The 458,282-nt window shown below is 66.5% G+C and carries 430 protein-coding genes, 1 tRNA gene, 3 pseudogenes and 1 riboswitch (2 of these 435 cut by a window edge); of the genes and pseudogenes, 192 read left to right on the forward strand and 242 right to left on the reverse strand.

The genetic code is table 11. The features are described 5' to 3' along the window. Positions 1–718, reverse strand: partial view of a trehalose monomycolate transport factor TtfA gene (ttfA, locus tag AAHS21_RS02590; RefSeq protein ID WP_096284210.1) — the 5' portion only. 131 nt of this gene lie to the left of the window's left edge; the window shows 718 of its 849 coding nt (coding positions 1–718); the start codon lies at positions 716–718; the stop codon falls past the left edge of the window. Between the two features lie 184 nt (positions 719–902). On the opposite strand from ttfA, the gene AAHS21_RS02595 reads away from it, so the two are divergent. Beyond that, a complete protein-coding gene (locus AAHS21_RS02595; RefSeq protein WP_342926140.1) occupies positions 903–1,715 on the forward strand; it encodes an enoyl-CoA hydratase/isomerase family protein in 813 nt (270 codons plus the stop codon). Between the two features lies 1 nt (position 1,716). Here the strand turns inward: AAHS21_RS02595 and clpB are convergent, their stop codons facing one another. Then, complete coding sequence (gene clpB, locus AAHS21_RS02600) at positions 1,717–4,263, reverse strand: ATP-dependent chaperone ClpB (protein ID WP_342926141.1); 2,547 nt, start codon at positions 4,261–4,263, stop codon at positions 1,717–1,719. A 118-nt stretch (positions 4,264–4,381) separates the two neighbouring features. Here clpB and AAHS21_RS02605 point away from each other — a divergent pair, with 118 nt between their 5' ends. From AAHS21_RS02605 to AAHS21_RS02620, 4 genes are read left to right on the forward strand one after another with little or no spacing between them, the layout of a single operon-like run. Further along, a complete protein-coding gene (locus AAHS21_RS02605) occupies positions 4,382–5,317 on the forward strand; it encodes a DUF3060 domain-containing protein (RefSeq protein ID WP_342926142.1) in 936 nt (311 codons plus the stop codon). A 30-nt stretch (positions 5,318–5,347) separates the two neighbouring features. Next, entirely contained in the window at positions 5,348–6,532 is a 1,185-nt protein-coding gene (locus tag AAHS21_RS02610; RefSeq protein ID WP_342926143.1) for an FAD-binding oxidoreductase, read from the forward strand. Positions 6,533–6,550: 18 nt separating this feature from the next. Next, a complete protein-coding gene (locus AAHS21_RS02615; protein WP_342926144.1) occupies positions 6,551–7,441 on the forward strand; it encodes an aldose 1-epimerase in 891 nt (296 codons plus the stop codon). A 5-nt stretch (positions 7,442–7,446) separates the two neighbouring features. Next, the gene (locus AAHS21_RS02620) at positions 7,447–7,782 is read left to right on the forward strand and encodes a YbaB/EbfC family nucleoid-associated protein (protein WP_342926145.1); all 336 of its coding nucleotides are present in this window, start codon (positions 7,447–7,449) and stop codon (positions 7,780–7,782) included. Between the two features lie 4 nt (positions 7,783–7,786). On the opposite strand, the gene AAHS21_RS02625 is transcribed toward AAHS21_RS02620, so the two are convergent. Next, positions 7,787–8,224 carry a hypothetical protein gene (locus tag AAHS21_RS02625; RefSeq protein WP_342926146.1) on the reverse strand — a complete coding sequence of 146 codons (438 nt, stop codon included), beginning with the start codon at positions 8,222–8,224 and terminating at the stop codon, positions 7,787–7,789. Between the two features lie 48 nt (positions 8,225–8,272). Between AAHS21_RS02625 and AAHS21_RS02630 the strand changes: the two genes are divergently transcribed. Further along, positions 8,273–8,593: a WXG100 family type VII secretion target gene (locus AAHS21_RS02630; protein ID WP_342926147.1), complete on the forward strand. Its 321-nt coding sequence runs from the start codon at positions 8,273–8,275 to the stop codon at positions 8,591–8,593. 2 nt (positions 8,594–8,595) lie between these two features. Continuing rightward, positions 8,596–8,886 (forward strand): WXG100 family type VII secretion target, encoded by a 291-nt coding sequence (locus AAHS21_RS02635; RefSeq protein WP_330976527.1) that lies wholly within the window; start codon positions 8,596–8,598, stop codon positions 8,884–8,886. On the opposite strand, the gene AAHS21_RS02640 is transcribed toward AAHS21_RS02635, so the two are convergent. Further along, complete coding sequence (locus tag AAHS21_RS02640; protein WP_342926148.1) at positions 8,861–9,982, reverse strand: hypothetical protein; 1,122 nt, start codon at positions 9,980–9,982, stop codon at positions 8,861–8,863. The genes AAHS21_RS02635 and AAHS21_RS02640 overlap by 26 nt on opposite strands. Between AAHS21_RS02640 and AAHS21_RS02645 the strand changes: the two genes are divergently transcribed. The 3 genes from AAHS21_RS02645 to AAHS21_RS02655 all read left to right on the forward strand — a co-directional run bounded on the left by AAHS21_RS02645 (position 9,875) and on the right by AAHS21_RS02655 (position 15,383). Continuing rightward, a complete protein-coding gene (locus AAHS21_RS02645) occupies positions 9,875–11,386 on the forward strand; it encodes a putative toxin (protein ID WP_342926149.1) in 1,512 nt (503 codons plus the stop codon). The two genes, AAHS21_RS02640 and AAHS21_RS02645, sit on opposite strands and share 108 nt — an antisense overlap. Then, entirely contained in the window at positions 11,383–12,018 is a 636-nt protein-coding gene (locus AAHS21_RS02650; RefSeq protein WP_342926150.1) for a hypothetical protein, read from the forward strand. The genes AAHS21_RS02645 and AAHS21_RS02650 overlap by 4 nt, the downstream gene beginning before the upstream one ends. 161 nt (positions 12,019–12,179) lie before the next feature. Further along, positions 12,180–15,383, forward strand: a complete 3,204-nt coding sequence (locus tag AAHS21_RS02655; RefSeq protein WP_342926151.1) for an adenylate/guanylate cyclase domain-containing protein — start codon at positions 12,180–12,182, stop codon at positions 15,381–15,383. Between the two features lies 1 nt (position 15,384). Here AAHS21_RS02655 and AAHS21_RS02660 read toward each other — a convergent pair whose 3' ends face one another. The 6 genes from AAHS21_RS02660 to dnaK form a co-directional block, all read right to left on the reverse strand. Beyond that, positions 15,385–16,230 carry a DUF5995 family protein gene (locus tag AAHS21_RS02660; RefSeq protein ID WP_342926152.1) on the reverse strand — a complete coding sequence of 282 codons (846 nt, stop codon included), beginning with the start codon at positions 16,228–16,230 and terminating at the stop codon, positions 15,385–15,387. Between the two features lie 34 nt (positions 16,231–16,264). After that, positions 16,265–17,440 carry an oxygenase MpaB family protein gene (locus AAHS21_RS02665; protein WP_342926153.1) on the reverse strand — a complete coding sequence of 392 codons (1,176 nt, stop codon included), beginning with the start codon at positions 17,438–17,440 and terminating at the stop codon, positions 16,265–16,267. An 89-nt stretch (positions 17,441–17,529) separates the two neighbouring features. After that, positions 17,530–17,916, reverse strand: a complete 387-nt coding sequence (locus tag AAHS21_RS02670) for a helix-turn-helix domain-containing protein (protein ID WP_342926154.1) — start codon at positions 17,914–17,916, stop codon at positions 17,530–17,532. Then, a complete protein-coding gene (gene dnaJ, locus AAHS21_RS02675; protein WP_342926155.1) occupies positions 17,916–19,094 on the reverse strand; it encodes a molecular chaperone DnaJ in 1,179 nt (392 codons plus the stop codon). The genes AAHS21_RS02670 and dnaJ overlap by 1 nt, the downstream gene beginning before the upstream one ends. Before the next feature lie 53 nt (positions 19,095–19,147). Beyond that, on the reverse strand, positions 19,148–19,831 hold the full coding sequence (grpE, locus tag AAHS21_RS02680; protein WP_342926156.1) for a nucleotide exchange factor GrpE: 684 nt from the start codon (positions 19,829–19,831) through the stop codon (positions 19,148–19,150). Beyond that, positions 19,828–21,690, reverse strand: a complete 1,863-nt coding sequence (gene dnaK, locus AAHS21_RS02685) for a molecular chaperone DnaK (RefSeq protein ID WP_342926157.1) — start codon at positions 21,688–21,690, stop codon at positions 19,828–19,830. Before dnaK ends, grpE begins: the two co-directional genes overlap by 4 nt. Positions 21,691–22,102: 412 nt before the next feature. On the opposite strand from dnaK, the gene AAHS21_RS02690 reads away from it, so the two are divergent. Continuing rightward, positions 22,103–23,269, forward strand: a complete 1,167-nt coding sequence (locus AAHS21_RS02690) for a sulfotransferase (protein ID WP_342926549.1) — start codon at positions 22,103–22,105, stop codon at positions 23,267–23,269. Position 23,270: 1 nt separating this feature from the next. Here AAHS21_RS02690 and AAHS21_RS02695 read toward each other — a convergent pair whose 3' ends face one another. Then, complete coding sequence (locus AAHS21_RS02695; RefSeq protein WP_342926158.1) at positions 23,271–24,164, reverse strand: LysR family transcriptional regulator; 894 nt, start codon at positions 24,162–24,164, stop codon at positions 23,271–23,273. A gap of 143 nt (positions 24,165–24,307) precedes the next feature. Here AAHS21_RS02695 and AAHS21_RS02700 point away from each other — a divergent pair, with 143 nt between their 5' ends. The 6 genes from AAHS21_RS02700 (at position 24,308) to AAHS21_RS02725 (ending at position 30,384) form a co-directional block, all read left to right on the forward strand. Next, entirely contained in the window at positions 24,308–25,798 is a 1,491-nt protein-coding gene (locus tag AAHS21_RS02700) for an aldehyde dehydrogenase family protein (RefSeq protein WP_342926159.1), read from the forward strand. 10 nt (positions 25,799–25,808) lie between these two features. Then, positions 25,809–26,759: an amidohydrolase family protein gene (locus AAHS21_RS02705; protein ID WP_342926160.1), complete on the forward strand. Its 951-nt coding sequence runs from the start codon at positions 25,809–25,811 to the stop codon at positions 26,757–26,759. Positions 26,760–26,968: 209 nt separating this feature from the next. Further along, positions 26,969–27,553 (forward strand): hypothetical protein, encoded by a 585-nt coding sequence (locus AAHS21_RS02710; RefSeq protein WP_342926161.1) that lies wholly within the window; start codon positions 26,969–26,971, stop codon positions 27,551–27,553. Between the two features lie 23 nt (positions 27,554–27,576). After that, positions 27,577–28,068, forward strand: a complete 492-nt coding sequence (locus AAHS21_RS02715; RefSeq protein ID WP_342926162.1) for a hypothetical protein — start codon at positions 27,577–27,579, stop codon at positions 28,066–28,068. Between the two features lie 97 nt (positions 28,069–28,165). Further along, on the forward strand, positions 28,166–28,663 hold the full coding sequence (locus AAHS21_RS02720) for an oligopeptide transporter substrate-binding protein (protein WP_342926163.1): 498 nt from the start codon (positions 28,166–28,168) through the stop codon (positions 28,661–28,663). Positions 28,664–28,731: 68 nt separating this feature from the next. Beyond that, entirely contained in the window at positions 28,732–30,384 is a 1,653-nt protein-coding gene (locus AAHS21_RS02725; RefSeq protein WP_342926164.1) for an Hsp70 family protein, read from the forward strand. On the opposite strand, the gene iniC is transcribed toward AAHS21_RS02725, so the two are convergent. Both iniC and AAHS21_RS02735 read right to left on the reverse strand, forming a co-directional pair. Continuing rightward, entirely contained in the window at positions 30,378–31,877 is a 1,500-nt protein-coding gene (iniC, locus tag AAHS21_RS02730) for an isoniazid-induced dynamin-like GTPase IniC (RefSeq protein WP_342926165.1), read from the reverse strand. The genes AAHS21_RS02725 and iniC overlap by 7 nt on opposite strands. Continuing rightward, positions 31,874–33,715, reverse strand: a complete 1,842-nt coding sequence (locus tag AAHS21_RS02735; RefSeq protein WP_342926166.1) for a dynamin-like GTPase family protein — start codon at positions 33,713–33,715, stop codon at positions 31,874–31,876. Before AAHS21_RS02735 ends, iniC begins: the two co-directional genes overlap by 4 nt. A gap of 256 nt (positions 33,716–33,971) precedes the next feature. Here AAHS21_RS02735 and AAHS21_RS02740 point away from each other — a divergent pair, with 256 nt between their 5' ends. Then, the gene (locus AAHS21_RS02740; RefSeq protein ID WP_342926167.1) at positions 33,972–34,457 is read left to right on the forward strand and encodes a hypothetical protein; all 486 of its coding nucleotides are present in this window, start codon (positions 33,972–33,974) and stop codon (positions 34,455–34,457) included. Positions 34,458–34,496: 39 nt separating this feature from the next. Further along, a complete protein-coding gene (locus AAHS21_RS02745) occupies positions 34,497–36,995 on the forward strand; it encodes a hypothetical protein (RefSeq protein WP_342926168.1) in 2,499 nt (832 codons plus the stop codon). A 245-nt stretch (positions 36,996–37,240) separates the two neighbouring features. Here the strand turns inward: AAHS21_RS02745 and AAHS21_RS02750 are convergent, their stop codons facing one another. Beyond that, positions 37,241–37,780: an Rv0340 family IniB-related protein gene (locus AAHS21_RS02750; protein WP_342926169.1), complete on the reverse strand. Its 540-nt coding sequence runs from the start codon at positions 37,778–37,780 to the stop codon at positions 37,241–37,243. 257 nt (positions 37,781–38,037) lie between these two features. Here AAHS21_RS02750 and iniR point away from each other — a divergent pair, with 257 nt between their 5' ends. From iniR to AAHS21_RS02770, 4 genes are all read left to right on the forward strand, one after another. After that, positions 38,038–40,440 carry an isoniazid response ATPase/transcriptional regulator IniR gene (iniR, locus tag AAHS21_RS02755; protein ID WP_342926170.1) on the forward strand — a complete coding sequence of 801 codons (2,403 nt, stop codon included), beginning with the start codon at positions 38,038–38,040 and terminating at the stop codon, positions 40,438–40,440. A gap of 136 nt (positions 40,441–40,576) precedes the next feature. Next, positions 40,577–43,567 carry a (Fe-S)-binding protein gene (locus AAHS21_RS02760; protein WP_342926171.1) on the forward strand — a complete coding sequence of 997 codons (2,991 nt, stop codon included), beginning with the start codon at positions 40,577–40,579 and terminating at the stop codon, positions 43,565–43,567. 30 nt (positions 43,568–43,597) lie between these two features. Then, positions 43,598–44,887 (forward strand): pyridoxal phosphate-dependent aminotransferase, encoded by a 1,290-nt coding sequence (locus tag AAHS21_RS02765; RefSeq protein WP_342926172.1) that lies wholly within the window; start codon positions 43,598–43,600, stop codon positions 44,885–44,887. A gap of 21 nt (positions 44,888–44,908) precedes the next feature. Further along, positions 44,909–46,180 carry a YibE/F family protein gene (locus tag AAHS21_RS02770; RefSeq protein WP_342926173.1) on the forward strand — a complete coding sequence of 424 codons (1,272 nt, stop codon included), beginning with the start codon at positions 44,909–44,911 and terminating at the stop codon, positions 46,178–46,180. On the opposite strand, the gene rfbA is transcribed toward AAHS21_RS02770, so the two are convergent. The 8 genes from rfbA to AAHS21_RS02810 form a co-directional block, all read right to left on the reverse strand. Further along, a complete protein-coding gene (rfbA, locus tag AAHS21_RS02775) occupies positions 46,131–46,997 on the reverse strand; it encodes a glucose-1-phosphate thymidylyltransferase RfbA (RefSeq protein ID WP_342926174.1) in 867 nt (288 codons plus the stop codon). The two genes, AAHS21_RS02770 and rfbA, sit on opposite strands and share 50 nt — an antisense overlap. Positions 46,998–47,014: 17 nt before the next feature. After that, positions 47,015–47,365, reverse strand: coding sequence for a nuclear transport factor 2 family protein (locus tag AAHS21_RS02780; RefSeq protein ID WP_342926175.1), 351 nt, complete (start codon positions 47,363–47,365; stop codon positions 47,015–47,017). 52 nt (positions 47,366–47,417) lie between these two features. Continuing rightward, positions 47,418–48,173 carry a maleylpyruvate isomerase family mycothiol-dependent enzyme gene (locus tag AAHS21_RS02785; protein ID WP_342926176.1) on the reverse strand — a complete coding sequence of 252 codons (756 nt, stop codon included), beginning with the start codon at positions 48,171–48,173 and terminating at the stop codon, positions 47,418–47,420. Between the two features lie 29 nt (positions 48,174–48,202). Continuing rightward, a complete protein-coding gene (locus AAHS21_RS02790) occupies positions 48,203–49,528 on the reverse strand; it encodes a UDP-glucose/GDP-mannose dehydrogenase family protein (protein ID WP_342926177.1) in 1,326 nt (441 codons plus the stop codon). Positions 49,529–49,617: 89 nt separating this feature from the next. Further along, entirely contained in the window at positions 49,618–51,159 is a 1,542-nt protein-coding gene (locus AAHS21_RS02795; RefSeq protein WP_342926550.1) for a hypothetical protein, read from the reverse strand. Positions 51,160–51,355: 196 nt separating this feature from the next. After that, complete coding sequence (locus AAHS21_RS02800) at positions 51,356–53,413, reverse strand: hypothetical protein (protein ID WP_342926551.1); 2,058 nt, start codon at positions 53,411–53,413, stop codon at positions 51,356–51,358. A gap of 153 nt (positions 53,414–53,566) precedes the next feature. After that, positions 53,567–54,139, reverse strand: a complete 573-nt coding sequence (gene dcd / locus AAHS21_RS02805; RefSeq protein ID WP_342926178.1) for a dCTP deaminase — start codon at positions 54,137–54,139, stop codon at positions 53,567–53,569. Positions 54,140–54,171: 32 nt separating this feature from the next. Beyond that, the gene (locus tag AAHS21_RS02810; protein WP_342926179.1) at positions 54,172–54,819 is read right to left on the reverse strand and encodes a hypothetical protein; all 648 of its coding nucleotides are present in this window, start codon (positions 54,817–54,819) and stop codon (positions 54,172–54,174) included. A gap of 137 nt (positions 54,820–54,956) precedes the next feature. Here AAHS21_RS02810 and AAHS21_RS02815 point away from each other — a divergent pair. Beyond that, positions 54,957–55,030, forward strand: a tRNA-Gly gene (locus AAHS21_RS02815). A 6-nt stretch (positions 55,031–55,036) separates the two neighbouring features. On the opposite strand, the gene AAHS21_RS02820 is transcribed toward AAHS21_RS02815, so the two are convergent. Then, entirely contained in the window at positions 55,037–55,411 is a 375-nt protein-coding gene (locus tag AAHS21_RS02820; RefSeq protein ID WP_342926180.1) for a hypothetical protein, read from the reverse strand. An 80-nt stretch (positions 55,412–55,491) separates the two neighbouring features. Then, on the reverse strand, positions 55,492–56,319 hold the full coding sequence (locus AAHS21_RS02825) for a Stf0 family sulfotransferase (RefSeq protein ID WP_342926181.1): 828 nt from the start codon (positions 56,317–56,319) through the stop codon (positions 55,492–55,494). Between the two features lie 92 nt (positions 56,320–56,411). On the opposite strand from AAHS21_RS02825, the gene AAHS21_RS02830 reads away from it, so the two are divergent. Further along, the gene (locus AAHS21_RS02830; protein ID WP_342926552.1) at positions 56,412–57,170 is read left to right on the forward strand and encodes a class I SAM-dependent methyltransferase; all 759 of its coding nucleotides are present in this window, start codon (positions 56,412–56,414) and stop codon (positions 57,168–57,170) included. Here AAHS21_RS02830 and AAHS21_RS02835 read toward each other — a convergent pair whose 3' ends face one another. After that, complete coding sequence (locus AAHS21_RS02835; RefSeq protein ID WP_342926182.1) at positions 57,171–57,800, reverse strand: NAD(P)-binding domain-containing protein; 630 nt, start codon at positions 57,798–57,800, stop codon at positions 57,171–57,173. 97 nt (positions 57,801–57,897) lie between these two features. Between AAHS21_RS02835 and AAHS21_RS02840 the strand changes: the two genes are divergently transcribed. From AAHS21_RS02840 to AAHS21_RS02850, 3 genes are all read left to right on the forward strand, one after another. Further along, on the forward strand, positions 57,898–58,380 hold the full coding sequence (locus AAHS21_RS02840; RefSeq protein WP_342926183.1) for a MarR family winged helix-turn-helix transcriptional regulator: 483 nt from the start codon (positions 57,898–57,900) through the stop codon (positions 58,378–58,380). Positions 58,381–58,475: 95 nt separating this feature from the next. Continuing rightward, positions 58,476–59,279 carry a mycofactocin-coupled SDR family oxidoreductase gene (locus AAHS21_RS02845; RefSeq protein WP_342926184.1) on the forward strand — a complete coding sequence of 268 codons (804 nt, stop codon included), beginning with the start codon at positions 58,476–58,478 and terminating at the stop codon, positions 59,277–59,279. 116 nt (positions 59,280–59,395) lie between these two features. Then, positions 59,396–60,496 carry a ferritin-like domain-containing protein gene (locus tag AAHS21_RS02850; RefSeq protein WP_342926185.1) on the forward strand — a complete coding sequence of 367 codons (1,101 nt, stop codon included), beginning with the start codon at positions 59,396–59,398 and terminating at the stop codon, positions 60,494–60,496. Between the two features lie 54 nt (positions 60,497–60,550). Here the strand turns inward: AAHS21_RS02850 and AAHS21_RS02855 are convergent, their stop codons facing one another. Continuing rightward, positions 60,551–61,042, reverse strand: coding sequence for a carboxymuconolactone decarboxylase family protein (locus tag AAHS21_RS02855; protein ID WP_342926186.1), 492 nt, complete (start codon positions 61,040–61,042; stop codon positions 60,551–60,553). A gap of 127 nt (positions 61,043–61,169) precedes the next feature. On the opposite strand from AAHS21_RS02855, the gene AAHS21_RS02860 reads away from it, so the two are divergent. Then, positions 61,170–61,505 (forward strand): helix-turn-helix domain-containing protein, encoded by a 336-nt coding sequence (locus tag AAHS21_RS02860; protein WP_342926187.1) that lies wholly within the window; start codon positions 61,170–61,172, stop codon positions 61,503–61,505. 67 nt (positions 61,506–61,572) lie between these two features. Here AAHS21_RS02860 and AAHS21_RS02865 read toward each other — a convergent pair whose 3' ends face one another. Continuing rightward, entirely contained in the window at positions 61,573–62,214 is a 642-nt protein-coding gene (locus tag AAHS21_RS02865; RefSeq protein WP_342926188.1) for a S1 family peptidase, read from the reverse strand. 192 nt (positions 62,215–62,406) lie between these two features. Here AAHS21_RS02865 and AAHS21_RS02870 point away from each other — a divergent pair, with 192 nt between their 5' ends. After that, complete coding sequence (locus AAHS21_RS02870) at positions 62,407–63,264, forward strand: L,D-transpeptidase (protein WP_342926189.1); 858 nt, start codon at positions 62,407–62,409, stop codon at positions 63,262–63,264. Between the two features lie 248 nt (positions 63,265–63,512). On the opposite strand, the gene AAHS21_RS02875 is transcribed toward AAHS21_RS02870, so the two are convergent. From AAHS21_RS02875 to AAHS21_RS02885, 3 genes are all read right to left on the reverse strand, one after another. After that, a complete protein-coding gene (locus AAHS21_RS02875; RefSeq protein WP_096284108.1) occupies positions 63,513–64,046 on the reverse strand; it encodes a hypothetical protein in 534 nt (177 codons plus the stop codon). Positions 64,047–64,233: 187 nt separating this feature from the next. Continuing rightward, entirely contained in the window at positions 64,234–65,076 is an 843-nt protein-coding gene (locus tag AAHS21_RS02880; RefSeq protein WP_342926190.1) for a carotenoid biosynthesis protein, read from the reverse strand. Positions 65,077–65,123: 47 nt separating this feature from the next. Then, complete coding sequence (locus AAHS21_RS02885; RefSeq protein WP_342926191.1) at positions 65,124–67,154, reverse strand: cyclic nucleotide-binding domain-containing protein; 2,031 nt, start codon at positions 67,152–67,154, stop codon at positions 65,124–65,126. A gap of 146 nt (positions 67,155–67,300) precedes the next feature. On the opposite strand from AAHS21_RS02885, the gene AAHS21_RS02890 reads away from it, so the two are divergent. Then, positions 67,301–68,071: an alpha/beta fold hydrolase gene (locus tag AAHS21_RS02890; protein WP_342926192.1), complete on the forward strand. Its 771-nt coding sequence runs from the start codon at positions 67,301–67,303 to the stop codon at positions 68,069–68,071. Between the two features lie 41 nt (positions 68,072–68,112). Here the strand turns inward: AAHS21_RS02890 and AAHS21_RS02895 are convergent, their stop codons facing one another. Continuing rightward, positions 68,113–69,603, reverse strand: a complete 1,491-nt coding sequence (locus AAHS21_RS02895; RefSeq protein ID WP_342926193.1) for a diacylglycerol kinase family protein — start codon at positions 69,601–69,603, stop codon at positions 68,113–68,115. 42 nt (positions 69,604–69,645) lie between these two features. Here AAHS21_RS02895 and AAHS21_RS02900 point away from each other — a divergent pair, with 42 nt between their 5' ends. Continuing rightward, the gene (locus tag AAHS21_RS02900) at positions 69,646–70,437 is read left to right on the forward strand and encodes a hypothetical protein (RefSeq protein ID WP_342926194.1); all 792 of its coding nucleotides are present in this window, start codon (positions 69,646–69,648) and stop codon (positions 70,435–70,437) included. A gap of 15 nt (positions 70,438–70,452) precedes the next feature. Here the strand turns inward: AAHS21_RS02900 and AAHS21_RS02905 are convergent, their stop codons facing one another. Further along, a complete protein-coding gene (locus AAHS21_RS02905; protein ID WP_342926553.1) occupies positions 70,453–71,145 on the reverse strand; it encodes a GAP family protein in 693 nt (230 codons plus the stop codon). A gap of 81 nt (positions 71,146–71,226) precedes the next feature. Between AAHS21_RS02905 and AAHS21_RS02910 the strand changes: the two are divergent. Both AAHS21_RS02910 and AAHS21_RS02915 read left to right on the forward strand, forming a co-directional pair. Further along, a pseudogene (locus tag AAHS21_RS02910) lies at positions 71,227–71,409 on the forward strand (hypothetical protein); the annotation flags it as partial. Beyond that, the gene (locus AAHS21_RS02915; RefSeq protein WP_342926580.1) at positions 71,399–71,533 is read left to right on the forward strand and encodes a hypothetical protein; all 135 of its coding nucleotides are present in this window, start codon (positions 71,399–71,401) and stop codon (positions 71,531–71,533) included. The pseudogene AAHS21_RS02910 and the gene AAHS21_RS02915, both read left to right, overlap by 11 nt. 12 nt (positions 71,534–71,545) lie before the next feature. Here the strand turns inward: AAHS21_RS02915 and AAHS21_RS02920 are convergent, their stop codons facing one another. Next, the gene (locus AAHS21_RS02920) at positions 71,546–71,851 is read right to left on the reverse strand and encodes a hypothetical protein (protein WP_342926195.1); all 306 of its coding nucleotides are present in this window, start codon (positions 71,849–71,851) and stop codon (positions 71,546–71,548) included. 120 nt (positions 71,852–71,971) lie between these two features. Between AAHS21_RS02920 and AAHS21_RS02925 the strand changes: the two genes are divergently transcribed. Both AAHS21_RS02925 and AAHS21_RS02930 read left to right on the forward strand, forming a co-directional pair. Beyond that, complete coding sequence (locus tag AAHS21_RS02925) at positions 71,972–72,199, forward strand: hypothetical protein (protein ID WP_096284094.1); 228 nt, start codon at positions 71,972–71,974, stop codon at positions 72,197–72,199. Positions 72,200–72,247: 48 nt separating this feature from the next. Beyond that, a complete protein-coding gene (locus AAHS21_RS02930; protein WP_342926196.1) occupies positions 72,248–73,750 on the forward strand; it encodes a hypothetical protein in 1,503 nt (500 codons plus the stop codon). Here the strand turns inward: AAHS21_RS02930 and AAHS21_RS02935 are convergent, their stop codons facing one another. Together AAHS21_RS02935 and AAHS21_RS02940 are read right to left on the reverse strand one after the other, a co-directional pair. After that, entirely contained in the window at positions 73,751–74,584 is an 834-nt protein-coding gene (locus tag AAHS21_RS02935; protein ID WP_342926197.1) for a glycoside hydrolase family 16 protein, read from the reverse strand. A 120-nt stretch (positions 74,585–74,704) separates the two neighbouring features. Further along, a complete protein-coding gene (locus AAHS21_RS02940; protein ID WP_342926554.1) occupies positions 74,705–75,559 on the reverse strand; it encodes a glycoside hydrolase family 16 protein in 855 nt (284 codons plus the stop codon). A gap of 215 nt (positions 75,560–75,774) precedes the next feature. Between AAHS21_RS02940 and AAHS21_RS02945 the strand changes: the two genes are divergently transcribed. Beyond that, the gene (locus tag AAHS21_RS02945) at positions 75,775–76,395 is read left to right on the forward strand and encodes a hypothetical protein (protein WP_342926198.1); all 621 of its coding nucleotides are present in this window, start codon (positions 75,775–75,777) and stop codon (positions 76,393–76,395) included. Positions 76,396–76,545: 150 nt separating this feature from the next. Here AAHS21_RS02945 and AAHS21_RS02950 read toward each other — a convergent pair whose 3' ends face one another. Next, a complete protein-coding gene (locus tag AAHS21_RS02950; RefSeq protein WP_342926555.1) occupies positions 76,546–77,565 on the reverse strand; it encodes an NADP-dependent oxidoreductase in 1,020 nt (339 codons plus the stop codon). Between the two features lie 48 nt (positions 77,566–77,613). Between AAHS21_RS02950 and AAHS21_RS02955 the strand changes: the two genes are divergently transcribed. Continuing rightward, positions 77,614–78,339 carry a DUF3060 domain-containing protein gene (locus AAHS21_RS02955; RefSeq protein ID WP_342926199.1) on the forward strand — a complete coding sequence of 242 codons (726 nt, stop codon included), beginning with the start codon at positions 77,614–77,616 and terminating at the stop codon, positions 78,337–78,339. Positions 78,340–78,343: 4 nt separating this feature from the next. Here AAHS21_RS02955 and AAHS21_RS02960 read toward each other — a convergent pair whose 3' ends face one another. The 4 genes from AAHS21_RS02960 to AAHS21_RS02975 all read right to left on the reverse strand — a co-directional run bounded on the left by AAHS21_RS02960 (position 78,344) and on the right by AAHS21_RS02975 (position 85,374). Next, the gene (locus AAHS21_RS02960) at positions 78,344–81,517 is read right to left on the reverse strand and encodes an adenylate/guanylate cyclase domain-containing protein (protein ID WP_342926200.1); all 3,174 of its coding nucleotides are present in this window, start codon (positions 81,515–81,517) and stop codon (positions 78,344–78,346) included. 54 nt (positions 81,518–81,571) lie between these two features. Next, positions 81,572–81,958, reverse strand: a complete 387-nt coding sequence (locus AAHS21_RS02965; RefSeq protein ID WP_342926201.1) for a hypothetical protein — start codon at positions 81,956–81,958, stop codon at positions 81,572–81,574. Between the two features lie 91 nt (positions 81,959–82,049). Next, a complete protein-coding gene (locus AAHS21_RS02970; protein WP_342926202.1) occupies positions 82,050–83,990 on the reverse strand; it encodes an Hsp70 family protein in 1,941 nt (646 codons plus the stop codon). Positions 83,991–84,144: 154 nt separating this feature from the next. After that, positions 84,145–85,374, reverse strand: a complete 1,230-nt coding sequence (locus AAHS21_RS02975) for a hypothetical protein (protein ID WP_342926203.1) — start codon at positions 85,372–85,374, stop codon at positions 84,145–84,147. 38 nt (positions 85,375–85,412) lie between these two features. Between AAHS21_RS02975 and AAHS21_RS02980 the strand changes: the two genes are divergently transcribed. Beyond that, complete coding sequence (locus tag AAHS21_RS02980) at positions 85,413–86,033, forward strand: TetR/AcrR family transcriptional regulator (protein ID WP_342926204.1); 621 nt, start codon at positions 85,413–85,415, stop codon at positions 86,031–86,033. 4 nt (positions 86,034–86,037) lie between these two features. Continuing rightward, on the forward strand, positions 86,038–86,517 hold the full coding sequence (locus tag AAHS21_RS02985) for a nuclear transport factor 2 family protein (protein WP_342926205.1): 480 nt from the start codon (positions 86,038–86,040) through the stop codon (positions 86,515–86,517). A gap of 3 nt (positions 86,518–86,520) precedes the next feature. On the opposite strand, the gene AAHS21_RS02990 is transcribed toward AAHS21_RS02985, so the two are convergent. After that, positions 86,521–87,201: a L,D-transpeptidase gene (locus AAHS21_RS02990; RefSeq protein ID WP_096290825.1), complete on the reverse strand. Its 681-nt coding sequence runs from the start codon at positions 87,199–87,201 to the stop codon at positions 86,521–86,523. 86 nt (positions 87,202–87,287) lie between these two features. Next, positions 87,288–87,923, reverse strand: coding sequence for a phosphatase PAP2 family protein (locus tag AAHS21_RS02995; RefSeq protein WP_342926206.1), 636 nt, complete (start codon positions 87,921–87,923; stop codon positions 87,288–87,290). 68 nt (positions 87,924–87,991) lie between these two features. Here AAHS21_RS02995 and AAHS21_RS03000 point away from each other — a divergent pair, with 68 nt between their 5' ends. Further along, positions 87,992–88,474: a hypothetical protein gene (locus tag AAHS21_RS03000; RefSeq protein ID WP_342926207.1), complete on the forward strand. Its 483-nt coding sequence runs from the start codon at positions 87,992–87,994 to the stop codon at positions 88,472–88,474. On the opposite strand, the gene AAHS21_RS03005 is transcribed toward AAHS21_RS03000, so the two are convergent. Continuing rightward, entirely contained in the window at positions 88,458–88,742 is a 285-nt protein-coding gene (locus AAHS21_RS03005; RefSeq protein ID WP_342926208.1) for a hypothetical protein, read from the reverse strand. The genes AAHS21_RS03000 and AAHS21_RS03005 overlap by 17 nt on opposite strands. Positions 88,743–88,791: 49 nt before the next feature. On the opposite strand from AAHS21_RS03005, the gene bluB reads away from it, so the two are divergent. Next, positions 88,792–89,538 carry a 5,6-dimethylbenzimidazole synthase gene (gene bluB, locus AAHS21_RS03010; protein ID WP_342926209.1) on the forward strand — a complete coding sequence of 249 codons (747 nt, stop codon included), beginning with the start codon at positions 88,792–88,794 and terminating at the stop codon, positions 89,536–89,538. A 171-nt stretch (positions 89,539–89,709) separates the two neighbouring features. After that, complete coding sequence (locus AAHS21_RS03015; protein WP_342926210.1) at positions 89,710–91,083, forward strand: sulfatase; 1,374 nt, start codon at positions 89,710–89,712, stop codon at positions 91,081–91,083. Positions 91,084–91,090: 7 nt separating this feature from the next. Here the strand turns inward: AAHS21_RS03015 and AAHS21_RS03020 are convergent, their stop codons facing one another. Beyond that, on the reverse strand, positions 91,091–91,870 hold the full coding sequence (locus tag AAHS21_RS03020; protein ID WP_342926211.1) for a trans-aconitate 2-methyltransferase: 780 nt from the start codon (positions 91,868–91,870) through the stop codon (positions 91,091–91,093). 144 nt (positions 91,871–92,014) lie between these two features. Here AAHS21_RS03020 and AAHS21_RS03025 point away from each other — a divergent pair, with 144 nt between their 5' ends. Next, positions 92,015–93,217, forward strand: coding sequence for an alpha/beta fold hydrolase (locus tag AAHS21_RS03025; RefSeq protein WP_342926212.1), 1,203 nt, complete (start codon positions 92,015–92,017; stop codon positions 93,215–93,217). Here the strand turns inward: AAHS21_RS03025 and eccE are convergent. The 16 genes from eccE to AAHS21_RS03105 all read right to left on the reverse strand — a co-directional run bounded on the left by eccE (position 93,204) and on the right by AAHS21_RS03105 (position 115,625). Further along, on the reverse strand, positions 93,204–94,196 hold the full coding sequence (gene eccE / locus AAHS21_RS03030) for a type VII secretion protein EccE (protein WP_342926213.1): 993 nt from the start codon (positions 94,194–94,196) through the stop codon (positions 93,204–93,206). The genes AAHS21_RS03025 and eccE overlap by 14 nt on opposite strands. Further along, positions 94,193–95,605 (reverse strand): type VII secretion-associated serine protease mycosin, encoded by a 1,413-nt coding sequence (mycP, locus tag AAHS21_RS03035; RefSeq protein ID WP_342926214.1) that lies wholly within the window; start codon positions 95,603–95,605, stop codon positions 94,193–94,195. Before mycP ends, eccE begins: the two co-directional genes overlap by 4 nt. Then, positions 95,602–97,014, reverse strand: a complete 1,413-nt coding sequence (gene eccD / locus AAHS21_RS03040; protein ID WP_342926215.1) for a type VII secretion integral membrane protein EccD — start codon at positions 97,012–97,014, stop codon at positions 95,602–95,604. The genes mycP and eccD overlap by 4 nt, the downstream gene beginning before the upstream one ends. Positions 97,015–97,085: 71 nt before the next feature. After that, on the reverse strand, positions 97,086–97,955 hold the full coding sequence (locus tag AAHS21_RS03045) for an ESX secretion-associated protein EspG (RefSeq protein WP_342926216.1): 870 nt from the start codon (positions 97,953–97,955) through the stop codon (positions 97,086–97,088). Positions 97,956–97,965: 10 nt separating this feature from the next. Continuing rightward, a complete protein-coding gene (locus tag AAHS21_RS03050) occupies positions 97,966–98,256 on the reverse strand; it encodes a WXG100 family type VII secretion target (protein ID WP_025736523.1) in 291 nt (96 codons plus the stop codon). 32 nt (positions 98,257–98,288) lie between these two features. Next, positions 98,289–98,582 (reverse strand): WXG100 family type VII secretion target, encoded by a 294-nt coding sequence (locus tag AAHS21_RS03055; protein ID WP_342926217.1) that lies wholly within the window; start codon positions 98,580–98,582, stop codon positions 98,289–98,291. Positions 98,583–98,636: 54 nt separating this feature from the next. After that, positions 98,637–100,112, reverse strand: a complete 1,476-nt coding sequence (locus AAHS21_RS03060; protein WP_342926218.1) for a PPE family protein — start codon at positions 100,110–100,112, stop codon at positions 98,637–98,639. Between the two features lie 2 nt (positions 100,113–100,114). After that, positions 100,115–100,414 carry a PE family protein gene (locus tag AAHS21_RS03065; protein ID WP_342926219.1) on the reverse strand — a complete coding sequence of 100 codons (300 nt, stop codon included), beginning with the start codon at positions 100,412–100,414 and terminating at the stop codon, positions 100,115–100,117. A 46-nt stretch (positions 100,415–100,460) separates the two neighbouring features. Beyond that, positions 100,461–104,450 carry a type VII secretion protein EccCa gene (gene eccCa, locus AAHS21_RS03070; protein WP_342926220.1) on the reverse strand — a complete coding sequence of 1,330 codons (3,990 nt, stop codon included), beginning with the start codon at positions 104,448–104,450 and terminating at the stop codon, positions 100,461–100,463. Next, a complete protein-coding gene (gene eccB, locus AAHS21_RS03075; RefSeq protein WP_342926221.1) occupies positions 104,447–106,048 on the reverse strand; it encodes a type VII secretion protein EccB in 1,602 nt (533 codons plus the stop codon). The genes eccCa and eccB overlap by 4 nt, the downstream gene beginning before the upstream one ends. After that, complete coding sequence (gene eccA, locus AAHS21_RS03080; RefSeq protein WP_342926222.1) at positions 106,045–107,898, reverse strand: type VII secretion AAA-ATPase EccA; 1,854 nt, start codon at positions 107,896–107,898, stop codon at positions 106,045–106,047. The genes eccB and eccA overlap by 4 nt, the downstream gene beginning before the upstream one ends. Positions 107,899–108,434: 536 nt before the next feature. Next, positions 108,435–109,934 (reverse strand): PPE family protein, encoded by a 1,500-nt coding sequence (locus AAHS21_RS03085; RefSeq protein ID WP_342926223.1) that lies wholly within the window; start codon positions 109,932–109,934, stop codon positions 108,435–108,437. A 209-nt stretch (positions 109,935–110,143) separates the two neighbouring features. Further along, positions 110,144–111,049, reverse strand: a complete 906-nt coding sequence (locus AAHS21_RS03090; RefSeq protein WP_342926224.1) for a class I SAM-dependent methyltransferase — start codon at positions 111,047–111,049, stop codon at positions 110,144–110,146. Positions 111,050–111,179: 130 nt separating this feature from the next. Next, a complete protein-coding gene (locus AAHS21_RS03095; RefSeq protein ID WP_342926225.1) occupies positions 111,180–112,775 on the reverse strand; it encodes a PPE family protein in 1,596 nt (531 codons plus the stop codon). Between the two features lie 176 nt (positions 112,776–112,951). Beyond that, positions 112,952–114,553, reverse strand: coding sequence for a PPE family protein (locus AAHS21_RS03100; RefSeq protein ID WP_342926226.1), 1,602 nt, complete (start codon positions 114,551–114,553; stop codon positions 112,952–112,954). 163 nt (positions 114,554–114,716) lie between these two features. Next, the gene (locus tag AAHS21_RS03105; RefSeq protein WP_342926227.1) at positions 114,717–115,625 is read right to left on the reverse strand and encodes an oxygenase MpaB family protein; all 909 of its coding nucleotides are present in this window, start codon (positions 115,623–115,625) and stop codon (positions 114,717–114,719) included. A gap of 81 nt (positions 115,626–115,706) precedes the next feature. Here AAHS21_RS03105 and AAHS21_RS03110 point away from each other — a divergent pair, with 81 nt between their 5' ends. Beyond that, a complete protein-coding gene (locus tag AAHS21_RS03110) occupies positions 115,707–116,402 on the forward strand; it encodes a TetR/AcrR family transcriptional regulator (RefSeq protein ID WP_342926228.1) in 696 nt (231 codons plus the stop codon). Here AAHS21_RS03110 and AAHS21_RS03115 read toward each other — a convergent pair. After that, positions 116,335–116,883 carry a hypothetical protein gene (locus AAHS21_RS03115; protein ID WP_342926229.1) on the reverse strand — a complete coding sequence of 183 codons (549 nt, stop codon included), beginning with the start codon at positions 116,881–116,883 and terminating at the stop codon, positions 116,335–116,337. The two genes, AAHS21_RS03110 and AAHS21_RS03115, sit on opposite strands and share 68 nt — an antisense overlap. A 34-nt stretch (positions 116,884–116,917) precedes the next feature. Then, positions 116,918–117,499 (reverse strand): VOC family protein, encoded by a 582-nt coding sequence (locus tag AAHS21_RS03120; RefSeq protein WP_342926230.1) that lies wholly within the window; start codon positions 117,497–117,499, stop codon positions 116,918–116,920. Positions 117,500–117,595: 96 nt separating this feature from the next. Between AAHS21_RS03120 and AAHS21_RS03125 the strand changes: the two genes are divergently transcribed. From AAHS21_RS03125 to AAHS21_RS03140, 4 genes are read left to right on the forward strand one after another with little or no spacing between them, the layout of a single operon-like run. Next, entirely contained in the window at positions 117,596–118,243 is a 648-nt protein-coding gene (locus AAHS21_RS03125) for a TetR/AcrR family transcriptional regulator (protein ID WP_342926231.1), read from the forward strand. A 1-nt stretch (position 118,244) separates the two neighbouring features. Further along, a complete protein-coding gene (locus AAHS21_RS03130) occupies positions 118,245–119,378 on the forward strand; it encodes an alpha/beta hydrolase (protein ID WP_342926232.1) in 1,134 nt (377 codons plus the stop codon). Next, positions 119,375–120,337, forward strand: coding sequence for a 2-hydroxyacid dehydrogenase (locus AAHS21_RS03135; RefSeq protein ID WP_342926556.1), 963 nt, complete (start codon positions 119,375–119,377; stop codon positions 120,335–120,337). The genes AAHS21_RS03130 and AAHS21_RS03135 overlap by 4 nt, the downstream gene beginning before the upstream one ends. 51 nt (positions 120,338–120,388) lie before the next feature. Next, positions 120,389–122,563: an acyl-CoA dehydrogenase gene (locus tag AAHS21_RS03140; RefSeq protein ID WP_342926233.1), complete on the forward strand. Its 2,175-nt coding sequence runs from the start codon at positions 120,389–120,391 to the stop codon at positions 122,561–122,563. Between the two features lie 171 nt (positions 122,564–122,734). On the opposite strand, the gene AAHS21_RS03145 is transcribed toward AAHS21_RS03140, so the two are convergent. Then, positions 122,735–123,103, reverse strand: a complete 369-nt coding sequence (locus AAHS21_RS03145) for a hypothetical protein (RefSeq protein ID WP_342926234.1) — start codon at positions 123,101–123,103, stop codon at positions 122,735–122,737. 612 nt (positions 123,104–123,715) lie between these two features. On the opposite strand from AAHS21_RS03145, the gene AAHS21_RS03150 reads away from it, so the two are divergent. After that, positions 123,716–124,099, forward strand: a complete 384-nt coding sequence (locus AAHS21_RS03150; protein ID WP_342926235.1) for an ATPase — start codon at positions 123,716–123,718, stop codon at positions 124,097–124,099. A 17-nt stretch (positions 124,100–124,116) separates the two neighbouring features. Here the strand turns inward: AAHS21_RS03150 and fadD2 are convergent, their stop codons facing one another. Next, positions 124,117–125,796, reverse strand: coding sequence for a long-chain-fatty-acid--CoA ligase FadD2 (fadD2, locus tag AAHS21_RS03155; RefSeq protein ID WP_342926236.1), 1,680 nt, complete (start codon positions 125,794–125,796; stop codon positions 124,117–124,119). 58 nt (positions 125,797–125,854) lie between these two features. Here fadD2 and AAHS21_RS03160 point away from each other — a divergent pair, with 58 nt between their 5' ends. The 11 genes from AAHS21_RS03160 to AAHS21_RS03210 all read left to right on the forward strand — a co-directional run bounded on the left by AAHS21_RS03160 (position 125,855) and on the right by AAHS21_RS03210 (position 136,947). Then, positions 125,855–127,171, forward strand: a complete 1,317-nt coding sequence (locus AAHS21_RS03160; RefSeq protein WP_342926237.1) for a DNA polymerase domain-containing protein — start codon at positions 125,855–125,857, stop codon at positions 127,169–127,171. Beyond that, a complete protein-coding gene (locus tag AAHS21_RS03165) occupies positions 127,158–127,742 on the forward strand; it encodes a TetR family transcriptional regulator (protein WP_342926238.1) in 585 nt (194 codons plus the stop codon). The genes AAHS21_RS03160 and AAHS21_RS03165 overlap by 14 nt, the downstream gene beginning before the upstream one ends. Before the next feature lie 56 nt (positions 127,743–127,798). Further along, complete coding sequence (locus AAHS21_RS03170) at positions 127,799–128,797, forward strand: ABC transporter substrate-binding protein (RefSeq protein ID WP_342926239.1); 999 nt, start codon at positions 127,799–127,801, stop codon at positions 128,795–128,797. A gap of 99 nt (positions 128,798–128,896) precedes the next feature. Then, a complete protein-coding gene (locus tag AAHS21_RS03175; protein ID WP_342926240.1) occupies positions 128,897–129,559 on the forward strand; it encodes an allophanate hydrolase subunit 1 in 663 nt (220 codons plus the stop codon). A gap of 14 nt (positions 129,560–129,573) precedes the next feature. Then, complete coding sequence (locus AAHS21_RS03180) at positions 129,574–130,476, forward strand: 5-oxoprolinase/urea amidolyase family protein (protein WP_342926241.1); 903 nt, start codon at positions 129,574–129,576, stop codon at positions 130,474–130,476. A gap of 53 nt (positions 130,477–130,529) precedes the next feature. Then, the gene (locus tag AAHS21_RS03185; RefSeq protein WP_342926242.1) at positions 130,530–131,075 is read left to right on the forward strand and encodes a GNAT family N-acetyltransferase; all 546 of its coding nucleotides are present in this window, start codon (positions 130,530–130,532) and stop codon (positions 131,073–131,075) included. Positions 131,076–131,309: 234 nt separating this feature from the next. Then, entirely contained in the window at positions 131,310–132,710 is a 1,401-nt protein-coding gene (locus AAHS21_RS03190; RefSeq protein ID WP_342926557.1) for a nitrate/nitrite transporter, read from the forward strand. A gap of 408 nt (positions 132,711–133,118) precedes the next feature. After that, on the forward strand, positions 133,119–134,516 hold the full coding sequence (locus tag AAHS21_RS03195) for a nitrate/nitrite transporter (protein WP_342926243.1): 1,398 nt from the start codon (positions 133,119–133,121) through the stop codon (positions 134,514–134,516). A gap of 77 nt (positions 134,517–134,593) precedes the next feature. Further along, on the forward strand, positions 134,594–135,739 hold the full coding sequence (locus AAHS21_RS03200) for a uroporphyrinogen-III synthase (protein WP_342926244.1): 1,146 nt from the start codon (positions 134,594–134,596) through the stop codon (positions 135,737–135,739). Next, positions 135,736–136,473 carry a sirohydrochlorin chelatase gene (locus AAHS21_RS03205; RefSeq protein ID WP_342926245.1) on the forward strand — a complete coding sequence of 246 codons (738 nt, stop codon included), beginning with the start codon at positions 135,736–135,738 and terminating at the stop codon, positions 136,471–136,473. The genes AAHS21_RS03200 and AAHS21_RS03205 overlap by 4 nt, the downstream gene beginning before the upstream one ends. Before the next feature lie 24 nt (positions 136,474–136,497). Then, entirely contained in the window at positions 136,498–136,947 is a 450-nt protein-coding gene (locus AAHS21_RS03210; protein ID WP_342926246.1) for a hypothetical protein, read from the forward strand. On the opposite strand, the gene nirD is transcribed toward AAHS21_RS03210, so the two are convergent. Both nirD and nirB read right to left on the reverse strand, forming a co-directional pair. Continuing rightward, complete coding sequence (gene nirD / locus AAHS21_RS03215) at positions 136,944–137,300, reverse strand: nitrite reductase small subunit NirD (RefSeq protein ID WP_342926247.1); 357 nt, start codon at positions 137,298–137,300, stop codon at positions 136,944–136,946. The genes AAHS21_RS03210 and nirD overlap by 4 nt on opposite strands. A gap of 17 nt (positions 137,301–137,317) precedes the next feature. After that, a complete protein-coding gene (nirB, locus tag AAHS21_RS03220) occupies positions 137,318–139,885 on the reverse strand; it encodes a nitrite reductase large subunit NirB (protein WP_342926248.1) in 2,568 nt (855 codons plus the stop codon). A gap of 225 nt (positions 139,886–140,110) precedes the next feature. On the opposite strand from nirB, the gene AAHS21_RS03225 reads away from it, so the two are divergent. Further along, positions 140,111–140,551, forward strand: coding sequence for an Hsp20/alpha crystallin family protein (locus AAHS21_RS03225; protein ID WP_342926249.1), 441 nt, complete (start codon positions 140,111–140,113; stop codon positions 140,549–140,551). A 53-nt stretch (positions 140,552–140,604) separates the two neighbouring features. On the opposite strand, the gene AAHS21_RS03230 is transcribed toward AAHS21_RS03225, so the two are convergent. Then, positions 140,605–141,144, reverse strand: coding sequence for a DUF302 domain-containing protein (locus tag AAHS21_RS03230; protein ID WP_342926250.1), 540 nt, complete (start codon positions 141,142–141,144; stop codon positions 140,605–140,607). 97 nt (positions 141,145–141,241) lie between these two features. On the opposite strand from AAHS21_RS03230, the gene AAHS21_RS03235 reads away from it, so the two are divergent. Beyond that, entirely contained in the window at positions 141,242–141,736 is a 495-nt protein-coding gene (locus AAHS21_RS03235; RefSeq protein WP_342926251.1) for a helix-turn-helix domain-containing protein, read from the forward strand. 125 nt (positions 141,737–141,861) lie between these two features. Here the strand turns inward: AAHS21_RS03235 and AAHS21_RS03240 are convergent, their stop codons facing one another. Next, entirely contained in the window at positions 141,862–142,623 is a 762-nt protein-coding gene (locus AAHS21_RS03240; RefSeq protein ID WP_096283986.1) for an isocitrate lyase/phosphoenolpyruvate mutase family protein, read from the reverse strand. A 112-nt stretch (positions 142,624–142,735) separates the two neighbouring features. Between AAHS21_RS03240 and AAHS21_RS03245 the strand changes: the two genes are divergently transcribed. The 4 genes from AAHS21_RS03245 to AAHS21_RS03260 all read left to right on the forward strand — a co-directional run bounded on the left by AAHS21_RS03245 (position 142,736) and on the right by AAHS21_RS03260 (position 146,645). Beyond that, complete coding sequence (locus AAHS21_RS03245) at positions 142,736–143,032, forward strand: hypothetical protein (protein WP_342926252.1); 297 nt, start codon at positions 142,736–142,738, stop codon at positions 143,030–143,032. A gap of 79 nt (positions 143,033–143,111) precedes the next feature. Beyond that, positions 143,112–143,939 (forward strand): hypothetical protein, encoded by an 828-nt coding sequence (locus AAHS21_RS03250; RefSeq protein ID WP_096283982.1) that lies wholly within the window; start codon positions 143,112–143,114, stop codon positions 143,937–143,939. A gap of 40 nt (positions 143,940–143,979) precedes the next feature. Beyond that, the gene (locus AAHS21_RS03255) at positions 143,980–145,899 is read left to right on the forward strand and encodes a fumarate reductase/succinate dehydrogenase flavoprotein subunit (protein ID WP_342926253.1); all 1,920 of its coding nucleotides are present in this window, start codon (positions 143,980–143,982) and stop codon (positions 145,897–145,899) included. Beyond that, positions 145,899–146,645, forward strand: a complete 747-nt coding sequence (locus AAHS21_RS03260) for a succinate dehydrogenase/fumarate reductase iron-sulfur subunit (RefSeq protein WP_342926254.1) — start codon at positions 145,899–145,901, stop codon at positions 146,643–146,645. Before AAHS21_RS03255 ends, AAHS21_RS03260 begins: the two co-directional genes overlap by 1 nt. 72 nt (positions 146,646–146,717) lie before the next feature. Here AAHS21_RS03260 and AAHS21_RS03265 read toward each other — a convergent pair whose 3' ends face one another. Together AAHS21_RS03265 and AAHS21_RS03270 are read right to left on the reverse strand one after the other, a co-directional pair. Then, the gene (locus tag AAHS21_RS03265; protein ID WP_342926255.1) at positions 146,718–147,206 is read right to left on the reverse strand and encodes a flavin reductase family protein; all 489 of its coding nucleotides are present in this window, start codon (positions 147,204–147,206) and stop codon (positions 146,718–146,720) included. Then, a complete protein-coding gene (locus tag AAHS21_RS03270; protein ID WP_342926558.1) occupies positions 147,203–148,258 on the reverse strand; it encodes a 2-oxoglutarate and iron-dependent oxygenase domain-containing protein in 1,056 nt (351 codons plus the stop codon). Before AAHS21_RS03270 ends, AAHS21_RS03265 begins: the two co-directional genes overlap by 4 nt. Positions 148,259–148,468: 210 nt before the next feature. Between AAHS21_RS03270 and AAHS21_RS03275 the strand changes: the two genes are divergently transcribed. Beyond that, the gene (locus AAHS21_RS03275; protein WP_342926256.1) at positions 148,469–150,304 is read left to right on the forward strand and encodes an acyl-CoA dehydrogenase; all 1,836 of its coding nucleotides are present in this window, start codon (positions 148,469–148,471) and stop codon (positions 150,302–150,304) included. Positions 150,305–150,615: 311 nt separating this feature from the next. Here the strand turns inward: AAHS21_RS03275 and AAHS21_RS03280 are convergent, their stop codons facing one another. Then, entirely contained in the window at positions 150,616–151,968 is a 1,353-nt protein-coding gene (locus tag AAHS21_RS03280) for an acetyl-CoA C-acetyltransferase (RefSeq protein WP_342926257.1), read from the reverse strand. Between the two features lie 123 nt (positions 151,969–152,091). On the opposite strand from AAHS21_RS03280, the gene AAHS21_RS03285 reads away from it, so the two are divergent. Together AAHS21_RS03285 and AAHS21_RS03290 are read left to right on the forward strand one after the other, a co-directional pair. After that, complete coding sequence (locus AAHS21_RS03285) at positions 152,092–153,456, forward strand: 3-oxoacyl-ACP reductase (protein WP_342926258.1); 1,365 nt, start codon at positions 152,092–152,094, stop codon at positions 153,454–153,456. 71 nt (positions 153,457–153,527) lie between these two features. Beyond that, positions 153,528–154,373: a MaoC/PaaZ C-terminal domain-containing protein gene (locus AAHS21_RS03290; RefSeq protein ID WP_342926259.1), complete on the forward strand. Its 846-nt coding sequence runs from the start codon at positions 153,528–153,530 to the stop codon at positions 154,371–154,373. 8 nt (positions 154,374–154,381) lie between these two features. Here AAHS21_RS03290 and AAHS21_RS03295 read toward each other — a convergent pair whose 3' ends face one another. From AAHS21_RS03295 to AAHS21_RS03305, 3 genes are all read right to left on the reverse strand, one after another. Then, a complete protein-coding gene (locus AAHS21_RS03295) occupies positions 154,382–155,641 on the reverse strand; it encodes a chloride channel protein (RefSeq protein ID WP_342926559.1) in 1,260 nt (419 codons plus the stop codon). Positions 155,642–155,659: 18 nt separating this feature from the next. Continuing rightward, positions 155,660–156,289, reverse strand: a complete 630-nt coding sequence (locus AAHS21_RS03300; RefSeq protein WP_096283964.1) for a TetR/AcrR family transcriptional regulator — start codon at positions 156,287–156,289, stop codon at positions 155,660–155,662. A 66-nt stretch (positions 156,290–156,355) separates the two neighbouring features. Beyond that, the gene (locus AAHS21_RS03305; protein WP_342926260.1) at positions 156,356–157,501 is read right to left on the reverse strand and encodes a glycoside hydrolase family 3 N-terminal domain-containing protein; all 1,146 of its coding nucleotides are present in this window, start codon (positions 157,499–157,501) and stop codon (positions 156,356–156,358) included. 127 nt (positions 157,502–157,628) lie between these two features. Here AAHS21_RS03305 and AAHS21_RS03310 point away from each other — a divergent pair, with 127 nt between their 5' ends. From AAHS21_RS03310 to AAHS21_RS03340, 7 genes and pseudogenes are all read left to right on the forward strand, one after another. Next, positions 157,629–157,889, forward strand: a complete 261-nt coding sequence (locus AAHS21_RS03310) for a DUF2613 family protein (protein WP_342926261.1) — start codon at positions 157,629–157,631, stop codon at positions 157,887–157,889. A 91-nt stretch (positions 157,890–157,980) separates the two neighbouring features. Continuing rightward, positions 157,981–158,187, forward strand: a complete 207-nt coding sequence (locus tag AAHS21_RS03315; protein WP_342926262.1) for a DUF2613 family protein — start codon at positions 157,981–157,983, stop codon at positions 158,185–158,187. A gap of 84 nt (positions 158,188–158,271) precedes the next feature. Beyond that, positions 158,272–158,445 (forward strand): DUF2613 domain-containing protein, encoded by a 174-nt coding sequence (locus AAHS21_RS03320; RefSeq protein ID WP_066947240.1) that lies wholly within the window; start codon positions 158,272–158,274, stop codon positions 158,443–158,445. A 64-nt stretch (positions 158,446–158,509) separates the two neighbouring features. Beyond that, entirely contained in the window at positions 158,510–162,721 is a 4,212-nt protein-coding gene (locus AAHS21_RS03325) for a DUF3367 domain-containing protein (RefSeq protein WP_342926560.1), read from the forward strand. Positions 162,722–162,807: 86 nt separating this feature from the next. Then, positions 162,808–164,256: a lipase maturation factor family protein gene (locus AAHS21_RS03330; RefSeq protein WP_342926263.1), complete on the forward strand. Its 1,449-nt coding sequence runs from the start codon at positions 162,808–162,810 to the stop codon at positions 164,254–164,256. A 197-nt stretch (positions 164,257–164,453) separates the two neighbouring features. Further along, positions 164,454–164,528 (forward strand): annotated as a pseudogene (locus AAHS21_RS03335) (hypothetical protein); the annotation flags it as partial. A 40-nt stretch (positions 164,529–164,568) separates the two neighbouring features. Further along, positions 164,569–165,396 (forward strand): HNH endonuclease signature motif containing protein, encoded by an 828-nt coding sequence (locus AAHS21_RS03340; protein WP_342926264.1) that lies wholly within the window; start codon positions 164,569–164,571, stop codon positions 165,394–165,396. A 27-nt stretch (positions 165,397–165,423) separates the two neighbouring features. Here AAHS21_RS03340 and AAHS21_RS03345 read toward each other — a convergent pair whose 3' ends face one another. Then, the gene (locus AAHS21_RS03345) at positions 165,424–167,070 is read right to left on the reverse strand and encodes an acetolactate synthase large subunit (RefSeq protein WP_342926265.1); all 1,647 of its coding nucleotides are present in this window, start codon (positions 167,068–167,070) and stop codon (positions 165,424–165,426) included. Between the two features lie 81 nt (positions 167,071–167,151). On the opposite strand from AAHS21_RS03345, the gene AAHS21_RS03350 reads away from it, so the two are divergent. Further along, positions 167,152–168,528, forward strand: a complete 1,377-nt coding sequence (locus AAHS21_RS03350; protein WP_342926266.1) for an NADP-dependent succinic semialdehyde dehydrogenase — start codon at positions 167,152–167,154, stop codon at positions 168,526–168,528. A gap of 13 nt (positions 168,529–168,541) precedes the next feature. On the opposite strand, the gene AAHS21_RS03355 is transcribed toward AAHS21_RS03350, so the two are convergent. From AAHS21_RS03355 to AAHS21_RS03365, 3 genes are all read right to left on the reverse strand, one after another. Next, positions 168,542–169,477 carry a R2-like ligand-binding oxidase gene (locus AAHS21_RS03355; protein WP_096283950.1) on the reverse strand — a complete coding sequence of 312 codons (936 nt, stop codon included), beginning with the start codon at positions 169,475–169,477 and terminating at the stop codon, positions 168,542–168,544. Then, on the reverse strand, positions 169,474–170,169 hold the full coding sequence (locus tag AAHS21_RS03360; protein ID WP_342926267.1) for a TetR/AcrR family transcriptional regulator: 696 nt from the start codon (positions 170,167–170,169) through the stop codon (positions 169,474–169,476). Before AAHS21_RS03360 ends, AAHS21_RS03355 begins: the two co-directional genes overlap by 4 nt. A 256-nt stretch (positions 170,170–170,425) precedes the next feature. After that, positions 170,426–172,138 carry an acyl-CoA dehydrogenase family protein gene (locus AAHS21_RS03365; protein ID WP_342926268.1) on the reverse strand — a complete coding sequence of 571 codons (1,713 nt, stop codon included), beginning with the start codon at positions 172,136–172,138 and terminating at the stop codon, positions 170,426–170,428. Positions 172,139–172,258: 120 nt separating this feature from the next. Here AAHS21_RS03365 and AAHS21_RS03370 point away from each other — a divergent pair, with 120 nt between their 5' ends. From AAHS21_RS03370 to AAHS21_RS03380, 3 genes are read left to right on the forward strand one after another with little or no spacing between them, the layout of a single operon-like run. Beyond that, on the forward strand, positions 172,259–173,239 hold the full coding sequence (locus AAHS21_RS03370; protein ID WP_342926269.1) for a phosphotriesterase-related protein: 981 nt from the start codon (positions 172,259–172,261) through the stop codon (positions 173,237–173,239). Beyond that, complete coding sequence (locus tag AAHS21_RS03375; RefSeq protein ID WP_342926270.1) at positions 173,232–174,722, forward strand: AMP-binding protein; 1,491 nt, start codon at positions 173,232–173,234, stop codon at positions 174,720–174,722. Before AAHS21_RS03370 ends, AAHS21_RS03375 begins: the two co-directional genes overlap by 8 nt. Before the next feature lie 49 nt (positions 174,723–174,771). Next, positions 174,772–175,251 carry a YbjN domain-containing protein gene (locus AAHS21_RS03380; RefSeq protein WP_342926271.1) on the forward strand — a complete coding sequence of 160 codons (480 nt, stop codon included), beginning with the start codon at positions 174,772–174,774 and terminating at the stop codon, positions 175,249–175,251. Here AAHS21_RS03380 and AAHS21_RS03385 read toward each other — a convergent pair. Beyond that, positions 175,248–176,432 carry an acyltransferase gene (locus AAHS21_RS03385; RefSeq protein WP_342926272.1) on the reverse strand — a complete coding sequence of 395 codons (1,185 nt, stop codon included), beginning with the start codon at positions 176,430–176,432 and terminating at the stop codon, positions 175,248–175,250. The two genes, AAHS21_RS03380 and AAHS21_RS03385, sit on opposite strands and share 4 nt — an antisense overlap. Before the next feature lie 90 nt (positions 176,433–176,522). Here AAHS21_RS03385 and AAHS21_RS03390 point away from each other — a divergent pair, with 90 nt between their 5' ends. After that, positions 176,523–177,776, forward strand: coding sequence for a DUF3068 domain-containing protein (locus AAHS21_RS03390; protein WP_342926273.1), 1,254 nt, complete (start codon positions 176,523–176,525; stop codon positions 177,774–177,776). 42 nt (positions 177,777–177,818) lie between these two features. Next, the gene (locus AAHS21_RS03395) at positions 177,819–179,507 is read left to right on the forward strand and encodes a hypothetical protein (RefSeq protein WP_342926561.1); all 1,689 of its coding nucleotides are present in this window, start codon (positions 177,819–177,821) and stop codon (positions 179,505–179,507) included. Here AAHS21_RS03395 and AAHS21_RS03400 read toward each other — a convergent pair. Then, positions 179,491–180,645 carry a glycosyltransferase family 4 protein gene (locus AAHS21_RS03400; protein WP_342926562.1) on the reverse strand — a complete coding sequence of 385 codons (1,155 nt, stop codon included), beginning with the start codon at positions 180,643–180,645 and terminating at the stop codon, positions 179,491–179,493. The genes AAHS21_RS03395 and AAHS21_RS03400 overlap by 17 nt on opposite strands. Before the next feature lie 206 nt (positions 180,646–180,851). Between AAHS21_RS03400 and AAHS21_RS03405 the strand changes: the two genes are divergently transcribed. Next, positions 180,852–181,631 (forward strand): class I SAM-dependent methyltransferase, encoded by a 780-nt coding sequence (locus AAHS21_RS03405; protein WP_342926274.1) that lies wholly within the window; start codon positions 180,852–180,854, stop codon positions 181,629–181,631. 90 nt (positions 181,632–181,721) lie between these two features. Next, complete coding sequence (locus AAHS21_RS03410; protein ID WP_342926275.1) at positions 181,722–183,191, forward strand: aldehyde dehydrogenase; 1,470 nt, start codon at positions 181,722–181,724, stop codon at positions 183,189–183,191. Here AAHS21_RS03410 and AAHS21_RS03415 read toward each other — a convergent pair. Next, positions 183,188–183,412: a hypothetical protein gene (locus AAHS21_RS03415; RefSeq protein ID WP_342926276.1), complete on the reverse strand. Its 225-nt coding sequence runs from the start codon at positions 183,410–183,412 to the stop codon at positions 183,188–183,190. The two genes, AAHS21_RS03410 and AAHS21_RS03415, sit on opposite strands and share 4 nt — an antisense overlap. Before the next feature lie 238 nt (positions 183,413–183,650). On the opposite strand from AAHS21_RS03415, the gene AAHS21_RS03420 reads away from it, so the two are divergent. Further along, positions 183,651–183,782 carry a hypothetical protein gene (locus tag AAHS21_RS03420; RefSeq protein WP_279304274.1) on the forward strand — a complete coding sequence of 44 codons (132 nt, stop codon included), beginning with the start codon at positions 183,651–183,653 and terminating at the stop codon, positions 183,780–183,782. Positions 183,783–183,868: 86 nt separating this feature from the next. After that, positions 183,869–184,447 (forward strand): TetR/AcrR family transcriptional regulator, encoded by a 579-nt coding sequence (locus tag AAHS21_RS03425; protein WP_342926563.1) that lies wholly within the window; start codon positions 183,869–183,871, stop codon positions 184,445–184,447. Here the strand turns inward: AAHS21_RS03425 and AAHS21_RS03430 are convergent. From AAHS21_RS03430 to AAHS21_RS03465, 8 genes are all read right to left on the reverse strand, one after another. Next, positions 184,444–184,740 carry a hypothetical protein gene (locus AAHS21_RS03430; protein WP_342926277.1) on the reverse strand — a complete coding sequence of 99 codons (297 nt, stop codon included), beginning with the start codon at positions 184,738–184,740 and terminating at the stop codon, positions 184,444–184,446. The two genes, AAHS21_RS03425 and AAHS21_RS03430, sit on opposite strands and share 4 nt — an antisense overlap. Positions 184,741–184,757: 17 nt before the next feature. Further along, on the reverse strand, positions 184,758–186,284 hold the full coding sequence (locus AAHS21_RS03435) for an AMP-binding protein (RefSeq protein WP_342926278.1): 1,527 nt from the start codon (positions 186,282–186,284) through the stop codon (positions 184,758–184,760). A gap of 69 nt (positions 186,285–186,353) precedes the next feature. Then, positions 186,354–187,133, reverse strand: a complete 780-nt coding sequence (locus tag AAHS21_RS03440; protein WP_342926279.1) for a crotonase/enoyl-CoA hydratase family protein — start codon at positions 187,131–187,133, stop codon at positions 186,354–186,356. A 138-nt stretch (positions 187,134–187,271) separates the two neighbouring features. Next, positions 187,272–188,681: a wax ester/triacylglycerol synthase family O-acyltransferase gene (locus AAHS21_RS03445; protein ID WP_342926280.1), complete on the reverse strand. Its 1,410-nt coding sequence runs from the start codon at positions 188,679–188,681 to the stop codon at positions 187,272–187,274. A gap of 44 nt (positions 188,682–188,725) precedes the next feature. Next, positions 188,726–189,931: an alpha/beta hydrolase gene (locus tag AAHS21_RS03450; protein WP_342926281.1), complete on the reverse strand. Its 1,206-nt coding sequence runs from the start codon at positions 189,929–189,931 to the stop codon at positions 188,726–188,728. Between the two features lie 90 nt (positions 189,932–190,021). Beyond that, entirely contained in the window at positions 190,022–190,561 is a 540-nt protein-coding gene (locus AAHS21_RS03455) for a hypothetical protein (RefSeq protein ID WP_342926282.1), read from the reverse strand. A gap of 1 nt (position 190,562) precedes the next feature. After that, positions 190,563–191,795: a molybdopterin-dependent oxidoreductase gene (locus AAHS21_RS03460; protein ID WP_342926283.1), complete on the reverse strand. Its 1,233-nt coding sequence runs from the start codon at positions 191,793–191,795 to the stop codon at positions 190,563–190,565. Further along, on the reverse strand, positions 191,792–192,448 hold the full coding sequence (locus tag AAHS21_RS03465) for a methyltransferase domain-containing protein (RefSeq protein WP_342926564.1): 657 nt from the start codon (positions 192,446–192,448) through the stop codon (positions 191,792–191,794). The genes AAHS21_RS03460 and AAHS21_RS03465 overlap by 4 nt, the downstream gene beginning before the upstream one ends. Positions 192,449–192,785: 337 nt before the next feature. On the opposite strand from AAHS21_RS03465, the gene AAHS21_RS03470 reads away from it, so the two are divergent. After that, a complete protein-coding gene (locus AAHS21_RS03470; RefSeq protein ID WP_342926284.1) occupies positions 192,786–193,688 on the forward strand; it encodes an alpha/beta hydrolase in 903 nt (300 codons plus the stop codon). Here AAHS21_RS03470 and AAHS21_RS03475 read toward each other — a convergent pair. Genes AAHS21_RS03475 through AAHS21_RS03485 form a run of 3 tightly spaced genes read right to left on the reverse strand, consistent with a single transcriptional unit; the run spans position 193,685 to position 197,204 of the window. Then, positions 193,685–194,998, reverse strand: coding sequence for an amidohydrolase family protein (locus tag AAHS21_RS03475; RefSeq protein ID WP_342926285.1), 1,314 nt, complete (start codon positions 194,996–194,998; stop codon positions 193,685–193,687). The two genes, AAHS21_RS03470 and AAHS21_RS03475, sit on opposite strands and share 4 nt — an antisense overlap. Continuing rightward, positions 194,992–196,188: a CoA transferase gene (locus AAHS21_RS03480; RefSeq protein WP_342926286.1), complete on the reverse strand. Its 1,197-nt coding sequence runs from the start codon at positions 196,186–196,188 to the stop codon at positions 194,992–194,994. The genes AAHS21_RS03475 and AAHS21_RS03480 overlap by 7 nt, the downstream gene beginning before the upstream one ends. Positions 196,189–196,199: 11 nt before the next feature. After that, complete coding sequence (locus AAHS21_RS03485; RefSeq protein ID WP_342926287.1) at positions 196,200–197,204, reverse strand: MaoC family dehydratase; 1,005 nt, start codon at positions 197,202–197,204, stop codon at positions 196,200–196,202. Positions 197,205–197,212: 8 nt separating this feature from the next. Between AAHS21_RS03485 and AAHS21_RS03490 the strand changes: the two genes are divergently transcribed. Continuing rightward, entirely contained in the window at positions 197,213–198,418 is a 1,206-nt protein-coding gene (locus AAHS21_RS03490; protein WP_342926288.1) for an acyl-CoA dehydrogenase family protein, read from the forward strand. Positions 198,419–198,529: 111 nt separating this feature from the next. Beyond that, positions 198,530–198,997: a CD225/dispanin family protein gene (locus AAHS21_RS03495; RefSeq protein WP_342926289.1), complete on the forward strand. Its 468-nt coding sequence runs from the start codon at positions 198,530–198,532 to the stop codon at positions 198,995–198,997. Here AAHS21_RS03495 and AAHS21_RS03500 read toward each other — a convergent pair. The 7 genes from AAHS21_RS03500 to AAHS21_RS03530 form a co-directional block, all read right to left on the reverse strand. After that, on the reverse strand, positions 198,991–199,959 hold the full coding sequence (locus tag AAHS21_RS03500; protein WP_342926290.1) for an enoyl-CoA hydratase/isomerase family protein: 969 nt from the start codon (positions 199,957–199,959) through the stop codon (positions 198,991–198,993). The genes AAHS21_RS03495 and AAHS21_RS03500 overlap by 7 nt on opposite strands. 3 nt (positions 199,960–199,962) lie before the next feature. Beyond that, on the reverse strand, positions 199,963–201,480 hold the full coding sequence (gene fadD4 / locus AAHS21_RS03505) for a fatty-acid--CoA ligase FadD4 (RefSeq protein WP_342926291.1): 1,518 nt from the start codon (positions 201,478–201,480) through the stop codon (positions 199,963–199,965). A gap of 49 nt (positions 201,481–201,529) precedes the next feature. Then, positions 201,530–202,603 (reverse strand): alpha/beta hydrolase, encoded by a 1,074-nt coding sequence (locus AAHS21_RS03510; RefSeq protein WP_342926292.1) that lies wholly within the window; start codon positions 202,601–202,603, stop codon positions 201,530–201,532. Between the two features lie 59 nt (positions 202,604–202,662). Continuing rightward, positions 202,663–202,923 (reverse strand): hypothetical protein, encoded by a 261-nt coding sequence (locus AAHS21_RS03515; RefSeq protein ID WP_342926565.1) that lies wholly within the window; start codon positions 202,921–202,923, stop codon positions 202,663–202,665. Positions 202,924–203,101: 178 nt separating this feature from the next. Beyond that, the gene (locus AAHS21_RS03520) at positions 203,102–204,931 is read right to left on the reverse strand and encodes a phosphoenolpyruvate carboxykinase (GTP) (RefSeq protein WP_342926293.1); all 1,830 of its coding nucleotides are present in this window, start codon (positions 204,929–204,931) and stop codon (positions 203,102–203,104) included. A gap of 167 nt (positions 204,932–205,098) precedes the next feature. Further along, positions 205,099–206,640 carry a hypothetical protein gene (locus AAHS21_RS03525; protein ID WP_342926294.1) on the reverse strand — a complete coding sequence of 514 codons (1,542 nt, stop codon included), beginning with the start codon at positions 206,638–206,640 and terminating at the stop codon, positions 205,099–205,101. Beyond that, complete coding sequence (locus tag AAHS21_RS03530; protein WP_342926295.1) at positions 206,637–207,677, reverse strand: hypothetical protein; 1,041 nt, start codon at positions 207,675–207,677, stop codon at positions 206,637–206,639. The genes AAHS21_RS03525 and AAHS21_RS03530 overlap by 4 nt, the downstream gene beginning before the upstream one ends. A 222-nt stretch (positions 207,678–207,899) precedes the next feature. Here AAHS21_RS03530 and trmB point away from each other — a divergent pair, with 222 nt between their 5' ends. From trmB to AAHS21_RS03545, 3 genes are read left to right on the forward strand one after another with little or no spacing between them, the layout of a single operon-like run. Beyond that, positions 207,900–208,718, forward strand: coding sequence for a tRNA (guanosine(46)-N7)-methyltransferase TrmB (trmB, locus tag AAHS21_RS03535; protein ID WP_342926566.1), 819 nt, complete (start codon positions 207,900–207,902; stop codon positions 208,716–208,718). 2 nt (positions 208,719–208,720) lie between these two features. After that, the gene (locus AAHS21_RS03540) at positions 208,721–209,440 is read left to right on the forward strand and encodes an NYN domain-containing protein (protein WP_342926296.1); all 720 of its coding nucleotides are present in this window, start codon (positions 208,721–208,723) and stop codon (positions 209,438–209,440) included. A 52-nt stretch (positions 209,441–209,492) separates the two neighbouring features. After that, positions 209,493–212,306 carry an MMPL family transporter gene (locus AAHS21_RS03545; RefSeq protein WP_342926297.1) on the forward strand — a complete coding sequence of 938 codons (2,814 nt, stop codon included), beginning with the start codon at positions 209,493–209,495 and terminating at the stop codon, positions 212,304–212,306. Positions 212,307–212,319: 13 nt separating this feature from the next. On the opposite strand, the gene AAHS21_RS03550 is transcribed toward AAHS21_RS03545, so the two are convergent. Next, positions 212,320–213,462, reverse strand: coding sequence for an AI-2E family transporter (locus AAHS21_RS03550; RefSeq protein WP_342926298.1), 1,143 nt, complete (start codon positions 213,460–213,462; stop codon positions 212,320–212,322). A 120-nt stretch (positions 213,463–213,582) separates the two neighbouring features. On the opposite strand from AAHS21_RS03550, the gene AAHS21_RS03555 reads away from it, so the two are divergent. Then, complete coding sequence (locus tag AAHS21_RS03555; protein ID WP_342926299.1) at positions 213,583–214,797, forward strand: YbhN family protein; 1,215 nt, start codon at positions 213,583–213,585, stop codon at positions 214,795–214,797. Here AAHS21_RS03555 and AAHS21_RS03560 read toward each other — a convergent pair. Next, positions 214,794–215,321, reverse strand: coding sequence for a hemophore (locus AAHS21_RS03560; RefSeq protein ID WP_342926300.1), 528 nt, complete (start codon positions 215,319–215,321; stop codon positions 214,794–214,796). The two genes, AAHS21_RS03555 and AAHS21_RS03560, sit on opposite strands and share 4 nt — an antisense overlap. Positions 215,322–215,561: 240 nt before the next feature. Between AAHS21_RS03560 and AAHS21_RS03565 the strand changes: the two genes are divergently transcribed. Next, positions 215,562–218,585: an MMPL family transporter gene (locus AAHS21_RS03565; RefSeq protein WP_342926301.1), complete on the forward strand. Its 3,024-nt coding sequence runs from the start codon at positions 215,562–215,564 to the stop codon at positions 218,583–218,585. Beyond that, complete coding sequence (locus AAHS21_RS03570) at positions 218,582–219,091, forward strand: XRE family transcriptional regulator (RefSeq protein ID WP_342926302.1); 510 nt, start codon at positions 218,582–218,584, stop codon at positions 219,089–219,091. Before AAHS21_RS03565 ends, AAHS21_RS03570 begins: the two co-directional genes overlap by 4 nt. A gap of 1 nt (position 219,092) precedes the next feature. Here the strand turns inward: AAHS21_RS03570 and AAHS21_RS03575 are convergent, their stop codons facing one another. Further along, positions 219,093–219,782, reverse strand: coding sequence for a hypothetical protein (locus AAHS21_RS03575; RefSeq protein ID WP_342926303.1), 690 nt, complete (start codon positions 219,780–219,782; stop codon positions 219,093–219,095). Next, positions 219,779–220,429, reverse strand: coding sequence for a hypothetical protein (locus AAHS21_RS03580; RefSeq protein WP_342926304.1), 651 nt, complete (start codon positions 220,427–220,429; stop codon positions 219,779–219,781). The genes AAHS21_RS03575 and AAHS21_RS03580 overlap by 4 nt, the downstream gene beginning before the upstream one ends. Positions 220,430–220,507: 78 nt before the next feature. On the opposite strand from AAHS21_RS03580, the gene AAHS21_RS03585 reads away from it, so the two are divergent. Then, positions 220,508–222,493 (forward strand): M13 family metallopeptidase, encoded by a 1,986-nt coding sequence (locus tag AAHS21_RS03585; protein WP_342926305.1) that lies wholly within the window; start codon positions 220,508–220,510, stop codon positions 222,491–222,493. Here AAHS21_RS03585 and AAHS21_RS03590 read toward each other — a convergent pair. From AAHS21_RS03590 to AAHS21_RS03610, 5 genes are all read right to left on the reverse strand, one after another. Further along, positions 222,490–224,727, reverse strand: coding sequence for a molybdopterin-dependent oxidoreductase (locus AAHS21_RS03590; protein WP_342926306.1), 2,238 nt, complete (start codon positions 224,725–224,727; stop codon positions 222,490–222,492). The genes AAHS21_RS03585 and AAHS21_RS03590 overlap by 4 nt on opposite strands. 19 nt (positions 224,728–224,746) lie before the next feature. Beyond that, positions 224,747–225,322 carry a TetR/AcrR family transcriptional regulator gene (locus AAHS21_RS03595; protein WP_342926307.1) on the reverse strand — a complete coding sequence of 192 codons (576 nt, stop codon included), beginning with the start codon at positions 225,320–225,322 and terminating at the stop codon, positions 224,747–224,749. 80 nt (positions 225,323–225,402) lie between these two features. Next, the gene (locus AAHS21_RS03600; RefSeq protein ID WP_342926308.1) at positions 225,403–226,200 is read right to left on the reverse strand and encodes a helix-turn-helix domain-containing protein; all 798 of its coding nucleotides are present in this window, start codon (positions 226,198–226,200) and stop codon (positions 225,403–225,405) included. A gap of 12 nt (positions 226,201–226,212) precedes the next feature. After that, a complete protein-coding gene (locus tag AAHS21_RS03605; protein ID WP_342926309.1) occupies positions 226,213–227,859 on the reverse strand; it encodes a cation acetate symporter in 1,647 nt (548 codons plus the stop codon). Next, positions 227,856–228,176: a DUF485 domain-containing protein gene (locus tag AAHS21_RS03610; protein WP_342926310.1), complete on the reverse strand. Its 321-nt coding sequence runs from the start codon at positions 228,174–228,176 to the stop codon at positions 227,856–227,858. The genes AAHS21_RS03605 and AAHS21_RS03610 overlap by 4 nt, the downstream gene beginning before the upstream one ends. A 467-nt stretch (positions 228,177–228,643) precedes the next feature. On the opposite strand from AAHS21_RS03610, the gene AAHS21_RS03615 reads away from it, so the two are divergent. Continuing rightward, positions 228,644–229,684, forward strand: coding sequence for a carbon-nitrogen hydrolase family protein (locus tag AAHS21_RS03615; protein WP_342926311.1), 1,041 nt, complete (start codon positions 228,644–228,646; stop codon positions 229,682–229,684). Here the strand turns inward: AAHS21_RS03615 and AAHS21_RS03620 are convergent. The 3 genes from AAHS21_RS03620 to AAHS21_RS03630 all read right to left on the reverse strand — a co-directional run bounded on the left by AAHS21_RS03620 (position 229,681) and on the right by AAHS21_RS03630 (position 232,488). Beyond that, on the reverse strand, positions 229,681–230,694 hold the full coding sequence (locus tag AAHS21_RS03620; RefSeq protein ID WP_342926312.1) for a L,D-transpeptidase: 1,014 nt from the start codon (positions 230,692–230,694) through the stop codon (positions 229,681–229,683). The genes AAHS21_RS03615 and AAHS21_RS03620 overlap by 4 nt on opposite strands. A 118-nt stretch (positions 230,695–230,812) precedes the next feature. Further along, positions 230,813–232,057: an MFS transporter gene (locus AAHS21_RS03625; protein ID WP_342926313.1), complete on the reverse strand. Its 1,245-nt coding sequence runs from the start codon at positions 232,055–232,057 to the stop codon at positions 230,813–230,815. A gap of 140 nt (positions 232,058–232,197) precedes the next feature. Further along, positions 232,198–232,488, reverse strand: coding sequence for a metal-sensitive transcriptional regulator (locus AAHS21_RS03630; RefSeq protein WP_096283861.1), 291 nt, complete (start codon positions 232,486–232,488; stop codon positions 232,198–232,200). 99 nt (positions 232,489–232,587) lie between these two features. Between AAHS21_RS03630 and ilvD the strand changes: the two genes are divergently transcribed. Beyond that, positions 232,588–234,300: a dihydroxy-acid dehydratase gene (ilvD, locus tag AAHS21_RS03635; RefSeq protein WP_342926314.1), complete on the forward strand. Its 1,713-nt coding sequence runs from the start codon at positions 232,588–232,590 to the stop codon at positions 234,298–234,300. Between the two features lie 28 nt (positions 234,301–234,328). Here ilvD and AAHS21_RS03640 read toward each other — a convergent pair whose 3' ends face one another. After that, complete coding sequence (locus tag AAHS21_RS03640) at positions 234,329–234,994, reverse strand: O-methyltransferase (protein ID WP_342926315.1); 666 nt, start codon at positions 234,992–234,994, stop codon at positions 234,329–234,331. A gap of 200 nt (positions 234,995–235,194) precedes the next feature. Between AAHS21_RS03640 and AAHS21_RS03645 the strand changes: the two genes are divergently transcribed. Continuing rightward, on the forward strand, positions 235,195–235,350 hold the full coding sequence (locus tag AAHS21_RS03645) for a metallothionein (protein WP_090598597.1): 156 nt from the start codon (positions 235,195–235,197) through the stop codon (positions 235,348–235,350). A 35-nt stretch (positions 235,351–235,385) separates the two neighbouring features. On the opposite strand, the gene AAHS21_RS03650 is transcribed toward AAHS21_RS03645, so the two are convergent. The 4 genes from AAHS21_RS03650 to AAHS21_RS03665 all read right to left on the reverse strand — a co-directional run bounded on the left by AAHS21_RS03650 (position 235,386) and on the right by AAHS21_RS03665 (position 239,619). Further along, positions 235,386–237,482, reverse strand: a complete 2,097-nt coding sequence (locus AAHS21_RS03650) for a beta-glucosidase (protein WP_342926316.1) — start codon at positions 237,480–237,482, stop codon at positions 235,386–235,388. Continuing rightward, positions 237,470–237,991 carry a TIGR04338 family metallohydrolase gene (locus tag AAHS21_RS03655; RefSeq protein WP_342926317.1) on the reverse strand — a complete coding sequence of 174 codons (522 nt, stop codon included), beginning with the start codon at positions 237,989–237,991 and terminating at the stop codon, positions 237,470–237,472. The genes AAHS21_RS03650 and AAHS21_RS03655 overlap by 13 nt, the downstream gene beginning before the upstream one ends. After that, complete coding sequence (locus AAHS21_RS03660; protein ID WP_096283853.1) at positions 237,988–238,737, reverse strand: DUF2786 domain-containing protein; 750 nt, start codon at positions 238,735–238,737, stop codon at positions 237,988–237,990. The genes AAHS21_RS03655 and AAHS21_RS03660 overlap by 4 nt, the downstream gene beginning before the upstream one ends. Before the next feature lie 93 nt (positions 238,738–238,830). Beyond that, a complete protein-coding gene (locus AAHS21_RS03665) occupies positions 238,831–239,619 on the reverse strand; it encodes a lysophospholipase (protein ID WP_342926567.1) in 789 nt (262 codons plus the stop codon). Here AAHS21_RS03665 and AAHS21_RS03670 point away from each other — a divergent pair. Together AAHS21_RS03670 and AAHS21_RS03675 are read left to right on the forward strand one after the other, a co-directional pair. Beyond that, positions 239,618–240,749: pseudogene (locus AAHS21_RS03670) on the forward strand (sigma-70 family RNA polymerase sigma factor). The gene AAHS21_RS03665 and the pseudogene AAHS21_RS03670 sit on opposite strands and share 2 nt — an antisense overlap. Positions 240,750–240,783: 34 nt before the next feature. Next, positions 240,784–242,202, forward strand: coding sequence for an alpha/beta hydrolase domain-containing protein (locus tag AAHS21_RS03675; protein WP_342926318.1), 1,419 nt, complete (start codon positions 240,784–240,786; stop codon positions 242,200–242,202). Between the two features lie 9 nt (positions 242,203–242,211). Here AAHS21_RS03675 and AAHS21_RS03680 read toward each other — a convergent pair whose 3' ends face one another. Next, a complete protein-coding gene (locus tag AAHS21_RS03680) occupies positions 242,212–243,063 on the reverse strand; it encodes a LysR family transcriptional regulator (RefSeq protein WP_342926319.1) in 852 nt (283 codons plus the stop codon). 170 nt (positions 243,064–243,233) lie between these two features. On the opposite strand from AAHS21_RS03680, the gene AAHS21_RS03685 reads away from it, so the two are divergent. Continuing rightward, entirely contained in the window at positions 243,234–244,169 is a 936-nt protein-coding gene (locus AAHS21_RS03685; RefSeq protein WP_342926568.1) for a DMT family transporter, read from the forward strand. Positions 244,170–244,229: 60 nt separating this feature from the next. After that, positions 244,230–245,483, forward strand: coding sequence for an HNH endonuclease signature motif containing protein (locus AAHS21_RS03690; protein WP_342926320.1), 1,254 nt, complete (start codon positions 244,230–244,232; stop codon positions 245,481–245,483). An 85-nt stretch (positions 245,484–245,568) separates the two neighbouring features. Here the strand turns inward: AAHS21_RS03690 and AAHS21_RS03695 are convergent, their stop codons facing one another. Beyond that, a complete protein-coding gene (locus AAHS21_RS03695) occupies positions 245,569–246,708 on the reverse strand; it encodes a dihydrodipicolinate reductase (RefSeq protein ID WP_342926321.1) in 1,140 nt (379 codons plus the stop codon). 63 nt (positions 246,709–246,771) lie between these two features. On the opposite strand from AAHS21_RS03695, the gene AAHS21_RS03700 reads away from it, so the two are divergent. The 4 genes from AAHS21_RS03700 to AAHS21_RS03715 all read left to right on the forward strand — a co-directional run bounded on the left by AAHS21_RS03700 (position 246,772) and on the right by AAHS21_RS03715 (position 251,016). Continuing rightward, a complete protein-coding gene (locus AAHS21_RS03700; RefSeq protein ID WP_342926322.1) occupies positions 246,772–247,635 on the forward strand; it encodes a MarR family transcriptional regulator in 864 nt (287 codons plus the stop codon). 13 nt (positions 247,636–247,648) lie between these two features. After that, complete coding sequence (locus tag AAHS21_RS03705; protein WP_342926323.1) at positions 247,649–248,368, forward strand: pirin family protein; 720 nt, start codon at positions 247,649–247,651, stop codon at positions 248,366–248,368. A gap of 34 nt (positions 248,369–248,402) precedes the next feature. Next, positions 248,403–249,827 (forward strand): YhgE/Pip domain-containing protein, encoded by a 1,425-nt coding sequence (locus AAHS21_RS03710; RefSeq protein WP_342926324.1) that lies wholly within the window; start codon positions 248,403–248,405, stop codon positions 249,825–249,827. Positions 249,828–249,906: 79 nt separating this feature from the next. Beyond that, positions 249,907–251,016 carry a phosphodiester glycosidase family protein gene (locus tag AAHS21_RS03715; RefSeq protein ID WP_342926569.1) on the forward strand — a complete coding sequence of 370 codons (1,110 nt, stop codon included), beginning with the start codon at positions 249,907–249,909 and terminating at the stop codon, positions 251,014–251,016. Here the strand turns inward: AAHS21_RS03715 and AAHS21_RS03720 are convergent. From AAHS21_RS03720 to fadD5, 14 genes are all read right to left on the reverse strand, one after another. Beyond that, complete coding sequence (locus AAHS21_RS03720; protein WP_342926325.1) at positions 251,013–251,714, reverse strand: YoaK family protein; 702 nt, start codon at positions 251,712–251,714, stop codon at positions 251,013–251,015. The genes AAHS21_RS03715 and AAHS21_RS03720 overlap by 4 nt on opposite strands. A gap of 37 nt (positions 251,715–251,751) precedes the next feature. Continuing rightward, the gene (locus tag AAHS21_RS03725; RefSeq protein WP_342926326.1) at positions 251,752–252,471 is read right to left on the reverse strand and encodes a mammalian cell entry protein; all 720 of its coding nucleotides are present in this window, start codon (positions 252,469–252,471) and stop codon (positions 251,752–251,754) included. Continuing rightward, the gene (locus AAHS21_RS03730) at positions 252,438–252,995 is read right to left on the reverse strand and encodes a mammalian cell entry protein (protein ID WP_342926327.1); all 558 of its coding nucleotides are present in this window, start codon (positions 252,993–252,995) and stop codon (positions 252,438–252,440) included. The genes AAHS21_RS03725 and AAHS21_RS03730 overlap by 34 nt, the downstream gene beginning before the upstream one ends. Then, positions 252,992–253,960, reverse strand: a complete 969-nt coding sequence (locus tag AAHS21_RS03735) for an RDD family protein (protein ID WP_342926328.1) — start codon at positions 253,958–253,960, stop codon at positions 252,992–252,994. Before AAHS21_RS03735 ends, AAHS21_RS03730 begins: the two co-directional genes overlap by 4 nt. Beyond that, on the reverse strand, positions 253,957–254,829 hold the full coding sequence (locus AAHS21_RS03740; RefSeq protein WP_342926329.1) for an Mce protein: 873 nt from the start codon (positions 254,827–254,829) through the stop codon (positions 253,957–253,959). The genes AAHS21_RS03735 and AAHS21_RS03740 overlap by 4 nt, the downstream gene beginning before the upstream one ends. After that, on the reverse strand, positions 254,799–256,349 hold the full coding sequence (locus AAHS21_RS03745; protein ID WP_342926330.1) for an MCE family protein: 1,551 nt from the start codon (positions 256,347–256,349) through the stop codon (positions 254,799–254,801). The genes AAHS21_RS03740 and AAHS21_RS03745 overlap by 31 nt, the downstream gene beginning before the upstream one ends. Beyond that, positions 256,343–257,461, reverse strand: coding sequence for a virulence factor Mce family protein (locus AAHS21_RS03750; RefSeq protein WP_342926570.1), 1,119 nt, complete (start codon positions 257,459–257,461; stop codon positions 256,343–256,345). The genes AAHS21_RS03745 and AAHS21_RS03750 overlap by 7 nt, the downstream gene beginning before the upstream one ends. A 41-nt stretch (positions 257,462–257,502) precedes the next feature. After that, the gene (locus AAHS21_RS03755; RefSeq protein WP_096283819.1) at positions 257,503–259,116 is read right to left on the reverse strand and encodes a virulence factor Mce family protein; all 1,614 of its coding nucleotides are present in this window, start codon (positions 259,114–259,116) and stop codon (positions 257,503–257,505) included. After that, positions 259,113–260,702, reverse strand: coding sequence for an MCE family protein (locus AAHS21_RS03760; protein ID WP_342926331.1), 1,590 nt, complete (start codon positions 260,700–260,702; stop codon positions 259,113–259,115). Before AAHS21_RS03760 ends, AAHS21_RS03755 begins: the two co-directional genes overlap by 4 nt. Continuing rightward, a complete protein-coding gene (locus AAHS21_RS03765; RefSeq protein WP_342926332.1) occupies positions 260,699–261,739 on the reverse strand; it encodes an MlaD family protein in 1,041 nt (346 codons plus the stop codon). Before AAHS21_RS03765 ends, AAHS21_RS03760 begins: the two co-directional genes overlap by 4 nt. Continuing rightward, the gene (locus AAHS21_RS03770) at positions 261,736–263,037 is read right to left on the reverse strand and encodes an MCE family protein (protein ID WP_342926333.1); all 1,302 of its coding nucleotides are present in this window, start codon (positions 263,035–263,037) and stop codon (positions 261,736–261,738) included. The genes AAHS21_RS03765 and AAHS21_RS03770 overlap by 4 nt, the downstream gene beginning before the upstream one ends. Positions 263,038–263,040: 3 nt before the next feature. Then, on the reverse strand, positions 263,041–263,910 hold the full coding sequence (locus AAHS21_RS03775; RefSeq protein WP_096283811.1) for an ABC transporter permease: 870 nt from the start codon (positions 263,908–263,910) through the stop codon (positions 263,041–263,043). Between the two features lies 1 nt (position 263,911). Next, positions 263,912–264,727: an ABC transporter permease gene (locus tag AAHS21_RS03780; protein ID WP_342926334.1), complete on the reverse strand. Its 816-nt coding sequence runs from the start codon at positions 264,725–264,727 to the stop codon at positions 263,912–263,914. Positions 264,728–264,951: 224 nt separating this feature from the next. Then, positions 264,952–266,598: a fatty-acid--CoA ligase FadD5 gene (fadD5, locus tag AAHS21_RS03785; protein ID WP_342926335.1), complete on the reverse strand. Its 1,647-nt coding sequence runs from the start codon at positions 266,596–266,598 to the stop codon at positions 264,952–264,954. Positions 266,599–266,757: 159 nt separating this feature from the next. On the opposite strand from fadD5, the gene AAHS21_RS03790 reads away from it, so the two are divergent. Then, complete coding sequence (locus AAHS21_RS03790; RefSeq protein WP_342926336.1) at positions 266,758–267,453, forward strand: GntR family transcriptional regulator; 696 nt, start codon at positions 266,758–266,760, stop codon at positions 267,451–267,453. Here the strand turns inward: AAHS21_RS03790 and AAHS21_RS03795 are convergent. From AAHS21_RS03795 to AAHS21_RS03860, 14 genes are all read right to left on the reverse strand, one after another. Continuing rightward, positions 267,450–267,890, reverse strand: coding sequence for an SRPBCC family protein (locus AAHS21_RS03795; protein ID WP_342926337.1), 441 nt, complete (start codon positions 267,888–267,890; stop codon positions 267,450–267,452). The genes AAHS21_RS03790 and AAHS21_RS03795 overlap by 4 nt on opposite strands. Positions 267,891–267,942: 52 nt before the next feature. Beyond that, on the reverse strand, positions 267,943–268,407 hold the full coding sequence (locus tag AAHS21_RS03800) for a thioesterase family protein (RefSeq protein ID WP_342926338.1): 465 nt from the start codon (positions 268,405–268,407) through the stop codon (positions 267,943–267,945). A 78-nt stretch (positions 268,408–268,485) separates the two neighbouring features. Further along, positions 268,486–269,679 carry an enolase C-terminal domain-like protein gene (locus tag AAHS21_RS03805; protein ID WP_342926339.1) on the reverse strand — a complete coding sequence of 398 codons (1,194 nt, stop codon included), beginning with the start codon at positions 269,677–269,679 and terminating at the stop codon, positions 268,486–268,488. A gap of 79 nt (positions 269,680–269,758) precedes the next feature. Then, on the reverse strand, positions 269,759–270,682 hold the full coding sequence (locus AAHS21_RS03810; protein ID WP_342926340.1) for an alpha/beta hydrolase: 924 nt from the start codon (positions 270,680–270,682) through the stop codon (positions 269,759–269,761). Then, positions 270,679–272,202, reverse strand: a complete 1,524-nt coding sequence (locus AAHS21_RS03815) for an NAD(P)/FAD-dependent oxidoreductase (RefSeq protein ID WP_342926341.1) — start codon at positions 272,200–272,202, stop codon at positions 270,679–270,681. Before AAHS21_RS03815 ends, AAHS21_RS03810 begins: the two co-directional genes overlap by 4 nt. After that, the gene (locus tag AAHS21_RS03820) at positions 272,184–272,906 is read right to left on the reverse strand and encodes an SDR family oxidoreductase (RefSeq protein WP_342926342.1); all 723 of its coding nucleotides are present in this window, start codon (positions 272,904–272,906) and stop codon (positions 272,184–272,186) included. Before AAHS21_RS03820 ends, AAHS21_RS03815 begins: the two co-directional genes overlap by 19 nt. Then, entirely contained in the window at positions 272,903–273,310 is a 408-nt protein-coding gene (locus AAHS21_RS03825) for an SgcJ/EcaC family oxidoreductase (protein ID WP_342926343.1), read from the reverse strand. Before AAHS21_RS03825 ends, AAHS21_RS03820 begins: the two co-directional genes overlap by 4 nt. Continuing rightward, positions 273,307–274,053: an aldolase/citrate lyase family protein gene (locus AAHS21_RS03830; protein WP_342926344.1), complete on the reverse strand. Its 747-nt coding sequence runs from the start codon at positions 274,051–274,053 to the stop codon at positions 273,307–273,309. The genes AAHS21_RS03825 and AAHS21_RS03830 overlap by 4 nt, the downstream gene beginning before the upstream one ends. Further along, positions 274,050–275,018 carry a zinc-binding dehydrogenase gene (locus tag AAHS21_RS03835; RefSeq protein ID WP_342926345.1) on the reverse strand — a complete coding sequence of 323 codons (969 nt, stop codon included), beginning with the start codon at positions 275,016–275,018 and terminating at the stop codon, positions 274,050–274,052. Before AAHS21_RS03835 ends, AAHS21_RS03830 begins: the two co-directional genes overlap by 4 nt. A 1-nt stretch (position 275,019) precedes the next feature. Beyond that, a complete protein-coding gene (locus AAHS21_RS03840) occupies positions 275,020–276,195 on the reverse strand; it encodes a cytochrome P450 (RefSeq protein WP_342926571.1) in 1,176 nt (391 codons plus the stop codon). Positions 276,196–276,242: 47 nt separating this feature from the next. Further along, positions 276,243–276,947, reverse strand: coding sequence for an NIPSNAP family protein (locus AAHS21_RS03845; protein WP_342926346.1), 705 nt, complete (start codon positions 276,945–276,947; stop codon positions 276,243–276,245). Next, positions 276,947–277,522, reverse strand: coding sequence for a hypothetical protein (locus tag AAHS21_RS03850; RefSeq protein ID WP_342926347.1), 576 nt, complete (start codon positions 277,520–277,522; stop codon positions 276,947–276,949). The genes AAHS21_RS03845 and AAHS21_RS03850 overlap by 1 nt, the downstream gene beginning before the upstream one ends. Before the next feature lie 164 nt (positions 277,523–277,686). Next, entirely contained in the window at positions 277,687–278,856 is a 1,170-nt protein-coding gene (locus AAHS21_RS03855; RefSeq protein ID WP_342926348.1) for a CoA transferase, read from the reverse strand. A 49-nt stretch (positions 278,857–278,905) separates the two neighbouring features. After that, positions 278,906–279,826, reverse strand: a complete 921-nt coding sequence (locus AAHS21_RS03860; protein WP_342926349.1) for an NAD(P)H-binding protein — start codon at positions 279,824–279,826, stop codon at positions 278,906–278,908. A 92-nt stretch (positions 279,827–279,918) separates the two neighbouring features. Between AAHS21_RS03860 and AAHS21_RS03865 the strand changes: the two genes are divergently transcribed. Both AAHS21_RS03865 and AAHS21_RS03870 read left to right on the forward strand, forming a co-directional pair. After that, on the forward strand, positions 279,919–280,404 hold the full coding sequence (locus AAHS21_RS03865) for a helix-turn-helix domain-containing protein (protein ID WP_342926350.1): 486 nt from the start codon (positions 279,919–279,921) through the stop codon (positions 280,402–280,404). Between the two features lie 10 nt (positions 280,405–280,414). Then, on the forward strand, positions 280,415–281,104 hold the full coding sequence (locus tag AAHS21_RS03870) for a DUF427 domain-containing protein (protein WP_342926351.1): 690 nt from the start codon (positions 280,415–280,417) through the stop codon (positions 281,102–281,104). Here AAHS21_RS03870 and AAHS21_RS03875 read toward each other — a convergent pair. The 4 genes from AAHS21_RS03875 to AAHS21_RS03890 form a co-directional block, all read right to left on the reverse strand. Then, positions 281,073–281,816 carry a ZIP family metal transporter gene (locus AAHS21_RS03875; protein WP_342926352.1) on the reverse strand — a complete coding sequence of 248 codons (744 nt, stop codon included), beginning with the start codon at positions 281,814–281,816 and terminating at the stop codon, positions 281,073–281,075. The genes AAHS21_RS03870 and AAHS21_RS03875 overlap by 32 nt on opposite strands. 71 nt (positions 281,817–281,887) lie before the next feature. Then, positions 281,888–283,063 (reverse strand): acyl-CoA dehydrogenase family protein, encoded by a 1,176-nt coding sequence (locus AAHS21_RS03880; protein ID WP_342926353.1) that lies wholly within the window; start codon positions 283,061–283,063, stop codon positions 281,888–281,890. Continuing rightward, positions 283,063–283,977 carry an LLM class F420-dependent oxidoreductase gene (locus AAHS21_RS03885; RefSeq protein ID WP_342926354.1) on the reverse strand — a complete coding sequence of 305 codons (915 nt, stop codon included), beginning with the start codon at positions 283,975–283,977 and terminating at the stop codon, positions 283,063–283,065. The genes AAHS21_RS03880 and AAHS21_RS03885 overlap by 1 nt, the downstream gene beginning before the upstream one ends. A gap of 15 nt (positions 283,978–283,992) precedes the next feature. Beyond that, positions 283,993–284,877 (reverse strand): acyl-CoA thioesterase domain-containing protein, encoded by an 885-nt coding sequence (locus tag AAHS21_RS03890; RefSeq protein WP_342926355.1) that lies wholly within the window; start codon positions 284,875–284,877, stop codon positions 283,993–283,995. A 143-nt stretch (positions 284,878–285,020) separates the two neighbouring features. On the opposite strand from AAHS21_RS03890, the gene AAHS21_RS03895 reads away from it, so the two are divergent. The 4 genes from AAHS21_RS03895 to AAHS21_RS03910 are packed head-to-tail and all read left to right on the forward strand — an operon-like array spanning position 285,021 to position 287,812. Continuing rightward, complete coding sequence (locus AAHS21_RS03895) at positions 285,021–285,497, forward strand: SRPBCC family protein (RefSeq protein ID WP_342926356.1); 477 nt, start codon at positions 285,021–285,023, stop codon at positions 285,495–285,497. A gap of 55 nt (positions 285,498–285,552) precedes the next feature. Beyond that, positions 285,553–286,371 (forward strand): SMP-30/gluconolactonase/LRE family protein, encoded by an 819-nt coding sequence (locus tag AAHS21_RS03900; protein ID WP_342926357.1) that lies wholly within the window; start codon positions 285,553–285,555, stop codon positions 286,369–286,371. A 20-nt stretch (positions 286,372–286,391) separates the two neighbouring features. Continuing rightward, positions 286,392–287,213 (forward strand): thioesterase family protein, encoded by an 822-nt coding sequence (locus AAHS21_RS03905; protein WP_342926358.1) that lies wholly within the window; start codon positions 286,392–286,394, stop codon positions 287,211–287,213. A 47-nt stretch (positions 287,214–287,260) separates the two neighbouring features. Continuing rightward, a complete protein-coding gene (locus AAHS21_RS03910) occupies positions 287,261–287,812 on the forward strand; it encodes a TetR/AcrR family transcriptional regulator (protein WP_096283769.1) in 552 nt (183 codons plus the stop codon). On the opposite strand, the gene AAHS21_RS03915 is transcribed toward AAHS21_RS03910, so the two are convergent. From AAHS21_RS03915 to AAHS21_RS03925, 3 genes are read right to left on the reverse strand one after another with little or no spacing between them, the layout of a single operon-like run. Beyond that, positions 287,809–289,158, reverse strand: coding sequence for an FAD-binding oxidoreductase (locus tag AAHS21_RS03915; protein WP_342926359.1), 1,350 nt, complete (start codon positions 289,156–289,158; stop codon positions 287,809–287,811). The two genes, AAHS21_RS03910 and AAHS21_RS03915, sit on opposite strands and share 4 nt — an antisense overlap. A 25-nt stretch (positions 289,159–289,183) precedes the next feature. Next, complete coding sequence (locus tag AAHS21_RS03920; RefSeq protein WP_096283765.1) at positions 289,184–289,927, reverse strand: glucose 1-dehydrogenase; 744 nt, start codon at positions 289,925–289,927, stop codon at positions 289,184–289,186. A 17-nt stretch (positions 289,928–289,944) separates the two neighbouring features. Continuing rightward, positions 289,945–291,045 (reverse strand): diacylglycerol kinase, encoded by a 1,101-nt coding sequence (locus AAHS21_RS03925; RefSeq protein WP_342926360.1) that lies wholly within the window; start codon positions 291,043–291,045, stop codon positions 289,945–289,947. A 148-nt stretch (positions 291,046–291,193) separates the two neighbouring features. Between AAHS21_RS03925 and AAHS21_RS03930 the strand changes: the two genes are divergently transcribed. From AAHS21_RS03930 to AAHS21_RS03945, 4 genes are all read left to right on the forward strand, one after another. Beyond that, complete coding sequence (locus tag AAHS21_RS03930; RefSeq protein WP_342926361.1) at positions 291,194–292,081, forward strand: alpha/beta hydrolase; 888 nt, start codon at positions 291,194–291,196, stop codon at positions 292,079–292,081. A 124-nt stretch (positions 292,082–292,205) separates the two neighbouring features. Continuing rightward, positions 292,206–292,496, forward strand: coding sequence for a YiaA/YiaB family inner membrane protein (locus AAHS21_RS03935; RefSeq protein ID WP_342926362.1), 291 nt, complete (start codon positions 292,206–292,208; stop codon positions 292,494–292,496). Positions 292,497–292,544: 48 nt separating this feature from the next. Continuing rightward, positions 292,545–293,687, forward strand: a complete 1,143-nt coding sequence (locus AAHS21_RS03940) for a DUF5931 domain-containing protein (RefSeq protein WP_342926363.1) — start codon at positions 292,545–292,547, stop codon at positions 293,685–293,687. Then, the gene (locus tag AAHS21_RS03945; RefSeq protein WP_342926364.1) at positions 293,684–294,346 is read left to right on the forward strand and encodes a response regulator transcription factor; all 663 of its coding nucleotides are present in this window, start codon (positions 293,684–293,686) and stop codon (positions 294,344–294,346) included. The genes AAHS21_RS03940 and AAHS21_RS03945 overlap by 4 nt, the downstream gene beginning before the upstream one ends. Here AAHS21_RS03945 and AAHS21_RS03950 read toward each other — a convergent pair. The 3 genes from AAHS21_RS03950 to AAHS21_RS03960 form a co-directional block, all read right to left on the reverse strand. Beyond that, the gene (locus tag AAHS21_RS03950) at positions 294,343–294,816 is read right to left on the reverse strand and encodes a hypothetical protein (protein WP_342926365.1); all 474 of its coding nucleotides are present in this window, start codon (positions 294,814–294,816) and stop codon (positions 294,343–294,345) included. The two genes, AAHS21_RS03945 and AAHS21_RS03950, sit on opposite strands and share 4 nt — an antisense overlap. Further along, the gene (locus AAHS21_RS03955) at positions 294,813–296,105 is read right to left on the reverse strand and encodes an acyltransferase (protein ID WP_342926366.1); all 1,293 of its coding nucleotides are present in this window, start codon (positions 296,103–296,105) and stop codon (positions 294,813–294,815) included. Before AAHS21_RS03955 ends, AAHS21_RS03950 begins: the two co-directional genes overlap by 4 nt. 89 nt (positions 296,106–296,194) lie before the next feature. Continuing rightward, positions 296,195–296,830, reverse strand: coding sequence for a TetR/AcrR family transcriptional regulator (locus AAHS21_RS03960; RefSeq protein ID WP_096283751.1), 636 nt, complete (start codon positions 296,828–296,830; stop codon positions 296,195–296,197). 173 nt (positions 296,831–297,003) lie between these two features. On the opposite strand from AAHS21_RS03960, the gene AAHS21_RS03965 reads away from it, so the two are divergent. Both AAHS21_RS03965 and AAHS21_RS03970 read left to right on the forward strand, forming a co-directional pair. After that, a complete protein-coding gene (locus AAHS21_RS03965; RefSeq protein ID WP_090598460.1) occupies positions 297,004–297,129 on the forward strand; it encodes a hypothetical protein in 126 nt (41 codons plus the stop codon). A 186-nt stretch (positions 297,130–297,315) separates the two neighbouring features. Beyond that, the gene (locus tag AAHS21_RS03970) at positions 297,316–297,441 is read left to right on the forward strand and encodes a hypothetical protein (RefSeq protein ID WP_342926367.1); all 126 of its coding nucleotides are present in this window, start codon (positions 297,316–297,318) and stop codon (positions 297,439–297,441) included. Positions 297,442–297,448: 7 nt separating this feature from the next. On the opposite strand, the gene AAHS21_RS03975 is transcribed toward AAHS21_RS03970, so the two are convergent. Next, positions 297,449–298,678 carry a cytochrome P450 gene (locus tag AAHS21_RS03975; protein WP_342926368.1) on the reverse strand — a complete coding sequence of 410 codons (1,230 nt, stop codon included), beginning with the start codon at positions 298,676–298,678 and terminating at the stop codon, positions 297,449–297,451. Between the two features lie 71 nt (positions 298,679–298,749). Here AAHS21_RS03975 and AAHS21_RS03980 point away from each other — a divergent pair, with 71 nt between their 5' ends. Then, the gene (locus AAHS21_RS03980; RefSeq protein WP_342926369.1) at positions 298,750–299,349 is read left to right on the forward strand and encodes a TetR family transcriptional regulator; all 600 of its coding nucleotides are present in this window, start codon (positions 298,750–298,752) and stop codon (positions 299,347–299,349) included. A gap of 5 nt (positions 299,350–299,354) precedes the next feature. Here AAHS21_RS03980 and AAHS21_RS03985 read toward each other — a convergent pair whose 3' ends face one another. The 4 genes from AAHS21_RS03985 to AAHS21_RS04000 form a co-directional block, all read right to left on the reverse strand. Then, entirely contained in the window at positions 299,355–300,779 is a 1,425-nt protein-coding gene (locus AAHS21_RS03985) for an NAD(P)(+) transhydrogenase (Re/Si-specific) subunit beta (protein WP_342926370.1), read from the reverse strand. Then, the gene (locus tag AAHS21_RS03990) at positions 300,776–301,111 is read right to left on the reverse strand and encodes an NAD(P) transhydrogenase subunit alpha (protein WP_342926371.1); all 336 of its coding nucleotides are present in this window, start codon (positions 301,109–301,111) and stop codon (positions 300,776–300,778) included. The genes AAHS21_RS03985 and AAHS21_RS03990 overlap by 4 nt, the downstream gene beginning before the upstream one ends. Continuing rightward, positions 301,112–302,212, reverse strand: a complete 1,101-nt coding sequence (locus AAHS21_RS03995) for a Re/Si-specific NAD(P)(+) transhydrogenase subunit alpha (RefSeq protein ID WP_342926372.1) — start codon at positions 302,210–302,212, stop codon at positions 301,112–301,114. Positions 302,213–302,285: 73 nt separating this feature from the next. After that, entirely contained in the window at positions 302,286–302,756 is a 471-nt protein-coding gene (locus tag AAHS21_RS04000) for a nuclear transport factor 2 family protein (RefSeq protein ID WP_342926373.1), read from the reverse strand. A 201-nt stretch (positions 302,757–302,957) separates the two neighbouring features. Here AAHS21_RS04000 and AAHS21_RS04005 point away from each other — a divergent pair, with 201 nt between their 5' ends. Together AAHS21_RS04005 and AAHS21_RS04010 are read left to right on the forward strand one after the other, a co-directional pair. Further along, complete coding sequence (locus tag AAHS21_RS04005; protein ID WP_096290796.1) at positions 302,958–304,178, forward strand: acyl-CoA dehydrogenase family protein; 1,221 nt, start codon at positions 302,958–302,960, stop codon at positions 304,176–304,178. Beyond that, the gene (locus AAHS21_RS04010) at positions 304,171–304,995 is read left to right on the forward strand and encodes a tyrosine-protein phosphatase (protein ID WP_342926374.1); all 825 of its coding nucleotides are present in this window, start codon (positions 304,171–304,173) and stop codon (positions 304,993–304,995) included. The genes AAHS21_RS04005 and AAHS21_RS04010 overlap by 8 nt, the downstream gene beginning before the upstream one ends. Here AAHS21_RS04010 and AAHS21_RS04015 read toward each other — a convergent pair whose 3' ends face one another. The 9 genes from AAHS21_RS04015 to AAHS21_RS04055 all read right to left on the reverse strand — a co-directional run bounded on the left by AAHS21_RS04015 (position 304,996) and on the right by AAHS21_RS04055 (position 314,088). After that, on the reverse strand, positions 304,996–305,862 hold the full coding sequence (locus AAHS21_RS04015) for a cyclopropane mycolic acid synthase family methyltransferase (RefSeq protein ID WP_342926375.1): 867 nt from the start codon (positions 305,860–305,862) through the stop codon (positions 304,996–304,998). A 185-nt stretch (positions 305,863–306,047) separates the two neighbouring features. Next, on the reverse strand, positions 306,048–306,911 hold the full coding sequence (locus tag AAHS21_RS04020) for an SDR family oxidoreductase (RefSeq protein ID WP_342926376.1): 864 nt from the start codon (positions 306,909–306,911) through the stop codon (positions 306,048–306,050). Positions 306,912–306,965: 54 nt separating this feature from the next. Continuing rightward, on the reverse strand, positions 306,966–308,405 hold the full coding sequence (locus tag AAHS21_RS04025) for an aldehyde dehydrogenase family protein (protein ID WP_342926377.1): 1,440 nt from the start codon (positions 308,403–308,405) through the stop codon (positions 306,966–306,968). Positions 308,406–308,588: 183 nt separating this feature from the next. After that, the gene (locus tag AAHS21_RS04030) at positions 308,589–309,506 is read right to left on the reverse strand and encodes a class I SAM-dependent methyltransferase (protein WP_342926378.1); all 918 of its coding nucleotides are present in this window, start codon (positions 309,504–309,506) and stop codon (positions 308,589–308,591) included. Beyond that, on the reverse strand, positions 309,506–310,441 hold the full coding sequence (locus AAHS21_RS04035; RefSeq protein ID WP_342926379.1) for a class I SAM-dependent methyltransferase: 936 nt from the start codon (positions 310,439–310,441) through the stop codon (positions 309,506–309,508). Before AAHS21_RS04035 ends, AAHS21_RS04030 begins: the two co-directional genes overlap by 1 nt. Before the next feature lie 24 nt (positions 310,442–310,465). Then, complete coding sequence (locus AAHS21_RS04040; protein ID WP_342926380.1) at positions 310,466–311,407, reverse strand: class I SAM-dependent methyltransferase; 942 nt, start codon at positions 311,405–311,407, stop codon at positions 310,466–310,468. 30 nt (positions 311,408–311,437) lie between these two features. Continuing rightward, positions 311,438–312,391: a class I SAM-dependent methyltransferase gene (locus tag AAHS21_RS04045; protein WP_342926381.1), complete on the reverse strand. Its 954-nt coding sequence runs from the start codon at positions 312,389–312,391 to the stop codon at positions 311,438–311,440. Positions 312,392–312,466: 75 nt separating this feature from the next. Continuing rightward, positions 312,467–313,102, reverse strand: coding sequence for a TetR/AcrR family transcriptional regulator (locus AAHS21_RS04050; RefSeq protein ID WP_342926382.1), 636 nt, complete (start codon positions 313,100–313,102; stop codon positions 312,467–312,469). Between the two features lie 2 nt (positions 313,103–313,104). Beyond that, positions 313,105–314,088 (reverse strand): pirin family protein, encoded by a 984-nt coding sequence (locus AAHS21_RS04055; RefSeq protein ID WP_342926383.1) that lies wholly within the window; start codon positions 314,086–314,088, stop codon positions 313,105–313,107. Between the two features lie 77 nt (positions 314,089–314,165). Here AAHS21_RS04055 and AAHS21_RS04060 point away from each other — a divergent pair, with 77 nt between their 5' ends. Beyond that, entirely contained in the window at positions 314,166–315,602 is a 1,437-nt protein-coding gene (locus AAHS21_RS04060; protein WP_342926384.1) for a chloride channel protein, read from the forward strand. Positions 315,603–315,607: 5 nt separating this feature from the next. Here AAHS21_RS04060 and AAHS21_RS04065 read toward each other — a convergent pair whose 3' ends face one another. Continuing rightward, positions 315,608–316,159 carry a DNA starvation/stationary phase protection protein gene (locus AAHS21_RS04065; RefSeq protein WP_342926385.1) on the reverse strand — a complete coding sequence of 184 codons (552 nt, stop codon included), beginning with the start codon at positions 316,157–316,159 and terminating at the stop codon, positions 315,608–315,610. Positions 316,160–316,233: 74 nt separating this feature from the next. After that, the gene (locus AAHS21_RS04070; protein ID WP_342926386.1) at positions 316,234–317,145 is read right to left on the reverse strand and encodes a DNA-3-methyladenine glycosylase 2 family protein; all 912 of its coding nucleotides are present in this window, start codon (positions 317,143–317,145) and stop codon (positions 316,234–316,236) included. 61 nt (positions 317,146–317,206) lie between these two features. Between AAHS21_RS04070 and AAHS21_RS04075 the strand changes: the two genes are divergently transcribed. Further along, positions 317,207–317,596, forward strand: a complete 390-nt coding sequence (locus AAHS21_RS04075; RefSeq protein ID WP_342926387.1) for a nuclear transport factor 2 family protein — start codon at positions 317,207–317,209, stop codon at positions 317,594–317,596. Position 317,597: 1 nt separating this feature from the next. Here the strand turns inward: AAHS21_RS04075 and AAHS21_RS04080 are convergent, their stop codons facing one another. The 4 genes from AAHS21_RS04080 to AAHS21_RS04095 are packed head-to-tail and all read right to left on the reverse strand — an operon-like array spanning position 317,598 to position 320,387. After that, positions 317,598–317,978, reverse strand: a complete 381-nt coding sequence (locus AAHS21_RS04080; protein WP_096283717.1) for a DUF427 domain-containing protein — start codon at positions 317,976–317,978, stop codon at positions 317,598–317,600. Between the two features lie 42 nt (positions 317,979–318,020). Continuing rightward, positions 318,021–318,860: a class I SAM-dependent methyltransferase gene (locus AAHS21_RS04085; RefSeq protein ID WP_342926388.1), complete on the reverse strand. Its 840-nt coding sequence runs from the start codon at positions 318,858–318,860 to the stop codon at positions 318,021–318,023. Between the two features lie 10 nt (positions 318,861–318,870). After that, entirely contained in the window at positions 318,871–319,884 is a 1,014-nt protein-coding gene (locus AAHS21_RS04090; RefSeq protein ID WP_342926389.1) for an NAD-dependent epimerase/dehydratase family protein, read from the reverse strand. Then, complete coding sequence (locus AAHS21_RS04095) at positions 319,881–320,387, reverse strand: nuclear transport factor 2 family protein (RefSeq protein WP_342926390.1); 507 nt, start codon at positions 320,385–320,387, stop codon at positions 319,881–319,883. Before AAHS21_RS04095 ends, AAHS21_RS04090 begins: the two co-directional genes overlap by 4 nt. 128 nt (positions 320,388–320,515) lie before the next feature. On the opposite strand from AAHS21_RS04095, the gene msrA reads away from it, so the two are divergent. Next, complete coding sequence (gene msrA / locus AAHS21_RS04100; protein WP_342926391.1) at positions 320,516–321,028, forward strand: peptide-methionine (S)-S-oxide reductase MsrA; 513 nt, start codon at positions 320,516–320,518, stop codon at positions 321,026–321,028. Here msrA and AAHS21_RS04105 read toward each other — a convergent pair. After that, complete coding sequence (locus tag AAHS21_RS04105) at positions 321,025–322,350, reverse strand: cytochrome P450 (RefSeq protein ID WP_342926392.1); 1,326 nt, start codon at positions 322,348–322,350, stop codon at positions 321,025–321,027. The genes msrA and AAHS21_RS04105 overlap by 4 nt on opposite strands. A 129-nt stretch (positions 322,351–322,479) precedes the next feature. Between AAHS21_RS04105 and AAHS21_RS04110 the strand changes: the two genes are divergently transcribed. Next, positions 322,480–323,097 carry a helix-turn-helix domain-containing protein gene (locus tag AAHS21_RS04110; protein WP_342926393.1) on the forward strand — a complete coding sequence of 206 codons (618 nt, stop codon included), beginning with the start codon at positions 322,480–322,482 and terminating at the stop codon, positions 323,095–323,097. Between the two features lie 16 nt (positions 323,098–323,113). Beyond that, positions 323,114–323,326, forward strand: coding sequence for a TOBE domain-containing protein (locus tag AAHS21_RS04115; protein WP_342926394.1), 213 nt, complete (start codon positions 323,114–323,116; stop codon positions 323,324–323,326). A gap of 1 nt (position 323,327) precedes the next feature. Here the strand turns inward: AAHS21_RS04115 and AAHS21_RS04120 are convergent, their stop codons facing one another. Both AAHS21_RS04120 and AAHS21_RS04125 read right to left on the reverse strand, forming a co-directional pair. After that, complete coding sequence (locus AAHS21_RS04120) at positions 323,328–324,212, reverse strand: alpha/beta hydrolase (protein WP_342926395.1); 885 nt, start codon at positions 324,210–324,212, stop codon at positions 323,328–323,330. 10 nt (positions 324,213–324,222) lie between these two features. Continuing rightward, positions 324,223–324,942 (reverse strand): SAM-dependent methyltransferase, encoded by a 720-nt coding sequence (locus tag AAHS21_RS04125; RefSeq protein ID WP_342926396.1) that lies wholly within the window; start codon positions 324,940–324,942, stop codon positions 324,223–324,225. Between the two features lie 52 nt (positions 324,943–324,994). Here AAHS21_RS04125 and AAHS21_RS04130 point away from each other — a divergent pair, with 52 nt between their 5' ends. Together AAHS21_RS04130 and AAHS21_RS04135 are read left to right on the forward strand one after the other, a co-directional pair. Beyond that, entirely contained in the window at positions 324,995–325,699 is a 705-nt protein-coding gene (locus AAHS21_RS04130; protein ID WP_342926397.1) for a GntR family transcriptional regulator, read from the forward strand. A 227-nt stretch (positions 325,700–325,926) separates the two neighbouring features. Continuing rightward, on the forward strand, positions 325,927–326,454 hold the full coding sequence (locus AAHS21_RS04135; RefSeq protein ID WP_342926398.1) for a hypothetical protein: 528 nt from the start codon (positions 325,927–325,929) through the stop codon (positions 326,452–326,454). Here the strand turns inward: AAHS21_RS04135 and AAHS21_RS04140 are convergent. After that, positions 326,377–327,612 carry a sulfotransferase gene (locus AAHS21_RS04140; protein WP_342926399.1) on the reverse strand — a complete coding sequence of 412 codons (1,236 nt, stop codon included), beginning with the start codon at positions 327,610–327,612 and terminating at the stop codon, positions 326,377–326,379. The genes AAHS21_RS04135 and AAHS21_RS04140 overlap by 78 nt on opposite strands. 28 nt (positions 327,613–327,640) lie before the next feature. On the opposite strand from AAHS21_RS04140, the gene AAHS21_RS04145 reads away from it, so the two are divergent. Further along, positions 327,641–328,228: a TetR/AcrR family transcriptional regulator gene (locus AAHS21_RS04145; protein WP_342926400.1), complete on the forward strand. Its 588-nt coding sequence runs from the start codon at positions 327,641–327,643 to the stop codon at positions 328,226–328,228. Then, on the forward strand, positions 328,225–329,328 hold the full coding sequence (locus AAHS21_RS04150; protein WP_342926401.1) for a DUF1214 domain-containing protein: 1,104 nt from the start codon (positions 328,225–328,227) through the stop codon (positions 329,326–329,328). Before AAHS21_RS04145 ends, AAHS21_RS04150 begins: the two co-directional genes overlap by 4 nt. A gap of 75 nt (positions 329,329–329,403) precedes the next feature. On the opposite strand, the gene AAHS21_RS04155 is transcribed toward AAHS21_RS04150, so the two are convergent. The 4 genes from AAHS21_RS04155 to AAHS21_RS04170 are packed head-to-tail and all read right to left on the reverse strand — an operon-like array spanning position 329,404 to position 333,246. Further along, the gene (locus AAHS21_RS04155) at positions 329,404–330,453 is read right to left on the reverse strand and encodes an LLM class flavin-dependent oxidoreductase (RefSeq protein WP_342926402.1); all 1,050 of its coding nucleotides are present in this window, start codon (positions 330,451–330,453) and stop codon (positions 329,404–329,406) included. Continuing rightward, positions 330,453–330,977 (reverse strand): SRPBCC family protein, encoded by a 525-nt coding sequence (locus AAHS21_RS04160; RefSeq protein ID WP_342926403.1) that lies wholly within the window; start codon positions 330,975–330,977, stop codon positions 330,453–330,455. The genes AAHS21_RS04155 and AAHS21_RS04160 overlap by 1 nt, the downstream gene beginning before the upstream one ends. 22 nt (positions 330,978–330,999) lie before the next feature. Then, positions 331,000–332,121, reverse strand: a complete 1,122-nt coding sequence (locus AAHS21_RS04165; RefSeq protein ID WP_342926404.1) for an acyl-CoA desaturase — start codon at positions 332,119–332,121, stop codon at positions 331,000–331,002. 27 nt (positions 332,122–332,148) lie between these two features. Next, positions 332,149–333,246, reverse strand: coding sequence for a ferredoxin reductase (locus AAHS21_RS04170; RefSeq protein WP_342926405.1), 1,098 nt, complete (start codon positions 333,244–333,246; stop codon positions 332,149–332,151). 69 nt (positions 333,247–333,315) lie between these two features. Between AAHS21_RS04170 and AAHS21_RS04175 the strand changes: the two genes are divergently transcribed. Beyond that, on the forward strand, positions 333,316–333,990 hold the full coding sequence (locus tag AAHS21_RS04175) for a TetR family transcriptional regulator (RefSeq protein ID WP_342926406.1): 675 nt from the start codon (positions 333,316–333,318) through the stop codon (positions 333,988–333,990). 3 nt (positions 333,991–333,993) lie between these two features. Here the strand turns inward: AAHS21_RS04175 and AAHS21_RS04180 are convergent, their stop codons facing one another. Further along, the gene (locus AAHS21_RS04180) at positions 333,994–334,599 is read right to left on the reverse strand and encodes a GNAT family N-acetyltransferase (RefSeq protein ID WP_342926407.1); all 606 of its coding nucleotides are present in this window, start codon (positions 334,597–334,599) and stop codon (positions 333,994–333,996) included. A gap of 155 nt (positions 334,600–334,754) precedes the next feature. On the opposite strand from AAHS21_RS04180, the gene AAHS21_RS04185 reads away from it, so the two are divergent. The 3 genes from AAHS21_RS04185 (at position 334,755) to AAHS21_RS04195 (ending at position 338,082) form a co-directional block, all read left to right on the forward strand. Further along, positions 334,755–335,843: a F420-dependent hydroxymycolic acid dehydrogenase gene (locus tag AAHS21_RS04185; RefSeq protein ID WP_342926408.1), complete on the forward strand. Its 1,089-nt coding sequence runs from the start codon at positions 334,755–334,757 to the stop codon at positions 335,841–335,843. A 116-nt stretch (positions 335,844–335,959) separates the two neighbouring features. Further along, positions 335,960–336,661, forward strand: coding sequence for a GAF and ANTAR domain-containing protein (locus AAHS21_RS04190; RefSeq protein WP_342926409.1), 702 nt, complete (start codon positions 335,960–335,962; stop codon positions 336,659–336,661). Between the two features lie 128 nt (positions 336,662–336,789). Next, positions 336,790–338,082 (forward strand): acyl-CoA dehydrogenase family protein, encoded by a 1,293-nt coding sequence (locus AAHS21_RS04195; RefSeq protein ID WP_342926572.1) that lies wholly within the window; start codon positions 336,790–336,792, stop codon positions 338,080–338,082. 25 nt (positions 338,083–338,107) lie between these two features. Here the strand turns inward: AAHS21_RS04195 and AAHS21_RS04200 are convergent, their stop codons facing one another. Continuing rightward, positions 338,108–338,563, reverse strand: coding sequence for a MaoC family dehydratase (locus AAHS21_RS04200; protein WP_342926410.1), 456 nt, complete (start codon positions 338,561–338,563; stop codon positions 338,108–338,110). A gap of 35 nt (positions 338,564–338,598) precedes the next feature. Here AAHS21_RS04200 and AAHS21_RS04205 point away from each other — a divergent pair, with 35 nt between their 5' ends. The 5 genes from AAHS21_RS04205 to ag85C all read left to right on the forward strand — a co-directional run bounded on the left by AAHS21_RS04205 (position 338,599) and on the right by ag85C (position 342,498). After that, a complete protein-coding gene (locus AAHS21_RS04205) occupies positions 338,599–339,096 on the forward strand; it encodes a metallophosphoesterase (RefSeq protein ID WP_342926411.1) in 498 nt (165 codons plus the stop codon). 58 nt (positions 339,097–339,154) lie between these two features. Further along, positions 339,155–339,610, forward strand: coding sequence for a MarR family transcriptional regulator (locus tag AAHS21_RS04210; protein WP_342926412.1), 456 nt, complete (start codon positions 339,155–339,157; stop codon positions 339,608–339,610). Then, positions 339,607–340,440 (forward strand): ATP-binding cassette domain-containing protein, encoded by an 834-nt coding sequence (locus AAHS21_RS04215; RefSeq protein ID WP_342926413.1) that lies wholly within the window; start codon positions 339,607–339,609, stop codon positions 340,438–340,440. The genes AAHS21_RS04210 and AAHS21_RS04215 overlap by 4 nt, the downstream gene beginning before the upstream one ends. Next, the gene (locus tag AAHS21_RS04220) at positions 340,430–341,257 is read left to right on the forward strand and encodes an ABC transporter permease (RefSeq protein ID WP_342926414.1); all 828 of its coding nucleotides are present in this window, start codon (positions 340,430–340,432) and stop codon (positions 341,255–341,257) included. The genes AAHS21_RS04215 and AAHS21_RS04220 overlap by 11 nt, the downstream gene beginning before the upstream one ends. Before the next feature lie 221 nt (positions 341,258–341,478). Further along, positions 341,479–342,498 (forward strand): diacylglycerol acyltransferase/mycolyltransferase Ag85C, encoded by a 1,020-nt coding sequence (gene ag85C, locus AAHS21_RS04225; protein ID WP_342926415.1) that lies wholly within the window; start codon positions 341,479–341,481, stop codon positions 342,496–342,498. Between the two features lie 57 nt (positions 342,499–342,555). Here ag85C and AAHS21_RS04230 read toward each other — a convergent pair whose 3' ends face one another. From AAHS21_RS04230 to AAHS21_RS04245, 4 genes are all read right to left on the reverse strand, one after another. Beyond that, complete coding sequence (locus tag AAHS21_RS04230; RefSeq protein WP_342926416.1) at positions 342,556–343,254, reverse strand: YoaK family protein; 699 nt, start codon at positions 343,252–343,254, stop codon at positions 342,556–342,558. Between the two features lie 102 nt (positions 343,255–343,356). After that, a complete protein-coding gene (locus AAHS21_RS04235; RefSeq protein ID WP_342926417.1) occupies positions 343,357–344,709 on the reverse strand; it encodes a maltokinase in 1,353 nt (450 codons plus the stop codon). Then, positions 344,706–346,490 (reverse strand): maltose alpha-D-glucosyltransferase, encoded by a 1,785-nt coding sequence (gene treS / locus AAHS21_RS04240; protein ID WP_342926418.1) that lies wholly within the window; start codon positions 346,488–346,490, stop codon positions 344,706–344,708. The genes AAHS21_RS04235 and treS overlap by 4 nt, the downstream gene beginning before the upstream one ends. Positions 346,491–346,600: 110 nt before the next feature. Beyond that, entirely contained in the window at positions 346,601–347,659 is a 1,059-nt protein-coding gene (locus tag AAHS21_RS04245) for a S1C family serine protease (RefSeq protein ID WP_342926419.1), read from the reverse strand. A 147-nt stretch (positions 347,660–347,806) separates the two neighbouring features. Between AAHS21_RS04245 and AAHS21_RS04250 the strand changes: the two genes are divergently transcribed. From AAHS21_RS04250 to AAHS21_RS04260, 3 genes are all read left to right on the forward strand, one after another. Continuing rightward, positions 347,807–348,235 carry a TIGR03668 family PPOX class F420-dependent oxidoreductase gene (locus AAHS21_RS04250; protein WP_342926420.1) on the forward strand — a complete coding sequence of 143 codons (429 nt, stop codon included), beginning with the start codon at positions 347,807–347,809 and terminating at the stop codon, positions 348,233–348,235. 133 nt (positions 348,236–348,368) lie between these two features. Beyond that, a complete protein-coding gene (locus AAHS21_RS04255) occupies positions 348,369–350,546 on the forward strand; it encodes an elongation factor G-like protein EF-G2 (protein WP_342926421.1) in 2,178 nt (725 codons plus the stop codon). A 43-nt stretch (positions 350,547–350,589) separates the two neighbouring features. Then, positions 350,590–351,060, forward strand: coding sequence for a DUF2231 domain-containing protein (locus AAHS21_RS04260; RefSeq protein WP_342926422.1), 471 nt, complete (start codon positions 350,590–350,592; stop codon positions 351,058–351,060). 19 nt (positions 351,061–351,079) lie between these two features. On the opposite strand, the gene AAHS21_RS04265 is transcribed toward AAHS21_RS04260, so the two are convergent. Next, on the reverse strand, positions 351,080–352,660 hold the full coding sequence (locus tag AAHS21_RS04265) for a FadD7 family fatty acid--CoA ligase (RefSeq protein ID WP_342926423.1): 1,581 nt from the start codon (positions 352,658–352,660) through the stop codon (positions 351,080–351,082). 237 nt (positions 352,661–352,897) lie between these two features. Here AAHS21_RS04265 and oxc point away from each other — a divergent pair, with 237 nt between their 5' ends. Further along, on the forward strand, positions 352,898–354,634 hold the full coding sequence (gene oxc / locus AAHS21_RS04270) for an oxalyl-CoA decarboxylase (protein WP_342926424.1): 1,737 nt from the start codon (positions 352,898–352,900) through the stop codon (positions 354,632–354,634). Here the strand turns inward: oxc and AAHS21_RS04275 are convergent. Then, positions 354,618–355,550, reverse strand: a complete 933-nt coding sequence (locus AAHS21_RS04275; RefSeq protein WP_342926425.1) for a LysR family transcriptional regulator — start codon at positions 355,548–355,550, stop codon at positions 354,618–354,620. The genes oxc and AAHS21_RS04275 overlap by 17 nt on opposite strands. A 189-nt stretch (positions 355,551–355,739) precedes the next feature. On the opposite strand from AAHS21_RS04275, the gene AAHS21_RS04280 reads away from it, so the two are divergent. Both AAHS21_RS04280 and car read left to right on the forward strand, forming a co-directional pair. Then, complete coding sequence (locus AAHS21_RS04280; protein WP_342926426.1) at positions 355,740–356,495, forward strand: L,D-transpeptidase; 756 nt, start codon at positions 355,740–355,742, stop codon at positions 356,493–356,495. A 127-nt stretch (positions 356,496–356,622) separates the two neighbouring features. Next, positions 356,623–360,192 (forward strand): carboxylic acid reductase, encoded by a 3,570-nt coding sequence (car, locus tag AAHS21_RS04285; RefSeq protein WP_342926427.1) that lies wholly within the window; start codon positions 356,623–356,625, stop codon positions 360,190–360,192. 9 nt (positions 360,193–360,201) lie between these two features. On the opposite strand, the gene AAHS21_RS04290 is transcribed toward car, so the two are convergent. Further along, positions 360,202–360,789: a hypothetical protein gene (locus tag AAHS21_RS04290; RefSeq protein ID WP_342926428.1), complete on the reverse strand. Its 588-nt coding sequence runs from the start codon at positions 360,787–360,789 to the stop codon at positions 360,202–360,204. Between the two features lie 118 nt (positions 360,790–360,907). Between AAHS21_RS04290 and AAHS21_RS04295 the strand changes: the two genes are divergently transcribed. Next, positions 360,908–361,861: an NADP-dependent oxidoreductase gene (locus tag AAHS21_RS04295; protein WP_342926429.1), complete on the forward strand. Its 954-nt coding sequence runs from the start codon at positions 360,908–360,910 to the stop codon at positions 361,859–361,861. A 3-nt stretch (positions 361,862–361,864) separates the two neighbouring features. Here the strand turns inward: AAHS21_RS04295 and AAHS21_RS04300 are convergent, their stop codons facing one another. Together AAHS21_RS04300 and AAHS21_RS04305 are read right to left on the reverse strand one after the other, a co-directional pair. Beyond that, positions 361,865–363,499 (reverse strand): NRAMP family divalent metal transporter, encoded by a 1,635-nt coding sequence (locus tag AAHS21_RS04300; protein ID WP_342926430.1) that lies wholly within the window; start codon positions 363,497–363,499, stop codon positions 361,865–361,867. 109 nt (positions 363,500–363,608) lie between these two features. Beyond that, positions 363,609–363,824 (reverse strand): hypothetical protein, encoded by a 216-nt coding sequence (locus AAHS21_RS04305; RefSeq protein ID WP_342926431.1) that lies wholly within the window; start codon positions 363,822–363,824, stop codon positions 363,609–363,611. Positions 363,825–364,088: 264 nt separating this feature from the next. Beyond that, a riboswitch (M-box (ykoK) riboswitch) is annotated at positions 364,089–364,273 on the reverse strand. Positions 364,274–364,411: 138 nt separating this feature from the next. Here AAHS21_RS04305 and AAHS21_RS04310 point away from each other — a divergent pair. Continuing rightward, positions 364,412–365,071, forward strand: a complete 660-nt coding sequence (locus AAHS21_RS04310; RefSeq protein ID WP_342926432.1) for a class I SAM-dependent methyltransferase — start codon at positions 364,412–364,414, stop codon at positions 365,069–365,071. A gap of 4 nt (positions 365,072–365,075) precedes the next feature. On the opposite strand, the gene AAHS21_RS04315 is transcribed toward AAHS21_RS04310, so the two are convergent. The 8 genes from AAHS21_RS04315 to AAHS21_RS04350 form a co-directional block, all read right to left on the reverse strand. After that, positions 365,076–367,061, reverse strand: coding sequence for an acyltransferase family protein (locus AAHS21_RS04315; protein WP_342926573.1), 1,986 nt, complete (start codon positions 367,059–367,061; stop codon positions 365,076–365,078). A gap of 273 nt (positions 367,062–367,334) precedes the next feature. Beyond that, positions 367,335–368,756 (reverse strand): aldehyde dehydrogenase family protein, encoded by a 1,422-nt coding sequence (locus AAHS21_RS04320; protein WP_342926433.1) that lies wholly within the window; start codon positions 368,754–368,756, stop codon positions 367,335–367,337. 29 nt (positions 368,757–368,785) lie between these two features. Beyond that, positions 368,786–370,498, reverse strand: coding sequence for a thiamine pyrophosphate-binding protein (locus AAHS21_RS04325; RefSeq protein ID WP_342926434.1), 1,713 nt, complete (start codon positions 370,496–370,498; stop codon positions 368,786–368,788). A gap of 43 nt (positions 370,499–370,541) precedes the next feature. Further along, positions 370,542–371,684: a CoA transferase gene (locus tag AAHS21_RS04330; protein ID WP_342926574.1), complete on the reverse strand. Its 1,143-nt coding sequence runs from the start codon at positions 371,682–371,684 to the stop codon at positions 370,542–370,544. A 13-nt stretch (positions 371,685–371,697) separates the two neighbouring features. Beyond that, a complete protein-coding gene (locus tag AAHS21_RS04335) occupies positions 371,698–372,648 on the reverse strand; it encodes an SDR family NAD(P)-dependent oxidoreductase (RefSeq protein WP_342926435.1) in 951 nt (316 codons plus the stop codon). Continuing rightward, positions 372,645–374,504: an NAD(P)/FAD-dependent oxidoreductase gene (locus tag AAHS21_RS04340; RefSeq protein ID WP_342926436.1), complete on the reverse strand. Its 1,860-nt coding sequence runs from the start codon at positions 374,502–374,504 to the stop codon at positions 372,645–372,647. Before AAHS21_RS04340 ends, AAHS21_RS04335 begins: the two co-directional genes overlap by 4 nt. Beyond that, positions 374,501–375,901 (reverse strand): aromatic ring-hydroxylating dioxygenase subunit alpha, encoded by a 1,401-nt coding sequence (locus tag AAHS21_RS04345; RefSeq protein WP_342926437.1) that lies wholly within the window; start codon positions 375,899–375,901, stop codon positions 374,501–374,503. The genes AAHS21_RS04340 and AAHS21_RS04345 overlap by 4 nt, the downstream gene beginning before the upstream one ends. After that, positions 375,901–376,758 (reverse strand): SDR family oxidoreductase, encoded by an 858-nt coding sequence (locus AAHS21_RS04350; RefSeq protein ID WP_342926438.1) that lies wholly within the window; start codon positions 376,756–376,758, stop codon positions 375,901–375,903. Before AAHS21_RS04350 ends, AAHS21_RS04345 begins: the two co-directional genes overlap by 1 nt. A gap of 229 nt (positions 376,759–376,987) precedes the next feature. On the opposite strand from AAHS21_RS04350, the gene AAHS21_RS04355 reads away from it, so the two are divergent. The 6 genes from AAHS21_RS04355 to AAHS21_RS04380 are packed head-to-tail and all read left to right on the forward strand — an operon-like array spanning position 376,988 to position 384,380. Continuing rightward, a complete protein-coding gene (locus AAHS21_RS04355; RefSeq protein WP_342926439.1) occupies positions 376,988–378,595 on the forward strand; it encodes an SMP-30/gluconolactonase/LRE family protein in 1,608 nt (535 codons plus the stop codon). After that, positions 378,595–379,344: a GntR family transcriptional regulator gene (locus AAHS21_RS04360; protein ID WP_342926440.1), complete on the forward strand. Its 750-nt coding sequence runs from the start codon at positions 378,595–378,597 to the stop codon at positions 379,342–379,344. The genes AAHS21_RS04355 and AAHS21_RS04360 overlap by 1 nt, the downstream gene beginning before the upstream one ends. A gap of 1 nt (position 379,345) precedes the next feature. Beyond that, a complete protein-coding gene (locus tag AAHS21_RS04365) occupies positions 379,346–380,944 on the forward strand; it encodes an AMP-binding protein (protein WP_342926441.1) in 1,599 nt (532 codons plus the stop codon). Beyond that, positions 380,937–381,719: an SDR family oxidoreductase gene (locus AAHS21_RS04370; RefSeq protein WP_342926442.1), complete on the forward strand. Its 783-nt coding sequence runs from the start codon at positions 380,937–380,939 to the stop codon at positions 381,717–381,719. The genes AAHS21_RS04365 and AAHS21_RS04370 overlap by 8 nt, the downstream gene beginning before the upstream one ends. After that, on the forward strand, positions 381,716–383,191 hold the full coding sequence (locus AAHS21_RS04375) for an AMP-binding protein (protein ID WP_342926443.1): 1,476 nt from the start codon (positions 381,716–381,718) through the stop codon (positions 383,189–383,191). Before AAHS21_RS04370 ends, AAHS21_RS04375 begins: the two co-directional genes overlap by 4 nt. 28 nt (positions 383,192–383,219) lie before the next feature. Further along, a complete protein-coding gene (locus tag AAHS21_RS04380; RefSeq protein ID WP_342926444.1) occupies positions 383,220–384,380 on the forward strand; it encodes an NDMA-dependent alcohol dehydrogenase in 1,161 nt (386 codons plus the stop codon). On the opposite strand, the gene AAHS21_RS04385 is transcribed toward AAHS21_RS04380, so the two are convergent. Next, entirely contained in the window at positions 384,377–384,862 is a 486-nt protein-coding gene (locus tag AAHS21_RS04385; RefSeq protein WP_342926445.1) for an SRPBCC family protein, read from the reverse strand. The genes AAHS21_RS04380 and AAHS21_RS04385 overlap by 4 nt on opposite strands. 65 nt (positions 384,863–384,927) lie before the next feature. Here AAHS21_RS04385 and AAHS21_RS04390 point away from each other — a divergent pair, with 65 nt between their 5' ends. After that, entirely contained in the window at positions 384,928–385,299 is a 372-nt protein-coding gene (locus AAHS21_RS04390) for a nuclear transport factor 2 family protein (RefSeq protein ID WP_342926446.1), read from the forward strand. A 43-nt stretch (positions 385,300–385,342) separates the two neighbouring features. After that, on the forward strand, positions 385,343–385,567 hold the full coding sequence (locus AAHS21_RS04395; RefSeq protein WP_036465859.1) for a hypothetical protein: 225 nt from the start codon (positions 385,343–385,345) through the stop codon (positions 385,565–385,567). A gap of 73 nt (positions 385,568–385,640) precedes the next feature. Here AAHS21_RS04395 and AAHS21_RS04400 read toward each other — a convergent pair whose 3' ends face one another. After that, the gene (locus AAHS21_RS04400) at positions 385,641–386,405 is read right to left on the reverse strand and encodes a DUF899 domain-containing protein (protein WP_342926447.1); all 765 of its coding nucleotides are present in this window, start codon (positions 386,403–386,405) and stop codon (positions 385,641–385,643) included. Between the two features lie 26 nt (positions 386,406–386,431). Continuing rightward, complete coding sequence (locus AAHS21_RS04405; protein WP_342926575.1) at positions 386,432–387,184, reverse strand: SDR family oxidoreductase; 753 nt, start codon at positions 387,182–387,184, stop codon at positions 386,432–386,434. Positions 387,185–387,365: 181 nt separating this feature from the next. Between AAHS21_RS04405 and AAHS21_RS04410 the strand changes: the two genes are divergently transcribed. Then, positions 387,366–388,322: a sigma-70 family RNA polymerase sigma factor gene (locus tag AAHS21_RS04410; RefSeq protein WP_342926448.1), complete on the forward strand. Its 957-nt coding sequence runs from the start codon at positions 387,366–387,368 to the stop codon at positions 388,320–388,322. Positions 388,323–388,482: 160 nt separating this feature from the next. Next, positions 388,483–393,339 carry a cation-translocating P-type ATPase gene (locus AAHS21_RS04415; protein ID WP_342926449.1) on the forward strand — a complete coding sequence of 1,619 codons (4,857 nt, stop codon included), beginning with the start codon at positions 388,483–388,485 and terminating at the stop codon, positions 393,337–393,339. Here AAHS21_RS04415 and AAHS21_RS04420 read toward each other — a convergent pair. The 3 genes from AAHS21_RS04420 to AAHS21_RS04430 form a co-directional block, all read right to left on the reverse strand. Next, entirely contained in the window at positions 393,336–394,895 is a 1,560-nt protein-coding gene (locus tag AAHS21_RS04420) for an AMP-binding protein (RefSeq protein ID WP_342926450.1), read from the reverse strand. The genes AAHS21_RS04415 and AAHS21_RS04420 overlap by 4 nt on opposite strands. After that, on the reverse strand, positions 394,892–395,782 hold the full coding sequence (locus tag AAHS21_RS04425; RefSeq protein ID WP_342926451.1) for an SDR family NAD(P)-dependent oxidoreductase: 891 nt from the start codon (positions 395,780–395,782) through the stop codon (positions 394,892–394,894). The genes AAHS21_RS04420 and AAHS21_RS04425 overlap by 4 nt, the downstream gene beginning before the upstream one ends. Before the next feature lie 135 nt (positions 395,783–395,917). Then, on the reverse strand, positions 395,918–397,111 hold the full coding sequence (locus AAHS21_RS04430) for a GTP-binding protein (protein WP_342926452.1): 1,194 nt from the start codon (positions 397,109–397,111) through the stop codon (positions 395,918–395,920). A 112-nt stretch (positions 397,112–397,223) separates the two neighbouring features. On the opposite strand from AAHS21_RS04430, the gene rpmB reads away from it, so the two are divergent. Genes rpmB through rpsR form a run of 4 tightly spaced genes read left to right on the forward strand, consistent with a single transcriptional unit; the run spans position 397,224 to position 398,179 of the window. Then, complete coding sequence (gene rpmB, locus AAHS21_RS04435; protein WP_342926453.1) at positions 397,224–397,460, forward strand: 50S ribosomal protein L28; 237 nt, start codon at positions 397,224–397,226, stop codon at positions 397,458–397,460. Further along, entirely contained in the window at positions 397,460–397,624 is a 165-nt protein-coding gene (rpmG, locus tag AAHS21_RS04440; RefSeq protein ID WP_342926454.1) for a 50S ribosomal protein L33, read from the forward strand. Before rpmB ends, rpmG begins: the two co-directional genes overlap by 1 nt. After that, on the forward strand, positions 397,625–397,930 hold the full coding sequence (rpsN, locus tag AAHS21_RS04445; RefSeq protein WP_342926455.1) for a 30S ribosomal protein S14: 306 nt from the start codon (positions 397,625–397,627) through the stop codon (positions 397,928–397,930). After that, positions 397,931–398,179 carry a 30S ribosomal protein S18 gene (gene rpsR, locus AAHS21_RS04450; protein WP_342926456.1) on the forward strand — a complete coding sequence of 83 codons (249 nt, stop codon included), beginning with the start codon at positions 397,931–397,933 and terminating at the stop codon, positions 398,177–398,179. On the opposite strand, the gene AAHS21_RS04455 is transcribed toward rpsR, so the two are convergent. The 3 genes from AAHS21_RS04455 to AAHS21_RS04465 form a co-directional block, all read right to left on the reverse strand. Then, on the reverse strand, positions 398,176–399,573 hold the full coding sequence (locus AAHS21_RS04455; protein ID WP_342926457.1) for an aldehyde dehydrogenase family protein: 1,398 nt from the start codon (positions 399,571–399,573) through the stop codon (positions 398,176–398,178). The two genes, rpsR and AAHS21_RS04455, sit on opposite strands and share 4 nt — an antisense overlap. A 1-nt stretch (position 399,574) precedes the next feature. Further along, a complete protein-coding gene (locus AAHS21_RS04460; RefSeq protein WP_342926458.1) occupies positions 399,575–400,666 on the reverse strand; it encodes a phenazine antibiotic biosynthesis protein in 1,092 nt (363 codons plus the stop codon). 116 nt (positions 400,667–400,782) lie between these two features. Further along, positions 400,783–401,574, reverse strand: a complete 792-nt coding sequence (locus AAHS21_RS04465; RefSeq protein ID WP_342926459.1) for an SDR family NAD(P)-dependent oxidoreductase — start codon at positions 401,572–401,574, stop codon at positions 400,783–400,785. Between the two features lie 212 nt (positions 401,575–401,786). Between AAHS21_RS04465 and AAHS21_RS04470 the strand changes: the two genes are divergently transcribed. Continuing rightward, positions 401,787–402,776, forward strand: coding sequence for an amidohydrolase family protein (locus AAHS21_RS04470; protein ID WP_342926460.1), 990 nt, complete (start codon positions 401,787–401,789; stop codon positions 402,774–402,776). Here the strand turns inward: AAHS21_RS04470 and AAHS21_RS04475 are convergent. After that, positions 402,773–403,717, reverse strand: coding sequence for an oxygenase MpaB family protein (locus AAHS21_RS04475; protein WP_342926461.1), 945 nt, complete (start codon positions 403,715–403,717; stop codon positions 402,773–402,775). The two genes, AAHS21_RS04470 and AAHS21_RS04475, sit on opposite strands and share 4 nt — an antisense overlap. Before the next feature lie 91 nt (positions 403,718–403,808). Between AAHS21_RS04475 and AAHS21_RS04480 the strand changes: the two genes are divergently transcribed. The 3 genes from AAHS21_RS04480 (at position 403,809) to AAHS21_RS04490 (ending at position 406,676) form a co-directional block, all read left to right on the forward strand. Further along, complete coding sequence (locus AAHS21_RS04480) at positions 403,809–404,420, forward strand: TetR/AcrR family transcriptional regulator (protein WP_342926462.1); 612 nt, start codon at positions 403,809–403,811, stop codon at positions 404,418–404,420. Between the two features lie 20 nt (positions 404,421–404,440). Further along, on the forward strand, positions 404,441–405,820 hold the full coding sequence (locus AAHS21_RS04485; RefSeq protein ID WP_342926463.1) for an adenylate/guanylate cyclase domain-containing protein: 1,380 nt from the start codon (positions 404,441–404,443) through the stop codon (positions 405,818–405,820). Between the two features lie 124 nt (positions 405,821–405,944). Beyond that, positions 405,945–406,676, forward strand: coding sequence for a methyltransferase domain-containing protein (locus AAHS21_RS04490; protein ID WP_342926464.1), 732 nt, complete (start codon positions 405,945–405,947; stop codon positions 406,674–406,676). A 25-nt stretch (positions 406,677–406,701) separates the two neighbouring features. Here the strand turns inward: AAHS21_RS04490 and AAHS21_RS04495 are convergent, their stop codons facing one another. Continuing rightward, a complete protein-coding gene (locus AAHS21_RS04495; RefSeq protein ID WP_342926465.1) occupies positions 406,702–407,160 on the reverse strand; it encodes an SRPBCC family protein in 459 nt (152 codons plus the stop codon). Positions 407,161–407,230: 70 nt separating this feature from the next. Beyond that, positions 407,231–407,923 (reverse strand): SDR family oxidoreductase, encoded by a 693-nt coding sequence (locus AAHS21_RS04500; RefSeq protein WP_342926466.1) that lies wholly within the window; start codon positions 407,921–407,923, stop codon positions 407,231–407,233. Positions 407,924–408,008: 85 nt separating this feature from the next. Between AAHS21_RS04500 and AAHS21_RS04505 the strand changes: the two genes are divergently transcribed. After that, a complete protein-coding gene (locus tag AAHS21_RS04505; protein WP_342926467.1) occupies positions 408,009–408,650 on the forward strand; it encodes a CGNR zinc finger domain-containing protein in 642 nt (213 codons plus the stop codon). Here AAHS21_RS04505 and AAHS21_RS04510 read toward each other — a convergent pair. Then, on the reverse strand, positions 408,604–409,392 hold the full coding sequence (locus AAHS21_RS04510) for a 5'-methylthioadenosine/adenosylhomocysteine nucleosidase (RefSeq protein WP_342926468.1): 789 nt from the start codon (positions 409,390–409,392) through the stop codon (positions 408,604–408,606). The genes AAHS21_RS04505 and AAHS21_RS04510 overlap by 47 nt on opposite strands. Positions 409,393–409,951: 559 nt before the next feature. On the opposite strand from AAHS21_RS04510, the gene AAHS21_RS04515 reads away from it, so the two are divergent. Then, positions 409,952–410,557, forward strand: coding sequence for a PaaI family thioesterase (locus AAHS21_RS04515; RefSeq protein ID WP_342926469.1), 606 nt, complete (start codon positions 409,952–409,954; stop codon positions 410,555–410,557). A 3-nt stretch (positions 410,558–410,560) separates the two neighbouring features. Here AAHS21_RS04515 and AAHS21_RS04520 read toward each other — a convergent pair whose 3' ends face one another. The 3 genes from AAHS21_RS04520 to AAHS21_RS04530 all read right to left on the reverse strand — a co-directional run bounded on the left by AAHS21_RS04520 (position 410,561) and on the right by AAHS21_RS04530 (position 413,830). Then, the gene (locus AAHS21_RS04520) at positions 410,561–411,325 is read right to left on the reverse strand and encodes a DUF2127 domain-containing protein (RefSeq protein WP_342926470.1); all 765 of its coding nucleotides are present in this window, start codon (positions 411,323–411,325) and stop codon (positions 410,561–410,563) included. Positions 411,326–411,377: 52 nt separating this feature from the next. Then, complete coding sequence (locus AAHS21_RS04525) at positions 411,378–412,766, reverse strand: MmgE/PrpD family protein (RefSeq protein WP_342926576.1); 1,389 nt, start codon at positions 412,764–412,766, stop codon at positions 411,378–411,380. 110 nt (positions 412,767–412,876) lie between these two features. Then, the gene (locus tag AAHS21_RS04530; RefSeq protein ID WP_342926471.1) at positions 412,877–413,830 is read right to left on the reverse strand and encodes a LysR family transcriptional regulator; all 954 of its coding nucleotides are present in this window, start codon (positions 413,828–413,830) and stop codon (positions 412,877–412,879) included. 131 nt (positions 413,831–413,961) lie between these two features. Between AAHS21_RS04530 and AAHS21_RS04535 the strand changes: the two genes are divergently transcribed. Then, complete coding sequence (locus tag AAHS21_RS04535) at positions 413,962–414,537, forward strand: 4-carboxymuconolactone decarboxylase (RefSeq protein ID WP_342926472.1); 576 nt, start codon at positions 413,962–413,964, stop codon at positions 414,535–414,537. A gap of 1 nt (position 414,538) precedes the next feature. Here the strand turns inward: AAHS21_RS04535 and AAHS21_RS04540 are convergent, their stop codons facing one another. Further along, positions 414,539–415,453: a helix-turn-helix domain-containing protein gene (locus tag AAHS21_RS04540; protein ID WP_342926577.1), complete on the reverse strand. Its 915-nt coding sequence runs from the start codon at positions 415,451–415,453 to the stop codon at positions 414,539–414,541. Positions 415,454–415,597: 144 nt separating this feature from the next. Here AAHS21_RS04540 and AAHS21_RS04545 point away from each other — a divergent pair, with 144 nt between their 5' ends. Together AAHS21_RS04545 and AAHS21_RS04550 are read left to right on the forward strand one after the other, a co-directional pair. Continuing rightward, positions 415,598–416,008 carry a nuclear transport factor 2 family protein gene (locus tag AAHS21_RS04545; protein WP_342926473.1) on the forward strand — a complete coding sequence of 137 codons (411 nt, stop codon included), beginning with the start codon at positions 415,598–415,600 and terminating at the stop codon, positions 416,006–416,008. A gap of 9 nt (positions 416,009–416,017) precedes the next feature. Next, complete coding sequence (locus AAHS21_RS04550) at positions 416,018–416,836, forward strand: SDR family NAD(P)-dependent oxidoreductase (protein WP_342926474.1); 819 nt, start codon at positions 416,018–416,020, stop codon at positions 416,834–416,836. Here the strand turns inward: AAHS21_RS04550 and AAHS21_RS04555 are convergent. After that, complete coding sequence (locus AAHS21_RS04555; protein ID WP_342926475.1) at positions 416,833–417,441, reverse strand: class I SAM-dependent methyltransferase; 609 nt, start codon at positions 417,439–417,441, stop codon at positions 416,833–416,835. The genes AAHS21_RS04550 and AAHS21_RS04555 overlap by 4 nt on opposite strands. Before the next feature lie 194 nt (positions 417,442–417,635). Then, positions 417,636–417,782 (reverse strand): hypothetical protein, encoded by a 147-nt coding sequence (locus AAHS21_RS04560; protein ID WP_342926476.1) that lies wholly within the window; start codon positions 417,780–417,782, stop codon positions 417,636–417,638. Here AAHS21_RS04560 and AAHS21_RS04565 point away from each other — a divergent pair. Then, positions 417,769–418,992, forward strand: coding sequence for a sodium:proton exchanger (locus AAHS21_RS04565; protein WP_342926477.1), 1,224 nt, complete (start codon positions 417,769–417,771; stop codon positions 418,990–418,992). The genes AAHS21_RS04560 and AAHS21_RS04565 overlap by 14 nt on opposite strands. Positions 418,993–419,033: 41 nt before the next feature. After that, a complete protein-coding gene (locus AAHS21_RS04570) occupies positions 419,034–419,870 on the forward strand; it encodes an SDR family oxidoreductase (protein WP_342926478.1) in 837 nt (278 codons plus the stop codon). On the opposite strand, the gene AAHS21_RS04575 is transcribed toward AAHS21_RS04570, so the two are convergent. Next, the gene (locus tag AAHS21_RS04575; protein WP_342926479.1) at positions 419,867–421,633 is read right to left on the reverse strand and encodes a SulP family inorganic anion transporter; all 1,767 of its coding nucleotides are present in this window, start codon (positions 421,631–421,633) and stop codon (positions 419,867–419,869) included. The genes AAHS21_RS04570 and AAHS21_RS04575 overlap by 4 nt on opposite strands. Positions 421,634–421,645: 12 nt before the next feature. Then, positions 421,646–422,719, reverse strand: coding sequence for a sulfate ABC transporter substrate-binding protein (locus AAHS21_RS04580; RefSeq protein ID WP_342926480.1), 1,074 nt, complete (start codon positions 422,717–422,719; stop codon positions 421,646–421,648). A gap of 175 nt (positions 422,720–422,894) precedes the next feature. Here AAHS21_RS04580 and AAHS21_RS04585 point away from each other — a divergent pair, with 175 nt between their 5' ends. Next, complete coding sequence (locus AAHS21_RS04585; protein WP_342926481.1) at positions 422,895–424,289, forward strand: DUF2252 domain-containing protein; 1,395 nt, start codon at positions 422,895–422,897, stop codon at positions 424,287–424,289. A gap of 25 nt (positions 424,290–424,314) precedes the next feature. Here the strand turns inward: AAHS21_RS04585 and AAHS21_RS04590 are convergent, their stop codons facing one another. The 3 genes from AAHS21_RS04590 to AAHS21_RS04600 are packed head-to-tail and all read right to left on the reverse strand — an operon-like array spanning position 424,315 to position 428,367. After that, on the reverse strand, positions 424,315–425,877 hold the full coding sequence (locus AAHS21_RS04590) for an NAD(P)/FAD-dependent oxidoreductase (protein WP_342926482.1): 1,563 nt from the start codon (positions 425,875–425,877) through the stop codon (positions 424,315–424,317). Then, on the reverse strand, positions 425,874–427,667 hold the full coding sequence (locus tag AAHS21_RS04595; protein WP_342926483.1) for an NAD(P)/FAD-dependent oxidoreductase: 1,794 nt from the start codon (positions 427,665–427,667) through the stop codon (positions 425,874–425,876). Before AAHS21_RS04595 ends, AAHS21_RS04590 begins: the two co-directional genes overlap by 4 nt. 52 nt (positions 427,668–427,719) lie before the next feature. Then, on the reverse strand, positions 427,720–428,367 hold the full coding sequence (locus AAHS21_RS04600; RefSeq protein ID WP_342926484.1) for a TetR/AcrR family transcriptional regulator: 648 nt from the start codon (positions 428,365–428,367) through the stop codon (positions 427,720–427,722). Between the two features lie 79 nt (positions 428,368–428,446). Here AAHS21_RS04600 and AAHS21_RS04605 point away from each other — a divergent pair, with 79 nt between their 5' ends. Together AAHS21_RS04605 and AAHS21_RS04610 are read left to right on the forward strand one after the other, a co-directional pair. Next, complete coding sequence (locus AAHS21_RS04605; RefSeq protein ID WP_342926485.1) at positions 428,447–429,145, forward strand: TRIC cation channel family protein; 699 nt, start codon at positions 428,447–428,449, stop codon at positions 429,143–429,145. After that, complete coding sequence (locus AAHS21_RS04610) at positions 429,142–429,750, forward strand: TetR/AcrR family transcriptional regulator (RefSeq protein ID WP_342926486.1); 609 nt, start codon at positions 429,142–429,144, stop codon at positions 429,748–429,750. The genes AAHS21_RS04605 and AAHS21_RS04610 overlap by 4 nt, the downstream gene beginning before the upstream one ends. Here the strand turns inward: AAHS21_RS04610 and AAHS21_RS04615 are convergent. Together AAHS21_RS04615 and AAHS21_RS04620 are read right to left on the reverse strand one after the other, a co-directional pair. Next, complete coding sequence (locus tag AAHS21_RS04615; protein WP_342926578.1) at positions 429,691–430,131, reverse strand: DUF417 family protein; 441 nt, start codon at positions 430,129–430,131, stop codon at positions 429,691–429,693. The two genes, AAHS21_RS04610 and AAHS21_RS04615, sit on opposite strands and share 60 nt — an antisense overlap. A gap of 126 nt (positions 430,132–430,257) precedes the next feature. Continuing rightward, a complete protein-coding gene (locus AAHS21_RS04620; RefSeq protein WP_342926487.1) occupies positions 430,258–430,734 on the reverse strand; it encodes an SRPBCC family protein in 477 nt (158 codons plus the stop codon). A gap of 307 nt (positions 430,735–431,041) precedes the next feature. On the opposite strand from AAHS21_RS04620, the gene AAHS21_RS04625 reads away from it, so the two are divergent. The 5 genes from AAHS21_RS04625 (at position 431,042) to AAHS21_RS04645 (ending at position 437,758) form a co-directional block, all read left to right on the forward strand. Continuing rightward, on the forward strand, positions 431,042–432,118 hold the full coding sequence (locus AAHS21_RS04625) for a hypothetical protein (RefSeq protein ID WP_342926488.1): 1,077 nt from the start codon (positions 431,042–431,044) through the stop codon (positions 432,116–432,118). 140 nt (positions 432,119–432,258) lie between these two features. Beyond that, the gene (locus tag AAHS21_RS04630; protein ID WP_342926489.1) at positions 432,259–434,526 is read left to right on the forward strand and encodes a heavy metal translocating P-type ATPase; all 2,268 of its coding nucleotides are present in this window, start codon (positions 432,259–432,261) and stop codon (positions 434,524–434,526) included. A 43-nt stretch (positions 434,527–434,569) separates the two neighbouring features. After that, a complete protein-coding gene (locus AAHS21_RS04635; RefSeq protein WP_342926490.1) occupies positions 434,570–435,952 on the forward strand; it encodes an alpha/beta hydrolase-fold protein in 1,383 nt (460 codons plus the stop codon). A 205-nt stretch (positions 435,953–436,157) separates the two neighbouring features. Continuing rightward, positions 436,158–436,973, forward strand: coding sequence for a polysaccharide deacetylase family protein (locus tag AAHS21_RS04640; RefSeq protein ID WP_342926491.1), 816 nt, complete (start codon positions 436,158–436,160; stop codon positions 436,971–436,973). A 17-nt stretch (positions 436,974–436,990) separates the two neighbouring features. Next, positions 436,991–437,758 (forward strand): phosphohydrolase, encoded by a 768-nt coding sequence (locus AAHS21_RS04645; RefSeq protein WP_342926492.1) that lies wholly within the window; start codon positions 436,991–436,993, stop codon positions 437,756–437,758. A 2-nt stretch (positions 437,759–437,760) separates the two neighbouring features. On the opposite strand, the gene AAHS21_RS04650 is transcribed toward AAHS21_RS04645, so the two are convergent. From AAHS21_RS04650 to AAHS21_RS04670, 5 genes are all read right to left on the reverse strand, one after another. Beyond that, complete coding sequence (locus AAHS21_RS04650; RefSeq protein WP_342926493.1) at positions 437,761–438,210, reverse strand: flavodoxin domain-containing protein; 450 nt, start codon at positions 438,208–438,210, stop codon at positions 437,761–437,763. Between the two features lie 41 nt (positions 438,211–438,251). After that, complete coding sequence (locus AAHS21_RS04655; RefSeq protein ID WP_342926494.1) at positions 438,252–438,863, reverse strand: hypothetical protein; 612 nt, start codon at positions 438,861–438,863, stop codon at positions 438,252–438,254. Between the two features lie 39 nt (positions 438,864–438,902). Next, entirely contained in the window at positions 438,903–439,586 is a 684-nt protein-coding gene (locus tag AAHS21_RS04660; RefSeq protein ID WP_342926495.1) for a hypothetical protein, read from the reverse strand. 28 nt (positions 439,587–439,614) lie between these two features. Further along, on the reverse strand, positions 439,615–440,487 hold the full coding sequence (locus AAHS21_RS04665; protein ID WP_342926496.1) for a pyridoxamine 5'-phosphate oxidase family protein: 873 nt from the start codon (positions 440,485–440,487) through the stop codon (positions 439,615–439,617). A gap of 80 nt (positions 440,488–440,567) precedes the next feature. Then, positions 440,568–441,020: a MarR family winged helix-turn-helix transcriptional regulator gene (locus AAHS21_RS04670; protein WP_342926497.1), complete on the reverse strand. Its 453-nt coding sequence runs from the start codon at positions 441,018–441,020 to the stop codon at positions 440,568–440,570. 76 nt (positions 441,021–441,096) lie between these two features. Here AAHS21_RS04670 and AAHS21_RS04675 point away from each other — a divergent pair, with 76 nt between their 5' ends. Further along, positions 441,097–442,041: a PHB depolymerase family esterase gene (locus AAHS21_RS04675; RefSeq protein WP_342926498.1), complete on the forward strand. Its 945-nt coding sequence runs from the start codon at positions 441,097–441,099 to the stop codon at positions 442,039–442,041. 7 nt (positions 442,042–442,048) lie between these two features. Here AAHS21_RS04675 and AAHS21_RS04680 read toward each other — a convergent pair whose 3' ends face one another. After that, on the reverse strand, positions 442,049–442,663 hold the full coding sequence (locus AAHS21_RS04680) for a helix-turn-helix domain-containing protein (protein ID WP_342926499.1): 615 nt from the start codon (positions 442,661–442,663) through the stop codon (positions 442,049–442,051). A gap of 68 nt (positions 442,664–442,731) precedes the next feature. Between AAHS21_RS04680 and AAHS21_RS04685 the strand changes: the two genes are divergently transcribed. From AAHS21_RS04685 to fadD1, 4 genes are all read left to right on the forward strand, one after another. Further along, positions 442,732–443,562 carry an alpha/beta hydrolase gene (locus AAHS21_RS04685; RefSeq protein ID WP_342926500.1) on the forward strand — a complete coding sequence of 277 codons (831 nt, stop codon included), beginning with the start codon at positions 442,732–442,734 and terminating at the stop codon, positions 443,560–443,562. A gap of 42 nt (positions 443,563–443,604) precedes the next feature. After that, positions 443,605–444,042 (forward strand): VOC family protein, encoded by a 438-nt coding sequence (locus AAHS21_RS04690; protein ID WP_342926501.1) that lies wholly within the window; start codon positions 443,605–443,607, stop codon positions 444,040–444,042. A gap of 68 nt (positions 444,043–444,110) precedes the next feature. Next, entirely contained in the window at positions 444,111–444,881 is a 771-nt protein-coding gene (locus AAHS21_RS04695) for an SDR family oxidoreductase (protein ID WP_342926502.1), read from the forward strand. Between the two features lie 143 nt (positions 444,882–445,024). Further along, complete coding sequence (gene fadD1 / locus AAHS21_RS04700; RefSeq protein WP_342926503.1) at positions 445,025–446,659, forward strand: fatty-acid--CoA ligase FadD1; 1,635 nt, start codon at positions 445,025–445,027, stop codon at positions 446,657–446,659. Here fadD1 and AAHS21_RS04705 read toward each other — a convergent pair. The 6 genes from AAHS21_RS04705 to AAHS21_RS04730 are packed head-to-tail and all read right to left on the reverse strand — an operon-like array spanning position 446,604 to position 452,905. Then, positions 446,604–447,251, reverse strand: a complete 648-nt coding sequence (locus AAHS21_RS04705; protein ID WP_342926504.1) for a MarR family transcriptional regulator — start codon at positions 447,249–447,251, stop codon at positions 446,604–446,606. The two genes, fadD1 and AAHS21_RS04705, sit on opposite strands and share 56 nt — an antisense overlap. 6 nt (positions 447,252–447,257) lie before the next feature. After that, a complete protein-coding gene (locus tag AAHS21_RS04710; RefSeq protein ID WP_342926505.1) occupies positions 447,258–447,674 on the reverse strand; it encodes an OB-fold domain-containing protein in 417 nt (138 codons plus the stop codon). Then, positions 447,671–448,840, reverse strand: coding sequence for a thiolase family protein (locus AAHS21_RS04715; RefSeq protein ID WP_342926506.1), 1,170 nt, complete (start codon positions 448,838–448,840; stop codon positions 447,671–447,673). The genes AAHS21_RS04710 and AAHS21_RS04715 overlap by 4 nt, the downstream gene beginning before the upstream one ends. A 24-nt stretch (positions 448,841–448,864) precedes the next feature. Further along, the gene (locus AAHS21_RS04720) at positions 448,865–449,206 is read right to left on the reverse strand and encodes a hypothetical protein (protein WP_342926507.1); all 342 of its coding nucleotides are present in this window, start codon (positions 449,204–449,206) and stop codon (positions 448,865–448,867) included. A gap of 1 nt (position 449,207) precedes the next feature. After that, complete coding sequence (locus AAHS21_RS04725) at positions 449,208–451,553, reverse strand: CoA transferase (RefSeq protein ID WP_342926508.1); 2,346 nt, start codon at positions 451,551–451,553, stop codon at positions 449,208–449,210. Continuing rightward, positions 451,550–452,905, reverse strand: coding sequence for an amidohydrolase family protein (locus AAHS21_RS04730; protein ID WP_342926509.1), 1,356 nt, complete (start codon positions 452,903–452,905; stop codon positions 451,550–451,552). Before AAHS21_RS04730 ends, AAHS21_RS04725 begins: the two co-directional genes overlap by 4 nt. A 211-nt stretch (positions 452,906–453,116) precedes the next feature. Between AAHS21_RS04730 and AAHS21_RS04735 the strand changes: the two genes are divergently transcribed. Beyond that, a complete protein-coding gene (locus AAHS21_RS04735) occupies positions 453,117–454,109 on the forward strand; it encodes a LacI family DNA-binding transcriptional regulator (RefSeq protein WP_342926510.1) in 993 nt (330 codons plus the stop codon). A 52-nt stretch (positions 454,110–454,161) separates the two neighbouring features. After that, positions 454,162–455,001, forward strand: coding sequence for an amidohydrolase family protein (locus tag AAHS21_RS04740; RefSeq protein WP_342926511.1), 840 nt, complete (start codon positions 454,162–454,164; stop codon positions 454,999–455,001). Here the strand turns inward: AAHS21_RS04740 and AAHS21_RS04745 are convergent. Continuing rightward, entirely contained in the window at positions 454,998–455,594 is a 597-nt protein-coding gene (locus tag AAHS21_RS04745; protein ID WP_342926512.1) for a TetR family transcriptional regulator, read from the reverse strand. The genes AAHS21_RS04740 and AAHS21_RS04745 overlap by 4 nt on opposite strands. Before the next feature lie 311 nt (positions 455,595–455,905). Here AAHS21_RS04745 and AAHS21_RS04750 point away from each other — a divergent pair, with 311 nt between their 5' ends. Together AAHS21_RS04750 and AAHS21_RS04755 are read left to right on the forward strand one after the other, a co-directional pair. Further along, a complete protein-coding gene (locus AAHS21_RS04750) occupies positions 455,906–457,249 on the forward strand; it encodes an acetamidase/formamidase family protein (protein ID WP_342926513.1) in 1,344 nt (447 codons plus the stop codon). Positions 457,250–457,313: 64 nt separating this feature from the next. Next, positions 457,314–458,282 carry the 5' portion of a DUF1214 domain-containing protein gene (locus tag AAHS21_RS04755; RefSeq protein WP_342926514.1) on the forward strand. The gene runs 132 nt beyond the window's last position, so only the first 969 of its 1,101 coding nucleotides appear in the window; the start codon lies at positions 457,314–457,316; its stop codon lies off the right edge, out of view.

Consider the following 458,282-nt stretch of genomic DNA (forward strand, 5'->3'; position numbering starts at 1 on the left):
CGGAAACGTCCTGGGCCGAACGCCGCGGCGGCAATTCCGCCCGTCCGGCCGGCGCCAGCGGACGGCTCGGCGCCGCGCTGCGCAGTCCGGCCGGCTCGTCGCTATCGGCAGGCACCGGCGGCAATACGCGGAGCAGGTCGTTGAACTGACGCACCGTGCGCAGACCCTCGTCCCACTGCGTGCGCGTGCTGGAGACCGGCATCGCGACCAGCGTCCAGTTCTGCTCGTTCCACATGATCTCGGCGCAGTCCGGCGCGGTGTGCGCGAAGGTGACCATCCGCCGGTCGCAGGCCCGCCGGGCCGCGTCCAAGTTGGTCGAGTACACCATCCGCGGGCCGATCGCGCCCAGCAGCCAGATGTCGCTCTCGCGCGGTTCTTTCAGTCCTTTGAGCCGCAGGTCGACGACCACGTTGGTGCCCACCTTGCGGTGCAGCGCGATCACCGTGGCGACTTCCTCGAGATCGAAGATGTACACCGCTTCGCCGCGGATCTGTCCCAGCACGACGTTGTGGGCGGAAACGTCCCCCACCGTCGACATCACGCCGCGCTTCCAGCGCTTGAGGATGTCGGTCGATTCGCGCTCGTAGTCGAAACCATGCGAGCGAGCCCACGACTTGCGGCGCCGGCTGCGCCCCCGCCGACGGTCGACGTCGACATACAGCAACACCACCGCGCCGACGAAGCACAGCGCGGAGAGCGTGAACCAAAGGGGGACCATCCTAAGTAGCGTATCTGCTACCCCGCCCGAACCGAGAATGCGACCTGGTCACAACCACATTAAGGTTTGCCAGGACGCTGCGTGTCCGATCGGTTTGCCGGCCGAAGGGAAGTAAGAAGTGTCAGGTCAAGCCGATTCGCTGCATATCGACGTCCCCGTCCAGCTCGGCCCGTAGGGTTCGGCCATGGGCTACCAGGGCTACCAGCTGATTCGCGTCGCCGCGGCCGACGGCGTTTGCCGGGCGACGATCGACAACCCCCCGATCAATCTGCTGGACGTGCCGCTACTGGAGGAGTTCGACCGGCTGGCCCGCGAGGTCGCGGCCGACGACGAGGTGCGCGTGCTGATCGTCGACTCGGCCGACCCGGAAATCTTCATTGCCCACGCCGACGTCGGTCTGATCCTGGACCTGCCCGCTGACGATGTCGGGCTGCACGACGAGCTGACGCCGTTTCACGCCATGACGGAGCGGATCCGCACCCTGCCCAAGGCCACGATCGCGGTCATCGACGGCGTCTGCCGCGGCGGTGGCTGCGAGTTCGCGATGGCCTTCGACATGCGATTCGCCGCCATCGGCGCGACGGTCCTGGGTCATCCCGAGTTGGCGGTAGGCATCATCCCGGGCGGTGGCGGCACGCAGCGGCTGCCCCGGCTGGTGGGCCGGGCGCGCGCGCTGGAAGTCATCCTCGGCTGTCAGGACATCGACGCCGAAACCGCCGAGGCCTGGGGATATGTGAACCGCGCGCTGCCGGCCGAAAAACTGCGGCGATTCGTCGACAAGCTCGCCGCCCGCATCGCGTCCTCGCACGCGGTGGCCATCGCCAACGCCAAGCGTGCGGTCGACGCCGCGACCACAGACCTGCCGACCGGGCTGCGCATCGAGGATCAGCTGTTCCGCGAAACCCTCGCACAGCCGGCCGCCCGCCAACTGCTGCAGGCAGTAATCGACGCCGGCGCCCAGACCCGTGACTTCGAGCTGGGCGACCGGCGCCGCTAGCTCAGCCCAGGATCAGGCCGTCGCCGTCCGGGCTGACGTTGACCGGAACGGTGTCGCCGTCGTGGACGTCGCCGGCCAGCAGCAGCTTGGCCAGCTGGTCACCGATGGCCTGCTGCACCAACCGGCGCAGCGGACGGGCACCGTACACCGGGTCGAACCCGCGCTGGGCCAGCCACTGCTTGGCCGGTAGCGACACCTCCAGGGTGAGGCGACGCTGCGCCAGCCGCTTCTGCAACTGGGCCAGCTGGATGTCGACGATCGAGACCAGTTCGCCGGGTTCGAGGCCGTGGAAGATGATCACGTCGTCGAGCCGGTTGATGAACTCCGGCTTGAACGCCGAGCGCACCGCGGCCATCACCTGCTCCTCGCTGCCGCCCGACCCGAGGTTGGACGTCAGGATCAGGATGGTGTTGCGGAAGTCGACCGTGCGGCCCTGCCCGTCGGTCAGCCGGCCCTCGTCGAGCACCTGCAGCAGCACGTCGAACACGTCCGGGTGCGCCTTTTCGATCTCGTCGAACAGGATCACCGTGTACGGGCGCCGCCGCACCGCCTCGGTCAGCTGACCGCCCTGGTCGTAGCCGATGTAGCCGGGCGGGGCACCGACGAGGCGGGCCACCGAATGCTTCTCGCCGTACTCGCTCATGTCGATGCGGACCATCGCGCGTTCGTCGTCGAACAGGAACTCCGCCAGCGCCTTGGCCAGCTCGGTCTTACCGACACCGGTGGGGCCCAAGAACATGAACGACCCCGTCGGCCGGTTGGGGTCGGCGACCCCGGCACGGGAACGGCGCACGGCGTCGGACACCGCGGTCACCGCCGCCTTCTGCCCGATGACGCGCTTGCCCAGCTCGTCTTCCATCCGCAGCAGCTTGGCGGTCTCGCCTTCCAGCATCCGGCCGGCCGGGATGCCCGTCCACGCCGACACCACATCGGCGATGTCGTCGGGTCCGACCTCCTCCTTGAGCATCACGTTCTCGCGGGCCTCGGCGTGCGGCAGCGCGGCGTCGAGCTTCTTCTCCACCTCGGGGATGCGCCCGTAGCGCAGCTCGGCCGCCTTGGCCAGGTCGCCGTCGCGCTCGGCGCGCTCGGACTCCCCGCGCAACGTTTCGAGCTGCTCCTTGAGGTCGCGGACGATGTCGATGGCGCTCTTCTCGTTCTGCCACCGGGTGGTCAGCTCGGCCAGCTTCTCCTTCTGGTCGGCCAGCTCGGCACGCAGCTTCTCCAGCCGCTCCTTGGACGCCTCGTCCTCTTCCTTGGCCAACGCCATTTCCTCGATCTCGAGGCGGCGCACCAGGCGCTCGACCTCGTCGATCTCGACGGGCCGCGAGTCGATCTCCATCTTCAACCGGGAAGCGGCCTCGTCGACGAGGTCGATGGCCTTGTCCGGCAGGAAGCGGGCGGTGATGTAGCGGTCGGACAGCGTGGCCGCGGCCACCAGCGCGGAATCGGTGATCCGCACGCCGTGGTGCACCTCGTAGCGGTCCTTGAGACCGCGCAGGATGCCGACGGTGTCCTCCACCGACGGTTCGCCGACCAGCACCTGCTGGAAGCGGCGCTCCAGTGCGGCATCCTTCTCGATGTACTTGCGGTACTCGTCGAGCGTGGTGGCGCCCACCAGCCGCAGTTCACCCCGGGCCAGCATCGGCTTGATCATGTTGCCTGCGTCCATCGCGCCTTCGCCGGACGCGCCGGCGCCGACGATCGTGTGCAGCTCGTCGATGAACGTGATGATCTGTCCGGCGGAGTTCTTGATGTCGTCGAGCACGGCCTTGAGCCGCTCCTCGAACTCGCCGCGGTACTTCGCGCCGGCCACCATCGAGCCCAGGTCCAGGCTGACGACGGTCTTGTCGCGCAAGCTGTCGGGCACGTCGCCGGCGACGATGCGCTGAGCCAGGCCCTCGACGATCGCGGTCTTGCCGACGCCGGGCTCACCGATCAGCACCGGGTTGTTCTTGGTGCGGCGCGAAAGCACCTGCACCACCCGGCGAATCTCGTTGTCGCGCCCGATCACCGGATCGAGCTTGCCTTCGCGGGCTCGCTCGGTCAGGTCGGTGGAGTACTTCTCCAGCGCCTGATAGGTCGACTCGGGATCGGCGCTGGTGACCCGGGCACTGCCGCGGACCTTGACGAACGCCTCGCGCAGCGCCTGCGGGGAGGCACCGTGCCCGGTGAGCAGTTTGGCGACGTCGGAGTCGCCGGTGGCCAGGCCCACCATCAGGTGTTCCGTGGAGACGTATTCGTCGTCCATCTCGGTGGCCAGCTGCTGGGCAGTGGTGATCGCCGCCAGCGATTCGCGGGATAGCTGCGGTTGCGAGCTGGATCCGCTGGCCTGTGGCAGCCGTTGCAGAAGTTTTTCGGCCTCGGCGCGAATGGTCGCGGGCTCGACACCGACAGCTTCGAGCAGCGGCGCGGCGATCCCATCGTTCTGTGTCAGCAGCGCCAACAGCAGATGAGCCGGCCTGATTTCGGGGTTACCGGCGGCGCTGGCCGCCTGTAGCGCCGACGTCAGAGCCGCTTGCGTCTTGGTGGTCGGGTTGAAAGAGTCCACGACACCTCCGTTCGGGTATAGGGAAAATGCTTGTCGCGTTGTTCAACGCCGTCAAGGTTGAGTCTGTTCCGCTCAAGTTTAGAATTTTTCTGCTCGATGCGATAGGGGACTTTGGTCCATGAATCAGACGGATAAGGACCTCGCGGCGCCGCCGCGCGGGGTTCCGGCCACCTTCCGGCTCGCCGAGCTGCTGCCGTTTCGCTGGTGGTACGTCTGGACGCTGCTCGCGGTTGCGATCGTCCCGATTGCGCTCTGGATCCAACGGCCTGCGGCCTTCGCCGCGGCGGCGGTGCTCACCCTGGCCGGGATTTACGCCGTGCACCTGTGCGGCGCGCGGGTGCGCATCGGATTGCTCAAGTGGGGCCAGGTCGCAACCGTCACGGGCACTGAAAAGTTCTCGCGCGCACAGCATTTCAATACGCGACTGCCGATGGCACATGAATGGGCGGTCAGCCGGGAGCGCTGGAGCGGTCCCAACACGACGACCAAAGTGTCCTACACGCTCGACGGCCACCGGGGCGAGCTGGTGGCGCAGGGTCGCGAATACGTCGACGGGGTGATCCTGGCCGACACGCGTGATCCGGCACGGGCCCGCTGTGTGACCGCTTTCGCCTACGACCTCGACCGCGACGAGACCGGCAACTGGGCCGGCACGCTTCGCCCCCGGCTGCGGGTGGGGATGGCCTGCTGGTTGCTCATCGTGATCGGTTGGCTGGTCGTAGCGGGTTTGGCGGCGACCGGGACCCGCACCCACCTCGCCGCCGGCGGCCTGCCCACGAACGTCCCCAGCTACGGCACGTTGCAGGTCAACGGGTCCGGCACCACGAAAACGATCCCCTGCAACGGCGGCTATCTCTCGGTGAGCGGCGCGAATAACACGATTACGGTGACCGGCCACTGCACCAGCCTCAGCGTCGCCGGCAAGGGGAATCGCGTCACGATCGACAGCACGGACGCGATCAGCACGACGGGCACCGACAACATCGTCACCTATCACTGGGGCTCACCGAATGTCGCCAACACCGGAACGTCGAACACCGTCGGCCAGGGCTGACGTGCCTAAGCGAGCCTAGAATCGGGCCCCGTGGGATTAGAGGACTCCGATGCGTTGCGGGTACTGCGCGACGCGCTGGCCCCGGACGACTCGGGCGCCGGCGGCGAGCTGGTCCATCGCTTCTACACACACTGGTTCGCGGTCGACGGCTCGGTGCGCGACCTGTTCCCGCCCGAAATGGCCGCTCAGCGAGCCGCTTTCGGCCACGCACTGCACTGGGTTTACGGCGAGCTGGTAGAGCAGCGCGCCCAGGAGCCGGTAGCGTTTCTCGCCCAGCTCGGCCGGGATCACCGCAAATACGGTGTGCTGCCGGCACATTACGAGTCGCTGCGGCGGGCGTTGCGGACAACACTGCGCGCCCACTTGGGCCAACACAGCCCCGGGGCGTGGACAGATGCCGTCGACGAAGCCGCCAACCAGTCGCTGAACTTGATCACCGGAGTGATGAGCGGGGCCGCCGACGCCGAAGAGGGACCCGCGTGGTGGGACGCCACCATCATCGAACATCGCCGGGTATCCCGGGACCTCGCGGTCGTGCGGCTGCGACTCGACCGTCCGATGCACTATCACCCGGGTCAGTACGTCAACGTCCAGGTTCCGCAATGCCCGCGACGGTGGCGGTTTCTCAGTCCCGCCATTCCCGTCGACCCCGGTGGCGGGATCGAGTTTCACGTCCGTCAGGTCCCCGGCGGCCTGGTCAGCACCGCGATCGTCAACGAAAGCCGACCGGGCGACCGGTGGCGGTTGTCCAGCCCGCACGGTGGCCTACAGGTCGACCGCGACGGCGGCGACGTCCTGATGGTGGCCGGCAGCACCGGATTGGCACCACTGCGCGCGCTGATCATGGACTTGTCGCGCTACGCGAACAACCCGAGGGTGCACCTGTTCTTCGGCGCGCGCTACCGCTGCGAGCTTTACGACCTGCCGACACTGTGGCAGGTCTGTGCCCACAACCCCTGGCTGTCGGTCTCGCCGGTGTCGGAATACAACAGCGACCCCGGGTGGGCCGCGGACTACCCGGACGTCACGCCGCCGCGCGGCCTGCATGTCCACCAGATCGGGCAACTCCCCGAGGTGGTCGCCAAATACGGCGGTTGGGGCGACCGGCAGATCCTGATCTGTGGTGGGCCGAAGATGGTCCAGGCGACCAAGGCCGCACTGATCGCCAAAGGCGCCCCGGCGGAGCGTATTCAGCACGACCCGCTGTCCCGTTAGGCAGGCTAGGCTGACCGCGTGCATGTGGTGACCCTGCGCGACCCCACGTCATCGGTGGCCGCACAATTCGTGCCGGACGCGGGCATGATCGGCATCTCGCTGACCGACTCCGGAGTGGAATTGCTCGGCCAGCGGCGCGGCCTGGATGCCTACATCGAGGCCGGCAAGACCATGGGCATCCCGATTCTGTATCCCTGGGCAAATCGGCTGAGCGGCAACACTTATACCGCTGAGAACGTGACCGTCGAGCTGACACCGGGTGAAAACGGGGTGCGCGCGGATCCCAACGGGCTGCCGATCCACGGCACCTTGGCCGCCTACCCCGACTGGCGGGTGGTGGCCGAGTCGGCCAACGAGCTGACCGCCGAAGTCGACTTCGGTGCCGAGCCGCAGCTGCTGGCCGGCTTCCCGTACCCGCACCTGCTGACGGTGTCGGTGCGACTGGCCGAACGGACGCTGACCGTGCGCACCACCGTCACCGCGACCGGTGCGACCGCGGTGCCGCTGTGCTTCGGCTTCCATCCGTATCTTCGGGTGCCCGACACGGCGCGCGCCGAGTGGATCATCGAGACACCGCCGCTGCGGCATCTGAGCCTCGACGAGCGCGGCCTGCCCACCGGCGAATTCTCCCAGCAGCCGGCCAAGAAAGAACCCCTGGGCGACAACGCTTTTGATGACGCCTACGACCAGGTGGCCGAGGGTGCGGTATTCGCGGTGTCCGGCGGCGGACGCCGGCTGGAAGTGCACTTCGAGCAGGGGTATTCGGCGACCCAGATCTTCGCCCCACCCGGCGAGGACCTGGTCTGCTTCGAGCCGATGACCGCGCCCACAGACGCGCTGAGCCGCGGCGGCTATCGCACCGCGCGCCCTGGCGAGCCGGCGGTCTCGGTGTTCTCCATCCGGTTCTAGCAGTCGTGCGCCCCGAGGTCGAACAGCTGCTGCGGCACTGGAACTCGGTGCTGTCACTACTCGACGAGCAGGTCGAGCGGATGCGTACCGAGGCCTTCGCGGTCAGCGATCAAACCGGCACCGTCGAGGTAACCGTCAACGGTCAGCTGCGCCTGGTCGACCTGCGCATCGATCCGGGGATTCTCGGTCTCGGTGCTCGAGAGGTGTCGCAACGCATCAACGAAGCCCTTAGCGAGGCAATGGTTTTCGCGAATGAAAATGTCGATGCCGAAGTGGGCGAGCTGGAGAGCCGGGTCGTCGAGGCGCTGGCGAAGCTGCGGGATTTGCCGCCGGCGCAGTAACGGCTCAGGCCGTCCACACCCGCGGCTCTTCGCGGTGCGCGGTGGGCGCCACCAACTCCACTTCGCCGTCGGCGTCGATGGCGTAGGGAAATATCAGTCCGATCGCCACCCCGTCGCGGTGTTCGACGGTGATCTCGATGCCGTCCCGATTCCTTTCGGGCAGAGTCACATTCAGTGCTACCGCGGCGGCGCGCAGGCTGTCCTTCAGATCGGCGACGGCGCGCCACTGCGCGGCGAGCTGATCGCCGATCGCAAGATCCTGGCCGCGGGGATAGTTGGGCGCAATGGCCTGGTGCTGGCCTTCATTGGATACCGCGAGCGTGAACGGCAGGAACTCCCCCGCCGACGCGATGCGGCCCAGCGCGAAGTCGACGGCAGCGTCGACCAGGTCATCGAGATCGGCTTGGGCTTCTGCTGTCACGTTGTCGCGCCAACCGGCCATGTGTTTGAGGGTAGCCTGAATCAGGACCTCTTTCGAAAGGTGCGGGGGATGGCGGGCAATGAGCTACGGGCCTACTGTGCGGGGTTGACGCACGCGTCCACAGTGGCCACCGATGCGGCCGACGAGATCGAGGGCCTGCGTGCCAGGCTCGGAACGCAGCTGGATGGCCTCGGCCGCACCTGGACCGGACAGGCGGCCAGCGCGTATCTGAGCATCTGGGCCGAGATCAACGACGAGTGCGGCGACATGCTCGGTGACTTGCGCTGGATCGGAGAATCGCTGTCCGCGGCAGCCGCGGCCTACGCGAAAATGGAAGGCACCGGGGCCAACGCACTCGGCAGCATCGCGCCCCCGGCGAGTGGGCTCTGATCGTGGCGCGGCGCACCGTCAACGAGGCCGAGCTGGTGGATGCGGCCGACGCATTGCGGCAGTTCTGTCAGACGATGAAGGACCGCCTGAACGAAGTGGCCACCGATTTGAAGGGCCTGCAACAGACCTGGGAAGGCGTGGGATTCGACGCGTTCCTCGAGCGTCTACAGCATTGGCAGCGCTGGGCCGACGAGATGAGTGAGGTGGTGTTCGACATGCACCTCAACGCGCATATCGCGCATCGCAACTACGTGCACAATGCCGAGGTCAACACCGCGATGTGGGGCGGATAGCTGCCGGACTGTTCGTCGGCAAGTTCGACGGCCCGAACTCCGAAGGAACGGCCTTGACACGCAACGACTTCGGGAACGGATCGGGCAACGCGGCGAGCTGGCCGCGGTCGGCAGGCTCGTCCATGGGCACGTACAGGGCGCCCTCGTCGTAATAGGTCGTGCCCTCGGACGGCAGGTAATCACCGGCCAACGGGAGATATTCACTGCCCAGCCAGGTCCACCAGGTCGGCGGGTCCGGCAAGCCGAGAATTCCGTCGGCGCCGCGCAGTGCGCCGCTGCGGTCCCAGCTGAGATCCGGGGGCCCGGACAGTTTGTGGTTGCGCAGCACTTCGCCGGTGGCCAGCACGCTGCCGCGTCGTCGGGCGTACTCGATGAAAAAACGCCGCACCGTGTTCCGCCACCGCGGTTCGTCCAGGGGCTCGGCCACCATCCGGAGATGGTCGACCATGTTGCCGCCGTACACGTTCGAGTACAGCCCACCGTCCAGACACGGCAGTGTTGCGTTGAACCAGGCCACATCTGAGTAGGTTGAAACGAACTCGTCGTCACCATCGCGGTCCAGCCGGTGCTGGTAAGGCTGGTAGCTGCCAAAGCGGCGTGGAAGTGCCTCGGGCAGAAGCTTTCTGGCAAGTTCTAGCCAGATCTTGGGCGCACTCGGTGCCGACTCCGGTGAGTACCAATGCAGATCGAGAATGCGGATCAGCTCCGATGTGGGGCGCGGCACTTTGCGGGCACGTTTGGCACCGAGGATGTCCTCGGTCTGCTCGTCGATCGCCACGCCACCCGCGGCCACGGCCAGGGCTTTCGCGAAGCGCCGGGCGGGCTTGATCTCAGCGGGGTTGCTGCCTTCGACGATCACCTGCCAGCTGGTGGTGGGATCCAGCACGTGTGGCACTACGTCGTCGGGCACATCCTCGGGATCGATCTCGTAGGGCCCGAACACGGTGAACGCGTAGTTTTCCTGTTCGCCCCGCAACACCCTCACCTCGTGATCACTGCTGTCGCCGACGGCCAGGCCGGGAATCGACGCGACGATCGTCTCCAGCTCGTCATCGCCGATACTGGTCGGGGCATAGACCGTGAGATCGTAGGACATGGCGTCGACGCTCCTACTCAGGTGACTAACGCGTATTCCCAGGCTGCCATAGACTCAACCGCCAAGCGTGAGAGTGGGGCGGGGCCACCGGTGACGGACGTCGATCCAGAATTGTTCTACGATGCGGCCGCTGCCTACAAGGAGAGCAGCGACCATACCGCCGCCGCGCTGAACAAGCTGACCGCGGTGGACGCCGCCAACGCCGCCGGCACGCACGGGGTGGGCCCGCAGTGGGCAACGGCCTACGACGCCGCCGCTGACGAAGTCGGGCAGGTCGCGTACCGGCTGGTGAATGCCTTTCATAACCTGGGCAGCCTGCTGCGCCAAGACGGGGTCAACCACGACGAAACCGAAGAGGCCTCGACGCTCAACCAGCGGGATGCCTACGGGGCGCCGATCACACCGCCGGGTGAATCCGTGGGAACCTTCATCGACGCGGCCGTAAAGGTGAGTTCGGTTGCGGGAGGCGGCGATCCCGAGCCGCCGCATTGGGATCTGGTGCGCGGCCAGATCACCGACGGCTGGCCGGACGGTCACCCCGACCACGCACTATCGGCCTCGGCAGCATGGGAAACCTTCGGCCACGATCTGGTGGGCATCGACGATCAACCCGGGCCGGAGGAACAACGGTTGATCGTCGACGTCGAGGCGGCAGAAATCGCTTTTGTCATAGACCGACTCAACGAAGCGCGCATGGTCAGCACCGATATCGCGGGCGCATGCGGCGACATGTCGCGCGCGGCCAAGGATTACGGCAACGAGTTGAAATCGGTCAAGGACGACATGGCATTCATTATCAAATGCCTCTACCTGATCGTGACAGCGCTGGATGCCTACCCGCCGCAATTGCATCTCATCGCCGAGGCCATCAAAAACACGTTCATCGCAACGGCGGTCACTCAGATCAACGGGCTCAATGCCGCGCTGCGGGTGACCGCCACGGCGTCGATGAAGGACTTGGGGGTAGCGGGTACCGCGATGGGCACCGCACTGCCGGCGGTCAAATCGATCCTGGCGCTGGTGCCGCGCAGCGTTACTCCCACGCCGACGCAGAGAGTTAACGACAACCGGCGGAAAGGCCGCCGCGCTGAGGAACTCGCCGGGATCAATCCCACCGTGAAGAAGCGGACGATTCAAGTATTTGACCCTGACACCGACGAAGAGCGGACCCGGATTCCGGACGAAATCGACGACCAGACCCACGTGGTTCGCGAGGTCAAGAACGTTCAGAAGTTGGATGCCACCCAACAGATTAGGGATATGGCGCAGTGGGCGAAGGACAACGGATACAAGTTCGTCATCGTGGTAGATAAGGGCCGTACCGATTATTTAGGAATGGTAGCGACAATGAAAACGAAGTACGGATTAGACGTAGAGATCGACGATACGAAGAATTTGTCATGACGTCTTCCGACGACCCCGAGAATTGGTCTCAAGCCAAACAGGCGATGAAGCGCCAGCTGGACGAAGCCGGTATCCCCGAAGACACTGTGTGGGAATTGGTCAACTCCCGCAACGATTATCCGGAGGCAGTACCGATCATTGTTGACTGGTTAGAGCACCTCGACGACCGCGTGCCACCGGATGAAGACCGCCGTGCGTGGCGGGCAGGGCTACTTCGAAATCTGATCACCAAACACGCCAAGGGCAACCGCGCAGCCGCCGATATTCTGTTTCATCAGTTTGAAATTGAACCTCCGCTGACGAATCTGGAACTCGAGGCAGCAGGCTTCGCACTTGCCGAAGTGGCCGACCGCTCCGACTTCGCGCGAGTGGCCGCGCTGATCCGCTCCGAGCGGGACTTTCCCACCAAATCACAGCTCGTGCGCTGGCTCGGCCAATTCAAAACTGAGGAAGCCAAAGCTCTTGCTGTAAGCCAACTCCCGAACCCAAGAACGCGATCGGCGGCCATGGCAGCCTTGGTGCGCCAGAAGGCCACCGGCGTGCGCGGCCCCGTCGCCGTGTACCTCGACGACGAGCACGAGGTGTGGCGCAAGAAAGCCCGCAAGACTCTCGACAAGCTTCCCGACGACTGAAATCCATGATCAGGCATCCATCGCAATTGACGAGAGTGTCAATAACGGGCGTTGGGTGAGCTGACTGAACAGCTGGGAGTGCCCTGCCGCATCTGATGAAAATCGCGCCGCTGAACGGTATTGTTGGCCCATCCTGGGGGGTAGGGCACAGGAGGAGCGGGTTGGTCGCTGGCGACAGCGTTGCCTCGATAGACGACTTGCTGGAACGCGCGGTGCGGGCCATCAACGCTGGAGACCGCGCGACCGCGACCACGTTGGCCGGGCAGGTGCTTTCGGTCGACCGCAGCAACCCTGAGGCCGAGGACCTGCTCAGCGCACCCGCCAACTACGGCGAGATTCGCCGGCTGACAATTTTGGTGGCCGACCTGGTGGATTCGACGGCGCTGTCCACTCGACTAGAGCCCGAGATCTACCACACCCTGGTCGGCCGCTACCGGGAGCAGGTGACCCGGACTGTCGATCGCTACGAGGGGCACATCAGCTCGATCAAAGGCGACGGATTGTTGGCCGTGTTCGGGCATCCCAAGGCACATGAGGACGATGCACGGCGAGCCGTTGCGGCGGGGCTCGACATCATTCGTGTCGTAGCCCAACTCAGCAAGCGAGCCCAAAGCAAGTTTGGTGAGACCATCGACGTTCGAGTCGGCATCCACCGCGGCCTGGTTTATCTCGACACCGACCAGGACGACGTTTACGGGTTCGCCGCGAATTTTGCCGCACGCGTTTCGGGTTTGGCCGAGCCGGGCACGGTCACGGTGTCGGATGCGGTTGCGCCCCTGGTGGATTACTTGTTCGAACTCGAAAACCGCCCGGCCGCAAAGGTGAAGGGCGTCAACGGTTTGATCAACTACCATCAGGTGCTCGGTGAGCGACCCCACACGGCCCCGGTGCGTCGGATACCGCTGATCGGGCGTGACCGCGAGCGCGACTGGTTGCGGCAGAGTTGGCAGCAGGCGTGCGACGGGGCACTGACCAACCCGGGCATCGGATTTTGGGGAGAGCCGGGAATCGGCAAGAGCCGACTCGCCACTGAGGCAGCCGAATTGGTGCGGAGTTCGGGCGCACCGGTGATCGAGCTGTTCGGTTCCCCGCTGCACACCGACACCGGCTTGCACCCGATACGACGGCTGATCGAGCGCCGATGCGGCATCACCCGGCTCACTGCCGGGAGAGAGCGGCTGGGCTTGCTGAAGGACGAATTACGCAGCTGCGGAATGGAACCCGACAGTGTAGTGCCGTTATTCGCTCCGATCATCGGGGTCGGCCCCGAGCAGGGCTATAACGCGGCTGCCGTAGAAGGCCGAGCTCTTTACGAATTGATCAAGACGACTGTTCAGCAATATCTGCGGGCCTGCATCGGTGATCAAGCCGGGCTCGTGATCGCCGAGGATCTGCACTGGTACGACCCCTCTACCCTGGATCTGGTCAATTCGCTGCTCACCTGCACCGACGGACGACTACTAGTGGTACTCACCGGACGTGACGGCGATTGGCTGCGAACAGACTGGCCGACAACACATTTCGAGCTCGCACCGTTGACCGACGAGCAGTCCGATGCGCTCATCAGCGCATTAGCCCCGTCGGCGACCGACGACCAGCGCGCGGCGGTGCGCAACAGATGCGACGGTGTCCCGTTCTACATCGAACACGTCGTCGGTGAGCTCGATATCTCGGCGGGGGTGCCCGAGGCACTGTACGAGTCGCTCTTCGCCCGGCTGCACCGCCCGCACGCCGATGTAGTGCCGGTGGTGGAGGCGGCCGCGGTCATCGGGCGCGCTGGCGATCTCGCGTTGCTGCGGTCGGTGGTCGGACCGACCAATACCAACGTCGACGCCGTCGTCACCGAACTTGTGCGGGCACGAGTACTCGAGCGGCGTGGAGACAACCGGTGGCGCTTCCGCCATGAGCTGTTTCGCGAAGTGGCCGCCGAGCTGGCCCCGCCATCGCAGGCTCGGGACTTGCATGCCCGTGCGGCCCGAGCTCTGGTCGATGCGGCCGTCGGCGCTGAACCGGATTGGCCCTTGGTCGCAAGCCATTTCGCGCAGGCATGGCACTACAAGGAAGCCGTCGAGGCCTGTCGGAAGGCTTCGGTGAGCGCCCGACGCCGGGGCGCCATCCATGAGGCGGTCGAATGCCTGACCAAGGCGATCGGCGAGCTGGGCCACTGTACTGCGGGATCTGAGCGGGACCGCACCGAAATCGCCATCCGGATGGAACGCGGGTTCCTAGCGGGCGCAACGCACGGCAGCATGAGCGGTGAGGGACCCGCCGACTTTCAGCGCTGCCTCGCGATAGCGAGCGACGGAAACTATGAAGAGGAACTCCTGACTACGCTTACCGGCCTCATCGGCTACTACGTGCCGCGGGCCGAACTGCATCGAGCCCACGAGCTGATCGACTCACTGTCCGCCCGCATCATCAAAAATCGACCCTGGAGTCACCCGGCAATAGCATCGGTATTGGGTTCCGTCGTCTGGTTAGAAGGTGACTTCATGGGCGCCCGCGAACACCTGATGCAGGCACTGGCCGATAGTTCCGCGGCCGATCCAAACGTACTGGACACCGCATGGTGGGTGAACGTCGACCCGATCTCGTTGGCGCACACGTACATGGCACTGACGCATACGGTGTGCGGTGACCTCGACCGTGCCAACACTCAGTTGACCGATTCATTCCGGCGATGCGATGGCCTGGGGTTTCCGCGGAATGCCTACAACCGGGCGAATACCTATTACATGGAAATCTGGGTGCGGCTGGAAAACAGCCAAATAGACAAGGCCGAGAAGCTGGTGGCGGAGCTTCGGATGCTCAGCGCGCAGTCGGGACTTGACGTATGGCAGTTGGTCGGTAGAACCGAACACGCAGCGGTGAAGGCGCTAATCGCGCTGAGAGAAAACGAAGATGCGGCGACGCTGGGCGCCCGCGCGGAGAAGCTGGCACGGTGGATCGACGGCTCCCGACACATGCACCTCAATATGTTTCTCACGTTTCACGATGCGATCGTCGGCCGCCTGCTGATTGCGGCGGGCAGGCCCGACCTGGCACGGAAACGATTGGAGATGGCGCTGCAGCACGCGGAAGTAACGGGCATGCACTTCTACGATGGCGAGCTGATGCGCGTGCGGGCACAGACGTTCGCCGACGCGCAAACGCGTCGCAATGCCCTGACGGCCGCACTCGACTTCACCCGGCATCAAGGCGCGACACTCTTCGAATTGCGCTGCTGTTTAGATCTTCTCGACATCGACGGCAGTTCTGAACGGAGCATGCTCGTTGACGTCGTCCGCCGCTTTCCGGGTGACACTCGATGGCCGGAACTGGCCCGAGCAGAGAGCATCCTCTCGAAGCCTTGCGGTCGCGGCTAGATCAGCGGTATCCCTTCTCAGGCTTGTACGGAGTATTCGATACGTCTTCGAGCGCTCGAAGGTTGCTAACCACGTCGCGGCATTCATGCTTACCAATGAGACGAACGAGTGCAGGGAACGGAGTAAACCGTGCGGGCGGCTGCAGATACCAGGAGCCAAGCGCCGCCGTCCAGGCTTCCTGGTGCACTGTTTTCTCGAGGACACTCGACGAGTGCGTCGCCAGATAATAGGCGAAATCCCAAGCCCCCCTGCGTAATTTCCTCAGCGAACGCTGCAAAAAACCGATCTCACCCGGTATCAACCAGCGGGTCCAGCGTATCTCCGGTGAAAGCTGGTCGATGACCCTGAGGACGTCTGGTAGTTGCTTGAACAGGATAGTGTTGACGCGGTTGTAATCGTCCGCCAAGCTGTCCATCGAGTTAGGCGCGACGGCGAAGACTGCGAGCCCGAGATCGAATGTAATGTGGGCATTCATCCCGGCCATCAAGTGCTGCAGAATGATCGCCTGACCGTCGTGGTCTCCGACGAACGAGACCGTCCATGGCAAGCTTGGGTCGTCACCTTTGGCCGGGTGGAAATAGGCATTCAACGCATTGAAATATCGAGTGGCGAAAGCGATGTCGAGTGCTTCCATTCGGGGCCCGTCATCGAAGATTCTATCGTTGACCGCGTCGCGAATCGCCAGGGTCGTCCGCTTGTAAAGAACCGCAAAGTAGCCGATATGACTCTTGGTTTCGGTTGCCCAACCAATGATCTCGTCGATGTTGCGTAGTACGTCGTCGATGGTTTTGGGTTCATTGAGCCGGTTAAGTCGGAGCGCCGAACTGGTAGGTATGGGAGCAGACATACCGAAAGACCTTTCATTTCAGGCGAAACGCGTGTTATTGCTTCGACAACCCCCAGTCTCTGGCGAGGTGATCGGGTATGTCGAACGGTGCCCGCTCCCCACCGCGTTCGAACGCGAACAGTCCCTGCATCAGATCGCGTGCGAAGGGCCGGGCTAGTTCCGAAACGAGCTGATAGCGTGGAGAATTCCGCAAATTACGGCCGAAGATGAGAACCCAAACCCTGTTGACGACCCGGGTGACACGTCCGAGGTCGTCGGTAAAGCTCGACGTCGGCACCTTCAGCATGTCGGCGTAAGTGTCGCCGATCAGGTGCCGTATCAACGGCGGAATCGTCTTGTCGAAGTCGCGACCGGGCGTCAGTTCGTCGAGCAGCTCCATCAGCGCCCTGGCCATGTCTTGCCCTTGCGACGACGCCGTGAACTGCCGGCGACGGATGGTCTCGACCAGGTCGGTGGCATCGTCAACACCGCGCACCCGCATGTCGTCGTCGATGCCGAGCAGGTGGGCGATCACGTTCCACAGATGCAGATAGGCCTCGCAATCCTCGTCGGAGACGCGCACTCCCAACCGGCGCATCGGCTCGACGGGGACATAGGAGAACGAGAGCATGGTGCCGGCGAGATCCTCCTGGTTGATTGGTATGCCCCAGTGGGGATCCCAGAAGCCGGGCTCCTTCAGACTGCGGTCCTCGATCAGCTTGCGCACCGCGGCGTGCATCAGGCGGATGTGCTGGATGGTGCGAAAGCCCTTGCCTTGCGGCTCGAAGCTGCCGACGGCGAGCACATTCATCAAGAACTGGCCGGTCTCGATCACTCGCCGGCGCGCATCGTCATTGAGCCGGGCAGTCAGCCAGAGCACCTTCACGCCGTTGGCCGCCGCGTACGCCGACGGCAGGGATGCACAGAACAGACACAGGGAGATCTGCAGTCCCCAGGTTTCGAACAACTTCTGCCCGCGGTTGATCTTGGACAGGTCGGCCCAGCCCGGCAGCGTCATGTTATGGGCCAGGTAGTTTTGGACCGGCCCGGGCAAGCCCGCGGGCACCAGCTGGTCGTTGCGCACCAGGGTGCGGATCAAATCATTGACTGCCTGGACACTGCCCTGCTGGAACAGCTCTTCGACGACGTCGTCCGCCACGGGATCCCCGTGCTCACGCTTGCTGTTGAGCAGCTCGTCCGTCCACCGGGAGCCCCCAGGTGCGCCCGTCATGCAGGCAGCATGGCAGATGGGTAGGCCTTCTTGCTAGAGCCGAGAGCCGCTCAACGTAGATATAGGTAGTCGGCTACTCGCTCGCTGCCCTAACGGCCCTTGCGCGGCTGCCACACCACCAGCGCGGTGCTCTTGGGCACCACCGCGACATCGCGGCGCTGGTTGGCGCGCAGCATGGCAATTTCCTCGGCCATCTCCTTAAGCCGCGACTGCAGTGCCTCGACCTGATTGGTCAGCTCGATGATCCGCTTGATGCCGGCAAGGTTGACGCCTTCGTCCTGTGAGAGCCGCTGCACCTCACGCAACAGATCCACATCGTGCTGCGAATAACGCCGTCCGCCACCGGAAGTGCGGCTCGGTGTCACCAGCCCGAGGCGATCGTAGGTGCGCAAGGTCTGCGCATGCATGCCAGCCAGCTCGGCGGCCACCGAGATCAAAAAGGTGCGGGCATCCTCTCGCTTGGAGTTCTTCGCCATCAGCGGTTACCCGCCCACCCCGCGCGCGGGTTGAACCCACTGGCGCGCTCGGCCTCCGCATAGGCCTCCAGTGCCTCCTGCGCGGCGCCTTCCAAGTTCGGTGGCACAGCTACTTTCACGGTGACCAGCAGGTCCCCGCTGCCGCCGCTGCGCTTGGGCACACCGCGTCCGCGCACCCGCAGGATCCGACCGTCGGCGGTGCCCTTAGGCACCCGCACGCCAACCTTGCCGTCCAGCGTGGGAACCGAAAGCGTTGATCCCAAGGCCAATTCGCTGAAGCTGACCGGCACCGTCACGGTGAGGTCGTCGCCGTCGCGGCTGAAGACCTTGTCCGGCCGCACATGCACCGTCACGTAGAGGTCACCCGACGGCGCGCCGCGCAACCCGGCCTCACCCTGCCCGGGCAGCCGAATCCGTTGCCCGTCTTCGACACCGGGAGGGATTCGCACGTTGATGGTGCGGGTGCGAGTGGTGACGCCGGTGCCTTTGCACTCGTCGCAAGGGTGCTCGATGATCGAACCACTGCCCCGGCAATCGGTGCAGGGCTCGGAGAACCCGAATGCACCCTGGTTGCTGCTGACCACGCCGGCGCCGTTACAGGTGGGGCACACCTTCGGACTGGTACCCGGACGTGCGCCGCTGCCATGGCAATTGGTGCATGGTGCCGGGCTGGTCAACCGCAACGGCATCGCGACGCCATTGGCGGCCTCGACGAAATCCAGCTCGGTTTCGGTTTCCAGATCGTTGCCACGCCGCGGCCGGCTGGGACGACCGCTCGCGCCGCGTCCGAACAAGCCACCGAACAGGTCACCGATGTTGGTGCCGCCGCTGCGGCCCGCGGCGTCGAACAGATCGTTGAGATTGAACTCGGCGCCGTCGCCACCCACGTTGAAACCACCGAAGCCGCCGGTGTCGAACCGCCGACCGCCAAGACCACCACCGGCGAAGAGCCGACGGGTTTCGTCGTACTCCTTGCGCTTGGCCGGATCCGACAGCACGTTGTGCGCTTCCGACACCGCTTTGAACCGTTCTCCGGCGGCGGGGTTGTCGGGATTCGCATCGGGATGCAGGTCACGCGCCAACTTGCGATAGGCGCGCTTTATCTCTTCGGGGCTGGCGTCAGAGGAGACGCCAAGCTCCTTATAGAAGTCCTTTTCGACCCATTCACGCTGGGCCATGTCGCGTCACCTCCCCTCACCTTTCGCTGTTTCGGTTGTGCTGATTCTGTGCCTTAATCACCGGCGGTGTCGGCATTTTCGTCGGTGTCGCTCGCAGCGGGGTCCGCACTCGGCGAGGCACTGGCGTCGTCGCCCGCGCCCGAGACCGTGTCCACGACGCCAACCAGGGCGTGACGCAACACGTTCTCGCCCAGTTTGTAGCCCTCGCGCATCACGGTGCCGATCACCGGTTTGGAGCCCTCGCCGCCATCACCTTCGTGTTGGACGGCTTCGTGTAGCACCGGGTCGAAATCTTCGCCCTCGGCCCCGAACGCCACCAGACCGAGTCCGCTCAGCGCGCTCATCAGCTTGTCGGCAACCGACTTCAGCGGACCCGATTCCAGGTCACCGTGCTTGCGCGCGCGCTCGAGATCGTCGATCACGCCCAGCAATTGGCTGACAACGGTGGCCTTGGCCCGATCCGCCGCGGCCTGCTGGTCGCGCAGCGCACGCTTGCGATAGTTCGCGAAGTCGGCTTGTACCCGTTGCAGGTCGGCGATCAGTTCGGCCGCCTTGCCCGCCTCCTCCGGAGTTTCGCCGGCGAACGACTCGGACGCTGCCCCGCCCGGCGCCCCAGCTGTTTGGGGGCCGGGTGGGACATCGCGCACTTCTCCGGTCTCGGGATCAATCCGCCGCTTGTCGGTGACCGTTACCTGTTCTTGGGGATTGCCATCCCGTTGTTGATTTCCTTGAGTCACTTGGACTCCCGGTCGTCGTCGACCACCTCCGCGTCCACGACATCATCTGCGGAGCCGGATGAGCTGCCGGACTCGGCGCCGCCGGCCTGGCCGCCGGCCGCTTGAGTGGCTTCGTAGATCGCCTGACCCAGCGCCTGAGACTCCTGGCCCAGCTTCTCCATCGCCGCCTTGATCGCGGAGATGTCGGTGCCGCCCAGCGCCGACTTGGCCTCGGCGATCGCGCCGTCGACCTTGGCCAGCGTCTCCTCGGGAACCTGCGACCCGCCCTCGGCTTCGCGCTGCTCCTTGATGAACTTCTCGGTCTGGTAGACCAGCGACTCGGCCTGGTTGCGAACGTCGGCCTCTTCGCGCCGTTTGCGGTCCTCCTCGGCGTGCGCCTCGGCGTCCTTGATCATCCGGTCGATCTCCTCCTTGGACAGGCCGGAGCCCTCCTGGATTTTGATCGTGTTCTCCTTACCGGTGCCCTTGTCCTTGGCGGTGACGTGCACGATGCCGTTGGCGTCGATGTCGAAGGTGACCTCGATCTGTGGGACACCGCGTGGAGCCGGTGGGATACCGGTCAGCTCGAACGAGCCGAGCAGCTTGTTGTGCGAAGCGATTTCGCGCTCACCCTGGAAGACCTGGATCTGCACCGACGGCTGATTGTCGTCGGCCGTGGTGAAGGTCTCCGACCGCTTGGTCGGGATGGTGGTGTTGCGTTCGATCAGCTTGGTCATCACGCCACCCTTGGTCTCAATGCCAAGGCTCAGCGGTGTGACATCAAGCAGCAGAACGTCTTTCACCTCACCCTTGAGGACACCCGCCTGCAGCGCGGCACCAACAGCCACCACCTCATCGGGGTTGACGCCCTTGTTGGGCTCCTTGCCGCCGGTGAGCTCCTTGACCAGCTCGGTCACCGCCGGCATGCGGGTGGAACCACCCACCAGCACCACGTGGTCGATCTCGGACACCGAGATGCCGGCGTCCTTGATGACCGACTGGAACGGCTGACGCGTGCGGTCGAGCAGATCCTGTGTGATGCGCTGGAATTCGGCACGGGTCAGCTGCTCGTCGAGGAACAGCGGGTTCTTGTCCGAGTCGACGGTGATGTAAGGCAGGTTGATAGAGGTGCTCTGCGAACTCGAGAGCTCGATCTTGGCCTTCTCGGCGGCCTCACGCAGCCGCTGCATCGCCATCTTGTCCTTGGTCAGGTCAATTCCGCTGGTGCCCTTGAACTTGTCGACGAGCCACTCGACGACACGGTCATCCCAGTCGTCACCACCGAGGTGGTTGTCACCACTGGTGGCGCGGACCTCGACCACACCCTCGCCGATCTCGAGCAGCGAGACGTCGAACGTACCGCCACCGAGGTCGAAGACCAGGATGGTCTGTTCCTTCTCGCCCTTGTCCAGGCCGTAGGCCAATGCCGCCGCGGTCGGCTCGTTGACGATGCGCAGCACGTTGAGGCCGGCGATCTGGCCGGCTTCCTTAGTGGCCTGACGCTGGGCGTCGTTGAAGTACGCGGGCACGGTCACGACCGCGTCGGCGACGTCCTCACCCAGGTACGCTTCCGCGTCGCGCTTCAGCTTCTGCAGAATGCGGGCGCTGATCTCCTGAGCGGTGTATTTCTTGTCGTCGATCTCGATGGACCAGTCGGTGCCCATGTGCCGCTTGACCGAACGGATGGTGCGGTCAACGTTGGTGACCGCCTGGTTCTTGGCGGGCTGGCCGACGAGCACCTCACCGTTGCGCGCGAAGGCGACGATAGACGGTGTGGTGCGTGAGCCCTCGGAGTTGGCGACGACCACGGGGTCGCCACCTTCCAGGACTGCGACGACGGAGTTGGTGGTCCCGAGGTCGATACCGACCGCACGAGCCATAGTGATTCCTCCTGATTGTGTAGAGCTTCTTTGGTGCCACTATGCTGAGTGAACCCCGCTCAAGTCTGCCCCCGAGGGTGCCGACCTGTCAACCCGGTATTGAGTCTGGGTCACTCAACTTGTCGATGATGCTAACGATTGGTGTCGGCAGCTTGTTCCCGGGGGCCTTACGATCTTTGCAACGGGTTTGATCAGCCCGAGTACCAGCGGTTACGGCCCGGTTGTCAAATTCGCCGTGTCTTGGAAATGACGTTCTTGTTAATTACGCATGCGTAGCACAACGAATCCGTAGCGTCCGCACTTGTCTAGTACATGTGCCTGAAATTCCTCCGCCAGAAGGGTGATGCGTCATGACTGCTCCGCGGGTCGTCGTTTCCCGGCGCACCACCCCACAGTGTCGGCTCCACCTGCGATGAAGGCCGGCTGTTCGACCTCGCGATCTGCGTGGTGGCACGAGTGGGCCGCCCCGTTGTGGATCGGCTGCAACTTCACCGCCTGGATGCGCCTGCTGATCCGCAACCGCTTCGCGGTGCACTGGAGCCGCTGGCACTACGCCGTGCTCTACACCGGCCTGTCCGTCGTCAACTCTTTCCTGGGGACGTGGCAGAACATCGTGTTCAGCAGGCGGGTCGCCAACACGGCCGTCGGCCATGCGCCGATCTTCATCATCGGGCACTGGCGCAGCGGCACCACCATGCTGCACGAAATGATGGTGCTCGACGAGCATCACACCGGTCCGACGACTTACGAATGCATTGCGCCGCACCACTTTCTGCTGACCGAGCGGTTCGCCCGCTTCGCCGAATTCCTCACGTCGAAGCATCGCGCGATGGACAACATGGACATGAGCATGGCGCACCCACAGGAAGATGAGTTCGCCTGGTGCATGCTGGGACTGCCCTCGCCCTACCTCACCATCGCGTTCCCGAATCGGCCCACCCAGGACGAGCATTACCTGGACATGGACCAGCTGAGCGCCCAAGAACTGGAAACTTGGAAGCAGACCTTCTTCCGGTTCGTTCAGCAGCTGTACTTTCGCCGCCGCAAGGCAATCGTCCTGAAGAGTCCGACGCACAGTTTCCGGATCAAGGTGCTGCTGGACATATTTCCGCAGGCGAAGTTCATCCACATCGTCCGAGATCCGTACGTCGTCTATCCCTCGACCGTGAACCTGTTCAAGTCGTTCTCCCTGGTGCACGGGCTGCAGCGGCCAACCTTCCAGGGACTCGATGAAAACGTCCTGTCCAACTACCTCGACCTGCATCGGAAGCTGGACGAAGGACGCGAACTCGTTGACCCGTCACGGTTTTACGAGCTGCGCTACGAGGATTTGATCGGCGATCCCGAGGGCCAGCTGCGCAGGATGTATGAGCATCTGGACCTGGGTGACTTCGATCGGTACCTGCCACGGCTGCGGAAATACCTCGACGACAAGGCTTCCTACCGCACGAACAAGTACGAAGTGACGGCCGAACAGCGCGCGATCATCGCGGAGCGCTGGGCCGAGGTGATCGATCGCTACGGCTACGGGGCGGTGGCCGAGGATGCGGCGCTTGAACAGGTAGCCATCGCAAGCTGATTCAGCGGGACGCGACTTCGTCGATCAGCGCGAGGACGGCGCGGGTAGCCGCGCTGGTCGACCGGGCCGCGGATGTGGTGACGAACAGTCGCCATTCGAGGTCGTAATCGCTGACGCGCAGCGTGGCCAGGCCGAAATCGTCGATCTCGTCGAGGATGGTCCAACTGAGAAAGCCGATCCCCAGGCCGTTGCGGATGTAGGTCGCGGCCGTGCCGAGGTCGGCGACCTCCACCGCGACGGTCCGTTCCACACCGGCGGCGGTGAACGCGTTGTCGATCACGGTTCTGGTGCCGTATCCCGGCGGGCTGTCGACGAACGACATTCCTTCCAGCTCAGCCAGCGGCACCGAATCACGTTGGGCCAGTGGATGATCGGCCGGTACGACCAAAAGTAGCGGAACAGCCGCGACGAGCCGGGCGTTTAGGTCGGCCGGCGGCGGGCCGGTGAAGACCAGAAAGGCGACGTCGAGATCGCCGTCGCGCAGCTGGCGGGCGAGGCCGGCCGATCCCGCGCTGGCGGCCCGCAAGTGCACCGTCACTCCCGGATGCCGGGTATGCAGTTCGGCCAGCACCGCGGGCATGTCGATCACGCTGATCGACGTCAGAATCCCCACCGTGACGGTGCCGCGGATTGAGCCGCGGGTGGCGTTGACGGCGTCCTTGGCCGCGCGGGCGGCATCCAGGGTTTCGCGGGCACGGGGTCGCAGCTCCTCCCCCGCTGGAGTCAGCTCGACACCCGCCGAACCCCGGACGAATAGCTCTGCGCCGAGTTCTCGTTCCAGCGCCTTGATCGTCGCCGACACACCCGATTGGACGACGTGCAACTTTTTCGCGGCCTCGGTGAAGCTCCGGTTATCCGCGACGGCGAGGAAGTACTCCAGATGACGCAGCTCCATGCAGCAATTATCACCGCCCGTGCTAGTACCCATCAGAACATTTCGTTGGCCCTGATGCCGCAGGTAACCGTAGCGTCGACGACGTCGAGCGTGACTGACCGCCCGTCGACCGCCCCCACCCCCCAACCTTGCTGGACGTGCCAATGACTCTGCAAGCTCCCGCCCTGACCAGGACCAGAACACGCTGGTCGTCTGCCTCCACCGACGACCAATTCGTCGTCGAGAACCCCGCGACGGGCCGAACCGTCACCGTGGTGCAGGGAGCGGGACCCAACGAGGTCGACCAGGCGGTGCGCAAAGCCCACGCCGCACACTTGCGCTGGAAGCAGCGGCCGGCCCGGGAGCGCGGGGGCTATCTGCGTCAGATCGCCGAAGTCATCCGCGCGCATGCGGACGAACTCGCGGTGCTCGAGTCACGGGAAATGGGCAAGCCGATCGCCCAGGCGCGCCAGTTCGACCTCGAAGCGGCGATCTCGATCTTCGAGTTCTTCAGCAGCATCGTGGAGAGCCTGCCGAACAAGGCACGCGACCACGACACCGTCCTGGACGTCACGACGCTCGAGCCGTACGGCGTGATCGCGGCCATCGTGCCGTTCAACTGGCCACCCATCCACACCGCCGGAAAGATCGCTCCGGCACTGGCCGTCGGCAACGCCGTCGTGCTGAAGCCACCGGAGCAGACCCCATCGGTCGTGCTGCGCATGGTCGAGCTGATCCAGTCGGTGCTGCCGGACCGCGTGGTGCACGCCGTGCCGGGCAAGGGCGAGGTGGGTGCCGCGCTCGCCGGACATCGCCTGGTGGGCAAGGTGTCCTTCACCGGGTCGCCGCGGACGGGTTCGGCCGTGATGCGCAACGCCGCCTGCAACCTGACCCCGACGCTGATGGAACTGGGCGGCAAGAACCCGTTGATCGTCTTCGACGACGCCAACATGCACGAAGCGCTGATGGCGGCCATCGACGGTGGCTTCTTCAACCAAGGCGAGGCGTGCACCGCATCGTCGCGAATCCTGGTGCAGGACAAGATCTATAACGAGTTCGCCGCGAAGCTGTGCAAGGCGGTGACAAAGCTGCGGGTGGGTGACGGAGCCGATCCCACGACGGACGTTGGGCCGTTGGTCACCCGTGCGCAGCAGAAGCAGGTGCTGGACTACCTCAAGCTCGGGGTGGCCGAAGGCGCGCGTATCGCCGCCCAGGCGCCGCTGCCCGACGACCCTCGCCTGGCCGACGGGTTCTATGTGTCGCCAACCGTGCTGACCGACGTGACTCCGCGGATGCGGGTCGCCCGGGAGGAGATTTTCGGACCGGTCGTCACGCTGATCCCGTTCACCGAGGAGGTGGAGGCGGTGCGAATCGCCAACAGCACTCCGTTCGGACTGGTGGCGGCGGTGTTCACCCAGGACGGCGACCGCGCGTTGCGGGTGAGCCGGCAGATCCGGGCCGGCGCCGTCTTCGTCAACAACTATGTCCGGATCGCGATCGGCACCGGATTCGGCGGGGTCGGCCACAGCGGATTCGGACGCGAGCACGCCGAGGAGACGTTGGCCGAATACGGCTACACCAAGACGATTCGGTGGGCCGCCAAGCGCGACGAACTGCCGTATTGGACCGCGGCCAGCCGCGTGCTGGAGAGCTGAGGACAGCTAAGTGCGAACCATCGCACTCGAAGAGCATTACGCCACAGCGGGATTCCTGAGCGGACCGGGGAGCTGGCTCGCATCGCGCGCGGGCGTGATCGAGCCCATCGCCGATCTCGGCGACGATCGCATCACCGCGATGGACGAGGCGGGTATCGATCTGGCGGTGCTGTCACTGGCCGCGCCCGGTGTCGAGCAGCTGGACGGCCCGAAAGCCGTTCCGCTGGCCCGCGAATGCAACGACGAACTCGCGGCAGCGGTCGCCCGGTACCCCGGGCGGCTGGCGGGCTTCGCCTGCGTGCCGATCAGCGCGCCCGACGCGGCGGCCGACGAATTGGAGCGGGCGATGCGCACGCTCGGCTTCGTGGGCGCGGTGATCAACGGGCACAGCCAAGGTCGCTATCTGGACGAACCGTTCTTCGAGCCGATTCTCGATCGCGCGGCGACGCTGAACGCTCCGATCTATCTACACCCGACGATCCCGCCGGCGGGTGTCATCGAGTCCAGCTACGCGGGGTTCTCCCCCGAGGTCACGTTTGCCTTCGCGACCGTGGGGTGGGGCTGGCACATCAACACCGCCACACACCTGCTGCGGCTGATTCTCGGTGGCGTATTCGACCGCTACCCGCAGTTGCAGATCGTGATCGGGCACATGGGCGAGGCGACGTCGTTCATGCTGCCCCGCTTCGACGCCACGCTGGGGCCGGAACTGACCGGACTGAACCACCCCGTGAGCACCTACCTGCGCCGCAACGTGCACTACACGTTCGCCAACTTCAATGACGAAGCGACATACGCCAACCTGGTCGCCCAGGTCGGGATCGACCGGGTGGCGTTCTCGGCCGACTATCCGTTCGGGTCGATGAAGGCCGCCCGCGCGTTCCTGGATGGGCTCGCGCTGACCGACGACGAACGGGCGCGCATCAGCCACCGCAACGCCGAGAAGCTGCTGGGTCTGTGACTTATCCGGCTGCCGACCCCTGCGGCCAGCAAGACTCCGGTGAACTGCGCCACACTCCCATGGTGCCTCCGAGCGTTCGGTCACCACGCGCCTGCGGCGTGGCCATAACACTTTGCTATCGACGGCATTCCAAACGCGCGTCGCCCCAACACAATGCGCCGTCTGCTACGTAGTCTGCTTCTGATATCTCCAAGATTCGGGAGCGACGCGTGCGGTTTTCGCAGAGGACACGGTGGAGTCTTGCCGGTGGAACCTTGCTGCTTTCGCCCGTATTGGTGATCAGTCCCATGCTGATCAACGGCTGCTCGTCCGTCATCGAGGGCAGACCGGTCGCCGCGCCGGGCGCCGGACCGACCGAACCCGCATTTCCCGCACCGAGGCCCAGCGCCGCGCCGTCGAACCCCACCGGGATCCCGCCGACGACGCCGGTCAACCCGAACGCACCGGCCGGCGCGATTCCGCTGCCGCCCGACCAGAACGGCTACGTCTTCATCGAGACCAAGTCCGGCGTCACGCGCTGCCAGATCAACAAGGACAGCGTCGGGTGCGAGGCACCGTTCACCGACTCACCCATGCAGGATGGTGAACACGCCAACGGCGTTCACATCACCTCTGCCGGTTCCGTGCAGTGGATCTTGGGCAACCTGGGCGCCATTCCCACCGTCCCGATCGACTACAAGACCTACGATGCGCAGGGCTGGACGATCGAGGCGTCCGAGGCCGGTACCAAGTTCACCAACGCGCGGACCGGACACGGCATGTTCGTCAGCGTGGAGAAGGTCACCACGTTCTAACCCAGGTCAGTACGATCGGTGCCGTGGCAGGCCCCCCGGACGACTTCAGCAACGAGGCGACGCGGTATAGGGGCGTCGGCAGGGGCGATCACACACCGGCCGATGAACCGCCGCCGCCCGCTCCGCACCCGACGGAGCCCCCGCTGGATCCTTTCGACGAGGACACCGAACCCACCCCGTGGTACCGCAAACCGGTAGGGCTCATCATCTGGGGCCTGTCCGTTGCGATCCTGATCGCCCTGATCGTCTATGGGATCATCGAGCTCATCGGAGACCAGGGCACCAGTAACGCCCCGAAAACCACCACGACCACGCCGCATTCCACCACCACCATGACGACGACCACGACCACCACGACGAGTCCGCCGTCGGCCACCACGACCACCGAGCCACCCACCAGCAGCGCCGTCGAGTCGCCGGAGCCGCAGCCGACGCATCAGCCGACCCAGCAGCAACCGACGCGTCGCCATCACTGGCCATCGTGGCTGCCGACGACCGTGCCCGCGATCCCCTAACGAGTTGGTTGCAATTAAGTCAACGTTTGACGGCCGATCCGAACCTGCCCGTGTGGGTCCCACCTCGGCCGACACCGCCCCGATAGTCTCAGCGACCATGGCAAGGCACGCGCCGGCAGACCATTTCGTCGACGACGAACCGACCGTCTACATCCACTACGGAGACGACGAGTACGGCAGCGCGCAGCCCGACCCTGACGACCCGATTCCGGGTTGGCGTAAACCAATTGCGTTGGCCGGGTGGGGCGTGCTCATCGCGGTCCTGATCGCGCTGATCGTCTGGGGCATCATCCAGCTCCTGCGTGGCGCCCCGCCACAGGAGCCGGTAACGGGCCCCACTTTGGTGCCGTCCACCTCGACGCCTCGATCGTTCAACACGACCAGCGCGGCGCCCACGGTGTCGAGCGAGCCGCCGGCCACCACACCCACCGACACTCCGACGGCGTCCACCGAGGACACACCGCCCTCGACCGCCACCACCACTGCGACCACGCCGTCGGGCCAGACGTACCCAGTGCCACAGCTGCCGTCGGTGATCACGCTGCCCCCGCTGCCCGGGCTACCGACCGAGATCACGCTGCCGCCCGGTCTGTGAAACGGGCCCCCACCTAGACTCGCGGGAACCCACAGCCACATTTACGACAACGCACAGGGGAACGCCAGATGTCCGAGTCGCTCGGGTTGTCCATCGGGATGGCCAACCTGGTCGCGGCCCGTGCCGGTGGCGACGCGGTGACTCGCAGATCCGTGCTCACCCTGTTCGACCAGCGGGCATCCGAAGTAGGCCTGCCGGAGGAAAGTCCGGATCCGGCCGAAGCCGGCCTGGTGATGCGGGGGTTCGTCGAACGGGTCGGGGACCGCACTCCGCTGGTGGCCGCCGACGGGACGAAGTACCTCGGCGACGCGCTGACGGTCGAAGCGCTCGAGGCGATGGCCCGGACCGTCGACTACGGAACACCGGTCACGATCGCGGTCCCCGCGTACTGGTCGCCGGCGCAGTCCGCGGCCCTGCGTGAGGAATTCTTCGCCCAGCCGGGCCTGGCGCCGGGTGGCGTACCGCCGGCGCTGATCTCCGATGCCACCGCCGCACTCACCGCGCTGCGAGCCGAACCCGACTTCCCGACCGAGGGCATCGTCGCGTTGTGCGACTTCGGCGCCGGCGGCACCACCGTGACGCTGAGCGACGCCGGGTCGGACTTTGCCCAGATCGGGCCGTCGGTGCGGTATGCCGAATTCTCCGGCGACGGGATCGACGAGCTCATCCTCGATCACCTGCGTGAGGCCATTCCGGCCGACACAAGCGGCGGCGTGGCCAGCACGACACGGATGGGCTCGATGGCCCGCCTGCTCGAACACTGCCGCCGCGCCAAGGAAGAGCTGTCGACAACGACCACGACCACCCTGCCCGCGGTCACCGGCGAGGATGTTGAGTTGTCCCGCAACGAGTTCGAAGAACTCATTTCCGGTCCGCTGGACGAATTCGTTACGGGCATCGAAAACATCTTGCAGCGCAACGACATTCCGACCTCCAGTCTGACCGCCGTGGCCACGGTCGGTGGTGGCGCAGCCATCCCGCTGCTGGCCACCCGCCTTTCCGAACGTCTCGGGGTGCCGGTGCGCACCGCGCCGCAGCCGGGGCTCACCGCCGCACTCGGCGCCGCTGTCTTCGGCCAACAACACCCCTCCCCGAGCGCACTGGCAAGTCCCGTCGCCGAGAACCCGACGCAATTGGCCGCCGCGGCACCGTCCGACATGACCCAGGTCATGCCGAACGCCCGGGTCGAAGAAGAGCGTCCGCTGGCGTGGTCGGAGGACGACGACGAGGAAGATCCCGTCCCCTACACCGGCCCCGAGCACAGCGGCCAATATGTCCGCGACGCAATGGATTTCGAGGACGGCGACGACGGCCCTTACCCCGCCCCGCCAGTGTGGTACCAGCGTCCCGCCGTGGTGTTGAGCCTGGCTGCCGCAGCCGCGGCCGTCCTGGTGGCCGTGATACTGGCGTTGACGCTCGGCGAGGAGAAGCCCGCGCCGGTGCAGACCCCGCCTACTCAACCGACGGCCCCCTCGCCGGAGCAGACGGTGACGATCACCGAGTCGAACACCAACCCGGCCACGACGACGACGCCGCCACCGCCACCACCGTCGACCACCACCACCGAGGCGCCACCGGTGACAACGACCACGACCGAGGCGCCGCCCACCACGACCTATCAGCCGCCGAGCACCACCACGGCCCCGCCGCCCACGACCACCTTTACGCCGCCGCCGCCGACCGAACGGGAGAGGCCGCACTGGCCGTGGCGGCGCTACTGAGGCCGAGCGCCGTGGGCGGCGAATTCAGCGACCATCGCCTCGGCGCTGCGCACCGCGGCACGGCACGCCTTGGTGGTGAATGGGTCGTTGAGCGGATGCTCGGCCCGGCGGCGCCAGCGCTGCGCCGCGGCGAACGCCGCCCGCGGCCCCTCGCCGGGGTCGGCGTTCTCGGGATCCAGGCCCAGCCTGCTGGCCGGGCGGGTGCCCGATCCGCCGATGATCCGGCGCAGCGACGCCAGCTCTTCATCATTCAAAGACGTTGGGCGAGAGGATAATTGGCTGAGCAACCGAAGCTCTTCGAACGCGTGCGTGTCGGCCAGTAGCGGGTCGATGTCGGCGATGATGTAGGGCGTCGCGACGATCGGGAACGCCTCCACGAACCGGCGCAACGACACCAGCGCGGTGTGCGCCTTGAGCATGTCGGAGCGTTGCGCGAATTGCTGATCGATGACCTCGCGCAGCGCCATTAACCCACTGCGCTCGAGTAATTCGTCGGCCAGCCCCGCCGCGTCGGCGACACCGGTGGCCAGCACAGCCAACGAAATCCGTAGCCCGAACATGCCGAACCGGTCCAACAGCTGGGCGCGGGTGGCCGCGTCGACGGGCAGCGGGCTCTCGACACGAACGAAACGGTCCACGCTCAGCATGGCCTTGCTGAGTTCGGTCTTGTCGGCCGCGGCCAGCTTCTGCAGGGCGATGAACTCACTTTGGCGCAGCGTGCGCGCGGTCAGCGCCAACAGCCCCGAGACCGGCACCACGGCTTGGCAGATGCCGGTCTCGTTCATCTCCTTGGTGAATCGCTGCGCCACATCGGCCGCCGACAGCATCGCGTCGATGCGGCCCGCACCGATTTCGTCCGCCCGGGAGGCCACGCCGACGATGCCCAGCGCGCCCGCGGATCCGCCGACGAGTTGCCCAATCTGCTTGAGCAGGGCGATATCTGCGGCGTTGAGAGTACGCAGCAGGAATACCACCGCGTCCACCCGCGGCACCCCGTCGGGGGGCACCAGCAGCCGCAGCGTGCGATCCGAGGCCTCCCGCGTCAGCGACGACGTTCCCGGGGTGTCGATGATCGTGGTCTCCACCAGCTCTTCGGCGGGCCACTCGACGTCCAGATCGGCCACGTCGGCCGGGTTGAGTGTCCGGAAGTCGAAGGTCAGTCCGGCGCTGTGGCTGATCGGCACGTTGGAATGCCTTCCACCCCAATGGTTTGCGGTGACCTTCGGCGTGGGGCCGTGCCGGAACCAGGTTACGATGCGGGTGGCCTCGGTGGCATCGGTCGGGGCGATGTCTTGACCCACCAAAGCGTTGAGCAGAGTGGACTTTCCGGCCTTGAGCGTGCCGGCCAGGGCGATGCGGATCGGCTCGTTGAGCCGCGCGCCGATGCGGTCCAGTTCGTAGAAGACTTCCGGTCGGTTCCGGAACGCCGGCTCACCACGGTAGGCCTGGATGGTCCCGCCCAAAATCGCACGCACTCGATCGCTAGTGCTCACACCCGTCCTACGGTCACCTGGGGCATCAGTTTGTCCACATTGTCGGTGACCTGGTTCAGGATATTCAACTGCCGCTCGAGTTCACGGATCTTGTTCTCGCGTTCGGCCTCTTCCACATGCGCAGCGGCGATGGTGGACTGCAGCGATTCGTTGAGCGAACGGGAGATCTCGTTGGCGATGTCGCGGTAGTGGTCGCGCAGCGTGCGGTGGATGATCTTGAGCCTGTCGCGAGATTCCTTGCCCACCACGAACGAGACGTCGTCGACGAAGCGCCGCACGTTCGTCTTGGCTTCTGCGCGCGCCCGCAAAAGCCGGTTCTCCTTGTCCTCCTTGTAGGCCATGCGGCCAAGGATCAGACCGGCGCCCACCGACAAGGGGTTGAACAGGCCGAGCCCCGCCACCGAGGACAGCATGCCAATCATCACCACGCCGCCGTAGGAACCACGCAGCCCGCTCACCATCTTCTGGCCCTTGCCCGCCGGCTTGGACTCCAGGTCGGATACCGACTTGAGCTGGCCGAAGTCCTCGCCCATCGCGCGTTGATTCAGCTCGGGCGTCAGCACCGAATCCAGCCCTGCCGCGGCGAACGAATTCGCCACGTCTTCGGCCAACTCCTCGGCGCGTTGGTAGGCCCAGACGAAGTTGTCCCCGACGGCGGTGGCCACCGCTTCCTCGACGTCGCTGCCGATTTCGGCCCAATGCCGGGTCGGGTCGCACGAATCGATCTGTCGCTCGATGTCCTCGGTGAGCGCGCGGAAGCGGGCCCGCATGTCGTGATCGACGTCGGTGCTCAGGTCGGTGAAGCCGTCGTTGAGCACCTGCTGCCACAACGCGGTCTGCTCCAGCGCGTCCAGCGCGTCACGCTTGCGCCGCTCCAGGTCGTCGGCAAGGCGGTCACGAAGCCCCGGGTCGTTGACGACCGCGAGCTCCGAACCCGCAGCCATCGTCAATTGTTCTGCCGCCGAACGGATATCGCGAAGGACCTCGTCGCGCACCCGGTCGCTCTCTCGGGAGAGCACCCGCTCGCTGAGGAACTTCACGACCGCCGGGAAGTTGGATTCCTCATTGAGTTCGGTGTCGTTCTGCGTGACGGCGTGGCTGCGCAGCAGTGACGAGACCGGCAGGATCGGCATCGACACCCCGGCGCGCTGCAGGTGCCCGGCGTTGGCATCGACGATGTCGCGCCAGTGCGGGTAGAGGTCGGTCTTGGTGGCCGCCAGCACGGCGACCGGGCAGATCCGATGCGCCTGCCGGATGAACCACATCTCCGGCTCGGTCAATTCCTGGCTGGTGTCGCTGACCATGATCAGTGCGTCCGCGTTGGGCAGCAGTCCGAGCGTGGCCGACAAGTGCGGCTGCCCGTGGCCGCCCACACCCGGGGTGTCGATGAACGCCAGCCCGCCCTGCAGCAGCGGGCTGGGCGCGCCGATCTCGACGCGCAGCACTTCCCGGTTGCCGGCTTGCGGCGCTCGTCGCAGATCGGTGTTGATCTCGTCAATCGGGATGTCGACGGGCACGGGCTCGCCATTGGGGCCTGCGGCGACGATCAGCCGGGCCGACGGCGGGTCGCCATGGCTGACGACCGTGATGACGACGGTGGCCTCGTCGTCGCCGACGCGCGCCACCGGCAGGTTGAGCAACGAGTTGAGCAGCTGACTCTTGCCCTGCTTGAGTTGCCCCGCGATGACCACTCGGATCTGCGGGTCGGTGATGCGTTCGCGGGCACGCACGAGGCGCTCCTTGAGGTCATCGCGGTCGTTGACTTCGGCGATTGCGATGGTGTGGTCGATCAGCTCGACGATCACGCTGACGCGCCTCGGATCACTGGCTTGAGTCACCGCGGTTCCCCACTTTCTCGCATCTGTGATTACCGTATGCGCGCGAATCGGCGGGGATCATAAGATCCCCGCCGTTCCGCTAGGTCCGCGCGCGTTACCCGTGTGGGCCGCCGACGTGCGACGGCGACGGGTGCGCGGCCGGCGCGGGTTCGTGCACCGGAGCCGGAGCGTGCGGAGTGCCTTCGAACACCGATGGGCTGTGCGGCGCTGGAGCGTGCTCGACCGGAGCCGGCGAATGCTGCACCGGAGCCGGTGAATGCTGCACCGGCGCGGGCGAGTGCTCGATCGGCGCATGCTGAGCCGGGGCCGGCGAGTGCTGCACCGGGGCCTGCTGCGCTGGCTCATGAATCACCGGTCCGCCCACGCTGCCGTGGCCGCCTGCACCGCCCGAACCGCCACCCTGGAAGACCGAGCCGGGGTTCGACGGCGGCGTCGCGTGACCGCCGACACCGCCTCCGGCGCCGCCGCCACCCTGAATCACCGGGGCCTGTCCAGCAGGCCCGGCCGGGCCGTGAGCGCCGATGCCGCCTCCGCCGGCGACACCGCCGCCGCCACCGAGCGTCGCGCCCTCCTGGCCGAGGATGCCGCCGTGGGCTCCACCGCCGGCACCCGCGTTGATGCCGCCGCCGGCTCCACCGGACGGGAAGCCACCGCCGACGCCGACCCCCGCAGCGCCGCCGGCTCCAGCGTGGCCGCCCAGACCTGCGCCGCCGGCCCCGCCGACTTCAGCGTGACTGCCTAGGCCGGCACCACCGGCAACAGCCGCGGATTGCGGTGCCGCGTGGCCTCCCAACCCGCCCTCGCCGCTCAACGAACCGGTGCTGCGAGCGCCGCCGATACCAAGTCCAGCGCCGCCCGCCGCGGCGGCACCACCCTGACCGCCGACGCCGACACCCCCGAGCGGGCCGGCGACGTGGGGAGTGGCGGCACCGTTCAGCGCGGCCCCTTCGCTAGCGATCAACCCCGCCTGACCGCTGGCGCCCAGGGCCGCGTTGCCGCTTGCCCCCAGGGCTGCATTGCCGCCGGCACCGGCGAGTGCACCGGCATTGCCGGCACCCGCCAGCTGGCCGCCAGCACCGAAACTTGCCTGGCTCGCCAGAGCAGCCTGGCCGCCCAAGCCAGCTTGACCACCCAGATTGCTGCCGCCGGACAGTCCACCGCCAGCACCGAACGCGCCGCCAGCCTGGCCACCGAGACCTCCCTGAGCAGCGGCACCAGCCTGACCACCAGCACCAAAGCCCCCACCGATCTGGCTACCAGCCCCAGCACCGAAACCGCCCCCAGCCTGTCCGCCAGCGCCGAGACCGATCTGAGTGCCGGCGCCAAAGCCACCACCGAGCTGACCGCCCGCCCCGAAACCAGCGCCGGCCTGACCACCAGCACCGAGACCGCTACCGATCTGGCTGCCCGCGCCGAAACCACCGCCGGTCTGAACACCGGCACCGAAGCCAGCGCCGGCCTGGCCGCCAGCGCCGAAACTTGCCTGGCTCGCCAGAGCAGCCTGGCCGCCCAGACCAGCCTGACCACCAGCACCCAAGCCGCCACCGATCTGGCTACCAGCCCCAGCACCGAAACCGCCCCCAGCCTGTCCGCCAGCGCCGAGACCGCTACCGATCTGAGTGCCGGCGCCAAAGCCACCACCGAGCTGACCGCCCGCCCCGAAACCAGCGCCGGCCTGACCACCAGCACCGAGACCGCTACCGATCTGGCTGCCCGCGCCGAAACCACCGCCGGCTTCACCCCGCAGACCAACGCCGGCGTGGCCGGCGGCGTCGCCGCCAATTCCGCCACCGCCGTTGAATCCAGCACCAGCACCGACCGCAGTGCGGCCACCAAAGCCGCCCTCACCGCCAAGGCCCGCGCCGCCACCAAACCCAGCGCCACCGTCGACTCCACCACCGGCCCCCAGGCCGACACCCTCACCGAAACCAGCACGGCCACCAAAGCCGCCCTCACCGCCAAGGCCCGCGCCGCCACCAAACCCAGCGCCACCGTCGACTCCACCACCGGCCCGCAGGCCGACGCTCTCGCCGAAGCCGGCGTGGCCACCAAAGCCGCTCTCACCACCAAGGCCCGCGCCGCCACCAAACCCAGCGCCACCGTCGACTCCACCACCGGCCCGCAGGCCGACGCTCTCGCCGAAGCCGGCGTGGCCACCAAAGCCGCTCTCACCACCGACACCGATACCGGTGCGACCACCCAGGCCGACCTCACTGGCCAGACCGAAGCCGGTGTGTCCGCCGAAGCCACCACCAAGGCCAAGGCCGCTCTCGCCGCCAAAACCAAGTCCCGCACGGCCGCCGAATCCGGTCTGCGCACCCAAACCGATGCCCGTCAGGCCGCCGCCGCCAAGACCGAAGCCCGTGTGTCCGCCGAAGCCACCACCAAGACCCAGACCGGCATTGATCCCAACGCCCAGACCGAACTCGCCCCCGAAGCCGGTACCGAACCCGGTTCCATGGCCGAATTCACCGAAGCCAGGCCGGTCACCCCAGCCATGTCCCCACCCGGGTCGCCCGTCACCCCAGCCATGTCCCCAGCCAGGCCGCCCGTCACCCCAGCCATGTCCCCACCCGGGTCGCCCGTCACCCCAACCGTGTCCCCAACCAGGCCGCCCGTCACCCCAGCCATGTCCCCAGCCAGGCCGCCCGTCACCCCAACCGTGTCCCCAACCAGGCCGCCCGTCACCCCAACCCGGGCCGAAGCCGCCCCAGCCAGGGCCGAAACCGGGACCAAACCCGCCGGTGCCGGGACCAATGCCCCACCCAGGTTGCAGGCCGAACCCGCCGTAGCCGGCCCCGTAAAGACCGGCGTCGACAGCGCCGAGCAGTCCACCACCCACGTTGCCGACGATCGCGCTTCCCAGACCGAGAGCGGCGCCGGCGCCGTCGACCACCGGGGCAATCGCGTCACCCACCAGGGCGCCCGCGTCCTGGGCAACCTCGCCGACAAGGCCGACGGGACCGTACCCGTAGCCCGGGTCGTATCCCCCGTAGCCAGCGTCGTAGCCGCCATAGCCCTGGTCGTAGCCGTAGCCGTCATAACCCGGGGCAAAGCCGTACTGATCGGTCAGCACTTGCTGCAACCCCCCGATCGGGTCGCCCGCGCCAAGGGGCACACCAGGAAGAGCGCTGGCAACCGCAGAGGAGAACTCCTCCGGAGCCACGTTGACCAAGCCTGCGTCGGTCATGGCCTGCCCGGGGCCCGCAACGAAAGCGCGGGCGGCGTCCGGGTTGCCAAACAAACCCATGATGTATTGGATCAGCCGGTCCATGATTGATTCCCCTTCACATCCCCTGCGCCGGATCGACCGGCGTTCTGCAATACACGCTATGGATTCCGCCCCTCCTCGGAATCGGGGACGGATCCCCCAGCCGACCGGTTCCTCACCGGGATCCGTGGGGGCTGCCCGTTAGGGGATTAGGGGATATGTTCCGTAACCCCGACGCAGCACCAAACACTCCCCTATCGGACAGTGTTAGCGCAGTTCAGGACTGCAGGGATGCAAAGGGGGCGGCCGAACAATCAGCCGTGCAGGCCGAAGTCGTGGTGCTCCGGCTCGCCGGGGTGTGGGTGGGCGACCTGGTGATCCCACAGGCTCAGGTCGTGCGCCGGGAATCCCCCGTGATCGACCGGGTTATCCGGTGTTTCGGAGCCTGTGAGCTGCACCGATGCCCCAGGCGACTCAATGCCGAAGGGCCGCGGATCGACCGGCGTCTCGACGGGTGCGGGGGTCGACGGCGGATGGATCACGCTGCTTGCCGGGCCATGCGAATCGACCATCCCAGTGGGGGTGTGCGGTGTGAACGCATCCAGGGCGGCCGCGGCCGCACCACTTGCCCACACGTTTCCGTGATCGGGGGCGGGCACGCTTGACGCGGGACCGGCGGGAGTGCCCATCGACAGCGAATCCGTCACCATTGGAATCAAGTTATTCACATCGGCGCTGGTCACATCGGTAAGGTGGGCCTCCGCGATGGACTGCGCGGGGTTGGCCGCGTACCGGGCCGCAGCGTCGGGATCGCGGACCAGCGAGATCACGAAATCGAGCAATGAGTTTGCCATCGGGCACACCTCCTCGCCGTTCGTTGCCCTTGCCGGCGGCATCCACAGGGACCGCCCAGTCAATTACCACGATGCTATCCGTCCGACCCAGTGCTGTGATCGGTGCACAACCCACCAGGCGCGCGAGGGCATTAGGGGGTGGCACTGTAGGGGAATCGCAGGGCTACGGGGATGGCTCCCCGGATACGGGGGTTGGTGGGGCTATGGTGGAAAACTGCTCCTGACCACCAATGCAGCACCGATTAGGGGGACGCGACATGAGCGACTCCCCGATCCTCGAACAGGTCATTCGGGCCTTGGCCGACGCGTCGACGATTCCGGTGAAGCTCATGATCCGTGGCGGCATCGGGACCGGCAAGACGACCGCCCTGGCCGCCGCCCGCAACGCGCTGCGGGGAGCCGGACTAACCGTGCTCACCCGCCCACCCCAGGCCGGCGATGCACCCGACGCCGCGCTGGTGATCGACGACGCTCACCTGCTGACCGAGCCCGAACTGCTTTGCCTCACCGACTGCGTCGCCGACCCGCGGACCACCGTGGTGGTGGCCGCCGAGCCGCAGGAGCGCCTGCGGGAGCTGACCGTGGCGATGGAACGGGATCGACCGCCGATATCGCTGGGCCCCCTTCCCGTCGACGAAGGCCTGCTGGCGTGCACTGCGGGACTCCCGTTTCTGGTGCACGCGACGTCCGAGGGCAAACACGACCCGGCCCAGGCGGCGACCTTCGCGCTGATCACGCGACTGCGTCGGCTCGACGAGCCGGACCTGGACACGCTCCTCATCCTGTCGCTGACCCAAGAGCTAGGGCCGGCCGATGTGGCCGCGGCACTGGGTATTTCAGCAACCGATGCACGTCGGCTGGTCGATCGGGCCCGCGCCAGCGGGCTGATCGAGCCCTCACACTCCCCCGAATTCCTCCAGCTGGTCCATGCCGCGATCGCCCAGATCGTCGGAAATGCCCACCACCGCGAGGTCGAAACCGCGCTGCTGCGTTCACAACTGGACATGTCGACGGTTTCGCCGACGTTCGCGTTGCGGCTCGCCGAACACGGACTCAAAGACGACCGGCTAGCGGCCATCCTCGCAGGGCATGCCGCGGCAGCACGCGGCGTATCCGCCAGGGCCGCAAGGCTTTACCGGGCCGCCGTTGCAGCCGGAGCCGAAGGGCTGATGTCTCGAGTCGCCGACGCGCTCGCCCTCAACGGAGATTGCGCCGCCGCGGCAGCACTGGCCGACGAGCTGCTGAGCTCACCTGATTCCGCTGAACGCGCTGCAGCGGTCCGGATTTCGGCCAGCATTGCGGCCCACGAGGGCAACGCGAATCAGGCAGCGGAATTGTTCAGCTGGCTGGGCCCGCACCCGGACGCGGTGGTCGCCGCGGCCGCCGCGATCGCGCTCGCCTCGACCGGTGATGTGGTGACGGCGCGTGCCGCGCTGCGCCTCAAGGACGCCGGCCCGCCGACGATGGCCGCCCGCACCGCGCGCAGTCTGGCCGAGGGGCTGCTGCTGACGATGGACCACCCGTATCCGGCCGCGATCGCGAAACTGGGCCAGTCGATCGCCGCCGAACAGCTTGTGAGCGAAGTGATTCCGGACAGCCCGGCGGCATTGGTGACCCTGGCCGCGATCCACGGCGGCGATCCGGTCCGTGCCCGCAGCGTGATCGGCCGCGCAGCGCGCGCCGACGGTGACGCGCTCTTCGGGCCTCGGCACACCTTGCTGTCCGGCTGGATCAAGATGCAGGACGGGCAGCTGCCGTCGGCCGGTGCGGATGTCGCGGCGGTCGGTTCGACCGGGTTACACCGGCGCGACGCATTGTGGGCGGCGGCCCTACAGACGGCGATCGCGCGTCGCAGCGGTGACACCGGTGCACTTCAAAAGCATTGGTACGCGGGCATGGAGGTGTTGTCCGAGTACTCCATCGACCTGTTCGCGCTGTTGCCGTTGGGCGAGTTGTGGGTGGGCGCCGCCCGGATACGCCAGGTCGATCAGCTACGCCACGCCCTGGATCAGGCGTTCACCCTGCTGGAGTCGCTGGGCAACCCGGTCTTGTGGTCAATCCCACTGCATTGGGCCGGCGTGCACGCGGGAATCCTGGCCAACGCACCGGATCTGGTCGCCCCGCATGGGCAAGCCCTCAGTGCGTCAACCGGATCCAGCACCCTGGCGCAGGCCCTGTCGGGTTCCGGCCGCACCTGGCTACGGGTCCTGGCCAACCAGGTCGACGCCGACGAAGTCACCGCGTCGGCGCGGGCGCTGGCGCATGTCGGGCTGACGTCGGACGCGACCCGGCTGGCCGGGCAAGCCGCGCTGCAAACACCCGACGGCAGGGTGTCCGGCGCGATGCTGCAACTGGCCCGGGATCTCAAGCAGGGGGCGGACCCGGGTGACGCGCCCACCGGGCCGACCGGCGACGAGCCCGGCGGCGCGGTTTCGTCGCCCTCGCATCAGCCCACCTCGGGATCGCCGCTGTCGCACCGCGAGCGCGAGGTCGCCGAACTCCTGCTGCTGGGCATGCCATACCGCGACATCGGTGCCCAACTCTTCATTTCGGCGAAGACCGTTGAGCACCACGTGGCCCGCATTCGCCGTCGGCTGGGCGCCGGCTCCCGCTCGGAGATGTTGTCTATGTTACGTGCCATGCTGACCCCGGAAGGCTAAGCCGCAGGTCAAAGGCTTTCGCGAGTCAAAGTTAGGGCAACCTTTCTCGCGTCGGTAGCAGCCCGGATGTCACTATGAGCTAGCAAAGATCGAACGAATTTTCGTTGAGCGACGATGCAATGGGGAGAGATCTTCGGTGACCACGCAGACGATCATCAGATTGGTGTTGGGGCTGGGCCTGACCGCGATCGTGGCGTTGTTCGCACTCAAACGCGTCTGGTGGCTGTATCGACTGGTCATGTCCGGGCAGCCGGTGAGCGGTCGCACCGACAACGTGGGCACCCGCATCTGGACGCAGATCGCCGAGGTGTTCGGTCAGCGCAAGCTGCTGAAGTGGTCGATCCCTGGTCTTGCGCACTTCTTCACCATGTGGGGCTTCTTCATCCTCATCACGGTGTACATCGAGGCGTACGGCACGCTGTTCCAACCCAACTTCCACATCCCGATCGTCGGCCGATGGGATGCACTGGGTTTCTTGCAGGACTTCATCGCGCTCGCCGTGCTGGCCGGCATCATCACGTTCTCGATCATCCGATTGCGCAGTGAACCAAAGGAACACGGCCGTGCGTCGCGGTTCTACGGCTCCCACACCGGTGGCGCCTGGCTGATCCTGTTCATGATCTCGCTGGTCATCATCAGCTTCGCGATCTTCCGCGGCGCCTCTGTCGTCACCGGCAACTTCCCCTACGGCCGGGGTGCGTTCTTCTCGCACGCCATGGGCGCGCTCATGCAACCACTGGGTGTGACCGCGAACGAATGGATCGAGACCTTCGCTCTGCTGGCTCACATCGCCGTGGCGTTGTTCTTCTTGCTCATCGTGCTGCACTCCAAGCACCTGCATATCTTCCTGGCGCCGATCAACGTCACCTTCAAACGCCTGCCCGACGGCCTCGGTCCGCTGCTGCCGATGGAATCCGGTGGCAAGCCGATCAACTTCGAAGATCCAGGCGAGGACGACGTTTTCGGTCGCGGCAAGATCGAGGACTTCACCTGGAAGGCGAACCTCGACTTCGCCACCTGTACCGAGTGCGGGCGCTGCCAGTCGCAGTGCCCAGCCTGGAATACCGGAAAACCGTTGTCGCCCAAGCTCGTCATCATGGATCTGCGCGATCACTGGATGGCCAAGGCGCCTTACATCCTGGGTGAGAAGACCGCGGAGCCGATGGAGGGTCTGGACCTGGAGACGGTCGAAGAAGAAGGCCACCACGTTCCGGAGTCCGGCTTCGGCCGGGTTCCCGGCCACGGACCCGAGCAGGTGGCCCGCCCGCTGGTCGGCACCGCCGAGCAGGGCGGTGTGATCGATCCCGACGTGCTGTGGTCGTGCGTGTCCTGCGGAGCCTGCGTCGAACAGTGCCCGGTGGACATCGAGCACGTCGATCACATCATCGACATGCGCCGCTACCAGGTGATGATGGAGTCGGAGTTCCCGTCCGAGCTGTCGGTGCTGTTCAAGAACCTGGAGACCAAGGGCAACCCGTGGGGCCAGAACGCCGGTGACCGGACCAACTGGATCGACGAGGTCGACTTCGACGTCCCGGTCTACGGCGAGGACGTCGAGAGCTTCGACGGCTACGAGTACCTGTTCTGGGTGGGTTGCGCCGGCGCCTACGACGACAAGGCCAAGAAGACCACGAAGGCCGTCGCCGAGCTGCTGGCCATCGCCGGGGTGAAGTTCATGGTGCTGGGCACCGGGGAGTCCTGCAACGGTGACTCCGCGCGCCGGTCCGGCAACGAGTTCCTGTTCCAGCAGCTGGCCGCCCAGGCCGTCGAGACGCTGGACGGGGTCTTCGAGGGCGTGGAGACCGTCGACCGCAAGATCGTCGTCACCTGCCCGCACTGCTTCAACACCATTGGCAGGGAATACCGCCAGCTGGGCGCCAACTACAGCGTGCTGCACCACACCCAGCTGCTGAACCGGTTGGTGCGCGACAAGAAGCTGGTGCCGGTAACGCCTGTCTCGCAAGACATTACGTATCACGACCCGTGCTACCTGGGCCGTCACAACAAGGTGTACGAGGCGCCGCGCGAGCTGATCGGCTTCGCCGGGGCGAATCTCACCGAGATGCCGCGCAACTCCGACCGCAGCTTCTGCTGCGGCGCGGGCGGTGCGCGCATGTGGATGGAAGAGCACATCGGCAAGCGCATCAACCACGAACGCGTCGACGAAGCGCTGGCCACCAACGCCGCGACGATCGCGACCGGCTGCCCGTTCTGCCGCGTGATGGTCACCGACGGTGTCAACGACCGGCAGGAGGAGGCCGGCCGCAGCGGGGTCGAGGTGCTCGACGTGGCGCAGATCCTGCTCGGGTCCCTCGAGTACGACAAGGCCACGCTGCCGGAGAAGGGCACGGCCGCGAAGGAAGCAGAGAAGCGGGCCGCCAAGGCCGAGCCCAAGGCCGCTGCTCCCGCCGCGACGGCACCGGCGAAGGAGGCGCCCGCGGAGGCCGAGGAGCCCGCGGCCGCCGAGCCCGAGCAGCCAGCCAAGGCCGCGGCGCCGGCCAAGGGGCTGGGGATCGCCGGCGGTGCCAAGCGTCCCGGTGCCAAGAAGGCCGCAGCCCCGGCAGCAGAAGAACCTGCTGCTGAGGCCAAGACGGAAGCCGCCCCCGCCAAGGGCCTGGGCATGGCTGCCGGCGCCCGAAAGCCGGGCGCCAAGAAAGCCGCCGAGGCCCCCGCAGCGGAAGCACCCGCGGCCGAGGAAAAGGCCGACGCCGCTGAGGCCAAGGCGCCGACCGCACCCGTCAAGGGCCTCGGCATGGCCGCCGGCGCCCGAAAGCCGGGCGCCAAGAAAGCAGCCCCGACCGCCGCGGAACCGGCGACCGAAACCAAGCCGGAAAGCACGCAGGCCGCCGAGCCGAAGGCCGAGACCGCCGAACCCCAGGCTGCGGCTGCACCCGTCAAGGGTCTGGGCATCGCCGCGGGAGCCAAGCGCCCGGGCGCCAAGAAGGCCGCGGCCCCCGCCGCCGAAGCGAAGGCTGAGGCCCCCGCACCCGTCGAGCAAAAGGCCGAGGCCAAGCCCGAGCCGAAGCCGGAGCCGTCCGAGGACACCAACGGTGACGCGGCGCCCCCGGCAGCCCCTGTCAAGGGGCTCGGGATCGCACGCGGGGCCCGTCCCCCGGGGAAGCGCTGATCACAGATTGGCTTCTATCAGCAAAAATCGGTGGACGCCGATGGCACCATTGGTGACGTGACCACTCACCAGGTGCCCGTGCACAGCCCCGGCCACCACCGGCAGCGGATCTTCGCGCAGTCGTCCAAGCTGCAGGACGTTCTGTACGAAATTCGCGGCCCGGTGCACCAGCATGCCGCGCGTCTGGAGGCCGAGGGCCACCGCATCCTCAAGCTCAACATCGGCAACCCGGCGCCGTTCGGCTTCGACGCACCCGATGTGATCATGCGCGACATGATCCAGGCGCTGCCCTATGCGCAGGGTTACTCGGATTCGCAGGGCATCCTGCCGGCCCGCCGCGCGGTGGTCACCCGCTATGAGCTGGTCGAGGGCTTCCCGCGATTCGACGTCGACGACGTCTTTTTGGGCAACGGGTGTTCCGAGCTGATCACGATGACGCTGCAGGCCCTGCTCGACAACGGCGATCAGGTGCTGATTCCCTCGCCCGACTACCCGTTGTGGACGGCGTCGACGTCGCTGGCCGGGGGCACGCCGGTGCACTACCTGTGCGACGAGACCCAGGGCTGGCAGCCCGACATCGCCGACATGGAGTCGAAGATCACCGAGCGCACCAAGGCGCTGGTCGTGATCAACCCGAACAACCCCACCGGCGCCGTGTACAGCCGCGACATCCTCACCCAGATCGTCGCGCTGGCGCGTAAGCACCAACTACTGCTGCTGGCCGACGAGATCTACGACAAGATCCTCTACGGCGACGCCAGGCACATCAGCCTGGCCACGCTGGCGCCGGACCTGCTGTGCCTGACCTTCAACGGCCTGTCGAAGGCTTACCGGGTGGCCGGGTACCGGGCCGGCTGGCTCGCGATCACCGGGCCCAAGGACCACGCCAGCAGCTTCATCGAGGGAATCAGCCTGCTGGCCAACATGCGACTGTGCCCCAACGTGCCCGCCCAGCATGCGATCCAGGTCGCCCTCGGCGGCTACCAGAGCATCGACGACCTGGTGCTGCCCGGCGGCCGACTGCTCGAGCAACGCGATGTCGCGTGGACCAAGCTCAACCAGATCCCCGGGGTGTCCTGTGTGAAGCCGGATGGCGCGCTGTACGCGTTCCCGCGGCTTGACCCCGAGGTCTACGACATCGAGGACGACGAACAGCTGGTGCTGGACCTGCTGCTGCAGGAGAAGATCCTGGTAGGCCAGGGCACCGGCTTCAACTGGCCGGCCCCGGATCACCTGCGCATCGTGACCCTGCCGTGGGCCCGTGACCTGTCGGCGGCGATCGAACGGCTGGGCAACTTCCTGACCGCCTACCGGCAGTAGGCCGCCTCTACGGTGGAGCGGGTGACCCACTCGCACTCGCACAATCTGTCGTCAGGACCGTCCCCGCTGGGTCCGCTGCCCGCCAAGATCGTCGTCGGGCTGTTGGTCGCGATCGGGATCGCCGTGATTGCCGGTGCGGCGTTGTTGTGGCCGAGCCGCCAGCATGTCACCATCCCGATGCCGTATCAGAGCGCTACCGGCGGGGCGGTGACCACCGAGCGCGCGCACGTGCTGTCCAGCGGGTTGGGCGACTGCGGCAGCGCGTCGGCCAGTCAGGTGCTCACCACGGCTCCGCAGCCGGGGACGCCGGGCGCGGGCCGATGCGTCGAGACGTTGGTCGCAATCGATTCCGGGCCGAATGCCGGCGCGAAAACCCTGTTGGAATTCTCGCCCGGCCCCGGACAGCCGCAATTCAAATCCGACGACCACATCCGGGTGGTGCGCCAGGTCGATCCGCAAGGCGCCACCACGTACGCCTTTTACGACTTCGAGCGCGGCTGGTCGCTGGTAGGGCTGGCCCTGGCGTTCGCGTTGGTCATCGTCGCGGTCGCGCGCTGGCGCGGGTTGCTGGCGCTGGTCGGAATCGTGGTCGCGTTTCTGGTGCTGGTGGTCTTCTTGCTGCCGGCGCTGCGCGACGGCGCACCCGCGGTTCCGGTGGCCCTGGTGGCCTCGGCGGCCATTCTGTACGTGGTCATCTACCTCGCCCACGGCGTCAACCTGCGCACCAGCGCCGCCCTGCTGGGCACCTTGTCGGCATTGCTATTAGCAGCCGGATTATCCTGGGGCGCAATCAAATTAGCGCATTTGACCGGGCTGTCGGATGAACAGAACTCGGCGGTCAGCGCGTATTTGGGCAGTGTGTCGATCAGTGGGCTGCTGCTCGCCGGGTTCATCATCGGCTCGCTGGGTGTGCTCAACGATGTGACGGTCACACAGGCGTCGACCGTCTTCGAGCTCGCCCATGTCGGCGGTGACACCTCGCGGCGGACGATCTTCCTGAGCGCGATTCGGGTGGGGCGCGATCACATCGCCAGCACCGTCTACACGCTGGTGCTGGCGTACGCCGGCAGCTCGCTGCCGCTGCTGTTGCTCTTCAGCGTCGCGAACCGATCGCTGAGCGACGTGCTGATCAGCGAGAGCGTGGCCATCGAACTCGTGCGCTCCGCGGTGGGCGGAATCGCGCTCGCGCTGTCGGTGCCGCTGACCACGGCGATCGCCGCCGTGCTGGCCAAACCGGGCGAGCTCAGCCCCGCTCCATCATCTCCAGCAGGTAGCCGCCATAGCCGGACTTGAGCAACGTGTGAGCACGAGTGGCCAACTCGTCGTCGGTGATCCAGCCCCGCCGCCACCCAACCTCTTCGGGCACACTGACTTTCAGGCCTTGCCGTCGTTCCAGGGTGCGCACGAAGTCACTGGCATCGAGCAGCGAGTCGAAGGTTCCGGTGTCCAGCCAGGCGGTGCCACGGGCCATCACCTCGACCGCGAGCCGGCCGCGGTTGAGGTAGATCCGGTTGACGTCGGTGATCTCGTACTCGCCTCGTGCCGACGGCTTCAAACCCTTCGCGATCTCGATGACGTCGTTATCGTAGAAGTACAGCCCAGGCACCGCGTAATTCGACTTCGGCGTGGCCGGCTTCTCCTCCAGTGACAACGCTAGGCCGTCGGGGCTGAACTCGACCACACCGTAGGCCGACGGGTTGGCCACCCAGTATGCGAAAATCGCTCCGCCATCGATGGATTGGAAGCGATCAAGGCTGGTGCCCAGTCCCGGACCGTAGAAGATGTTGTCTCCCAATACCAAAGCCACCGAGTCGTTGCCAATGTGCTTGTCGCCCAGGACAAAAGCCTGCGCCAGGCCATCAGGGCTCTCCTGCTTGACATAGCTGAGGTTGATGCCGAACTGCGAACCGTCGCCCAGCAGTCGCTGAAAACCGGCCGCGTCGTGCGGGGTGGTGATCACCAAAATGTCGCGGATTCCGGCCATCATCAAGGTGGACAACGGGTAGTAGACCATCGGCTTGTCGTAGACCGGCAGCAACTGCTTGCTGATGCCCATCGTGATCGGGTGCAGGCGAGTGCCCGAACCGCCGGCCAAGATGATTCCGCGCATGTGGTGGCTCCTAAGTCCTAGGTGACGAGGTCGTCCCGGGTGAGTTCGGTGGCTGCCAGTGCCGACGCCAAGTCCGGATGACGGAACACCGAGGTGACATGGTCGTGGACAACACGGAACGCCAGCGCACCGGGAACGCCACCCGTTTGTTCGGCGACCACGACGCCGTCGTGCACGTACATCTCGCCGAGTTCGGTGGTCGCCCGGTTGGACGTGGCCCAGATGCGCAGCGCCTCATGGCCCTGCGCTGCTCCGTGCGCGTCCCCCAGCTCGATGTCGTCACTGGATAGGGCGGCCAAAGTCTCGACGTCCGCGCTGGCGAGAGCGTCGTGCCAAGCCAGCACGGTGGCAATCTCCGATGTGGTCATGGACTAAAAATTACCGTGTACCACTTCTCAGCACGTCGTTTCCCCGACGTTGCTAAAGAGGCGTGCGCTGCAGCCAGGTTTGCCAGACGGTGTCGTCGCCGAACATCTCGATACCGGTGTCGGCGAGCCGAGTTCGGCGCGCCATCGCCAGCAACAGTTCGGTGGCACCGCCGCGTAACGCCGCACTGCCCTTGCCGTGCTCGTGTGACCAGACGACGCCGCCGTCCGAGACCGCGATTGTCCATTCGCCGGCTTCGCCCAGCCCGGGGTCGGTCGCATGCAGGTGCAGGGTCTGGCCGTCCTCGAGCGGCAGTGGGGCGCCGTCGCTTCCGGCCTGGACGGCGATGCGCTCGAGGAACTCGGTGATCCCGTCGGCCGCGACGGCGGGATCGAGGCTGAATTGACGCCCGAGCGCGATGGCCGCATCGGCGCGATGTACCGACGTCTCGTGCAGTCGGCGTCGGATCCACCAATTCGCCGGGCGCTCACCGAGAAAGGTCCATACCGGTGTCTGGACGCCGGACAGCTCGACGGCGTCGAGCAGCCGTTGGGCTCCACCGTGCAACCAGGAGATCGCGTCGGCGGGATCCGGTGGCGGCTTACCGCCTTCAACGCTGCGCACGTCGAGCCGTTCATCGAGTCGGTCCCGCACGATTTGCGCCGCCCAGCGATCGCCGCGGCCGACGTGACGGAACAGCTGCTTGAGGCTCCACTCCGGGCAGGTCGGCACCGGGAGCGATTCGTCGACGTCGCGGAAAAGCTCCGAAAAAGAGCGGTTTTCGTCGAGAAAGGCTGCCGCGTAGTCCACGCGATCAGGCTACTCGTCAAGGATGCGGTCTAGGGACGTCGCGCCCCGAGCCGGAACACCTTCCAGCCCGCCTGCGTCCAGCGCTCGACATCCAGGCAGTTGCGGCCGTCGACGACGACGCGAGCCCGCACCCGGTCGGCGAGGTCGTTCGGGTCGAGGTCGGTGAATTCCTGCCACTCGGTCAGCACCAGGACCGCGTCCGCGCCCTCGCAGGCCTCGGCCACCGACACCGCGTAGTTCAGCGTCGGGAACAGGCGACGCGCGTTCTCCAAAGCCTTCGGATCGTAGACGTTGACCGCGGCCCCGTTGAGCTGCAGTTGGCCGGCGACGTTGAGCGCCGGCGAATCCCGTACATCGTCGGACTCGGGCTTGAAAGCCGCTCCGAGCACGGCGATGTTGGCGCCCAGCAGCGAACCGCCGCACGCGGCGGTCGCCAGCTCAACCATCTTGGTGCGCCGGCGCATGTTGATGCTGTCGACTTCGCGCAGGAACGTCAGCGCCTGGTTGGCGCCCAGCTCCCCGGCGCGGGCCATGAAAGCCCGAATGTCCTTGGGCAGGCAGCCACCGCCAAAACCCAAGCCCGCGTTGAGGAATTTGCGCCCGATGCGGGAGTCATAACCCAGCGCGTCGGCCAGCAGCGTGACGTCCGCCCCCGCGGCCTCACAGACCTCGGAGACAGCATTGATGAACGAAATCTTGGTCGCGAGAAAGGCATTAGCCGAGACCTTGACCAATTCCGCTGTCTGCAAATCGGTTACCAGGAAAGGCACACCAGAGTCGAGGATGGGTGCGTACAGCTCGCGGACAACGATCTCGGAGCGCACCGAATCCTGCTGTATGCCAAGCACAATGCGGTCCGGCTCCAAGGTGTCATGCACCGCGTGGCCCTCACGCAGGAACTCCGGATTCCACGCGATTTCGACGTCGACCCCCGCGGGCGCCAGCGCAGCGGCGCGCTCGCCGAGGTCGGCCGCAGTTCCCACTGGCACAGTCGATTTGCCGACCAGCACGGCCGGCCTGGTCAGCCGGGGTACAAGATTGTCGATGACGGCGTTGACGTGGCTGAGGTCGGCGCCGTACTCGCCCTTCTTTTGCGGCGTGCCGACGCCGAGGAAGTGCACGTCGGCGAAATCGGCCGCCAAGTCGTAGTCGGTGGTGAACCGCAATCTGCCGGCAGCCAGGTTGTCTGTCAGCAACTCCCGGAGACCGGGCTCGTAAAAGGGGATGTCACCCGCGGCGAGCTTGGCGACTTTACCTGGGTCGATATCGACCCCGACGACCTCGTGTCCCAGCACAGCCATGCCGACTGCGTGCGTGGCACCCAGATATCCAGTGCCGAAGACGGTGCATCGCATACCACCGTGTGTAAGGGGCCGCGATGAGCTAACTGCATCGCTCCGTTAAGCGGGAGGCAAACGGGAGGTGACAGCTGGCTCTCGGAGACCTAATGGCGGCCAAACCCGCCGTGTCCGCCGCCGAAACCGCCGTGGCCGCCACCACCGCCGAAGCCCGGGAAGCCGCCGCCGCCACCATGACCGCCCCCGCCGGGGAAGCCGCCACCACCGGGGAACCCGCCACCAGGGTGACCGCCGCCGCCGGGGAAGCCGCCGCCCTCATGGCCCGGATTGCCGGGGAACCCGCCACCGCCGCGGCCCGGGTTATTCGGGAAGCCGCCACCGCCAGGCCCGATCGGGACGCCAGGCACTCCGATGACCGGAGGTATCGGGAGCGGGATCGGGACGGGAATCGGCGCCACGGGCGCGGGCGCCGGAGCTACGGGCACCGGGACCGGCGCGGGCGCGTCGGGTATCGGCGCGGGCGCGTCCGGGACCTGGACCGGAACCGGCGCCGGGGCCTCCGGTATCGGAGCCGGGGCGGGCGCCTGCGGAACGGGCACCTGAGCAACGGGTGCCGGAGCCGGGATCTGGGCCGCCTCAGGCGCGGGCGCCGCTGGAGCCGGTGCAGGGGCGGCGGGCGGCGGAGCCGGAGCCGCCGGCGCCGGTGTGGCTGAGGCGACGATGTTGTGGCTGGGAACGGGCTTCACACCGGCCGTCGGCCGGATTGCGACCGCCAGCGAAACGACCAGCGCCGCCAGGCCGACGATAAAGATCGACGCCACCACGCTGCCCACCAACCCGAAAGACCTGCGCTCGTGGTAATCGGCGAGCGAGGTGGCGGCGGTGTGCTCGCCGGTAAAGGGATCGACGTAGTCCTCAGGAACGGCGCTGTATGCCAGGGCGCCCTCTTCGGAGGCCGGGCTGTTGGAATAGCCGGGGGCAATCGCGAAGGGGTCGATGGCACCGGTGCCGGGGTCCTGGGCGTAGGCCTGTGCGGCGGTGGACGAGGCGAACAGCGGGGCGTGGGCCGACGCCAGGGCGGCGCCGCGAGCCAGCGCCGTCTCAGGCTCCTCGGGCATTGCCAGCGGGAGCGTCGTCGCGGCCTCCAGGGCCGGCTTGATCAGCGGAACATCGACGCCGGAGCCCACGACGAACACCGCGCCCGGGCGCGTATCCAGCGTCTCTGCCTCCGAGACCATCGTGGCCAGCTGTGCCACCGCGGCGTCATCGTCTTCGGGCAGCGGCTGGCGATGCACATCGGCAATCGACCCGTCGGCGGTATCGACGAGCGCCAAGGTCGCGGTGTCGGGTTCGATAAACAGCAGCGCGGTCTGCGCGTAATTGGTTTCGTTGCCGACTGCCTGCGCCAACGCGGCCGCGGCCAGGAAAGCCGAGACCAACATCACATTCTCGACCTTGTGTGCCGCCAGCGCATCGCGCAGGGCGGCCGCCTCGATGGGGTCGGTCCAGGTGACGCCGGTCGACGTCAGCTGGTAGCCGCCCTGGGCCGCACCCTCCTGGGTGCCCAGGATCGCCGAAACCACCTGATCGGCAGCGCTGGTCGTTGCCGCGTCATCGTCCGACGCGACGTCGAAATTGTCTTCATCGACGGTGGCGCCATCGCCATTTTCGCCTTCGACCAGAACCATCCGGACTGCCGTCGGCGCCATCGACACCCCAAGTACGGTGTCCACTGCTCCTCCATTGTCGTTTGCTAGACAGTGCCTTGGAGGACGTCGTCATCGCAGACTCCGGCTGCCTCGAGACGACGTGATTCCCCACCCTGTATTCCCCTAGCGACCCGACTTTACGCGCCTTCGAGCTCGGTCGCGTGGGTCGAGATGACTAGTGATGGCCACCGCCACCGCCGCCGCTATGACCGCCGCCTCCGCCGCCGCCGCCGCCAAAGCCACCGCCGCTGTGACCGCCGCCGCCACCGAGGCCGCCGCCTCCGCCGAGGCCGCCGCCACCACCGCCGCCGCCACCGAGGCCGCCGCCGCCGCCTCCGCCGCCGCCAAAGCCACCGCCACCGAGGCCGCCACCCCCGCCTATGGGTCCGCCCCCGACGGGACCGCCGCCACCGTGTCCGCCACCACCGAACGGACCACCACCAGACGGCCCCCCACCAAACGGGCCGCCACCAACCGGGCCGCCACCGCCATGGCCACCCCCACCAAACGGACCACCACCGACGGGTCCGCCGCCACCGTGTCCGCCACCACCGAACGGACCACCACCAGACGGTCCGCCACCAGCCGGGCCGCCATCACCGTGGCCACCCCCACCGAGCGGACCACCACCGAACGGACCACCAGTGGGACCACCCGAACCGTGGCCGCCACCCGAACCCGAACCCGGAGGCGGAATATGCCCACCGCCAGGACCACCCGGACCCGAACCGGGAAGACCACCCGAACCGCCACCGTTAACGCCGCCCGTACCCGAACCAGGAGGCGGAAGGTGGCCACCGCCGTGGCCATCGCCCGGGCCAGATTCCGGAGGAGTCTGATGCGGTGGTGACTGCGGTACGGACTCCGGCGGCTGCGGGATGTGCACCGGCGGCGGTTCCTGCACCACTACGGGGGGCGGTTGCTGCACAACCACAGGCGGCGGTACCGGTCGCGGTGGCGCCTGGATCACCGGCGGGCTCATCAGCCATTCCGGAGCCGGCATGCGGATCTGGGGCACCGGGATCGGCACCACGACCGGGACTGGGACCGCCGGAGCAATCGGAGCAGGAGCCGCGGGCAGAGGCGGCAACGCGGGAGCAGGAGCTGCCGGCAACGGTGCCGCCAACGCCGGACTCAACGGCTTGGGCGCCGCGACGGGGGCGGGCAGGACGATCTTCGGCTGTGCCACGGACGCCTCAGCCGGCGGGGGCGCGGACGCCGGTTGTGTTGGCACGATGAGGTTTTGGTTGGGGCTGGGCTGCACCGCGACGTTCGTGGTGCGGATGCCGATGGCCAGCGCGATCTCCAGTGCGACCACCGCGCTGATTGCGATCACCGCCATCCCACTGCCGACCAACAGCACCGGCCTGCGACGAGGTCCGCTTGCATCCGGCCCACCGAAGTCGGACGGATCGATCACGACGGTTGGCGCGTCGGCGTCCTCGTCGGACACCAGGCTGTAGGCGAGCTCGTCGCGACCGAGCGGCGCATCGGAAAGATACGTCACGCCAAGGTATTCGGGCCCGGCATCCGGATGGACGGCGCCGGTGCCCGGGTCTTGTGCGTAGGCCAGCGCCGCGGTCGACGACGCGAACAGCGGCGCGTTGGCTGACGCCAGCGCGGCCCCGTGGGCCAGGGCCGTCTCGGGCTCTTCCGGCGCATTCACGGTCAGCGAGGTCGCGGAATCCAGTGCCGGCTTGATCGGGCCCACGTCGACGCCCGATCCGATCACGAACACCCCGCCGGGAGGTGTGTCCAGCTCGTCGAGCCAGGAGATCATCCCGGTCAGTTGTGCGGTGGCTTCGTCGTAGGACTCGGCGACGATCTGTTCCTTGTAGACGTCGGTGATGGAACCGTCGGAGGTCTCGACGACGGCCAGCGTCGCGGTGTCGGGCTCGACGAACAACACCGCGGTGGTGTCGTAACCCATTGCGCCGCCGACGGATTGGCCAAGTGCGGCAGCGGCGAGGAACGACGAGACCAGCATCACGTTCTCGAGCTTGTAGGAGGCCAGCGCGTCGCGAAGCACGGCCGCGTGCGCCGGGTCGGTCCATGTCACGCCGATCGACGACAACTCCAACCCGGCGTCCGCGGCACCCTCGCGGGTGCCAAGGATCGCGGAGATCACCCGATCGGGAACGGCTGTGGGTTGGGTGTCATCGGCGGCGGTGAGGGGAAACTGATCCTCTTCGACCAGGGCGCCGTCAGCGTTCTCGCCCTCGACCACGATCATCTGAACCGAAGTCGGTGCGATCGATACCCCGAGCACGATATCCAAAGCGAACCACTCCAAAAGTGTTGCAAGACAAGCTATGCCCGGACCAGAAGAAACGACCCCGACTACTACATACTTCCTTACAAAGGCCGTGCGGGCAGCCCGCGCAAGCTATGTAGTTCTTATGAAGTTCTCGTAAGAGCGAGAAGGTGTCGGTCCGCGCTGGCCCTGGTACTTCGAACCGACCCGGGAACTGCCGTAGGGGTGTTCGGCCGGGCTGGTCAAACGCAGGATGCACAGCTGCCCGATCTTCATGCCTGGCCATAGCGTGATGGGCAGGTTGGCGACGTTGGACAGCTCGAGGGTGATGTGACCGGTGAAGCCGGGATCGATGAATCCGGCGGTCGAGTGCGTCAGCAGGCCGAGCCGGCCCAGCGACGACTTGCCTTCCAGGCGCCCGGCGAGGTCGTCGGCCAGCGCGACCTGTTCCAAGGTCGAGCCAAGCACGAACTCGCCCGGGTGCAGCACGAACGGCTCCCCCTCGGCGGGTTCCACCAGGCTGGTCAGTTCGTCCTGCTGCTTGGCGGGGTCGATGTGGGTGTAGCGGGTGTTGTTGAACACGCGGAACATGCTGTCGAGGCGAACGTCGACGCTGGAGGGCTGTACGAGAGTGTCGTCGAACGGGTCGATGCCCAACCGGCCGGCGGAGATTTCGGCCCTGAGGTCACGATCGGAGAGCAGCACGCGACGAGCCTATCCGCTGCGTTGTCCCGTGCTCAGTCGGCGAGGTACGTTTCGCCACCCTTGGGGTAGCCGCCCCCGGTCGTCGTGACGTGGACGTGGTCATAGTGGCCGAGCCTGCTCGTTTGTGCTCCGTTGGGCGTGTAGTAGACGCCGCGCCAAATCGCGTCTTGGATGCCGAATCGGTTCGCGTTCTTCAGCACGTACGCGACGATCGCGTTGCCCAGCGCGATGCCCTGCGCGCTCTGGGGGTTCGGGATCATCACGTCCAGCGCCAAGCCAAGGGGATGCCAGGGCAGCGGATCCGGTCGCACACCGCCGATTTCGTGAATCTCCGGGAATGTCGCGCTGATGGCGCGCGACGCCAGGATCGTGCGCACCTGCAGGCCCTGTTCCGAGCAGAGCCCGACGGGCAAGAAGCGGGATCGAACGTGATACCGGGATGCCATCGGCTGGCGATCGGGAGCACCCGCTGCCGCCCAGCTGCGCGGCAAGTTCGCTTCCGCGGCGACGATTTCCAATCGGCTCGGTGCGACGTCACCAATAACGGCTTTGGCCTCCGCCGGCGCGGCAATTGGGCCGACGTCGCCGCCCACCGCGAAGAACACCGCGGCAGGCGCCAGCACCGCTGCCAGGACAACCGGCGACTTCCGCCGCTTCTTAGCTAATCTGTGCCGGCCCACCCACGGCACATTACGGCATGATAACGAAAGAATAAATGTGAGCATTTTAAATTTGCGTGGATAGCCACAATTCGACGTCAGCATTCGACTGTCGCGGCTGGTCGAGCGCCCGGGTGCTAGCCTTCTTGGGCAACCGCGCCGATGTAGTTCAATGGCAGAACATCAGCTTCCCAAGCTGAATACGCGGGTTCGATTCCCGTCATCGGCTCCACCGCAGTTATCGCATGCGCCGGAGGAGATCAGTCAGCTGAAACATCGCCGACAAAAGCATGCCCTCGACCTGCAGCTGCTGACCCGGCGGCAGATTGCGAGTCTCCGCGTCGACCATCGGGGCCTCCTGTTGTAGGGCCTTCAGCCGTCGATTCCGCTCGTCCGGGCTGAGGGTGTCCCAGTTGTCGTGCAGATCGGAGATGTGGGCTTGAAAGTTCTGCACCGCCACCACCGGATCGGGGTCGACAACCGGACCGGGCGGTGGCTGCAGCGGATAGAAGTGAGCCGGCGCCGTCCCGGCCAGCATGTCGGCGTGGGCGGTGCCGGCAGTCAGCGATGTGCCCGCTAAAAGACCGGCAAGTGCGATGGCGGCAATCCTCATGGGAACTCCCTCGGGGCGAATGATCTGGTCGCGGTAAGTGCACAGGGAGGGTTTTGCTACCGATCCCAACATCGACGCTGCTACGACGAGCCGCGAAACTCGCGATGCTGCCGGTCAATTAGTCGGCGCCAGCTTTCGTTGATGTGGTCGGACTGACGCTCAAGCGGCGGCTTGGGCAAGCCGGCGGCGTGCGCGGGATCGGCGCCCAGGAACTGCAAAACTCGCGCAATCTCACCGCGATAATCCGCGTCGAGCTCTTCGTACTGAACCGTCAAAACCTCATGACGCCCAGTAGTGAAGTAATCGATCCACGCTGCCTGTTCGGCGGCGAGACCGCGTTCTATCTCGATAATCTGCTCGTATGTCGGTGCCACGCCGGTGAGATCGGCCGCGGCCTCGCCTAAAGCGGGCCGAGCCAGATAGAGCCCCCACGGGCGCACACTTTCCGATGAGCCGTGCGAACGAAACCACTCGCCGGTCGCTTCGGCGCGAAACAGCGATAGGGCCTGCGCACGCCGATCAACACGGACGATATTGACGAAAACTGCTGCGGGGAAGAGCTTTTCGAGAACCAGTCCCGGATCGCCGCGCCCACCCAGGGCTTGCCCTAGCGAAACGACATGGCGCCAATGAATTTTCACACCCCGAACACCGTTCTCCGTCGTCGCGAACGCCAAAACCTTCGCCAGATATTCGTCCCACGAGCAATTCGCCGGGAGGTTCAAATCCTCTTTGTAGGACGCAATGTGGTCGGGTGTGAAGTACTCCTCGGGCCGCCCGGCAACTCCGGTCGCCACCAGGCCGGCGGCCAGAAGTGAACTGCCCGAACGGGGAGTGGAGGCGATGACATAAGTCGCGTGTCTCGTCACCTTCGACCCTCCGCGATTGCTCCTATGCCCGTTCGCCACTACCTAGAGTTTCAGCGGCCATTGCCATTGTGTCGAGCATGCCTACGATCGGTTTCTGGACGTTCGCTCGACACTTTGACGAGAAGGCATTGATGTCTCGGACATTCGAAGATTTGGTGGCCGAAGCCGATTCGGTATCCGTCGACGGCTGGGACTTCTCCTGGCTCGACGGCCGTGCGACCGAGGAACGGCCGTCCTGGGGCTACCAGCGGTTGCTGAGCAGCCGCTTGGCGACGGTGTCGGCCGCGCTGGACATTCACACCGGCGGCGGGGAGGTACTAGCCGGCGCGGGACCTTTTCCGCCCACGATGGCGGCGCTGGAGACCTGGCCGCCGAACGCGGCCCTGGCAACCAAACGCTTACATCCGCTCGGCGTGGTGCTCGTGGTGACTCGGGATGAACCGCCGTTGCCGTTCGCTGACGAAGCGTTCGACCTGGTGACCACACGCCATCCGATCTCCGTGTGGTGGACGGAGATCCGTCGGGTGCTGCGGCCGGGCGGCACCTACTTCGCGCAACACATCGGGCCCGCCACGGTGCGCGAGCTGGTCGAGTACTTCACCGCGCCGCGGCCAGAGATATGGGCCGAGTTGCACCCGGACACCGTGCGCGCGCAGGCACAGGCCGCGGGCCTGCAGATCGTGGACCTGCGCATGGAGCGGCTGCGCGCCGAGTTCTTCGACATCGGCGCCGTCGTCTACTTCCTGCGCAAGGTGATTTGGACGGTGCCAGACTTCACCGTGCAGCGCTATCGGAACCGGCTACGCCAACTTCACGAACGCATCGAGGCCGAGGGGCCGTTCGTCGCGCATTCGACGCGGCTGCTCGTCGAGGTCCGTAAGCCCGGATGATCAGCCGGGAACGGCGGCGCCGAGGGCGAAGTCGAAGCTCCCCACGCCGTGGCGCGCGAGACCCATCATGACAAGGCCCGTTCCTTCCAGCCAGTGCGCCATGTTCAAGCCACCGACGTCCAGCGGGCGTAGCCCGAGGCTGTCGATGAACTCCGCCACGGCCTTCTTGGCGCGCGCGTCGTCGCCCGCGAGGAAGACGTCGAGCGGTCGGCCCTCGGCCAGGACGACGCCGAAGATTGTGTTGAATGCCTTCACCACGCTGGCGCTGGCCGGAGCCGCCTTGGCAACTTCCTGCGCGACCGAGGTGTCATGCGGGATGGCGAGCCCGTCGGCCGCGGAATTGAACGGGTTGCTGATGTCGACGATGACCTTGCCCGCGAGGGCGTCTCCATATTGGGCTACAACCGGAACGACGTTGGCGTACAACAGGGAAACGATGACGATGTCCCCGGCCGGGACGGCACCGAACTCTCCGGTCGTGGCGCTGTCGCCGAGATCCTTGGCCAAGTCGGCCGCCTTCGACGGGTCGCGGCCGATGACCTCCACGGCATTGCCGCCCGCCACTGCCAGAGCGCCGATGGTGCGGGCCATGTTCCCGGTGCCGATGATGCTGATGCTGATGCTGCTCATGAGGTATCCCGTCCAAAGCTAGCGATGAGAAAGGTTGATCACTCAACCTTATGCCCCATTTGTTGACTCGTCAACCAAATGAGTACCATGGCGGCTAATGGAACCGAACTGGTTGAACCCTCGTGAAGACCGCGCGTGGCGGGCCTTCAAGCACGCTCACCATCAACTCGACGTGCAGCTGAACCGGGGCCTGCAGGCATCGGGACTATCCGGGGCCGACTACGAGGTCCTGGCGGTGCTCACCAGCCGCGACGGGGACCGCATGCCCGCGCGCGACCTGTGCAACACACTGGGCTGGGAGAAGAGCCGTGTCTCCCACCAAGTACGGCGCATGGAGAAGGACGGGCTGATCGGCCGCGAGCCCAACCCCGATGACGCCCGTAGCACCATGGTCTGCCTGCTGCCGGCCGGCCGCGACGCCATCGAGAAGGCGGCGCCCGGGCACGTGGAGGACGTCCGCCGCAACTTCATCGACCTGCTCACTCCGGCCGAGCTCGACATCCTCGCCGCCCTCAACGAACGGGTCCTGCACCACCTGGCCAACGCCGACGACGCTCCCACCGAGGGCGACCTGTCGTGAACCACTTGCCGACCGCGAGCCACGAATTATGTTCCACAGCAACGTCTTTCATGATACGTCGGTAAGCGCCTGACTCGCTGGTAGCTTCTATCCCCATGGGTGCTTTGGATGGACGCGTGGCCTTGATCACCGGCGGAGCTCGGGGGCAGGGGCGCGCGCATGCGCTGGCGTTAGCCGCAGAGGGAGCCGACGTCGTGGTCGCCGATGCCCCCGAAGCGATGGCGGAGCTGACCTACCCGCTGGGCACCGACGAAGACCTGCAGGAGACGACGAAGCTCGTTGAGGAATTGGGCCGGCGGTGCTTGCCGCTGACCCTGGACGTGCGCGATTGCGCCGCGGTAGGCGCCGCGATCAAACAAATCGTCGCCGATATGGGCAGCCTTGACATCGTGGTGGCCAATGCCGGCATCGTCAGCACCGGGCTGCTGGAACACGTCAGCGACGTGGTCTGGCGACAGCTCATCGACACGAACCTGACCGGCGCGTTTCACACCTTGCGGGCCGCGATACCGGTAATGCGACAGCAGCGGTTCGGCAGGATCGTCGTGACCTCCTCGATGGGCGGCCGCATGGGCATTCCCGAGCTGGCCGCCTACAACGCCACCAAATGGGGTGTCATCGGCCTGGCGAAATCCGCCGCGTTAGAGGTTGCCAAAGAGGGCATCACGATCAACGTCATCTGCCCCACCACCGTCCAAACCCCGATGGTGCAACCGGCTGGAAGTGACGACATCCCAGACGATCTGGTGCGCCGGATGATGCGAGCCAACCCCATCCCCCAGCCTTGGCTACAGCCCGAGGACGTCAGCCGCGCCGTGGTGTATCTGGTCACCGATCCAGGGGTCATCACCGGAAGCGTGCTCGAGATCGGCCTGGGCGGCAGCGCGCGCATGCACTGAGGTAGCTGACTGCGATCATTTTCCTCCCTCGTCAAGGGTTGACAGCGCCGCCACCCGCGGCGCACTGTGATAGCCATCACATGACCACTGGTCACGTTGGAGAGAGGTGGCAGCCCATGACCACGAGAGACAAGTACACGGACGTCCCCGAGCCGTATTCGTGGGCAGTCCCCAGCGCCGGCGACGCGCGCTTCACCTGGGAGTACGACGAGGGGCGCGACAGACTCCTTTCCCTCTACCAAAAGGGCAAGGACAAGCAGTGGGACGCGCAGTCGCGCATCGACTGGGCACAAGACGTCGACCCGAACAACCCCGTCGGGCTGCCCGACGAATTCCATCCGCTGTTCGGCAGCCCGATGTGGGAGGCCGCGGACGAAGCACGCCGCGCCGAGATGCGCCTGCACTCCCAAGCCTGGCAGTTCTCCCAGTTCCTGCACGGCGAGCAGGGGGCGATGGTGTGCGCGGCCAAGATCGTCGACGTCGTCCCGGACCTGGACGCGAAGTTCTACGCGGCCACCCAGACCATGGACGAGGCCCGGCACGTCGAGGCGTTCTCGCGGTTCCTGCAGGAGAAGGTCGGGCTGGTCTACCCGATCAACAAGCACCTGACGGCCCTGCTGGACGACACCCTGCGCGACTCCCGATGGGACATGCCCTACCTCGGGATGCAGGTTCTCATCGAAGGGCTCGCGCTGGCCGCCTTCGGAGTGCTGCGTGACATGGCGGCACCGGACTCGCTGGCCAAGCAACTGCTGGCCTACGTCATGCAGGACGAGGCCCGCCACGTCGCCTTCGGCCGAATCTCGTTGAAGGACTACTACTGCGCGCTGACCGAATCCGAGCGCGACGAGCGTGAAGAGTTCGTCGTGGACGCCTGCTACCTGATGCGCGACCGGTTCCGCGCCGAGGAGGTTTTCGAAACCCTCGGCCTCGACGTCAAAGCGTGTGCCGAGTGGGTCGACACTTCGCCGCTGATGATCCAGTTCCGCTCACACCTATTCAGCCGTATCGTGCCGATCGTCAAGGACATCGGCCTGTGGGGCGACAAGGTGCAAAAGGCGTTTTCGGATATGGGTGTCCTCGACATGGGCGGCTTCGACATCGAGTCGCTGATGAAGGCCGATGAGGATCAGGCCGAAGCGCTGGACAAGGCGCATGCCGAGATGGCAGAGCGGGCCCTCGAGGTGGACCAGGTGATCGCGGCGGGCGCGAGCTGACGATCCTGGCATTAACCCTTGAAGTGCGCCATACTCATTGCGACGCAACCGATTTCAGTGGTGGACATCGGTGAAGTCGGTGAATCGCGGCGTGGACGGCTCGAGCGGTAGCCGAAGCCCGTTGACCAGATAGCTCACCATCCGGTAGTAGCCGGCGAGCATGAGCAATTCGATGATCGCCTCGTCCGAGTGGTATCTGGTGAGGCTTTCCCACAAGTCGTCGTCGACAGTGCAGAACTCGTGCAAGCTATCGCAAAGCCGGATGAGCACTCGGTCCTGTTCGCTCCACGGGCCGTCGCCCGGACCGCCTCGCACCAGTGACGCGATCTGCCGGGAGTCGAGCCCAGCCTTTTCGCCATAGGCCGAAACATGAACGCCCCACTCATATTCCGCACCGCATTGTGCCGTCACACGGTCGATGACGATCTCGCGCTGCCGGATGGTCAGGTGGCCGCGGTCGAGAAGCCCGGAGCTGAACAACTTGCCGAACAGCCGGCGGTCGCGGGCCAGTGTCGTGAAGAGAACCAGCGGTTCGCCGCCTCGCATGACGGCATCGATAGCCTCTCGGATGTCGGTCGGTAGCGGAAGCGGCGCGGGTTCGATACGGGCACTATGATTTCTATAGCAGCTCATGCCCGAGGACGATACCCACCAATGCTATAAAATGTAAAGCATGAATTCTGCCCAGGCAGGCAGGCCGGTACGGGGCTCGTCGACAGGACGACCGATCATGGTCGTCCTCGACATCCTCGGACGGCGCGGAGCCCTGCGAGTGTTATGGGAATTGCGCGACGGCCCATTGACCTTCCGCGCTCTTCAGACAGCGTGTGAGAGCAACCCCGGTTCGATAAACACCCGCTTGAAGGAACTCCGCGACCTCGCCATCGTCGAGCACCAAGAGACCGGCTATCGCCTTACCGAACATGGGCGTCAGCTCGCAGAGATGCTCTACTCGCTGCAAGGGTGGGCGGAGGATTGGGCCGCGGATTCCCGGCGCCTTCTGACCTGAGCGATGCCAAGATATCGGCATGAGCGACCCACGGGTCACTGCACCAACAACGAGCTAACGGCCGACGTCAGCTAACGAGGTGCACACCCCATCTACCCAGCAGGGGCTGCACCAGGACGAAGTACGTCGTGTTGGGGTCACCCGCGAGCGACGTCTCCATCACCAGGCCGATCGCGGTCACGGTGCCATCCGCGTTCTTCACGTAGCCGGGCCCGCCGCTGTCGCCCGGCTGGGCGAACACGTTGGCTTCGACGACTTCGCCGTCGATGCTCTTGACGGAGCCACAGGTCTCCCCGGACATCGCGCCGAACTTGCAGAACGGCATGCCCGCCTTGATCTGGGAAGCGCTCAAGACGCCCCGGACACGCTGGCCGCCGACGTCAGCGCCCGGAGCGCCGACGCCCGGGTCGAGACGGATGATCGCGGCGTCCTTCAGATCGCCCAGCATCTCACTGGAGGTGACGTGTCCCAGCGGGACATTCTCGTCGTAAGTGAACGGCGCCCCATGGTCACAATGCCCGCTGGTGAACAAGTAGTAACTGCCGTCGCCACCTTGGGCCGCGAAACCCGTTGTGCACTTGGTAATTCCATCGCTGACCAGAATCCCGGGGGCGGGAGGCGGCGCGGCCACCGCCGTGCCCGCGAATGCGACCGCGCACAGCAGCGCGGCAGCCGCCAGACCAACCCCACGAATCCAACGCCCCGACACACCGTCCTCCTCTGCTGACAACACTGGTGCTCAGACATCCGCCCTGCGTATGACCCACGTTGACAGATCGGACCGCTGTGGCCAAATCGTGACAGACACTTGATCAATTGCTAACGCGCCCTTACGCTTCCGCAGTTCAGCAGGCATTTACCATTCCTATTGCAACTCTGTCAGTTAAAAGGAATTGGGGTTATGGGCGCGGGTATTCGGTGTGCCGTGGCTGTCATCGGAATCGGCGCGAGCGTGGTCGCTGGGACCGCCGTTGTGAATTTGCCGGCCCCGGCCGATCTGAGCCTCGCTGCGGCCAGCCAGGCGTATACCCCCTTCCCCATCGCGTCGGTGCAGCCCACCGGCGGCCAGGCCGTCGGCGTGGCACACCCCGTCATAGTGACCTTCCGCTCCCCCGTCTCCGACCGGCATGCCGCCGAGCGTGCCCTCGACGTGAAGTCAACGCCGCCGATGACGGGCAAGTACGAATGGCTGGACAACAAAGTGGTGCAGTGGGTTCCCGACCGATACTGGCCTGCCCACACCACGATCGCGCTGACCGTGGAAGGCCAGCCCGCTGAGATCAAGACGGGTCCGAGGGTCATCGGCATCGCCAGCATCTCCGAGCACACCTTCACCGTGAGCATCGACGGGGTCGAGGCGGGACCGCCGTCGTCACTGCCGTCGCCACACCACCGGCCGCACTTCGGCCAAGAGGGCGTGCTGCCTGCCTCGCTGGGTAGACCCGAGTACCCGACGCCGATCGGGTCCTACACGGTCCTGTCCAAAGACCGCTCGGTGCAAATGGATTCGAGCAGCGTCGGCATTCCCGTCAACGATCCCGACGGTTATCTCGTCAACGTCGACTACGCCGTTCGGATCACCAACCATGGTCTTTTCGTGCACTCAGCCCCCTGGGCGGTCAATTCGCTGGGGCTGGAGAATGTCAGCCACGGCTGCATCAGCCTGAGCCCCGAGGACGCCGAGTGGTACTACAACACGGTCAACGTCGGTGACCCGGTCGTCGTACGCGAGGCTACTAACGAATTGCCGTCGTCGTAAACCGTTGCGGCACAGTCTCTAGCATTGCTTCGCCGTCTCTAGCGTTGGTTCGCGGTCTCTAGCGTTGCGCCGCGGCGTCGAGTGTGCGTTCACGGCGGCATTTCGGCGGACTTTCCGCCGTGGCTTAACACGCAACGCCCTCGCGTCACACGCAACGCCCTGGCTTCACACGCCACGCGGAACCCGATGTCCCACAATGAAAATGACCCGCCGGGTGCGGCCCGGCGGGTCATTTTCACTGCTAGGGTTTAGCCTCCGTGTACCGGCGAGGGGCCGGGCGAAACCGGCTGGCCGGCCACCGGCCCGCCGGTGGGCGCCGGGCCGGTCGGCGCGTCCTTCACCCCAGACATGTCAATCAGCGGGGCGACCGGAAGGCCATCCGCGACTCCGCCGAGGGCAACCAGCGGAGCACCCAGCGGCAAGGGAGCACCGATCGGCACCGGAGGCGCAAACGGCAACGGGGGGACCACCGGCACCGGCGGTCCGAGCGCGATCAACGGTGCACCAGCCGGAACTGGGACAATTCCCGGACCAGGCACCACCATTGGAACACCCGCCATATCAGTCAATGGGGCCGCACACGGTGCTGCGGCTCCGGCTGCGCCGCCTGCACCCACCGGCCCCGCGGCCGGCGCGCCAGCCTCGCCGGCCTGGCCGTACATGCACGCACCGCCACCCGTCATATATGGGACGGCTGCAGCGTCCGGGCTCAACGCTATAGCGGCACCGCACAATCCAGCGCTAGCAACAATACCGATGTTGAATCGATCAAAGATCGTCATCAACGTCCAACTCCTTCATTCGCGCAGCAGAACCACATAGCCGTAGCCAAGTCGCCCCTCGACGACCGCCCCCATTGTTGGTGGGCGACCGGCGGCACGACGCGCGCCGCACCGCGCCGTTTCCAAATGGTGACGTCACGACGCCGTCACAAGTCGGTAGCGCGAATACTGCGCCGCGCCAAGGAGATCAGCAAAGTGACGGCCGACGGCTGTAAAGCCGCACCAGTGCAATGATCCCCGTGCAGACGATGGTGAATAGCGCTGCTGAAGCACCGGATTCGTACACGTCGGCGATCCGGATGGTTTTGCCGCCCCGGACCACCGCGCCGGCGGCCGGATGGATCAAGCCGGCGAATACCTGGGTGGCGGTGGACAGCCAGAACAGACATGGCAGCAGCCAGTAGCTGCGGCGCGAGGTGGCGGGTCGGGCAGGGAATCTGGTTTCGACCAGTGCGGCGAGCTGAAAAATCAACCAGCCGGTGAGAAGCCAGCCGAGGAAGTTCGTCAACGGGACACCCAGCGCTCCGGTCGGGTGGTCGTAGGAATACCAGTCGTGAGCCGTCGCTCCGACCGGGTCATAGACAAGGTCGTAACCCCCGAGAATGAACGTCGCCACGATGGGTGTCGTAAAGCGTTCGGCGCCACCACCAGCCACCGCGGGTTCGGCCCGGATGATCACCCGGGCCAGCGCCCAGGCCAGCCAACCGAACATGATCCAGCTTGCGACTGCCACCGGGGGAACGCCCAGAGGTTTCGGACCGGGCAGGTGATGGACGTAGGAGCCGAACGGGAAACCGGTCGCCACACCGATTGCCTCCATCGCGAACGCGACGACGCACGCGATGACGACAAACGCGATCATGCCGCGGGCGGAGTAGCCCAGCCACGCATGGACCACGACGAACAGGATGAGAAATCCCATTTGGGCAGCACCGGCTTGGGCCGTCAGCGACGGACACACCGCCATGACTACCGCGGCGAGCAATGTGAGGATGAGCAAGACCCAGCACAACGCCGTGGAAATTTTCATTCGCGCCGCAACCTCCGTTGGCCAGGGTTGCGTCAGCATATCGGCTGTTACTCGGATTGCCGGGCGCGGTGAAACGCGTCGCGGTCCACGGCCAGCAACGTGGTGTCGCCCTGCGCTCGCACGGTGGCGGTGCGCGGAACGTCGCGCAGGATCGCCAGCTCACCGAATCCGTCCCCGGCGCGCAGTTCACGGATCTCGGCGTCGCTCTCGAAAACCTTTGCGGCGCCGTCGACTATCACGTAGTACGTATCGCCGTAGTCGCCCTCGCGGGTGATAAGCGCACCGTCGCCGGCCGCGAACACCCGCGCCGTATCGGCGAGCTCACCGAGCGCCGTGGCCTCGATCGCGGCCATCGGAGGCTGGGAGGCCAGCAGCTCGCGGGCGGCCCTGCTGCTCAGCGTCGTGTCGCGGCTCACCTCGACGAGGCGTTCGGCGACGGGCGGGGTGGCCATGCGGGTGGTGGCAATCCGGCCGATACGACCGACCGACACGTTATCGGTGCACAGCGCGCTGAGGAACTCGGCGCGTTCGACGGCGACCAGATCAAGCTCCTCGCGCGCCGTCACGGTCGAGGAGCGGGGCACGTCATGCAGCAGGGCGATTTCACCGAAGGAGCCGCCGGGACCAAGCGTGGCTACGCGGTGACCATCGACCGCAACCTCCGCCACGCCGGCAGCGATCATGTAGAAGCGATCACCGGGGTCACCCTGCCGGAAGACCTCGCAGCCAGCGGGCAGCGTCAGGCGCGTCGCGGCCCGCGCGAGCTGTTCAAGTGCCAGCGCCGGCAACGGCTCAAGCATGGGGACGGCGCGAATGACTGCCAGCTTGGCGGCGTCTTCTGCGCTGAGCTGGTCGGCGCCGCGCAGTCGTGGCCAGGCCAGCAACGAGATCAGCCCGGCCACACCGCCGACCAGGCCCAGGGTGGCGGGAAGCCCCAACGGATCGATGAGAAACGGCGCGACCAGGGCGCCGGAGGCCATGCCAAGCGAGTACAGGCTCTGCAGGGTGGCCACGGCCGGCACCATCGACACGCGTGCGACGCCGCGCTGCACCAGAGTGGGCGCGATCGCGTACGTGACCGCACCGGCGACACCCAGCCCCGCGGCCAGCGCCAGTCCGACGACAGGCGAACCGATCATTCCCAGCGAGGCGATGACGGCAGCGAGGCTCAGCAGCGAACCGGCGAGCACGGAAGCCAGGCCGCGACGCGCGGCGAACGACAGCATGGCCAGGGCTCCGAACAGTCCACCGGCGCCGTAAAACGTCATGATTGTCGTGACGCCATCCTTGCCCAGATGCAATTGCTCCTTGGCCACCGACGCACTGCTGGCAAACCAGACGCCCAGCACGATGACGTTGACCGAGAACAATACGGTGGCCGCGGCAGCGGGACGACTTGCGAAGATCCCGCGAAACCCGACGCCCAGCACACTGAGCACCGACCTTGCGACCCCCGTGGACGGCCCAGAGGTATCGGGTCGGGAATTGTCGGCACTCGGTACGCGGATCAGCGCCGCCGCGGCCGCCCCGGTAGCGAAGAGGATCGCCGGCAGGGTGAAGGCCCACCCGAAACCCCAGAGCTCTAGCGCTACTCCGGCCACCGCCGGCCCGACCAGCGCGCTGGCGCTGACGAGTGAGCTGGTCATGGCATTCCCCGCGGCCGCTTCGGCGGCGGTGGTGGAAAGCCGGACCACCATCGCGCCATGCAGCGGCCGCACAGCCCCCGACAAAACAGAGTCGACGGCCACGATCACCAATACGACACCGATGGGCGCCCCGCTGAGCACGGCGATAATGGTCGCGGCCATCGTCAGGGCACGAATCCCGTTCCCGAACGCCAGGTGACGCTGCGGATGTGCGCTCGCCGCGAGCGGCGCGGTCAGCGGCCCGACCAGCCCGGCCGGCAGCGTCACCAGCACCGTCGCCGCACCGACGGCGGCAGCGCCTCCCACCGAGAAGGTGAAGGCGATCACCAGGACCATATGGGCGAATGCGCCGACGTAAAAGGCCGCCCAGGCCGCCATGAGCATGCGCAATTGCCCGTTCCGCGCCAGCATGCGACTCGCAGCGAAGGCCACGCATCCACCTTATGGGGGACGCGTGGCGGCCGCTTCTCGCACCGCTAATTTCCTTTGCGATTCCAATCTTTCGCGTCCAGGCAGCGCTGGCGAAAATATGAGCATGCCGTCGCGGAGGCCCGGCGTCGCGTAGTTAGATCGGCACCATGGGCGAACGCGTCACGTTCCAAAGCTCCAGCGGCGCGAATCTGGCCGGCGTCATCGAGGTCCCGGAATCGGAGGTGCGCGGGTGGGGGGTGTTCGCGCACGGGTTCACCCTCGGCAAGGACTCTCCGGCCGCGTCCCGGATCTGCAAGCAGCTGGCGTCCGACGGCATCGGGATGCTGCGCTTCGACGCGCTGGGGCTCGGTGGATCCGATGGGAACTGGGGTGACGGGTCGTTCACCGTCAAGGTCGACGACGTGGTCCGGGCGTGCGAGTTCATGGCGCACCGCGGGACGCCGGCCGACATTCTGGTCGGTCACTCGTGGGGTGGCGCCGCGGTGATCGCCGCGGCGATGCGCGCCCCGGGCGTGCGGTCGGTCGTCACGGTCGCGGCACCGTTTGACCCCAGCCACGTGGAAAAGCATTACGACGCGGTCGTCGACCGATGCTTGGCCGAGGGCAGCGTCGAGTGGCTGGTCGGCGGGCGCAAGTTGACACTCAAGCGCGCGTTCGTCGAGGACGTCCGCGCGGCCCAGCTGCACGACAAGATCCAGGCGCTACGGCTGCCGTTGCTGATCCTGCACTCGCCGACCGACAACACCGTCGTCATCGACAACGCCAGCGAGATCTTCCGGCTGGCCCGCCACCCGCGTAGCTTCGTCTCACTCGAGGGCTCCGATCACCTGCTCACCGCCCGCGGCCAAGCTCACCGGGCCGGGCGAATCATCGGCGCCTGGGCCGACGCCTACCTGGGGGCTGACGCGGAAAGCTAATGGGCAGAACGCAATTGAGCCCGATCAGCCGAACGGCTGGCTCAGCGAATCGGGCAGAACACCGGCAGCACCCGATACTTCGCGATGAAGCTCGCTTCGCGGTATTCGTCGCCGACCTCGCCGTCATGGGCGATCACTGTCGGCGCGTCGAGGGCCGTGAAGCTGAATTCGGGCACCTGCAGCTCGTGGTAGAGCGGGCTGCGCCGCAGCTGTCCCAACGCCAGCGCGGTCAGGACCCTGGTCCTTGCCAACCGGCGACCGGTTTCGAGAATGCGCACATCGAGCAGACCGTCGTCCATGCGCGTTCGACGCGACGGCGCGAATCCCGTTGGCAGATAAAGCGAGTTGCCCAGAAAGAACAGCGACGTCAGCAGGGTCTTGTTGTCGTAGCGGATGCGGACAGGTTGATCGCTGCGCAGCGTGTGCAGCATCGCGTAGAAGCCGGCCAGCGGCTTGCCGATCCGCTTCTCCAGCTTTTCGCGCTGCTGCACGAATGCCGGATATGCGCCGATGCTGGCGGTGTTGATCACCATCCGACTTTCGTTGAGGCAGACCAGATCAACGCAAGCCACGCTGCCGCGACGGATCGACTCCACCGTCTTGCCGACGGTGTCGCAGCCGATGTCCTTCGCGAAGTGGTTGAACGTTCCGGCCGGAAAGACAGCCAGCGGGAGTCCCGCCTCGACCGCCACCGCCGCCGCGGTGGCCACCGTACCGTCGCCGCCGCCCACCGCGAGCACCTCGGCGCGCGCAGCGGCGGCGCGCAGCACGCGCTCGGGGTCATCGTCGGGACCGAGCTCGACGATCTCGGCCTTCGGCAGCTCGGCGCGAACCTCCTCGACGACGCGAGCCCCGGTGCCGCTACCCGAGGCCGGATTGACCACGAACACCACGCCGGAGCCGTCCGGCCGTTCCGGCGTTTCGACGCGCAGCGGTTCCGATTGCGGCAGAGCGGTTTCGGTGACGGGCGGGACCAGCTTGCCGCCCAGCACGGCGATCCCGGCACCGACGCCCAGCCCCGCGATGACATCGCCGGGGTAGTGTGCGCCGGTCGCCACTCGCGACAACCCGACCAGTCCGGCCAGCAGCGCCAGCGCGAAACCCAAGGGTGGACTCTCCAGGCCCACGCCGACGGCGAACGCGGCGGCGCTGGCCGAGTGTCCCGACGGAAACGAGTTGGACGTCGGGCGGCGGTGGGCTCTTCTGACCACCGGCACCGACTCATAGAGCGGTCGCGAGCGGGGGCGGATGCGTTTGGCGATCTGATTGGTGAACAAGCTCGTCACACCGAGCGTCACGACCCCGCGCGTCGCGCCGCGCTGCGCGGCGGGCTTCCTGGTCGCGAGCAGCCCGGCCGCGATGACGAACCACAGCTTGGAATGGTCGGCCGCCCGCGTCAGCGGCGGCATGACCGTGTCGAGCAGCGGGGTGGGGGTTTCAGCCACGGCGACGAACAACTCGCGATCAAGGGTGCCCAAACCCCGGGTGATCTGTTTGATTCCGCGCGCGCGTTGCCAGGGCCCCCTGCTCATTCGCTACACCCTAGCGGTGGGACTGATAACAATTGACGGACTATGACCAGGCGACCGCCAGCGGACCAGCACCAGAAGTGGCTGGCCAATGCCGAACGGCTGGGCGTGCCGACCGCGGTCACCACCGCGATCGCGGCGCACCACGGCATCACGCGCGAGAGCTTTCGGGTCCTTGCGAAAATGACCGAGATCAACGATCCGGATGCCAAATCGTTCTTCCTCGTACCTGCGGGCACCCCCGGCGACGAGGTACGCGCGGCCACGCTGATGACCTACATCCTCAACGCGGGCACCGGCTACGGCGGCCCGGCAAGCCCGCCGACCGACTTCCCCGAGACACCGTACTGCGCCGACGAAGTGCGGCGAATCGTCGATCGCCAGCGTGCGAACCGCTGGAGCTACAACGAGGACATCGGATTGGTCCACCGCAATGGCGGACGTCTCATCACCACCCCGAACGGCATGCTTATGGGCTTGGGCGGCAACTGGATCCAGCGGCTTTTCAGCCAGCAAGGCGGCACCGCATGGGGTGACATCTTCATGGTCAACGTCGCGGTCGACGTTGCGGACCCGACCGGCGCCGCCCGGCGGCTGCGCCAGATCGTCGAGTCCGGACACGCGTGGTACACCGATCGCAAGGGCCGGCCCGTGCAAAGCACTCTCGCGCTGGATCGGGTCCTGCACCATGAGGAGCTACATTCCCAGCAGTGGGCCGCCAAGGGCCACTCCCGGATGATCATTGCCTACCTCTGGGAAGTGGCCCGCGACAGGCTCTTTGGCAAGACGAACCGGCTCGAAGCGCAGGCCGGACTGGCCGACGGCGGCTACCAGTAGCCGAGCAGCACCCCGCTACAGGGCGCGAATTCCGTTGTGCAGCACCATCAAACCGATCAGGATCAGGATTGCCGCCATTAGTGCGGCATTGTGCTTCTCCATCCAGTTTCGGACGCGTTCCAGAAGATCGTCGAGGCGATGGCCCGCGGCCGCATAGGCCAGGATCGGGATCGCGACCGTCGAGGCGGACACGGCGACAAAGACAGTGCCGGCCGACAGCCTGTCGACATCGTCGAGGCGACTGGTGCCGATGGCCAAGCCGGCCGCCACGTTCATCAGCAGCACTTCGACGCGGACCACCGTCAGGACCAGTGCGGTGATGGCCGCGCGCCGGGGGCGCATCGTGGCAAAGTGGCGCATCCAGGCAGGCGACTCGGTGGACCGGTGCCGGGTCAGCCACCGGTAAATGCCGAACAGGATCAGTGCCGAGCCCAGCACCACCCGCATCCAGGACGCCCACGTCGGTGGCGACGACTTGTGCATGTCGCCGAGCCCACCCGAGCCGGCCACGAAGATCGCGGTCTGGGCGGCCAGCCCGAACACCCAGCCGCCGAGGAAGGCCAGCCCGGCGGGCCGCGGCTGCGGTGCGTGCAGCACCAGGACCGCCGGGATGATCGACAGCGGCGAGACGGCGGTAACGAGCGCCAGCGGAATGAGGGTGGGTAACAGCGAGCTCCAGCTTCCTGCCACGGGCAGCAATCCTCTCATCGACATCGTCGGCGTGCTACCGCACGAGCCGCGCTCGCTGTCCGGGGCCCGTCGCGGAACACGCCCAGGTGGTTGTATGTGATGTGCAGCGCGACGGGGAAAACACTAGGGGACCATGACGTGGCTCGGATCCATCTTGGGCACATTTTTCACCTCGCCGGCTCCCCGCTGGTGTCCGAAGCCGCCCATGCATTGGTGTCCATCCCCGAGGGCAAATTGGTGATCGAGGACGACGGCAAGATCGCATTCTGTGGTGAGCGCGCTCGCCACGGCTTTCAAGGTGCACAGCTCGGAGCCGATGGCGCGCGACCAGACCCTGTTCGGCTTGCTGATGCGAACCCGTGAGACGTCCATCGCCGGCACGTATGTGCAGGGCCGTCGGCTGTAACCCATACCGCCACTAGCCCTTTCGGCGCAGCGTCCAGGCCGGTATCCAGTGCGTCACGGTTTTTTGCTTGGACCCGTAGGCGATTGGATAGGTCACCAGTCCCCACCAGTCGCCCTGCTCGCACAGCCCCCAGCAGCTCAGCCGCCCCTCGACGACCTTGTGCAGCTGCAGACCGTTGGGCTGATACCGGCCCGAGCGATGTGGCTCGCGCGGAAAAAGCACCGTCAGATCGATCAGCACCGCGATCGGCGGACGCACCACCCGAAACGGGTCGCGGACCGGCTGTCCGTGGTACCCGATCGACGCGAGCGGTCTCATTGTTCGATCATACGTTCGAAAAGTGAAGGTCAGGTTGCGTCCGGCCAATTGCCCCGCCGTGGCTCCGGCAAATCGATATAGTTCGCCTCGCAACCGATCGCTACAACTGGGGAGATCCGCATGATCAGGCTCATCGCTACGGGCTTACTGGCCTTGGGCGGGCTGATGACCACTGCGGTGGGCGTGGCCAATGCCGATGAAATTCAGGTCGACGGCGTCTATTCGACCCTGGGGGCATGCGAGGCGGACGGCCCGCACGTCGAACTGGCCCACAACGACAACTTGTGGACACACTGGGACTGCCGCCAGCACGCCGACGGTCTGTACTACCTGTACCTGACCAACTAGCAGGCGCACCCGGAAAGAGTCCGGGGTTGCTTCTGGCACCATAACGGTGTGTCAGGGCGTCGCGTGCTGGACCCGCTGATCGTCGGCGTACTGGCTACCGCGATAAGTCTTGTCGGCGCCGGCCGTCCCTCCTTCTGGTACGACGAGGCCGCGACGATTTCGGCGGCATACAGCCGTTCCCTGGCTCAGCTGTGGCAGATGCTGGGCAACGTCGACGCCGTGCACGGTCTGTACTACCTGTTGATGCACGGCTGGTTCCAGCTCGTCGCGCCGACCGAGTTCTGGTCGCGTGCGCCGAGCGGCCTGGCCGTCGGGGGTGCTGCGGCCGGAGTCGTGGTGCTGGGCAACCAATTTTCGTCTCGCACCGTGGCGCTGGCCTCCGGGGTGATCTGCGCGATATTGCCGCGGTCGACGTGGGCCGGTATCGAGGCTCGTCCGTACGCCATGTCGATGATGGCCGCGGTGTGGCTAACCGTCCTATTCGTCAGCGCGACGCGCCGTAACGGCGGCTGGATATGGGTGGCTTACGGTGTCGCACAAGCGGTTTCGATCGTGCTCGACGTGTACCTGGTGCTACTGTTGCCGGTGCACTTGGTGTTCGTCTGCGTGTTCCTGCGCAAGCGAACCGTCGTGGCCCGCTTCGTCGTCACGTCGGTTCTGGCCAGTTGTGCCGTGGCGCCATTCTTGTTCGTGGCCGCGAGGCAGGTGCATCAGATCAGTTGGGTCGCGCCGATCGGGCACCGCACGATCGAGGATGTGACGGTTCAGCAGTACTTCGAGCGCAGCCCGCCGTTCGCGGTGCTGTCGGCCCTGGTGGTCGTCACAGCCGTTGTCGTGTGGCGGTGGACATCGGTGAAACTCGTTGCGGCAGATCGGCAGTTGCTGACCTTGGCGGTCGCCTGGGTGCTGATACCGACCTTGCTGATCGTGGTGTGGTCGGCGTTGCTTCACCCGATCTACACGCCGCGCTACCTGTGCTTCACCGCGCCGGCGATCGCGTTGGTCCTGGGCGTCTGCGTTGGCGCACTGGCGGCCAAACCATGGGTGGCGCCGGCTGTCGTCGCCCTGTTCGCGGTCGCGGCGGCGCCGAATTACTTAAGGGTGCAACATAACCCGTACGCCAAGTACGGCATGGACTACAGCCAGGTCGCGGATCTGATCACGGCCAAGGCGGCACCGGGCGACTGCCTGCTGATTAACGACACTGTGACGTTTATGCCGGCACCGATGCGTCCCTTGATGGCCGCGCGCCCCGATGCCTACCGCAAGCTGATCGACCTCACGCTGTGGCAACGGGCCACCGACCGGCGGGATGTGTTTGACACCAACCTGATCCCGGAGGTCGTCGCCAAGCCGCTCAGCCAGTGCGCGGTGGTGTGGATCATCACCCAGGCCGACGAGTCGATGCCCGCGCACGATGAGGGTTCGGCGCTGCCGCCGGGCCCGCGCTACGGCGCGACGCCCGCTTTCGCGGTCCCGCACGACCTGGGCTTCCGACTCGTCGAGCGCTGGCAGTTCAACCTTGTTCAGGTGTTCAAAGCGACGCGCTGATCACCAGACGCGGATGTAGTCGACCAGCATGGACGCCGGAAAGACCCCGCCGGCAGGATCGCCGGCGCCGACGCCGCCGACCGCCAGCGTGAACATCGGCGTCATCCAGTAGCCGGGATTGCTGAACGGCCAGCGCATGTCCTCCGGCGGATTGCCGGCGACGTGGATCGGCTTGGGCGGAACCTTGAAGTACTCGGCGCCGTCGCGCGCGAACGCGAATCCCTTGTCGTCCCAACGCATCCGCCAGGTGTGCCAGTCACCGTCGACCAGGCCGGGGATCGATTTGCCTTCCCAGGTCTTTCCGTTGGATGCCGCGTGCACGGTGGTACCCGGGGCCCATTGGCCGTTGCCGTACCACTCGAAGACGTCGACCTCGCCGTCGGGCAGCGGGTCCTCGTTGACCGCCCAGAACGACGGCCACAGGCCGGGGGTCAGGCAGTCCAGTTTGATCTTGGCTTCCCAGGTGGTGTTGATCATGCCGCGCCAGTTGCCGCGCAGCTTGCCGCTGTAGTAGGTGTTGGCCAGGAAATCGTGTGTGGCGCGCAGGACCAGGTTGGAGTGCCCGTCCTGGAACACGTTTTGGGGATCGGCGCGGTAGATCCCCTCGACCGGTGGGTAGACGTCGTCCTGCCAGGTCTGGATCGTCCATTTGCCCGGGTCGGGAGGCGAACCGGCCGGGCCGTCGAACTCGTCGGAGAAGAGGTAGGGCCCACCGGGTCCGGCGGCCGGTGCGGCCGGTGCGGACGGGGACGCCAGCGCTTCCGGGATAGGCATCGATGCCGCCGCTGCCAGCATGCCGAGCCCTGTCGTCATCAACATGCGGCGACGATCCATCTGCACTACCACCCATCGCTAGACGCCGGAGCTCCGGCTCGGCACGGTCCCCCCGGCCAACTCCCGCAAACGGTGTTATACAACCATGCGCGCGGATGGCGTGCATCCCGCACCCGGTACTTAGAAGACGCGCACCCAGTCGACCAGCATTTCCGCCGGGTAGCTGCCGGACGCGGGGTCACCGGCGCCCGAACCGCCGACCGCCAGGTTGAGCATGGGAAACATCGTGTAGCCGACGTCGTTGAACGGCCACATCCGGATCGGGTCGTGCAGATCCTCGATGCCGGTCGCGGGAACGCTGAAGTACGGCTCGGCGCCCTCGGCATAGTCTTCCCAGAACTGCATGCCGCCCGGATTCCATGTCACGCGCCAGGTGTGCCACCCGCCGTCGACCGCGATCGGGTGGGTCTGGAATGCGGTGCCGTCCGGGTTCGCGTGCACCGTGGTGCCCGCGGGCCACTGCCCGTTGCCGTACCACTCCATCAAGTCGACTTCACCGCTACGGCCGGGATCGTCGTTGGACAACCACCAGGCGGGCCAGCAGCCGCCGGTAAGGCAGTTGAGTTTGATGCGCGCCTCCCAGGTGGTCCCGATGGCGCCGCGCCAGGTGCCACTCACCAGGCCGCCGAAGTAGTTGCCCCCCTCTCGGCTGGCGCGCAGTACCAGATTGGACTTGCCGTCGACGAACACGTTTTGCCGGCTGTCCCGGTACTGCCCGAAGAACTCGGGCCGGTCGAACCCGGTCGGATTCTTGATCGGCGTACGTTGGTTCGCCACAACCCATTTCGAAGGCTCGGGCGCCGAGCCGGCCGGCCCGTCGAACTCGTCGTGAAATAGGTAAGTCCCGGACCGTGCCGGCGCGGCGCCCGCACTCGCGGTGGGGACCGTGGCGGCCAGGGCGCCGAATCCGGCCAGCATCATCATCCGGCGACGATCCATACCTGGCACTTTCGTTTCAAGGGGTGCCCGCAGCATAAAGCAGTTCGCTGAGCTGGCTTTGCTGCTCGACGGCGAGCCGGGCAAGAATTCGCTGTTCGGCTCCGCCACGGCGCGTCGATGGTCGCGCGCCCGACCGGTGCTACGCGCAGCCCGAGTTCCGCGGCGACCCGGGAACCATCAAGCTTGTTGACATTGCCGGAGTCGGTGGTATCAAGGAGCTTGATGGTCCGATACGGAAAGGAATGACACGGATGTCTGGTGACGGATTGTTCGGCGGCCCCGGTGGTTTCGGTGGCCCCGGCTTTGGTTTCGGCGGCGGCCCCGGCTTTGGTTTCGGCGGCGGCCCCGGCGGATTCGGGGGCGGTTGGGGTAAGCACGGTTGGGGTCATGGCGGCCCGGGTTTTGGTCCGGGTGGTCGTCCGCCACTCAAGCGCGCGGCCTTTGTGACCGCGGCGCTGCTACTTGACGGGCCGGCCGATGCCGCGCAGATCGTCCAGCGGGTGTCCGACACGACCGACGGCGCGCTCACTCCGCCGCAGGAGATCGCGGAGCTGGCCATTGGCCTGCTCGACGGTCGCGGTGTAGTGACGGTCGACAACGGTGTCGCGACGTTGACCGAGTTCGGTCAGAACCTGCTGAAGTGGCGGGGCGTGAGCAGCGAGACCGCACACGCTTTCCTCAAGCGTGCGGGTCAATTCGGCGACGTCTTCAAGATCCGCCGGGAGATGTTCGAGATCGCCGGTCTGTCGCGCACGATCACTTGGACCGGGACCGACGAGCAGAAGCAACAGCTCGCGCAGGCCAGGACCAAGGTTCTCGAAGCGCTGCGTGAGGCCAAGAAGACGCTGCACCGTGTCCTCGGCGAGGACTAGCGGGCCGGGCGAGTGTGCGCCCACGGCGTTGCGTGTGCGCGCAGGGCGGCGACACACCGGGCGAAGACGCCGTGGGCGCACACCCAAAGCGCTATCTGCACAGTCGCCGGGCCCATGCGCCCGAGCGCCCGGCCAGCCGGGGCGTTCGCCTCAGGGGGTCGAGGGCTCGCTGATCTTGACCAGCGTCTTGCCGATGTTGGCTCCGGTGAACAACCCGTTAAGGGCGTCCACGCACGACTCGATGCCCTCAAAGATGGTCTGGCGGTGCTTGAGTCGGCCTTCGGCCTCCCATTGACGCAGTGCGGCAAAGGCTTCGTCGAAGCGGCCCCATTGGTCGAGGGCGTTGAAGCCCTGCATTAGCGCGGTCTTCGACAGCAGGTTCACGTAGTTGGCCGGACCGGGGTGCTCACCGGTCAGGTAGCTGGAGATGACGCCGCACAGCACGACGCGCGCGTTGTTGGCGAGCCGGCCGAGCACCGCGTCCAGGATCGGCCCACCGACGTTGTCGAAGTAGACGTCGACGCGTTTCGGACAATGCTGCTTGAGCGCGGCGGGCACGTCGTCATTCTTGTAGTCGATGCACGCGTCGAAGCCGAAGTCCTCGACCACGGCCCGGCACTTCTCCGGCCCGCCGGCGATGCCCACCACCCGGGCGCCCGCGATCTTGGCGATCTGCCCGGCCACCGACCCGGTGGCGCCCGCCGCCGCCGAGACCACCACCGTCTCACCGGCCTTGGGCTTACCGATGTCGGTCATGCCGAAGTAAGCGGTGGCCCCGGTCGGGCCGTACACCGACATGATCGCGAGCTGATCGTCCTCGCCGGGAATGGGCGTGCTGAACAGATCGTCGCGGATGATCACATATTCCTGAAACCCGGTCAGCGTGGTAATCACGTCGCCGACGGCATAGGCGTCACACCGGGACGCGACCACTTCGCCGATGCCGGCCGCCCGGACCACCTCGCCGAGCTGCACCGGCGGCAGGTAACTCGGCTGATCGTTCAACCAGGTCCGGACCGCCGCGTCGAGCCCGACGTAGGTGGTTCGGAGCAGCGCCTCACCGTCGCCGGGTTCGGGTGCCGGCCGGGTGATCAGCTCGGTGTCGTCGGGTGCGACCAGCCCGGTCGGGCGGCGACGAAGGACGATCTGGCGATTCGGCATCTCGGGCACGCTGCTGAAACTACCCATTGGGCGTCGTCTGGTGGGAGCATCTGTCCCATGGAATCGCAGGACGACCCGGAAAAGCGGATCCGGGACCTGGAGCGCCCGCTGGCTGAGACCGCGCGCGCTTCCGAATTGGGCAGCGCACCGCAGGGCCAGGCCTACCCCCCGCCGCCACCGGGACCGGTGCCATCGCCGCCTTACGGTGCGGCGCCGCCGCCACCGCCCATGTACGGCTATGGCAGCCCCTACGGCGGGTCGTCGCCGAAATCGTCGGGCAACCGCATGTGGTGGATCGTCGGCACCATCATCGTGATCGGCGTGCTGGTGCTCGCCGGCGTCATCGCAGCCTTTGCCGCACACCAGCTTTCCTCTGTCCGGTCGATCATCTCGTCGGAGGTGACGACCACGCCGGCGACGCCGTCACCCCGCACGACGACGCGCAGTCCGCGGCCGACGACCAGCGCGACGAGCCCGACCCGCAGTTCGGGTCCTTCGACGTCGCCGCTGCCCCCGCAGGGCGCGCCGCTCGACGTGTCCGGCATCGACGAGAACAAGACGATCGTGTGCAACGACAACACCGTCACCGTCAGCGGGATCAACAACACGATCGTGATCACCGGCCACTGTGCGAGCCTGTCCGTGTCCGGCATGAAGAACTCGGTCACCGTCGATTCCGCCGACACCATCGAAGCGGCCGGGATGAACAACCAGGTGACGTTCCACTCGGGTGCGCCGAAGATCTCCAACTCCGGACTCGACAACGTCGTCGCGCAGGGCTAGGCGCTCAGTCGGCGGCCATCGCGTCGGCCAGCGCCACGTAGCCTTCGAACCCGACGTCGTACGCCCTGGCCCGAAAGCGTTGCAGGAGTTGGCGATAGCCTGCCTCGTCGCCGCGGACGCGGGCCAGCAGCGCCCGCAGCCGCAGCACCGGAATTTCGTGTAGCACGAAGCCCGACTCGGTCGGGACGGCCTCGAGCCGGTCGACCGCACGCTGCGCCGCCTCGACATCGCCGGGGCCGGCGCGCGCCAGCAGTGTCTCGACCAGCACGGTGGTCGCCGGTGCCCGGAACATCATCGTCCCGGCGTCGAACTGCGCGTTGAGAATCCGGGACACCAGGTCGATGGCGCCGTCGAGATCGCCGGATCGGGCGCGGCCGCGGGCGATCTCGGCGTCGGTCATGCGCCGAATCGCCACGATCAGCTTCTCGTCGACGAGCATCTCGCGAGCCTTGGCCAGGTATTCGAAGCCCTCCCCCGCGCTTTCGTCGTTGCAGTGGATGAGCGCGGTGGCCCGATTGACAAGTGCGTACGCCAACGCGGCGGTGTCGCCGGAACGTTGGGCGATCTCCAGCGACTCGGCTGTCTGGGCCACGTCTTGGGCAGTGGGCAGCACCCCGCCGTTCTGCACCGCGGCCGCATACTTGTACAACTGCGCGAACGGGTGGGTGGTCGGGTCGAACGAGCGGGCCATCGCGATGCCCTCCTCGAGGTCGTGGCGCCAGCCATGCCGACCCAAAAACATTCCGGCCGCGCCCTTTAACGTCGTCGCCCAGGCCAGCGGGGATCCGATCACGAAGTTGCCCATGGTGGGGTCGCCGTGTGCGACGTCGATGATCCGTTGCGCCAACCGCAGGCATTCGGTCGCCTCGCCGACCTCCCACTTGGCTTGAGCCGCCGCATAGAACAGGCCGGCCGTCATCGCGGGGTCGCCGATCGACTCGACGAGCGTGGCGAACTCCGTCGCCATGGCGGCCGCCTCCCGATGCCGGGAGTTGAACGTCAGCGTGGTGAGGTGGCCCGCCATACCGACCGCCAATGACCTCTTGTCACCCGCCTGGGCGGTCAGCGTCCGCAATTCGTCGAATCCGGTCTCCTCGGGCGTGCCACCCACCTGAAAAACACTGCCGCACAACAGGGCTCGCGGCGCGATGCGCATGGCCAGCCGGTCGGGGTGATCGTCCGGGAGCCGGTCGGCGAATCGCTGCGCCTGTTGCCAACTGGCCCGGGCCGCGCGGATATCCCTTCCGCCGTACCACGTCCCGGCCTGCATGTACCACTCGTAAGCCTGACGCAGGTCCCCGGCGGCCGCGTACTGCGTGGCGACGATCGAGGCCTCCTGACCGGTGAACTCGCCGTAGGTGCGCTGCAATACCGCCGCCACCCGTCGATGCAATTCGGCTCTGCTGGCTTTCAATTGGGATTCGTATGCCACCGCCTGAATCAGCGGATGGCAGAAGGCGTATGTCTCGTGCGGTGTGAAGCCGACCTGCTCGACCAACGACGCCTGGACCAATGGCGCCACGTCGACCGCGCCCAACAGACATTTCAGCAATTCGGTGTCGAACTGCGCGCCGATGACGGCCGCGGCGTTCAGAGTACGCTTCGCCGTGGCGTTGAGCCGATCGATGCGCGCCCCGATAATTCCCTGCAGGCTTGCCGGGACATGGATTTCGCGCACCTCACGCACGCACACGTAGGAGCCCGGTGCGCCCTCGATCTCGCCCCGCTCGGCGAGGTCACGCACGATCTCCTCGGCGGCGAACGGCAGGCCGGCCGCCCGGTCGGCGATCACCGTCGGTAATCCGGCCACCGAAGGATCGGCCCCCAGCAACTCGTTGATCAATTCGGTGATGTGCGAATTACACAGTGGCTCAAGGACGAACGGATGGGCGCCAGGGATGTGTGCCAGCGGCCCCGAGTATTCGGGCCGATAGACGACGAGCAGCACCGCGCGCATGCCAGCTACCGCCGCCGCGAATTCGGTGAGCAGCGACTCACTGACGCTGTCGATCCACTGGGCATCGTCGATGACGTAGAGCGCGGAGTCGGGCCGTGCCAGTGAAATCGTGTTGATCAGGTCGACGAGCCGGCGGCGCCGCGCATCCGGGGTGATGTCCGGACAGGGCATGTCGGGGTCGCGGATGCCGAGCAGGTCGTCGAGCAGCACCAGATCCTCGTCGCCAGCCTCGGGGATTTCGGCGCGCACCCGCGCCCGCGCCACCTCGAGCGTGAGCCCGCCGAGACCGAAGACCCTGTGCAACAGCCGGGAGATCACGTGGAACGGAATCTCGCGGGTATGGGATTCGCAGTAGGTCACCGACACCTCGAAACCGGCACTGCGCGCGATGGCTAACGACTCGCGGACCAGCCGGGTTTTGCCCACGCCCGGGCGGCCGGTGACCGTGATCACGGTTCCCGCACCCCGGCTGGCCTGGTCCAGCACGTTTGCGACGGCGTCCTTCTCTTGCTGCCGCCCGACCAAGCGGGACTGGCGACGCGCCTTGCGGCGCTCACCGTCGGCGGCCAACAGCCGCCGGGCCGGCACGGCGGTGGCGAAACCCTTGATGTGCACGGTTTCGGGCTCGCCCAGCACCGCGCGATCCTCGACCAGCCGCGCGGTGGATTCGCTGAGCATGATGCCGCCCGGCGGCGCCACCGTTTCCATGCGCTGCGCCATTCCCACCTGTTCGCCCACCGCGGTGTAGCCGAGATGAGTCGCGCCGACCTCCCCGGTGATCACCTGGCCGGAGTTCAGCCCGACGCGCAAGCGCAGGTCGATCCCGTCGCGACGGCCCACCTCGACCGCCAGCGCCCGGACCACCTCCTGGATCTGCAGCGCCGCAAGGCAGGCACGAAAAGCATGATCTTCCAACGTGATCGGCGCTCCGAACAACGCCATAATGCCGTCGCCGGTGAACTTGTCGACGGTGCCGCCATAACGCTGGACCACGGTCGCCGACTGATCGACGAGTTCGGTCATCACCTCGCGCAGCCGCTCGGGACCCAATGCTGCGGCGATGTCCATCGAGCGCACCACGTCGGCAAACAGGACGGTGACCTGCTTGTACTCGGCCGGCTCGGCGGCCGGCGCCAGTGGACTGCCGCAGGCATCGCAGAAGCGCGCACCCTGACGCGGCTCCGAACCGCACACCTGGCACACCGGCGCTGCTGGCGTCACGTCTGAAACCCTAGGCGGAATCCCGGTTAGTGGAAACGCCCGGAAATCGGCAACTTACGTTTGCTCTTCCGCGTCGTCGTCGAGGACGCCGACCGCGATGCCGTACGGCAGAAAGCGCACCTTGCGCTTGGGGTCGACGTTGTTCTTGTTGGCCCGCAGCGCGTCGAGCTCACTGGCGTACACCTGTTCGACGTGCGCGCCGCCCGCGGCGTCGACGGTGTAGATCGCCCAGACGCCGTCGCCGGCCTCTCCTGCGGTTTCCGGCCCGGAACGGGGCCGCCGCGACAGGTCGTCGAAGAACGCCGAAAAGCCGCCGCGGGCGCCCGGAGCAGCAGCGAACCTGCCGATCCGCTCGAATACCTCGCGCAGTCCCTCGCTGCCTTCTCTGATTACCCGATCGAACTCCTCGGGATCAAACCCGAATGGTCCATGCTCGCCCACGTGGCCTCCTAGCAGCTCGTAGCGTTACTGACCAGTGTGCGCTCGCGCGCGGTGATGCGCCACGGAGTTTGCTCGCAGCCGAATGTCACCGCTAGTAGCCCGGGCCCAGGAACGGGTTCTGCGAGTACCCGCCCCCGCTGGGCGGATAGCCGCCCCCGTAGCCACCGCCCGGATATTGCTGAGCAGGGTACTGCGGAGCCGGGTTCGCCGGCGCCTGACTGGCCGGCACCTGGATCGGGATCGGCACCGGCAGCAGCGGAACGTGGATCCACTGCGTGGTCATCGGCACCGTCGTCGAGGTGGGCGGGGGCGATGTCGTCGTGGGCGGTGGCGGCGGCTCGGTGGTCGGCGTCGTCATGGCCGTCGTGGGTGGTGGCGGCGGAGGCGTCGTCGTCTGCGGCGGCGGCGGCCGGTGGGTGGTGTGCACCGGCGGTGGCGGCGCCGTGGTCACCACGACCGGCGGGGGCTCGGGCGACGGCGAAGGTTCCGGCGGTGGCGGCGCGGGCGGCACCGAGCTGGGCACCGGCGCGGCGGTGGGCGGCGGTGGCACCGCGGTGGGCGGGACGGGACTGGGCACCAACGTGCTGGCCGGCGGCAGCGGCACGGGGACGACGGAGGGCGCCGGCGGTGCTTGGCGGTTTTCGATCCCGGTCAACGTGTACGCCACACCGCCGATCGCGGTCATGGCGACGAGTGCGAACATCCCGACAACCAACTGCGACAGCCGGACCCGGCGCCACGCCCGTTCCCGGGGCGGTTCGATCACGTTCAACCGCATCGACCAGCCGCCGGGGCCGCTGTCTTCGTCGAATGCTTCGGGCGTGTAGGGCACCCGGATGTCACCGGGGTATTCGGTTTGCGACCAAGCCAACTCGCGATCGGTGAGCGCTTCCTCGTCGATCACCAACAGGTCGCCGGCGGGCAGTTCGATGATGTCGTTGCCCGACGACGCGGTGAGCAGACCGATCGACGTGCGGGTGCGGAGGTCGAGTTCCTCGCCGCGGGCGGCCAGCAGCAGCGCACCGGCGGCGGCGGCGAATGCGGGCTGCGCCGGCGACATGACCGGGCGACGGCTGTGCACCGAAAGACGTTCGTTGACAAGCGGAATGCACGCGCCACCGCCGACGGTGATCACCGCGGAAAGGTCGTTCCAGCCCTTGCGGTGTCGGCACAGCATGTCGTCGAACGCGTAGATGAGTCCGGTGAGCCGATCCTGGATCAGATCGCCCAGCTCGTCACGGGTGAACTTCATGGTGGCCCGGCGTCCACCCAGCTCGGCCGCGAATTCCGTTGTGCGTTCTGTGGATAGCTGCTCTTTGGCGGTACGGCACTGTTCGCGCAGCCGGGCCAGTTGCCCGACCGCGGCGGTGCTGGCCGGGTCGATACCGCTGCCGTGTCCCAGCTCCTCGAACACACACAGCAACAGGGCCGCGTCGATCTCATCACCGGAGAAGTCGGTGTAACGCATTGTGGCGCTGAGCGGTTTGAAATCGCCCGCGAGGTCTATCAGGGTGGCCGACGTACCCGAGCCGCCGAAGTCGAGCAATCCGACGACACCGGTTGCGGCGAGGCACAGCTCGGCGTTCGCCGCGGTCAGCGATGCGATCGCGTCCGAAACCAGGCGTGGTGCCATACCGCTTCGCACAAAGCCCAGATGCGTGCGTAGTGCGTTGCGCAGTGCCTGTGCGGTGCCCGGTTTCCAGTGTGACGGAACGGCGATCGAGATCTCCGAGGAGCCGGCGTCCGCACCGGCGGCCAGCACCATCGCATCGAGCGCTTCGACCATCAAGAGGTCGGGGTCGTGAGCGGAGCCATCGACGGACACCAGTGCCACCGAGTCGCCGACACGGTCGACGAACCCGCTCATCAACATGCCGGGCTCGGTGAGCTGCGGGTTCTCCTCGGGTAGACCAACTTTCGGTGCGCAGTGCGGGTACAGCGTTAGTACCGCTCGACGTGAAACCGGCTGGTTTCCGTCACGTGCTGCGACCAGGTTCGTGGTTCCGATCGACAACCCAAGTGGGTCGTACATAGAGCGAATACTTTCGTCTATAGGGGTCGGTGGCCAGCGTTAACGATAGCCGCCGACACGCGCAAAGCCGATGGCTTGCAATGCCATTGGTATCGCCCCGATGCGGTTGTGTCACCGAAGTGGTACTAAAAACCCCTTGACAAAGAACTGCGCGTCAGACCACGGTCAGCGGCAGCGAACGCCTGGGCTCGAACTGGAATGTCGCTCCGCCACTGACCCTGACCACCGAAACCTCTGGCAGTTCCTTAGCGTCGGTGTCGGTTTCGATTAGCTCGGCCGTCCAGTCATCGGCAGTTCCGCTAACTCGCACTTCGACGCGCGGATCGACCGCCGTGGCGATCGCCTGCAGCGGTTGCACGGATTGCGGTGAGCACAACGAGATCCAGGCACCGTCGTCGTGGGCCGCAGACGCGTAGACGTGCAGCCGGTTCGATTCCAGTTCTGCGGCAACGTAGCCCACCGGGTTCAGCAGCGGGTGCAATTCGAGGACCTTGCGCACGCCGTCAATCCCGCCGGGAAGATTGAGCGCGCGGTGAATGCGCTCCGCGGCCAGGCCCGCGATGCCGATCAAGCCTTTGGTGCAGACCGCGACGGCTTCGGTTTCGTCGGCGGCGCGTGCCCGCACCGCGATCGCGAAGGACAGAAACAGCAGATGCATCTGCAAGCAGACCTCGTCGGCCATCCGGACCAATGCCGAATGTGAGAAGGCGGCGAAGTCGAAATCGGAGAGCAGCGGACCCGAGTAATCAGCCTGCCCCTGGTCCGAGGCGTCGATGGGATCGAGTTTCCATGTCGCGGCGCGCGTTTGACGAACGATGTCCAGGGCGGGAATTCCCTGCACCTCTGGATACGACTCGTCGATGACGACGGTCCACGCGCAGTGCGGGTGCCGGTCGGCCGGCGTCCGGGGCGGGCGGTGGATGGGACGCACCTGAGCCCGGGCGTTGGTCGCCACGGCGGTCGCGTCGAACGTCGGATCCTCGATGGTGTGGCACATCCCGAACACGTACTGCTCGCCCATCGGTTCTACGTCGAGCAGCGCGCCGCAGTGGTCGAGGTGGAATTCGCCGTGCCACCGGTCGTGCACGGTGTAGCGAAAATCCATGAATTGCGGTGGGGCGCCGATGTCGAGCTGCAGGCCCTTGAAGATGGTGGGCACGTCGTTGCCCACGTAATTCAGCGCCTCCTGCATGCGCCGGGTGTAGATCGGGCTGGCGCCCGCCCACTCCTCGATGGCGATCTGCACCATCTCCTCGCGGCCGAACGAGGAAATGCACCAAGCCATTCCCGACCGGTCGATCAGCTGTCCGATCAGTAACAGTTCGGGTAGCAGAACGGCCAGCTCGGCACGGGACAATTGCGCATATCGCGAGGGGCTGCTCACGCCACAAAAATAAGCTCGGCTATGTTATAAAGTCAACAATGTCCATTGCCGCAGGCCAGACGTCCGGGCGCTCGGCCAGCCCCACCCGGCGCACCACCGCGCCGCGCAAACGCGGCGACGACACCCGCGCGAAGATCATCGACGAGACGGTCCGCTGCATCCAGGAGGAAGGCTTCGCCGCCGCCACCGCCAAGCATGTGGCCGAACGCGCCGGCGTCACGTGGGGCGTGATCCAATACCACTTCGGCGACCGCAACGGCCTGTTGATGGCGGTCGTCGACGACGGGGTGGACCGGTTGATCGAGAGCCTGTCGTCGGCGGACGTCAGCAAGCTGGCGCCACAACAACGCATCGAAGTCGTCATCGACACCGCGTGGAGTTGTTACAGCAGCCCGACGTCGATGGCCGCGTTCGAGATCCTGCGGGCAACCCGCGGCAGCCTGGGCGATTCCTCGCGCCGCCACCTGCTCGAGATGAACTCCGCGATCGCCCAGTTAGGCCGGCTGATCACCACCGACCCGGCGAATGCGGGTGTCGCCGAAGTCATTTGGGCTACGCTGCGGGGTGTGGTGCTGGTCCAGATGGTCACCGGAACGACCATCGATTGGAGCCTGGAACGACGGGCCCTGATCGACATGGTTACCCGTGTGCTGCAATGACGGGATGACCCTCGACGATCTGGCCGATATCGAAGCCATCAAGCAAGTCAAGTACCGGTATCTGCGCGCACTGGACACCAAGCATTGGGACGACTTCAACGACACCCTGGCCGAAGACATCAAGGCCGACTACGGGCCGTCGATCGGCAACGAGTTGCACTTCACCAACCGCGCCGACTTGGTCGAGTACATGCGGACGTCGCTGCCCGCGAACGTCATCACCGAACACCGGGTGACGCATCCGGACATCGTCGTCGACGGCGACACCGCAACGGGCAGTTGGTATCTGCAGGACCGGGTGATGGTCGCGGACCTGAACTTCATGCTGATCGGCGCCGCCTTCTACCGCGACACCTACCGGCGCACCGATGCCGGCTGGAAGATCTGCGGCACCGGCTACGACCGGACCTACGACGCCACGATGTCGTTGGAGGGCATGAACTTCACGCTCAAGCCCGGTCGCGCCATCGCCACCGTCGACTGAGCGCTACTTGGTGATCGCGATGACTGCGCCCGGCCGCAGCCATTTCATGATCGACACCAGCTGAGCATCGTCGACCGCGACGCAACCCTCGGTGGGTTGGCCGTCGGTGGTGTGGAAGAAGAACGCGGCGCCGCCACCCGGGGTCTTGTTCTTGTTGACGCCCATCACGACCGCGTGCTTGTACTGCGGGATCTGCAGGTTCTCGCTCTCGGCGGTGTTGAACGGGCACTGCGCCTTCTGGCACATCTGCATCGAGTTGAACGTGGGGCTGTGGTCGTCGCCGCTCCACCAGTAGTTGGGTCCGGAGACCTGGGTGTAGGGCAACCCGGTACCGGGGTTCGGGGCGGTGCCGAACGCGGCGTCGAGGCTGTACACCCCCGTCGGGGTGGCCGGCACCCCGCTCTTGGCCTGCGGCGCCATCCCCGCCGAACCCACGTGCGTCGGAACGCCGGTGCGCAGCGCCTGCCAGCCGGCGGCGGTGCGTTGGTAGATGTCGATGGTCGCGTTAGAACCGCCGGTGCTGACGACCGAAACCACTTGTGTGGCATTGCCAACCTGATTCGCGAACCAGGGCGTGCCGGCCAGCGGGTTGCCCGTTGGGGCGGCGGTTCCGGCCGGCGCGAGTAGCAGCGATGCCCACACGCAGCACGCCACAGCACACAGCGAAGTCAGCAATCGGCGCATGCATTCCATCGTCAGGCGACGCCAACCTCGAGGTCAAGTCAAGCTTTAGCCCCGGTTGGGTCACGGCGCCGTGATCAACGAAAAGCCTACCGCGGCAGCGGCTTAGGACGAAACACTGCCAGACACACCAGGACGTACAGGTATCCCAGGGCCCAGCCGGCGAATACGTCGGACGGGTAATGCACGTTCAACGCGACCCGCGAAAAGCCCACCAACACAAGGATGATCGCGGTCAGCGACATCGCGATGCGACCCAGCATCGCGCTCATCATCGGGATGACGAAGGCCAGCAGGGCGAGTAGGGACGCCGTCGTCTCGAGCGCGTGCCCCGAGGGAAACGACGTCTGGGCAATGGGCACCAGCATGGTCGACGGCCGCGGGCGATCCGCCAGGCTCTTGGCCGCCTGCGTCACCAATCCGTTCAGCAGCCCGCAGGCCACCAGCACCAGTGCCACGCGCACGTCGCGCCGCACCAACGCGGCCGCCGCCGCGATCGTGTCGAGCACCCGCAGCGGGACCGGCCCCAGCACATTCGTCACCACTGCCCAAAACCGCAGCCACGCCGGATGCTTGACCGCGGCGTCGTGCGAGGCGTTCAACAGCGACCAATCGATCCGGTGCAGCCAGCCCCAATTCTGGAGGTAGCCCACCCACATCAGCGCGTAGACCGCGACGGCCACGAGGGCGGCATAAAGGGCCATCCAGGCCCGCGGGTGGGTCACCCCTAAGCGATACCAGGATCACCGTGCGGATTGGTGGACCCCGCCCGGTTCCGCGTCATACTGGCGGCATGGCGGTCTTTGTCCGCAGGTTGCTCGGTATCGGCAAGCTCCCCGAGGACCTGCATGCTCAGGTCGAAGCAGAAGGCGTGCTCTACCTCGCCGACTACGTCCCGGTGACCAGGCGGTTCAGCGGCACCATCCCCGGTGTGCGGTTGCCGCGCAGCGTCGCCTACTACACCGGCTCGCTGGTACTCACCCGGCAACGGGTACTCGCGACGCTGTCGATGCTGCCGAAGCTGGCCGGCGCGACCGTCGACGTGCCCTGGGATGCGCCGCAGACCGGCACGGCCCGGGCCGAGATCTCCTCGGCCGGTTTGGAGGTGCACGTCGACGTGGCGCGGGTCGACGACAAGTTCAGCGGCGAACTGTCGCTGCTTTACAAGACCGCGATCCCGGCGGATGTGCTCAGCGGCCTGCCGGTGCGTTCGTTGACGTTCGACATGGCGCCGGACTGCATCGTCCGCGCGGTCGGCGTCACCTATTCTCCGTGATCGTCATCAGCGGCCACGGCGGCTGGCGGAGCACCGCGAGGCTGCCGATGACCGCGGCGAGCAGGCCGGTGAGCACTCCGATCAGCGCGACGCGATTGGCGTTGACGGCGGGCACCCAGGTGGCCCGGCCCTCGCGAATGACGAAGACGCCGACCGGCCTTTCGACGGTGATCACCGTGGCGCCGTCGCTGGTCTGGAAGGGTTGGCCGTAGACACGCCCCGGCTGACGGTCGCTGGGCAGCTGATCGAGCACGTCGGAATACTTCACTGCACGCTCCCTTGGTGGTGTTGTGGGACTGCGCGATACATTGACGCTAATGCCATTCTCCTCCGGCGAATACTCCGATGGCGCGGTGAACGAACACGCGTTCAGCTCGCAAGATCGTCGCGTCGTGTACCGGGTGATCGCCGAACGGCGGGACATGCGCCGCTTCGTGCCGGGCGCCGTGGTGCCCGAGGAGGTGCTGGCCCGCTTGTTGCAGGCCGCGCATGCCGCGCCCAGCGTCGGGTTGATGCAGCCGTGGCGTTTCATCCGCATCACCGACGACGCGGTGCGCCGCCGCATCCACGCCCTGGTCGACGAGGAACGCCCGCGCACCGCGGCAGCGCTGGGACCACGCGGCGCGGAGTTCCTGCGGCTCAAGGTCGAAGGCATTCTCGAATGCGCCGAACTGCTGGTGGTGGCGCTGGCCGACAAACGCGACGTCCACATCTTCGGCCGGCGCACGCTGCCGCAGATGGATCTGGCGTCGGTGTCCTGCGCGATTCAGAACCTGTGGCTGGCGGCCCGGGCCGAAGGTCTCGGGGTCGGCTGGGTCTCGCTGTTCGATCCGCAACCCCTGGCCGAGCTGCTGGGCATGCCCGCCGATGCCGAGCCGGTGGCCATCCTGTGCGTCGGGCCGGTGCCTGACTTCCCCGACCGGCCGGCGCTGGAGCTCGACGGCTGGACGCATGCGCGACCGCTCGCGGAGTTCGTCTCCGAAAACCGGTGGACTCAGCCGCCGGACACCCGGCCGGCGACGGGCACCGCAACGGCCCGTAAGTTGCCGTCCCAGCCGGTGTGACGCGGGGATCGGCGACTTTGGCATACCCACGCGCCGAACGTGCACTCAGGGATCCAAACCCGCGGAAAACCCGCCTCAGAGCACGTTCGGCGGACGGGGATGCGGTGACGGATTCAGATCCTCGGCAGACGACTGCGGTATCGTCGCCGGTCGGCAAGGCATGGTAGGGAGGTGGCAGTGACCGGCGACAACGTGCTGATCGTGCACTGGCACGACCTCGGGCGCTATCTCGGTGCCTACGGCCACCCGGACGTCAGCAGCCCGCGCATGGACCAGCTCGCCAGTGAAAGCATCCTGTTCACCCGGGCCCATGCCACCGCTCCGCTGTGCACACCGTCGCGCGGCTCGTTGTTCACCGGTCGCTACCCGCAAAGCAACGGCCTGGTCGGCCTGGCCCATCACGGCTGGGAATACCGCGCCGGCGTGCAGACCCTTCCCCAGATCCTTTCCGAATCAGGCTGGCACTCAGCACTTTTCGGTATGCAGCACGAGACTTCCTACCCGAAGCGCCTGGGCTTCGACGAGGTAGACGTGTCGAACTCGTATTGCGACTACGTGGTGGACAGAGTCCAGGATTGGCTGCGCAACGACGCCGCGGCGCGGGCTGGACAGCCGTTCCTGCTGACGGCGGGATTCTTCGAGACCCATCGCCCCTACCCACGGGACCGCTACGAGCCGGCCGACAGCGCGGCCGTCGATCCACCGGACTACCTGCCCGACACACCCGAGGTGCGCGGCGATCTCGCCGACTTCTACGGCGCGATCAGCAGCGCAGACGCCGCGGTCGGCCGGATAGTGGACGCCCTGGCCGAGACGGGTCTGGACGCCAGCACCTGGGTGGTGTTCTTCACCGATCACGGGCCGGCCTTCCCCCGGGCGAAGTCCACGCTGTACGACGCCGGAACCGGCATCGCGCTGCTCATCCGCCCGCCCACTTCGGCGCACCGGGCCGTGACACCCCAGGTCTACGAAGAACTGTTCAGCGGCGTCGACCTGGTTCCGACGTTGCTGGAGCTGCTGGGCCTCGACGTGCCCGCCGAGGTCGAGGGCGTCTCGCACGCCCACGCCCTGCTCGCACCCGATACGCCGGCCGACCCGGTGCGCGATCAGGTGTACACGATGAAGACCTATCACGACTCGTTCGATCCGATTCGGGCAATCCGCACAAAGGAATACAGCTACATCGAGAACTACGCGCCGCGCCCGCTGCTGGACCTGCCGTGGGATATCGAAGAAAGCCCGTCCGGGATGGCGGTCGCACCCTTCGTCAAAGCTGCGCGCCCGGAACGCGAACTCTACGACCTGCGAACCGATCCCACCGAGACCACCAATCTGCTGGAAGATGGCGATCCGGGAATGGATGCGATCGCTGCGGATTTAGCTGTCCGCCTCAATGATTGGCGTCAGCGCACCGGCGACGTAATCCCCTCGGACTTCGCCGGTACCCGTATCGCGATGCGCTATACCGAAACGTATCGACAGATCCATCGCACGACACCGGCGAACCGGTCGGCGATCGGCGCCGACCGCGGCGTCGAAGAGTAGGCAGTCGCTATCCCGCGGCCGCGCCACCGACCTCGGCGACGATGAATACCCGCCGGAACGGGAAGATTGTTGTGCCGTCGGCCCGCGGCGGGTAGGCGTCGTCGAGCAGCGGGATGAGCTCCTCGCGGAACTCATCCCAGCCCGCGTCGTCGAGGCGTTCGCGCACCGGAACCAGCGCGGTGCCGGTGATCCATTCCAGCACTGGGTGTTCCCCGGTCAGCTGGTGCAGGTAGGTCGTCTCCCAGGCATCGACCCGGCAGCCCGCATCCATCAGCAGATTGGCGTAATGCGCTGGCGGCTGGACCACCGCGCCGACTCGGAATGGTATGTCCTTCAGCGTCTTTGCGTAATGTTCGCGGCGCGCCACGGCCCGCACCGCGGCATGCGACGGGGTTTCGAAGTTACCCGGAATCTGCACCGCGATCCACGACCGGTCCGGCAGTTGGCCGGCCCACCGGACCAGCAGGTCGGCATGTTCGGGGACCCAATGCAGCGCGGCGTTGCTGACCACCACGTCGGTGTCGGGTTTCGGCTTCCAGTCCCGCAAGTCCGCAACCGAGGCATCGATCCCACGTTCCCGGGCGGCGGCCACCATCTCCGGCGAGGTGTCCATCGCCTCGATGGCCGCGCCGGGCCAGCGCTTCTCGAGGTATTTCGTCAAGTTGCCGGGTCCACAGCCCAGGTCGACCACCCGACGCGCCCGCTCGGCCCCCACTCGCGAGAGCAGGTCGTAAAACGGACGGCTGCGATGGTCTGCAAATGCCAGGTAGACGTCTGGATCCCACATGTCGGTCCTCCTGATCAACGCCGTGGCTGGTCGGCGATATAGACAAACCGTATTACCGCATCGTGCCCCGGTGACGCCCGAGTGGCCCCGGAATCGGGTCAATTGGCCGGGATCGGACGCTGGGCCGGGATAGCATCGGCATTCGTGGGGTCCGACACAGATCCGATCGATCCGCCCATTCCGGTTCCCGACGTTCCCGGTGCCGATGTGCCGCCCGGCGCCGACGGCTTGCCACCACTGTCGGCACTGCCGCCGCGTGAACGCGGGGTGGTCGCCGCCTGCGCCGCCGGCGACGTCGCATTGCGCACCTGGGTGTCATCACTGCTGGCCGTGACGGCCGCGCCGGCGGTGGTGGCCACCACGTTGCGCCACAGCAAGTCCGGGAGCGAACGCGCCAACCTGAACTTCTACGCCGAGCTGGCCGCCCAGCACGATCCGGCGCAATCATTCCCGGCTCCGACCGAACTCCCCCGGGTGTCGTCGCGGCCGGCCGGCCCGCTCGCGCGATGGATCGCGCGCGGCACCGTCGACAACATCTCGTTCCCCAGCAGCTTCACCGCGATCAATCCCGCGATGCGCAAGCGGTGGAATGCGTTGGAAGTCAACAACATCGTGCGCGCCCAGCATTGGCGCCACGACGACGGGCCGCGTCCCACGCTGTGCGTGATCCACGGCTTCATGGGGTCGTCGTATCTGGCCAATGGCCGCTTCTTCTCAATGCCGTGGTATTACCGGTCCGGCTACGACGTGTTGCTGTTTACGCTACCGTTCCACGGCCAGCGCGCCGAAAAGTGCTCGCCGTTCAGCGGTTTCGGCTACTTCGCCGGCGGGCTCGGCGGCTTCGCCGAATCGATGGCCCAGGCCGTGCACGACTTCCGGTCCATCGTCGACTATTTGCGGCACACCGGCGTCGAACGCATTGCGCTGACCGGCCTTTCGCTGGGCGGCTACACGTCGGCGCTGGTGGCCTCCGTCGACGACCGGCTGCAGGCCGTCATCCCCAACTGCCCGGTCGTCACGCCGGTGACGATGTTCGACCAGTGGTTCCCGGCCAACAAGCTGGTCGGCCTGGGGCTGGCGTTGTCCAGCATCAACCGCGACGACCTCAATGCCGGGCTGGCCTACCACTGCCCCCTGAACTACCAGCCGCAACTTGCCAAGGACCGGCGGATGATCATCACCGGCCTCGCCGACCGGATGGCTCCACCGGGACAGGCGGTCATGCTCTGGGAGCATTGGGATCGCTGTGCGCTGCACTGGTTTCCGGGCAGTCACGTGCTGCACACCAGCCAGCTGGACTACCTGAGGCGGATGACCAGCTTCCTGAACGGTTTTATGCTGGACTAGCCGCCGCGCGGTGCGCGCCGGTCACCGGCGTCGGCCAATCCAAGGTCGCCAGCAGGCCGTCGGGCTCCGCGGTGTGACCGTCAAGTCGTTGCGTGGACAACAGATCCAGTGCCGCCAGGGCCGGCGCCTGGTTGCCGTGCTGCGGGATCAGTGCGTCCACCGGCGGCGTGCCCTCCGGGGGCGCGTCGGTGAGAAAAGCACACGCGGCCGCGACCGTGTCCTGCTCACCCGAGCGTGCGATCTCGAGGGCGGTGCACGTCTCACGGGCCGGATGCGACCGGATCGCCTCCAGCGTCGCGGGCAGGCCCGCATCGACGACGATCTGATATGCGGCAACGAAATCCGAGGTGCCGCGCTGCACCGCACGCCAACTCTCGCGGGCGTTGGCCGTCAGCCACCGCGGCACGTCATCCGGCGCGATGGCGTTGGCCTCCCAGCCGATCTCACGCAGGTGGTCGGCAAGCCGTCGCGCGACAACCTCGGCAGTCTCATGCAGCGGGATGCGCGATGAACGTGCCCGCAGCGCCGGCAAGTTGTCGGCGGCCGACACCGTGATCCCGATCCACGTCTCGCGTCGCGATGCGTCGGATGCGTTGTCGCGGCTGGTGATACGGACCTTGTCGGCGCGGATGCCGTAGCGGTCCAGGTATCGGGCAATCAGCTGCAGCGGCAGCACGGCGTCGTCGGCGCTGGACGGCCCTATCCGCACCAACGCGGTTGTCTTTGCGGCAACGACGGATTGGGTGTCGGCTTCGCCGGTCGGGTTGGAACGGCGGCTCATGATGGCCAGCCGGCGCCGCAGAATCGTGGTGAAGTGCAGTCCGCGCCACCAGCCGAACAAGACGATCACCGCCACGACGGCGATGCCGAGCAGCCAGTAGTCGCGAGTCGAGTGCCAGGGGTAGGCCAGCGCCGCGGGCACTACCGCCAACGCCGCCAGGGTGATTCGGGCGCTCCCCGGGATCGGGATCGAGCTCACGAGGTGGTCTCCTTCCGTCGGCGCGCGCCGGCGATCGCGGCCGCGGCGGCAACCGCCGCGACAATCAACGCCAGCGCGGCGGTCCCGGCGAACGCGACGGTTCGCGGGGTGTTGTCTTTCGGTGCCGGTGCCGGGGGTACGGCGACCGGCTTGGCCGGCGTCGCGGCCGGCCCGGCGCTCGCGGGCAGTTCCCAGGTCAGCGCTGCCAGCGGGTCAACACTGCCGGTGCCGACGACGTTCGACGGCGCCCGGGCGCCGTTGTGCGCGGTCGCGGTGATTCGGCGCACCACGTCGGTGGCGGACAGGGTGGGGTACTTGCTGCGGACCAGCGCCGCGACGCCCGACACGTAGCCGGCCGCGTAGCTGGTGCCGCTGAGCGCGCTCAGTTGCTGATGGTCGTCGGGCAGGCCGTTGGCGAGGCCGCCGCCGTCGCGGTTGCTCACCGACACGATCTTTTCGCCCGGGGCCGCGACACCGACCCACGGCCCGGACATGGTGAACTTCGACGGCTGCCCATCCGCGGTCAGGGACGCCGCCGACAGCACGTAGGGCTGCCAGTACGACGGGATGGAGACCGACGTAACACCCGCCCAGTTCCGCGCATCGTCGGGGCGGGCCAGGTCGGTGAGCGGGTTTGACTCGCAGGACATTCCGCCACCGACCGAGCCGGTGGACCCGGTGTTGCCCGCGGCCGCCACGATCACCGCGTCCTTGTCCACCGCCGCGAAGCGGATCGCCGCACCGAGCGCGGCCTGGTCGACGGGCCGGTCGGCCGCCATGCAGGTGACCTGCGAGATATCGATCACCCGCGCGCCCAGGTCGGCCGCGTGCACGATCGCCCGGGCCAGCGTCGCGACCTCGAGGGACACCCGCGCCACCATCGGGTCGCCGCCCGGTGCGCGCGGCGAGAACTTGCCCGACGCCGTCCGGATCGCCAGCACGCGGGCCGCGGGCGCGACGCCCGAGAAGCCATCCTCGGCGGACGGCTGGCCCGCGACGAGCCCGGCGACCAGGGTGCCGTGCCCGTCGCAGTCCGTCAGGCCGTCGGTCGTCTCCACGAAATCGCCGCCGGGATCGACATTCGGCAGCCGGGGTCCCGGCCGCACCCCGGTGTCGAGCACCGCCACCAGCTGACCTTCGCCGCGGGAAAACTGCCATGCCGCAGGCAGATTCAGCATCGCCTGACTGGGCGTCACGGCCGTCGGATCGCTGCCGCCAATGACGCCGGAAGCGGCGCAGGGCCCGCGCTGCTCCATCGGCTGCACCGCTCCGGCAGCGCCGCTAGGCGGCTGCACGCCCGGGTCGACCGCGGGCTGGCTGATCGCCGATGCCTGCGGACAGCCCCACGGCACGATGGCCTGCGAGAAGACCAACGCCGCTGTGAGGCAGGCGAATCCGGCACGAATCATCGATTGAGCACCCAGGCAAAGAGGCCGACCAGGTAGGCGATGACAGGAATCAGCGAAGCGTCCAGGCCGGTCGCGACGAAGCCCAGCAGGCGGCGCAGCGGCAGCGAGTAGGTGTCCGGCGAGGCGATGCTCGGGTTCAGGGCCACCACTGCCCACGCCAGCACCAGCGCGACGAGCACCGCCGCCGCGACGAAGGCGGCCAGGAAACGTCCGGTCGAGGTGTAGAACACCAGCAGGACACCGGCGACCAGGAACGGCTGAGCCAGCAGCCATCCCTTGCACGCCGCCGAATCCCACACGCGGGCACGCAGCACGGAGGTCGCCGCGGTGGCGGCCAGCACGTACCAGCCCCAGCCGCTCAACGATTCGGGCCGCAGCGCGATCGCCACCGATCCCAGCACACTGAGCAGCACCGCGCCGGCGATAAAGCCATTCTGGTGGGCGTCGGCGATGCGCACCCGCCGCGGCAGGTCCTCGAGCACCCGAAGCGCGGGCGCCGACGGAGTCGGATCCCCCGGCGCCGGGATGACCGGCAGCGGGAAGCGTGCCCACAGTGCGGACAGCTGTGCCGCCTCGATGGTGATCAGCAGAGCCACCACAATCAAACCAGCACCGATAGTCAATACCGGTGGCTGCCAAAGTAGTTCGGCACCCGCGGCCAATAAGACACCGGTCCCCAGCACCGCGGTCGCGGTGAAGAAACCGGCGATGCGTTCCCGCTGTGCGGTCGGCACCATCAGCACGATCAGCGACCACGCGGTCACACCGGCAGCGGCCAGCACCAGCTGCGCCGCACCGAACTTCCCGGGCACCGCCAACGCGAGGGCCGCGCCGAGGGGTACCAGCGCCGCCATCGACAGCGCCATTCCGGTGCGTTCGGAACGCAGCGTGACGAACAAACCGGCGATCGCGGTCACTGCCGCGATCACGCTCACCGCGACCAGTCCGGCCAGTGCGCCGGTGGCGACCCGGTAGGTCACTCCCAGTCCCGTCGCCAGGAAGGCCACCAGGATCGCCGCCAGCAGCGCCCCGCGCTGGATCTGCGCGATGCCCCACGGCTTGAGCCGCGACGTCGAGAAGATCATCGCGGCGTCGGCGATGTCCTCGACAATGCCGGGCGCGGCCGGACCGGCCGGAACCGGCTGCAGCGCAAGCAAATCCCCGTCGACCACGCCGACGGTGTCCAGGCTGGCATCCAGACTGAACGGCGCTCCCCCGATCGGTGCCAGGCTCAGTTGAGAAACGGCGCCGGTGCGCGCACTGTCGGGGTCACCGCCGTCGCCGTTCTGTGCCGTCGGGACCACCAGTCGCTGCACCGCGGGCAGGACTTCACGCAGCGGCAGTTCGGTGGGCAGGGCAACTTCTGTCAGCCTGCTGTGCGCGAGGATGGCCACGCGAACGATCGGCATGACGGCACCGGAGGTCAACGGACCCTCGAATCAGCCTGGTACATCGTGTTCTCTCTCTATCTTGTTGTGTTTTAGGCGTATTGGGTGGATAGATCTCGCGACAGCCGCTGATCGGGGAACCAGTGGCCATCGGGCAGGTAGGCGGTCAAGTTCTCGATCGCGACGGCAATCGCAAACGGGGTTCCCGGACTGAACGTCGAGACCCATTCGCCGTCGAACGCGCGGGACGGACTGACCAGGATCCGGCCCGCGGTGGTGTCGACGATGCTCATCCCGACTTCGGTGGTGGCGTGCTGACCGTCGCGATGGCAACCGGCGACGATCTCCACGTAGCTGCGCGGGCCGGTGAATACGGATTCCACCACTGCGCGTGTGGATTGCGGAATGCCAAGGTAGTCAAGGACTTCAGTCAGCTGTGCACCGGAGCGCAGCCGTTCGTCGGCGCGCGCGCCGACACGCGCCGGCATGCTGAATTCCGTCAACTGCGCCGGCGGACGCTGGCCCAGCCCCACACCGAGGACCGGAACCAGTGCCCGCGCGTCGCCGATATTCATGGCGGTGAACGTGACCAGCTGGGCGCTGCGTAGCGCTACAACGGACTTGCCGGTGGCGCCGGCGCGCCGCGCCACCACACCGCGCAGCAACTCGCCGGCACCGCTGGCTGCGCCGGAGCCCACGTAGCGCAGATCGAGCCATTGGTCGGGAAAACACACCAACTTGATCCAGTCGGCGACCGTCCGGTTCACCACACCGTCGGGACCCATCAGACCCAACCGGGTCAGCTCGTCCTTCTGATCTTTGAAGAACGCGTCACGCTCGGCGGCATCACGATAGGGCGTCGTGATCGCCAAAACCCATGGAAAGCTCCCCGCTCCGATGGTTTCGGCGATGAACCATGCGTTTTCGACCGTCAGCTCGACGGCATTGGGCTCGACACTCATCGATGCGGGACTAACCGCCCCACTTGGCGGCTTCGGCCGTGTCGCGGGCGAACATGGCCAGGGTGTTGTTTTCGTGCGTGCTGGCCATCGCCTGGTAAGAGCGCACCAACGCCTCCATGGCCTGGTTCCACTGAGCCTGCCAAACCTGGTAGGTCATACCGGTGTCACCCTGCCAGGCGTTCTGCAGCGCGGCCTGCTCGGTGGCGATGTCGGCACCGAGGCCCTGCATCGTGCCGGCGTAGCCCGACATGTCGGCGGCGTGGCTCAGCATCGCCGGGTAGTTGTACATGATCTGCGACATCTCAAGTCCTTTCGCGGTTAGTAGGGGTCAGCTCAGAACGAGGTGTAGCCGGACGCGGCGGCGGCGTCGGCGGCCACATAGGTGCCCGCGGCGTCACCGAGGTTGGCTTGGGCGATGTCCAGCAGGGTGTTGACCCGTGCGGCCATCTCCACGAACCGGGCGTGCGCGGCCTGAAAAGCAGCCGACGCCTCACCCTGGTGGAATGCCTGGGCGGCCATCGCTTCCTGCTCGGCCCCGTTGATCGTGCTGCGCATCAGGGCGGCCTTGGCGCTGAACGCCGACTGCGAGGCCACCAACTGTGGAATGTGAGCATCCAGAAGACTCATGACATTTCCTTTCTCTTCTGTCCCATACGATTTCGGCTGTTGACTGCGCTACTGCTAACTTTCGGAGCCCCCTCCCCCCGCTTGATCGGGCTCATCCGGGCCCGCGCCGTCGCGGTCCCAGGTTCCCGGCACCATGGGCATCCGCGGGCCGCTGCCGTACTCGTCGCCGGCCAGCTCGGTCAGTCCCGACGCCCGCAGATCCGCGTCTTTGCGTGCGGTTCCGGCAAACCCCAGCCGCCCGGCCCCACTGCCCGAAGCCATTGCGGCCGCGAGTTCCTCGGCGCCACCCCAGTCGGGATCGACGTCGACGTTCATGTCGAGGAATTCGTCACCGTGATCGCGCATCGCGGCCCGCCGGCGTCGTCGCGCCGCTGCCGCGCGGCCCGGAACCGCTGCAGCGGCCGCGGGGATGGTCGCGGCCGGTGCCTTCATTCCGCCGCGGCCACCCAGGGTGGGGCCGAAGCCGGTTTCCGGATCGCCACCCATGGCCACCAGGTAACCGAAAGTTCCGGCGACCGGAGCGGGCGCCGGTGCGGTCGCCGCGGTGGCGGCCGCGCCCGGTGCAGACGCGGGAGCCGACGCGGGCGTCGCGCCCGGCGGGGCCATGGCTGCCACCGGCGGCATGGATGAACTCTGGGCGGGCAGCACCGGCGGGACCGCGACCGCACCCGGAACCTCGGGCAGGTCCTGCGGGTTCTGCAAGTAGAGGTAGGCGCCGATGCCGATGACCAGTGGGATCAGCAAGGGTGCGGTCAGAATCGCGCCCCAGGTGGGCCAGCCGAGCAGGTTGGTGACCAGCTGATAGGCCAGGAAGAACAGCAGCGGCCCGTTTGCCACCAGGAACGGCCCCAAATTCTGCATGAACTGCTGGATCATGTCGTTCAGGTTCTGGAAGAACTGCTGCAGTTGCCGCAGCAGGTTCTCCCACCAGTTCCCGGAATCCGAGTCGCTCTGCTGGGCCAGCGTCGAGAAGTTGTTGGTCTCAGCACCGGGACGCAGCACGTTGGGAGCGGGGTCCGTCAGCGGCGCGCCGGCCAGTGCCGCGTCCGACACCACCTGGTAAGTGCTCATCGTGGTGGCGGCCTGGACCCACATCCGTGCGTAGTCGGCCTCGTTGACCGCGATCGGAATCGTATTGATCCCAAAGAAATTCGTCCCCACCAGCACACCGTGGATCATGTGGTTGGCGGCCAGCTCCCCCAGCGTCGGCATGGCCGACAAGGCGCCGGTGTAGGCCGCCGCCGCGACTTCGTGCTGGGCGGCCACCCCCGCGCTGTCGGCGCTGGCCTGCATCAGCCACGCCAGATACGGGATGTGCGCGGCCGCGTACTGCTCGGCGGTCGGCCCTTCCCACGACCCCGCCTGTACTTCCCCCAAGAGCCCACTGAGTTCGGCTGCCGCGTCGGCATATTCGGTACTGAGCGAGGTCCAGGCACCGGCGGCCGCCAACAGCGGCCCCGGTCCCGGTCCAGCGGTCAGCAACGCCGAATGCACCTCCGGCGGAGACGCCATCCAGATAGGCGCGGTCATTGTCAGACGCCGTACGTGACGGCCGCGGCGGTGTCACCCGCGAGGTAACTCGCCCCGCCCTCGCCGACGCCAACGCCGGCGCGGCCCAGCTCCTCGACACCCTCGGCGGCCACCACGGAGTGCAGCTGGCCCTGGGCGCTGAATCCCGCAGCCGTCGTCAGCGACACCGGATCCGCCGCGGGTGGCACCACTGCGGTAATCGCCGGAGCGGCCGCGGCATGCGCACTCGCCAACCGCGCCGTCAGTGCCTCCACCGCCGCACTCGTCGCCGCCAGGCCTTCAGGAACAACTCGCAACGTCATAACCCCTCCTTCTATGGTCCTTCGGTTGCTGCTTCACTAGTCACCATCAGCGGGCGAAACCTTCGTCGGCTCCCCCTACAACAGACTCGCCAACCAACGGGTTGACCAACTGCACATACGTCGGGCTTTCGGTGTCTCCCAACAGAATTGCCCGTCCGGCAGGCAACCGGCCAAATCGTTGACCGCGGATCTTCCCGCTGTCCTGCGGGTTGCCCGCCAGCATCAGCGTGGTTGCCTGCAAGTCGTTGAATCGGCGCAGCAGCGGGCTGGTCATCAGGGCATGCCCCGAGCCGGTGGCCCGCGCCGTCACGATCACCCTCAGCCCCAGATCGGCAGCCTGGCTCAGCTCCGGAATGAGGCTGGCCCACGGCCGCTGTCCGATGTACGGGCCACTCATCGCCGGCGCGTCCGGAATCTGGTCGACGTCATCGATGATCAGGTAGTGGGTGTGGCCCTCGTAGCTCCACCGCGCCAACTCCGCTGCCGACAAGCCGGCCGGCGGACGGCGCGATCCGATGATGTTGGACAGGCCCAGCATCGCCGGGATGATCCGGTCGATGTTGGCGGTGTACTCGTTGTCGGCGAACAGCGGCTCCTCGACGAGGTGCAGCCGCCGATCCAGCACCGTGAACGCCACCTGATCCGCCGTGGAGTGCTCGCGGATGGTGCGGATGATGTGGCGCAACAAGGTGGTCTTGCCCGACTTGCTGTCGCCGAACACCATCAGCAGCGGATTCTCCGCGAAGTCGAGCACGACCGGCGCCAGGTCCTCTTCGCGCTGGCCGATGACGACCTGTTCCGGTCCGCGATACAGCGGACCGAGAGCATCCGGTGCCAGATTGGTCGGCAGCAGCCGAACCGGCGGTGCCGCCATGCCCGGGTAGCGGGCGTTGATCGCGGCCACCTGGTCCGGTTGCGGGGCCGCGAACAGGAAGTGCTCGGCGGCCATGGTCAACCCGCGACCCGGCTGGTCGGCCGGCACGGCCTCAGCCGGGCGGCGTAGCGCCCCGACCACCCGCACATTGCTGTCCCGCGCGTCGTGCAGCTTGAGCTCGAGACGCAGCCCGAGGCCATCCCGCATCGCCAACGGCACCTCCAGCCAACTCGGGGTGGTGATGATCACGTGGATGCCGTACGCAAGGCCGACGTTGACCAGCTCAGTTACCTTGGCCAGCAACGGGTTACGCGTGTTGAACTGGTCGGTGTTGTCCCGGGCGAAGGCGTAGAGGTTGTCGATGACCAGGAACACCTCACCGAAACCATCGTCGTGGGTCGAACCGTGCTTGTCACGGAACGCCTCACGGTGCTGCCGGGAAATCAGCAGCTGCTCGAGCTCACCGAAGGTGCGACGAATGCGCTCGGGCTCCAACGGGGAGGCCACACTGCCGACGTGCGCCAGGTCTTGCAGAGCACGCAGCTGACCACCGCCGTAGTCCAGGCAGTAGAACGTGACGTCGTGCGGCGAATGCAAACTGGCCGCGGACAGCATAAACGTCTGCAGCGCAGATGATTTACCGGACTTTGCGCCGCCGTGAATCACCATGTTGCCCGACGCCGACGTGGCGTCGAAGATCAGCGGGTCGCGGCGCATCTCGAACGGCTTGTCGATCTCACCGAGCGGCCAGCGCCATTGCCGTTCCGGCAATGCGGCGTTCGCCAGCACCGTGGTCAGCGGGATCGGCTCGTCCAGCGGCGGCAACCAGAGCTGCGGTGCCCGGGGCCCGTAGCGCGCCAGCTGCTCGCCGATGGTCGCGATCAACTTGCGCGGCGGACCGGCGAACTCGTCTTGGTCGGCTCCGGTGATCACCGTGCCCTGGTCGGGCTCGACCCGTCCGGCCGTGAACAGTTTGGGTTGTGGAACAGACTGCACCACAAGAGTTTTCGCGGTCCGCGGCGGCTCGTAGATACCGTCGACGTAGGTGCTGCGGAACTTGATAGGGGCGGCACCGGGGGCGGGCACCAAGAAGCCCACGCCCTTGTGTTCCTTACCCGATTCGATGTGATAGGCGTCGTCCACGCCGATGATCTGGCGAGAGACGCTGGGACTGGCCACCTTCAAACCGATGCGATACGAGGTGTTCTTGTCGATGTCCTTGATCTTGCCGACATCCAGCGTCTGGGACGCGAACAGAATGTGGATGCGGAACGAGCGGCCCTTGCGCGCCACGTAGTCGAACAGTTCCGCGTACTCCGGGTAGTCGGCCAGCATCAGCGTGAACTCGTCGGCGACCACGAACAGGGTCGGGATCGGCGGCAGGTCTTCGGCGCCGGGGGCGCCGGAATCCCGAGCGTTCTCGTATTCGACCACCGAGTTGAACGCGCTGCCCTGCATCCGTCGGCCGGCCTCGCGCAACAACGTCTCGCGCCGTGCCACCTCACCGCGCAGCGTGTCGGCGAACCGGTCGGCCAGCGATTTCTTCTCGGCCATGTTCGAGATCACCGCGACGACCTGCGGGAAGTCCCGGAAGCTATCGGCCCCGGCCTCACCCTTGAAGTCGGCGTAGATCACGATCAGCCGGTCGGCCGAATGAGTTGTCAACAGCGACAACAGGATTGACATCAGGGTCTGCGACTTGCCGGAACCGGTCATACCGATCATCAGACCGTGTGGACCCATCCCGCCCTCGGCTTCGTCCTTCAGGTCGAAGTACAGCGGTTCGCCCGTCGCGGTGACACCGATCGGCACCCGCAACTCGTCGTCACGACGCCGCGGTCCCCACAGCGTCGGCACATCCAGCTGCGACGCGTCCGGAACACCCAGCAGCGTCGTGAACGTGGCGCCCCGGGTGGCCGCCGAGCGCAGCCCGGTGTGCGTTGGGTTGGAATCCCAGCGCGACAGCTGACGCGCCAGGTGGGCGGCCTCGTCGGCGCCGAGCGTGTCGGCGTTGTCGATGAAAGGCGCCCAGCCGCCGGTTTGCCAGCGCTCGATGACCCGGCCGTCGCCCCCGACGACACGCAGAATCGGCTTTTCCGGATCCGAATACTGTTCGCGGTGAGGCGATGTCGTGGTGCGGTGCACCACGGTCACGCCGGCCCGTCCGAGTGCCAGCGCCGAGGCGTTCACGTCGTAGTCCGGGTCGTCGATGATGATCAGCAGGTGCCGCAACGCGTCGGCCGGCTCACCGGTGAACGCCGGCCGGTCGGCCAGCGCGGGGCCCAGCAGGGCGATGAGTTCATCGGGGTCACTGGACAGGAAGCGGGCCGGGCCGACACCGTCCACCTCGCCGGGAATGTCGATGTGGGGCAACCACTTCAGCCAGGACCAGTGGCGGTCCTCCGGATCGCGGGTGGCCAGCGCGACCCCCAGCACGGTCGGGTCGTGCCAGGTGACGGCCTGAGCGACCCAGGCCCGCAACGCCCCCCGCACCTCGTCGGGTTCACCGAGGACGGTGATCCGGGCAACCTTGCTCAAGTCGATACCGGTGGGCACGTCGCGCACGGTGCGCTGGGTGTCGAGCAAGCTGCGTAATGCGCTGTGCGACACAGGTTCCAGATCGATTTCGTCGGCGGCGTCCTGGACCCGCACGGCGGTGGCCAGGGGGACCTGGTGCCGCCCGGCCCGCAGCACCAGGAAGTCGGGGTCGTGCGGGTCACGTTCCCACTGGCGGCGAGACCCGGGCACTGTTGCCAAAGCCGCCGGCTCGGGATGTGACCACTGCGCGGCGGCACGCTGCTGGGCGGCCTGGGTGCGGATGTTGTCCCGAACCACCGACAGGTAGCGTAGGTAGTCGGCGCGTTCGGCGTCGACCTCCTCGGTGCGCATCTTGTTGTCGTTGCCGCGATAGAGCGCGGTTGCGGCCAGCAACAACACAAATGGGAAGAACAGGGTCTGCGGAGAAATCACCCGCATCCCGGTGGCGACCAGCGCCACGATCATGCCGACGATCAGGATCACCAGCACGTAAGGCATGGCGCGGCGCAGGAACGACGGCGGAATCACCCGCGGCAATTCGGGTGGCGCCTCGATGGTGATGGTGCCCTGGCGGGTGCTCGGTGGCGCCAGGCGCCGGCGGGCTTCGAAGATCAGTCGGCTCATCGGGGTCCTCCTTCGGCCGACACCGGACGTCCGGGCTTGCTATCGGGCGCCAACCCGTCGTGTGCAAGCAGCGCGTCGGCGCGCGATAGCGTCGGGCCCGTCGCGAACAGCGACAGTATCGACCAGGGAATGGGAACTGGGGGCGGGGTTAAGCCAAGGGCCTCAACGGTTTTGCCGTGTCCGGAGTTCTCGGCCTCGTTGTCGATGCCATAGCGCACTCCGGTGTCCGACACCCAGAACAGTGAGCCGGCGCCCGGCGACGTCGCTGCGCCACCGACGCTCTGCGCGAAGTAGCCGGTGCCCGGCGCCAGGGCCACCCGGGTGGCGATCCCCTGCGTGCCACCACCGACCAGGTTCACGGTGCGAACCGACTCCGGTACCGGCAGCGCGGAACCCGCCAGCAGGTTCAGCGAGCTGCTGGCGGCCCCGGCCGGCTTGCTCCAGTACGCGCAGGCGACGGGATTCTTGGCCGCGTCGACCAGGGCGATCTGGCGATCCGGAAAGCGCGTGGTGTCCAGCATCCGCGACACCGGCAGCTTGGCCACCTCGTCGGCGCCCAGCCGCGGGGGTTGGTCCAGGCCATAGGAATTGGTGTTGCGCAGGACCGCGGCGAGCACCGGCGAGACCGGCTGCAGGCCATCCGGCAGCACCGCGTAGTAACGCACGTTGCCCGGGTCGACGCCGTAGGACGTCACCACCGACCCGATCGGCGCCGGGACCGGGTAATTCGCCGGGGCACCGGCATTCGGGATGCCGGGCGCCGCAAGCCCAGGCGCCTCGGGGACCGCGTTGAACAGCCCCGCCGCGATGGGCCGCGGTGCCGGCACGTCGGCACCCAGCCCCAACGCATTGGTGACCGCGTGGTTGGCCAGGTCGATCTGGCTGCGCTTACCGTTCCACAGCAGCCAGGTGCTAGCACCCTTGTCGCCGGTGAACTCGACAAGGATTGCGTCGGCGGGCGCGATCGTGGCCGCCCGGGCACCGCTGCTGTCGGGCGTGCCTGCGATCACGGTGACGCCGGTGCTGTGCACGGCGTGCGATCCTTGGGCCGCCTCACTGACCGCGTCGCACACCGTCCAGTTCGCGTCATGAGATGCGTTCTGCACCATGCGTTCTGGCGCTCCCGGGATGCCGATCAGGTTTCCGCGCGGAAACCGGTCCAGCTCACTGCTTTTCACCGTGGCGGGGTTGACCGGCTTGCCGGCGATCAGCCGGGCGGAGGTCAGGTTCAGCACCGGGTGCAGTTCGTCGCCGATGCGCACGTACAGTGCGGCCGTGTCCCGATCGGCGAGCACCGCGTTGTTGCCGGCCTGGCCGTTTGGCCGGATCAGCGAGAAGACAAAGCAACCAGCCAGGCCGGTGATCAGAATCAGGGCGCCCATCAGCACCGCGCGTGACTGGGTGCGCAGCGGGTCGACCAGCATCCTGGTGTCGTGCAAGGCGATTCCCGAGGCGATGCGGCGCATCACGAAACGCCAGCCCGTCACCTGATGCCGGGTGACGAATCCCCGGCGGTAGACCACCTTGTCGGGATTGTCGTTTACGGGGGTACGCGACGCGAAGGAACGCCGTTCGTCCGCAGGTTCGGGATTGGTCATGACGGCACCGAGAGCCCGAGCCCGCGCAGCAGCGGCTCTACCGAATTACTGACATCTCGGTCGGTGATCGTCATCAGCTCCTCATCGGTGAACGCGCCGGTTCCCGCCTGTTCTGAATGGTCCAACCGGAATTCGCGCTCCTCCTCGGAGCGCTCGACGATGTTTCGGACGAAACGACCGTTACCCGCGATGTCGAGGCTGCGCCGCTGCACGCCGTTGGAGTCGGGGGTGGTGGCCGTCGCCAATTTCTCGAACAGGTCGTCCATGTGGTCCAGCGCAGACTGCTCGAAGATGCTGTCGCGTTGTTCGGCCATCTTGCGCGCGATCTCGACCAGCTCATGGGAGTTGTACGACGGGAAGGTGATGTTGCGGGTGAAGCGCGACCGCAGACCCTCGTTGGTGTCCAGGAACTTGTCCAGATCCGCCCGGTAACCGGCGATGATCACCACCAGCCGGTCCCGGTCGTTTTCCATGCGGGCCAGCAGCGTGTCGATAGCAACCAGGCCGAAGTCGTTCTTGGCGCCGGTGGCCACCAGGGCGTAGGCCTCGTCCAGGAACAACACCCCGTCCAGCGCGCTATCGATGATCGCGTTGGTCTTGGCCTCGGTTTCGCCGATGTGCTGACCGATCAGGTCGGCGCGGTGCACCTCGCGGATGTTTTCCTTCTTCAAAAGGCCTAGGCCGCAATAGATTTTGGCAACCACACGCGCAATCGTGGTCTTACCGGTCCCGGGCGGTCCGGCGAACACCAGGTGGTGGGCGCGTTGTGCGACCTGCAGGCCGCGCTGCTTACGCACCAGCTCCATGGCCACCGAACTCTTGAGCCGGGATACCTGGTTTTTCACCTCTTCGAGACCGATGAACTCGGTGAGCTGACGTTCGGCCTCCTGCAGCAGCACGGACTTGCGTTCGTGCGCGGCAGGGTCGACGAAATCCTCTGCGCTGGGCTCGGTTTCCGGATCCCACGGGTCGGTGCGGGCCTCGATGCGAGCCGCATTGGTGGTCACGATCCCGAAACTGGTATCGGTCAGAGCAGTTTCGACCTGTTCGTTCTCCGGGTGTGCGGCGTACAGGTCCTGCAGGACTTCGCTGGCCGACTCTTCGTCGACGTGTGCACGTAGCACGAGCGCCTTGGCCAACGTCCCATCGACGGTGGCCACCTCGACCGGACCTTCCGGCTCCTCGAGGTAGGACAGCGCGGGGGCGAACAGTCCCAGCCGGGCTAGCGCGGTTCCCAGCGCGATCTTGGCCGCGTGTGCGTAGGCGCCGTCGAGATCGGAGTCGTTGACGATCGGGGTCAGCAGCTTCACGACGTCGGACCATCGCTGCGCGCGGTAGTTGATGACCACGGAGATCCACCGCGCCTCACGCCAGCTCGGACGGCGTGCGGTCAGCCCGGTGACGATCTCGTCGGCTTCGGCAAACCGGCCGGCCGTTGCCAGGGCCGCGGCGAAGGCGAGGTGAAACTCGTCCGGGTTGGTGGCGCGAAACTGTAAATACAGTCCGCTGTCATAGCGGAAGCCCAGGGCACCGGGCGCCAAATCGGCCTGCCGCTGCAGCACGCCGGCCGTGGCCACGGTGCGCGACACCGCCTCTAACACTCGGAAGGAAGCGTCGCCGGCGGCCGCGAGCCCGGTCCACGCGTCGCACTGGTCGTGGGCGATGCGCGTCAGCGCCGTGAAGCCCGAGCGAGCGGCGGCCAGATCGGCCGGACGCTGACGCTGATAGACCGCGATACCGAGGGCGCGGCAGCAGGTAGCAAAACGGCTGACGACATCGCCGTCGACTCTGGCGTCCAACCGGGAAGTGCCGGGCTGGACTGCGAGCACACCGCTGTCACCGAGTTCCACGGCCGCTGTTTTCCATGAAGATAGTCTCCCCTAACTTAATTTGCTGAAGTTAGCATTGCATAAGCTAAGTGTCGAGGCTCTCGCGGCCGCCTGACTGAGCACCTGCCGACCCGAATACCGACCTTGAACTGGGTTTTCTGCCCAATCACCAGCCCACCTCTCCAGTTGTGGCGTTGGCCGCACTCTGTGTCGACGCCAGAGCTTACTGAAAATGGTTTCCATTAGCAAAGCGCTTCTCCGAGTGTCCGGCGCCCCAAATCCCCAGAGACTCCCGTCCCGCGCGTTAACGCTGGAAGCCGGCGGGCCGCAATGCCCGGGGCCGACTCGGAGTCGCGGTGGTCATTGATCGCCGAACGCCGGCGCGGGGTTGCAGCCATCCAAACCGGCGCGGTCACAGCAGCGACTCCTAACCGATCGGGTGGGGCGCAACGACCGCCTTCACTGATTAGCGGCGCCGCGAGCAGGCAGTTAATAGTCGGCTGCTCGACCGGAAAAGTTCCCTGTTGGGCACGCGCTCGGTTCTGGCGCCGGGCGTTTCACGTCGGTCCGTCATCGCTGGGTACCTGCCAGGTTCCGGGCACCATCGGAACCGACGTGCCGCTCCCGAAGCCGTCGCCTTCCAGCGTCGCCAATCCGGCAGCCGCCACCGCATCCTTACGGACGGTCCCAGCAAACCCCAAAACACCCGCTCCCTGCTCGGACGGCGCGGAGGGGCCGTCTCCCACCAGCTCATCAACGAACGGGCCGGCCTGATCATCGGCGTCCAAGAATTCGTAACGGTAGCCAGGCTGATGGCCCCTCATCGCTGCGCGCCGGCGCCGACGCGCCTTGCTCTCTTCCCGCGCGGCTGCCGCGGCTGCGGCGGCGGCAGCCGCCGAATCGGGCTCCGGAGCTCTGCGTTGTGCGCCGCTGCTCATGCCCGAGCCGGACCCAATGCCGGGGCCTCCCACTAGGTACGGGTACGCCGCGCCCTCGATCCCGGCGGGCGGCGGCGGGGATCCGGCTGCCGGGGCCGAAGCCGGCGCGGACGCGGGAGCCGAAGCCGGGGCTGGGGACGGCGTAGGAGCCGCGGCGCTCGCTGCAGCAGGGGCGCTCAGCACGGCCGGCGGACGAGGCGCATCGGGCAGTGCTGCGGGTACCACCGGGGCAGGGGTTACTTCGGGCTGGATCGCGGCGAGCGACGCCAGGCTCGCCAAGGCTCCGGCGAATCCGAGGCTGGAGGTCGCCACGATGATCGCGATTTGGGGGGCGAACGCCTGAAAGGCCTCGATGACGTGGGTGAACTCGTCGGCGACCAGTAGCCCAATGTCGGCCCACAGCTGCGCGAACGCCTGGGCCGGGTTCGTTTGGAATAACTTTAAGTCGCGGTCCAACGTCTGGAATATTTCGAGGAAGCGGTTTATCCACCAACTCAGCTGGTACGGGTTGCCGTCGTCGTTGTCGATGATGTCGTCGTAGGGAAGATTGCTCCCACTGTCGGAGCTGCCGGTGTCGTCGGCTTGCATTATCACCGGCGCCGGATCGGCCTGCGGGCTGGCCGCCAGCGCCATGCTGGTGACCGCTTGATAGGTGGACATCGTGGTGGCGGCCTGGACCCACATCCGTGCGTAGTCCGCCTCGTTGACCGCGATCGGAATCGTGTTCATCCCAAAGAAATTGGTCGCCACCAAGGCGGCGTGTACGACGTGGTTGGTGGCCAATTCGGGCAACGTCGGCATCGCCGCCACCGCGGCGGTGTAGGCGGCTGCCGCCGTCGCGTGCTGGGCCGCCATCGCCGCGCTGTCGGCGCTGGCTTTCGTCAGCCAGGCCAGGTAAGGCGCATGGGCAGCCACATACTCCTCGGCACTCGGCCCCTGCCACGCCCCGGCCTGCGTATTGGCCAAGATCGCGGAGAGTTCGTCCGCGGTCTCGGCGTAGCCGGCACTCAACGAGTCCCACGCGCCGCTAGCGGCCAGCAAACCACCGGGTCCCGGACCGCTACTCAGCAGGCTGGAATGAACTTCGGGAGGCGATGCCATCCATATCGGTGCGGTCATTCTCGGCTACCGACCGAGTACGGCATCCACAGCGCCATCCCAGCACTCCTCGCCCGGCCGGAATCGGCGACGCCCGGGCAGTGGACGGCACACCTATCAGCCCGTTAGTAGTCGGCGAGCAGAGCGCAGGAGTTCCCGCGCGCCTTGAACTCATCAAAAGTTCAGAGAAAGGCGCCGCGAAAAAGCCGCGCGAGACTACAGCGGGGAACTCACGCCCGAACGGCGCTGACCAGGGTGTTGCGGGCAATCATCGGTCCCGCTTCGGTGTCCGGCCCGGGGACCGGGCGGCCGACCTCGCGCAGGTAATCGGCCAGCGGGGTGCCGACCGCGTTCCAGCCGTGCTGGCCGAACCATTCGGTGGCCGGGGCGTGTTGCTCGTTGTAGACCAACTGGAAGAACAGCCGCTTTTCACCCTGGGCGCCGGCCGCGCGCTCTTCTTCGACGGCGGCCTCGAATTCGTCGGGCTGCAGCGGTGCGCCATCCTCCACGGCGACATGGCTGCCGTGTCCGGCCAGGCTGTCGATACCGGTGAACAGCTGCTCCTGCGCGGTGGCCGGCAAATAGATCAGCAGCCCCTCGGCGATCCACGCCGAGGGCTTGGCGGGGTCGAAGCCGCTGTCCCGCAACGCTTGTGGCCAGTCGTCGCGCAGGTCGACGGCGATCTCCCGCCGCTCGGCGCGCGGCTGGTCGCCGTGGCCGGCGAGCACCTCATGCTTGAAATCCAGGACCTGCGGGCGATCCAGCTCGAAGATCGTGGTCGCGGCGGGCCAGTCCAGCCGGTAGGCGCGCGAGTCAAGCCCGGCCGCCAGCACGACGATCTGGCGCGCACCGGCGTCGGCGGCCCGCAGAAAGTAATCGTCGAAGTACTTCGTGCGAGCGGCCTGGAAGTTCACGAAGTGCTCGCCGAAGTCCGCGCTCTTGAGCGGGTGGTCGGGTTCCTTGCCGTCGAGGACGTCAGCGGACGAGCCACCGACGGCACGACAGAAGACCTCCGCATACGGGTCCAGGGCCAGCGGGTTGGGCTTTTGCGCCTCCAACGCCCGCGCGGTCGCTACGAATAGCGCCGTCGATCCGACGCTCGTCGTGATATCCCAGGTGTCACCTTCGCTACGCACTCAACCGACAGTACGCCGCCGCGCCGACACACCTTTCCCCCTGGGGTCAACCGGGATTGGGCGCCGACGGCTCATCTTTCCAACTGTCGACGACGCGGTGAAGTCGCGGCAGATGGCCAACATCGCGCCGCTAGTCGCCGCTGTCGTGCGGCACTTCACTGACCTCCGCGTCCCAGCTGCGCGGCAGCATCGGCATCCGGGGCCCGTCGCCGAAGTCGCCGGCGGCCAGAGTGGTCAGTCCCGCGGCCTCGGCGGTTGCCTTACGCGCCGTGCCGGCGAACCCGAGATTCCCGGCGCCGCGGCCCGACGCCTCCGACACCGCCGGCCCACCCCAGTCCGGGTCGACGTCGACGTTCATCTGCATGAACTCGTCGCCGTGGCCGCGCTGGCGCACCCGTCCCCGGCGCCGCGCCCGGGCCTGCTCGCGGCCGGTCGCCGCGGCGGCTGCGGTCGCCGAATCCGGTTCTGGCGCTTTCCTTTTCGCATCGGCGACCGCGGCACCGCTCATCCCGGAACCGAAGCCGATGCCGGGTGGCGCGACGAAGTACGGGGGCGCGAAGCCGGGCCCGGCGACAGCCGGTGGCGCGGGCGGCGCCACGCCGCCGACCACACTCGCCGTGGGCGCCGGTGCGGGTGCCGGTGGGGTCGCGGGGACGGCCGGGGCGGCGATGGGCGTCGTTGCGAGCGCCGCCGGCAAGTCGGGCACAGGTGCGACGGCTGGGGCCGGGGCCGCCGCGGGCGCCGGAGCGGGCAGCAGCCCGGCCAGACCCGCGAATCCGGCCAAGGCGCCGAAGGGAGCCGCGGCGATCAGCATCGGGACCAAGAACAGTTGCGGCTGCGCCGGCAACCAGCTGCCGAGCTGGGCCAGGTGCGTCGGCCAGTCCAGCAGCACCAGGTCGGTGATGAATTGGAAAGCCGCGGCGGGGTTTTCCTGCAACAGCGTGCCGAACCGCTGGAAATCGCTGAAAAGCTCGAGGGCTCGAACCACCCACCAGAGGATGTCGCCCGGGTTCGTGTAGTCGTCGAAGGGCACTCCGTTCAGCGTCCCCTCGAGGGGATCCCAATCGAGTCCGAACAGCCGCAGGATCTGGGCGAGGAACTGATTGAGCGGGCTGTCGAAACCGTGGTCGTGACCCTCGTGGTCGTCACCCTCCTCGTGGTCGTGGTCGTGCTGGGCGGCGGCCTCGGATCGCAGGATCTGCGGTGCCGGGTCGGTCTGCGGCGTGGCCGCCACCGCCGCGGTCGAGACGGCCTGGTAGGTCGTCATCGTGGCGGCGGCCTGCACCCACATCCGCGCGTAGTCGGCCTCGTTGACCGCGATCAGAATCGTATTGATGCCAAAGAAATTCGTCGCCATCAAAGCACCATGGACCACATGATTGGCGGCCAGCTCGCCCACGGTCGGCATCGCCGCCAGCGCTGCCGCATAGGCCGTGCCCGCCGTCTCATGCGCTGTGGCCGCCGCGGCACTGTCCGCGCTGGCCTGCGTCAACCACGCCAAATACGGGCCGTGCGCGGCCACATAACACTCGGCACTGGGCCCCTGCCACACCCCGGCGTGCGTCGATGCCAGAACCTCGCTGAGTTCGGCTGCGGCCGAGCCATATTCGGCGCTCATCGAACTCCACGCGGCGGCAGCAGCGAACAAAGATGCGGGCCCCGGGCCGCTGCTCAGCAACACGGAGTGGACCTCTGGCGGTGCGGCCATCCACATCGGCGCCGTCATGCTAAGCCGCCGCCGACAACCAGATACGACATCACCACAACTCCTCGGCTGAGAGGGACTGGAAAGTTGCCGAGGAGCCTACTGAAAACGATTGTCGTTATCAACTGTGGGCTCAGCCGAAGCGCACCACCCCGCCGATACGGTCATCGCCATTGCCGCTGGTGTTGGCCGTGAGATTACCTATCGTCTTGTGGCCCTTCATTTTCTGCCGCGCCACCATTTCCTGGATCCCACGTGCCCGGCACCATCGGCAGCTTTGGGCCACCGCCGAATTCGTCACCGGCCAGCGTGGCCAACCCCGCAGCACCGGGGCTTTGCTTGCGCACGGTGCCCGCGAAACCCAGGTTTTCCGCGCCCCGATCTGACGCCGTCGTCGCCGGCTCCTCCCAGTCCGGGTCGACGTCGACGTTCATTTCCATGTACTCGTTGCCGTAGCCGCGCCGCCGCGACCTTTGTCCCCGCCGCGACCGGGCCGCCTCTCGAGCTGCCGCCGCGGCGACGGCAGCTACCGAATTGGGCTCCGGCGACTTCCTTTTCGCGGCTGCCGCGGCGGCTGCGCTCATTGCCGAACCCGCCCCGACGCCTGGCGGCGCGACGAAATAAGGCGGCACAAAACCCGGCCCCGACGGAGCCGGCGGCGCGGGCGGCGCCGGACTAATCGCGGTAGTCGCCGTGGCAGTCGGCGCGGGCGCGGCAGCCGAGGCCGGGACCGCAGTCGGCGCGGCGATCGGGGTCGAACCGAGCGCCGGCACCAGTCCGGGCGGCGGCGGCGCGGGTGGCGCCGGCACGACGGCCGGCTGAGGGATCCCGGCCAATCCGGCCAAGCCGGCGAGCCCACCGACGGCCCCGAGCGGCGCAACCGCTGCAATGACCGGAACGAGTAGCAATTGCGGCGTGCTCGACAGCCAGCTGGCGATCTCAGCAATGTGGGTAGGCCAGTCGACCGACTCGAGGAAGGCGATGTACTGAAAAGCCAAAGCCGGATTTGTCTGCAGGTACTGGCCGAACTGCTCAAAATCCTCCAGCAGTTCCAGCGCGCGAACTACCCAGAAGATCAGCTGGCCCGGGTTGGTGTATTCGTCGTACGGAATGCCGTTGACAGTCGCTTGGCCGGGATTCCAATCGATGCCGAACCACCGCAGAATCTGGACAAGGAACTGATTGAACGGGTTGTCGACCGTGGGGTCGGGGAACTCCTCGTCGTCACCCCCGCTGTCGTCCTGGGCGACTGCGACGTCGGCGTGCATGATCCGCGGCGCCGGGTCGGTTTGCGGTGTGGCCGCCACGGCCGCGGTCGAGACGGCTTCATAGGTCGTCATCGTGGTGGCGGCCTGGACCCACATCCGCGCGTAGTCGGCCTCGTTGACCGCGATCGGAATCGTATTGATGCCAAAGAAATTCGTCGCCATCAAAGCACCATGGACCACATGGTTAGTGGCCAACTCCGGCAGCGTCGGCATCGCCGCCAGCGCTGCCGCATAGGCCGTGCCCGCCGTCTCATGCGCTGTGGCCGCCGCGGCACTGTCCGCGCTGGCCTGCGTCAACCACGCCAAATACGGGCCGTGCGCGGCCACATAACACTCGGCACTGGGCCCCTGCCACACCCCGGCGTGCGTCGATGCCAGAACCTCGCTGAGTTCGGCTGCGGCCGAGCCATATTCCACACTCAACGAACTCCACGCCGCCGCCGCAGCGAACAAAGACGCCGGCCCCGGACCACTACTCAACAAGGCCGAGTGCACCTCCGGTGGCGCAGCCATCCACATCGGCGCCGTCATGGTAAGCCGCCGCCGACAACCAGATACGACGAATCTGACACGACATCGCCAGTGGGCATCAGGGCAACTCCTCGGGCTGGACAGATATGAGGTTGCCAAGAGCGTAATGAAAATGATTGTCGTTATCAACAGAGCCTGATACGGCGGCGCGGCCGCCCTGCGGTTAGACCAACGGGCGACCCGTCCGGATCCGGCGGTCCAGGTCCCAGAGCATCAGGTTGAACGGAAACTCCCGGACGACCCGGGGCAGCATCCGGTTCACCACCGCCAGGACCGACATCAGCCGGTCGAAACGCCGCTGCTTGTCGGCATCCCACGGCAACCGCATTTCGTCGCGGAACCGTTGCGGCAGAAAGCCGGTGGTGATCAGCAGATTGAAGTTCTCCAGCGGTTCGCGCACCCGCCGCGGCAGGCGCACGCCGCGCACCCGAGACACGGCGATCGGATAAAGAAACTCGCGGACGGCGTCGTCGATGTGCACCTTTTCCAGCGACTCCTGCCAGTACTTGTCGAACGCCGCGCGGTCCGCCGGCCACATCTGCGGCGGCACCTGCAAGGTGGTGCCCAGCGACCTGCTGTCGCGGTAAAGCCGTTCGGCGTCCTGCTCGGACATCTCGCCGATGAAGGTGCGATAGATGTCGATGCCGCCCTTGTAGATGCACGCCGCCACCCACAGCTGCAATTCCGGATCGAATGCGTTGTACTGCACCGGGTCGCCGGGTCTGGAGTACACCTGCGCGTGCGAACGATTGACCGCGCGCCGGTAGGCGTTCTTCTGCTCGTCGGTCCCGGCATTGGCTACCGCGATGTAGGTAAAAGTGGTGCGGGCCCGCTTGATCGGATGACGGTCGATGCGGCCGCTCTCGACGCGGCTTTCCGCCACGCCGTGGCCGACGCCGGGAATCGAGAGCTCCATGATCACGTTGGCCGGACCGGCCAGCAGCGCCACGCCCATCAGGGCGTAGTCGTCGGGGACCAGCCGGCTGCGTCGCCTCGACTGCGGCCGCGGCGGGTCGGACATCGGGCGCTCGACGTGCGGAATGAGCTGCTGAACCGTCTCGTGAATCGCCATCCGGACGCTCCGTACGCTAAATGTGACAACGCTTGTTTCCTGATATTGTCGGCGCACCGGACCGGTGTCAAGATGGTGCTCATGGACCAGGCCCCCAGTGAGCGCCCTTACCGCGGCGTCGAGGCCGCGCGGCGACTGGCGCAGCGGCGGGGCCGGCTGTTGGCCGCCGGCCTGGACTTGCTAGGCGCCGACCGCCACGATGCCTCGGCGTTGACCGTTCGCGCGGTCTGCAGCCGCGCCGGCCTGACTCCCCGCTACTTCTACGAAAGCTTCAGCGACAGAGACGCATTCGTCAGCGCGGTGTTCGACTCCGTGATCGCCGGCCTGGCCGCCACCACCCAGGCCGCGGTCGCGGCGGTGCCGATACCCGAACAGTCCCGCGCCGGCATGGCCAACATCGTGCGGACCATCGCCGAGGATCCCCGGGTCGGTCGGCTGCTGTTCAGCACCCAGCTCGCCGATGCGGTGATCGTGCGCAAACGCGCCGAATCCACGGCGCTGTTCGCCATGCTGCTGGGCCAGCACGGTGGCGACATGCTGCGGATTCCGGCAAACGACAGCATGAAAGCGGGCGCACACTTCGCGGTGGGCGGCGTCGGGCAGATGATCAGCGCCTGGCTGGTCGGCGACGTGGTACTAGACCCCGGTCAACTCGTCGATCAGCTGGCCGTGCTGCTCGGTGAACTCGCCCATCCGCGGCTGTACGGCGTCACGGAAACAGCGGCACCTGCCACAGCCGCATCCCGGGATCCAGGAGCCACAGACGCAACATCGTGAGCCGCATGATGCGCTGGGCGCCGCGGATCATGAAAATCGCCAGCGGCACCTCGATGCCCAGTGCGGTCACGACCGACAGCCAGATGTCGTCGGGCCCGGCGGTCATCAGGTCGAACCATGCGTCGCAGATCAACAGCACGCCGGAAGTGAAGGCCGCGAACAGCAACACTTGGCGGCGGAAGTAACCGAATACCGCTGTCGCCACCATGAATCCGACCAACAGGATGTCGAAGCCCACCCAGGTCAGTACCCAGTTGTGCGCGACGTAACTATCCGGCAGGGTCAGCGCGAGGTAAGCCAGCCAGGGAATCATCGCGATCGAGCCACCGATCATCAGGCCCAACCGCAGACGTCTGATCCGGGCGATCACTTCCGGGTCGATCACCTCCGACAGCGGTGCCTCCAGCCGCGTGATCAAGTCTCGCCGCTGTGCGGGTGTCAGCGCCGCGATCTGCTCGTCGGTCAACACGCCGTCCGTCATCATCGACCCCCCGGCTCGGCAACGGTTTTACCGTTCAGGTTACGGCGTGCTCTCGGGGCCGCCGGTCGGCCGCCGTCTTGGGCACGGCCTGGGCGTCGCTCGCGCCGAATTCCTTGACCCAGCAAGCGAACTCAAGCGTGATCCCGTCAGGGTCCTGGAAGTAGAACGAGCGCACGTAGACGCCGGGATGCAGTGTCGCCGAAACCTGCATCTCACTCTCGTCGTGGTTGAGTATCGGACCGACCCGTACGCCCTTGTCCTTGAGCTGCTGCCGGTAGGCGTCGAACTTCTCGGCCGGGACGTGAAAGGCGAGATGGTTCATCGTGCTGACCGCGCTGGTGATGTCGCCGATACCCGGAATCGCGCCGGGCGAGGAGACGCCCGGGACGCGGTCGGGTGCGTCGGCGAACCAGAAGAACGCGACACAGTCGCCGTTGCCGGCATCGAAGAAGAAGTGCTGGCCGGCGCCGCCCGGTAGATCGAGCGACTTGATCAGCGGCATGCCGAGGATGTTGCTGTAGAAGTGCACCGTGCGAGCCATGTCCGAACACACCAGCGCAACATGATTGATTCCGCCGAGTTCGAATTCGGTGTTGGGGTTGTCGGGCTTGATCATGTTGCGGCTCCCCTAGATTCAAGCGCGTTGGGCCTGGCCAATCAGTGGAACTGAATCTAACATCAGATTCAGTTTCACTCCAGGAAGGAATATCAGGTGTCGATCGCGGCGGCATCCGACGACCGGGCCGGCCGGCCGGCCGAATTCCCGACGCACCGCGGCCGGCGAACACAGGCGGCAATCGACGCGGCCGCGCGAACGGTCGTCGCGCGCAAGGGAATCCTGGCGACGACAATTGCCGACATCGCCGCGGAAGCCGGCCGCTCGCCGGCCTCCTTCTACAACTATTACGACTCCAAAGAGGCGATGGTCCGGCAGTGGGCGCTGCGCTTTCGTGACGAGGCCAACGAGCGCGCCCGCTCGGTCACCGGGCATGGCCTGTCCAACCGCGAACGCGCCCACGAGGCGGCCGCGGCGCACTGGCACACCTACCGCAACCGGCTGGCCGAGGTGATCAGCGTGTCCCAGCTGGCTATGATCAACGACGACTTCGCGCAGTACTGGTCCGAAATCTGCGACATACCAACCTCTTTCATCACCGAAACGGTCCGTCGCGCGCAAACCAAAGGGTATTGCCCGGGTGACGATCCGCGGCTGATCGCCGAGGCGATCGTCGCGATGTTCAACCAGTTCTGCTACATCCAGCTCAGCCGAACCACCGACGCGGACCTCGACGACCGGGCGTGCATCCAAACCCTGGCGAATATCTACTACCGGGCGATCTACTCGAAGGAAGGTCACTGAATTGACGCCTAACAGCGGCAGCGCAGGGGTTGTCCGCGAGTTCGTCGGCCTGCAGTCGCCCACCGCCGGACGCGCCGGTGCGGGCGGGCACCCCTGCCAGGGGCTGTATCACCGCGGCGTAGGACGCAAGCCCAAGGTGGCCATGATCGCCACGCATTACCAGATCGACTTCTCCGAGCACTATCTCGCCGAGTACATGGCGATTCGGGGTATCGGATTTCTCGGCTGGAACACCAGGTTCCGCGGCTTCGAGAACAACTTCCTGCTCGACCACGCACTGGTCGACATCGGCGTGGGAGTGCGCTGGCTACGCGAGGTTCAGGGCGTGGATACCGTGGTACTGCTCGGCAATTCGGGAGGCGGATCGCTGATGTCCGCCTACCAGTCACAGGCCGTCGAGCCGAATGTGACCCCGTTGCCGGGCATGCGGCCGGCGAGCGGGCTGACGGAGTTGATCCCCGCCGACGGCTACGTCGCCACCGCGGCGCATCCCGGACGCCCGGAGGTGCTGACCGCCTGGATGGACGCCGCCGTCGTCGACGAAAACGACCCCGTCGCCACCGACGCGGACCTCGACCTGTTCAACGAGGTCAACGGCCCCCCGTTCGCCCCGGAGTTCATCACCCGATACCGCTCGGCCCAGCTCGCGCGCAACCACGCCATCACCGACTGGGCCGAGACCGAACTCAAACGTGTTCGTGCGGCCGGCTTTTCGGATAGACCGTTCTCAGTGATGCGAACCTGGGCCGATCCCCGCATGGTCGATCCGGCCATCGAGCCGACCAAGCGTCCGCCCAACCTGTGCTACGCGGGTGTGCCGGCCAGGGCCAACCGATCGGCACAAGGTATCGCCGCATCCTGCACGCTGCGTAACTGGCTGGGCATGTGGAGCCTACGGGTAGCGCAGACCCGGGCCGAGCCGCACCTGCGCCGCGTCGCCTGCCCGGCCCTGGTGATCAATGCCGAGGCGGACACCGGCGTGTTTCCGTCTGACGCCCAACGCATCTACGACGCGCTCGCCAGCACCGACAAGCTGCGGGTCTCGCTCGACAGCGACCACTACTTCACCACCCCGGGCGCGCGCAGCGAGCAGGCGGATACCATCGCCAGGTGGATCAGCAAGCGGTGGCGCTGAGAGTTCTCGCCCACTTCGTTCCCGGTGACAAAGTCCTCGATTTCCTTGCAGCCGAAGCAGATTGGCTCGACATTCGCTGGTGTGCCGCCGACGACGACGCCGGCTTCTATCGCGAGCTGCCCGAAGCTGAAGTGATTTGGCATGTACTACGGCCGTTGTCAGGCGAAGACCTGAAACGCGGGGAGAAGCTGCGCCTGGTGCACAAGCTAGGGGCCGGGGTGAACACCATCGACGTGGCGACCGCGACCGACCGCGGCATCGCGGTCGCCAACATGCCCGGTGCCAATGCGCCGTCGGTGGCCGAGGGAACCGTGCTGTTGATGCTCGCGGCGCTGCGCAGGCTGCCGGAGCTGGACCGCGCCACCCGGCAGGGGCGTGGCTGGCCGCTCGATCCCACCCTGGGCGAGACGGTCCGCGACGTCGGTGGCTGCACCGTCGGACTGGTGGGCTACGGCAACATCGCCAAACGCGTCGCCGGCATCGTCAGCGCGATGGGTGCGAAGGTGCTGCACACCAGCACCCGCGACGACGGACATCCCGGCTGGCGCCCGCTGACCGACCTGCTGGCCGCCAGCGACATCGTCTCGCTGCACCTGCCCTTGACGCCCGACACCCATCATCTGCTCAACCGGGACGCGATCGCCGCGATGAGGCCCAGCGCGGTACTGGTCAACACGTCGCGCGGCGCCGTCGTCGACGAGGACGCGCTGGCCGGCGCGCTGCGCGACGGGCGGTTGGCCGCCGCCGGCCTCGACGTTTTCGAGACCGAGCCGACCGCGCCCGACAATCCACTGTTCGGCCTGGACAACATCGTGCTGACGCCGCACGTCACCTGGTACACGGTCGACACGATGCGGCGCTATCTGGTCGAGGCCGTCGCCAACTGCCGTCGGCTGCGCGACGGCGAGCCGCTGGCTCACCTGGTGACCCCTGTAGTCAACCAACCCACCGGTTATTAGATTGAAGAGTGCTTGGCCGAAACGAACCCCGAACGCATGGGAAGGCGACCAATGCCGATCGCAATAATTTCCGAGCATCAAGACCTGGCCGATTCGGTGCGGTCCCTGGTGGCGCGCGTCGCGCCGTCAGAGGTGTTGCACGCGGCCATGGAGACGCCGGTCGAGAACCCGCCGCCGTACTGGCAGGCAGCCGCGGAGCAAGGCCTGCACGGTGTGCATCTGTCCGAGGCGGTCGGCGGGCAGGGCTTCGGCCTGCTCGAGCTGGCCATCGTGCTGGCCGAGTTCGGCTACGGCGCCGTGCCAGGGCCGTTCGTGCCGTCGGCAATCGCCAGTGCCCTGATCGCGTCGCACGACCCGGATGCCAAGGTGCTCGCCGAGCTGGCGTCCGGTGCGGCCATCGCCGCCTACGCGCTGGACTCCGGGCTGACCGCCACCCGCAAGGGTGACGTGTTGGTGATCCGCGGCGAGGTCCGCGCGGTTCCGGCCGCGGCCCAGGCGTCGGTGTTGGTGCTACCGGTGGCGATCGACAGCGGCGACGAGTGGGTGGTGCTGCGCGCCGAGGAGCTCGAGATCGAGCCGGTGAAAAGCCTGGACCCGCTGCGGCCGATCGCCCATGTGCGCGCCGACGCCGTCGAGGTCGGCGAGGATGCCCTGCTGAGCACCCTGACCATGACGACCGCCTACGCGCTGATGTCGACGCTGCTGTCCGCCGAGGCGATCGGCGTGGCCCGCTGGGCGACGGATACGGCGGCGCAGTACGCCAAAATCCGGGAACAGTTCGGCCGGCCGATCGGCCAGTTCCAGGCCATCAAGCACAAGTGCGCCGAGATGATCGCCGACACCGAGCGGGCCACCGCGGCGGTGTGGGACGCGGCGCGCGCGATCGACGAAGCCTCGCCGGATGTGGAGTTCGCCGCCGCCGTGGCCGCGACGCTGGCGCCCGCGGCCGCCCAGCGCTGCACACAGGACTGCATTCAGGTGCACGGTGGTATCGGCTTCACCTGGGAGCACGACGCAGGCGTGTACTACCGCCGCGCGCTGATGCTGGCCGCCTGCTTCGGTCGCAGCTCGGACTACCCGCAGAAGGTGGTCAACACCGCGACCACCACCGGCATGCGCCCGGTGGACATCGACCTGGATCCCGAGACCGAGAAGCTGCGCGACGAGATCCGCGCCGAGGTCGCCGCCTTCAAGGCGATGGATCGGGAGAAGCGAACCGTGGCACTCGCCGAGGGTGGCTGGGTGTTGCCGTACCTGCCGAAGCCGTGGGGCCGGGCGTCCAGCCCGATCGAGCAGATCATCATCGCCCAGGAGTTCACCACCGGACGGGTCCGGCGGCCGCAGGTCGGCATCGCCGCGTGGATCATCCCGTCGATCGTCGCGTTCGGGACCGAGGAGCAGAAGCAACGCCTGCTGCCGCCGACGTTGCGCGGCGAGATGGTCTGGTGCCAATTGTTCTCGGAGCCGGGCGCCGGATCGGACCTGGCCGGGCTGACCACCAAGGCAACCCGGACCGATGGCGGCTGGCGCATCACCGGCCAGAAGATCTGGACCACCGCCGCGCAGTACTCGCAGTGGGGTGCGTTGCTGGCCAGGACGGAGCCGTCGGCACCCAAGCACAACGGCATCACCTACTTCCTGCTGGATATGCGCAGCGAAGGCGTGACGGTCAAGCCGTTGCGTGAGCTGACCGGGAACGCGATGTTCAACACCGTCTATATCGACGATGTGTTCGTCCCCGACGAGTGCGTGCTGGGCGAGGTGAACCGCGGCTGGGAGGTCAGCCGCAACACGCTGACCGCGGAGCGGGTGTCGATCGGCAGCAGCGACGCGAATTTCCTGGCCACCCTGCCCCAGTTCGTCGAGTTCGTCCGCGACGGCCAATTCGATCAGGTCGCCCAGCACCGGGCCGGGCAGTTGATCGCCGAAGGGCATGCGGCCAAGGTGCTGAACCTGCGCTCGACGCTGCTGACGCTGGCCGGCGGTGACGCGATGCCGTCCGCGGCGATCTCCAAGCTGTTGTCGATGCGCACCGGCCAGGGCTACGCCGAATTCGCGGTCTCCTCGTTCGGTACCGACGGTGCGATCGGCGACCCCAACGAGCTGGCGGGCAAGTGGGGCGAGTACCTGTTGGCCAGCCGGGCGACCACGATCTACGGCGGCACCTCGGAGGTGCAGCTCAACATCATCGCCGAGCGGCTGCTGGGCCTGCCGCGCGACCCGTAAACAAAATCCATGCCGAACCGGGGCCGGTCCCGGTTCGGCATGGACGTCTATTGATTTGGGGACCACGCCGGTCTGAGGTCGTCAGACCGGCGTGGGTTCCCCCCTACGTGCGGGTCGGCCTGCCTGTGTATCTGGCAGGACGAGGCTGGCCGGCTCCGCGATCGTGGCGGCTCACCACCAGGGGCGCCACCAGTTGCCCCAGCCCCAGCCAGGGTGTCCCCAACCATGACCCCAGCCGTGGCCCCAACCACCGCCCCAGCCACCGCCGCGACCCCAGCCACCGCCGTGGCCCCAGCCACCGTGCCCGCCGCCGGGACCCCACCCATGCCCGCCGTGTCCGCCGCCGGGCCGCTCGGGAAGGATCCCGGGAGTGAGCGGGGCGCCGCCGTGCGGGCCGCCGATGTCGAAAGGCGTGGCGGGGGCGGGCGCCGGCGCGGCCTGCGCCTCAGGCATCCCGCCGAACAGCATCGCGCCGGCCACCGCACCGGCGCCGACAGCACCTGCGGCCGCGTTGCGGATCGATCGCAGTGAATCCCTCATGGTGAGCTCCTTCCGAGAACCCTGTCCCCCGACATCTCGAAACGCTACGCATAAATTTCTGGGCAAACAATAGCAATGGCGCCGAATTGGGCTGTGAAATGGATAACAATTCGGTCGCATCTGCTGTCACGAAATTGCGTATCTCCGCAATTCAAATCCGTATTTCATTCGATACGAAACTCTGCAATTCAGGAAAATCGAAGATACGGAGGTCAGTAGTCACTGAGTTGAACATAATCCCAGTTAAAGTGCCATCTACTGATTCACTGATCTACGGATTTGATCTACTCAGTAGATCAGTGAATTTTGAAATCAGAATTCACACATCCGCCCGATACAGAAATTTTTAGTGCTGCAGGACCATCGATACAGTATTAACGCACCGCAGCCCTACAGGACGCATCCTCTATTTTCCACAGCTACTCTTTTTAATTGCCGCTGATGAGGACCGCCGCACCCCTTTGGGCTTGCCGCGGTCCCCCAGGACCGCCGCCGTAACACCCGGCTTCGCGCGACGGGACTTACGCTGGTGTCAGTGAGACAATCAGTGGGCAACGTGCACGGAAGCACTGATTTACTGATTGGTACCCACCCGGAGGGACGGTCGCGCCAGTGAGCTTCAACCCCGGCCAGATCGGGCCCGGCGCCGCAGCGTTCCGAGCGCAGATGTCCGCCGCGTCACCCGCTGGAGACAGCGCACCGACTGAACGCCTCACCGGGTTCCGGCAGCCGCGCCCCCAACGAATGGTCAGCGATCCCGCGGAATCCCGGTCACGCTCCACGGGCGAAACCCCCCGCATCCAACGGACGCGGCGCACCGTCGACCTCCCGGCCGCCACCCATCGAGCACTCGACATCTGGCAACGGGAAGCCGCCGATCAATTGGGCGTCGCCCGGGTCACCGGCCAGGAAGTGCTCACCGCGCTCATCGACCAGCTACTGGGCGATCCCAAACTCGCGGCCCAGATCGTCCGGGCCATCCAGGACCGGCGCTAGCCGGCTCCCGGGCGCGGCTAATCGACCTGCATTTCGCGCAGTTCGCGCTTGAGAATCTTCCCGGTCGGGTTACGCGGCAATTCCTCGAGGAAGATCACCTCGCGCGGCACCTTATAGCGGGCCAGGTGGTCGCGCACGTAGTGCTTGATGGTGTCCTCGTCGACCTCGGCGCCTTCCTTCTTCACGACAAACGCGCGCAGCCGGTGCCCCCACTCCTTGTCCTCGACACCGATCGCCGTGGCCTCCACCACGGCTTCGTGTCCGCTGATCAGGTCCTCGACCTCGGCGGGGAACACGTTCTCACCGCCGGAGACGATCATCTCGTCGTCACGGCCGCTGACATACAGCAGGCCGTATTCGTCGAAGTAGCCGACGTCGCCCGACGACATCAGGCCGTCGATGATCTGCTTGTGCCCGCCGCCCGTGTAGCCCTCGAACGGGAAGGCGTTGCCGACGAAGATGCGTCCCACGTCGCCCTGAGGCACCTCGTTGCCGTTGTCGTCGAGGATCTTGACCTTCACGCCCTTGACGACCGGGCCGACCGTCGACGCGTTGCGCTCCAGGTCCTCGGGCCGCGCGATGGTCGCGAACGCGATCTCGGTCGAGCCGTACATGTTGTAGACGACCGGACCGATGTCCTTCAGAGCCCGGTTGGCCAACTCGGCGCCGAGCTGGGATCCGGACACGAAGATGATCTTCAGGCTGGACAGGTCGGGCTTGGAGTCCATCTTCTCCAGCGTGTCCAGGATGCGCGACAACATCACCGGCACCACGACCATGGCCGTCACCTTGTGCTTCTCGATGTCTTCCAACACCAGCGGCGGCTTGAATTTGCGCCGCAGCACCAGCGTCGAGCCCAGGAACATCGCGATGGTGGCGTGGAGGTAACCGAGCGCGTGGAACATCGGCGCCGGCAACGAGGTGACCTCGTTGGCCTTGAACGGAACGTGCGACAGGATGCCCCCGACGGGAGCCAGGGTGGGCGGGGTGCTGCGGTTCGCACCCTTGGGCGTCCCGGTCGTGCCGCTGGTCAGGATGATGATCGACGCGTGCTTGCTGGCCTTGGGGGCGGGCTCCTTGCTGCTGCGCGCGATCAGCTCTGCCAGGGTTTCGTCGGTGCTGCCGGAGGGCTCGTCGCTGTCCGGGTTGACACCGAGTGCGCGCAGCTTGCCCAGTTCCGGCTCGGCCTTGCTGACGGCGTTGGTGTATTCGTCGTCGTAGATGATGACCTTGGCGCCTTCGCGCTCGGACACCTCTTTGATCTGCGGTCCGGAGAATTCGCTGTTGAGCAGGATGATGCGGGCACCGACCCGGGCCGCGCCGTAGTTGGCGATCATGAACCAGCGGTGGTTGCGCGCCAGGATGGCGACGCCGTCGCCGCCCTTGACGCCCTTTTCGATCAGGCCGTTGGCCACCGCGTGGGCGGCCTCGTCGAGCTCGCGATAGCTGAACTCGCCGTCCTCGTCGATGCACGCCGCGCGGTCGGGAGTCCGTCTGGCGTTGAGCGAGGGCAGCATGCCGAACTCGCCCCACTTGGCGATGTCGGTTGCCATCGCGGCGGTCTTCAGCGGCGACTCGAGCTTGAATGCGCCGGCCTCGAAGATCTTCCGCACGTAATGCAGCTCCGCCGAACCGCGTTCGACGTACTGCTGGACCTTGGAAACGGCTTGCCCGGGCAGGCCAGGAAGGTTAGGCATAACCTCACCATATGTGACGCGGGTCGCAACGCGGCCAGAAAATTTTCCCGTAATTACGATGGACGCCATGACCGGTCCGGTGTCAATGGAGGTTGCCGGGCACCACGTCACGATCACCCACCCCGACAAAGTCGTGTTCGAAGCCCATGGACAGACCGGGCCCTACACCAAGCTCGACCTGGTCCGCTATTACCTGTCGGTCGCCGACGGCGCGTTGCGGGGTGTGGCCGGGCGGCCGATGATCCTGAAGCGCTTCGTCAAGGGAATCTCGGAAGAGGCGGTGTTCCAGAAGCGTGCGCCGACGAAGCGGCCGGATTGGGTCGACGTCGCCGAGCTCCATTACGCGCGGGGCACGTCGGCCGCCGAGGCCGTCATCCACGACGCCGCCGGGCTGGCGTGGGCGGTCAACTTGGGCTGTGTGGACCTCAACCCGCATCCGGTGCTCGCCACCGATCTCGATCATCCCGACGAGTTGCGCGTCGACCTGGACCCGATGCCCGGGATCGACTGGCAAGGCATCGTCGATGTGGCCCTGGTGGCCCGCGAGGTGCTGGAGGACTATGGCCTGGTCGGGTGGCCCAAGACGTCCGGGTCGCGCGGCTTTCACATTTACGCCCGGATCGCGCCGCGCTGGGAGTTCCGTCAGGTCCGGCTGGCCGCCCAGACCGTGGCCCGTGAGGTGGAGCGGCGAGTGCCCGACGCGGCCACCAGCCGCTGGTGGAAGGAAGAGCGCGAGGGCGTCTTCGTCGACTTCAACCAGAACGCCAAGGACCGCACCGTCGCGTCCGCCTATTCGGTGCGGGCCACTCCGGATGCCCGGGTGTCGACGCCGCTGCATTGGGACGAGGTCGCCGGCTGCCGGCCGGAGATGTTCACGATCGCCACCGTTCCCGACCGGTTCGCCCAGATCGGCGATCCATGGGCGGGGATGGACCCCTCTAACCAGGCAGCGGTGGGCGACCTGGACCGGCTGCTGATGCTGGCCGAGGAAATGGGCCCCCCGGAGCGGGCGCCGCGTGGGGCGGCGAAAAGTGCCGACGGCCGCCGCCGGTCCTCGATGCCACTGATCGAGATCGCCCGGACCAAGACCAAGGGCGAGGCGATGGGCGCGCTGGATATCTGGCGCGGCCGTCATCCCGCCGCCGCCGAGCGGTTGGCGCCGGCCGATGTGCTGGTCGACGGCATGCGCGGGCCGAGTTCGATCTGGTACCGGATCCGGATCAACCTGCAGCACGTTCCGGTCGACCAGCGCCCGCCGCAGGAAGAGCTGATCGCCGATTACAGCCCTTGGAACAAGGAGGGGCACGGATACCCGCCGCCGGGTTCGCGGCCGGGCGCCGCGGATGCGGGAGAATTACCCGATGCCCGCGACTGATCAGCCCCTGGGCCTGCGGGAGCGCAAGAAGCTCAAGACCCGCCAGGCCATCAGGCGCGAGGCGTTCCGCCTGATCGATGCGCACGGCTACGCGGCCACCACCGTCGAACAGATCGCCGAGGCCGCCGAAGTGTCACCCAGCACCTTCTTCCGCTACTTCGGATCCAAGGAGTCGTTGCTGCTCGCCGACGACCTTGACCCGCTGATCTTCGCGGCCTTCGAGAGGCAGCCGCCCGAGCTGTCGCCCACCGAGGCGATCCGCCGGGCCTACACCGAAGTCATGGCCGCTCTGCCCACTGAACAGCTGGATTTCGAGAACACCCGACAGCGACTGATATTCTCGATACCCGAGCTCAAGGCCGCCATGTACGACGAGTACTACCGCACCGTCAACGTCGTGGCGGAGATGATCGGACACCGAATCGGCCGTCCCCCAGGTGATTTCGAAGTCCGGGTGTTCGCGGGAGCACTGACCGGCGCGATGATGGCCGCCGCCGACAACGCGCCACCGACGGCCGCCACGATCTATCGGGCCCTGGACTTCGTCGACGCCGGCATGCCACTGCAGTGAGCGGCAAACCCGTGCGGCGCTGCAGGTCAGCGTCGGCGACGCGATACTCTCACGCGATGCGACAGGGATGGAATCGGCGGGGGTTCTTGCAGCTCGTCGGTGCCGCCGCGGCCGCCGCGGCGGCACCGACGGCGGCGGGATGCTCGGACCCGAAACCGCCGGCGAGCGCTCCCGGCAGCGAAGGCGTGACGATCACCCATCTTTTCGGTCAGACCGTCATCAAGGCGCCGCCCAAGCGTGTGGTCAGCGCCGGCTACACCGAGCAAGACGACCTGCTCGCCCTCGGCGTCGTACCGATCGCGGTGACCAACTGGTTCGGTGACCAGCCGTTCGCGGTGTGGCCGTGGGCTCAGCCCAAGCTTGGCGGCGCACAACCCGTGGTGCTGAACCTGGACAACGGGATAGCCGTCGACCAGATCTCTGGCCTGAAGCCCGATTTGATCGTCGCCGTCAACGCCGGCTTGGACGCCGACACCTACAAGAAGCTGGCCGCGATCGCCCCGACCGTTGCGCAGTCCGACGGCGACGCGTTCTTCGAGCCGTGGAAGGACCAGGCCACCGCGGTCGGCCAAGCGGTGTTTCAGGCCGACCAGATGAAGGCGCTCATCGATGGCGTCGACAAGCAGTTCGTCGCCGTCGCCCAGAATCACCCGCAGTGGAAGACCAAGCGCGCCTTGCTGATGCAAGGCACCCTGTTCCGGGGCAGCGTGGTCGCCACCGCGGCGGGCTGGCGAACCGACTTCCTCAACCAGATGGGTTTGGTCATCGCCGACAGCATCAAGCCCTTCGTCAGCGATCACCGCGCCGTCATCCCGCGCGACCAGATCAAGACGGTGCTCGATTCCGCCGACGTGGTGATCTGGACGACCGAGAGTGCCGACGAGCAGAAGGCGCTGCTGGCCGACCCCGAGGTCGCCGGATCGCAGGCGACCGCACAGAACCGCCATGTTTTCACCACCAAGGACCAGGCCGGCGCGATCGCCTTCGCCTCGCCGCTGAGCTACCCGATGGTCGCCGATCAGCTGCCCCCGATGATCGGCAAAGTACTCGGCTAGCCCCGGCTCTTTGAGCATTCGCTAAGGCAGCTCTGGCAGTGCTCGAAAATCCCGTCCCGGCCTCTTTGCCTGCGCCGATTCCGAAGTTACCGTTCAGTAATGAGCGTGACGGATCTCCCCGCGGACGTATCGACCGAGCTGGTCGGCAACGTCGTCCTGGACTACGGCGACCAGGCGCTGTTGGTGCAATGCGGCAGCACCGCAGAGGTATTGGCATGGGCGGACACGTTGCGTGCGGCGGCGCTGCCGGGCGTGCTCGACATCGTTCCGGCCGCCCGCACGGTACTGGTCAAACTCGACGGCCCGCGCTACCAGGGCGTCATCCGCCAGCGACTACGGAAACTGCGGATCACCGCGGACATGGCCGCCCCGGCCGAGCGCACCGCCGACGTGGTGATCGACGTCGTCTACGACGGTCCGGACCTCACCGATGCCGCCAGCCACACCGGGCTGACGGCCGAACAGGTCATCGACGCTCACACCGCCACGCTGTGGCGCGTCGGATTCAGTGGATTCGCACCGGGTTTCGCGTACCTCGTCGACGGTGACCCGCGGCTGCGGGTGCCGCGCCGCGCCGAGCCGCGCACCACGGTACCGGCCGGCTCCGTCGCACTCGCGGGTGAGTTCAGCGCCATCTATCCGCGCCAATCTCCCGGCGGCTGGCAACTCATCGGTCGCACCGACGCGGTCCTGTGGGACCTGATGCGGTCCGATCCGGCGTTGCTGACGCAGGGCATGTGGATTCAATTCCGGGCCGTGTGATCAAGGAGCATGCCATGACAAGGCCCGACATCAAGCTCGAAATCCTGCGCACCGGACCACTGGCCGTTATCCAAGATCTCGGCCGGGTCGGGCAGGCCCACCTCGGCGTAGGCCGGTCCGGCGCCGCCGACCGCCGCTCGCACAAACTCGCCAATCGGCTGGTCGCCAACCCCGACGATCGCGCAACCGTCGAAGTCACCTTCGGCGGATTCGCCGCCCGGGTACACGGTGGCGACGTCGACATCGCGGTGACCGGCGCCGACACCGATCCGTCCGTCAACGGAATCAAGTTCGGCACCAACAGCATTCACCACGTCCGCGACGGCCAAGTGATTTCGCTGGGCACCCCGCGGGCCGGCCTGCGGACGTATCTGGCAGTGCGCGGTGGCATTTCGGTGCAGCCGGTGCTGGGCTCGCGCAGCTACGACGTGATGTCGGCGATCGGCCCCTCGCCACTGTCGCCCGGCGACCGGCTGCCCGTCGGCGCGCACACCGACGAGTATCCCGAACTCGATCAGGCTCCCGTCGCGGCCATCAGTGCCGACACCGTCGAACTGCTGGTGGTACCCGGACCACGCGACGACTGGTTCGTGGATCCCGACGTGCTTGTCCACACCGACTGGGTGTCGTCCGATCGCAGCGACCGGGTCGGGATGCGGCTGGTCGGCCGTCCTCTGCAGTACCGCTTTCCCGACCGGCAGCTACCCAGCGAGGGTGCCACCCGCGGCGCGATCCAGGTGCCGCCCAACGGATTACCCGTGATCCTGGGACCCGACCATCCGATCACCGGCGGCTACCCGGTGGTCGGCGTGGTGATCGACGAGGACATCGACAAGGTCGCCCAGGTCCGGGCGGGCCAGCACGTGCGACTGCACTGGGCTCGGCCCCGAGTGCCGGTGGGCGCCCCGTCGTATTAGACATCGCGCGTTGTCCAGGTGCGGGCCCGGCGACAACGTTGTAGACAGGGAGTGTGCTCACCCAGGTACACACCGCACGCCTGGTTCACACTGCCGATCTCGACAGCGACACACGGCAGCGCGTTCACCACATGGTCGCCGAAGCCTTCGCCGGTGATTTCACCGACGACGACTGGGAGCACACCCTGGGCGGCATGCACGCCCTGATCTGGCAGCACGGCGCGATCATCGCGCACGCCGCGGTGATCCAGCGGCGGTTGATCTACCGGGGCAACGCGCTGCGCTGCGGTTACGTCGAAGGAGTCGCGGTACGGGAAGACCACCGCGGCCAGGGGCTGGTGCATGCGCTGCTGGACGGAGTCGAACAAGTGCTGCGCGGCGCCTACGAGTTGGGAGCACTGAGTTCATCGGTCCGGGCCCGCGGCCTGTACGCGGCCCGCGGCTGGTTGCCATGGCACGGACCGACGTCAGTGCTGGCGCCGAGCGGTCCGACGCGCACGCCCGACGACGACGCAACGGTATTCGTCTTCCCGGTCACGGTCACCGTGGATAGCTGCGCGGAACTGATGTGCGATTGGCGCGGCGGCGACGTTTGGTAGCGCGGACCGACGGTACACACGAAACTTCCCTTACCCCAGCACGATTCATCACACCGCGGTTAGCTACACTGTGAGTCGTCGTCGCGCCTTCCGTCGTCATTGTGGTGCACGCCACATCGATTGGCCGCCTCACACCGCCGGACGTCGCAGGGTGAGCGGAAATTCACGCCCGGGTCATTGCGGGCAGCGCTCGGGCAACAATGGATTTCTAGCGTTATCTCCATGAAATTTTCGCTGGGCCGTTCGCATGTCCTTTCGAACTGGGACCCCGAAGACACCGTGGCCTGGGAGGCCGGCAACGACAAGATTGCCCGCCGCAACCTGATCTGGTCGGTGGCCGCCGAGCACATCGGCTTCTCGGTCTGGTCGATCTGGTCGGTGATGGTGCTGTTCATGCCGGCGTCGGTGTACGGCTTTTCCGCCGGGGATAAATTCCTGCTCGGCGCCACCGCCACCCTGGTCGGGGCGTGCCTGCGCTTCCCGTACACGTTCGCCACCGCGAAGTTCGGCGGGCGCAACTGGACGGTGTTCTCCGCGCTGGTGCTGTTGATCCCGACGGTCGGCACGATGGTGCTGCTGGCTCACCCCGGCCTGCCGCTGTGGCCGTATCTGGTGTGCGCGGCGCTGGCCGGCCTCGGCGGCGGCAACTTCGCGTCGTCGATGACCAACATCAACGCGTTCTACCCCCAGCGCCTGAAGGGCTGGGCGTTGGCGGTCAACGCCGGCGGCGGCAATCTCGGGGTGCCGGTGGTTCAGCTGGTCGGCCTGCTCGTGATCGCGGCCGCCGGAAACCGGCAGCCGTATTGGGTGTGCGCCATTTACCTTGTGCTGCTGGCGATCGCCGGTATCGGCGCTGCGTTGTACATGGACAACCTGCAGCATTACCGTATCGATACGTCCACCATGCGCGCGGTGCTGTCCGAGCCGCACAGTTGGGTGATCGCGCTGCTGTACATCGGCACCTTCGGCTCGTTCATCGGCTTCTCGTTCGCGTTCGGTCAGGTATTGCAGATGAACTTCGTCGCTAGCGGCGAGAACACCGCGCAGGCCTCCCTGCATGCCGCCCAAATCGCCTTCCTGGGACCACTTTTGGGATCGTTGTCGAGGGTGTACGGCGGCAGGCTGGCCGACCGCATCGGCGGCGGCAGGGTCACGCTCGCCGTCTTCTGTTCGATGATCGTTGCCGGTGGGATATTGGTCAGCGCAAGCACTTTCGGTAGCCATGGCGCGAGCCGCACATCCGCCTCGACGATGGTCGGTTTCGTGATCGGTTTCGTCGCCCTGTTCATCCTGTCCGGCATCGGCAATGGGTCGGTGTACAAGATGATTCCGTCGATCTTCGAGGCGCGTAGTCACTCGATGCAGATGGGCGAGAACGAGCGCCGGCAGTGGTCACGTTCTATGTCCGGAGCCCTGATCGGCCTCGCCGGCGCGATCGGCGCCCTCGGCGGCGTCGGTGTCAACCTGGCACTGCGGCAGTCGTATCTGCACAGTGGCACCGCGACGTCGGCGTTCTGGGCGTTCACGTTGTGCTACGTGGCGGCCTCGATACTGACCTGGGCGGTGTACGTCCGCCGTCCGCTCGAGGTGATGGCGGCCGAGGCCGCATCGGGGGCTCGGCTGGCCACCGTATAGGCGCGGTATACGCGTCATATCGATTCGGTAGAGAACACGTTTAGCACGGAATGTATTCGAACTCACACCGAATTCCCCAGGCGCTCGCCCATGGTCGCGTATCGGCAATCCTTACGCGTGACTATTGGCCTAAACACATCCCCTGAACTGCGACGACGGTCGAACTTCAGGGCCCTTCAGCGATCTACCAGATAACTAGGATTCAACTAACAGGCGATATTGGTCGGAATGAGTTGACGCAGTTCGGTTCCGGATGTGAGCATCAGAACTAGGTAGGGCATGCCTCTCAATTCGAGGCGCCCACAAGGGCATTGCAGGCCAGACTCACCGCGGCTCTTCCCGATTATGGGTTGAACTGGTTGACGCCCAGACGATTTCGACCACCCGTCCACGAAAGGTGCAGATCGCATGGGCCGCAACCACCGCATCACGGACTGGAATCCGGAAAATGCCGCGGCCTGGGAGGCCGGCAACGACAGGATCGCTCGCCGTAATCTGCTGTGCACGATGGCGGGTGACCAGGTGGCATTTTCGATCTGGACTCTGTGGTCGGTGATGGTGCTGTTCATGCCGATGTCGGTCTACGGCTTCCACGCGAGCGACAAGTTGCTCCTGGGGGCGGTGGCCACGCTGGTCGGCGGCTGTGCGCGCATCCCCTACACCTTGGGTATCGCCAAGTTCGGCGGCCGTAATTGGACCGTGTTCTCGGCGTTCGTGTTGCTGATCCCGACCGCCGGCACCATTGTGCTGCTGGCCAATCCCGGACTGCCGCTGTGGCCGTATGTGCTATGCGCGGCACTGACCGGCCTGGGCGGCGGCAACTACGCGGCGTCGCTGGCCAACGTCAACGCCTTCTATCCGCAGCGGCTGAAGGGCACGGCACTGGCGATCAACGCCGGCGTCGGCAATCTCGGTGTCGCGGTAATTCAGTTGGTCGGCCTGCTGGCGCTGGCCACCGCCGGGCACCAGGCGCCGTACTGGGTGTGCGCGATCTATCTGGTGCTGCTCACCGTGGTCGGTATCGCCGCGGCGCTGTTCATGGACAATCTCGACCACGGCGTCGAGGTGAACGACATGCGCTCGATCCTGTTCGACCGTGACGCCTGGGTGATCTCGCTGCTCTACATCTGCACCTTCGGCTCCTGGATCGGGTTTTCCTTCGCCTTCGGCCAGGTTCTGCAGGTCAACTTCGGTGCCAACGGCGAAAGCCCCGCCCACGCATCCCTGCACGCGGCTCAGATCGCCTTTGTCGGGCCGCTATTGGGCTCGCTGGCGCGTATTTACGGTGGCCGGCTGGCGGACCGCCGCGGCGGTAGCCGCGTCACCCTGGGTGTCCTTGTGGGCATGATTGCGGGCGCCGGCATGCTGGTGGGCATCAGCACGGTCGAGGACCACAGCGGCGCAACGTCGTTCACCGCGGTGGTCGGCTACGTCATCGGGTTCATAGTTCTGTTCGTGTTGTCGGGGATGGGCAACGGTTCGGTGTTCAAGCTGATCCCGTCGGTCTTCGAGGCCCGCAGTCGCTCGCTGGATGTCACCGAGGCGCAGCGCCGGCAGTGGTCGCGCGCCAAATCCGGCGCGCTGATCGGCATCTGCTCGGCGGTCGGCGCGCTGGGCGGCGTCGGAATCAACTTGGCGTTGCGCGAGTCTTACCTGCGCAGCGGCACCGAGACGGCAGCGTATTGGGTGTTTCTGACTTCTTACATCGCGGCGGCGATTCTGACCTGGATGATGTACCTGCGCCGCCCGGTATCTGCGCAGGAAGTGCCGGATTCGGTGCTCACAACAGAGCCCGCCCGGGTGTGACGATCACCGCAACATGGGCAATGCGTCAGCAATCGTCAGGTAACGCCTCGGAAATGTCGCAGGCATACACAGGTCGTATGGACCAGCCCGAGTCCCCGCCGCTGACCGGTTACCGGATAGCGGTCACGTCTGCCCGCCGCTCCGAGGAGTTGTGCGCGCTGTTGGGCCGTCAGGGCGCCGAGGTCTCCAGCGCTGCCGCGATCAACATGATTGCGTTGCCCGAAGATGAAGAACTGCAGAGCATTACCGAAGCCGTGATCGCACATCCTCCCGACATTCTGGTAGCCCACACCGGCATCGGGTTTCGCGGCTGGGTGGCTGCCGCCGAGGGTTGGGGGTTGTCCAATCAGCTCATCGGGTCGTTGTCCAAGGCGCGAGTGCTGGCGCGCGGGCCGAAGGCGACGGGAGCGCTGCGCGCGGCCGGTCTGCACGAAGAGTGGTCGCCGAAATCCGAGTCCTCCCAAGAACTCCTCAAGTACTTGCTGGAATCGGGGGTATCCGGCGCGCGGATCGCGGTGCAACTGCATGGCGCCGCCGACGCCTGGGACCCGTTCCCGGAATTCGTCGGAGGATTGCGCGCCGCAGGTGCCGAGGTGGTGCCGATCCGGGTGTATCGGTGGAAGTCCACCGCGATGGGCGGCAACTTCGACCAACTCGTCACCGGAATCGCGCGGCGCCAGTTCGATGCGGTCAGCTTCACGTCCGCGCCCGCCGCGGCGGCGGTTCTGGAGCGCAGTCGCGACTTGAACATCGAGGACCAGGTGATCGGGGCGATGCGCACCGATGTGCACGCCATGTGTGTCGGCCCGGTGACGGCACAGCCGTTGCACCGCAAGGGTATTCCGACGACGGCGCCCGAACGGATGCGGCTGGGGGCGTTGGCCCGCCACATCGCGGAAAAGCTGCCGCAGCTCGGGTCGTGCAATGTGAAGGCCGCAGGTCACGCGATCGAGATCCGCGGAAACTGCGTACTGGTCGACGGTTCGGTCCAATCACTGTCCGGATCCGGAATGGCGGTGCTGCGCGCGCTGGCGCACCGTCCCGGCGACGTCGTGGCCCGCAATGATTTGTTACGGGTACTGCCCGGCAACAGCAACGACCCGCACGCCGTCGACACGGCCGTGCTGCGACTGCGAACAGCATTGGGCGACAAGAACATTGTGGCAACCGTCGTGAAGCGGGGCTACCGGCTGGCGATCGACGAACCGGTGGGAACGCCATGAGCCTGATACTTGCCGCGCACGGCACGCGCCGACCGGGCGGTGTCGCGATGATCGGTGACCTGGCGGCACAGGTGAGCCGGCAGCTCGGCCGCACGGTTCGGGTCGCCTTCGTCGACGTATTGGGACCCACACCCAGCGAGGTACTTTCCGCGGTCGGCGCCCAACGGGCCGTCGTGGTGCCCGCGTTCTTGTCCCGCGGCTACCACGTCCGCGCCGATGTGCCCGCCCATGTTGCGGCTAGCGGACATCCCAATGTCATCGTCACCCCGGCACTGGGCCCGGGCGGGGAGATCGCCCGGATCCTCGTCGACCAGCTGATGAAATCTGGCTGGCGCCCTGGTGATTCGGTGATCCTCGGGGCAGCGGGAACATCGGACCCCATTGCCCTTGCGGACCTGCACACCACCGCGACGCTGTTGTCCGCGCTGACCGGATCGCGAGTCACCTTGGGATTTGCCGCCACCGGCGATCCGCAGATCATCGAGGCTGTCGAGAGAGCGCGAGCCGACGGTGCGCGCCGCGTCGCCGTCGCCTCCTATTTGCTCGCCGACGGGCTGTTCCAGGAAAAGCTGCGCAACTGCGGCGCCGACCTGGTCAGCCGGCCGCTGGGGACTCATCCGCGGCTTGCCCGCTTGATCGCGAACCGGTTCCGCCGGGCGGTGCCGGTGGCCACCCGGCATCCGGTACGTCGTTACCGGCCGGGCGCGCCGAGGAACGCGATGCTTGATCTTTGATCACCCGCGGGTGATCCTGACACCATGCCCAGTCGCGAGGAACCATCGCGTGGGTTCCTCGACCCGGTCGCCAAGATGCTGCGGTTGCCGTTCGGCACACCGGAATTCATCGACCGGATCATCACCGGAGGGGTCAACCAGGTCGGCCGCCGAACGCTTCATATGCTGATCACCACCTGGGACGCCGCCGGCGGTGGCCCGTTCGCGGCCAGTGCGGTCGCGTCCACGGGCATGGCCAAGACGGCCGAAATCGTGCAAAGCATGTTCATCGGGCCGGTTTTCGGCCCCGTGCTGAAAATGCTCGGCGCCGACAAGGTCGCCGTGCGGGCGTCGCTGTGTGCCTCACAGCTGGTCGGCCTCGGCATCATGCGCTACGGGGTGCGTAGCGAGCCACTGCACTCGATGTCGGTCGACGCGCTCGTCGACGCGATCGGGCCGACGATGCAGCGCTACCTGGTCGGCGATATCGGCTAGGCAGCCAATCGCGCGATCTGGATTTCTCCGCCGTCGGTGACGCGCACCTGGTACACCGGCACCGACACCCGCGGGTCGTCCAGGCACAGGCCGTCCTCAAGTGCGAAGGCCTGCTTGAGGATTGGCGATTGCACGGTGGCACGACCGGCACGGTCACCGACGATCCCGCGGGAGATCACCGCTGCACCTGAGAACGGGTCGATGTTGCCGATCGCGTGGAGCGAACCGTCGTCGAGCCGGAACAGCGCCGCCTGGGATCCGTCGTCGAGCAGCACACCGACACCCCGGCCCGGGATCAGGTGGTCGTAGTTGCACGCGGTGGTCCAAACCTCAACGTCGTTGAGAATTGTCATGCTTGCTCCTTCAAACTCTATGAACGGACCTTTGGCATGCCAATGGACACAGGGATTTTGCGCCCGGCATGCTCGGTGAATGTGACAGTCGAATCGATTTCATCCGGCGCGTTGACGAAGGAGACAAACCGCGAGAGCTTGTCCGGATCGTCGAGCACGCCCTTCCACTCACACTGGTAGTTCTCCACGTGCCGCTCCATTGCGGCCTCGAATTCCGCGGCCAGGCCCAGCGAGTCCTCGCATACGACCTCGCGCACGTGGTCCAGCCCGCCGTCGATGGACTCGACCCACGGCGCGGTGCGCTGCAGCCGGTCGGCGGTGCGGATGTAGTACATGAGGAACCGGTCGACATAGCGAACCAGCGTCTCGGTATCCAGGTCACTGGCCAGCAACTGAGCGTGCTTAGGAGTCATACCGCCGTTGCCACCGACGTAAAGGTTCCAACCCTTTTCGGTGGCGATGACGCCGACGTCCTTGCCGCGGGCCTCCGCGCATTCCCGCGCGCAGCCCGAAACACCCATCTTGATCTTGTGTGGTGCCCGCAGACCGCGATAGCGCAGCTCTAGGTCGATGGCCAGCTGCACCGAGTCCTGCTGACCGTAGCGGCACCAGTCGGTGCCGACGCAGCTCTTGACGGTACGCAGCGACTTACCGTACGCGTGGCCGGATTCCATGCCACCGTCGACGAGCCGCTTCCAGATCTGCGGCAGTTGGTCAACCCGGGCCCCGAACATGTCGATGCGCTGGCCGCCGGTGATCTTCGTGTAAAGCCCGAAGTCCTGCGCGATCTGGCCGATCAGGATCAGGTGTTCGGGCTTGATGTCGCCGCCGGCCACCCGCGGCACCACCGAGTAGCTGCCATTTTTCTGGATGTTGGCCAGGAAGTGGTCATTGGAATCCTGCAGCGAGGCCTGCTCCCCGTCCAGGATGTGCTCGGAACCGGTCGAGGCAAGGATCGACGCGACCACAGGTTTGCAGATGTCGCAACCCTTTCCGCGGCCGAATCGCTCCAGCAGGCCGGAGAAGGTCCGGATCTCGGTGGCCGAGATGATCTCGAAGAGCTCGGCCCGCGACTGGCTGAAGTGCTCACACAGCGCCTTGGACTGTGCCACGCCCTCGGCTTCCAGCAGCTGCTTGAGCAGCGGCACGCACGATCCACACGACGTGCCGGCCGCGGTGCACGACTTCAGCGAGGCAACGTCGCCGCAACCATCGGCGATCGCGCACTTCAGATCGCCCTTGGTGACGTTGTTGCAGGAGCAGATCTGCGCCGAATCCGGCAGCGCGCCAACACCTAACGCCGAGGCCCCGCCGCCGGAGCCCTCCGGCGCGATCAGCGCGAGCGGATCGCCGGGCAGTTCGCTGCCGACCATCGGCCGCAGCACGCCGTAGCTGGAGGCGTCCCCGACGAGTACCCCGCCGAGCAAGGTCTTGGCGTCATCGGAGAGCACCAGCTTGGCGTAGGTCCGGTTCACCGCGTCGTTGATGGCGACCTCGAGGCAGTTCTCGGTCGTACCCATCGCGTCACCGAAGCTGGCGACGTCGACGCCCAGCAGTTTGAGCTTGGTGGACAGATCGGCTTCCGGGAACTCCGCGCCGCCGCCCAACAGCCGGTCCACCACGACCTCCGCCGAGGTGTAGCCCGGGCCGACCAGGCCGTAGCACCGCCCGTCGATCGCCGCGACCTCGCCGATCGCATAGATGTCGGGATCGCTTGTCCGGCAGGATAAGTCAGTGAGCACACCGCCGCGCTCGGCCAGCGTCAGCCCTGCTGCCGCGGCCAGCTCGTCACGGGGCCGCACGCCGGCCGCGAAAATCACCGGGCCCGCCTCGATAACGTCGCCGTCGGTGAGCCGCACCCGCGTCGCCACCGAACCGTCCGCGCGTTCCACGGATTCAATCGACTCGGTGCCCGTGCCGACGTGCACCGAGATCCCGAGCTCGGTGATCATCCGGGCCAGCAGGCTGCCACCGGCCTCGTCGATCTGCTGGGCCATCAGTCGCGGCATCATCTCAATGACGTGCGTTTCCAACCCGAACTGGCGCAGCGCATTGGCGGCTTCAAGTCCGAGCAGACCGCCGCCGATCACCACGCCGGAGGCATTGTGGCCCTCATCACGGGCACGCTCGGCCGCGGCCCGGATCGCGTCGAGGTCGTCCAGGGTGCGGTAGACGTGGCAGGCGGGCAGGTCGTGTCCGGGCACGGGAGGGACGAAGGCGTAGGAACCGGTGGCCAGGACCAGGGCATCGTAGTCGTGCCGTTCGCCGTCCGCGGTCACCACGGCCTTTGCCGCACGGTCGATTTCGGTGACTCGCGCGTTGAGTAGCAGTCGTACCCGCTCGTCACCGGAATAGTCGTTGCCGGGCAGCGCCAGCAGGGCGCGGTCCCAGCTTTCTGTGTACGAGGTCAATCCAACGCGGTCGTAGGCGGCGTCGGCTTCTTCGGCCAAAACAGTGATGCGCCAAGCCCCGTCGGTGTCACGGGCGCGTAGCGCCTCGACCAAACGGTGGCCCACCATACCGTGCCCCACCACAACCAAGTGACGGGCAGCACACTGCGCGCGCGAGTCTGGGGCTGAGGTCATGCCACGAGGTTAGGTGCCAGAAATTAAGGAAAAATCGCCGAATGTATCGCTGGTATGACGTGGGTCTCACACCTCACAACTTCCTGTGTGATGTGTGTTCGCTCCCGGCGAACGGGCAGGTGGAACTTAAGCGTGGTCAACTCAAGTTCGTCTAAGTAGCCGGCCGGCAAGGCGCCGGTCACAGCAAACTCACAATGAAGCTCAAGGAAGCAACGAGGAGACGAAATGAGTAATCTCGCAGTGTGGTCGCGCCCGGCCTGGGACACCGACCGATGGTTGCGCGACTTCTTCGGCCCGGCCGCGACAGCGGACTGGAACAAGCCGGTGAACAGCGGTTTTAACCCCGCAGCCGAGATCGTCAAGGACGGCGACGATGCGGTGATCCGCCTGGAACTGCCCGGTGTCGATGTTGAAAATGACGTCAACGTCGAGGTCGACAGGGGCCGGCTGGTAATCCACGGCGAACACCGTGACGAGCACGCGGAGGACAAGGACGGCCGTACCTTGCGGGAGATCCGCTATGGATCGTTCCGTCGCTCGTTCCAGCTGCCCGCGCACGTCACCGGCGAAGCCATCAAGGCTTCCTACGACGCCGGTGTGTTGACCGTGCGGGTCAGCGGCGCGTACGCCGGAACCCAGGCGCAGCGTATCGAGATCGCCAAGTAACCGTCGATCGTCGGGTTGTTGGGCAATATAGCCAGCAACCCGACGTTCGCGTACTAACGGGTGAACGCCTGGCCGGCGTCAATACCGATGACGTGCAACAGGTTTACCACCTTGCGATCCAGGCTTTCACCCACCTTCGTCACCTCGGGGATACCGAGGCTGCCGAACGCGGGACCAGGCTGGTCCATCGAAAACACCGCATTGCCGTCGGCGTCTGCGTAGATCAGCAGTCGTAATGGCGCGTACAGCAAGGCTTTCGGATCATGGCGGTACATCGTTTCGGCGATCGTGTGGTTGCCGAGCAGATACTCCACCGCCTTGGTGGTGTGGCCGGCCACCCTGAAGAACGGCAGTGCGTCGATCTTCGCGTACACCATCAGATCGTTAGGCGCGTTGCGCGCCGCGGCGGCGAGGACGTCGTCCCAGCTGCCACCGCGGTCGACGATCTCCTGGACCGCCGCGCGGTCGACCACCGGAGCGGCCTTCTCGAAAGCCGCGACGAAATCGTCGAAATCCATACCCGTGCTGATGTCGATGCGGTTCATGGTGTGGGACACGCGATTGAATTCGGCCGTCTTAACGGTACTTGTCATGACATTCCCCACGATTCGTCAATGGTTCGGTGAACGAACTTAACACGTTCGACTATACGGTTCAGTGAATGAACCGGCAAGAGGTACCATTAACGACGTGGCCCTTCCCCGTGAATATCCGGACGAGAATTGCCCGATCGCCCGGTCTCTGGAGATCGTCGGTGAGCGCTGGACGTTGCTGATCATGCGTGACGCTTTCTACGGCGTGCGGCGGTTCAGCGACTTTCACAGTCACCTGGGAATCCCCAAAGCCGTGCTGTCCGAACGGCTTACCTTCCTGGTCGCCGAGGGCGTGCTAACCAAGACGTCCGGCGAGTACGCGCTGACCACCAAGGGCAAACGGCTATGGCCGGTGCTTTGGTCGATGATCGCGTGGGGAAGCGAAAACCTGCTGGACAAACCGACCCGGACCTATCGGCACGCGGAGTGCGGCGGCGCCATCGGGCCCGATCGACGCTGCGAACGCTGCGAGCGGGTTCCCGACGTCGCCGACCTGATCGGGCATCCGGCTCGGCGCCCACATGATTCGAGTCGCGACGATCCGGTCAGCGAGGCGCTGCGCCGGCCCCGCCGGATGCTGGAACCGATCTAGCCGTTCGGGACCAGCGGTGCGCGATTGAGTGTGCCATCACGGTTTTGAGCGTGCACCCACGGCGGAATGTGGGATCGAATTGCGCCCACAGGACACACTCGAAGCCCGCAAGGCACAGTCGAGCTTCAGGCCCAGCGGGCCAGCAGTTCCTTGGCGCGCTCGGCCAGCGCGGCTTGCAGGAACGGGCCGAAGCTGATTCGGGCCACACCCAGCGCACCGAACGACGCCGGGTCACCCTGGTCTGGCAGCGCGATCGCGTTGATCGGCAGCGGCAGCTCGGTTGCCAAGCGCCGCAACGTCTCCGGGTCGTGGCGACCCACCGGGTAGAGCACGTCGGCGCCGGCGTCGGCCGCCTCGATCAGTCGTGCCACGGCCCGCTCGACGCGGTCCGAGTCGTCGCCGTCGTTGCGCAGAAAAAGATCGGTACGGGCGTTGATCACGACGCGCACCCCGGCCGCATCGGCCGCCGAGCGCAGCGCGCCCACCAATTCGGCGTGCTCACGCGCGGACCGCAGTCGCTTGTTCTCCGAATGCACGGTGTCCTCGATATTGAGCCCGACGGCGCCGACGCTCAGCAAGCCGTCGATCAAGCGCTGGGCCGGCTGGCCGTAGCCGGACTCGATGTCCACCGACACCGGCACGTCGACCGCCGCGGTGATCTGGGCGACCCGGGTGAGCACATCGTCGAACGACATGCCCTCGCCATCGGGTTTGCCAATGGAGTCGGCCAGTGGATGGCTGCCCACGGTCAAGGCGGCAAATCCAGCACCCGTGGCAAGGCGGGCCGACCAGGCATCCCAAACGGTCGGCAGGACTACCGGGTTGCCCGGTTGGTGCAATTCCAGCAGCGTGGCCGCGCGCTGCGCGGCGGTGGTCTGACCTGTCATGAGTATTTGCTCCGCAATCTGGGCGAGTCATCTGTCCGACGTCAGTCCGGCGCGGTGGATAGTATCGAAAGTCATATTGTGATGCTTGACACCCTCGGCCCTAGGAGATCTCTTGTCCACCACGACTGAACTCGCCGAACTGCACGATCTCATCGGCGGTTTGCGGCGGTGCGTGAGCTCCCTGAGGTCGCGCTACGGCGACAGCCCGGCGATGCGTCGCATCGTGATCGACGCCGACCGGATCATCGGCGATGTCGAATTACTCGACACCGATGTTTCGGAATTGGACTTGGCGCGAGCCACTGTTCAGCATTCGGGCGAGAAGATCATCATTCCCGACACCCAGTACGACAGCGATTTCTGGCGCGATGTCGACGACGAGGGTGTCGGGGGTCACAATCGTTCCTGATATTCCAAGCCCCCGTTAAATCGGAGGCATTGGTCTTGTACCCTTCGACCAACAGCCCTGTTCGAAGAGGAACATTTGCATGAGCGCACCAACGGCGAACCGTCCTGCGTCCGGCATCTTTTCACCGACGCGCGCCCAAATTCAGCAGCGGACACTACGCACCGACCGGTGGTGGATGTCGCCGTTGCGCATCGACCTCGGGTTCGCCGCATTCGTCATCTACGCGACGTTCCGGGCGTTCCAACAGAACTACTTCTACGTCCCGAAGTACCACTACCTGACGCCGTTCTACTCGCCGTGCGTCAGCAAGGCCTGCGGGGCGTCCAGCGAATTCTGGCCGCAGGTCCTTCCGGACGTGTGGTGGTTGCCGTACGCGGCGCTGACCCTGCCATTCCTGCTGCTGTTCCGGCTGACCTGCTACTACTACCGCGGTGCCTACTACCGCACGGTGTGGCAGTCGCCCACCTCGTGCGCGGTGGCCGAGCCCCGCGTCCACTACACCGGCGAAACCAAGTTCCCGCTGATCGTCCAGAACACGCACCGATACTTCTTCTACATCGCCGGCATCATCTCGGTAATCAACACCTACGACGCGATCGTCGCCTTCCATTCGGACGAGGGACCAGGCGGATTCGGTTTCGGTCTGGGCAATCTGATCCTGCTGGGCAACGTCATCATGCTGTGGGTCTACACCCTGTCCTGCCACTCCTGCCGGCACGTGACCGGCGGACGGCTCAAGCACTTCTCCAAACACCCTGTGCGGTACTGGATCTGGACCAAGGTCAGCGTCATCAACACCCGGCACAAGCTGTACGCGTGGATCACCCTGGGCACGCTGATGCTTACCGACTTCTACATCGCACTGGTGGCCAGCGGCACCATCTCGGACCCGAGATTTGTTGGCTGAAAAGCCCTTTGCCGGAAATCGGAATGTTAAGTGAGGTTCCATGACTGAGGTCGAACGGCACTCCTACGACGTGGTCGTGATCGGTGCCGGCGGCGCGGGTTTGCGCGCGGTCATCGAGGCGCGCGAACGCGGCCTCAAGGTCGCGGTGGTGACCAAATCCCTGTTCGGCAAGGCCCACACGGTCATGGCCGAGGGTGGCTGCGCGGCGTCCATGGGCAACACCAACCCCAAGGACAACTGGAAGACCCACTTCGGCGACACGATGCGCGGTGGCAAGTTTCTCAACAACTGGCGGATGGCCGAACTGCACGCCAAGGAGGCACCGGACCGGGTCTGGGAGCTGGAGACCTACGGCGCGCTGTTCGACCGTCTCAAGGACGGCAAGATCAGCCAGCGCAACTTCGGTGGCCACACCTATCCTCGGCTGGCGCACGTCGGTGACCGCACCGGCCTGGAGCTGATCCGCACCATGCAGCAGAAGATCGTCTCGCTGCAGCAGGAAGACTTCGCCGAACTCGGCGACTACGAGGCGCGGATCAGGGTCTTCGCCGAGTGCGCGATCACCGAGCTGCTCAAGGACGGTGACGCGATCGCCGGAGCATTCGGCTACTGGCGCCAAAGCGGCAAGTTCGTCGTCTTCGACGCACCCGCCGTGGTGCTGGCCACCGGTGGAATCGGCAAGTCCTTCAAGGTCACGTCGAACTCCTGGGAGTACACCGGCGACGGCCACGCGCTGGCGCTGCGGGCCGGCGCGACGTTGATCAACATGGAGTTCATCCAGTTCCACCCGACGGGCATGGTCTGGCCGCCGAGTGTGAAGGGAATTCTGGTCACCGAGGGTGTGCGCGGCGACGGCGGAGTGCTGAAGAACTCCGACAACAAGCGCTTTATGTTCGACTACATCCCGCCGGTGTTCAAGGGCCAGTACGCCGAGACCGAGCAAGAAGCCGACCAATGGCTCAAGGACAACGACTCGGCGCGGCGCACCCCGGATCTGCTGCCCCGCGATGAGGTCGCCCGGGCGATCAACTCTGAGGTCAAGTCCGGTCGCGGCACCCCACACGGCGGCGTCTACCTGGACATCGCTTCCCGGTTGACGCCGGACGAGATCAAGCGGCGGCTGCCGTCGATGCACCACCAGTTCATGGAGCTGGCCGGCGTCGACATCACCAAGGAGCCAATGGAAGTCGGGCCCACCTGCCACTACGTGATGGGCGGTGTCGAGGTCGACCCCGACACCGGCGCGGCCACCGTCGCCGGCCTGTTCGCCGCCGGTGAGTGCTCCGGCGGCATGCACGGCTCCAACCGGCTGGGCGGCAACTCGCTGTCGGACCTGCTGGTCTTCGGCCGTCGCGCCGGGCTGGGCGCTGCCGACTACGCGCGCGCTCTGTCCAGTCGCCCGACCGTCAGCGAGGACGCGATCGAGGCGGCGGCCAAGCGGGCGCTGGCTCCCTTCGAGGCACCGACCAACGGCACGGCCGCCGAGAACCCGTACACGCTGCAGCTGGAGCTGCAGCAGTCGATGAACGACCTGGTCGGCATCATCCGCAAGTCGGAGGAAATCTCCGAGGCCCTGCAACGGCTCACCGCACTGCGTGAGCGGTTCAAGCACATCCACGTCGAGGGCAACCGCCAGTACAACCCCGGCTGGAACCTGGCCATTGACCTACGCAACATGCTGCTGGTCAGCGAATGCGTCGCCAAGGCCGCGCTGCTGCGCACCGAGAGCCGAGGCGGACACACCCGCGACGACCACCCCGGCATGGACCCGTCGTGGCGCAAGGTGTTGCTGGTGTGCCGCGCGGACGGCGGTGACGGCGACGCCATTCCCGACGTCACCGTCACGCGTGAAGACCAGCTGCCGATGCGGTCCGACCTCTTGGAGCTCTTCGAGATCTCCGAGCTGGAGAAGTACTTCACCGATGAAGAGCTGGCCGACCACCCAGGACGGAGAGGCTAATGGGCTACAACGCGACGATGCGGGTGTGGCGCGGCGACGATGTCGGCGGCGCCCTGCAGGACTTCACGGTCGAGGTCAACGAGGGCGAGGTGGTGCTCGACATCATCCATCGCCTGCAGCAGACGCAGACCCCCGACCTCGCGGTGCGGTGGAACTGCAAGGCGGGCAAGTGCGGGTCCTGCTCGGCAGAGATCAACGGCATGCCGAAGCTGATGTGCATGACCCGCATGTCGTCGTTCGCCGAGGACGAGGTCGTGACGGTGACGCCGCTGCGCACCTTCCCGGTGATCCGCGATCTGGTCACCGACGTCTCGTTCAATTACGAAAAGGCCCGGGAGATCCCGTCTTTCGCACCGCCCAAGGACTTGCAACCCGGCGAGTACCGGATGGCGCAAGCCGACGTGCAGCGCTCGCAGGAGTTCCGCAAGTGCATCGAGTGCTTCCTGTGTAACAACGTCTGCCACGTGATCCGCGACCACGAGGAGAACAAGAAGGCCTTCGCCGGCCCTCGCTTCCTGATGCGGGCCGCCGAGCTCGAGATGCATCCGCTGGACACGCTGGACCGCCGCGAGATGGCCCAGGAGGAATTCGGCCTGGGCTACTGCAACATCACCAAGTGCTGCACCGAGGTCTGCCCCGAGCACATCAAGATCACCGACAACGCGCTGATCCCGATGAAAGAGCGGGTTGCCGACCGCAAGTACGACCCGGTCGTCTGGCTGGGCAACAAGCTGTTCCGTCGCTGATTCTCCGCGAGACGGTAGCGTCTCGCGGGCGGATGCGTTGCCAGTTACAGGCTCGCTGCCCTTAGGCGGGCGTCAGGCGCCGAGGCGACGAAATACGCTGCGGTGAAAGACAATCGGTGCCACCTCGGCGTCAACCGTCACTTCGTTGACCCGTAGCACGACGATGACGTGGTCCCCGGCCGGGATCACCTGCTCGATCGCGCTCTCCAGCCAGAGTGCGGTGCCCTTGATAAAGACCGCGCCGGATTCATAGGACACCGTCTCCATGCCGGCGAACCTGTCTCCGGTCTTGGCGGCCAGGGTGCGCGCAGCCTCGTCGTGCGCCTCACCGAGCACGCTGATGCCCAGCATCGGCAGGTCCTTGAGCTTGGGCCAGGTGGTTGAGGTGTTCTGCACGCAGAACGAGACCAGCGGCGGGTCCAACGAGACGGGGACAAAGGTGCTGGCGGCCAGTCCCACCCGGACTCCCGACACCTCGGCGGCGATCGCCACCACGCCGGACGGGAAATGACCGAAAGCCTCACGAAGTGTGGATGGTGTCAGCTTGTTCGATGCATTCACTGGACTTCATTCGCCCCTTGAGCCAACGACGGATTCGCGTTTCTGACCCTACCCGTCGAGTGCCCGTGCGCATTAGCCACATCCGGGTGCGCCCGCAGCCTGCTCTTCCAGGCATTGCGACCGTAGACCGAGAAGATCGGGTCGGACGGATTTTCGGTAGGTGACCAGGTTTTATCGGAATGGGCGGCGAGTGACGACAGCTCCGGGGGCAGCGACAACACCGGTATCTGCGCGTCCAGCCGGGGGTTGAAGAAGAACGGGATCGAAATTCGCTCGGCGGTCGCGCCGTCCAGATTCACCCGGTGTTCGGTGGCACGCAGGTAGCCGCTCGTCGCGACCTCGAGCAACTCGCCGATGTTGACGATGAACGCCCCCTGCAGCGGCGCCACATCGACCCAGCCGCGCGAGTCGCCCCGGCGCACCTGCAGTCCCCGGCTGCCCGGCTCGGCCAGCAGCAGTGTCAGCACCCCGGAGTCCCGGTGCGCACCCACGCCCTGCCGGCTGGCCGCGCGCGCGGGATAGCGAATGACCTTGATCAGGGTGGCGGGTGTCTCGGCGAAGGCGGCGTCGAACACGTCGGGCGGGCTGCCCAGCGAGGCCGCCCAATGCCTCAGCAGGATGCGGGCCACTCTCGAGAGGGCGGTGTCCCACTCGGCGATGATCGCCGGTAACTCGGGCAGTGCTGCCGGCCACTGATTGGGGCCCTGTAGCCACAGGTAGTCGGGCTGCCCCGGCCCGCCGATGGCCGGGCGCTCGGGCCCAATATCAATCTGCTCGCGCCAATCCACCTCGCCGAGGGTCAGCTCGCCGCCCAGCCGGGTGTAACCGCGGAAATGCGGGCTGCGGACCATCGCGACGGCGTCCTTGTCGGCCTGCGGCAGCGCAAACAACGCACGGGCTACTTCCAGCACCCGGTCGACCAGCGGCTGCGGTACGCCGTGGCCGGTCAGATAGAAGAAACCCACCTGGTGGGCGGCCTCGCGCAGGCGCTCGCGCAACACCTCGGTTTCGGCCGTCAGGTCCACCACCGGCAAGGCGGTGACGCTCTTCACACCTCTCACCGCTTCATTATCGCCGCAGGTAGAGGAGCTGTCGAAGGCGTGAAGTACGCCTTCCCAACCGGTTGGTTAATTAGACAATGAAATCTAGCTCACATTCACTTGCGCCAACCGTTCCAACGGCTATATTTAGCGGTGTTACTGGTGGGTAACTTAGACCGAGTACTCAACCACAGCGTGGCATTCTCAACGAGGAGGAGAATAGTGAGCCACTACAAGAGCAACGTCCGCGACCAGGTATTCAACCTGTTTGAGGTGTTGGGCGTTGACCAGGCGCTCGGCCAAGGCGCATTCAGCGACCTCGATGCCGACACCGCCCACGAAATGCTTACCGAAATGAGCCGGCTGGCCGAGGGGCCGGTCGCCGAGTCGTTCGTCGACGGCGACCGCAATCCGCCGGTGTTCGACCCCAGGACTCACGCGGTGACCCTGCCCGAGTCGTTCAAGAAGTCCGTCCGCGCGGTGATCGAAGCCGGCTGGGACAAGGCCGGCATCGACGAGGTGCTGGGCGGCATGCCGATGCCAAAGGCGCTGGTGTGGGCCCTGCACGAGCACATCCTCGGCGCCAACCCGGCGGTGTGGATGTACGCCGGCGGCGCCGGTTTCGCCAACATCATCTACCACCTCGGTACCGAGGAGCAGAAGAAGTGGGCCGTGATGTGCGCCGAGCGTGGCTGGGGCGCGACCATGGTGCTGACCGAGCCGGACGCCGGCTCGGATGTCGGCGCCGGCCGCACCAAGGCAGTCCAGCAGGAGGACGGCTCCTGGCACATCGACGGCGTCAAGCGATTCATCACGTCCGCCGACTCTGACGACCTGTTCGAGAACATCGTCCACTTGGTGCTGGCTCGCCCCGAGGGCGCCGGCCCCGGCACCAAGGGACTGTCGCTGTTCATCGTGCCGAAGTTCCTGTTCGACCACGAGACCGGCGAGCTCGGCGAGCGCAACGGGGTGTTCGTCACCAACGTCGAGCACAAGATGGGCCTGAAGGTCTCCGCGACGTGCGAGTTGTCGTTCGGTCAGCACGACGTGCCCGCCAAGGGCTGGCTGGTCGGCGACGTGCACAACGGTATCGCGCAGATGTTCGAGGTCATCGAGATGGCCCGGATGATGGTCGGCACCAAGGCGATTGCCACGCTGTCCACCGGCTACCTCAACGCGCTGGAGTACGCGAAATCGCGGCTGCAGGGCGCCGACATGACCCAGATGACCGACAAGACCGCACCGCGGGTGACCATCACGCATCACCCGGACGTGCGCCGGTCGCTGATGACCCAGAAGGCCTACGCCGAGGGTCTGCGCGCGCTGTACCTTTTCACCGCGACCTACCAGGACGCGGCCGTCGCCGAGGCGCTGTACGGTGTCGACGCGGACCTGGCGGTCAAGGTCAACGACCTGATGCTGCCGGTGGTCAAGGGCGTGGGCTCCGAGCAGGCCTACGCGAAGCTGACCGAGAGCCTGCAGACGTTCGGTGGGTCTGGCTTCCTGCAGGACTACCCGATCGAGCAGTACATCCGGGACGCCAAGATCGACTCGCTCTACGAGGGCACCACGGCCATCCAGGCGCAGGACTTCTTCTTCCGCAAGATCATCCGCGACAAGGGTGTGGCGCTGGCGCACGTGTCGGAGCAGATCCAGAAGTTCGTCGACGCCGAGGCCGGCAACGGCCGGCTCAAGACCGAGCGCGAGCACCTGGCCAAGGCCCTGGAAGACGTCCAGGCGATGGCCGCCACCCTGACCGGCTACCTGATGGCCGCTCAGGAGGACATCTCCAGCCTGTACAAGGTGGGTCTGGGCTCGGTGCGCTTCCTGATGAGCGTCGGAGACCTGGTGATCGGCTGGCTGCTGCAGCGTCAGGCGGCGGTGGCCGTGCAGGCGCTCGACGCCGGCGCCAGCGGTGCCGACCGGTCCTTCTACGAGGGCAAGATCGCGGTCGCGTCGTTCTTCGCGAAGAACTTCCTGCCGCTGTTGGCGGGCACCCGCGAGGTGATCGAGACGCTGGACAACGACATCATGGAGCTCGACGAGGCCGCCTTCTAAACAAAGCTGTACACGCAAAATCCCCCGCTTCCACGCTGAAGCGGGGGATTTTGCGTCTCTGGCGGTCGCTGGCGGGAGTACCAAAAAGACCGCCGCTGGATCCCCTCAAACCAGCGGCGGCCCTTTTCGTACGCCCGTCTTGTGAACCGGCGATCGAATGGGGGATGCCCCGTGTTGCCGTCGGGGTCGGGGGGTCAGACCACAACACGGGACAATCCGCACATCGGTTACCCGTCCCCCGATCTCGCTAACCAGGTGTGACGGACTTCATGCGCCACCGGGTGCGGATCAGGCGATACCCCAACCGCGGGTCAAGCCTCCAGGATGGCCGCTACGCCCTGGCCACCGGCCGCACAGATCGAGATCAGCGCACGCGCCGGCCCCCCGCCCGTACGCTCGGCCTTCTTCTCGGCCAGCTGTTTGGCGGCCTGCGCGAGGATCCGCCCGCCGGTGGCCGCGAACGGGTGGCCGGCGGCCAGAGACGAGCCATTGACGTTGAGTTTGGACCGGTCGATCGATCCGAGCGCGGCGTCGAGCCCCAGCCGTTCCTTGCAATACTCCTCGGACTCCCACGCCTGCAGATGCGCCAGTACCACCGACGCGAAAGCCTCGTGGATCTCGTAGAAGTCGAAATCCTGCAGGCTCAGGCCGTTGCGGGCCAGCAACCGGGGCACCGCATACGTCGGTGCCATCAGCAGCCCGTCCCGTCCGTTCACGTAGTCGACCGCGGCGGTCTCCGCGTCCACCAGGTAGGCCAGTGTGGGCAACGAATGCTCGGCCGCCCACTCTTCGGTGGCCAGCAGGGCGACCGAGGCGCCGTCGGTCAATGGTGTCGAATTGCCCGCTGTCATCGTCGCGTCACCGGCCTTGACGCCGAATACCGGGCGCAGCGTGGCGAGCTTCTCGGTGCTGGAGTTGGCCCGCAGGTTGTCGTCGCGGTACAGCCCCAGGAAGGGTGTGACGAGGTCGTCGAAAAAGCCCCGGTCGTAGGCCGCGGCCATGTTGCGGTGGCTGGCGACGGCCAACTCGTCCTGGTCGACCCGCTTGATCCCCATCTGCTTAGCGGTGATGGCGGCATGCTCGCCCATCGACAGGCCGGTGCGCGGCTCGCTGTTGGCCGGGATTTCGACGCCGAGGGTGGCGGGCAGCGTGCCCACCAATTTCAGCCGTTGCAGGTTGGACTTGGACCGGCGCAACTTCAGCAGGGTGCGGCGCAGGTTGTCGCCCAGGCCGATCGGCGGGTCCGACGTAGTGTCCACTCCGCCGGCGGCGGCCACCTCGTAGCGGCCTGACGCAATGCCGTCCGCGGCCGCGATCGCCGCCTGCAAGCCGGTACCGCACGCCTGCTGAATGTCGAATGCCGGTGTGTACGAGGATAATTCGGATCCCAGCACACACTCACGCATCAGGTTGAAGTCGCGGCTGTGCTTGAGCACCGCACCGCCGACGACCACGCCCAGCCGCTGCCCGCCCAACCCGAACCGGTCCACCAGGCCACCCAGGGCCGCAGTGAACATGTCTTGATTGGACGCCTCGGCGTAGGCACCGTCGGATCGTGCGAAGGGAATGCGATTGCCACCCAGCACGGCCACGCGTCGCCGTGGCTTCACACTCGTCTGAGCTGCCTGATTGCCTGGCTGCGAACTTGCAGGGGCCACGTTCATCTCCAATTTTCAGTTTGGGGGATTGGACGTTGGGACCCATACTACCCACGGTTCTTACTCTGCAGTAAGTTCGTCCCCGATACGGTTGGCTCGTACGGCACTCAAGAAACGGAAGGCAGCTCAGTGGCTCCCAATCGTTCGTCCGATCTCTTCTCACAAGTGGTCAACTCCGGTCCCGGCTCCTTTTTGGCAAAGCAACTGGGTGTTCCGCAACCTGAGCACCTGCGCCGCTACTCCGCCGGTGACGCGCCGCTGCCCGGATCCCTGCTGATCGGCGGCGACGGCAGGGTGGTCGAGCCGCTGCGGGCGGCGCTGGACGGCGACTACGACGTGGTCAGCAACAATCTGGGTGGCCGCTGGGCCGACCGATTCGGCGGGCTGGTCTTCGACGCCACCGGCATTACGGCGCCCAAGGGCCTCAAGGCGCTGCACGATTTCTTCACACCGCTACTGCGCAATCTTGCCCACTGCGCGCGCGTGGTCGTGGTCGGCACCACACCCGACGCCGCCGGCAGCACCGACGAGCGGATCGCGCAGCGCGCGCTGGAGGGCTTCACCCGCTCGCTGGGCAAGGAGTTGCGCCACGGCTCGACCGTGGCGCTGGTCTACCTGTCGCCGGAGGCCAAACCGGCCGCGACGGGCCTGGAATCGACTCTGCGGTTTATCCTTTCGGCCAAGTCGGCCTATGTTGACGGCCAGGTCTTCTACCTGGGCGCCGATGACTCCACCCCGCCGGCGGACTGGGACCGGCCGCTGGATGGCAAGGTGGCGATCGTGACCGGTGCCGCCCGCGGCATCGGCGCGACGATCGCCGAGGTGTTCGCCCGCGACGGTGCGCGCGTCGTCGCGATCGACGTGGAGTCCAGTGCCGAGGCACTGGCCGAAACGGCAAGCCGGGTGGGCGGCACCGCGCTGTGGCTCGACGTCACCGCCGACGATGCCGTCGACAAAATCACCGAGCACCTGCGCGACCACTACGCCGGGCACGCCGATGTGCTGGTCAACAACGCCGGCATCACGCGCGACAAGCTGCTGGCCAACATGGACGACGCCCGTTGGGACTCCGTCCTGGCCGTCAATCTTCTTGCCCCGCAACGACTTACCGAAGGGCTGATCGGCAACGGCAGCATCCGCGAAGGCGGCCGGGTGATCGGCTTGTCGTCGATGGCCGGCATCGCCGGCAACCGCGGGCAGACGAACTACGCCACCACGAAGGCCGGGATGATCGGCCTCACCCAGGCGCTGGCGCCGGAGCTGCACGAGAAGGGCATCACGATCAACGCGGTGGCTCCGGGATTCATCGAAACCAAGATGACAGAAGCGATTCCGCTGGCCACCCGCGAGGTGGGCCGCCGGATGAACTCGCTGCTGCAAGGCGGGCAACCGGTCGACGTCGCCGAAGCGATCGCCTACTTCGCCAGCCCCGCGTCAAACGCGGTGACCGGCAACGTCATTCGTGTCTGCGGCCAGGCAATGCTGGGCGCTTGAGTCCGGTGACGATGCGGGGTGGAACGGCCCGCTGAGCAGGCGGACAATTCAGCCAGAGCCAAGGAGAACGAATGAATCAGCCAAGCGGCCTGCGGAACATGCTGCGAGCGGCCGCCGGGGCGCTGCCCCTGGTGTCCCGAACGGATCAGCTGCCCAGCCGCACGGTGACCGTCGAGGAACTGCCGATCGACCAGACGAACGTGGCCGAGTATGCCGCGATCACGGGTCTGCGCTACGGCAACAACGTGCCGCTCACCTATCCGTTCGCGCTGACCTTCCCGGCACTGATGTCGTTGGTAACGGGTTTTGACTTCCCATTCGCCGCAATGGGTTCGGTGCACACCGAGAACCACATCACGCAGTACCGGCCGATCGCGGTCACCGACACCGTCGGGGTGCGGGTGCACGCCGAGAATCTGCGCGAGCACCGCAAGGGACTGCTCGTCGACCTGGTGACCGACGTGAGCGTCGGCAACGAAACCGCATGGCATCAGGTGACGACCTTCCTGCATCAGCAGCGCACCAGCTTGTCCGACGAACCCAAACCCCCGCCCCAGAAGCAGCCGAAGCTGCCGCCACCGCCCGCGCTGCTGCGGATTACGCCCGGTCAGATCCGCCGCTACGCGGTCATCGGCGGTGATCACAACCCGATCCACACCAACCCGATCGCTGCCAAGCTATTCGGATTCCCGACTGTGATTGCGCACGGAATGTTCAGTGCCGCAGCGGTATTGGCTAATATCGAAGCCCGCCTACCCGATGCGGTGAAGTACTCGGTGCGGTTCGGCAAGCCGGTGATCCTGCCCGCGACCATGGGCCTGTACATCGAGGAAAACGACCGGGGCAGCTGGGAGCTCGCCCTGCGCAACATCGCCAAGGGCTATCCGCATCTGACCGGAACCGTCCGGCCGCTGTAGCAACCGGCTCAGCCGGCGCGTTCGTCCTGTTTCTGCCCGCGCACGCTCAGCAGTTTCTTGAGGCCGTGGGCGCCGGTCGCGGTCAGCAGGAAGACTCCGAACAGCCATAGCGGCGGCCGGGCCAGCTCCCAGACGAAGATCGCGGCCCAGATCGGCGAGCCCTGGGTGACCGCGAGTACCCCGGCGGCGCCGGCCAGCGAGATGGCCGGCACATGCAAATGCGTTCCAGTTAGCCAATTGATGGTCAGCACCAACGCCGTACCGGTAGCGGCACCGGTGGCCAGCGACGGCGTCAGCATCCCGCCGGCACCCCCGGCCCGCAGGAACAGGGCGGTCAGTAACGGCTTCAACACCAGGATCGCGGTCGCCGCGGTCAGCGTCAGGCCGCTGGCCAGGCTGACGGTCAGGATGCTGCGGCCGTTGCCGGGCAGTTCGGGCCACCAATGCGAGCAGATGCCCATCACCAGCCCGGCGCCGGCGAGCGCGGGGATCAGCACCCAGCTGCGGATCTGCCGGGCGGGGCGCGCCACCGACATCAGCCGGTTGAACGCCAGTCCCACCGCAAGGGCGAACGGCGCCAGCATCAATCCGTGTGCGGTCAGCAGGTAGGTGGACTCCCCGATCGGCCACGCAAGGTTGGGCTGATCGCGGGTGCTGGCCGAGCCGACCGCGACGGCCAGGCTGGAGGTCAGACATGCCGCGCCCAGCGCCCGGGGATGCCAGGTGTTGAGCATGATCCGCACCGAGAACAGCGCACCGGCCAGCGGCACGGCGTACACCGCGCCCAGCCCGGCCCCCGCCGCGCAGGCCAGCAGGATCTCGCGGTCGCGGCCGGACAGCCGCCGCAGCCAGCCCGTCGCGAAATCACCTAGTGCCGCGGCAAATTGGCGTGGCGCACCCTCCCGGCCCAGGGACGCCCCAGAACCGACCAACACCACCTGCAGCATCGCGTCGATGCTCCACGACAGCCGCGGTATCCGCTCGTGGCGGGCGATGGTTCCGGCCAGCGGCGGCACCTCGGCCCGGCGCCGCAAAATCCACCAGCCCAGTCCGGCCAGCGACGCGCCGACCATCGGTCCCAGCGCGCGGCGCACCGGGCCGCTGCCGGCGACCCCGGCCAGCAGGGTGCCGAAACTGTAGTTGTAGGTCAGGTGCTGAACGAAGCGCAGCACGAACGTCGTCGACAGGCCGGCAACCCCGGCCAGCAATCCCACAATGACGACGGCACAGAAGAAGTCGACATTGCGGCCCGAGGTCCAGGCGCGCACGCGGGGCACTGCACGAATCTAGCCCGCGTTGCGTGTTGAGGCGCTGGCGTCCTGATCCACCGGCACGCCCCGAAGGCCGTGCCAGAACAGGTCGATCATCAGCTCGGCCGCCTCGTCGACGTCGATATCGCCCGTGGACAGCCGGTTGGCCATCGCCTCTCCGGCGCCCACCAGCGCGACGGCCATCATCTGGTGCTCGGCGTCGGTGCGCGGCGTGCGACTGTTCTCCCGCACCAGCCCGGCCACCAGCTCGATGATCTGCTCGCGTCCCTCGCGCACGGTGTGGGCGAACGCCTGCGAGCTGATGGCCTGGGTATACATCACGATCCAGGACGCCCGGTTGGCGTCGATGTAGCGCAGGAACGAGCCGATGGTGTTGCGCAGCAAGTCCCTCGGGCTTTGCGTGAAGTCGATGTCGGCGCGCACCGCGTCGATGAACCGGGTCATCTCGCGATTCAGGCAGGCGCCGAACAGGTCCTCTTTGGAGCCGTAATACAGGTAGAGCATCGGCTTGGAAATCTCGGCCGCGGCGGCGATGGTGTCCATCGACGTCTCGTGATAGCCGTTGACCGAGAACATCTGCACGGCGGCGTCGAGCATTTGCTGTTCCCGGACAGCACGCGGTAGCCGCTTGGTACCACCTGCCATCGCTGCGCCCTTTCAAGCCCTTCGGGCTCTGTCAATCTGACTCCAGGGTAACGATCGAGCGGCCGTTCAGTGTCCACACGTCCGGGCGGGGCCCTTCATCGTCGCCACCCGGACCAGCGATTGGTCCACCCCCGGCAACGCCAATTCGCCTGCGGACACTGCCTTTTCGAGGCGGTCCAGGACTGCGGGGACTTCGTCGGTGGTGACCCACAGCGCGACGTCGATACCCGCCTGCAAACTCCGCAGCGCCGCTTCGGCAACGCCGAAACGATCGGAGATCGCGGCCATGCTGGACAGGTCGTCGCTGAACACCGGCCCGTTGAAGGGCGGGGCCCCGTAACCGATGCCGTCGCGCAGCAATTGCACCGCGGGCCGGCTCAAACTGGCCGGGTCGTCGCCGGTCAGCCCGGGAACCTGCAGGTGGCCCACCATGACGGCGACCGGTGTCGCGGTGATCAACGTCCGGTACGGCACCAAATCGCTGGTTTGCAGATCGCTCAGCGGCGGCGTGACGACACCGCCCTTGTGGGAATCCCCGGACCCGTGGCCGTGGCCGGGAAAGTGTTTGAGCACCGGCAGCACTCCGGCGTCGCGCAGGCCCTGCGCGTAGGCCCCGGCGTAAGCGGTGACGACGGCCGGGTCGTTGCTGAACGAGCGGTTCCCGATCACGTCGTCGTCGGGCTCGTCGGAGACATCGACCACCGGCGCGAAGTCGACGGTGATGCCCAGGTCGTGCATCTTCTTGCCGCGCTGGGCCGCCTGGTCGTGGACTTGCTCGACGGTTTGGCTCTGGGCCAGCTGCCGGGGTGAGGGCGCGGTACCGATCAGCGATTTCAGCCGCGACACCCGGCCGCCTTCTTCGTCGACGCTGACCGCCAGCGGCAGGGGCCCCGCGTTGCCCGCGATCTCGGCCAATGGGCCCTTGAAGATGTCCAGGTCCGTCCAGCTGCCGATGAAGATGCCACCGACGTGGTAGCCGTTGACCACCGCGCGGGCGTCGTCGGCGTTCTTCACCCCGACCATCAGCAACTGGGCCAGCTTGTCGCGGGTCGACAGCTTGGACGTGGGATCACCGCAAACCGGTGGCGCCGGAGGTGCGGCGACCACCTTGCTGCTCGTGCTGGATGCGGGGGGCCGGCCGGTGTCGTGTCCACACGCCGCCACCACAGCGGCGGCGGCGGCCAGCACGGCCAGAGTGCGCGGAAAAGGCATCGGGACATGGTGTCACGACGGCTGTGCGCATCGATGCGCGCCCGACTGGGTGAATTCCGTGGTCACCGACCGTCGACCCGGGATACGTTAGCTACGGCTCATCAGCTCGGGGAGGGAGGAGGCAGCGATGACTGCCTTCACGCTGGCAGCCGCGGCGGGCATCACCGCGGGTCTGGCAATCGGTGCCGTCGCTACCGTCGGCGTCACACGCGCCGCCGAAGACCACACCATGGTGCCCGCCCGAGCGCCGTCCAGCCCGTCTTCGCATTACCTCGTGCAGTACGGCGACCGATGTATCGGCGGCTATTGCCTGCCGTGCGACAGCCCGGACGACTGCGCGAACCAGATCCCGCCGATCCCGGGACTGCCGCCGGAACTGCAGCCCTGAGAGACGCGCGGCGCTTCCTCACGTGTTGCGGCCGTCCTCCCGGTTAAGTTGGCCATAGACCCAATTTGACTGGCAAGGGGAGGAGCCAGCGATGACAGGGTTCACTCTGGCCGCGGTCGCGGGCATCGCTGCGGGGCTAATGATCGGTGCCGCGGCGACCGTCGGCGTCACGCTCACCGTCGAAGACCCTGGCCGCGGGCCGACACAGATCGCGCCGGCCGCACGGAGCCTTTCCGTGCCGTACCCCGTGCAGTACGGCGACCGGTGTTGGCACGGTCATTGCATACCGTTGCCGTGAGTCGGCAATCCGGACCGGGACGGCCGTTCTGCTAGGTTGACTTCTGGGTAGTCCCCGTGACGCCCGCGAAACCCGAGGAGACGGATGAACCGGATCATTGCGCCCGCCGCCGCGAGCGTGGTGGTTGGTCTGTTGCTGGGCGCGGCCGCGATCTTCGGTGTCACCCTGATGGTGCAACAGGACACGAAGCCGCCACTCCCCGGGGGCGATCCGCAGTCGTCAGTGCTCAACCGGGTCGAGTACGGCAACCGTAGCTAGCTCCGCGGCGACGACTCCGTCGGCGGCGCCTGCGGAATCGGCCGCGGGCCCCTCCGTCACCCCGCTGTCACGACGCTGGCTGTTGCTGGTTGGCGCGATCTGCCTGGCGCTGACGTTCGCGCAATCCCCCGGGCAGGTGTCCCCGGACACCAAGCTGGACCTGACGGCCAACCCGCTGCGCTTCCTGGCCCGCGCGACAAACCTGTGGAGCAGCGAGCTGCCCTTCGGACAGACACAGAATCAGGCTTACGGCTATCTGTTTCCGCACGGCGCGTTCTTCGCGATCGGCCACCTGCTCGGCGTGCCGGGCTGGATGACCCAGCGGCTCTGGTGGGCATTGCTGCTGACGGTCGGCTTCTGGGGCTTGCTGCGGGTCGCCGAGGCGCTGGGGATCGGCAGCCCGACATCGCGTCTGATCGGCGCCGCCGCGTTCGCGTTGAGCCCGCGGGTGCTGACCACGCTCGGCTCGATCTCGTCGGAGACCTTGCCGATCATGCTGGCGCCGTGGGTGTTGCTGCCGACGATCCTGGCTTTGCGGGGCGGCAGATCGGTGCGGGCACTGGCCGGCCAAGCGGGGCTGGCGGTCGCGCTGATGGGCGCGGTCAACGCCATCGCCACGCTGGCGGGTTGCCTGCCGGCGGTGATCTGGTGGGCCTGTCACCGGCCGAACCGCTTGTGGTGGCGCTACACGGGATGGTGGCTGTTGAGCCTCGTGCTGGCGATGCTGTGGTGGGTCGTCGCGCTGGTGCTGCTGCGTAACGTCAGCCCGCCGTTCCTGGACTTCATCGAATCCTCGGGGGTGACGACGCAATGGTCGTCGCTGGTCGAGATGTTGCGCGGCACCGACAGCTGGACGCCGTTCGTGGCCCCGACCGCGACCGCGGGCGCTGCGCTGGTGACCGGATCGGCGGCCATCCTGGCGACCTGTCTGGTCGCGGCGGCCGGGTTGGCCGGGCTCGCCAACCCCGCGACGCCGGCCCGCGGACGGCTGGTGACGATGCTGCTGGTCGGGGTGGTGCTGATGGCCGTCGGCTACAGCGGCGGGCTGGGCTCGCCGCTGGCACACCAGGTGCAGGTGTTCCTGGACGCCGCGGGCGCACCGCTGCGCAACGTGCACAAGCTGGAGTCGGTCATCCGGATTCCGATCGTGCTGGGTGTCGCGGCGCTGCTGGGCCGGGTACCGCTGCCGGGCAGCGCGCCGCGAGCGCAGTGGGTGGGCGCGTTCGCCCACCCCGAGCGCGACAAGCGGGTCGCCGTGACGGTGGTGGTGCTGACCGCGCTGATGGTCAGCACCTCGCTGGCATGGACCGCGCGCCTGGCCCCGCCGGGCACATTCAGTGCGATCCCCCGCTACTGGCACGACGCTGCCGACTGGCTCAGCGCGCACAATTCTTCGGGCACCAGCGGCCCTTCCCCCGGACGGGTGCTGGTGGTCCCGGGTGCGCCGTTCGCCACGCAGATATGGGGCACCACCCACGACGAGCCCCTGCAGGTGCTCGGCAGCAGCCCGTGGGGCGTGCGCGATTCGATCCCATTGACCCCGCCGCAAACCATCCGGGCGCTGGACTCGGTACAACGCTTGTTCGCCGCCGGTCTCCCGTCCGCCGGGCTAGCCGATACCCTTGCCCGCCAAGGTATTTCGTATGTGGTGGTGCGCAACGACCTGGATCCCGACTCGTCGCGTTCGGCGCGCCCGATCCTGGTGCACCGCACGATCGAAGGGTCGCCGCGACTGGAGAAGGTGGCACAGTTCGGCGAGCCGGTGGGGCCCGGCACCTTGCCGGGGTTCGTCGCCGACAGCGGGCTGCGGCCGCGCTATCCGGCGGTCGAGATCTATCAGGTGGCCGCTGCCGGCAATCCCGGCGCGCCCTACTTGGCCGACGTTGATCAGTTGCCCCGCATCGACGGCGGACCCGAAGTGCTGCTGCGTCTCGACGAACGGCGCCGGCTGCTGGGCCAGCCGCCACTGGGTCCGGTGCTGCTGACCGCCGACGCCCGCCGTGCTGACCTGCCCGCACCCATCGTGACCGTGACGGATACGCCGACCGCGCGGGAAACCGATTACGGCCGTGTCGACGAACACTCGTCGGCGATCCGCGCCGACGGCGACAGCAGGCATACCTTCAACCGGGTGCCCGACTACCCGGTCCCGGGCGCCGACCCGGTACTCGGGGGTTGGAACGGCGGCCGGATCACGGTCTCGAGTTCGTCGTCGGATTCGACCGCCATGCCCGATGTGGCTCCGGCGACCTCCCCGGCCGCCGCGATCGACGGCGATCCGGCAACCGCGTGGGTGACCAATGCCCTGCAAGCCGCGGTCGGGCAGTGGATGCAGGTGAACTTCGATCACCCGGTGACCAACGCGGCGCTCACCCTCACGCCCAGCGCGACCGCGGTGGGTTCCCAGGTCCGTCGCATCGCAATCGACACCGCCACCGGCAGCACCACGTTGCGGTTCGATCAGCCCGGCAAACCGCTCACCGTGGCGCTGCCCTACGGCGAGACCCCGTGGGTGCGGATCACCGCCGCCGGCACCGACGACGGATCCAGTGGCGTTCAGTTCGGCATCACCGACCTGTCGATCACCCAGTACGACGCCTCGGGTTTCGCGCACCCGGTCGACCTGCGCCATACCGTGCGGGTGCCCGGCCCGCCGCCGGGGTCGGCGGTCGCCGGCTGGGATCTGGGCTCCGAACTGCTCGGCCGGCCGGGTTGTGCCGCGGCGGGCGACAGCGTGCGCTGCGCACCGTCGATGGGGCTGGCTCCGGAGGAGCCGGTCAATTTCAGCCGCACCCTGACCATTTCGGCGCCGGTGTCGGTGACGCCGCGGTTGTGGGTGCGGCCCCGGCAGGGCCCCCAGTTGGCCGACCTGATCGCTGAGCCGAATACCACCCGGGCCCAAGGTGATTCGGACACGGTCGACATCCTGGGTTCGGCCTATGCGGCCACCGACGGCGATCCGGCCACCTCCTGGACGGCGCCGCAGCGCGTGGTGCAACACCGCAGCGCGCCGACGCTGACGCTGGTCCTGCCCAGGCCGACCGAGGTCGCGGGCCTGCGGCTGTTGCCCAGCCGCTCGACGTTGCCCGCGCAGCCGACGGTGGTGGCCGTCAACCTCGGCGACGGCCCGCAGGTCCGCAAACTCATACCGAGCGGCGAAGGCGCCGTCCCGCCGCAAACGCTGTCACTGCGCCCGCGGGTCACCGACACCGTCACCGTCAGCCTGCTGGACTGGCAAGACGTCATCGACCGCAACGCGCTGGGCTTCGACCAGCTCAAGCCGCCGGGGCTGGCCGAGGTCGCGGCGCTCGGCGCCGACGGCAATCCGATCGCCCCGGCCGACGCGGCGCGCAACCGGTCACGCGAGATCATCGTCGACTGCGACCATGGCCCGGTCATCGCGGTCGCGGGCCGGTTCGTGCACACCTCCATCCGGACCACGGCGCAAGCGCTGCGCAACGGCGAGCCGACACCGGTGAGTACCTGCGATCCCAATCCGATCGCGTTGCCGACGGGGCAGCAGGAATTGTTGATCAGTCCCGGCGCCCAGTTCGTCGTGGACGGGGCACAACTCTCGACCGCCGAATCGCCAAGCCCCACCGGGGTTTCGACGATGCCGGCCGCGACGGGGGCGTGGGGACCCGACCGCCGCGAAGTCCGGGCGCCGGCATCGCCCACCTCCCGGGTGCTGGTCATTCCCGAAAGCATCAATCCCGGCTGGGTGGCACGCACCAGCACCGGGACGCGGTTGACGCCGGTGGCCGTCAACGGGTGGCAGCAGGGTTGGGTGGTGCCCGCCGGAGATCCCGGCACCATCACGCTGAGTTTCGCGTCCAACTCGCTGTACCGGGTCGGACTGGCGGCGGGCCTGGCGTTGCTGCCGCTGTTGGCCATGCTCGCGTTGTGGCGCCGGCGCGGCCGGTCCGACGACCCACCGGCGCCGCCTTGGACGCCCGGGCCCTGGGCGGCGGCGCCGCTGTTGGCGGCCGGGGCGCTGGTCGCCGGGGTGGCGGGGGTCATCGTGGTCGGCGCCGCACTCGGCCTGCGGTACGCGCTGCGCCATCGCGAGCGGTTGCGCGACCGGATCACCATCGCCGCCAGTGCGGGCGGACTGATTCTGGCCGGCGCGGCGCTGTCGCGGCATCCCTGGCGGTCGGTCGACGGCTACTCCGGGCATTCCGCGAATGTTCAACTGCTGGCGTTGGTTTCGCTGAGCATGGTCGCCGCCTCGGTGGTCGCCATGCCGGATCGCGGGCACCCGGCACGCGACGAATAGCGTTTCGGGCGTTGGCTAGCCGTTTATCGGCTGGTTGACTGGATACGCGGAATCGCATGACCTCCGCTGTCCGAGGAGTTGTGGCCATGGACTGGTTTTCAGCCCCCGACTACTGGTTGGGCAGGTTCGTGCTCGAGCGTGGCGTGGCGGCCATCTACCTGACCGCGTTCCTTGCCGCCGCGCTGCAGTTCCGCGCCCTGATCGGCGAGCACGGAATCCTGTCGGTGCCGCGATTTTTGGCGGGGCAGTCAGTGTGGAGATCGCCCAGCATCTTTGCGCTGCACTACTCCGATCGGCTGTTCGCCTCGGTGTCCTGGCTCGGCGTCGCGCTGTCGGCGGCTGTCGTCGTCGGCGTTGCCGACATCCTGCCGCTCTGGGCCGCGATGTGGGTCTGGCTGACTCTGTGGGTGCTCTACCTTTCGATCGTCAACGTCGGGCAGGTCTGGTATTCGTTCGGCTGGGAATCCCTGCTGCTGGAAAGCGGATTCCTGATGATCTTCCTCGGCAACGATCGCGTCGCACCGCCGGTGCTGACGTTGTGGATGGCGCGACTGCTGCTGTTTCGGGTCGAGTTCGGCGCCGGCCTGATCAAGATGCGCGGCGACGCATGCTGGCGCGACCTGACCTGCCTGTACTACCACCACGAAACCCAGCCGATGCCGGGTCCGCTGAGCTGGTTCTTCCATCACCTCCCCAAGCCGCTGCATCGAATTGAGGTGGCGGGCAACCACTTCGCGCAACTGGTGGTCCCGTTCGGGTTGTTCGCACCCCAGCCAGTGGCCGGCGTGGCCGCGGCGATCGTCGTGGTGACGCAGCTGTGGCTGGTGGCATCGGGAAACTTCGCCTGGCTTAATTGGCTGACCATCGTGCTGGCGTTCAGCTCCATCGACGATTCGGCGGCCGCGCTGCTGCTGCCGATACCCGGACGTCTCGCGGTGTCGGCAGCGCCGTTGTGGTTCGTCGCCGTGGTGGTGGGCTTCACCGGCGCGGTGCTGTTCCTGACGTACTGGCCGGTGCGCAACATGCTGTCGCCGCGTCAGCGAATGAACATGTCGTTCAACCCATTTCATTTGGTCAATACCTACGGCGCCTTCGGCAACATCGGCCGTGTCCGCCGCGAGGTGGTGATCGAAGGCACCGACGAACCGCGCCTCACCGCGCAGACAGCGTGGAAGGAATACGAATTCAAGGGCAAACCCGGCGCTCCCGGGCGGTTGCCACGCCAGTGGGCGCCCTACCATTTGCGCCTGGACTGGCTGATGTGGTTCGCCGCCATCTCCCCGGGTTATGCCCAGCCGTGGCTGAAGCCGTTTATGCAACGACTGCTGCGCAACGATCGGCCCACGCTTCGGCTGTTGCGGCGCAATCCTTTTCCCGACGCGCCGCCGCGGTATGTGCGAGCGCAGCTCTACCAGTACCGCTTCAGCACACCGGTGGAGTTGCGGCGCGATCGAGTGTGGTGGCACCGCGCGCTGGTGGGCCATTACGTCTCGCCGATGACGCTGCAGAAAACGACATCGCCACCCGCCGGCTGAACCGGAATCAGCCCAGGCTGCCGAGGTCGGTGCTGAGCTGCGCAGCAAACGTCAGCGTGACGATCAGATTGAGGACGAATCGTCGTTCGGTGCGTTCGGCGTACCAACGCGTGCGCGTTCTGTCCATGCCGTTGCACGTAGTCGGCAACTAGCGTCACGATCGACTCACGGTGCCTGAGTTGAGGAGGTCGGCCAGGATGACGCGCACGGGTACAGGTTCGCTGGCAGCGGGCGGACTCAATTGGGATAGCTTGCCGCTGAGGCTATTCGCCGACGAGGACGACAAGGCCCTGGCCGCCTCGGCTCAGTGAGATGAAAGTATTGGGGATCGCGGCAGCAGCCGCCATAGCGCTCGCACCGTTCTCAGCGGTGTCAACCATACCCGTTGTGGCGCATGCGGATTCGTTTCGCGGCGTTGGGACAGACCCGGCCGGATTAGCTGCCCCAGAACATGATTTCGGCGGCGACGCAAACGAGGAGTCGACCCCACCCTGGTGGCCGTCCGCACTGCACTATGGGGTGTTCATGACAGCAGTGGGCTTTGCCGCCTGGACGATCGGATTGTCTTTGCGTCGTAGCAGCGGTATGCCGGCGATCCCGCCCCATCCGCGTCCTCGCAGCGGCGAGCGCGGTGCGGTAGCCGTCGAAGCCGCACTCACCTCGCCGGTGATTGATTGTCCAGGGCCAGAGGTGAAAAGAAGAGTGTTGGTCGAGGCGGCCCATCGATGCGCCGTTCCCACTTGCGGGAATCCGACGACCGAGATCGCTCACATCGCGTCTGAGGCACCGGTCCGTGACCACTCGTTCGAAAACCTCATCGCGTTATGCCCGGGCTGCCAGCAGAAAGGAATCGATCGACAGTCGATCCGCACGTACAAGCGCAATCTCGGGATCTTGAACAGTCGCTACTCTGATGTGGAGCGCCGGCTATTCGATCAGATTGCCCAGAGCGGCCGAAGATCCTTCGTGGTCGAGGCCGGTTTAGAGATCCCTCTTCTTCGCGCAGTCAATGATGGGCTTTTGAAACGAGTCGAACTATCGGCCGTACCGACCGGCGAAGCAACCCATCACAGATACGAAGTCGCCGATGCCGGGCTGGATTTCGTCACCCGATACGTCCAGGGTGAAGACATATCATGAATTCCCGCAACGGCGAGCGACGAAGGCCTACAGCGTTTCATCCAGTTCGCCGAGCCGATCGGTCAGCCGTAAATTCTCCGAGTAGTCCACTGGGCAGGCGATCAGCGAAACCCCATCATCAGCGAGCGCGGCCTGCAGCGTCGGCAACAACTCGTCGGCGCTGGTGATCCGATATCCCTTGGCGCCAAAGCTTTCGGCGTACTTGACGATATCGGGGTTGTCGAACTTCACGTAGTAGTGGTTGCCGAGCTCGAGGTCCATCTTCCACTCGATCAGGCCGTAGCCGCCGTCCTCCCAGATCAACACCACCAGCGGGATCTTCTCGCGCACCGCGGTCTCGATTTCTTGCGAGTTCATCAAGAAGGCGCCGTCACCCACCACGGCAAGCACCTTGGACTCCGGCCGGGCCAGCTTGACGCCCAACGCTCCCGGCAGCGCAAAAGCCATGGTGGACAAGCCATTCGAGACCAGACAGGTGTTGCGCTCATAGGTCGGGTAGAGCCGCGCCATCCACATCTTGGTCGCGCCGGTGTCGACAAGCACGATGTCGCTGCGGCCCAGCGCGGCCCGGATGTCGGCGACAACTCGCTGAGGCGCCAGCGGGTACCGCGAATCTTGTTGTCCCCGAGCGAATTCCTCGGCAAGCAGGCCGGACCCGGGTACCTCGTCGGCATGCTCGATACCGTGACCGGCCAGGGCCTCGGTCAAGGCATTGAGCGAAGCGCTGATGTCGCCGATGATCCCGACGTCGACCGGGTAGTGCATGTCGACCTCGGCCGGGAAGCGATGGATATGGATGATCTTCTTGTCGGCTTGCGGGTTGATCCGGACCGGGTCGAACTCCTGCAATTCGTAGCCGACCGCGATCACGACATCGGCGTTGTCGAAACCGAAGTTGACGTAGTCGTGCCGCATGAACCCGATGGTTCCGATGCTGTTGGGGTGATCGTCGGGCATGACACCCTTGCCGTGGAAGGTGTTGGCGACCTGAATCCCGAAATCCTCGGAGAACCGGACCAATGCCGCGGTGGCGTCGGCGCGCGCGGCGCCGTGCCCGGCCAGCACCACCGGCCGCTTGGCACCGCGCAGGATGTCGACCGCGCGTTCGATCTGTCCGGGAGCCGGCGCCTCGGCGCGCACCACGTTGCGCGGCAGCGGGCTCAGCTCGTAGTCGGTCTCGTCGGCGTCGATGTGCTCGGGCACCGCGAGATAGACCGCGGCCGGACGTTCGGCCTCGGCCACCTTGAATGCCTTGCGGAACATCTCCGGGATCGCGCGTGCGGTGGGCACGCCGTCGGCCCAGCGGGTAATCGGGGCGAACATCGCGACCAAGTCGACGTACTGGTGCGACTCCTTGAATTGGCGGTCCTGGCCGACCTGCGCGGAGATTGCCACCATCGGGGTGCTGTTTGTGGTGGCGTCGGCCACCCCGAGCTGCATGTTGATCGCGCCCGGGCCCAACGTGGCCGAGACCACGGCCGCCCGGCCCGTCACGCGCCCGTACATCTCGGCCATGAACGCCGCCGCCTGCTCGTGGCGGGTCAGCACGTAGCGGATCTGCGAGGACGCCAAGGCTTGCACGAACCGGATGTTCTCCTCCCCGGGCAGTCCGAAGACCACCGCCACACCCTCGTTTTCCAGGCACTTGACCATCAGCTCGGCCGCTTTGCTCATCCGGCACCTCCCTGGAGGGAACGATAGTGGCAGGCTAGATGTTGGACGTATTGCCAACCCTTAAACGCGAAGGATGTCAGCGTGCCTATTGCCACGATCAACCCGGCTACCGGCGAGACAGTAAAAACCTTCACACCGGCCACGGACGAGGAAGTCGACGCGGCGATCGCCCGCGCCTACGAGCGATTCCGCGACTATCGCCACAACACCATTTTCGCCCAGCGCGCCCAGTGGGCGAACGCCACCGCAGATCTGCTGGAAGCCGAGGCCGACGAGGTCGGCGCCATGATGACTCTGGAAATGGGCAAGACCCTGAAATCGGCCAAGGCCGAAGTCATCAAGTGCGCCAAGGGCTTTCGCTACTACGCCGAAAATGCCGAGAAGTTGCTCGCCGACGAACCGGCCGACGCCAAGGCGGTGGGCGCCAAGCGCGCCTACACCCGCTATCAGCCGCTCGGTGTGGTGCTGGCCATCATGCCGTGGAACTTCCCGCTGTGGCAGGCCGTGCGGTTCGCCGCGCCCGCGCTGATGGCGGGAAACGTCGGCATCCTCAAGCATGCCTCCAACGTCCCGCAGTCGGCGCTGTATCTGTCCGACGTCATCGCGCGCGGCGGCTTCCCCGAGGGCTGTTTCCAGACGCTGCTCGTCTCGTCCAGCGTCGTCGAGCGCATCCTGCGGGACCCGCGGGTGGCGGCGGCCACCCTGACCGGTAGCGAGCCGGCCGGCCAGTCCGTCGGCGCCATCGCGGGCGACGAGATCAAGCCCACCGTTCTCGAGCTCGGCGGCAGCGACCCGTTCATCGTGATGCCGTCGGCCAACCTGGACGAGGCCGTCAAGACCGCGGTCACCGCCCGGGTGCAGAACAACGGGCAGTCCTGCATCGCCGCCAAGCGGTTCATCGTGCACACCGACATCTACGACGCCTTCGTCGACAAGTTCGTCGAGCGCATGGCCGCGCTCAAGGTCGGCGACCCGACCGACCCGGACACCGACGTCGGCCCGCTGGCCACCGAATCGGGACGTGACGAGATCGCCAAGCAGGTCGACGCGGCCGCCGCGGCCGGCGCGAAGATCCCCCTGGGCGGCAAGACGCCCGAGGGGCCGGGGTGGTTCTACCCGCCGACGGTGGTCACCGACATCACCAAGGACATGGCGCTCTACACCGAGGAGGTGTTCGGTCCGGTCGCGTCGATGTACCGGGCCGCCGACATCGACGAGGCCATCGAAATCGCCAACGCCACCACCTTCGGGCTGGGTTCCAACGCCTGGACCAACGATGAGGCCGAGCAGCAGCGCTTCATCGACGACATCGAGGCCGGGCAGGTCTTCATCAACGGGATGACGGTGTCCTACCCCGAACTCGGCTTCGGCGGCGTCAAGCGTTCCGGCTACGGCCGCGAACTCGCGGGCTACGGTATCCGCGAGTTCTGCAACACCAAGACGGTCTGGGTCGGCTGACGCCAGCTCGGCGCTAGACCGCGGCCAGCGCCCGCTCGTCCTCCTCGGCGAAGGTGTCCTCGAGCTGCAGCGGTGAGTAGTCGAGGTCGATCTCCTCGAGGGGGCGTCCGCGGGCGCTGGAGATGGTGCCGAAGCGGCGCATCCCCTTGTCCGAGGCGTACTGCATGGAGTCGTCGGTCGACAGACCGAACGGCATCGTGTCGTAGAGGGCAAAACCCTCTTCGATCAGCCGCAGTCCGAGCGGCATCAGCTCGTTCATCCGCGTTTCGAAGACACCCCAGTTGGCGTCGTCGGCGGCGACATGACGCCGGCAGGTGAAGGTGCCCCAAGCCATGTGGCGTCGCTCGTCGTCGCCGATGCGCCGGACCAATTCCTGCATGCCGGGCAGGATGTCGCGTTCCACGCAGATCTTGTGCCAGATGTAGTAACCGGTCAGCGCCAGCATGCCCTCGACCATGTGGTTGTAGGTGACCGACGCCCGCACCTGGGCGGCCGGTGACGAGTCAACCGACAGCGCATCGAGACACGCCGGCAGTTCTTCGTAGAAGATGGTGCGGTAGGTCGGCACGTCGTCGATGAGGTTGTTCAGGTCCTCGGTAACGCCGACGGCGTCGAGCCACATCCGGAACACCTGAACGTGCTTGGCCTCCTCGAAGGCGAACTGCGTCAGATACATCTCGTCGCCGAGCCGGCCCTCGGCTCGCATCGCGGCCATGAACGGCTGGATGTCCTGGGTCACCGATTCCTCGCCGGCGATGAACTCGGCGCACAGCAGGGTCGCGTAGCTGCGTTCGTCGTCGGTCAGGCGTTCCCAGTCTTCGCGATCGCGCGAGAAGTCGATGGCCGCCGGATCCCAGAATTTCGCATTGCCGCCCGCAAAAAGCTTGAGCGGCAAGCTATCCCAGTTGAGACCGCCCTGGGACATTGAGGCAACTCGGGTTCGATTCATGATGTGACCTCCTCGGATCGCTTTGGGGTTGGGTGAACGGAGGCATTCGGCGCTGCCGCGAAGGCGGCGGCGAGCACCGCGACGAGCCTGCGCACCGCCAGCGCAGGCTGCTCGGGGCTGGGCTCGTCGAGGCCGAGGATCGGGTCCAGGCCGCGCATGTAGGGCGCCAGCGCCAAGTGCGGAAAAATCAGCAGCAGCAACGACAGCAGCACATCGGTGTCGGCATCGGCCCGTAAATCACCGCGCTTCTGGGCGCCCTGCACCAGCGGTCGCAGCACCTCCAGGTAGTGGCGGTGGATGACGCTGCGCACGCTGACGCGGGCGTCGGTGTCGACCTCCAGGGTCGCCGCGGCATGCAGCGAACGCTCGTGCGGATGTTCGGCGAAGTAGCCGACCCAGCCGTCGAGCAGCTCGGTCAGGAATTCGAAAAACGGCCGGTCGGGGTCGAGCTCACGGATCAGGTCTTCCATGCAGACGCGCACCCGCTGGCTGCCGATGTCGGCGATGAACGCGAACAAGTCGCGCTTGTCCGCGAAGTATTGGAAGAGACTGCCCTTGGCGACGCCGGCCCGGCGCGCGATGACGTTCAGGCTGCCGCCGGAAAATCCGTGGGCCCCGAATTCGGCCTCTGCGGCCTCGATGATCGCCGCGCGACGAGCGGGGTCGACCCGCGCCCATGTCACCGTTGGCATCGAACCTCCTTGTTGGATGACCACTGGTCATCTTAACGTGAGGTGCGTCACAGTCAAGCCCCAGTATGACTCGCGCCCGCCGTGACGGATCCGGGACTCGCCAGCAGCCGGATGTGCTGCAAGACCGACACCGACTAGTTACGGGCCTAGCGGCCGAGCGTGAAAGCAGCTTCACGCTCGCCGGCCGACGCCGACTAGCCCGGCTGGCCGGGCGGTGGCCACGAACGCCCGTCCAGCCGGGCGTTCGAGCGGAGAGCTACGGCCGCATCTGATACGCGCCGTTGATCGGCAGCACGTGTTCCTTCCAGACCTGGTCGTAGCGCGCCTGGTCGAACACCGGGCGACGGATCATCCGCATCGCGAACCCGGCCTGCGCGTCGGTCGTGGCGCGCTTGTCCACCAATTCGACCGCGTAGCTGTTGAAGTCGCGCACCAGCACGGCGAAGATCTCGTCGATCAGCGTCTCATCCACCCCGGACAACGGAGCCTCTTCCAGAATCAGCTGCGCGTAAGGCACCGTCGCGAACAACTGGCCAACCCCGAACGCGAAGTCAATGTCCTTCTGCTGCACCGCATCCGGCGTCGCGCTGGCCAGCATCTCGGCCAGCACGTCGATCTGCTCGCGCAGCAGCGCGACGTTGGGCAGATGCGCGAAGCTCGCGAACGGCGCGCGCCAGTCGTGGAAGCGGACCTTGCCCAGTCCCCCGGTGGGGCCCTGGTTGAACAGGAACGAGTCGTCGACGGCCTCGTCGCGGCGCCCGACCAGCGGCAATTCGCTGTCCGGCGCGAACAGGTAGTTAGGCATGAACTTCGCCAGCAGCCCGATGTTGATGTGAACAGTGCCTTCCAGCCTGGGCAGCAGCCCGATCTCGCGGGTCATCGCCTCGAAGATGGTGTCCTTCTCCACGCCCTTGGCGGCGATCACATCCCACAGGTTGGTGATCACCCGCTCACCCTCGCTGGTGATCTTCGCCTTGGTCAGCGGGCTGTAGAGCAGGTAGCGGCGGTCCTCGGGCGAAGCGCTGCGCATGTAGTCGCAGGCGCGGGTCGCGACCAGCTTCATCGCGATCAGTCGCGTGTAGGCCTCGGTGAGCAGCCGCCGCACGTGGCTGAAGTCGGTGACGACGGTGCCGTACAGGTAGCGGTTGGACGCATGGGTGACCGCCTCGTACATGGCGTGGGTACACATGCCGACCGCACCCCAGCCGAGGTTGTACTTGCAGACGTTGACGGTGTTGAGCGCGGCGTGGAAGGCGCCGGGACCGCGGTGCAGGATGTCGGCCTCGGTGACCGGGTAATCGCTCAGGCGATAGTTGGCGACGTAGTTCTGCGAATTGACGACGTTCTTGATCAGCTGGTAGCGATCGTGCTGGGAGTCGGCGACGAAGAAGACGTACTCGTCTTCGTTGCCGGAAGGGTCGGCGATCCTGCCGAAGGTGGAGACCATCCGCGCGACGTTGGCGTTGCCGATGTAGTACTTCTCTCCGTTGGCCGTCCAGCCGTTCTCGCCCGGCGTCAGGATCATGTCGGTCTGGTAGACGTCGGCGCCGTGGCTCTGCTCCGACAGGCCGAAGCCGAACACCTCGCCGGCTTCCAATTGGGCGGCGGCCTTGCGCTTGGCGTCCTCGTTGTCGCTCATCCAGATCGGGCCCAAACCGAGGGCGGTCACCTGGAACGGGTACCAGTAGTTCAGCCCGTAGAAGCCGACGATCTCGGCGAACTCACTGATCCGGTAGGTGTCCCAACGACAATCGTCGTCGGCGCCGTACTCCGAGGGCGTCAACAGCGAGGCGAAGATCCGTTCCCGGCCGACGTGGTCGAGGAAGTCGGAGTACCAGGCCCGGGCGTGGTCGTCGGCCTTCAGCCGGGCCTTGCCGCGGGACTCGAAGAAGTCGACGGTGGCGGCCATGATCTCCCCGGATCGAGCGTCGGGGTATTTACGGTTCAACTGGTTGGGGTTGAGCAGCATGCGGCAGACGGTACGCCGATGTGCGGGGTCGCGGTATCAGCCGACGGCGGGCCGCGAAATCCGCATTGTCGTCGCAATTGCCTCTGTTGGATGATTCCGGCCCGGCCTAGCATCAGCCACGTGTCCGAACTAAATACCGCGCGCGGATCCATCGATACCGCTGATCTCGGCGTGACGCTCATGCACGAGCACGTCTTCATCATGACCACCGAGATCGCGCTGAACTATCCCGACGCCTGGGGCGACGAGGAAAAGCGGGTGGCCGACGCTATCGACCGGCTTAACGAGCTGAAGTCGCGCGGCGTGGACACCATCGTCGACCTCACCGTGATCGGGCTGGGCCGCTACATCCCGCGCATTGCCCGGGTGGCCGCGGCCACCGAGCTGAATATCGTTGTGGCGACTGGCTTTTACACCTACAACGACCTGCCGCTGCGGTTCCACTACGAGGGTCCGGGCGCCATGCTGGGCGGTCCGGAGATCATGACCGACATGTTCGTGAAGGACATCGAGGAAGGCATCGCCGACACCGGCGTCAAGGCCGGGATCCTCAAGTGCGCCACCGACGAGCCGGGCGTCACCCCCGGCGTCGAGCGGGTGCTGCGCGCCGTCGCCCAGGCACACAAGCGCACCGGGGTACCGATCTCCACCCACACCCACGCGGGTCTGCGCCGCGGGCTCGAACAGCAACGCATCTTCGAAGAAGAGGGCGTCGACCTGAGCCGGGTGATCATCGGGCATTCGGGCGACAGCACCGACATCGGATACCTGGAGGAACTCATTGCCCCCGGTTCCTACATCGGTATGGACCGCTTCGGCATCGACGCCTACCTGCCCTTCGAGGATCGGGTGAACACGGTGGCGACCATGTGCGAACGCGGGCATGCCGACAAGATGGTGCTCTCGCACGACGCCAACTGTTACTTCGACGCGCTGCCCGAAGAGCTGGTGCCGCAGATGATGCCGAACTGGCACTACCTGCACATCCACAACGACGTGATCCCCGCCCTCAAAGAGCGCGGCGTCACCGAGGAGCAACTACACACCATGCTCGTCGACAACCCGCGGCGCATCTTCGAGCGACAGGGCGCATATGAGTGAACCGATACCGCCGATCGGTGCCCAGGTTTCGGCGCAGGCCCAACTCGCTCCCGATGAGCCGGCCCTCACCTGCGACGGCGTCACGCTCACTCGCGGCGAGCTCGACCGCTCGACGAACCGGTTGGCGCGCGCCTACGCCGAACGCGGTGTCGGCGTAGGCGACTACGTCACGATCTTGCTACCCAACTCCGTCGAGTTCGTGCAGGCCGCCGTAGCGTGCTGGAAGCTGGGCGCGGTGCCGCAGCCGTTGTCGCCGCGACTGCCGGCCGCGGAGTTGCAAGGCCTGCTGGACCTGCGGCCGCGTGCCCTGCTGGTGGGCGTCGAGCACCCCGAGATACCAAGCGTGGTCAAGGGATTCATCCCCGATCCGGCATTGTCCGATGCGCCGCTACCCGAGGCGGTGTCGCCGACCTGGAAGGCGATGGGGTCCGGCGGCAGCACCGGGCGGCCCAAGCTGATCGAAGCCGGAGTTGACAGCCGCCTCTCCCCGCTGGCGGCCTACGCGATGGGCGCTCAAGATTGCGACACCACCTATGTTCCGGTGCCGCTATCTCACAACACCGGGATCACCATGGCGGCACTGGCGTTGATCATGGGCCACCATCTGGTGTTGACGGACCGGTTCGATCCGCACGAATTCCTGCGCGTGATCGCCGATCATCGCGTCACCTTCATGGTGACGGTGCCGACGATCATGCAACGGGTGCTGCCGGTTTACCAGGCGGACCCGGCGGCCTACGACCTGTCGTCGATCCGGCGGTTCTGGCACCTGGCGGCACCGTGCCCGCCGGCCGTCAAGCAGGCCTGGATCGACCTGCTCGGTCCCGAGAAAGTGTGGGAGTTGTACGGCGGCACCGAGTTACAGGCGCTGACGTTCATCTCCGGCGACCAGTGGCTGACCCACCCGGGTTCGGTCGGCGTCGTCGTCAGCGGCGAGATGACGGTGCTCGACGATCACGGCAACCCCTGCCCACCGGGCGTCGAGGGGGAGATCTACATGCGGCCCGCCCCGGGCAGCGCGCCAACCTACCGGTATATCGGCTCGACGGCGAAAACCCACAACGGCTGGGACTCGCTGGGCGATCTCGGCTACTTCGACGCCGACGGGTTCCTGTATCTGTCGGACCGGCGGGTCGACATGTTCACCGTGGGCGGCCGCAACGTCTATCCCGCGGAGATCGAAAGCGCGCTGTCGGCACATCCGGAAGTCTTGTCCTGCTTGGTCGTTGGCATCCCCGACCCGAACGCGGGCGATCTGGGTCAAGTGCCCTACGCGCTGGTGCACACGACCTCCGACTCGACGCTGGATGCCGCGGGGGTACAGGAGTTCCTGCGCGCCAACATCGCGGGCTACAAGGTGCCGCCCACCCCCGACTTCATAGAATTCGTCGACACCCCGCTGCGCGACGACGCCGGCAAGGCCCGACGCTCGGCGGTCCGCGCCGAGATCATGGCGCGGTTGCCGGCCGTTGAAGCGAGCTGACCCGAAGGCACCAAGAATTCTTCAAGGCCCCGGCACCACGATCAGGGTCATGCAAATCGAGCCGTTGAGCCCGGAGCTGATCGAACGCTATCTGCGATCGCACCAGTTGCGATTCTTCCGCAGCGACGACGGCACCGAATTCATGCTGGTGCTGTCCCATTATCAGCGGGGCAAGCTGCACGTGAACCTGCGGATCAACGGATTGCGGCCCGACATCCTGGAGATCTCGATCAGCCCCGCGGGGTACTACCAAGCCAGCGAGCGCCCCCGCCTGATGGAACTGGTCAACGACTGGAACCGCGACAACCACTGGCCCAAGGCGTTTGTCCGCGAGAGTGCACAGCCGAGCCATTTCAGCGTGGTCGGCGAGAGCGCCTACCTGCTGACCGACGGCATCCACCTGGCGGGGCTGGGCCACTTCATCAGGTCCACCGTGGAGTACGGGACCGACCTGATCGAGAAGATCGAGCAGGCCGTCAGTCTGCCGTCGGCGGGCGCACTGGAAGAGTGGATGGACCGCACCGGCTAGGGCGCGATGGCGTCCGCTTCGGCATCGATCACCGCAGCGGCCGGTTTCTCGCGTTTCTCCCAGCGGCGCAACGCTTCCCGGCACGGCGATTCGACCAGGGCGTAGCTCACCGCCGCAATCGCGAAACCGAAGATCAAGGTCAGCGCCAGCGCCGTCGGCATGTTGCCGGTGAATGGGAATGTCCCGACCACGGGGAACACCATGGCCAGTGCGGCCAAATGCCAGATGAACAGGCCGTAGGACCAGCGGCCCAGGGTGACCATGCCCGCACTGCCCAGCAGCCGGTGCCGGGTGGTGATCCGGTCCAACACCAGCGGTGCGACCAACGCGAACGCGACGACCGATCCCATCGCGGTCTTCAACGCGAACTGCGCCGCGGTCCCCGGTGTCAGTCCCTCCGGACCCGCCAGCGCAGAGGCGGCCACCAGAAACGCGGCCAGTGCGATGGCGGCCATCAGCACCCGCCGGCGCGCCAACCGGTGCGGCAGCCCGATCGGGCTGTGCACCCACTCGGCCAGCAGCATGCCCGCGGCGAACCAGGAGAAAAAGGCCGGCGGCCAGTTCAGTGGATTGCCGGACCCCGAGTGGCCGGCGAAGAAAGGTAGCCAGCCCCACCCCCAGCTGAGCGCCCCCAGCGCGGCGATTGCCGGCACCCGGGCGCGCACCGGAATGCGGCGGGCCAACAGCGCGAGAATCGGCAGCGCCAGATAGAAGCTGACCTCGACCGAGAGGCTCCACATCTGGGTCAGCCCACCGGTCAGGGTAAGCGGCACATAGATCTGGGTCAGGGTCAGGTTTGCCAGCCAGACGGTCAAGCTGGCGTGGTCCGCGTCAGGCAGCAGGGTGAGGATCACGACGACGGCCACCAGATAGGCCGGCATGATGCGGACTACCCGCGATCGCAGGTAGTGGCCGGTGTGCGGACCCTTGAAACCGTCGGGTCCCAGACCCCTCGCCGCGGCCGCGTGGCCACGCCACAGCAGAAACCCCGACAGCGCGAAGAACACCGCGACGGCGAGGTCGAAGCGGCCGAACAGCCGACCGTCGACACCGCTGGAGTGGCCGGTCTGGAAGGCCACATGCGTGACGACCACGCCCATGGCCGCGCAGGCGCGCATACCCTCGACAGCGGGCAGGAAGCTGCGAGTTCCGCCCGCCTGGTCGCCATCGGTCACGATCACAGTCTGCCTGCGCTCTGCTACCTGCCGAATCGGGTACTGCTGTTAGGGTCGAACGGATTTGCCTAGAGCATTGAGGGAGGGCACAGCAACGTGAACCGAGCGGTTATGTTGCGGTTCGCCGCATGCGGGATCATCGGGCTCGGGGCTGCCCTGCTGATCGCCGCGCTGCTGCTGTCGACCTACACCACCAGCCGGATCACCAAGATCCCGCTCAACATCGACACCACGCTGGTCAGCGACGGCACCGGAACCGCGCTCGACTCGGCGTCGCTGTCCAGTGACCATGTCGTCGTCAACCAGAACGTGCCCTTGGTCTCCCAGCAGCAGATCAGCGTCGAGTCGCCGGCCAACGCCGACGTGGTCACGCTGCAAGTCGGCACCTCGCTGCGGCGCACCGATAAGCAGAAGGACACCGGGCTGCTCCTGGCGATCGTCGACACCGTCACGCTCAACCGCAAGACCGCGATGGCCGTCTCCGACGACACCCACACCGGCGGCGCCGTCCAGAAGCCGCGCACCTTCAACGACGAGAACCCGCCCACCTCGATCCCGGTGCGTCACGACGGATTGTCCTACCGCTTCCCGTTCCACACCGAGAAGAAGACCTACCCCTACTTCGATCCGGTCGCGCAGAAGACCTACGACGTCAACTACGACACCCAAGAGGACGTCAACGGGCTGAGCGCCTACAAGTTCACCCAGAACATCGGTTACAGCGCCGACGGAAAGCTGGTGGCGCCGGTGAAGTACCCGTCGCTGTACGCCGGCGACGAGGACGGCAAGGTGACCACGTCCGCGGCGATGTGGGGCATCCAGGGCGTCGACCCGGCCGAGCAGATCACGATGACGCGCTACTACGCGGCGCAGCGGACCTTCTGGGTAGATCCGGTGTCGGGCACCATCGTCAAGCAGACCGAGCACGCCAACCATTTCTTCGCCCGGGACCCGCTCAAGCCCGAGCTGACGTTGGCCGATTACAAGGTCACCTCCAACGAGGACACCGTGGAATCTCAGGTAAACGCGGCCCGCGACGAGCGTGACCGGCTCGCGCTGTGGTCGCGGGTGCTGCCGATCACCTTCACCGCGGTCGGCCTGATCGCGCTGATCGGCGGCGGGTTGTTCGCGTCGTTCAGCCTGCGCACCGAGAGCGCGCTGACGGACCCGGGCCTGGACCGCGGCGACGAGGAGTTCTTCGGCCGCAGTGGGCTCGAGGAACGGGTGCCCGGCGCCGAAGCCGAGACCGAGAAGCTGCCCGCGCAGCATTCCGAGACGGATGACGATCCGCCCGGCTCCGATCCACCGGCGCCGGAACCGAATCCGCACGTCCCGCCCGACCGGGACTAGCCCGCGGTTGCGCCGACGGTGACCGCGCCATGGCGCCGGGCGGTGCAGTGGTCTCTCCCCGGGTATGCGTTGGCCCTGGCGTTGCTGGTGGTGGCGCCGTTGCTGCGGCCGGGGTACCTGCTGCTGCGCGACGCGGTCTCGACGCCGCGTTCCTACCTGTCCGATACCGCCCTGGGGTTGACCGCACCGCCGCGGGCGACTCCGCAGGATTTCGCCGTGGCGCTGGCCTCGCAGCTGGTCGACGGCGGCGTCGTGGTGAAGGTGTTGCTGGTCGCGGGGTTATGGCTGGCGGGCTGGGGTGCGGCACGACTCGTGGCCACCGCGCTGCCCTGCGCCGGCACGCCGGGCCAGTTCGTCGCGGTCACGCTGGCGATCTGGAATCCCTATGTCGCAGAACGACTTCTGCAGGGCCACTGGAGTCTGCTGGTCGGTTACGGCTGCCTGCCGTGGGTGGCAACGACGGTGCTAAAGCTGCGGTCAGGTGGGCCCGGCTTTTTCTCGTTGGCGTTCTGGATCGCGCTGGCCGGGCTGACGCCGACCGGGCTGATGCTGGCCGCGACGGTGGCGCTGGTCTGTGTCGCCGCGCCTGGTGCGGGCCGGGCCCGCTGGCGGTGCGCCGCGACGGCGTTGGGTGCCGCGCTGGTGGCGGCGCTGCCGTGGCTGGTGGCCGCGGCGACGGGCTCGTCGCTGTCGGCCCCCAAGGCCGCGAGCGCGCTCGGCGTGCTCGCCTTCGCGCCGCGCGCGGAGCCCGGCCTGGGCACGCTGGTCAGCCTGGCCAGTCTCGGCGGTATCTGGAACGGCGAGGCGGTACCCAGTTCGCGGGCAACGCTCTTCGCGCTGATCTCGGCTCTGGTGCTGCTGGGTGTGGTGGCGGCCGGCGTTCCGACGGTGCTACGCCGCCCACCGGCGCTGCCGCTGTTGGTGCTCGCGGTGGTGTCGGTCGTGGTGCCGGCCGCGCTGGCCACCGGGCCCGGCCTGCACCTGCTTGCCACGGTGATTGACGCGGCGCCCGGTCTGGGCGTGCTGCGCGACGGGCAGAAATGGGTCGCGCTGGCGGTGCCGGGCTACACCCTTGCGGGAGCCGGCGCGGTGGTGACGCTGCGGCGGTGGGCGCATCCGGCGGCCACGGCGCTGGTGGGCTGTCTCGCGCTGATCGCGGTGCTGCCCGATTTGGCGTGGGGGGTGGGCGGCAAGGTCGCGCCGGTGCACTACCCGCCGGGCTGGGCCGCGGTGGCGGCGGCGATCAACCGGGCGCCCGCGCCAGTCGCGGTGCTGCCCGCGGGCTCGATGCGCCGCTTCGCCTGGTCGGGTCCGGCGCCGGTGCTGGATCCGCTGCCGCGCTGGCTGCGCGCCGACGTGTTCAGCACGGGCGACTTGGCGATCTCGGGGCGGGTGGTGCCCGGGGAGGGCAACCGTGCCCGGGCCGTCCAGGAACTGCTGCTGTCCGGGCCCGCGCCGTCGGCCTTGGCCCCGGCCGGCGTCGGGTGGCTCGTCGTCGAATCGGACAGTGCCGGAAACATGGGCTCGGCCGCGCGCACCGTGGGCGCGCTCACACCGGTGTTCGGTGACGGGGAGTTGACGCTGTACCGGATCGGCGGTGACGCCGCAGGGGTTGCGCCGGCCCGGCGCAACGCCACGCTGATCGCGCACCTGGCGTGGCTGGGCGTGCTGCTCCTGGGCGGTTTTGGCGCGCTGGCCGGCGCGATCTGGCGGGTTAGACGACGCCGCTGACGAACTGCCCGGCTTGGACGGCTTCAAGCACGGCGCGCATCGCCCCGGCGCTTTGCGCCCAGGAGAACTCGCCGCTGCGGGTCTGCGCCTTGACCCCGAGCTGGTCGCGCAGCACCGGATCGCACAGCAGCTCCTCGAGGCGGTCCACCAGCTCGGCGCGATTGTCCACCAAGATCCCGGTTACCCCGTCGACGATCGAGTCCGACAGTCCGCCCGCGCAGCGGTAGCCGATCGTCGGCACCCGATGCTGTGCGGCCTCGACGACCGCCAGACCCCAGCCCTCCTTGCGGGAAGGCAGCACATGCACCCAAGCCCCTTGCAGCACATGGTGTTTGGTCACGTCATCGACATGGCCGTGGAAGGTCACCGCGTCGCTGATGCCAAGGCTGCGGACCTGGTCGACGAGCCGCTGGCGCCACCAGCCGTCGCCGACGATGTCCAGATGCAGTGCCGGGATTCGCGGGCGCAGCTCGGCGACGGTCTCCAGAGCGTCCTCGATCTGCTTGTGCGGGACCAGCCGCGAGAGCACCACCACCCGCGGCACAGCCGAACGCGGGCCTTCCAACGACCGCGCCGGCGCCTCGTCAAGGCCATTGCGCACCACCGCGATGCGCTCGTTGTCCGCGCCCAGCGCTACCAGGTCACGCGCCGACGGCAGCGACACCGTCAGGTACTGATTGCGCCGGTGCAGTCGCGGCGACAGCCACGACTCGACAAACCAGCCCAGCCGGCCGAGTACCGGCCCGGCCACCGGCCACTGCGCGCGGTGACAGTGATGGACCAGGACCACCACCCGACGGCCGTAGAGCAGCCGAGCGCAGAACGGCAAGCCGTTCTGCGAGTCGACGACCACATCGGGCCGCACTCGCCGCAGCGGTCCCAGGCCCACCCGGGCCGCTGCCATCGCCAGCATCGCCCACACATAGACCGAGTAGCGTCCACCCGCACGGCTGATCCGCACGCCGTCGACGAGCTCACGGCGCGGTGCACCCGGGTAGCGGGCGGTGCGCAGCGTGACCGAGACACCGGATGCGGCCAGCTGCGCGCCGATGCGCTGCAAGTAGGCTTCGCTGCCGCCGCCCTGCGGGTGGCCGGTGTCGCGCCAGCACAGCAGCAGGACGGAACGCAGTTCAGACATCACCGGCCAGCCTAACGCGGCGACAACCTGCACTTTGGCCGCGGCGACGGTTTCGGTCACATCCATCACACGGCATCGGCCTCGCGGATAGTGCGAGGTGCCCGCCTCCGAGCGACAAACCGATCGCGTGAGAGTGGCGGTGGCACGTTGTCGCTACGAGGCGGGCACTTTGGGTGCCACCCGACGACGCTGCGTACGGTTGCCCGGTGGCGGTGACCGACTTCTTTGCGCGACGGGCCACGCTGTCACGCTCGGTGCGGTTGCTGTCCGAATTCCGCTACGAACAGCCGGATCCGGGCCGGTTCTACGGCGCCCTGGCCGCTGATACCGCGGCGATGGTCGGCGACCTGTGGCTGGCCGCGCGCGGCGAACCACCTGCAGGCCGCACGCTCCTCGACGTCGGCGGCGGGCCGGGCTACTTCGCCGCAGCGTTCACCAGCGCCGGCGTGCACTACCTCGGTGTCGAGCCCGATCCGAGCGAGATGCACGCCGCCGGGCCCGCGGCGCTGCAGGCCAAGCCGTTCCCGGACTCGTTCGTCCGGGCGTCGGGCATGGCGCTGCCGTTCGCCGCCGACTCGGTGGACATCTGCCTGTCGTCCAACGTCGCCGAACACGTCCCGCGTCCGTGGCAGCTCGGCGCCGAGATGCTGCGGGTGACCAGGCCGGGCGGGCTGGCCGTGCTGTCCTACACCGTTTGGCTTGGCCCCTTCGGCGGGCACGAGATGGGTCTGACGCACTACCTGGGCGGTGAGCGCGCGGCTGCCCGTTATGCACGCAAACACGGCCATCGCGCGAAGAACGACTACGGGTCGTCGTTGTTCGCGGTGTCCGCTGCCGCGGGGCTGAGCTGGGCCGCGAACACCGGGGCGCTGCTGGCCGCATTTCCGCGCTACCACCCGCGATGGGCGTGGTGGATGACGTCGGTGCCGGTCCTGCGCGAGTTCGCAGTCAGCAATCTCGTGCTGGTGCTTTCACCCCGAGAATGAAACATGTTCTCGTTTTGCGCAGGCTTGGGTAGGGTGGCGCCATGCCCGGCGACGAGGCCTAGCGGCGTGACGAGGATGGAGCGGCGGAATATGACCGACATAAAGACCGAGTACGACAAGCTTTTCATCGGCGGCAAGTGGACGGAGCCGTCGACCTCTGAGGTGATCGAGGTGCACTGTCCGGCCACCGGCGAGTACTTCGGCAAGACGCCACTGGCAGCGGCGGCTGACGTCGACGCCGCGGTCGCCGCGGCCCGCGCCGCGTTCGACAACGGCCCCTGGCCCACCACGCCGCCGAAGGACCGCGCGGCCGTCATCGCCAACGTGGTCAAGCTGATGGAGGAGCGCAAGGAGCTGTTGAGCGCGCTACTCGCCGGGGAGACCGGCCAGCCGCCGACCAGTATCGAGACTATGCACTGGATGGGCTCGATGGGCGCGATGAACTTCTTCGCCGGCCCGGCAGTCGACCAGGTGAAGTGGCGGGAGATCCGCAACGGCGCCTACGGGCAGACCATCGTGTACCGGGAGCCGATCGGCGTGGTCGGCGCGATCGTGGCCTGGAACGTGCCGCTGTTCCTGGCCGTCAACAAGCTGGGCCCGGCGCTGCTCGCCGGCTGCACCGTGGTGCTCAAGCCCGCCTCCGAGACCCCCTTGACCACAAACGCTTTGGCGGAGATCTTCGCGGAGGCCGGCCTGCCCGAGGGTGTGCTGTCGGTGGTGCCCGGCGGTATCGAGACCGGCCAGGCCCTGACGTCGAACCCGGACGTCGACCTGTTCACGTTCACCGGCAGCTCGGGCGTCGGTAAGGAGATCGGCCGGCGCGCGGCCGAGATGCTCAAGCCGTGCACGCTGGAGCTCGGCGGTAAGTCGGCGGCGATCGTGCTCGAAGACGTCGACCTGGCCTCGGCGATCCCGATGCTGGTGTTCTCCGGGATCATGAACGCCGGGCAGGCCTGCGTCGGCCAGACCCGCATCCTGGCGCCCCGCTCGCGCTACGACGAAATCGTGGAAGCGGTAAGCCAATTCGTGCAGGCGCTGCCGGTCGGACCGCCGTCGGACCCGGCCGCCCAGATCGGATCGCTGATCTCGGAGAAGCAGCGCGCCCGCGTCGAGGGCTACATCGCCAAAGGCATCGAGGAGGGCGCCCGGCTGGTGTGTGGCGGTGGCCGCCCCGAGGGCCTGGACAACGGCTTCTTCGTCCAGCCGACGGTGTTCGCCGACGTCGACAACAAGATGACGATCGCCCAAGAGGAGATCTTCGGTCCGGTGCTGAGCATTATTCCGTTCGACACCGAAGAGGATGCGATCAAGATCGCCAACGACTCGGCCTACGGCCTAGCCGGCAGCGTGTGGACTTCCGACATCCCCAAGGGCATCGAGATCTCGGAGAAGATCCGCACCGGGACGTACGCCATCAACTGGTACGCCTTCGATCCGTGCTGCCCGTTCGGCGGTTACAAGAACTCCGGCATCGGCCGGGAGAACGGTCCAGAAGGTGTCGAGCACTTCACGCAGCAGAAGAGCGTGCTGATGCCGATGGGCTACACCGTCGAGGGCTAACGCTCTGCCGCCGAGCGTGCGGCTGGCCGCACAGGCGAGGGCTGTCTCACCGCGAGCGTGAAGTTAGTTTCACGCAGAGCGCCGAGCGTGAAGCTAGTTTCACGCTCGGCGCTCTGCGTTTGTGCGGCTGGCACGAAGCCGATCAGCAAAACATGACCGTCGCGCTGCAGGGTCACGGTGTCGCGATCGGGAAGGATCTGACCGGCGGTCTTGTTGTGCATGTGTGCCATGCCACAGTGAACCCCGAAGTCCGAAATTATGCGATAAAGCATAATCCTTACTGTTTACTCAGCTTATGCTCACCATGAGTAAATGACCTACGTCACACATTTCCCGTGGTCTGCGAGTTTAGTTCCACTAATAATTTGCTTAGTAGACCACTGTCTTATATGATTCTCAGCATAATCATGAGCCGCCGGCCCCGGCGCATGACAGCACCCTTAAGGCCGGGAGAAAACCATGTGGATCATCGAACTCAACGTCGCCGGCTATCACTTCACCCGCGAGGTGCCCGACCTGAAACGCCCGTCCTTCCGCTTCAGTCCGCGTAACATGCACTGGCCGGTATCGCGGCATTCGCACGCTGCATGACGTCAGCCCCAGGAGGTACGAAAGTGCCGACTACGAGTAATGTCGTCGAACCTTCGTCGACGAAGCGCGGCGGCACCCGCACCAAGATGCTCGTCAGCGCCGCCGAGGTGATGCGTGAGCGCGGAGCCGCCGGCGTCACGATCGACGCCGTGCTGGCCCGCAGCGGCGCCCCACGCGGCTCGGTTTACTACCACTTCCCCGAAGGCCGCAATCAGATCCTCAGCGAGGCCCTGCGGTATTCGGGGGATGCCATCACGGCCACTATCGACGCGGCCGCCGACCACGGCGCCCGCACATTGCTGCGCGAGTTCATCGAACTCTGGGAGCGACTGCTGACCGACGGCGACTTCCTCGCGGGCTGCCCGGTGGTCGCGGCCGCGATCAGCTCGGACGTAAACGATCAGGATCTGACCGGCGAAGCCGGCATGATCCTGGGCAGGTGGTGCACGGCATTGACCCGGGCGTTCGCCAAAGACGGCTTCACCGACGACGATGCCGCCTCGCTGGCGGTGACCTCGATCGCAGCGCTCGAAGGAGCGATCGTGCTAGCCCGCTCGTCCCGCTCGGTTCTCCCGCTCAGCCAGGTCGGCGAGCAGCTCGAATTCCTGATCAAGGCAAGGGAATTCGTTACCCGCAATGGGATGCCCGGCAAGCAGGACGGCTAGTCGCTCGCCGGTAGCGGCTTGACCTCTTTGAGCGCCAGCGCGGTTTGACCGATGCTCAGGCTCCCCGCGCCCGGCTTGGTGACCAGCACCTCAGCGCCGGCCTCGTCGACATAGCGCTTGCCCATCACGGTGCCCCCGGAGAAAGCGGGGTCGAGTTCGCCCGAGCGCTCGCCACCGATCGGCACCATCGGCACCCCGCCGCAGCGCAGATCGTCGAGACTGTCGGAGCTCCTCACGACGATCACCTGAGTGTCACACACCTGACTGGTGAGGCGGGTTCCGTTCTTGATCATGATTTTTCGTCCTCTACTCACTGCTCGGCCGGTGCGGCCTGCAACCCTTCTAGGTCTCCGATGATTTCCCGCCTGAGGACCTTGCCCGTGGGTGTGGTCGGCAGCTCGTCGCGAAACACGACGCGGTCGGGGGTGCGCGATCCGCGCAAAGCCTTTCGGACATGGTCCCGCAATTCCTCGGGATCGGGGTCGACGCCGGGCCGCGGGACCACCACGGCGACGATCGCCTGTCCCCACTGCGGGTCTTCGACGCCGACGACGGCGACGTCGCGCACGTGGGGATGCTCGACGAGCACCTCTTCCAGCTCGGCGGGCGCGATGTTCTCGCCGCCGCGGATGATGGTGTCGTCACTGCGTCCGCCGATGAACAGATAGCCCTCGTCATCCAGCATCGCGATGTCTTTGGTTGGGAACCAACCGTTTTCGTCGAGCACCGAGCCAATCCCGGTGTAGCGCCCGGACACCTGGTCGCCGCGCACGAAGAGCTCGCCGGTCTCACCGGCCGGCAGGACGTTGCCCTCGTCGTCGCGAATCTCGATCTCGATGCCGGGCACCGGCCGTCCCACCGAACCCAGCCGCCTGATCGCGGCCGCTTCCGAGGCGGACTGCGCCGCGCGGTGGTCGTCGGGCGTCAGCACCGCGATCGTCGAGCTCGTCTCGGTCAGGCCGTAAGCATTGACGAAGCCCACCTCCGGCAGCAGTTCGAGCGCCCGGCGCACCAGGGGCAGGCCGACCTTCGAGCCGCCGTAGGCCAGGTTGCGCAGCGATGTCAGGTCGCGGGAAGTCTCGTCGCCCGTCTCGAGCACGGCGACGACGCGGTCCAGCATGGTGGGCACCAGCGTCGCGGTGGTCACCTGCTCGGCGCCGATCAGCCGCACCCATTCTCCTGCGTCGAAGTTGGGCAGGTAAACCATCTTGCGACCGGCATAGAGATTCGACAGCGCGGCCCCGACGCCGGCGATGTGATACGGCGGCACGCAGATCAGTGCCGCGTCTTGTTCTGCGGCCGAGTCGAATTCGACGGTTCCGGTGACATAACTGGTCAGGTTGTTGTGCGAGAGCTCGACGGCCTTGGGCTGCGACGTGGTGCCGGAGGTGAACAGCACGATCGCGACCGATTCCGGGTCGGGAAACGCGAGACCTTCGGCGGCGGCCTCGGCGCGGCGCGCGGCAGTGAGGAAGTCATCGGAATCCATCACCCGCTTGGACGAATCGCCGAGCATGTCTTTATAGCGGCCGTCGACGATGACCAGGGGTTCGGGCAGCCGCTCGATCAGCGCCTGAATGCCCTCGGCGGACAGCCGGTAGTTGAGCGGGGTGAAGGGCAGCCCGGCGCGTGCCGCGGCGAAGGCCAGCACCGGCAGCATCGCACCGCCGACGCCCACATAGGCCACGTGCTGAGCACCCGATTCCGCGATCACTGCGGCACCGCCGTCGGCCAGATCGCTGAGTTGCTGCGTCGTCAGCCGGGTTTCCCCCGAGACGACAGCGGTGCGATCGGGGTTGCTCGACGCAGCCATCTCGAGAAGCAGCGAAATGCTCATACTCGATCCCTCTGAATCCCAACCGTTTTGCGCCCGGACGCGGACTCTACGAACATAGTGTATCGAATCTCAGGTGCCGGTCCACTGGGGTGCGCGCTTCTCGGCGAATGCGATCGCGCCCTCTTTCGCATCGTTGGACGAAAAGACCGGAGCCAACAGCTTGTTCTGCTCGGCGAACATGGTGTCCGGGTTCCAGCCGCGCGACTCGACAATGATCCGCTTGGTCGCGGCCACCGCGAGCGGCCCATTGGCGGCGATCCGCTCGGCCAGATCGATCGCGGCGTCCAGCGCCTTCCCGGGCTCGGCCAGCACGTTCACCATGCCCAGCGCGGCGGCACGCTCCGCGGAGAGGTTCTCGCCGGTCAACGCCAGCTCCATCGCGATGGCCGACGGGATGCGCTGCGGCAGCCGCAGCAACCCGCCGCCACCGGCCACCAGGCCGCGCTTGACCTCCGGGATACCGAAGGCCGCATCCTTGGATGCCACGATCAGGTCGGTGGCCAATGCCAGCTCGGTGCCGCCGGCCAGCGCGTAGCCCTCCACTGCCGCAATCAGCGGCTTGACCGGCGGCCGCTCGGTGAATCCCATGCCGCGGCCCTCGACAATCGGCAGCTCGCCCCGCGCAAACGCCTTGAGATCCATGCCCGCGCAAAACGAGCCGCCCGCGCCGGTGAGGATGCCCACCGACAGGCCGGGCTCCGCGTCGAGCCGATCGACGGCCGCCGCCAGGCCATTGGCCACCGCGGAGTTCACCGCGTTCTTGGCCTTGGGCCGGTTGATCGTGATGATCAGGATTCGGCCGCGTTGTTCGGTCAGGACCTCGGGCTCGTTGGCTTCGTCGGTGCTCACGGTGGCTGCCCATCTCCTTCAAGAATCGGTCGCATCGGTGGCTGTTACCGACTGATGGTAACCGCCGACGGAAATGGCATTGGCACCAGGAGAGAGTCTCGTTACCGAATTTTGGGGTCGCTGTGACGGCGGGACCGGTCAGGCCGGCGCCATCGCGGCCTCGACCGACGTCAGCTCTTCGGAAAGCCCGGCAGCCCTACGTAATTCGATGAAGTCGGCGACCATCGCCTCGGTCACCTCGTGCGGGTCCTTGACGGTGGCGCCGTCGGACAGCACCGAGATATTGAGCTGGTCGACGTAACTCCACACGGTGATGTTGAGTCCGCTGCCCGCGGTCAACGGCCCGACCGAGTAGATCTCGGTGACCAGTGCGCCGCCGACTCGCCCGTGCTCGCGCGGGCCAGGCACATTCGAGATCGGCAGGTTCAGCACCTTGTTCTGCCCGTCGCGGCTGGACGCCCAGCGGAAGAACGACTCGGTGGCCAGCGGCGGCATGTAGTTCGACCACCGGCTGATCAATTCGGGTCCGACCAGGTGGAACGCCTCCTTGGCGGAGACGGCGTTGTCGTGGCAGGCCTGCAGCCGCTCCAACGGGTCATCGAGGTCGGCCGGCAACGCCACCATCAGCCCGGTGAAGTAGTTGCCCGATATCCGTTCGGGTGAGAAGTCGAAACTCGCCGGGACGGAGGCCAGCAGCGGCTCGGCCGTACCGTCGTAACGCAACAGCAAGGTGCGCAGCGCCCCGGTGGAGATGGCCAGCACCACGTCGTTGATCGTCCCGCCGCACTTCTTGCCAGTCTCCTTGATGTCGGCGAGCGCCAGCGTGGCCGTCGCGAAACGGCGTTCCGGAGTGATCCGGTGGTTGATGAAGGTGGGCGGCGGCGTGAAGGGCATGGTCAGCTCCGGCGAGAGCTTGCGCGAGCTGCGCCGGACCCGATTGATCCCCTGCGCGGTATAGCGGAAGGTCGCCGGCAGCTTGCGGGCCTGCCGGAGGTGATCGAAGAACGCCGAGCGCACCAATTGCGACTTCGACGGCGCGGGGTCGGTGACCTGCGGGCCGCTTTCCGGGGTGGGCAGTAGGTCCATGCCCCGGGCCAGCAGATTGGCCGACGCGACGCCGTCGGCGAGCGCGTGGTGGATCTTGCCGACCACCGCGACCCGGTTGTTGGCCAGGCCCTCGATGAAGTACATCTCCCACAGCGGACGGTCGCGGTTCAGTGGGGTGCTGGCGATGCGCCCGATCGCTTCGTCCAGCTCGCGGCGACCGCCTGGCTCGGGCAATTGCATCGGGCGGATGTGGTAGTCGAGGTCGACCTCGCAATGCTCGCGCCACATCGGATGATGGAACTTCCACGGGATGTCGACGAGCTGATAGGTAAAGGGCTCGAGCTTGTTCAGCCTGGCCCCGATGACCTCACGGAACGAGTTGACGTCGAAGTCACGGCGATCGGGGTCGATTTCGACGACGGCGACCTTGATCGTGTGCATATGCACGTTCGGGGTCTCGCTGTACAGCAATACCGAGTCCCAGCCGCTGAGCCGTTTCATCAGTGCCCCTTCCCCTCAAGCTGGGACCTTACTCAGCAGCTGAGCTAGATGACCTCTTTTGACCTGATCTGCACCTTGGTGCGGTAGATCTGGTTGAGGAACAGCGAAGTGGCATGAGCCGCCACGCCGGCGCGCTCGCCGTCGATCATGTCGAAGCCATGTCCGGCCCCGGGCAACTCCAGGTAGCCGACCATCGAGTGCGACGCCGCCCGCAACCGCTCGACGAAGCTGCGCGCCTGCTCGACGGGGATGACGCTGTCCTTGCTGCCGTGAATCACCAAGAACGGCGGAGCATTCCGGTGCACCCGCGCGATCGGCGACGCGTCGCGGTACAGCTCGGGATGACGGGCGATGGACTTCTTGACGACCACCCGCTCCAGGAACTCGACGAACCGGTCCCGCTCGGGGGTGGACCGGTCCTCCCAGTCGTAGCGGCCGTAGATGCCGACCACCGCGTCAACCGAGCTGTCCGCACCCTCCGGCAACCGGTGCGCGAAGCCCGGGTCGTCGGGCGTGAGCCCGGCCAGCGCGGACAGGTGCCCACCCGCCGAACAACCCGCCACCGCAACGAAATCGCGGTCGCCGCCGAACTTGTCGACGTTGGCGCGCGCCCACGCGATCGCGGTCTTGACGTCGGTGATGTGTCGCGGCCAGCGGTGATAGGGCGCGACACGGTAGTCGATCGCCAGGCACACCCAGCCCTGCTCGGCCAATCGCGACATCAGTGCGGTGCCCTGCATCATCGCCCGGCCGTGCACCCAGGCGCCGCCCGGGACGAAGATCAGCACCGGGGCGGGCTGGGCCGGCAGATCCTTGCGCCGCCACACGTCCAGCACCTGCGCGGGGTGGTCGCCGTAGTGGACCGCCCGGCGGTACAGGTAACGACGCTGCCCCAACGCTTCCCAAATCGGCGGCTTTTTGGCGACCACCGGCCAGTCGAGCTCGAGGTCCGCGGCCGAGACGATGCCACGCAACGCCGCGACCGACACCTCGTGTGTGCTCTCCCGGTCCCGGCGGCGCACGTCGTTGATCCCCGGGGTCAGCCAGTCCTTCTTCAGGGCAGCGAAGGCCTCCGGCGCATGCCGCGCGCCCCACACGCCCATCGCGGTCACACCGCCCAGTGGTTCCAGGTGCTTACCCACCACCGGTAGCGAAGCGCCTGCAACGCTTAGTGCCAGCGCATAGTCGGCGGGACGGGCCCGCAGCAACCATTTGAGACACGGTGTCATGCTCGGGACCCTCGCCGTCATGTAGGGGACTGTACCCCCACCCCGTCGGAGCAAACTGACGTTTGCGTAGAAGTCCTGCAGATGGTCCGAAATCGCTGTGTTAAATGTTTGCTAAATCGCCGGATCTACCGCCCTAGACTGGGGTTTTGCCTTCGCTGGGCGCGGGGCGCCCGCGCGCCGCGCCAGCCGGATCAGGTAGCAGATAGCGCTCATCCCGAACATCGCCGCGGTGAGCAGCAGCCACCGGCCCAGGAAGGGCTGTTGGGTTTGTCCGGTCGCCGCCTCATACGTGGGTCCGCCCTGCTCGATAATGCCGGGCAAGAAGATCAACAGCGTCAGCCCAGCCCCCATCGCCGGCACTCGAATGTAGTTGCGGGCGAGCACGTTTGGCTTTGTGCGCGTCGGCCGCCGGGCCGCCCACAGCGCCCGGTCGGCCAACGCGTAGAGCGGGAAGAACAGCAGATCGTGAACGACCACGGCAGCGGCGAACCAGACCGCGATCGACTGCCACCAGGTGCCGGAGTTCCACAGTGTCGCCGGTTTGAAGACGACCAGGATGTAGCCCAGCAACGCGAAGCCGGACAGCATCGTCAGCAGGTGCAGCGGATGCGATCCGTAGATCGTGGCGAAACGTGTTGCGATTCTTGGCATCTCAACCACCCTGGAATTCGATGCCGGCCACCCACTTGGTGTTGTGCACACCAGGCAGCGCGGGCACGATGATCCGGGCTGGATAGCCGTGGTCCAGGGACAAGTCGGCGCCGTTGACCCGCAACGCCAGCAGCGCCTCGGGGTCGCCAATCTGGTTGGCTTGCAACGTCGCCTGCCCGAACGCACCGCCTCGCTGCAGGGATATCACTCGCGCCGAGCGCGGCGCGGGTACGCCCGCGATGCGGGCCAGCTCGGCCAGCCGGACGCCGCTCCAGGTCTGTACGGTCGACCATCCTTCGACGCACGCGATCGGCAGACGCGCGGTGGTCTGCGGCATGGCGGCCAGTGCGGCGCGGTCCAACGCGATCGGCGTGAGCCCGCCGCGCAGTACCAATGACCAACTCTCGCCGACACTTTCGCGGCTGATGCCCGCGGCGACCGCGGTCTTGTTCACCGGAAAATCACCCCGGCCCCGCCCACGTGGCAGCAGCAGGGCGGCGCCGCGGGAGGCCCCGCCGAGAGTCTGGCCGACGGTGAGGATCGCGATCAGCATGACGCCGCTGCCGACCAACGCAAGGGCGCCGCGCCTGCTCATCGTCGGTTCGGCCGGGTCGGTGGCCACCAAGCCGTCGGCATCGGGCGGCTCCGGCCGGGTGTCGGCGCGGCCGGTGCGCAACACCTCGCGCAACGGCATCGACCGCAATCCGGTGACCATGCGTGGCAGCTTGATCGCGATATGCATCAGGAACCCGGTGATGAAGACCCACGCGCCGAAGTAGTGCGCGTCGTAGAAGCTGAACCCGAAGATGTAGTCGTACTGGATGTTCAGCACGCCCGTGACGATCTCGAACAGGATCCCGCCGACCAGCAGCGCCAGCGACACTCGCTCCAGCAACTGGGCGACCGAGCGTGCCGGCGGCCAGACGAACAGCCGCGGGATCACCGACCACAGCTTGGCCAGCACTACCGGGATGATCACGAGTCCAAGACCCACGTGCAGGCCCTGCGTCAGCCGGTACAACCACGACGGGCGGGTAGGCCAAACGAACAACGGAAGTCGCAGCCAGCCGACGTCGGCCGGGATGGCCTGGCCGAATTCCGGCGCGTAGGCGATGTAGGACAGCAGCCCGGTGAGGGTGATGATCGGCAGTGCCACCAACAGCACCAGCCCGAACACCGACGTCAGCCATGGGCCGCGCAGCGGACTGCGGAACCTGGCGCCCAAGCCGTTCACGGCGCCGCCAGGCTCGCAATCACCCGACCGCTGATCAGCCGAACGCCGGTTAGCGTCAGTCCGACCTGGGTCGCCAGCGCCGCGGCGCTGTCCACCCCGACAGATGCCCAGCGGAACCACGGACCCACGTCGCACGCCGACTCCAGCCGCACCCAGCGCGCCCGGATGCCGATCGCGTCGGCGTCGAACTCGGCCACGCAGCGACCACCGCGGCGCAGCAGCTCGGCCGCGCGCGCCAGAATCCGCCGCGGGTCCCCGCCCAGGCCGACATTGCCGTCGACCAGCAGCACCGTCTGCCAGCGGCCCATGCCGGGCAGCGGCTCGAACACGTCGCCCAGCAGGGCCGGCGCGCCGCCGCGCCCGGCCAGCCGGATCGCGGTCGCGGACCGGTCGATGCCGAGTGCGGGTATCCCCCGCTCAAACAGCCGCGCCACCAACCTTCCCGGCCCGCAGCCGAGCTCGATCGTCGGCCCGCTGCACATCTGGGTGACGGCTTCGTCGAAGACCTCGTCAAGGTCATCGACCAAACCTCCGTTCGGGGAGCACCGTGCGCCCAGCCAGCGGTGCGCCGGCAGCACCCGAACCTCGCCGTCGTCATGACGAATCCAGCACCGCTCACCGCCGAGCGCCCGGTCGTAGAGTTGCCCCAGCATGTCCGCCTTTCGCATCGCGTCCGACCAGGGCGACCCGGAATTCCGGGCCACTGGAGGGTGTTGCAACCGAACCCGCACCCCACTTACACGGACTACGCCAGCGTTTGGATCATCCGGATCGATAGCAATCCCTCGTCAGCTAACCAGGCTGAAGAGGGTCGGTCTACCATCCGGTCGAAACGGTCCGCCGAAGTGATTCGGCGCCGAGGCGAGCTTGGACGGGTCCGGAGTCAACCGTTGACTCACCCCAATGACATGGCGTCGCGGCGCGCGCCGTGCTGAGCGAACCGCGATGCCGCGCGTTACCTGATTTCGGCCGGGTGCGCATACTGGACCGGTGCCGAACAGCGACGTTCACCCAGATCTACGCCGGATCGCGCGCATCGCGCCGCGACAAATCGTCAGTCCCCGCAGCCTGTCCACCATCCGGGTGTTGACCAAATTGCGCGAGCGCCGCAACCCCGGCGCGTCGCGGCATGCCGAAGTGATCACCCTCGGTTCCGGAGTCGGCATCCGGCTGTTCCGGCCGCCCGGCGTCACCGATCCCGCACCGGCACTGCTGTGGATACACGGCGGCGGATATGTGATGGGCAGCCCGCAACAAGACGACCGGGTGTGCCACGGATTCAGCACCAGGCTGGGCATCACCGTCGCGGCGGTGAAATACCGCCTGGCCCCTGAACATCCGTATCCCACACCGCTCGAGGACTGCTATGCGGCACTGACCTGGCTGGCCGGTCTGCCCGCGGTGGACCGGAGCCAAGTGGCGATCGGCGGCGCCAGCGCCGGTGGCGGTCTTGCGGCGGCGCTGGCCTTGCTGGCCCGGGACCGCGGCGAGGTCGCCCCCTTCTTCCAGCTGCTGGCCTACCCGATGCTCGACGACCGCAGCTCGCTGACGGCCGAGAACCCGGACTACCGCCTGTGGAACACCCGCAGCAATCAGTTCGGCTGGTCGGCGTATCTGGGCGACGCCGATCCGCAGGTCGCCGTGCCGGCCCGCCGCGACGACCTCGCCGGGTTGGCACCAGCCTGGATCGGCGTCGGGACGCACGACCTGTTCCACGACGAAGACCTCGTCTACGCCGAGCGGCTGCGGGCCGCCGGAGTGCCGTGCGAGGTCCAGACCATCCCCGGCGCCTTCCACGGATTCGACTTGGTGGCACCGAAAGTACATGTGTCGCAGCGCTTCTTCGACAGCCAGTGCGAAGTCCTGCGCGGGGCGCTGGCTGCGGCGCGCTAGTGCGCGGGGTGGGCGATAACGCCGCCGATGATCGTCGCGGCCACCAGCCCGGCGTCCAGTTCGGCCAGCACCGTGGCGGGCGGCGCGGCCAGCACGCATAGGTCGGCCGGCGCTCCGACGTCGACGGCCCTGGGTCGGCTCGGCTGCTCGGCTGAACCCAGGAACATCGTCAAAGCGGCTGTCGCCGAGACACATTCGTCGATACCGAGCACCGCGCCGTCAGGTGTGGTGCGGTGTACCGCAGCCCGCATGGACGCCCACGGGTCACCGCGACCGAATGGCATGTCGGTCGATAATGCCAAACGCACCTTCGCTTTTCGCAGCGACGCGACTCGCCACAGCGCGGCGTGCTCGGCGGCGGGAATCTCGGCGAGGTATTGATCGCCGCGTTCGGCAACGAAGTTGGGCTGGGTTACCACGGTGAGCCCTTCGGACCGGGAAAGGTCCGCGAGGTCGGCAAGATTGTCGTCGTCGACGACCGCGGCGTGCTCGATGCGATCACGCGGATGGCTGCCGGCGGCACGCAATGCCGCGATGGTGACCACCAACTGGGCCGCGGTCACGCAGTGCACGGCAACCGGCTGTCCGCCGGCGTGGCGGTCGGCGATCCATTCGGTCAGCGAGTCCAGGTCGAGACGGTCGTCGTGCAGGATCTTCTTTCCCGGGGCCAGGAAAGACAGCCGCGGTGCGAACTCTGCGTGCCGGTGCGCCACCAACAGCGACACCATGTCGTCCGCGCCGAGATCCGGTGTGGCGTCGGTGACTCCGGTGACACCGACGGCGGTCAGGCGCCTACTCAGTTCGGTGAGGTCGCTGGTTTGACGCTGCAGCGCCTCGGACCAACGGTCGTTGGCGCGCAGCCGCCCGTCGGGGTGGTCGGCCATTCCGAGCAGTCGCAGTGCCCCGGAATTGAGGATCCACAAGGCGCCGCTGCGATGCTGGACGCGGACCGGAATGCCTGCCACGATGGCGTCGAGCGCGGCGCGATCCAGCTCACCGGCGACGGATTCGTGGTACCCGATCGCCCGGATCCATCCGTCGGCATTCGGCGTGGCCGTCGACAGTTCTTGTATCAGTTGGTCTTTGGTGTGGACGCGGGGAGGTCCGAGTAGCAGCGAATCCATCGCCGCGGCGGCCGAGCGCAGATGCACGTGGTGGTCGTGCAGGCCGGGCAGCACGGTCGCACCGTGCGCGTCGAGCACGGTCTCACCACTTCTGGATGCGAGTTTGTCGCCCATCTCCTCGATGTGCGCGCCGACCCGGATATCGGTCACCGTGCCGTCCAGCAGGGTCGCCCGCTGGATCAGCATGACAGCAACCGCCTTTCGCCGACCATCCGGCGTACACCCTCGTTGTCCGCCCCCAGTTCGGCGGCGCGGCGGTGTGGCGGCGGCTGCTGCGGCGGGGGCGCCGGGCAGTCGGTCACCGACGCCGCCCGGGGCAGGCCGGCATAGCCCGCGGCGATCCCCGCCATCGACAGCTGGATCAACTCGCCGCCACCGCGGGCCATCGATTCGGCGACGGTCAAGGCCGCTTCCAGCCCAGTGAGCGGATCGGCGATGGCGTCCCCGCAGAACACCGGGCCGTCCGGGGCGGTGCCGACCAGGCCACCGGCCACCGCGGCGTCGTCGCCGAAAGCCGGCCTGCCGGGGTGCTGGTCATACCCGCTGATACGCAACCAGATTCGGCCTGCTCGCGGCGCAATATGGTCGGGGCCCAACCGGCGCCGGTCCAGTGCCGCGGACCGCGAGCCCTCGATCACGATGTCGGCGACCGCAAGCAGTTCGCGCAGCTCGTCGGCCTGGCTGTCGAAATCCAGGCAATAGGACAGCTTTTCACCGTTCATCCAGTCGAAGAATGCGCCATTGCCTGCCCGGGTGCCGTCGGGTCGTCGTGGGCTTTCGACTTTGACGACGATGCCTCCCGCGCGGGCCAGCAGCTGCCCGCACAGCGGACCGGCCCACATCGACGACAGGTCGGCCACCAGCAGGCCCCCGATGTCCCGCGCGGTGCCCACGCTGCCCATTCGCACAACCCGCGCCGGCGCGGCGACGGCCTCGCCCAGGACGGCCGCCGGCATGTCGAGCAGGCTGGCCCGTTCGGTGATCGCCGAGACGAGACGCGTTGCGGCCCAAAGCTGTAGCATCGGCCAGGGATCGGCGGGCACCTCGTCAACTTCCAACAGTGCGGGGACGGCGGCGATGTCGTCGGGACGCGACAGCGTCAGCGCGCACCAACCGTCACGCGCTGCGAGCAGCCGGGTAGCACCGCCGGCCGAAATCCGGCCGCCGCGGCGCAATCCGAGCAATCCGGCCCGGCCGGCCAACAGGGTGGCCGCATCGACGGTGATGCCCAGAAGAGCCCCGACCGCCACCGCGACCTGCTCGGCACGGGCCAGCACCTGGGCGCGCGAGAAGTCCGGCGGCCCGCCGGGCAGGCCGGTCAGGCAGGCCAGCCCGCTGCTCCCCCACCGCGACGCCGCGTTGCTCACCTGGACCATTGTCCTCCGGGTTAGAAGTGCAGCGCCCGCAGTCGCCAGTCCAGCACGGGCCGGTCGGGCTGTTCGGCCCCGTCACCGACCGCGTAGACCAGCGATCGCAGTCCCAGCACGCCGGCGTCGGCCGACTCGACATGCAGTTCGCTGTACAAGGTGTCGCCCTCGTACACCGGCCCGGTGTGATCGCACGACTCCCAGCCCAGCACCGCGCCCAGATTGGGCAGCAACCTATTGGCCTGCGCGAACGCCAGCCCGATGGTGTGTCCGCCGTACACCAGCCGTCGCCCGCCGGATCTCCAATCATGGTGTGCTGCAGCGATGTTCAGGGTAAGCCGGGCCAGCTCGGGTGCGCTGCTGACGACGTCGCCGGTACTGTGCAGCACCGCACCCGCCAGTGCGGTGTCGAAATGCGGCCCGGGCACTCGCTTTCGGAAGGCCTCGCCGTCCCAGTGCGACGCCGGCGCAACGGCGGCCGGTGCCGCATCGGCGCCGATCGTGGACAGATCGTCGGCGGACGCGTTGTCGGGATCGAAGTCCGGGCTCGCGGGCAACATTGCGCAGCGGTAGAAATCGAGCACCAGCTGATCGGCCTGGTCAATCGTCGTCATTCGCAGCGCGGCAAGACCAGTCGGGGCCCGGCCGGGCTTGGGCGAGTTGGCGCGCAGCCCAACGACTTCGGTGCGGGTGTAGAGGGAATCGCCGATGACCGGGAACCGGTGGAAGGTCAGCCCGCGGTAGAACAGGTTGGCTTTGACCCGCTGGGTGACCAGCGTGCTCTGCCCAATCGCGACGTCGCAGACCAGCCCCGGATGCGCCAGCGGTCCGGGCGCGCCCGTCACCGCGGCGCAAAGGTCAGCGTCCAGGGCCAGCCGCAGCCGGTCCCCGAGGATCGCCTGATGCGCGGCGGCCAGCCCCGCCGAAAGCGTCGCCACCGGTGCCCAGTCGAAGATCTGGCCTCTGGACAGATCGTCGAAGTACGGCCCGCCTTCCCGGATTCCCGCATACCCGTTACCCGTCACAACGCCTCATGCTGGCAGGCTGTCGAATCGAAGCGCAATGCCGGAGGTGGCACAGGGAAGGGTCGGAGTTGGACGACGAAGAAGACATGCTGGTCGCCACGGTGCGGGCGTTCATCGACCGGGAGGTCAAACCGACTGTCCGCGAGGTCGAACACGCCAACGCCTACCCCGAAGCGTGGATCGAGCAGATGAAGCGCATCGGCATCTACGGCCTGGCCATCCCCGAGGAATACGGCGGTTCGCCGGTATCGATGCCGGGGTATGTGCGGGTCACCCAGGAGCTGGCCCGCGGCTGGATGAGCCTGGCCGGCGCGATGGGCGGGCACACCGTGGTCGCCAAACTGCTGGTGTTGTTCGGCACCGAGGAGCAGAAGCGGACCTACCTGCCGCGGATGGCCACCGGCGAGGTGCGGGCCACGATGGCACTGACCGAGCCCGGCGGCGGCTCCGACCTGCAGAACATGTCAACCACCGCGCTGCCCGACGGCTCGGGCGGCCTGCTGATCAACGGCGCCAAAACCTGGATCAGTAACGCGCGTCATTCCGGGCTGATCGCGCTGCTGTGCAAGACCGACCCGCACGCCACACCACGCCATAAGGGCATCTCGATCGTGCTCGTGGAGCAGGGTCGGGGCCTGACGATTTCCAGGGATCTGCCCAAGCTCGGCTACAAGGGCGTCGAGTCGTGCGAGCTGTCCTTCGACAACTACCCGGCTCCCACTTCTGCCGTCCTGGGAGATGTTATGGGCGAGGGCTTTTCGCAAATGATGAAGGGCCTCGAGACGGGGCGCATCCAGGTGGCGTCCCGCGCGCTGGGCGTGGCTACCGCGGCACTCGAGGATGCGCTGGCCTATGCCCAGCAGCGGGAGAGCTTCGGCCAGCCGATCTGGAAGCATCAGGCCGTCGGCAACTACCTGGCCGACATGGCCACCAAACTCACCGCCGCCCGCCAGCTCACCCGTTACGCCGCGCAGCGTTACGACAGCGGCGAACGTTGCGACATGGAAGCCGGGATGGCAAAGCTGTTCGCCTCGGAGATCGCGATGGAGATCGCGCTCAACGCGGTACGCATCCACGGCGGCTACGGCTACTCCACCGAGTACGACGTCGAACGCTACTTTCGCGACGCGCCCCTGATGATCGTCGGGGAGGGCACCAACGAGATCCAGCGCAATGTGATTGCCGGCCAGTTGGTGGCCAGGGGCGGTATCTGAGCGGGACCGAATCGGCGCTTGACCTCCGCTTGTGCGCTATATTTGCCTGACTTGCGCACCAGCAAACCGGCGCGGGAGTAAACCTATTGGACCGAAAGAAAGTCGGTTGCCATGAGTTATCCCCCAGGGCCGTACGAAGGCTCCCCCGAGTGGCAGGGCCAACCCCAGCAACCCGAGTGGCAGGGTCAACCGCAGCAGCCGGAGTGGCAGGGTCAGCCGCAGCAGCCGGGCTGGCAGCAGCCACCACAACCGGGTTGGCCGGCCCAGCAGCCGGGCGCCTGGCCGGGCCAGCAGGAACCGGATAACTACCTCGTCTGGGCAATTCTGTGCACGGTGCTGTGCTGCCTGCCGTTCGGGATCATCTCGCTGGTCTACTCCAACAAGGTCTCCGGACTCTGGGCGCAGGGCCGGGTCGCCGAGGCACAGGAAGCGTCGAGCAACGCCAAGAAGTGGGCGATCATCGGCGCCATCGCCGGTGGCGTGACCTATGCGATCATCGCGATCCTCTACATCGTCATCGCCGTGGTCGCCGTGTCCAGCATCCCGTCGACGACCAGCACCACCTTCGGCGGCTACTGAACAATCGGTTGCGCGCCAACGTAAGTCGCATCGATCAGCCCCCAACGCAGCGCCGTGTCGACACCGACGGTCCGGCCGGACAGCACCAGATAGGCCGTTCGCCAGCGGCCGATGCGGCGGGTGACGCTGACGGTTCCGCCGGCACCAGGGATCAATCCGAGGCTTAATTCCGGTAGCCCGAAGAGCGAATCCTGCTGCGCCTCAACCCATCCACAGAATGCGGCCATTTCCAAGCCGCTGCCCAGCACCCGGCCGTGCAGCTGGGCTCGGCAGGACCTGCCGAGCCTGGCGGTGAGCGCGTCGAGCGCCAGTGCCGGGCTGTGACGGGTGCGGGCCAGGTGCGCGCTCGCGGGATCGGTGAAGGTGCCGAATTCGGCGAGATCCCCGCCGCTGCAAAACGAGGGACCGTTGCCGCTCAACACGATCCCGCTGACCGACGGGTCGAGTTGCGCGACGGTCAGTGCCTCCAGCAGTGCCGCGCGTGCGTCGGTAGAAAACGCGTTGTGACGAAGGGGGCGATTGAACCTAACCAGCAGGGTGTCGCCGTCGCGCTCGGTCTGCACCGGGTCGGGGACCTCGGGCATCCGGGCCGGGCCGCGTTCGGTGAGCCAGCGCGCGAACTCGGGGCCGGCCTGCAGGGTCGAGTAGGCCAGCGATTCGGTCACCACCGCGGCCAGCGTCGGGACATCGGGCGTCATCGCGCGCAACACGTCGTCGCAGACACTGCTGGCCTGCGGCCAGTGCTCACACCGCTTGCGCAGCTCGGCGAGCGTCTCGGGCACGGAATCGACGGTGATCACCCGCCGGTCGTCGCAGGTTTCTTCGGTAAGCGTGAAAGTTGCTGTTTGCAGCCAGGGTTCGTCTCGTGCGATCTCAGCGCCCGTTGCGACGCCGACGACCACCCCGGGCGGCGACGGCAAGGCCGCCTCGGGTGCACTCGACGCGTCGACTACCCGGAACATCGGTCACACCGAATACTTCTCGATCAGCGCATTCTTGTAAAGCTTGCCGGTGTCGGTGCGGGGCAGCTGCGTCTCGAACGCGATCGAGCGCGGGCATTTGAAGTGCGACAATTGGTCTCGCAGCCACGTCATCAGCTCGTCGCCGAACTCCTCGGTGGCATCGGCCTCCTCGACGGTCTGCACCGCCGCTACCACCCGCTGACCCATCTCGTCGTCGGGCACCCCAAACACCGCGGCGTCCAGCACCTTCGGGTGGGTGACCAGAAGATTCTCGGCTTCCTGCGGATAGATGTTGACCCCGCCGGAGATGATCATGTGGTGGCGCCGGTCGGTCAGGTACAGGTAGCCCTCCTCGTCGAGGTAACCGATGTCGCCGACGGTGGTCCACCCGTGCTTGTCGCGGGATGAGGCGGTTTTGGTTGGGTCGTTGAGGTACTCAAACGAAACCCCGCCTTCGAAGTAGATCTCACCGGCCTCGCCGGGCGGCAGCTCGTTGCCGTTCTCATCGAGGATGTGCACGGCGCCGCCCATGGGTTTGCCGACCGAACCCGGATGTGTCAGCCAGTCCTCGGCGAAGATCAGCGTCGACCCGTGCGCTTCCGACGACGCGTAATACTCGTCGACGATCGGTCCCCACCACTCGATCATCTGCTTTTTGATCTCTACCGGACACGGCGCCGCGGCGTGCATCACCCGCTTCAGGCTGGATAAGTCATACGAATCACGAATGGCCGCAGGAAGTTTCAGCATCCGGACGAACATGGCCGGCACGAACTGACCGTGGGTGACCCGGTGCCGCTGGATCGCGTCCAGCGTCCCCTCGGCGTCGAATTTCTCCATCACCACCGTGGTGAGACCGGCGCCCTGCACCGTCATCGACCACACCGACGGCGCGGTGTGATACAGCGGGGCGGGACTCAGATACACCGTGTCGCTGTCCATCCAGAAGTCGACCAGAGCCGACATCATGCCCGGCGCGTCCTGCGGTGGGACATGCGGCAATTCGCGTTTGATCCCCTTGGGCCGGCCGGTGGTGCCCGAGGAGTACTGCAACAGATCGCCCTCGATCTCGTCATCGATCGGGGTATCCGGTTGATTCGCAACGCATTCCGGGTAGCGCTCCCAGCCCGGCAGTTCACCGTCGGCGATCAGCAGCAATTCGGGCAGACCGTTCGGCAAATGCTCGGCCAGGCCGGCGAGGGTGTCACGCAGCGCCGCCGAACCGACGATCGCCTTGGCGTTGCTGTTGTCGATGATGTAGGCCGCCTCGGCCGCGGTCAGGTGGGTGTTGATCGGCACGTAGTACAGGCCGCTGCGCCGGGCCGCCCACATGACCGCGTGGATGTGCTGATTGTTCTCCATCAGGATCGCGACGCTGTCGCCCTCGCGCAGACCCGCCTGACGGAACCGGTGTGCCAGCCGGTTGGCCCGTGCTTCCAGTTCATCGAAGGTGACAACCGTTCCCGATGGGTACAGGATGATCGCCGGCTTGTCGGCGCCGAGGTAGGGGCGGATCTGCATGCGAAGACTGTACCGCCGTCAAATTTGACGGGTGTCAAGTGTCCGGTGCTCAGTGCAGAAACTCCAGCACGGCCGAGGAGAACGCGGCCGGTGATTCCAGATGCGGCACATGGCCGGTGTCGGGCACCCCGACGAAACGGGCGGCGGGCATCCTGGCCGCGACGGCCTGGGCCATTGCGGCGATATTCCCTTTGGCGGCTTGCTCGTTGGGCGCGGTGTACTTCGCGCCCACATAGGTGCGGTCGGACAGGCCGCAGACGAACAGCGTGCGGGCGGACAACGACGCGACGAAATCCACTGCGGGCTCATTGAGCAGCATGTCGGTGGCCGCCGCCGAACTCTGCACCCAGCGCTCGAACTCCGGTGAGCGCCCGATCGCCGTGCGCACCGCGACGAACGGATCGATGAGTCGAGGATCTTTGTTCACGAAATAATGCGCGATGTACTGGCGGATCTGATCGGCGGTCGAGGACCGTTCGTCGGCCGCCCAATCGTCGTGGCCCACCTGACGGATCAGCTTGTGCCGGTAGTCCTCGAGTCCCATCGGGTTCTCCAGCACCAGCGCGGCCACCCGCTCGGGCAGCACCCGGGCCATCTGCATGGCCACCAGCCCGCCCGTCGAATGACCCACGACGGCAACGGAATTCACGGTGAGAGCGTCGAGCAGCGAGCGCAGGTGTGCCACCAGCGATTCCGCGGTCAACGTCGAGGGCTTGGTGGACTTACCCCAGCCGACCAGGTCGGGAACAATGATCCGGTAGCCCTCGTGACGCAGCGCCGCGATGACGTGCCTCCAGTAAGCGCCGAAGAAATTCTTCCCGTGCACCAGCAGCACGATGCCCCGCGGCTGCCCGCCCTCGGGCGCAATGTCCATGTACGCCAGCCGCGCCCGCCGTTCCCAGTCCGGAGCCTGGCGATCGATCCATTCCGCCTGGGCGACGTGGGTGACGTCGAGATAGTGCACCGGATGGGGATAGGGATAGCCCTCCAACCCGATACCGAGGGCGTCACCCGAGGGCCAGGGTATCGCCGGCTCGGCGTCACGTGGCCCTGCGGGCGTGCTGTGACAGGCGGAAACCAGCAATCCCGCCGCGACGAGTGCATGGCGGCGGTCGACGATCACGCTTTGATGATCTGCACCGGCGCCGCCGCCGTGCAAGTTGTGCTGGTAGGACTGCCGCGTCAGCCGTGCGGCGCCTCGGAGATCTTGGAGTCCGGCTTGCCCAACGTTTGGCACCAGGTCTGTGCGGACAGTCGCGTCGCGGAAATCTCCAGATTGGCCGGGTCCTGGCCGCTCTTGTCCTTCAGCATTTTGCTGACCTCGTCGTTCTGCTTCTTCTCGTCCTGTGTGGTGAAGTCTTTGCACTTGGTGTCGCCGCCGGTGTTGATCACTTGCGACGCCGAGCATCCGCTGAACAGGATTCCCGCCGCTGCAACCACAATCGTGAGCGCGGGGGTTGTCTTGGACTTCACAGACTTCATCGTCGGCCTTCCGGGTTCGGGTGTTAGCTATCTATACACCGCAGCGTGCGGTTCCAAACACTCGTTTGCCGAGAACCCGGCGAATGAATTCGGGCTGACGCGTCTTGCGCGCCAGCCCGATTCAATGTTGCCTGCGGTGTTATTCGGCCTCGGCGAGCCGCTGCTTGAGCGCCTCGAACTCGTCGCGGACGCCGGTGGGCAGCTTGTCGCCGACGAACTCGAACCACTCCTCGATCAGGGGCAGTTCCTCGCGCCACTCGGCCGCGTTGACCGCCAGCGCCTTGGCCACGTCACCGCCCTCGATCTGCAGACCGTCGAGGTCCAGGTCGTCCGCGGTCGGCACGATACCGATCGGGGTGTCCTGGCCGCCGGCCTGGTGCTCGATGCGGTCGACGATCCACTTGAGCACCCGGCTGTTCTCGCCGAAACCGGGCCACAGGAAGCCGCCGTCGGAGTCGCGACGGAACCAGTTGACGAAGAACACCTTTGGCAGCTTGGACTCGTCGGAGTTCTTGCCCAGGTCGATCCAGTGCTGGAAGTAGTCACCGACGTGGTAGCCCAAGAACGGGAGCATGGCCATCGGGTCGCGGCGCACGGTGCCGACCTTGCCCTCGGCTGCGGCGGTCTGCTCGCTGCCCATCGTGGCGCCCATGAAGACGCCGTGCTGCCAGTCGCGGGCCTGGGTCACCAGCGGCACCGTCGTCTTGCGGCGCGCGCCGAACAGGATGCCGGAAATCGGCACACCCTGCGGGTCGTCCCACTCCGGCGCCAGGATCGGGCACTGCGACATCGGGGTGCAGTACCGCGAATTGGGGTGCGCCGCTTTGGTGTCCGTCTCGCGCAGGATCCAGTCGTTGCCCTTCCAGTCGATCAGGTGGTCGGGCTCGCCTTCCAGACCTTCCCACCACACGTCGTGGTCGTCGGTCAGCGCGACGTTGGTGAAGACGGTGTTGCCGGCTTCCATGGTGCGCATCGCGTTCGGGTTGGACTTCCAGTTGGTGCCGGGCGCGACACCGAAGAAGCCGAACTCCGGGTTGACGGCGTAGAGCCGCCCGTCCTTGCCGAACCGCATCCAGGCGATGTCGTCACCGAGGGTCTCGGCGCGCCAGCCCGGGATGGTCGGCTGCAGCATCGCGAGGTTGGTCTTGCCGCACGCCGACGGGAAGGCCGCAGCGAAGTAGTAGGCCTTGTTCTCCGGGGAGATCAGCTTGAGGATCAGCATGTGCTCGGCGAGCCAGCCCTCGTCGTGCGCCATCGCCGAAGCGATCCGCAGCGAGTAGCACTTCTTGCCCAGCAGCGCGTTACCGCCGTAGCCCGAGCCGTAGCTCATGATCTCGCGGGTCTCGGGGAAGTGGGTGATGTACTTGGTCTCGTTGCACGGCCACGGCACGTCTTTTTGGCCCGGCTCCAGCGGGGCGCCCACCGAGTGCATCGCCTTGACGAAGAAGCCGTCGTCGCCGATCTTCTCCAGCGCCGCCTTGCCCATCCGGGTCATCACCTTCATCGAGAGGACGACGTACTCGGAGTCGGTGATCTCCACGCCCAGCTTGGGGTCCTCGGCGCCCAGCGGGCCCATGCAGAACGGCACCACCCACATGGTGCGACCGCGCATGCAGCCGCGGTACAGGTCGTTCATCGTGGACCGCATCTCGGCGGGGTCCATCCAGTTGTTGGTCGGGCCCGCGTCGATCTCGCGCTCGGAGCAGATGAAGGTCCGCGACTCCACCCGCGCCACGTCGGACGGGTCCGACAGCGCCAGGTAGGAGTTCGGGCGCTTCTCCTCGTTCAGCTTCTTCAGGGTGCCCGCCTCGACGAGTTGCGTGGCCAGCCGGTTGAACTCCTCGTCGGAGCCGTCAGCGAACACAACCCGGTCGGGCTGGGTGAGCTCGGCGACCTCCTCTACCCACGCCAGCAGCCCCCGATGATTCGTGGGTGCGTTGTCTAGACCGGGAATGGTCGCTGAGGTCATCGAACTCTCCTGAATTCATCTCCGTACGCGCGGGCATATTGTGATTGCGTATGCAGTCGCCCACACAGATATTGACATGGTGGCGTTAGCTACAGGTTATCGTGATCCCCTTGCTGGGGAAGGCCCGGGCGGGTATAAGCCTTCTCACAACAACGATTCAGAAGCGTCTATTTTTGTTCATCCGCGCTCCTCGAAGCCGTTTTGCCGTTTTCTGCCCCGCCGGCGTCTTCAGCGGAATCATCGTCGCGGGGAATACCCGGTCCTCCGAGTTCCGCACGCACCGCGTCCAGCGCGGCCTGAACGGTCGGCATCTCCCGGTCCCGGGCGGCGGTGGCCCGCGCCGCGGCGATGGCGTGCTCGCGCAGCTCGGTGTCGATCACGCTGACCTGTTCGGACACCTGCGTGTTCTCGGCCTCGTCGTGCGCGACCAGCCCGGTGCTCAGCAGCGACTCGGCGACCAGCACGCGGGTGGCGACCAGCTCCTCAACGACGGATTTCAGCGCCGACGTCAGATCTGCCGTCCAGCGATCCAGCAACGCGCGGTCGTGCAGCAGGGAACGCAGCTTGACCACGAGCACGGTGACGACCACGCCGACCACCACGCACACCACCGCGCCGGCGATCTCCAGCGCCGGATTCAGTCGATGGGCGACGCCAGCGACCAGCCGCGACAGCGTTAACGCGACGCCCACCCCGAACCCGACGCCCAGCAGCAGCATCAGCCAGGTCTCCTGCCGCCGGGATTTCAGCGGGGGCGGGGCGACGTCGACGGTGGGCAGCTGCTCGATCGGCGGCAATTCCATCGGTAGATCCAGCTCGCGCGCGATGTCGTCGAGCTGGGTGGTGGTGCCCTCGTTCACCTCGCTGACCACCTCCGCGGCCCGGCCCCGCGCATGCGCCTCGAATCCGGCCAGGTCGCGCCGCGGCAGATGCGCGGCGTCGGATTGCAGCTCGCTGCGCACCGACGAGCACCGATTCAGGGCGAAGTGTGAGAGCTGAACCCGCGCTTGCTGGGTCTGGCCGCGCATCCGGATGGTGCGCTCGGATTTCGCTTGCCGGCGCTGTCGCAACGCGGTGCTGCGCTCCTCGCGCAGCGCGTCGACCCGGGCCCGCCGCCCGGCGCTGTCCGCGTCGCGATCGAACCGCCGCGCGACCATTTGGAGCCGAGATTCCCAGGCTCGCAACCGATTTCGGCGCCCGAAATCGGTTGCGTCGAGTTGCTCCGCGACGGTGTCGACCAGTTCGTCCAGCTGCGGCTCGCCCAGCTCGGGCGCGGCGGCCGCACCGACCCACGGCACCCGGGCGTAGCGCGGCGCATGTGCGGCGAGCTTGTCGCGGTTGGCGCTGAGCACGTCGCGCCAGGAGCGGTGCACGTCGATCTTCGAGACCACCGCGACGACGACGTCGGTGTGCTCACAAGCGGCGTCGAGCAGCGCACAGTCCGACGCGGTGAGTTCGGCGGCCGCGGACACGACGAACACCACCGCCGTCGGTGCCTCGCCGGGCTGCAGATCCGTCGACTCGACGAACTTGTGCGCGGGCAGCCGCTGGCCCAGCGCGGTGGCCACCCCCGTCACGCCGGCCATCCACGGGCCCGTCACCAGGACGACGTCGCGGCGGATGACCACGGGCGACTCCAGCCGCGGCCCGATCGCCGCCACCAGTTCGTCGACCTGGGCAGCCGGATCGCCGGACGCATCGCCGCTCATGACGCCCCCCGGAGCCGCGACCACAGCCGCAGCGATCCGCGGGCGATATCCGCGCCGCAGCTGCGGTGCAATTCACTCGCCGATCCGCGGCTGTAACGCTGCCAGCGCTGCGCGCGGGGCAGGTGTCCGGCCGGGTCGTCATCGCCGTCGACGTCCAGTCCGGCCGCCTCGACCACGTCGACGGCGGCGGCCATCCGCGCGAGCACGGCGTCGTCGCCGGATAGGAATGCGCTGATCCGCTCCCCGGTCATGTGGCCGACGGCCAGGGCCTCCAGCGCCGCGGCGGCCTCCAGCACCCGGCGGTAGCGCACCTCGGCGCCGAGCGCCGACAACCGGGCGATCACCGCGTCGACGCCGCTGACCCGCCGCAGCAGGGCCCGGACCTGTGCCGGCGTGCCGCCACGACGCACCGCGGCAACGCCCAGTGCGGTGCCGAACAGGTCCAGGCTGTCCAGCAGCCGCAGCCGCGCGTCGGCCGGCACGGGAATATCTGCCGCGACAAAATCCTCGAACGAGCCGTCCAGGCCGGCGGGCTGGGCGGCCAGCGTCCGCAACGCCGTCCACGAGGTGGCGTCCAATCCGTCGAACGCGGAGACCGCCAGCAAAGCGATCATCGGTTCGACCGGGCCGCCGACGACCTCGGCGAGACGCGCGCTTCGGTGTTGTGCCCACCCTAGCGGACCTGCCCCGCTGCGACCCGGCAGCGAGCCGAGCAGGTCGGCCTTGTTGAGCACGGTCAGCACCGGGCGGCCGGCGGCGGCGATCGCCTCGGCGTCTTCGGGTTTGACCACTTCAGCGATGACCTGAACCACCACGTCGGCCTCGTCCTCGGTCGGGGTCACCATGATTCCCGGCGCCGCCGCGGCATGACCCAACGCGCGCGCCACGGTGCCGCGGCCGACTCCGGCGCGCCCATGTACCGCCACCCGCAGCGGCGCGGCGACATTCTCGGCGATCGCGCTCACGCGCGCGTCGTCACATTCGGCAGCAAACCGTGCCAGCTCGTCGGTGAAAACTTGGCCTCCCCGTACCTTCATTTCCTGCCTGCTCGATCCGATCGGCCCGCGCTCCACTGCGGCGTTGCTTCGCACCGCATGCGGGGCTGTCGCCGGCACCGGGCCTGTTTGCCGGGCAAACGATCGGGCACCTCCGCATAGTGGCACTTGCGTCTTCGAGTTGCGAGCCACCGTTTATCTGTTACCAGTTGAAGGCAACTGTTGGGTATCAATCTGGACCAGGGGCGGCTACATCGGGGATTCATGGGCCACCATGGACAAATGCATGCGCAACCCGGGGTCGGGACCTGTCCCGATGCACCGGCGGAGGTGGAAACCGGCCTGGATACTGAAGAAGGTGTGACGCCAGCGTCGGATCCGGACGGTTCGGACGACCCTCAGCGGGGCTATCTACCGGCCACGAGCTTTCGCTCCAGGCGTTCCACCTTGTCCGGCGGACAACGAGAGACCTGGGACCGGCTGTGGCCGGCGATCGGCCGCTCCGACATCCCGCGCGGCTTCGAACCCCTGGACACCCGGGCGTGGTTCGGCCGGCAAGCGCCGCTGGTGCTCGAGATCGGCTGCGGCAGCGGCACGTCCACGCTGGCGATGGCCCGCGAGGAACCTGAAATCGACGTGATCGCAGTGGAGGTCTACAAGCGGGGCCTGGCCCAGCTGCTGTGCGCGATCGACCGCGAGCAGGTCACCAACATCCGGTTGATCCGCGGCAACGGGATCGACGTGCTGCAGCATTTGATCGCACCGGCCTCGCTGACCGGGTTCCGCCTCTACTTTCCCGACCCGTGGCCGAAAGCGCGCCACCACAAACGACGCTTCCTGCAACCGGCCACGGTTGCCTTGATCGCCGACCGGCTACTCCCCGGTGGTGTGCTGCACGCCGCGACGGATCACCCCGGCTACGCCGAGCAGATGGCCGAGGTGGGCGACGCCGAGCCCCGGCTCTGTCGGGTCGAACCCGGCAGCGGACTGCCGATCTCGACCGTGCGCCCGACGACCAAATACGAACTGAAAGCCCAAGAAGCGGGCAGCTCCGTATCCGAGTTCATCTGGAAAAGACGATGAGTATGAGCCTCGCAGAAGAAACGACCGCGGAAACCACCGCAGCGCCGGCGGCGCCGTCCGGTAACGATCTGGGCGGCCTCGACGCGGCACCGCGGCGCGTGCTGCTGGTGTGGGACGCCCCCAACCTCGACATGGGGCTGGGGTCAATCCTGGGCCGGCGCCCGACCGCGCTGGAACGCCCCCGGTTCGACGCGCTGGGGCGCTGGCTGCTGGCGCGGACGGCCGAAGTCAGCGCCGGGCGCCCGGGCGTCATCGTCGAACCCGAGGCGACCGTGTTCACCAACATCGCCCCGGGCAGCGCCGAAGTCGTTCGGCCCTGGGTGGACGCTCTGCGTAACGTGGGGTTCGCGGTCTTCGCCAAGCCGAAAATAGATGAAGACAGCGATGTCGACAGGGACATGCTCGCCCACATCGAGCTGCGGCGCCAAGAGGGGCTCGCGGCGCTGGTCGTGGCGTCCGCTGACGGTCAAGCGTTCCGTCAGCCGCTGGAAGAAATCGCACGCGCCGGGGTCGGTGGCACGACCCCCGTCCAAGTGATCGGATTTCGCGAACATGCGAGTTGGGCACTAGCGTCGGATACCTTGGACTTCGTTGACCTGGAGGACATCGAGGGTGTTTTCCGGGAACCGCTGCCGCGGATCGGCCTAGATTCGCTGCCCGACCAGGGAGCGTGGCTGCAGCCGTTCCGGCCGCTGTCCGCGCTCTTGACCACGCGTGTGTGACACTGGAAAACCAATGCGCGGGTCGCTGTTAGTGATCCAGTAAGGAGCTTACGTGTTCGCCTGGTGGGGTCGAACCGTGTACCGCTACCGGTACATCGTGATCGGGGTCATGGTGGCTCTGTGCCTTGGCGGCGGCGTCTTCGGGATGAGCCTGGGTAAGCATGTCACGCAGAGTGGTTTCTACGACGACGGCAGCCAGTCCGTGGCGGCCTCGATTCTGGGCGACAAGACCTACGGCCGTGATCGCACCGCGCAGATCGTGGCGACCTTCACCGCCCCGGACGGCAAGACCGTCGACGACCCGGCGTGGCGGCAGCAAACAGTCGACGAGCTGAATAAGTTCGTCAAGGATCATTCCAGCCAGGTGCTCGGCTGGGCCGGCTATCTCGCCCTGGCCCCCGGCGCCGAACCTCCCAACAGCCAGATCAAGGGCATGGCGACCGAGGACAAGAAGCACACCTTCGTCACCATCCCGCTCAAGGGCGACGACGACGACACCATCCTCAATAACTACAAATTGATCGAGCCGGCCCTTCAGAAACTCAACGGCGGCAAGATCGAGCTCGCCGGCCTGGAGCCCGTCGCCAACGCCCTGACCGGCACCATTGCCAGCGACCAGAAATATTTGGAATACCTGGGGCTCCCGCTGGTGACGGTGGTGCTGTTCCTGGTGTTCGGCGGCGCGGTCGCCGCTGGCCTGCCGGTCATCGTGGGCGGCCTGAGCATCGCCGGGGCACTGGGCATCCTGCGCTTCGCGGCCGTCTTCGGCCCGGTGCACTTCTTCGCTCAGCCGGTGGTCTCGCTGATCGGATTCGGTATCGCCATCGACTACGGGCTCTTCATCGTCAGCCGATTCCGGGAGGAGATCGCCGAGGGCTACGACACCGAGGCCGCGGTGCGCCGTACGGTGATGACGGCGGGTCGTACGGTCGTGTTCTCCGCGGCGCTGATCATCGCCTGCAGCGCCAGCCTGCTGGTGTTGCCGCAGGGCTTCGTGCACTCGCTGACCTATGCGATCTTCGCCGCGGTCGGGCTCGCCGCACTGCTGTCGATCACCCTGCTGCCGGCCGCCCTGGGCATCCTCGGCCGCAACGTCGACGCCCTGGGTGTGCGGACCGCCTTCCGGGTGCCGTTCCTGCGCAACTGGAAGGTTTCCCGGGTCTACTTGGAGTGGCTGGCCGAGCGCTTGCAGAAGACCAAGACCCGTGAAGAGGTCGAGGCCGGCTTCTGGGGCAAGCTCGTCACGACGGTGATGAAGCGCCCGCTGGCCTTCGCCATCCCGATCGCCGTCGGCATGATCCTGCTGGTTATCCCGCTGGGCAACCTGTCGCTCGGCGGCATGAGCGAGAAATACCTGCCGCCCGACAACGCCGTGCGCCTGGCGCAAGAGCACTTCGACAAGCAATTCCCCGGGTACCGGACCGAGCAGCTGACCGTGGTGATCAAGAGCAACAACCACAGCAAGGTCACCGACCAGCAGGTGGCCGACATCCGCAACCGGATCTCGGGGATCACCGGCTTCACCGACAAGACCTGGGAGGAGCGCCCCTGCCCGGTGATCGCCGACAACCCCTGCGTCGCCGGGCCGAACGGGACCACCCAGCCGAAGGACGATTCGGTGCGGGTGATCCAGAACGGCCTGGTCAACAAGAACGATGCCGAGAAGAAAATCAACGAGCTGCGGGCGATCAACCCGCCGAAGGGCCTGACCCTGCTGATCGGCGGCACGCCGGCGCTGGAGCAGGACAGCATCCAGAGCCTGTTCGACAAGGCTCCGCTGATGCTGGTGTTGCTGCTGAGCGCCAGTCTGTTGCTGATGTTCCTGGCCTTCGGGTCGGTGGTGCTGCCGATCAAGGCCGCCTTGATGAGCGCCCTGACGCTGGGCTCCACGTTGGGCATCCTGACCTGGATCTTCGTCGACGGTCACTTCTCGAAGTGGCTGAATTTCACACCGACGCCGCTGATGATCGTGCTGATCGCGCTGGTCGTCGCGGTCGGCTTCGGGCTGGCCACCGACTACGAAGTGTTCCTGGTGTCTCGCATGGTCGAGGCGCGAGAACGCGGCATGTCGACGGCCGAGGCCATCCGGATCGGTACCGCCACCACCGGGCGGCTGATCACGGCCGCCGCGCTGGTGCTCGCCGTGGTCGCGGGCTCGTTCATGTTCTCCGATCTGGTGATGATGAAGTACCTGGCGTTCGGCCTGGCGGCGGCGCTGCTGCTGGACGCGACCGTGGTCCGGATGTTCCTGGTGCCCTCGGTGATGAAGCTGCTCGGTGACGACTGCTGGTGGGCCCCGCGCTGGGCCCGGCGGTTACAGAACAAGATCGGCCTGGGCGAGATCGATCTGCCCGACGAGCGCAAACGCAACGTCGTCAACGGCCGGGCCCTCCGGCCGCCCGTTGCGGCCAGCCTGGTCGCCGCGAAACCGCGGGCGCCGCACGACCCCACGCACCCCGGCGCACCCCCGGAGCCGTCGCGACCGGCTGAGCCGCGGCCGGCAGCGGAGCTGCCTCCAGGTCCCAGCCGCGCCCCGTCCCGTCCCAGCCAGCCGACGGAAGCCAAGACGACCCGCTTCTCGGCTCAGGGCAGCGCCGACCCGCGGCCCGCGGCGCCCGCTCCGCCGCCGTCGGCCGGTCAAACCAGGGCCATGCCGGTTCCCGGCAACCGCGAGGGCACGGCCGACCCGACCACCGCGCTTCCGGTGCTGCGTTCCGAGGGCAACGAATCCGATCCCGCGACCGAGAAGATGAATGCGCGCGGGCAGGGCGGCCAGGCCGACAACGGCGACAATGCGCGTCCGCGCCGCCGCGCGGGCGGTGGACTGTCGGCCCAGGATCTGCTGCGCCGCGAGGGACGGCTCTAGACCCGCTCGGGTTCTAGTCGGACCGCTTGACTGGCTCGTCCGCCTGGGCGTGCAGAACGATGCCCTCGGAATCCTCGTCCAATTTTTCGGCTTCGGCGGCCGGATCCCGGGCGAGCAGCACCTGGATTGCGTTGTTGAGGAACGCCACCGTCGGGACGGCCAGCAGGGCGCCGACGATCCCGCCCAGCACACCGCCGGTGGAGATCGCCAGCACCACCCCGAGCGGGTGAATCGAGACCGCGCGGCCCATCACCAGCGGCTGCAGCAGATGCGACTCGATCTGGTTGATCACGACCAGCAAGCCGAGGGTGATCAGCGCATAGACGACGCCCTTGGTCAGCAGCGCGACCACCACGGCCACCAGCCCCGAGATCAGGGCACCGATCAGCGGGATGAAGGCGCCGAGGAACACCAGCGACGCCAGGGGCAGCGCCAGCGGAACGCCCATGATGGCAAGCCCGGCGCCCACCCCGGCCGCATCGGTGAAGGCCACCAGGAAGGTGGCCCGGACGTAGGCGATCAGCGAGCCGTATCCGGCGCGGCCCGCCTCCATGATCCGGTCGCGCACGCCGATCGGGAAGATCTTGGCCGTGTAGGCGAAGATGTTGCGGCCGCCGTACAGGAAGAAGATCAGGGTGAACAACACCAGCACCGCGGCGGTGAGCAGTTCGGTCAGCGTGGCCGCGGTGTTCAGCGCGCCGCTGGTCAACTTTGACTGGTTGTTGTGCAACGCCTGAATCGCGGCATTGCCCGCGTTGGTGATCTGCTCGCTGCGCAGATGCACCGGCCCTTCGATCAGCCACCGCCGCGTGGTGTCGATGCTTCGGGTCACCTGCTCGGTCAGGTCGGGCAAACCCACGATGAACTGGGTGATGACGAAGGTCAGGATGCCGCCCAGCACCGCGAACCCGCCCAGCAGCACCAGTGCGACGGCACCGCCGCGCGGCAGACCCTGCCGATCCAGCCAGTCCACGACCGGTACCAGCAGCGCGCTGATCATCAGGGCCAGCAGCACCGGGACGACGATGACCTCGAGCTTGGCCACCACCCAGAAGAACGCGAGTGCCGCAGCGAAGATGGCCAGCAAACGCCACGCCCAGGCTGCGGTCTTGCGGACAAGGGGCTCGACCGAGTCGTCGTCGGAGTTTGCCGGCATTCGGCCAGCCTATCGGGCCGCGCAGTTGGGTAGTGACGTCAGCACGATCCGGTTACAACGGCGACACGCGCGGAGTTGCGTCTGGATCGGCGTGCCACCTGCGCGGTTACCCTAAATCACGTGCCGCACGACGCGCCCGTCCGCAACCTCCGCTTCCCGGGCGGCGGGCCATTAGCGCATGAGGATCAGCCGCCCGCTCCAGCACGCGAGAGCGAGACGCCGCGCGGCAAATACTGGTGGGTGCGCCCGGCGGTGCTGGGCCTGGTCGCGGTCGTGCTCGGCGTCGAGGTCGCGCTGGGCTGGGATCAGCTGGCCAAGGCGTGGACCAGCCTGTTCCAGGCCAACTGGTGGTGGCTGCTCGCGGCGGTGGCGGCAGCGGCCGCATCGATGCACAGCTTCGCCCAGATCCAGCGCACCCTGCTGAAGTCCGCCGGGGTGCACGTCAAGCAATTGCGCTCCGAGGCCGCGTTCTATGCCGCCAATTCGCTGAGCACCACGCTGCCCGGTGGCCCGGTGCTGTCGGCGACGTTTTTGCTTCGGCAGCAACGCATTTGGGGAGCGTCGACCGTGGTGGCGTCCTGGCAATTGGTGATGTCGGGGGTACTTCAGGCGGTGGGTCTGGCGCTGCTCGGGTTGGGCGGCGCCTTCTTCTTGGGCGCGAAGAACAACCCGTTTTCGTTGTTGTTCACCCTCGGCGGCTTCATCGCGTTGCTGCTGCTTTTCCAGGCGGTGGCGTCGCGCCCGGAGCTGATCGAGGGCATCGGCGCCCGCGTCTTGTCGTTGTTCAACTCCGCGCGCGGCAAGCCGGTCGACACCGGCCTGGCCAAGTGGCGCGAGATCCTGATGCAGCTCGAGTCGGTCAGCCTCGGCCGGCGCGACCTCGGGGTGGCGTTCAGCTGGTCGATGTTCAACTGGATCGCCGACGTCGCCTGCCTGGCCTTCGCCGCCTACGCCGCGGGCGACCACGCGTCGATCGCGGGATTGACAGTGGCGTATGCGGCCGCCCGCGCCGTCGGCACGATTCCGCTGATGCCGGGCGGGCTGTTGGTCGTCGAGGCGGTGCTGGTGCCCGGCCTAGTGTCCAGCGGCATGTCGCTGCCCAACGCGATCTCGGCGATGCTGCTCTACCGGCTGATCAGCTGGCTTTTGATCTCGGCGGTCGGCTGGGTGGTGTTCTTCTTCGTGTTCCGCACCGAAAACCCCGGCGGCTCCGACGACGACCCGCCGACCGGGCCGCTGCCGCTGATCGAGCCACAGTTGCGGCACTGGAACGACGATCCCACCGCCGATGCGCTGCAGGGTCCCCTACCGCCTCCGGAGCAAAGCGCCGGTTAGCCGACGTTGTTCTGCCGCGACGGACCGGGCAATGCACCGCTCGCGGCCGGGGCCGGACCGGTCGCCGCGGGCGCAGTGCCCAGCCCGGCGGCCGGCGAGACGGGCAACGCGGGCACCCCACCGGCGCCGGGGGCCTGCTGCATCATGCCCATGGCCTGGGGAATGCTGATCGGCAACTTGCACTGCGTCGACAGGGTGGTCAGGGGCTGCGCGATCCCGGCCACATCGGCGGCCACCTTGGGGTTGGCCTCGAAGTAGGACTTCAGCCCGGTGGCCGACTGCGGGCCGGCCTGCTGCTGCAGCATCGCGGTCATCGCACGGTTGGTCTCCGGGTGCGAGTCCAGATAGTCGCCCATCGACTTGGAGACCGACCCGATCGTCCGGGCGATCTCGCTGGCCGCGCACGGGTCGTTGGCGCCCGTGGCCGGCGGCCCGGCCAGCAGTGCGACGGCCGCGGCGGGCACCGCGACGGCGAACATCCCGGCAACAAGCGTGCGCCGTCCGGTCAGAATGCCTGTCTTCATGCCTGAACTCCCCATCCCCGCGCGACCTGCGCCATCCTGCCATCGGGGTCCGGACGCTGCCACCTGGTGTGACGCAGATCCCGCTTGATCACCGGTCGGCAACGACTCGGTCGCGACTCGGCCACGGAGCCGTCTGCGCAGCTCACGAATTCGTTAAGCCGAACTAATGCACAGGCTGCTGCGGTATCGTCGCCCTCACGCGTAAGCGAGATACTTGGGGAGCCTGAAATCCAGCAGTTTATGTTGCGCCTCAGCCGCAGCCTGCGCAGGTACCGCTGGTTGGTCTTCACAGGCTGGTTGTTGGCATTGGTCCCGGCGATCTACTTGGCCTTGACGCAGTCCGGGAATCTCACCGGCGGTGGTTTCGAAGTGGCCGGTTCGCAGTCGTTGAAGGTGCACGATCAGCTCGAGGAGCAGTATCACGACCTGGGCGCGTCATCGTTGGCCCTGGTGGCCGCCCCCCGAGCCGACGCCAGCTATGACGACATGAACAACGCCGTGACGCAGCTGCGGCAGATCATCGGCGAATTCCCCGGCGTCACCGAGAAAACCAACCCCACGCAGCGCCCGCCGCAGCCCGACCGGCCGTATGTGCTGACGCTGCGGCTCGACTCCCGCAATGCCGGTACCAGCGACATCGCCAAACGGCTTCGGCAGAAGGTGGGCGTGAAGGGCGACCAGTCCGGGCAGACCGCGGACGGCCGGGTGCGGCTCTACGTGATCGGACAGGGCGCGCTCAGTGCGGCCGCCGCGGAGAACACCAAACACGACATCGCCAAAGCCGAACAATGGAACCTGCCGATCATCCTGATCGTCTTGCTCGTGGTGTTCGGCTCGCTGGCCGCCGCGACGATACCGCTGGCGCTTGGCGTCTGCACGGTCGTGGTGACGATGGGGCTGGTCTATTTCCTGTCGGCGTACACGACGATGTCGGTGTTCGTGACCTCGACGGTGTCGATGTTCGGTATCGCGCTGGCGGTGGACTATTCGCTGTTCATCTTGATGCGGTTCCGCGAGGAATTGCGGGCCGGGCGCCAGCACCGCGAGGCCGTCGACGCCGCGATGGCCACCTCCGGGCTGGCGGTCGTGCTGTCCGGGCTGACCGTCGTCGCGTCCCTGACGGGGATCTACCTGATCAACACCCCGGCGCTGAAATCGATGGCCACCGGCGCGATTATGGCCGTCGCGGTGGCGATGCTGACCTCGACGACATTGACGCCGGCAGCGCTGGCGACGTTCGGCCGGGCGGCGGCCAAGCGCTCGGTGTTGCTGCATTGGTCGCGGCGGCCGGAAAGCACGCAGTCCCGGTTCTGGAACCGCTGGGTTTCAGCCGTGATGCGCCGGCCGTGGATATCGTCCATCGCGGCGGCGACGGTACTGCTCGTCATGGCCGCACCGGCGGCGTCGATGGTGCTGGGCAACAGCTTGCTGCGCCAGTTCGACTCCGCGCACGAGATCCGCGCCGGCGTCGCCGGGGCATCCCAGGCTCTCGGGCCCGGCGCGCTCGGTCCGATCCAGGTGATGGTGAGCTTCCCCGACGGCTCAGCGTCCGCACCCGAGCACAGCCAGACGTTGGCCGCCATCCGGCAGCGGATGACACAGGCCCCGCACATCGTCTCGGTGACCCCGCCGCAGTTCGCCGACGACAACAGCAGTGCCTTGCTGTCCGCGGTGTTGTCGGTCGATCCCGAGGACATGGGCGCCCGGCAGTCCGTTGACTGGATGCGCGCCCAGCTACCGACGGTTCCGAATGAGGGGACCGCACGCGTCGACGTGGGCGGGCCGACGGCCCTGATCAAGGACTTCGACGACCGGGTCTCGGCGACCGAACCGTTTGTGCTGCTGTTCGTCGCGGCCATCGCGTTCGTGATGTTGTTGCTGTCGATCCACTCGGTGTTCCTGGCCCTCAAGGGCGTGCTGATGACGCTGCTGTCGGTCGCTGCCGCCTACGGAAGCCTGGTCATGGTGTTCCAGTGGGGCTGGTTGCGCGATCTCGGGTTCGCCCACATCACGTCGATCGACAGCACCGTTCCCCCGCTGGTGCTGGCGATGACGTTCGGGTTGTCGATGGATTACGAGATCTTCCTGCTGACCCGTATCCGGGAACGCTTCCTGCACACCGGAAACACCCGCGACGCCGTCGCCTACGGCGTGAGTACCAGTGCCCGCACCATCACCAGCGCCGCCCTGATCATGATCGCGGTATTCATCGGCTTCGCGTTCGCCGGCATGCCGCTGGTCGCCGAGATCGGAGTGGCCTGCGCGGTCGCCATCGCGGTGGACGCCACCGTGGTGCGGCTGGTGCTGGTCCCGGCCCTGATGGCGATGTTCGCGCAGTGGAACTGGTGGCTGCCGGGCTGGCTGCGCCGCGTCTTGCCGTCGGTCGATTTCGACCGGCCGCTGCCCGCCGTCGACCTGGGCGACGTCGTCGTCATCCCCGACGACATCTCAGCGCTCACCGCTCCCAGCGCGGACGTGCGGATGGTGCTCAAGTCGGCGGCCAAGCTCAAACACTTGGCGCCCGACGCCATCACGGTGGCCGATCCGCTGGCTTTCACCGGCTGTGGGCGCAACTGCAAGGACGCCGACGAAACCCGCGGCCAGGGCCCGGGCCAGATTCCGCACCAGGTCAACATCGGCGACGGGGACACTGTCGCGGTCACGCTCGGCACCGAGAAGAACGGCAGCAACGGCCAGACCAGGGCCGCGTCCGGGGCCAAGAAGCTGGTCGACGGCCTGGCGTCGCGCAACGGCATCGCCCGGGCCATGCCGTGGGGCGATCGGCCGGTGCATCCGGTCACGCTGTGGCGGAGTCGGTTGTCGGTTGCCATCGACGCGCTCGAGGCCGGCGCCCGCGACCGCAGTCGGCCGCAATACGCGCGTCGCAGCCCGGTGGAAACCACCAACGTGCAATTGCCCACCGGCGATCGGCTGCAGGTCCCGACGGGTGCCGAGACGCTACGTCTGAAGAGCTACCTGATCATGTCCCGTAACAGCAGCCGCGATTATGCCGAATTTGCTGACATGGTCGACGCATTAGAACCGGAAACGGCCGCGGTGGTGCTCGCTGGAATGGACAGGTATTACTGGTGTCAACCGCCCAGGCAGCAATGGATCACTTCCCAGTTGGTCCGTCGACTCGCGGATCCGAATCCTTCCGATCTGCCGGACGCCGTCGCCGAACCGGACGCCAAGGCAGAATGGGAGGACGTCAGGCAGCGCTGTCTGTCGGTGGCCGTCGCGATGCTGGAGGAGGCGAGGTGACGTTGGCAGCCGACCGTCGACGCGTGCCGCCGCCCCAGCAGCCCGCCGCCGAGACTCGTCCGCAGCATGATTTCGATCGGCCGGTGGAATTCTGGCCGACCGCCGCCATCCGCTCGGCGCTGCAGGGCGGTGACATCGACATCTGGAAGCGGATTGCCGCCGCGCTGAAGCGCGACCCGTTCGGCCGCACCGCCCGCCAGGTCGAAGAAGTCCTCGAGGGCACCCGCCCGTATGGCATTTCCAAGGCGCTGTGGGAGGTGCTGGAGCGCGCCCGCACCCACCTGGAGGCCAACGAACGCGCCGAGGTGGCCCGCCACGTCGGGCTGCTGATCGAGCGATCCGGCCTGGCCCAGCAGGAATTCGCCGCCCGCATCGGGGTGGCAGCCGAGGATCTGGCCTCCTACCTCGACGGCAGCGTCAGCCCGTCGGCCTCGCTGATGATCCGGATGCGCCGACTGTCGGACCGGTTCGTAAAGGTGAACACGCCCCCGCCCGACGCCGACTGACTCAGCGGGCGTTGATCGGCAGCACGTCGTTCACCAGCCAGTCGCTGCCCCGCTTGACCAGTGCGACCCGCAACGCCGGCGCTGCCCGACTGGGCGGCTGACCCGGTGTGTTCTGGGTGACCCGCAGGATGACCGCCACACTGGCCGCGGTGGGTCCGAGCGCCTCCACCCCGGCCGCGAGCGTCGAGGCCTGCGCCGTCACATTGCGCTGCGCGAGTTCGGCGCTGGACTTCTGATACTGCTGCTTGAACGCGTCCGCGCGTTCGGGCACCATCATCGCCGCGGCGCGGTCGATGGAGCTGGTCGGCGCGCCCGGGCTGAATGACGCCATCGCCTCCGCCATCCCGCTGGCGACCTGGGCCACGTCGCGGGAATCCTTCTTGAAGTCGCGGTCGGTGGTCGTCCAGTGCGTGTAACCGGTCAGCACCGCGGCCACCAGAGCTGCGGTGCACAAAAAGACGACCGCCAGCCGCAGCCCCGGCGCGTCGTCGTCGGTGCCGACGCTGACCGAATCCCGGCGCAGCAGCCAGAAGTTGACTCCGACGCCCTCGGTGATCAGCACCAGCAGCACCGAACACACCGACACCCACCACAGCGGCCAGTCGAGGATGACGCCGATCATCAGCAGCGCACCGATCGTGGCCAGCGGCGCCAGGATGTCGAAGGCCAGCAGCCGCCACAGGTTTCTCATCGGATCGACTCCAGATGAGAGATCATCAGCTTGCCGTCCACGTTGGAGACGTCGAGGCGCAGGCTCCAGTGCACGGTCTGCGGCTTGGCACCGACGTTCTCGCTGACCGACGTCGCGACCAGCATCACCGAATCCGTTCGGCTGGCGAACGCCGGCAGCTTGGTGGTCACCACCGGCCGCGCGACACCGGGTTGGCTGTCCAGGTCGTGGTGCACCGTCTCGATCGCCACCGACTCGATGCGCCCGCTGCTCTGCGACTGCAGCTTCTCGACCACCTGCCGGTACGGCTGCACGGTCGCGTCGAACTCGGTGTTGAGCTCGCCGACGGTCCCGTCGTGCAGCCGCTGCAAGCTGGCGTCGATGTTGGTGCTGTTCATGTTGATCAGCACTCCGGTCCAGTCGGCGGCGGTTTGCATCACGCGGCTCAGATAGGTGCGTTCGGCCGACTCGGCGCGGTGGTCGGACCAGATGATCCCGACGAGTACGACCGCGGCGACCGACAGCACGCCCAGAACCGCTGAGGCGATGCCGTACGGAGAGAAGATCGCGCCTTCGGCGTCGTCTTCGTCGTCGGACTCGGGCGCGCTGGCCTCGGCGTCCCGCTCGTCAGCTTCGGTCGCCGGCTCGGTCTGTTCGGCCCCAGGCATGGGCGCGAGGTTACCCCGCCGTCCGTTGCGGTCGGCGCAGCAGGCGTCCGGCACGCGGAAGATGGTAAGGATGGCAGGGTGACGTATGCGGCCACCCGCTCGGGCCTGGACCTGAGCCACATCGACGAAAACGCCCGTCCCCAGGACGACCTGTTCGGTTACGTGAACGGTCGCTGGCTGGCCGAGTACGAGATTCCCCCGGACCGCGCCACCGACGGCGCCTTCCGCACCCTGTTCGACCAGGCCGAGGAGCAGGTCCGCGACCTGATCATCGAAGCAAGCGAGCGCGGTGCGGCACCGGGCAGCGACGAGCAGCGCATCGGCGACCTGTACGCCAGCTTCCTCGACGAGGACACCGTCGAGCGCCGGGGCACCCAACCGCTGCACGACGAGCTGGCCGCCATCGACGGCGCGGCCGATTCGGCGGCGCTGGCCGCGGTCGTCGGCGCGCTGCAGCGCACCGGGGTCGGTGGCGGCGTCGGCGTCTACATCGACACCGACGCTAAGAACTCCACCCGCTACCTGGTACACGTCAACCAGTCCGGCATCGGGTTGCCCGACGAGTCCTACTACCGCGACGAGCAGCACGCGCAGGTGCTGGGGGCCTACCCCGGACACATCGCGCGGATGTTCGCCCTGGTCTACGGCGGGGAGGCGACAGACCACGCCGACACCGCGGCGCGCATCGTGGCGCTGGAGACCAAACTTGCCGCCGCGCACTGGGATGTGGTCAAACGTCGCGACGCCGATCTGACCTACAACCTGCGGACCTTCGCGCAGCTGCAGACCGAAGGCGCGGGTTTCGACTGGGCCGGCTGGGTCACCGCGCTGGGCAGCACCCCGCAGGCGGTCGCGGAAGTCGTTGTGCGCCAGCCTGATTACCTCACCGCGTTCGGTGTGCTGTGGGACAGTGAAGACCTAGAGGACTGGAAGCGCTGGGCGCGTTGGCGATTGATCCGCGCGCGTGCGCCGTGGTTGACCGACGCCGTGGTCGCCGCGGACTTCGACTTCTACGGCCGTCTACTGACCGGGACCGAGCAAATCCGGGACCGCTGGAAGCGCGGTGTTTCGCTGGTCGAGAGCCTGATGGGCGATTCTGTCGGAAAGCTGTACGTGCAGCGGCATTTCCCGCCCGAGGCCAAGGCCCGCATCGATGAGCTGGTGGACAACCTGCAGGAGGCCTACCGGGTCAGCATCAGCGATCTGGACTGGATGACGCCGCAGACCCGGGAGCGTGCGCTGACCAAGCTGCGCAAGTTCACCGCCAAGGTCGGCTACCCGGCGAAGTGGCGCGACTACTCCGCACTGGTCATCGACCGCGATGACCTGTACGGCAACTGCCTGCGCGGGTATGCGGTCAACCACGACCGTGAGCTGGCCAAGTTGGGTGGGCCGGTGGACCGTGACGAATGGTTCATGACGCCGCAGACCGTCAACGCCTACTACAACCCGGGGATGAACGAGATCGTCTTTCCCGCAGCCATTTTGCAGCCGCCGTTCTTCGACGCCCAGGCCGACGACGCCGCCAACTACGGTGGCATCGGGGCGGTGATCGGACACGAGATCGGGCACGGCTTCGATGACCAGGGTGCCAAGTACGACGGCGACGGCAATCTGGTCGACTGGTGGACCGATGCCGACCGCAGCGAATTCGGCGCCCGCACCAAGGCGCTGATCGAGCAGTACGAGGCCTACATCCCCCGCGAGCTCGACGGTGCCCACCACGTCAACGGCGCCTTCACCGTCGGCGAGAACATCGGCGATCTGGGCGGGCTGTCGATCGCGCTGCTCGCCTACCAGCTGTCACTCAACGGCGGACAGGCCCCGGTGATCGACGGGCTGACCGGCGTGCAGCGGGTGTTCTACGGCTGGGCTCAGGTGTGGCGCACCAAATCCCGTGCGGCTGAAGCTATCCGGCGGTTGGCCGTGGACCCGCACTCACCGCCGGAGTTCCGGTGCAACGGTGTCGTCCGCAACCTCGATGCCTTCTACAAGGCCTTCAACGTGGCCGAGGACGACGCACTGTTCCTGGCGCCGCAGCGACGGGTCCGGATCTGGAACTAGCCCCCGGCCACCGCCAACGCCTCGATGCGCGCCGGCACATGCTTGTGCCAGGGCGTTCCGGCGTAGGAGTCACGCCACCCGGTCGACGTCAGTGCGTTAGGGGCCACACCGGGGACGACGGTTCGCCCGTCATCGGCGATGTAGTCCAGCCCAAAGCCGTTGGGCAGGGCCGCATGTCCGGGCAGCATCGTCTCGGTGATCTCGACGGTCGCCTCGGCGCTGCCGGCCGCGGTGGTGATGCGCGCCCGGCATCCGTCGACGAGGCCGAGGTCCTGGGCATCCTCCACGCTGACCCGCAGCGCTCCATCGGCGTCGCGTTTGCGCCAGGACGGGTCGCGGATAATGTCGTTGGCGGTGTAAGCGCGCCGCTCCCCCACCGACAGCACGATCGGCAACTCCGCGGTGGTCAGTTGCGGCGGCGCCGCGGCCAGGGCCCGCAAATCGTGCAGCATTTCCGGGATTTCGAGGGCGATCTTGTGATCGGAGTGGCTGATCAGCGCGAAGTCGTCCTCGTAGTTGTGCGCGGTGAAGACGACCCCCGAGGGGTTGTTCAGGATAGCCTCGAACAGCGCGTTGCCGTCGGCATGACCGGCCCGCCGCACGGCCTCGGGATAAGTCATCGCCGTTTTCTGCGCCAGCCCCCACACCGCGGCGGCCCCGGCCATGCCCTCGGGCAGCGTCGGCCCGAGCGTTTCGTAGAGCACATAGGGCACCAGCCGCGCCATCGTCGGATTGCCCGCGACGGCGGTCAGGAATGCTTCGGCATACGCCTGCAGCCCCTGCTCGGCGGCCGCACGCAGCGGCCGTAGCTCCGCGTCGTCGAGGACACCGAGCGCGCGCACCAGTCGGGCCCAGATCTCCGGCTCGGGCAGTGTTCCCTCCAGCGGTTTCAGCAGTGGCCGACGCAGGTGAAAGCCGTTGTGCGGGAACTCGAAATTAAAGAACGTCGCCTCGGTCTTCTCGTACTGGGACGCCGCCGGCAACACGTAGTGTGCCAGTCGGGCGGTCTCGGTCATCGCGACGTCGACAACCACCATCAGTTCCAGGGATTGAAAAGCCTCCCGGCACGCGGTCGAGTCGGCCAACGAGTGCGCGGGATTACCACTTTCCACGATCATCGCCCGGAACCGGTCCGGGTGGTCGGTGAGGATCTCCTCGGGCACGACATTGGCGGGGATCAGGCCGGCGATGACGGGCGCCCCGGTGACGGGGGTCCGGCCCGACACCGTGCTGAACAGTGCGGCCAGCGACGAATGTAGGTGCTGGCCACCCTTTTTCGCGAAGTTGCCGGTGAAAATCCAGAGCAGCTTGTTCAGGTAGGAGCTCAGGGTGCTGTTCGGGGCCTGCTGAATCCCGAGGTCTTCGAACACCGAGACGCTCTCGGCGGTGCCGATGCGCCGCGCCGCGGCACGCAGCAGTTCTTCGTCCACGCCGCAGCGCTGCGCGTAGTCGGCGATCGGGACGTCGCGCAGCGCGGCCCGCACGGCCTCAACGCCGTGCACGTGCTCGGCGAGAAATGCTTCGTTGCACAGGTTTTCCTGAACCAGCACCGCGGCCAGGGCCGCCAGACACCAGGCGTCGGTGCCCGGTCGCACCCGCAGGTGGAAGTCGGACATCTTCGCGGTGTCGGTCACCACGGGGTCGATCACGATCAGCGAACGCCTAGGGTCCTTGGCGATCTCGTTGAGCACCACCCGGGCCCGCGGGAAGCTCTGCGACATCCAGGGGTTCTTGCCGACGAACACCGACACTTCGGCGTGCTCGAACTCGCCGCGGGTGTGGCCGCCGTACAGATGCCCGTCCACCCAGGCCTCGCCGGTCTTCTCCTGCGCCAACGCGTTTGACCGGTACTTCGACCCCAGAGCCTTGAGGAAAGCGCCGCTGTATGCCCCGCCCAGGTGGTTGCCCTGCCCACCGCCGCCGTAGTAGAAGATCTTGTCGCCGCCGTAGGTGTCACGGATGTGTTTGAAACCTTCGGCGATCTCGACAATCGCGGTGTCCCAGTCGATTTCCTCGTAGCTGCCGTCGGGGCGGCGGCGCATCGGGGAGGTGAGGCGGGCGCGGTTGTTCTGGTAGTGGTCCAGCCGCAACGCCTTGTTGCAGGTGTAGCCCTGCGATGCCGGGTGGTCCTTGTCGCCGCGGATGCGCGACAGCGTGCGATCTTCGACTTGTACGACAATGCCGCAGTTACATTCGCAGAGAATGCATGCGGTCGACTGCCACTCAGCGGCCATCGCGGGACTTCCTTTCGAACTACTTCTTCAAGGCGGCCAGCAGCGAGTTGCGCAGCTGACGGTGAATGAGATCCAGCGGCGCCACGTCGCGCCGCACCCGGGCCAACACGATGGCGCCCTCGAGCGCCGAGATGGTCAGCACCGCAAGTTCGCTGGCCTGCACTGCCGGTATGCCGTCGGCGATCAGGCGTTGCGCGACCTGGCCGTTCCAGCGCTCGAACACCGCGGCCGCTCGTTCGATGACCGGTGCCATCCGCTCACGGTCCTGCTGGTCGCCGGATTCGACGGAGACCGCCACGATCGGACAGCCCGCGCGGTAATCGCTGTCGAGCAACTGCCGGCGGTACTTGTCGATCAGTGTGTCCAGCAGGTCGAGGCTGCTGTAGGCCTTGTCGATGACGGCACCGACGTGTTCGCCGGCGTAGTCGACCGCCTCGCAGAGCAATTGGGTGCGACCACCCGGAAAGTAGTGATAGGCCGAACCGCGCGGTGCCCCGCTGTGCTCGAGAACGTCCGAGATCGCGGTGGCATGAGCGCCCCGTTCCCGGATCAACAGCGCGGCGGAGATCACCATCCGCTCCCGTGGACTGCGCATCGCCACCCCTTTCGGCCTATGTATGATGCTATACATAAGTCCCCGGCGGGCGAAAGCTCTCGGCGTGAAATTGGCGGCCATCAGCCGCTGCCGCGGTTCGGGGTGGGCGGATCTGCGGCCACTTCACCCCCAGCGGCCCACAGCACCTCGAACAGGTTGCGGTGCATCTCGACGTACTCGAGGCTCTCGACCACCAAGGCGAAGTTCTCGCGCTTGGACGAAATCATCGTCGCCGACACATCGCCGAGGATCATCGACATCGTGAAGACGTACTCGGTGGGCACATACCGGGTGCGGCGGTAGTCGTCGTAGCTGGTGGGCCAGCCGCCGGGCAGGTCCTTCTCGGGTGGCCGCAGCACATGCAGCCACAACTGCCGCTCGCGCCGGCCGGCGATGTACTCCTCCATCGCCTCGACCCCCGGCACGCTCAACAGGTCGCGCATCGACAGCACGGCGCGCAGCGGCGAAGGCCAGTCCAGGGTCTCGAACAACGCCGTCCGGATACCGCTCGCGCCGTCCAGGTACCGCACCCGCGGCGTCGTGCCGGCCTTGGCATGAAAGGCGCGCAGTTGGGGCACTACCGATTCCAGTACCCGGCGCCGCTGCCCCCATTCGTCCAGCAGTCGCTGCGGATCTGCCGCTCGCACAATGGTTCTGGGGCGTCCCCTGGCTTGCGGATCCTCGCGATGGCTGCCCCCTTCGGTCAGTGACACCAACCCCCGCCGGGCCAAGCGCTTGGCGATGTCGTATGCGTTCGTGCGGCTGATCTTCGACGCCTCGGCGAGCTGGGCAATGGTCGCCGAGTCCGTGTTGAGCGCGGCCAGGTAGAAGCGGGCCTCCTTCGGCTCCAGCCCCGCTTCAACCAGCTCTGCCCACATGGCGTCCCTCCGTCAATGGGTGGCGGCCTTTTCGAAGGCCCTTTCCACGCCGACGCCGGTCAGGGATCGAACCTCCATTTCCGCCTGCTTGGCCGGATCCTCGGGCCGGCGTCGCCCGACGTAAGTGCCGATGATTCCCAGCGCGAACGCCAGCGGAATGCTGACGATGCCGGGGTTCGCCAGCGGAAACCACGCAAAGTCGTGGTGCGGGAACATCGCCGAGCGATTTCCGGATACCGCGGGCGAGAAGATGATCAGCACCAGGCAACTGAGCAACCCGCCGTAGATACTGAACACGGCACCGAGGGTGTTGAAGTTCTTCCAGAACAACGAATACAGCAGCGTGGGCAGGTTTGCCGACGCGGCGACGGCAAAGGCCAACGCCACCAGGAATGCCACATTCTGGCCCATCGCCAGGATTCCGAGAACGATGGCCAGGATGCCGATCACGACGACCATCGCCCGCGACACCCGAACCTGTTGTTCCTCGGATGCCACACCCCGTTTGATCACGCCGGCGTAGATGTCGTGGGCGAACGAGGTGGCCGCGGTGATCGCCAGGCCGGCCACCACCGCCAGGATCGTGGCGAATGCGACGGCGGCGATCACGCCGAGGAATACCGTTCCGCCGAGCTTGAATGCCAGCAACGGCGCGGCGGAGTTCTCCTTTCCGGCGGTCGCGAGGATCACGTCAGGCCCCACCAGCCAGGCGGCGCCGTAACCGATGGCCAACGAAAACAGGTAGAAGATTCCGATCAAACCGATCGCCCAGGTGACCGAGCGACGGGCCTGGATACCGGTGGGGACCGTGTAGAAGCGCATCAGCACGTGGGGCAGGCCGGCCGTTCCCAGCACCAGGGCGATCCCCAACGACAGGAAGTCCAGCCTGGTGATGTGAGTGGCGCCGTACTTGGCGCCCGGACCCAGGATGTCGCGACCGGCGACCGCCTCGTTGGCCGAATGGGCAACCACCGCTTGGGCATTGGTGAGCAGCCGGGAGAAGTCGCCGCGTACCGCGATCACGACCAGTGCGAACATGATCGCGGCTCCGGTCACCAGCAGAATGGCCTTCACCATCTGCACGTACGTGGTGCCCTTCATGCCGCCGATCAGCACGTAGGCGATCATCAACCCACCGACGACCGCGACCACCGTCGACTGACCGACCCGGCTGCGCACGTCGAGCAGCAATGCGACGAGCCCACCGGCGCCGGCCATCTGGGCGAGCAGGTAGAACAGCGAGACCGTGAGCGTCGACACGGCGGCGGCCATCCGGACCGGACGCTGCCGCAGCCGGAAGCTCAACACGTCGGCCATCGTGAAGCGGCCGGTGTTTCGCAGCATCTCGGCGACCAGGAGCAGTGCCACCAGCCATGCCACCAAAAAGCCGATCGAGTACAGGAATCCGTCGTAGCCGTAGATCGCGATGGCGCCGGACACGCCGAGGAACGAGGCCGCCGACAGGTAGTCACCGGCGATCGCAAATCCGTTTTGCGCCCCGGAGAACTCACCGCCGCCGGTGTAGAAATCACTGGGCCGCTTGGTGGTTCGACCGGCCCAGACCACCAAGGCCATCGAACCCGCGACGAACACCCCGAAGACCGCGATGTTGAGCAATGGATTACCGATGTTGGCGGCAGCCGCAAGGGTAGCGGTCACGCGCTCGCTCCTTCGAGTTCCTCGCGGATCTTGGCGGCCCGCGGATCGAGGGTCCGGCCGGCGAAACGCAGGTAGGCGACGGTAATTCCGAAGGTCGTGACGAACTGGCCAAAGCCAAGCAGCACACCGAGATTGATGTTGCCGAACACCCTGGTCGCCATCAACGAATGCGCATAGGTGGCCAGCAGCATGTAGGCCAGATACCAGGCGAGGAAGAACGCCGTCATCGGAAAGACGAATCGGCGCAACCGGTGCCGCAGATCCTGAAACTCCGGGCTGGCTTGCATGCGCACAAAGTCGTCTGGCCCCGGGACCACTCGCGCCGCACCGAGGCTTGCCGTGGCCGAATCATTGGCTGAATGGCCATTATTGGACCGCGGCAGCGGCGCCACAGGCGGAGTGGGTCCACGTTGCTGTTGGCTACTCGCTGTTGGCTGTGACACGTGAACCTCCGAATTCAGCACCAAGTGGCGTGTCGAAAAGTGTCGACTTAAAGATTGAACGGACCGAATAGTGTTGTGCATCACTATAAGTGGCTGATCACCGTCGGCAACTCATCAGTGAAAGCCTTTACCTATCACCTGGTTGGCAGAAACTTCCAGCGGCCATCGTTGTCGAGAATTGTCGACAATCGGCTTGAAATATCATCCAAGACAATACGATTGACAGCCAATGCGCGGTGAATAGAGTGGTCTTCACGGACCAGGCCAGACCGGAAGCATTGTCGATCGATCACAACAATCTCGAGAAGGGCCACGACATGTCATCACTTCACCTCCCGACAGTGGCTGTTGCCGCCGTGAACGCCGCGCCCGTCTTCCTCGACCTGCGAGCCAGCATCGACAAAGTCGAGGACTTGGTGGCAACCGCCGCCCGAGACGGAGCGCAGTTGGTCGTGTTCGGCGAGGCGTTTCTGGCCGGCTTCCCGGTCTGGAACGCCGTGCTGCCTCCGATCGATCAGCACGGATGGCACGAGCGCCTCGTCGCCGAGTCGATCGTCGTGCCCAGCCCCGAGACGCAGCGCCTCGGCCGCATCGCCCAAGCGAACAAGGTGACGTTGTCGGTCGGGGTAAACGAACGCAATCCCGATAGCCTGGGGCAACTCTGGAACTCGAACCTGGTGTTCGACCCGAGCGGGCGCCTGGTTAATCACCGTCGCAAGCTCGTGGCCACCTGGTACGAACGCCTCACCTGGTCACACGGAGACGCTCACGACCTGCGGCCGGTCGAGCTCGACGGGTGGTACCTGGGCGCGCTCATCTGTGGCGAAAACACCAACACGCTAGCGCGATTCACCCTGCTCGCCCAGGGGGAACGGCTGCACATCGCGACCTACCCGCCGGCGTGGCCGTTCGACGGCCGGTCCGAGGACTTCGACTACGACCTCTGCGAATTCATCCGGCTTCGCAGCGCTGCCCACGCGTTCGAGGGCAAGGTATTCGTCGTCGTCGCGGCCACGACACTGGACGACACGGCCGTAAGGGCGGTCGCCGGCGGTGACACCCGCATCGAAAAGGCCTTGACGGCAACACCTCCCGCCGCGATGGTGATCGGGCCCGACGGCCGGGTCGTGGCCGGTCCGATGACCCAGGCGGAGGGAATCCTGCACGCCGAAGTCGACCTGCGCAGGGAAGTCGTCGCCAAGCAAGCCCATGACATCGTCGGCACCTACAACCGTGCGGACATCTTCAGCCTGTCGGTCGACATGACGCGCCCGACCATCCTGCGCGCGAATCACCAGGCAAGCCAACCGAATCAGGCCGACTCGGTCACCGCGGACCGCGTGGTCGTCACGAACAATCTCGGCGCGGCCCCGACCGGCTAGTTGGTGATCCAGTCGCTGGAGCCGTCGTTCTTCTTGTACGACCCACCGCTGGAGTTCTTCACGATGATCGGATCCCCGGGACCGAAGTTGTCGAAGAACCACTTGGCGTTGCTGGGGCTGATGTTGATGCAGCCGTGGCTGACGTCGCGCTTGCCCTGGTCGTCCACCGACCACGGCGCGCTGTGCACGAAGTCGCCGACATTGTCGAACCGGACAGCCAGCTCGACGGTCACCTTGTAGCCGTAGGTCGAGTTGACGGGAACCCCGTAGGTCGAGGAATCCATCACCACCGAGGGCATCTTCTCTTGCACGTAGTAGGTGCCGTTGGGGGTTTGGTGGTTACCCGCCGTCATGCCCATCGACATCGGGATGGTCTTCTCCAGGGTGCCGTTGCGGGTCACCGTCAGTTGGTGCGTCGCGTCGTCGGCCGTGGCGATCAGTTGGTCTCCGGTCCGGAAGCTGGACTTGGTGCCGCCGGCGTCGATGTTGACCGCGGTGTTGGCGGGCCAGAAGTTGATCGGGCGCCAGCGCAGCTGGGTCGGGGTCATCCAGTAGAACTTGCCCGGGACCGGCGGGATCGACGAGACGTGCACGGCGGCCTGGGCGGCGCCGGCGTCATCGACCCGTCCCGGGAAGTTGATGATGATCGGCTGGGCGACGCCCACCATCGAGCCGGTCTTCGGGACGAACGTGGGCGGCCCGAACGGCGCGGTGCCGGTGAACGGGGTCGGGTCCTGCCCGTCGGCAGCACCGGCCGCGGCCGGCACGACGCCGGGCGGCGCCCACGGCGGCGGTGGCGGCGCGTCGCCGGGCGGCGGGGGCGGCAATCCGGGCAACGGCGGCAGCTCGAACGGCGGCGGAGGCGGCGCGGGGGGCGCGGCGACCACGTTCGGGTCGGCGGGAACCGGGTCCGGGTCGGCGAGTGCGGGGCCGGCGCCGAGCACCAGCACGGCGGCGACGCCGACTGCGTTCAGAGCCGCGAAGAGGCTTGCCCTCGTCCAGCCCGACATATGCGTACCTCCAGTCAGTTACTGGACCCCAGTGTGGCATAGCGACGCCACCAGCTACCTAATCCGGGCTGGCCGCGACACCGCTTTGGCCCGGGTTTAGGCCCGGTGAACTGCTTAGCTAGGAATCGCGTGAGCTTGCCGGAGCAACGTCCAGCATCCGCCGGTTGACCGCAATTCCGACCAGCGCGATCCCCATCAAACCCGCCGATGCGGTGAGCATCGTGGCCACGCTGTGCTCGTACAACAGGCCACCGGCAAGTGAGCCGGCCATGATGCCCACCTGGAACGCCGTCACGTACAGACCGGACGCGCCGTCGGGATCGTCGGCGCCGTTGCGCATCGCGGCGGATTGCATCATCGGCGACACCGCGGTGGCCATCGCGCCCCACAGCACGATCGCGGCGGTCCCGATCAGCGCGCTCGCCACGGTGGTGGTGCGATCGCCGAACGCCAGCGCGGTCAGCACCACGAACGCTACGGTCAACCCGGCCATGCACAGAATGATGGCGCCCCGGGGCCGCCGGTCCAGCGGCCGCGCCACCAGGGGCACCGACAGCAGGCCCGCCAAACCGTACGCAGCCAGCAGCCAGGCCTGGTTCGGTCCGCGCACGCCGACGACGTCGCGGATCACCACCGAGATGTACGTGTAGGAAACGAAGTGGCCGGTCACCGCGACCATCGCGAGCAGACTGACCGTGATCAACCACGGGTTGCGGTGGTGACGCGACCGCGGGCCGACGCAGGCCAGCTGGTCCTCGGTGAGCACCATTTGCGGCAGCATCGCCCGGGCCGCGATCGTCACGACGACGGCCGCGACCAACACACACACCACCGCCAGCCGCCAGCCCCACATCAGGCTCAACGCCGCCGTCAGCGGGCTACCGACCACCAGAGCCAGGCTGGTCCCGACATAGATGGAGGTCGTCGCGCGGCCCGCATGGCTGGCCGGCACCAGCCGGGTGGCGATCGGGGCGATCACCGCCCACAGCAGGCCGTGCGTGAACGCGCACAGCACGCGCCCGGCCGCCAGCACCCCGAAGGTGGGTGCCAGCGCCGAGATGGCCTGCGAGGCGGTCAGGCAGGTCAGACTGAGCAGCAGCGCGCGCCGGCGCGGCCAGTGGGCGGTCCAGCGCACCAGCGGAACCGTCGTCAGCGCCGCGACCAGCGCATACCAGGTCAGCAGGGTGCCGACGTAGACGACACTGACATGCAGGTCGCGGGAGATCGCGGACAGCGCGCCCACCGGCAGAATCTCGGCCGTGACATAGATGAAGGCCGCCGCTGCCAGCACCGCCAGCTGCACGGCGATCCGTGGCGTCCACGTTCGCGCGGTGGCGGCGGCTGTTCCGGTTTCGGCAGTCATGGCGTGGGATACGGTATCGGCCGGGTTCCCCAGTTCCTGGGTTGTCGTGCCTAATGCGATCACACTGCCTTACCGTACGCACCTCAACAACGGGTTCGGCCAACTTAGGACCGCAACACCGGTCTCAACTACGTCACCGATCAGGAACGAACGAGACGCGCGATGGCCGCGGACGCCTCGGCCAGCTTCTCGTCGGCGTCGCTGCCGCCCTCGGCGACGGCGCGGGTCACACAGTGTCCCAGGTGCTCGTCCAGCAGGTTCAGCGCCACCGACCGCATCGCGCTGTTCACGGCGCTGATCTGGGTAAGCACGTCGATGCAGTACTTGTCGTCCTCGATCATCTTGGCGATGCCGCGCACCTGGCCCTCGATGCGCCGCAGCCGCTTGGCGTAATTGTCCTTCTGCTGCGAGTATCCGTGTGGAGTCGTCATCTCAGCCTCTCTGCGGCGTGTCAAACCTCGATGATACCCTATACCCCAGCGGGGTATAACCCGTGAAATTGGCTTGTCATGTCCGCGCATACTTGATCAATGGCCCTGCACACCGACGCGGCAACAGCCGACATCAAGCCCCGTAGTCGTGACGTCACCGACGGTCTGGAGAAGACCGCCGCCCGGGGCATGCTGCGTGCCGTAGGCATGGGCGACGAAGACTTCGCCAAGCCGCAGATCGGCGTCGCCTCGTCCTGGAACGAGATCACGCCGTGCAACCTCTCGCTGGACCGGCTGGCCAAGGCGGTCAAGGACGGGGTGTTCGCCGCCGGCGGCTACCCGCTGGAATTCGGCACCATCTCGGTCTCCGACGGCATCTCGATGGGCCACGAAGGCATGCACTTCTCCCTGGTGTCACGCGAAGTGATCGCCGACAGCGTCGAGACCGTGATGCAGGCCGAACGACTCGACGGCTCGGTGCTGCTGGCCGGCTGCGACAAGTCGCTGCCCGGCATGCTGATGGCCGCCGCGCGCCTGGACCTGGCATCGGTGTTCCTCTACGCGGGCTCGATCCTGCCGGGCGTGGCCAAACTCTCCGACGGCAGCGAGCGCGAGGTGACGATCATCGACGCGTTCGAGGCCGTCGGCGCCTGCTCGCGCGGGTTGATGTCGCGCGAGGACGTCGACGCCATCGAGCGCGCGATCTGCCCCGGCGAGGGCGCGTGCGGCGGCATGTACACCGCGAACACCATGGCCAGCGCCGCCGAGGCGCTGGGCATGTCACTGCCCGGCAGTGCCGCCCCCCCGGCCACCGACCGCCGCCGCGATGGGTTCGCCCGGCGCAGCGGACAGGCCGTCATCGAACTGCTGCGCCGCGGCATCACCGCCCGCGACATCCTCACCAAGGAAGCCTTCGAGAACGCGATCGCGGTGGTGATGGCGTTCGGCGGCTCCACCAACGCGGTGCTGCACCTGCTGGCGATCGCGCATGAGGCCGAGGTCGCACTGACGCTCGATGACTTCAGCCGGATCGGGTCCAAGGTGCCGCACCTGGCCGACGTCAAGCCGTTCGGCCGGCACGTGATGTCGCACGTCGACCACATCGGCGGCGTCCCGGTGATGATGAAGGCGCTGCTGGACGCCGGGCTGCTGCACGGCGACTGCCTCACGGTGACCGGCCGCACCCTGGCCGAGAACCTGGCCGCCATCGAACCGCCCGATCCGGACGGCAAGGTGCTGCGCGCGCTGAGCGATCCGATCCACCCGACGGGTGGGATCACGATCCTGCGTGGGAGCCTGGCCCCGGAGGGGGCGGTGGTCAAGTCGGCCGGTTTCGACTCCGACGTGTTCGAAGGCACCGCAAGGGTTTTCGACGGCGAGCGGGCCGCCCTGGACGCGCTCGAAGACGGCACCATCACCAAGGGCGACGCGGTGGTGATCCGCTACGAGGGCCCCAAGGGCGGGCCCGGGATGCGCGAAATGCTGGCCATCACCGGGGCGATCAAGGGTGCCGGGCTCGGCAAGGACGTGCTGTTGCTCACCGACGGCCGGTTCTCCGGCGGAACCACCGGCCTGTGCGTGGGACACATCGCACCGGAGGCAGTGGACGCCGGGCCGATCGCATTCCTGCGCGACGGCGATCGGATCCGGCTCGATGTGGCCGGCGGCACGCTGGACGTGCTGGGCGACGCGACCGAATTCGCTTCTCGCCAAAGTGGTTTCACGCCTCCTGCGCCGCGTTACAAGACCGGCGTGCTGGCCAAGTACGTCAAGTTGGTTAGCTCGGCCGCGATCGGCGCGGTCTGCGGCTAACCGGTTTTCGCCGCTGTACGGGCGCGGTTCAGAGCTCTTTGACCAACGCGATGGCAAAGCCGTCCCAGTGCTTGGCTCCGACCGTCTGAATCACCGCGGTGTCCAGCTGCGCGTGCTCACCCATCAGCTGCAGCGTCTCACGGGTGGCGGCCACTTTCTCGTCATCGGAATCCGGTGACAGAATTTCGCCTTCCCGAATTACGTTGTCCACCACGATGAGTGCGCCGACGCGGGTCAGCTTGACCGCCCACTCCAGATACTTGGGATAGTTTTCCTTGTCGGCATCGATGAACACCAAGTCGAACGGGTCACCGTTCAGCGTCCGCAGGGTTTCCAGCGCGGGGCCGACGACCACCTGGACCCGATCGACGACGTCGGCCCGCTTCAGATTGGCGCAGGCGACGTCGGCGTGCTTGGACTCGAATTCCAGCGTCACCACCTGTCCGTCCGGGCCCACCGCACGCGCCAGCCAAATGGTGCTGAAACCACCGAGGGTGCCGATTTCGAGAATGCGGCGCGCCTGGATGGCACCGGCCAGCAGCGACAGGAACTTGCCCTGCTGCCACGACACCGCGATCTGCGGCAGACCGGCGGCGTTGCTGGCCTCCAGCGCCGCGGACAAGGCCGGATCGTCACCGATCACGGTGCTGTCCAAGAAGGCGTCGACGTCCTGCGGGGTGGGTTTGTCGGTCATGCGATCCACGCTAGCCGCACGCGGCGCCGGGCGCCGTCTCCCACCTGGTCGCACATCCAATCGATAACAGACACACCGCCGAGGCTTTACCAGATACCCGTATGGGGTATACATTAAGTGTGGCGGCCCGCTCGTCGGGCAGCCACGGAAGGTAACCACTGGATTGCGGTGAAACCAACCGGATCCCGTAACAGACAAGGGTGATACATATGGCGCACTACGACGAGGGGACCCAGCTGACTTGCGGTCACGAGGGATGCGGATGTCGCGTCCGTATCGAGGTCGCATGCCACTGCTCGGGCGCGAACGAGGACTACCGCTGCTCCTGCGGCGAGGCATTGGTGCCCGTCAAGTAAATCCAGCCGGCCGGTCGTCGCGTTCGACGTGCCTATCAGCGCCCGAACGCACGACCGGCCAGCTCGACCTCGGCGGTCAGCCGAACCGCGACCGCCGAGGCGCCGACCGCCACCGGGTATCGGCCCGGCTCGATCCGCCAGCTGCCGCCGTCGTAACGGGCGAGCAGGCGCGGATCCGCCGAGATCGTCACCCGGCACGTCGCACCCGGGTCCAACTCGACCCGCTCGAATCCCAGCAACCGCAGGCGTTGGTGAGTCAGATACAACTGTGGGACATCCGCCCCGCTGCGCTCGCCGGTGTTGGCTACGCTGAAACTCGCCGTGACGGTGTCACCGCCGGTGACCACCAAGTCGTAGTACTCAAAGCTGGTGTAGGACAGGCCATGACCGAATGCGAATAACGGCGTGTGCCCGTTACCGGCGAGCCACCGATAGCCGACCTCGGCTCCTTCGAAGTAGTCGATCGCGGTCGGTGTGCCGAACGCGGCGCCGAGGCCGGGCAGCTCCGGGCGCGGCGTCTGGTCCAGTCCGTCCGGAAACGTGATCGGCAGGCGCCCCGACGGATTCACTCGTCCGGCAACGATCTCCGCGATCGCCTGCCCGCCGGCCTGGCCCGGATACCACGCCTGCAGGATCGCGTTCGCCGAATCTCGCCACGGCATCACCACCGGGTTACCGGTCTCCAGCACCACCACCGTGTTCGGGTTGGCGGCCGCGACCGCGGCGATGACCTCATCCTGGCCCCACGGCAGCGACAAGTCGGCACCGTCGAAACCCTCGCCCTCGACCCGGATCCCGAACACGATCGCCACGTCGGCCCGGCGCGCGGCCAGCACCGCTTCGGCCGGACTGAGGCCGGGATCGAACTCGAGCTGCGCGTGGGGCAATTGCTTCCTGAGTTCCTCGACCGGGCTGGACGGCAACAGGTACAGATTTCGGGTGCCTCCGGTCAGACCCGCTCCCCCGATCGGGACCACCTGCGCATAGCCGCCGGGAGGAACGACGGCACTCGAGCCGCAGCCAGTCGGAACTCCCAGCTGCGCGTGGCCGCCGATCACGGCGATGCGGGCATCGGGTGCCAGCGGCAGCACCCCGCGGTTCTGCAACAGCACGGTGCCCTGGCGGGCGATCTGCAGCGCAATCTCGTTGTGGGCAGCCATATCCGGCTCGGGAGCGGCCCGGTCGATACCGACCGCGAACATCGAACGCAGGATCCGCCGAACCATGTCGGACAGGCGCTCTTTGGGCAGTTTGCCGTCGGCGTAGGCGGACCGCAGCGGTTCGGTGAATGCCTCCGCACCCCAGAACACGGTGTCGATCTGGGCGCCACATTCCTGGTCCAGGCCGGACAGCGCGCACTCCCAGCTGGGCGTGGCGCCCCAGTCGGACATGACCCAACCCCGATATCCCCAAGCGTCTTTCAGGATGTCGTTGATCAGCAGCCCGTTCGCCGAGGCATAGTCACCGTTGACCTTGTTGTAGGCGGTCATCACGGCGCCGGGGGCAGACCGCTCGATCGCGATCTCAAAGGCCAGCAGGTCGGACTCGCGATGCGCGTCGGGGTCGATCATCGCGTTCAGCCAATGCCGATTGGTCTCGTTGCAGTTCAGCGAGTAATGCTTGACGGTCGAGATCACGCCCTGCTGCTGGATTCCGTTGACGGATTCGGCGGTGATTGTGGCCGTCAAAAGCGGGTCTTCCGAGACGTATTCGAAGTTGCGGCCGTTGCGCGGGTCGCGCGCCAGGTTCATCGCGCCCGCCAGTTGCACGTTGAATCCACGGCTGCGCGCCTCGCGGCCGATCACGGAGCCGGCGGCATGCGCCAGCGCCGGATCGAAACCGGCGGCCAGCGCCAGGCCGGCCGGCAGCGCGGTCGCGGTGTCACCGGCGCGGTAGCCGGGATTGGTGACGCCGAGCCCGGCATCGCTCATCCGCAGCGCCGGGATACCGAGTCGTGGAATACCCGGCACGTAGCCGGCACTCATCGGGGTGCCGGGCGGGATGCGGTCGTCCGGCAGTGGCCACAATTCCGACATCCCCATCACCGCGACCAGCAACGTGAAGCGTTCGTCGTCGGTCATCCGGCTTTCGACGTCACGGGCCCGGGCGTCCGGGTCGGCTAATTCGCCCATTTCACACCTTCTTTGGCGTACACCACCCGCAGCACGTGCCCGAGCTCCGGCCCCATCACCAACGCCGTCAGCGAGCAGAGCGTGTCGACGAACTCCGGACCGTGCGCCGGCTGCGCCTGGCACAGGTGATGTGCCACTTCGTGCAGTACCACCAGCTCGCGCAGTGCCCAGTCGGCAGTGCGCCGGTCAGGAACCGCGATAATGCCTGTGTCCTCGTAGTTTTCGTAATGAGCCGCGGTGGCGGCCCGCCGCGCGCGCACTCTCAGTGGCGCCACCTCGGGCCACCGCTCGCGTACCGCCGGCAGTGCAAGCACCTGGTCAACATAGCGCTGCACTGAGGCCACCGAGCCGAATCGCGCTTCAGGCGGCAGCGTCAATTGGGTGCCGAAGAACTCCACGGTCGACGATCGGTGCTCGGCGGCACGGTCGAACAACGTGCGGACGAACTCCTCGGCCGCATACACCTTGGCGCGCTGGGTATCCCGCTGCGGCGCCTCCCCGGCGGTCACGTGCCCAGCGCGCTCCGCGCTCCGGGCAGCTCGGTACTGTTGCCGAGCCGCGCCCGCTTGCCGGCCCGATCGCCCGCGCGCCGCGCCGCCGACGAATATCCTGCTGTCGCCCGGCTGACCTGGTATGTGCCGCGCGCCTTGGACGCCTTGCGATAGTGATCGTGCAGCTCGATATCTTTGTCCCGCAATGCGATAGCGGTTCCTGGCCGACGGCTGCTGTCCTTGGTGGCCTCGCGCCGGGCCTCTTCGCGCGCCTCGCTCAGCCGGTGGCCGATGCGTGCCCCGAAGGCCAACTGGAAGTTCAGCCGAGCGGTGATCGTCGGGGTGGGCCGGTGCGCGCCCGAGGCAAGGTAGGCATCCGAGGCGCGCACCATCTGAACGACCAGGCTGGCGTAGAGGGCGTGGCTGGCGTCGATGTCCTCGGCGAACCCGTAGGCGTAGACGAACGTCGAATTCGACGCCACATCGCAGCGCACGTCGTTGGCCGATGCGATCAGTACGAATAGCTGCACGTAGGTCCGCAACCCCTTGGTGCCGGCCGCCCCGATCGTGATGGTCCGCTGCGTCGGCGCCTGGGCCGCCGAGCGGTTGGACGAATGCGAACGGGCGACCGCCAAGTCGATGGACGCCGCCGTCGCCAACCGTTGCGCGGCCGTCATGAAGGCATCGGCCTCGTGCGCGTTGTCGGTGCCCTCGGCCTGACGCAGCAGCGCGGCGATGCGCGCCAACATTTTGTCGTCAGTCATAGCGCCGCTCCTCTTCATCGCTCCGCTCTGCATCGTCGCCGGCGCGGGTCATAGCGCCAAACTACGGGAGCATCCCGACAATTCGCTCAACGCTCACAGACGCTCGGTGATCCAGGCGACGACGTCGTCGAGCACCTGATCCTGCTCCGGTTCGTTGAAGACCTCGTGGTAGAGCCCCGGGTAGACCTTCAGCGTGACGTCGGTGGATCCCACGCATTCGACCAGCCGACGACTTCCGGCGACGGGCACCAGCCGGTCGCATTCGCCGTGCACCACCAGCAGCGGAGCGGTCAGGGCCGGCGCGCGCTGCGGCATGGTCTCGCTGACTTCCAGCATCGCCCGGCCGACACCGAACGGGATCTTTCCGTGGTAGACGAGCGGGTCGGCTTTGTAGGCGGCCACCACGGCGGGATCACGGGAGATGGCGTCGACGTCGAGGTCCTGCACCGGCACGCCGGGCAGCACCGAGCCGAGGACTTTGGCGGCGAACGCCACCAGCCCGGGCACCGCGTCCTGGGCAGCCACCACCGGCCCGGACAGCACCATCAGGTCGTAGTTGTCCGGGCGCTCGACGCCGTAGGCGAAGACGATGCCGCCGCCCATGCTGTGCCCGAGCACGATGGTTTTGAGGCCGGGGTGTTCGCGGGTGGCAATACCGACCAGGGTGTCGAAGTCGGCCGTGTATTCCGACACGTCGCGCACCAGCATGCGTTTGCCGCCGGAGCGGCCGTGCCCGCGGTGATCCAGCGCGTAGGTGACCAGTCCGGCCTGTTCGAAGCGCTGAGCGACATGGTCGTAGCGGCGGGCATATTCGCCGAGACCGTGCGACAGCACCACCACGGCCCGCGGCGGGGTATCCGGCGTCCAGACGTCGTACACGATACGGACGCCGCCGAGGCCGTCGAAGTTCCGTTCAGTGCGGGTCACGGGTCGTCCTAGTCATTAGGGGCAGCGTAATGGCTCCTGCGCCTGTGTTGTCCGAGGCGCTGCGTAGGCTCAGTCGGGTGAGCGTGCTCGCGGAGAATTGCGGCGATGCAGAAAACCCCGCCACGGGCGGGGGCCACGACGATTTCTCGGCTCATGCGGAGCCGTATCGCCGCGAGCTGCTGGCGCACTGCTACCGGATGACCGGCTCCCTGCATGACGCGGAGGACCTGGTGCAGGAGACCCTGTTGCGGGCGTGGAAGGCCTACGACCGGTTCGAAGGCAAGTCCTCGATTCGCACCTGGCTGCACCGCATCGCCACCAACACCTGCCTGACCGCGCTGGAGGGCCGCTCGCGACGGCCGCTGCCCACCGGGCTCGGCGGGCCCAGCTCGGACCCGACCGCCGAACTGGCGGAACGCCGTGAGGTGCCCTGGCTGGAACCGCTGCCCGACATGACCGAGGATCCGGCCGACCCGTCGGTGATCGTGGGCTCGCGCGAGTCGGTGCGGTTGGCATTTGTCGCTGCGCTGCAGCACCTCTCACCGCGGCAGCGAGCGGTGCTGCTGTTGCGCGACGTGCTGCAGTGGAAGTCCGCCGAGGTGGCCGACGCGATCGGTACCACCCCGACCGCGGTCAACAGCCTGCTGCAGCGGGCCCGGACCCAGCTGGAAACCGTCGGGCCCAGCACGAATGACCGCCTGACGCCGCCGGATTCGTCCGAAGCGCAGGACCTGCTGGCCCGCTACATCGCAGCCTTCGAGTCCTACGACATCGACCGGCTGGTCGAGCTGTTCACCGCCGAGGCGGTGTGGGAGATGCCACCGTACACCGGTTGGTATCAAGGCCCGCGGGCCATCATCACCCTGATTCATCAGCAGTGCCCCGCCGAACACCCCGGCGACATGCGGATGATCCCGCTGATCGCCAACGGGCAGCCCGCCGCGGCGATGTACATGCGGGCCGGCGCGCAGCACGTGCCGTTCCAGCTGCACGTGCTCGATGTCGGCACCGACGGGGTGTCGCATGTGGTTGCATTTCTGGACGACACTTTGTTCACGAAGTTCGGGCTGCCCCGCTCCCTGTGACGGGGCGGACCCCGATCCGAGAAGGGTTGCGCCCATGACGGAATCCCCCAGCATCACGCCGGTGTCCGGCAAGCCGCTCTTGTTGTTGGGCGGCTTCGATATCGGCGACCTCGGCTATGTCACCGAAGAGTTCTTCGTCTCGGGCACGGCCACGTCGTACGCGCCGGCCTCGGAATTGCAGCCCGACGGCCGTTGGACCGTAACACCTTCCGGCACCGTCGATTACACGACCCGGGTCGTGGTGCTCACGCCGTCTGATCCGGCGCGGTTCAACGGGACCGTGCTGGTCGAGTGGCTCAACGTCAGTGGCGGCATCGACGCACCGGCGGTGTGGATGATGGCGCACCGCGAAATCATCCGGTCGGGCTACGCCTACGTCGCGGTCTCCGCGCAGAAGGTCGGGGTGGACGGCGGTGCCAGTTTGCTCGGTTTCGACATGTCGCTCAAGAGCCAGGACCCGACGCGCTATGCGGCACTGAGTCACCCAGGCGATGCGTTCAGCTTCGACATCTTCTCGCAGACCGGCGAGCTGGCCCGCAGTGCCGACATCCTGCGCGGCCTGCGGCCTGAACACGTTGTCGCCCTGGGCGAATCGCAATCGGCGATGTTCCTGACCACCTACGTCAACGCGGTCGATCCGCTGGCTGGAGTCTACGACGGCTTCTTGGTGCATTCGCGATTCGCTTCCGCCGCACCGCTGGACGGCGGCTCGGTCCTTGACGAATTTCAGGTGAACGTGCCCCAAGCCGTCAACTTCCGCGCCGACCTGCGCGTGCCGCTGCTGACGATCATCACCGAAACCGACCTGTTCGGCGCCGTGCGGCATGGCTACTACTTCGCCCGGCAACCCGACAACGAGCGGTTGCGGGTCTGGGAGATCGCCGGTGCCGCGCACGCCGACAACTACACGATCCAGGTGGCACCGATCGACAGCGGCTCGGCGCCACTGCAGGACATCCTGGCCGCCTATGCACCCACCAACATGCTGATGGGCCAGCAACTCGACCATTACATCAATTTCGCGCCGCAGCATCACTATGTCGTACAAGCGGCGATCGCGGCGCTGACCACTTGGGTCCGGACCGGTCACGCAGCGCCGGCTGCCCCTCCCCTTGAGATGAGCGAAGCCGAACTGCCCCAACCGATTCTGGATCGCAACGGCCTCACACGCGGCGGCCTGCGGACGCCGTGGGTAGACGTGCCGCTGGCCCGGACGTCGGGGGACGGCGCCTGGGACAACGCGCCGCAGAACGTGATGTCGGCGATCTTCGGTTCGGGCGAGCCTTTCGACGAGGCCACCGTGCGGCGGCTCTACCCGGGCGGGGCCGCGCAGTACCTGGGCAGTTTCATGACGGCGCTGGATGCGGCCATCCGGTCCGGCTTCATCCTGCCCGCAGACCGTGCCGAGATCCTCGAGCTGGCCAGCGCCACCTACCCCGGCGACGATTCCTGAAGTCCGCGTTCATCTTTCGCCGGCCAGCACGTCGCGCACCGCGGCGTCGACGGTGCTCAGCACCTCGGGGTCGATGCCCGAGCGGCCACGCACCAGGATCGAGGCGGCATTGGGCGCCGGCAGGCCCTCGGCCGGGCACACGCCATCGGGAAGCTTGTCGATCTTCGGCAGCAGAGCCAACCCGAGACCCGAGCGCACCGCCGCGTAAAGCCCGGCCAGATCACCACATTCGGCCACCACCTCGTAGTCGACTCGATGCTTCTCGAGCAGCGCGAAGGCCGGCTCGCGCAGGGTGCACGGTTCGGCATAGATCACCAATGGCAGTGGCCCTGCCTGCTGAAAACTGAATGTCCGCGCTGAAACCCATTGCAGCTGAACGATTCCCGAAGCATTAGCACGATCCAGCCCGGATCCGTCGAGCATGATCGCCAAGTCCACCAGCCCGCGGTCGATCGCGTCCGCCAGGGAAACGTTGCGGTCCAGCCGGAATCGCGGCCGTCGGTCGGGCAGGCGTTCGCGCAGTACGCGGGTCAGGGCGGGCAGCATCACGTCGGCGCCGTGCTCGGTGGCGCCGACCGTAAGCACCTTCTGTTCGGTCGCGCCGAGATCGTCGAGCGCCGCGTCGTGTGCGGCCAGAATCGTGCGTGCATGCCGCAGCACCCGCTGACCCATCTCGGTGAACAAGACGCCTCGCCCGGAGCGCTCCACCACGGGCGCGCCGACCACACTCTCGACTTTTCGCAAGTGCTGACTGACCGCGGACTGACTCAGGTGCAGCGCGGCGGCCGCGCGGTGAAATCCGCCACAGTCGGCCACCGCGACGAGGCTGCGCAGCGGCGCGATTTCGAGTACCTGGGCCATCCCGTCACCCTAGTTCGATCAGGATAAATGATCAATTATTCAGGTTTGAGCGGTAAATACGCGCCCAACTGGCTTTAATCGATAAGCAATCGTAATCGGTTCTGATCGCCAAAAATCGTTGGACGTAATAGGTGGCCGTTCGCAAGCATGGGGGCATGCACCTGCCACGCATGCCCTTGAGTACCGCTTCGGCGGTGACGTTGACCTATGCGATCGGGTATCCCATCGGCGCCCTGGCGGTGGCCGAGATGACCCCGATGGCCGTGCTGGTGCTGCGCTTCGGATTCGCCGCCGTCATCCTCGCGGCGTGGGCCCTGCTGGCCCGGGCGTCGTGGCCACGCGGCGCGCAGTTCGGTCATGTCATCGTCGCGGGCCTGCTGATCCAGGCCGTGCAGTTCTGCTGCCTGTACGAGGCCTTGCTGCTCGGGGCGTCCGCGGTGCTCTGCGCGGTGGTGATCGCGATGAATCCCGTGATGACGGCCATCCTGGCCACGCTGTTCCTGCGCGAGCCGCTTGGCCGGCTGCGGATCGTCGCCCTGGTTCTCGGCGTCGCCGCGGTACTCGCCGCCTGTGCGCGGAGACTGATGGGCATGCACGGCGTCGACCCAGTCATGTTGCTGCTTTTGCTTGGGCTGCTTGGCCTTTCGGCTGGCGGGGTGTATCAGCAGCGGTTCTGCAAGGGCGTCGACTTCCGCACGATGAGTGCAGTGCAAAACTCCGTGGCGTTCATTCCCGCGGCGGCGCTCGCGCTGCTAACACCGTTCGCCGTGCACGATGCGGGCAAAGCCGCGGCCGCGATCGCGGCCATGGTGCTGTTCAATGCGACGCTCGCGGTCAGCATTTACCTGCGCGCCATCAGCATTCACGGAGCGGCGGCGGTGGCGATGCTGTTCGCGATCATCCCGGCGGCCGCCGCGGTGCTGAGCTGGCTGATGCTGGGTCAGCGCCCGGACGTCGGAGTCGCGATCGGACTGCTCGTCGGTGGCCTGGCATGCTGGCTGAACAGCCGGGCCGCCGACCGGCACCGCGGCGTGCAGACACCAAGCCCCGAGCGGGAATTCGCGCCCGCGGCACGCAACATGGTGGGTTGCACAGCGGCCGAGTAGTGACGGCGATCGCCGTTGGCGGCGGATAAACTTGTCGTACTCGGTGGCGAGGATGTTGTTATGTCGTTGACCGCATCTGCTGAGGCTGTGGTGTCGTGCCCGCCGGATCGCCTGGGGGTGTTGTTCGAGGAGTTGGCGGAGTTGGCCGGTCAGCGCAATGCCCTTGATGGGCGCATCGTGCAGATCGCCGCGGAGATCGAGCGCGACGAGTTGTGCGGGGCCACCGGTGCGCGCTCGGTGGCGGCACTGCTGGGCTGGAAGCTGGCCTTGTCCTCGGCCAATGCCCACACGATCACCACGATCGCGGGCCGGCTCGCGGAATTCCCGCGGTGTGCGGCGGGGATGGCCGAGGGTCGGTTGTCGCTGGATCAGGTCGGGGTGATCGCCGCCGGCGCGGGTGCGGGATCTGATGCGCACTATGCGGCGCTGGCCGCGGTGGCCACGGTCAGCCAGCTGCGCACCGCGGTCACACTGGAACCACGACCCGACCCCGAACCCGATGCGGCCCGGCCGGACCCGCAAGCCTCGATCACCCAGAGTTCCGATGAACGCTTCAGCTGCTACCGGATCACACTCCCGCACCTGGATGCCGCGAAGTTCGACGCCGCCTTGGCCTCACACCGCGACGCGCTTGTCGCCGAATGGAAACGCGATCACCCCGATGGTGGGGGCGCTTCGGATCAGCGGCCCCCGCTGCCGAACACCATCGACGCGTTCATGCGCCTGATCGAGACGGGCTGGGATAGTGAGGCGGCCCGCCGCCCGCACGGCCAGCACACCACCGTGGTCGTGCACCTCGACGTTGCCCAGCGTGCCGCGGCGCTGCATCTGGGTCCGCTGCTGTCCGACGCCGAACGCCAATACCTGACCTGTGATGCCACCTGCGAGGTCTGGTTCGAACGCGACGGCGAACTCATCGGCGCCGGACGCACCACCCGGGTGATCAACCGGCGGCTGCGCCGCGCCCTTGAGCACCGCGACCGCAGCTGCGCGATCCCCGGCTGCGGGGCCACCCGCGGCCTGCACGCCCACCACCTCGTGCACTGGGAAGACGGCGGCCCCACCGAACTAGCCAACCTGGTCCTGGTATGCCCGTACCACCACCGGCTGCACCACCGCGGCGTCATCACCCTCACCGGACCCGCCGACCACCTCACCATCACCGACGAGGACGGCCAACCACTGCGCCCAGGATCACTGGCGCGCCCACCCACCCAACCCCCACCCGACGTCCCACCATGCCCCGGACCCACCGGCGAACGCGCCCACTGGTGGTGGTATGACCCCTTCCAACCCCAACCACCCACCAACTAGGTGGTCACCTAAGCCGGGCTCCGTCGGCACGGTACCGCGGCCTAAACAGATTGCGGCATGGATGAATGCGCTGATACACGGGCCGCTAGCCGACGAGCAGGCGACTGTCCGGTAACGGGCCTTCGACCGAACGGACCAAACCGGCACCGGTGATCAGCGGCAGGTCGAGTGCGGACAGCAGTCCGGGCGCGGCCGCGCACACCGCGGGGATGGCGTTGACCATGCGCGAGGAGCCCGCGATGCGCGCACCCAGATCGTGATCGTGGTCCTCGGCCATTTCGAATTCGCAGCGCATAGTCGGCGAGCCCTCGATTTCGACGCGGTAGACACCGCGGCCCGACGCCAGTCCGAAGCCGAGGTCTTTCGGCGGAAGACTGATGTGCGGTTGGGGCCAGTCTCCGGCGATGTCGTCGCGCATCCGCGTCACGTGGTCGACGCCGAAAGTCGGCTTCTCCCCGACGTATCCGGTCAGGGTCGAGCGCATCGCGGCGATCGTTCCGGCCTCGATGTGCCCGGTGGGGGTGTCGAACGACTCGGTCGCGGGGACGCGTTCGTTGCTCTCCTCGATGTTGTCGATTTTGACGCCCAGCCCCGCGGCGAGTTGGTGCAGCACCGGTCCCCAGCCGAAGGTGAATACCCCCGGCTGCGCGGCGAACGCCTGATACTCCGGAGGCTTACCGAAACCGAGGATCTCGTACACCGCCGCCTGGTCCGGGTAGGTGGCGTAGTTGAACATCTCCGTCACCCGCACCGATTCGATGACCCGCGACACTCCGGTAAGCACCAGCGGCAGAACATCATTGGCGAAGCCGGAGTCAATGCCGGTGGTGAGGAACGACACCCCGCCCTCCAACGCGGCCCGGCGCAGCGGATCGGTGAAGGCCCTGTCGACGGCGTCGGGAAAGACCAGCGGCACCACCGAACAGGACACCACGTTCTTACCGGACCGCAGGATCGACACCATGTCCTCGACAGCCTCCAGCGGGCGCAGGTTCGCGCCGGCGGCGTAGACCACCGCGTCGGCGTCGCCCGCGAGCAGTGGCGCCGGGTCCTGGGTGGCCAGCACGCCGACGGGCGCGATTCCGCACAGTTCCCCGGCGTCGCGGCCCGCCTTGGCGTCGCTGTGCACCACGAGATCGGTCAGTTCCAGCTCGGGGTGGTCGATCACGGCCCGCAAGGCGATGACGCCCATCGAGCCCGGCCCCCAGACTCCCACCTTCAGCACGACTGTTCTCCTAATATTAGGACGAGGGTTCTTACAGTTTGGACGGATGCTAGGGAGCTGGGTATGGGTACGTCAACCGCCAAGTCACCGCCCACCGCGCGGGTGATGGACGTGCTTGCCACGCTCGCGGATTCGCCGGACGGGCGAACCTCGGCCGAGCTGGCGAAGACTTGCAGAATCAGCACCTCGACCTGCGCGCTGGTGCTGGCCGAGCTGGAACGCCGGTCCTGGGTCACCCGGCGCGAGGACCGCCGCTTCTGCCTGGGCAGCGGATTGTTCGGACTGGTGCACGGGCTGCGAACGCAGTTCCCCCTGCTGGACCGTGGCCGCGACGCACTGGCCTTCCTGCACCACACCCTCGGCGCGGGCTGCTCGATGTCGAAGATCGGCGGCCGGCACCTGACCACCGTCGACGCGGTGGGCCATGGCACCGACGGCGCGCATGCCGTCGGCCAGCGCTTCCCGATCGATCCCCCGTTCGGCCTGGTCGCGATGGCCTGGCACGACGATGACTTCGTCGCTGCCTGGCTGCACCGGGTGACGCCGCGGCTGACCCGCGACGAAATCGCGCAGCATCAACGGGTACTCGCCGACATCCGATCCCGCGGCTACGGCGCCTGGCGGTTCGACGACACGCACCAGTCGCTGCACCATCGGCTGACTGGGCTGCTCGCGTCGCTGGAGCCGACCGCACACCTCACCCGGCAACTCACCACGCTGATGACGATGGTGACGCTGCAATCCGTCACCGACACGCTTGAGAACGAGTTAGCATCAACAGAATTCGTCGTGCTGCCGATCTTCGGCCAGAACGGGCAGCCGGAGTACCAGATCGAGATCCACCTGGGCGGCCCGGCCGATTTGACGCTGCCCGCACTCGACGCCGCGCTGCAGCACGCGCAGCGACTGCTCGGCGCGCAGGTGTGATTACGCTGAAGTCATGCCTGCCAACTCCGAGATTCGGCGCGCGGCTGACCGGGCTGTCACCACGACGCCGTGGCTGGAATCCAGACATTCGTTTTCATTCGGCGATCACTACGAGCCGGATAACACCCACCACGGACTGCTAGTGGTGAACAACGACGACGTCGTGGCGCCGCGCAGCGGATTCGACACCCACCCGCATCGCGACATGGAGATCGTGACATGGGTACTGGAAGGCGAATTGACACACCAGGATTCGGCCGGCAACCACGGCCTGATCTATCCCGGACTGGCGCAGCGCATGTCGGCGGGCAGCGGGATCCTGCATTCGGAGAAGAATGATTCGCTTACGCAGCCAGTGCATTTCATCCAGATGTGGGTCATCCCCGACGAATCGGGAATACCGCCGAGCTATCAGCAGCATGAGATCGGGCACATCGGCACCGAACTCGTGACCATCGCCTCGGGCATCCCAGGGCGCGACGCGGCGATCTCGCTGCACAACCGCGCTGCGGCCCTGCACGGCGCCCGGCTGCAACCCGGCGACACCGTCACCACCCCCGCCGCCGCCTATCTGCACATCTTCGTGCCGCGCGGCCGGCTGACCCTGGACGGGTCCGATCAACTCGCCGAAGGCGATGCGGCCCGCGTCACAGACGGTGACGGCTCGCGGCTGACGGCGATCGAGCCGACGGAGCTGCTGATCTGGGAGATGCACGCAAAGTTGGGCGGCTAGACCAATAGAGTGGGCGTGACAGACGGGAGCTGGGATGTCGAAAGGCCAACCGCGCCACGCGGTGCCGAATCCAAGGCGAAACGCGAGAGCCCTGAGGACCGTGCGGTTCTGGGCGCTGCCGATCGGCGCCACGCTGGCCCTCATGTCGGCGCTGTGTGCGCTATATCTGGGTGGCATCTTGAATCCCACCACCAACCTGCGCCACTTCCCGATCGCGGTGGTGAACGAGGACGCCGGAACCGCAGGCCCGAAGATCGTCGACGGACTGGTGTCCGCGCTGGACAAGAACAAATTCGACATCCGCGTGGTGTCCCACGACGAGGCCAAACGGCTGCTGGACCGGGCGCAGGTGTATGGCGAATTGGTCATTCCGCCGACGTTCTCGTCGAGTTTGCGCGAGTACGGCGAGAGCGCGGTGATGCCGGCCAAGGCCGAGCGGCCTTCGGTCACGATCTTCACCAACCCGCGCGCCGGCACGCTGGGCGCCGGCATCGCCGGACAGACCCTGAACCAGGCCATGACTGTTGCCAATACCAAAGTAGGACAATATCTTTCGTCACAAGTCGCGGAGCAGACCGGCGGTGCGCCGTTGACCGGAGCGTCGCAGGCGGGACTGGCCAGCCCCATCGACATCAAATCGGCCGTGTACAACCCGCTACCCAACGGCACGGGTAACGGCCTGTCGGCGTTCTACTACGCATTGCTGTTGTTGCTGGCAGGGTTCACCGGCAGCATCGTGGTGTCGACCTTGGTGGACTCATTGCTCGGGTACGTGCCGGCCGAATGGGGGCCGGTGTATCGATTTGCCGAGCAGGCCAACATCTCTCGCTTCCGCACCTTATTGGTGAAGTGGGGCATCATGCTGGTGCTGGCGTTGCTGACGTCGGGTGTCTACCTGGCCATTGCGCACGGGCTCGGCATGCCCATCACGCTCGGCTGGGAGTTGTGGGCCTATGGGGTATTCGCGATCGTCGCGGTCGGCGTGACGTCGAGTTCGCTGATCGCGGTGCTGGGTTCGATGGGTCTGCTGTTCAGCATGCTGGTTTTCGTGATCCTCGGCTTGCCGTCGGCGGGCGCCACCGTCCCGCTGGAGGCGGTGCCGCCGTTCTTTCGCTGGCTGGCCGAGTTTGAGCCGATGCACCAGGTGTTCCTGGGCGTGCGGTCGCTGTTGTATCTCAACGGCGACGGGGAGGCCGGCCTCACGCAGGCGTTGTTGATGACGTCGATCGGGCTGGTGATCGGCCTGCTGGTGGGCGGCATCATCACCCGCATGTACGACCGCAGCGGCTTCCACCGGATTCCCGGCGCGATCGGCGTGGCAATCGCCGAGGTGCACCAATCCCAACACCAGGCGAGCAAGGCCGGTAAGCACGAGAGTTCGAGCCAGGCCGCCGACGCCCAATCCGGCCACCCGGAACCCAGCGAGCCCGATGCCGAAAGCGTAAGCGAGCAAACGTAATTCGGGCGCGGCCTAAGTGTCACACGTTTGTTATTTATGTTGACAGTGTGGCCAATGTGACTGATGCTGTGAGTGTTGCATCCACATAAGGGCCGAAAGGGCTGCCGTGCTGACACGACGCACCAGGTTGCGCCGACTGGCGGCAAGCCTCACGACGATGTTCGCCTGCACCCTGGTGACCGGAACCGTCGCACCGCCTGTCGCGCACGCCGCGGATGCCCGCGAGTTGCTCGCCAGCGCGATCGGCGCCACCAAGGGCTCGTATCTGGTGTACAACTTCGGTCCCGGCCACCCCACGCCGCTGATGGACGCCAGCGGCCGATGGTACGAGATGAACAACGGCGGCCACCTGATGATCATCAAGAACGCGGCCGAACGCTTGGCGCCGCATCTGTTGGTCGACACCCACCGAGGAGACCAGGCGCGCTGCGAGAACAACCCCGGAGCCCGCACCGGCGAAGGCCTGTGGCAGGCCTCCGAGCTCTACGCGCCGCTGCAGGCATGGCAGCGGATGGGGCAGCCGACCATCGCGATCAACGCCAACTTTTTCGACGTGCGCGGGCAGAAGGCGGGTTCGTGGCGTCAGACCGGCTGCAGCTCACCGCTGGGTGCGTTCGTGGACAACACGAACGGGCAAGGCCGCGCCAACCAGGCTGTTACCGGTACCGCGGCCTACCCCGGCAAGCAGGGGCTGTCGGGCGGTGGCGAGAGTTGGTCCTCGCTGACCACGATGATCCTGCCGACCGGTGGAGCGCCGTACGTGGTGTGGCCGCGCAGCAAGAACGACTACGACGCCGCCACCCCGGTGGTCGCCGACCTGCTGAACAAGAATGAGAAGTTTGTTGCGGTGTCCGGGATCGGACTGCTGGCCCCGGGCCAGACCCAACAGCTGCACGACGGCGGCCCCAGCGCGGCCCGCACCGCGTTGGCCTACGTCAAGCAACGCGACGAGATGTACATCTTCGAGGGCGGCAGCTACACGCCGGACAACATGCAGGACTTGTTCCGCGGACTGGGCAGTGATACCGCGATCCTGCTGGACGGCGGCGGGTCCTCGGCGATCGTGCTACGGCGCGACACCGGCGGCATGTGGGCCGGCGCGGGTTCGCCGCGTGGGTCGTGCGATACCCGTCAGGTGCTGTGCGACTCCCACGAGCGCGCCCTGCCCAGCTGGCTGGCCTTCAACTAAATATCCTCAACGGCAACGGTTTTCGCCTCAGCAGCGCCGTACCGGAAGATCAACAGGCTCGCCGCCACCACGGCCGCCGTCAACGCGAACACCGGCGCGATGACGAACCGCGACAGCGTGGCGCCGAGAAAAGCACCGGCGCACATCGTGAAAATCACGCTGAAGCGCAGCTTTTGACGCTCGCCGGTGCCACCGGAGAGCCGACTGTCCAGACCGAGGCTGACGATCGTCGACGTCAAGACGGTCGTCGACAGTTCCTGGATGCCGAACTGGCGGGCACTCGAATGCTGCAGACCGAATGTCACCGTGAGGAAGCCGATCATGATCAGCTTCGTGTTGTCGTGATAGTGCAGCACGCCCGCGCCCGCCAGGATCGACAAGGTAAGCAGCAGCAGGATTTCCGTGGCCAGCACGGTCGTGATCCACGGGCGGGCCCGCTCACCGAAATACCGTTGCAGGCGCCCGCTGAGGATCGTGGTGGTGACGAAGGTGGGCAGCGCCACCGACACCGCCGTCAGGTCGATGCTGGTACGCGGGGCAAGCCAGAAGCCGAGGAAGACCACGTTTCCGGTCATGTTGGCGACGAACACGTGGCCGAGGACCAAGATACTGATCGAGTCGGCCAGCCCGGTCGCGAAGGTCAGCAGCAACAACGCCGCAACGGTGAATCGCTCGGTTACCGGCGACGTGGTGGCCACGGGTGCAGTATATTTCGGCGGTCTCGGTTCGGCCGGACTACGGATGCGGCGTGAGGTCCAGGGAGGTCACGGTCGTCATCCTGGTCACCAGCCAGCGCCCGTTCGCGCGCTTCATGAACAGCCGATAGGACAGGTACTTCAGCGCCGGGATGTCTTTGGTCAGCGGACTGGTCGAGGTGGTGTTGGTGTAGACGATGACGACCGCGTTCGGACCATCGAGCGATTCGACTGCCGCACCGGTGACCTGGGTCCGGTTGGTGATCTTGGCTTGCTTGTTCGGAGCCACGATGGCGTCGACGAATTTGCGGTACTGGGCCTCGAAGTCACCGCTGAGGTAAGCCGACGCACGATCGGCGAGGCTGTCCATGTTCTCCGGTGTGTAGGTCCACAGCGTCGTGATCGCGTTGGCCGCGGTGCGTGCCACGTTGAGTTTGGTTGCCGCCGTGGCGCGGTCAGTCAGATAGGGCTGCACGGCCGCGCCCGCGAAGGCCGCGGAGCCGACGAACACGAGTGCGGCCACCACCACGACGATCGCCATCCATTTGCCGGCCAGCAGTTTGCGGCGCAAGCGGGCGCCCTCTTCGGTCGCCGCAGCGGACTCGTCCGCGTCAGCGTCGGCATCGGACTCTTCGGACTTCACCGTGTCGGTCTCTTCGGCTGATTCCGTTGCGGTGACAGTGTTTTCGTCGTGATCAGCGGCGTCGTCGGAGGCCGCCTCGGCGGTCAGATCACCTGCAGCAGGCTGCTTATCTTCCACTGATTCCCTTCCCGCGTAGCAGTTGCCGTCCAACGGTTGGTGTTCTCGAATACCTGTTTTTGATCCGGCGACTTGGACGTGACCTCGGTCGCCACCATGACGGTGGCGCTGCCGTCGTCGTTCCACCGTTCCACGGCGGCGCCGAGGATGGTGCCGGTGGCGGGTTCCGCACGCGCAACCTGCAACAGGATCTCGTTGGCCTTGTCGTGATACTGCTTGGCGAAATCGCCTGTGGCCTGAGCCATTATCCGCATGACGTAGTCGTTGGCGTGGTAGGGGTCAAGCGAGGTGAACTGCGTCATGAACCCCGTCACGTAGTTGAGCACCTCGCGGGTCTTGGAGGCGTCGTGCTCACGAGATTCGTGGGAGACCAGCATCAGGGTGCACAGCGTGATCGCCGCCGTCGTCAACACCGCGGCGACCGTGCTCGCGACGGGTAGCTCCCACCGCCGGCGCTGCGTCTGCGGATCCGTCGCGACCAGCAGCGCGCCCTCGCCGGGCTCAAACCTGCGGCGGGGGCTCATTTTCCGTTCCCCGGTGGTTTCGGCTTGGTCAGCACGGTGAGGTTGTCGACCAGCCAATGGCCGCCAGCGTCCTTGACGAAATTCACCCGGACGGTCGCGGTGATGTAGCGCTCCTGGGGCGCCGCGCCGCGCCGGCCCTGCATGAACAACAACATCGTCGCCCGATCCGGCGACGCCGATTCGATCGAGCCGTCGGTCACCCAGTACTCGTTGATGACCGGGTTTCCCTTTTGGACGATGTCCTGCTGCGCCTTGAGCGGACCGCGGTAGTTATCGGTCGCCAGCGACTGGGCCCGCTTGAAATCGTCGGACAGCGTCTTCGGGTCGTAGGTCAGCATCTGCGCGACGATCTTCGGCCCCTGTATCGAGATCTCGGCCCGCGTCTGGTCGGTCTGCTGATCGCGGGAGTAGACCACCTCGTAGCTCACGGCCCCGCCCGCCACGCACAGTGCGGTCGCGGTGAGCACCGCGATGATCGTCCAGCGCCGGATGATGTCCGGCCGCGGCGGCCGCGAGCCTCGCACGGCCGTGCGCAGCAGCATGTCGGCGAACGTACGGCGCTGCGAATCCCACAGCGGCCAAAGCCATCCCACCACCGACACGGTGTCGAGCAGGTGCGCGAGATCGCGCAGCAGCAGGCTCCAGGCGCCGATGACGGAGCCGTCACGGTGTCTCACCGCGATTCCACACAGAGCGCGTCCCAGGCTGCAGCCGTAGATGGTCGGCAGCAGCAGCCGGTTGACCAACATCGCCAGGATGGCGATGCCGAGGACGCAGACGCTCAGCCACCACCACACGCCCTGCGGCGGCACGGTGAACGACACCAAGGCCATCGTGGTCGCCACCGCGGCGGCGGGCAGGACGTCGACGGCGAACGCGCACACGCGAATATGCCAGGGCGCCAAGGCATTCTCTGATGACACTTGGGGGGCCGTGGTCTGAGTTTCCTCGACCACCAGCGTCACTTCGTCACCTGGTCGAGCCTGGCGATCCGGTACTGGCCTTCGTCCAGCGCCATTCTCACCCGAAGCCGATAGCCAGTCTCGTTCTGTGATTGATCGGCCACCACCTGGACGCGCATCGCCACGAGCACGTCGATCGAACCGTCTTTGTTGTTGCGCTCGACCGCTCCGCGGACATCGGAGACCTGGACGTGGACGTTCGCGGACTGATAAGCCTGCACGAGCATGCCGGTGTAGACCATGGCTTGTTCACGGAAGGCGTCGGTCCCGCATTCGATGATCTTCTGCTCGCTGGCGATCATCGCGTTGGTGTCGGGCGCCTGCGTGGCCGACACGCACTCGATCGCCGCCTTGAGCGCCGCGGCGTTGTTGCGCGCGATGGCCTGGCTCTCGTGGTGATACCGCATCGCCAGGTAACCGCCGGTGCCGACGGCACCGGCCAGCAGCACCAGGGCCGCCGCGATGCCGGCCAGCCATCCGCGGCCCAGGGCCGACGGGGGGCGCGGTTGCGTCTGCGCCTCGGTCGCGTCCTCGCCGTCGGTTTCCGGCTGTTCGGCATCGTCGGCCGCTGGCGCGGCGTCAGTGGCGGGCTCGGGCTGCTCCGCGGCGGTCGCTTCCGGGGCTTCGGGTTCCGGCGCGGCTTCGGGTTCGGCTGCTGCCGAATCCGGCGCGGTCACCTCGGGCTGATCGGCTTCGGCCTCGGGGCGGGTCTGCTCGGCTCCGACCTCGGATTCTGGCGAATCCTCGGCCGTCACCTCGGGGTTTGTCTCGTCGGTGACGTCGTCCGATTGCTTCGGCCGTCTCCGACGTAGACGACTAAGCATCGACATCGGTGGTGGGTTCAGCCGGCTGGTGCCAGCATCTCCTTCCATCCGTCGTCTCCTGTTTTGGTCGAGTTTTCGACGGAGTATTTGACGCCGTCGGGCCCTACCAGTTCACCGCTCTGGGGACTGTATACCGCCGAGGGAGGTCCAAAGGGCGTGTAGACACACGGGTTGGGCTGCTGTCCGTTGCACTGCACGGTACCTTGCCCCGGTCGGGTCAAGGGGTCACTGGTCGGCGGTGGCGTCCCCGCGACCCGGTCCGACGGTGCCGGGTTCATGCCGTTGTTGATCGACGGCGCGGGTATCACCATGCCCGGGCGCACCGACTGATCGCATCGCGCTCCCGGCGCCGGGCAGGTCAGAATCTGGTTCGGGTCACCGAACCAGGGGTTCGTCCCGGCGGGAACGTAGGGCCTGGGGTCGCGGCACTCACGGGGCGTGGCCGCCCGCTTGCCGGGAATGTCGGTACACGGGATGTTGCGCGAGCCACGCACGCTGTTGGCCGGCGTATCCATCGGAATCTTGCAGTAGGTGCCCGACGGCAGCGGCTGCATGCTGGTGTCGGCCGGCGCCCGCCACTCCGGCGCGGGAATGAAGCCGGTCAGACACGGCGGCGGCTGGTTGATCGACAGTGCCAGGTCGAGTGCGGCCTGGTTCGGGAACGGCGCGGCCACCGTCTGCGCGATCGATGCACCCTGCGGCAGGAACACCAGCACCTGCTCCACCCCGGTGTGGTAGCGCTTGAGCAGGTCGAAGACGACCTCGAGATTCGCCAGCGTCTGCGGCAGCGACTCCCGGACGTCGCTGAACACGTCGTTGACCTGATCGGCGGTCGGCGCCGCTTGCGACAGAATGCTTTTCACGTTCGCGTCGCGCTGCGCGGACTGCGCGGCCAGCGTATTCAGGTTGCGCGCCCAGCGCTCGATCGCGTCATTGGACTTCACCTGGCTGTCCAGCACCGGTCCCGAGTTCACGATGATGTCGTTCACGTTGGTGATGTTGGTCTTGAAGTCGCCGACGATCGCCTGCGTCGAGTCCACCAGGCGCTGCAACGCCGGGCCCAGGCCGCCGACCGACTCCGCCGTCTCGTCGAGCAGCTTGCCGATCTTGTCCTTGGGCAACGCCTCGAGCCCGCGGTTGGCGGTGTCGAGTGCCGGACCGATCTCGGCCGGCACGGTGCCCTTGGAGATGGTTTGCCCGTCGGCGAGGTACTTCCCGGGGCTGCCCGACGACACGATGTCCAGATACTGCTCACCGACCGCCGACACCGAGTGCACGTTCGCGACCGCGTCGACCGGGATCTTGTATTGGCTGTCGATGCTCATCGTCGCTTCGGCGCCATGGTCGGTCGGCTCGACGTCGGTGACCTTGCCGATCGTGATGCCGCGATAGGTCACGTTGGCCGTGGGGTACAACCCGCCCGACGCCGGCAGCTCGGCCTTGAGCGAGTACCGGCCGATCCCCATCAAGCTGGGGACCTGCAGGTAGTAGATGCCGAGCACCAGCAACGAGACGACCGTAAGGACCAGGAACGCCCACAGCTGGCGTCGAATGAACGGGGTCAGCAATTCCGGTCCCCCCTTTCCACCAGCGGACCGCCGGGCGCGTCATTCGGGTTCGGCGTGTAGCGGACGTCGGGGATCATCGTCTCCGGGTCGCGGCCGAACGACTGCTCGAGTGCCCGCAGCGCGCCCGACAACCCGGTTCCGGTGAGGAACGCGTTGTCGACCGAGCTGTAGGTCACGTCCAGCGTCAGCGAGATGTTCACGTAGTCACCGCGGAACATCTTCGGGACGGTGTCGATGTCGAACGGCTGGGTCAGGATCAGCTTCAGCGCGCCGATCAGGTAGGGCGAGGAGCGGCCGAGTTCCTTCAGCGGGCATTGCAGCGCCTGCAGATCGGTGTGCAGCGGGCCGCGCGCCTCCGACAGGTACTGATCCGCGGCCCCACTGAGCCGGCCCACCGAGTCGACGGCGTTGATCAGCAGATTCCTGGTGTCGGCGAAATGCTTGATCAGCGGCGGGATGTCGGTCAGTACTCGGTCGAGGACGTCCGAGCGACCGCCGACATAGACCAGCAGCCGGTTGGTGGAGTCGATCGCGTGGGTGATGTCATCACGCTGCTGATTGAGCTGGGCGGTGAAGGTGTCCAGCTTGCCGATGAAGGAGCGGATCTGCTCCCCGCGCCCGTGGAAGATGTCGTAGACCTCGTTCTGCAGCACTTCGAGGTTCGGGATGCCGCCACCGCGCAGGATCAACGACAGGCTGGCCAGCGTCTGTTCGGTGGTGGGATACGACGACGAATTCTTCAGCGGAATGGTGTCGCCGTTACGCAGCAGCTCCGACGACGGGTTCGGCGGCGCGGCCAGCTCGACGTGCTGGGAACCCAGCAGCGATGTCTGGCCGATCCGCGCGATGGCGTTCTTCGGCAGCTTGACGCTGCTCTTGACGCCCAGCGTCAGCGTCGCCACCCAGTTCTTCAACTCGATCTTCTTGATCGACCCGACGAAGACGTCGGCGACCATCACCTTGCTGTTGCCGTTGATCGCCAGGGTGTCCGGTACCTGCACGTAGATGGTGTAGGAGCCGGGGCCGTCTCCGGGACCGCCCGGAATCGCCACGTTGGAGATGCCCCGCCAGCCACACGAGCTCAGCACCATGGCGACGACCAGCAGCACCATGCCCTGCCAGGCCCGGTGCCGGATCAGGCTCGACCCTATCCTCACTGGCCACCCCCGAAGTCAGGGCCGGACGGCGGCCCACCGGCGTTAGGTGCCACGGCTACCACCGGCGCGGGCGTCGGGGCGACGGGACCCGGAATCACGCCCGGTCCCGGCGCCGGCGGCTGGATCGGCGTCGGCGCCCGCAGCCCGATGGGCGGCAGGATCGGGTTCTCGTCGTAGGCGTTCGGCGGGCCCGGCGGCGTCTGATATTGGGATTGAACGGGCTCGATATTGGGACCGCCCATCAGCTCCTCAAGCGATTCCGGTGTCATCAGGCCCGCGGTGATCGGCCCGACCTGCTGGCCTTGCATACCCGGCGCAACGATCCAGCCTTGCTGGGTGTTGCGGTGCGAGGTCGGCGTATCGGGCACCCAGATACCCGGGACGGTGGTGTCCTTGTAGCCGTTGGGCGGGTGCAGCCGATCTTCGGAATAGGCGACCTGCTTGGGCAACGTCTCGGCGGTGCTGAACAGGTTCAAACCGAACGGCAGATAGTTGAACTTGATCGCGTCCAGGATCGGCGCCAGGTATTGCGCACACAGCTCGGCGGATTCCTGGTAGCCGAGGCGGCTGCCGGCCTGAATCGAGCTGCAGATGAACTGCATCGGGTTCGCGAAGTTCGTGATCGCCGGAATGGCGACCACCGAGCCGTGCGACGGGTGATAGATCTGGTTGATGTTGGCCGCCGCCGTCGGCAGCACGTGCAACGCGGTCTCCAGCCCGTTCAGCGGCTCGGGTTGCAGCAGCGTGTTCGTCGCGGTTTCCAGGTTGTTGACGTCGGTGGTCAGCACCTCGCGGTTCTTGTCCAGCCACGGGCGCACGGTGCTCAGCAGGCTGTCGAACTGCTGCAGTGCATTGTTCAGGGCGCCGTCATCGCTGGCCAGCCGGCCGGTGACGTCGGCCAGGTTCTGGTTCAGCGCGACGAACTGCGCGTCGTCGGCATGCAGCGCGTTGACGAACAGCGCCAGGCTGCGCACCACCGCGAAGAAGTCGCCGCGGCCCTCGTTCAAGGCGTTCAACGCCGACGACAAGCTGTTTAGCGCGGTGTTGATCTGCTTGCTCTTGCCTTCCAGGCCGTCGGCGAACGACGAAATGACCTCACCGAACGGACCCGTCGGCTGTTCCTTGGTCGGACCCAGCTTCGAGATGATGTTGGTGATGCTGTTGCGCAGTTCGTCCCACTCCACCGGCACCTGGGTGCGCTCTTCGGGAATCACCGCGTTGTCGCCCAGCACCGGTCCGCCCTTGTACGGCGGCTCCAGCTGGATCGCGCGCGAGGCCACCAGGGTGGGGTTGAGGATCACCGCCGAGGCGTTGGCCGGGACCTTGTACTTGTTCTCGTAGTGGAAGGTCACCTTCATCTTGTCGCCGACCGGCTCGATGCTGTCGATCGAGCCCACCCGCAGGCCCATGATCTGGACCTTGTCCCCCTTGTAAAGGGCGTTCGCCGCCGGGAAGTAGGCGACGACGGTGTTGTTGGTCAGCTTCTCGAACAGCCGGTAGCCGACATACCCGACGACCAGGGCGACGACAATGACCAGCGCTCCGATGATCGCCGTCGTCCGGGAGAACTTCGGTAGCCGGACGTTGCGGACGTCAAAGATGGTGCTCAATTCTGGCTACCTCCCGTGACACCACTACCGCCCGAACCGCCGGGGTTGATGAACGGCGCCGGCAACTGGTTCCCCGGTCCGGGCGGGGCCGGGGGACCCGGCGGCAGACCCGGAGCGAAGGTCGACGGCGGCGGCACCGGGCCGGCCGGTCCCAGGTTCTCGGTGCGCGCGCCCGGCGGAGCCTGGGTCGGCAACGGCACCGGCGTGCCCGGAACGTTCGGCGGCGGATCACCCGGGCGCCCGGCGATATTGATGCCGGGCGTGGGCGGCAGACCGTCCGGGTTCGGCGGCGACGTCGCAACGTCGACCGGCGCGGGGAAGCCGGGCCCGCCGAAGGGACCGGTGGCCGCACCCGCACAGGGCAGCGGGTTCCACGGCCGCGGCAGACCCTCGTCGCCGACGGTGACGTTGCCACCGGGGTTGGCCGGCGTGTAGGAGCACGGCGATCCGGGCGGGATGGCCGGTCCGGGGTGCTCGGGCGTGCCCTCCAGCACCGGCGGTGCCGGCGGCGGCGCGCCGTTGGGGAACCGGGTGCCGTTCGGGTCGGGCCAGCGGTATTCCGGCAGACCCGCACTGCGCCAGAAGTTCTCCGGGTCGATGCCGCGCTTCTTGAAGGCGGCGTCCACCCACGGCTGGATGATCTGGTAGAGCGCCAGGTTGTGCAGGACCACCTTGAAGAACGGTCCCGACGCGATGGCCTCGTTCAAGGACGGCAGGAAGTGGCCGACCTCGGTCAGACCCGCTGCCACGTCGTCCTTGCGCTCGACCAGGATCTTGCTGATCGTGCGCAGCTGCTCGAGCACGTGGTTGAGGTTCGGGTTGTCGTTGATCAGGCCCCTGACCTGTTCGGAGAACGCGGCGATGTTGCCCAGCAGGGCGTTGATCGCCTGCCCGCGCTCGTTGAACGCGGCCAGCAGCGTCTTGGCGTTGACCAGCAGGCGGTCGACTTGCTCACTGCGGTCGCCCAGCACGCTGGCCACCTGGTTGGCCTGGGCGAGCAGGTGCTTGACCTCGGCGTCGCGCTTGCCGACCGTGTCGGAGAACTTCGAGACGCCCTCGAGCGCCGCACTCAGGTGCGGGTAAGTCTGGTCGATGGTCTGCGACAGCACGTGCAGCGATTCTTTGACCGTATCGATGTTCCAGCCGGAAGCGGCCTTGGTGACGTCGAAGAACGCGTCGTAAATCTGATACGGCGTGGTGCTCTGGCCCAGCGGCAGCGAAGCGCCGGGCTTGAGCTGCTGGTTGCCGCGCGCCTCGATCTCCATGACCTTCTTACCGAGGATGGTGTCGGTGCGGATCGCCAGCCGGCTCTCGGTGCCGATGGTGTTGGTCCCGATCGAGAACTTCATCACGATGTGGTCGCCGTCGATCTTGAGGGCCTCGACCTTGCCGACGTCCATCCCGGCGATACGCACCTTGTCACCGACGTTGATCCCGCCGGAGTCGGTGAACTGCCCGTAGTACGCGGGCCGGGCCATCAGGATCGGCACACTGGTGAAGCTTTGCCCGACGCCGATCACGAGCAGCGTGACCACGATGCCCATCAAGCCGATCCGAAGCCGGTTCGGAGGTTCCAGCGTTCTCATTGCGGCGTGCACCTACCCGTCGGCTGCTGGAAGAGCCGGACCGTGCGGACCGGACCACCGCCCTGCAGGCCGTTGATCTTCAACGTGATGTCGCAGGCGTAGAAGTTCACGAAGTCTCCGTACGACCCGATCGCGCGCCCGATCATGTTCAGCGCGCTCGGCACCTTCTTGAGGTAGTCCTGCAGTTGGTCTTGCTGGTCGATCAGCGGCTGCTGAATCCCGTCCAGGTAGTTGATCGATTTGTGCAGCAGCGCGCGATCCTCACCGAGCAGATCGGCCACGGTGCCGGCCGCATTGCTGATGTGCGCGGTCCCGCCGGCCAGCTGATCGCCGTGGTCCTTGAGCCCGGTGATCAGCACCTCGAGGTTGTTGATGGTCTGGTCGAATTGCTGGCGATGCCGGACCGTCGTGTCCAGCACCACGTTCAGGTTCTTGATCACCTCGCCGATCGCCTGGTCACGCTCGCCGATCGCGTTCGTCAGCTGCGCGGTGTTGTCCAGGATGTCGTTGATCGTGCCGCCCTGACCCTGGAACACCGTGACGAGCGCGCTCGCGATCGTGTTGACCTTCTCCGGATCCAGCGCCCGGAACAGCGGCTTGAAACCACCGATCAGCGCGTCGAGGTCGAGTGCGGGCGCGGTGCGCGACAGCGGGATGAAGCCACCCGGCGGCAGCACCTTGTCCGCGCCTTCACCCTCGCCGCGCTTGAGCTCCAGGTACCGGTTACCGATCAGGTCCAGGTAGCGGATCTGCGCCGTCGTCGACTGATATAGCGGAACCGAGCGGTCCACGTTGAACTTCACCCGCACGCGCTTGCCGCTGTCGATCAGCTCGACCGAGTCGACCTTGCCGATCTCCACCCCGGAGGCGCGGACGAACTGGCCTTGCCGCAGCCCGCTGATGTTGCTGAACTCCGCGGTGTAGGCGTTGGTGCGGTCGAACCGCATCTGACCGAACACCACGACGATCATCACAGTGAAGAGCAGCAGCACCAGTGAGAAGATGCCGAGTCGGACGAGCGTACCGGTGATTTTCATGGGTTGATCGTGTTATCCCCTACCTGACGGCCCCACACGTATTCGATTGCGTAGGGCGAACCGGTGTCGAGATGGTTGTACGGCGCGATGCTGTTGCCGGAGTCCATCACCAACTCGGGAGCGGGCCACAGGTCATGCGTGATGTGCTGCCAGCAACCCGGCGCACCGCCCGGACCGCCACGGGCGTTCACCCGCGGCAGGTTCTCGGGATAGATGTAGGGGTTCGGCGCCCCACCGACCACCCCGGCCAGACCGCCGACCAGGCTGGCGATCGTGGCCACCGCGGAGACGGGGTTGGCGAGAAGACCGAGCCCCGACAGCGCTTCGGTGTGGGCGTTCAGCGAGTACCCGTTGCCGGCGAGGAACGAGGCGGCTTTGGGCTCGATGTCGTGGTAGTTGCGCAGGGTGCAGAAGATCGCCGGGCTGTAGGTGTCCAGCAGCTGCGCCGTGGGCACCAGATCCTGTGCGCCCCGGGCCAGGTACGGCCCGCCCTTCTCGAAGATCTCCGCACCGGTGTTGCCGAACCCGGCCGCCGACAGCAGCGCCCGGTCCAGATCCTTCTGTTGCTGATTGATCGTGCGCGACGTGATGACCGCGTTGTTGAGGAAGTCGAACAGGTCCGGCGAGGCGTTGGCGTAGGTGTCGCCGAGGCCGGCCAGCTGCTGAATGTCGTGGCGGATCTGCGGCATCTGCGGGTTGACGTCATCGAGGACCGCGTTGCCGTTGACGATCGACTGCCCGAACTTGTCGCCGAGGCCGGCCAGCGACTGCGCGGCCGCGCTCAGCGTCAGGTTCAGCTTGACCGGATCCACCTTCTCCGCGATCGAGGTGACGGTCTGGAACAACGTGTTGATCTCCGTGGTCACCGAGCGCGCGTCGATCGTCGACGATGGGCCGAGTCGTTGCGGCGACGGGTTTTGCGGCGTCGTCAGCGACACGTACTTGCCGCCGAACACCGTGGTGGCCTTGATGTCGGCGTTCACGTTGGCCGGGATCAGCTTCAGGTACCGCGGATAGACGTCCAGGGTGAACTTGGCCGCCGGCTTACCGTCGCGGACGATCTCGGAGATGGTGGCCACCCGACCGATCTCGACGCCGTTGTAGGTCACCTTCGAACCCGGATCCATCACCAGACCCGCCCGCGATGCCAGCATCGTCAGCTTGGTCTTGGGGGTGAAGTCGCCGCGGAACTGCCCGTAGATCAACACGAAGATCAGCGCGCCGATGACCAATAGGCCGATCCCCGCCAATTTGTAGGGCGGGGTCCGCGCAGCGTTCGTCTTGCCGGGTCGGGTCATGCGCTACACCGTTAAGGCGAAGTTCGGGTTGACGCCGTACAGCGCCAACGCGGCGGACAACACCACAACCTGCACCGAGACCAGCGAGAACCGCATCGAGCGGCCAACGGCCTCACCCACGCCGACGGGCCCGCCGCCGGCGTTATAGCCGTAGAAGCAGTGCGTGATCATCACGACCGCGGTGATGATGATGGCCTCCAGGAACGACCAGAACACGTCGTCGGGGCGCAGGAACGTCCGGAAGTAGTGGTCGTAGGTTCCGTTGGACTGCCCGTAGAGCACCGTCGTGGTGATCTGCGGCGACAGGAAACACATGATCATCGCCAGCGCGTAGATCGGGATGATCACGACCAGCCCGGCCATGAACCGGGTGGTGGCCAGGAACGAGATCGACTTGATGCCCATGACTTCCAGGGCGTCGATCTCCTCGCTGATCCGCATGGCGCCGAGTTCGGCGGTGGCGCCCGCGCCGACGGTCGCGGCCATCGCGATGCCGGTGACCACCGGGGCGGCGATGCGCACGTTGATCAGTGCGGCGAAGAAGCCGGTGAACGCCTCGACGCCGATGTTGCCCAGCGACGCGAAGCCCTGAATGGCGACCAGCGAGCTACCGGACAGCGTGACGAAGCCGACGATGGCGACCGTGCCCCCGACGACGGCCATGGCCCCGGTGCCCATGCCGATCTGGGCGATCAGCCGCAGCGTTTCCTTGCGGTAGTTGCGCAGCGCATGCGGCACGTGCGCGATGCAGATCATCCCGAACCAGGCCATCCGGCCGACGTCGTCGAGGCCGCGGCCGGCGGCACCGCCGTAGCGGTTCAGGTTTTCAGCTGCCCGCGGGAACCGGGCGCGCAGTACGGCGACGTTTGTCATGTCAGTGTCCCGTTCCGAATCGCACGCCGATCGTGGTCAGCACCACGTTCACCGCGTATAGCGCGACGACGCAGAGCACCACGGTTTCGTTGACGGCAGTCCCCAGGCCTTTCGAACCGCCGCGCACGGTCAGGCCGCGGTAGCAGCCGACCAGACCGGCGATCAGGCCGAAGATCGCCGCCTTGAGGGTCGCGATGACGACCTCGGGCAGGCCGGTGATCGTGGTCAGGGTGGCCAGGTAGGCACCACCGGAGACGTTCTGCAGGTACACCCCGAACAGGTAGCCGCCCACCAGGCCGACGGTGATGACCAGGCCATTGAGCAGTGTCGCGACCAGGGTCGCGGCGATCACCCGGGGCACCACCAGGCGGTGGATCGGGTCGATGCCGAGCACCTCCATCGCGTCGATCTCCTCGCGGATGGTGCGCGCGCCCAGGTCCGCGCAGATCGCGGTCGATCCGGCGCCGGCAACCACCAGCACCGTGGTCAGCGGACCGAGCTGGGTGACCGCGCCGATCGCCGCGCCGGCGCCGGACAGGTCGGCGGCACCGAACTGGGCCAGCAGCACGTTGAGCGTGAAGATCAGCAGCACGGTCAGCGGGATCGAGACGAAAACGGTCGGCAGGAACGCGACCCGCATGATGAACCAGCACTGCAGGACGAACTCGCGCCACTGGAAGGGCCGGCGGAACAACGCCCGGCCGGTCAGCACACACATCCGGAAGAACCCGCCGATCAGCGTCAGCGGCGTCTCCAGCTGGTCGCGCAGGTAGCCGACGAGGTAGGGGCCCCGCCCGCCCGCAGACGTCGAAGTCACCACTGCCCCCTCATGCCGGCGCCACCCGCCCCACGGCGCAGCGAATCGTCTCGCACGCCCCCACCTTGCCCCGGACCCACATGTGTGATCACCGACTCCCTACTGGCAAGTAGTAACGGAGACCACAGGAATGTACCCGATGGCCAAGCAGGTGTGAACCGCATCCGCACAATTAACCCTTCGTCAACAACGGGCAAACGTTACAGTTTCTGTCAGCTTTCCTCTCATGACGTGAAATCCCTTGAAGTAGCCTGATTTTGAGTTGCGCCGGCGGTGCCGTAGCGAACCCGTAGCTCAGTCTTGAGGACCTTGCCGGCCGGATTGCGGGGCAACGCGTCGACGATCTCGAGTGCCTTGGGGTGCTTGTAGCGGGCAAGGCGCTCGGTGAGGAATTCATCCAGATCCTCGAGACTGAGGCGCTCGACGGTGATCGCCGCGACGGCGATCGGTACCTCGCCCCATTTCTCGTGGGCCCGGCCGATAACCGCGACCTCGACGATGCCGGGGTGGCCGGCCAGCACGTTCTCCACTTCGGCGCAGTAGACGTTCTCGCCGCCGGAGATGATCATGTCCTTCTTGCGGTCGACCACCCAGACATAGCCCTCCTCGTCCATCCGGACGAGGTCGCCGGAGTGGAACCAGCCGCCCGCGAACGCCTCCGCGGTGGCCTCCGGGTTGTTCCAGTAGCCGCTCATCAATGTCGGTGCGCGGTAGACGATTTCGCCGACCTCACCGACCGGCACATCGTTCATGTTTTCGTCGACGACGCGGGCGGCGACGGTCGGGATCACCTTGCCGACCGACCCGCGCTTACGGATCGCGTCCTCGCCGAGCAGCATGCAGGTGACCGGAGACATCTCGGTCTGGCCGAACGCGGCGAGGATCTGGGTGCCGGGGAACGTGGCCGACATCTCCCGCAGCAGCGCGTCCGGAGCGGGCGCGGCTCCCCACGACATGATCCGCAGCTTCAAGTCGCGGGGGCGGGCCTGTTGCTCGGCGCAGACGGCCTGCCATTGCGCGGGAACAAGGAAGATGCCGGTGACCTTCTCGGCCGCGAGCACGTCGAGCAGCTGGCCCGGGTCGAAAGCCCCGAGGGGATAGATGACCGTGGGCAGGCCGAGTAGCAGCCCGCCGAGCAGGTTGCCGACGCCGGCGATGTGAAACAGCGGGACCCCGATGAAGCCGACATCGTTGTTGATGTCGGCGCCGTTGGTGTAGAGCCCGGTCATCGTCTGCCCGGTCAGGTTGGTGTGGGTGAGCACGGCGCCCTTGGGGCGACCGGTGGTGCCCGAGGTGTACATGATCAGGGCCGGCGAGTCGTTCGGGACGTCCACCGGCTCGAACGCGTCGCCGGGCTCGTCGATCAGGTCTTCGTAACCGAGCACGTTGTCGTCGGTCGAAGCACCGGCCACGATCACGGTGGCGAGCAGCGGCGCAATGTCGCGCACGCCGGTGGCGACCGGAGCCAGCACCGCTTCGGTGACCATCACCCGCGCCTCGCAGTCCTCGACCAGGAACGCGATCTCGGACGGGGTGAGCCGGAAGTTCAGCGGAACCGCGATGCCGCCGAGCATGTTGGTGGCCAGCATCGCCTCGACGAACTCGGGGCGGTTGAGCATCAGGATCATCACCCGGTCCCCGGCGCCGACCCCGCGGCGGCGCAGCGCTGCGGCCAACGCGGTGACGCGTCGCTGCAGGTCGGCCCACGTAAGCGTGCGGCCGGTGAATCGCAGCGCGACGGCCTGCGGCTGCATGAGAGCGTGGCGCTCCAGCTGGTTGACCCAGTTCTGCCGGCGGGCCAGATACGGCTGCGCGGTCGGGTGTGACGGCTGCGACGCTTGTGCCTTGTGGCTAGCAAGTTGCGCGGTCAACTAATACCTTCCCTTCACTCGCGCACCGCTTGCGACAGGTTGATATTTGATAAAACATGGTGTTGTGTGGGTCACACTATGGCCTTACCGCCCTGATGACAAGCCCCGATACGCCCTGAAAACTCCCTGAAAACGCCCCTCGAAAGCCTGGCCACCGACGTGAACGTACCTCTATCTACGCGAACCCACGGCAGGCGGCGACAACTGCGCCGAGCGCAGCTGTCGGACGAGGTCGCGGGTCACCTGCGGGCGGCGATCATGTCGGGGACATTGCGCCCGGGCACCTTCATACGCCTCGACGAGACGGCGGCCGAACTCGGGGTCAGCGTGACACCGGTGCGCGAGGCTCTGCTGAAGCTGCGCGGTGAGGGCATGGTGCAGCTAGAACCGCACCGCGGCCACGTCGTGCTGCCGCTGACCCGGCAAGACATCGACGACATCTTCTGGCTGCAGGCCACCATCGCCAGGGAATTGGCCGCGGCGGCCACCTCACACATCACCGAGGCCGAAATCGACGAGCTGGAGCGGATCAACAACTCGCTCGCCGCGGCCGTGGGCGCCAGCGACCCCGAGACCATCGCGGGCATCGAGTTCTCGTTTCACCGCGTCTTCAACCAGGCCAGCGGTCGGATCAAGCTGGCCTGGTTCCTGCTCAACGCCGCGCGGTATATGCCGGTGCTGGTGTACGCCGGCGATCCGCAGTGGGGTGTCGCCGCGGTCGACAATCACCAGCAGCTGATCGCCGCGCTGCGCCGTCGGGATACGTCCGCGGTGATCGAGCACACGGTCTGGCAATTCACCGACGCGGCGCAGCGACTGACCCAAATGCTGGACGGGGCCGGGATTTTCGGTTAGCTGGCGGCCAGCTGTTCGGCGCGCTTCTTCAGGTTCTCCGCCAGGTGGTCGAGCACGTTGTTCAGCATCATCTTCACCATCGGCGCGGGCACCGGCATCGACGGTTCGACGTCGATGTCAACGGTCAACAGGCTCGAGGCGCCGGTTTCCACCACGCTGAACAGCTGCTCCTGCTTCTTGAACAGCTCGCCCTGCTGCAGCACGGTCTGAATCTGGTTCGGTCCCGGGTAGTAGATGGCCTGAATGAACACACCCTCGAAACCTTGGTAGGCGGCGTCCAACCGAATCTGGCTGGGCCGGCCGTCGTCGTAGCGCGCCAGCACCCAGCAGCCCTTGGCCCCGTCGCTCCACTCCGGATACCGCTCGAAATCCGCGACGATGGCCATGATGGCCGCGGCGTTGGTCTCGACCTCGACGGTTTTGCTCAATACGGGCATTGCCGAAGCATAGCCGGGCGCGCGAAAGCCCCAGCGCCTGGCGCTTTCTCGGCTAAACCGCCACGCAGGCCGTCGACAGCAGGGTCCGGATGGGGTCGGGAATCGGGGTGGGCTTGCGGCCGGTGCGGTCGACGTAAACGTGCACCCAATGCCCGAGCGCGGTGACCGGCCGCGGCTGTTGACCCTCTCGTGAATCGAATACGCCGAGCCGGTAGGTGACGCTGCTGCGGCCCAGCCGTGTCACGGCGAGACCCACCTCGAGACTCTGCGGGAATTGCAGTTCGGAGAAGTAGCGGCAGCCCGACTCGGCGACGACGCCCAAGGCCGGCATCGTGGTCGGGTCAAGCCCGGTGCCGATCGTGATCCAGGCATTGATCGCGGTGTCGAACAACTGGTAATAGACCGCATTGTTGAGGTGACCGAACATGTCGTTGTCGGCCCACCGGGTGCCCACCGGCCACAGCACCGGGAAGTCGCTGCTGGTGAGCCGCTCTGGGGCCGGCGGAATGAGAGCCATGCTGGTATTCCAACATGTGTGACCCCCGGTGGGCGGTGCCGCACCGGATTGGTTCGGCCGGCCCACGGTTCACGGCTGCTACCTCGGGTGCAGGGGTGCGACGGGTTCGGCCGCTATGTCGGCAACGCGGTGATTTTCGACGTAATCCCAACGGATCTGGTAACCGAGCCCGGGTGCTTGCGGTAGGTCGACGAATCCGTCCGCGCCCAGTGGGTCGCACGGTGCTTCGAGATAGCCCGGCACAGTGTCGTAGCGGACCCCGGGCCCGAGCAGGCCGCGCTCGTAGTATTCGCACACGTCGTCGCTCGTGGCACCCAGGACTTGCAAATTGCCGAAACCGCTCATGTGCAGCTCGCAGCGCATGCCGACGGCCTCAGCCATTCCGGCTAATTTCATCACTCCGGTAATGCCCCCGCGCAAGACGTCGATGCGGGTGATGTCGGAGGCACGACGCAAGATCCAGTCCGCTCGGGTATAGACACCGCCCTCGGCGATCTCCGGGGAGCAGATCGGGATATCAAGTGCGTCGGCCAGTTTCACATATGACTCGACCCGGTACTCGGGCATCGGGTGCTCATACCAATAGAAACCCAGCCGCTCCAGTTCGCGCCCGACCAGTAGGGCGTCTTCGAAAGTCTGGTAGGTGCCCCACGGGTCGAACATCAGCACCATGTCGTCTCCGACCGCCGCCCGAACCTCCCGGCACACCTGGAGATCCCAGTCCACATACGACGGCCGCGGCAGGGCGGGTTGGCGGGTCGCGGGGTTCCAATAGTGATACGGGTGGATTTTGTAGGCCCGATAACCCTGGCGCTGGCAGTCGACGGCATGAGCCGCGTACTCGTCGGGACTGCCCAGATTGTTGAAGCTGCTCGCATAGGCCTTGACGCGGTCGCGAGCACCGCCCAGCAACTTGCGGGTGGGTAGCCCGGTAGCCCGGCCCGCCAAATCCCAAAGGGCCAGATCGATGACGCTGCACACGTTCTCCGGTAGTTTCGCGGCCCAGAGTTGACGCCAGATCTCCGCCCGGTCGAAGGGATCCTGGCCGGTGAGCAGGGCACTCAAGAATTGAGTTATCAGTGCCCGGTCCCCGGGCAGCAGCCCGTCCTGGTCGCCGTGGAAATGACCCCCGAAGTAGTAACCCTCGACGCCCTCGTCGGTGAGCACCTTTGTCACGGTCTGCACCACACGGTAATCGGTAGTCAACTGGCCGAACGAGATTCGGTCGACAAAGGTCTCGAATGGCACGACCTGTAGGCCGGTGATCCTCATAACGGGTCATTGTTCGCGACCCGCCACGTTCACGGGTAGGGGCAAAGGTCCTACGCCGCCATCTCGAGCCGAGGGCGGCTCACATCGCGTACCAGGCGCGCTGCAGCGCCTGACCCTGCAGGGTGAACAGCCGCTCGGACTCCGACCAGTCGGGCAGCAGGGAATCGAAACCGTGGCAGGTGCGCGCGAATACGTGCAATTCGGTGGACACGCCGGCGCGCAGGAGCCGCAGCGCGTAGTCGATCGCTTCGTCGCGAAACGGATCGATCTCCGCGCAGGTGATCAAAGTTGGTGGTAAATGTCCTAATTCGGGACGCCGCGCCGGCACGGCATCCGGCGATGCGGGCCGGCCGGCCAGGTAGTAGCGCCACATCAGTTCGGCCGCCTCACCGTCGAACGCCGGGCTGGTGCGAAACTCCGCTTTCGACGCGGTAGCACGATCGTCGAGCACCGGCTGGTGCAACAGCTGGAACACGACGGCCGGCAGCGATCCGTCGGCACAACGCTGCACCAGGGATGCGGCCAGAGTGGCGCCGGCGCTGCTGCCCGCGACGGCCAGCCGGGTGATGTCTACATCCAGCTCCGCCGCTTTGCCGGTGACCCAGTTGAGCACCGTGATCGCGTCGTCGAGCGCGGCCGGGTAGGGGTGCTCCGGGGCCAGCCGGTAGTCGACCGACACCACCGTGCAGCGGCCGCGGCGGGCGAGTTCGGCGCACTGCCGGTGATCGGTGTCCAGGTTGCCCAGCGCGAATCCGCCCGCGTGGCAATACACCACGACCGGTGCCGGTGACGGCCCGCCGCGATAGATGCGCACCGGCACGTTGCCGGCGGCGTCACTGGTGATCTGCACGCCCGGCAACTCGGTGATGGCCGCGGTGTCGCGGCGGCGCTGGTCGAACGGTGTGCGCATCGACTGAATTGCCTGCGGGGAGAAGACCGTTCGCGCCGTCGCAACCGCGCGCAGCACCGGATGCAGACGGTGCGCCCCGTCCAGGTCCGTCATCGCGCCTCCGGCGTGCGCCTATGGCCGGCGGACACGGGTCGGCGCGGATGGCTGGAGAACACGAAATCGCCGGGCGTGAACCTGCGCGTCATCTCCCAGAAGCTACGCGCGCTGCGTGGCCACTGCGTGACCACGCGCCCGTTCGGAGCGCGAAAGTAGTTGCTGCACTGGGTCGTCCACACCGTGCCGACCATCCACTGGTCGATCTTGGCGATGAACCGCGCCAGCGCCGACGGCCGCACCGCTACGTACGTCTTGCCCCGGCGCCGCAGGTACTTCAACGCCCGCACGATGTAGCGGGCCTGAGCTTCCAACATGAAGATCACGCTGTTGGAGCCGACGTTCGTGTTGGGCCCGTACAGCATGAAGAAGTTCGGGAACCCGGGGACGGCCATGCCGAGATACGCATGCGCCCCCTCACTCCACACCTCGCGCAGTGTGGCGCCGCCTTCGCCGGACACATCCAGCTGCCCGAGATAGTCGGCGGCGGCGTAGCCGGTGGCACACACCACGACGTCGACGTCGCGCTCGGTGCCGTCCTCGGTGACGAAGGACCGGGCCTTGAGGTAGCGGGCCGGGCTGGAAACCACCTCGACATTGGGCCGGGTCAGCGTTGGCAGGTAGTCCGAGGAGAACACCAGCCGCTTGCAGCCCATCGGGTGATCCGGAGTAAGCCGCTGCCGCAATTCCTGGTCGGCGACTGTCTTTTCAAGTAAGTCAAGGGCAATCGCGGTGAAATCCTGCGTCTTGTCGCTGCCGTGCTCGATCACGGAGATGTTGGATTCGCTGCGCAGCCACAGCCGGGTCCGGTACAGCCTTTTGGCGAACGGCAGATGAGCGAAGGCCCAACGCTCCCGTCGGGTGTAGTGCCGATCCGGCTTGGGCAGAATCCAGGTCGGCGAGCGCTGTACCGAATAGACCCGGGCAGCGACCTTTGCGAGTTCGGGCAGCAGCTGCGACGCCGTCGAACCGGTGCCCAACACCGCCACCCGCGCGCCCTCGAGATCGATCGAATGATCCCATTGCGACGAGTGCATCACGGTCCCGGTGAACGGCTCCTGCTCGACGAGCTCCGGGAAAAGGGGCCGGGTGAACAGACCCACGGCGGAGACCACGACGTCGAAGCGGTGTTGTTCGCCACTGCTGGTGGTGAGGCACCACTGCTGTGCGTCCTCTTCCCAAGTCGCTGAACGAATTTCGGTGCGTAGCCGCAGATGCGGCCGCAACCCGTATTTGTCGGCACAGCGTTCGAAGTAGGCGAGGATCTCGGGCTGGCCGGACCATAACCGCGACCAATGCGGGTTCAGGTCGAAGGAGAACGAATACAGATGCGACTTGACGTCGCAGGCCAGTCCCGGATAGGTGTTGATCCGCCACGTGCCGCCGACGTCGTCTTCGCGGTCAAAGATGGTGAAGTCGTGAAATCCGGCGCGGTCCAACAGGATTCCCAATGCCAGTCCGCCCGGACCGGCACCGATGATGCCGACCGACAATGTTGTGTTCATCGGATTTGTAGGCATTGCCCACCGTCGACGACCAATTCCGAACCGGTGATGAACGACGCGGCGCCCGACACCAGAAAGGCCACCGCATCGGCAATTTCGGCTGGCTGCCCCAGCCGCCCGAACTGCGCCGTCGCTGTCAGCCGCGCCTGCGTGGCGTCGTCGAGCATCGAGGTTGCGATCGGCCCGGGGAACACCGCATTGACCCGAATACCCCACGGCGCGAGTTCGGCCGCCGCCGTCTGGGTCAGCCCCCGAAGCGCCCACTTCGACGAACCGTAGGCGCTGTGCGCCGGGAACGGGCGGATGGCTCCGGTGCTGCAAATATTCACGATCGCCGCGTGTTCGGCCGCCCGCAGTTGGCCGAGTGTGGCTCGCATGCCCAGGAAGGCACCCAGACAGTTGACCCGCCACGCATTTTCGAAATCGGCGACCGTCTCGTCGCCCAGCGCGGCACGATGCAGCACCCCCGCATTGTTGACCAGCGTGTTCAGCCCGCCGAAGCGGTCCACCGTCGTTGCGACGGCGGTCTCCCACTGCTGCTCGCTGGTCACGTCCAGTTCGATCGCGATCACCTCGTCGTCACCCAATTCGGCGACCGCGGCCGCGACATCCTTGGCGCGCCGGTCGCAGGCCGCCACCGAATAACCGTTGCCGCGAAGCTTTTTCGCGATCGCCCAGCCCTGGCCGCCCGCCGCTCCGGTGACGAGTGCGACGCTCATGATGACGGAACCTCCGGGCTGTCGGACAAGCCGTGGCTGGTGACGAATTGGCATCTGCGCCGCCGGAAACGCCATCGGCCGTCGCGGCGGACGAGTTGGTCGTCGTAGAGCGCGGGCCGCAGGTGCAGATCGCCGGCCCGGACGAACAGGACCTGGGTGCGGGCGGTCGCGGTGCCGGCTTCGTCGGTGCCGACGTCGATGCGCGACACCCCGGTCAGGTGCAGCCCGCGGGGAGCATCGGTGAACATCGAGGCGATCCCTTCGTGCCCGGCGAAAGACCGTCCGTAGACCAGGAATTCCGCGTCGTCGGTGAACAGCTGCACGCACGCGTCGGCATCGCCCCCGTCCAGGGCGAGTGCGTAGGCGCCGATCAGTTCGCGGATCGCGGTGCGCTCGTCGGTCACTGTCCGGTCGCTTCGCGTAAATGCTCCATCGCCCCGCGGCGCAGCGCCGCCGATTCGGCGGCCAGGGTGATCATCCGAAAGCCGAGCTGCGCCATCGCGTGACCGGTCTTGCCCTCACTGGCGTGAATCCCGGCGACCAGCCCGGCTGCGGTCGCGACGCGGTGGATCCGCACGATCGCGTCCAGCACTTCGGGCTGTCGGGTCGATCCGACGGGTTGGTGGCCCATCGAGATCGCCAGATCGGCGGGCCCGATATATATTCCGGCCAGCCCGTCGACCGCACAAATGTCAGCGAGGTTTGCCAGCGCCGCAGCGGTTTCGATCATCGCGAACACGCTCACCCGCGCCTCGTGGGCGGCGGGGTCGAGCCCGAGGCCGGTGCGCAGCGGTCCGAAGCTGCGGACGCCCGCCGGCGGGTAACGGGTCGCGGCCACGGCCGCGGCGGCCTGGCCGGCCGACTCGACCATCGCGATGAAGACGGCGTCGGCACCGGCGTCGGCCACCCGCCCGATCGGAGCGGGGTCGGCATTGGGCAACCGCACCGCGGTCGCGATAGGCACCTGCTCGAGGCGCCGCAGGATGCCGGCGATGTCGGCGTCGTCGAGATAGCCGTGCTGGGCGTCGAATCCGACGTAGTCGTATCCGGCCCGGGCGAATTCCTCCGGCCCGATCAGCGTCGGGCCGGTGACCCACCCGCCCCAGATCGGGGCCGCCTTGGCCTGCGCGTCGCCGAAGATGCTCACTGCGCGATCGCGATCTTGACGCGCTCGGGAACCGGCCGGCACGCCAGGTCGAATGCGCCCTGCACGTCGTCGATCCCGAAGGTGTGCGTGAGATAGCAGCCGAGTAGCTCGGGATGTTCGGCGGCAAACTTGCCGGCGAGCTCGAGCACCCGCCGCCGGTCAAGCGTCACACCGGATTTCAGGGTCAAGTTGTTGCGCAGCATGAGACGCATGCTAATCGGGTAGGCCTCGTCGTCGGCGACGCCGAAGTAGAAGACCGTGCCGCCGGGGGCAGTGGCCTCGATGGCGTGGCCCAGCGTGGCGACCTGATGACCGACGGCCTCGATGACGATATCCGCGCGATCTGTCGGCGCCAGTCGACTAACCCAGCGGTCGCTGGTCGCACGCACCACCTCGTCGACACCGAACGTCGTTGCGAGGCTTCGCCGGTCGACCGGGTCCACACCGGTGACACGTCGGGCGCCGGCGGTCTTGGCGACGTAGGAGAACAGCAGGCCGATCGAGCCCTGTCCGATGATCGCGACGTGCTTGCCCGCCAGGTCCGGCAGTTGCTCGCAGGCATACAGGACGCACGCCAGCGGTTGCAGCCCGACCGCCTGCGCAGCGGTGAGCGCGGGGTCATACGGCGCCAGGCCGTTGCCGTCACTGATGACCCGCTCCATCAGCCCGTCAAATCCCGACGCCCAGCCCACCACGCGATCGCCAACCCGGTGTTCAGGATGCCGGCTGGCAATCACCTCACCGGCCACTTCGTGGATCGGAAAGCCATCCTTCTCGGCGGCGCTGCGACCGTCGTCGCCGGCAAGTCTGCCCTGGGCGCCGCGAAATCCCGGCAGGTCGCTGCCGCATACCCCGGCCGCCAGGAACCGCATCAGCACCTGCCCGTCGGCCAGGTCGTCCGGCTTCTTCTCGACGATCGACGTGCGCTCGAACTCGTACGGGGCGATGATCCGGTAGGACCACACGTCAGACCTCCACCGGGATCTGGTTCCATCCCCACTGGAAGCTGGACGGCAGGCGGGTCGCGCCTTGGCCCTTGATCGCGAAGTCCGGCACCCGGCGCAGCCATTCCTGAACGAGCACCGCGACTTCCAGCCGGGCCAGGTGGTAGCCGATGCAGAAGTGCTGGCCGCGGCCAAAGACCAGCGAGCGGGCGATAGGCCGATCCCAGACGAACTCGTCGGGGTTCTCATACTCCCGTTCGTCGCGATTGGCCGAGGCGAGCAGCGTGATCACCCGCTGGCCCGGCTCGATGGTCTGGTCGTGAATCGTGAAGGGCCGCCGCGCCGTTCGGGCAAACCATTGCGCGGGCGCACAGTACCGAAGCATCTCCTCACGGGCCACCGGCACGGTGTTGACCGGATCGGCACGCACGGCGGCAAGCTGGTCGGGCCGCTGGCTGAGCTCCCACAGCCCGTGCGCAGCGATCTTGGGCACGGTTTCGGTGCCGCCGATGAAGATGCACAACATCTGCGTGGCTGTTTCGACGTCGGACAGGGCGCTGCCGTCGGGCAACCGGTAACCCAGCAGCCCGTCGACCACCGGAAGCGGCGCGCCCGATTGGTCGGCCCGGCGCCGTTGGACCACGGGGATCAGGTATTCGAGGTAGTTGGGCCGAGCCTGCGCGGTGTCGACGCCCTCACCGGGTGCCGCGAGGCTTCCGGCGTTGACCGCGGCCAACACCTGCGGCGCGAGTTCGGTTGATATTCCCAGCAAGTCGCACACCATCGAGGCGGCCACGATGCCGCCGTAGTCCTGGGTCAGATCGAAGGACCCCTGCGGCAGCAACAGGTCGAGGCGCTCGTTGGCGAGCTCGCGGATCCTGGCCTCCAGCCCGGCGACCGACCGCGGCCGCAGTGGCGCCGAGTGGGACCGACGGATCTCGCCGTACAGATCGGTGTCGAACACGGCGTGAAATGGCAAGGGGTGCAATGGCGGATCCTCGACCGGCCCGCTGTTGTGCTTGGCCAACACGGTCGCCGGGGGCAGGGTTCCTTCCGACGCCACGAAGGTTCCGTCGTTGACTTCGAGAACCTGCCAGATGTCCTCGAAGCGGGACAGCGCGTAGGTATCCCATTGCGGCATGTAATAGACCGGATGGTGATCGCGCAGAGTTCGGTAGTACGGCAACGGGTTTGCCATGACGTCCGCGTCGAAGGGGTCGTACGCGAAGTCGGAGGTGGGGGCGGTCACTGCAGCGGAGAGGGCGGTAGAGCCTGCAGAATCGAGTCTTCCCAGCCATCGCGCAATGCCGGTGCCACGCTCATCCAGGTGACGATCTCGGCGGGCGGGCTGTCCTTCCAGGATGGGTAGTGGTTGGCGAAGCATTCCCAGCCGCCGTCCAGCGCCCAGTAGTGGATGACCTCGTTGAAACGGAACGTGGTGGTAAACGATCCCAGCCAGCGCTTCCCGGTGCGCTCCGACCATGGGACGTAAAGCCGTTCCAACTCCCGGATGTAGTCGTCCTGGCGCCCTGGCTTGGTTTGCATGATCTCCTGAATCACCAGTGGCGCAGCGAAATTGGCTTCGCGTAGCTGGGCGAGGGTTTTATTACTCGGCCCGGGGTACATGATCCGGCCCTCGCCGCAGGCCCCGATGTCGGACAGGAACGCCGCCCACTTGCCGGCCGCGGCCGCGTGGTCTCCCCCGCGGGCCTGGGCGGCCCCGATCCTCGCGTAGTCGGAGAATCCGTCGATCTCCCAGATGATGGTGACCTGCGGCCAGTGGCCGTTGTAGGGCGTGGTTTCCCACATCGCGAACAGCCGGGCGCCGAGCGCGTCCATCATCGGCTGGTAGGTGTCGGTGAAGACCTCGGTGAAGCGGCCGCTTAACCCCGATCCCAGCGAAATCGTCTCGTGCAGGTAGAGCAGGGTGTGGCCGTAATACTTTTTCATCAGTCGAGCCGCACCGGCTCTGAGTCGACGCGCGCACAACTCGCCTCGCACAGCAGTGTCTCGGTCGGTTCGACCAGTGCAGACGGGATCCCCGCTGCCGCAAGGGCGTACCCCTTGAATGTGCGCGCCGCAGCCGACAGCACGTGCTGGGCTCGGGTCATGCCGCGGTTCACGCCCAACGGCCACCCCTCGCCCCACAGCGCGACTTCGGTCAGCCGGTCGTCGAGGGACTTGAGCACCTTGTCGCGCACGCGGGCGTCCGCGGTGAACGCCTCGGCGCTGACGGCCAGGGTGTGACTGGTCGATCCCATCGCGGTCGCAATGTTGTCCGTGTCCACCACCGCCACGCCGAGAATGCGCAGCGGTCGGGTGTCGCAGCCGCCCGGCAGCAGGACGGTCACCTCCCAGCCGGCCATCACCCGGTCGTAGAGCCATCCGCCGGCCGAGTGCACGACGTCGACCGCGCTGGCAGCCACCACATCCAGTCGATACCGCAGACACTCACCGTTGCCGCGGGTTGCTCGTCCAGCACTGACGCGTCTGCTCTGGCCGATGTCGAACGTCGGAGTGACCATCAAATCCGTTCCTCACCGCCACACCGCGGAGTGCGTTCGCTCCAAGGCAGCTGCAGCGCTTGTCATGGGCTTCCCAAGGGCTGACGCCGCCTCACACCGGGGTGACGCGACTCATGCCCCAGCGTGACACTTCTGTCTAAATTTGTAAAGCTCCCGCGGCGTGGTCAGCCGCGGCGGCGGGCTTGCAGCTCGGCGATGATTTCGTCGGTGTGCTGCCCTAGTTGCGGTGCCGGGGAGCGCGGCTCCCACGGCGTCCCGTGGAAGTCCGCCGGGGTGGCGACCATCGCGACGCTGGCATCGCCGTCGGGGACGTCGACGATGCCGCCCGCGGCATAGAACTGCTCGTCGGCCACGACGTCTTCGAGGGTGTTGATCGGCGACCAGAAGAAGTCCGGTTCTTCTGCGAAGGCCTGCGCCCATTCGTCGAGCGAGCGAGTAGCGAAGATTTCGTCCAGCTCGGCGATCAACTCCGGGCCGTTGACGAAACGGGCGGCGGCATCGCTGTAGCGCGGGTCGTCGACCCATTCGGGGTGGCCGACGACGCGGCACAGCGGCGGCCAGTGCCGGTCGCCTTCGAGGCCGACGATCCAAAAGCGCCGCCCATCACCGGCGGCGTAGTTGTTCATGCATGGGTTGCCCATCGTCTCGCGCTGGCCGATCGCGATCGGCTGACCGGTCAGCAGGTAGGTGTTGAGGTCGAAGCTCACGGTGTAGGCGCCCTGCCGGTACAGCGAGGTGCTCACCAGCTGACCGCTCCCGGTGCGCTCGCGGGCCAGCAGCGCCGCGCAGATCGCCGCGGCCAGGGTCATGCCCGCCGAGTGGTCACCCATGCCGCCCCGCTGGAACGGTGGTGTCTGGCCGGGCCGGGTCAGCAGGTGCGCCACGCCGGCGCGCGACCAGAACGCGGCCACGTCGTATGCGGCCCGGTCGGCGTCGGGCCCGGTCTGGCCGTAGCCGGTGATCAGGCCGTAGACCAGCCTCGGGTAGCGGGCGGACAGCGACTCGAAGTCGAAGCCGAGGCGGTGCAACGCGCCCGGACGGACGTTGGTCACGAAAACGTCCGCGTCGGCGAGCAATTCGAACGCGATCTCGCGGCCATCGTCGGTGCTCAGGTCCAAGACAATGCTGCGCTTGGAACGGTTGTCCAGCTCAAACGGCGGGTTGACCCCGAGGTCGCAGCCCAGCATCCGGCCGAACATGCGGCCCGGATCGCCGGTCGGCGGCTCGATCTTGATGACGTCGGCACCCCAGTCCGCCAGGATGGCACTGGCGGCCGGCCCGGCCACCCACACTCCGAGCTCGACGACTTTAAGGCCTTCCACCGGTCCCGCCATGGCTACGTTCCTACTCCGTGGCTCGACCGGACCGCGCACTTGCCCCCGGTCAGCTCGCCTTGAGCTGACCCCGTCGCACGAAACGGCCGTCGTGCTCGAACTCGGCACGGTTGGCGGTGACGTAGTCGGCCACGGTCATCGGCCTGCGTCCGCCGATCACCTCGACAAGGTTGTTCTCGCCGGAGAAGATGCCGTCTCGGTAGTCCTGGGCGACGCTGCTGATGTGCTGCACGAAGAACTCCGGGAAGCCGGCGGCGCTCAGCCCGGCCGCAAACGCGGGGATTGAGACCGGCTCGTAGCGGACCGGGATGCCGAGGGTGTCGGCGATTTCGTCGGCGATGCGAAAGTGGTCGAGTTCTTTGGCCCCGACCAGCGGGTAGACCTGGCGGTCGTGCGGCGCGGGGTTCTGCAGGACGGCGGCGATCACCCGGGCCTGGTCGGGTCCGGAGATGGGCGCGTGGCGCCCGTCGCCGAACGGCAACCGCAGCACGCCCTCGTTCTCATCGCGCTGCCATTGCCATTTCAACCACTCGGCGAAGAAGGTCGGGCGCAGATGGGTGGTTTTGAACGCGGCGCGGTCCAGCAGTCGTTCGGCAATCCAATGCTGTTGAGCAGCATTGCTTTTCGCATCGCGCCGGGCGGAGATCTGCGACATGTTGACCACGGCGTCGACGCCGGCCTCACTGGCGGCCTGGGCGAAGATCGCGGTGGCGGGCAGCAACGTGCCGGGTGCGATCGGGTAGCAGAAGTAGGCGGCGTCGACTCCGGTCATGGCAGAGCTGACGGCGCGGAAATCCAGCAGATCGCCCTCGGCGATCTCGGCGCCGAGTTCTGCCAGCGCGTCGGAGCGAGAGTCGATGCGATGCACGAAGGCGCGAACCCGGTGACCGGCGTCCAGCAGGAGTTCGACAGTGGGCGCCCCGGTGTTGCCGGTCGGCGCGGTGATCAGAAACAACTTCTGGTTCGACATCTCGACTCCTTAGCATTCTGACTAACGATTACGTTATTTAGATCAAAGCACGGTAAGCTGACTAACGCAAGCGTTATTCATAGGAGATCCGGGTGGAGTTCGAAAAGCGGCTGCAGGACCGCCAGCAGTGGTCGATCAACGATCGCTGCTCGATGTCCAAGGTGCTCGACTTGCTCAGCACCAAAACCACCTTCCAGGTCCTGCGCGAGTTGTTCTTCGGCACGACGCGTTTCGAGGACTTCGTGGCGCGCACCGAGACGTCGGCGCCGGCCGCGTCGCGGGCGCTCAAGCAGCTCGAGGCGGCGCAGATCGTCACCCGCGTCCCGTATCAGGAGCCGGGCAGTCGCGCCCGCGACGAATACCGACTGACCCAGGCCGGCGAGGATCTGTTGCCGGTCTTCATGTCGCTGGTGCAGTGGGGCGACAGCTACTTGCAGGACGGACCGGCGCCGCTGTCGTTCGTCGATGCCGACACCGGCCAAACCCTCGCGGTCCGCGTGACAGCCGATACCGACGCCCCGAAGAAGCGGTCAACGGACATCGAGATACGCGGCCATAGTGCCGGCCGCCGGCGTTAACCTGGGCACCATGAGTCTGGTCGCCGGGCGTGGTCCGCTCAGCCGCGATCCGGCCGGGCGGTTCGCTCCCCCGCTGCCCGGTGAGGTGATCTACATCGAGCCACACCCGCGCCGAGTGCAGGCGTTCAAGGACGGACGTCCGGTGATCGACACCGAACACGTGCTGATGGTGCACCGGCAGGGCCACCCGCTGAGCTATCTGTTCCGCGCCGACGAAATCGGTGACCTGCCCGCCGAACCCGAGTCGGCGGCACCGGGTTTCGTGCACGTGCCGTGGGAGGCCGTCGACACCTGGCTGGAGGAAGGCCGCGAACTCGTTCACTACCCGCCGAACCCGTATCACCGAGTCGACTGCCGGCCCACCACGCGTCGCCTGCGCGTCAGCGTCGCGGACACCGTGCTGGTCGATACCGACGACACCATGATCGTTTTCGAGACCGCGCTTGAGCCAAGGCTTTACGTCGATCCCGCGCATGTGCAGACCGATCTGCTGCGCCCGTCGGAGACGACGAGCTACTGCAACTACAAGGGATTCGCGACGTACTGGTCAATGGGTGATGTCCAGGACATCGCGTGGAGCTATCCGGATCCACCGCCGGAAAGCCTGCCCATCAAGGGTTTTCTGAGTTTCGACGGCGCGCGTATCGACGTGCGTGCCGAATTGCCGCTCAGTTGGCCAGCGCGACGATCGCGAACATGAACAGCACCCCGCCGACGGTGCATGCCAAGGTGGCCGCAGTGCGATGCCCGGTATGTGCTTTCGGCAGAATGTCGGCGCTCGCCAGGTACATCAGGAATCCCGCGAAGAAGCCGAGGTAGACCGCGAGCAGCCGATGGGGAATCGTCACCATCAGCGTGAGGGCCGCACCGACGACGGGCGCGACGGCATCAGCCACCAGCAGGGTCAGCGCCCTTCGGCGGTCATTGCCGTAGATCGACGTCACCGTGTACGTGTTGAAGCCGTCCGCGAAGTCGTGGCCGATCACCGCCACCGCGACCACGGTGCCCGCTCCCGCCCCCGCCTGGAAAGCGGCACCGATGGCGAATCCGTCCATCACGCTGTGGCCAACGAGCCCCGCTGCCGCCAGCAACCCAATGCTGGGTGCGTCGGCGATCACCGCGTCGTTCATCGTTTGACCGCGATGAATACCCACGGTGTGTTCGACGATGTGCAGCACGAGAAAGCCGAGAACAAACGCCACGAGCGGAGCAGGAATGCCGAACAGGGACCACACGTCGCCGTGGCTCAGCGCTTCGGGCAGCAGGTCGAAGCTCACCGCACCGAGCATCAGCCCGGCGGCCAAGCCGAGCACGAGATATCGGTAGGAACCGATACGTAGCGCCGCGTATCCGCCGGACAACGTCGTGAGGAACGAACAGAAGGCCACCAGGACGACCACCGCGCGGTCCACCTTTCCGCCGTCCGTCCGCTCGGAGCAGCACGGCCTCAAGCGTATGACGCGACCCGGCTGAAAGAGAGTCGCTAGCCGCCGTAGCTGGGGCGCCCGAGCTTCAGCTCGCGCTGGGCGATCATGTTGCGGAAGACCTCCATCGTGCCGCCGTAGATCCCGGCGGGCACGCCGTGGCGGAAGATGAACTCGACGGCCCCGTTGTCCGCGGAACCCGTTGTGCCGGTGGGCAATGCCGATGCGGTTCCCAGAATGTCCATCAATTCCGGCGAGACGTCGCGCATGGTCTGAATGAGCGCGACGCGTCCGTAGATCCCGGGCGTCGACAGCGCCGCCTCGATGCGGGCCATGGTGCGCCCGAGCCGGAATTTCGTCGACTCGTCGTCAATCGGGCACCGCCCGTTGGCATCCGGTTTGGACAGGATCGCCGCGACCCCGTCGGCCGCCTCGGCCATCAGATGGCCGTGCTCCGACATCATCGAAACATTCTGCAGGCCATGGCCTTCCGTCTCGGTAATGCCGTGTTCGGCGTCCAGGGCGAACCGCATTACCGTCCAGCCGGCATTGACCTCGCCGATGCGGTAGAGATCGTCGACCCGCACGTCGCTGTAATAGACAATGTTGGTGCGGTCGCCGTCCAGCGTGCGGATGCCCTGGATCTCGATGCCGTCGGAATCCAGCGGCACCAGAAACATGGTCAGGCTCTTGTGTTTCTGGGCTTGCGGGTCGGTGTTGGTTAGCAGGAAGACGTACCTGGCGTTCTGCGCGTTCGAGGTGAACATCTTGGACCCATTGATGATCCATCCGTCGCCGTCGCGTACGGCTCGGGTCCTGCAGGTGGCTACGTCCGAGCCGCCCTCCGGCTCGGTATAGCCCAGGCATAGCCGAATCTCACCGGACAGCACGCCCGGCAGTACCGCGTCGACGAGTTCGGGCTTCCCGAATTGCTTGACCAACCGCGCGACGACCGCGGTGGTGCCCCAGTGGAACCACGGCGTGTGGGCGCGGCCGATCTCGAGATGGAAGATTCGCCGGCGCACCGGATCGAATCCCCCCTCGGACTCCTGCTTGAAATCCGACGCCAGATAACCCTCGGCGCCCAGCGCCAAATGCACTGGCTCACTGAAGTTTTCACCGGTCTCACGATCACGTCGCAGCACCTCATCGGTGACGTGTTCGGCGATGAACGCCCGGGTGTGGTCAAAGAATTCCCGGTCCTCGGGCGAGAGGTCGACGTAGGAGAAGTCCATTACGCCGCGTCGATCACGAGGGTGCGAAAACGATCCAGGGTCTCCAGCGCGTGCCCAATGCTGTCGCCGGGCAGGTGGACGCTGACCCAAGTGACCCCCAGCTTCGCCAGCTTGTCCAAGCCTTCGAGGTAGGCGTCGGCATTGAAGTCGTCGTCGGTGATGCTGCCGCCGTCGAAGTTGGTGAAGGTGATGTCGATCGCAGACCAGTCCCTGCCCTCGGCATCGCAGCGGCGCCGCAGATCGTCGATGCCGGCGGTGAGCTTGTCCAGCGAATCGATGACCGCGGTGCCGGCGGTCTGCGCCAGTTGCGGCGGGGCGGGGAACGGGCACCAGCCGTCGCCGTACTGCGCTACCCGCTGACGAGAGGCTGTGGTGTTGCCGCCGATCCAGATCGGCGGGCTGCACGGCGGACGCGGATGCGCGGTGATGCCACGGGCGCTGAAATGCTTTCCCTCAAAGGTGATGTCGTCGCCGCTCCAGATAGCCCGGATCACTTGCAGGGATTCCTCGAACAGCTCGGCACGCTCGTCGTAGCCGACACCGAGCGCCGCGAACTCACGCTTGAGGTAGCCGACGCCGACCGCGAGCGTGAATCGGCCTCCGGAGAGCAGATCGAGGGTGGCGCCGGATTTGGCCACCACGAACGGGTTTCGATAGGGCAGCACCACGATGTTGGGGATCAGCCGCAGCGTCGACGTGGTGGCCGCCGCGAAACCCAGTGCGACAAAAGGATCTAGCGCATCGTGGCCGCCTGCCTCCAGCCAGCGCTGCGACGGCGCCGGATGATCGGTGAAGCCGAATCCGTGGATGCCGGCCGCCTCGGTGGCCGCGGCCACTTTCCCGATGCCATCCCCGCCGACCAGCTCCGGGTTGTAGGGGTGGCTGTGCATCGGGTGGGTGATCGTGAAGCGCATCGGGATTCCCAGCCGTCAGAAGCGGGCGCGCGAGTCGATCGCGGTGTCGCTGGTGCGCAGCGGCCGGATCAGCGCCTCCTGCGCGAAGGAAGCCAGCAGCTCGCCTTCTTCGGAATGCACGGTGCCGCGCACGTACGACATGCCCGCGCCGACCTGGGTGCTCTCATGTGCGTAGAGCAGCCAGCCGGTCCAGTCCACCGGTTCGTGGAACGCCACCGAGATGCTCATCGGTGCGGTGGACACGGTCAGGTGCGCCTGGGCGGTGCCGATGCCCTCATGCGCGCGCATCGTGGTGGAGATCCCGAGATGGCCGGTGAAGTACGCCAGTAGCGCCTTGGCCAGATCGTCTCGGGTGGGAATCGGGTCGTAGTGCAGCCACGCATACAGCTCCGGCGGACCGACCTCGTCGGGGCTGTTCACGTCGACGACGTCGACCAGCCGCAACTCGCGGCCGACCATCGGCATCGGCGAGTGGTGGGCGTCGGCCGGGGGGGCCACGTTGGGCTTGGGCAGGTGGTGGCGAATCACGTCGTCGGTGGGGACGTCGGCGAGCACCGTGATGCTCAGGCAACGCCGCCCGTTCTGATGCACGGCGACCACGGCGGTCGCGGTCGATCGGCCTTCGGACACCACGTCGATGACGAGCTCGATCGGCGGGCCGACCGTCACGGCACGCGAGAACACCGCGTGCGCCGAGCGCACCGACTTGTCCGGGAAGCGTTTGGCCACCGCGACGATCGCCTGGGCCAGCACCTGAGTGCCCTCCACCACCTGGCGTTCGTCGCCGGCGGCGATGCCGGTTTCACCGGTGAACCGGTCGTCGTCCCCGTCGGACCGCACATCAAACAGATCCAGCAGGCCCGCAACCGTCCATTCAGTCTGCTCAGATTCCGTGGTCAAATCCGATCCACCTCTCAGGTTGGCAGCTTCCGGCACAGCGTGACACTTTGAGTAGGATTTGTAAAGGTTGGCTAACAAGACTCCGGTGAGCACTGCGGGCAGCGCCCCTGCATGCCGCTGGAAAGCGCAGAGAGGCAACGCAATTGGGCATCGTGATGAGCACATCAGAGACCGCGTTCACCCAGTCCGCCGAGACCGTGTACGACTTCGTCACCAACCCGGAAAACTGGACGAAGACCTATCCCGGCAGTGCCCACATCGGCAAACTGCCGCCACTGCCGCTCAAGGTCGGTGACACCTGGGAGGAAGCCGGTCCCGACGGCGACCGGGTCTTCAGCTGGCAGCTGGCCGTCGCGGTGCGGCCCATCCAGTTCGTGTTCACCTCGATCGGGCGGCTGGGTCACGACCGCGAGGGCAAGGGCGGCCTGGAGGGCCGCATCACGGTCTCCTACCGGTTCTCCCGGCCCGGCCAGGACATCACGCTATTTTCCCGCACCATGACCATCGAGGCACCCAAGCACGCCCCGCTGCCCGACAAGCTCTTCGAGCAGGCCAATCCGGCGCGGATCGACGAGTATCACGCGGCCGTGGCGCGGGAGCTCGCGCGAGCCGCAGATTGACACCGGCGCCGCAGGTGCATGACACTTCTGCGGTGTTTTGTAAAGGCTTGAGCCGATGATCCCCGAGGTGCTGGCCAACGGGTTCTGCTTCGGCGAAGGCCCCCGCTGGTTCGAAGGCCTGTTGTGGTTCTCCGACATGCTCGGTGAAGCGGTACACACCTCGACCCTGGGTGGCGCGCTCACCACGCTGCCGTTGCCGGGGCACTCGCCGTCGGGCCTGGGTTTTCGTCCCGACGGTTCACTATTGATCGCTTCGTCCGAGGACCGGCGGGTGCTGCGCTACGACGGGGAAACCGTCGTGGAGATCGCCGATCTCACCGACCTGGTGCCGGCCAACCTCGGCGACATGGTCATCGACGACACCGGGCGCGCCTACATCGGATCCCAGGCCCGATGCGGTGGCGTGATCGTGCGCCTCGATCCCGACGAAAGCGCGACCGTCGTCGCCACAGACCTCGACTTCCCCAACGGCATGGTCATCACGCCGGACCGCAAGACGCTGATCGTCGCCGAGTCGACCGGCCGGCGGCTCACCGCGTTCAGCATCGACGACGCCGGCGCGCTGCACGATCGGCGGGTCTTCGCGGACGGCCTGGACGGCCCGCCCGACGGCATCGCGCTGGACGCCGAGGGCGGGGTGTGGACGTCGATGACGCTGGCGCACCAATTCGAGCGAATCGTCGCGGGCGGCGCGGTGACCGACCGCATCGACATGGGCGAACGGGTCGCCATCGCCTGCGCGCTCGGCGGTCCCGAGCGGCGCATCCTGTTTCTGTTGTCGAGCACCGACGCCTATCCTCAGCGGCTGGTGGGCACCAAACTCTCGCGGCTCGACGCCGTGCAGGTTGCTACGCCCGGCGCCGGGCTGCCCTGAGACACCCGAGAGGGAGACACGTGACCGACTCGTACTACGAGCTGATCGACCCGGCCGACGCGTTGGGCGAGAAGTTCCGGGCGACCGACCTGGCCCGCGGCACCTGGTCGGCGGCCATCCAGCACGGCGGCCCGGTGTCGGCGCTACTGGTCCGGGCGCTGGAACGCTGCGAGCAGCGTGACGACACCCGGCTGTCCCGGGTAGTGATCGACCTGCTGGGTGGGGTGCCCTCGGAAGGTGACATCTGGGTACGTGCCGAACTGCAGCGCGGCGGCAAGCAGATCGAGTTGGTGAGCGCCGAGATGCTGGCTCCTGGCCCCGACGGCCAGCCCCGCCCCGTCGCTCGGGCCAGCGGCTGGCGGCTGCAGCAGCAGGACACCCAGGCCGTCGCGCACGCGGCGGCCGAGCTGCCCGCGCCGCGCACCGACGCCCGCAACCGTAATCTCAAGGCCCGCGAATGGGACCGCAACTACGTGCACAGCCTGGAGTGGCTCTGGCTGACCGAGCCGCTGACGCCAGGCCCTGGCGAATCGTGGATCAAGCCGGAGGTCGACCTGGTCCAGGGCGAGACGATGACGCAGCTGGAGCGGTTGTTCGCGGTGGCTGACTGCGCCAACGGCATCGGCAGCAAGCTCGACATCACCAAGTGGACGTTTTTGAACACCGATCTGGCGGTGCACGTGTTTCGGGTACCCGACGGGGACTGGGTCGGCATTCGAGCGGAAACCAGTTACGGACCGGACGGCATCGGGACGACGATCGGCACGTTGTACGACGAGCGGGGCGCGGTCGGCGCCATCCAGCAGTCCGTGCTGGTGCGCCGGCGCCCGCCTAAGGCCTGAGGGGATTCGGCATGGCTAGTTCGGCAATACTTCGTAAAGTTTCAGATATGAGCCAGCCGGCCGGGGCGACCACAGAGACCGAGACCGACACCTCGACGCGCCAGCGGATCCTGTTGGCGACGGCCGAGGTGCTGGGCCGCAACGGCAAGACCAAACTCAGCCTCTCCGAGGTCGCCGCCCAGGCCGGGGTCTCGCGTCCCACCCTGTATCGCTGGTTCGCGTCCAAAGAGGAGCTGCTGACCGCGTTCTCGCAGTATGAGCGCCAGCTGTTCGAAAGCGGACTGGTGCGGGCCACCGCGGGGCTCAAGGGTTACGACAAGCTGGACGCCGTGCTGCGATTCATCGTCGAGTACCAGCATTCGTACTCGGGCGTGCGAATGGTCGACGTCGAACCCGAGCACACGATCGCCGAGTTCGCCCACGTCATCCCGCAGATGCGCGACGGCCTGCAACGACACCTGCCCGGGCCCAACGCCGCGGTCAAGGCCGCGACCGTGATCCGGATCGCCATCTCGCACTACATCGTGCGCAGCGACGACGCCGAGCAGTTCCTGGCCCAGCTGCGCCACGCCGTCGGCATCAAACCCGCGGCCGACTAGTCGAACAGCACCGCCGCGTTGAGGTAGCCGGTCGGGTCCAGCGCGGCCTTGACCGACCGCATCGCCGCGATATCGGTTGACTGCCTTGACATTTCAAGGTAGGCACGCTTTCGGCTGCCGACGCCGTGTTCGGAGCTGACGTTACCCCCACACCGCGCGATCAGGTCCATCATCGGCCCGTAGAGCGCCTTCTCCCGATCCAGCGGCACCCGCAGCACATTGAGGTGCAGGTTGCCCTCACCGATATGTCCGAACAACACGGGTACGGCGTCGCTGACCCGCTCGCGAATCAGCGCGACCGCCTCGTCCGCGAATCCTGCGATGGCAGCCAGCGGCAGCGACACGTCGAACTTCAGCGGCGGCCCGTATACGCCCAGCACCTCGGCCAGCGATTCGCGAACCCGCCAGAGTCGCTGCTGGGCAGCAACATCCACGCCCACCGCGGGCTCGGCGGACAGCGGTGCCTCGGCGAGCAGGTCGGCCAGCCGTTCGGTCTGATCGTGGTCGGCGGCCAGCTCGATCAGCAGCAGCCAGTTCGCGTCGACCGGTGCGGCAATTCCGAGATGCTCGGCGGTCAGCGCACCCGCCCGGCCGTCAATCAACTCGAGTGCGGCGATCCCGTCCACGTCTCGGAACGCCCGGCCGGTGGCGACCAACGCGTCGAGATCGCCGAAGCCGCACACCGCGGTCACCCGATGCGACGGCGTCGGATGTAGCCGCAAATCCAGCGCGGTGATCACCCCGAGAGTGCCCTCGGCACCGACGAACAGCGCGGGCAGGTCATATCCGGTGTTGTCGCTGTGCACCAGGCTGTGCCGGCGCATCAGCGACCCGTCCGGCAGCGCCACGTCCAGGCCGACGACCTGCTCGCCCATGTTGCCGTACCGGACCGTGCGCAGCCCGCCGGCATTCGTCGAGGCCATGCCGCCGACCGTCGCGGTGTCGCGGGCGGCGAGGTCGACGCCGAACACCAGGCCCGCCGCGGTCGCGGCGCGTTGCACGGCGGCCAGGGTGGCTCCGGCACCGACCGCGATACGGCGCTCGGTGGTATCGATATCACCTAGCGCACAGAGCCTTTCGGTGGACAGCAGTACATCGTCGTGCTCCGGAACGGTACCTGCGACGAGCGAGGTGCGACCGCCCTGCACGGTGACGTGGGCCCCGGCGTCGCGGCACAACCGCAACACTTCGGCCACCTCCTCGGCCGAACCCGGACGCACCAGCACGCTGGCCTTGCCGCGATAGCGGCCGGTGTGGTCGACGCTGCGCCCGGACAGCACGTCGGGGTCGGTGACGACGTGATTGGACCCGACGATCCCGCTGAGGTCCCCGAGACTGCCTGGCATGTTCGCGGTTATAGCACCCTGAGCGTCAGAACAGGTCCTTGTGGTTCACGTCGGTGATCAGCCCGCCGTCCATGATGAACTCACTGCCGGTCGAGTACGACGACTCGTCGCTGGCCAGGAACAGGATGAACGTCGCGACCTCCCGAACCTGCCCGGGCCGACCCAGCGGAATGGTCACCATGTCCTCGGGCAGATGCTTGGTCATCGGGGTCTTGATGAAGCCGGGGTGCACGGAGTTGACCCGGATGTTGTGGGGCGCCAGCTCCAGGGCGGCCGACTTGGCCAGGCCACGAACTCCCCACTTGGACGCGACGTACGGGTGCACCATGGGTGCGCCGCGCAGGCCCTCGATCGACGACACGTTGATGATCGAGCCTCCGCCGGCCGCGATCATCGGCTCTACGGCCACCCGCATGCCCAGGAAGGTCCCGGTCAGGTTGACGTCGATGACCTTCTGCCACTTGGCCAGGTCGAAGCTCTTGAGCGGGCCGAGCGCGACGGTGCCGGCGTTGTTGACCAGCACGTTGAGCTTCCCGAATTCGCTGATCGCGGTGGCGACCGCGGCATCCCACTGGTCGGGCTGCGTCACGTCGAGGTGGACATAGCGAGCAGAGTCGCCGATCTCGTCGGCCAGTGCCTTGCCCTGGTCGTCGAGGATGTCGCCGATCACCACCTTGGCGCCCTCCTCGACGAGCAGGCGAGCGTCTTCGGCGCCCATACCGCCCGCGGCGCCACTGATGAGTGCAACTTTTCCGTCTACCCGACCCACGGTTGGGTCTCCTTTCGTTAAGTGGTCACCAAAGCGCTTGGTGCGTAAAGGCCTTTGCCGGTGACGAGCGGCAGATCGAGGGTGGTCCGGATGCCCGGCGGTGCCGCGATGACGGCCGGGATCGCGTTGACGACGCGGCCCGCGGCGCCGGCGATCGCGGCGTGGTTGTGGTCGCCCTTGCGGCTGCTCGGAATGATGTCGACGGCGTAAGACGGTTCGCCGGTGATCTCGACGCGGTAGGAGCCGTCACCGGAAGCGGGCCGGGGCAGGTCGGGGCGCAGGTCGGGCCGTAGCCGGGTGACGTGCTCGATGACGATCGCCGGGTGGCTGTTGACCATGCCGGAAATCTCGAACTGCAGCACCGCCACGGTGCCCTTGGCCACGTGGCCGACCGCGATGTCGAAGTCTTCCGGCGCCGGTTCGCGCTGGTAGGACTCTTTGATCTCGTCGACCTCGATGCCGAGGCCGGCGGCCAGCTGACGGATCGCGGTGCCCCACGCGATGCTGAGGATGCCCGGTTGCAGCAACATCGGGATTTCGTCCATGGGTTTGGCGAAACCCATGTAGTCCATGACCTCGGTCCCGTTGTAGGAGGCGTAGTCGTGAAGCTCCATGCAGCGCACCTGCTCGATGCGCTGGCAGGTTCCCGCGAGTGCGAACGGGATCAGGTCGTTGGCGAAGCCCGGATCGACACCGCTGATGAAGATACTTGAATTGCCTTGCTGGGCAGCATCTTCCACGCGGCCGATGTATTTGTCGGGCATCACGCCCCATGGGAACTGCAGCAGCCCGGGCGAGGACCCGACGACGTTGATACCGGCGGCCAAAATGCGCATCACGTCGGCCATCGCGTCGGGCAGCCGGGTGTCGCCCATCGCGCAGTAGACGACGCAGTCGGGTTTGGCGGCGATGATGGCGTCCAGGTCGTTGACGGCCTTGATGCCGGTGACCGTGGGGGCATCCAGGCCGACGCCGCACAGTTCCCCGGCGTCTTTGCCCACCTTCTCCGGCGTGGACACGTTGACGCCGGTCAGTTCGAACTGCGGGTTGGCGATCAGTTCGGCCAGGGCCAGGCCTCCGACATTTCCGGTACCGACGTGCGCGACGCGGATCACCATCTTCAGTCTCCGTCCCTTGCAGCCTGGAAAACTTTTCCAGACACTAGTCCACTATTTTTGAGCCGCCTACCGGGGTCTTGCGCGCAGGGAACGCGATCGCAATCTCGCGGTGTGCTTACGCTCGCGAGCAGACAAGAATGGAGTGCCGATGACTGAGCGCGAAGACGTGCAATTCACCTCCGGTAGCGACCGGATCAGCGCGTGGCTGTATCGGCCCGCCGGTGCCGGCGATGCACCGCTGTTGGTGATGGCGCACGGCCTGGGCGGGGTGCGGACCATGCGCTTGGATGCCTACGCCGAGCGGTTCAGCGCCGCCGGCTACGCCTGCCTGGTCTTCGACTACCGCAACTTCGGCGACAGCGAGGGTCAGCCGCGCCAGGTCCTCGACATCGACATGCAGCTCGCCGACTGGGCCGCCGCGGTGGCCTACGCCCGCACCCTCGACGGCATCGACCACGATCGAATCACGTTGTGGGGCACGTCTTTTGCGGGTGGCCATGTGATCGCCACGGCCGCCCGGCTGCCGGGCATCGCGGCGGTCATCGCACAATGTCCGTTCACCGACGGCCTGGCGTCGGCTCGCACGATCTCTCATCCGCTGGCCGTCGCGCGCATCGCCGCACGCGCGATCCGCGACATCGTCGGCGCCCGGCTGGGCCGGCCTCCGGTGATGATCGGCACGGCGGGCCATCCCGGCGACGTCGCCCTGATGAATACGCCCGACTCCTACCCGGGGTACCTGCGGCTGGTGCCCGACGGTGTCCAGCTGCGCAACGAGATCGCGGCACGCATCACGCCGAAGATCTTCACCTACCGTCCCGGGCTGCTCACCCCGAAGATCGGCTGCCCCATCCTGTTCTGCGTGTGCGTATACGACTCGCTGGCGCCGGCGGATGCCACCCTGCGCCACGCGGCCAAGGCGCCGCGCGGCGAGGTACACACCTACCCCGAGGGCCACTTCGCGATCTACGTCGACGACGCTTTCGAGCGGGTGGTCGCCGATCAGATCGCGTTCCTCGACAAGCATCTGCGCTGAGTGTGACGCTGGCGTCACGTTGGGCGCCGAGTGTGAAGCCAGCGTCACACTCGAGCGCCGGGGCCCCCGTATCTGAGTAGTCCTACCCTGTCCGGCGCGGCCACGCTTTCGCATCCTGGGATACATGGAAATTCCCAATGGCACGTCGAAGAACACCCCCGCCTTTTTCATTCAGGCCGCGATCGCGTTCGGCGTCAGTTTCGTCAGCGCGCTCGGCGGAATCTTCTATCTCCCGCTCGACGCATGGCAGCGACTGTTCCTCGGCATCACCGTGTTGTTCCTCGTCTCCAGCGCGTTCACCCTGGCAAAGGTGATCCGCGATCAGCAGGAGGCCGCGACCGTGCGGGTGCGTCTGGATGAGGCGCGGATGGAGAAGCTGTTCGCCGAACACAATCCGTTTACCACCGCGACCTGATCGTCGGGCGAGCCCGCGCCGAGGCGCCGCCGACTTATGCTGAGCGCGATGACGCGCCCCAATCCCGATCCGACGGCGCCGCTGTGGCGCGCGGCGCAGGTGTTCCGGCTGCTGAGTTGCCTTTACGCGCTGGGCTTTCAGATCGCCATCAACCCGGACCTGCGCCGGCCGGGGCTGGGTTGGGTGCTGTTCGCGGTGCTGATCGGATGGAGCGCGGTCTGCGCGATCGCCTACTTACGCGGGTTCGGCCGAAGGCCGGCGTGGGTGGTCGCCGAGATCGTGGTCGTCGTACTGCTCATGTGGTCCAACCGGGTGGTCACGTTTGATCACTGGGCCTCGGAGAACCAGACCTGGCCGACGACATTGTGGGCCAGCAATCCCACGATCTCGGCCGCGATTCAGCTCGGTCCTGTCCGAGGCATGTTGACCGGACTGGTGGTGATGGCCACCAATTTCGCGGTCAAGAACTACTTCGACCTCAACATGAGCCACAACGCCACGATCATCATCGAGCTGGCGATCGGCATGGCCATAGGTTTGGCCGCCCAAACCGCGCGTAGCGCCCACGCGGATCTGCAACGCGCCGCTGCGCTGTCCGCCGCGGTGCAAGAGCGCGAGCGGCTATCCCGCGAGGTGCATGATGGCGCCATCCAGGTGCTGGCGCTGGTCGCCAAGCGCGGACACGAAATCGGCGGCCCCACAGCGGAATTAGCCGACTTGGCCAGCGAGCAGGAACGCGCGCTGCGACGATGGGTCACCTCCACCGGCATCGACGAGTACGGGGACCGGACGACGATCGATCTGCGCACGCTGCTGCGCCACCGAGAATCCGACCGCGTATCGCTGAGTGTGCCGGGCACGGCGGTGGCGCTGCCGCGTCGGGTGGCCGCCGAGCTCGATGCCGCCGTGGGCAACGCGCTGGACAACGTTGCGGCGCACGCGGGCGCCGCGGCCCACGCATTCGTGCTGCTGGAGGATCTGGGCGATTCGGTGACGGTCAGCGTGCGCGACGACGGCGTGGGCATCGCCAACGGGCGACTCGAGGAGGCCGCCCAACAGGGACGCCTCGGAGTCTCGAAATCGATTGTGGGACGGCTCAATGCGCTGGGCGGCACTGCCCAGCTGCACAGCCGCCCGGGTGAAGGCACGGAGTGGGAACTGTGCGTGCCACGCGACGGGGGGATCAAATGACCGACGACACCGCGGCGACGGTGATGGTGGTGGACGACCATCCGATCTGGCGCGACGCGGTCGCCCGCGACCTCGCCGAGGACGGATTCAACGTGGTCGCCACGGCTGACAGTGTGGCCGCCGCCCGGCGCCGGGCGGCGGTGGTCAGGCCGGACGTCGTGGTGATGGACATGCGCCTGTCCGACGGCGACGGCGCGCAGGCTACGGCCGAGGTATTGGCGGTTTCCCCGTCATCGCGCGTGTTGGTGCTCTCGGCCTCGGATGAACGCGACGACGTCCTGGAGGCCGTCAAGGCCGGCGCCACCGGCTACCTCGTCAAGAGCGCCTCGAAAGCCGAACTGGCGCAAGCCGTCGAAGCCACCGCCGCGGGGCGGGCGGTGTTCACCCCCAGCCTGGCCGGACTGGTACTCGGCGAGTACCGGCGCATCGCCCAGAGTAAGGACCCAGGGCCCCCCGGCCCCAGACTGACCGAGCGCGAGACCGAGGTGTTGCGCCATGTGGCAAAGGGATTGTCGGCCAAGCAGATTGCCGAGCGGCTGTCGTTGAGCCACCGCACCGTCGAAAACCACATCCAAGCGACCTTCCGCAAGCTGCAAGTCGCCAATCGCGTGGAGTTGACCCGCTACGCGATCGAGCACGGGCTGGACAGCGAACCCTAGGCCCGGTACGGCTGCTGCTTTGGCAACGAAATGGCCAGTGCAACAACAGCTATCGTGGCGACAAGGGTGTAGGCGAAGATGGCCCATGACACCGCCCCGGTGGGCAGTCCGGCCATCTGTTTGCCGAACACCAGCGGGGCCGGGACGAGGTGTGTCACCAGTAACAGGCCCGCCAGCAAGCCCGGCACCGATGCCACCAGGGTGACCCAGATGCCCGCGCGGCGCCGGCACCACAGGATGACCGCGCCGATGAACAGCCCGGCCGCCGCGACGGCCTCGAGCAATGCCACCATCAGCAGGCCCATCCCCACAGGCGCCGCCAACAGCAGCGGAGACAAAAACCCAAGGCCGGCAACCAGCTTGGCCAACTCGAGGTCGCACGCGACGAAGCCAAGTCCATGGACGGCCGCACCGGCCAGGGCGAGCAGTCCGGCCGCCACGGTGGCGGCCGACTGCTGCAGGGATTTCACGCCCGATCCCGACCGGTCGCGGCCAGCGCCCGAGCACCCAGCAGGGCGGTCACCATCGTCGCGACGCACATCAGGCCATTGTCCTTGAGGCCCCACTTGATCGAGGCCAGGGTTGCCACCCCGGCGACGCACAGCAGCAGGCCCGCCGCCACACCCCGGGCGACCGAGGTGATCGCCCCGGCGCCGTCCCAGCCCGCAAGCGGGTTGTTCTCCAGCGGCCGCAGCACCAGGAACAGCACCGCCACCACGGCGACCATCAGGATCAGTTGCATCACGCTGATGGCCAGGTAGTCCGGCCGGCCGGGGTAGCGAGGGTGGCCGGTGAGATCGAAGAGCAGGTGCATGCCGAGCAGCGCGGGCATGTGCCACAGGTAGAGCGTCATCGCGCCGGAGTTGCCGAGTGCGGTCCACCACCACACGCGTGGCCGTTGCGCCCATCGGGTGATCGCGGGCATGGCGGCGATGGCCAGCGCGCTCAGGACGATGGCGTGACCGGCCTGCAGCAGCGACGGCGGGCTGGTGTTGGACAGTCCGTGATGCCCGGTGCCGACCAGGCTGATTTCGTACGGTCCCCAGCACACCAGGGCGACGTCGACCGCGAAGGCGACTGCGGCTGTCACCAGCGCGGCACGCCCGGGCAGCAAGCCGCGGCGGTACGCGACACCGAACATGGCGGGGATGAGCCAGACCGCCATGTTGAGGTAGCCCAGCGCCGATGCGACCGGCCAGTGCAGCCGGACGACGTCGATGGCGGCGATGGCCCCGTAGACCGCGGCTACCCCCGCGACGAAACGGGTGCGGGTGGTGATCCGGGCCATCGCCGGCATCGCGGCCAGTACCAGCACGTAGGCGCCGAGAAACCACAGCAGCTGGATGCTGACACCGGCGACGGGCTCGTAAATATGTTGGGGCAGAACGGGATACAGCAGGGTGAGGGCGATCGCCCAGAATCCGAGGTAGTAGAACACCGGCCGGAACAGCCGGGTGCAGCGTTTCATCAGCCAGCCGCCCCAGTTGGCGCCGGGCCGCCAGGACGACAGGCTCGCGGCGGCACCGGCGAAGAAGAACAGCGGCATAATCTGGAAGATCCAGGTGAGGGCCGCAAACACCACCGAGGTGGTCAGCAGGTTGTCCCAGATCAGCACGTGGTTGCGGATGACGCTGATGGCCATCACGGTGTGACCGGCCACCACGCCGATCAGCGACACGATGCGGATGACGTCGAGGGCGCGGTCGCGATCGGCCGGCGTAGTGGCCGCCAGCTCGGCGGGGCTAAGAAGTGTTTGCACTCGAAAAGCATTGCCGGGCAGCGACCCCCAGGACCCGCGCAGTTCTACGCGTTAAGCCTGAGTAGTTCTACTCAAACCGATCGGGCCCATTACGGCCCGAGCGGAGACTCCGTGCGGATCGTCTCGTCACGGATCAGCCCCCGCAGCAGCGCGGTGCTGAACTCGGCGGCGATTTCTTTGGCAGTCCGGCGGCCGTCGGGGCGCAACCAGCGATAGGCCCCCAGAGTCATACCGATGTAGCCCAGCGCCACCACGTGGGTATCGCATTCGAAGAACTCACCGCTGGCGATGCCGCGGTCGATCAGGCCGTGCACGTGCTCGTAGACCTGGGTTTCCTTCTCCCGGACCTCGGCGACCTGTTCCTCGGTGAACCACTCGGTGATGTAGGGCGCCTCCTGGAAGTACACCGCCGCGCCCTCCGGGTTCTCGGCGATGTTCGTCAGCAGCCGCACGGTGTATTGGTAAAGCGCCTCCCGGGCCGTCCAGGAGGGGTCATCGTGGACGGCTTCCAGGGTGCTCTCGGCGGCCTGGCGGTAGATGTCAAACAGGATCAGCGATTTGCTGGCGTAGTAGTGGTAGACCGTCGCCTTGTTCAGGCCGATGACGTCGGCGACGTCATCCATCCGGGTGCCGTGGTAACCCCGGGCGGCGAACAGCTTGGTGGCGACCGCCAGCAACTCCTCGCGGCGCGTCAACCCGTTGCGGGTGATGCTGTCCGATGACATCTTTACTCACTATCGTCGCGCCAACGCGGCCGAATGGGCATGGCTTCGGGTCCGGTCTAGGCAAAGTACCAATCAACTGGTTGGACAGTTTAGAGGGATCGGCGCCTGTCGCACCGGCACGGATGCGACTAGACTCGGATATTTGAACTGGTCGCGAGTGCAGAGGTGGGGCGATGGATCCGAGTCCGGATTATGACGGCAGCGACGAAATCGAATTCTTCATGAAGTATTTCACCTGGGGCCTGCGTGGGGTTCAGGACGGAAACGGCTACCCCCCGCCCGCCTACCCACCCGTTTAGACAGACTTTTTCGCGTCCCGAACAAATCGCGGTTGGGCTGACTCACGCGCCGCTAAGTATCAACCAATCACGTTGTGCCACAAAGTTATTGGCTTCTAGTCGGCTGGTATCGATAGCCGTAGCATTCCATTCGCCGGTCATGCGCCTGGCGTCGCGCCGCGTCCAGGGGAAACTACCGTCTGCGGGGTGGACCCCAGTCCGGACTATGACGCCAGCGACGAGATCGAGTTCTTCATGAACTACCTGAGCTGGGGCTTGCGCGGAGTTCAGAACGGTCAGGGGTACCCGCCGCCCGCGTATCCGCCCACTTAGGCGCCGATCATGCGCCGTAGGCGACGTCGAGGCGTTTGACACCGTTGATCCAGCCCGACCGCAGTCGCTGCGGCGCGGCGAGCCTGGTGATGTCGGGTATCTGCCCGGCGAGCTCGTCGAAGATCAGCTTGATCTCCATGCGGGCCAGGCTGGCGCCGATGCAGAAATGCGCGCCATTGCCGCCGAAACTCAAGTGCGGGTTCGGGTTGCGCGAAATGTCGAATCGGAAGGGATTGTCGAAGACTTCCTCGTCGAAATTGGCCGAACTATAGAACAGCCCGACCCGCTGCCCTTCGCGGACGGTGACTCCGCCCAGTTCGACGTCGGCGAGCGCGGTGCGCTGGAAACAGTGCACGGGACTGGCCCAGCGGATGATCTCGTCGACCGCGGTGGCCGGCCGCTCGCGCTTGAACAGTTCCCACTGCTCGGGGTTGTCGAAGAACGCGTTCATCCCGTGCGTCATGGCATTGCGAGTGGTTTCGTTGCCGGCCACGGCCAGCAGGATGACGAAAAACGCGAATTCGACGTCGCCCAGCGCGTCCCCGTCGATGTCGGCTTGGATCAGGCGCGTGACGATGTCGTCGGCCGGGCAGCGGCGCCGCTGGTCGGCCATGTTGTAGGCGTAGGCCATCAGCTCGGCGTTGGCGGTGGTGGGGTCGCTGTCGAAGTCGGGATCGTCGGTGTTCATGATCGCGTTGGTCCAGTCGAACAACTTGGCACGATCCGCCTCCGGCACGCCGATCAAGTCGGCGATCGCCAGCAGGGGCAGGTTCATCGCGATGTCGTTGACGAAATCGCCGTCCCGCTTGAGCGCGGCGGTACGCACGATCTCCTTCGCCGCGCCGGCCAGCTTCTCTTCGAGTTGGGCGATCGCGCGCGGCGTGAACAGCCGCGACACCAGTTTGCGCAGCCGGGTGTGTTCGGGCGCATCGTGGTTGATCAACAACGCCTTGGTCAGCTCGAGCTGATCGGCGGTGACGCCTTCGGGAAGGCGCATGACGGCGCCCTTGCGATTGGTCGACCACAGGTGGCCGTCCCGGGAGACGGCCTTGACGTCCTCGTGGCGGCTGATCACCCAATAGCCGCCGTCGTCGAAGATCGACTCGGGCTGCGGGTTCCACCAGACCGGGGCCGTGCGGCGCAGCTCGGCGAATTGGGTGACCGGAAGGCCGGCCAGCAGTACGTCGGGATCGGTGAAATCGAAGTTCGCTCCGAACGGACACGTCGTTGTGTTCATCTCGCCGATCATACAGACGATTGCGCAGCGTATGACCTGGCGTTGCGGCGCGCGTCGGATATCGTCGCGGTGTGCGGACCCGTGGATGGGGTGGCAGCGTGCCGGCCACCGACGAGGAGGCGGTGGCTCGCATCCTGGCGGCCACCCGCCGGACCATCGACGAGCGCGGCGACCAGACCACGCTGGCCGACGTCGCGCGCACGCTGAACGTGACGCGGCAGACGATCTACCACTACTTCGCCTCGACCGACGAACTGCTCCAGGCGACTGCCCTGGGGGCGACCGACGACTTCATGGACCACCTGGCGACGGCGCTACACGGGATGACCGACCCGGCGGCGGCTTTGATCGAGGGCATCTGCCTGACGCTGGAGCGGCTGCCGAAAGACCCCTACATCGGCCTGCTGTTGCGGGTGTCGCGCACCGGGGCATTCGCCGAACAGGTCACGGTCACCAACGAGACCGCCCGCGTGCTGGGCCGCTCGATTCTGGACCGCCTCGACGTCGACTGGTCGGCCTATGCTCCCGCTGCGATCGAAGACATCCTGCAGATCGTGCTGCGCACGTTGCAATCGTTCATCCTGTCGCCGCCGACCGGCGATGGGGCCGAACTGCGCCGGCTGCTGGGCGTGTGGGTCGGTCCCGTCGTCGCGGCGCTACCGCGCGCCTAAGGCCCCTACAGGGCCTTGAGTTCCTCGGCGACCTCGGTCACCGACTTCTTCGCGTCGCCGAACAGCATGCTGGTGCCCTCGCCGTAGAACAGCGGGTTGTCGATCCCCGCGAAACCGGAGTTCATCGACCGCTTGAGCACGATCACCGACTTGGCCTTGTCGACGTTGAGGATCGGCATGCCGTAGATCGGGCTGGAGGCGTCGTTGCGGGCGGCCGGGTTGGTGACGTCGTTGGCGCCGATGACGATCGCGACGTCGGTACGGGCGAACTCGTCGTTGATGTCGTCCATGTCCTTCATGGCGTCGTAGTCGACCTCGGCCTCGGCCAGCAAGACGTTCATGTGCCCGGGCATCCGGCCGGCCACCGGGTGGATGGCGTACTTGACCGTCACACCCTTGTTCTCCAGCAGGGCCGCCATGTCCTTGACCGCATGCTGGGCCTGCGCGACGGCCAGGCCGTAGCCGGGCACCACGATCACCTGGTTGGCGTAGGCCATCTGGATCGCGGCGTCGGCGGCCGAGGTCGCCTTCACGGTCTTGTCGCCGGTGTCGCCACCACCGACAGCCACACCACCACCGCCGAAGCCGCCCGCGACGATCGCGGGGATGGAGCGGTTCATCGCCTTGGCCATCAGGTTGGTCAGGATCGAACCCGAGGCGCCGACGATCATGCCCGCCACGATCATCGCGGTGTTGTTCAGTGCCAGGCCCGCCGCGGCGGCCGACAGCCCGGTCATCGCGTTGAGCAGCGAGATGACCACCGGCATGTCGGCACCACCGATCGGCAGCACCACCATCAGACCCAGCACACCGGCGGCGGCCAGCAGGCCGATCATCCACCACAGCGACGCGCCACCGGTGCCCGGATGGGCGTGCAGGCCGACGACGACCGCCGACGCGACCGCCCCGGTCAGCAGCAGCAGGTTGATCGGCTGCTGGGCCTTGCCGAAGCCGATCGGCGAACCGGAGATGATCTCCTGCAGCTTGCCGAAAGCGATGATCGATCCCCAGAACGAGATCGAGCCGATGATCGCGGCGAACAGCGAGGCCACCACGATGTGCACGGTCGGCGACTCGCCATGCTGGAACGCCGAAAAGCCGTTGGTCTCAATGAATTCCGCGAGCGCGATCAGCGCGACGGTGCCACCGCCCACGCCGTTGAAGAACGCCACCAGCTGCGGCATGGCGGTCATCTTGGTCAGCCGCGCCGGGGGAACACCCAGCGCGACACCGACGACCAGGCCGGCGATGATCAGCACCCACGATTCGGTGTGCCGGATCTTGATGAGCGTCGCTGCCACGGCCAGGGCCATGCCCACCGCGGCGATCAGGTTGCCGCGCACCGCGGTCTTGGGACCGGTCAGGCCCATCAAGCCGTAGATGAACAGCGCGAACGAAATGATGTAGAGGACCGTGACCAGGTAGTTCATTTGGCGGCCGGCCCTTCCGCCTTCTCGGAGCTGACAGGCTGGGCCTTCTTGCCTTTGAACATACCCAGCATCCGGTCGGTGACGATGAAGCCGCCGATGACGTTCAGCGTGCCGAACACCACCGCGACGAACAGGATGATCTGCACCGCCAGCGACGGATGCTCGACTTCCCCGAACACCACCAGCGCGCCCAGCACCACGATGCCGTGGATCGCGTTGGTGCCCGACATCAGCGGCGTGTGCAGCGTGTTGGGCACCTTGGAGATCACCGCGAACCCGACGAATCCGGACAGCACCAGAATCGCGAGGTTCTCTAATAGCTCGTCGTACATCTAGGAGTCCTCCTTGCGGGTCACGCACGATGCCGCGACGATTTCGTCGTCGAAGTCCGGGGCCAGCTTCCCGTCGGACACCAACAGGTCCAGCAGCGCGGTGATGTTCTTGCTGTAGAGCTCACTGGCGTGCTCGGGCATCGTCGCCGGCAGGTTCAACGGCGAGGCGATGGTGACGTCGTGCTTGACGACCGTCTGCCCGGGCTCGGTGAGCTCGCAGTTGCCACCGGTTTCCCCGGCCAGGTCGACTACGACGCTGCCGGGCTTCATCGCCTGCACCGCGGCGGCGGTCACCAGCCGCGGCGCGGGCCGGCCCGGGACCAGCGCCGTGGTGATCACCACGTCGAATCCACTGATGGCCTTTTCCAGCGCCTGCTGCTGCTGGGCGCGTTCCTCGTCGGTCAGCTCGCGGGCGTAGCCGCCCTCACCCGCCGCGTCGATGCCGACGTCGAGCCACTGCGCGCCGACCGAACGCACCTGGTCGGCCACCTCGGGGCGCACGTCGTAACCGGTGGTGCGCCCGCCGAGCCGCTTGGCCGTCGCCAGCGCCTGCAGTCCGGCCACGCCCACCCCGAGCACCAGCACCGTGGCCGGCTTCACCGTGCCTGCCGCCGTGGTCAGCATCGGGAAGAACCGCGTCGACTCCGACGCCGCCAGCAGCACGGCCTTATAACCGGAGACGTTGCCCTGTGACGACAACGCGTCCATGGCCTGCGCACGTGAGATCCGCGGAATCGCCTCCAGCGCGAACGCCTGCACGCCAGCCGCCTTGAGCGCGCCGATCGAGTTCTCGGCACTGCGCGGCGCCAGGAAGCCGATCAGCGTCTGGCCGCTGCGCAGCTTGGCCACCTCGTCGGAGGTCGGGGGCGCCACCTTGACGACGACATCGGCGGACCACGCGTCCCCGATGGTGGCGCCGGCCTCGGTGTACAGCTCGTCGGGAAGCAGCGCCCGCGCACCCGCACCGGACTCGACCACCACCGCCAGACCACTGCTCACCAGGGATGCGACCGCCTTGGGTACCAGTGCAACGCGGCGCTCATCCGTCCCGGATTCGGCGACAACGCCGACCTTGACCGGCTCTAGCTGCGCATCTGTCATGGCGCGTACATCTACTTTCCTTAGCTCAGCTGCATTAATGCGAACCTCGTTGAGTTGAACACCCTAGCGGCCGTTACCAAAGCGGTATGTCTTGGCCGTGTTCCGACACCGGTCGGGGCCCGAAGTGGCGCCGTTGCGATTCGTCGATCCGGATGTCGTTGATACTGGCCTCGCGGCGCGCCATCAAGCCGGACGGCGAGAATTCCCAGAGTTCGTTGCCGTAGCTGCGATACCACTGGCCGCTCGCGTCGTGGCATTCGTACTGAAACCGCACGGCGATGCGGTTGTCGTGGAAGTCCCACAGCACCTTGCGCAGGGAGTAGTCCAGTTCGCGCTGCCACTTGCGGGTGAGGAACGCGACGATCTCGGCCCGGCCCACGACGTGTTCGTCGCGGTTGCGCCATTGCGAATCGGGCGTGTACGCCAGGCTGACCTTCTCGGGGTCGCACGTGTTCCAGGCGTCCTCGGCGGCCTGGACCTTCTGCAGCGCTGTTTCGCGGGTGAATGGCGGGAACGGGGGACGGGATTCGGCGTCGTCGCTCATGGGTCCATCGTGGCGGATCGCGACCGCGAACGATAAGCCGATATGAGCTGTCCCGTTCGTCGAGACTGAAATCTCGCTTACCAGCCGCGGCGAGTCAGCTGCTTAGTTTCGGTGTCGCGCCGGTGGCCGGGAATCGAAGCGTTTGTCCCGCGAGCGCCGCCCTTACCCACGTGTCCTATCGTGACGGTCATGGACTTCGCGATGTCGGCTAAGGCCACCGACTACCACAAGCGGTTGTCCGACTTCATGACTGAGTTTGTCTTTCCGGCTGAGGCCGCCTACGACAGCTACCGCCACGAGGCCGGCGCAGATGACCACACCGTTCCCCCCGTTATCGAGGAACTCAAAGTCAAGGCCAAAGAACGCGGCCTGTGGAACCTGTTCCTGCCGGCCGAGTCCGGGTTGACCAACCTCGAGTACGCCCCGCTGGCCGAGCTGACCGGCTGGAGCCTGGAGCTCGCGCCCGAGGCGGTCAACTGCGCGGCACCGGACACCGGGAACATGGAGACCCTGCACCTGTTCGCCACCGAGGAGCAGCGCAAGCAATGGCTGGAGCCGTTGCTGGCCGGCGAGATTCGCAGCGCCTTTTCGATGACCGAGCCCGCGGTCGCCAGCAGCGATGCCCGCAACATCCAAACGGCCATCGTGCGCGACGGCGCCGACTACGTCATCAACGGCCGCAAGTGGTGGACCTCGGGTGCGTCGGACCCGCGCTGCAAGATCCTGATCGTGATGGGCCGCACCAATCCCGACGCGGCCAGCCACCAGCAGCAGTCCATGGTGCTGGTGCCGATGGATACCCCCGGCGTGACGGTGGTGCGCTCGACCCCGGTGTTCGGCTGGCAGGACCAGCACGGGCACTGCGAAATCATCTACGACAACGTCCGGGTTCCGGCCACCAACCTGCTCGGCGAAGAGGGCGGCGGTTTCGCGATCGCCCAGGCCCGGCTCGGACCGGGCCGCATCCACCACTGCATGCGCGCGCTGGGCGGGGCCGAACGTGCCCTGGCCCTGATGGTGCACCGCGCGAACAACCGGATCGCGTTCGGCCGCCCGCTGGCCGACCAGGGTCTGGTACAGCAGGCAATTGCCCAGTCCCGCAACGAAATCGACCAGGCTCGACTGCTGTGCGAGAAGGCCGCGTGGACCATCGACCAGCACGGCAACAAGGCCGCCCACCTACTGGTCTCACAGATCAAAGCCGTTGCACCGCAAGTGGCCTGCGACGTGATCGATCGCGCGATTCAGGTACATGGAGCCGCCGGGGTCAGCGACGACACCGTGCTGGCCCGGCTCTACGGCTGGCACCGCGCCATGCGGATTTTCGACGGACCCGACGAGGTGCACATGCGAACCATCGCCCGAACCGAAATCGGCAGGGAGCAGTCCGCCTTCGCCGCTGCGGTGACCCCGCATGACTGAAGCATTGCGAGAACTGTCCGGCGCGTGGAACTTTCGCGATGTCGCCGACGGCGTGTCCGCGCTGCGGCCCGGACGGCTCTTCCGGTCCGGCGAGCTGAGCCGCCTCGACGACGAGGGCCGGGAAACGCTGCGCGAGTTGGGGATTACCGATGTCGCCGATCTGCGCGCCGCGCGTGAGGTGGCCCGGCGCGGTCCGGGGCTGGTCCCCGACGGCATCGACATTCATCTGCTGCCGTTTCCCGATCTCGGCGACGAGGAGCCGACCGACGACGACGCGCCGCACGAGACCGCGTTTCGGCGCCTGTTCGAGGGCGAGGCCCACCAGACCGACGAAGAGGTCAACGAGGCCGCCATCCGCCACATGACCGACGAATACCGGCAATTCCCCACCCGCAATGGCGCACAACGCGCTGTGCAACATGTCTTTTCGTTGCTGGCCGCGGGACGCCCGGTGCTCACGCACTGCTTCGCGGGCAAGGACCGCACCGGCTTCGTGATCGCCACGGTTCTGGAGACGATCGGCATCGACGAGGACACCATCGTCGCCGATTACCTGCGCAGCAACGCCGCGGTACCCCAGCTGCGCGAGCACATCTACGACATGATCCAGCAACGCTCCGATGTCGAATTGACCCCGGAGGTCGTCACTTTCACCAAAGCCCGACTGGCCGACGGTGTCCTCGGCGTGCGAGCCGAATACCTGGACGCCGCACGCCAAACCATCAACAGCGAGTTCGGCTCGCTGGAGGCCTACCTGCGCGATGCGGGCGTCACGCGCACGGATGTGGAACGCCTGCGCAGCGAACTGCTGGCCTGACTACTTGCGCAGGGTGAACTGGTTGAGGTCGGTGTAGCCCTTGCGGAACAGGTTCGCGCACCCGGTCAGGTACTTCATGTACATCTCGTAGACCTCTTCGGACTGGATCTCGATGGCCTCGGCTTTGTGCGCCTGCAGGCCCGCGGCCCATACGTCCAGGGTCTTGGCGTAATGCCGCTGCAGCGACTGGCGACGCCTCAGCTTGAAGCCGGCCTTCGCCGAGAACTCCTTGACCATGTCGATGGTCGGCAGATAACCGCCCGGGAAGATTTCGGTCTTCATGAAGTCGCTGAACTCGACGATCGCCGGAGTCAGCGGCAAGCCGGACGCGATGATTTCCTTCTCCGACAGCACGGTGATCGTGTGCAGCAGGAACGTGCCACCGGCCGGCAGGAGCTCATACGCGCGCTCGAAGAACGCCGTGTAGCGGTCCAGGCCGACATGCTCGAGCGGGCCGATCGCGACGATTCGGTCCACCGGCTCGTGAAAGCGCTCCCAGCCCTCCAGCAGCACCCGCTTGGAACGGGGGCTGTCCATTTCGTCGAGCACTTTTTGGGCGTGGCTGGCTTGGTTCTTCGACAGCGTCAAGCCGACGACGTTGACGTCGTATTTCTCGATGGCCCGCACCATGGCGGCGCCCCAGCCGCAGCCGAGGTCAAGCAGTGTCATGCCCGGCCGCAAGTCCAGCTTGCCCAGCGAGAGGTCGATCTTGGCGATCTGCGCCTGTTCCAGCGTCATGTCGTCGCCGCCCAGCCAGTAGGCGCAGGTGTACATCTGGGTGCGGTCGAGGAACAGACGAAAGAAGTCGTCGGAGAGGTCGTAGTGCGCTTGCACGTCCTCGAAATGCGGCGTCAGCTCCTCAGACATGACTGTGCTGCCTTTCCCTGGACCCCGCCAGGTAGCCGTCAGGTCCAGTCGCGATGCGACGTGGGGTTGGTTGGGTCGCGTCCACTGTAAGGCGAATCCGGTTGGAGCGCTTCGCCGAAGGGACTATTGACGTTGTCGTCAGTTGCACTGATCGCACAACGACCGGACCACGACGACGGTCTCGTTCAGCCGAGTTTGAAGTCGGCCTGTTTCGCCGCGGACAGATCGGTGATCTGGTCCCACTGCGCGGCGACATCGTCAACCGTCGGCGGCTTGTCGAAGTTGACGCCGTCGTTCTGGAAGAGTGCGACGCGCTGCACCTTGCCACCCCCGACCACGAAAACCGAAGCGCTGTTGGGGTTTTCCTCGGTGCACAGGTAGGACACCACCGGCGCGACGTACTCCGGGGTGAGCTTCTCGAGTACCTCGGGGGGGAGGATGTCCTGGGTCATGCGGGTTGCCGCGATCGGGGCGACAGCGTTGGCGTGGATGTTGTACTTGGCGCCCTCGAGCGCCAGGCTGTTGATCAGACCGACGAGCCCGAGCTTGGCCGCGCCATAGTTGGTCTGGCCGAAGTTGCCGAACAGTCCGCTGGTCGAGGTGGCGACGACGACCCGGCCGTAGCTCTGCTCGCGGAAGTGTGGCCAGGCGGCGCGAATGACGTTGTAACCACCGTAGAGATGGACCTTGAGTACGGCGTCCCAGTTTTCGAAGGACATCTTGTGGAAGGTGCCGTCGCGCAGGATGCCGGCGTTGCTCACCACGCCGTGGATCGCACCGAACTCGTCGAGCGCGGTCTTGATGATATTTTCGGCGCCCTCGGGCTCGGCGACGCTGTCGTAATTGGCCGCCGCCCGGCCACCGGCGTCTTTGATCTCCTTGACGACCTCGTCGGCCATGTTGTGGCCGGCTCCGGTGCCGTCGCGAGATCCACCGAGGTCATTGACGATGACGCTGGCGCCCTCCTTGGCGAGGGTGAGCGCATATTCGCGCCCCAGTCCTCCGCCGGCTCCGGTGACGACGATGACGCGATCCTGCACTCCGGGCATCAGGTTCCTCTCTGCAATTAACCAACGGTCGTGGACGACCCCCGAGCTAGTGTGTCAAAACAGCTTGCGCGCCATCTTCAGGGCCCGGTCGGTGTAGGGCGGGTAGGTGAAGCTGGACAGATCCGGGCGGGTCGGTTTGGTCATCACCGACTTGCGGTGACTGAACTCCTCGAAGCCCCACTTGCCGTGGTAGGCACCCATTCCCGACGCGCCGACCCCGCCGAACGGCAACTTGGCCGTCGATACCTGGAACGCGAGGTGGTTGACCACCAGGCCACCGGCCGGGACTTCCTGGATCACCTTCTCGCGCACCTCGCGCGACTTGGTGAACAGGTACGCCGACAATGGCTTCGGTCGCGAGTTGACGAAACGTATTGCATCGTCCAGAGATTGGACGGTGATCACCGGCAGCAGCGGTCCGAAGATCTCGTTGACCATCAGCGGGCCGTCCGTGTCGGGATCGACGACGACCGTCGGCTCGATGCGCAGGGTCGACGCGTCGGAGCCGCCGCCGACGGTGGTCTTGCCGCCCGAGCCGTTGAGGTAGCTGGTGAGCCGGTCGAACTGACGCTGATTGGCCACCCGCATTCCGGTCGGCCCTTGCGAGCGGTACTTCGTAATGGCCGCACCGATCTTGGTCACCAGCTCGTCGCGGATCTTCGCGTCGGCCAGCACGTAATCGGGGGCGACGCAGGTCTGCCCGCCGTTGAGCAGTTTGATCCAGGCGATGCGCTTGGCCGCGACGTCCAGGTCGGCGTCGGCCGCGACGATCACCGGGCTCTTGCCGCCGAGCTCGAGCGTGCACGGGGTCAGGTGCGGCGCCGCGCCTTCGTAGACCTTGCGGCCGATCTCGGTTCCGCCGGTGAACATCACCCGGTCCAAGCCCTGAGCGATCAGCTCCTGGCTCACCGAACCGTCGCCTTCGAACACCGCGATGGCGTCGTTGTCGAGGTAGCGCGGGACCAGATCAGCCATCAGATGCGACGACGCGGCCGCGATTTCCGAGGGCTTGAGGATCACGGCGTTTCCGGCCGCGATCGCGCCGACCGCCGGACCCAAGGTCAAGTAGAACGGATAATTCCAGGCGCCGATGACCAGCACCGTCCCGTAAGGCTCGTACTGGATCCAGCCGCGGCCGGGTAGTTGGGCCGCTTCGAGGAGCGCGTACTTGCGCCTCATCCACTTGCGGACCTTCTTGGCGGCGTACTTCGCCTCGCCGACGGTACCGGCGAAGTCGCCGATGAACGCCTCGAACGGGTGACGGTCCAGGTCGTCGGCGAGCGCGGCGTTGATCGCGGCCTCGTTGTCTTCCATCAATCGCGCCAGCTGCAGCAGCTGGCGCTTGCGCCACTCGACGTCACGGGTGCGCCCGGTGGCGAAGGTCTGGCGCAGCCGGGCCACCGTCGCGGGGATATCGGCGGGCCGGGCCTGCGGCCCCGACGAAGCCCCGTTGGTGGACTCGGACGTCTTGCGTGCAACCGATTCGGTAGTCATCGCTGTCTTCCCCTCTCGGACCTTCCCGGAAATGCCCACAACTGTGCGCGCGGACACATACGGGCGATAACCGCGATCCTAACCATCCGGTCGGTTGGGAGGTAAGGGAAGCTCCAACAGGTGCGGCCGAATATCGCGCCGGCAGCCGATCCTTGGCCAGCGCCCATCCGGCGAACCGCCTGGTCAGCCCCTGGTTGCGGTGATGAAGGTGTTCGCAAAGGGCCGGTCATCGTTTTGCGGCTCGCGACCCAATCGGGTGGCCTCCTCGCGCGCATTGACCGTATGCACCGTCCAGCCGTGCGTAGCGAACCATTCGCCGCAGTCGGGCCGGCCCTCGTCTTCGAACCAGAGGTCGAACGGGTTGAACGAGGTATCCTGGCCGCGCGCCTCGCGCTTGGCCTTCAGCTCGGCCCACCGCTGTTCGGCTTCGCGGCGCTTCTCCACGTCGACTCCGAAATTCTCGACGGCCACCCGACTGCCCGATGCGCTCAGCGCATCGATCGCGACGAACAGCGCTTCTTGAGCGGCCGCCGGCAGGAACGGCAGCAGCCCCTCGGCCAGCCACGCCGTTGGCTGGCTCAAGTCATAGCCCGCCTCGCGCAACGCTTTCGGCCAGTCGTGGCGCAGGTCGACGGGGACGGGGCGCCGCACTGCGATGGGCGTCGAGCCCGCCAACGTCTCGGCCTTGTACTCGAGGACCTTGGGCAGGTCGATCTCGTAAACCGTCGTCCCGGCGGGCCAGTCCAACCGGTACGCGCGCGAATCCAATCCGGCGGCCACGATCACCGCCTGGCGAATACCCGCGGCGGCCGCCGCAGCGAAGTACGCATCGAAGAAATGCGTGCGCACCGCCTGGTAGTTGATCATCTCCTGGGCGCGCACCGCGCCGTCGGGATCGTCGTCCTCGGCGCCTGCCCACCACGCCGTCACCTGCTCGCGCACGCCTTCCAGTGCCGGCGTGGAAACCAGCGGTTCGGCGAACTGGTCGCGGATCAGCGGATCCGCGCTGGCGGTCTCGGCGGCACGGGCCAGCGCGACCATCACCGCGGTGGCCCCGACGCTGGTGGCGATGTCCCAGGAGTCGTCTGCCGTGCGTGCCATTACAACCGCTCTCCGATCACGAAGTTGGAATAAATGTCCTGCTCGTCGGCAAGCGGGTGATCGTCGCTCCAACGACCCAGCCTGCGCCGCTCGTCTGCCGATAGCCACAGCTGCGCGTGCCAGCCGTGCGCGTTGAGCCACTGCGCGACATCCGCCCGATGCTCGTCGAAATACATCAACTCCCCGGCGTCGGGGTTGCGCACCAGGCCGATCTCGTCGGCCAACTTGCTCACGCGCTCGTGTACCTGCGTCCGCCGCTGTTGGGCACGAGCGGGGGCGGTCTCGGCCGCCACCCGGCTTCCGGCCGCGCTCACCTCGCCGACCTGGGTGAACAACCGGTCCTGCGCCTCGGCGGGCAAGTACATCAGGAGTCCCTCGGCCAGCCACGCCGTACGTGCCGACGGGTCGAAGCCGGCGGCACGCAGCGCCGAGGGCCAATCCTGCCGCAGGTCGATGGCCACCTCGCGGCGATCCGTTGACGAGCGCACGCCGTTTTCGGCCAGCGTTACGGCCTTATAGGCCAGCACCTGGGGCTGGTCGACCTCATAGATCGCGGTACCGTCGGGCCAATCCAGGCGGTAGGCACGGGAGTCCAGCCCGGACGCCAGGATTACCAGCTGGCGGATTCCGGCGGCCGCGGCATCGGTGAGATAGCGGTCGAAGAAGTGCGTCCGGACCGCCACGTAACCGCGAATATGGGCGAGATCGGCCACGAATTCCGGGTCGAGCGCTTCCACCTTGGCGGCGACGTCCGGGTCGAGCATGGCCCCCCAGAGCACCCCGATACCGGCGTTAGTGGCCAGCAGTTTGGCGTACGGATCGCGGATCAGCGCATCTGGCTGTTCGGTTTCGACGGCTCGCGCCGCGGCGATCGTCACCGCCGTCGAGCCGACGCTGGTGGCGATGTCCCACGTGTCGTCTGCACTGCGAGGCATGACTGGGACTTAACTTGCCGCCGGTTACAACCGCTCCCCGATCACGAAATCGGAGAACGAATCCTTGTCGTCGTCCAGCTCGACACCGGCAACCCTGCGGCCCAAGCGCTCCATCTCGTCGAGCGAGTTCTGCGACGTGGCGCGCCAGCCGTGGCCGTTGAGCCACTGCGCGACGTCCGCGCGATTCTCGTCGCGATACATCAGTTCGCCGACGTCGACGCTTTGCTCGATGCCGATCTCGTCGGCGACCTTCTTGAACCGTTCGCGCATCTGTTCACGCCGCTCATCGGAGTGCGTAGGTGCGGTTTCGGCCGAGATGCGGCTGCCCGCCGGGCTCAGCTCACCGATCTGGGTGAACAACTTGTCCTGCGCGTCGGCGGGCAGGTACATCAGCAATCCCTCGGCCAGCCAGGCGGTGCGCTGAGCCGGGTCGAAGCCGGCGGCACGCAGCGCGGCCGGCCAGTCCTCGCGCAGGTCGATGGCCACCTCACGACGGTCGGCGGACGGGGTGGCGCCGCTCTCGGCCAGCGTGGCCGACTTGTAGTCCAGCACCTGAGGCTGGTCGATCTCATAGACGGTGGTGCCGGCCGGCCAGTCCAGCCGGTAGGCCCGCGAATCCAGTCCCGACGCCAGGATCACGACCTGGCGGATCCCACCGGCGACGGCGTCGGCGAAGTACGCGTCGAAGAAATGCGTGCGCACCGCCTGGTAGCCGCGCATGTGGTGGATGCGAGCAGCGGATTCTTCGTCGATGGCTTCGATCTTGGCGACGACCTCGGGGTCGAGCATGGCCTCCCAGATGATCTCGGCCCCGGCGTTGTTCACCAACAGCCTGGCGTAGGGGTCGTGGATCAGCGCGTCGGGCTGCTCGGTTTCGATGGCCCGGGCGGCGGCCACCATGACCGCGGTGCTCCCGACGCTGGTTTTGATGTCCCAGGTGTCGTCATGTGTGCGAAGTGAACTCATCGGCTGTGCTCCAGGTCTTGTGCGGTCGGGTCAGTGTGATGGTCCGGCGAAGCGCGCACGCAGCAGCGCGCTGCGGACGGCATCGTCGGCCAGGTCTTCGGGGACGGCGCGGCCCAGGCGGGCCATCTCGTCGCGGTTGCTGACGACGTTCACCTGCCAGCCGTGCTGGGTCAGCCACTCGGCGGCGTCGGAGCGGTCGGGCTCGTGAAAGGTCAGCGCCTGCACGTTGACGTCCAGGCCGAGCCGGTCCCGCATCCGCTGCCAGCGGTTGGTGTTGCTGCTCGCGTTCATGCCGAACACCTCGATGGCGACCTGGCTACCAGGCACGCTGAGGTCGGTGAACATCTCGAAGAGCCGGTCCTGGGCATCGCTGGGCAGATAGGGCAACAGGCCCTCGGCCAACCATGCCGTGGGCTGGGTGCGGTCGAATCCGGCCGCCGTCAGTGCCGCCGGCCAGTCGTCGCGCAGATCCACCGCGACCGCGCGCCGGCTGGCGGTGGGCAGGTGCGATTCCAGAATTTTGCCTTTGTACTCCAACACCTGTGGCTGGTCGATCTCGTAGACCGTGGTCTCGGCGGGCCAGTCCAGCCGGTAGGCCCGCGAGTCCAGGCCGGCGGCCAGGATCACTACCTGCCGGATTCCGTCGCGGGTGGCGTCGGCGAAGTACTCGTCGAAGAAGTGCGTGCGGACGGCCTGGTAGTCGATGCCGAGACGATGTCCTCGCTGGCCCTGCTCGTCGCCGTCCAGCCAGGCCAGCTCGGGGTCGGTCAACCGGGCCCATGCCGGTCCGGCCGGCGAGACCAGTTTCCGGGCGAAATCGTCCCGAATCAGCGGGTTGGATCCGGCGGTCTCCGCGGCGCGTGCGGCCGCGACACCCAAAGCGGTGGCGCCGACCAGCTCGGTGATGGCCCACGAATCCCCCGCGGTCCGGAGCGAGGGTGGAAGCGGCGGCTGCAACGAGGAGGAGTCGTCGAGATCAGTCATTTCCGGCCCAGCTTACCCGGAAAAGTTAGTTAGCCTATACGCTTTGTGCGCGATCTCACTCGCACGCGAACCGGCTCAGTCCCGTCCCTTGAACAGCGCGCCCTCCAGCAACTGGCCCAGCATGCCGGTGACGGCCTGCATCTCCTGGTAGCTCTGGACATAGCCGGCGTAGAACCCGGCGCCGCACAGCACCACCAAAAGGGTCTCGATCAACGCTTTGGCATCGACTGGGATAGCGAACTCCCCCTGCTCGATTGCGTCATTGATGACACGCGTCAAGAAGTCTCGACAAATCCTTATCGCATCGTTTTCTGCTTGGCTCAATTCGGGGTGGCGCTGGGATTCCAGAATCGAACCGATCAGAAACGCCGACGCCGCGGGATGCTCGGAATTTGTCGCGACGGCCGCCGAGATGAACCCGGTGAGCCGGGCCATCAGGGTCGTCTCGCGGTCCGCCTGTGCGATGCCGGCCCCGAAGAGGAGTTCGCTGGTTTCGCTCAGCACCTCTCGATACAGCACCCGCTTGCTGGAAAAGTAGTGGTTAATGGCTGGCCGGGTGAGATCGGCGCGCACCGCAATTGCCTGAAACGTGGCTCCCTCGTAGCCACGTTCGCTGAACACCAAGCGGCCGGCGCGCAAGATTCTCTTGCGCGTCTCGTCTGCCTTCGCGGCGGGTGGACGGCCCGGCCGGCGCCTCGCCGTGGACGGCACCGTTAGAGTGTGCCACCCCTTCGGGTAGGCATTAAAGCATTTGGCGGAATGTTGCCGAACTTTCCCGCTTGGTAGTCCTCCAGTGCTTGGAGCAATTCCGCGCGCGAGTTCATCACAAATGGCCCGTAGTGGAATACCGGCTCCCGAATCGGTTGTCCGCCCAGCAGTAACACATCAATTGCTGAGGTCGACGACGATTCCTGAGTCGAGTCAGCCGCTACCGTGATCCGGTCGCCGGGCCCGAGCACGAGCAATTGGCGTGCGCGAATCGGATGACCGACCGGTCCGACCGACCCACTGCCGGACAACACATAAACCAGCGCATTGAAATCCCGCCGCCAAGGAATATTGAGCCGTGCCCCGTTTTGAATTGTGGCGTGCGCCAAGGTGATTGGCGTGTGGGTGATGCCCGGGCCGCCCTGACCGTCGATCTCACCGGCGATGATGCGGACCAATGCCCCGCCGTCGTCGGAGGCCAGCAGCCTGGCGTCGACGCCTTCGATGGCCTGATACCTGGGCGCCGCGAACTTGTCCTTCTTCGGCAAGTTCACCCAGAGCTGGATGCCGTGGAACAGCCCGCCACTTTCGACCAATTCGGCGGGCGGGGTCTCGATGTGCAGAATCCCGGACCCTGCCGTCATCCACTGCGTCGCGCCGTCGGTGATCAGCCCACCACCGCCGTGGGAATCCTGGTGCGCGAACTTGCCGTCGATCAGGTAGGTGACGGTTTCGAAGCCACGGTGCGGGTGCCAGTCGGTACCCCGCGGCTCTCCCGGCTCGTAGTCCACCTCGCCCATCTGGTCCATGTGCACGAACGGGTCCAGGGCGGCGGCGCTGACGCCGGCGAATGCCCGGACGACAGGGAACCCTTCGCCCTCGTATCCGCGCGGTCCGGTGGTGATCGAGCGGACCGGGCGTTCGGTGTCTTGTGGGGTGGCCGCGCCGACCCGCGGCAATGTCAACGTGTCTGCGGTGATGGCAGGCATATCAACCTCCTTTAGTGAGAACTACCCATATAACCGGACCGGAGTCCGGTTATTCCGCTCTGTCATAGGATGGCGCGGTGGAGCCGACGGAGGACGAGCCCCAGCCCGCTGTCGCTCCTGCCGCGGCCGCCGGCGGGCGATTCGGAGCATCGATCAGACAGGCGAGCTACCTGCCCAAGTGGTTCGCGCTGGGCATCACGATCGGCGTCATCTCGGGTTTGGGTGCGGTGGTGTTCTATCTGGTCCTGAAATACGCCGGCGATTTCCTGCTCGGCTATCTGGCCGACTACCGCATCCCGACGCCGGTGGGCGAGGGCGGCAGCCGCGGTTCGGCCGGCTTCACGCGTCCATGGGCTATTCCACTGGTGACGACGGCCGGGGCGCTGCTGTCGGCCTTGCTGGTGGCCAAGCTCGCGCCGGAGGCCACCGGGCACGGCACCGACGAAGCCATCGAGGCGGTGCACACCGATCCCCGCGCGATCCGCTTCCGGGCGGTGCTGGTGAAGATGGTCGCCAGCGCGTTGACGATCGGCTCGGGCGGTTCGGGTGGCCGCGAGGGCCCGACGGCACAGATCTCGGCCGGCTTCTGCTCGCTGCTGACCCGGCGCCTCGGCCTGTCCGACGAGGACGGTCGGATCGCGGTCGCGCTGGGCATCGGTGCGGGTATCGGCGCGATCTTTGCCGCGCCACTGGGCGGCGCGGTGCTGGCCGCCTCGATCACCTACCGCGACGACTTCGACTATCGCTGCCTGTTGCCCGGATTCATCACCTCGGGGACGGCGTACGCGGTGCTCGGTGCATTCCTGGGGTTCGACCCGCTGTTCGGCTACATCGACGCCGAGTATCGGTTCGAAAAGTCGTGGCCGCTGCTGTGGTTCGTGGTGCTCGGTCTGGTCGCGGCGGCGGTCGGCTACCTGTACGCCTGGATCTTTCACGCCTCGGTCCGGCTCACCCGCCGGCTGCCGGGCGGGCCGGTCCTCAAGCCCGCGGCGGGCGGCCTGCTGGTCGGGCTGCTGGGCCTGCTGATCCCGGAGATTCTGAGCAGCGGCTACGGCTGGGCTCAGCTGGCGGCCGACCGCACCGCCCTGCTACAGATCCCGCTCTGGATCATCCTCGTCCTGCCGCTGGCCAAGATCGTCGCGACCTCGCTGTCGATCGGCACTGGGGGATCCGGCGGACTGTTCGGTCCCGGCATCGTGATCGGCGCCTTCGTCGGCGCCGCCGTCTGGCGTCTCGGCGAGCTAGCCGCTGCGCCCGGCATACCCAATGGGCCGGGCATCTTCGTCGTGGTCGGCATGATGAGCTGCTTCGGCAGCGTCGCCCGGGCACCGCTGGCCATCATGATCATGGTCGCGGAGATGACCGGCTCGTTCTCGGTGGTGCCTGGAGCCATCATCGCGGTGGGTATCGCGTCGTTGCTGATGTCGCGCACCAACGTCACGATCTACGAGGCACAGCGCCTCAACCGCGAGGCCGCCGAAGCCGAGCGCGCGCCCAAGGCCGCGCCCGAGTAGCTGCCCTACGACTTCTTCCGTCGCGCGGTGTCGGCCGCACCCTTTTCGGTCTTCTTGCCCTCGTGAGTCAGCGTGCCGCCCGCGCTCTCCAGATGCGCACGGACAAACCACTGGAACTTCTCCAGTTGTCCAGCCTGACCGATCAACATGCCCTGGGTGACCTGGTCGAGTTCCTCTGTCTCGTCGATGGCTTCGCGGATGTCTTCGATCACGCCGTTGTAGACGAGGTCCAGCGCCGCCAGGTGCGCCTGGACGGTGTCGCGACCAACCGAATAGTCGTCCCATGACCGGTCCCGGATGATGGCGCCCGGAGTTCCTTCCGGGGAAGCACCAAGGGCCGCAATACGTTCGGCGACGTCATCGGCGAAAGCACGCACCGCATCGACTTGGGGATCGATCATCTCGTGCACACCAATGAAGTTGGGGCCCACGACATTCCAGTGAACATGCTTCAGCGTCAAGTGCAGATCGTTGTACGTACTCAGTTGCTTCTGCAACAACTCGGCCAACCGGGCACCCTGCTTTTCGGTCAATCCCGGAATGGTGAACTGCGTCATCGATCGCTCCCTGCGTGTCGTACCGGCAATTTCACGACGAGTACCCGATGACCCGGCTCGAAAACACCGGCTGGTCAGAGCGCATGGATTTGCTGGACCGGCAGTCGTGCGCCGCGTCGCGGCTCGTAGGCCAGTCCGCTGGCATAGAGCACGCAGACCACCCGGTGGCGGTGTGGCCGCATCGGCTCCAGCAGCTCGAGCATGCCCTCGTCGTCGACCGGGTGGCCCACCAACGTCCAGCCGATCATCTTCGGAACGTGGTAATCCCCGACCGAGACGGCATCGGCATCGCCGAACGCCCGTTGCGCGGTCTCGGCGGCCGTCCACTCCCCGACTCCCGGCAGCGACGTCAGCGCTTCGCGCACCTGCGCCGCCGGCCGTGACGCCAGCCGTTCCAGCGAGGCCGCCCGGCGCGCACACGTCACGACGGTCCGGGCCCGGCGCGGATCGACGTTAGCGCGATGGAATTCCCATGACGGGATGCTTCGCCAGACCTCGGCCGACGGCGGCACGCGCATGCCGGCCGGCGCCGGTCCGGGTGCCACCGTGCCGTACTTGGACACCAGCTTCCGCCAGGAGGAGAACGCGTCGGCGCCCGGCACCCGCTGCTCGATGATCGCCGGGATCAGCGCTTCCAGCACCTGCCCGGTACGGCCCAGGCGCAGGTGCGGGACGCGCTTGTGCGCTGCGGCAACCGTCGGGTGTGCCGGCGCGAAGCCCGAGGCGTCGTCGTCGGCACCCAGCAGTGCGGGTAGCCGCTCGAGAAACTCCTCGGCACCGTCACCCCAGGCCTCGCAGCGCGCGGCGTCGGCGGCCGCGCGGCTGATGCGCGCGGTGACCGGCCCGCTGGGCAGCAGGCTGGTGCGCCAGATGGTGGCATCACCCGGGAGGCGAAAACAGGGGTCCCGGGGACCGCGGCGAAGCGGCGCGAGGGTGGGCCCGAAGCTGACCGCCCCGGGAAGCGTCACCGTTCGCGTGCTCGTCACCGACGACTCCGGATTTCCACTCTGATTGACCGCCCACTACCTGCCACGACACTATTGCGATGTGATGACGCCGTTCGATGCTCCCAACGCCGAGCTGGCCTGGATGTTCCTCCAGAGTCTGAGCGAAGGCGGCGACCTCGACGAGGGTTTCGCGTTGCTCAGCGACGACTTCAGCTACTGGAGCCTGTTCACCCGGGAGACCTACGACAAGGAAGCCCTGCGCCGCGTGACCGACCGGCGCAAGCAGTCCGTCGAACTCACCATCGATTTGCTTCGCTGCATCAACGAAGGAGAAACGGTCGTCGTAGAGGCGTATGCCACCGGCACCAATTCCAACGGCGAGCAATACGACACACCGTTCGTGTGCATCTTCGAGACCAGTGACGGGCTGATCGTCTCGATGCGCGAGTACAGCGACACCCGTGCCTACCCCAAGCTGCTGGGCGGGTGACCTATTCGGCGGTGACGCTGATGTCGGCCTTGTTGGGGTAAAACGCGACGTGCCCGGCGATCTCGGCGACCGCGGGGTACGGCTGCTCGTAGGTCCAGATCACATCCTCGACGGTGTCGCCCGCCGAGGTCGTGACGGCGTAGTAGCTGGCGTCGCCCTTGAACGGGCAGTAGCTGACGGTTTCGGTGCGGGTCAACCGGTCCTGTGCCACGTCGGCCAGCGGAATGTATTGCACCCCAGGGATTGTCGCTTCCCGCAACTCGAGGGCCGCAGTGGTGTCGGCGACGAGCTCGCCGTTGACGCGAACCTGGACACGTCCCTTGGTCGGGCTGATGGTGATCGGGTGCCCCGCGTTGGGTTCCAGGATTTCTTTGTGGGCCATGCTGTTCCTCCTCAGACGTATCGGTGCAACACCGTCAGGCGGTCAAGACTTCCCCGCATCGACCGGCCCGAACGCGTAGCGATGGTATTGCGACATGTAGCGCAACGCCGGAACCGCTGCCATCGCCCTGCCTATCCAGCGCACATACGGTGAAACCAGGTCGAACGTATCGCTGTCGAAGACCGATTCCCAGGCCAGCACGCGCACCCCGGGAACCGCGTCGACGATGTCGCTGGGCCCGTCGATGCCCCAGTGCAGCTTCGAGCCGGAGCGCCGGACCACCGCGTTGATCCACTGGGTGCGAATGCCGAACGTGTTGAACGCGTCGAACTGCAACTCACCGGATGCGAACCGCTCGACGACGCGGCGCAGCAGCGCTAGCCCGTCGTATTTGGTCAGATACATGGTCAGGCCTTCGCCGAGGAACAGCACCGGACGGTCGGGGAGTATCTCCTGCAGCCACGCCGGTTCGGTGACCGAGGCGGCCAGCATCCGGCAGTTGGCCCGCTGCGGGTAGACGCGTTCGCGCAGGCTGATCACGTCGGGGTAGTCGATGTCGTACCACCGCACACCCGGGCCCGGATCCAGCCGGTACACCCGGGAGTCCAGGCCGCAGCCCACATGCAGCACGACGGCTTCGGGGTGCACGGCCAGAAACTGGCGGGCCCAGTTGTCGAAATGCGCGGTGCGAACCGCGACCGACGGAGCGCGGCGCGCGTCGATGGTCGTTGCGGCCCAGTCGTATTCGATGCGGTCCACGGCGGCCTTGGCGTAGTGATCGCTCAGGATCGAGTTGGGTGCATCGGCGTCCAGCGCTTTGGCGTACAGCGTCGCCAGCATCGTCTGCGGGGGCCCGTTCAGATCGACGCGAATCCGGTCCATTCGACCGAGCCTATTCTGGTTGGGCGACCGTTCGAGGGGTGCGCATCGCGGCCCAGAACCGGGCGGCCTGGCGAATCGATTCCTCGACCGGGCGCGGCTGCCAGCCCAGCTCGCGGCGCGCCTTGCTGCTGTCCACCGGCGCTTCGGCACGCATCATCCGCACCGACGTGAGGCTGAGTTGGGCGTCGGTACCGGTGAGCTTGGCCTTCACGGTGCCGGCCGCCGCAAGTGCGTAGAGCATCGGGACCGAGATCGCCCGCCGCGGCGGCGCGACGCCGGCCTCGTCGGCCGCGATCCGGATCGAATCGTTGAGCGCCATCATCTTCTCGGAAACCAGGTAGCGCTCCCCGATGCGGCCGTGCTCGGCGGCCAGGATCATGGCCCGGGCGGCGTCGTCGACGCCGACGACTTCGAGCTGAATGCCGTTCATGAGGAACGGCAGTTTGCCGAAGACCGCGCCCGCGATGAAGGCGCCATGCGGGGTCCCGCCCCAGTCGCCGTCGCCGTAGGTGGTGGACACACACATCGCGACGGCCGGCAACCCGGCGTCGGCGACGTAGCGCATCACCAGGTTTTCGGCCTGAACCCGAGATTGCACGTAGGGCGTCAGCCCGCGCGAGGCGATCATGTCGTCTTCGGTCGCCACGTGACCGTGCCGTCGGCCCACGGTCGCGTAGGTGCTGGTGAAGATGAACCGGCGCAGGTTGGCGTCCTTAGCGACATCGAGAACGTTGCGCAATCCCTCGACATTGGTGCGGAACAGCGGCGCCGGGTCCCGCAGCCACGCGCGGGTGTCGACGACGCAGTAGTACACGTCGTCGACGCCGTCCATCGCCTCGCGCAGCGTGGCGGTGTCGAAGACGTCGCCGTGAAAGCGGGTGACGTCGAGGTCGTCGATGGAGCGGGTGTTCGCGCCTTCGCGCACCATCACCCGCACCTGCGCACCGTCGCCGACGAGTTGGCGGGTCACATGCGAGCCGAGAAAACCGTTGGCGCCGATGACAAGTTTCGGTTTGGCACTCACTGCGCGCCGCCGTACTGAGCCACGAATTGCGCACCCGCTTCGTCGAGGGTGCCGAGTTCGGCCGCCTTACGGCACCACTTCAGCGTGGCCTGCACGAAGCGCAGCGGGTTGTAGATGTCTTCCTGCTGTCGCCACAGGCCATCGCCGGCGTAGGTGATGATCGAAATGTTGGTCTCCCCGATGACGGTGCCGTCGCCCGGATCGCGCATCGGGTTGTCGAGCTCCATGATGACGCGGCCCGTGGGCTCGTCGATGACGTGCCACAGCGAGGGGAACGCCACCATGTGACTGCCCGGAAAGCTGCCCATGGTCCGGCTGATCCATTCCCGGACCTCGTCGCGTCCGCGCATCGTGCCCGCCGCGTGTTCGATGTACAGAACGTCGGGTGTGTAGTGCTGGACCCAGGCGTCCCAATCATGGGATTGCGCGGCCGCATCGACGGTCGCTTCGAATGTGGCGAAGGCGTCGACGAGTTCGCTCCGGGAGAATTGCGGGCTGTTCACGCGAAAACTAGAACACGTTCTACCGTGGTTTGTCGAGGGCTTCGCCTCGCGGGTGTACGCGGTCGAGAACATCAGGATAATCGGAGGGAGATTGCGGCCATTCGGCCCGAACGAAATGAGGCAATGACATGACCGACACGCAAAAGGCGATTCTCGCTGGCGGCTGCTTCTGGGGCATGCAGGACCTGATCCGCAAACAACCCGGCGTGGTCTCGACCCGCGTCGGCTACACCGGCGACCCGAATGTACCCAACGCGACCTACCGCAACCACGGCTCGCATGCCGAGGCCATCGAGATCGTCTACGACCCGACCGCCACCGACTACCGCACGCTGCTGGAGTTCTTCTTCCAAATCCACGATCCGACAACGAAAAACCGGCAGGGTAACGACCGCGGCACCAGCTACCGGTCGGCGATCTTCTACGTCGACGACGAGCAGAAGCAGGTCGCGCTGGACACCATCGCCGACGTCGAGGCCTCGGGGCTATGGCCCGGCAAGGTCGTGACCGAGGTCAGTCCCGCCGGCGACTTCTGGGAGGCCGAGCCCGAACACCAGGACTACCTGGAGCGCTACCCCAGCGGATACACCTGCCACTACATCCGCCCGGGCTGGAAGCTGCCTCGTCGCGCGTCCGCCTAGCGTCGCTGCAGCACAACCCGGCCGCCGCCCTTCGGGATGAACGCGACTCCGCGGGAATGCCAGCGCTCGCCCGGGGCGTCCGTGGTCTCAATGGTGAAGTGGCGCAACACCGTTCGAAGCACGACGTCCATCTCCATGTTGGCGAAGGCCGCCCCGACACAGCGGCGGGTGCCGCCGCCGAATGGAATCCAGGACAGCGCCGACGGTTTGGTTCCGATGAACCGCTGCGGGTCGAAGCGCCCGGGATCGGGGAATACCTCCGGATTGTCGTGTATCTGCGCGATGCCGACGATGATCGAATAGCCGCGGGGAATCGCCCACTCACCCAGTTGATACGTCTGCGGGTAGACGTGACGGCCCGCGAAATCGATCACGGTCCTGGACCGCTGAACCTCCAGGATCGTCGCCTGCCGCAGCTCATTGCCGTCGCCGTCAGCCTCGTCGACGAGCTGCGCCAGCAGCTGCGGATGCCGGCTGATTCGTTCGAATGCCCACGCCAGCGTCGACGCGGTGGTCTCGTGCCCCGCCGCCAACAGGGCCAGGAGCTCGTCTCCAATCTCCTTGTGCGACATGGTCGAACCATCTTCGTAGCTGCTGCGCAGCAGCAGCGCGAGCACATCGGCCCGATCGGCGAAGTCCGGGTCAGCCCGCTCCGCCGCGATCAGCTTCTCGATGACGTTGTCGTACTGCCGCCGCCATTCATCCAGCCGGTGCCATGGGCTGAACCGGCCATAGTCGCGCTTGGGCTTCGGCAATGCGGCCAGGCGCGAGCCCAGCGTGACCCACGGCGGGATGAGCCCTCGTAGCTCGTCGAGCTCGGCGCCATCGGCACCGAAAACCGCACGCAGGATGGCGTTGAGCGTGATTCGCATCATCGGCGGCAGCGTCGCGAACGCCTGGCCTTCCGGCCACTCGGCGGACTCGCGCAGTGTCTCTTCTTCGATGATGTTCTCGTAGTTCTTCATGCTCTTGCCGTGGAACGGCGGCGCGAGCAACCGCCGACGGCGGCGGTGCTCGTCGCCCTCGAGTCCGAAGACCGAGCCGGAGCCGAAGAATCTGCTCAGATTGGGCTGGATGTTGCCGAGCTCGTCTGGGCTGGTGGTGAAGATCTGTTTGGCCAGCTGCGGGTCACTGACCGCGATCACGCGCCCCCACATCGGCAGCTTCAGCGCGACCACACTGCCGTAGCGGCGTGACAGTCGCTGCATCATCAGTCGTCGCGAAATCGCAAAGCCCAAGCCCTGCACGATCTTTGGCGCCCGCACTGCGGGTGGCAGTCTGACTGCGCAGGCCGGCGGTGCGGCGGTGACTACTTCGCTCATGGCGCTACGTCTCCCAACATCTGCCCCAGTCCGGGGGTTGGTACCGCGGTGTACCACAGATCTATCCCCGTACGGTACTCTGTGGTACCGAACCTGACAAGGGAGTGAACACCGAAAGGGCCGCCGACCATGCCATCCGCGACGACGGTGACAGACGCGGTTGAGGTCGCGGTTGTTCAAGATCCTTTCCGGCTCCGGCTGCTCGACGGTCTTGCCACCTCGATCGGCGAACGCGGCTATCGCGCCAGCACCGTCGCCGACGTGGTGCGCCACGCGCGCACGTCCAAGCGCACGTTCTACGACCAATTCGCCAGCAAGGAAGAGTGTTTCCTCGAGCTATTGGCCGCCGACATCGAAAAGCTCGGCGAGCGCATCGCCGATTCCGTCGATCCCGAGACCGACTGGCACGACCAGATCCGCCAAGCCGTCGAGGCCTACGTCGCCTATATCGAAGCGCGGCCGGCGATTACGTTGAGCTGGATTCGTGAGCTGCCGTCGCTGGGACCCGTCGGTCGACCGGTCCAGCGCCGTGGCCTACAGCTGTTGTCCGACTTGTTGATCGACCTCAGCGCCAGCCCCGGGTTCCGGCGCGCCGAACTGCCGCCACTGACCGCGCCGCTGGCCGTGATCTTGCTCGGCGGGTTGCGCGAATTGACCGCGCTCGCCGTCGAAGACGGCCAGGCCGTCCGCGAGATTGTCGAACCGGCCGTCGACGCGTGCATCGCGCTGCTGGGCCCTCGCCACTAGCAGCTAACCTCGTCGCATGCGGCTATCCACTCGAAACCAGCTCAAGGGCACCATCATCGAGGTTGAACTCGGATCGGTGATGGCGGTCGTGAAGGTCAAACTCGACGGTGGCGAGCACATCGTCACCTCCTCGGTCACCAAGGACGCCGCGATCGACCTCGGTCTCAAGGTCGGTCAGCCCGCGACGGTTTTCATCAAGTCGACCGAAGTCACCATCGGCGTCGAGTAACTCACAGTTTCAAGAACGCGCGCACCCGGTCCAGCACCAAGTCGGGTCGTTGCGCGATGATCCAATGGCCGGCATCGTCGACCAGCTCCACCTCGAAATCGCTTATGTGGTCCTCGTATCCGTCGGTCAGGTTGGGCGTGATCACCGGATCCTGCGTACCGGTCAGCCAGCGGACCGGCACGTCGACGCGAGCGTCCGCGTACTGGCCGCGCACCCAGCGCATCATTTCTCCGGTCTGATAACTGCGGTACCACCGGGAGCCCGCCTCCGCGTGGCCGGGCTCGCGCATGCACTCGAGGTACAAGCCGGCGCTCTCTTCGGGAATCGAGAACCCGCCACCGACCCAGGGCCCCAACATTCGCATGAACCGCGAGTTGGGATCCCTGAGCAACCGGGGACCGATGACCGGCAACGATATCGGAATCTGGTACCAGAGCCGCCACAGGTTGAGCACCCCCGACGGACTCAACTTCACAAAGGGCGCAACGGTGTTGATGCCGAAGAATCCGGTTACCTTCTCCGGATGGCGCAGCATCATGATGAACGCGGTCGGTCCGCCCCAGTCGTGGGCGACGAGCTTCACCTTGTCGATACCCAAATGGTCGAGCACGCCGGCGAGATCCTCAGCCTTCTCCACCTTGGTGTAGCGCGAGCGGGGCGCCGAACTCCAGCCCGCACCGCGCAGATCCGGACACAACACCCGATAGCCATCGGCGGCCAACGGACCGATCAGCTCATGCCACTCCCACCAGTTCTCCGGGAAGCCGTGCACCAACATCACGGCCGGTCCGCCGGGCGGCCCGGCGTCGGCGACGTGGATTGTCACTCCGTCGCCGAGTTCTACGTACCGGTGCTCGACTCCGTCCAACGCGGGCATGGTGACCATGCTTGAAAAGCTAGCGCAAGGATGCCATCTGAGGAACCGTGCGCAATGAGCTATCCGCTCTCACGGCAGTGACGAGGCTAAGCGCACTGAACGTGAACCAGGCATGCCGACCTATCTGTGGCGTCGGACGGTCATGGACGTTCAATAGGTCCAGCAACTCGGTGCGTTCGACCTGCCAGCCGTGGCAACGAAACCAAGTCGCGGCCTCGTCGCGTCGCTGGGTGTAGATCAGCGACAGGAATCTCAACTCCCCAGCGTCGCCGCGTTCGGTCGCGTCGTCGAACAGCTTGTCCATCACCACATCTGGCAGAATCGCCATCTGCTCGATGGCGACTAGGCTACCGGGTGCGGATAACGCGGCGACGGCGTCGAAGAGTTGCCGTTGAGCATCACCGCCCAGATACATCGACAGCCCTTCGATTAACCATGCAACGGGCTTCGATGTGTCAAAACCGTTATCGTGTAATGACTTAACCCAGTCGTCACGCAGGTCGACGGCGACCTCACGCCGGGTGGCCCGCGCAACCGCCCCGGTCGTCGTCAGCACTCGTCGTTTGAATGCGTGTATCAGCGGTTGGTCCAGCTCGAAGAGTATGGAGTCAGGGTTCCATCGCAGACGGTAGGCGCGAGAATCCAAGCCGGCAGCCGGAATCACGACCTGACGTACTCCGGCGGCGATTGCGGCGGCGCAGAAGGCCGTCACGCGGTTCGAGTAGTAACCAGAGGCCACGAAGATATACGATTTCGTGAGAAGGACGCAGGGGCAAGGAGTACATACGGAAATGGGCAGCGTATCTTACGCCACTCGCAAGAGCGAGGGGGTACCCGGCACTTCTCGCACTGGGGTCGACCTGGCACGCGACACAATACGAAATATGATTTTACGAGGGGAGATCGATGCCGGCAGCCGGGTAGTCCTTGCCGACGTTGCGCAACGGATCGGGACAAGCGTCACTCCCGTCCGCGAAGCGCTGCGTGACCTTGCCGCGTCCGGATTGGTCGATATCGACGCGCATAAGGGCGCTCGAGTACACGCGTCCAGCGCCGCGGAGTTGTCCGAGATTTATGCATTACGGTCGCTACTTGAGTCGCGGGCGATGGCCGAGGTGGCAGCGCTGGCTGAAGAAGACCGAGTGGTCGCCTGCACGATCGCCGCCCGACTGGTCAAAGAGATGGATCGGGAGTCCGACATGGGCGCCTGGACGACGCTGAATCACGAGTTCCACGCGTGTCTCGTTGAACCTCTTCGTACCCGATGGCCCCTGTTGTTCAACATGATCGAAACATTGCGGAACAGGTCGATGCTGCCTGTGGCGAAGATGGTGCGGGACGATCCAGCAATGGCGGCCAGAGCCAACCGCTACCATCGAGCTCTCGTAACTGCGGTCCGAAAGGGCGATCCCGACAAGGCCGCCCGCGTACGGGCCGAGCATCTGGACCGCGTCATCAACATCATGTTGAAGTCTTTCGAAAACCCCGCCAGCTGATCGCACCAGGGGCCTGTTCGCCCCCGTCGAGACGACAATCACTCGCGTCGCGTTCATTGGTGACCATCACATAAGTGCGGCTTTGGACTAGCGGGGCAAAGCGGGCCGACCCGGAAACTGCCGGTAGCCCATCCGGAGTCATCGCGTCTTCGGAGGTAGTGCCGCAACCCGAGGCGTTTTGACCGCGGGGGTGCGGATGCCGTTGGACGACGACGATCCTGTTTGCGATGCGGATGGCGTGGTCGGCAAAGCGTTTTGTAGTAGCTTCCGAGCAGCGCAACATCGACTACTGCCGCAACGCAGAGTGTCAAGTCTTGCTCAATCAAGACGGTGAACAGGTGGCGGTACAGCTCGTCCATGGCATCGCCGTCATGGCGCAGCTTGGCGGCCTTCCCTGGATCGCCGGACCGCAGCACGCTTTCGACACCGCGGCCGAGAGCGATTGCGATGCGGCCTATTTCAGCGAAGCATGCCTTCGCCTCGTCGGGCGATACGTCGCGAGGTTGTCGATCGCGTACAACTTTCGCGACATGGTGCGACAGCGCACCCATCCGATGCGCGTCGGAAACCTGCCTGCTCACGCACGATCATATATCTTTGGCTCAAGTATATGTGACATCTCTCAGATGTCACAGGCGAAATGGATCGCCTGGACGACAGGTCCTCGGCGGCGCACGCTAATCCAGGAACCGCTCGACATACGGAGCGAACCGTTCGCGCAGCGCGCCCTCCTGCAGACCGAACATTTCGAATGATGTCTGCACGTTGCCCAAGCGGCCGCGCTGGTGGTTCGCGAGGTAGTCGGCGATGGGCTTGCGTGCCTCGTCGGTGAACGGTTCGCCGGCCAGGGCGTAGACCCGCTCGGCGACACCGAGTTCGTCGGCCATGAAATCGTTGAACCGAATGTCGATTGAGCGATCGGGACCGATGGCGTCGCGATCACGCACGAGTGCGGTGAGCATCGCATCGAGGCGGTCGATCCACGAGTTGGCGATCTGTGCCACCGGCACCGGTGAGCGGTGCATGCGTGCGGAGTAGGTGATCATCGCGATCATCGAGAGCGCCACCGGCACCGGATCCCGGTGGGTGAACACGACGATGCTGTCGGGAAACACCCGATCCAGCACCCGCACCTGCTCGAGATGCTGCGGCGACTTGAGCAGCCAGCGCCGGCCGCCGCGCAGGAACTGCATCGCCTTGAGTTGAGTGGCGAGGTATTCGTAGTGGGGCGTCTGGTCATGGGTGCGGTAGTAATCGCGCCAGCGCGGCACCTCGCCGAGCGTCTCGAACAGCATCGTAGAGATGTCGTTGGCCAGCAGCTGGATCTCTTCGTGCACGTGATCGGTGGTCATCTCATGCATCAGCGGGAAATGCGGCATCACCATGTTGACCACCCCGACCGCGACATCCATCCTCGCGCGCCGTGGATCCGGTTCGACGCCAACCTCATTCGGTAACGGGAACGGCTCGTTGCTTTCCCAGTACGGCATGGTGCGGAAGGTGGGCGGCGCGGCCAACAGATTGTGCAGGTGCGTGGTGCCGGTGCGGGGCAGCCCGGCGATCACCACCGGCGAGCGCAATTCGATGTCATTGATCTCGGGATGCCGCTTCAAAAGGTCGGTCAGCAGCAGACGGTTCTTGAGCAGCTGCAGCAGTTGGCCGTAGAAGTTGACGATGCCGGCGCCGTGCAGCCCGTCGATCTCACGCACCGCGGCGAGGTAGACCTCGAGGCGTTCCCGGTAGTCGTCGGACCCGAAGTCGTGCAGGCCGGTATCGGCGCTGGCCTGCGCGTGCAACGCGTCGGACTCCAGCGGGCACTGCGGGGCCATCGTGGCCATCATGTCGAGGATCTGCTGACCCTCGACACTGAAACGGGGCAAGGTCAGGTCGTCTAGGCGAACGGCGTCGGTCACGGCGACTTATGTTACTCTGAGTTTCGTAATGGTAGTGGATTTTGGCCGACCCCGCGACCCGCGCATCGACGCTGCGGTGCTGCGCGCCACCGTCGAGCTGCTGGCCGAGACCGGTTATCCGGGGCTGTTGGTCTCGGCCATCGCGGAACGCGCCGGCACCAGCAAGCCCGCGATCTACCGCCGCTGGCCCAGTAAGGCGCATCTGGTGCACGAGGCGGTATTCCCGATCGGCGCCGCCACCGAGATCCCCGACACCGGGTCGCTGCCCGCAGATCTTCGCGAAATGGTCCGTCGCGCAATGGTTTTCCTGACTACGCCAGCCGCCCGGGCCGCCTTACCGGGCCTGGTCGGCGAGATGGCAGCCGATCCGACCCTGCATTCGGTGCTACTGGAGCGTTTCGCCGGCATCACCGGCGGCGGTCTCGGCGAGTTGCTCGAACGCGCCGCGGCTCGCGGTGAAGTACGCAGCGACGCAACAGCTTCCGAACTCGCCTCCCAAATAACAGATGCCATCGCCGGCATCACCCTGATGGGCCTGCTCACCCGCCCGGACGAATTCGACGACACCTGGATAGACCGCACCACCACGTTGCTCCTGAAAGGAATCAGCGCATGACGCACGAATCGACAGCCGCGTGGAACGAGCTGCTGGCCACCATCGGCGACCTGGACCGCTCCTTCCTGCAGGGCGACCGCGCGGTGACCGACGACCGTCACATTGCCGATGGTTATCGCATGTTGGCCACCACTTTGGGCGTCGCCTTCGACACCTACCTGTTCCCCGAGCCCGGTCGTCCGCAGTTCGTCGCCGTCAACACCCCATTCCGTCGCGATCGCCGTTGGGGTGGCGACAACACCGACGCGTATTACTTCATCTGCCCGGTCGATGAGAAGCGGCGGTATCGCATCAGCGGCAATAAGGGTGACAGCGTGTACTTTTCGGTGACCGCCTACAACGAACCCGCACCGGGCGCATGGTCGGACCGCATCGTCGCGATCGTCCGCGACACCGATCTCGACATCGACGCCGACGGCAACTTCGCCTTCGATTTCCCGGCGACACCGGACGCGGTGGTGCTGATGACCCGCGATTACCAGGCCGACCCGTCGACCGGTCGCCCGGTGACATGGCAGATCGAGGCACTCGACGAGCCGGAGCCGATCCGGCATGGCGACGCGGAGACGGCGGCCAGCCTGCGCGCGGTCGCGGCCTGGATGCGCACCATGTTCGCCATCGTGCCGCTGGCCGTCGGGACACGGGTGGACGACCAACACGGGCTGGGCCACGAAACCGCGCACGCCGCAAACCAATTCGCTGACCCTTATCAGGTTCCCGATGCCAACTTCGGCTGGTCGGCCCGCGACGCCTGCTACGCGTACGGCAGTTTCGTGCTCGACGACGACGAGGCGTTGGTCATCACGCATCGACCGCCGTCATGCCGGTTCTGGAACCTGGTGGTGTGGAACCAGTTCATGGCCACCTACGGCGACGAGGGTGCCCGCTCGTCGCTCAACAACCACAGCGCCGCGCTCAACAGCGACGGCTCCGTGACGATCGTATTGTCCAAAGACATCCTGGCCCATCCGAATTCACTGACGACGCTGGGCTATCCACTCGGCAACCTGGCGTTCCGGTGGTTCCTGTCCGACGGGGTGCCACAGCGGCCCGAGGTGCAGCTCGTCAAGGCCATCGACGCACCGACCGCCGTCAGCTGACGTCGCGTCCGCCGAGTGTGTCCTGAGCGCGAAAAAGACGGCGACAAGTCGCAACCAGTGCACACTCGGCGCAAGTCAAGAGGTTTCGCGGACCAGCTCGATCGCGCGACCCAGGGTCGTGAGCTTGGCATCCAGCGTGTCGCCGGCCGGATAGAGTCGCACGGTGTCGACGCCGGCATCGCGCCATACCGCCAGGCGCGCGCGGACCATCTGCTCGGTGCCGATCAGCGTGGTGCCCAGCACCATGTCGTCGCTCACCAGCGCCGCGGCGCCGTCGCGGTCGCCGGCCTGCCAGCGCTCACGCACTGCAGCGGCGACATCGGCCCAGCCCTGCCGGCTGTAGGCCTGGTTGTAGAAGTTCGTGCTCGACGACCCCATACCGCCGAGGCTGAAGGCGAGTTCCTTCTTGCGGTTGCCGACCATGCCGCTCAGCTCGTCCTCGTCGGCCGCGAATGCGACCTCGGCGCCCTGACAGATGTCGATGTCCGCGCGGGTGCGACCGGCGCTCTCGAGGCCCTCGTCGAGGTGGGCGAAGTACGCCTCGGCAGCGCCTTCGGGCACGAAACTGGTGCCCAGCCAGCCGTCGGCGATCTGTCCGGTCAGCCGCAGCATCGCCGGCGACAGCGTGGCCAGGTAGATCGGGATGGCATGCGCTGGCGCGTTCGCCACCCGCATCGGGACCGCCTCGCCGGGACGGGGGATCTGAAACTCGTTGCCGGAGTAGGAGATCTTGCCCCCGGCGAACACCTGCCGCACGATATCGACGGTTTCGGCGACGCGGGCCAGCGGCCGGCGGAACGAGACGCCGTGCAGGCCCTCGATGACCTGAGGCCCGGAAGCGCCCAGCCCCAACAGGAAACGCCCGTTCGACAGGTTGGACAGCGTGATCGCGGTCTGAGCGACCAGCACCGGCGACCGGGTGCCGACCTGCAGGATGCCGGAGCCGAGCAGCATCGTGTCGGTGCGCGCCGCGAGGTAGCCCAGCGCCGACGCAGCATCGGCACCCCACGCCTCGGCGACCCAGCACACGTCCAGGCCCAGCTTTTCGGCTTCGACGGCCAGCGTCACCACCTGGCCGGTTTCGTCGCTGCCACCGGACAACTCGACCGTGGTCGCAGTGCGCATCAGCGCACCCCGTGTTCGGCCAGCCTCTTGATCGCCGCCAGGGTCTTGCCGATCGCGGTCTCGAATTCGCGCAGCCGGACGAACACGATCTTTTCCTCTTTGTCCGGCATGGCGTCGATCGCCGCCGAAAGCCCCGAGCGTCCCGGTCCCATCTGCATCCAGTAGCTCAGGCTGGTGCCGCCGTCCCGAGGTTCCAGCCGGAACCGCCAGATCGCCGACGGATGCCCGGCATCGCCGACCGCCCAGGCGAATTCCCGGTGCTGCTCGCAGACAACGATGTGCGAGGTGGTGCTCCATTCGCCGAACGCGTCGTGCTGGTTGTAGCCGACGAAGCGGGCACCCACCTTCGGCCGGTCGGCGCCGCCGGCCCACTCCACGGACTGCAGCTCGTTGCTCAGGGTCGGCATCAGCTTGATATCCGAGACCAGATTCCAGACCCGGGCCGGATCGGCGTCAATCCACGTCGAAACTTCCACGGTCGGCATGTCGGCGTAACGTGCTCCGGTCCACTCCACGCCGCCCATTGTCCCCCACCCGGGGCGGGCCTCAGGCCGCGACGGGCTCGCGATCGGCCGGCTTGTCGGCCTTGATCTTCGGCAGCAACGACGTCAGCTTGCCCGGGTCCGGGAAGGTCAGCCGGACGATCTTGCGCACTACGGTGCCGAACTGCTGCAGCAACGGTCCCTTGTTGTAGGGAATCCCGTAGCGCTCACAGATCTCTTGGACCTCGGGTGCGATGTCGGCATACCGGCGCGCCGGCATGTCGGGGAACAAGTGGTGCTCGATCTGGTGCGACAGGTTGCCGGACAGCAGGTGGAAGATCTTGCCGCCGGTCAGGTTCGCCGAACCCAACACCTGGCGGAAGTACCACTGGCCTCGCGACTCGTCCGTGGTCTCTTCGACGGTGAATTCCTGGGTACCGTCCGGGAAGTGGCCGCAGAAGATGATCATGTAAGACCACACGTTGCGCATCAGGTTCGCCGTCATGTTGCCGGTGAAGACGAACGGGGCGAACGGGCCGGCCAGCAGCGGGAACGCGACGTAGTCCTTGAGGGTCTGGCGCTTGGTCTTCTTCCAGATCTCCTTCAGGGTGTCTTTCTTGTCCCAGACCCGGATCTCGCCGGAGCGGATCTTCTCGGTCTCCAGCTCGTGCAGCGCGACGCCGTACTGGAACAGCACCATCAGCAGGAACGCATACAGCGGGTTGCCGATGAAGTAGGGCGTCCATTTCTGGTCTTCGCTCATCCGGATGATGCCGTAACCGATGTCGCGGTCCATCCCGACGATGTTGGTGTGGGTGTGGTGCATGTAGTTGTGCGAATGGCGCCACTGGTCGGCCGGGCACGCGGTGTCCCACTCGAACGAGCGCCCGGAGATATTCGGGTCGCGCATCCAGTCGTACTGGCCGTGCATGATGTTGTGGCCGATCTCCATGTTGTCCAGGATTTTCGCGACTCCCAGCATCGCGGTGCCCAGCAGCCAGGCCGGCGGCAGGAACAGCAGAGCGCGCCCGCCGACTTCCAGCGTCCGCTGAGTCTTGATGACGCGACGGATATAGTCGGCGTCCGCTGCGCCGAGGTCTGCCATCACCCGATCTCGGATGGCGTCGAGTTCACGGCCGAACGCGTCGGCCTGTTCGGGGGTAAGGGTGATCTTGTCGTGTGACATAGCTCCTCCTCCAAAGGTTTACGAAAATTAAAGGGATAGATCGACGTCGCCGACGGGGACGGATACGCAGATCTGGATGTCTTCGTCCGGGGCGGTCGAGACCGCGCCGGTGGTGAGGCTGCGCACGGTGCCGGAGACCTTCCGGCGGGTGCAGGTGTGGCAGATGCCCATCCGGCATCCGTTCTCCGGCGTCAGGCCGGCCGATTCGGCCTGCTCGAGCAGCGAGCGGCCGTCGTCGACAACGTCAACTCCGCTGTCCGCGAACGTGATCCGTCCGCCCGACGGGTTCGACGGAGCCGTGCTGACCGGCGGCACGAAGCTCTCGGTGCACACGTTGTCGCAGTGCTCGCGGACAGCGTCGACCAAAGCTGTTGGGCCGCAAACGAATACCGCATCTGGGTCGGGCATCGCGGCGGCCAGATGATGCGGCCCGAAGCGCCCGTCGAGCTCGCCCGAACCCGAACGGGTGAACCCGTGCAACACCCGGACCCCGGGCATCGCGGCCAGCTCCTCGCGGTAGCACGCCTCGGCCTCGGTGCGCGCGTAGTGGACGAACGCGATTTCACCGTCGTGGCCCTCGGCGACCAGGGTGCGCAGCATCGCCATGACGGGCGTGATGCCACTACCACCGGAGACCAGCAGAATCCGTCGCGGCCGTTGCGCCGGCAAGACGAAGTCGCCGCCGACACCGGTCAGCCCGACCACCATGCCGCGGCGGGCCTGCTCATACAGGAAGTTCGAGACCAACCCGCCGTCGTGCCGGCCGACGGTCAACTCGACGGTTTCGCTGCCTTCGACGTTGGCCGGGGAATAGCAGCGGGTGTGCCGGCGGCCGTCGATCTCGACGGTGACGTTGACGTACTGACCGGCCTTGACGGTGTGGGTGGTGGTGGTGAAGCTCTCGTTCGGCGCGAGGGTGAGCGTGACGCTGCGCGGCGTGGTGCGACGCACGTCGACGACCTTGGCGCGGGCTTCGCCCTGGGTCCAGGTTGGGTCTACCAGCTCGGTGTAGCGGTCGACACCGTGCGGGCCGGTAAGCAGGTCAACCAGGTCGGAACCGAGGATGCGGTTCCGGAAAGTCTTGGCGAAGCTCCGACGCGAGGTCTGACTTCTTTGAGTGAACATATGTACACCGTGCGGCGTATGGGTGCAGCTAGTCAAGGGTTTCCGCAGCTCTGTGGTAGGCTTCACACAGTGAACGGTCGTACTCCTAGCTCACGGCCGCACCGTTCGGGCCGCGAGCGTTCCCGAGAAAGCCCCTCACGCGAAGAGCGCAAGGAGGCCACTCGGCGCGCCATCATCGCCGCGGCGCTCAAGCTGCTGCAAGACCGCAGCTTTTCGGCCCTGAGCCTGCGTGAGGTCACCCGCGAGGTCGGTATCGTGCCCGCGGCCTTCTATCGGCACTTCGAGTCGATGGAGGCGCTCGGGCTGGTGCTGATCGACGAGTCGTTTCGCAGTTTGCGCGACACCCTGCGCGACGCGCGCGCCGGCAAGCTCGACCCGAACCGGGTGATCGAGTCGTCCGTCGAGATCCTGATCGCCAGCGTCGCCGACCGCCGCGAGCACTGGCGTCTGATCGGCCGCGAACGCAACAGCGGTCTCAGCGTGCTGCGCTACGCGATCCGCACCGAGATCCGGCTGATCACCTCGGAGCTGGCCACCGACCTGGCCCGCTTTCCGGGCCTCAACGCCTGGAGCACCGAGGACCTCAACGTGCTGGCGACCCTGTTCGTCAACTCGATGATCGTGATCGCCGAGGCGATCGAGGACGCCCAGACCGCCGAGGCGCTCGAAGACATTCGGCGGATCGCGGTCAAGCAGTTGCGCATGATCGCCATCGGTATCGCCAGCTGGCGAAGCAACCCTTGACCCCTAGCGGGGTTCGCGCCACATCGCCCACAGCGGCGGGCCGCCGCCCGGCAGTGGCATTTCCTGGGTGACCTCAAAGCCGAAACGCAGGTAGTACGGCACGTTTTCGGGCTTACTCGACTCGAGATAGGCCGGGCAGTGCTCGGCATCACAGCGGTCCAGCCGCGACCGCATCAACGCCTGGCCGTAGCCCTGGCCGCGGACCGTCGGGTCGCTGCCGATCGCGGCCAGATACCAGTGCGGCTCTTCGGGATGCTCGCGCTTCATCATTTCCTGGATGTCGCGTGCCATCCCGGTCCGCAACCCGAACACCCTCAAGAAGGCGGGCGTCATCGCGAACTGGGCCCGGCGGGATTCCTGCCAGTGACCTGGCGGATCCCACAGGGCAGCCGCACCGATGCCGGATCCGTTGTCGGCCACCTCGACGCCGCCTTGGGGCAGATGATGGTGGCGGGTCATGGCGGTGAACATCCGCATCAGATGCGCGGTCCGGGTCATGCTATTGGGAAATATCCAGGTCATCACCGGATCGTCGAAGAAGGCACGGCTCAAGGTGGCGGACAACTCGCGGAGGTCGGCTTTGCGCGCCGGACGTGCCTGGGGGGCCATCCCGCCAGGCTAGTGGCAAAACCTGCTCAGAACGACGGACCGCGGAACATCATGGTGAAGCCCGTGACCGCCGCGAGTGCACCCACGGCGTAGACGACGAGGTCCCGCCTCAACAGCACGCGTCTCAGGGTGCAGACGAGGGGTACTTTAGTGCGATGACCGCACTCTCACGTCGGACATTCGGGCAGATCGCCACCGGCGTGGGGGTGCTCGGCGCCGGCGCGTTGGCCGGTGGATGCTCGAGCGAACATCGCGGTTCTCCCAGCAATCCGCCGCCGGTGACCAAGGGCGTGGGAATCACGCTGTCGCACGAGCAATTTCGCACCGACCAGCTGGTGTTGCAGGCCCAGGCCGCCGAAAAGGCTGGCTTCCAATACGTCTGGGCCAGCGACCACATCCAGCCGTGGCAGGACAACGAGGGCCACTCGATGTTTCCGTGGTTGACGCTGGCACTGGTGGGCAACAGCACCAGCCGCATCTCCTTCGGCACCGGAGTCACGTGTCCGACCTACCGCTACCACCCGGCAACGGTGGCGCAGGCCTTCGCGTCGCTGGCGATACTGAGTCCGGGCCGGGTGTTCTTGGGCGTCGGGACCGGCGAGCGGCTCAACGAGCAGGCCACCACCAACATGTGGGGCAAGTACCCCGAGCGTCACGACCGGCTGGTCGAGGCGATCCAACTGATCCGGCAGCTCTGGTCTGGTGAGCGAATCTCGTTCGCGGGCCGCTACTTTCACACCAACTCGCTAAAGCTCTACGACATACCACCGAATCCGCCGGCTATCTTCGTGGCCGCCAGCGGACCCAAAAGCGCAAGGTTGGCAGGGCAATACGGCGACGGCTGGATCACTCAATCCCGCGATCTCATCAATCCGAAGCTGCTGGCCGCGCTCAACGACGGTGCCCACGCCGCCGGGCGGGATCCCGCGACGTTAGGTAAGCGCGCCGAATTGTTCGCCGTCGTCGGCGACGCCGAAGAAGCCGCCCGCACGGCTGCCTTGTGGCGATTTACCGCCGGGGCCGCCGACCAACCCAATCCGGTCGAGATTCAGCGTGCCGCCGAGGCAAACCCGATCGAGAAAGTGCTGGCCAACTGGACCGTCGGCACCGATCCCGCCACACACGTCACCGCCGTGCAGTGGGTTCTCGACGGCGGCGCGATCCCGTTTCTGCACTTCCCGCAGGGCGACCCCATCGCCGCGATCAACTTCTATCGCGACTACGTCCTGCCCAAGCTGCACTAGCTGCTTTCGCTGCCTGGCTTGGTTTGCGCTGTGGCGCAACGTATTGCGCATTCCGCCGGTTCGTGCGGCCAACACCGGGTACAAGCCGCGCCCCAGATCGTGCAGAATGCGATCTCATGGATCCTTCGCAGCGGAACGCCAGGCATGAGCTCGCCGTCCGCATGGCCGAACTCGCCCGCGCAATTGCCACCCCGCGCGCACTCGACCAGGTGCTCCGGGATGTCACCGAGGCAGCGGTGGAATTGATACCGGGAGCCGACGTCGCCGGAGTGTTGCTGGTGAAGAAAGCCGGGGAATTCGAGTCCCTTGCCGACACCGACGGCCTGGCTGGACAGCTCGACAAACTCCAGCAGGATTTCGGCGAAGGACCGTGTGCCGAGGCGGCTCTTCAAGAAACGATTGTCCGCGCCGACGATCTCCGTAGTGAGACACGGTGGCCTCGATACGCACCGGCAGCCGTGCAGCTCGGTGTCCTCAGCGGCCTGTCGTTCAAGCTGTACACGGCGGACCGCACCGCGGGCGCGCTGAACTTGTTCGGTTTCGAGGCGGGAGTGTGGGACACCGAAGCGGAAACCATTGGATCGGTGCTGGCGGCGCATGCCGCAGCGGCGATCTTGGCGGAGCGGCACGGAGAACACATGCAATCAGCACTGTCGTCCAGAGATCGCATTGGCCAGGCCAAGGGCATCATCATGGAGCGCTACGACGTGGACGACGTGCGCGCCTTCGACATGCTGCGACTGCTATCTCAGGAGCAACAAACAAAACTCGTCGACATCGCGGATCGGGTCATAGAAACCCGCGGCGCCGGCGACTGAGTTAGGCCGGCGCGACCACCGGCCTCCCTTGACGCCCGTACGACGGATCGCATCTACGATGAGGGAGCCCGTTGCGGGTTGTAGCTGAGATGCCGGTGCGACGGTGCACCGGCGGATGGGTGGCCACGGTGTGGGACTTCGAAACGGACCCGGAATACCAGGCGAAGCTGGACTGGGTCGAAAAGTTCATGGTCGACGAGCTGGAGCCGCTCGATCTGGTCGCCCTTGATCCGTACGACAAAAAGAACGCCGAGATGATGGCCATCCTGCGGCCGTTGCAGCAGCAGGTGAAGGATCAAGGCCTGTGGGCGGCGCATCTGGGCCCCGAACTCGGCGGCCAGGGCTTCGGCCAGGTCAAGCTCGCACTGCTCAACGAAATCCTCGGACGCTCCCGCTGGGCGCCGTCGGTGTTCGGCTGCCAGGCGCCGGATTCCGGCAACGCCGAAATTTTGGCGCTGTTCGGCACCGAAGAGCAGAAGGCGCGTTATCTGCAGCCACTGCTCAACGGCGAGATCTCCTCGTGTTATTCGATGACCGAACCGCAGGGCGGCTCCGATCCCGGGATGTTCGTGACGTCGGCGACCCAGGACGGTGATGACTGGGTGATCAACGGCGAGAAGTGGTTCTCCTCCAACGCCAAGCATGCGTCGTTCTTCATCGTCATGGCCGTCACCAAGCCCGACGCCCGGACCTACGACAAGATGTCGCTGTTCATCGTTCCGGCCGAGACGCCGGGGATCGAGATCATCCGCAATGTCGGGGTGGGCGGTGAATCAAAGCACGGTTCGCACGGCTACGTCCGCTACAACGATGTCCGGGTGCCGGCCGATCACGTGCTCGGCGGTGAAGGATCGGCGTTCATGATCGCACAGACCCGCCTCGGTGGCGGCCGGGTCCACCACGCGATGCGCACTATCGCGTTGGCACGCAAGGCGTTCGACATGATGTGCGAGCGCGCCGTGTCACGCAAGACCCGGCATGGCCATCTCAGCGACTTTCAGATGACCCAGGAGAAGATCGCGGACAGCTGGATCCAGATCGAGCAGTTCCGGCTGCTGGTGCTGCGCACCGCCTGGCTGATCGACAAGCATCACGACTACCAGAAGGTGCGCCGCGACATCGCCGCGGTGAAGGTCGCGATGCCCCAGGTGCTGCACGACGTCGCGCAGCGCGCGCTGCACCTGCATGGCGCTCTCGGGGTCTCCGACGAGATGCCGTTCGTCAAGATGCTGGTGGCCGCCGAGTCGCTGGGCATCGCCGACGGCGCTACCGAGCTGCACAAGATGACCGTCGCCCGCCGCACGCTGCGTAAATACCAGCCTGTGACAACGCCTTTCCCGTCGGCTCACATACCGACCCGACGCGCGGAAGCCGAGGCCCGCCTGGCGGAGCGACTGGAGCACGCGATCGCCGAGTTCTGACGCACGCTTCCCTGCCGAGCAGACGTCAGGAAATGTAGCGAACGATGCTTTCGGCCACACAGGCCGGCTTCGGCGACCCTTCGATCTCGACGGTGGTGGACACGATCGCCTGCACGGCGCCGCCGCCGACGTCCTCGACCGAGACCAGCGAACTTCTCGCCCGTACCTTCGACCCCACCGGCACCGGGGCGGGAAAGCGAACCTTGTTCAGGCCGTAGTTGATTGCGAGCTTAATGCCCTTGACGGTGTACATATCGTGTTGCATCCGCGGCAGCAGCGACAGCGTCATGTAGCCGTGGGCGATGGTCTTACCGAAGGGACCGGCGGCCGCCCGTTCCGGGTCGACGTGGATCCATTGGTGATCACCAGTCGCGTCGGCGAAGAGGTTGACGTCTTCCTGAGTGATGGTCACCCAGTCGCTTTGCCCGATGGTCTCCCCCGCGGCGGCGGCGAGGTCGGCGACTGACTCGAAGGTACGCATGCTTTCTCCTCTGCTCGCGGGTAAGCATAGAACTCGTGAGGCTGCTGCTGATTGCCGATACCCATGTGCCCAAACGCGCCCGCGATCTGCCGGCCCGGGTGTGGCAGGAGGTCGAGCAGGCCGACGTCGTCATCCACGCCGGTGACTGGATCGCGCTCGAATTGCTCGACGAGCTGGAATCCAGGGCAGCGCGCCTGGTCGGCTGCTGGGGCAACAATGACGGACCGCGGTTGCGGGCGCGGCTGCCGGAGCGAGCCGACGTGACGCTGGCGGGTGTGCGGTTCACGGTCGTGCACGAAACCGGTGCGGCGTCCGGCCGCGAAGCCAGGATGTCGCGGCTCTATCCGGACACTGACGTGCTGGTGTTCGGCCACAGCCACATTCCCTGGGATACGACGGCCCCGTCCGGCCTGCGCCTGCTCAACCCGGGCTCGCCGACGGATCGACGCCGCCAGCCGTTCTGCAGCTACATGACAACCAGCGTCGATCACGGTGCAGTGACCGAGGTCATGCTGCACCACCTCGAGAAGTAGCCCAGATAAAGGCCCTACACAGCCCGTACACATATATAGCTCGTAAACAGAGGTATATATGCAAGCACTCAGATCGCATACCGACCTGGTCGGCGAAGTGTTCGGCGTCGTCGGCCGATTCCGCCGCCAGCTGCGCAGATCCGCCGGCCGGGGGCTGGACTCCGCCCGCTTCACCGAGGCTCAGTCGGAGCTGCTCTGGTTGGTCGGCCGCCGCCCCGGAATCTCGGTGCGCGCGGCGGCGACCGAACTCGGGCTGGTCCCCAACACCGCCTCGACGATGGTTTCCAAGCTGGTGTCCAACGGTTCGCTGATTCGGACCGTCGACGAGACCGACCGTCGCGTCTGCCAACTACGACTCGCCGAGCCCACCCAGCAGATCGTCGACGCATCGCGTGCCGCCCGGCGCGCGCTGCTGTCCGAAGTGATGCAAGAACTCAATAACGACCAAATCGATTCTCTGACAAAGGGGTTGGAGATTCTCGACATGGTGGCCCGCAGATTACAGGAGAAATGATGACGAAATTACCGATGGCGATCGACTGCCGGCACCTGACCTTCCACTACGGCCACTTCACCGCCGTCGACGATCTGACACTCAAGGTGCGGCCCGGCGAGACGATGGGCTTGCTGGGACCCAACGGCGCGGGTAAGACGACGCTGGTGCGGATGCTCACCACGCTGACCCCCGTGCAGCACGGCGAGTTGCGCATCTTCGGGATGGACTCCCGGCGCGATACTGTCGACATCCGCAGCAATATCGGTTATGTCCCGCAACAACTTTCGATCGAACCCGCACTGACCGGCCGACAGAACGTGGAATGGTTCGCCCGGCTGTACGGGGTACCGCGCTGCGAGCGGGCCGGCCGGGTCGAGCAGGCACTGGACGCGATGGAGCTACTCGATGTGGCCGACCGCCTGGCCGCCACCTATTCCGGCGGCATGGTGCGCCGCCTGGAAGTGGCACAGGCCTTGGTCAATCGCCCGTCGCTGCTGGTGCTCGACGAGCCGACCGTGGGATTGGACCCGATCGCACGCGACGGCGTGTGGAACCAGGTGCGCAGCATGCAGGCCCAGTTCGGCATGACCGTGCTGCTGACCACGCACTACATGGAGGAAGCCGACGCCTTGTGCGATCGCGTCGCGCTGATGCATCACGGCGTCCTGCGTGCCGTGGGCACCCCCACTGAGCTGAAGTCGAAGGTGTCGTCCGGCGCGACGCTCGAGGACGTCTTCCGCCACTTTGCGTCCACCGACCTGCGCGACGACTCCGCGTCCTCCGAAGTATCCAAGTCCGACTTCCGTGAAATCCGTTCCAGTAGAAAGGTTGCCAGCCGTGCCAGTTGATCACACCTGTGAAATCCCGGCCGCCACGCTGGTGCGTGCACCGCGCGGATGGCAGCGAGTCAGCGCGACGTTCGGGCGCGTCGGCGCTTTCGCGATTGTCGAACTGCAGAAGCTGCAGCACGACCGCACCGAGCTGGTCACCCGAATGGTGCAACCGGCGCTGTGGTTGCTGATCTTCGGGACCACCTTCAGCAAGTTGCGTGTCATCAACACCGGATCGGTGTCCTACCAGGCCTTCCTGGCCCCGGGCATCATCGCGCAGTCGGCGCTGTTCATCTCGATTTTCTATGGCATCCAGATCATTTGGGACCGCGACGCCGGCGTGCTGTCCAAACTGATGGTGACGCCGGCACCGGCGGCGTCGCTGATCACCGGCAAGGCGTTCGCGGCCGGCGTGCGCTCGGTCGCCCAAGTCGTCGGGGTGCTGGCGCTGGCTTACCTGATGCGCGTCGGCCTGACCATCAACCCGCTGCGCATCCTGGCGGCCATGGCCACCGTGATGCTCGGCGCGGCGTTCTTCGCCTGCCTGTCGATGACGCTGGCCGGACTGGTCCGCAATCGCGACCGCCTGATGGGTATCGGACAGGCCATCACGATGCCGTTGTTCTTCGCGTCGAACGCGCTGTACCCGGTCGACGTGATGCCGTCGTGGCTGCGTGTGCTGAGCACCGTCAACCCGCTGAGTTACGAGGTCGACGCGTTGCGCGGGCTGTTGATCGGCACCCCGCTGAACTTGTTGGACTTCGTCGTGCTGGTCGTGGCGGCGCTGCTTGGAATTGCCACCGCCTCAACACTTTTGCGGCGCTTGGTCGCCTAGGCGGTAACGCATGCGCGATCGCGGCGCAAGGGGGTGGCACGGTTCCGGGAGCCGATCGTGACCTGACCGAGATGATAACTCGGCGACTCCGAATCGTTAGCCAACCGCGATCTACGGGCCCGGCCGTGCCAGACGAATCAGACCCTCCCGCTGTGTTTCACTCCCGGAGAACAGATTCCACCGCGCGACGCGGCAGATGAAAGTTGGGATGGGTTATCGCTATGACATTCGTTGGGAAGTTGCGTGGCGCCGCGACATTTCGGCCGCGCCGACTGGCGATCGCGGTTGTAAGCGCTGCCCTGTTGTCCGGTCTGGTCGCTGTTGTCGGCGGCTCGGCGACTGCGGGGGCGTTCTCGAAGCCGGGTCTTCCAGTGGAGACCCTGCAGATTCCATCACCGTCGATGGGCCGCAACATCAAGGTCCAATTCCAGGGCGGCGGACCGCACGCGGTCTACTTGCTCGACGGTCTGCGGGCGCAGGACGACTTCAACGGCTGGGACATCAACACCCCGGCATTCGAGGAGTTCTACCAGTCCGGCATTTCGGTGATCATGCCTGTCGGCGGCCAGTCCAGCTTCTACAGCAACTGGTACCAGCCCTCGGCAAGCAACGGCCAGAACTACACCTACAAGTGGGAGACCTTCCTGACCCAGGAGATGCCGCTGTGGTTGCAGGCCAACAAGCAGGTGTCGCCGTTCGGCAACGCCGCGGTGGGGCTTTCGATGTCGGGTGGCTCCGCGATGATCCTGGCCGCCTACTACCCACAGCAGTTCCCTTACGCCGCTTCGCTTTCCGGCTTCCTCAACCCCTCCGACGGCTGGTGGCCGACGCTGATCGGCTTGGCGATGAGCGACTCGGGTGGTTACAGCGCCAACAGCATGTGGGGCCCGTCTACCGACCCGGCATGGAAGCGCAACGACCCGATGCTGCAAATCCCGCGGCTGGTCGCCAACAACACCCGCGTGTGGGTGTACTGCGGTAACGGCACACCGAGCGACCTCGGCGGCGACAACATGCCGGCGAAGTTCCTCGAGGGCCTGACGCTGCGCACCAACGAGCAGTTCCAGAACAACTACGTGGCAGCCGGTGGACGCAACGGTGTGTTCAACTTCCCTGCCAACGGAACTCACTCGTGGCCCTACTGGAACCAGCAGCTGATGGCGATGAAGCCCGACATGCTGCAGGTGCTCAACTCGCCCACCACGGCACCACCTGCCCCGGCGGCCGCTCCCGCCGGCTGAGAATGGCAAAGTCAGCCTCGGCAGCAGCGCACCAATCAGTGCTGCTGCCGAGGCGGCTTATTCTTTGGCGTCCTTTTTTCTCAGCTCTGCCTGGCGGTCCTGATGGAAATAGGTGTAGACGGTCGTCAAAGCGCACACGGCGGTGGCGGCCACCAGCATCGCGGTGCCGTTGACGACTGAACCGATGAAGCCGCCCAGCGTGGCGCCCAGGACGATGCTGGCGAACAACAGAAAGTACCCCAGCCAGTCGGCAGCCCGACCACCGGCGATGTGTCGCTCGATGCCCTGGCCCATCTTGACCAGCGTGCCGGTCACGTAGCTCAAGGGCACCGACACCTCGCCGTTCTTGACGAAGGAAGTGTTCAAAGCGCCGATGCCGAACGCCATCAGCGCGATTGGCGGGAAGTCGACATCACTTTCGCTCCAGCCCTCATCGATTACGTCGACCAAGGTGGCCGCGATCAGACTGAAGGTGGTCAGCACGGTCGGTCCGTGTGGATGCGCGACCCAGAAATGCCGCCGGCAGGCCGACGCGATCACCACCCCGGCAACGAAGCACAGGATCAGCAGCATCGCGGCTACCGAAGGCCACACCTCGCCGCGGAAGAACCCGAGCGGAGCACGTTGGGCGTTGCCCGTCATGAAGGTCACCAAATACCCGGCGGAATGAAGAAAGGAGGTCGCACCCAGCACACCGGCGAGCGCCCCCAAGACCCAGGACAGCCGTGTTTCGCTGTTGAAGATTTCATTCGCCACGGCAACCATGCAAGCAGAGGTCGTGGAGGCGCGCACCGATCGCATTGGAAACACATAGGAAACGCATGTGTCGGGCGTGCCCGACACATGCGGCGCATAAAGTCACTCGGTCGCCGTCAGCCGGGCGATGGACCGCAGTGGGATGGGCAGCCATCCCGGCCGGTGCCGCGCCTCATAGCCGGCCTCGTACACGGCCTTGTCGAGTTCGTATGCGGCCAGCAGCCGCGCCGAATCACGCGGGTCGGTTCCCGACGCGGCGCCGTAGCCGTCGCAGAAGGCGGCGCGGTTGCGCTCGACCCATTCGCGGGCGCGCGCCGCCAGCTGCTTGTCGCCCTCGTGGTCCACCAGCGGCCCGTATGCGGCGTACTCGTACGACCGCAGCACACCGGCCACGTCGCGCAGCGGCGAATCCGGGGCCCGTCGCTCATCCAGTGGCTGGCCGGGCTCACCCTCGAAGTCGATCAGCACCCAACTCTCCGGGGTGCGCAGCACCTGTCCCAGGTGCAGGTCACCATGCACGCGTTGAACGGTGATCGTCTCGCCGGCCAGCTTGCCGAAGCGCTCCTCGACCGTCGCCGCGAACTCTTGCAGCTCGGGCACCAGCGCCGCCGTCGACGCCAACCGGGCCAGCACGTTGTCCACCGGGAAGGTGGTCTGCGCGGTGCCCAGGGTTTCGGCGAGGGTGGCGTGCACGGACGCGACGGCCTCCCCAAGCCGGTAGGACTCACCGGCGAAGTCGCCGCCGACCTCGTAGGCATACAGGTCACCCTCGGCGAACAGGTCGCGGACGCTGGCCGTGGCCATGGCCCAGCCCTCGGCGGCGTTGGCCTCGAACTCGGTGACCATGCCGAGCGGCCATGCCGTGTCCTCGGCGCCGTCGTCCCCGGCAATCTCGTAGGTGCCCAACAGTCGGGCCACGTTCGGGTTGCCGGCGCGGCCCAGCGCCCGGTTCAGCTCGATGTCGGGGTTGATGCCGCTGCTGACCCGACGAAAGATCTTGAAGATCGCGTCCCGATCGAAGATCACGCTGGTGTTGGACTGCTCGGCGTCGGCCACCCGCGGCCATGCCTCCAGCGGAAGCGTGGCATCGGGCTCTTTGCGAAACACGACTTCGGTGCCATCCGCATCGCGCGCCGCGGACTGGTCGATCAGCGACAGCAGGAACCGCGGACCGTCGGTTCCATACAGCGCGTCATAGCCGGTCTGGTCGTCGACCGCGCCGATGGTGGCCACCGTGTTGTACTCGGTGACCGGCTCGGCGTCCCACCCGACCAGCACCTGATAGCGCTCCGCGGGGCCACTGGCGTAGGTGGCGTCGACCAGCACCAGCTCGAGATTGTCGCGCAGCGGAACCACCAGCCCGGCCTCGGCGCGGGTCAGCTGACGATTGCGCCCGGCGTACCAACGTTGCTGCGGCAGCCATTCGGTCCAGGGCAGCTTGGTTGACTGACTCATGAGTTCTCCTCCGATGCGCACAGCTGGAACCAGTAGAACCCATGTCCCGGCAGTGTCAGCAAATAGGGCAGATGTCCGATTCGCGGAAACTCCACTTGGCCGGTGAGTTCGATCGGCGTGTGGCCGCTCCAATGTTGCAGGTTCAACTCGATCGGCTGCGGAAACCGCGAGAGGTTGTTGACGCACAGCACGATGTCTCCGTCGTCGGGTGCTTGACGTAGAAACGCCAGCACCGACGGGTTTGAGCCGCCGAGTTCCTCGAACGATCCGATCGCGAACGCGTCGTGACGGCGCCGCACCGACAGCATCATGCGGGTGAAGTTGAGCAATGACGTCGAGGTGTCACGTTGTGCCTCGACGTTGACGGCCTGATAGCCGTAGACCGAGTCCTGACTCGGCGGCAAATACAGCCGGCCGGGATTGGCCTTGGAGAAGCCGGCGTTGCGGTCCGGGGTCCACTGCATCGGGGTGCGCACGCCGTCGCGGTCACCGAGCCAGATGACGTCGCCCATGCCGATCTCGTCGCCGTAGTACAGCACCGGTGAGCCGGGCAGCGACAGCAGCAGCCCGGTGAACAGCTCGATCTGGTTGCGGTCGTTGTCCAGCAGCGGCGCCAGCCGGCGGCGGATTCCCACATTGGCCTTCATCCGCGGGTCCTTGGCGTACTCGGAGTACATGTAGTCGCGCTCTTCGTCGCTGACCATCTCCAGCGTCAGTTCGTCGTGGTTGCGCAGGAAGATCCCCCACTGCGCCATGTCGGGGATCTCGGGCGTCTGGGCCAGGATCTCCGAGATCGGGAACCGCGACTCGCGCCGCACCGCCATGAATATGCGCGGCATCAGCGGGAAGTGGAAAGCCATGTGGCATTCGTCGCCCCCGGTGCTGGCGTCACCGAAGTACTCCACGACGTCGGCGGGCCACTGATTGGCTTCGGCCAGCAATACCCGGCCCGGGAACTCGTCGTCGATGACCTTGCGGACGCGCCGCAGGAACGCGTGGGTCTCCGGCAGATTCTCGCAGTTGGTGCCCTCACGCTCGAAGAGGTACGGCACCGCGTCCAGCCGGAAACCGTCGATACCGAGATCCAGCCAGAACCGCAGCACGTCGATCATCGCCTCTTGCACGGCCGGGTTGTCGTAGTTCAGGTCGGGCTGATGGGAGAAGAACCGGTGCCAGTAGAACTGCTTGCGGACCGGGTCGAACGTCCAGTTCGACTCCTCGGTGTCGATGAAGATGATGCGCGCGTCCGTGTATTTCTCGCTGGTATCGCTCCACACGTAGAAGTCGCCGTACGGGCCGTCCGGGTCGTGCCGTGACTCCTGAAACCACGGGTGCGAATCCGAAGTGTGGTTCATCACTAAATCGGTGATGACCCGGATCCCCCGCTCGTGCGCCGCGTTGAGCAACGCCACGAAGTCATCGACGTCGCCGAACTCGGGCAGCACCTTGTAGAAGTCTCGAATGTCATAACCACCGTCGCGCAGCGGTGAGTCGTAGAACGGCGGCAGCCAGATGCAGTCGATCCCCAGCCACTGCAAATAGTCCAGGCGCTGCATCAGCCCGCGCAGATCACCGGACCCGTCCGCATTGCCGTCCAGGAACGCCCGAACCAGCACCTCGTAGAACACCGCGTGCTTGAACCAGGTCGGATCGGCCGGCAGTGACGCCGCGATCTCGAAGTCCTCGGCGTTGGGGTGTTCGACGACACCCCCCTCGACGTGGCTGCCGCCCGCGGGATCGTGCTCCGAATCCTTCTTCGAGGCGTCGTTTGCGTCGTTCATCAATTCCACGATGCCACGTGTACCCGAGGCGAGCAGATCGGAACCACCTCGCTAATCTGCCGTCCCAGCAACCGAATTGGCCTCCGGTCAGGCATTTCCATGCATCCGGATCAGGCCGGAGGCCCGTCGCCCAGGGTCACGGGCGCGCTGCGGGGAGCCCCGCCGGAGTTCCAGTGCAGCGTGATCACGTCCCCGGGGTGATGCGGAACCAGGACGTCGGTCATCGCGGTGGGACCGTTGATCGGCACATTGTCGACCGCGGTGATGATGTCACCGGGCGCAATGCCACTTCCCGCGGCGGGACCGCCGTCGACCAGACGTTGGACCCGGGCACCGTTGCCGCCGTTTTCGGCAACGCCCATGCCGATGAAGGCCGTGGGCCCGATGTGCACGGTGTTGGACCCGGCGCCGGAGCGGATCTGGTTGGCGACGCCCATCGCGTGACCGATCGGGATCGCGAAGCCTTGCCCGCCGGACATCTTGTAGCTGTCGGTGGCGGCGGTGTCCACGCCGACCACCTGCCCGGCGTTGTTGACCAGCGGCCCACCCGAGTCGCCGGGCTTGATCGCGGTGTCGGCCTGGATCAATCCACCCAGCGTCTCGTCTGCGCCGGTCAGGGTGTCGGTGGCCGAGACGGTCTGGTTGAGCGCCACGACGCGGCCGGGCACCACGCTCGGCGCTCCGCCCTGCCCGTGGGTATTGCCGAGCGCGGTCACCGGCTCGCCGACCCCGACGCCGCCACCGATGGCGGCGGCGGGCAGGCCGCCCGCCCCCCGCAGCTGCAGCACCGCGATATCGGCGGTGCGGGAGTAGCCGATCACGTCGACGCCATAGGTCTGGCCATTGCCGACATCGAACGCGGAGATGTCAGTGGCAGCCGAGATCACGTGGTTGTTGGTGAGCACCACACCACCGGGATCGATGACGATGCCGGTTCCGGCCCCGATCGCGTTGTTGTAGCCGAACCGGGTGCTGATGTTGACGACCGCGGGTCCGACCTGGCTGGCGATGTCCAGCGGGAACATCGGTGCGTCGCGGACGCGGTCTGGCCCCAGGGCTGACGGCGATGCAGCTGCCGGCACCGTGTTCAGGCCCAGACTCAGTCCCACCACAGCCAGCACACTGACCAGCCATGACCACCAGACTGAGCGGGGGTGCCCTTTGCTCATCCCGTACCTCCCTGCATCGGGGTGCGAACCAGAAGCGGCCCAGCCTCCACGTCTGGACCGCACATTTTGTGTACCTCACCGTAATGCAGGTAGCTAGTTCAGGGCGCACGGAACGCTGATCGGCATTTACGGCCCTAAGCTGGCGCAGTGGGCGAATTCGACCCCAGAGCCCGGTTCGCGCGGTCCCCGGTGGCGCGGCTGGCGACCAGCTCGGCCGACGGAAAACCGCACCTGGTGCCGGTGGTCTTCGCGGTCTCTGAAACCGCTCCAACTGGCTCCCGCGACATGGTGTACACCGCAATCGACGCGAAACCGAAGAGCACGCAGCGGCTGCGCCGGCTGGCTAACATCGCGAGCAACGCGCAGGTCAGCCTGCTCGTCGACCACTACGCCGACGAGTGGACACAGCTGTGGTGGGTCCGGGCCGACGGGGAGGCTTGCATCCATACCGACGGCGCGGCACTGCACACCGGCTACCAGCTGTTGCGGGCCAAATACCCTCAGTACCAATCGGTTTCGCTCAACGGCCCGGTCATCGAGATAACGGTGCACCGCTGGTCGAGCTGGCACGCCTGACCCAGCGCGTCGCTGCGCGTAATCGTGGCCGTCCCGTGGCCTTGTATTGGGCGGCAGTTGGGAGAAAGGTTGCCTAAATACGTTCTGTGAGCTAGGACACACCGTGCCCGACCGAGCGGACTGGAGGAAGGTCATGGCGGACAAGGCGAACGCTTCGGTGAGCACGGGAGCACCTCCCACCGCCAACTGTCCTGGCGATGTCCGCAACATCGTCCTGGTGGGCCCCTCGGGCGGCGGCAAGACGACGCTGGTCGAGGCCCTGCTCGTCGCGGGTGGCGTGCTGACCAGGGCGGGGTCGGTGACTGACGGCAGCACCGTCTGCGACTACGACGACGCCGAGATTCGCCAACAGCGGTCGGTGGGCGTCGCGGTGGCCTCGCTGTCGCACGGCGGCATCAAGATCAACCTGGTCGACACACCCGGCTACGCCGACTTCGTCGGCGAGCTGCGTGCCGGATTGCGTGCGGCGGATTGCGCATTGTTCGTGATCGCGGCCAACGAGGGCTGCGACGGTATTGACGAACCGACCAAGTCGCTCTGGCAGGAGTGCAGCCAGGTCGGCATGCCTCGCGCCGTGGTAATCACCAAGCTCGACCATGCCCGCGCGAACTACTCCGAAGCACTGCAGGCCGCGCAAAACGCGTTCGGCGACAAGGTTTTACCGCTCTACCTGCCGACCGGCTCGCCGGCCTGCGAAGGCCTGATCGGCCTGCTGTCGCAGCAGCGCTACCGATACTCCGGTGGCACCCGGACCATCGAGGCGCCCGATCCCGCCGACGACGACCGGACCGAGGAGGCGCGCGGCACGCTGATCGAGGGCATCATCGAGGAATCCGAGGACGAGTCCCTGATGGAGCGCTACCTGGCAGGTGAGGCGATCGACGAGGCCGTGCTGATCGACGACCTGGAGCGCGCGGTCGCCCGCGGTTCGTTCTTCCCGGTGATCCCGGTCTGCAGCGGCACCGGCGTCGGCACCCTGGAACTGCTCGAGGTCGCCACCCGCGGATTCCCCTCCCCGATGGAACATCCACTACCGGAGGTGTTTACGCCGCATGGCGCTGTGCACGCCGAGCTGGCGTGTGATGCGGCAGCGCCGTTGTTGGCAGAGGTGGTGAAGACGACGTCTGACCCTTACGTCGGCAGGGTGAGTCTGGTCCGGGTGTTTTCCGGGACCATCAGGCCCGACACGACGGTGCATGTGTCGGGTCATTTTTCGTCCTTCTTCGGGCCGGCCAACGGCTCCGACTCCAGGGGCCATACCCACCCCGACCACGACGAAGACGAACGCATCGGGGTGCTGTCTTTCCCGCTGGGCAAGCAGCAGCGGCCCGCACCCGAGGTGGTGGCCGGCGACATCTGCGCGATCGGCAAGCTGAGCCGTGCCGAAACCGGCGACACGCTGTCCGACAAGGCCGAGCCGCTGGTGCTCAAACCGTGGGCGATGCCCGAACCGCTGCTGCCGATCGCCATTGCCGCCCATGCCAAGACCGACGAGGACAAGTTGTCGGTCGGGCTGGGCCGGTTGGCCGCCGAGGACCCGACCCTGCGAATCGAGCAGAATCAGGAAACCCACCAGATCGTGCTGTGGTGCATGGGTGAGGCCCACGCCGGCGTCGTGCTAGAGGCCCTGGCCAGCCGGTACGGCGTCACCGTGGACACGGTGGAACTGCGCGTCCCGCTGCGGGAAACGTTCGGCGGCAAGGCAAAAGGCCACGGTCGCCACGTCAAGCAGTCCGGCGGTCACGGCCAATACGCGGTGTGCGACATCGAGGTGGAGCCGCTGCCGGAAGGTCGCGGATTCGAGTTCGTCGACAAGGTGGTCGGCGGCGCGGTCCCGCGGCAATTCATCCCGAGCGTGGAGAAGGGAGTCCGCGCACAAATGGAAAAGGGCGTGCACGCCGGATATCCGGTGGTCGACATCCGGGTCACCCTGCTCGACGGCAAGGCTCACAGCGTGGACTCGTCGGACTTCGCGTTCCAGATGGCGGGTTCCCTGGCGCTACGGGAGGCCGCCGCCGCGACGAAAGTCGCACTGCTCGAGCCGGTCGACGAGATCTCGGTGCTGGTGCCCGACGATTTCGTCGGCGCGGTGATGGGAGACTTGTCCGGCCGGCGCGGTCGCGTGCTGGGGACCGACACCGCGGGCCAGGACCGCACCCTGGTGCGCGCCGAGGTGCCTGCGGTCGAACTGACCCGATACGCGATCGATTTGCGTTCACTGGCACATGGCGCCGCGTCCTTCACCCGAACGTTCGCCCGCTACGAACCGATGCCGGAGTCCGCTGCGACCCGAGTGAAGGCTACTGTTTGAAAGCACTTGATAAACAGCCAGATTGGGAGCCCCGGATTCGCGTATGTCAACGTTCAATGGGCTTCCTGCCCATATCCTGCTCAATCATTTCGTCGTTGTCCTAGCCCCGCTGGCTGCGATTCTGGCGATCCTGTGTGTGGTGTGGCCCGCCGCGCGACGCCGGCTGATCTGGCTGGTGCTGTTGCTGGCGGTGGGCGCGCTTGTCTTGACCCCGTTGACGACCACCGCGGGCGTCTGGTTATCGGCTCGCGTCGGTGCTCAGACGCCGGTGCTCACCAACCACGAGCAACTCGGCTCGACGCTGATCTACATCGTCGCGGCGCTGGCCGCGACGGTCACGGTGCTGGCCGTGCTGCATGTGCGTGAGGCGCACGGTGTGGACATGAAACTCACCCTGCACGCCGCGGTCGGGGTGCTGGTGGTCGTCGCAGCGGTGGCCACCCTGGTGCAGACCTACCGGGTCGGTGATTCGGGTGCGCGCGCCGCGTGGGGGAACGTGACGTCAGGCCAGTGAGGTTGGCGCCCAGCCTTTCTCAGACGCCGCCAAACTGTCGGGCCACGGCCCTCCGATCCAGCGAACCCTTGGCGGTGTGCGGCAGTTCGCCGGTGTGCAGGAAGGTGGCCGGCACCTCGTACGGCGCCAGCCGGTCACGGCAGAATTCCGTCAGCTCCTCGGGGCTGGGCGCAGTCGTACCCCGCGCGACGATCACCGCGGCCACGGTCTCGCCGTACATCTTGTCCGGCAGCCCGAGCACGGCCACCTCCAGGACGGAGGGATGGCTGGCCAGCACGCCCTCGACGCGTTCCGGCGAAATCTTCTCGCCGCCCCGGTTGATGAGTTCCTTGATCCGCCCGCGAATGCTCAGGTCACCCGCCGAGGACAGCGACCCGAGGTCGCCGGTGCGCAGCCAGCCGTCGGTGAAGTTGGCGGCGGTGATCGCCGGGTCACCGAGGTAGCCGCGCACCACGGTCGGGCCACGCAGCCAGACTTCGCCGACGGCCTCGGGTGGCAGCGATTCACCGCCGGGCCCGACGATCCGGATCTCCGGGCTGGTTGACTTTCCGACGAGACCTGTTGTCTCGGCCGGGTTTTCGTCTTGTTCAAGGCCAGTGGTGGCGACCTGATGGGTGCCTTCGGTCATCCCGAACGCGCACACCACGCTGGCGCCGAAGGTGTCTTGCAGAGCCCGAGCCGTTTCCCTGGTGAGCGGAGCACTGCAGCTACGGATGAAGTGCAGCGCGACCCGTCCGCGTTCCGGTCGCGGTGTCTCGGCGCGCTCCAACAGGATCTGGTGAATGGTCGGAACCGCGGTGTACCAGGTGGCCCCGACGGCGTTGATGTCGTCCCAGAAGGTGTGCGCCGAGAACTTCCCGCGCGCGGGCAACAGCACGGTCCCGCCGGATGCCAGCGTCGACAGCAGCGCGGCGATCAGACCGTGGCCGTGGTAGAGCGGCATCACCGCGACCGTCGCGTCCGCCGGGCCCAGCTGGTAAGCGGCGATGATGGCCCGCACCGAGCTGGCGATGTTCGTGTGTGTCCACGGGACCATCTTCGGCATCCCGGTGGTGCCGCCGGTGAACATGATCATCGCGTCGTCGTCGCGCAGGCCCTCGGGCACCGCCGCGTCCGGGTTCGGCGCCGCCGGCGCGTCCAGGTCGACCGACGACGGGGCGCCGTCAGCGCCGACGGTCACCGCGAACGTCCACCACACCAATCCCGGCTCCTCCTTGTCACCGGGACCCTCGCCGTCGATAAGCACCACACTCGCGCCGGCGACCTCACTGCGGGCACGCTGGTCACCGACGGGCAACGCCGGGTCCAGCGGCACCGCGATCAGTCCCGCGCGCGACGCCGCCAACAAGCCGACGACGAATTCGGCGTTGCTGCCTGAGCGCAGCGCGATCCGGTCACCCGGCCGCAGGCCGCCGTCCTTGAGTTGTCCGGCCAGGTCGTCGACCAGTCGGACCAGCTCGCCGTAGCTGACCGGCCTGCGATCGGGAGTGACGACCAGCGCCGTCGCCTCCGGCTCGCGGATTGCGGCCGCCGCCACCAGATCGGCGATGCTCGGGGATTCGTCGGTCAGCTCCGCCGCCGGGGTGATCAAGTCAGACATCGCCATAGTCCTTCCGCTTTCTCGCATGTGTATCAGCACCTGATTGCACGATGCAGAGAAACCTCCCTGTTCGTCCAATACTGTTCAGCTCACGATCGATAATCCGCGGCTATCGATTGGCTGGGCAGCGGTCGATAATCACCGTGAATCGCTGCATAGCGGCTGGGTCTTGGACAGCGGCGGGGACCCCGGACCACAGTGGTGGATGACAGGCACGGACACGCGAGGAGTCGGGCAATGACCACACTTTCGGCATCATCGGCCGCTGCGCCGGACACCGCGCTGATCGACGGCTTCCATCTCGTCGTCGATGCGCTGGCGGCCAATGACATCGACACGATCTATGGGATCGTCGGCATCCCGATCACCGACCTCGCCCGGGTCGCGCAGGCCTGCGGCATGCGGTACATCGGTTTCCGGCAGGAGACTTCCGCCGGCAACGCCGCCGCGGCCGCCGGGTTTCTCACCGGCCGCCCAGGAGTCTGCTTGACGACCTCCGGGCCCGGGTTCCTCAACGGCCTGCCCGCGCTGGCCAACGCCACCACCAACTGCTTCCCGATGATCCAGATCTCGGGTTCGAGCAATCGAGCGCTGGTCGACTTGCAGCGCGGCGACTATCAGGACCTGGATCAGCTCAACGCCGCGCGGCCTTTCGTGAAGGCGGCCTACCGCGTCGAGCGGGTCCAGGACATCGGGCTCGCGATCGCACGCGCGATCCGCACCGCGGTCTCGGGCCGGCCGGGCGGCGTCTACCTCGACATCCCGGGCGCGGTGCTGGGGCAGGCCATGGACGCCGCCGAGGGGGCCGAAAGCGTCTGGCGGGTCATCGATCCCGCGCCGCGCCAGTTGCCCGCCCCGGAGGCGGTCGATCGTGCGCTGGACGTGCTCGCGCGGGCGCGCCGACCGCTGATCGTGCTCGGTAAGGGCGCCGCGTACGCGCAGGCCGACGCCGTTATCCGGGACTTCGTCGAATCCACCGGAATTCCGTTCCTGCCGATGTCGATGGCCAAAGGTCTACTGCCCGATTCGCATCACCAGTCCGCGGCGGCCGCGCGCTCGCTGGCCATCGCCCGCGCCGACGCGGTGTTGCTGGTCGGGGCGCGGCTCAATTGGCTTCTCGGCCATGGCGAATCGCCGCAGTGGGCCGCCGACGCCAAATTCGTGCAGATCGACATCGCGGCGTCGGAGTTCGACAGCAACCAGCCGATCGTGGCACCACTGGCCGGCGACATCGGTTCGGTGATGTTTGCGTTGCGCGACGGCTTGGCCACCCGGCCGATCACGGTGCCGACGGAATGGACCGACGAGCTGGCCGATCGTCGAGCTCGTAACGATGCCAAGATGAGCGAGCGGCTCGCCGAGAATCCGCACCCAATGCGGTTTCACAATGCACTCGGTGCGATTCGTTCAGTGCTGCAAGCGAATCCGGATGTCTATGTGGTCAATGAGGGGGCCAACGCGCTGGACCTGGCCCGCAACGTGATCGAGATGGAGCTGCCGAGGCACCGCTTGGACACCGGGACCTGGGGCGTGATGGGCATCGGCATGGGCTACGCGATCGCCGCCGCCGTCGAGACGGGCCGGCCCGTCGTCGCGATCGAGGGCGACAGCGCATTCGGGTTCAGCGGCATGGAGATCGAGACGATCTGCCGCTACCGGCTGCCGGTAACGGTCGTCATCCTCAACAACGGCGGTGTGTACCGCGGCGACGAAGAGCCTACTGGCGAGCGCCCCGCCCCCACCGTGCTCAACGCCGGTGCACGTCATGAGTTACTGGCAGAGGCGTTCGGCGGCAAGGGATATCACGTCACCACCCCGGCCGAGCTGCAGTCGGCGCTCACGGAGGCGCTCGCGTCGAATGGGCCGTCACTGATCGACTGCGAACTCGACACGGCGGCCGGGGTGGAGAGCGGACACCTGGCGAGTCTCAATCCGACCAGCGCGGCCAACCGGAAGGTCAGCGCCGACGGGTAACGCCGATCAGTTGGGCGTTGAAGAACTCGTCCAGCGAAAGCTCATGCGCGCACGCGACGAGCGCCCTGGCAACCGGCGACCCCGGCCCGCAGGCATTGGTGGCCAGCGCGATCTCGGCCTTGACGGCCGGATCGACCATTTCGACCGCACGAATCTCACCGCCCAGCGGCGATGTCCACAGCCAGGTGTGCGGAACGATGCACGCCCAGTTGCCGGAGGCGACTTGTGCGAGTAGTGAAGCCACCGAGTCGGTTTCGACTTGCGGAGTGACGGTGATGCCGTGCCCGGCGAACGCTTCGTCGATGATTTGCCGGTCCCGCATGTCCGCGGTGAGCAAGGCCAGTGGCAACTGCGCGGCGTCCGGCCACCGCAACGTCGATGCGCCGGACGCCAACATGTCCGCCGGCGACAGCAGCACGTAGCGCTCGGTATAGAGCGGCACCAGGTCCACCTCGTGGGCATCATCGTGCGACGCGTGCACGATTGCGGCGTCGAGCTCGAATTCCCGTAAGCGCCGGTACAGTTCGGTGGCGGCCAACCGGGAATTGATGTGCACCTTGACCAATGGATGAGCCGAGCAGAAGGCCGACAGCACCAGGGACGCCGTTGTCGATGCGGTTGGCACAGCACCCAGCCGAAGCGTTCCGGTGATTCCCGATCGCACCGCATCTACCTCGGCCTTGAATGCGTCGTGCTCGGCCAGAATCCGCTTGGCCCACACGACCAGTCGCTCCCCTTCGGGGGTGAGGCCTTCGAAACTGTGCCCGCGGTTGATCAGCGTGACGTTCAATTCACGTTCCAGCTTGGCGATCGCGGCAGACAACGCGGGCTGCGACACATAACACTTCTCGGCGGCCCGAGCGAAGTGGCGCTCCTGAGCGACCGCGACGAAGTACTCCAGCTGACGAAACAGCACTCGCACCTCCTCAGTCCGGCGGCGCCGATTCCGCTGAGGTTAGCCCGCCGCCGGCGATCGAACTCATCTGGTGATCCGATCGTTACCGTGGAGACCGGGCGGAGTGTCATTGTTTGCTAAAAACCGCAATGGTCAGACAGCCAGTAGAATATCGTCGTGTTGATCGCACCATCTCGGAGGGTTGACGCCATGCGTCGTGGGGTTCGTTATCTATTTGTTATGGTCGCGATCACGGGCTTTGGCGTGTTGGGATCCGGTTCCCACGCGGTTGCCTCGGTCCCGGTACCGGCACCAACCCCCGCAATTGCCTCGATTTTGCCGGCTGACGGCGCGGTGGTGGGAGTTGCGCACCCGGTCGTCGTGAAATTCACCGCGCCGGTGACCGACCGGTCCGCCGTGGAACGCTCCATCCACGTGGCCTCCCCAAGCAACATCACCGGACACTTCGAGTGGCCCGAAAACAACGTCGTGCAATGGGTTCCGAACCAGTATTGGCCTGCCCACAGCCACGTTTCGGTGGGCGTGCAAGAGCTGACAACGGGTTTCGACACCGGCGACGCATTCCTTGGTGTTGCCAGCCTCTCCGCGCACACGTTCACCGTGAGCAGGGACGGCGAAATTCTGCGCACGATGCCCGCCTCGATGGGTAAGCCCAGCCGCCCCACCCCGATCGGCAACTTCACCGCCCTCGAGAAACAACGCAGCGTCGTGATGGACTCGCGGACTATCGGTATCCCGCTGAGTTCGCCCGAGGGATACAAGATCACCGCCCAATACGCGGTCCGCGTCACCTGGAGCGGTGTGTACGTGCACTCGGCACCCTGGTCCGTCGACTCGCAGGGCCACGCCAACGTCAGCCACGGATGCATCAACCTGAGCCCGGACAACGCCGCGTGGTACTTCAACAACGTCAACGTCGGCGATCCGATTCAGGTCGTCGCGTAGCAATTCCGGGCCCCGGTGGAGGGCCTCGAGCTGGGTGTGGCCACGGTCACAGTGACCGGGTGGAAGACTCGTAGCGGGCCGGGGGTTTGCGCTAGAGAGTCGTCCGAACGAGAGCCTGGGGCTGGTCATGACCACTGATGCGAAGCGCGACAACGGCACGAGCGCGAGTGCGACAACCACCCCACGAGAACGAGTGGCCGAGCGCATCAGGCGGGTGGCGGCGACCGACGGGCAATATCAAAACGCCAGGCCGGATCTCGCGCTGCAGGCCGCGGCCCGCCGGCCCGGTCTGCGGCTTCCGCAGATCCTGGAGATGTTCGTCGAAGGCTACGGCGACCGCCCCGCATTGGGATGGCGCGCTCGCGAGCTGAGCACCGATCCCACCACCGGCCGCACCACCACCCGGCTGCTCCCCCGATTCGACACGATCAGCTACCGCGATCTGTGGGCCAACGTGCGCGCCGTCGCCACGGCGTGGCGGCGCGACGAGGCCACCCCGGTGGCGCCGGGGGACGTGGTCGCGACTCTCGGTTTCGCGAGCCCCGAGTACTTGACGGTTGACCTGGTAACCGGCTACCTCGGCCTGGTGGCGGTGCCGTTGCAGCACAACGCAACCGCGTCGCGGCTTCAGCCGATCGTCGCCGAAATCGAACCCCAGGTGCTGGCCGCCGGGGTGGAGTATCTGGACCTCGCCGTCGAGGCCGCGCTGGGCAGCACATCGTTGCGCCGTCTGGTGGTCTTCGACTATCGGGCGGACATCGACGATCAGCGGGAGAACCTGGAGCGCGCACAGGCGAAATTGGTCGAGGCCGGCGTGGCGGTTACCGTCGAGACCTTCGACGAATTGGTCGAGCGTGGCCGCGCATTGCCACCGGAGCCGTTCTACACCGGCGAAACCGACGAGCGGCTGGCCATGATCATGTACACCTCGGGCAGCACCGGTCTGCCCAAGGGGGCGATGTACACCGAGCGCATGATCTTGAAGCTGTGGACCAACGAGCTCTACCCGGAGTTCGCTGATGTACCGGTGTTCAACGTCAACTTCATGCCACTCAACCACGTCGGCGGACGGATACCGCTGTCGTCGTCGTTCCAAGCCGGTGGCACCAGCTATTTCGTACCGGACAGTGACCTGTCCACGTTGTTCGATGACTGGAACCTGGTGCGCCCCACCGAGATGGGCATGGTGCCGCGGGTGGTCGAGATGCTCTACCAGCGTTACCAAAGCGCGGTGGAGCGCCTGATCGGTCAGGGCGCCGATCCCGAAGATGCTGACGCGGCAGCAAAAGCCGAACTGCGCGAACAACTTCTGGGCGGTCGAGTGATCACCGCCTTCTCCACCACCGCGCCGCTGGCCGCCGAGATGAAGACCTTCATCGAGTCGTGTTTGGACACTCATGTGCTCGACGGCTACGGCTTGACCGAGGTGGGGATGGTGTTCAAGGACGGTGTGGTGAGCCGGCCGCCGATCCTGGACTACAAGCTGATCGACGTGCCCGAACTGGGTTATTTCCACACCGACAAGCCGTACCCGCGCGGCGAGCTGCTGGTGAAGTCGCAGACCGCGTTCGGCGGGTATTTCAAACGCCCCGATGTGACGGCGAACGCGTTCGACCCCGACGGCTACTATCGCACCGGTGACGTGATGGCCGAAGTCGGGCCGGATCGCCTGGTCTACGTCGACCGACGAAACAACGTATTGAAGTTGGCGCAAGGCGAATTCGTCGCTGTGGCACGCCTGGAAGCCGTCTTCAGCAACGCCGCGCTGGTGCGGCAGATCTTCGTGTACGGCAACAGTGAACGGCCTTACCTGGTGGCGGTCGTGGTCCCGACCCTGGAAGCCGCGCAACGATTCGCCGGTGATCCGGACGGCCTCAAGGCAGCGCTGAACGAATCGCTGCGCCGCACCGCCAAACTCGCCGAGCTGCAATCCTACGAAGTGCCCGCCGACTTCCTGGTCGACTCCGAGCCGTTCAGCGAGGACAACGGACTGCTGTCGGGGGTGGGAAAGTTGCTGCGCCCCAAGCTGAAGGAGCACTACGGCGCACGGCTGGAAGACCTCTACGCCGAGCTCGCCGCCACCCGCACCGCCGAGCTGCGCGCGCTGCGCGAAGGCGCGGCGGACCGCCCGGTCATCGACACCCTGACGCGCGCTGCCCAGGCGTTACTAGGCCTGCCCGGCGGGCCGCCGCAGCCGCATACCCAGTTCCTGGAGCTGGGCGGAGACTCGCTGTCCGCCCTGACCTTCTCTAACCTGCTGCAGGACATCTTCGATGTGCAAGTGCCGGTGGGCCAGATCATCAGCCCGGCGTCCGACTTGCGTCAGCTCGCCGAATATGTGGAATCCGAACGTGAATCCGGCGCCAAGCGGCCCACCTTCTCGACCGTGCACGGCCGCGGTGCCACCGAAGTCCGCGCGTCCGAACTCACCCTCGACAAGTTCATCGACGCCGCCACCCTGAACGCGGCCCCGGAGCTGCCGCACGTCTCCGGCACACCGCAGACGGTGCTGCTCACCGGCGCCAACGGCTATCTGGGTCGCTTCCTTACCCTGGAATGGCTTGAGCGGCTTGCCGATAGAGGCGGAAAGCTCATCACTATCATCCGCGGCACCGACACCGAAGCCGCCGCCAAGCGCTTGGAGGCTGTTTTCGACAGTGGTGATCCGGGACTGCTGCAGCGGTACCGCACCCTGGCCGCCGATCATCTCGAGGTCATCGTCGGCGACATCGCTGAGCCGAATCTTGGTTTGGACCAAGCGACTTGGCAGCGCCTCGCCCAAGACGTCGAAATGATCGTGCACCCCGCGGCACTGGTCAACCACGTGTTGCCGTACGACCAGCTGTTCGGCCCGAATGTCGTGGGTACCGCCGAATTGATCCGGCTGGCGATCACGACACGCATTAAGCCGGTCACGTACATGTCGACCGTTGCGGTGGCCATGTCGGTGGATGCCACCGTGTTCGCCGAGGACGGCGACATCCGTACCGTCAGCGCGGTACGTCCCGTCGACGACAGCTACGCGAACGGGTATGCGAACAGCAAGTGGGGCGGCGAGGTGCTGCTACGGGAGGCGCACGACCTGTGCGGGTTGCCGGTCACGGTGTTGCGGTCCGACATGATCCTCGCGCACAGCCAGTACGCGGGCCAGCTCAATGTCCCGGATGCGTTCACCCGGTTGATCTTCAGCTTGCTGGTGACCGGTATCGCGCCGTCGTCGTTCTACCAAACCGACCCGCAAGGAAACCGGGCGGTGGCGCACTATGACGGTCTGCCGGCCGACTTCGTGGCGGAGTCGGTGACCACGTTGGGCGAGCAGACGGCAGCGGCTGGCGAGTACCGGTCCTTCGACGTGATGAACCCGCACGACGACGGCATCTCACTGGACGTCTTCGTGGATTGGCTGATCGCCGGTGGCAACGACATCCGTCGCATCGACGACCATGACGAATGGTTCGGGCGTTTCGAAACAGCGTTGCGGGCGCTGCCGGACAAACAGCGTCAGCACTCTGTGCTTGCCTTGCTCGACGTCTACCGGAAGCCCGAGGCACCGCTGCTTGGGGCGCCGGCGCCCACGGACGTGTTCCGCGGCGCGGTGCAGGCAGCGAAAATCGGTGCGGATAACGACATTCCGCACTTGTCGGAGCGGCTGATCGAAAAGTACGTCGCGGATCTGCGACTGCTCGGGCTGGTGTAGCCCGAGCAGCTAACCGTGCAAACCGTTCTTGACCGCTGCGGCTTGCTTGCGGCCGACGTCGGCGGCAACCGCCGGGTCGATCGGGTCGTTGGGCGCGCTGTCGAATTCCAGGTTTACCAGCGCCCTGCCCTCGGTGAACAACAACACCGCGATCGCCTGCGAGTTGTCCGGCGAGACGCCCGAGATCATCGCACCGTTAGTGCCGACGTCGACGGGCTGCCACGTGCCGGTGACCTTCTTCGCGTAATTCGTCTTGGTGTTCTCCAGGGCCGCGGCCGCGATCGAGGGATCGGCGACGACCAGGATGGTGTCACCGATCCGCCGGCTGTTGTCCGCGTTGACGAACAGCTGGGCAACGCCAGTCGTGTTGTTGGAATTCAGCACCGGGGGTTGCGGCGCGGTGAAATCTGCGCCGATATCACCGGCCTGGATCAGCAACGCGCTGTAATCCGGGGGCGGTCCCGCCGGGGTGCTGGGGACCGATGTGGTGCCGCTCCCGGATGGCGGGGCCGACGTCTTGCCGCAGCCGGTGATCGCGATGCCGACCACCATGATGGCGGCCACCCAACCGGTGACAGTCCTACGCGCACGTCGCATGGGCATCCTTTCGGTCGAGAACAGCGTGGGCGCATATGAACATACGCCCAGTCGGCAGGCGCCTATCCTGGCCAGGGGCCGGGCGCACGTTTCGATGCGACTGGGTAAGGAGATCGAGATGACGGCTGCGGTGGCACGCGCGGTACGGTTCGACCGTTACGGGGGCCGCGATGTGCTGTACGTGGAAGATATCGACATGCCGGCACCCGGACAGGGTGAAGTCGTTGTCGAGGTTCGCGCCGCCGGCATCAATCCCGGCGAGGCCGCGATCCGATCGGGCGCGATGCACGAGATGTTCCCCGCCACGTTTCCCTCCGGGCAAGGCAGCGATCTCGCCGGTGTCGTGACGGCAACCGGTCGGGGGGTCACCGAGTTCACGGTCGGCGACGAGGTGCTGGGGTTCAGCTTCCGGCGATCGAGCCATGCCACCCACACCGCCGTCCCGGTGGATCAGTTGATCCGCAAGCCTGCGCAATTGAGCTGGGAGGCAGCGGGTTCGCTCTATGTCGTCGGTGCGACCGCGTACGCTGCGGTGCGCGCGGTCGCACCGCGGCCGGGCGAGACCGTCGCCGTGTCGGCGGCGGCCGGAGGTGTCGGCAGTCTCGTCGTCCAGCTGTTGGTTCGGCACGAGGCGCGCGTGCTCGGCATCGCCGGCGCGGGCAACGCCGAATGGCTGCGGGCGCACGGCGTCATTCCGATCGGCTACGGCAATGATTTCCAGGGCTTGGCCGAGCGGCTGCACGAGGCGGCGCCGAACGGGATCGACGCGTTCATCGATCTATTCGGCCCGGATTACGTCCAGCTCGCCGTGGATCTCGGGGTGCCACCGCAACGCATCGACACGATCATCTCCTTCCAGAAGGCCGGCGAAGTCGGCGCCAAGACCGAAGGCAGCACCGACGCGTCGACTCCGGAAGTGCTCACCGAGGTCGCCGATCTCGTCGCCAGCGGTGCCGTCGATTTCGACATCGCGGCGACGTTCCCGATGGATCGGGTAGCTGACGCCTTCGAGGAACTCGAGCGCCGGCACACGCACGGCAAAATCGTCCTGCTGCCCAATGGTTCGCCGTAGACGTCAGCCGACGCCAACCTCCACCATCTTGACGATCACGAATACGACAGCCAGCACCAGATAACCGCGCAAGATCAACAGCCCGGTCCGGCGAATCGGCGAAAGAGCCGGGCGGGCAAGAGAGCTAAGCTCTGGCGTCTGCCAAGACTGCTGTTCTTGCCGGCGCAGGGCCCGGCTTTCGGCACGACCTACTGGCGAGGCGAGTTTGGCCGCGCGAGTGTCGCGGTACCACTGGTCGCCGATGATCGCCACGGCGCCGCACACTGCGCCGACCGCCGCACCGGCCGCCAGCCCTGCTTCGAGAGCTGCCGTGGAGAGATCCGGGAAGAATGTGGCTGCCGTCAGCGCCAGCGACAGCAGCACCAGTGCCCACACGATGGCCCAGGCAACGACGTTCTGCCGCAACGTGTTTACCCACGGTCCCAGGATCGCCCGGTCATTGCAGAGCAAAACCAGGAACACGGTCGCCGAGGGCAGCAGGATGCCGGCCAGCGCCTGCACACCCTGGGTGACCAGCCCGAGGATGTGATCCGGACTGAACGCCACCGCGGCCGACGCCCCGAGCAGCAGGGCATACCCGCCGTAAAACCATGGCGCCTCGTTGATTTTCCAGTGCAGCGAATGCCGCTTGCCCATCGCGTCGCCAATGGCATAGGTGGTGGCCAGCCCGATCGCATTGGCACCGATCAACGAACCGTCGAGCAGAATGATCGCGAACAGCACGCCCACCGGGTGGCGCAGCGCTTTCGCGACCGCCCCGGCATCGGTGAAGCTGCCGGTTGCAGGCAGACCGAAGGCGGTGACCGCCATCAACGCCGTCGCACCGACAATGACCACGACGATACCGATGATCAAATCGGCTCGTGCATAGGGAATCCAGCGTGCCGTGATGCGCTTGTCAACCACGTTGGACTGTTGGAAGAACAGCTGCCACGGCGCCACCGTGGTCCCCACGATCGCGATGATCAACAACAGGACGGTCGAGTTCAGTCCGCCCGGGAACTGTGGAACCAGACCGCCGGCAGCCACTTTCGGACTCGGATGCACCATCAGCACCATTGGGAGCATCACGACGTTCACGGCGATCAGCAGGAACATCAGCCCTTCCCAGCGCCGGAACGAGCCGCCGGCGACCACGGCGAACAGCAGTACCGCGGCGACCGGGATCGCGACGGTCTTCGGACAGCCCAGGAACCCCAACGCCATTGCGACACCAATGAATTCGGTGACGATTGTCAGGGCGTTCAGGACCAGCAGATCACCGACACTGAATGCGCCCCAGAACTTTCCGAAGCGCTCGAAGATCAGGCGTGCGTGACCGACTCGCGCTACCGCACCCAGGCGCAACACCATCTCCTGGTTCACGTACAGCACCGGAATCAGCAAGGCCAGCGTCCACAACAGGTTCATCCCGTAGTCCTGGCCCGCTTGCGCGTACGTCGCGACGCCGCCGGCGTCGTTGTCACCCACCATGACAATCAATCCGGGGCCGGTGATCACCAGCAGGGTGCGTAACCGCCGCCACCGGCCGCCCAGAGCACCGGTGTCATCGCGCTTGATACGGCCGAACGCTCCGACGATGTCGCCGGTGTGCGCGGAATCCAACACGGTTTGCGGACGGGTGGAAGTCAACGTCATGTCGTTCTCGCTATCTGAAGAGTCGGGCTACCCAAGTCGGGTGTTCAACGCGCCCCAGCGGCGGGCTACCAACCCCCCACCCGCCGCTGGGGACCGCTGGCGGAACACATCATCGGTGGTCTTTCCCACCGCCCGGTGAGTGTCCGCCGGGCGCGGACGAGAGCACGGCGATCGGCGTCAGCGACACATACAGGTTCGCCCGCTCTTCGGGCGTCGGGATGTGCATGGCGCACAACCTGTTTGTCAGCAGCCGACCCGCACGCAGCATCGACCGTCCGCGCAACCTTCCAAGACCGCGAATACGCCGCGCAACAACAAAAGTCATAGTCTTCCCCCTGTCGGAAGCCCGATCGGTTCGCCGGCACGCTAAATACATCCCGCATTCGCCGCCGTCAATACGGTTGCGGAACAGCCAATTTGAGCTGCGTCAGCAGAAAGAAATGCCGGAACCGGATCGGTTCAAGATGGATTTCGGATAGCAACTATCGCCGGGACTCATCTCGCCCTCACCTCCTCACGGCCATGACACGCGCGGGTGTCCACGTTTCACACGCGGGAGAGGTACGAATGCCGGGCCATGAGCCCGCCGACCGCACCCCTCTCGTCGGAGCTTCGGCACTGCACGGCGTATCTGGATCGACCGATGGCCGCGACCAGAAGCCACTTGGGCTCAACCCTTGTGTCCGGGAAGAGCTGTCCTGACCCGGGGCGTCTCTCGACGTTCGGGGTCAGTGGCCTGTGTCCGTGCAGACGCCTCACCTACCGAGGTGCTTGCCCAACCATGCTGGCACTGCCACCCGCTGCTCGTCAAACTCCTTTTCTTACGACTGCGAGCTTGCGTGTTCTGGGTCACACCCTGGGAGCCTGTGGTCACCGCTCGGGCAAATGTCGCCGAGGCCTACCCTCAAGGGCATGGCCACAACCTTGCAAGACTCTCGCGTCGAGAGCGTGCTCGACCGGATGTACACAGAGACGAAGAACCAGATGTCACTGCTGCGTGAGCGGCACGGTCAGCTCGCGCGCCCGATGACCACCGCAGAGCGCACCGAGGCGATGAGCGAGTTCTACATCCCAGTGACGCCGGACGCCGGCCGGCTGCTGTACGCACTGGTTCGCGCGACCCGTCCGACGACGGTGGTCGAGTTCGGAATGTCGTTCGGTATCTCGGCTATTCATCTCGCGGCGGCCGTCCGCGACAACGGCGTGGGGCGCGTGGTGACTACGGAGCTCAGCGCGAGCAAGATTGCCGCCGCGAAGAAGACGTTCGCCGAGACCGGCTTGGACGACGTGATCACGATTCTCGAAGGCGATGCGCTGACCACGCTGGAAGGCCAAGACGGGCCGATCGAATTCGTCTTGCTGGACGGCTGGAAGGATCTCTATCTTCCAGTAATCAAATTGCTCGAACCCCGGCTCACCACAGGCGCTTTGGTGATCGCCGACAACGCCAGCGCGCCCGACATGGCGCCGTATCTCGATCGCGTGCGCGACCCCGCCAACGGCTACACCAGCTTCAATTGCCTGGTCCGGGAAAGCGACAGCATGGAAATCAGCTGCCGAACCAACGACTAAGCGTCTATCGCAAAGACTCTTCGAGCCACGGCGTCAGCCACTTGACCCCTTCCGGGGTCAAGTGCACACCGTCACTGCGCACCTTGATGCCGTCGACCTTGGCGGTGTAAACACCGTCGGGGCAAAGCTTTTTGTTCAGATCCAGGATTTCAACGCCGCTGTGCTGCGCAACGGTTTTGCGCAACATGGCATTCCATTGATTGACTCGGTCCGGCTGGTCCTCGGGATACAGCCGGCCGTCCGGCTTCTCGCCGCCCCGGCTGTACGGCACCGTGGCAACCACTACCCGAACCCCGCTGGCGCTCACGATATTCAGTGCTCGCTCCAGCTCGGCGTTGAGGTACGCGTCGAACGTCGGGTCACCGATGTGGGTCCACTGCCCTTCGTTGACCCGGTCCACCGTCTCCCAGCGCCCGATGATCAGGAGCGCGACGTCCGGCTGGTCCTGACTGATCTGCGCTGCCCATCTGCTCGGCCACGTGTCGCATTCGGCTCGCTGATCCAGGGTCTGGCCGATGTACCGGTATGGCGTGCCGCGAACCAGGCTGCACCCGATGACCGTGTGGTCGAGGAACGCGAATCCGGGTGTCGGCGGCAGGAAATGCATCCAGGTCCACCCGATCGAATCACCGAAGACCGAAACTGTGAACGGCCGGTTGGGGTTTCGCGGCCCGACCGGACGGCTGCCTCCCGGCGGGGCGTTCGACACCGCGGCAACCGCCGAAACGCCCGGGGGCAGGCCGGTCTCGCGCAGGCCGGTTCCGGTGCCGACCGGAATCAGCAGCAGCGTGATCGCCGCGGCGCTGGCCACTGTGGCAGCGGCCAGCGGCAGCAACGCCACCCGGGCCGGCCGCCAGCGCCGGACGGGTTGTTCGATCAGCCAATACGACGCGGCGGCCACCGCCAGCGTGAGCCCGCACCGGGCGGCGAACAACGGTAACCCCGACCATCCGGTGCGTTCGCCGTTGAGCGCCAGAAAGATTGGCCAATGCCACAAATAGATGCCGTAGGAGACGGTGCCCAGCCAGACCAGCGGTGGCGCCGCGAGAATGCGGGCGACCAAGCCGCGCTGCTCCATCGCCACCGGGGCGACCACGAAGACCGCCGCGATCGCGACACCGATCAGCAAGCCGTGCCGGAAATCGCCGACATTGCCCGTCGCGAAATGAGCCGCCGCCGCCAGCCCCGCCACTCCGATCATCGGCAGCAACCGGGCGACCCGCCGTCCCCAGCGACTGCGGATCATGCACCAGCCGCGGTTGAGCGACGGCCAGTCCCGCACCAGCAGAGCCGCCGCCGCGGAACCGACCAGCAATGCCTGCGCGCGCGTGTCGGTGCCGAAGTAGATGCGATCACGCGTGGTGCCGGAGACGAACACGATCGCTGCCGCCGCGGAAGCCAGCGCACCCAGCGTGGCGATCACGAAGATGGCGAAGCGCACATCGCCGACCGTGGCCCGCATGAAGTAGCGCTTGGCCCGCGCGGCCAGCAGCAGGGTGACCACGATCAGCAGGACCGGCCAGACGAAGTAGTACTGCTCCTCGACGCCGAGCGACCAGGCGTGCTGCAGTGGCGAGGGCGGCGCACCCTGGGTGAAGTAGTCGGCCTTCTGCGCGACGAAACGCCAGTTGGCCACCCATAAGAACGCCGCGATCGCGTCGTCGCGCAGCCCGGTGAGAGCTTGAGCGGGAAGCAGTTCGCGGGCGGCGCCGACGGCAAGCACCATCAACACCAGCGCCGGAAGCAGCCGGCGGGCCCGGCGGATCCAGAACCCGGTGAGGTCGATGCGGCCGGTCCGCCCGAGTTCGTCGAGCAACAACGAGGTGATCAGGAATCCGCTGAGCACGAAGAAGACGTCGACGCCCAGAAACCCGCCGCTCACGCCGGGGATGCCGCCGTGGTCGGCGAGCACCAGGGCGACCGCTACCGCGCGCAGTCCGTCGAGCGCGGGAATGCCGCTGCGCTGCTCGGGTTTATCCCATATCGCCAGCCGGCCGACACGACGTACCGGGTCTACCCACCGATTCTGCCGAGCAGAACTTGCCGGCGCGGAGTCTGTTCCGTCCGGCTCAGTGCCCGCTTTTAACGCGCCCTGACCACTGCGGTGCCCGGCGCGGTAGTTGCTGCCGATACGTCGTGCCCCTCCTCTTGATTTCAGCAAGCTTAGGGGCGAGCGCGTCAGATACGGCGCAGACACGCGCCGGTTTTCGGCGGTGGTGTGCTCGGTTTTCGGCCTAGAGTGTTAGGCCGTGTCAGGGGCCTTCTAGGCGGAATAGCCCAGGGTGCTCTTGACTTCCAGATACTCGTGGAAGCCGAACTCGCTCCACTCACGACCGTTGCCGCTGCGCTTGTAGCCGCCGAAGGGCGCGTTCATGTCGAAGGCGTGGTTGATCGTCACCCAGCCGGCGCGAATCTTGCGGGCGACCTCACGTGCCTTGTCGAGGTCGGCTCCTGAGACGAATCCCGCCAGCCCGTACTCGGTGTCGTTGGCAATCTCGACGGCCTGGTCGAGATCCTCGTAACCGAGAATGCACAGCACCGGCCCGAAGATCTCCTCGCGCGCGATCGTCATGTCGTTGGTGACGTGGGCGAAAACCGTCGGCTTGACGTAGTAACCCTTGTCCAGCCCGTCCGGCCGGCCCGGGCCGCCCACCACCACGGTCGCGCCCTCGTCGACGCCCTGCTGGATCAGTCGTTGCACCTTGTCGAACTGAGTCTTCGAGGCCACCGGCCCGATCGTCGTCCCTGCATCGGGATGGCCCACCGTGACCTGGTCGGCAGCCTCCCGCGCGATGGAGATCGCTTCGGCCATGCGCGAGTTCGGCACCAGCATGCGCGTCGGTGCGTTACAGCTCTGCCCGGAGTTCGGCATCATGTTGGCCACACCAGCGCGGACACCATCGGCGAAGCCGCTGTCGTCGAGCACGATGTTGGGGCTCTTGCCACCGAGCTCCTGGGTCACGCGTTTTACGGTCGGGGCGGCAAGCTTGGCTACCTCGATACCGGCGCGGGTGGAACCGGTGAATGACACCATGTCGATGTCGGGATGGCTGGCCAGGGCGACGCCCACGCCCGCGCCGTCGCCGTTGATCAGATTGAACACCCCGGGTGGCACACCCGCGGCATCAAGGATCTCGGCGAAGATGTATGGCGAATACGGAGCTACCTCAGACGGTTTCAGGACAACGGTGCAGCCGGTCGCCAACGCCGGGTACACCTTGACGGCGACCTGGTTGATCGGCCAGTTCCACGGCGTGATCAGCCCACAGACACCGATCGGCTCCTTGGTGATCAGGCTGGCCCCTTTTTGTTCCTCGAACGCGAAGTGCTTCAACGCCTCGATGGCCGTGTTCAGGTGTCCGATCCCGAGGAAGACCTGTGGCCCCGCGGCCAGCGATGCCGGCGCGCCGATTTCCTCGGTCACCGCCTCGGCGAGGTCGCTCGAGCGCTTCTGGTATTCGGCGAGGATGGCCTGCAACAGGTCCAGCCGCTGTTCGCGGCTGCTTTGCGACCAGCTGGCGAAGGCGTGCCGCGCGGCCTTGACCGCCACGTCGACGTCGGCCGCCGAGCCCAGCGAGATCTGGCCGGACACCTGCTCGGTAGCCGGGTTTTCCACGTCGAAAGCATTGGGCACCAACGGCTCAACCCACTTGCCGTCGATGTAGAAGTTCAGGTATTCGCGCATGACATCATCCCTTTCTCGGCGAAGTGCGCTTACTGAGTGCCTTCGGCATACCAGGTCCGGAATCGGTCGTACTTGGGCATCTCCTCGGAGTTGGCCTTGGGGTCGATGCACACGTGCACAACACCGACTTTGCCACTGGCGTAGGCGCGAGCGATCGCAGGGCCGATCTCGGATTCCTTTTCGACGTATTCACCGTGGCAGCCGAAGCCCTCGGCAACCTTGTCCATCCGGACATCCTTGCTCCAGTGCACACCGGGCTGCGGCGACGGCTGGGGGAAGGTGCGCTTGTACACGCCCACTTCCAAGCCCCACTGGTGGTCTACGCCCACCACACATACCAGCGGAAGGTTCTGTCGTGCAGCAGTTTCCAACTCGGCGATATGGAAGAGGAACGCGGAGTCGCTGGTCAGCAGCATCACCGGCCGCTTGCCGCCCTCGGCGACGGACGCTCCGATCGCGTAGGGCAATCCGGTGCCGAGGTGGCCGAAGTTCTGGTTCCAGATGACGTCGCGCGGCTTGGACTGCGAGTAGGTCCACTGAAAGATCACGGTCGCGCCGCCGTCGCGCACCATGATGCCGTCCTCGAGCTCGTTGAACGCCTTGGTGGCCTCGACGACGTAGCGCGCCGGGTGGATCGGCGAGCGCCCAGACGGTGCCGATTCCGCCACGTCCGCAAGCTCTTTCGCATCTTGTTTGATCAGGACCGCCAGCGAGGGTCCGGGTTGGCGCGCAGCATCCTTGAGTGCGCAGACCAGCTGCGGCACGACACCGCGCAGATCGCCGACCAGCGCGACGTCGACGGGCCGATTGACGCCGATGGCGGTCGGATCCTGCTCGACCAGAACCCATTTGCGGTTCGCATCGTTGCGCGCCCAGTGCTGGGTGCGGCCGTAGTGCATCGGCTCACCGAGTTCGGTACCCAGCGCGACGCAGAGGTCGGATTCCTCGACGGCGTCGTTGGCCGCCGGGGAGAACAAGTAGGGGAACGTCCGCTGCTGCAGTCCCGGGATGAACGAGGTGCCGCCGGAGGTCTGGATCACCGGGCAGGCCATCAGCTCGGCCAGCTCCCTGACCTGTTGTTGAGTACGGGTGGTGTGCACGCCGTGCCCGACCAGTAGAACCGGGCTCTTGGCCTCGCGAATCAGCTTGACTGCCTCGGCAACCTCGCGGGTGCCGGCGCCCTGGTTGACCAGCCGGTAGGTACTGGGTGGCGGCGCTTCGGCGACGTCGAGCTCCTCGAGGATGACGTGCGACGGGAACTCGACGTAAGCCGGACCCGGAGTGCCGGACATCGCCTTGCGGATGGCCTCGTGGATGATCTCGTCGGTCTGGTCGGCGTATTCGATCGAGCTGCTGTACTTCACGGACGCGGCGAAAAGCGGTTCCTGTCGCACGAATTGGATGCGGCCGCGGCGCACCCGGCGCTCGGTGACGCGGGCCCGCTGACCGCCGAGGAAGATCACCGGCGAGTTCTCCACGAGCGCGCACTGGATCGCCCCGGCGATGTTGGCCATGCCCGGGCCGAGGGTGCCGATGCACAGTCCGGGGTTACCCGTCATCCGCGATGCCGCCTCGGCCATGAATCCCGCGCTCAGTTCGTGATGCGGTGCGACCACCGACCACCCGCGCGCGTCGGCCTCGGCGAACATGTGCACGAAGTTCGGGTCCGGAATACCGAACAGGGTGTTGACGCCCTCGACCTCGAACAGGTCGAGGATCCGCTGGTAAACGGGGACGGTCATCGTTGGAAACTCCTCTGTGGCAACATATTTCGTTGACTAGGTACTATCCGTGGTTCACGTTGACGCCCAGCCCGATTTCGGCGAGCACTTCTTCGGTGTGGGCGCCGAGCCCCGGCGCGGGCCCCGCGACGCGACCCGGCGTCTGGGAGAACCAGGTGGGCACGCCGGGGAAACGCACCGGCCCGTGCGGGGTGTCCACCGTCTCGAACATGCCGACGGCGGCCAGATGCGGATCGTCGAAGAGCGCGCCGGGGGTGTTCAGTGGCGCGGCCGGTATCTCGAGTCGGCGCAACAACGTCAGCCACTCCGCGGTGGAACGCTCTTTCATCGTCTCGGCGACCAGCCCGTAGACGGTGTCGATGTCGCGAGCACGTTGTTCCAGCGTCGAATACAGCTCGCTGGCCCACGGCGGCTGCACGGCCTGCATGAACGCGTTCCAGTGTTTGTCGTTGTAGATCAGTGCGGCGATATAGCCGTCGCTGGTGCGATATGGGCGGCGGTTGGGCGCCACGGTGCGCGGATACACCGCCGGTCCCAGCGGCGGGTCGAACATGGCACCGTTGGCGTGTTCGACGAGCATGAACGAGGCCATGGTTTCGAACATGGCGACCTCGACCTCTTGCCCCACCCCGGTGCGTTCGCGGTGATACAACGCCATCATCGTCGCGTACAGCGCCGTCAGCCCGGCGATCTTGTCGGCCATGATGGTGCCGACGTAATCGGCCTCACCGGTCAATTGCTCCTGCACCGCGGGCAGACCGCATTCGGCCTGAATCGTGTCGTCGTAGGCGGGACGGTCGTGATCGGGTCCGCGCCGCCCATACCCATAGCAATTGGTGTAGACGATCGCGGGATTGATGGCGACGACGTCGTGGTAGCCGAAGCCGAGCTTGGCGATTGCTTTGGCGCGCATCGAGTGGATGAATACGTCGGCGGTCTCGACGAGAGCGCGCAGCGCATCAGCTCCCGCGTCGGTGCGCAGGTCCAGCACGACACTGCGCTTGCCGCGGTTGACATTGACGAATACCCCGCTCATGCCGGGTGCCGGCCCCACCGAGATGTACCGGGTGTTATCCCCCTGGGGCGGTTCGACTTTGATGACATCGGCACCCATGTCGGCCAATATCTGCGTGCAGTAGGGTCCCATCACCATTGCGGTGAGATCGACCACCCGTACCCCGGTCATCGGGCCCGTCGGGCTAGCCACGAAGCGCTCCTTGGTCGTTGGACCTCTGAGCCAGCTCGAAGCTGTAGCGAATGTGCTCGTTGTGGCCGTCCTGGGCAACCGGAAAGATCAGCGGCGCTTCGACATACCGGATCGCGTCCAGGTGGCTGTCGACGTCCTCGATCGTCCACGCTGGCCGGCACACGCCCGGGCTTTCCGCGATGACCGCGCGGGCTACCCGCCCCGCCAGCGCGATGAACAGTTCACCGGTCACCGAGCACGACTCGTGGGCAAGCCAACCCACCACGGGTGCAACAAGTTCCGCACCCATCGGTGGATAGGCCGAGGTGTCGATGCCCTCGGCCATGCGTGTCAGCGCGGCCGGCACGATCACGTTGCATTGCACACCCTCGGCGGCGCCTTCGAGCGCGGCGACGTTGGACAGCCCGATCACACCGGCCTTGGCCGCCGCGTAGTTGGCCACGTTGTGGTTTCCGTACAGACCGCCGATCGACGACGTCAGCACGATGCGGCCGTAGCCTGCCGCGCACATGAGCGGAAACGCCGGCCGCACCACGTGGAACGCGCCGCGCAGGTGAACGTCGAGCACGGCGTCGAAGTCCTCGTAGCTCATGTCCTTCAATGAGCCGCGACGGACGTTGCCGGCGTTGTGCACCAGTATGTCTATCCGGCCGAAGTTTTCGAGTGCGGACGCAACGATCGCCTCGCCACCTTCTCGGGTCGCAACCGACGCGCTGCACGCGACGGCAGCTCCCCCGGCCGCGGTGATCTCTTCGACCACCCGCTCGGCCGGGCCGGCATCGACCCCGGCACCGTCGAGGCTGCCGCCGACGTCGTTGACGACCACCTTGGCTCCGCGCGCGGCGAGCAGCTGCGCGTAGGCGCGTCCCAAGCCGCGGCCGGCTCCGGTCACCACGGCGACGCGGTCGTCGAATCGTAAGTGGGCGTCCGGTTTTTCGGTCACGTGCCGAGCTCCAAACCCTGCAGGTCACCCTTGTCGCGCCACACCCGCAGCAAGTCCTCGAAGGCGTAGAACCCGGGACCGTAGGGCTCGCCGAGGTGTGACCGGATGCCCTCCCCTCCGCCACCGCCTTCGTTGTTGTAATAGCCCGGCGTGCACTGCGCGTCGAACGCCGAATTGTCTATCGCGGTTTCCCGGATCGTCGTGCACCATTGCTGTTGTGCCGCTTGACTGGGTTCCACGGTGGTGGCGCCCCGCTTCATCGCCTCGGCGATGATGTAGGCGATGTGCTCGCCCTGCAGCTCGTAGTTGGCCGCGATGTTGGCCGAGATGCCGACCTGGGTGAACCCGGTATAGAACTGGTTCGGGAAGCCACGGCTGGTCATCCCGTGCAGCGTCTTGTAGCCGTCATGCCAGTAGTCGAACAGCGACAGTCCGTCGCGGCCCTCGATCGCTTCGATCGAGTAGCGGCGGCTGATCTCGGTCGTGATCTCGAAGCCGCTGGCGTAGATGATGCAGTCGACCTCGTACTCGACGCCACCGGCGACCAGACCGTTTTCGGTGATGTGTTCCACGCCTTTGGAATCGGAGACGTCGACGAGGGTGACGTTAGGGCGGTTGAACATCGGCAGGTATTCGTCGTTGGACAGCGGCCGCTTGCACAGAAAGCGGTAGTAGGGTTTGAGCGCCTCGGCCGTCCGTGGGTCGTCGACAATCGCGTCGATGCGGCGCCGCAGCCGCTCCATCAGCTTGTAGTCCTCTTCCTCGCGGATCGCCATGAACTGCTCGGGCGTCATCGACGCGGGATCGTCCAGTGCGAGCACCCGGGCCGCGGTATTGCGCCCCAGCTCGGTCCAGAAGTCGCACACCAGATCCGGCTGACCCAGCGCCATGCCCTCGAACGTCCACGAGTGGAAGTTGCGCTGACGTTCGCGCTGCCAGCCCGGACGCAGCGTCTTGACCCATTCCGGATCGGTCGCGGCGTTGTTGCGCTCGTCGACGGTCGACGGGGTGCGCTGGAAAACGTAGAGGTGCTCGGCGTCTCGGGCCAGGAACGGGACGATCTGAATCGCGGTGGCTCCGGTGCCGATGACGGCAACCTTCTTGTCGGCGAGCTTGGTCAAGCCCCCGCCGGCGTCGCCGCCGGTGTAGTCGTAATCCCACCTCGACGAATGGAACGCATGCCCCTTGAAGTCCGTGATCCCGGCAATGCCGGGCAGTTTCGGACGGTGGAAGGGGCCCGATGCCAGCACCACGAACCGGGCGCGGATATCGTCGTCGCGGTTGGTGCTGATTCGCCAGCGCTTGATCTCCTGGTCCCACCGCAGGTCGCGCACCTGAGTGGAGAAGATCGCCGAATCGTAGAGTCCGAAATGCTTGCCGATGTTGCGGCAATGCTGATAGATCTCGGCACCGTCGGCGAACTTCTTCGACGGCATGAAATCCAGCTCTTCCAGAAGCGGGATATAGCAGTAGGATTCGTTGTCGCACTGGATGCCGGGATAGCGGTTCCAATACCAGACACCGCCGAAATCGCCGCCGAGTTCGATGATCCGCACGTCGTCGACGCCGGCTTTCTTCAGGTAGGCAGCCGACAGCAGGCCCCCGAATCCGCCGCCGAGCACCGCGACGTCGATGTCTTCCGAAATCGGTTCACGCGGCATCGCGGGTGTGTAGGGATCGACTTCGTAGTAACCGGCGAAGTCGTCCTCCAGCTCGATGTACTGCTTGGAACCTTCCTTGCGCAGCCGCTTTTCGCGCTCGCGGGCATATTTCTCGCGCAGCGCGGCGATGTCGAAGTCGTCGGGTGTCTGAGTCGGCCCGCAACCGTCTTGGTGCTCGTCCGTGCCGGGGGTCATGCCCGTGGGTGCTCCTTGCCTGAAAGCTCTTGGGGCTCACCGGCACCCATATACTTCGATAATTGGTAGTGCAAGTTGACCGTGCTGCGTTCCCGGTATGGGTTGGGCTTGGTGCCGCCGAAGCCCAGCGATTTCATGCCCTGCTGGACCGCGGCCATATTGGCGAAGTCCTGCGGAAGCACCGACCGCCAGCTCGGGTCACCGACCGGCGTGTACTCCCACTGTGTTTGCGGCTCTTGCCCGTTCGGGTAGAGCTCGAAGACCGACACCTCGAAGATGCACTTATCCGGGTTGTAGCTGGGGTGCGGCCGCGCGCCGTAGCACAGCGCGACCGTTAGGCCCTGACCGATCTGGAAGTTCGGGAAGATCTGCCACGCGGTGCCGGCTTGCCCGAGGATGTCGGACGGAATCGTCGGCCAGATCACGCCGCGGGCCTCGTCGTCGCGGCGCGCCGAGGCCAGCCAATGTTCGAGGACCTTGTCTGCCGGCGTGCCCGCGGGCAGTTCGTCGACCAATCGTTTGGCGGCGTTCACCAGCGTCTCGGTGGTGGAGGTGTTGGTTTCCTCCATCGTGTAGATCTGCATCTGGGCCGTTGACACCCGGGGATCGTCCCCGGTGCCAAGGCGGATTTTGGACTTGGTCGCCGCGAGGTCCTCCGGGGCGTCGTAGCCGATATTGCTGTGCTTGCCTTGCGCTTTCGCCCAGCCCTTGAACTCGCCGAACCTATTGAACTCCGGATGCGTGGTGTAGACGTGGTAGGTCTCGTTGAACGCCTCCAGTGCGACTTTCCAGTTGCAATCGAAGGTCAGCCACTTGCGCCATTTGTAACGCATGTTCTCCAAGCCGAACGGGTCGAGAATCTTCGCGGCGGGGAACAGGAAGTCGGCCAACGGCTCGCAGTCCGGGTCCATGTTGATCCACAACCACCCGCCCCAGGTGTCGACGCGGACGGGCCGCAGATGGGTGTTGTCCGGTGTCAGCGCTTCCTGCCAGTCCTGCTGTTCACGGATGTGAGTGCAGGTGCCGTCCAGACCGTAGCTCCAACCGTGAAAGCCGCACACGAACGACTTCCGGGCGCGGCCGCAGGCGTTTTTGGCGCCCTCGGGAGTGTCGATCAGCCGGCGGCCACGATGCATGCAGACGTTATGGTGCGCGTGAAATTCGTCGCTGCCGGTGCGCACCACGATGATCGAGTCGTCGAGGATGTCGTAGGTGAGGTAACTGCCCACCTCGGGCAACTCTTCGACGCGGCCGACCTGCTGCCAGACCCGGCGCCACAACTTGTCACGCTCGGCGCGGGCATAGTCCTCGGATATGTATGCCTCGACGCCGATGGTCATCGGTGTCGATAGTTCCTCAGCCACTTCGGAATTCACGCCTGGTGCCAGGTCGGTCATCACATCCTCCTAATCTCGGCGCGAAAGGTTTCGTCCTTGAGGAATAGCGATGTGTTGTCGGTGCCGAGATGGGTCCACTTGAGGTTCAGACCGCCGTCGACGAGCAGCGTCTGACCGGTGAGATAGCTCGACATCTCGGAGAGCAGGAACAGGATCGCGCCGGCCTGCTCCTCGGGCCGGCCACGCCGGCCCATCGCGATCGCCTGCCGGTCCCGCTCGGGATCCTCTTCGACATAAGTGCGCGACGCCGCGGTCTCGGTGACGCCGGGCGCCACCGCGTTCACCCGGATTCCCGACTCCGCCAACTCGACGGCCATCGTGCGGGTCATCGCGACGATCGCGGCTTTGGCGGTCCCGTAGGCGACGTGAAACGGAGCGGTGTTCATGCCACTGATCGAGGAGATCGACACGATCGACCCCGGCTGTCGCTGTGCGACCAGTTCGCGCGCCACGGCCTGGCTCATGAAGAACGCCGTTTCGAGATTGTCGGCGAAGATCTTGCGCCAGTCGCTGCGCGTCACCCGCGTTGACGGCATCCACGTCGACGGTTGCGCGCCGCCGGCGACGTTGACCAGCCCGTACAAGCTGCCTTTGGCGCGGCGTGCGTGGTCGATCACCGTGGCGATGCCCTCATCGGTGGACGCGTCGGCGACGACAGGCACCACGGCCAGCCCGCGGGCGGCCAGCGGATCGATGTGCTGGTCCAGGTTTTCCTTCGACCGGCTGACCGCGATCACGGTGGCGCCAGCCCGGGCGGCCATGGCCGTGACGGTTGTACCGATGCCGCCGCCGCCGGCACCGGAGATCACTACGACGCGGCCTTCCAACCCTAGGAGGCGCCCCAGAAGATCGTCCATGACCTGCTTTCGCCCGCCTTGGACGTGTCCTGTCGTCATCGTCCGCAGCCAGATCTATCACCTGTTTTGTCCGGACAAAATATGGCATTCTGCCCGTTGGAGAACACTATTCCGATCGGCGGACTTGACTGTCAAGGCCGGGACGCGACACTTACGCGGCTATTGTCTGGACTAACACGAATTGATAACGTCCAGCCCACACGGCTGAGGGAAGGACCTGGGCGAGTCAATGGCGATGATCTCAACGCAGCCCTCGCGGTACCCGGTGACGCAGCCGGTGAACGTCGCCGAAGGTTGGGAGCTCGAACGAATCACCGCGCCCAGTCGGCTGTTCGGCGCCAACGGGTTGCGGACCGGCCCGGACGGTCGCATCTACATCGCCCAGGTCACCGGCAGTCAGATCAGCGCGCTGGATCCCCGCACCGGGGAACTCGTGACCACCAGCCCCAAGGGCGGCGACATCGTGGCGCCCGACGACGTCGCGTTCGACGCCAACGGCAACCTGTACGCGACCGAGGTGATGGACGGCCGGGTCAGCGTGTGCGACATCGGCGGCCGGACGCGGGTGCTGCGCGACGACGTGCCGTCGGCCAATGGCATCACCTTTCACCAGGGCCGGTTGTTCATCGGTGAATGCCGCGCGGGCGGACGGCTGCTGGAGCTCGACCTGGCGGGCGGACCGCCCCGGGTGCTGTTGGAGAACGTGCCCTCACCCAACGCGATGGAGGTCGGCCCGGACGGCCTGCTCTATTTCCCGGTGATGGGCGCCAACGAAATCTGGCGTATCGATCCTGACGGTGGCGAACCACAGTGTGTCGCAAGCGATCTCGGCGTGCCCGATTCGGTCAAGTTCGATGCGCGGGGCTATATCGTTTCCACGCAGGTGGCCAGCGGTCAGGTGCTGCGCATCGATCCCCGCAACGGGGAACGGCAACTGCTCGCCCAGTTGCATGCCGGCCTGGACAACTGCACCTTCGCCGGCGAGCAGCTGTTCGTCTCCAACTTCAGCGGCGAGATCACCGAGATATCGCCGCAGGGCACCACGAGATCCGTGTTGACCGGCGGACTCAACTGGCCGCTGGACCTCGCGGTCGGATACGACGGACAGCTCTACATCGCCGACGGCACATACTTTTACGTCGCGCTGCCCGACGGGTCCTTGCACACCGCGGGCATGCTGTTCAGCCCCGGCTATCCCGGATTCCTGCGCGGCGTTGTCGCCAGCGGACCCGGCGAGTTCGTCGTCACGACCTCCGGCGGTCAGGTCAGCCGCTACCGGCCCGAGACGGACCAAACCGAGTTGCTGGCAGACGGTTTCGATCAGCTCTATGGTGTCGCGCTGGGCCCCGGCGGTGTGGTGTTTGCGGAGCTGGGCACCGGCCGGTTGCTGTCGCTGCGGTCCGGCGGTATCGAGGTGCTGGCCACCGGCCTGCGTGAGCCGGTCGGCGTCGCGGTCGATGCCGACGGAACCTGTCTGGTCGCCGAGGCCGGTGCGGGCCGAGTGGTCAGGGTGGGCGGGTCGAAAATCGATACTGTTGTCGCGAATCTACAACGCCCGCAAGGCATTCTGGTACACGGCGGAGTGCTCTACATCGTGGATGCCGGCGCCAAGGAGTTGATCGCGTTCGATCTGAACGGTAGCGCACGGCGCACGATCGCATCCGGGCTGCCGGTCGGTCCGCCGCCCGGCATCACGCCCAAGCCGCTGCTGGGCATGCCGCCGTTTTCCGGACCGCAGGGCCCGTTCGCCGGGATCACCGCCGCGGCGGACGGAACGATCTACCTCTCGGCCGACGGCGACGGCAGCGTGCTGGCCCTGCGCAAGGACGGCGGCTGATGCCACAGATCATCGCGGGTGACCATCGCTACCTACAGATCGCACGCACGCTGCGTAAGGAGATCGTCGACGGCGTCTACCCGGTGGGCTCGCAGCTGCCGACCGAACACCAACTGTGCGAGCGCTTCGCGGTGAGCCGCTATACCGTCCGCGAAGCACTGCGCCGGCTGCGCGAGGACAACTTGGTCGCATCGCGGCCACGGGCGGGCACCCGGGTGGTGCCCCGGCCGGCATCGAGTTCCTATGCCCAGGACGCGATGTCGATCGACGATCTCCTCGCGTTCGCGTCCGGCGCGCAACTGACCATCGAATCCAACGCGATGGTGACGATCGACGAGGAGTTGGCCGCTGCGACCGGACTCGAGGTCGGCACCCAGTGGCTATCGGTACGCGGCTATCGGCAAGCCGACGGCGCGCCGGTGCCGATGTGCCGAACCGAGTACTACATCAGCCGCAGTTTCGCCGCGGTCGGCAGGCTGCTGCAACGCCATGCCGGCCCTATTTTTCCGCTGATCGAGGATCTGTTCGGTGTCAGTGTCGCCGCGTTGCATCAGGAGATCGCCGCCGTCTTGCTATCGCCGGAACTGGCCGACGGCCTCGGCGTCGAAGCGGGGACGGCTGCCCTGCAGATGCGGCGCACCTACACGACCTCCGACGGCGAGGTGGCCCAGGTGACGATCAACACTCACCTGTCGTCGAGGTTTCGGTACGCGATGACCATGCGTCGCGTCGCTGGTCAGGCCGGTTGAGGTGACCGCCCGGGCCCCGCAGGACACCACCGAGGCATACCGCCGCGGGCTCTGGGTGCGCACCACGCTGGCCGACTCGCTGCGCACCGCCGCCGAAATATCGCCGCAGCGAATAGTTCTGGTGGACAAGGACGTCCGGATGGATTGTGCCGCGCTGTACACGCAGGCCGGCGCGTTGGCAACCGCGCTGCTGTCGCGCATGCCGGCAGGCAGCGTCGTGTCGTTCATGCTGCCGAATTGGCATGAGGCCGCTGTCATCTATCTGGCCGCGACGCTGGCCGGGATGGTGGTGAACCCGATCCTGCCGTCGCTGCGCGACCACGATCTGCGTTTCATCCTCGAAGACGCCGATACCGCAATGATTTTCGTCCCGGGTCAATACGGCGGGCATGACTACGCGGCGATGCTCGACCGGGTGACGGCAGCGATGAGTCCGGCACCGGACGTGGTGGTGGTCCGCGGCGCCGGCCGTTCGCACACTCCCTACGCGGCCCTGCTGGCGGCGCAGCCGACACCCGATGCGGTGCTTCCCGAACTGGATCCCGATTCGGTGCGCATGATCCTCTACACCTCCGGCACCACGAGCCGCCCGAAAGGTGTGCTACACACTCATAATTCGATCCACGCCCTGATCTGTCAGATCCGCGACCACTGGATGATCGAGCCGGGCGACACGTTCCTGGTCCCGTCGCCGATCGCTCATATCGGTGGCTCCATCTATGCCTTCGAATGCCCGCTCCTGCTGGAGACGACCGCGGTGCTGATGGACCGATGGGAACCGTCGGAGGCCGTCGCCCTGATGGACGCCGAGCGATGTACCCACATGGCCGGGGCCACGCCATTTCTGCAGCAGCTGTTGTCTGCCGCCGAACAAGCCGGGACCCGGCTGCCCGACTTGAAGGTGTTCATCTGCGGTGGCGCGTCCGTGTCGCCGACGCTGATCCGCCGTGCCGCAGCGTATTTCAGTCGTGCCGTGGTGACCCGGGTGTACGGGTGCACGGAAGTGCCCGTCATGACGGTCGGCGCTCCGGGGCCCGACGAAGCCGACTACGCGGCGGACACCGACGGCAGACCCGGGATCGCCCGGATCAAGCTCGTCGCGCACCAGTCCGCACCCGCCGGTGACGGGGAAATCTGCGTGCGCGGACCTCAGATGCTGGCCGGTTACCGCCACGCGCAAGACGACTCCTTCGATGCCGCGGGCTTTTTCCGCACCGGGGACCTCGGACGCTGGGTAGACGACCGGTACCTCGTCGTGACCGGCCGAGCCAAGGATGTCATCATCCGCAGCGGCGAGAACATCTCGGCCAAAGAGGTCGAGGACCTGCTCGCCGACCACCCCGGCATCGCCGAGATCGCGGTCGTCGGGCTGCCCGACGAGCGCACCGGCGAGCGGGCATGCGCGGTGATCGTTCCCGCGGGCACCGCCGCCCCGGACGTCGCGAGCCTGCTTGCGCTGCTGGTGAGCAAGGGTGTCGCCAAATTCAAGGCACCCGAGCAGGTCGTAATCACCGATGCGCTGCCGAAAAACGACGCGGGCAAGGTCCTCAAGCATCAGATCCGAGCGTCTTTGACCAAGGCGGGAACCGAGGATGGGTGAGATGCAGGTCGCAATCATCACGGGGGCCAGCAGCGGTATCGGGTTGGGCTGCGCGACAAAGCTCGCCGAGATGGGCATGGCGGTCCTGGGCACCGGCCGCGACCCGGATCGGCTCGCCGCGCTCGAAAGGACGATCAACGATCCGGATCGGGTAGCCACCCTCGCGGTCGACTTGACCGATGATGACGCACCGCGACGCATCGTGGATCTCGCGGTGCGGCGCTGGGGTCACATCGACTTCCTGATCAACAACGCCGGAGTGGGCAGCCCCAAACCGCTGCACGAAACCGACGACGAAACCCTGGACTACTTCTTGGGTTTGATGTTGCGGGCACCGTTTCGGCTCGCACGCGACGTGCTGCCGCGCATGGCGCCGGGCTCGGCGATCGTCAACGTGACATCGACATTCGCCGTCGTCGGCGGCCTGCGCGGCGGCGCCTACTCCGCCGCCAAGGGCGGGCTGACCGCGCTGACCACCCACATCGCCTGCCAGTACGGCGCGTCGGGCATCCGCTGCAACGCCGTAGCGCCCGGGGTGACGGTGACACCGATGGTCGAGAAGCGATTGCAGGACCAGCGATTCCGCAAAATCAACACCGAGATGACCCCGCATCAGCGGTTGGGCCGCGTCGACGACATCGCCAGCACCGTGGCCTTCCTGTGCTCACCGGGCGGAAGTTTCATCAACGGCCAGACGATCGTCGTGGACGGCGGGTGGAGTTCGACGAAGTATCTGTCGGACTTCGCGCTGGAATCACGGTGGACCGAGCAATGAACCTGTTCGCGCTGCTCGATCAGGCCGCGAGCCGGTTCCCCGATCGCGGCGCCGTGTATCACGGAAGCCGCCGAATCTACACCTGGATTGAGTTGCGCAACCGGGTGTTACGGCTGGCGGCGTCGATCCGGCAGCAGCACGGTGCGGATGCGCGAATCGCGATCGCGACCCACAACTGCCCCGAGATCATCGAATTGATGTTCGCGATCTGGGCCGCCGAATGCGTCGTCGTCCCGGTCAACTTCAAGCTGCATCCGCTCGAGATGGCGCAGATCTTCCAGGATGCCGGCGTCGCGCAGGTGTTCGCCTCCACCAAGATCGGCGCCGACCTCGCGCCGATCGTCACCACGCGCACGGAAATCATTGGCTCGAAGGACTATTCACGACGATTCAGTGCCACCCCGTCGACGCCGCCACCGCACACCGACCCGGCCGCACTGGCGTGGCTGTTCTATACCAGCGGCACCACCGGGCGATCCAAGGGTGCGATGCTGTCGCACCGCAACCTCACGGCGATGACCGTCGCACACCTCGCCGACATCGACGCTGTCGACGAGGACTGCAGCCTCGTGCACGCGGCGCCGATGTCGCACGGCTCCGGCCTCTATGTCCTGCCGTACGTGCTGCGCGGCGCCCGTCAGGTGGTGCCCGAATCCGGTTCCTACGATCCCGCGGAGTTCCTCGATCTCTGCGAACACCACCGGGCCGTCAGTGCATTTCTGGCTCCGACGATGGTGCAACGACTGGTCGACACGGGCCGCGGCCGTCCGGCCAATCTCAAGATGATCGTCTACGGCGGCGGGCCCATGTACGTCGAAAGCCTGCGCAAAGCGATCGCGGCATTCGGGCCGATCTTCGCGCAGATCTACGGGCAGGGCGAGTCCCCGATGACGATCACCGGGTTGCGCGGTGTCGATCACGATTGCGACGACGACGCGATTCTGGGTTCGGTCGGTTATGCGCGGTCGGGAATGGAGGTCGCGGTGCTGCTTGGCGACGACAGCCCGGCGCCCACCGGCGAGATCGGCGAAATCGTCTGCCGCGGCGACGCGGTCATGTCCGGATACTGGCGCAATCCCGACGCGACCGACGCCACGCTCAAAGACGGCTGGCTCTACACCGGCGACATGGGTTCATTCGACGCGCGCGGTTTTCTGACGCTGCGCGATCGTTCGAAAGATGTTGTCATCAGCGGCGGAAGCAATATCTACCCCCGCGAGGTGGAGGAGGTGCTGCTCGAGCACCCCGGCGTTGCGGAGGCGTGCGTGGTCGGCACACCCGACGCCGAGTGGGGCGAGGTGGTGGTCGCGTTCATCGTCGGCGCGGTCGACCCCGCCGCCTTGGACGCGCACCTGCTGCGGCGCATCGCCCGCTTCAAACGGCCCAAGCGTTACGAATTCGTCGACGAGCTACCGAAAAACAGCTACGGCAAGGTACTCAAGCGGAAACTGCGCGCCAGCCTGGCGCAGTGAGCCGTGACGAAAGATCAAGGAGGTCACAATGAAGTGTCGTGCCGCTGTGATTCGCGGAGTCGGCCAGGACTGGGAGATCGGCGAGATCGAACTTGACCCGCCCCGCGCCGGTGAAGTCCTGGTGCGGATGGCCGTCGCCGGAATCTGCCACTCCGACGACCATCTGTTCACCGGCGACGTGTTGCCGACCGCCGAGGTGCGGGCCGCGACGGGAATCCCTGAGCCGGACTGGTTCCCGATGATCGGCGGTCACGAGGGCGCCGGTGTCGTCGAAGAGGTCGGGCCGGGCGTGACGACGGTGCGGCCGGGCGATCGGGTGGCGATGTCGTTCATTCCCGCGTGCGGGGATTGCCGGTTCTGCGTGAACGGGCAGAGCTACATCTGCGATGCCGGCGCAAGTCTGTTCTCCCGAGAGATGCCGACCGACGGAACGTGCCGCCGCCATCTCGGCGACGAAAACCTGATGGCTTACGGTCAACTCGGCACGTTCGCCGAGTACGCGGTCCTGACGGAGAGGTCGGTCATCAAGATCGACGACGCAGTCCCCTTCCATGCCGCCTCGCTCGTATCGTGCGGGGTCAGCACCGGCTGGGGCTCCGCGACGGTGACGGCCGGCACCCAACCCGGTGACACCGTGGTGGTCATCGGCACCGGTGGCGTCGGGATGAACGCCCTGCAGGGAGCGCGCGCCGCCGGCGCAAAATATGTCGTCGCGGTGGATCCGGTTGAATACAAGCGGGATTCGGCGAAGATTTTCGGTGCTACGCATGCCGCCGCCTCCGCCGAGGAGGCGACACCCCTGGTCGGCGACATCACCGCCGGCGTGATGGCCGACCGCGTCGTCCTGACTCCCGGTGTTCTGCACGTGGAGCTGATTCCCCTGGCCATGAGGTTGCTTCGCAAGGGTGGGACCTGCGTGGTCACCGGCATCACTCCGTACACCGAGGCGATGGTTCCGCTGGTCCTGCAGGAGATGGTGCTCTCGGCAAAGCAACTCAAGGGAGCGCTGTACGGCGGCATGAATCCGCGCACCAGTGTGCCGCTGCTGTTGTCGATGTACCAGGCCGGCGCGGTGAAGCTCGATGAGTTGGTCACTCGCCACTATCAACTCGACGAGATCAACGACGCGATGACGGATCTGCGCGAGGGCCGCAACATTCGCGGCGTGATCGACTTCGCCGGCGTCTAACCATCCGTCGCTCGGGCGGATTCGAAATGCTCCCGGATGCCGGCCAGCATCTTGCGGTGCGCTTTGACGCCCTCGCGCCGAGTGATCGGGGCCAACAGCCGGGGCGCCGATATCCGGATCCGCTCGGTGAGCCGGGTGCCGACTATCGGCTCCTGGATCGGCTCGAAGCTCACCATTCCGCGCAGGCGCACCCCCGGGGATTGATCGGCCTCGGTGAGCACGTAGCCGCTATGGCGGACGTGCAGGCACGCCTGGTAAGTAATCTCCTTGGTGAAGGGCCCCAACGGAATTCGATCGACCACCCGGTAGCTCTGCCGGTAGCCATCCGGCGTTTCGCTGCGCTCGAGTGACTCCACCGACACGATCAGCGGGTGCACGAGTTTGATGCTGTCCAAATCCACATAGAAGTCGCGCACCGCATCCGGCGGGGCGGGCACATCTTCTGACAGCGCGTGTTCGGAGTGCGCGGTCCACAAACTCATACCGAAGAACCTAGCCCTGCCACCGCGGCGCGCTTACCGTGGACCCAGCAGCGAGCGGAGGCGACATGAGCACGCACGGTCAAGTGGTCGAGCGCTACCTGGAATGCCTGGCCGCTCACGACTGGCAGGGACTGGCCGACACGATCGCCGACGAAGGACTGACCCGGGAGGGCCCGTTCTGCGATGTCATTGAAGGCAAGGCGCACTACGTCGCCTACTTGCGCAAGGTATGCACCAATCTCGCGGGCCATCGGTTACACGTTGCGCGGGTCTCCCACGTCGACTCCCGGGTGTCCTACGCCGAGTTGTCCGAGACATTCGAGATCGATGACATCGCGACGACGTGGCCCGAGTGCATCCTGTTCGAGCAAGACCAACACGGCCTGATCTCTCGGGTCAGCGTCTATTTCAAGCAGCGCCACGCCGACAGCACATAGACGTCTATTCCCTCACCCGAGTAATTGACCTAACGTGTCATGGATGGAGGCAGATGCAACTCCGGAGTCGGTTGCGGTCGAGAAATTGCACTCGGGCGACCCGATCACCGATTGTGGCCAGCGGTACATTGTTCTCGAATCAAAATCCCTCGGCGATAGCTGTGTCGTTCTCGAACTGGAGTCCCGGGTGGACCACCAGCTGCAGGTTATCGAGAAGTCGTTCCCGGCCGGATACCAGGTCGACAGGGCGCACCACCGAATTTTGTAGAACGAATTCACGCGTCGGAAAATAATGCGCGAGTAGCCGTTGGACGGCTACCGCGCATTCGTGTTTTTCGCACCTAATTCCGGCCAATTCGGCGTCCCGTTGGGTCGGCGCGCGGCGGCCGCTGATCGGCGGGATCGTTGGGATCGGGTTCGCCGAACCATCGCGACGGCTCGTGCTGTCCGTAGGCGTCGTGCCAGTCCCACCACTCGTAGGGTGCCGACTGCGGGTATCCCGACGGCGAATCCTCCCAGGCCTCCTGACGCCCGCGCGCCGTCATATCCAGGAAGCTCCACGTGTTGCCCAGCACCTCGTCACCCCGGTTGTTGATGAAGTAGGTGCGAAAGATCCGGTCGCCGTCATGGATGAACGCGTTGGTGCCGTGCCATTCGTGCACGCCGAAGTCGACGTCAAAGCTGTCGGTGATCGTGTACCACGGCATGTGCCAGCCCATCCGCTCCTTGAGGCGCTCGATGTCGGGCTGCGGTGCCCGCGACACGAACACCAGGGTGGTGTCGCGGGCATTGAGATGAGCGAGGTTCCCGACGTGGTCGGCGATCATCGAGCAGCCGCGGCAGGCATGGTCGGGCCAACCGTGCACGTCGGGTCCGAAGAAGGCGCGATAGACGATCAGCTGACGCCGGCCTGCGAAGAGCCCCAGCAAGTTCACCATGCCGTCGGGTCCCTCAAACTGGTACTGCGCCTGCACGGCCAGCCAGGGCATGCGCCGTCGCATCGCCGCCAGCGCATCGTGGGCCCGCAGCACCTCCTTCTCCTTGACCAGCAGTCGTTGGTGCTCGGCCTCCCACTCCTGGGCCGACACGATCGGTGGTGTGTCCATTGCGTTGTCCGCCTTTCGATTTGGTGTCAGGACAGGGACGACAAGCCCGACGCGGTGAGCAGATAGGCGCCGTGCTGTCCGGGCTCGGCGCCGGCGATCGCCGATACCGACGTGCCGACCAGTTCGGCGGTCAGCGCGGGTCCGGTCGATGCGACGAAGGTGTCGAGATCGACGCCTTGCCGCTCGGCGTAAGCCGCCGCGGCCGTGGCGCCCAGCTCGGTGGCCGCCGTCAGGCGCGGCAGCACCGAGACGAAGGTGATCCCCAACCCGGCCCGGTCCGACTCCCCGGCCGCATAGCTGCCGATGAACTTGACGGTCGATTTCGCGCCCGCGTATCCGCCCGACAGTGGCGACCCGTTGACCGCGGCGCCGCTGGACATCAGGATGACCGAGCTGCCCGGCGCCAGCGGGCGCTGCAGCGCGTAACGGGTCCAGTGAAACGCTTGTGCGACATCCACATTCCAGTTGGCGCTGAAGGTTTCCCAGCTGTGCTCCTGCAATGGGCTCATCTGCGGGGCAGCCCCGGCGCACAACACCAGCGTGCGCGGCGCGTACTTGTCGATGAGCGCACTCGCCGTGGCCGAATCGGCGGCGTCGGCGACCACCGGGACGAAGGAATCGCCAAGTTGGCCACGGACCTCGTCGAGCAGCGCGGCCGTGCGTGCGACGCCGACCACCTCGACACCGGCCTCGGTCAGCGCGGTCGCGATGGCGCGACCGAATCCCCGGCTCGCCCCGGTGACGATCGCGGTGCTGCCGGCAAGAGTCTCGTTGGGCATCTCCGTACTCGCTTCCTTGTTGAACTCCGCCGGTGCAACGCCGGCGCGGCTAGACATCCACTAGTCCAGATACGGCGCGTCGACCGAATTCATCGCCGCGACACCGATGAATTTCGCCGGCTCGACGGCTCGGTAGAAGGAGTAGCGTTTCGGCCCACCGGCGAGACATAGGAGTGCGACCGTGCCGGCTCAGGAAGATTTCATCGAGCACGCGGCCCCGTTTCGCGGCGAGTTGATCGCGCACTGCTACCGGATGCTCGGCTCGGTGCACGACGCGGAAGACCTCGTCCAGGAGACCTACCTGCGCGGCTGGCGTGGTTATCAGGCGTTCGAGGAGCGCGCCGCGCTGCGCACCTGGCTGTACCGGATCGCGACCACCGCATGCCTGCGCGCGCTGGAGAACCGCGCCCGGCGCGTACTGCCGGCCGGTCTGGGCGACAGCTCGGTGGACCCGGACGCCGATCTCGAGGCCGGCGCCGGTGCCCATCAGTGGCTGGAGCCGATCCCGGACACCCGTGCGTTCGCGACCCCGGAAGACACCGTGACGGCGCGGCACAGTGTGCGGCTGGCCGTGATGACGGCGCTGCAGGAACTGCCCGCGCGACAGCGTGCCGTCCTGATACTGCGTGACGTGGTGCAGTTCAGCGCCGCCGAAGTTGCCGAACTCCTGGACACCACCCCGGCCTCGGTCAACAGCGCGCTGCAGCGGGCGCGGGCCCGCCTCGCCGAGGTCTCCCCCAGCGAGGACGCCGCGGCCGAGCCCGACGATGCCCAACGCCGCGAATTGCTCGACCGCTACTGCGCGGCATTCGAAAACGCCGACATGGCCGCGCTGGCCGAGCTGCTGCAAGCCGACGTGAAACTCGAAATGCCGCCGGTGCCAGTGTGGTTCACCGGCCGCGACACCGTGATGGAATTCCTTGCCGCACGCGCCTTTACGACGGCCGGCGACATTGTGATGGTCCGGACTGCCGCGAATGCGCAACCCGCCGTGGCCGAGTACCGCCGCGCCGACGACGGCGTTATGCGGGCCCATTCGATTCACGTCATCACCGCGGCATCCGGCCGAATCGCCGCCATCACCGTTTTTCTCGACCCGACGTTGTTCGCGACGTTTGATTTGCCATCCAGCCGGTAAACTTCCCAGGGGACGCGATTACACCCGCTGTTAACCCAGCGAATCCCCACCCACCAAAGTCGTTGGTGTCGTCGCACGGCCTGCCGTCGCCCGCAGATGTGGACAGGTCCCCAGCACCCCAGGATTATTAGCGCGACGAACGCATTTGAAGGATGACCGAATGAAGATTCCGGGTGTAACCAGCGTTGTCGCTGGTCTCACCGACGGAGCAGCCCAGCTGGTGAAAGCCGGCGTGTCGACTGCCGCCGGCGCTGCGGGCGCGGTGCAGCTCTTGGCGAGCCCGGTCGTCGAACTTGCCGGACCCGTGGTGCAGTCGATGGCCGGCTCCACCACCCGGGCGCTCGGGATCAACCCTTCGTCGAACGGATCTCCCGCTCCGATCACCCCTCCGGTGCGCTGGCAGAGCGGTCGGCGAGTGCATCTGGACCTGGATCCGTTGCTGCCCTTCTCGCGCTGGTACGAGTACTCGGCGGTCGTCGAGGAACCGGTTCGCCGGATTCCGGGCGTGGCCGAAGCCCATGTCGAGGGATCGCTGGGCCGGCTGGTTTTCGAACTCTCCGACGACGCCGAAGACTACGACGCCGTCCTCGACGAGGTGGGCTCGACGGTGGCGGCCATTGCCGCCGACCTGGCTTCCACCAAGTCCGACGTACCGATTTCCGCGCCGTTCGCCGACCCGGGCAATCCGCTGGCGATTCTGGTGCCGCTCACCTCGGCGGCCATGGACATGGTCGCGATGACCGCCGCCGTCACCGGCTGGGTGACCCGGCTGCCCGCGGCGCCGCAAACCACCCGGGCCGCGGCCGCCCTGATCAACCATCAACCGCGCATGGTGGCGGTGCTGGAGTCGCGGCTGGGGCGGGTGGGCACCGACATCGTGCTCGCCGCCACCACCGCGGCGGCGCACGGCCTCACCCAGTCGTTCGGCACCCCGCTGCTCGATATGACCCAGCGGACCCTGCAGATCACCGAGGCGGCGGCACACCGTCGGGTGTGGCGAGAGCGGGAACCGCAGCTAGCCTCGCCCGAGCGACCGCAGGCCCCGGTGGTTCCCGTCATCTCCTCGGCCGGACCCAAGTCGCACCTGCCCCGGCACAGCTGGGCCGCCGCCGCGGCGGGCGAAGCCTCGCACGTCGTGGTCGGCGGGGCCATCGACGCTGCGATGGACACCGAGAAGGGCTCGATGGCCGGGCCGGTGGAGGCCTATGTCGAATCGGCGGCCAATGGCTCGTTGATCGCCGCGGCCAGTGCGCTGGTGGCCGGCGGTGGCACCGAAGACGCGGCCGCCGCGATCGAGGCCGGGGTGCCCCGGGCCGCGCACATGGGCCGCCAAGCGTTCGCCTCGACGCTGGGTCGCGGGCTCGCCAACGACGGGCAGCTGGTCCTCGACCCGGGCGCACTGCGCCGGTTGGACCGGGTGAAGGTGGTCGTCATCGACGGTGCGGCGCTGCGCGGTGACCACCGCGCCGTGCTGAAGTCGATCGGAGAAGCACCCGGCTGGGACGACGACCGGGTCTACGAAGTCGCCGACGCGTTGCTACACGGCGAAGAGGCGCCCGAACCCGATCCCGACGAGTTGCCCGCCACCGGTGCACATCTGAGATGGGTTCCGGTGCAAGGCCCATCGGCCACCCCGGCGCAGGGCCTCGAAAGCGCTGACCTGATGGTCGACGGCGAATGCGTCGGCAGGGTCGAGGTCGGCTGGGAAGTCGACCCATACGCGATCCCGTTGCTGCAGACGGCGAATCGGACCGGGGCCCGAGTGGTCTTGCGGCACGTGGCCGGCACCGAGGATCTGACCGCGAGCGTGGCCGCGACGCATCCGCCCGGCACCCCGCTGCTGACCGTGGTACGTGACCTGCGAGCCGACCGCGGCCCGGTGCTGCTGATCACCGCGGTGCACCGCGACTTCGCGTCGACCGACACGCTGGCCGCCTTGGCGATCGCCGATGTTGGTGTGGCACTTGATGATCCACGCGCCGCCACACCCTGGACCGCGGACATCATCACCGGCACCGACCTGGCCGACGCGGTGCGGATCCTGTCGGCGATTCCGGTGGCCCGCGCGGCCAGCGAGTCGGCGATTCACCTTGCCCAGGGCGGTACCACGCTGGCCGGGCTGCTGCTAGTCACCGGCAGCGAGCAGGAGCGGCCCAAGAACCCGGCCAGCTTCCGCCGCTGGCTCAACCCGGTCAACGCCGCCGCGGTCACCGCGCTGGTGGCCGGAACCTTCTCGGCCAGCCGGGTTTTGCGCCTACCCGACCCAACCCCGCAACCGCTTACCGCCTGGCACGCGCTCGACCCGGAGATCGTGTACTCGCGGCTGGCCGGCGGGTCGCGACCATTGGCCGTCGAAACGCTGACCCCGTCGTGGCGTCGCCGGCTCGATGACCTGTCCTACAGCCCACCCTTCGCCGGCCTGCGCGCACCGCTGCACAACCTGGCGCGGTTGGCTGCGGCGACGCGCGTCGAGCTCTCCGATCCGCTGACCCCGATTCTGGCGGTGGGCGCGGCCGCATCGGCCATCGTCGGCAGCAACATCGACGCACTGCTGGTCGGCGGCGTCATGACTGCCAACGCGATAACCGGTGGGGCACAACGCTTGCGGGCCGAGGCGGCGGCCGCCGAGCTGTTCGCCGAGCAAGACCAGCTGGTGCGCCGTGTCGCGGTCCCCGCGGTGGCCACCACCCGGCGTCGCCTGGAGGCGGCCCAGAACGCCACCCGCACGGTCACGGTGTCCGCCAAGTCGCTGCGGCCCGGCGACGTCATCGACCTGGCCGCCCCGGAGGTGGTTCCGGCCGACGCGCGCCTGCTGGTGGCCGAGGACCTCGAGGTCGACGAGTCGCTGCTCACCGGGGAGTCGCTGCCGGTGGACAAGCAGGTGGAACCCGTCGCCGTCAACGACCCCGAGCGCGCGAGCATGCTTTTCGAGGGCAGCACCATAGTTGCGGGCCGCGCCCGCGCAATCGTCGTGGCCACTGGCGTCAATACCGCTGCGCACCGGGCGATTTCGGCGGTTGCCGACGTCGAAACGGCGGCCGGGGTCCAGGCCCGGCTCCGCGAGCTCACTTCCAAGGTGCTGCCGTTGACCCTGACCGGCGGTGCCGCGGTGACCGCGCTGGCGTTGCTGCGCCGTGCCTCGCTGCGCCAGGCCGTCGCCGACGGCGTCGCGATCGCGGTGGCCGCCGTGCCGGAGGGCCTGCCGCTGGTAGCCACGTTGTCTCAGCTCGCGGCCGCCCAGCGGCTGACGTCGCATGGGGTGCTGGTCCGCTCGCCGCGCACGATCGAGGCGCTGGGCCGGGTGGACACCGTGTGTTTCGACAAGACCGGCACGCTCACCGAGAACCGGCTGCGCGTGCTGTGTGCGATGCCGCACGATGCTCGCCCGGGCGATCCCTTCCCCGAGGCCGAGGATCCGCGCTCGGCCGCGGTCCTGCGCGCGGCGGCCTGGGCGTCCCCCCAGCCCCAAGACGGTCAGGGCCACGCACACGCCACCGACGAGGCGATCATCACCGCGGCGAGCTTCCTTCTCACCAAGAATAATTCGGGGTGGCAGCTAGTGGCCGAGGTGCCGTTCGAGTCCAGTCGTGGCTATGCCGCCGCGATCGGCACCCTGAGCGCGGACGCCGACAAGCCGGTGCTGATGCTCAAGGGCGCGCCCGAAGTGGTGCTGCCCCGCTGCCGCTTCGCCGACCCGGAAGCCGATCGTGCGCACGCCGAGTCGGTGGTGCACAGCCTCGCCGAGCGGGGATTGCGGGTGTTGGCGGTGGCCCGACGACCCTGGCCCAACGGGACCACTCACGACAAGGACACCGACGTCGAGGCCGTCGATGCCACCGCGCAGGACCTGGAGTTGTTGGGCTACGTCGGTCTGGCCGACACCGCCCGCGCGTCGTCGCGCCCGTTGATCGAGGCGCTGGAGGCGGCCGGGCGCGACGTGGTGCTGATCACCGGGGACCACCCGATCACCGCGCGGGCGATCGCCCGGCAGCTGGGACTGCCGGCGGATGCGCGGGTCATCACCGGCGCCGAGCTGGCCGGTCTGGACGAGGACGCCGCCGCCAAGGTCGTCTCCAACGTCCAGGTGTTCGCTCGCGTCAGCCCCGAGCAAAAGGTGCAGATCGTGGCCGCGCTGCAGCGCTGCGGGCGGGTGACGGCGATGGTCGGCGACGGTGCCAACGACGCCGCCGCCATCCGGATGGCCGACGTGGGCATCGGCGTGAGCGGCCGCGGTTCGTCGGCCGCTCGTAGCGCCGCCGACATCGTCCTGACCGATCGCGATCTGTCCGTGCTGCTCGACGCGCTGGTGGAGGGCCGCAGCATGTGGGCCGGCGTTCGCGACGCTGTCACGATCCTGGTCGGCGGCAACGTCGGCGAGGTACTGTTCACCATCATCGGCACGGCGTTCGGCCAGGGCCGCGCGCCGGTCGGAACCCGTCAGCTGCTGCTGGTGAACCTGCTCACCGACATGTTCCCCGCGCTCGCGGTTGCCGTCACGTCGCAGTACGTCGAGCCCGACGAGACCGAGTACGAATCCGAGGAGCAGGCCGAAAAGGCCCGCGCCGCACACCGACTCGCGGTGCTGACCGGTCCCACGCCGTCGCTCGACGCGCCGCTGATGCGCCAGATCGTCACCCGTGGCGTCGTGACGGCCGCCGGTGCGACGACCGCCTGGACGATCGGGCGCTGGACCCCCGGAAGTGAACGCCGCACGGCGACAATGGGTTTGACCGCGCTGGTGACCACGCAGCTGGCCCAGACACTGCTGACCCGCCAGCACAGCCCGCTCGTTGTGGCGACCGCACTGGGCAGCGCCGGGGTGCTGGTCGGCATCGTGCAAACCCCGGTGGTGAGCCAATTCTTCGGGTGCACACCGCTGGGACCGGTCGCCTGGTCGGGCGTGATGGGCGCCACCGCCGGTGCCACCGCGATCTCGTGGCTGGCGCCCAACTGGCTGAACAAGGCCATCGGTGTCATCCAGCCCGACGCCGAGGGCGAAGACGAGCCGCAGGCCTAGGTCGCCAGTTCCCTTCGGATGACCTTGCCGGCGGGATTACGCGGAATGCTGTCGACGACGTGGATGTCCCTGGGCTGTTCGAAACGAGAAACTTTGTCCTTCAAGTATTCCCGTAACGCTGCCACGTCGATCTGACGCTGGGGGCGGGCGACGATGAACGCCGCAAGCCGGCGGCCGAATTGTTCGTCGGGCACCCCGACGACCGCGTTCTCGGCGACGTCGGGATGGGCGGCGAGCGCGTTTTCCAGCGCACGCGGATACACGTTCTCACCGCCCGACACGATCATGTCGTCCTCGCGGCCGACGATGTACAGTCGGCCCGCGTTATCCAGATAGCCCATATCTCCGGTGCTGGTCATCTGGTCGATGACGGTCTTGTCGGCGCCGCCGATGTAGCCCTTGGTCGTCAGCTCGCCGCCTACGAAGATGCGGCCGGTGACTCGCGGCCCGACGGCTCGGCCGTTTTTGTCGAAGATGCGAACGGGGCAGCCCGCGACGGGCCGTCCCACCGTGTCCGGGGCACGGCGCAATTCGAAAGGTGTTGCCAGGGCGCCGATCCCCACCTCGGTGGAACCGTATCCGTTGTAGAGAATCTCGCCGTAGCAGTCCATGAACCGCCGCGCGAGGCTGGGGTCGAGGCGATCGCCACTGGATATCACGACCTGCAGCGCCAACGGGTTTCGCATCCGAACCCGGCTGGGCAAGTCCAAGATGCGCGACAGCATGATCGGGACCACGCTGAGTGCATCGGCGCGCTGCAATGATGCCTGGGCGAGCGTCGCCTCGGCATCGAAGCGCCGACGGGTCAGGACCGTGCCGCCCAGGCTGATCGTGAGCATCAGCATGCCCAGGCCAAGGCCGTGAAACATTGGTACCGCCACCGCGATTCGCGACCCGACGCGAAGCCCGGTGCGCTCGAGAATCGTCATGCCGACACCCACGCCCGAACTCATCCGCGGCATCCGCGGAACGCCCTTGGGCACACCGGTGGTACCCGAGGTCAGCAGAATCAACCGTCCCGACTCGACGACGCGTGGACGCCGCGCGCCCGGCCGAGTCTGCACGGTCGCCGGATCGATCACACCCACCGACGGTGCGGCGTCGGCGACTCGCTCGGTGAACTCGTTGTCGCAGAACATGTTTCTGACCTGGTGTGAACTCAGCGCACCCGCGAGAGCCGTGCTGCGAAATTCCGTGTTCACCAGCACCACGTCGGCTCCGACCAGGGACGCGGCGAACACCGACGCGGCGAAGTCACGGCCGTTGCGGCACATGATCCCCACAGCCTCGCCCGGCCCGGCACCGTCGCGCACGAGCTCGTGCGCGAGGGCCTCGGTCCTGGACTGCAGTTCCCGGTAGCTCAGTGCCCCGTCGTCGTCGATGATCGCCGTGCGCTCGGGCCAGCGCGCCGCCGCGACGGTCACCAGCGTGGACAGGTTAGTGCCGCCGCGATACAGCTCGCGGATCAGCCGCAGCGCTGCGATCGGGGTGGGCACGCTGAGCAGCCGCGACGACACCAGGGCCCGGGCCGTCGTGGCGACCACACCGTCGGTCATCCCTGGTCCTTTCGCCCGCGCGAGTCGGCGAAAAACCGGCGATGCCACAACCGGGCCGCCCAATCGGCGGGACCTGCCAGCAGCACCGAGGCCAGCTCGGCCGGAAACACCCAGGGCGGCTCGTTGGTGCGCGGGCGCTCGATGATCGCCTTGGCGATGGCGTCGGCGGCCTGGCCGGGCGACAGACCGGGAAGTCGGCCCAGTATGGGCGTCGGGGCGATCATCCGGGTTCGAACCAGGGCGAAGTAAACCGACGTGACGTCCACCCCGTCGGCGTGCAGTTCCGGCGCCACGCTGCGCAGCCAGCGATCGAAGGCGCCCTTGGACGCCTGATACGCGCCCCATTGCGGCCCTGGCACCACGCGCACGCCGACACTCGACACGTTCACGACGAGGCCGCCGCCGTTTTCCCGCATGGCCGGCAGCAGTCCCAGCAGCAACCAGATCGGCCCCAGGTAGTTGATGTCGATGGTGCGCTGGAAATCGTGCGGGCGGTCGTATTGCTGATGCAGCGAACGGCGCAGCGATTTACCGGCATTGCTGACGACGATGTCGAGCGGGCCGTGATTCTCGGTGATCTGCTTGGTCAGTCCGTGGACGGCGTCCTGGTCGCTCAGATCCGTCGGGTAGGCGAAGGCGTGCCCGCCGCCGGCGTTGATCGCCGCGGCGAGGTCGTCGAGCCGTTCCGCCGAGCGGGCGACGACCAGCACCGTCGCCCCGGCCGCGGCCAGCCTGCGGGCAGTCGCCTCCCCGATCCCATAGGAAGCGCCGGTGACCAACACCGTCTTGCCCGAAACCGCGGCGCGCAGCTTGTCGGGGTCCCCCACCCGCGCCGGGTTGGCCAATCGGTCCGTCGCCGTCTTAATGGCCTGGCCTAACAAGTTCACCTTCACACCGCATTCACCGAGATGGCGTGCCGAGTCCTGGTGCAGCGCTGCTTTCCCAACGCCGTGCGACTCGTAACCTACAGCTACCAGACCGCCCTCACCGGCCGAACCCCGGTACCGGCCGAAGGTGTTAGTTCACGACTCCCGACGGTCGGCGTCGCTCGCGACTTCTTCGGCGGCCGCCGGGGATTCGTCGCAGGGGTCCGCATGCCAGTCGCCGAACGGGTCCGGGTAGCCGCCCCACTCGCGCGGTTGGGCCATCTCCGCGTCGGTGAGCAACGCCCCGTGCAAGGCATCGAGAAGATCGGGCGGCTCTGCGCCGCAGACCAGCACGGTCATCGCCGTATGCCGATCACCGAAGCGGTACTCCCACTGCAACTCGGCGAACAGGCGCCGTTCGGCGTCGACATCGGCGGCCTCCTGCGCGGTCATGGCCGCCAGCCATTTCCCCGCACCGGCGACCCGCAGACCGCCGCCGGCGGACTCCATCCACATGACCTGGTCGGGCCGGCTGGCCAGCCAGAGCCGCCCGCGGGTGCGCACCACCCCGGTCAGCAGCAGATCCACGGCGGCGTGCAAGCGCTCGGGGTGAAACGGGCGGCGGGCGTTGAACTCGACGATTCGCACCATCCCGTCGGCGCCCAGCGGCGGCCGGCCGGCCAGCAGCCAACCGTGCGGATGATCGCTGCGACCCCGTCGCGAGTCGTCGTCCAGGTTCGCCAGCGCCAGGTCGACGTGCTCGAGCCCCACCGTGATCCGCGCCCGCGGAGCCAGCCTGCGCAGCACGGCCAGCGTCACCGGCTCCGGACGCGTCAGCACCAAAAGATCGGCGAACTCCGCCTGGCCGACGACGACCTGCGCCATTGTGCGACCGTCGCGCAACACGGCGTCACCCAGTGCGCGGGAAAGCCAGGTGTGGGCGTCGATACACGTCACCACCCCGGCGATCGCCACGTCCAGGGCGGCCGGGCCGTCGGCGTAGCCGGGGCCGACACGCACCCGGACGTGGTTGATCGCGACGCAGATGGGTTCGGGTTCCAGCCACTGCGACAGATGCACGACGATGCGCTCGACTCCGGCGTGGCGGGCCAGCTTGCGCAGCAGTATCAGCAGGTCGTTGCGGACGGTGCAGGACACACACCCGTGCGCCAGCTCCAATGCTTCTTCGGCGGTGGTCAACTCGCCCTTGCACAACATGGCCGTCGAGCGCCGCACCACGTGGCCGTCGAAGCGGTGCTCGACGACCACCGTTGCAGGCCGGCGCAGGAACGCCCCCGCCACCGCGTCGGTGTCGCCCTGACCCGCAACCAGCACTACCGGCGTCCGCATCCCAACTCCTTATTGCAAATGGTTTTCAATAACGCCTGCGCCACGGTACAGTGCCGGACAGACGTTGTCGAAAATGATTTTCAATAAGGCCGATCGTCATAGAGGAGGCGCGATGTCCAAGCACTGTCAGGTCACCGGCCGCACAGTCAGTTTCGGCAATTCGGTGTCGCACTCACATCGCCGTACCTCGCGGCGGTGGTCGCCCAACATCCAGACCAAGACCTATTACCTGCCCTCGGAGGGCCGGCGTATCACGCTGCGGGTGAGTGCCAAGGGCATCAAGGTCGTCGACCGCGACGGCATCGAGGCCGTCGTCGCGCGACTGCGCCGCGAAGGTCAGCGGATCTGATGGCGCGCAATGAGATTCGCCCTACCGTCAAGCTGCGCTCAACGGCCGGCACCGGCTACACCTACATCACCCGCAAGAACCGCCGCAACGATCCCGACCGGCTCACGCTGCGCAAGTACGACCCGGTGGTCCGGCGCCACGTCGAGTTCCGGGAGGAACGCTGAATGGCCAAGAAATCCAAGATCGTCAAGAACGACCAGCGCCGCGCGATCGTGGCCCGCTACGCGGAGCGCCGCGCCGTGCTCAAGCAGATCATCCACTCTGCGGCAAGCACTCCCGAACAGCGGCTGGCCGCGCAACAGGCGCTGTCTCGACAGCCTCGCGACGCCAGCGCGGTGCGGGTACGCAATCGCGACTCGGTCGACGGTCGTCCCCGCGGGCACCTGCGCAAGTTCGGCCTGTCCCGGGTGCGGGTGCGCGAACTGGCACACGAAGGGCAACTTCCCGGCATACGAAAGGCCAGTTGGTAGATGACCGCCAAGAAGATCCGGCCAAGCCGTACCCAGCCAGTCGAGAAAAAGAAGAACCTGTTCAGCAGCCTCGGTATCAAATACGTTGACTACAAGGATGTTACGACGCTGAAGATATTCCTCTCCGAACGGGGCCGGATCCGGTCTCGCCGCGTCACCGGCCTGACGGTGCGCCAGCAACGGCAGGTGGCCACCGCGATCCGGAATGCCCGCGAGATGGCACTGTTGCCTTACATCGCCGAGCGCTAGTCCCGGATGAAGCCCTTGTTGCGCATCAGCACGTCGGCCAGGAACCCGTCGTGTGGGATCTCGGGCGCGCCATAGAAGGTCGGATGGTTCCCGCGGTAGACATTGCTGATGGTGGGGTCACCGAGCACCTCGTCGATCAGGTCGTCGTCACCGGTAATTACGTTGATTACCAACGATTGTCGCAGCGGCGTCAGACCGTCGGCGCGCGACCACGGCGACACCCACACGCACGGGAACGCCAGTTCGACGTTGAGCTTGTCGACATCGGGCTCGGCCAGCAGATGCACGGCCGGGCGCAGCGCGGCATAGCCGTCACCCACCCCGGCGACGACCTGGTCGGCGCCGAGCAGCGCGGTGGTGCCGGCGGCCTTGGTGGCCAGATAGTCGGCCAGCGCCTGCGCCTTGGCAACGGGCTGGGTGGGCAGGATCGCCCGCTCGTCCTCGGTGGGCAGTGGCTCGATCGCGGCCAGCCGGTCGGCAATCGCGGCAGCCAGCGGGGTGGGGTCGCCCTCGAAGAGCACGGCGGTGGTGTTGACGCACGCCATACCACCGAGATTCGCGATCGAGTCGACGATCAGATCGAGATAGTCATGCCAATCGCGATCGGCGGTGATCAGGATCTTGGCCCGACCCGGCCCGTTCACCATCACCGTCGGATCGACGGCGTACTTGTCGACGACGTCCTGGCCGCCGTACACCATCGCGAGGTCGGCGCAGCGGATGATCTCGTCGGCTCCCCCGTGATCGGTGGGCAGGAAGATCACATCTTCGGGCCGGAATCCGGCCTGGCGCAAGGCACTAACCAGTCGGTGCCCGGTGAACGGTTCGCGACGGGACGGGCGCACCGCGACCCGGTAGCCCAGCGCGAGCGCCTGGGGCCACAGGCCGTGCACGCCCGGGCCGTTTCCCGCGGCGTGCACCGCGAATATCTCGCCACGCCGTGTCCAGACCGCACTGCCGGCACGGGTGCGTTCCTCGCGCCAGTCGCGAGCCGCGCCGACCGGCTGAGCCGGGTGCACCGCGTCGAAGGCATGCGCGACGGCGTCCGCGACGTTGCGGGCCCCGGCCCGGGTGACCACGATCGGCACGCCCGAAATCCGGCTCGCCAGTTCGACATAGGCGTCGAAGCTCAGGCCGCCGATCTGCGCGGTCCGGAAGATGTCGGCCGCGGCGGCCAATGCCTTTTCCCGCTCCGCGACCGGCAGCGGCGCGACCTTGCGCTGCGCGCCGATGGCGCGCGACACGTAGAGCGCAGGTACCAAACTCAGTTCGGCGACCGGCACCCCTGCGGTGGTGGCCACGATCTCACGGTTGCGGGTTCGGTACTCGCCGCTAGGCCCGAGCGCGTCGAGCAGCACTAAATCGGCTGTCACACTCGGGGTTTCACCGTACATCTCAGTACACGCCCTCGATGACGGCCTCACCCTCGAAAGTCGCGACCGGCCGTACCGCGCTGACCGAATCGCTGAGTTGCCCTGCGGGGCCGGGCATCCGGATCGCCATGTCGCGTTCCAGGTTGTTCGGCAGAAACATGCCCTTGCTGATGTGGTTCATCACCACCTGGCCCAGTTCGCCGTAGGGCACCTGCTCTCCGGTGTCGGGATCGATCACCCAGAACACGACGTACGGTGTCCGCGGATCGAAGACGAATGCGTCGCCGTCGGTTCGGGTGACGGCCTGCGACAGGATCATCGTGCTGCCGAACGCCATCGTGATCGTCGTCTCGGGGAAGATGTCGCGCAACAGGTCCAGCGTGTCCGCGTCCACGTGCGCGCCGCTGAGCAACAGATAGCGAATCTTGGCGTTCACCAAGTCCACCAGGTCGTCGTTGCGGGCAATCGCCTCCAGCAACGGCGGAGTGGCGTGCAGGTTAGCGACGTTCTGCGTCTGCAGCACGTGCTCCGCCTGCTCGAGGACGTGGTCGACATAAGCGGCGACTTCTCCGGCGGCATTGCGCGCGGCGATCTTCTTCACCCAGCGGGGATCGATGTCGATCGCATGAAACGCCGAGCCGAGCCGCTCGGCGACCAGGCGCGAGAAAAAGCCCACGCCGTGCGGACCGCTCGGCATCAGGCACAGGAAGCCCCGGCCCCGCTGGAAGCCGCCGGTGGCGAAGTCCTCGGTTTGCCACTCGATGACTTGTGCGACCCAATCCGGAAGCTGCGCAGTACGTTTCGGAGCCCCGGTGGTGCCGCCGGATTCGAAAACCTGCGGTACCGGCGGCGGGGAGCCGTATCCCCGCGGGATCAGATCCTCAACCGGCACCGTGCGCAACTCGCTGAGCAGGTTGGGGAACAATCGCAAATCGGTGAAGGTCTTGACGTCCGTCAACGGATCGAAGTCCAATGTCTCGGCGGTCCGCAGCCAAAAGGCGGAGCCGGTGTCCGCACCGAAGTGCCACGCGATCGCCGCGCGCAGGTAAGCTTCCGGGTCGTCGACCGGGGCCGATCTCGGGACGTCCAACAACGAAAAGTCGATATCGGCCATGCCTTCGATCCTGTCTTATGCCGGTTCCGCCCGCCACGCAGGCTCGGACCTCACCGGGCATACAGACACTGAACGTTAGCCGATGGCGCGGCGAATTCCGCGTGGCCGCAAGGTTTTCAGCGGGCCCCCTGGGTGGTGCTCGCACTGCGCAGCCAGGCCGTCATCGCCTCGTTGAAGGCCGGATAGATGTCGCGGTAGGTACCGTCGCGCTCGGCGTAACGGAAATTCTTGACACGCTCCACGACGATCTCGTCGGCCAGGGGTTCCGTCCGCAGCAGCGACATCGTCTCCGCGACATAATCGTCGAGCGGCATCGCCCTCGGGTCGAATCCGCGCTCGCCGCCCTGCAGCGCGGTCTGCACATGCGGCGGAATGATTTCGATGACCTGGATCGCGGTGTCACGAAGCTGGAAGCGCAGCGACTGCGTGTAGGAGTGCAACGCGGCCTTGGAGGCGCAATAGGTCGGCGTGAGCGCGCTGGGCATGAAGGCCAGCCCCGAGGTCACGTTGAGGATCGTGGCACGCGGCTTTCGCAGTAGCGCCGGGAGCAATGCCGAGGTGAGTCGGATCGGGCCGAGCAGGTTGATCGCGATGCTCTGCTCCGCCAGGCCGACGTTGCTGGCGGTAAGGTCCTCGACGCGCTGCGTGCCGGCGTTGTTGACCAAGACGTTGAAGTCGGGATAGCGGTCCGTCAGCTCGACGGCGAACCGCCGCACGTCGGCCGCGTCGGATTGATCCAGCGACAGGTAGCCGATGCCGGGGTTGGCCTCGACGACGGCCTGCAGCAGCTGGCGACGGCGGCCCGCGATCACTACCTGGTTGCCGAGCCGATGGAACGACTCCGCCAAACCGCGGCCGATTCCGCTGCCGCCGCCTGTGACCAGAACGGTATTACCCGTCATTTCCATCGGTTGTGCTCCTCACGCTCGGGCTGACGTAGCGGGATGCCGCAATATGCCTTGAGGTAACCACGAGTTTCCGCCGGAGTCACCACCCTTCAGACCAACTCGCCCAGTATGCGCCGTAGACATACTCGCTATGCAGAATATTCATTTCACAAATAACTGTCCGGAGCGCAGAGTCGAACGGAGACCGAGAAATCCGACAGTGAGGAACGCCGATGCGCTACATCGCCTTGGAGGAAGCATTTTTCATCCCCGAGCTGGCCGAGCGTCAGCCCACCACGCAGCATCAGCAGCTGCAGAAGCGCATGACGACGCAATGGGCCCAGCGCTGCGAACTGCGGCTCCCCGACTTCGGCGAACACCGGCTGGCCGAAATGGACGATGCCGGCATCGACATCCAGGTGCTCTCGCTGACGTCGCCTGGCCTGCAGGTCGACATCGACGCCGAACATGCCCGTGACAACGCGCGCTTCGCCAACGACTACCTGGCGAAGGCCATCGGCGAAAATCCGGACCGCTTCCGCGGATTCGCGGCGTTGCCCTTGCAGGATCCCGCCGCGGCGGTGACCGAACTGGAACGCGCCGTCACCCAAGACGGATTCTGCGGCGCCCTGGTCAACGACTGCATCACCGGACCCGGCGGTCGCTACCTGGATGCGCCCGAATACGACGAGCTGTGGGCGGCGGTCGAATCCCTTGGCGTACCACTGTATTTGCACCCCGGCGCACCGCCGGCCGATCACTGGCGGGTCATCGAGGGGCGGCCCGAGCTGTACGGCGCAACCTGGAGCTGGGCACCCGAGGTCAGTGGACATGCGCTGCGGATTCTGTTCAGCGGCGTATTCGACCGCCATCCCGCGGCGACGATGATCTTGGGGCACATGGGCGAGTTTCTGCCGTTCCAGCGCAGCCGCATCGACTCCCGGTTCGCCTCGACGTTGCTCTCCGAGACCAGCACGCTGCGGCGCGCGCCCTCGGAGTACCTCGGCACCAACGTCGTCTTCACCAACAGCGGCGTGTTCTCGCCCGCGGTGATGCTCGGAGCCGTGCTGGAGGTCGGGGCTGAGGCGTTGATGTTCTCCATCGACTACCCCTACGAATCCTCTTACGAAGCCGTCCAGGGATTCGAACAGACGACGCTGTCCCCCACCGACCGCGAGAAGATCGCACACGGCAATGCCGAACGGCTGCTGCGAATCACCTAGCCGGCGCGGTTGTGCAGCCGGCGCGGATCGACGCCCGCCCGCCGCCACGCCGTCACCGCCCAGGGCGTGTAGAGCAACCAGAGCGGAAGGCGGTTGAGCACCGGATTCAGCGCGCGCACGACCGCCGCAAAACGCTGGAATCGCTTCTCCTTCTTGGCATCCCACTCAAGCTGGCACACCTCGCGCATTTGTGGCGGCATGGTTCCGACCAGCACGAGACGGGTGTAGGCATTCAGCGGCGAGGACAACACCTTCCAGATGCCCTTGGGCATCCAACGCGGTCCGGGAATCCCCTTGCGGATGTAGCCGGTGCCGTACAGGACGGTCTTGTGCGGCACGAACCGCTCGAGCATGTCGTCCCAATAACTGACGAAGTCGGCGTAGGTTTGCGGCTGGCCGCGCCCACTGACGCCGTAGAGGCTGTACCAGACCTTGCCTTCGTCGAAGATCTGTTGCTTCTCCGCGTCCGACAGCCGCCGGATGAACGTGTCGGTGTTGTAGATGACCTGGTCGACGAAAGTCGCGTGCGCCCAATAGAACAACTCGGGGTTCAGCGCGTGGTACCGCGAGCCATCGCTGATCGTGCCCTTGATCGATTTGTGGAAGTCGCGGACCTTGCGACCCCACTCGTAAGGATCGTCGGAGTAGACGGTCTTCATCAACGGCGGCGCGGTTCGCTTGGCGCGGCCCAGCGTGTCGCTGAAGATCACCGAGTGATCGAGCACTCCCTGGGCAAGCTGCTCGATGCAGTTCTCCACACCCGCGACGCGCTGGAACCCGAAGAATTGGGTGCGGTGGTCGCCGTAGAACTTCCAGATCAGGGAATCGGGCCCCAGCCGCGGCGCGGTCTCGGCGATCTCCTCCTCGACTAGCACAGGGACGGCTTCGCGGACACCGATGTCGAAACGGGTGCCGGCCAACTGGTCGTTCTGGGCGGTCATGCCCAACCTTCCGTGGATCAGTGACACAAATCTGTATCTTTGTTCCAAACGTAGCATTCTGGCACCGACAATGCGGAGGAGGTCGTCATCCATGCGGAAACACAGTCCCGACGGCACCCTCGTCGACAGCAGCGATACCGACGACACCATCCTGGACACCGCGCGCGCGGTCTTCGAGACCTACGGCGTGCGCCGCGCGAACATGGAGGACGTCGCCGCCCGGGCCGGAGTCAGCCGCAGCACCCTCTATCGGCGTTTTCCCACCAAGGACGACCTGGTCGAACAGGTGGTCCGCCGCGAGGGTGAGATGTTCTTCGCCACCTTGGACCGGGCAACCGCGGGCTGCACTCCGGCCGAAGCAGTGATCGAGGCGTTCACGCTGGGCGTACGGCTGGTCCAGGACTCCGCGCTGTACTCGCGCATCGTGGAAAGCGAACCCGAGCTGTTCGGGCTGTTCTCGCGGTCGCATGTCTTCCCGATCAGCCAGTTCGCCGCCGGGATCGCCCGCACGCTGCGCAGATGCGGCGCGGACATTCCCGATGCCGACCTGGCCAACATCGCCGACGTGCTGCTGCGCGTGGCTCTGGGGATCATCGTTTTCCCGACCGATCGGCTCGACATCTCGGACCACGCCGCCGTCCGGCAGTACGCGGGGCGGTACCTGGTGCCCATCATCGGCGGCGTGGCCCCGGACTTGTCGTAGCCCTGCATTAGCCTGGTGGCGTGGCGCCGGTTCCGCGGACCCGGTACGCCAGTTGCGGCGAACTCGACATCGCCTATCAGGTCTTCGGCGATGGCCCGATCGACTTGCTGGTGCTGCCGGGCCCACTCATTCCGATTGACTGCGTCGACAGTGAGCCGTCGATGTACCGCTTTCATCGACGGCTGGCATCCTTCAGCCGGGTGATCCGGTTCGACCAGCGCGGGATCGGCATGTCGTCGCGGGTTCCCTCGTTGGACATGATCGGGCCCAGGTCCTGGGCTCAGGACGCGATCGCGGTGATGGACGCGGCCGGGTGCGAGCGGGCGACAGTGTTCGCCCCGGGCTTCACCTCGTTGGCCGGACTGGTGCTCGCCGCCGAATTCCCTGACCGGGTTTGCAACCTGGTGATCTTCAACGGCGCGGCCAGGACGATGCGTGGTCCTGACTACCCGGTCGGCACCGACGAGGTCGAGGCAACGCCGTACACGACGGTGGGGGTCGAGCCGGACGCCGTCGAGCAGGGCTTCGACATGCTCGCCATCATCGCGCCCTCGGTCGCCGGCGACGACGCCTTCCGCGCATGGTGGGACCAGTCCGGAAACCGCGCCGCATCCCCGAGCATGGCGCGCGTGGTCATCGAGACCATCCGGCGCTCCGACGTGCGCGACATCCTGCCTCGCATCGCCACGCCCACGTTGATCCTGCACCGTGACAATCCGGAGTTCAGCCCGATCGGCCACGCGCACTATATGGCCGAGCACATCGCCGGGTCGCGTTTCGTGGAGTTACCGGGTGAAGATGCCCTGTACTGGACCGGCAACACGGCGCCGATGCTCGACGAGATCGAGGAGTTCATCACCGGCCTGCGCGGCGGGTCGGACGCCGAACGCCTGCTGACCACGATCGTGTTCACCGACATCGTCAGCTCGACCGAGCGGGCCGCCCTGCTCGGTGACGATCGCTGGCGCGATCTGCTGGACAACCACGACGCCATCGTGCGCCGGGAATTGCAGCGCTTCTCCGGCCGCGAAGTCAACACGGCCGGAGACGGATTCGTCGCCACATTCAGCAGCCCGAGCGCGGCGATCGCCTGCGCGGACGCCATCGTCGACGCGGTTCGGGTGCTGGGCATCGAGGTGCGGGTGGGTATCCACGCGGGTGAGGTGGAGGTGCGCGGTGGCGCCCTCAAGGACGACATCGCCGGCATGGCGGTGCACATTTGCGCCCGGGTCGCCGCTCAGGCGGGCCCGAGCGAGGTCTTGGTGTCGTCGACGCTGCGCGACATCGTCACCGGCTCACGGCACAGGTTCACCGACCGCGGCGAGACCGCGCTCAAAGGCGTGCCGGGTCAGTGGCGGTTGTACGCCCTGGTGAGTGAGCACGCCGTCGTCAAGCGTTAACGAACGCCGACGCTCGGCCAGTCGTGGCGCCCGGTGGTCGCGCGTAGGCTGCGTTGGGGAGCCTGGCAGAGTCGCGGCTCCCGGATTTCGGCGTACAGCTTGGCATTTGATCGAAGGAGTACGCATGACCGACGTGCACGTCTCGCTTCCACCCGCGCTGCGCCGAGCGCTGGATCTGCTTGCCGATCCGCCGGCGAATCCGGATGCCAGCAAAGGGTATCTGGATCTGCTCGGCGACGAAGACATCCCGAAGAACACCGGCCCGATCCAGGCGGCGTGGGCATCGCCCATCGGCTCGATGCTTTACGACAACGCGCAGGCTTTCTCCCGACGCCTGATCGCCGCGCTGCAGCACCCGGCCGACTGGCTGGACATTCCGCCGGGCGGAACCGCGCTGGATGTGGGCTCCGGGCCGGGCACCGTTACCGCGTCGCTGGCGCGCGCGGCCGGCAAGGACGGATTGGCCTTGGGCGTCGACATTTCCGAGGCGATGCTGGCCCGGGCCGTGCGCAACGAGGCAGGCCCGCACGTCGGCTTCATAAGGGCTGACGCACAACGACTTCCGCTGCGCGACTACACCGTCGACGCGGTGGTATCGATGGCGGTACTCCAATTGGTTCCGGATCCGGCGGCCGCGCTGGCCGAGATGGCGCGGGTGCTGCGAACCGGCGGACGGCTGGCCATCATGGTCCCGACCGCGGGGCGTGCCGCGCGGGCGTGGCAGCTGCTGCCCAACATCGGCGCGCACATCTTCGGCGAAGACGAAATCGGCGACATCCTCGAAGACAACGGCTTGGTCAGCGTGCGCGTCAAAAACGTGGGCACCCTTCAGTGGGTGCGCGCCAAAAAGGGCTGAAGCGGCGCGAGGGGTAAACCGCGCCCTACCCGAGGCGTTGCGCGAGCATCGCGAGCTTGTCCATTGAGTCGCGCAGCATCTCCGACGTCGTCGAACGCGCCTTCTCCAGCCGCGTCGGGTCGGTCAGCGCGGTGAAGTCGTAGGTGTGGGTGACGTTGGTCAGCGTGGAGTTGATCTCGCTGAGCTCCCAGCGCCACAGGTGACCGGGCGGTTGCTTTCCGGGTTCGGCTGGGCGCCAAGCGATCTTGGTGCCTTCGATGAATTCCACGACGTGGTTCTCCCGCACGGCACCGTTGGTCAGCGTCATCTTGAACACGTCACCGACCGCCCGCACCCGCTGCCCGGGCGCCGCCGAGGCGAGGTTGTCGTTGCCGTCCCAGCTGGGCTGGCTGGATGGCTCGGCGATCAGTTCGAAGATGCGCTCGGCGCTGGCCGAGATGACGCGGGTGGCGCTGACAATGCCTTCAGGATCCGTATCAGCCATAGGCCAATCCAAACACGTTGGGTACGGCGATGGGGGCCGGCATCGTGCCGACCCCCACAGCGGTTCACGATCAGCCGACGCGCAGTAGCTCGGCCGGTCCCGCGAGAGCCGCCTTGGCCTGACGACTGGACTCATCAGCCAGCACCTCGGCCTCACCGTCGCGGATGCCGTCGACAATCTGCCTGGCGACGTCCTGCGGGTCGTTCTTCGGCACGTCGAACCCTGTCGTCATGTCGGTGTCCGTGTAGGCCAGGTGCACCGAGGTGACCAGGGTGCCCTGCTTCTCAAGCTCGACGCGCAGCGAGTTGGTCAGCGACCAGATCGCGGCCTTGGAGTCGCCATAGCCACCGAAGCCGCCCACCCAGGCCAAGATGGAGCTGATGTCCACCAGCGCTCCGCCGCCGTTTTCGGCCAGGATCGGGGCGAACGCCTGGGCCACCCGCAGCGCACCGAAATAGTTGGTCTCGAACACATCGCGGACTTCGTCGACGTCACTGGTCAGCAGCTTCGCCGCACCGAGGATCCCGGCGTTGTTGACCACGATGTCGGCATCGGCGGCGGTAATCGCCAGCGCCGCAACCGAATCCGCCTTGGTGACGTCGAGCGCGACGCTTACGACGCGAGGGTCGGTACTGGGCTTGGGTGTGCGAGCGGTGGCGTAGACCTTGGCCGCGCCCTGACGCAGGAACTCCTCCACGATGGCCTTGCCGAGTCCGCGCTGCCCGCCGGTAACCACGACCGTCGACCCCTTGATGTTGACCATGATCCGTACTCCTTGACTGAGGTGAAATGGCTTTGTCTCTGTCAAGTTAGTTGCCGTCGTTGACATAGTCAAGTAGCATTTGGTTATGTCTGCATGGTCTGCATCACACCGGTACGAACTCGCGACGGCACCCGGCGGCCTCGGCCTGGTCCAGGATTTCCTCAACACAATCGACGTGAAGCGCGACAGCCCGGATCTACTCGACGACGCCACGCTCGCGCGGGACTGGGTGGGTGGCGCGGTACGGACCTGGGCGCAGCTGCGCGGCGTGCCCGCCGACCCGCCTGCCATCACGGACACGGACCTGCCGAAGCTTCGCGCATTGCGCGAGGTGATCGCGCAGCTGGTGCGCGGCGAAGCAGCGGCCGGGGCGGGCATGGCCGCGATCTCGGCGTCCTATGCGGTGTCCGAGGCCGGCGATGTCCGACTGGAACCCGCCGGCAGTGGCTGGCGCTGGCTGGCCTCGGCGTTATGGGGTGAGATCTTGCTGGGCCAACGCGACGGCACCTGGCGGCGCCTCAAGAATTGCCATCACCAACCGTGCGCGTCGACCTTCTACGACCGCTCGAAGAACAACAGCGGCGTTTGGTGCAATGCCAAGACCTGCGGCAACGTCGCCAACCTGCGGGCCTCGCGGGCGCGGCGGCGCGAACGCGAGCGCGCCGTGCAGAACGACCGGCTCACTCCAGCGCCGGCAACAGATGCAGCAGGACACGAGCCGAGCTGATCGCGACCTGCTGCACGAACTGGTTGAAATCGGCACCGGAGTCGGTGCCGGCCAGGTCGGACAGCGCGCGAATCACCAGCCAGGGGATGCCGAACGCCTCGCAGACCTGGGCCAGCGCGCCGCCCTCCATGTCGATGGCCAGGCCACCGAACTCGTCGTGCAGCCGGTCGCGGGTGGACTCGCAATGCAGGTACTGGTCGCCGGTCAAGACGGTGCCGTAGCTGATCCGCGGCGGCGTACCGGCGCCGCCCGCCGCCGGTGACAGCACCGGAAGGATGAATCCGTCGAGACGGCGTGTGACGCGATCGAAGAGTTCGGGTTCCACCGGGTAGCCGAAACGCTCGGTCGCGTTGATGAACGGGACGTGCCCCGGTTGGTAGGGCGCCAGTCGCTCGTTTTCGATGACCCCGAAGTCATGCTGCACCACCCGGTCGGCGATAACGATGTCACCGATGTGCAGCAGCGGATCGAGTCCGCCCGCGACACCGGTGAAAACGACGGTGTGGCAACGAAATCGATCAGCCAGCAACGTCGCCACCAGACCGGTGTTCACCTTGCCCATGCCGGCTGCGGCCAGCACCACCCGCTGTGCGTCGAGTTCGCCGACGTCGAAGGTGACCTGTGCGACCTGTTCGCGCCGCGCCCCGGACAGCACACTGCGCAGATAAGCCCATTCTTGCGGGATTGCACAGATGACGCCGACCGTCACCGCGCTGGGTTGGGAGGCAACTCGAAACTCCAATCGCCGGCCATTGGCTCTGGCACCGTCGGCGATTCTATCGACCGGGTCAGCAGCGCTCCGCGCCCCTGCGCATGACGCGGGAGCCATCTGCCTGCCCACGCGACCTGTTCCTCAGCACAAGATTCAGTGCGTCGCAGGCGCGGGCTTTGATCGGGGCAACTACATCGAGGTTGGTGGAGCTCTGGTTGATCAAGGTCTGCAGTGTAGGCACTCTCGACCCCTCCTTCGCCGGCCTAGTTAGCCGACTCGTCAATTTCACCCCAGCTGTTTTACAAGTGTGCAGCAAGCGGGTAAACGCAGTGATAATCCGGCTTGTGTGGTAGCGCACATTCCACGGCAGCTATTCCCGCTCAACACGCCTGTGACCAGCACTAATCTGGTCTTCGGCGCGGCAACGCGGGACTCCACGCCCGCCGTGGTGCCCCGACGATAACGGTTGGCTTTCACGCCGACGAAAATGCCGCTGCCACAAGGGAAATCCCCTAAGCCCAACGCTGGGCAGGTCTAGTCTGCCACATCCGCCGGCGATACGCCGCCAGCGGACTGTTAGGTTGCCTATATGTCTGACGAGATGCTCTGCATTGACTACAGCCAGCTCGAATCGATTTACGGCCCGCTGGCCGAATCGGTCCGCCGGCTCGTCGATCTCAGCATCCGGACCGAAGCGGACGCCGCGACCGTAGCGGCGGCAAAGGCCAAAATCGACAGGGCCGCAGACGAATTGAGCGCATCGGTGCGGACGGGGACCTTCGGTGTCCAAACAACGCAGGACGGCGACACCGTCGCGTGGGGCAATGCGGTGGTCGGTCTGCGCAACGCGGTCGCCCCGCCGCTGGTGCTGCATCACGAGGCCGAAGGGCTGGTGTGGTCGGAGTTCAATCTCGGTGCGGCCTATGAGGGCCCGCCGGGGCACGTGCACGGCGGGGTGTCCGCCATGATCCTGGACCACGTGCTGGGGGCGACGGCGCACAAGTTGGGCCGCCCCGCCTATACCGGCACCCTGACCTTGCGTTACCGGCGCCGCACGGCGCTCGGCCGTCCGCTGCGGGCCGAAGCACACATCGACCGCATCGAAGGGGTCAAGACGTTCTCGGTCGGTCACATCGCCGATGCGGACGGTGTCACCGTAGAAGCCGAGGGCGTGTTCATCACCCCCCGGGCGTGAGCATCACGTCGTCATAGCGGCCCGCTCGACGTCGAGGAGCTGCTCACCGCGTCGTTCCTCGTCGTAGGCCTTGCGACCGCCGCGCACGCCGAACAGTCGCTTGGAGACCACCAGGTAGATCACTGCCAGGATGTTGATGCTGAAGGTGACCACCCGCGTCATCGTGATGCCCTTGGCCAAGTCATGGATCTCCAACGGCAAGAACACCGAGGTGGCGATCACCGCGAAGTATTCGCCCCAGCGTTTGAGTAACCACAGGCCGACGGCCTCGAGCATCTCGACCAGGGCGTAGCCGGTCAGCATCAGGGTCAGCAGCGCCAACGTGGAAGGTTTGGCGGCCAACGCCTTTTCCAGCTCGTGCACGAGCGTCATTTGGTCGACCCTGAATCCGGCGGCCCGAAAAATCGGCAGGTCGCGATCGAGGGTGGCCTGGATAGATCCCCGTGCGCCGCGGAAAGTCCACACCGCGTAGGCGGCGAGCGCGATCACCACTGCCCGGAACACGCGCTCGACCGCGAGGGCACGAATGATGATTGCCTGCCGTAAAGCCTTGCCACGCATAATCATCGGCGCGTCCTCGGCGTGGCCCCTACCATGCGGCTCGCCGACGACGAACTCCCCGCAGCGCAGGCACCGCCACACTTCGCCGAGTCCGGTCGTGCCACTGAGCCGATCAGCAAGCCCCTGCTCCTCGGGCGCGTACGTCACATGGCCTGCGAGCGCGCAGGTGACCAACTCCCAGCGGTTGATGCCGCGATCTTTGCGCATGGCCGATCATTCAACGCGGGCAGCAAACGACGCAAGAGGGCGCGCGCAGATATCAGAATCGCGGCCGGCTGCGCGGACGTCGCGCTACCGGACTCACCGCGCCGAGCAGTTCGGTGAGTGCGGCGACGGCGATGTCGTCGATATGGTCGACGGCGGCGACGATGTCGGTCTGTAACGCGTCGTCGCAGAACGGTTCGGCGAGCCAGCCGAACTTGTCCACCACGCGCTGCCACGTCATCGGCCGGGTCGGCGATCCCTCGTAATCGCTTTCCTCGCGACTTAATTCCCGTCCGTCCCGGGTGTGAACATGCACGCGCGTCGCGGTGCGTCGCGGATAGTCCGCGGTCAGGTCGGCCGCAGCGACGACATCCACTCGTGTCAGCAGCTCCTGCACGTCACAGCGCAGAACACGTTCGTTCTCAAGCTGTTCGGGGCCCACTCCCCCGTCGAGCAGTGCGACGGCACTGAGGTACTTGAGGTTGTAGTCGGCCTGTTCCTTGGTCCGCGGATGATCCTTGTCACCGTATGCTCCCCCGCCGGCGAGGTCGTAGGCGGTCTGAAACACCTCGATCGTCACCCGTGTGACGTCGTCGCCGCGCAGTTTGTTGTCCGCCCGGATCGCCAACAGCGCGTCGATGACGGCCTGGCCGTGGATCAGTGCGCAGTACTGCTTGAGATAAGTCTGTTCGACCGCCGTGAGTGCGCGGTCGGTGGTGTCGAAAGCGATTGGCTGGTCGAAGAGTTGGACGAGACCGTTCGGGCCTTCGAACAACGACTTGGGCCCGGTGATCCCACGGCCGGCCAATATCGTCGTGTAGACCGCGCGCATGGCGGTGATGGCCGGGGAGATTCCTTTCCAGTTCGAGACCGGCTCGGCGTGCACCACGGCCAGCGAGACATTGTCAGCCGTGGCCGCCGCAATGGCGTGCGCGGTGCGCTGCGCGTCCAGCCCCAGCAACTTCGCCGATCCGGCCGCGACCGACATCGCCAGCTGCAGCGCATGGTTAAGTCCCCGCGCCATCACGGGAACCTGTGCGCTGAAACGACATTGGACCTCGTAAGCGACCGCAAGGGCGAGCAGGAAGTCGGCCCCGGTAGCGTCGATGTGCTCAGCTACCGCCAGGACCGCACCGAAGTTGTCGGCCGGGTGACATAAACCGCCCATGGTCAGATACGTGTCGAGCAGGTCGGGATAGCGCACCAGCACGGCGTTGAAGAAGGCGGCCTGGTCCAGCGAGGCGCGACCGCCACCGACGAGTGTCGCCGAGGCGCTGCCGCTGAACTGGCCGGCGTGTTCCCGGATCGACGGGATCAGTTCACCACCAAGCGAACCGATCGCACAGGCGATGCTGTCGAGCACGTTGCGTTTGAGCAATTCCCGGGGATGCGTACTCAGGTCCGACGCCGTGGCGCCGACGACGAACTCGGCCAGTTCGTCCACAACATACCGATGTGCCATGACTTTTCGTCCTTCCGCTGCTACCTCTCACTCAAGCGTGGCCAGGATCGGCCGTCCAGGACCAGTCGCTTAGGTATGTTCGGCGCAGCTTCCTACCGCCGCTCAGAACCGTCGAGCACGCCGCGGTGTGGATCGTCGGCGGGGATCCACCATCGTTGCGCGGGAGGCGTGTGCCAGCTGCTTCTCTGCGCCACTGTCAGCAGTGCCTCGACCACCCGCATGACCCCGGCCCGGTCGTCGTTCTCGCGACGCACGAGTGACCATGTCCAAAGAGGTACCGGATCGGTGACCGGGCGCTGCCCCAGACTTGGCGGCGGCACCGCGGTGTGCCGCTTGGGCGACGCGAGAATCGGCGCGGCAATCCGGCGCACATGCGCGTAGTACGCATCCCCGGTGACACCGCCGTCGTCAATGCGGACGATGCGTGCACCGGTTGCGTCCGCGAACTCCCCGGCGAAGCGGTTCCACGACGACCAGGCCGACTCGTCGGTGTCGATGAGAACTGTAAGCTGCTGCGCTGCAACGGGTTCAGCCGAGCTAATGCCGGGCAGTACCGCGAACAGTGGCTCGGCGCGCATCAGATATGTCGCGAGTCCGCGCTCACTTGCCTGCTGGGCGGTCACCCAGGTCAGCGCGACATCCAAGGCGCCCTCGGCAACGCGATCGGCCTGCACGTGCGACGGCAGCACCCACTCGTCGAGTCGCAACGATATGGCTGCCCCCAGTACCGCGGTGAGGTCGTCCGGCAGCCAGCTGACGTAGCCCAGCCGCACCGGAACGCTGTCGGCGGCCGCCCGTTGCACCCGGCGCCTGGCGTCATCGGCCAGGGCCAGCATCCTGCGGGCATCCGGCAACAGGGCGCGTCCGGCCTCGCTCAACCGGACGCTGCGCCGGTCGCGCACGAACAGCTCGGCTCCAATCTCTCGCTCCAGCGTGATGATCTGTTGCGACAGAGCCGGTCCCGAGATGTGGATACGTTTGGCTGCACGTCCGAAGTGCAACTCTTCGGCAACTGCCACGAAGTAGCGCAACTGCCGCAGCTCCATGAGATGAGCTTAAGCGGGCTTGACCTGCGGTAGAAAGCGGAACTTAGCAGTGATCACAACCCAGTCGTGGACGCGCAAGCGCGCCGGCACTTGGCTGGACTCAGTGACTGTGATCGCGTGAGGAGAACACCGTGCGCCTTGCCCCATTGCCGCCCGCCAGTTTGACCGACGCACAGCAGCTGCTGTACGCCGACATGCGAGCCGCGATCGACAGCGACTTCGGCGAGCTCATCGCCCATCGCGACGAGGGGGCGCTGATCGGCCCGTTCAACGGCTGGCTGCACTATCCCCAATTCGGCTCGCCGGCTTGGGCATTCAACAGATCCCTGTGGGAGTACGGCCGGCTGCCGGGCCGGGTCCATCAACTGGTCATCCTGGTCACCGTAGCGAAGTTCAAGGCTCGCTATGCGATCTACGGGCATGAGTACTTCGCCGAGCGCGCCGGGCTGCCCGAGGACAAGATCGCTACCATCGCCGCCGGCGAACGTCCCGTCGATCTGACCGACGACGAACGTGTCGCCTACGACATGGCCGCCGCTCTCACCCGCGGCGGCACCCTGCCCGAGACCGCTTATCGCGCCGCGGTCAGATGCTTTGGTGAGCACGGGGCCGCCGAGATCGTATTTCTGGTGGGCTGTTTCTCGATGGTCGCCGTGACGCTCAACGCGTTCGACGCCGGAGTCCCGGGCCGAGACGAAACGGCCTGAGCTAGCGCGCGGCGCGGCGCTCCTCGAGGTCCACGACCGGCGGATTTTGCTGGGCTTCGCTGATCGCCGCGGTTTCCGCGGTGAGCTTGTTGCCGATGACCTGGATCTGTCGCGCGCTCAGCGGAGACAGCGGGTGCACGGCGAGCATCATGGCGACGTGGCCGCGGCGGTCGAAAACCGGTGCGGCGATGGTCACGACGGGCTGTTTGCGGCGACCGGGGTTGTCGTCGGACAGGAAGCCGATCGTGGTGAACTCGACAAGCAGCTGATCGAGGATGTGGCGCACCGGGGTCGGCATCTCGTTACTGTCCAGCGTGCCGACCACCTGGACGGCCTGCGCCAACGCGGGTGTTGTCCAGTCGACGTCGAACCCGCGCTCGCGGGCGTGCGCCAAGACGTGTTCCAGGCGCTGGACGCGATCGGCATTGCTGCCCGCGCCGCGGCGGATCCACGCGCGCTGTTCCTCGTCGGTGTCCCAGGCGGCGAATGCGACGCCGAACGGCGGCGCGTATGGGATGCGGTCGCCTGGTATTCCCGCGGGCTGGGTGGCGGGATCACCCTCAAAAGCCGTGACTACCAACGAGTCACCGAACCGCTCGACCACCGAGCCGGCATAGCCGACCTCACGGGACAGTCGCAGCGCCGCCGAACGCGCGGCGTGCGCGAGCGGCCGAGCGGTATCCATTCGGGCACCCACGACGGCGAGCGCCGGGCCAAGCGAGAAGGTCTTGGCCACGGGGTCGCGGCTCGCCCAGCCGCGATCGCACAGTGTCTTGAGGATCGCGTGCACCGTGCCCTGCGTCAGACCGAGTTCACGCACGATGTCGGAGAAGCGCATCCGCGTGTTTGCCGACCGCGCCAGTAACTCGACAACGTCGAGTACCCGCGCGGTCGGCGCCGAGGTGGATCCACGAATGGCTTGACTCCTTTGTGACCGGATTCCTACAATTATAGCGAACATTCGACAGATTAACTCGATTATTCGAGAAACCGGGTGCACGCTTTGCGCGCTGTGGTTTTGAGAGGCGGTCGGCTGACGGAGACCCGAATTGAGGCAGACGTGACCGAACGAGAAGACCGTCAGGATATCTGCGATCTATTGGTGCGCTACGCCACCGGGATCGATCGCCGCGACTGGCCGCTGTTTCGCACCGTGTTCACCGACGACTGCGAGCTCGACTATGGCGAGATCGGCACCTGGCACGGCGTGGACGAAGTGACCGAGTTCATGGACACCACGCACGCCCTTGCGGGCCACACCCTGCATCGCTTGTCCAATCAGGCCGTCACACTCGATGGTGATAAGGCATCGGCCCGCACTTACGTCGATGCGGTAATCATGTTCGGCGACAACCAATCCGGCGTCAACGCGTGGGGTTACTACGACGACGAGATCGTCCGCACCACCGACGGCTGGCGCATTGCGCGACGCCGCTTCACGCAGGTTCGCATCGCGACGTTCGGCCCGTAGGGAGCGCTGATGACATTCGCCTCGAAGTACGGCCCGTGGGCGCTGGTCGCCGGTGCCTCCGACGGCGTGGGTGCGGCATTCGCCGCAGGACTGGCCGAACGCGGCGTCAACGTCGTACTCCTTGCCCGCCGCCAAACGGTGCTCGATCAGGTTGCCGCCGAGATCGAATCCGAAACCGATGCGCAAACCCGCACTCTCGCAGTCGATCTCGCCGAGCCGGACGCGGCCGCCAAAGTGGCCGAAGCCACCAGCGACCTGGAGATCGGTTTCTTGGTGTACTGCGCCGGTGCGGATCCCAATTACCAACCGTTCCTTGACAATCCGATCGGTGCCGCCGAGCTGATGGTCTACCGAAACTGCATGGTGCCGATGCAGCTGTGCCATCATTTCGCCCCGGCGATGGTCAAGCGGGGCAGCGGCGGCATCGTCATCTTCGGGTCCGGCGCGGGATTGGCCGGCGGACCCAACATGGTCGCCTACGGCGCGACGAAGGCGTTCGACATGGTTTTCGCCGAAGCGCTCTGGGCCGAGTTGCACGACAAGGGCGTCGACGTCCTGGGCCTCATTCTGGGCAAGACCAACACTCCCGCGTTGCGAGAACTCGAATACCGCCGCGGCAACATCGGTTCGCCTGACGAGGTGCCCGAGGGTGCCGCCTCGGTCGAGGACATCATCGCGGAGGCTTTCGCCAACCTGGGTAACGGCCCGACCTTGCTGGCAGGTGACGTCATGAAGGCCGCCGCACAATTGATGGCGTCCTTGACCCGCAAGCAGGCCGTCGAAATGTTCACCGCCGCCGCGGCAGCGGCGATGGGGCCGAATCGCTAACCACCCACGGGTTTGACCCAGGTAATCAGCACGCGACCGTAGAGCAGCCGGCGAACCGTTGCCCCGGGCAGCGCCGTGCCGGCGTCGGCTCGAAGCCGCCGCAGCGTTGCCGCCGGCGGCCATTTGATCGGCGCGGTGTGCTCCCACTTGCCCTTGACGCGATTCACCAACGCGCACGCCACCCAAGACGTCACGTGCCACATGCCGTTTCGCGGCGACGGCCGGACGAACGCGACCACGCCCAGCGTGCCACCGGGGCGTAGGAGGCCGGCGAGCCGTTGCAGCGCCGGACCGGTGTCACCGAGGTGATGTAGCGCGGCGTTGGACACCACCGCATCGAAGCCGGGCAGGTCCGCCGTCATCACGTCGCCGTGCATCCATCGGACCGGCGCCGTGGCGAACCGAGCCTGGGCGCGGCGCAGCACGGGAGCGTCGACATCCAAGGCGGTGACCTCAGGGAATCGGCGGGCCAGCCGCGCGGCGAGGAAGCCGTCGCCACATCCGACGTCGAGCACCCGCCGCGCGTCACGCGGAACCCCGGACTCCAGCAATGCGTCGTAGTGGATGTTGATGTTCCACGGCTGCCGTACCGACCCACCAGACACTCCCCCGAACCTAGCCCACCGCCCCGGGAGTTCCCGCAAGAGCACTAGATCGGTTTGCCACAATCTGAAGTTAGTTGAGCCTAACAATTTAGATTGATGCCTCTAGCCAGCAAATATAGGCAGGCGATCGGCATCGATTGGCGCCCTCACAACGTTGCTGGATAAGGGTATCCAGGGTAGCTTTGGCGGGCAGGTCAAGCCATGGCCGCGAGCCAGATAGCGATGAAGCCCGAGCGAAGGACGACGATGCTCGCCACTGACAGGCCCGCCGGCTCGATTCCGACGGCGGCGGCACGCTCGCCGCGGCGAACGCTCTGGCGTTCGGCGTTGATCACCGCCATCTTCATTGCTCCCGCGGTCGTGATCCGGATCGTCGGCCTGCATCCGGATCCGGTTGTCGCCCTGCTGATCTTCGGTGCCGCGGTGGTCTCGGCCAGTTTCCTGCTGGCGTGGGCCGCCGAGGCCGCTCAGATCGACGTCTCCGGCGGGCTGGCGATCGCGGTGCTCGCTCTGGTCGCGGTGCTGCCCGAATACGCGGTCGACCTCTACTACGCGTTTGTGTCCGGTCACAACCCGGAATACACGCAATACGCGGCGGCCAATATGACCGGATCCAATCGGCTGTTGATGGGCCTGGGGTGGCCGGTCGTGGTGCTGGTCAGCGTCGTCGCGGCGCGCCGGGCGGGTGGCATCGGCAAGAGCACTGGCTTGACGCTGGAGCCCGCCAATCGCGTCGAACTCGGGTTCCTGCTGATCGCCGGACTGGCCGCGTTCGCGATCCCCGTCGGCGGCGAGATCCATCTCGCGATGGGGCTGGCCCTGCTCGCCTGGTTCGGCTTCTACCTGTACAAGGTCAGCCACGGCGACGTCGAAGAGCCCGACCTGGTCGGTACCGCCGCCGCTCTCGGTGAGCTCTCGGACCGGGCCCGCCGCGTCATCGTCGTCAGCCTGTTCGCAGTGTCCGGGGCCGTGATCCTGCTGTGCGCCAAGCCCTTTGCCGACAATCTGGTCTCGGCCGGCACCGAGCTGGGCATCGACCGATTCCTGCTGGTGCAGTGGCTCGCTCCGTTGGCCTCCGAGGCGCCCGAATTCATCATCGCGACGATCTTCGCCAGCCGCGGCAAGGGCACCGCGGCCATCGCCACGCTGATCTCGTCCAAGGTCAACCAGTGGACGCTGCTGATCGGATCGCTGCCGGTGGCCCACCTGCTGGGCGGCGGCGGCTTCTCCCTGGAGCTCGACGCCCGCCAGATCGAGGAAGTCTTGCTGACCGCCAGCCAGACGTTGATGGGTGTCGCGGTGATCCTGGCGCTGCGCTTCCGCCGTGCTGCCGCCTGGACGCTGCTGGGGTTGTTCGTCGTCCAGTTCCCGCTCACCTCCACCCCGCAGCGCCTGGTGCTCTGCGGTGTCTACGCCGCGATCGCGATCGGCGGACTGGTCGTCAACCGCCGCTACCTGACGGCCACGCTGAAGGCGCCTTTTCTCGGAACGGCCGTCCGGCACTCCGGTCATCCGCACCACCTGGCAGAGGAAGCGGCGCTCCCAACCTAGGACCCGACCACGGCTCGACGGGCTGCGTATAACGTCGCAGTATGAATCGAGTCTCGGTGATCACGGGTGGCGCAGGCGGCATGGGTCTGGCCACGGCAAAAATGGTCGGCGCCGACCACACGCTGGTCCTCTGCGATGTCAGGCAGGACCGGCTCGATGACGCGGCCGCCACCCTCCAAGACCTCGGGGTCACCGTTACCGCGATCATTTGCGACGTGACAGATCGGGATGCCGTCACCGAACTGCTCGACACCGCAAACGGCCTCGGCACCCTCTCCTCCGTGATCCATACCGCGGGCGTGAGCCCGAGCATGGGCTCCGCCGAATACGTGATGCGCACCAACGCAATCGGCACCGTCAACGTCAACGAGACTTTCTATGCCACAGCAGACGAAGGGGCTGCGATCGTCAATGTGGCATCGATGGCGGCCCACATGCTGCCCGCTGAAATGATTCCGACGGCCCAGTTCTCGTCGGCGCTCGAGGACGGCGGCGCCTTCTGGGACGCGATGATGGCGGCGTGCGACCCCATACCCGAGGAAGCTCGATCCGGCTACGCGTACGCGTTGAGCAAGAGTTTCGTGAAGTGGTACAGCCAGTCTCAGGCGGAGCGTTTCAACGCGCGCGGATTGCGCATCGTCTCGGTCTCCCCGGGCTCCATCGACACCGAGATGGGCCGGCTCGAGGAACAGGCCGGGGCCGGGGCGATGGTGGCCAACGCCGCCGTCCCGCGGTGGGGCAAGCCGGAGGAGATGGCCGAGCTACTCGCCTTCTGCGCCAGTGCCAAGGCGGGCTACCTGACCGGCACCGACATCCTCAACGACGGCGGGGTGATCGCCTCGATGACCGAGCGGGCCCGGGTGAGCGCCGGGAGCTAGACCAGGTAGTAGAAATTCGTGCGTTCTGGCGCGGTCGGGGACGGTTCCTTCAGTTTCCAGTCGGCCAGCATGCCGTGCGCGTAGCGCACCGCCTTGAGCGTCGCGGAGAAATCCTCGTCCTCTTCGGGGAAGACATGCTCTGCGGTGAACCAGTTCCGGAATCCCACGTTGTTCAGCACCGCGAGCGTGTCGGGACGCACCCCGGCCAGGAGCACGGTGACACCGCGTGCGGTCTCTTCCCTGAGGAAGTGCTCGATGCGCTCGATGCACACGACGTCCGGGTGGCGCACCCGTTTGAGGCGCAACACCGCGAACTTGATGTCGTCGTCGGCGATCCGTTTGCTGATCTCGGACAGGTAGCGATCCAATTCCGGTGCGGCGCCGAAGAACAACTCGCCTTCCATGTCGTAGATCACCACGAACTCGTCCGCAGGCTCGCCCGAAAGTCGCTCGCGGACCACCCGTTCAGCTGTGACGATGAGTTCCCGCGCTTTCAGCTTGGCAGCGCGCGGTACAAACAGCAGGATCGACAGCACCACACCGAGCAACACTGATTTGTCCAGATCGATGGCCACGCCGGTGAAGGCGGTGACGATCACCAATCCCGCGTCGTAGCGGGACGCCTTGACGGTGTAGACCAGGCGCTTGAAGTCGACCAGCCGCACGGCCGTCACCAGCAGCAGGCCCGCCAGTGCGGGCTGTGGCACGTAACGCAAAAGCGGGGCGAACAACAGCAGCGCACCGGCAACCGTTGCGGCCGAGACGATTCCGGAGAAGCGCGTCTTGGCCCCGGACTGGAAGTTGATCGCCGACCGCGACAGCGAACCCGAACCGGGCAGGCTCTGGAAGAAACCGCCGGCAAGGTTGGCCAGACCTTCGGCCATGATCTGCCGGTTGTAATCGATCTTCTGCTGAGTTTGGTATGCAATGGCTTTGGCGATGGACAAAGCCTCGATGATGCCGACGAACGCAATCGCCAGTGCTCCGGTCGACAGGTGCGGCAACCACTCGGTGTGCACTTCGGGGACGTGCGCGGTGGGCAGGCTCCGTGGGATCTTGGCGGCCACCGACACCGCGGTATGGCCGCCGGCCCCGGGAATCGACCATCCCGCGAGGTAGGCGATCACAGAAGTGATGATCAGCACCGCAAGCATGTCGATCTGCGGCCAACGGTAACGCTGCACCAGGCTGCGTAGCACAACAGCCAACACCACTGCGGCCGTGCTCAGTACCACGGCGCGGTAGTTGACGTGATCGCCACGCGACAGGGTGAGCCAGACCCGGTGCAAGACCTGCATGTGCCCGTTGCCCTTGTCGCGCACGCCCAGCGCGTTGCCCAGTTGTCCCACGGCCAGCAGAAACGCCGCGGCCGCCATGAAGCCGATGATGACCGACTCGGAAATGTAGCGGGTCAGGTTGCCGAGCTTGAACAAGCTGATCACGATCTGAAAAGCGCCCACCAGCACAGCAAGCAGGAACAGGCCTTCGAACAGCTCGGTGCTGTTCTCCGAATCGATGAACGCGAGTGCCGTGAAGACCAACAGCGATATGGCACTGGTCGGCCCGTTGATCAGATGCGAGGACGATCCGAAGATCGAGGCGACGATCGTGACGACGATGGCCGAGTACACGCCGAACCTGGGATCGACCCCGGCAATCAGCGCATACGCCATCGCCTGGGGAAACGAGATGGCGGCCACGGTGAGGCCGGCAATGAGGTCATGCCTGCCTTTGACCGTGTCGTAATTCAGCGCGAAACCCATCGTGTCTTTCCGCTAGGTTCCCGACGCTGCGGCGGGCGGCGCCGAGATCGTGTCGAGGATTCCGTTGGTTCCGAAGAACTGCTCGCGCGCGTCGCTCCAGTCCTTGGCGATCTCGCCGATTCCGAAGAGCGCGAGCGGAGGCAGCCGGCCGGCGTGCTTGGCGAGGATTTCCGGCTTGAACGGCCGATAGCCGAATTGCGCCGCTTGCTCTTGTGCGGCATCGGTGAACAAGTACTCCAGATAAGCCTTGGCATAGGTCGCGGTCTTGGGTTCGGCGAGGTTCGCGTCGACCCACGCCACCGCCGGCTCGGCCAGAATGCTGACCGGTGGGTAAACGAGCTCGAGATCGTCGGAATTGGCCGCGACCTCGCGCAGCGCCTCGTTCTCCCAAGTCAATTGGACGTCACCGATTTTGGCCAGGGTGAAACTGTCGGCCGCTCCGCGCGCTCCGCTGTCGGATACCGCCACGTGTGACAGCAGCGACTTCACGTAGGCCTTAGCCTGGGCCGGGGTGCCGCCGCGGGTGGTCACCGATCCCCAGGCCGCCAGAACGCTCAGCTGACCGTTGCCGGAGCTGCGCGGGTTCGGCGTCACCACCGATACCCCGGAATTGACCAGATCGGGCCAGTCATGAATGCCTCGCGGATTGCCCTTGCGTACAACGAAGACGACGGTCGAGGTGTAGGGCACCGAATTGTGCGGCAGCCGCTGTTGCCAGTCGGGCGCGATCAGCCCGTGTTTGCTCAACGTCTGGATGTCGCTGATCAACGCCAGCGACACCACGCTGGCCTTCTGACTACCATCGAGAACACTTCGCAATTGACGGCCCGAACCGCCGTGCGATTCTTTGATGTCCAAGGTGACACCGGTCTGCGCCCGATAGTGCGGGACGAACGCCCGGTCGATCGCGCCGTACAGCTCGCGGGTGGGGTCATAGGAGACGTTCAGGATCTGATTGGAGCCCGCATCGGGAACGTTGTTGACCACGAGTGCGACCGTCGCGAAAACGAGGGCCACCACACCGAGGACATTGAGCCTGCTAATACGGGGACGAAAACGCCCCAGCCGCGGACGCGCTTTCAACATTCAGGCGTCCCTTCACACTGATCACCAGCCAATGTGGTCTGGCATCCAACATTTTTACGATGCTAACGATCAGGCCACCCGGTGACATCGTTGAGAATCAGCCTGAGATTAAGTTTGCTGGGGCTTGACGACCCGGCATCTATCGCGGCCACGACCCCCTACGTAAGCTGAGCGCATGCGGGTGTTGCGAGACCGCTTGATCGAACTCGAAGTTCCGGGCGAAGATGTGGCCCGCGGCCGGGCGCTGCGCAAGACCGTCCCGCGACGCTCCCTCGCGCAGCTGACGCCCGCTTCGCGATCCGCGACGGAAATTCTCGTCGCCCAAAATGCCGGGCGGATAAGCGAACTCGTTCCGCTGCGGTTCGCCCGAATGCTCGCCGACCCGTTCGCCTTTTATCGCGGTTCGGCGGCGGTCATGGCGGCCGATCTGGCCGCGAGCCCGTCGACCGGGATCGAAATCATGTGCTGCGGCGATGCGCACATCTCCAACTTCGGCCTGTATGCCGCCCCGCATCGCTCGATCGTCTTCGACCTGAACGACTTCGACGAGGCCGCGGTCGCCCCGGCCGAGTGGGACGTCAAGCGCCTGATCACCAGCGCGGTCATCGGGGGACGTCACGCCGAATACTCCAGCAAGGCCATCCGGCGTTGTGTCGAGCAGGCGCTGGTGGGCTACCAACGCAGCCTGGAGTCGATGCTCGAGGAGATGGACGTCCTGCAGCGCTACTACCTACGCGTGGAACCCGAGCACTACACCGGGAAGACGTCCAAGGGCCTGCAGGCGGTGATCCAGCAGACGGTATCGCGGGCGCGTACCCGGACCTCAGCGCGAGTCTTCAAGCAAATCACCAAGATTGGGCCCGATGGGACACCGCGCCTGCGGGAGGCGCCACCCGTGCTGCAGCACGTTGACGAGGACGTCGAGGCCCCGCTGGTGGAGTCGATTCAGGAGTACCTGACCGCGGTGCCTGCCGACGTCGCGCTGTTGCTGTCGCATTTTCGGGTCACCGACGTCGCGCTGCGCGTGGTTGGTGTCGGCAGCGTCGGAACCCGTTGCTACTTGGTCATCCTGGTGGGCCCGAACGACACTCCACTGATCCTGCAGATCAAGGAGGCCACCCGTTCAGTGCTCGACGAATACGGCGGGTGGCCTCAGCCGGAGAGCCTGACCGCGGCGATCGGGGCCCGTGGCCAAGGGGTACGCGTCACCGATGGCCAGCTGATCCTGCAGGCCATGTCGGATGTGTTCCTCGGATCGACCCGCAAGGACGGCCGCGACTATTACGTCCGTCAGTTCCACGACATGAAGGGCACCATCGAGACCGAGGGCATGTCGCCGTCCACCTTCACGCACTACGTGACCGCGTGCGCGGTGCTGTTGGCGCGGGCACACGCGCAGAGCGCGAATGCTTCGATCCTGCGCGGCTATGTCGGCACCAGCGATGCGGTGCACGAAGCGGTTACCGAATGGTCCTACGCCTACGCCGATAAGTCCCTCGACGACTTTCATCAACTGCGCGCCGCGGCCGCGGCCGGCGAGATCGAGGTTGCCGAGGATCCCGCGCGATAGCGAGGTTCTGGTGCGGCTGCCTGACCTAGCCGCCGGTGAATTGATCGGCGGCGTAATCGATTTCGGCACTGGATAGCCGCCGCCGAGCAACGCCGGTGCGGTGCAGCCAGTCGCGGGTTCGCAGCCTGTAGGTCCGGCGCGCGTATTCCAGTTCGGTGTAGGGCCATTGCGTGACAATCCGGCCGGTAGGTGACCGAAAGTAGCTGTCGCACTGAGTCCAGATGGTGCGCTCCAAGTCGGCTGAAAGCCGGTCGTTGTACCGTTTTTCGGCCTCGGGACGAACCTCGAGATAGCCGCCATGCCGCGCCAGCCGGGTGACCGCGCTGGCCACCAGTCGGGCGCCGGCCTCGAGGATGTAGACGATCGAGTTGCCGCCCTGATTGGTGTTGGGTCCGTACAGCATGAAGAAGTTCGGGAAGCCGGTGACTGCCACGCCCAGGTACGCGCTGGGGTCCTCGCCCCAACGTTCGTGCAGGCGCTGCCCGCCGGTTCCGACCACGTCAATGCCCGACAGGTAGTGCGACGTCTCGAATCCGGTGGCGAGCACGATCGCGTCGACGTCGACGACTCCGCCCGCCGTCGTGACGACGGACGTCTCGGTGATCCGGTCGATCGGGTCGGTGACGAGTGTGACGTTGTCTTGCTGCAGCGCCCGGTAGTAGTCGTCACCGAGCAACACGCGCTTACAGCGGAACGGATAGTCCGGCGTCAGCGCGCGCCGCAGTTGTTCGTCGGCGACGGTGCGCTCCAGGAACGAGGTGGCGATCTGGGTGCGCGCGGCGACCACCGGGTCGTCGGCGAAGGTCGCGGTGTTGTCGTGCTGGAACTTCCAGATCTTCCAGCGGGTGCGCGGCACCGCGAATGGGTTGCGCCGGAACTCCGCCAATTCAGTCGCGCTGTATGGCCGGTCGTCTTTGGGAACCATCCACGGCGGAGTGCGCTGAAAGACCTTCACGTGTGCGGCAGCCTTCGCCAGTTCGGGAACGAGCTGTATCCCGCTGGCACCGGTGCCGATCACCGCCACCTTCTTGCCCGCCACCGCGAAGTCATGATCCCACTGCGCGGTGTGCATGACGAAGCCACGAAAGTCGTTGAGGCCCCTTATATCCGGCAGCTTCAACGAGCCGAACAATCCGACGGCGCAGACCACCACGTCGGCGGTCAGCGTGCTGGGACGGCCACCGCGTTCCAGCCGGCACTGCCAGCTCCAGGTATCCGGATTCCATTCCACCGAGCGCACCCTGGTCTCGAGCCGCAGGTGACGGCGCAGGTCGAACTCGTCGGCCACCGACTCCAGGTAGGCGAGAATCTCGGGCTGCCGGGCGTAGGTCCGGCTCCAGGATTTGTTGGGCGCGAACGAGAACGAGTAGAGGTGGCTTTGGATATCGCAGGCGGCACCGGGATAGGTGTTGCGGCGCCAGGTGCCCCCGACGCCGTCGCCGGCCTCGATGATCACCAGGTCGTCGATGCCGGCCCGGCGCAGCGCCACCGCCGCTCCCAGCCCGCCGAATCCCGCGCCGATGATCGCCACCCTGGGTGAGGGTCGCCGCCGGGCCGCCGCGCGGACCCGGCCGAGCAGGTACTTCACGGGCCGGCTCGGCGAATGTCGAACCCGGTCAGATCGCCCTGTGCCCGCCAGGCCGCCAGGATGTCGGCGTATTCCGTTGGCGTGCCGAAAAAGAAGCTGCCCTGCCGGGTCTTGGCGTCCGCCTTGCCCTCGCGGTTGTAGTAACCGGGCGTGCACGTGCTGGCGCGCTCGGCGGTCGCGGTCGAGCGCGCGACCACCGTGTCGACCCACGCGGCTTCGGCGGCGGGCGACGCCTCGATCTCGGTGGCACGGTGCTCAAGAGCCCACGCGATGATCCAGGCGGCGTGGGTGGCCTGCACGTCAAGCAGGTATGGGAAATTCACCGTCAATCCCGCCTGCGAGATGCTTTCGATGAAGCAGTTCGGAAAGCCGTTGGCGCACAATCCCTGAAAAGTGCGCACGCCGTCACGCCATCGCTCGGTCAGGCTCACGCCGTCCCGCCCGATCAGCTCGAAGCCGGTGCGCCGGCTGTAATCGGTGCCGACTTCGAAACCCGTGGCGAAGATCAGGCAGTCCAACTCGTAGGCCACGCCGTCGACGACAACGCCGGACTCGGTGATTTGCTCCACCCCGAGACCGCGAGTGTCGACCAGCGTCACGTTGTCCCGGTTGAAGGTTTGCAGGTAGTCGTCGTGGAAGCAGGGGCGCTTGCAGAAATAGCCGTACCAAGGTTTGAGCGCCTCGGCGGTGGCGCGGTCGGCAACGATCCCGTCGACCCGGGCGCGGATTTCCTCCATCTTGGCGAAGTCCGCGAGCTCGATATCGCGGCCACGTTGCTCCGGGTCCACCGACCCGTCTCCGTCGTGGCGCATCACCGGCAGCTTACGGGTGATGCTCGTCCAGGCATCGGCGACAAGGTCCTCGGGCGCCTGTCCGCCCGCGGTCAGGATCTGAAAGTTCTGGATGCGCCGGCGCTGCCAGCCCGGCTGTAATGTGCTGACCCACTGCGGATCCGTGGCCGCATTGGCGCGCACATCGATCGACGAGGGTGTGCGCTGGAAGACGTAGAGGTGCTGCGCGGCGGCACCCAGATGAGGCACGCACTGGACCGCGGTCGCGCCGGTGCCGATGATGCCGACGCGCCGGGCGGCCAGATTCTCCAGCTTCTCGCCGGTGTAGCCGTAATCCCAGCGGCTGGTGTGGAATGTGTGGCCGCGAAACGTTCCGAGCCCGGGAATGCCGGGCAGTTTGGGTTTGGCTTGGTAACCGTTGGCCATCGTGACGAACTTGGCCCGCATCTCGTCGCCTCGGTTGGTGCGAATGATCCAGCGGGATTCACTTGACTCCCAACGTATCTCCTGGACTTCGGTGCGCAGGCACGCGTCGCGGTAGAGGTCGTATTCTCTTGCGATGCGCTGACAGTGCGCAAAGATCTCGGCACCCTTGGCGTATTTCTCCACCGGGATGTAGCCGAGTTCCTCCAGCAGCGGGATGTAGACGTAGGACTCGACATCGCAGGCGATCCCCGGATACCGATTCCAGTACCAGGTGCCGCCGACGTCGGCCGCCCGGTCGATCAGCCGGACACTTTTCACGCCGAGTTCGCGCAGCCGCACCCCAGTCAGCAGCCCGCCGAAGCCGGCTCCCACGATCGCCACATCGACCTCATCGGTGCGCGGCTCACGGGTGAATTCCCCGTCTACCCAGGGATCTTCGGCGAAGTGAGCGAAGTCGCCGGCGATCTCCACGTACTGGTCGATCCCGTCGGGACGCAACCGGCGCGCGCGTTCCTCGGCATACTTGCGCCGCAGCGCATCGACGTCGAACGCGCACCCAACAGTTTCGGTCAAGTCCCGACTCCGCTCTTCGTGCGTCGACTCTATAATCAATCGCTTGATCGTATCAAGGACTCGTCGGTGGCTCCTCAAACAAAGCGCCCCTGACCAGTACTTTCGCCGAGCTCAACGCGGCGTGGTAGTCCTGCGGCGCAAGCGTGGCCGCCAGCTCCGTCAGGCCATAGACCAGCGCGTAGATCGCCGCGACCACCGCCCGCGAATCCGGATGACCACCCAGCTCGCCACCCTGACGGGCGTCCTCGACGACGCCCTCGATGATCTCGCGAAACGCCTCGAACCCCGGGTTTTTCGGCGTCCCGCGGGCCTTCGGCCGCCGCGGCGCCGCAACGGTTTCGGCCCGGATCGCGAATTCGAACGCGGCCAGGTCCGGATACTCACGCATCAATTGACCGGATTCTTCGAGCACCGCTTCGATCCGGTCGACGATGTTGCCCGGTCCTTCCGCAGCCCGGCGCAGCCGGGGCATGGCCGTATCGGTTCTGGCCGCTACGGCTGCCTTGATCAGTTCGGACTTGTTCGGAAAGTAGTTGTACAGGCTGGCGCTGGTCATGTCGGCCATCCGGGCGATCTCGCGGATCGTCGCCTTGGCGTAGCCAGCCCGCGCCACGCATTTCATCGTCGCGACGATGATGCGGCGGCGGGTCTCTTCGCCGCTGGCGCCAACAGGGCGACCCAGCTGTGTCCTCGCTCGCATGGTTGCCCACCCTTCGACCGCGGGCGCAGTTCAACGTCGAATATATTTGACCGACCGATGAATCCGGAGGTGAGCGGCCGTGAACCTCGCGTTGGGGGAGTTCTCACGCGCTATCGACTTGGCCGGCGTATTCGTCAACGCTGTGCTCGGTGGCGTCGTGGCGCGCGAATTCCGCATGGACCCTGTGGGATTCGTTGCACTCGCGATTCTGTCCGGACTCGGTGGCGGTCTGATCAGAGACACCCTGTTGCAGCACGGGCCGCCGGTGGCATTGACGGACACCCTTTACGTCGTGGTTGCGCTGGCGGGAGCGGCCGTCGCTTTTTTGATACCGCTGCGAGCGCGGGTCTGGTCGCTGACCTATCCGGTCGTCGATGCGCTGGCATTGGGCACTTGGGCGGTGGCGGGCGCGGAGAAGACTTTGGCGGCCGGATTGTCTTGGCTCCCAGCCATTTTACTCGGCACCATCAGTGCTGTCGGCGGTGGGGCGCTGCGAGACCTAGCGGTAAATCGCACTCCGGCCATCTTCGGCGGTAATACGCTTTACGCGACACCCGCGGTGGCCGCCAGTGGCACCGTGGTGCTGCTATCCCGTTACGGTCAGGCGCCGCTGGGGGAATTGGCGGGAATCGTCGTCGGTTCGGGCCTGTGTCTACTGGCCCGGTGGCGGGGCTGGCGACTTTCAGAGAGTTTGACCACCGACTACTACTTAACACGGCGGAAGCGGGCGTGGCGCATCCGGATCGGCAGACGAGCTCCCCGCCCCGACGACCAGTGACTCAGCTCGGGCGTCCGGTGGGCGCGGACAGCGAGGAGACGCGCCGCCGGATCGTCTCCGCCGCAATGCGCTGCGTCGCCGAAGTCGGCTACTCGCAGGCGACCATTCGCCAGATCGCCCGGGCCGCCGAGATGACCAGCGGCAGCCTGTATCACTACTTTCCGAACAAGTCCGAACTGCTCACCGCGACCGGCGAGGAGATCGAAGCCATCGTCGCGCCTCGGCTGCAGGCGGCCGCCGCGCGGCATGAGAACGTCCTCGACCGGCTCGACGCGGTGCTTGACGAGTCGACGGCCCTGGTCCGCGACTATCCCTACCTGACCGGGTTTTTGCGAGCACTGCGCGCTGCGGGCACAACGAGATCGCCGGGATCCAAGGCGTTGCACGACGTCGTGTTCGAGATCGTCGACGACGCCGCGCAACGCGGGACACTGTCCGGCGATACCGAAACCCGGTCGACGGTCGAAGCGATCTGCGCGCTGACCCGGGGGCTCTGCGAGCAGGCGGACAGCTTGGCGCCGCAGACCTATTATGCCGCGCTCGTTTCAGCCAAAAGCCTCATCCGGGGAACGCTGTTCACGCAACGCGTCGCCGAGCGACCATAGCGCCACCCCGATCAGCACCAAGTCCTTCAGCAGAAACTGGCCCGGCAGTGCCGACAGCACGGGCAGACCGGCGGCATGCGTCGAGACCACGCCGGGGGTGGTGAACAGAAAGCTCAAGGTTCCCAGGAACAGCACCACCGCTAGGGCACTTCCGATCGCAGACACCCGCGGCCATACCGGACGCAACGCAATAAGAAGGGCGGCAACGATTTCCATCGTCCCTAGCCCGCGGGCGACGGTCGTGACGCTGAATACTTCGTAGACCCAACTCATCAGCGGGTTGTGTTCGATCAGCACCCGGGATTCCATCTTCACGTACTTGCCGAACCCGATCCAGGCCAAGACGATGACCAGCCCGTAGCGACTGATCAGGTGGCCCATGCGAATCAGTGATTCCGGGAGGTGATGCGTAGCTGCGATGGGGGCGGCGCTGCGGGTCATCGATTTGCATCCTTCGGTGGGCGGGCTGGTCTTCCGAAGGGACCACGATTCAGGCCGCGATGACGTTCACGACTTCCCGGCGTAGCGGTCGCGCAGCTTGGCCAACGTCGCTTCGATGCCGGAGGCGTTGCCCTTCACAAACCCCATCCGCTCGTAGTACTTAAGGCTGTTCTTGATTGGACCCGCGTCGCGATAGTCGAAGGTCTCGGTGACCCTGGTCAGGGTTGGCGAGAGCGCTTCGAATTCCCAACGCCAGCTGTGGCCCACCGGGTGTCGCCATTCGACGACTTCGTTCGGCTTGAGCGTGGTCATCGTGCTGGTAATGCGGTAGGGCACCCCGAACATCTTCATCTTGGTCGAAAACCTGGACCCGACAACCATTTCGGACGGCGTGGAGATGTTGTCGCAAACCGTGCCCGACCCGTCGAGCTCGCAATGGCGCCTGGGATCGGCCGCAAAGGCGTACAACTCCGAGGCCGGGGCGGCCACTTCGACCGATCGGCTCACTTGTCGGGGTCCTGCGTCGACAACGGTGACAGTCATGATGTCTCCTTTCGCCTAGCCGGAAGCCTAAACCCGCCTGATCTCGCGGTTGCGGGATGTTGGGGGTCACACAGTGAACGGGCTTCGCGGGTGAGAGATCGATGCCGATCCGCCCACCAGTCCGAGGTCCTCTACGAGGTGCCGGCTGGGCAAACTTGACGACCTCGCCGCGCTCACCGCCTCCTGCTCTTACGAGGAGGCCGAGTGCAGCGCCGGGCACGGGTGGTACATCGACGGCCGATCGCATTCACGGCAATGCTGCTTAACTCATCATCGCCGAAGTAATTCCCAGGTAGAGTCGCCGGCCATGGGCGTCCTGCGCTTCGTCTGGCAACGCGTGCTGGCGTTCGATCGGATCGGATCGCGCATCCCCCAGCTGATCCAGATTTGGCTCACCGAGTTCTTCTTCGCCATGCCGTTGACGTTCTTCATCGGCAAAGTCATCGACATCCGTGGGGCCTTCGGTGTGCCCGGAACGGGCGAACGGCTCGACGGGGTGTTCTGGGGCGCGCTGGCGGTTTCGGTGATCTTCGGATTCTTCTTCGTGCGTTCCCTCGTTAAGCCCCGCGTGGTGGAGGGCTCGTGGACTCCGACGGTGCACGCCGACATCGGGGGGATGACCGTCTACGGCGGCAACCGCGCGTGGACGGTGACCTACCCGTTCCTGACCAGTCACCCGTCGTACGCACTGTTGCTGTTGATCACCGCGCCGATCCCGGCGGTGATGCTGGCCGCGACCACCAATCAGGGTGACAGCACGTTCTATTGGCGGGTCTGCGGAATCGTCGGCCTGGTCATCCTCGGCTGCATGGCGCTGGCCCGCATTGTCGCGTGGTACGTCCTTCGCCTCGGGCGCAACCAACTCGATGCGCGGCTGGACGGCTTGCCGATCTCGCAACGCCGGCTCGGGTGGGAGATCGCGTGGAAACCGGTGCTGGTGCTGCTGGTGATGATGTACGCGATCGTCTGCATCCCGCTGGGCGCCATGTGGTTCAAAGAACAACGCACGATCGCTGCGCTGCCCGTCGTGACCGTCGCCGACGCCGACCACCCGGGACAGTACCGGCGGGTGAAAGGCACCGTGGCGTCCGAACCCGTCTACTGGGCGCCGCGAGGCACCGGCCGCGGCGGCAACAACTACGCCGGCGCCGGGGTGCTGGTCGCCCTGGCCTCTGGCGGCGAGGCGCTCCTGCTCGCCGAATCGCTCTCGGTGCCCGACTTCAAGGGCATGATGGCCGGCGTCCGTAACGGCCGGATCAGCGCGAGCGGCAAAGTGATCGACACCATCGCCGCGGATGAGCGCAAGTACTACGGCTTCGATCCGAGCGCCTTCCCCGCGCCGCCGCCGGACGGCCGGGTGCTGCTGCTGTTGTCGCAGCCGTGACGGCCGGACGCCCCGCCTCCGGCACACCCCGGCGACCAGGCAGAATCTCACGATGACACGGTCTTGACGCTGATACCCCTTAGGGGTATATACGTGAGGTATGGCTTGAATACCCCCGCAGGGTACAGGGAAGGAGCGTCATGACCACAAGCGCGGTCAGCAACCTGGAGCTGGACATCGCCGGGATGACGTGTGCCTCCTGCGCGGCCCGGCTGGAAAAGGCGCTGAACAAACTCGACGGCGTGACGGCGACCGTGAACTTCGCCCTGGAGCGGGCTTCGGTCACCGTCCCGGCCGGATACGACCCGCAGTCGCTGGTTGCCGAGGTCGAAAAGGCCGGCTACAGCGCCGTCATGCCGCAATCACATGCGGCGCCCGCCGGCGACGACCACGAGCTGGCTTCGCTGCGTAACCGCCTGATCGCCGCGATCGTGCTGGCCACCCCGGTGATCGCGATGGCGATGATCCCGGCGTGGGAGTTCCGCAACTGGCAGTGGGCATCGCTGGCCCTGGCCGCGCCGGTGGTGCTGTGGGCGGGTTGGCCGTTTCATGCCGCCGCCTGGACGAACCTCAGGCACGGCGCCGCGACGATGGACACCCTGGTGTCGATCGGGACCCTGTCGGCGTTCCTGTGGTCGGTGTATGCCCTGTTCTTCGGGACGGCCGGCCACCCGCACCTGCATCACGGGTTCTCGCTGACCGTCACGCCCAGCACCGGCGCCGGCAACATCTACCTCGAAGTGGCCGCGGGCGTGACGCTGTTCGTCCTCGCCGGTCGCTACTTCGAGACCCGCTCCAAGCGACGGGCCGGTGCCGCGCTGCGCGCGCTGCTGGAGCTCGGCGCCAAGGATGTCGCGGTGCTGCGTCCCGATTTTCTGCGCCCCGATGGTGCGGGCATCGAGATCCGCATCCCGGTCGAGCAGCTCAAGGTCGGCGACGAGTTCGTCGTGCGTCCCGGCGAGAAGATCGCGACCGACGGGGTCGTCGTCTCCGGATCGTCAGCCGTCGACGCCTCGATGCTGACCGGTGAGTCGGTGCCGATCGAGGTGGGCGAGGGCGACGTTGTCACCGGCGCCACCGTCAACGCCGGCGGGCGTCTCGTGGTGCGTGCCACCCGGGTCGGCGCAGACACCCTGCTGTCGCAGATGGCCAGGCTGGTCGAGGCCGCGCAATCGGGCAAGGCCAAGGTCCAGCGGCTCGCGGACCGCGTCTCCGGCGTCTTCGTGCCGATCGTCATCGCGATCGCCCTGGTCACGCTGGCGGCGTGGCTGGTCGCCGGATCCCCGCCCGCCGCGGCGTTCACGGCTGCGGTCGCGGTGCTGATCATCGCCTGCCCGTGCGCATTGGGCCTGGCCACGCCGACCGCACTGTTGGTCGGCACGGGTCGTGCGGCCCAACTCGGCGTGCTGATCAAGGGACCCGAGGTGCTGGAATCCACCCGCAAGGTCGACACGATCGTTCTCGACAAGACCGGCACCGTGACCACCGGCAAGATGACGCTCGTCGAGGTCATCACCGCGTCGGACACCGACCGAGCCACGCTGCTGCGCTACGCGGGAGCGCTGGAGGACGCCTCCGAACACCCGGTCGCCCAAGCGATCGCCAAGGCCGCCACCGCGGAACTGGGCTCGCTGCCGGCCGTCGAGGACTTCACGAACGTGCAAGGCAAAGGCGTGCAAGGCGTTGTCGACGGCCATGCCGTTGTGGTCGGCCGTGAGAGCCTGCTGGCCGATTGGTCCCAGTACCTCGACCCGGCCCTGTCGGAAACCAAACTTCGCGCCGAGAGCGAAGGCCAGACCGCCGTCGCCGTGGGCTGGGACGGCAGCGCCCGCGGGATCCTGGTGATCGCCGACACCGTCAAGCCCACCAGCGCCGAGGCCATCCGGCAGTTCAAGCAGCTGGGGCTGACACCGGTCCTGCTGACCGGTGACAACCAGATCGTGGCCGACCGCATCGCCGGAGAGCTGCGGATCGCGCACGTCATCGCCGAGGTGCTGCCCGCCGACAAGGTCGCCGTGGTGCAGCGTCTGCAGTCCGACGGCAAGGTCGTCGCGATGGTCGGCGACGGGGTCAACGATGCCGCGGCCCTGGCCACCGCCGACCTGGGCATCGCGATGGGCACCGGCACGGACGTGGCGATCGAGGCCGCCGACCTGACGCTGGTCCGCGGCGACCTGCGTGCCGCCGTCGACGCGATCCGGCTCTCCCGCAAGACACTGGCCACGATCAAGATGAACCTGTTCTGGGCCTTCGGCTACAACGTGGCCGCGATCCCGCTGGCCGCGCTGGGCCTGCTCAACCCGATGCTCGCGGGCGCCGCGATGGCCTTTTCCAGCGTCTTTGTCGTCGGCAACAGCCTGCGACTGCGCTCCTTCACGAGCTCGATCCGTTCGGGCGATATGGGATAGTTGGTCTGGCCTACCGGGTTCCATAGCTTTAAGGTCTGCACGTTTGCCCCAATTCCTCGGACAACTGTCGTTGCTGCACGGCTGGCTGCCCCTCGCGACGCAAGTACTCGCGCTGCTGGTGGCGCTGATCGTGATCGACTGGCGCAGGCCAAGCTGGCTTCGCCGCGCGCTGCCGGTGGCACTGGTCGTCGCGGCCGCGGTCGCCGCGCTGGCCTACTGGTACATCGCATCGCTCGGAGTGGCCGGCGACCCGGCGCCCAAGTCCCTGTGGCTGTGGATCGCGCTGAGCGGATTGACCGCCGCGGTGTTGGTGCTGGGCTGGAAGGGCGCCCGCTGGTGGCGACGCGGACTCGCGTTCCTGTCGGTCCCGCTGTGTGTGTTGTGCGCGGGCATGTCCTTGAACCTCTGGGTTGGCTATTTCCCCACCGTGCTCGCCGCGTGGAACCAGCTGACGTCCGAGCCGCTTCCCGATCAGATCGACCGGCTGCAGGTCACCGCGATGCAGGTCGCCGGAACCAAGCCGGCCAAGGGTGTCGTCGTGCCGGTCAACATCGACTCCAACGCATCCCACTTCCCGCACCGCCAGGAACTCGTCTACCTGCCTCCGGCGTGGTTCAACACCAACCCGCCGCCCCGGCTGCCGACGGTCATGATGCTCGGCTCGGCGTTCAATCTGCCGCGCGACTGGCTGGGGCCCGGCGGTGCCTTCACCGCCATCGACGGCTTCGCCGCCCGCCATCACGGTTTCGCCCCGGTCTTCGTGTTTCCCGACCCCACCGGGGCGTTCGACAACGACACCGAATGCGTCAACGGAAGTCGCGGCAACGCCGCCGATCACCTGACCAAAGATGTGGTGCCCTTCATGGTGTCGAACTTCGGCGTCAGCGCCGACCGGGCGAACTGGGGCGTCGCCGGGTGGTCGATGGGCGGTACCTGCGCCGTCACCCTCGCCGTCATGCATCCGGAATTGTTCAGCGCCTTCGTGGACATCGCCGGTGACTTCCGGCCCAACATCGGCAGCAAGGAACAAACCATCGCCGAGTTGTTCGGCGGCAACACGGCCGCCTGGGCCGACTATGACCCGCTCACCGTGATGACCCGGCACGGCCGCTACACCGGGCTGTCGGGATGGTTCGACATCCCCGCCCCGCCCGACGGACACGGCGTCGCGCACGGAGCCAACCCCGCCCTGGTGAGTACCGCCGCGGCCAATCCGGAGGGCCAGGACGCGGCCGCCCACGCGCTGTGCACGATCGCCGGGGCAAACGGCATCAACTGCGCGGTGGTGACCCAACCAGGCAAACACGACTGGCCATTCGCCGCCGAGGCGTTCGACGCATCGTTGCCCTGGCTGGCCTCGACGCTGGGCACCCCGAATGTCGAGCCGGTGCCGTTACCGCAGCGTGGCAGCGGGCAGCCGAACTGATCCGGTAGCGCGTCGTCACCGCCCCGTGACCTTCGCAGCTCTACGCCGTTTTTCCCCGAGAATTCACAGCTGACCCTCCCGTCCCGAAACGGACATCTTTAGGCTGGTAGTGGTACGGTTCGCTCCTGTGGATGCGGAGTTTGGCAGGACAGGGGATCGGTACGCCCGGTCGCCTCGTCGCCACAGCACCGCAAATGAATCGGAGATGAAGCGCCGCCGTTTCCTCGGCTCGCTCGCCGCAGCTACGGTCGCGGCCGTCGGTGCAGCACGGCTGATCGTCGATCCCCAACCGCGAACCTTTGCCCAGGTGCCCCTGGATTCGATGCCGACCCCGGGACCCGCGGCGCCATCGCCGGCAGGCTTGTTGCCACCTCCGCCGCTGAGTGCGCGGATCCCGCTACCAGGTGGCGGCGCACTGATGAAGCTCCCCGGCGACGGCGACCTGCTCGCGCTCACCCTCGATGATGGGGTGAACAGCGACGTGGTGCGCGCCTACACGCAGCTCGCCAAGGACACCGGCGCGCGAATGACGTTTTTCGTCAATGGGATCTACAACTCGTGGACCGACAACCTGGATCTGCTGCGACCGCTGGTGGAGTCCGGCCAGATCCAGCTTGGCAACCACACCTGGTCGCATCCGGACTTGACGACAGTCCCGCAGAGCAAGATCGAAGAAGAACTCAAGCGCAATGACGAGTTCTTGAAGAAGACCTACGGCGTCGGGGCCAAACCGTATTACCGGCCACCGTATGGCAAACACAACGCTGCCGTCGACGCCGTGGCGAACGAGCTCGGTTACACCGTGCCGACCCTGTGGTCAGGATCGTTGTCGGACTCCACCTTGATCACCGAGGAGTACATCCTCAAGATGATCGACGAGTACTTCGTCCCGCAGTCCATCGTGATCGGTCACCTCAACCACCTGCCTGTCACACATGTGTATCCGCAACTCATCGACACGATCCGTGATCGAAACTTGCGTACCGTCACGCTTAACGACGTGTTCTTGAGAACACCCTAGCGACAACACGATTGGCCGTGACCGTGCCCGATCCGCAGCGCCTTGGCGGGCTCGGCTGGGCGCGTCGTACCGGCGGCCGGCTGTCTGGAGCGCAGCGGCGCCGTCTGCTGCTCGCGACCGCGGTGGGCCAATGGACGAACGCGGTGGGCCGGGTCAAGCTGGCGCTAGGCCGAATTCCGGAGGCGGCCGCGCGCGTCGATCTGAACACAGTGCGGGTACCGGATTCCAGGTTCGCGCGCGAGGCCGAGCAGGCGTGCGCGGAATTGCCGCCGACGCTGCTGGGCCACTCCTACCGCACCTGGCTGTTCGGGCATGCCCTCGCGGCGGTCGACGGCTGCGAGCTCGATGATGAACTCTTCTACTGCGGCGCGCTGCTGCATGACCACGGCATCGTAAAGCCAACGCCGGAACGCGATTTCACACTCGGCAGCGCCGAACGCATGTTCGCCTGCGCACAGGCGGCAGGCGTGGACGACCGACGCGCGGACCTGCTGGCCGACGGCATCTGTGTGCATACGACACCGGGCATCACGGTCGACATCGACGGCGCAATGGGCTGCTATCTGCAGTGGGGAGCGATGGTGGACGGCGCCGGACTACGCATCTGGGACATCGCTGCGGGCAACGTTGCCGAAGTGCTGAGACGCTACCCACGAGGCGATTTCAAACGCGAACTCGTGGGCATGATGCGCGCCGAGGCAGCGGCGGTGCCACGCGGACGCTTTGGGCTCCTGGTCCGCTGCGGATTGCCGTTAGCGGTGCGGATGGCGCCGTTCGACTCCTGAGGTCACCGCGGGTGGGTGATCACCGGCCGATTGAGCTCGCCGACCACCGTGGCGACCCAACGCCCGACATGCTCGGGACTGCGCCAATCACCGGCCTTCTTTTTCGCCATCGCGCGGGCGGGGAAGCCCTTTGCGTCCGGTTCCAGCCGACCACCGAACGTCACATGCCCTCGGGCGCCCACCAATTCAGCCAACTTCGCGACCTGTGGAGTCGCCGGGATGTCGTGGTCCTGCGCCGAGCCGTCCAATGGTCCGCTACTCACCAACCAGACCGGCAGCTCGCGCAACTGTGCGGCGTAGCGCCGCACAAAGCGCCGGGCGTGGCGGTGCCACCTGTTGGCGTACAGTGCGCCGGCCACGATTACCGCGTCGACTCCGGGGAAACTCTTGACGTCCTTGGCCGGGATGACTACCGCGTCGCAACCCGCCTCGGTCAACGCTTCGCCAATCATTGCGACCAGCCCCGCTGTCCCGCCCCTCTTGGACCCGAAAGTTATGAGGACGCGCATCGTCTACCCCCATCTATCGCTGCCTCAGCGTTGGCTCTAATCGTGTTCAGGGTGGCGCGCATGATGTGCGCGACGAAGGGCCGGATCAGCCACCAGTACCGCAGGAAGTGCCGATGTGCAGCGGGATCGGTTGTGGCAGTTCGGCATTGGTAGCTGAGTAAGGTGTGGCTTTCCCCGTAGGGTGCCACCGAGAAGTTGGCCCCGATTTTCGCCCACCCGGGTTCGGCGAAGGTGGTGAAATCTGCCGGCGCGACGTCGCGCCATTCGATCACCGGCTGCCAGAATTTTCCGATCGCGCCGAACGTGAATTCGCGGTTCGGCCGTTCGCCCAGCACCAGCCAGCCGGGCAGTGTGTTCTCACCAATCACCAAGCGTGGTGGTGTCGGCGCGGCCCTACCCGACAGGCGGGCCGGTAGGCTCCGGATCCACATCGATGCCACCAGCAGTGGCGTGCGCACGGTGAGCAGGTCCAGGGTTCTCGCGGCCCGGTAAGTGGTCGCCGGGTCGGCGGCCACGACAACGTGCTCGTCGAGCATCGCATCGAAAGTCGGAACCGCCGATTCGATCAGCATGCGTTCGGCGCCCGTGGTTGACATGGTGCGATTGTCGATGCGGCCGGGGCGCGGGGCCTAGGGTCACTTGTCCTCTTCGCGAGGGACACCCGGCACCTGAGCCGCGGTGGACTCGGCGCGTTGCTTGATGCCCAACATCATCTTGCGGACCATTGCGAAGTGCAGCGGCTCCCCCACCGTGTAATCGATGACCGCACCGAATGCGCGAAGCAGCCCGGAGCCTCGCGGGGCCAGCGACCGCAACCATCCGGCGTCTCGCTCGCGAACCAGCAAGCGGGTGCGGTTGTCACTCATCGGCACGAGGACGAACGCCCAGGTTCCGATGACCAGAGCACGCTGGGGCTCGAGAACGGTCACGGCGCTGCCGATCCGCACCGATCCGATCGACCCGGTGTCGATCCGGTCGCCAACCCGCAGGTCCTGGAGTTCGGGGTGGATGCGGGTCGCGGAATGGCGCCCTTCGAGGTAATGCACGGTGCCTGCGAACACCCAGCGCTCTACCCAGTCGTAGCTGTAAAAGCCCGCTCGGTGATCACCGATTTGCACCAGCCACGGCCAGATCTGCGCCGGCGCAGCATTGATCGTCAAGGCCTTGGTGTGATGGCTCATGACGTCCCCGACGATGTCATCGCCAGGCAATCGGATCATCCGTTCGGAAGCTGTGGCGCCCCAATCCAACTGTGCGGGCCGAATCAACACGTCATAGCCGACCAGCCCGATAACCGAGGCAGCGACCCCCCATCTCACCGTGGAACATCCGGCCGGACAGCGGTTCTCATCTCTGTACCTGCGGCAATCCGTGTTCAGTCGCGGTATGGGGCGTGATCACGATGTATGCCGGCCGCGACTGACCGTAGTACCGCATGCGCAGCGACCACAGACCGATGTGGCTGAGCTCGACCGCCGCGAATCGCGGTCGCAGATAGTAGCGCCAGGCGATCCGGGCGAGCACCTCCGGCGGTGGCATGGCGAGGACCGCCCGGGCGCTTGCCTGCACCAGAAGACGACTGCCTTTGTCCCGGCCTTCGCCACCGAGTAAGAGGGCCACCCGGGACGTAGCAGCCAGATTGCGCACGGTCCAGGACGACGCCGAGGTTGTCGCATACAGACGACCTTGATGGGGAACGAACCACAGCGGTACCGCGAACGCCGTGCCCTTACGTGATCGGGTTGCCAGCACCATGACTAGCGACTTACCCACCGCCGCTTGGAATTTCGGGGAGTCCAAAGCGGTGCCGTCATCCTCTTCGGCTGCAACCGAAACCGCAGTGGGTTGCCGATCCGGGGTTCCGGGCGGATCCGGCATCTCGCGCAGCGCGCCGTAATCCCACGCGACAATCCGATCGGGGGCGACCCGATAAACGTCATTACCTATGGCACGGGCCGTCCCTCTGATCGTGAGCGAGCGCAATCTAAACCATTGCGGGCCGTCGTCGGCGACCACCACGACGGGGCGATCCGTGAGGTCGGCGCTGCCGGCGGGCAGCTGCACGATGCGCGCCGATGACGCAAGATCGAGCGGCTCCTCGAGAGCGACATCCACGGGAAGCAGAAGGACATCGCCCTCGTCGACGGCGGCCAACGCAGCGCGTGGTGGGGAAAGCGCCAAATCGGCGACGGCGCCCACGTTGACATCACGAGTTATCACAACCGCTGCCCTCTCGTTGAACGGGCCCCGATTCGACAGTATGACGCCAACGCGGCCCGACGGCAGGCGTTGTCAGGCCGTTAGTTCGAGCCGGATTCCGCCGACAACAGCATCACCAACGTCTCGCGAAATTCGCCCAGTCGCTGCTTACCCAGCAGCTGTTGCCATCGCCTCTCCAATTCGATTGCGTGGGAACGCATTACCAGGAGAGCCTGGCGACCGCGTGGGGTCAGCTCGATTGTTCGGGCGCGCGCGTCGGCCGGGTCCGGTACCCGGGTGACGTATCCGTGCCGCTCCAGGGCAGCCACCGCCTGCGCCACCGCCTGGCGGCTCACCCTGAGCCGCTCGGCCAAGGCCGACGCGTGCAGTCCGCCCAGCGCCAGTGGTACCAAGGCGACCGCCTGCGCGGGCCGGATCCCGTCCAGACCGGCCGCGGTAAACGCCGCTCGCAACTGCGGCGCACCGGACGCGGCAACCAGATTCACCAGCGCCGGAACGGTGGGTTGCCATTCGCCATCCACAACACGTCGCATGAACACAGAGTGTGCCATTCGCGACCAGATTGACAAGTTACTTGTCAAATAGGACCGCGGATGTCACGATGGCATCATGCAATCCGGTTACCTGCGCGCGCTGCGCGTGTGCGTCCTCGGGACCTTGACTGTCGTGCTCGGCGGCTGCGTGGGCGGCGGACATGCGTTGGGAACACCGGGTTCTCAGTCGATCCCGGTCGGGCAATCCACGCAGAGTATCGAGTCGGGCGGGGTGAGCAGGACCTTTCATCTCTATCGGCCGCAAGGCCTGACCGAGGCGGTTCCGCTGGTGGTGATGCTGCACGGCGGCTTCGGCAACGGCGCGCAGGCCGAGCGCTCCTACCACTGGGACGACGCGGCCAACGGTGGGCATTTCCTGGTCGCCTACCCCGACGGTCTCAACCGGGCCTGGAATGCCGGCACCTGCTGTGGCGAGCCACAGCGCGACAACGTCGACGACGTCGGATTCCTCACCGCGATGGTCGCAGCCATCGCGCAAGAGATCCCGATCGATCGCGCTCGCGTCTACGTCACCGGAATGTCGAACGGGGCGATGATGGCGCTGCGGCTGGGCTGCCAGACCGACACCTTCGCCGCGATCGCTCCCGTCGCGGGGACCCTGCTGACGGACTGTGGCGCGGCCCGGCCGACGGCGGTGCTGCAGATCCACGGCACGGCCGACGACCGGGTGCCGTACAACGGTGGGCCGGGCAAAGCATTTGGCGCCAGCGGAATTTCACGAGTGGACGGACCTTCGGCGGAGGCGGTCAATGCCACCTGGCGTGCCATCGACGGCTGCGGTGCGCCGACGTCGACAACAGCCGGCGACGTGACGACTCAAACGGCCGGATGTGCGGACGGGCGCACCGTGGAGTTGATCTCGGTGGCCGGGGCGGGACATCAGTGGCCCGGCGGCGAGCCGAGCCCCCTTGCCGAGCGGGTCGGCGGCATCCCGGCACCGTCCACCGCGCTCGACGCCACCGGCACCATCTGGCAGTTCTTCACCCAGAGCCACCGCTGAGCGCTCGTCACCGCGTCGGGTCGTGCAGCATCCCGTCGATCAATCGGTGCAGTACCTGGCGGGTTTCGCGGCGGGCGCGCTGGGGGTCGTCGGACGTGGCGATCGCCATCGCCGCCTCGTCGAGCGCGCCGATCAGCACGTGCGCCAGCGGTCGGGTCGGCTGGCGCGCCAGCTGGCCCGCCCCGATGGCCTCGGCCAGCATCTGTTCGGTCATCCCGAGGCTGTACCTCTGAGCCACGTCACGGAATCCCGCCCAGCCCAGCACGCTGGGCGCGTCCAGCAGGATCAGCTGCCGGACCTCAGGATCGCCGGACACCTCCAGCCAGGCATCGACGGCGGCGCGGATCGCATCGGCCGGAGTCGTTGCACCGGACGTGGCCACGATGGTGGCCATCCGGGCCATCACGTCCTGTTCCACCACCTCGACGACTTCTGCGAATAGTGCTGCTTTGTCGGCGAATTGGTGATACATCGCGCCGCGGGTGACACCGGCGGTCGCGGCGATCTCCGGCGTGCCCACTTCGGCGTAGCCCCGCTCGCCCCACAGCCGGCGGGCAGCCGAAATCAGCGCGTCGCGGGTCGCCGCGGAGCGCTCCTCCTGAGTCCGTCTCTTGCTTTCCATACAACCTGTTGGTAACTTACGAACAGACAGCCTGTTTGTAAATGCACCGTTCTGAGTAGGAGTTATCCATGTCGACGATCGACATTAGCGCCGGGACCATCCACTACGAAGCAACCGGACCCGAAAACGGCAGGCCAGTCGTCTTTGTACACGGCTACATGATGGGCCGAGAACTCTGGCGCCGGGTCAGCGAGAAGCTCGCCGCGCGCGGGCTGCGGTGCATCGCCCCAACCTGGCCGCTCGGCGCACATCCGGAACCGCTGCGCCCGGGGGCAGACCGGACTATCTATGGTGTGGCCCGCATGGTCGCCGACGTGCTGGCCACCCTCGACCTCGAGGACGTAGTGCTGGTCGGCAACGACACCGGCGGAGTCGTAACGCAACTCGTCGCGGTGCACTACCCGGAGCGGCTCGGTGCGCTGGTGCTGACGAGTTGCGATGCGTTCGAACACTTTCCGCCGCCGGTCCTCAAACCGGTGATCTTGGCGGCCAAGTCGAAGACGACCTTCAAAGCGGTGGCCCAGGCGATGCGGGTCCCGGCGGCGCGCAAGCGCGCGTTTGACGGCCTGGCGCATCGCAACATTGACGACCTCACCGAGATCTGGGTGCGCCCAGGGCTTTCCGATCCGGGCATCGTCGAAGACCTGCGCCAATTTTCCCTCTCGCTGCGCACCGAGGTGACCACGGGCGTCGCGGCCCGGTTACCGGAATTCGACAAGCCCACGCTGATCGCGTGGTCGCGCGACGACACGTTCTTCGAACTCGCAGACGGTGAAAAGCTGGCCGCCACCATCCCCAACGCCCGGCTCGAGGTCATCGATGGCGCCCGGACGTTCTCGATGGTGGACCAACCGGACCGGCTCGCCGATCTGTTGTCGACGATCGCGGTGCGCGCCTAGGGGGCCCGGCGGCCCGCACGCAGGTTCTCGTAGCGTGCACACATGGCCATCAAGCTTGAGAACATCGGCATCGCAGTTGGCGACCTGGAAGCAACGATCTCCTTTTTCACCGATCTCGGTCTCACGGTCGTCGGCCGTGACACGGTCAGCGGTGAGTGGGCAGACACCGCCGTCGGGCTCGACGGCAACCACGCCAACATTGCGATGCTCCAGACACCAGACGGGCGCGGTCGCCTTGAGCTGTTCGAGTACATCCACCCAACAGCGATCGACTCGGAGCCCACACGTCCCAACGAGATTGGTATGCACCGCGTTGCCTTCTCCGTTGACGACATCGACCAAGCCCTCGAGATAGCCGCGCGGCACGGATGCCGCCCGCTTCGCGGCGTCGCGACATATGGGGACACCTACAAGCTGACGTACCTGCGCGGTCCAAGCGGCATCATCGTGATGCTCGCCGAGGAGCTGAAGAAGGACTGACATCCGCCGCGGCGCTGCCAGGTAAGGCGGTGTGGGGGCCGCCACCCTGGCCGTATAGCGTTTCGCCCATGTCAGAGTCGACGCAGGTGCTCAAGGGCCGACGAATCCTGGTGACCGGCGGAGCGACCGGAATCGGTGCGGCCGCCGTCGAAGTTCTCACCGCGGCGGGAGCGCAGGTCGCCGCGACCTATCACAAGACGCCGCCGCCCGGGGGCCTGCCCGCCGACTGGGTGCAGTGCGATGTGCGCGACGCCGACGCCGTCTCGGCGATGGTCCAACACTGCGCCGAGCGGCTGGGCGGCCTCGATGTCCTCGTCAACGCCGCCGGACTCTGGCAAGCCGGGATACCCGGCTACGTCGGCGCCGATGACATTTCGTTCCTGTTGGACACCAACGTCAAGGCGACCATCCTCACCAATCAGGCGGCGTATGCCGTGATGAAAGACCAGAGTCCCAAGGGCGGCAGAATCATCAACTTCGGATCCTCCGAAGCCATTATGGGCAGCCCGATTTCGGCCGTCTACGCCGCGACCAAGGGAGCCGTGCAGGCCTGGACCCGATCAGCGGCCAAGGCCTGGGCCTCCGACAACATCACCGTCAACTCGCTGGCGCCCGCGGTGCAGACCGCGGGTGCCGACCGGCTGCGCGAATTCCTCGGGCCGGACGCCGCCGCGCTCATCGACCAGCAGATGCAGATGATGATTCCGCTGGGTGGGACCTTGGGAGATCCGGCGCGCGACCTCGGCCCGATGCTGGTTTTCCTGGCCGGCCCGGGGTCGGGCTTCATCACCGGGCAACTGCTGGCCGTCGACGGCGGCCTGATGATGGTGGGCGGGTAAGCGGCCGCCGGTGATCGCCGAGATCGACGTTAGCGTGCAGTTCTCCCGCGCTTGTTCGCGCCGGTGCCGATCCCGGAGCGCACAGTATCGACCCGCTAAGATAAGACGGACCGTCTCGTCTCGTAAGGTGAAGGTGAATCTCGATGGCTGACGACACCATGCAGGCGTTCCTGCGCCGCCGCCTGTCGGATTCGAACATCGCTGTGAAACATCGTGATCTGCAATGGAGTTGGAGCGAGCACCTGGAGCAGGCCACCGCGCGGGCCGCGGCCCTGATCGGTGCCGCCGACCCGCGGCGACCACTGCACGTCGGTGCGCTGCTGGGCAACACCCCCGAAATGGTCAACCAGATGGCGGCCGCCGGGTTGGGCGGCTATGTGCTGTGCGGACTTAACAACACCCGGCGCGGTGCGGCGCTGGCCGCCGACGTCCGGCGCGCCGACTGCCAGTTCGTCGTGACCGACGCCGAGCACCGGCCGCTGCTGGACAGCCTGGACCTCGGGGGCACGCGGATTCTCGACATCTCGACGCCGCAATGGACCGAATTCATCGGTGCCGCAGGTGAACTCGTTCCGTATCGGGAAGTCGCCGCCACGGACCCGTTCATGATGATCTTCACCTCGGGCACGAGCGGCAATCCCAAGGCAGTTCAGGTTTCGCACCTGATGGCGATGTTCGCCGGCACGAATCTGGTCCAGCGGTTCGGCCTCACCGAACAGGACACCTGCTATGTGTCCATGCCGTTGTTTCACTCCAACGCGGTCGTCGCCGGCTGGGCTCCCGCGGTCTGTTCGGGCGCCGCGATCGTGCCGGCGAAGTTTTCGGCTACCAGCTTCCTCGACGACGTTCGCCACCATGGCGCGACCTACATGAACTACGTCGGCAAGCCGCTGGCCTACATCCTGGCCACGCCCGAGCGTGACGACGACGCCGACAACCCCCTGCGGGTGGCGTTCGGCAACGAGGCCAACGACAAGGACATCGAAGAGTTCGGCCGCCGCTTCGGGGTTCAGGTCGAGGACGGCTTCGGCTCGACCGAGAACGCGGTCATCGTGATTCGCGAAGAAGGCACCCCGAAGGGCTCGATCGGCAGGGGCATCGACGGGATCGCGATCTACAACAGCGACACCGTCACCGAATGTGCGGTCGCGCGCTTCGACGCCAGCGGCGCGCTCGCCAATGCCGACGAGGCGGTGGGCGAGCTGGTCAACACCGCGGGATCGGGTTTTTTCACCGGTTACTACAACGACCCCGCCGCCAACGCCGAACGGATGCGCCACGGCATGTACTGGTCCGGGGACCTCGCCTACCGCGACGCCGACGGGTGGATCTACCTCGCCGGTCGCACCGCGGACTGGATGCGGGTCGACGGCGAAAACATGGCCGCCGCCCCGATCGAGCGAATCCTGCTGCGCCACAACGCGATCAACAGGGTCGCGGTGTACGCCGTGCCGGATGGGCATGTCGGCGATCAGGTGATGGCCGCGGTGGTGCTGAACGAGGGCCGGACGCTTGAGCCCAAGGAATTCGAAACTTTCCTGGACCGGCAGCCCGACCTATCCCCCAAGGCGCGGCCACGCTATGTGCGGATCGCCACCGACCTGCCCAGCACCGCCACGCATAAGGTTCTCAAACGCCAATTGATCACTCAGGGAACGTCGATCGGCGCGGACGAAACCCTGTGGGTGCGGGAGACACGCGGCACGGCCTACCGGGACGCGGCTAGTCCCGTGGTGCCCGACGGCGGATCTGCCCCTTCGCCCGTGGCACCCGCTTGACCGGATCTCTGCTTGTGCCGCCGGCGATCTCGTCGCGCAGTTGGGCGATGTTGGAGATCTCCGCATACAACCCGCGAATGGCGTAGTCCAGCACGGCAAACGAGAAGCGCTGGTCCGGATCGCCGCTGATACCGAGTTCGCGGGAACGCTGTCGCGACCACAGTGCCTCGTCGAGGCGGGCCCGAGTGGCTTCGAGATGCCGGTCCAGCGTGTCGACGACTCGTTCGGGATCCTCGCCCCGCGCGAGCCAGGTCCGCAAGATGACCGGGTGCTTGATGACCACCTGATCGTCGCCCGGAAAGTGCTGGACCCAACGGCGAAGAGCGTCGAGTCCGGAATCGGTGGTCTCGTACAACGTGATCGCACGCTTGCCGGATTGGGCGGCGATTTCTCTGACCATCCCCCACTCGAGCAGCCGATTCAATTCGCGTCGCACGTGACTGACCGAGGGCGACCAATAGAAGTGGCCCACCGTCAGCTCGGCACGCATCTTGATCTCACCGGCGGTCAGTTGCTCGTCGTTTGCCGCCAGCACGCCCAGCACCAAGTAGGCCGTGACCGGTAGGCCATCGGTGCTGCGACGGGGACTCACGACTGGTTACTTCTGGCTGGTGAAGTAGGGCAGCGTCAAGTCCGGGTCAACGACCTGGAAGTCCACCCGCACGCGCATACCGATCGCCAGCTCGTCGGGTGCAACCCCAACGAGGTTGGTAAGCATCTGATAGCCCTCGTCGAGCGTGATGATCGCCGGCGCGTAGGGCGGTTCGAATTCGGGCGTGACGGGGCGAGAAACCACTGTCCAGCTGTAGATTTCGCCAAAGCCGGCGCTGTTCGCCCATTGCAATTCGCTCGAGAGGCATTGGCGACAGTGCTCGGTCGGGGGGAAGTTGGCCAAGCCACACGCATCGCAGCGCTGATAGCGCAGCTCCCGTGATTGACACCCCTGCCAGAACGGCACGCTCAGGTGGCTGCTCGCGTGCGGCAGCGGCCCGGTCTGGGGTTGCAGCTCGGTCATCGTGGCTCGTCTCCGACGATCAGCACCGTGGTGAACAAGGCGCCCGCCCCGCCGTTGCTGCAAAACGCGACATGTGCGTCGGGCACCTGGAGCGCGCCGGCCTCGCCGCGCAACTGCTGCACGGCGCGGATGGCGCGTTGCATCATTTGCGGATTGGCTCCGGCGTGGCTGAAGGACATGGTTCCTCCATCGGTGGTGATCGGATGACTGCCGTCAATGGCGATGTGACCGTCGGCGACGAACGGTCCGCCTTCGCCATCCGCGCAGAAGCCGAAAGCCTCGAGCTGACGGATGATTTCGAACGAGAACGGATCGTAGAGTTCCAGCACGTCGACGTCGTCGGGCCGAATTCCGGCGTGGCGGAACGCGCCTTCGGCCGCGCGTCGCCCGACGACGCCATTGACGTACCGGGCGTGATCACCGCGCCGCCCGGCGAGGTCCCACGCCGGTGGATGCTGATACGACGGCCCGTGAAAATCCGCGCCGCTGCCCAGCACGTAGATCGGGCGGGTCGCCGCATCCATCTTGTCGATGTTCGCCACCACCAGCGCACAGCCGCCCTCGGAGGTGGTGGCGCAGTCGAGCAGGTGAAACGGGTCCGCGATCGGCCGGGATGCGGTGATGTCGTCCGGGGTGAACGGACCGCGTTGGTAGTAAACAGCTTCGGGGTTCCGCGACCCGTTGTTGCGGATGGTCGACGCCACGATCGACAATTGCTCGCGCGTGGTGCCGTAGACGTGCATGTGCCGCCGGGCGATCAGCGCGAACTCGGCAGTGGTGAACATGCCCCACGGCGCGACGAATTCGTTCTCGGGCCTGGTCCATGGCGCCGTCGCTTCGTGGTCGCGGTATTCGCCGGCCTGGGCGGCGACCAGGACCACGACGTCGGCCATGCCGTGCTCGATCGCGGTGACCGCCTCGGTGATCATGCCGACCCCGAAGGCCAAGCCCTGCCACGCCGGGCCGATCCGCAGATCGTAGATCAACGAGGTCGAGTGCGGGCTCGCGCTGATGCCGTCCACGTCGTCGAGGCTCAGGCCGGCATCCTCGAGCGCACCCAGAATCGCCTTGATCGCCAGCCCGCGCGACGTTTCACCGTCCAGGCGTCGTCCCTGTCGGGTGTTGTGCACCCCGACGATCGCCGCGGTCCGCTTCGTCACACTCACCTGTGTTCCATCCGTTACGGCCCTTCAGTTTTCATCCGCCACTACCCCGAGATAGGTTCCCAGGACCTCATATTGCCGTCCGTCGCGCAACACCGTGCCGATCGTCCGGGTGCGTGCGTCGACCTTCGGGGTGCCGGCCGCCCCGCTTCTTTCCACAACGTCGATTCGCACGTCGACCGGCCGCGCGGTTTGCGGGTCGGTGATCTCGACGATCATGGCCACCGCGCCCTCTTGCTCATCCCACTCCACACTGGTGATCCGGTGCCGCGCGGTCAGTTCCATCACAACGGAGTCCTGACGCACCAGGAAGCGCACCGGCGCGCAGAGCTCCCCGGCCCGCGGCGGCACGCACAGCGTGACGGCCATGTCACAAGCCCGCCGGCCGGGCGCTGATCGCGCCCGCCGCACGCAATCGCGCCACATCTGCTTCGCTGTTCCCCAGCACGCCGGTCAGCACCTCGGTGGTGTGCTGCCCGTACAATGGCGAACAGCGACGAATCCAGCGCCTCGGTTTCCCGATGAGCGCGAAAGGCATTCCAACACAACGGAACGAGCCGGCCACGGGGTGATCGACCGTTTCCCAGAACCCCCGCGCAACCAGTTGCGGGTCGTTTAGCAGCTCGGCCGCCTCCGTTACCCGTGCCGCAGGCACCCCCGCGGCCCGCAGCGCGGCGACCGCAGCGTCCACCCGATGGCGCGCCGTCCAATCCGAGAGCAGCTTGTCGATCTCGTCGGCCCGCTCCCGCCAACCTGCCTCATCCGTTGCGAGTTCGGGCCGCTCGATCAGCGTGGCCAGCGCGGCGCGCGCGGCATCGGTCATCGCGGCCAGCGCTACCCATTCGTCGTCGCCCCGAGCACGGTACACGCCCTGCGGAGTCGCGCCGGGACCCCGGTTTCCCGCCCGGCGCATCTGAATTCCGTTGCGCGAGTGTTCAAGCAGCATCTCGGCCGCGACGTTGAGCGCCGACTCCGCCATCGTGGACTCGACATGGACGCCGATCCCATCCCGGTCGCGGATCACCAGCGCCGCAACGGCCGCGAAGGCCGCATGCAGCCCGGCTATCGGATCGCACACCCCGCGTGGAATAACCGGCGGCCCGTCGGCATGCCCTGTCATCCACGCCATCCCGGTCGCCTGTTCCATCGTCTGGGCGAACCCGACGCGGTCGCGCCATGGACCGTCGAGACCGAATGCCGGCATCCGCACCATCACGGCGCGCGGATTGGTCGCCTGGACCGTATCCCAGTGCAGTCCGAAGTTTTCCATCACCCTGGGGGAGAAGTTCTCGATGACCAGATCGCTCGCGGCGATCAGCTGCAACGCCAGCTCGCGACCGGCGTCGGTGCTGAGCTCGACACTGATACCGCGCTTATTGTTGTTGCTGCACAAGAAGACCGGACCCCACTCCCACCACTGGTCCCAATCGGGTGGGCGGCCCGCGGAGAACCGCATGCCGTCGGGGCGGCGTACCCCCTCGAGTTTGATCACGTCGGCGCCCAGCGAGCCGAGGAATTGGGTGGCCACCGGCCCGGCCCAGAATGCGGTGAAGTCGGTGATCCGGATGTCGGCCAGCGGAAGTGAGTCAGGATCATCGGTTTTCGGCCGGGCGGGCCGCGGCGGCCAGTGCACGCGGCCGTTATCGGCGCCCAGCAGCGGGGCCCGCCCGGGCACCCGGGTCGCGATGGCGTCGCTGCGATACGGCACCCGCGGCTGCAGCACCCCGGACTCGGATTCGACGAACACGCCCCGCTCGACGAAGTGATCGATGGTCGCCAGCGTCGCGGGAGTACCGATGGGCGCCACCGGGATACGGAACGCCACCGCGAGGTCGACGATCTCCTGCGTGGTCCGAGTCTGAGTCCACTCGGTCACCATGCCCAGGAACTCGTCGCGGCGCTCGACTCGACCGACGAACGATGCCAGCTCGGCGTCGTCGACCAGATCAGCGCGGTCGATCATGATCAAGAAATCCTGGAATTGTTGGGCGGTGATCGTGCAGAACCCGACATTGCCGTCGGCAGTGGGGACGATCGACGGCAGTTCCAGACTGCGTTGATGCAGCAGGGAATCCGGACCTAAGACGCTGGCCGACATGGCCGACAGCCCACCCATCGCGATCGCCATCGCCTCGTACGTCGAGACGTCGATGACTTCACCGCCGCCGCCCCGCGCGGCGTGCCGGGCCGCGGCGGCGGCGACCGGCGCGGCGAACGAGGCCGCCAGCCACTCCCCGAGCCGTCCGCCCGCCTGTACCGGTTCGTCGCCCGGCCAGCCTCTACCGGAGGTCGAGCCGCACAACGCTTGCAGGATGAACTCGTTGGCGACTAGCTGCTCGTCGACGTAGGGCCCTGTCGTTCCGAACGGCGTCACTGCGACGACCACCGCCGACGGGCAGGTGTGCGCGGTGATGTCCTCGAGCGTCCAGCCGTCGGTCAGGTCGGTGAGCACGACGTCGGCACCGGCCAGCAACGCGGCGATCTCGGTGTCGTCGCGGTGCACCACCGATTTCTTGCCCGCGGCCAGGTAGCCGAACAATGCCCCCGGCGGTCCGCCGGCAGACCAGCCGCGCATTGAATCACCTTGCGGCGATTCAATCTTCACCACCTCCGCGCCGGCGTCGGCGAACATCTTGGCGCAGTAGGAGACCGCGATCCCGTTGGATAGCTCCAGCACCCGCCAATCGGCGAACGGTGCCCGGGCCGCCGCGCTCAATTGCCCAGCGTGGTCGCGCGGCCGGCGATGCCGGACACCTCGGCCGTCACCGGAACCTGCGCCGAGGCCTGGGACTGCAGCGCGAATTGCGTCATCCGAGTCCACGCGTCACGGTCACGCTGGCTGGCCTGGCGTCCGACATGGGTGACCACGTCGACGTCGGTGGCCTGTGCGCGCAACTGACCGACCCGAGCGCGCTCCTTCGGGATGTACCGGAACGGGTCGAAAGAATAAGCAGTCATCGCGTTTTCGTGCGTGATCTTATCGATCACCGCGTCGTCGAGGTGGCCCATCGTCTCGATGATGTCCTCGGGGGCGAACGGCCAGTTGCTGTCGGAATGCGGGAAGTCGGATTCCCAGCACAGCATGTCTTCGTTGAACCAGTCCATGTTGTGCACACCGACTTTGTCGCTGATGAAGCAGGTATAGAAGTGCCGCTTGAACACGTCCATGGGCCCGCTGTAGCCAGGCGGAAACTTTGCCAGTGTCCAGCCCGAGTGCCGGTTGTAGACATGCTCGGCCCGCCACAGGAAGTACGGGATCCAACCCACGTCGCCCTCGGTGAGCGAGAACTTCAATTGCGGGAAGTCAGCCCAGAACTCGGCCCAGATCAGCTCGGTGAAGGTGAACATGCTCATCATCGACGACGCCGTCATCTGGACACTGGGCGGTGCGTCTGTCGACACCTGTGGAGACCGGGACGCGGAGCCGACGTGGGTGCACAGCACCGTTTTGTTCTCGCAGACGGCCTCGAACAACGGATACCAGTATTTGGTGTGAATGCTGGGCATTTGCAACGCTTCTGGATTCTCCGAGAACGTCACCGCGTGACATCCCTTGTCCGCCAGCCGCTTGACTTCCTTAGCCGACTCGGCGACGTCGTACAAGGGGAGAATTCCGCATGGGATGAACCGGCCGGGGTATGCCGCGCACCATTCGTCGACGTGCCAGTCGTTGTAGGCCTTGATCATCACCAGGTTGACGTCGCGGTCGGGGCCCTGGTTGAGGACCTGGCCGGAGAACCCGGTGAAGTTCGGGAAGTTCAACCCCGCCAGCTGCCCACCGGCGTTCATGTCGCGGACCCGCTCGTCGACGTTGAAGCAGCCGGGCCGCATCTCGTCATAGCGCGAGGCGTCGATGTTGTACATCTCGCGGGGCTTGCCGGCGACGGCGTTCAGGCCCATGTTTCGCCCGCGCACCCCACCGTAGTACCACTGCTGGACGCCGTCGGGCTCCATGATCACCCGCGGAGCGAGGTCCTTGTACTTCGGCGGAACATGCGCATCGAACATGTCCGCCGGCTCGGCGATATGGTCATCCACACTGATCAGGATCAGGTCGTCTTTATTCATGTCGCACTCCTTGAATACAGCGACTAGTAGACAATGATCTCAACCACAGAGTTAACGGCTGTTTCGCCGGTTTCGTCAAGTAAATTCCCGGTAGAAGTCAGCACCACGCTGCTTCCAATAGTGACTAATAGTCTGTCAGAATCTAGCAATTGTCGAGCTCCGGGATTGGTCGATCCTGACTGTCACGCGTCGCCACATGCCACCATGAATCATGGCTGGGCCCGAGGCGAACGCGAATAGGACGGTGCGGCCCACCAACGCTGACGTGGCTCGCTTGGCAAGCGTGTCGACCGCGACGGTGAGCTACGTCCTCAACAACGCTGCGGGCCGCAGAATCTCGGCACAGACTCGTGAGGCCGTGCAACGCGCCGCCGAGCTACTTGGCTATCGGCCCAATGTTGCCGCGCGCAACCTCGCTCGGGGCAAGAGCGGGGTGGTTCTGTATGTGGTTCCGGATGTGGCGGTGGGCGAGATGCCGATGATCGCCGGCAGCCGCATGACGACCGAACTGGCACGCCTGGGCCTGCTTCAGGTGCAGATCTTTGAGACCGACAACGACCGGCACGTCGTCGATGCGATCGAGAACCTCGACCCGATCGCGGTCACCAGCCTGTTCCCGCTCAGCGAGGCAGCTTCGAATTCGGTGCGAGCCGCGGGCATACCGAACATCGAGATCGGGACGCTACCCGCGCTCGGAGATCCGCACCTGTCCATTGGCGAGATGCGGGTCGAACATCTCGTATCCCGCGGTCACCGCCGGATTGCGTTCGCCTACACCGCAGTTCCGCGCTGGCGCACGCTGGGCGATTACTGGTTCGAGGGCGTAGCGCGCGCGGCGAAATCGCGTGACCTGCCACGGTTGGCCGTCGCCGAGGTCACGGTCGACAATGCCGCGGATGTGGTCCGCGGCTGGGTGCGCGACGGGGTGACCGCGGTATGCGCACAAAGCGACGAGATCGCTTGCCTCGTCCTGTACGGCATTCACGAAGCCGGGCTGCGTTGCCCGCGCGATCTCGCCGTCATGGGTGTCGACGCCACCCCCATGGGCATGGTGAGCAGTCCGCCGCTGACCACCGTGCAATTCGCCTCGCGCGCCGTCGCCGATATTGCGCTCGCGGCGCTGCTCGAACGGCTGGGCCACCCCGCGCCACCCTGCGCTACGCAGTCCGACATAGCCCACCTGATTGTGCGTTCCTCGACCTAGTACCGCACTGGCATACGCCGGTCTGAACCCGCCGCCGGAGAGGATCGATCCGATGGACATCGTCGACGCCCAGGTCCACGCCAACATGCTCGGCACCGAGGTCACGCTGGCGATCATGGACGCCCTGGGCATTGCGGGCGTGCTGTTCGACGAGTTCGACACGTTCACCGACGAGGGATTGCAGCCGGGCTATCGACTGGCCAACGGCGCCTTTCGCTGTGTGGGGCCGAATGCCGAAGCTGCGTCGATACGTCATCCCGAGCGTTTCGCCTTCCTGATGCGAGCGGATCCGACCGACCCGGGCATCGAATCCTGGATTGAAACGCTGACCGCCGCACCCGGGTTCAAGGCCCTGCGCACCACGATCTTCACCCCGGCCGAAGCGGCGGTGTTCGAGCAGGGCGGCCACGATCGGTTGCTGAGAGCCGCGAGCTCACACAGCCTGCCGGTGTTCGTCACGTGCCCCGGCACGGTGGCGCACCTGACGCAATATGTGGAGCGCTTCTCCGACGTGCAATTCGTCATCGATCACTGCGGCGCCGTTTTCGATGCGCCACCCGGCCAAGCCGGCATCGACGATGCGGTGGCGATGGCGAGCTACGCCAACGTGGCCTACAAATGGGCGCACGCGCCGTCCTTGTTGTCGACCGAGCCCTACCCCTTCGGCGACCTCGAGCCAAAGTTGCGCCGTGTGATCGACGCCTTCGGACCCGAGCGCGTGATGTGGGCCAGCGACTACACGATGACGCGGCACCGCGCCACCTGGGCCGAGAACCTGTTCAGCATCCGCGACTCCTCCTCACTGTCGCAGGACGAAAAGACCTGGATTCTTGGCGGGACAGCCCGCCGGATTCTCAAATGGCCAGCACCGCAAGATAATTCGTCGCGTTAGGCGATCGCGATGGCGGCCAGGCCGTCGCGCACCCGATCGGGCAGCGATCCTCCGTCGCTGAGCCAGTCGTCCAGTGCGATACGGACGGCCGCCATCGCCAGCGCACCGATCAGTCGGGGCCTGGGGTCTTGGGGTGCCAACCGGGGTAACCGGGGCGCGATCAGGTCGGCGATCGCCGATTCGTAGCGCACGTAGATGCGTCCGTGCGTCCATGCCTCCAGGGTTTCCGACGAGCGGGTCAGGGTGGCCAACTCGCGCACCTGGTCCTCGATCTCGGCGAATCCCTCGCCGAGGTCACCGAAGGCGCCGGTGACGGCTTCCACCGCGCCCAACCCCACGGGTTGGGCGGCCAAGGCGGCGATGATCCGATCCAGCCAGTGGGTGTTCATGCCCTCCGCGACGGCGTCTTCCTTGGAGTTGAAGTAGCGAAAGAACGTTGCCCGGCCGATCTCGGCCGTGTCGGCGATGTCGTCTACGGTCGCCCCGGCCAGGCCGCGGCTGATCACCAGCTGCGCGGCTGCCGTGGCGATACGCTGTCGTGTCGCCATGCGCTTTTGTTCCGCGAGGGACATCGACGAAGACGTCGCAGCCATTCGCCCACCATATCCGGGTGAATCGTGTCGTTGCTCAAATCGGCTGCGGCGGGCTTTTCGCCGACGGCGCCGGGGTCCGCCGGCCGCGCCCGCATCACACACCGCATCCGGCTCGATCCAAATTATCGTAACCGAGTATTAATGTGCCTGGAACATGCAGATGGCATTGATGCTTGGTATCCAAAGCCGTTGTGCAACAGCATCATCGGTGCCGATGACCCTCATCACGGATTCGTATTGGACCGTAATTATCGCCAGCTGCGAAGATCCGTTGGACACGTCGACCAACTCGTATTCCTGGAGACCAACCGATGGATCAGACCTTTATGCAGAGTGCACGTGACACCATCGTCGACGGTGTTGGCCGACGCGATTTCGTCAGGGCTGTCGCGGCAATCAGTGCCGGTGTCGGCGTAGCGGGCATCGCAGCCAGTTGCACCAGAACCGGTTCGGCGGCTGCGACTTTCAGTCCCACGCGGGTTCTGCAGCCAGGCGAGGGCAATATCGGGGGCAACCACTACCTGCAGTCCACCCCAGACCAGGTGCTCTGGGGTTATGTCCCCAACGTGCATGCCAAACCGGTGCTGCAAATGAAGTCGGGCGAAACGCTCACTGTCGACGCTGTCTCACACGAGGGCATCCTGGAGGATCAGGGGCGTAATCCCATCGCGTACTTCGGGTCGAAGGGCGTCCGCCAATCCGAGGTCCTCACCGACGCCATCGCAATCGCCGCGGAATATCGGCGCACACCAAGGAATTTCGACAAGGACGGTCCGCACGTGGTCACCGGTCCGGTATTCGTCGAAGGAGCGCAGCCCGGAGATGTGCTCAAGATCGAGACGCTGGAGGCAACGCCGCGAGTGCCGTACGGCGTCGTCTCGAGTCGGCACGGCAAGGGCGCGTTGGCCAGCACAACGGACGGAAAGGCACCCGCGGGAATCACCCTCGCGGAAGTGATGCCGCCGGTCAGCGACGATCACCGACCCAACCCCGATCCGACGAAATACGGCGATTCCTTCACGTTCACGTCCATCGAGGAAGGCCATGGCGTGATGCGCTATGGCAAAGCGGCGGTGCGATTTCCGCTCAACCCGTTCATGGGCATGATGGGCGTCGCCTTTTCTCAGGATTCGGATCTGACGGCGGCCAGCGCCAACTCGATACCGCCGACCCTGGGTGGTGGCAACATCGACATCCGGTTGCTGGGCGTGGGCTCCACTTTCTACCTGCCTGTGTTCGCCGAAGGCGCGCTGTTTTACGTCGGTGACCCCCACCACGCGATGGGCAGTGGCGAGGTCGCGCTCACCGCGATGGAGGGATCGCTGCGAGGAACCTTTCGGCTCACGGTTTGCAAACCGAAAAGCGGTGATGCACCGTCGTTGGCTTACCGCTACCCCTTCGCCGAGACCGCCGATCTCTGGGTGCCCATCGGGCTGTCCGATCCCGATGCCAGCGTCAACGGGCAGATCAGTGATCTCAACGTCGCGATGCGCCGGGCGGTCGTCAATGCCCTGGACTTTCTCGAGTCCGACCGGGGTATGGATCGGGCCACCGCATACGCATACCTGTCCGCCGCAGCCGACTTCTGTGTCTCTCAGGTGGTCGACCGCACGGTCGGGGTGCACGCGCAAATCGATAAGTCGCACTTCAGGTGAGCCGTGCCGGGTAATTCGCATGAATCCCTGTTCAGGAGGCTGAGCATCGTCCTAGCATGAGACTATGTCTCAAAATCCGGCAATGCCGCCGACCGAGAGTGCGCCGCAAGCGCGTGCCGCGTGGCAGTTCTTTCAGCAGATGATCACCGACGTCACCAAGATCGTGACCGAGGACGCCGAGACCGAACGCGAGCTTCTCGAGGGCTTACGGGTGATCGCCCGGGTGTCGTCGCTGTGTTCGCAGATGGCCGTCGAAGCTGACACCGCACGCCCGGCGTTCTTCGATATGTGTTCGGACACCCGAATGATCGGCGGGCCCAACCCGGACGGCAACTACTTCCTTGCGATGATCCGCGGCGATCGGTGTTATCGGATCACCGGTACCCGCGGCACGACGACGTACCTCGGCTTCCAGGTCCTGGCGGGCACCGGACTGACCCCACGGCGAATGTCGAACTACCTCGGCGACACCGACCTGGAGCTCAACTCCGGTCAGTTCGCGCTGGTGCTGTCCGCCGACGAGCCGGCCGACCTCGGGGATGCGCAGTGGATACAGATCCCGGATGACGCGTCGTCGGTCGTGGTCCGCGAGTACATCGCCGATCGCAACGCCGAGGAGCCGGCCACGCTGCGCATCGAGGCGCTCGACCCCGACCCGGTGGGCGTGCTGTCCGATGACGAACTGGCCGAACAGTTCACCGCGATGGCGTGGTCGCTGATGAAGCTGACCACGCTGCACCGCACGATCAAGCCGGAGCTGCTGCGGCAGCCGAACACACTGTTGACCGCCGAGGCCGCCGACCTGGGTGCGGCCGACACGACGCCGGACAACCTGTACATGCTGGGCACCTACCGGCTCGACCCCGGCCAGGCGCTGGTACTCGACATAGAGCCGCCCGATACCCGCTACTGGAACGTCACGCTGGAAAGTGTCTGGCACGAGTGCTTCGAGCCGCGTCGCCGGCACAGCTCGGTGACGAATCGCGGGGTGCGCCCGGATGCCGACGGGCGGGTGCGTATCGCGATCTCTGCG

This window comes from Mycobacterium sp. 050272 (assembly GCF_039023525.1).
Lineage (GTDB): Bacteria > Actinomycetota > Actinomycetes > Mycobacteriales > Mycobacteriaceae > Mycobacterium.

Excerpts from the sequence above, each read along its gene's own strand:
- AAHS21_RS02595 (WP_342926140.1), top strand. The coding sequence starts at position 903 with ATGGGCTACCAGGGCTACCAGCTGATTCGCGTCGCCGCGGCCGACGGC.
- AAHS21_RS02605 (WP_342926142.1), top strand. The coding sequence starts at position 4,382 with ATGAATCAGACGGATAAGGACCTCGCGGCGCCGCCGCGCGGGGTTCCG.
- AAHS21_RS02625 (WP_342926146.1), bottom strand. The coding sequence starts at position 8,224 with ATGGCCGGTTGGCGCGACAACGTGACAGCAGAAGCCCAAGCCGATCTC.
- AAHS21_RS02630 (WP_342926147.1), top strand. The coding sequence starts at position 8,273 with ATGGCGGGCAATGAGCTACGGGCCTACTGTGCGGGGTTGACGCACGCG.
- AAHS21_RS02640 (WP_342926148.1), bottom strand. The coding sequence starts at position 9,982 with ATGTCCTACGATCTCACGGTCTATGCCCCGACCAGTATCGGCGATGAC.
- AAHS21_RS02650 (WP_342926150.1), top strand. The coding sequence starts at position 11,383 with ATGACGTCTTCCGACGACCCCGAGAATTGGTCTCAAGCCAAACAGGCG.
- AAHS21_RS02660 (WP_342926152.1), bottom strand. The coding sequence starts at position 16,230 with ATGTCTGCTCCCATACCTACCAGTTCGGCGCTCCGACTTAACCGGCTC.
- AAHS21_RS02665 (WP_342926153.1), bottom strand. The coding sequence starts at position 17,440 with ATGACGGGCGCACCTGGGGGCTCCCGGTGGACGGACGAGCTGCTCAAC.
- AAHS21_RS02670 (WP_342926154.1), bottom strand. The coding sequence starts at position 17,916 with ATGGCGAAGAACTCCAAGCGAGAGGATGCCCGCACCTTTTTGATCTCG.
- dnaJ (WP_342926155.1), bottom strand. The coding sequence starts at position 19,094 with ATGGCCCAGCGTGAATGGGTCGAAAAGGACTTCTATAAGGAGCTTGGC.
- dnaK (WP_342926157.1), bottom strand. The coding sequence starts at position 21,690 with ATGGCTCGTGCGGTCGGTATCGACCTCGGGACCACCAACTCCGTCGTC.
- AAHS21_RS02690 (WP_342926549.1), top strand. The coding sequence starts at position 22,103 with ATGAAGGCCGGCTGTTCGACCTCGCGATCTGCGTGGTGGCACGAGTGG.
- AAHS21_RS02695 (WP_342926158.1), bottom strand. The coding sequence starts at position 24,164 with ATGGAGCTGCGTCATCTGGAGTACTTCCTCGCCGTCGCGGATAACCGG.
- AAHS21_RS02700 (WP_342926159.1), top strand. The coding sequence starts at position 24,308 with ATGACTCTGCAAGCTCCCGCCCTGACCAGGACCAGAACACGCTGGTCG.
- AAHS21_RS02720 (WP_342926163.1), top strand. The coding sequence starts at position 28,166 with ATGGCAAGGCACGCGCCGGCAGACCATTTCGTCGACGACGAACCGACC.
- AAHS21_RS02725 (WP_342926164.1), top strand. The coding sequence starts at position 28,732 with ATGTCCGAGTCGCTCGGGTTGTCCATCGGGATGGCCAACCTGGTCGCG.
- AAHS21_RS02740 (WP_342926167.1), top strand. The coding sequence starts at position 33,972 with ATGCTGCACCGGCGCGGGCGAGTGCTCGATCGGCGCATGCTGAGCCGG.
- AAHS21_RS02750 (WP_342926169.1), bottom strand. The coding sequence starts at position 37,780 with ATGGCAAACTCATTGCTCGATTTCGTGATCTCGCTGGTCCGCGATCCC.
- iniR (WP_342926170.1), top strand. The coding sequence starts at position 38,038 with ATGAGCGACTCCCCGATCCTCGAACAGGTCATTCGGGCCTTGGCCGAC.
- rfbA (WP_342926174.1), bottom strand. The coding sequence starts at position 46,997 with ATGCGCGGAATCATCTTGGCCGGCGGTTCGGGCACTCGCCTGCACCCG.
- AAHS21_RS02780 (WP_342926175.1), bottom strand. The coding sequence starts at position 47,365 with ATGACCACATCGGAGATTGCCACCGTGCTGGCTTGGCACGACGCTCTC.
- AAHS21_RS02790 (WP_342926177.1), bottom strand. The coding sequence starts at position 49,528 with ATGCGATGCACCGTCTTCGGCACTGGATATCTGGGTGCCACGCACGCA.
- AAHS21_RS02795 (WP_342926550.1), bottom strand. The coding sequence starts at position 51,159 with ATGGTTCTGGTCGAAGGCGAAAATGGCGATGGCGCCACCGTCGATGAA.
- AAHS21_RS02800 (WP_342926551.1), bottom strand. The coding sequence starts at position 53,413 with ATGATCGTGGTCGAGGGCGAGAACGCTGACGGCGCCCTGGTCGAAGAG.
- AAHS21_RS02820 (WP_342926180.1), bottom strand. The coding sequence starts at position 55,411 with ATGAGGATTGCCGCCATCGCACTTGCCGGTCTTTTAGCGGGCACATCG.
- AAHS21_RS02830 (WP_342926552.1), top strand. The coding sequence starts at position 56,412 with ATGTCTCGGACATTCGAAGATTTGGTGGCCGAAGCCGATTCGGTATCC.
- AAHS21_RS02835 (WP_342926182.1), bottom strand. The coding sequence starts at position 57,800 with ATGAGCAGCATCAGCATCAGCATCATCGGCACCGGGAACATGGCCCGC.
- AAHS21_RS02840 (WP_342926183.1), top strand. The coding sequence starts at position 57,898 with ATGGAACCGAACTGGTTGAACCCTCGTGAAGACCGCGCGTGGCGGGCC.
- AAHS21_RS02845 (WP_342926184.1), top strand. The coding sequence starts at position 58,476 with ATGGGTGCTTTGGATGGACGCGTGGCCTTGATCACCGGCGGAGCTCGG.
- AAHS21_RS02850 (WP_342926185.1), top strand. The coding sequence starts at position 59,396 with ATGACCACGAGAGACAAGTACACGGACGTCCCCGAGCCGTATTCGTGG.
- AAHS21_RS02855 (WP_342926186.1), bottom strand. The coding sequence starts at position 61,042 with ATGCGAGGCGGCGAACCGCTGGTTCTCTTCACGACACTGGCCCGCGAC.
- AAHS21_RS02860 (WP_342926187.1), top strand. The coding sequence starts at position 61,170 with ATGAATTCTGCCCAGGCAGGCAGGCCGGTACGGGGCTCGTCGACAGGA.
- AAHS21_RS02870 (WP_342926189.1), top strand. The coding sequence starts at position 62,407 with ATGGGCGCGGGTATTCGGTGTGCCGTGGCTGTCATCGGAATCGGCGCG.
- AAHS21_RS02875 (WP_096284108.1), bottom strand. The coding sequence starts at position 64,046 with ATGACGATCTTTGATCGATTCAACATCGGTATTGTTGCTAGCGCTGGA.
- AAHS21_RS02880 (WP_342926190.1), bottom strand. The coding sequence starts at position 65,076 with ATGAAAATTTCCACGGCGTTGTGCTGGGTCTTGCTCATCCTCACATTG.
- AAHS21_RS02890 (WP_342926192.1), top strand. The coding sequence starts at position 67,301 with ATGGGCGAACGCGTCACGTTCCAAAGCTCCAGCGGCGCGAATCTGGCC.
- AAHS21_RS02895 (WP_342926193.1), bottom strand. The coding sequence starts at position 69,603 with ATGAGCAGGGGGCCCTGGCAACGCGCGCGCGGAATCAAACAGATCACC.
- AAHS21_RS02900 (WP_342926194.1), top strand. The coding sequence starts at position 69,646 with ATGACCAGGCGACCGCCAGCGGACCAGCACCAGAAGTGGCTGGCCAAT.
- AAHS21_RS02905 (WP_342926553.1), bottom strand. The coding sequence starts at position 71,145 with ATGAGAGGATTGCTGCCCGTGGCAGGAAGCTGGAGCTCGCTGTTACCC.
- AAHS21_RS02920 (WP_342926195.1), bottom strand. The coding sequence starts at position 71,851 with ATGAGACCGCTCGCGTCGATCGGGTACCACGGACAGCCGGTCCGCGAC.
- AAHS21_RS02925 (WP_096284094.1), top strand. The coding sequence starts at position 71,972 with ATGATCAGGCTCATCGCTACGGGCTTACTGGCCTTGGGCGGGCTGATG.
- AAHS21_RS02935 (WP_342926197.1), bottom strand. The coding sequence starts at position 74,584 with ATGGATCGTCGCCGCATGTTGATGACGACAGGGCTCGGCATGCTGGCA.
- AAHS21_RS02940 (WP_342926554.1), bottom strand. The coding sequence starts at position 75,559 with ATGCTGCGGGCACCCCTTGAAACGAAAGTGCCAGGTATGGATCGTCGC.
- AAHS21_RS02945 (WP_342926198.1), top strand. The coding sequence starts at position 75,775 with ATGTCTGGTGACGGATTGTTCGGCGGCCCCGGTGGTTTCGGTGGCCCC.
- AAHS21_RS02955 (WP_342926199.1), top strand. The coding sequence starts at position 77,614 with ATGGAATCGCAGGACGACCCGGAAAAGCGGATCCGGGACCTGGAGCGC.
- AAHS21_RS02970 (WP_342926202.1), bottom strand. The coding sequence starts at position 83,990 with ATGTACGACCCACTTGGGTTGTCGATCGGAACCACGAACCTGGTCGCA.
- AAHS21_RS02980 (WP_342926204.1), top strand. The coding sequence starts at position 85,413 with ATGTCCATTGCCGCAGGCCAGACGTCCGGGCGCTCGGCCAGCCCCACC.
- AAHS21_RS02985 (WP_342926205.1), top strand. The coding sequence starts at position 86,038 with ATGACCCTCGACGATCTGGCCGATATCGAAGCCATCAAGCAAGTCAAG.
- AAHS21_RS02990 (WP_096290825.1), bottom strand. The coding sequence starts at position 87,201 with ATGCGCCGATTGCTGACTTCGCTGTGTGCTGTGGCGTGCTGCGTGTGG.
- AAHS21_RS03000 (WP_342926207.1), top strand. The coding sequence starts at position 87,992 with ATGGCGGTCTTTGTCCGCAGGTTGCTCGGTATCGGCAAGCTCCCCGAG.
- bluB (WP_342926209.1), top strand. The coding sequence starts at position 88,792 with ATGCCATTCTCCTCCGGCGAATACTCCGATGGCGCGGTGAACGAACAC.
- AAHS21_RS03020 (WP_342926211.1), bottom strand. The coding sequence starts at position 91,870 with ATGTGGGATCCAGACGTCTACCTGGCATTTGCAGACCATCGCAGCCGT.
- mycP (WP_342926214.1), bottom strand. The coding sequence starts at position 95,605 with ATGATTCGTGCCGGATTCGCCTGCCTCACAGCGGCGTTGGTCTTCTCG.
- eccD (WP_342926215.1), bottom strand. The coding sequence starts at position 97,014 with ATGCCGATCGTTCGCGTGGCCATCCTCGCGCACAGCAGGCTGACAGAA.
- AAHS21_RS03045 (WP_342926216.1), bottom strand. The coding sequence starts at position 97,955 with ATGAGTGTCGAGCCCAATGCCGTCGAGCTGACGGTCGAAAACGCATGG.
- AAHS21_RS03050 (WP_025736523.1), bottom strand. The coding sequence starts at position 98,256 with ATGTCGCAGATCATGTACAACTACCCGGCGATGCTGAGCCACGCCGCC.
- AAHS21_RS03055 (WP_342926217.1), bottom strand. The coding sequence starts at position 98,582 with ATGAGTCTTCTGGATGCTCACATTCCACAGTTGGTGGCCTCGCAGTCG.
- AAHS21_RS03060 (WP_342926218.1), bottom strand. The coding sequence starts at position 100,112 with ATGACCGCGCCTATCTGGATGGCGTCTCCGCCGGAGGTGCATTCGGCG.
- AAHS21_RS03065 (WP_342926219.1), bottom strand. The coding sequence starts at position 100,414 with ATGACGTTGCGAGTTGTTCCTGAAGGCCTGGCGGCGACGAGTGCGGCG.
- eccCa (WP_342926220.1), bottom strand. The coding sequence starts at position 104,450 with ATGAGCCGACTGATCTTCGAAGCCCGCCGGCGCCTGGCGCCACCGAGC.
- eccB (WP_342926221.1), bottom strand. The coding sequence starts at position 106,048 with ATGACCAATCCCGAACCTGCGGACGAACGGCGTTCCTTCGCGTCGCGT.
- AAHS21_RS03085 (WP_342926223.1), bottom strand. The coding sequence starts at position 109,934 with ATGACCGCACCGATATGGATGGCATCGCCTCCCGAAGTTCATTCCAGC.
- AAHS21_RS03095 (WP_342926225.1), bottom strand. The coding sequence starts at position 112,775 with ATGACGGCGCCGATGTGGATGGCCGCACCGCCAGAGGTCCACTCCGTG.
- AAHS21_RS03100 (WP_342926226.1), bottom strand. The coding sequence starts at position 114,553 with ATGACGGCGCCGATGTGGATGGCTGCGCCACCGGAGGTGCACTCGGCC.
- AAHS21_RS03105 (WP_342926227.1), bottom strand. The coding sequence starts at position 115,625 with ATGGCGATTCACGAGACGGTTCAGCAGCTCATTCCGCACGTCGAGCGC.
- AAHS21_RS03110 (WP_342926228.1), top strand. The coding sequence starts at position 115,707 with ATGGACCAGGCCCCCAGTGAGCGCCCTTACCGCGGCGTCGAGGCCGCG.
- AAHS21_RS03115 (WP_342926229.1), bottom strand. The coding sequence starts at position 116,883 with ATGACGGACGGCGTGTTGACCGACGAGCAGATCGCGGCGCTGACACCC.
- AAHS21_RS03120 (WP_342926230.1), bottom strand. The coding sequence starts at position 117,499 with ATGATCAAGCCCGACAACCCCAACACCGAATTCGAACTCGGCGGAATC.
- AAHS21_RS03140 (WP_342926233.1), top strand. The coding sequence starts at position 120,389 with ATGCCGATCGCAATAATTTCCGAGCATCAAGACCTGGCCGATTCGGTG.
- AAHS21_RS03145 (WP_342926234.1), bottom strand. The coding sequence starts at position 123,103 with ATGAGGGATTCACTGCGATCGATCCGCAACGCGGCCGCAGGTGCTGTC.
- fadD2 (WP_342926236.1), bottom strand. The coding sequence starts at position 125,796 with ATGCCTAACCTTCCTGGCCTGCCCGGGCAAGCCGTTTCCAAGGTCCAG.
- AAHS21_RS03160 (WP_342926237.1), top strand. The coding sequence starts at position 125,855 with ATGGACGCCATGACCGGTCCGGTGTCAATGGAGGTTGCCGGGCACCAC.
- AAHS21_RS03165 (WP_342926238.1), top strand. The coding sequence starts at position 127,158 with ATGCCCGCGACTGATCAGCCCCTGGGCCTGCGGGAGCGCAAGAAGCTC.
- AAHS21_RS03170 (WP_342926239.1), top strand. The coding sequence starts at position 127,799 with ATGCGACAGGGATGGAATCGGCGGGGGTTCTTGCAGCTCGTCGGTGCC.
- AAHS21_RS03175 (WP_342926240.1), top strand. The coding sequence starts at position 128,897 with ATGAGCGTGACGGATCTCCCCGCGGACGTATCGACCGAGCTGGTCGGC.
- AAHS21_RS03180 (WP_342926241.1), top strand. The coding sequence starts at position 129,574 with ATGACAAGGCCCGACATCAAGCTCGAAATCCTGCGCACCGGACCACTG.
- AAHS21_RS03195 (WP_342926243.1), top strand. The coding sequence starts at position 133,119 with ATGGGCCGCAACCACCGCATCACGGACTGGAATCCGGAAAATGCCGCG.
- AAHS21_RS03200 (WP_342926244.1), top strand. The coding sequence starts at position 134,594 with ATGGACCAGCCCGAGTCCCCGCCGCTGACCGGTTACCGGATAGCGGTC.
- AAHS21_RS03205 (WP_342926245.1), top strand. The coding sequence starts at position 135,736 with ATGAGCCTGATACTTGCCGCGCACGGCACGCGCCGACCGGGCGGTGTC.
- AAHS21_RS03210 (WP_342926246.1), top strand. The coding sequence starts at position 136,498 with ATGCCCAGTCGCGAGGAACCATCGCGTGGGTTCCTCGACCCGGTCGCC.
- nirD (WP_342926247.1), bottom strand. The coding sequence starts at position 137,300 with ATGACAATTCTCAACGACGTTGAGGTTTGGACCACCGCGTGCAACTAC.
- nirB (WP_342926248.1), bottom strand. The coding sequence starts at position 139,885 with ATGACCTCAGCCCCAGACTCGCGCGCGCAGTGTGCTGCCCGTCACTTG.
- AAHS21_RS03225 (WP_342926249.1), top strand. The coding sequence starts at position 140,111 with ATGAGTAATCTCGCAGTGTGGTCGCGCCCGGCCTGGGACACCGACCGA.
- AAHS21_RS03230 (WP_342926250.1), bottom strand. The coding sequence starts at position 141,144 with ATGACAAGTACCGTTAAGACGGCCGAATTCAATCGCGTGTCCCACACC.
- AAHS21_RS03240 (WP_096283986.1), bottom strand. The coding sequence starts at position 142,623 with ATGACAGGTCAGACCACCGCCGCGCAGCGCGCGGCCACGCTGCTGGAA.
- AAHS21_RS03250 (WP_096283982.1), top strand. The coding sequence starts at position 143,112 with ATGAGCGCACCAACGGCGAACCGTCCTGCGTCCGGCATCTTTTCACCG.
- AAHS21_RS03255 (WP_342926253.1), top strand. The coding sequence starts at position 143,980 with ATGACTGAGGTCGAACGGCACTCCTACGACGTGGTCGTGATCGGTGCC.
- AAHS21_RS03260 (WP_342926254.1), top strand. The coding sequence starts at position 145,899 with ATGGGCTACAACGCGACGATGCGGGTGTGGCGCGGCGACGATGTCGGC.
- AAHS21_RS03280 (WP_342926257.1), bottom strand. The coding sequence starts at position 151,968 with ATGAACGTGGCCCCTGCAAGTTCGCAGCCAGGCAATCAGGCAGCTCAG.
- AAHS21_RS03290 (WP_342926259.1), top strand. The coding sequence starts at position 153,528 with ATGAATCAGCCAAGCGGCCTGCGGAACATGCTGCGAGCGGCCGCCGGG.
- AAHS21_RS03300 (WP_096283964.1), bottom strand. The coding sequence starts at position 156,289 with ATGGCAGGTGGTACCAAGCGGCTACCGCGTGCTGTCCGGGAACAGCAA.
- AAHS21_RS03305 (WP_342926260.1), bottom strand. The coding sequence starts at position 157,501 with ATGCCTTTTCCGCGCACTCTGGCCGTGCTGGCCGCCGCCGCCGCTGTG.
- AAHS21_RS03310 (WP_342926261.1), top strand. The coding sequence starts at position 157,629 with ATGACTGCCTTCACGCTGGCAGCCGCGGCGGGCATCACCGCGGGTCTG.
- AAHS21_RS03315 (WP_342926262.1), top strand. The coding sequence starts at position 157,981 with ATGACAGGGTTCACTCTGGCCGCGGTCGCGGGCATCGCTGCGGGGCTA.
- AAHS21_RS03320 (WP_066947240.1), top strand. The coding sequence starts at position 158,272 with ATGAACCGGATCATTGCGCCCGCCGCCGCGAGCGTGGTGGTTGGTCTG.
- AAHS21_RS03330 (WP_342926263.1), top strand. The coding sequence starts at position 162,808 with ATGGACTGGTTTTCAGCCCCCGACTACTGGTTGGGCAGGTTCGTGCTC.
- AAHS21_RS03340 (WP_342926264.1), top strand. The coding sequence starts at position 164,569 with ATGAAAGTATTGGGGATCGCGGCAGCAGCCGCCATAGCGCTCGCACCG.
- AAHS21_RS03345 (WP_342926265.1), bottom strand. The coding sequence starts at position 167,070 with ATGAGCAAAGCGGCCGAGCTGATGGTCAAGTGCCTGGAAAACGAGGGT.
- AAHS21_RS03355 (WP_096283950.1), bottom strand. The coding sequence starts at position 169,477 with ATGAATCGAACCCGAGTTGCCTCAATGTCCCAGGGCGGTCTCAACTGG.
- AAHS21_RS03360 (WP_342926267.1), bottom strand. The coding sequence starts at position 170,169 with ATGCCAACGGTGACATGGGCGCGGGTCGACCCCGCTCGTCGCGCGGCG.
- AAHS21_RS03365 (WP_342926268.1), bottom strand. The coding sequence starts at position 172,138 with ATGCTGCTCAACCCCAACCAGTTGAACCGTAAATACCCCGACGCTCGA.
- AAHS21_RS03375 (WP_342926270.1), top strand. The coding sequence starts at position 173,232 with ATGAGTGAACCGATACCGCCGATCGGTGCCCAGGTTTCGGCGCAGGCC.
- AAHS21_RS03380 (WP_342926271.1), top strand. The coding sequence starts at position 174,772 with ATGCAAATCGAGCCGTTGAGCCCGGAGCTGATCGAACGCTATCTGCGA.
- AAHS21_RS03400 (WP_342926562.1), bottom strand. The coding sequence starts at position 180,645 with ATGTCTGAACTGCGTTCCGTCCTGCTGCTGTGCTGGCGCGACACCGGC.
- AAHS21_RS03410 (WP_342926275.1), top strand. The coding sequence starts at position 181,722 with ATGACCGACATAAAGACCGAGTACGACAAGCTTTTCATCGGCGGCAAG.
- AAHS21_RS03415 (WP_342926276.1), bottom strand. The coding sequence starts at position 183,412 with ATGCACAACAAGACCGCCGGTCAGATCCTTCCCGATCGCGACACCGTG.
- AAHS21_RS03420 (WP_279304274.1), top strand. The coding sequence starts at position 183,651 with ATGTGGATCATCGAACTCAACGTCGCCGGCTATCACTTCACCCGCGAG.
- AAHS21_RS03425 (WP_342926563.1), top strand. The coding sequence starts at position 183,869 with ATGCTCGTCAGCGCCGCCGAGGTGATGCGTGAGCGCGGAGCCGCCGGC.
- AAHS21_RS03430 (WP_342926277.1), bottom strand. The coding sequence starts at position 184,740 with ATGATCAAGAACGGAACCCGCCTCACCAGTCAGGTGTGTGACACTCAG.
- AAHS21_RS03435 (WP_342926278.1), bottom strand. The coding sequence starts at position 186,284 with ATGAGCATTTCGCTGCTTCTCGAGATGGCTGCGTCGAGCAACCCCGAT.
- AAHS21_RS03445 (WP_342926280.1), bottom strand. The coding sequence starts at position 188,681 with ATGAAACGGCTCAGCGGCTGGGACTCGGTATTGCTGTACAGCGAGACC.
- AAHS21_RS03450 (WP_342926281.1), bottom strand. The coding sequence starts at position 189,931 with ATGACGGCGAGGGTCCCGAGCATGACACCGTGTCTCAAATGGTTGCTG.
- AAHS21_RS03455 (WP_342926282.1), bottom strand. The coding sequence starts at position 190,561 with ATGCCAAGAATCGCAACACGTTTCGCCACGATCTACGGATCGCATCCG.
- AAHS21_RS03465 (WP_342926564.1), bottom strand. The coding sequence starts at position 192,448 with ATGCTGGGGCAACTCTACGACCGGGCGCTCGGCGGTGAGCGGTGCTGG.
- AAHS21_RS03475 (WP_342926285.1), bottom strand. The coding sequence starts at position 194,998 with ATGCTGATCCAGCGGGCGACCCTGCTGGACGGCACGGTGACCGATATC.
- AAHS21_RS03480 (WP_342926286.1), bottom strand. The coding sequence starts at position 196,188 with ATGGTCCAGGTGAGCAACGCGGCGTCGCGGTGGGGGAGCAGCGGGCTG.
- AAHS21_RS03490 (WP_342926288.1), top strand. The coding sequence starts at position 197,213 with ATGCTGGCAGGCTGTCGAATCGAAGCGCAATGCCGGAGGTGGCACAGG.
- AAHS21_RS03495 (WP_342926289.1), top strand. The coding sequence starts at position 198,530 with ATGAGTTATCCCCCAGGGCCGTACGAAGGCTCCCCCGAGTGGCAGGGC.
- AAHS21_RS03500 (WP_342926290.1), bottom strand. The coding sequence starts at position 199,959 with ATGTTCCGGGTAGTCGACGCGTCGAGTGCACCCGAGGCGGCCTTGCCG.
- fadD4 (WP_342926291.1), bottom strand. The coding sequence starts at position 201,480 with ATGCAGATCCGCCCCTACCTCGGCGCCGACAAGCCGGCGATCATCCTG.
- AAHS21_RS03520 (WP_342926293.1), bottom strand. The coding sequence starts at position 204,931 with ATGACCTCAGCGACCATTCCCGGTCTAGACAACGCACCCACGAATCAT.
- AAHS21_RS03525 (WP_342926294.1), bottom strand. The coding sequence starts at position 206,640 with ATGAGCGGCGATGCGTCCGGCGATCCGGCTGCCCAGGTCGACGAACTG.
- AAHS21_RS03530 (WP_342926295.1), bottom strand. The coding sequence starts at position 207,677 with ATGAAGGTACGGGGAGGCCAAGTTTTCACCGACGAGCTGGCACGGTTT.
- trmB (WP_342926566.1), top strand. The coding sequence starts at position 207,900 with ATGGGCCACCATGGACAAATGCATGCGCAACCCGGGGTCGGGACCTGT.
- AAHS21_RS03540 (WP_342926296.1), top strand. The coding sequence starts at position 208,721 with ATGAGCCTCGCAGAAGAAACGACCGCGGAAACCACCGCAGCGCCGGCG.
- AAHS21_RS03550 (WP_342926298.1), bottom strand. The coding sequence starts at position 213,462 with ATGCCGGCAAACTCCGACGACGACTCGGTCGAGCCCCTTGTCCGCAAG.
- AAHS21_RS03560 (WP_342926300.1), bottom strand. The coding sequence starts at position 215,321 with ATGAAGACAGGCATTCTGACCGGACGGCGCACGCTTGTTGCCGGGATG.
- AAHS21_RS03565 (WP_342926301.1), top strand. The coding sequence starts at position 215,562 with ATGTTGCGCCTCAGCCGCAGCCTGCGCAGGTACCGCTGGTTGGTCTTC.
- AAHS21_RS03575 (WP_342926303.1), bottom strand. The coding sequence starts at position 219,782 with ATGAGAAACCTGTGGCGGCTGCTGGCCTTCGACATCCTGGCGCCGCTG.
- AAHS21_RS03580 (WP_342926304.1), bottom strand. The coding sequence starts at position 220,429 with ATGCCTGGGGCCGAACAGACCGAGCCGGCGACCGAAGCTGACGAGCGG.
- AAHS21_RS03590 (WP_342926306.1), bottom strand. The coding sequence starts at position 224,727 with ATGGCCGCTGAGTGGCAGTCGACCGCATGCATTCTCTGCGAATGTAAC.
- AAHS21_RS03595 (WP_342926307.1), bottom strand. The coding sequence starts at position 225,322 with ATGCGCAGTCCACGGGAGCGGATGGTGATCTCCGCCGCGCTGTTGATC.
- AAHS21_RS03600 (WP_342926308.1), bottom strand. The coding sequence starts at position 226,200 with ATGTGGGCAGAGCTGGTTGAAGCGGGGCTGGAGCCGAAGGAGGCCCGC.
- AAHS21_RS03620 (WP_342926312.1), bottom strand. The coding sequence starts at position 230,694 with ATGTCGGGCTGGACGAGGGCAAGCCTCTTCGCGGCTCTGAACGCAGTC.
- AAHS21_RS03625 (WP_342926313.1), bottom strand. The coding sequence starts at position 232,057 with ATGACTGCCGAAACCGGAACAGCCGCCGCCACCGCGCGAACGTGGACG.
- AAHS21_RS03630 (WP_096283861.1), bottom strand. The coding sequence starts at position 232,488 with ATGACGACTCCACACGGATACTCGCAGCAGAAGGACAATTACGCCAAG.
- ilvD (WP_342926314.1), top strand. The coding sequence starts at position 232,588 with ATGGCCCTGCACACCGACGCGGCAACAGCCGACATCAAGCCCCGTAGT.
- AAHS21_RS03640 (WP_342926315.1), bottom strand. The coding sequence starts at position 234,994 with ATGACCGACAAACCCACCCCGCAGGACGTCGACGCCTTCTTGGACAGC.
- AAHS21_RS03650 (WP_342926316.1), bottom strand. The coding sequence starts at position 237,482 with ATGGGCGAATTAGCCGACCCGGACGCCCGGGCCCGTGACGTCGAAAGC.
- AAHS21_RS03660 (WP_096283853.1), bottom strand. The coding sequence starts at position 238,737 with ATGACTGACGACAAAATGTTGGCGCGCATCGCCGCGCTGCTGCGTCAG.
- AAHS21_RS03675 (WP_342926318.1), top strand. The coding sequence starts at position 240,784 with ATGACGGAATCCCCCAGCATCACGCCGGTGTCCGGCAAGCCGCTCTTG.
- AAHS21_RS03680 (WP_342926319.1), bottom strand. The coding sequence starts at position 243,063 with ATGGCCCAGGTACTCGAAATCGCGCCGCTGCGCAGCCTCGTCGCGGTG.
- AAHS21_RS03685 (WP_342926568.1), top strand. The coding sequence starts at position 243,234 with ATGCCCTTGAGTACCGCTTCGGCGGTGACGTTGACCTATGCGATCGGG.
- AAHS21_RS03690 (WP_342926320.1), top strand. The coding sequence starts at position 244,230 with ATGTCGTTGACCGCATCTGCTGAGGCTGTGGTGTCGTGCCCGCCGGAT.
- AAHS21_RS03700 (WP_342926322.1), top strand. The coding sequence starts at position 246,772 with ATGGGTACGTCAACCGCCAAGTCACCGCCCACCGCGCGGGTGATGGAC.
- AAHS21_RS03705 (WP_342926323.1), top strand. The coding sequence starts at position 247,649 with ATGCCTGCCAACTCCGAGATTCGGCGCGCGGCTGACCGGGCTGTCACC.
- AAHS21_RS03710 (WP_342926324.1), top strand. The coding sequence starts at position 248,403 with ATGTCGAAAGGCCAACCGCGCCACGCGGTGCCGAATCCAAGGCGAAAC.
- AAHS21_RS03730 (WP_342926327.1), bottom strand. The coding sequence starts at position 252,995 with ATGAGCCCCCGCCGCAGGTTTGAGCCCGGCGAGGGCGCGCTGCTGGTC.
- AAHS21_RS03740 (WP_342926329.1), bottom strand. The coding sequence starts at position 254,829 with ATGGAAGGAGATGCTGGCACCAGCCGGCTGAACCCACCACCGATGTCG.
- AAHS21_RS03750 (WP_342926570.1), bottom strand. The coding sequence starts at position 257,461 with ATGGTGCTGCTGGTCGTCGCCATGGTGCTGAGCTCGTGTGGCTGGCGG.
- AAHS21_RS03760 (WP_342926331.1), bottom strand. The coding sequence starts at position 260,702 with ATGAGAACGCTGGAACCTCCGAACCGGCTTCGGATCGGCTTGATGGGC.
- AAHS21_RS03765 (WP_342926332.1), bottom strand. The coding sequence starts at position 261,739 with ATGAAAATCACCGGTACGCTCGTCCGACTCGGCATCTTCTCACTGGTG.
- AAHS21_RS03770 (WP_342926333.1), bottom strand. The coding sequence starts at position 263,037 with ATGACCCGACCCGGCAAGACGAACGCTGCGCGGACCCCGCCCTACAAA.
- AAHS21_RS03775 (WP_096283811.1), bottom strand. The coding sequence starts at position 263,910 with ATGACAAACGTCGCCGTACTGCGCGCCCGGTTCCCGCGGGCAGCTGAA.
- AAHS21_RS03795 (WP_342926337.1), bottom strand. The coding sequence starts at position 267,890 with ATGCCCGTATTGAGCAAAACCGTCGAGGTCGAGACCAACGCCGCGGCC.
- AAHS21_RS03800 (WP_342926338.1), bottom strand. The coding sequence starts at position 268,407 with ATGGCTCTCATTCCGCCGGCCCCAGAGCGGCTCACCAGCAGCGACTTC.
- AAHS21_RS03805 (WP_342926339.1), bottom strand. The coding sequence starts at position 269,679 with ATGAGGATCACCGGCCTACAGGTCGTGCCATTCGAGACCTTTGTCGAC.
- AAHS21_RS03810 (WP_342926340.1), bottom strand. The coding sequence starts at position 270,682 with ATGACGGACCTGGACGGGGCGCACCGTCTGCATCCGGTGCTGCGCGCG.
- AAHS21_RS03815 (WP_342926341.1), bottom strand. The coding sequence starts at position 272,202 with ATGCCTACAAATCCGATGAACACAACATTGTCGGTCGGCATCATCGGT.
- AAHS21_RS03820 (WP_342926342.1), bottom strand. The coding sequence starts at position 272,906 with ATGAGCGTCGCACTCGTCACCGGAGCGGCGGGCGGCCAGGGCTGGGCG.
- AAHS21_RS03840 (WP_342926571.1), bottom strand. The coding sequence starts at position 276,195 with ATGGCAAACCCGTTGCCGTACTACCGAACTCTGCGCGATCACCATCCG.
- AAHS21_RS03845 (WP_342926346.1), bottom strand. The coding sequence starts at position 276,947 with ATGAAAAAGTATTACGGCCACACCCTGCTCTACCTGCACGAGACGATT.
- AAHS21_RS03850 (WP_342926347.1), bottom strand. The coding sequence starts at position 277,522 with ATGGTCACTCCGACGTTCGACATCGGCCAGAGCAGACGCGTCAGTGCT.
- AAHS21_RS03855 (WP_342926348.1), bottom strand. The coding sequence starts at position 278,856 with ATGGCGGGACCGGTGGAAGGCCTTAAAGTCGTCGAGCTCGGAGTGTGG.
- AAHS21_RS03860 (WP_342926349.1), bottom strand. The coding sequence starts at position 279,826 with ATGTCGAACCAGAAGTTGTTTCTGATCACCGCGCCGACCGGCAACACC.
- AAHS21_RS03870 (WP_342926351.1), top strand. The coding sequence starts at position 280,415 with ATGAGTCTGGTCGCCGGGCGTGGTCCGCTCAGCCGCGATCCGGCCGGG.
- AAHS21_RS03880 (WP_342926353.1), bottom strand. The coding sequence starts at position 283,063 with ATGGACTTCTCCTACGTCGACCTCTCGCCCGAGGACCGGGAATTCTTT.
- AAHS21_RS03885 (WP_342926354.1), bottom strand. The coding sequence starts at position 283,977 with ATGCGCTTCACGATCACCCACCCGATGCACAGCCACCCCTACAACCCG.
- AAHS21_RS03900 (WP_342926357.1), top strand. The coding sequence starts at position 285,553 with ATGATCCCCGAGGTGCTGGCCAACGGGTTCTGCTTCGGCGAAGGCCCC.
- AAHS21_RS03910 (WP_096283769.1), top strand. The coding sequence starts at position 287,261 with ATGAGCCAGCCGGCCGGGGCGACCACAGAGACCGAGACCGACACCTCG.
- AAHS21_RS03915 (WP_342926359.1), bottom strand. The coding sequence starts at position 289,158 with ATGCCAGGCAGTCTCGGGGACCTCAGCGGGATCGTCGGGTCCAATCAC.
- AAHS21_RS03925 (WP_342926360.1), bottom strand. The coding sequence starts at position 291,045 with ATGGTGATCCGCGTCGCGCACGTCGGTACCGGAAATGTCGGAGGCCTG.
- AAHS21_RS03930 (WP_342926361.1), top strand. The coding sequence starts at position 291,194 with ATGACTGAGCGCGAAGACGTGCAATTCACCTCCGGTAGCGACCGGATC.
- AAHS21_RS03935 (WP_342926362.1), top strand. The coding sequence starts at position 292,206 with ATGGAAATTCCCAATGGCACGTCGAAGAACACCCCCGCCTTTTTCATT.
- AAHS21_RS03940 (WP_342926363.1), top strand. The coding sequence starts at position 292,545 with ATGACGCGCCCCAATCCCGATCCGACGGCGCCGCTGTGGCGCGCGGCG.
- AAHS21_RS03945 (WP_342926364.1), top strand. The coding sequence starts at position 293,684 with ATGACCGACGACACCGCGGCGACGGTGATGGTGGTGGACGACCATCCG.
- AAHS21_RS03960 (WP_096283751.1), bottom strand. The coding sequence starts at position 296,830 with ATGTCATCGGACAGCATCACCCGCAACGGGTTGACGCGCCGCGAGGAG.
- AAHS21_RS03965 (WP_090598460.1), top strand. The coding sequence starts at position 297,004 with ATGGATCCGAGTCCGGATTATGACGGCAGCGACGAAATCGAATTCTTC.
- AAHS21_RS03975 (WP_342926368.1), bottom strand. The coding sequence starts at position 298,678 with ATGAACACAACGACGTGTCCGTTCGGAGCGAACTTCGATTTCACCGAT.
- AAHS21_RS03985 (WP_342926370.1), bottom strand. The coding sequence starts at position 300,779 with ATGAACTACCTGGTCACGGTCCTCTACATCATTTCGTTCGCGCTGTTC.
- AAHS21_RS03990 (WP_342926371.1), bottom strand. The coding sequence starts at position 301,111 with ATGTACGACGAGCTATTAGAGAACCTCGCGATTCTGGTGCTGTCCGGA.
- AAHS21_RS03995 (WP_342926372.1), bottom strand. The coding sequence starts at position 302,212 with ATGACAGATGCGCAGCTAGAGCCGGTCAAGGTCGGCGTTGTCGCCGAA.
- AAHS21_RS04000 (WP_342926373.1), bottom strand. The coding sequence starts at position 302,756 with ATGAGCGACGACGCCGAATCCCGTCCCCCGTTCCCGCCATTCACCCGC.
- AAHS21_RS04005 (WP_096290796.1), top strand. The coding sequence starts at position 302,958 with ATGTCGGCTAAGGCCACCGACTACCACAAGCGGTTGTCCGACTTCATG.
- AAHS21_RS04010 (WP_342926374.1), top strand. The coding sequence starts at position 304,171 with ATGACTGAAGCATTGCGAGAACTGTCCGGCGCGTGGAACTTTCGCGAT.
- AAHS21_RS04015 (WP_342926375.1), bottom strand. The coding sequence starts at position 305,862 with ATGTCTGAGGAGCTGACGCCGCATTTCGAGGACGTGCAAGCGCACTAC.
- AAHS21_RS04020 (WP_342926376.1), bottom strand. The coding sequence starts at position 306,911 with ATGCCCGGAGTGCAGGATCGCGTCATCGTCGTCACCGGAGCCGGCGGA.
- AAHS21_RS04025 (WP_342926377.1), bottom strand. The coding sequence starts at position 308,405 with ATGACTACCGAATCGGTTGCACGCAAGACGTCCGAGTCCACCAACGGG.
- AAHS21_RS04030 (WP_342926378.1), bottom strand. The coding sequence starts at position 309,506 with ATGGCACGCACGGCAGACGACTCCTGGGACATCGCCACCAGCGTCGGG.
- AAHS21_RS04035 (WP_342926379.1), bottom strand. The coding sequence starts at position 310,441 with ATGCCTCGCAGTGCAGACGACACGTGGGACATCGCCACCAGCGTCGGC.
- AAHS21_RS04040 (WP_342926380.1), bottom strand. The coding sequence starts at position 311,407 with ATGAGTTCACTTCGCACACATGACGACACCTGGGACATCAAAACCAGC.
- AAHS21_RS04045 (WP_342926381.1), bottom strand. The coding sequence starts at position 312,391 with ATGACTGATCTCGACGACTCCTCCTCGTTGCAGCCGCCGCTTCCACCC.
- AAHS21_RS04055 (WP_342926383.1), bottom strand. The coding sequence starts at position 314,088 with ATGCCTGCCATCACCGCAGACACGTTGACATTGCCGCGGGTCGGCGCG.
- AAHS21_RS04065 (WP_342926385.1), bottom strand. The coding sequence starts at position 316,159 with ATGACGCAGTTCACCATTCCGGGATTGACCGAAAAGCAGGGTGCCCGG.
- AAHS21_RS04080 (WP_096283717.1), bottom strand. The coding sequence starts at position 317,978 with ATGGCCCACAAAGAAATCCTGGAACCCAACGCGGGGCACCCGATCACC.
- AAHS21_RS04085 (WP_342926388.1), bottom strand. The coding sequence starts at position 318,860 with ATGGACCGGATTCGCGTCGATCTGAACGGGCCCCCGCAGACGATGCTG.
- msrA (WP_342926391.1), top strand. The coding sequence starts at position 320,516 with ATGACCGACACGCAAAAGGCGATTCTCGCTGGCGGCTGCTTCTGGGGC.
- AAHS21_RS04105 (WP_342926392.1), bottom strand. The coding sequence starts at position 322,350 with ATGAGCGAAGTAGTCACCGCCGCACCGCCGGCCTGCGCAGTCAGACTG.
- AAHS21_RS04110 (WP_342926393.1), top strand. The coding sequence starts at position 322,480 with ATGCCATCCGCGACGACGGTGACAGACGCGGTTGAGGTCGCGGTTGTT.
- AAHS21_RS04115 (WP_342926394.1), top strand. The coding sequence starts at position 323,114 with ATGCGGCTATCCACTCGAAACCAGCTCAAGGGCACCATCATCGAGGTT.
- AAHS21_RS04120 (WP_342926395.1), bottom strand. The coding sequence starts at position 324,212 with ATGGTCACCATGCCCGCGTTGGACGGAGTCGAGCACCGGTACGTAGAA.
- AAHS21_RS04130 (WP_342926397.1), top strand. The coding sequence starts at position 324,995 with ATGGGCAGCGTATCTTACGCCACTCGCAAGAGCGAGGGGGTACCCGGC.
- AAHS21_RS04135 (WP_342926398.1), top strand. The coding sequence starts at position 325,927 with ATGCGGATGGCGTGGTCGGCAAAGCGTTTTGTAGTAGCTTCCGAGCAG.
- AAHS21_RS04145 (WP_342926400.1), top strand. The coding sequence starts at position 327,641 with ATGGTAGTGGATTTTGGCCGACCCCGCGACCCGCGCATCGACGCTGCG.
- AAHS21_RS04150 (WP_342926401.1), top strand. The coding sequence starts at position 328,225 with ATGACGCACGAATCGACAGCCGCGTGGAACGAGCTGCTGGCCACCATC.
- AAHS21_RS04155 (WP_342926402.1), bottom strand. The coding sequence starts at position 330,453 with ATGCGCACTGCGACCACGGTCGAGTTGTCCGGTGGCAGCGACGAAACC.
- AAHS21_RS04160 (WP_342926403.1), bottom strand. The coding sequence starts at position 330,977 with ATGGGCGGCGTGGAGTGGACCGGAGCACGTTACGCCGACATGCCGACC.
- AAHS21_RS04165 (WP_342926404.1), bottom strand. The coding sequence starts at position 332,121 with ATGTCACACGACAAGATCACCCTTACCCCCGAACAGGCCGACGCGTTC.
- AAHS21_RS04170 (WP_342926405.1), bottom strand. The coding sequence starts at position 333,246 with ATGTTCACTCAAAGAAGTCAGACCTCGCGTCGGAGCTTCGCCAAGACT.
- AAHS21_RS04180 (WP_342926407.1), bottom strand. The coding sequence starts at position 334,599 with ATGGCCCCCCAGGCACGTCCGGCGCGCAAAGCCGACCTCCGCGAGTTG.
- AAHS21_RS04185 (WP_342926408.1), top strand. The coding sequence starts at position 334,755 with ATGACCGCACTCTCACGTCGGACATTCGGGCAGATCGCCACCGGCGTG.
- AAHS21_RS04190 (WP_342926409.1), top strand. The coding sequence starts at position 335,960 with ATGGATCCTTCGCAGCGGAACGCCAGGCATGAGCTCGCCGTCCGCATG.
- AAHS21_RS04200 (WP_342926410.1), bottom strand. The coding sequence starts at position 338,563 with ATGCGTACCTTCGAGTCAGTCGCCGACCTCGCCGCCGCCGCGGGGGAG.
- AAHS21_RS04210 (WP_342926412.1), top strand. The coding sequence starts at position 339,155 with ATGCAAGCACTCAGATCGCATACCGACCTGGTCGGCGAAGTGTTCGGC.
- AAHS21_RS04215 (WP_342926413.1), top strand. The coding sequence starts at position 339,607 with ATGATGACGAAATTACCGATGGCGATCGACTGCCGGCACCTGACCTTC.
- ag85C (WP_342926415.1), top strand. The coding sequence starts at position 341,479 with ATGACATTCGTTGGGAAGTTGCGTGGCGCCGCGACATTTCGGCCGCGC.
- AAHS21_RS04235 (WP_342926417.1), bottom strand. The coding sequence starts at position 344,709 with ATGAGTCAGTCAACCAAGCTGCCCTGGACCGAATGGCTGCCGCAGCAA.
- treS (WP_342926418.1), bottom strand. The coding sequence starts at position 346,490 with ATGAACGACGCAAACGACGCCTCGAAGAAGGATTCGGAGCACGATCCC.
- AAHS21_RS04245 (WP_342926419.1), bottom strand. The coding sequence starts at position 347,659 with ATGAGCAAAGGGCACCCCCGCTCAGTCTGGTGGTCATGGCTGGTCAGT.
- AAHS21_RS04255 (WP_342926421.1), top strand. The coding sequence starts at position 348,369 with ATGGCGGACAAGGCGAACGCTTCGGTGAGCACGGGAGCACCTCCCACC.
- AAHS21_RS04260 (WP_342926422.1), top strand. The coding sequence starts at position 350,590 with ATGTCAACGTTCAATGGGCTTCCTGCCCATATCCTGCTCAATCATTTC.
- AAHS21_RS04265 (WP_342926423.1), bottom strand. The coding sequence starts at position 352,660 with ATGTCTGACTTGATCACCCCGGCGGCGGAGCTGACCGACGAATCCCCG.
- oxc (WP_342926424.1), top strand. The coding sequence starts at position 352,898 with ATGACCACACTTTCGGCATCATCGGCCGCTGCGCCGGACACCGCGCTG.
- AAHS21_RS04280 (WP_342926426.1), top strand. The coding sequence starts at position 355,740 with ATGCGTCGTGGGGTTCGTTATCTATTTGTTATGGTCGCGATCACGGGC.
- car (WP_342926427.1), top strand. The coding sequence starts at position 356,623 with ATGACCACTGATGCGAAGCGCGACAACGGCACGAGCGCGAGTGCGACA.
- AAHS21_RS04290 (WP_342926428.1), bottom strand. The coding sequence starts at position 360,789 with ATGCGACGTGCGCGTAGGACTGTCACCGGTTGGGTGGCCGCCATCATG.
- AAHS21_RS04295 (WP_342926429.1), top strand. The coding sequence starts at position 360,908 with ATGACGGCTGCGGTGGCACGCGCGGTACGGTTCGACCGTTACGGGGGC.
- AAHS21_RS04300 (WP_342926430.1), bottom strand. The coding sequence starts at position 363,499 with ATGACGTTGACTTCCACCCGTCCGCAAACCGTGTTGGATTCCGCGCAC.
- AAHS21_RS04305 (WP_342926431.1), bottom strand. The coding sequence starts at position 363,824 with ATGACTTTTGTTGTTGCGCGGCGTATTCGCGGTCTTGGAAGGTTGCGC.
- AAHS21_RS04310 (WP_342926432.1), top strand. The coding sequence starts at position 364,412 with ATGGCCACAACCTTGCAAGACTCTCGCGTCGAGAGCGTGCTCGACCGG.
- AAHS21_RS04320 (WP_342926433.1), bottom strand. The coding sequence starts at position 368,756 with ATGCGCGAATACCTGAACTTCTACATCGACGGCAAGTGGGTTGAGCCG.
- AAHS21_RS04325 (WP_342926434.1), bottom strand. The coding sequence starts at position 370,498 with ATGACCGTCCCCGTTTACCAGCGGATCCTCGACCTGTTCGAGGTCGAG.
- AAHS21_RS04330 (WP_342926574.1), bottom strand. The coding sequence starts at position 371,684 with ATGACCGGGGTACGGGTGGTCGATCTCACCGCAATGGTGATGGGACCC.
- AAHS21_RS04340 (WP_342926436.1), bottom strand. The coding sequence starts at position 374,504 with ATGACCCCCGGCACGGACGAGCACCAAGACGGTTGCGGGCCGACTCAG.
- AAHS21_RS04345 (WP_342926437.1), bottom strand. The coding sequence starts at position 375,901 with ATGACCGACCTGGCACCAGGCGTGAATTCCGAAGTGGCTGAGGAACTA.
- AAHS21_RS04350 (WP_342926438.1), bottom strand. The coding sequence starts at position 376,758 with ATGGACGATCTTCTGGGGCGCCTCCTAGGGTTGGAAGGCCGCGTCGTA.
- AAHS21_RS04355 (WP_342926439.1), top strand. The coding sequence starts at position 376,988 with ATGGCGATGATCTCAACGCAGCCCTCGCGGTACCCGGTGACGCAGCCG.
- AAHS21_RS04360 (WP_342926440.1), top strand. The coding sequence starts at position 378,595 with ATGCCACAGATCATCGCGGGTGACCATCGCTACCTACAGATCGCACGC.
- AAHS21_RS04370 (WP_342926442.1), top strand. The coding sequence starts at position 380,937 with ATGGGTGAGATGCAGGTCGCAATCATCACGGGGGCCAGCAGCGGTATC.
- AAHS21_RS04375 (WP_342926443.1), top strand. The coding sequence starts at position 381,716 with ATGAACCTGTTCGCGCTGCTCGATCAGGCCGCGAGCCGGTTCCCCGAT.
- AAHS21_RS04380 (WP_342926444.1), top strand. The coding sequence starts at position 383,220 with ATGAAGTGTCGTGCCGCTGTGATTCGCGGAGTCGGCCAGGACTGGGAG.
- AAHS21_RS04385 (WP_342926445.1), bottom strand. The coding sequence starts at position 384,862 with ATGAGTTTGTGGACCGCGCACTCCGAACACGCGCTGTCAGAAGATGTG.
- AAHS21_RS04390 (WP_342926446.1), top strand. The coding sequence starts at position 384,928 with ATGAGCACGCACGGTCAAGTGGTCGAGCGCTACCTGGAATGCCTGGCC.
- AAHS21_RS04395 (WP_036465859.1), top strand. The coding sequence starts at position 385,343 with ATGGAGGCAGATGCAACTCCGGAGTCGGTTGCGGTCGAGAAATTGCAC.
- AAHS21_RS04400 (WP_342926447.1), bottom strand. The coding sequence starts at position 386,405 with ATGGACACACCACCGATCGTGTCGGCCCAGGAGTGGGAGGCCGAGCAC.
- AAHS21_RS04405 (WP_342926575.1), bottom strand. The coding sequence starts at position 387,184 with ATGCCCAACGAGACTCTTGCCGGCAGCACCGCGATCGTCACCGGGGCG.
- AAHS21_RS04415 (WP_342926449.1), top strand. The coding sequence starts at position 388,483 with ATGAAGATTCCGGGTGTAACCAGCGTTGTCGCTGGTCTCACCGACGGA.
- AAHS21_RS04420 (WP_342926450.1), bottom strand. The coding sequence starts at position 394,895 with ATGACCGACGGTGTGGTCGCCACGACGGCCCGGGCCCTGGTGTCGTCG.
- AAHS21_RS04430 (WP_342926452.1), bottom strand. The coding sequence starts at position 397,111 with ATGCGGACGCCGGTAGTGCTGGTTGCGGGTCAGGGCGACACCGACGCG.
- rpmB (WP_342926453.1), top strand. The coding sequence starts at position 397,224 with ATGTCCAAGCACTGTCAGGTCACCGGCCGCACAGTCAGTTTCGGCAAT.
- rpmG (WP_342926454.1), top strand. The coding sequence starts at position 397,460 with ATGGCGCGCAATGAGATTCGCCCTACCGTCAAGCTGCGCTCAACGGCC.
- rpsN (WP_342926455.1), top strand. The coding sequence starts at position 397,625 with ATGGCCAAGAAATCCAAGATCGTCAAGAACGACCAGCGCCGCGCGATC.
- rpsR (WP_342926456.1), top strand. The coding sequence starts at position 397,931 with ATGACCGCCAAGAAGATCCGGCCAAGCCGTACCCAGCCAGTCGAGAAA.
- AAHS21_RS04455 (WP_342926457.1), bottom strand. The coding sequence starts at position 399,573 with ATGTACGGTGAAACCCCGAGTGTGACAGCCGATTTAGTGCTGCTCGAC.
- AAHS21_RS04460 (WP_342926458.1), bottom strand. The coding sequence starts at position 400,666 with ATGGCCGATATCGACTTTTCGTTGTTGGACGTCCCGAGATCGGCCCCG.
- AAHS21_RS04465 (WP_342926459.1), bottom strand. The coding sequence starts at position 401,574 with ATGGAAATGACGGGTAATACCGTTCTGGTCACAGGCGGCGGCAGCGGA.
- AAHS21_RS04470 (WP_342926460.1), top strand. The coding sequence starts at position 401,787 with ATGCGCTACATCGCCTTGGAGGAAGCATTTTTCATCCCCGAGCTGGCC.
- AAHS21_RS04475 (WP_342926461.1), bottom strand. The coding sequence starts at position 403,717 with ATGACCGCCCAGAACGACCAGTTGGCCGGCACCCGTTTCGACATCGGT.
- AAHS21_RS04480 (WP_342926462.1), top strand. The coding sequence starts at position 403,809 with ATGCGGAAACACAGTCCCGACGGCACCCTCGTCGACAGCAGCGATACC.
- AAHS21_RS04490 (WP_342926464.1), top strand. The coding sequence starts at position 405,945 with ATGACCGACGTGCACGTCTCGCTTCCACCCGCGCTGCGCCGAGCGCTG.
- AAHS21_RS04495 (WP_342926465.1), bottom strand. The coding sequence starts at position 407,160 with ATGGCTGATACGGATCCTGAAGGCATTGTCAGCGCCACCCGCGTCATC.
- AAHS21_RS04500 (WP_342926466.1), bottom strand. The coding sequence starts at position 407,923 with ATGGTCAACATCAAGGGGTCGACGGTCGTGGTTACCGGCGGGCAGCGC.
- AAHS21_RS04505 (WP_342926467.1), top strand. The coding sequence starts at position 408,009 with ATGTCTGCATGGTCTGCATCACACCGGTACGAACTCGCGACGGCACCC.
- AAHS21_RS04515 (WP_342926469.1), top strand. The coding sequence starts at position 409,952 with ATGTCTGACGAGATGCTCTGCATTGACTACAGCCAGCTCGAATCGATT.
- AAHS21_RS04520 (WP_342926470.1), bottom strand. The coding sequence starts at position 411,325 with ATGCGCAAAGATCGCGGCATCAACCGCTGGGAGTTGGTCACCTGCGCG.
- AAHS21_RS04530 (WP_342926471.1), bottom strand. The coding sequence starts at position 413,830 with ATGGAGCTGCGGCAGTTGCGCTACTTCGTGGCAGTTGCCGAAGAGTTG.
- AAHS21_RS04550 (WP_342926474.1), top strand. The coding sequence starts at position 416,018 with ATGACATTCGCCTCGAAGTACGGCCCGTGGGCGCTGGTCGCCGGTGCC.
- AAHS21_RS04560 (WP_342926476.1), bottom strand. The coding sequence starts at position 417,782 with ATGGCGGTGATCAACGCCGAACGCCAGAGCGTTCGCCGCGGCGAGCGT.
- AAHS21_RS04570 (WP_342926478.1), top strand. The coding sequence starts at position 419,034 with ATGAATCGAGTCTCGGTGATCACGGGTGGCGCAGGCGGCATGGGTCTG.
- AAHS21_RS04575 (WP_342926479.1), bottom strand. The coding sequence starts at position 421,633 with ATGGGTTTCGCGCTGAATTACGACACGGTCAAAGGCAGGCATGACCTC.
- AAHS21_RS04580 (WP_342926480.1), bottom strand. The coding sequence starts at position 422,719 with ATGTTGAAAGCGCGTCCGCGGCTGGGGCGTTTTCGTCCCCGTATTAGC.
- AAHS21_RS04585 (WP_342926481.1), top strand. The coding sequence starts at position 422,895 with ATGCGGGTGTTGCGAGACCGCTTGATCGAACTCGAAGTTCCGGGCGAA.
- AAHS21_RS04600 (WP_342926484.1), bottom strand. The coding sequence starts at position 428,367 with ATGCGAGCGAGGACACAGCTGGGTCGCCCTGTTGGCGCCAGCGGCGAA.
- AAHS21_RS04615 (WP_342926578.1), bottom strand. The coding sequence starts at position 430,131 with ATGGGCCACCTGATCAGTCGCTACGGGCTGGTCATCGTCTTGGCCTGG.
- AAHS21_RS04620 (WP_342926487.1), bottom strand. The coding sequence starts at position 430,734 with ATGACTGTCACCGTTGTCGACGCAGGACCCCGACAAGTGAGCCGATCG.
- AAHS21_RS04625 (WP_342926488.1), top strand. The coding sequence starts at position 431,042 with ATGGGCGTCCTGCGCTTCGTCTGGCAACGCGTGCTGGCGTTCGATCGG.
- AAHS21_RS04630 (WP_342926489.1), top strand. The coding sequence starts at position 432,259 with ATGACCACAAGCGCGGTCAGCAACCTGGAGCTGGACATCGCCGGGATG.
- AAHS21_RS04640 (WP_342926491.1), top strand. The coding sequence starts at position 436,158 with ATGAAGCGCCGCCGTTTCCTCGGCTCGCTCGCCGCAGCTACGGTCGCG.
- AAHS21_RS04650 (WP_342926493.1), bottom strand. The coding sequence starts at position 438,210 with ATGATTGGCGAAGCGTTGACCGAGGCGGGTTGCGACGCGGTAGTCATC.
- AAHS21_RS04655 (WP_342926494.1), bottom strand. The coding sequence starts at position 438,863 with ATGTCAACCACGGGCGCCGAACGCATGCTGATCGAATCGGCGGTTCCG.
- AAHS21_RS04670 (WP_342926497.1), bottom strand. The coding sequence starts at position 441,020 with ATGCGACGTGTTGTGGATGGCGAATGGCAACCCACCGTTCCGGCGCTG.
- AAHS21_RS04675 (WP_342926498.1), top strand. The coding sequence starts at position 441,097 with ATGCAATCCGGTTACCTGCGCGCGCTGCGCGTGTGCGTCCTCGGGACC.
- AAHS21_RS04680 (WP_342926499.1), bottom strand. The coding sequence starts at position 442,663 with ATGGAAAGCAAGAGACGGACTCAGGAGGAGCGCTCCGCGGCGACCCGC.
- AAHS21_RS04685 (WP_342926500.1), top strand. The coding sequence starts at position 442,732 with ATGTCGACGATCGACATTAGCGCCGGGACCATCCACTACGAAGCAACC.
- AAHS21_RS04690 (WP_342926501.1), top strand. The coding sequence starts at position 443,605 with ATGGCCATCAAGCTTGAGAACATCGGCATCGCAGTTGGCGACCTGGAA.
- AAHS21_RS04695 (WP_342926502.1), top strand. The coding sequence starts at position 444,111 with ATGTCAGAGTCGACGCAGGTGCTCAAGGGCCGACGAATCCTGGTGACC.
- fadD1 (WP_342926503.1), top strand. The coding sequence starts at position 445,025 with ATGGCTGACGACACCATGCAGGCGTTCCTGCGCCGCCGCCTGTCGGAT.
- AAHS21_RS04710 (WP_342926505.1), bottom strand. The coding sequence starts at position 447,674 with ATGACCGAGCTGCAACCCCAGACCGGGCCGCTGCCGCACGCGAGCAGC.
- AAHS21_RS04720 (WP_342926507.1), bottom strand. The coding sequence starts at position 449,206 with ATGGCCGTCACGCTGTGCGTGCCGCCGCGGGCCGGGGAGCTCTGCGCG.
- AAHS21_RS04730 (WP_342926509.1), bottom strand. The coding sequence starts at position 452,905 with ATGAATAAAGACGACCTGATCCTGATCAGTGTGGATGACCATATCGCC.
- AAHS21_RS04735 (WP_342926510.1), top strand. The coding sequence starts at position 453,117 with ATGGCTGGGCCCGAGGCGAACGCGAATAGGACGGTGCGGCCCACCAAC.
- AAHS21_RS04740 (WP_342926511.1), top strand. The coding sequence starts at position 454,162 with ATGGACATCGTCGACGCCCAGGTCCACGCCAACATGCTCGGCACCGAG.
- AAHS21_RS04745 (WP_342926512.1), bottom strand. The coding sequence starts at position 455,594 with ATGGCTGCGACGTCTTCGTCGATGTCCCTCGCGGAACAAAAGCGCATG.
- AAHS21_RS04750 (WP_342926513.1), top strand. The coding sequence starts at position 455,906 with ATGGATCAGACCTTTATGCAGAGTGCACGTGACACCATCGTCGACGGT.